Origin of the sequence: Mesorhizobium sp. 113-3-3 (assembly GCF_016756495.1) — a bacterium.
GTDB lineage: Bacteria > Pseudomonadota > Alphaproteobacteria > Rhizobiales > Rhizobiaceae > Mesorhizobium.
The window spans coordinates 4334510-4782530 of the sequence record NZ_AP023243.1; the positions used below are offsets into that span (position 1 = coordinate 4334510).

General features: G+C 63.2%; 455 protein-coding genes, 10 tRNA genes and 3 pseudogenes (1 of these 468 only partly in view). 217 read left to right on the plus strand and 251 right to left on the minus strand.

Annotation, left to right across the window (positions count from 1 at the left end; translation table 11 throughout):
- Positions 1 to 81: 81 nt before the first annotated feature.
- Positions 82 to 483: a chlorophyllide reductase gene (locus tag JG746_RS21155; protein ID WP_202354521.1), complete on the minus strand. Its 402-nt coding sequence runs from the start codon at positions 481 to 483 to the stop codon at positions 82 to 84.
- A 96-nt stretch (positions 484 to 579) separates the two neighbouring features.
- Here JG746_RS21155 and JG746_RS21160 point away from each other — a divergent pair, with 96 nt between their 5' ends.
- Positions 580 to 1158 carry a DUF2975 domain-containing protein gene (locus JG746_RS21160; protein ID WP_202354522.1) on the plus strand — a complete coding sequence of 193 codons (579 nt, stop codon included), beginning with the start codon at positions 580 to 582 and terminating at the stop codon, positions 1156 to 1158.
- Positions 1159 to 1171: 13 nt separating this feature from the next.
- Positions 1172 to 1384, plus strand: a complete 213-nt coding sequence (locus JG746_RS21165) for a helix-turn-helix domain-containing protein (RefSeq protein WP_202354523.1) — start codon at positions 1172 to 1174, stop codon at positions 1382 to 1384.
- Positions 1385 to 1504: 120 nt separating this feature from the next.
- Here the strand turns inward: JG746_RS21165 and rpoC are convergent, their stop codons facing one another.
- From rpoC to tuf, 14 genes are all read right to left on the minus strand, one after another.
- Entirely contained in the window at positions 1505 to 5701 is a 4197-nt protein-coding gene (rpoC, locus tag JG746_RS21170; RefSeq protein ID WP_202354524.1) for a DNA-directed RNA polymerase subunit beta', read from the minus strand.
- Between the two features lie 130 nt (positions 5702 to 5831).
- Positions 5832 to 9968 carry a DNA-directed RNA polymerase subunit beta gene (gene rpoB / locus JG746_RS21175; RefSeq protein WP_202354525.1) on the minus strand — a complete coding sequence of 1379 codons (4137 nt, stop codon included), beginning with the start codon at positions 9966 to 9968 and terminating at the stop codon, positions 5832 to 5834.
- A 251-nt stretch (positions 9969 to 10219) separates the two neighbouring features.
- Positions 10220 to 10597 carry a 50S ribosomal protein L7/L12 gene (rplL, locus tag JG746_RS21180; RefSeq protein ID WP_010909265.1) on the minus strand — a complete coding sequence of 126 codons (378 nt, stop codon included), beginning with the start codon at positions 10595 to 10597 and terminating at the stop codon, positions 10220 to 10222.
- Positions 10598 to 10651: 54 nt separating this feature from the next.
- Entirely contained in the window at positions 10652 to 11170 is a 519-nt protein-coding gene (gene rplJ / locus JG746_RS21185; RefSeq protein WP_019857958.1) for a 50S ribosomal protein L10, read from the minus strand.
- Positions 11171 to 11544: 374 nt separating this feature from the next.
- The gene (gene rplA, locus JG746_RS21190; protein WP_010909263.1) at positions 11545 to 12243 is read right to left on the minus strand and encodes a 50S ribosomal protein L1; all 699 of its coding nucleotides are present in this window, start codon (positions 12241 to 12243) and stop codon (positions 11545 to 11547) included.
- A 4-nt stretch (positions 12244 to 12247) separates the two neighbouring features.
- Complete coding sequence (rplK, locus tag JG746_RS21195; protein ID WP_010909262.1) at positions 12248 to 12676, minus strand: 50S ribosomal protein L11; 429 nt, start codon at positions 12674 to 12676, stop codon at positions 12248 to 12250.
- Positions 12677 to 12847: 171 nt separating this feature from the next.
- Positions 12848 to 13375, minus strand: a complete 528-nt coding sequence (gene nusG / locus JG746_RS21200) for a transcription termination/antitermination protein NusG (RefSeq protein WP_010909261.1) — start codon at positions 13373 to 13375, stop codon at positions 12848 to 12850.
- A 29-nt stretch (positions 13376 to 13404) separates the two neighbouring features.
- A complete protein-coding gene (secE, locus tag JG746_RS21205) occupies positions 13405 to 13608 on the minus strand; it encodes a preprotein translocase subunit SecE (RefSeq protein WP_010909260.1) in 204 nt (67 codons plus the stop codon).
- A gap of 361 nt (positions 13609 to 13969) precedes the next feature.
- Positions 13970 to 14045: transfer RNA gene (locus JG746_RS21210), tRNA-Trp, on the minus strand.
- Positions 14046 to 14127: 82 nt separating this feature from the next.
- Positions 14128 to 14679, minus strand: a complete 552-nt coding sequence (locus JG746_RS21215; protein ID WP_202354526.1) for a putative glycolipid-binding domain-containing protein — start codon at positions 14677 to 14679, stop codon at positions 14128 to 14130.
- Between the two features lie 28 nt (positions 14680 to 14707).
- Positions 14708 to 15190 (minus strand): group II truncated hemoglobin, encoded by a 483-nt coding sequence (locus JG746_RS21220; protein WP_202354527.1) that lies wholly within the window; start codon positions 15188 to 15190, stop codon positions 14708 to 14710.
- A gap of 99 nt (positions 15191 to 15289) precedes the next feature.
- Complete coding sequence (locus JG746_RS21225; RefSeq protein ID WP_202354528.1) at positions 15290 to 16942, minus strand: COG3904 family protein; 1653 nt, start codon at positions 16940 to 16942, stop codon at positions 15290 to 15292.
- A 108-nt stretch (positions 16943 to 17050) separates the two neighbouring features.
- On the minus strand, positions 17051 to 18796 hold the full coding sequence (locus JG746_RS21230; RefSeq protein ID WP_446721044.1) for a hypothetical protein: 1746 nt from the start codon (positions 18794 to 18796) through the stop codon (positions 17051 to 17053).
- Between the two features lie 238 nt (positions 18797 to 19034).
- Positions 19035 to 20210, minus strand: coding sequence for an elongation factor Tu (gene tuf / locus JG746_RS21235; protein WP_010909256.1), 1176 nt, complete (start codon positions 20208 to 20210; stop codon positions 19035 to 19037).
- Between the two features lie 294 nt (positions 20211 to 20504).
- On the opposite strand from tuf, the gene JG746_RS21240 reads away from it, so the two are divergent.
- Both JG746_RS21240 and JG746_RS21245 read left to right on the plus strand, forming a co-directional pair.
- The gene (locus JG746_RS21240) at positions 20505 to 21392 is read left to right on the plus strand and encodes a DMT family transporter (protein WP_202354529.1); all 888 of its coding nucleotides are present in this window, start codon (positions 20505 to 20507) and stop codon (positions 21390 to 21392) included.
- 112 nt (positions 21393 to 21504) lie between these two features.
- On the plus strand, positions 21505 to 21642 hold the full coding sequence (locus tag JG746_RS21245) for a hypothetical protein (RefSeq protein WP_202359563.1): 138 nt from the start codon (positions 21505 to 21507) through the stop codon (positions 21640 to 21642).
- Between the two features lie 62 nt (positions 21643 to 21704).
- Here JG746_RS21245 and JG746_RS21250 read toward each other — a convergent pair whose 3' ends face one another.
- On the minus strand, positions 21705 to 21962 hold the full coding sequence (locus JG746_RS21250; protein ID WP_202354530.1) for a GlsB/YeaQ/YmgE family stress response membrane protein: 258 nt from the start codon (positions 21960 to 21962) through the stop codon (positions 21705 to 21707).
- Between the two features lie 130 nt (positions 21963 to 22092).
- On the opposite strand from JG746_RS21250, the gene JG746_RS21255 reads away from it, so the two are divergent.
- Positions 22093 to 22542 carry a YidB family protein gene (locus JG746_RS21255; protein ID WP_202354531.1) on the plus strand — a complete coding sequence of 150 codons (450 nt, stop codon included), beginning with the start codon at positions 22093 to 22095 and terminating at the stop codon, positions 22540 to 22542.
- Between the two features lie 309 nt (positions 22543 to 22851).
- Here the strand turns inward: JG746_RS21255 and JG746_RS21260 are convergent, their stop codons facing one another.
- From JG746_RS21260 to JG746_RS21270, 3 genes are all read right to left on the minus strand, one after another.
- A complete protein-coding gene (locus JG746_RS21260) occupies positions 22852 to 24441 on the minus strand; it encodes a hypothetical protein (RefSeq protein WP_202354532.1) in 1590 nt (529 codons plus the stop codon).
- Positions 24442 to 24929: 488 nt separating this feature from the next.
- Positions 24930 to 25003: transfer RNA gene (locus tag JG746_RS21265), tRNA-Gly, on the minus strand.
- 89 nt (positions 25004 to 25092) lie between these two features.
- Positions 25093 to 25177, minus strand: a tRNA-Tyr gene (locus tag JG746_RS21270).
- Between the two features lie 202 nt (positions 25178 to 25379).
- Here JG746_RS21270 and JG746_RS21275 point away from each other — a divergent pair.
- On the plus strand, positions 25380 to 26228 hold the full coding sequence (locus tag JG746_RS21275) for a TrmH family RNA methyltransferase (protein ID WP_202354533.1): 849 nt from the start codon (positions 25380 to 25382) through the stop codon (positions 26226 to 26228).
- 108 nt (positions 26229 to 26336) lie between these two features.
- On the opposite strand, the gene JG746_RS21280 is transcribed toward JG746_RS21275, so the two are convergent.
- The 3 genes from JG746_RS21280 to gcl form a co-directional block, all read right to left on the minus strand.
- Positions 26337 to 27254: a 2-hydroxy-3-oxopropionate reductase gene (locus JG746_RS21280; RefSeq protein WP_202354534.1), complete on the minus strand. Its 918-nt coding sequence runs from the start codon at positions 27252 to 27254 to the stop codon at positions 26337 to 26339.
- Between the two features lie 103 nt (positions 27255 to 27357).
- Entirely contained in the window at positions 27358 to 28155 is a 798-nt protein-coding gene (gene otnI / locus JG746_RS21285; protein WP_202354535.1) for a 2-oxo-tetronate isomerase, read from the minus strand.
- 10 nt (positions 28156 to 28165) lie between these two features.
- Positions 28166 to 29947, minus strand: coding sequence for a glyoxylate carboligase (gene gcl / locus JG746_RS21290; protein WP_202354536.1), 1782 nt, complete (start codon positions 29945 to 29947; stop codon positions 28166 to 28168).
- 213 nt (positions 29948 to 30160) lie between these two features.
- On the opposite strand from gcl, the gene bhcR reads away from it, so the two are divergent.
- A complete protein-coding gene (gene bhcR / locus JG746_RS21295) occupies positions 30161 to 30982 on the plus strand; it encodes an HTH-type transcriptional regulator BhcR (protein WP_202354537.1) in 822 nt (273 codons plus the stop codon).
- Positions 30983 to 31106: 124 nt separating this feature from the next.
- Positions 31107 to 31520 (plus strand): hypothetical protein, encoded by a 414-nt coding sequence (locus JG746_RS21300; RefSeq protein ID WP_202354538.1) that lies wholly within the window; start codon positions 31107 to 31109, stop codon positions 31518 to 31520.
- Positions 31521 to 31606: 86 nt separating this feature from the next.
- Here JG746_RS21300 and JG746_RS21305 read toward each other — a convergent pair whose 3' ends face one another.
- The 3 genes from JG746_RS21305 to JG746_RS21315 form a co-directional block, all read right to left on the minus strand.
- Positions 31607 to 31912 carry a BA14K family protein gene (locus tag JG746_RS21305; protein ID WP_202354539.1) on the minus strand — a complete coding sequence of 102 codons (306 nt, stop codon included), beginning with the start codon at positions 31910 to 31912 and terminating at the stop codon, positions 31607 to 31609.
- Positions 31913 to 32099: 187 nt separating this feature from the next.
- Positions 32100 to 32300: a hypothetical protein gene (locus JG746_RS21310; protein WP_202354540.1), complete on the minus strand. Its 201-nt coding sequence runs from the start codon at positions 32298 to 32300 to the stop codon at positions 32100 to 32102.
- Between the two features lie 202 nt (positions 32301 to 32502).
- Complete coding sequence (locus tag JG746_RS21315; protein WP_202354541.1) at positions 32503 to 32670, minus strand: hypothetical protein; 168 nt, start codon at positions 32668 to 32670, stop codon at positions 32503 to 32505.
- 157 nt (positions 32671 to 32827) lie between these two features.
- On the opposite strand from JG746_RS21315, the gene JG746_RS21320 reads away from it, so the two are divergent.
- Positions 32828 to 32903 (plus strand) — tRNA-Thr (locus tag JG746_RS21320).
- Between the two features lie 75 nt (positions 32904 to 32978).
- Here the strand turns inward: JG746_RS21320 and JG746_RS21325 are convergent.
- The 3 genes from JG746_RS21325 to JG746_RS21335 form a co-directional block, all read right to left on the minus strand.
- Positions 32979 to 33947: a sugar ABC transporter substrate-binding protein gene (locus JG746_RS21325; protein ID WP_244730356.1), complete on the minus strand. Its 969-nt coding sequence runs from the start codon at positions 33945 to 33947 to the stop codon at positions 32979 to 32981.
- A gap of 288 nt (positions 33948 to 34235) precedes the next feature.
- Positions 34236 to 35591: a sensor histidine kinase gene (locus JG746_RS21330; RefSeq protein ID WP_202354542.1), complete on the minus strand. Its 1356-nt coding sequence runs from the start codon at positions 35589 to 35591 to the stop codon at positions 34236 to 34238.
- Positions 35592 to 36363: 772 nt separating this feature from the next.
- Positions 36364 to 36978, minus strand: a complete 615-nt coding sequence (locus tag JG746_RS21335; RefSeq protein ID WP_202354543.1) for a TetR/AcrR family transcriptional regulator — start codon at positions 36976 to 36978, stop codon at positions 36364 to 36366.
- Positions 36979 to 37069: 91 nt separating this feature from the next.
- On the opposite strand from JG746_RS21335, the gene JG746_RS21340 reads away from it, so the two are divergent.
- Genes JG746_RS21340 through JG746_RS21360 form a run of 5 tightly spaced genes read left to right on the plus strand, consistent with a single transcriptional unit; the run spans position 37070 to position 41664 of the window.
- Positions 37070 to 38161: a polyamine ABC transporter substrate-binding protein gene (locus tag JG746_RS21340; protein WP_202354544.1), complete on the plus strand. Its 1092-nt coding sequence runs from the start codon at positions 37070 to 37072 to the stop codon at positions 38159 to 38161.
- Positions 38162 to 38174: 13 nt separating this feature from the next.
- On the plus strand, positions 38175 to 39056 hold the full coding sequence (locus JG746_RS21345) for an ABC transporter permease (protein WP_244730358.1): 882 nt from the start codon (positions 38175 to 38177) through the stop codon (positions 39054 to 39056).
- Between the two features lies 1 nt (position 39057).
- Positions 39058 to 39840, plus strand: coding sequence for an ABC transporter permease (locus JG746_RS21350; protein ID WP_202354545.1), 783 nt, complete (start codon positions 39058 to 39060; stop codon positions 39838 to 39840).
- A complete protein-coding gene (locus tag JG746_RS21355; protein WP_202354546.1) occupies positions 39837 to 40901 on the plus strand; it encodes an ABC transporter ATP-binding protein in 1065 nt (354 codons plus the stop codon). Before JG746_RS21350 ends, JG746_RS21355 begins: the two co-directional genes overlap by 4 nt.
- Position 40902: 1 nt before the next feature.
- Positions 40903 to 41664, plus strand: coding sequence for an MBL fold metallo-hydrolase (locus JG746_RS21360; RefSeq protein WP_202354547.1), 762 nt, complete (start codon positions 40903 to 40905; stop codon positions 41662 to 41664).
- Positions 41665 to 41715: 51 nt separating this feature from the next.
- Here JG746_RS21360 and JG746_RS21365 read toward each other — a convergent pair whose 3' ends face one another.
- From JG746_RS21365 to JG746_RS21390, 6 genes are all read right to left on the minus strand, one after another.
- Positions 41716 to 42270, minus strand: a complete 555-nt coding sequence (locus tag JG746_RS21365; protein ID WP_202354548.1) for a DUF2569 family protein — start codon at positions 42268 to 42270, stop codon at positions 41716 to 41718.
- A 138-nt stretch (positions 42271 to 42408) separates the two neighbouring features.
- Positions 42409 to 43107 (minus strand): TetR/AcrR family transcriptional regulator, encoded by a 699-nt coding sequence (locus tag JG746_RS21370; RefSeq protein WP_202354549.1) that lies wholly within the window; start codon positions 43105 to 43107, stop codon positions 42409 to 42411.
- An 89-nt stretch (positions 43108 to 43196) separates the two neighbouring features.
- On the minus strand, positions 43197 to 44624 hold the full coding sequence (locus JG746_RS21375) for an amidase (RefSeq protein WP_202354550.1): 1428 nt from the start codon (positions 44622 to 44624) through the stop codon (positions 43197 to 43199).
- Between the two features lie 99 nt (positions 44625 to 44723).
- Positions 44724 to 45758, minus strand: a complete 1035-nt coding sequence (locus JG746_RS21380; protein ID WP_202354551.1) for an extracellular solute-binding protein — start codon at positions 45756 to 45758, stop codon at positions 44724 to 44726.
- A 325-nt stretch (positions 45759 to 46083) separates the two neighbouring features.
- The gene (locus JG746_RS21385; protein WP_202354552.1) at positions 46084 to 47055 is read right to left on the minus strand and encodes an NAD-dependent epimerase/dehydratase family protein; all 972 of its coding nucleotides are present in this window, start codon (positions 47053 to 47055) and stop codon (positions 46084 to 46086) included.
- A gap of 234 nt (positions 47056 to 47289) precedes the next feature.
- A complete protein-coding gene (locus tag JG746_RS21390) occupies positions 47290 to 47493 on the minus strand; it encodes a hypothetical protein (protein WP_202354553.1) in 204 nt (67 codons plus the stop codon).
- Between the two features lie 330 nt (positions 47494 to 47823).
- Here JG746_RS21390 and JG746_RS21395 point away from each other — a divergent pair, with 330 nt between their 5' ends.
- Together JG746_RS21395 and JG746_RS21400 are read left to right on the plus strand one after the other, a co-directional pair.
- Positions 47824 to 48597, plus strand: a complete 774-nt coding sequence (locus tag JG746_RS21395; RefSeq protein ID WP_202354554.1) for an NAD kinase — start codon at positions 47824 to 47826, stop codon at positions 48595 to 48597.
- 192 nt (positions 48598 to 48789) lie between these two features.
- The gene (locus JG746_RS21400) at positions 48790 to 50382 is read left to right on the plus strand and encodes a DEAD/DEAH box helicase (RefSeq protein ID WP_202354555.1); all 1593 of its coding nucleotides are present in this window, start codon (positions 48790 to 48792) and stop codon (positions 50380 to 50382) included.
- Between the two features lie 74 nt (positions 50383 to 50456).
- Here JG746_RS21400 and JG746_RS21405 read toward each other — a convergent pair whose 3' ends face one another.
- The 7 genes from JG746_RS21405 to JG746_RS21435 all read right to left on the minus strand — a co-directional run bounded on the left by JG746_RS21405 (position 50457) and on the right by JG746_RS21435 (position 58426).
- Complete coding sequence (locus tag JG746_RS21405; protein WP_202354556.1) at positions 50457 to 51065, minus strand: hypothetical protein; 609 nt, start codon at positions 51063 to 51065, stop codon at positions 50457 to 50459.
- A 231-nt stretch (positions 51066 to 51296) separates the two neighbouring features.
- Positions 51297 to 51947, minus strand: coding sequence for an OmpA family protein (locus JG746_RS21410; protein ID WP_172229213.1), 651 nt, complete (start codon positions 51945 to 51947; stop codon positions 51297 to 51299).
- 127 nt (positions 51948 to 52074) lie between these two features.
- Positions 52075 to 52443, minus strand: a complete 369-nt coding sequence (locus JG746_RS21415) for a GFA family protein (RefSeq protein ID WP_032933394.1) — start codon at positions 52441 to 52443, stop codon at positions 52075 to 52077.
- Between the two features lie 107 nt (positions 52444 to 52550).
- Positions 52551 to 52928 (minus strand): hypothetical protein, encoded by a 378-nt coding sequence (locus tag JG746_RS21420; protein WP_202354557.1) that lies wholly within the window; start codon positions 52926 to 52928, stop codon positions 52551 to 52553.
- Between the two features lie 305 nt (positions 52929 to 53233).
- Positions 53234 to 54365, minus strand: a protein-coding gene (prfB, locus tag JG746_RS21425; protein WP_202354558.1) for a peptide chain release factor 2 whose coding sequence is annotated in 2 segments (ribosomal slippage) — positions 53234 to 54298 and positions 54300 to 54365 — 1131 coding nt in all. Because the reading frame shifts where the segments join, the coding sequence is not laid out codon by codon here.
- A gap of 127 nt (positions 54366 to 54492) precedes the next feature.
- Positions 54493 to 56949 (minus strand): penicillin-binding protein 1A, encoded by a 2457-nt coding sequence (locus JG746_RS21430; RefSeq protein WP_202354559.1) that lies wholly within the window; start codon positions 56947 to 56949, stop codon positions 54493 to 54495.
- 214 nt (positions 56950 to 57163) lie between these two features.
- Positions 57164 to 58426 (minus strand): N-acetylmuramoyl-L-alanine amidase, encoded by a 1263-nt coding sequence (locus tag JG746_RS21435; RefSeq protein WP_202354560.1) that lies wholly within the window; start codon positions 58424 to 58426, stop codon positions 57164 to 57166.
- A 650-nt stretch (positions 58427 to 59076) separates the two neighbouring features.
- On the opposite strand from JG746_RS21435, the gene JG746_RS21440 reads away from it, so the two are divergent.
- Complete coding sequence (locus tag JG746_RS21440; RefSeq protein WP_202354561.1) at positions 59077 to 62031, plus strand: Rne/Rng family ribonuclease; 2955 nt, start codon at positions 59077 to 59079, stop codon at positions 62029 to 62031.
- A 92-nt stretch (positions 62032 to 62123) separates the two neighbouring features.
- Here JG746_RS21440 and JG746_RS21445 read toward each other — a convergent pair whose 3' ends face one another.
- Both JG746_RS21445 and JG746_RS21450 read right to left on the minus strand, forming a co-directional pair.
- Positions 62124 to 63107: a glutaminase gene (locus JG746_RS21445; protein ID WP_202354562.1), complete on the minus strand. Its 984-nt coding sequence runs from the start codon at positions 63105 to 63107 to the stop codon at positions 62124 to 62126.
- Between the two features lie 4 nt (positions 63108 to 63111).
- The gene (locus JG746_RS21450) at positions 63112 to 64260 is read right to left on the minus strand and encodes a pyridoxal phosphate-dependent aminotransferase (RefSeq protein ID WP_202354563.1); all 1149 of its coding nucleotides are present in this window, start codon (positions 64258 to 64260) and stop codon (positions 63112 to 63114) included.
- A gap of 147 nt (positions 64261 to 64407) precedes the next feature.
- On the opposite strand from JG746_RS21450, the gene JG746_RS21455 reads away from it, so the two are divergent.
- From JG746_RS21455 to aat, 6 genes are all read left to right on the plus strand, one after another.
- On the plus strand, positions 64408 to 65799 hold the full coding sequence (locus JG746_RS21455; protein ID WP_202354564.1) for a tetratricopeptide repeat protein: 1392 nt from the start codon (positions 64408 to 64410) through the stop codon (positions 65797 to 65799).
- Positions 65800 to 65862: 63 nt separating this feature from the next.
- Complete coding sequence (locus tag JG746_RS21460; RefSeq protein ID WP_202354565.1) at positions 65863 to 66663, plus strand: DsbA family protein; 801 nt, start codon at positions 65863 to 65865, stop codon at positions 66661 to 66663.
- Positions 66664 to 66808: 145 nt separating this feature from the next.
- The gene (aroQ, locus tag JG746_RS21465; protein ID WP_095770278.1) at positions 66809 to 67243 is read left to right on the plus strand and encodes a type II 3-dehydroquinate dehydratase; all 435 of its coding nucleotides are present in this window, start codon (positions 66809 to 66811) and stop codon (positions 67241 to 67243) included.
- 26 nt (positions 67244 to 67269) lie between these two features.
- A complete protein-coding gene (gene accB, locus JG746_RS21470) occupies positions 67270 to 67728 on the plus strand; it encodes an acetyl-CoA carboxylase biotin carboxyl carrier protein (RefSeq protein WP_199642604.1) in 459 nt (152 codons plus the stop codon).
- Between the two features lie 10 nt (positions 67729 to 67738).
- Positions 67739 to 69082, plus strand: coding sequence for an acetyl-CoA carboxylase biotin carboxylase subunit (gene accC, locus JG746_RS21475; protein WP_202354566.1), 1344 nt, complete (start codon positions 67739 to 67741; stop codon positions 69080 to 69082).
- Positions 69083 to 69094: 12 nt separating this feature from the next.
- Entirely contained in the window at positions 69095 to 69712 is a 618-nt protein-coding gene (aat, locus tag JG746_RS21480; protein ID WP_202354567.1) for a leucyl/phenylalanyl-tRNA--protein transferase, read from the plus strand.
- Between the two features lie 10 nt (positions 69713 to 69722).
- Here the strand turns inward: aat and JG746_RS21485 are convergent, their stop codons facing one another.
- The 3 genes from JG746_RS21485 to JG746_RS21495 all read right to left on the minus strand — a co-directional run bounded on the left by JG746_RS21485 (position 69723) and on the right by JG746_RS21495 (position 71335).
- Positions 69723 to 70109: a hypothetical protein gene (locus JG746_RS21485; RefSeq protein WP_202354568.1), complete on the minus strand. Its 387-nt coding sequence runs from the start codon at positions 70107 to 70109 to the stop codon at positions 69723 to 69725.
- 77 nt (positions 70110 to 70186) lie between these two features.
- On the minus strand, positions 70187 to 70777 hold the full coding sequence (locus JG746_RS21490; RefSeq protein ID WP_202354569.1) for a DUF2155 domain-containing protein: 591 nt from the start codon (positions 70775 to 70777) through the stop codon (positions 70187 to 70189).
- A 159-nt stretch (positions 70778 to 70936) separates the two neighbouring features.
- Positions 70937 to 71335 (minus strand): NADH:ubiquinone oxidoreductase subunit NDUFA12, encoded by a 399-nt coding sequence (locus JG746_RS21495; protein WP_202354570.1) that lies wholly within the window; start codon positions 71333 to 71335, stop codon positions 70937 to 70939.
- A 228-nt stretch (positions 71336 to 71563) separates the two neighbouring features.
- Here JG746_RS21495 and panB point away from each other — a divergent pair, with 228 nt between their 5' ends.
- Positions 71564 to 72424, plus strand: coding sequence for a 3-methyl-2-oxobutanoate hydroxymethyltransferase (gene panB / locus JG746_RS21500; protein ID WP_202354571.1), 861 nt, complete (start codon positions 71564 to 71566; stop codon positions 72422 to 72424).
- Positions 72421 to 73272 carry a pantoate--beta-alanine ligase gene (gene panC / locus JG746_RS21505; RefSeq protein WP_202354572.1) on the plus strand — a complete coding sequence of 284 codons (852 nt, stop codon included), beginning with the start codon at positions 72421 to 72423 and terminating at the stop codon, positions 73270 to 73272. The genes panB and panC overlap by 4 nt, the downstream gene beginning before the upstream one ends.
- Before the next feature lie 56 nt (positions 73273 to 73328).
- Here panC and JG746_RS21510 read toward each other — a convergent pair whose 3' ends face one another.
- From JG746_RS21510 to gatB, 3 genes are all read right to left on the minus strand, one after another.
- Entirely contained in the window at positions 73329 to 74027 is a 699-nt protein-coding gene (locus JG746_RS21510) for an AIM24 family protein (protein WP_019857892.1), read from the minus strand.
- A 132-nt stretch (positions 74028 to 74159) separates the two neighbouring features.
- Entirely contained in the window at positions 74160 to 74657 is a 498-nt protein-coding gene (locus JG746_RS21515) for a GNAT family N-acetyltransferase (protein ID WP_202354573.1), read from the minus strand.
- Positions 74658 to 74661: 4 nt separating this feature from the next.
- Positions 74662 to 76161: an Asp-tRNA(Asn)/Glu-tRNA(Gln) amidotransferase subunit GatB gene (gene gatB, locus JG746_RS21520; RefSeq protein WP_202354574.1), complete on the minus strand. Its 1500-nt coding sequence runs from the start codon at positions 76159 to 76161 to the stop codon at positions 74662 to 74664.
- Positions 76162 to 76442: 281 nt separating this feature from the next.
- Between gatB and JG746_RS21525 the strand changes: the two genes are divergently transcribed.
- The gene (locus tag JG746_RS21525; protein WP_013895772.1) at positions 76443 to 76700 is read left to right on the plus strand and encodes a YjhX family toxin; all 258 of its coding nucleotides are present in this window, start codon (positions 76443 to 76445) and stop codon (positions 76698 to 76700) included.
- Between the two features lie 48 nt (positions 76701 to 76748).
- On the opposite strand, the gene JG746_RS21530 is transcribed toward JG746_RS21525, so the two are convergent.
- Both JG746_RS21530 and JG746_RS21535 read right to left on the minus strand, forming a co-directional pair.
- Positions 76749 to 77180 carry a CBS domain-containing protein gene (locus tag JG746_RS21530; protein ID WP_202354575.1) on the minus strand — a complete coding sequence of 144 codons (432 nt, stop codon included), beginning with the start codon at positions 77178 to 77180 and terminating at the stop codon, positions 76749 to 76751.
- A gap of 88 nt (positions 77181 to 77268) precedes the next feature.
- Positions 77269 to 78021, minus strand: a complete 753-nt coding sequence (locus JG746_RS21535; RefSeq protein WP_202354576.1) for a rhomboid family intramembrane serine protease — start codon at positions 78019 to 78021, stop codon at positions 77269 to 77271.
- A gap of 421 nt (positions 78022 to 78442) precedes the next feature.
- Between JG746_RS21535 and JG746_RS21540 the strand changes: the two genes are divergently transcribed.
- The 4 genes from JG746_RS21540 (at position 78443) to JG746_RS21555 (ending at position 81588) form a co-directional block, all read left to right on the plus strand.
- On the plus strand, positions 78443 to 79075 hold the full coding sequence (locus JG746_RS21540) for a PAS domain-containing protein (protein ID WP_202354577.1): 633 nt from the start codon (positions 78443 to 78445) through the stop codon (positions 79073 to 79075).
- Positions 79076 to 79194: 119 nt separating this feature from the next.
- On the plus strand, positions 79195 to 79812 hold the full coding sequence (locus tag JG746_RS21545) for a PilZ domain-containing protein (RefSeq protein ID WP_202354578.1): 618 nt from the start codon (positions 79195 to 79197) through the stop codon (positions 79810 to 79812).
- Positions 79813 to 80110: 298 nt separating this feature from the next.
- On the plus strand, positions 80111 to 80719 hold the full coding sequence (locus JG746_RS21550; protein WP_202354579.1) for a transglutaminase-like cysteine peptidase: 609 nt from the start codon (positions 80111 to 80113) through the stop codon (positions 80717 to 80719).
- Between the two features lie 293 nt (positions 80720 to 81012).
- Positions 81013 to 81588 (plus strand): ankyrin repeat domain-containing protein, encoded by a 576-nt coding sequence (locus tag JG746_RS21555; protein WP_202354580.1) that lies wholly within the window; start codon positions 81013 to 81015, stop codon positions 81586 to 81588.
- A gap of 34 nt (positions 81589 to 81622) precedes the next feature.
- Here JG746_RS21555 and JG746_RS21560 read toward each other — a convergent pair whose 3' ends face one another.
- Both JG746_RS21560 and JG746_RS21565 read right to left on the minus strand, forming a co-directional pair.
- Positions 81623 to 82150 carry a gamma carbonic anhydrase family protein gene (locus tag JG746_RS21560; protein WP_202354581.1) on the minus strand — a complete coding sequence of 176 codons (528 nt, stop codon included), beginning with the start codon at positions 82148 to 82150 and terminating at the stop codon, positions 81623 to 81625.
- A gap of 19 nt (positions 82151 to 82169) precedes the next feature.
- Positions 82170 to 82505 (minus strand): DUF6949 family protein, encoded by a 336-nt coding sequence (locus JG746_RS21565; protein ID WP_202354582.1) that lies wholly within the window; start codon positions 82503 to 82505, stop codon positions 82170 to 82172.
- A 116-nt stretch (positions 82506 to 82621) separates the two neighbouring features.
- Here JG746_RS21565 and JG746_RS21570 point away from each other — a divergent pair, with 116 nt between their 5' ends.
- Entirely contained in the window at positions 82622 to 83353 is a 732-nt protein-coding gene (locus JG746_RS21570; protein ID WP_202354583.1) for a hypothetical protein, read from the plus strand.
- Positions 83354 to 83401: 48 nt separating this feature from the next.
- Here the strand turns inward: JG746_RS21570 and JG746_RS21575 are convergent, their stop codons facing one another.
- The 3 genes from JG746_RS21575 to JG746_RS21585 form a co-directional block, all read right to left on the minus strand.
- Positions 83402 to 83605: a DUF3126 family protein gene (locus JG746_RS21575; RefSeq protein WP_019857879.1), complete on the minus strand. Its 204-nt coding sequence runs from the start codon at positions 83603 to 83605 to the stop codon at positions 83402 to 83404.
- A gap of 151 nt (positions 83606 to 83756) precedes the next feature.
- The gene (gene cysE, locus JG746_RS21580) at positions 83757 to 84605 is read right to left on the minus strand and encodes a serine O-acetyltransferase (protein WP_202354584.1); all 849 of its coding nucleotides are present in this window, start codon (positions 84603 to 84605) and stop codon (positions 83757 to 83759) included.
- A 268-nt stretch (positions 84606 to 84873) separates the two neighbouring features.
- Entirely contained in the window at positions 84874 to 85518 is a 645-nt protein-coding gene (locus tag JG746_RS21585) for a VOC family protein (RefSeq protein ID WP_202354585.1), read from the minus strand.
- Between the two features lie 129 nt (positions 85519 to 85647).
- Between JG746_RS21585 and JG746_RS21590 the strand changes: the two genes are divergently transcribed.
- Positions 85648 to 86253 carry an HD domain-containing protein gene (locus tag JG746_RS21590; RefSeq protein ID WP_202354586.1) on the plus strand — a complete coding sequence of 202 codons (606 nt, stop codon included), beginning with the start codon at positions 85648 to 85650 and terminating at the stop codon, positions 86251 to 86253.
- Positions 86254 to 86278: 25 nt separating this feature from the next.
- Here the strand turns inward: JG746_RS21590 and JG746_RS21595 are convergent, their stop codons facing one another.
- Entirely contained in the window at positions 86279 to 87202 is a 924-nt protein-coding gene (locus JG746_RS21595) for a LysR family transcriptional regulator (RefSeq protein ID WP_202354587.1), read from the minus strand.
- A 110-nt stretch (positions 87203 to 87312) separates the two neighbouring features.
- Between JG746_RS21595 and JG746_RS21600 the strand changes: the two genes are divergently transcribed.
- The 7 genes from JG746_RS21600 to speB (JG746_RS21630) all read left to right on the plus strand — a co-directional run bounded on the left by JG746_RS21600 (position 87313) and on the right by speB (JG746_RS21630) (position 93161).
- Positions 87313 to 88305: an ABC transporter substrate-binding protein gene (locus JG746_RS21600; RefSeq protein WP_244730360.1), complete on the plus strand. Its 993-nt coding sequence runs from the start codon at positions 87313 to 87315 to the stop codon at positions 88303 to 88305.
- Positions 88306 to 88377: 72 nt separating this feature from the next.
- On the plus strand, positions 88378 to 89160 hold the full coding sequence (locus JG746_RS21605; RefSeq protein ID WP_244730362.1) for an ABC transporter permease: 783 nt from the start codon (positions 88378 to 88380) through the stop codon (positions 89158 to 89160).
- Positions 89161 to 89170: 10 nt separating this feature from the next.
- Positions 89171 to 89941: an ABC transporter ATP-binding protein gene (locus JG746_RS21610; protein WP_202354588.1), complete on the plus strand. Its 771-nt coding sequence runs from the start codon at positions 89171 to 89173 to the stop codon at positions 89939 to 89941.
- A complete protein-coding gene (locus JG746_RS21615) occupies positions 89938 to 90693 on the plus strand; it encodes an SDR family NAD(P)-dependent oxidoreductase (RefSeq protein WP_202354589.1) in 756 nt (251 codons plus the stop codon). The genes JG746_RS21610 and JG746_RS21615 overlap by 4 nt, the downstream gene beginning before the upstream one ends.
- Positions 90687 to 91394, plus strand: a complete 708-nt coding sequence (locus JG746_RS21620) for an SDR family NAD(P)-dependent oxidoreductase (RefSeq protein WP_202354590.1) — start codon at positions 90687 to 90689, stop codon at positions 91392 to 91394. The genes JG746_RS21615 and JG746_RS21620 overlap by 7 nt, the downstream gene beginning before the upstream one ends.
- 12 nt (positions 91395 to 91406) lie before the next feature.
- Positions 91407 to 92177 (plus strand): creatininase, encoded by a 771-nt coding sequence (locus tag JG746_RS21625; protein ID WP_202354591.1) that lies wholly within the window; start codon positions 91407 to 91409, stop codon positions 92175 to 92177.
- Positions 92178 to 92189: 12 nt separating this feature from the next.
- Entirely contained in the window at positions 92190 to 93161 is a 972-nt protein-coding gene (gene speB / locus JG746_RS21630; RefSeq protein ID WP_202354592.1) for an agmatinase, read from the plus strand.
- On the opposite strand, the gene JG746_RS21635 is transcribed toward speB (JG746_RS21630), so the two are convergent.
- The 4 genes from JG746_RS21635 to JG746_RS21650 form a co-directional block, all read right to left on the minus strand.
- The gene (locus JG746_RS21635) at positions 93154 to 93501 is read right to left on the minus strand and encodes a hypothetical protein (RefSeq protein WP_202354593.1); all 348 of its coding nucleotides are present in this window, start codon (positions 93499 to 93501) and stop codon (positions 93154 to 93156) included. The genes speB (JG746_RS21630) and JG746_RS21635 overlap by 8 nt on opposite strands.
- A gap of 147 nt (positions 93502 to 93648) precedes the next feature.
- Positions 93649 to 94416 (minus strand): alpha/beta fold hydrolase, encoded by a 768-nt coding sequence (locus tag JG746_RS21640; protein WP_202359427.1) that lies wholly within the window; start codon positions 94414 to 94416, stop codon positions 93649 to 93651.
- A gap of 19 nt (positions 94417 to 94435) precedes the next feature.
- Complete coding sequence (locus JG746_RS21645) at positions 94436 to 94996, minus strand: DUF192 domain-containing protein (protein WP_202354594.1); 561 nt, start codon at positions 94994 to 94996, stop codon at positions 94436 to 94438.
- 24 nt (positions 94997 to 95020) lie between these two features.
- Positions 95021 to 95617 carry a cold-shock protein gene (locus tag JG746_RS21650; protein WP_032920553.1) on the minus strand — a complete coding sequence of 199 codons (597 nt, stop codon included), beginning with the start codon at positions 95615 to 95617 and terminating at the stop codon, positions 95021 to 95023.
- Between the two features lie 217 nt (positions 95618 to 95834).
- Here JG746_RS21650 and gloA point away from each other — a divergent pair, with 217 nt between their 5' ends.
- Both gloA and JG746_RS21660 read left to right on the plus strand, forming a co-directional pair.
- Positions 95835 to 96275: a lactoylglutathione lyase gene (gene gloA, locus JG746_RS21655; RefSeq protein ID WP_010909179.1), complete on the plus strand. Its 441-nt coding sequence runs from the start codon at positions 95835 to 95837 to the stop codon at positions 96273 to 96275.
- A 144-nt stretch (positions 96276 to 96419) separates the two neighbouring features.
- On the plus strand, positions 96420 to 96716 hold the full coding sequence (locus JG746_RS21660) for a DUF2218 domain-containing protein (RefSeq protein ID WP_202354595.1): 297 nt from the start codon (positions 96420 to 96422) through the stop codon (positions 96714 to 96716).
- A gap of 6 nt (positions 96717 to 96722) precedes the next feature.
- On the opposite strand, the gene JG746_RS21665 is transcribed toward JG746_RS21660, so the two are convergent.
- Both JG746_RS21665 and ilvA read right to left on the minus strand, forming a co-directional pair.
- Positions 96723 to 97277 carry a DUF1697 domain-containing protein gene (locus tag JG746_RS21665; protein ID WP_202354596.1) on the minus strand — a complete coding sequence of 185 codons (555 nt, stop codon included), beginning with the start codon at positions 97275 to 97277 and terminating at the stop codon, positions 96723 to 96725.
- Complete coding sequence (ilvA, locus tag JG746_RS21670) at positions 97274 to 98530, minus strand: threonine ammonia-lyase IlvA (RefSeq protein WP_202354597.1); 1257 nt, start codon at positions 98528 to 98530, stop codon at positions 97274 to 97276. The genes JG746_RS21665 and ilvA overlap by 4 nt, the downstream gene beginning before the upstream one ends.
- Before the next feature lie 421 nt (positions 98531 to 98951).
- Between ilvA and JG746_RS21675 the strand changes: the two genes are divergently transcribed.
- On the plus strand, positions 98952 to 100058 hold the full coding sequence (locus JG746_RS21675; RefSeq protein WP_202354598.1) for an alpha/beta hydrolase: 1107 nt from the start codon (positions 98952 to 98954) through the stop codon (positions 100056 to 100058).
- Between the two features lie 142 nt (positions 100059 to 100200).
- The gene (locus JG746_RS21680; protein ID WP_202354599.1) at positions 100201 to 101364 is read left to right on the plus strand and encodes an alpha/beta hydrolase; all 1164 of its coding nucleotides are present in this window, start codon (positions 100201 to 100203) and stop codon (positions 101362 to 101364) included.
- A 255-nt stretch (positions 101365 to 101619) separates the two neighbouring features.
- Here the strand turns inward: JG746_RS21680 and ade are convergent, their stop codons facing one another.
- Together ade and JG746_RS21690 are read right to left on the minus strand one after the other, a co-directional pair.
- Positions 101620 to 103437, minus strand: coding sequence for an adenine deaminase (gene ade, locus JG746_RS21685; protein WP_202354600.1), 1818 nt, complete (start codon positions 103435 to 103437; stop codon positions 101620 to 101622).
- An 81-nt stretch (positions 103438 to 103518) separates the two neighbouring features.
- The gene (locus tag JG746_RS21690; protein ID WP_244730365.1) at positions 103519 to 103869 is read right to left on the minus strand and encodes a SecDF P1 head subdomain-containing protein; all 351 of its coding nucleotides are present in this window, start codon (positions 103867 to 103869) and stop codon (positions 103519 to 103521) included.
- A 224-nt stretch (positions 103870 to 104093) separates the two neighbouring features.
- Between JG746_RS21690 and JG746_RS21695 the strand changes: the two genes are divergently transcribed.
- The 5 genes from JG746_RS21695 (at position 104094) to JG746_RS21715 (ending at position 107351) form a co-directional block, all read left to right on the plus strand.
- Positions 104094 to 104759, plus strand: coding sequence for an outer membrane protein (locus JG746_RS21695; protein ID WP_202354602.1), 666 nt, complete (start codon positions 104094 to 104096; stop codon positions 104757 to 104759).
- A 277-nt stretch (positions 104760 to 105036) separates the two neighbouring features.
- A tRNA-Leu gene (locus JG746_RS21700) sits at positions 105037 to 105122 on the plus strand.
- Positions 105123 to 105318: 196 nt separating this feature from the next.
- Positions 105319 to 106821 carry an HAL/PAL/TAL family ammonia-lyase gene (locus JG746_RS21705; protein WP_202354603.1) on the plus strand — a complete coding sequence of 501 codons (1503 nt, stop codon included), beginning with the start codon at positions 105319 to 105321 and terminating at the stop codon, positions 106819 to 106821.
- A 30-nt stretch (positions 106822 to 106851) separates the two neighbouring features.
- Positions 106852 to 107028: a hypothetical protein gene (locus JG746_RS21710; protein ID WP_202354604.1), complete on the plus strand. Its 177-nt coding sequence runs from the start codon at positions 106852 to 106854 to the stop codon at positions 107026 to 107028.
- Entirely contained in the window at positions 107025 to 107351 is a 327-nt protein-coding gene (locus tag JG746_RS21715; RefSeq protein ID WP_244730366.1) for a hypothetical protein, read from the plus strand. The genes JG746_RS21710 and JG746_RS21715 overlap by 4 nt, the downstream gene beginning before the upstream one ends.
- A 758-nt stretch (positions 107352 to 108109) precedes the next feature.
- On the opposite strand, the gene JG746_RS21720 is transcribed toward JG746_RS21715, so the two are convergent.
- The gene (locus JG746_RS21720; RefSeq protein WP_202354605.1) at positions 108110 to 108331 is read right to left on the minus strand and encodes a hypothetical protein; all 222 of its coding nucleotides are present in this window, start codon (positions 108329 to 108331) and stop codon (positions 108110 to 108112) included.
- Positions 108332 to 108409: 78 nt separating this feature from the next.
- The gene (locus JG746_RS21725; RefSeq protein WP_202354606.1) at positions 108410 to 108988 is read right to left on the minus strand and encodes an NUDIX domain-containing protein; all 579 of its coding nucleotides are present in this window, start codon (positions 108986 to 108988) and stop codon (positions 108410 to 108412) included.
- A 155-nt stretch (positions 108989 to 109143) separates the two neighbouring features.
- Here JG746_RS21725 and JG746_RS21730 point away from each other — a divergent pair.
- From JG746_RS21730 to JG746_RS21745, 4 genes and pseudogenes are all read left to right on the plus strand, one after another.
- Positions 109144 to 110247, plus strand: a pseudogene (locus JG746_RS21730) (NADH:flavin oxidoreductase/NADH oxidase).
- Between the two features lie 132 nt (positions 110248 to 110379).
- A complete protein-coding gene (locus JG746_RS21735) occupies positions 110380 to 110697 on the plus strand; it encodes an SH3 domain-containing protein (protein WP_202354607.1) in 318 nt (105 codons plus the stop codon).
- A gap of 107 nt (positions 110698 to 110804) precedes the next feature.
- On the plus strand, positions 110805 to 111083 hold the full coding sequence (locus tag JG746_RS21740; protein WP_019857850.1) for a DUF982 domain-containing protein: 279 nt from the start codon (positions 110805 to 110807) through the stop codon (positions 111081 to 111083).
- 29 nt (positions 111084 to 111112) lie between these two features.
- Complete coding sequence (locus tag JG746_RS21745) at positions 111113 to 111352, plus strand: DUF2188 domain-containing protein (RefSeq protein WP_019857848.1); 240 nt, start codon at positions 111113 to 111115, stop codon at positions 111350 to 111352.
- 104 nt (positions 111353 to 111456) lie between these two features.
- Here the strand turns inward: JG746_RS21745 and JG746_RS21750 are convergent, their stop codons facing one another.
- A complete protein-coding gene (locus JG746_RS21750; RefSeq protein ID WP_202354608.1) occupies positions 111457 to 111741 on the minus strand; it encodes a hypothetical protein in 285 nt (94 codons plus the stop codon).
- A 54-nt stretch (positions 111742 to 111795) separates the two neighbouring features.
- Positions 111796 to 112800 (minus strand): alpha/beta fold hydrolase, encoded by a 1005-nt coding sequence (locus JG746_RS21755; protein ID WP_202354609.1) that lies wholly within the window; start codon positions 112798 to 112800, stop codon positions 111796 to 111798.
- Between the two features lie 164 nt (positions 112801 to 112964).
- On the opposite strand from JG746_RS21755, the gene JG746_RS21760 reads away from it, so the two are divergent.
- The 8 genes from JG746_RS21760 (at position 112965) to JG746_RS21795 (ending at position 121293) form a co-directional block, all read left to right on the plus strand.
- Entirely contained in the window at positions 112965 to 113708 is a 744-nt protein-coding gene (locus tag JG746_RS21760; protein WP_202354610.1) for a competence/damage-inducible protein A, read from the plus strand.
- 142 nt (positions 113709 to 113850) lie between these two features.
- Positions 113851 to 114684 (plus strand): universal stress protein, encoded by an 834-nt coding sequence (locus JG746_RS21765; RefSeq protein ID WP_202354611.1) that lies wholly within the window; start codon positions 113851 to 113853, stop codon positions 114682 to 114684.
- Between the two features lie 116 nt (positions 114685 to 114800).
- A complete protein-coding gene (gene gpt, locus JG746_RS21770; RefSeq protein ID WP_202354612.1) occupies positions 114801 to 115301 on the plus strand; it encodes a xanthine phosphoribosyltransferase in 501 nt (166 codons plus the stop codon).
- A 210-nt stretch (positions 115302 to 115511) separates the two neighbouring features.
- Positions 115512 to 116000: an NUDIX hydrolase gene (locus JG746_RS21775; RefSeq protein ID WP_202354613.1), complete on the plus strand. Its 489-nt coding sequence runs from the start codon at positions 115512 to 115514 to the stop codon at positions 115998 to 116000.
- Positions 116001 to 116107: 107 nt separating this feature from the next.
- The gene (locus tag JG746_RS21780) at positions 116108 to 116419 is read left to right on the plus strand and encodes a PilZ domain-containing protein (protein WP_202354614.1); all 312 of its coding nucleotides are present in this window, start codon (positions 116108 to 116110) and stop codon (positions 116417 to 116419) included.
- 672 nt (positions 116420 to 117091) lie between these two features.
- Positions 117092 to 120874 carry a vitamin B12-dependent ribonucleotide reductase gene (locus JG746_RS21785; protein ID WP_202354615.1) on the plus strand — a complete coding sequence of 1261 codons (3783 nt, stop codon included), beginning with the start codon at positions 117092 to 117094 and terminating at the stop codon, positions 120872 to 120874.
- A 7-nt stretch (positions 120875 to 120881) separates the two neighbouring features.
- Entirely contained in the window at positions 120882 to 121082 is a 201-nt protein-coding gene (locus tag JG746_RS21790) for a type II toxin-antitoxin system HicA family toxin (protein ID WP_202354616.1), read from the plus strand.
- A 4-nt stretch (positions 121083 to 121086) separates the two neighbouring features.
- Positions 121087 to 121293, plus strand: a complete 207-nt coding sequence (locus JG746_RS21795; RefSeq protein WP_202354617.1) for a type II toxin-antitoxin system HicB family antitoxin — start codon at positions 121087 to 121089, stop codon at positions 121291 to 121293.
- 29 nt (positions 121294 to 121322) lie between these two features.
- On the opposite strand, the gene JG746_RS21800 is transcribed toward JG746_RS21795, so the two are convergent.
- From JG746_RS21800 to JG746_RS21820, 5 genes are all read right to left on the minus strand, one after another.
- Positions 121323 to 121937, minus strand: a complete 615-nt coding sequence (locus JG746_RS21800) for a hypothetical protein (RefSeq protein WP_244730373.1) — start codon at positions 121935 to 121937, stop codon at positions 121323 to 121325.
- Between the two features lie 4 nt (positions 121938 to 121941).
- Entirely contained in the window at positions 121942 to 122463 is a 522-nt protein-coding gene (locus JG746_RS21805) for a hypothetical protein (protein ID WP_202354619.1), read from the minus strand.
- A gap of 43 nt (positions 122464 to 122506) precedes the next feature.
- The gene (locus tag JG746_RS21810; RefSeq protein ID WP_202354620.1) at positions 122507 to 123478 is read right to left on the minus strand and encodes a DUF3592 domain-containing protein; all 972 of its coding nucleotides are present in this window, start codon (positions 123476 to 123478) and stop codon (positions 122507 to 122509) included.
- Between the two features lie 143 nt (positions 123479 to 123621).
- Positions 123622 to 124230 carry a class I SAM-dependent DNA methyltransferase gene (locus JG746_RS21815; RefSeq protein ID WP_202354621.1) on the minus strand — a complete coding sequence of 203 codons (609 nt, stop codon included), beginning with the start codon at positions 124228 to 124230 and terminating at the stop codon, positions 123622 to 123624.
- Between the two features lie 39 nt (positions 124231 to 124269).
- Entirely contained in the window at positions 124270 to 124431 is a 162-nt protein-coding gene (locus JG746_RS21820) for a hypothetical protein (RefSeq protein WP_202354622.1), read from the minus strand.
- Positions 124432 to 124536: 105 nt separating this feature from the next.
- Here JG746_RS21820 and JG746_RS21825 point away from each other — a divergent pair, with 105 nt between their 5' ends.
- The 3 genes from JG746_RS21825 to JG746_RS21835 all read left to right on the plus strand — a co-directional run bounded on the left by JG746_RS21825 (position 124537) and on the right by JG746_RS21835 (position 126452).
- Positions 124537 to 125448, plus strand: a complete 912-nt coding sequence (locus JG746_RS21825; protein WP_202354623.1) for a LysR substrate-binding domain-containing protein — start codon at positions 124537 to 124539, stop codon at positions 125446 to 125448.
- 32 nt (positions 125449 to 125480) lie between these two features.
- Positions 125481 to 125864, plus strand: a complete 384-nt coding sequence (locus JG746_RS21830; RefSeq protein WP_202354624.1) for a VOC family protein — start codon at positions 125481 to 125483, stop codon at positions 125862 to 125864.
- Positions 125865 to 126263: 399 nt separating this feature from the next.
- Complete coding sequence (locus tag JG746_RS21835) at positions 126264 to 126452, plus strand: hypothetical protein (protein WP_202354625.1); 189 nt, start codon at positions 126264 to 126266, stop codon at positions 126450 to 126452.
- Between the two features lie 31 nt (positions 126453 to 126483).
- On the opposite strand, the gene JG746_RS21840 is transcribed toward JG746_RS21835, so the two are convergent.
- Entirely contained in the window at positions 126484 to 127554 is a 1071-nt protein-coding gene (locus JG746_RS21840) for a glycoside hydrolase family 25 protein (RefSeq protein ID WP_202354626.1), read from the minus strand.
- 234 nt (positions 127555 to 127788) lie between these two features.
- On the opposite strand from JG746_RS21840, the gene JG746_RS21845 reads away from it, so the two are divergent.
- Together JG746_RS21845 and JG746_RS21850 are read left to right on the plus strand one after the other, a co-directional pair.
- Entirely contained in the window at positions 127789 to 128772 is a 984-nt protein-coding gene (locus JG746_RS21845; RefSeq protein ID WP_244730375.1) for a DUF1402 family protein, read from the plus strand.
- A gap of 24 nt (positions 128773 to 128796) precedes the next feature.
- Complete coding sequence (locus JG746_RS21850; RefSeq protein ID WP_202354627.1) at positions 128797 to 129426, plus strand: DedA family protein; 630 nt, start codon at positions 128797 to 128799, stop codon at positions 129424 to 129426.
- On the opposite strand, the gene JG746_RS21855 is transcribed toward JG746_RS21850, so the two are convergent.
- The 3 genes from JG746_RS21855 to JG746_RS21865 form a co-directional block, all read right to left on the minus strand.
- Positions 129423 to 130214: a phosphodiester glycosidase family protein gene (locus JG746_RS21855; protein WP_202354628.1), complete on the minus strand. Its 792-nt coding sequence runs from the start codon at positions 130212 to 130214 to the stop codon at positions 129423 to 129425. The two genes, JG746_RS21850 and JG746_RS21855, sit on opposite strands and share 4 nt — an antisense overlap.
- Before the next feature lie 121 nt (positions 130215 to 130335).
- Complete coding sequence (locus JG746_RS21860) at positions 130336 to 130962, minus strand: transglutaminase-like cysteine peptidase (protein WP_202354629.1); 627 nt, start codon at positions 130960 to 130962, stop codon at positions 130336 to 130338.
- A 134-nt stretch (positions 130963 to 131096) separates the two neighbouring features.
- The gene (locus tag JG746_RS21865; protein ID WP_202354630.1) at positions 131097 to 131969 is read right to left on the minus strand and encodes an undecaprenyl-diphosphate phosphatase; all 873 of its coding nucleotides are present in this window, start codon (positions 131967 to 131969) and stop codon (positions 131097 to 131099) included.
- A gap of 166 nt (positions 131970 to 132135) precedes the next feature.
- Between JG746_RS21865 and JG746_RS21870 the strand changes: the two genes are divergently transcribed.
- On the plus strand, positions 132136 to 133041 hold the full coding sequence (locus tag JG746_RS21870) for a hypothetical protein (protein WP_202354631.1): 906 nt from the start codon (positions 132136 to 132138) through the stop codon (positions 133039 to 133041).
- Between the two features lie 6 nt (positions 133042 to 133047).
- On the opposite strand, the gene JG746_RS21875 is transcribed toward JG746_RS21870, so the two are convergent.
- Complete coding sequence (locus JG746_RS21875; RefSeq protein WP_202354632.1) at positions 133048 to 133260, minus strand: hypothetical protein; 213 nt, start codon at positions 133258 to 133260, stop codon at positions 133048 to 133050.
- 151 nt (positions 133261 to 133411) lie between these two features.
- On the minus strand, positions 133412 to 133810 hold the full coding sequence (locus JG746_RS21880) for a GFA family protein (RefSeq protein ID WP_202354633.1): 399 nt from the start codon (positions 133808 to 133810) through the stop codon (positions 133412 to 133414).
- A gap of 113 nt (positions 133811 to 133923) precedes the next feature.
- Between JG746_RS21880 and JG746_RS21885 the strand changes: the two genes are divergently transcribed.
- The gene (locus JG746_RS21885; protein ID WP_202354634.1) at positions 133924 to 134952 is read left to right on the plus strand and encodes an isopenicillin N synthase family dioxygenase; all 1029 of its coding nucleotides are present in this window, start codon (positions 133924 to 133926) and stop codon (positions 134950 to 134952) included.
- A 97-nt stretch (positions 134953 to 135049) separates the two neighbouring features.
- On the opposite strand, the gene JG746_RS21890 is transcribed toward JG746_RS21885, so the two are convergent.
- Complete coding sequence (locus JG746_RS21890) at positions 135050 to 135298, minus strand: ParB N-terminal domain-containing protein (RefSeq protein ID WP_023669061.1); 249 nt, start codon at positions 135296 to 135298, stop codon at positions 135050 to 135052.
- Positions 135299 to 135460: 162 nt separating this feature from the next.
- On the opposite strand from JG746_RS21890, the gene JG746_RS21895 reads away from it, so the two are divergent.
- Complete coding sequence (locus JG746_RS21895; RefSeq protein WP_202354635.1) at positions 135461 to 135877, plus strand: acyl-CoA thioesterase; 417 nt, start codon at positions 135461 to 135463, stop codon at positions 135875 to 135877.
- Between the two features lie 15 nt (positions 135878 to 135892).
- Here JG746_RS21895 and JG746_RS21900 read toward each other — a convergent pair whose 3' ends face one another.
- The gene (locus JG746_RS21900; RefSeq protein ID WP_202354636.1) at positions 135893 to 136852 is read right to left on the minus strand and encodes a LysR family transcriptional regulator; all 960 of its coding nucleotides are present in this window, start codon (positions 136850 to 136852) and stop codon (positions 135893 to 135895) included.
- A gap of 138 nt (positions 136853 to 136990) precedes the next feature.
- On the opposite strand from JG746_RS21900, the gene JG746_RS21905 reads away from it, so the two are divergent.
- The 10 genes from JG746_RS21905 to JG746_RS21950 all read left to right on the plus strand — a co-directional run bounded on the left by JG746_RS21905 (position 136991) and on the right by JG746_RS21950 (position 145964).
- Positions 136991 to 137773: an ABC transporter substrate-binding protein gene (locus JG746_RS21905; protein ID WP_202354637.1), complete on the plus strand. Its 783-nt coding sequence runs from the start codon at positions 136991 to 136993 to the stop codon at positions 137771 to 137773.
- A gap of 64 nt (positions 137774 to 137837) precedes the next feature.
- A complete protein-coding gene (locus JG746_RS21910; RefSeq protein ID WP_202354638.1) occupies positions 137838 to 138485 on the plus strand; it encodes an amino acid ABC transporter permease in 648 nt (215 codons plus the stop codon).
- A gap of 12 nt (positions 138486 to 138497) precedes the next feature.
- Positions 138498 to 139157 carry an amino acid ABC transporter permease gene (locus tag JG746_RS21915; protein WP_202354639.1) on the plus strand — a complete coding sequence of 220 codons (660 nt, stop codon included), beginning with the start codon at positions 138498 to 138500 and terminating at the stop codon, positions 139155 to 139157.
- Positions 139154 to 139918, plus strand: a complete 765-nt coding sequence (locus tag JG746_RS21920; RefSeq protein WP_274609308.1) for an amino acid ABC transporter ATP-binding protein — start codon at positions 139154 to 139156, stop codon at positions 139916 to 139918. Before JG746_RS21915 ends, JG746_RS21920 begins: the two co-directional genes overlap by 4 nt.
- 8 nt (positions 139919 to 139926) lie before the next feature.
- The gene (locus tag JG746_RS21925; RefSeq protein ID WP_202354640.1) at positions 139927 to 141570 is read left to right on the plus strand and encodes a N,N-dimethylformamidase beta subunit family domain-containing protein; all 1644 of its coding nucleotides are present in this window, start codon (positions 139927 to 139929) and stop codon (positions 141568 to 141570) included.
- A gap of 1 nt (position 141571) precedes the next feature.
- Entirely contained in the window at positions 141572 to 142957 is a 1386-nt protein-coding gene (locus JG746_RS21930; RefSeq protein ID WP_202354641.1) for an aminotransferase family protein, read from the plus strand.
- 4 nt (positions 142958 to 142961) lie between these two features.
- Complete coding sequence (locus JG746_RS21935) at positions 142962 to 143891, plus strand: 3-keto-5-aminohexanoate cleavage protein (protein ID WP_202354642.1); 930 nt, start codon at positions 142962 to 142964, stop codon at positions 143889 to 143891.
- Between the two features lie 19 nt (positions 143892 to 143910).
- A complete protein-coding gene (locus JG746_RS21940) occupies positions 143911 to 144414 on the plus strand; it encodes a DUF523 domain-containing protein (RefSeq protein ID WP_202354643.1) in 504 nt (167 codons plus the stop codon).
- Positions 144415 to 144417: 3 nt separating this feature from the next.
- The gene (locus tag JG746_RS21945) at positions 144418 to 144939 is read left to right on the plus strand and encodes a GNAT family N-acetyltransferase (protein ID WP_202354644.1); all 522 of its coding nucleotides are present in this window, start codon (positions 144418 to 144420) and stop codon (positions 144937 to 144939) included.
- Entirely contained in the window at positions 144936 to 145964 is a 1029-nt protein-coding gene (locus JG746_RS21950; RefSeq protein ID WP_202354645.1) for a histone deacetylase family protein, read from the plus strand. Before JG746_RS21945 ends, JG746_RS21950 begins: the two co-directional genes overlap by 4 nt.
- A 15-nt stretch (positions 145965 to 145979) precedes the next feature.
- Here JG746_RS21950 and JG746_RS21955 read toward each other — a convergent pair whose 3' ends face one another.
- From JG746_RS21955 to JG746_RS21965, 3 genes are all read right to left on the minus strand, one after another.
- Positions 145980 to 147248, minus strand: coding sequence for a cysteine desulfurase-like protein (locus JG746_RS21955; RefSeq protein WP_202354646.1), 1269 nt, complete (start codon positions 147246 to 147248; stop codon positions 145980 to 145982).
- A 45-nt stretch (positions 147249 to 147293) separates the two neighbouring features.
- Positions 147294 to 148361, minus strand: a complete 1068-nt coding sequence (locus JG746_RS21960) for an aldo/keto reductase (RefSeq protein ID WP_202354647.1) — start codon at positions 148359 to 148361, stop codon at positions 147294 to 147296.
- Between the two features lie 112 nt (positions 148362 to 148473).
- Positions 148474 to 148938, minus strand: coding sequence for a hypothetical protein (locus tag JG746_RS21965; protein WP_202359430.1), 465 nt, complete (start codon positions 148936 to 148938; stop codon positions 148474 to 148476).
- Positions 148939 to 149322: 384 nt separating this feature from the next.
- Here JG746_RS21965 and JG746_RS21970 point away from each other — a divergent pair, with 384 nt between their 5' ends.
- Positions 149323 to 149487 carry a hypothetical protein gene (locus tag JG746_RS21970; RefSeq protein ID WP_080511763.1) on the plus strand — a complete coding sequence of 55 codons (165 nt, stop codon included), beginning with the start codon at positions 149323 to 149325 and terminating at the stop codon, positions 149485 to 149487.
- Between the two features lie 55 nt (positions 149488 to 149542).
- Here JG746_RS21970 and JG746_RS21975 read toward each other — a convergent pair whose 3' ends face one another.
- Positions 149543 to 150049: a DUF1993 domain-containing protein gene (locus tag JG746_RS21975; protein ID WP_202354648.1), complete on the minus strand. Its 507-nt coding sequence runs from the start codon at positions 150047 to 150049 to the stop codon at positions 149543 to 149545.
- Positions 150050 to 150189: 140 nt separating this feature from the next.
- Here JG746_RS21975 and JG746_RS21980 point away from each other — a divergent pair, with 140 nt between their 5' ends.
- Positions 150190 to 151242: a DUF1176 domain-containing protein gene (locus JG746_RS21980; protein ID WP_202354649.1), complete on the plus strand. Its 1053-nt coding sequence runs from the start codon at positions 150190 to 150192 to the stop codon at positions 151240 to 151242.
- 22 nt (positions 151243 to 151264) lie between these two features.
- On the opposite strand, the gene JG746_RS21985 is transcribed toward JG746_RS21980, so the two are convergent.
- From JG746_RS21985 to JG746_RS22015, 7 genes are read right to left on the minus strand one after another with little or no spacing between them, the layout of a single operon-like run.
- Positions 151265 to 152164 (minus strand): alpha/beta hydrolase family protein, encoded by a 900-nt coding sequence (locus JG746_RS21985; protein ID WP_202354650.1) that lies wholly within the window; start codon positions 152162 to 152164, stop codon positions 151265 to 151267.
- A 32-nt stretch (positions 152165 to 152196) separates the two neighbouring features.
- Positions 152197 to 153807: an NTP transferase domain-containing protein gene (locus tag JG746_RS21990; RefSeq protein WP_202354651.1), complete on the minus strand. Its 1611-nt coding sequence runs from the start codon at positions 153805 to 153807 to the stop codon at positions 152197 to 152199.
- Positions 153804 to 154508 (minus strand): XdhC family protein, encoded by a 705-nt coding sequence (locus tag JG746_RS21995; protein ID WP_202354652.1) that lies wholly within the window; start codon positions 154506 to 154508, stop codon positions 153804 to 153806. The genes JG746_RS21990 and JG746_RS21995 overlap by 4 nt, the downstream gene beginning before the upstream one ends.
- A 6-nt stretch (positions 154509 to 154514) precedes the next feature.
- Positions 154515 to 154853: an XdhC family protein gene (locus JG746_RS22000; protein WP_202354653.1), complete on the minus strand. Its 339-nt coding sequence runs from the start codon at positions 154851 to 154853 to the stop codon at positions 154515 to 154517.
- A 45-nt stretch (positions 154854 to 154898) separates the two neighbouring features.
- Complete coding sequence (locus JG746_RS22005) at positions 154899 to 156149, minus strand: vWA domain-containing protein (protein WP_202354654.1); 1251 nt, start codon at positions 156147 to 156149, stop codon at positions 154899 to 154901.
- A gap of 5 nt (positions 156150 to 156154) precedes the next feature.
- On the minus strand, positions 156155 to 157084 hold the full coding sequence (locus JG746_RS22010) for an AAA family ATPase (protein ID WP_202354655.1): 930 nt from the start codon (positions 157082 to 157084) through the stop codon (positions 156155 to 156157).
- Positions 157081 to 157608, minus strand: coding sequence for a flavin reductase (locus JG746_RS22015; protein WP_202354656.1), 528 nt, complete (start codon positions 157606 to 157608; stop codon positions 157081 to 157083). Before JG746_RS22015 ends, JG746_RS22010 begins: the two co-directional genes overlap by 4 nt.
- A 181-nt stretch (positions 157609 to 157789) precedes the next feature.
- Between JG746_RS22015 and JG746_RS22020 the strand changes: the two genes are divergently transcribed.
- Both JG746_RS22020 and JG746_RS22025 read left to right on the plus strand, forming a co-directional pair.
- On the plus strand, positions 157790 to 158851 hold the full coding sequence (locus tag JG746_RS22020; RefSeq protein WP_202354657.1) for a branched-chain amino acid ABC transporter substrate-binding protein: 1062 nt from the start codon (positions 157790 to 157792) through the stop codon (positions 158849 to 158851).
- Positions 158851 to 159873 carry a P1 family peptidase gene (locus tag JG746_RS22025; RefSeq protein ID WP_202354658.1) on the plus strand — a complete coding sequence of 341 codons (1023 nt, stop codon included), beginning with the start codon at positions 158851 to 158853 and terminating at the stop codon, positions 159871 to 159873. Before JG746_RS22020 ends, JG746_RS22025 begins: the two co-directional genes overlap by 1 nt.
- Before the next feature lie 112 nt (positions 159874 to 159985).
- Here JG746_RS22025 and JG746_RS22030 read toward each other — a convergent pair whose 3' ends face one another.
- The gene (locus JG746_RS22030; RefSeq protein WP_096445325.1) at positions 159986 to 160240 is read right to left on the minus strand and encodes a DUF2171 domain-containing protein; all 255 of its coding nucleotides are present in this window, start codon (positions 160238 to 160240) and stop codon (positions 159986 to 159988) included.
- Between the two features lie 134 nt (positions 160241 to 160374).
- Between JG746_RS22030 and JG746_RS22035 the strand changes: the two genes are divergently transcribed.
- The 3 genes from JG746_RS22035 to purB all read left to right on the plus strand — a co-directional run bounded on the left by JG746_RS22035 (position 160375) and on the right by purB (position 162978).
- A complete protein-coding gene (locus JG746_RS22035) occupies positions 160375 to 161100 on the plus strand; it encodes a DUF2259 domain-containing protein (protein WP_202354659.1) in 726 nt (241 codons plus the stop codon).
- Positions 161101 to 161150: 50 nt separating this feature from the next.
- A complete protein-coding gene (locus tag JG746_RS22040) occupies positions 161151 to 161615 on the plus strand; it encodes a hypothetical protein (RefSeq protein WP_446721215.1) in 465 nt (154 codons plus the stop codon).
- Between the two features lie 61 nt (positions 161616 to 161676).
- On the plus strand, positions 161677 to 162978 hold the full coding sequence (purB, locus tag JG746_RS22045; protein WP_202354661.1) for an adenylosuccinate lyase: 1302 nt from the start codon (positions 161677 to 161679) through the stop codon (positions 162976 to 162978).
- 66 nt (positions 162979 to 163044) lie between these two features.
- Here the strand turns inward: purB and JG746_RS22050 are convergent, their stop codons facing one another.
- Complete coding sequence (locus JG746_RS22050; protein WP_202354662.1) at positions 163045 to 163857, minus strand: VOC family protein; 813 nt, start codon at positions 163855 to 163857, stop codon at positions 163045 to 163047.
- Between the two features lie 246 nt (positions 163858 to 164103).
- On the opposite strand from JG746_RS22050, the gene JG746_RS22055 reads away from it, so the two are divergent.
- Both JG746_RS22055 and JG746_RS22060 read left to right on the plus strand, forming a co-directional pair.
- Positions 164104 to 164652: an RBBP9/YdeN family alpha/beta hydrolase gene (locus JG746_RS22055; RefSeq protein WP_010909107.1), complete on the plus strand. Its 549-nt coding sequence runs from the start codon at positions 164104 to 164106 to the stop codon at positions 164650 to 164652.
- Positions 164653 to 164822: 170 nt separating this feature from the next.
- Positions 164823 to 166001, plus strand: a complete 1179-nt coding sequence (locus JG746_RS22060; protein ID WP_202354663.1) for an acyltransferase family protein — start codon at positions 164823 to 164825, stop codon at positions 165999 to 166001.
- 38 nt (positions 166002 to 166039) lie between these two features.
- Here the strand turns inward: JG746_RS22060 and JG746_RS22065 are convergent, their stop codons facing one another.
- Positions 166040 to 166813: an HpcH/HpaI aldolase family protein gene (locus JG746_RS22065; RefSeq protein ID WP_202354664.1), complete on the minus strand. Its 774-nt coding sequence runs from the start codon at positions 166811 to 166813 to the stop codon at positions 166040 to 166042.
- Positions 166814 to 166977: 164 nt separating this feature from the next.
- Complete coding sequence (locus tag JG746_RS22070) at positions 166978 to 167298, minus strand: DUF1476 domain-containing protein (RefSeq protein ID WP_091578294.1); 321 nt, start codon at positions 167296 to 167298, stop codon at positions 166978 to 166980.
- Positions 167299 to 167573: 275 nt separating this feature from the next.
- On the opposite strand from JG746_RS22070, the gene purC reads away from it, so the two are divergent.
- From purC to JG746_RS22105, 7 genes are all read left to right on the plus strand, one after another.
- The gene (gene purC, locus JG746_RS22075) at positions 167574 to 168368 is read left to right on the plus strand and encodes a phosphoribosylaminoimidazolesuccinocarboxamide synthase (protein WP_202354665.1); all 795 of its coding nucleotides are present in this window, start codon (positions 167574 to 167576) and stop codon (positions 168366 to 168368) included.
- 43 nt (positions 168369 to 168411) lie between these two features.
- Entirely contained in the window at positions 168412 to 168654 is a 243-nt protein-coding gene (gene purS, locus JG746_RS22080; protein WP_027028126.1) for a phosphoribosylformylglycinamidine synthase subunit PurS, read from the plus strand.
- A gap of 18 nt (positions 168655 to 168672) precedes the next feature.
- Complete coding sequence (locus JG746_RS22085) at positions 168673 to 168927, plus strand: hypothetical protein (RefSeq protein ID WP_202354666.1); 255 nt, start codon at positions 168673 to 168675, stop codon at positions 168925 to 168927.
- Positions 168924 to 169592 (plus strand): phosphoribosylformylglycinamidine synthase subunit PurQ, encoded by a 669-nt coding sequence (gene purQ, locus JG746_RS22090; protein WP_202354667.1) that lies wholly within the window; start codon positions 168924 to 168926, stop codon positions 169590 to 169592. The genes JG746_RS22085 and purQ overlap by 4 nt, the downstream gene beginning before the upstream one ends.
- A gap of 70 nt (positions 169593 to 169662) precedes the next feature.
- Complete coding sequence (locus tag JG746_RS22095; RefSeq protein ID WP_202354668.1) at positions 169663 to 170328, plus strand: glutathione S-transferase family protein; 666 nt, start codon at positions 169663 to 169665, stop codon at positions 170326 to 170328.
- Complete coding sequence (locus JG746_RS22100) at positions 170325 to 170732, plus strand: hypothetical protein (protein ID WP_202354669.1); 408 nt, start codon at positions 170325 to 170327, stop codon at positions 170730 to 170732. The genes JG746_RS22095 and JG746_RS22100 overlap by 4 nt, the downstream gene beginning before the upstream one ends.
- A gap of 2 nt (positions 170733 to 170734) precedes the next feature.
- The gene (locus tag JG746_RS22105; protein ID WP_202354670.1) at positions 170735 to 171376 is read left to right on the plus strand and encodes a Pr6Pr family membrane protein; all 642 of its coding nucleotides are present in this window, start codon (positions 170735 to 170737) and stop codon (positions 171374 to 171376) included.
- Between the two features lie 9 nt (positions 171377 to 171385).
- Here the strand turns inward: JG746_RS22105 and JG746_RS22110 are convergent, their stop codons facing one another.
- A complete protein-coding gene (locus tag JG746_RS22110) occupies positions 171386 to 171637 on the minus strand; it encodes a DUF1127 domain-containing protein (protein WP_202354671.1) in 252 nt (83 codons plus the stop codon).
- A gap of 93 nt (positions 171638 to 171730) precedes the next feature.
- Here JG746_RS22110 and JG746_RS22115 point away from each other — a divergent pair, with 93 nt between their 5' ends.
- Entirely contained in the window at positions 171731 to 173143 is a 1413-nt protein-coding gene (locus JG746_RS22115) for an aminotransferase-like domain-containing protein (RefSeq protein WP_202354672.1), read from the plus strand.
- Between the two features lie 16 nt (positions 173144 to 173159).
- Here JG746_RS22115 and JG746_RS22120 read toward each other — a convergent pair whose 3' ends face one another.
- Positions 173160 to 173324 (minus strand): hypothetical protein, encoded by a 165-nt coding sequence (locus JG746_RS22120; RefSeq protein WP_202354673.1) that lies wholly within the window; start codon positions 173322 to 173324, stop codon positions 173160 to 173162.
- Between the two features lie 255 nt (positions 173325 to 173579).
- Between JG746_RS22120 and purL the strand changes: the two genes are divergently transcribed.
- The 5 genes from purL to JG746_RS22145 all read left to right on the plus strand — a co-directional run bounded on the left by purL (position 173580) and on the right by JG746_RS22145 (position 178661).
- Complete coding sequence (purL, locus tag JG746_RS22125) at positions 173580 to 175811, plus strand: phosphoribosylformylglycinamidine synthase subunit PurL (protein ID WP_202354674.1); 2232 nt, start codon at positions 173580 to 173582, stop codon at positions 175809 to 175811.
- Positions 175812 to 175858: 47 nt separating this feature from the next.
- Complete coding sequence (locus tag JG746_RS22130; protein ID WP_202354675.1) at positions 175859 to 176392, plus strand: hypothetical protein; 534 nt, start codon at positions 175859 to 175861, stop codon at positions 176390 to 176392.
- A gap of 121 nt (positions 176393 to 176513) precedes the next feature.
- Complete coding sequence (locus JG746_RS22135; protein ID WP_202354676.1) at positions 176514 to 176747, plus strand: BolA/IbaG family iron-sulfur metabolism protein; 234 nt, start codon at positions 176514 to 176516, stop codon at positions 176745 to 176747.
- Between the two features lie 153 nt (positions 176748 to 176900).
- Positions 176901 to 177236, plus strand: a complete 336-nt coding sequence (gene grxD, locus JG746_RS22140; protein ID WP_010909091.1) for a Grx4 family monothiol glutaredoxin — start codon at positions 176901 to 176903, stop codon at positions 177234 to 177236.
- A 138-nt stretch (positions 177237 to 177374) separates the two neighbouring features.
- Positions 177375 to 178661 carry a multidrug effflux MFS transporter gene (locus tag JG746_RS22145; protein ID WP_446721049.1) on the plus strand — a complete coding sequence of 429 codons (1287 nt, stop codon included), beginning with the start codon at positions 177375 to 177377 and terminating at the stop codon, positions 178659 to 178661.
- Between the two features lie 10 nt (positions 178662 to 178671).
- On the opposite strand, the gene JG746_RS22150 is transcribed toward JG746_RS22145, so the two are convergent.
- The 4 genes from JG746_RS22150 to rpsD all read right to left on the minus strand — a co-directional run bounded on the left by JG746_RS22150 (position 178672) and on the right by rpsD (position 181611).
- Positions 178672 to 179079, minus strand: a complete 408-nt coding sequence (locus JG746_RS22150; RefSeq protein WP_202354677.1) for a hypothetical protein — start codon at positions 179077 to 179079, stop codon at positions 178672 to 178674.
- Positions 179080 to 179154: 75 nt separating this feature from the next.
- Entirely contained in the window at positions 179155 to 179982 is an 828-nt protein-coding gene (locus JG746_RS22155) for an inositol monophosphatase family protein (RefSeq protein WP_202354678.1), read from the minus strand.
- On the minus strand, positions 179972 to 180859 hold the full coding sequence (gene ttcA, locus JG746_RS22160; protein ID WP_202354679.1) for a tRNA 2-thiocytidine(32) synthetase TtcA: 888 nt from the start codon (positions 180857 to 180859) through the stop codon (positions 179972 to 179974). Before ttcA ends, JG746_RS22155 begins: the two co-directional genes overlap by 11 nt.
- A 134-nt stretch (positions 180860 to 180993) precedes the next feature.
- Positions 180994 to 181611 (minus strand): 30S ribosomal protein S4, encoded by a 618-nt coding sequence (gene rpsD / locus JG746_RS22165; RefSeq protein WP_013895883.1) that lies wholly within the window; start codon positions 181609 to 181611, stop codon positions 180994 to 180996.
- Positions 181612 to 181984: 373 nt separating this feature from the next.
- Here rpsD and JG746_RS22170 point away from each other — a divergent pair, with 373 nt between their 5' ends.
- Positions 181985 to 182182 (plus strand): hypothetical protein, encoded by a 198-nt coding sequence (locus tag JG746_RS22170; RefSeq protein WP_027028656.1) that lies wholly within the window; start codon positions 181985 to 181987, stop codon positions 182180 to 182182.
- A 92-nt stretch (positions 182183 to 182274) separates the two neighbouring features.
- On the opposite strand, the gene JG746_RS22175 is transcribed toward JG746_RS22170, so the two are convergent.
- Positions 182275 to 182463 carry a DUF3008 family protein gene (locus JG746_RS22175; RefSeq protein ID WP_010909084.1) on the minus strand — a complete coding sequence of 63 codons (189 nt, stop codon included), beginning with the start codon at positions 182461 to 182463 and terminating at the stop codon, positions 182275 to 182277.
- A 160-nt stretch (positions 182464 to 182623) separates the two neighbouring features.
- On the opposite strand from JG746_RS22175, the gene JG746_RS22180 reads away from it, so the two are divergent.
- Positions 182624 to 184006, plus strand: coding sequence for an RNB domain-containing ribonuclease (locus JG746_RS22180; protein ID WP_202354680.1), 1383 nt, complete (start codon positions 182624 to 182626; stop codon positions 184004 to 184006).
- Here the strand turns inward: JG746_RS22180 and murI are convergent.
- Entirely contained in the window at positions 184003 to 184803 is an 801-nt protein-coding gene (murI, locus tag JG746_RS22185; protein WP_202354681.1) for a glutamate racemase, read from the minus strand. The two genes, JG746_RS22180 and murI, sit on opposite strands and share 4 nt — an antisense overlap.
- Positions 184796 to 185713 (minus strand): RNA methyltransferase, encoded by a 918-nt coding sequence (locus tag JG746_RS22190; RefSeq protein WP_202354682.1) that lies wholly within the window; start codon positions 185711 to 185713, stop codon positions 184796 to 184798. Before JG746_RS22190 ends, murI begins: the two co-directional genes overlap by 8 nt.
- A 216-nt stretch (positions 185714 to 185929) precedes the next feature.
- Here JG746_RS22190 and JG746_RS22195 point away from each other — a divergent pair, with 216 nt between their 5' ends.
- The gene (locus JG746_RS22195; RefSeq protein WP_038646407.1) at positions 185930 to 187141 is read left to right on the plus strand and encodes an NADP-dependent isocitrate dehydrogenase; all 1212 of its coding nucleotides are present in this window, start codon (positions 185930 to 185932) and stop codon (positions 187139 to 187141) included.
- Between the two features lie 83 nt (positions 187142 to 187224).
- On the plus strand, positions 187225 to 187851 hold the full coding sequence (locus JG746_RS22200) for a glutathione S-transferase family protein (protein WP_202354683.1): 627 nt from the start codon (positions 187225 to 187227) through the stop codon (positions 187849 to 187851).
- 247 nt (positions 187852 to 188098) lie between these two features.
- Here the strand turns inward: JG746_RS22200 and alaS are convergent, their stop codons facing one another.
- Together alaS and recA are read right to left on the minus strand one after the other, a co-directional pair.
- Positions 188099 to 190765 (minus strand): alanine--tRNA ligase, encoded by a 2667-nt coding sequence (gene alaS, locus JG746_RS22205; RefSeq protein WP_202354684.1) that lies wholly within the window; start codon positions 190763 to 190765, stop codon positions 188099 to 188101.
- Positions 190766 to 191026: 261 nt separating this feature from the next.
- Positions 191027 to 192124, minus strand: a complete 1098-nt coding sequence (recA, locus tag JG746_RS22210) for a recombinase RecA (RefSeq protein ID WP_010909075.1) — start codon at positions 192122 to 192124, stop codon at positions 191027 to 191029.
- Between the two features lie 281 nt (positions 192125 to 192405).
- On the opposite strand from recA, the gene JG746_RS22215 reads away from it, so the two are divergent.
- A complete protein-coding gene (locus JG746_RS22215; protein WP_202354685.1) occupies positions 192406 to 193350 on the plus strand; it encodes a carbohydrate kinase family protein in 945 nt (314 codons plus the stop codon).
- 74 nt (positions 193351 to 193424) lie between these two features.
- Positions 193425 to 194342: a pseudouridine-5'-phosphate glycosidase gene (locus JG746_RS22220; RefSeq protein ID WP_202354686.1), complete on the plus strand. Its 918-nt coding sequence runs from the start codon at positions 193425 to 193427 to the stop codon at positions 194340 to 194342.
- 1 nt (position 194343) lies between these two features.
- Here JG746_RS22220 and JG746_RS22225 read toward each other — a convergent pair whose 3' ends face one another.
- On the minus strand, positions 194344 to 194667 hold the full coding sequence (locus tag JG746_RS22225; protein WP_202354687.1) for a TfoX/Sxy family protein: 324 nt from the start codon (positions 194665 to 194667) through the stop codon (positions 194344 to 194346).
- 90 nt (positions 194668 to 194757) lie between these two features.
- On the opposite strand from JG746_RS22225, the gene JG746_RS22230 reads away from it, so the two are divergent.
- Positions 194758 to 195255 (plus strand): GFA family protein, encoded by a 498-nt coding sequence (locus JG746_RS22230; protein WP_202354688.1) that lies wholly within the window; start codon positions 194758 to 194760, stop codon positions 195253 to 195255.
- 40 nt (positions 195256 to 195295) lie between these two features.
- On the opposite strand, the gene sufA is transcribed toward JG746_RS22230, so the two are convergent.
- The 9 genes from sufA to JG746_RS22275 all read right to left on the minus strand — a co-directional run bounded on the left by sufA (position 195296) and on the right by JG746_RS22275 (position 203171).
- Positions 195296 to 195676, minus strand: a complete 381-nt coding sequence (sufA, locus tag JG746_RS22235) for a Fe-S cluster assembly scaffold SufA (RefSeq protein ID WP_013532156.1) — start codon at positions 195674 to 195676, stop codon at positions 195296 to 195298.
- A gap of 93 nt (positions 195677 to 195769) precedes the next feature.
- The gene (locus JG746_RS22240) at positions 195770 to 196267 is read right to left on the minus strand and encodes a DMP19 family protein (protein ID WP_202354689.1); all 498 of its coding nucleotides are present in this window, start codon (positions 196265 to 196267) and stop codon (positions 195770 to 195772) included.
- Between the two features lie 3 nt (positions 196268 to 196270).
- Entirely contained in the window at positions 196271 to 196663 is a 393-nt protein-coding gene (locus tag JG746_RS22245) for an SUF system Fe-S cluster assembly protein (protein ID WP_202354690.1), read from the minus strand.
- A 5-nt stretch (positions 196664 to 196668) separates the two neighbouring features.
- Positions 196669 to 197910, minus strand: a complete 1242-nt coding sequence (locus JG746_RS22250) for a cysteine desulfurase (protein WP_202354691.1) — start codon at positions 197908 to 197910, stop codon at positions 196669 to 196671.
- Positions 197911 to 198025: 115 nt separating this feature from the next.
- Positions 198026 to 199294 carry a Fe-S cluster assembly protein SufD gene (sufD, locus tag JG746_RS22255; RefSeq protein WP_202354692.1) on the minus strand — a complete coding sequence of 423 codons (1269 nt, stop codon included), beginning with the start codon at positions 199292 to 199294 and terminating at the stop codon, positions 198026 to 198028.
- 25 nt (positions 199295 to 199319) lie between these two features.
- Positions 199320 to 200075 (minus strand): Fe-S cluster assembly ATPase SufC, encoded by a 756-nt coding sequence (sufC, locus tag JG746_RS22260; RefSeq protein ID WP_056562278.1) that lies wholly within the window; start codon positions 200073 to 200075, stop codon positions 199320 to 199322.
- A 33-nt stretch (positions 200076 to 200108) separates the two neighbouring features.
- A complete protein-coding gene (locus JG746_RS22265; protein ID WP_202354693.1) occupies positions 200109 to 200306 on the minus strand; it encodes a hypothetical protein in 198 nt (65 codons plus the stop codon).
- Positions 200303 to 201820, minus strand: a complete 1518-nt coding sequence (gene sufB / locus JG746_RS22270; protein WP_202354694.1) for a Fe-S cluster assembly protein SufB — start codon at positions 201818 to 201820, stop codon at positions 200303 to 200305. Before sufB ends, JG746_RS22265 begins: the two co-directional genes overlap by 4 nt.
- Before the next feature lie 187 nt (positions 201821 to 202007).
- Positions 202008 to 203171, minus strand: a complete 1164-nt coding sequence (locus tag JG746_RS22275; RefSeq protein ID WP_202359432.1) for a cysteine desulfurase family protein — start codon at positions 203169 to 203171, stop codon at positions 202008 to 202010.
- A 240-nt stretch (positions 203172 to 203411) separates the two neighbouring features.
- Here JG746_RS22275 and JG746_RS22280 point away from each other — a divergent pair, with 240 nt between their 5' ends.
- Both JG746_RS22280 and JG746_RS22285 read left to right on the plus strand, forming a co-directional pair.
- Complete coding sequence (locus JG746_RS22280) at positions 203412 to 204086, plus strand: alpha/beta hydrolase (RefSeq protein ID WP_027046762.1); 675 nt, start codon at positions 203412 to 203414, stop codon at positions 204084 to 204086.
- A gap of 21 nt (positions 204087 to 204107) precedes the next feature.
- Positions 204108 to 204758 carry an FMN-binding negative transcriptional regulator gene (locus JG746_RS22285; protein WP_202354695.1) on the plus strand — a complete coding sequence of 217 codons (651 nt, stop codon included), beginning with the start codon at positions 204108 to 204110 and terminating at the stop codon, positions 204756 to 204758.
- Between the two features lie 12 nt (positions 204759 to 204770).
- Here the strand turns inward: JG746_RS22285 and JG746_RS22290 are convergent, their stop codons facing one another.
- From JG746_RS22290 to JG746_RS22305, 4 genes are all read right to left on the minus strand, one after another.
- The gene (locus tag JG746_RS22290; RefSeq protein ID WP_244730377.1) at positions 204771 to 205496 is read right to left on the minus strand and encodes a phosphatase PAP2 family protein; all 726 of its coding nucleotides are present in this window, start codon (positions 205494 to 205496) and stop codon (positions 204771 to 204773) included.
- Positions 205497 to 205631: 135 nt separating this feature from the next.
- On the minus strand, positions 205632 to 207281 hold the full coding sequence (locus tag JG746_RS22295) for an ArnT family glycosyltransferase (protein WP_202354697.1): 1650 nt from the start codon (positions 207279 to 207281) through the stop codon (positions 205632 to 205634).
- A gap of 95 nt (positions 207282 to 207376) precedes the next feature.
- The gene (locus JG746_RS22300; protein ID WP_010909058.1) at positions 207377 to 207709 is read right to left on the minus strand and encodes a lipid-A-disaccharide synthase N-terminal domain-containing protein; all 333 of its coding nucleotides are present in this window, start codon (positions 207707 to 207709) and stop codon (positions 207377 to 207379) included.
- Positions 207702 to 208436, minus strand: coding sequence for a glycosyltransferase family 2 protein (locus tag JG746_RS22305; protein WP_202354698.1), 735 nt, complete (start codon positions 208434 to 208436; stop codon positions 207702 to 207704). The genes JG746_RS22300 and JG746_RS22305 overlap by 8 nt, the downstream gene beginning before the upstream one ends.
- A gap of 426 nt (positions 208437 to 208862) precedes the next feature.
- Between JG746_RS22305 and tyrS the strand changes: the two genes are divergently transcribed.
- Entirely contained in the window at positions 208863 to 210116 is a 1254-nt protein-coding gene (gene tyrS, locus JG746_RS22310; RefSeq protein WP_202354699.1) for a tyrosine--tRNA ligase, read from the plus strand.
- Between the two features lie 6 nt (positions 210117 to 210122).
- Here tyrS and JG746_RS22315 read toward each other — a convergent pair whose 3' ends face one another.
- Positions 210123 to 213503 carry a DUF3971 domain-containing protein gene (locus tag JG746_RS22315; protein ID WP_202354700.1) on the minus strand — a complete coding sequence of 1127 codons (3381 nt, stop codon included), beginning with the start codon at positions 213501 to 213503 and terminating at the stop codon, positions 210123 to 210125.
- A gap of 95 nt (positions 213504 to 213598) precedes the next feature.
- Between JG746_RS22315 and JG746_RS22320 the strand changes: the two genes are divergently transcribed.
- On the plus strand, positions 213599 to 214066 hold the full coding sequence (locus JG746_RS22320; protein WP_202354701.1) for a peroxiredoxin: 468 nt from the start codon (positions 213599 to 213601) through the stop codon (positions 214064 to 214066).
- 55 nt (positions 214067 to 214121) lie between these two features.
- On the opposite strand, the gene JG746_RS22325 is transcribed toward JG746_RS22320, so the two are convergent.
- Both JG746_RS22325 and JG746_RS22330 read right to left on the minus strand, forming a co-directional pair.
- Positions 214122 to 215264, minus strand: a complete 1143-nt coding sequence (locus tag JG746_RS22325; protein WP_202354702.1) for a GNAT family N-acetyltransferase — start codon at positions 215262 to 215264, stop codon at positions 214122 to 214124.
- Entirely contained in the window at positions 215261 to 216259 is a 999-nt protein-coding gene (locus tag JG746_RS22330; protein ID WP_202359433.1) for a sterol desaturase family protein, read from the minus strand. Before JG746_RS22330 ends, JG746_RS22325 begins: the two co-directional genes overlap by 4 nt.
- Before the next feature lie 506 nt (positions 216260 to 216765).
- Here JG746_RS22330 and JG746_RS22335 point away from each other — a divergent pair.
- Together JG746_RS22335 and JG746_RS22340 are read left to right on the plus strand one after the other, a co-directional pair.
- A complete protein-coding gene (locus tag JG746_RS22335) occupies positions 216766 to 217593 on the plus strand; it encodes an FkbM family methyltransferase (RefSeq protein WP_202354703.1) in 828 nt (275 codons plus the stop codon).
- Between the two features lie 160 nt (positions 217594 to 217753).
- Entirely contained in the window at positions 217754 to 219058 is a 1305-nt protein-coding gene (locus tag JG746_RS22340) for a M23 family metallopeptidase (protein WP_202354704.1), read from the plus strand.
- Positions 219059 to 219125: 67 nt separating this feature from the next.
- Here JG746_RS22340 and JG746_RS22345 read toward each other — a convergent pair whose 3' ends face one another.
- Complete coding sequence (locus JG746_RS22345) at positions 219126 to 219290, minus strand: hypothetical protein (protein WP_202354705.1); 165 nt, start codon at positions 219288 to 219290, stop codon at positions 219126 to 219128.
- 148 nt (positions 219291 to 219438) lie between these two features.
- Here JG746_RS22345 and JG746_RS22350 point away from each other — a divergent pair, with 148 nt between their 5' ends.
- The 6 genes from JG746_RS22350 (at position 219439) to JG746_RS22375 (ending at position 224792) form a co-directional block, all read left to right on the plus strand.
- A complete protein-coding gene (locus JG746_RS22350) occupies positions 219439 to 220878 on the plus strand; it encodes an FAD-binding oxidoreductase (protein ID WP_202354706.1) in 1440 nt (479 codons plus the stop codon).
- Positions 220875 to 221618: a FadR/GntR family transcriptional regulator gene (locus tag JG746_RS22355; RefSeq protein WP_183458557.1), complete on the plus strand. Its 744-nt coding sequence runs from the start codon at positions 220875 to 220877 to the stop codon at positions 221616 to 221618. Before JG746_RS22350 ends, JG746_RS22355 begins: the two co-directional genes overlap by 4 nt.
- Positions 221615 to 222058 carry a VOC family protein gene (locus tag JG746_RS22360; protein WP_202354707.1) on the plus strand — a complete coding sequence of 148 codons (444 nt, stop codon included), beginning with the start codon at positions 221615 to 221617 and terminating at the stop codon, positions 222056 to 222058. The genes JG746_RS22355 and JG746_RS22360 overlap by 4 nt, the downstream gene beginning before the upstream one ends.
- Before the next feature lie 84 nt (positions 222059 to 222142).
- On the plus strand, positions 222143 to 223171 hold the full coding sequence (locus JG746_RS22365) for an ABC transporter substrate-binding protein (protein ID WP_202359434.1): 1029 nt from the start codon (positions 222143 to 222145) through the stop codon (positions 223169 to 223171).
- Between the two features lie 68 nt (positions 223172 to 223239).
- Entirely contained in the window at positions 223240 to 224040 is an 801-nt protein-coding gene (locus JG746_RS22370; RefSeq protein WP_446721052.1) for an ABC transporter ATP-binding protein, read from the plus strand.
- On the plus strand, positions 224037 to 224792 hold the full coding sequence (locus JG746_RS22375) for an ABC transporter permease (RefSeq protein ID WP_202354708.1): 756 nt from the start codon (positions 224037 to 224039) through the stop codon (positions 224790 to 224792). Before JG746_RS22370 ends, JG746_RS22375 begins: the two co-directional genes overlap by 4 nt.
- 52 nt (positions 224793 to 224844) lie before the next feature.
- On the opposite strand, the gene JG746_RS22380 is transcribed toward JG746_RS22375, so the two are convergent.
- Both JG746_RS22380 and JG746_RS22385 read right to left on the minus strand, forming a co-directional pair.
- Positions 224845 to 226059 carry a M20 metallopeptidase family protein gene (locus JG746_RS22380; RefSeq protein ID WP_244730379.1) on the minus strand — a complete coding sequence of 405 codons (1215 nt, stop codon included), beginning with the start codon at positions 226057 to 226059 and terminating at the stop codon, positions 224845 to 224847.
- A gap of 10 nt (positions 226060 to 226069) precedes the next feature.
- Positions 226070 to 227248, minus strand: coding sequence for a M24 family metallopeptidase (locus JG746_RS22385; protein ID WP_202354710.1), 1179 nt, complete (start codon positions 227246 to 227248; stop codon positions 226070 to 226072).
- 216 nt (positions 227249 to 227464) lie between these two features.
- Here JG746_RS22385 and JG746_RS22390 point away from each other — a divergent pair, with 216 nt between their 5' ends.
- The 5 genes from JG746_RS22390 (at position 227465) to JG746_RS22410 (ending at position 232369) form a co-directional block, all read left to right on the plus strand.
- Positions 227465 to 228631 (plus strand): ROK family transcriptional regulator, encoded by a 1167-nt coding sequence (locus JG746_RS22390; protein WP_202354711.1) that lies wholly within the window; start codon positions 227465 to 227467, stop codon positions 228629 to 228631.
- A complete protein-coding gene (locus JG746_RS22395) occupies positions 228628 to 229392 on the plus strand; it encodes an ATP-binding cassette domain-containing protein (protein WP_202354712.1) in 765 nt (254 codons plus the stop codon). Before JG746_RS22390 ends, JG746_RS22395 begins: the two co-directional genes overlap by 4 nt.
- Before the next feature lie 38 nt (positions 229393 to 229430).
- Positions 229431 to 230471 carry a sugar ABC transporter substrate-binding protein gene (locus JG746_RS22400; RefSeq protein WP_202354713.1) on the plus strand — a complete coding sequence of 347 codons (1041 nt, stop codon included), beginning with the start codon at positions 229431 to 229433 and terminating at the stop codon, positions 230469 to 230471.
- Between the two features lie 118 nt (positions 230472 to 230589).
- On the plus strand, positions 230590 to 231585 hold the full coding sequence (locus JG746_RS22405) for an ABC transporter permease (RefSeq protein WP_202354714.1): 996 nt from the start codon (positions 230590 to 230592) through the stop codon (positions 231583 to 231585).
- Positions 231586 to 231598: 13 nt separating this feature from the next.
- On the plus strand, positions 231599 to 232369 hold the full coding sequence (locus tag JG746_RS22410; protein WP_202354715.1) for an SDR family NAD(P)-dependent oxidoreductase: 771 nt from the start codon (positions 231599 to 231601) through the stop codon (positions 232367 to 232369).
- A 334-nt stretch (positions 232370 to 232703) separates the two neighbouring features.
- Here the strand turns inward: JG746_RS22410 and JG746_RS22415 are convergent.
- A tRNA-Val gene (locus JG746_RS22415) sits at positions 232704 to 232779 on the minus strand.
- 218 nt (positions 232780 to 232997) lie between these two features.
- On the opposite strand from JG746_RS22415, the gene JG746_RS22420 reads away from it, so the two are divergent.
- Together JG746_RS22420 and JG746_RS22425 are read left to right on the plus strand one after the other, a co-directional pair.
- A tRNA-Asp gene (locus JG746_RS22420) sits at positions 232998 to 233074 on the plus strand.
- A gap of 357 nt (positions 233075 to 233431) precedes the next feature.
- Entirely contained in the window at positions 233432 to 233977 is a 546-nt protein-coding gene (locus JG746_RS22425; protein ID WP_244730382.1) for a hypothetical protein, read from the plus strand.
- A gap of 166 nt (positions 233978 to 234143) precedes the next feature.
- Here JG746_RS22425 and rbsK read toward each other — a convergent pair whose 3' ends face one another.
- Genes rbsK through JG746_RS22440 form a run of 3 tightly spaced genes read right to left on the minus strand, consistent with a single transcriptional unit; the run spans position 234144 to position 236628 of the window.
- The gene (rbsK, locus tag JG746_RS22430; protein ID WP_202354716.1) at positions 234144 to 235073 is read right to left on the minus strand and encodes a ribokinase; all 930 of its coding nucleotides are present in this window, start codon (positions 235071 to 235073) and stop codon (positions 234144 to 234146) included.
- A gap of 4 nt (positions 235074 to 235077) precedes the next feature.
- Complete coding sequence (locus JG746_RS22435) at positions 235078 to 235530, minus strand: RbsD/FucU family protein (protein WP_202354717.1); 453 nt, start codon at positions 235528 to 235530, stop codon at positions 235078 to 235080.
- A 42-nt stretch (positions 235531 to 235572) separates the two neighbouring features.
- Entirely contained in the window at positions 235573 to 236628 is a 1056-nt protein-coding gene (locus JG746_RS22440; RefSeq protein WP_202354718.1) for an ABC transporter ATP-binding protein, read from the minus strand.
- A gap of 287 nt (positions 236629 to 236915) precedes the next feature.
- On the opposite strand from JG746_RS22440, the gene JG746_RS22445 reads away from it, so the two are divergent.
- From JG746_RS22445 to JG746_RS22460, 4 genes are all read left to right on the plus strand, one after another.
- Positions 236916 to 238583 (plus strand): ABC transporter substrate-binding protein, encoded by a 1668-nt coding sequence (locus JG746_RS22445; RefSeq protein WP_202354719.1) that lies wholly within the window; start codon positions 236916 to 236918, stop codon positions 238581 to 238583.
- A gap of 98 nt (positions 238584 to 238681) precedes the next feature.
- Entirely contained in the window at positions 238682 to 239803 is a 1122-nt protein-coding gene (locus JG746_RS22450; RefSeq protein WP_202354720.1) for a carbohydrate ABC transporter permease, read from the plus strand.
- A gap of 11 nt (positions 239804 to 239814) precedes the next feature.
- Positions 239815 to 240732, plus strand: coding sequence for a carbohydrate ABC transporter permease (locus tag JG746_RS22455; RefSeq protein ID WP_202354721.1), 918 nt, complete (start codon positions 239815 to 239817; stop codon positions 240730 to 240732).
- Entirely contained in the window at positions 240729 to 241043 is a 315-nt protein-coding gene (locus tag JG746_RS22460; protein ID WP_202354722.1) for a hypothetical protein, read from the plus strand. The genes JG746_RS22455 and JG746_RS22460 overlap by 4 nt, the downstream gene beginning before the upstream one ends.
- Here the strand turns inward: JG746_RS22460 and JG746_RS22465 are convergent.
- Positions 241040 to 241783: a creatininase family protein gene (locus JG746_RS22465; protein ID WP_202354723.1), complete on the minus strand. Its 744-nt coding sequence runs from the start codon at positions 241781 to 241783 to the stop codon at positions 241040 to 241042. The two genes, JG746_RS22460 and JG746_RS22465, sit on opposite strands and share 4 nt — an antisense overlap.
- Before the next feature lie 3 nt (positions 241784 to 241786).
- Complete coding sequence (locus JG746_RS22470; RefSeq protein WP_202354724.1) at positions 241787 to 242353, minus strand: SIS domain-containing protein; 567 nt, start codon at positions 242351 to 242353, stop codon at positions 241787 to 241789.
- A gap of 174 nt (positions 242354 to 242527) precedes the next feature.
- Here JG746_RS22470 and JG746_RS22475 point away from each other — a divergent pair, with 174 nt between their 5' ends.
- Complete coding sequence (locus JG746_RS22475; protein ID WP_202354725.1) at positions 242528 to 243550, plus strand: aldo/keto reductase; 1023 nt, start codon at positions 242528 to 242530, stop codon at positions 243548 to 243550.
- A 136-nt stretch (positions 243551 to 243686) separates the two neighbouring features.
- On the opposite strand, the gene JG746_RS22480 is transcribed toward JG746_RS22475, so the two are convergent.
- The 4 genes from JG746_RS22480 to clpP form a co-directional block, all read right to left on the minus strand.
- Entirely contained in the window at positions 243687 to 243959 is a 273-nt protein-coding gene (locus tag JG746_RS22480; protein ID WP_006201846.1) for an HU family DNA-binding protein, read from the minus strand.
- A 197-nt stretch (positions 243960 to 244156) separates the two neighbouring features.
- Positions 244157 to 246568 (minus strand): endopeptidase La, encoded by a 2412-nt coding sequence (lon, locus tag JG746_RS22485; protein WP_202354726.1) that lies wholly within the window; start codon positions 246566 to 246568, stop codon positions 244157 to 244159.
- Positions 246569 to 246842: 274 nt separating this feature from the next.
- A complete protein-coding gene (clpX, locus tag JG746_RS22490) occupies positions 246843 to 248117 on the minus strand; it encodes an ATP-dependent Clp protease ATP-binding subunit ClpX (RefSeq protein WP_010915651.1) in 1275 nt (424 codons plus the stop codon).
- 295 nt (positions 248118 to 248412) lie between these two features.
- A complete protein-coding gene (gene clpP / locus JG746_RS22495; RefSeq protein WP_202354727.1) occupies positions 248413 to 249042 on the minus strand; it encodes an ATP-dependent Clp endopeptidase proteolytic subunit ClpP in 630 nt (209 codons plus the stop codon).
- A 338-nt stretch (positions 249043 to 249380) separates the two neighbouring features.
- Between clpP and JG746_RS22500 the strand changes: the two genes are divergently transcribed.
- Positions 249381 to 249971, plus strand: a complete 591-nt coding sequence (locus JG746_RS22500) for a hypothetical protein (RefSeq protein ID WP_202354728.1) — start codon at positions 249381 to 249383, stop codon at positions 249969 to 249971.
- On the opposite strand, the gene JG746_RS22505 is transcribed toward JG746_RS22500, so the two are convergent.
- Positions 249968 to 251071: an NAD(P)/FAD-dependent oxidoreductase gene (locus JG746_RS22505; protein ID WP_202354729.1), complete on the minus strand. Its 1104-nt coding sequence runs from the start codon at positions 251069 to 251071 to the stop codon at positions 249968 to 249970. The genes JG746_RS22500 and JG746_RS22505 overlap by 4 nt on opposite strands.
- Before the next feature lie 104 nt (positions 251072 to 251175).
- On the opposite strand from JG746_RS22505, the gene JG746_RS22510 reads away from it, so the two are divergent.
- A complete protein-coding gene (locus JG746_RS22510; protein ID WP_202354730.1) occupies positions 251176 to 252426 on the plus strand; it encodes a cytochrome P450 in 1251 nt (416 codons plus the stop codon).
- Between the two features lie 136 nt (positions 252427 to 252562).
- Positions 252563 to 253522: a hypothetical protein gene (locus tag JG746_RS22515; RefSeq protein WP_244730388.1), complete on the plus strand. Its 960-nt coding sequence runs from the start codon at positions 252563 to 252565 to the stop codon at positions 253520 to 253522.
- Here JG746_RS22515 and JG746_RS22520 read toward each other — a convergent pair whose 3' ends face one another.
- The 6 genes from JG746_RS22520 to JG746_RS22545 all read right to left on the minus strand — a co-directional run bounded on the left by JG746_RS22520 (position 253523) and on the right by JG746_RS22545 (position 257855).
- On the minus strand, positions 253523 to 253867 hold the full coding sequence (locus JG746_RS22520) for a cupin domain-containing protein (protein WP_202354732.1): 345 nt from the start codon (positions 253865 to 253867) through the stop codon (positions 253523 to 253525).
- Between the two features lie 6 nt (positions 253868 to 253873).
- Positions 253874 to 255154 (minus strand): O-acetylhomoserine aminocarboxypropyltransferase, encoded by a 1281-nt coding sequence (locus tag JG746_RS22525; protein ID WP_019857664.1) that lies wholly within the window; start codon positions 255152 to 255154, stop codon positions 253874 to 253876.
- Positions 255155 to 255314: 160 nt separating this feature from the next.
- On the minus strand, positions 255315 to 255836 hold the full coding sequence (locus JG746_RS22530) for a CoA-binding protein (RefSeq protein WP_202354733.1): 522 nt from the start codon (positions 255834 to 255836) through the stop codon (positions 255315 to 255317).
- Positions 255833 to 256609 carry an AAA family ATPase gene (locus tag JG746_RS22535; RefSeq protein ID WP_202354734.1) on the minus strand — a complete coding sequence of 259 codons (777 nt, stop codon included), beginning with the start codon at positions 256607 to 256609 and terminating at the stop codon, positions 255833 to 255835. The genes JG746_RS22530 and JG746_RS22535 overlap by 4 nt, the downstream gene beginning before the upstream one ends.
- The gene (locus JG746_RS22540; protein ID WP_202354735.1) at positions 256609 to 257031 is read right to left on the minus strand and encodes a VOC family protein; all 423 of its coding nucleotides are present in this window, start codon (positions 257029 to 257031) and stop codon (positions 256609 to 256611) included. Before JG746_RS22540 ends, JG746_RS22535 begins: the two co-directional genes overlap by 1 nt.
- Positions 257032 to 257033: 2 nt before the next feature.
- Positions 257034 to 257855 carry an enoyl-CoA hydratase gene (locus JG746_RS22545; RefSeq protein WP_202354736.1) on the minus strand — a complete coding sequence of 274 codons (822 nt, stop codon included), beginning with the start codon at positions 257853 to 257855 and terminating at the stop codon, positions 257034 to 257036.
- A gap of 154 nt (positions 257856 to 258009) precedes the next feature.
- On the opposite strand from JG746_RS22545, the gene JG746_RS22550 reads away from it, so the two are divergent.
- The 4 genes from JG746_RS22550 (at position 258010) to rpsI (ending at position 260102) form a co-directional block, all read left to right on the plus strand.
- Entirely contained in the window at positions 258010 to 258459 is a 450-nt protein-coding gene (locus JG746_RS22550; protein ID WP_202354737.1) for a PaaI family thioesterase, read from the plus strand.
- A gap of 38 nt (positions 258460 to 258497) precedes the next feature.
- Complete coding sequence (locus tag JG746_RS22555) at positions 258498 to 258896, plus strand: type II toxin-antitoxin system HicB family antitoxin (protein WP_202359437.1); 399 nt, start codon at positions 258498 to 258500, stop codon at positions 258894 to 258896.
- A 257-nt stretch (positions 258897 to 259153) separates the two neighbouring features.
- The gene (gene rplM / locus JG746_RS22560; protein WP_010915638.1) at positions 259154 to 259618 is read left to right on the plus strand and encodes a 50S ribosomal protein L13; all 465 of its coding nucleotides are present in this window, start codon (positions 259154 to 259156) and stop codon (positions 259616 to 259618) included.
- A gap of 1 nt (position 259619) precedes the next feature.
- Complete coding sequence (gene rpsI / locus JG746_RS22565; RefSeq protein WP_013895952.1) at positions 259620 to 260102, plus strand: 30S ribosomal protein S9; 483 nt, start codon at positions 259620 to 259622, stop codon at positions 260100 to 260102.
- 64 nt (positions 260103 to 260166) lie between these two features.
- Here rpsI and JG746_RS22570 read toward each other — a convergent pair whose 3' ends face one another.
- The 3 genes from JG746_RS22570 to JG746_RS22580 all read right to left on the minus strand — a co-directional run bounded on the left by JG746_RS22570 (position 260167) and on the right by JG746_RS22580 (position 264001).
- Entirely contained in the window at positions 260167 to 261573 is a 1407-nt protein-coding gene (locus JG746_RS22570) for an MFS transporter (protein WP_244730391.1), read from the minus strand.
- Between the two features lie 64 nt (positions 261574 to 261637).
- Complete coding sequence (locus tag JG746_RS22575; RefSeq protein ID WP_202354738.1) at positions 261638 to 262696, minus strand: glycerophosphodiester phosphodiesterase family protein; 1059 nt, start codon at positions 262694 to 262696, stop codon at positions 261638 to 261640.
- 96 nt (positions 262697 to 262792) lie between these two features.
- A complete protein-coding gene (locus tag JG746_RS22580) occupies positions 262793 to 264001 on the minus strand; it encodes an acyltransferase family protein (protein WP_202354739.1) in 1209 nt (402 codons plus the stop codon).
- 123 nt (positions 264002 to 264124) lie between these two features.
- Between JG746_RS22580 and speB (JG746_RS22585) the strand changes: the two genes are divergently transcribed.
- Genes speB (JG746_RS22585) through JG746_RS22595 form a run of 3 tightly spaced genes read left to right on the plus strand, consistent with a single transcriptional unit; the run spans position 264125 to position 266928 of the window.
- Complete coding sequence (gene speB / locus JG746_RS22585; protein WP_010915634.1) at positions 264125 to 265132, plus strand: agmatinase; 1008 nt, start codon at positions 264125 to 264127, stop codon at positions 265130 to 265132.
- Positions 265133 to 265162: 30 nt separating this feature from the next.
- A complete protein-coding gene (gene argC, locus JG746_RS22590; protein ID WP_202354740.1) occupies positions 265163 to 266089 on the plus strand; it encodes an N-acetyl-gamma-glutamyl-phosphate reductase in 927 nt (308 codons plus the stop codon).
- Positions 266089 to 266928: an aminoglycoside phosphotransferase family protein gene (locus JG746_RS22595; protein WP_446721055.1), complete on the plus strand. Its 840-nt coding sequence runs from the start codon at positions 266089 to 266091 to the stop codon at positions 266926 to 266928. The genes argC and JG746_RS22595 overlap by 1 nt, the downstream gene beginning before the upstream one ends.
- Positions 266929 to 266955: 27 nt before the next feature.
- On the opposite strand, the gene JG746_RS22600 is transcribed toward JG746_RS22595, so the two are convergent.
- Positions 266956 to 268047 carry a COX15/CtaA family protein gene (locus JG746_RS22600; protein ID WP_202354742.1) on the minus strand — a complete coding sequence of 364 codons (1092 nt, stop codon included), beginning with the start codon at positions 268045 to 268047 and terminating at the stop codon, positions 266956 to 266958.
- A 152-nt stretch (positions 268048 to 268199) separates the two neighbouring features.
- Here JG746_RS22600 and JG746_RS22605 point away from each other — a divergent pair, with 152 nt between their 5' ends.
- Positions 268200 to 268415: a DUF2842 domain-containing protein gene (locus tag JG746_RS22605; RefSeq protein WP_202354743.1), complete on the plus strand. Its 216-nt coding sequence runs from the start codon at positions 268200 to 268202 to the stop codon at positions 268413 to 268415.
- A gap of 33 nt (positions 268416 to 268448) precedes the next feature.
- Here JG746_RS22605 and JG746_RS22610 read toward each other — a convergent pair whose 3' ends face one another.
- Positions 268449 to 269507, minus strand: a complete 1059-nt coding sequence (locus tag JG746_RS22610; protein WP_202354744.1) for a polysaccharide deacetylase family protein — start codon at positions 269505 to 269507, stop codon at positions 268449 to 268451.
- Positions 269508 to 269597: 90 nt separating this feature from the next.
- On the opposite strand from JG746_RS22610, the gene JG746_RS22615 reads away from it, so the two are divergent.
- Complete coding sequence (locus JG746_RS22615; RefSeq protein ID WP_202354745.1) at positions 269598 to 270827, plus strand: GNAT family N-acetyltransferase; 1230 nt, start codon at positions 269598 to 269600, stop codon at positions 270825 to 270827.
- 3 nt (positions 270828 to 270830) lie between these two features.
- On the opposite strand, the gene JG746_RS22620 is transcribed toward JG746_RS22615, so the two are convergent.
- On the minus strand, positions 270831 to 271541 hold the full coding sequence (locus JG746_RS22620; RefSeq protein ID WP_202354746.1) for a GntR family transcriptional regulator: 711 nt from the start codon (positions 271539 to 271541) through the stop codon (positions 270831 to 270833).
- A 262-nt stretch (positions 271542 to 271803) separates the two neighbouring features.
- Between JG746_RS22620 and JG746_RS22625 the strand changes: the two genes are divergently transcribed.
- The 6 genes from JG746_RS22625 (at position 271804) to JG746_RS22650 (ending at position 277621) form a co-directional block, all read left to right on the plus strand.
- A complete protein-coding gene (locus tag JG746_RS22625; protein WP_202354747.1) occupies positions 271804 to 272892 on the plus strand; it encodes an ABC transporter ATP-binding protein in 1089 nt (362 codons plus the stop codon).
- 34 nt (positions 272893 to 272926) lie between these two features.
- Positions 272927 to 274213 (plus strand): ABC transporter substrate-binding protein, encoded by a 1287-nt coding sequence (locus JG746_RS22630; RefSeq protein ID WP_202354748.1) that lies wholly within the window; start codon positions 272927 to 272929, stop codon positions 274211 to 274213.
- Between the two features lie 85 nt (positions 274214 to 274298).
- Entirely contained in the window at positions 274299 to 275210 is a 912-nt protein-coding gene (locus tag JG746_RS22635; RefSeq protein ID WP_202354749.1) for an ABC transporter permease, read from the plus strand.
- 1 nt (position 275211) lies between these two features.
- A complete protein-coding gene (locus JG746_RS22640) occupies positions 275212 to 276030 on the plus strand; it encodes an ABC transporter permease (protein WP_202354750.1) in 819 nt (272 codons plus the stop codon).
- 2 nt (positions 276031 to 276032) lie between these two features.
- On the plus strand, positions 276033 to 276779 hold the full coding sequence (locus tag JG746_RS22645) for an aspartate/glutamate racemase family protein (protein WP_202359439.1): 747 nt from the start codon (positions 276033 to 276035) through the stop codon (positions 276777 to 276779).
- A 5-nt stretch (positions 276780 to 276784) separates the two neighbouring features.
- Complete coding sequence (locus tag JG746_RS22650) at positions 276785 to 277621, plus strand: GNAT family N-acetyltransferase (RefSeq protein WP_202354751.1); 837 nt, start codon at positions 276785 to 276787, stop codon at positions 277619 to 277621.
- A gap of 16 nt (positions 277622 to 277637) precedes the next feature.
- On the opposite strand, the gene JG746_RS22655 is transcribed toward JG746_RS22650, so the two are convergent.
- On the minus strand, positions 277638 to 279920 hold the full coding sequence (locus tag JG746_RS22655; protein ID WP_202354752.1) for a GumC family protein: 2283 nt from the start codon (positions 279918 to 279920) through the stop codon (positions 277638 to 277640).
- Positions 279921 to 280176: 256 nt separating this feature from the next.
- On the opposite strand from JG746_RS22655, the gene JG746_RS22660 reads away from it, so the two are divergent.
- The 5 genes from JG746_RS22660 (at position 280177) to JG746_RS22680 (ending at position 284893) form a co-directional block, all read left to right on the plus strand.
- Complete coding sequence (locus JG746_RS22660; protein WP_202354753.1) at positions 280177 to 280740, plus strand: polysaccharide biosynthesis/export family protein; 564 nt, start codon at positions 280177 to 280179, stop codon at positions 280738 to 280740.
- A gap of 10 nt (positions 280741 to 280750) precedes the next feature.
- Complete coding sequence (locus tag JG746_RS22665) at positions 280751 to 281881, plus strand: glycosyltransferase family 4 protein (protein ID WP_202354754.1); 1131 nt, start codon at positions 280751 to 280753, stop codon at positions 281879 to 281881.
- A gap of 89 nt (positions 281882 to 281970) precedes the next feature.
- Positions 281971 to 283506, plus strand: coding sequence for an undecaprenyl-phosphate glucose phosphotransferase (locus tag JG746_RS22670; RefSeq protein WP_202354755.1), 1536 nt, complete (start codon positions 281971 to 281973; stop codon positions 283504 to 283506).
- A complete protein-coding gene (locus JG746_RS22675; protein ID WP_202354756.1) occupies positions 283503 to 284762 on the plus strand; it encodes an O-antigen ligase family protein in 1260 nt (419 codons plus the stop codon). The genes JG746_RS22670 and JG746_RS22675 overlap by 4 nt, the downstream gene beginning before the upstream one ends.
- Positions 284763 to 284816: 54 nt before the next feature.
- Positions 284817 to 284893, plus strand: a tRNA-Pro gene (locus JG746_RS22680).
- Positions 284894 to 284992: 99 nt separating this feature from the next.
- Here JG746_RS22680 and JG746_RS22685 read toward each other — a convergent pair.
- Positions 284993 to 285454 carry a YbaK/EbsC family protein gene (locus JG746_RS22685; RefSeq protein WP_202354757.1) on the minus strand — a complete coding sequence of 154 codons (462 nt, stop codon included), beginning with the start codon at positions 285452 to 285454 and terminating at the stop codon, positions 284993 to 284995.
- 184 nt (positions 285455 to 285638) lie between these two features.
- The gene (locus JG746_RS22690) at positions 285639 to 285926 is read right to left on the minus strand and encodes a helix-turn-helix domain-containing protein (RefSeq protein WP_202359440.1); all 288 of its coding nucleotides are present in this window, start codon (positions 285924 to 285926) and stop codon (positions 285639 to 285641) included.
- Between the two features lie 275 nt (positions 285927 to 286201).
- Here JG746_RS22690 and JG746_RS22695 point away from each other — a divergent pair, with 275 nt between their 5' ends.
- Complete coding sequence (locus tag JG746_RS22695) at positions 286202 to 286816, plus strand: hypothetical protein (RefSeq protein WP_202354758.1); 615 nt, start codon at positions 286202 to 286204, stop codon at positions 286814 to 286816.
- A 161-nt stretch (positions 286817 to 286977) separates the two neighbouring features.
- Here JG746_RS22695 and JG746_RS22700 read toward each other — a convergent pair whose 3' ends face one another.
- Positions 286978 to 287430, minus strand: coding sequence for a hypothetical protein (locus JG746_RS22700; RefSeq protein ID WP_202354759.1), 453 nt, complete (start codon positions 287428 to 287430; stop codon positions 286978 to 286980).
- A gap of 310 nt (positions 287431 to 287740) precedes the next feature.
- On the opposite strand from JG746_RS22700, the gene JG746_RS22705 reads away from it, so the two are divergent.
- The gene (locus JG746_RS22705) at positions 287741 to 288019 is read left to right on the plus strand and encodes a hypothetical protein (protein WP_202354760.1); all 279 of its coding nucleotides are present in this window, start codon (positions 287741 to 287743) and stop codon (positions 288017 to 288019) included.
- A gap of 92 nt (positions 288020 to 288111) precedes the next feature.
- Here JG746_RS22705 and JG746_RS22710 read toward each other — a convergent pair whose 3' ends face one another.
- The 7 genes from JG746_RS22710 to JG746_RS22740 form a co-directional block, all read right to left on the minus strand.
- On the minus strand, positions 288112 to 288414 hold the full coding sequence (locus JG746_RS22710) for a hypothetical protein (protein WP_202354761.1): 303 nt from the start codon (positions 288412 to 288414) through the stop codon (positions 288112 to 288114).
- Between the two features lie 91 nt (positions 288415 to 288505).
- A complete protein-coding gene (locus JG746_RS22715) occupies positions 288506 to 289045 on the minus strand; it encodes a MerR family transcriptional regulator (RefSeq protein WP_027042329.1) in 540 nt (179 codons plus the stop codon).
- 210 nt (positions 289046 to 289255) lie between these two features.
- Positions 289256 to 289579: an integration host factor subunit alpha gene (locus JG746_RS22720; protein ID WP_010915609.1), complete on the minus strand. Its 324-nt coding sequence runs from the start codon at positions 289577 to 289579 to the stop codon at positions 289256 to 289258.
- Positions 289580 to 289681: 102 nt separating this feature from the next.
- Positions 289682 to 290653, minus strand: a complete 972-nt coding sequence (locus JG746_RS22725) for a beta-ketoacyl-ACP synthase III (protein WP_202354762.1) — start codon at positions 290651 to 290653, stop codon at positions 289682 to 289684.
- Between the two features lie 9 nt (positions 290654 to 290662).
- Positions 290663 to 291733: a phosphate acyltransferase PlsX gene (plsX, locus tag JG746_RS22730; RefSeq protein WP_202354763.1), complete on the minus strand. Its 1071-nt coding sequence runs from the start codon at positions 291731 to 291733 to the stop codon at positions 290663 to 290665.
- Between the two features lie 113 nt (positions 291734 to 291846).
- A complete protein-coding gene (locus tag JG746_RS22735; RefSeq protein ID WP_202354764.1) occupies positions 291847 to 292395 on the minus strand; it encodes a YceD family protein in 549 nt (182 codons plus the stop codon).
- On the minus strand, positions 292395 to 292940 hold the full coding sequence (locus tag JG746_RS22740) for a ubiquinol-cytochrome C chaperone family protein (RefSeq protein WP_202359441.1): 546 nt from the start codon (positions 292938 to 292940) through the stop codon (positions 292395 to 292397). Before JG746_RS22740 ends, JG746_RS22735 begins: the two co-directional genes overlap by 1 nt.
- 115 nt (positions 292941 to 293055) lie before the next feature.
- Here JG746_RS22740 and JG746_RS22745 point away from each other — a divergent pair, with 115 nt between their 5' ends.
- Positions 293056 to 293571, plus strand: a complete 516-nt coding sequence (locus tag JG746_RS22745; RefSeq protein WP_202354765.1) for an outer membrane protein assembly factor BamE — start codon at positions 293056 to 293058, stop codon at positions 293569 to 293571.
- Between the two features lie 189 nt (positions 293572 to 293760).
- Here the strand turns inward: JG746_RS22745 and JG746_RS22750 are convergent, their stop codons facing one another.
- The 15 genes from JG746_RS22750 to JG746_RS22820 all read right to left on the minus strand — a co-directional run bounded on the left by JG746_RS22750 (position 293761) and on the right by JG746_RS22820 (position 309189).
- On the minus strand, positions 293761 to 295902 hold the full coding sequence (locus JG746_RS22750; protein WP_202354766.1) for a sodium-translocating pyrophosphatase: 2142 nt from the start codon (positions 295900 to 295902) through the stop codon (positions 293761 to 293763).
- A 263-nt stretch (positions 295903 to 296165) separates the two neighbouring features.
- A complete protein-coding gene (locus tag JG746_RS22755) occupies positions 296166 to 296915 on the minus strand; it encodes an ABC transporter permease (RefSeq protein WP_202354767.1) in 750 nt (249 codons plus the stop codon).
- Positions 296912 to 297850: an ABC transporter ATP-binding protein gene (locus JG746_RS22760; protein ID WP_202354768.1), complete on the minus strand. Its 939-nt coding sequence runs from the start codon at positions 297848 to 297850 to the stop codon at positions 296912 to 296914. Before JG746_RS22760 ends, JG746_RS22755 begins: the two co-directional genes overlap by 4 nt.
- Positions 297847 to 299046 carry an ABC transporter permease gene (locus JG746_RS22765; RefSeq protein WP_202354769.1) on the minus strand — a complete coding sequence of 400 codons (1200 nt, stop codon included), beginning with the start codon at positions 299044 to 299046 and terminating at the stop codon, positions 297847 to 297849. Before JG746_RS22765 ends, JG746_RS22760 begins: the two co-directional genes overlap by 4 nt.
- A gap of 19 nt (positions 299047 to 299065) precedes the next feature.
- On the minus strand, positions 299066 to 299977 hold the full coding sequence (gene osmF / locus JG746_RS22770) for a glycine betaine ABC transporter substrate-binding protein OsmF (RefSeq protein ID WP_202354770.1): 912 nt from the start codon (positions 299975 to 299977) through the stop codon (positions 299066 to 299068).
- Between the two features lie 152 nt (positions 299978 to 300129).
- Entirely contained in the window at positions 300130 to 301374 is a 1245-nt protein-coding gene (locus JG746_RS22775) for an MFS transporter (protein ID WP_202354771.1), read from the minus strand.
- A complete protein-coding gene (gene nusB / locus JG746_RS22780) occupies positions 301371 to 301871 on the minus strand; it encodes a transcription antitermination factor NusB (protein WP_202354772.1) in 501 nt (166 codons plus the stop codon). The genes JG746_RS22775 and nusB overlap by 4 nt, the downstream gene beginning before the upstream one ends.
- Complete coding sequence (gene ribH, locus JG746_RS22785; RefSeq protein ID WP_202354773.1) at positions 301868 to 302362, minus strand: 6,7-dimethyl-8-ribityllumazine synthase; 495 nt, start codon at positions 302360 to 302362, stop codon at positions 301868 to 301870. Before ribH ends, nusB begins: the two co-directional genes overlap by 4 nt.
- A gap of 246 nt (positions 302363 to 302608) precedes the next feature.
- Positions 302609 to 303226 (minus strand): riboflavin synthase, encoded by a 618-nt coding sequence (locus JG746_RS22790; protein WP_202354774.1) that lies wholly within the window; start codon positions 303224 to 303226, stop codon positions 302609 to 302611.
- A 67-nt stretch (positions 303227 to 303293) separates the two neighbouring features.
- The gene (ribD, locus tag JG746_RS22795; RefSeq protein ID WP_202354775.1) at positions 303294 to 304424 is read right to left on the minus strand and encodes a bifunctional diaminohydroxyphosphoribosylaminopyrimidine deaminase/5-amino-6-(5-phosphoribosylamino)uracil reductase RibD; all 1131 of its coding nucleotides are present in this window, start codon (positions 304422 to 304424) and stop codon (positions 303294 to 303296) included.
- Positions 304425 to 304426: 2 nt separating this feature from the next.
- Positions 304427 to 304906, minus strand: a complete 480-nt coding sequence (gene nrdR / locus JG746_RS22800) for a transcriptional regulator NrdR (RefSeq protein WP_013895995.1) — start codon at positions 304904 to 304906, stop codon at positions 304427 to 304429.
- Positions 304907 to 305001: 95 nt separating this feature from the next.
- Positions 305002 to 305331: a GlpM family protein gene (locus tag JG746_RS22805; protein ID WP_019857610.1), complete on the minus strand. Its 330-nt coding sequence runs from the start codon at positions 305329 to 305331 to the stop codon at positions 305002 to 305004.
- A 27-nt stretch (positions 305332 to 305358) separates the two neighbouring features.
- Positions 305359 to 305937, minus strand: coding sequence for a hypothetical protein (locus JG746_RS22810; protein ID WP_202359442.1), 579 nt, complete (start codon positions 305935 to 305937; stop codon positions 305359 to 305361).
- 97 nt (positions 305938 to 306034) lie between these two features.
- Positions 306035 to 307348, minus strand: a complete 1314-nt coding sequence (glyA, locus tag JG746_RS22815; RefSeq protein WP_202354776.1) for a serine hydroxymethyltransferase — start codon at positions 307346 to 307348, stop codon at positions 306035 to 306037.
- Positions 307349 to 307542: 194 nt separating this feature from the next.
- A complete protein-coding gene (locus JG746_RS22820) occupies positions 307543 to 309189 on the minus strand; it encodes a Na+/H+ antiporter (RefSeq protein WP_202354777.1) in 1647 nt (548 codons plus the stop codon).
- Positions 309190 to 309592: 403 nt separating this feature from the next.
- Here JG746_RS22820 and JG746_RS37690 point away from each other — a divergent pair, with 403 nt between their 5' ends.
- Positions 309593 to 310318: a helix-turn-helix domain-containing protein gene (locus JG746_RS37690; protein ID WP_274609309.1), complete on the plus strand. Its 726-nt coding sequence runs from the start codon at positions 309593 to 309595 to the stop codon at positions 310316 to 310318.
- Positions 310319 to 310378: 60 nt separating this feature from the next.
- On the opposite strand, the gene JG746_RS22830 is transcribed toward JG746_RS37690, so the two are convergent.
- From JG746_RS22830 to JG746_RS22850, 5 genes are all read right to left on the minus strand, one after another.
- A complete protein-coding gene (locus tag JG746_RS22830; protein ID WP_202354778.1) occupies positions 310379 to 311632 on the minus strand; it encodes a L,D-transpeptidase family protein in 1254 nt (417 codons plus the stop codon).
- A 359-nt stretch (positions 311633 to 311991) separates the two neighbouring features.
- On the minus strand, positions 311992 to 312375 hold the full coding sequence (locus tag JG746_RS22835; protein WP_244730394.1) for a hypothetical protein: 384 nt from the start codon (positions 312373 to 312375) through the stop codon (positions 311992 to 311994).
- Between the two features lie 229 nt (positions 312376 to 312604).
- Positions 312605 to 313120 (minus strand): transcriptional regulator LdtR, encoded by a 516-nt coding sequence (ldtR, locus tag JG746_RS22840; RefSeq protein ID WP_013896002.1) that lies wholly within the window; start codon positions 313118 to 313120, stop codon positions 312605 to 312607.
- Between the two features lie 238 nt (positions 313121 to 313358).
- The gene (locus JG746_RS22845; RefSeq protein ID WP_115139495.1) at positions 313359 to 313781 is read right to left on the minus strand and encodes a DUF6163 family protein; all 423 of its coding nucleotides are present in this window, start codon (positions 313779 to 313781) and stop codon (positions 313359 to 313361) included.
- On the minus strand, positions 313778 to 314821 hold the full coding sequence (locus tag JG746_RS22850; RefSeq protein ID WP_202354780.1) for an enoyl-CoA hydratase/isomerase family protein: 1044 nt from the start codon (positions 314819 to 314821) through the stop codon (positions 313778 to 313780). Before JG746_RS22850 ends, JG746_RS22845 begins: the two co-directional genes overlap by 4 nt.
- A gap of 185 nt (positions 314822 to 315006) precedes the next feature.
- Here JG746_RS22850 and JG746_RS22855 point away from each other — a divergent pair, with 185 nt between their 5' ends.
- The 4 genes from JG746_RS22855 to JG746_RS22870 all read left to right on the plus strand — a co-directional run bounded on the left by JG746_RS22855 (position 315007) and on the right by JG746_RS22870 (position 318587).
- Entirely contained in the window at positions 315007 to 315828 is an 822-nt protein-coding gene (locus tag JG746_RS22855; RefSeq protein ID WP_202354781.1) for a DUF2066 domain-containing protein, read from the plus strand.
- Between the two features lie 109 nt (positions 315829 to 315937).
- Positions 315938 to 316969, plus strand: coding sequence for a porphobilinogen synthase (hemB, locus tag JG746_RS22860; protein WP_202354782.1), 1032 nt, complete (start codon positions 315938 to 315940; stop codon positions 316967 to 316969).
- Between the two features lie 259 nt (positions 316970 to 317228).
- Positions 317229 to 317771 (plus strand): glyoxalase superfamily protein, encoded by a 543-nt coding sequence (locus JG746_RS22865; RefSeq protein ID WP_202354783.1) that lies wholly within the window; start codon positions 317229 to 317231, stop codon positions 317769 to 317771.
- A gap of 168 nt (positions 317772 to 317939) precedes the next feature.
- A complete protein-coding gene (locus tag JG746_RS22870; RefSeq protein ID WP_202359444.1) occupies positions 317940 to 318587 on the plus strand; it encodes a dihydrofolate reductase family protein in 648 nt (215 codons plus the stop codon).
- Positions 318588 to 318791: 204 nt separating this feature from the next.
- Here JG746_RS22870 and ppk2 read toward each other — a convergent pair whose 3' ends face one another.
- The gene (gene ppk2, locus JG746_RS22875; RefSeq protein WP_202354784.1) at positions 318792 to 319712 is read right to left on the minus strand and encodes a polyphosphate kinase 2; all 921 of its coding nucleotides are present in this window, start codon (positions 319710 to 319712) and stop codon (positions 318792 to 318794) included.
- Positions 319713 to 319993: 281 nt separating this feature from the next.
- On the opposite strand from ppk2, the gene JG746_RS22880 reads away from it, so the two are divergent.
- Positions 319994 to 321037 carry an aldo/keto reductase gene (locus JG746_RS22880; protein WP_202354785.1) on the plus strand — a complete coding sequence of 348 codons (1044 nt, stop codon included), beginning with the start codon at positions 319994 to 319996 and terminating at the stop codon, positions 321035 to 321037.
- Positions 321038 to 321134: 97 nt separating this feature from the next.
- Here the strand turns inward: JG746_RS22880 and JG746_RS22885 are convergent, their stop codons facing one another.
- Entirely contained in the window at positions 321135 to 322106 is a 972-nt protein-coding gene (locus tag JG746_RS22885) for a glycosyl transferase family 90 (protein WP_202354786.1), read from the minus strand.
- 196 nt (positions 322107 to 322302) lie between these two features.
- On the opposite strand from JG746_RS22885, the gene JG746_RS22890 reads away from it, so the two are divergent.
- A complete protein-coding gene (locus JG746_RS22890; protein WP_202354787.1) occupies positions 322303 to 322449 on the plus strand; it encodes a hypothetical protein in 147 nt (48 codons plus the stop codon).
- Positions 322450 to 322503: 54 nt separating this feature from the next.
- Here JG746_RS22890 and JG746_RS22895 read toward each other — a convergent pair whose 3' ends face one another.
- Both JG746_RS22895 and JG746_RS22900 read right to left on the minus strand, forming a co-directional pair.
- Positions 322504 to 322737: a DUF982 domain-containing protein gene (locus JG746_RS22895; protein ID WP_244730396.1), complete on the minus strand. Its 234-nt coding sequence runs from the start codon at positions 322735 to 322737 to the stop codon at positions 322504 to 322506.
- 129 nt (positions 322738 to 322866) lie between these two features.
- Positions 322867 to 323532 carry a GntR family transcriptional regulator gene (locus JG746_RS22900; RefSeq protein WP_202354788.1) on the minus strand — a complete coding sequence of 222 codons (666 nt, stop codon included), beginning with the start codon at positions 323530 to 323532 and terminating at the stop codon, positions 322867 to 322869.
- 112 nt (positions 323533 to 323644) lie between these two features.
- Here JG746_RS22900 and JG746_RS22905 point away from each other — a divergent pair, with 112 nt between their 5' ends.
- Positions 323645 to 324898, plus strand: coding sequence for a multidrug efflux MFS transporter (locus tag JG746_RS22905; RefSeq protein WP_202354789.1), 1254 nt, complete (start codon positions 323645 to 323647; stop codon positions 324896 to 324898).
- Between the two features lie 35 nt (positions 324899 to 324933).
- The gene (locus JG746_RS22910) at positions 324934 to 325293 is read left to right on the plus strand and encodes a DUF423 domain-containing protein (RefSeq protein WP_202354790.1); all 360 of its coding nucleotides are present in this window, start codon (positions 324934 to 324936) and stop codon (positions 325291 to 325293) included.
- Between the two features lie 15 nt (positions 325294 to 325308).
- On the opposite strand, the gene JG746_RS22915 is transcribed toward JG746_RS22910, so the two are convergent.
- A complete protein-coding gene (locus JG746_RS22915; protein WP_202354791.1) occupies positions 325309 to 325458 on the minus strand; it encodes a hypothetical protein in 150 nt (49 codons plus the stop codon).
- A gap of 55 nt (positions 325459 to 325513) precedes the next feature.
- Entirely contained in the window at positions 325514 to 325657 is a 144-nt protein-coding gene (locus JG746_RS22920; RefSeq protein ID WP_202354792.1) for a hypothetical protein, read from the minus strand.
- A 163-nt stretch (positions 325658 to 325820) separates the two neighbouring features.
- Between JG746_RS22920 and JG746_RS22925 the strand changes: the two genes are divergently transcribed.
- Positions 325821 to 326897 (plus strand): LacI family DNA-binding transcriptional regulator, encoded by a 1077-nt coding sequence (locus JG746_RS22925; protein WP_202354793.1) that lies wholly within the window; start codon positions 325821 to 325823, stop codon positions 326895 to 326897.
- Between the two features lie 12 nt (positions 326898 to 326909).
- Here JG746_RS22925 and JG746_RS22930 read toward each other — a convergent pair whose 3' ends face one another.
- Entirely contained in the window at positions 326910 to 328130 is a 1221-nt protein-coding gene (locus tag JG746_RS22930; protein WP_202354794.1) for an OpgC family protein, read from the minus strand.
- Between the two features lie 201 nt (positions 328131 to 328331).
- Here JG746_RS22930 and JG746_RS22935 point away from each other — a divergent pair, with 201 nt between their 5' ends.
- Positions 328332 to 328991 carry an alpha/beta hydrolase gene (locus tag JG746_RS22935; RefSeq protein ID WP_202354795.1) on the plus strand — a complete coding sequence of 220 codons (660 nt, stop codon included), beginning with the start codon at positions 328332 to 328334 and terminating at the stop codon, positions 328989 to 328991.
- Between the two features lie 30 nt (positions 328992 to 329021).
- Here the strand turns inward: JG746_RS22935 and JG746_RS22940 are convergent, their stop codons facing one another.
- A complete protein-coding gene (locus tag JG746_RS22940; protein ID WP_202354796.1) occupies positions 329022 to 329642 on the minus strand; it encodes a TetR/AcrR family transcriptional regulator C-terminal domain-containing protein in 621 nt (206 codons plus the stop codon).
- Between the two features lie 78 nt (positions 329643 to 329720).
- Between JG746_RS22940 and tet the strand changes: the two genes are divergently transcribed.
- The 3 genes and pseudogenes from tet to JG746_RS37230 form a co-directional block, all read left to right on the plus strand.
- Positions 329721 to 330911: a Tet(A)/Tet(B)/Tet(C) family tetracycline efflux MFS transporter gene (gene tet / locus JG746_RS22945; protein ID WP_202354797.1), complete on the plus strand. Its 1191-nt coding sequence runs from the start codon at positions 329721 to 329723 to the stop codon at positions 330909 to 330911.
- 16 nt (positions 330912 to 330927) lie between these two features.
- A pseudogene (locus JG746_RS37225) lies at positions 330928 to 331513 on the plus strand (toxic anion resistance protein); the annotation flags it as partial.
- Positions 331506 to 331762 (plus strand): annotated as a pseudogene (locus JG746_RS37230) (hypothetical protein); the annotation flags it as partial. The pseudogenes JG746_RS37225 and JG746_RS37230, both read left to right, overlap by 8 nt.
- Before the next feature lie 3 nt (positions 331763 to 331765).
- Here the strand turns inward: JG746_RS37230 and sthA are convergent.
- A complete protein-coding gene (gene sthA / locus JG746_RS22955) occupies positions 331766 to 333154 on the minus strand; it encodes a Si-specific NAD(P)(+) transhydrogenase (protein ID WP_202354798.1) in 1389 nt (462 codons plus the stop codon).
- A gap of 210 nt (positions 333155 to 333364) precedes the next feature.
- Here sthA and JG746_RS22960 point away from each other — a divergent pair, with 210 nt between their 5' ends.
- The 3 genes from JG746_RS22960 (at position 333365) to JG746_RS22970 (ending at position 335765) form a co-directional block, all read left to right on the plus strand.
- Entirely contained in the window at positions 333365 to 333835 is a 471-nt protein-coding gene (locus JG746_RS22960; RefSeq protein ID WP_202354799.1) for an RDD family protein, read from the plus strand.
- A 140-nt stretch (positions 333836 to 333975) separates the two neighbouring features.
- Positions 333976 to 334740, plus strand: a complete 765-nt coding sequence (locus JG746_RS22965) for an arginyltransferase (protein WP_010915563.1) — start codon at positions 333976 to 333978, stop codon at positions 334738 to 334740.
- Positions 334741 to 334868: 128 nt separating this feature from the next.
- Positions 334869 to 335765: a DMT family transporter gene (locus JG746_RS22970; RefSeq protein WP_202354800.1), complete on the plus strand. Its 897-nt coding sequence runs from the start codon at positions 334869 to 334871 to the stop codon at positions 335763 to 335765.
- A gap of 12 nt (positions 335766 to 335777) precedes the next feature.
- Here the strand turns inward: JG746_RS22970 and JG746_RS22975 are convergent, their stop codons facing one another.
- Both JG746_RS22975 and parC read right to left on the minus strand, forming a co-directional pair.
- Positions 335778 to 336992 (minus strand): AI-2E family transporter, encoded by a 1215-nt coding sequence (locus JG746_RS22975; protein ID WP_202354801.1) that lies wholly within the window; start codon positions 336990 to 336992, stop codon positions 335778 to 335780.
- Between the two features lie 279 nt (positions 336993 to 337271).
- Positions 337272 to 339524 carry a DNA topoisomerase IV subunit A gene (gene parC, locus JG746_RS22980; RefSeq protein WP_202354802.1) on the minus strand — a complete coding sequence of 751 codons (2253 nt, stop codon included), beginning with the start codon at positions 339522 to 339524 and terminating at the stop codon, positions 337272 to 337274.
- Between the two features lie 338 nt (positions 339525 to 339862).
- On the opposite strand from parC, the gene JG746_RS22985 reads away from it, so the two are divergent.
- Entirely contained in the window at positions 339863 to 341053 is a 1191-nt protein-coding gene (locus JG746_RS22985; protein WP_202354803.1) for a hypothetical protein, read from the plus strand.
- Positions 341054 to 341170: 117 nt separating this feature from the next.
- Here the strand turns inward: JG746_RS22985 and aspS are convergent, their stop codons facing one another.
- Together aspS and JG746_RS22995 are read right to left on the minus strand one after the other, a co-directional pair.
- The gene (gene aspS, locus JG746_RS22990) at positions 341171 to 342961 is read right to left on the minus strand and encodes an aspartate--tRNA ligase (RefSeq protein WP_202359445.1); all 1791 of its coding nucleotides are present in this window, start codon (positions 342959 to 342961) and stop codon (positions 341171 to 341173) included.
- 139 nt (positions 342962 to 343100) lie between these two features.
- Entirely contained in the window at positions 343101 to 343859 is a 759-nt protein-coding gene (locus JG746_RS22995; protein ID WP_202354804.1) for a DeoR/GlpR family DNA-binding transcription regulator, read from the minus strand.
- A 112-nt stretch (positions 343860 to 343971) separates the two neighbouring features.
- On the opposite strand from JG746_RS22995, the gene JG746_RS23000 reads away from it, so the two are divergent.
- The 3 genes from JG746_RS23000 (at position 343972) to rnd (ending at position 347872) form a co-directional block, all read left to right on the plus strand.
- Positions 343972 to 345201, plus strand: coding sequence for an MFS transporter (locus JG746_RS23000; RefSeq protein ID WP_202354805.1), 1230 nt, complete (start codon positions 343972 to 343974; stop codon positions 345199 to 345201).
- A 199-nt stretch (positions 345202 to 345400) separates the two neighbouring features.
- Entirely contained in the window at positions 345401 to 346645 is a 1245-nt protein-coding gene (locus tag JG746_RS23005) for an MFS transporter (RefSeq protein WP_202354806.1), read from the plus strand.
- Positions 346646 to 346720: 75 nt separating this feature from the next.
- Entirely contained in the window at positions 346721 to 347872 is a 1152-nt protein-coding gene (gene rnd / locus JG746_RS23010; protein WP_202354807.1) for a ribonuclease D, read from the plus strand.
- Between the two features lie 48 nt (positions 347873 to 347920).
- On the opposite strand, the gene JG746_RS23015 is transcribed toward rnd, so the two are convergent.
- The 3 genes from JG746_RS23015 to guaB form a co-directional block, all read right to left on the minus strand.
- Positions 347921 to 348340, minus strand: coding sequence for an MAPEG family protein (locus tag JG746_RS23015; protein WP_202354808.1), 420 nt, complete (start codon positions 348338 to 348340; stop codon positions 347921 to 347923).
- Between the two features lie 133 nt (positions 348341 to 348473).
- Positions 348474 to 349010 (minus strand): hypothetical protein, encoded by a 537-nt coding sequence (locus tag JG746_RS23020; protein ID WP_202354809.1) that lies wholly within the window; start codon positions 349008 to 349010, stop codon positions 348474 to 348476.
- Between the two features lie 31 nt (positions 349011 to 349041).
- On the minus strand, positions 349042 to 350544 hold the full coding sequence (gene guaB, locus JG746_RS23025; protein WP_202354810.1) for an IMP dehydrogenase: 1503 nt from the start codon (positions 350542 to 350544) through the stop codon (positions 349042 to 349044).
- 39 nt (positions 350545 to 350583) lie between these two features.
- Between guaB and JG746_RS23030 the strand changes: the two genes are divergently transcribed.
- Both JG746_RS23030 and JG746_RS23035 read left to right on the plus strand, forming a co-directional pair.
- A complete protein-coding gene (locus JG746_RS23030) occupies positions 350584 to 350733 on the plus strand; it encodes a hypothetical protein (protein ID WP_202354811.1) in 150 nt (49 codons plus the stop codon).
- A 115-nt stretch (positions 350734 to 350848) separates the two neighbouring features.
- On the plus strand, positions 350849 to 352270 hold the full coding sequence (locus JG746_RS23035) for an MFS transporter (RefSeq protein ID WP_202354812.1): 1422 nt from the start codon (positions 350849 to 350851) through the stop codon (positions 352268 to 352270).
- A gap of 7 nt (positions 352271 to 352277) precedes the next feature.
- On the opposite strand, the gene JG746_RS23040 is transcribed toward JG746_RS23035, so the two are convergent.
- Positions 352278 to 353075 carry an RlmE family RNA methyltransferase gene (locus JG746_RS23040; protein WP_202354813.1) on the minus strand — a complete coding sequence of 266 codons (798 nt, stop codon included), beginning with the start codon at positions 353073 to 353075 and terminating at the stop codon, positions 352278 to 352280.
- Positions 353075 to 354421: a Ppx/GppA phosphatase family protein gene (locus JG746_RS23045; RefSeq protein WP_202359446.1), complete on the minus strand. Its 1347-nt coding sequence runs from the start codon at positions 354419 to 354421 to the stop codon at positions 353075 to 353077. The genes JG746_RS23040 and JG746_RS23045 overlap by 1 nt, the downstream gene beginning before the upstream one ends.
- Before the next feature lie 412 nt (positions 354422 to 354833).
- Between JG746_RS23045 and JG746_RS23050 the strand changes: the two genes are divergently transcribed.
- From JG746_RS23050 to JG746_RS23060, 3 genes are all read left to right on the plus strand, one after another.
- On the plus strand, positions 354834 to 355766 hold the full coding sequence (locus JG746_RS23050) for a lysylphosphatidylglycerol synthase domain-containing protein (protein WP_202354814.1): 933 nt from the start codon (positions 354834 to 354836) through the stop codon (positions 355764 to 355766).
- 176 nt (positions 355767 to 355942) lie between these two features.
- Positions 355943 to 356016 (plus strand) — tRNA-Gln (locus JG746_RS23055).
- 183 nt (positions 356017 to 356199) lie between these two features.
- Positions 356200 to 356580: a cupin domain-containing protein gene (locus JG746_RS23060; RefSeq protein WP_202354815.1), complete on the plus strand. Its 381-nt coding sequence runs from the start codon at positions 356200 to 356202 to the stop codon at positions 356578 to 356580.
- Positions 356581 to 356749: 169 nt separating this feature from the next.
- Here JG746_RS23060 and JG746_RS23065 read toward each other — a convergent pair whose 3' ends face one another.
- Positions 356750 to 357142 carry a hypothetical protein gene (locus JG746_RS23065; protein WP_202354816.1) on the minus strand — a complete coding sequence of 131 codons (393 nt, stop codon included), beginning with the start codon at positions 357140 to 357142 and terminating at the stop codon, positions 356750 to 356752.
- A 180-nt stretch (positions 357143 to 357322) separates the two neighbouring features.
- Between JG746_RS23065 and JG746_RS23070 the strand changes: the two genes are divergently transcribed.
- The 3 genes from JG746_RS23070 to JG746_RS23080 all read left to right on the plus strand — a co-directional run bounded on the left by JG746_RS23070 (position 357323) and on the right by JG746_RS23080 (position 359992).
- Complete coding sequence (locus JG746_RS23070; protein ID WP_202354817.1) at positions 357323 to 357955, plus strand: hypothetical protein; 633 nt, start codon at positions 357323 to 357325, stop codon at positions 357953 to 357955.
- Between the two features lie 104 nt (positions 357956 to 358059).
- Positions 358060 to 358133: transfer RNA gene (locus JG746_RS23075), tRNA-Cys, on the plus strand.
- A 179-nt stretch (positions 358134 to 358312) separates the two neighbouring features.
- Positions 358313 to 359992 carry a hypothetical protein gene (locus JG746_RS23080; protein ID WP_202354818.1) on the plus strand — a complete coding sequence of 560 codons (1680 nt, stop codon included), beginning with the start codon at positions 358313 to 358315 and terminating at the stop codon, positions 359990 to 359992.
- A gap of 600 nt (positions 359993 to 360592) precedes the next feature.
- On the opposite strand, the gene JG746_RS23085 is transcribed toward JG746_RS23080, so the two are convergent.
- Positions 360593 to 361375, minus strand: coding sequence for a hypothetical protein (locus tag JG746_RS23085; RefSeq protein WP_202354819.1), 783 nt, complete (start codon positions 361373 to 361375; stop codon positions 360593 to 360595).
- A gap of 91 nt (positions 361376 to 361466) precedes the next feature.
- Here JG746_RS23085 and JG746_RS23090 point away from each other — a divergent pair, with 91 nt between their 5' ends.
- The 6 genes from JG746_RS23090 to JG746_RS23115 are packed head-to-tail and all read left to right on the plus strand — an operon-like array spanning position 361467 to position 367471.
- Complete coding sequence (locus JG746_RS23090) at positions 361467 to 362150, plus strand: alkaline shock response membrane anchor protein AmaP (RefSeq protein ID WP_244730398.1); 684 nt, start codon at positions 361467 to 361469, stop codon at positions 362148 to 362150.
- Positions 362147 to 363361 (plus strand): DUF4350 domain-containing protein, encoded by a 1215-nt coding sequence (locus JG746_RS23095; RefSeq protein ID WP_202354820.1) that lies wholly within the window; start codon positions 362147 to 362149, stop codon positions 363359 to 363361. Before JG746_RS23090 ends, JG746_RS23095 begins: the two co-directional genes overlap by 4 nt.
- Complete coding sequence (locus tag JG746_RS23100; RefSeq protein WP_202354821.1) at positions 363348 to 364304, plus strand: AAA family ATPase; 957 nt, start codon at positions 363348 to 363350, stop codon at positions 364302 to 364304. The genes JG746_RS23095 and JG746_RS23100 overlap by 14 nt, the downstream gene beginning before the upstream one ends.
- Positions 364301 to 365605 carry a DUF58 domain-containing protein gene (locus tag JG746_RS23105; protein ID WP_202354822.1) on the plus strand — a complete coding sequence of 435 codons (1305 nt, stop codon included), beginning with the start codon at positions 364301 to 364303 and terminating at the stop codon, positions 365603 to 365605. Before JG746_RS23100 ends, JG746_RS23105 begins: the two co-directional genes overlap by 4 nt.
- Complete coding sequence (locus JG746_RS23110; protein ID WP_202354823.1) at positions 365602 to 366621, plus strand: stage II sporulation protein M; 1020 nt, start codon at positions 365602 to 365604, stop codon at positions 366619 to 366621. The genes JG746_RS23105 and JG746_RS23110 overlap by 4 nt, the downstream gene beginning before the upstream one ends.
- Entirely contained in the window at positions 366608 to 367471 is an 864-nt protein-coding gene (locus JG746_RS23115; protein ID WP_202354824.1) for an RDD family protein, read from the plus strand. The genes JG746_RS23110 and JG746_RS23115 overlap by 14 nt, the downstream gene beginning before the upstream one ends.
- A gap of 27 nt (positions 367472 to 367498) precedes the next feature.
- On the opposite strand, the gene JG746_RS23120 is transcribed toward JG746_RS23115, so the two are convergent.
- Positions 367499 to 368185, minus strand: coding sequence for a D-lyxose/D-mannose family sugar isomerase (locus JG746_RS23120; protein WP_202354825.1), 687 nt, complete (start codon positions 368183 to 368185; stop codon positions 367499 to 367501).
- Positions 368186 to 368370: 185 nt separating this feature from the next.
- Between JG746_RS23120 and JG746_RS23125 the strand changes: the two genes are divergently transcribed.
- A complete protein-coding gene (locus JG746_RS23125; RefSeq protein ID WP_202354826.1) occupies positions 368371 to 369429 on the plus strand; it encodes a D-TA family PLP-dependent enzyme in 1059 nt (352 codons plus the stop codon).
- On the opposite strand, the gene JG746_RS23130 is transcribed toward JG746_RS23125, so the two are convergent.
- The 8 genes from JG746_RS23130 to hutI form a co-directional block, all read right to left on the minus strand.
- Positions 369426 to 370190: a heme ABC transporter permease gene (locus tag JG746_RS23130; protein ID WP_202354827.1), complete on the minus strand. Its 765-nt coding sequence runs from the start codon at positions 370188 to 370190 to the stop codon at positions 369426 to 369428. The genes JG746_RS23125 and JG746_RS23130 overlap by 4 nt on opposite strands.
- Before the next feature lie 171 nt (positions 370191 to 370361).
- The gene (locus JG746_RS23135; RefSeq protein WP_202354828.1) at positions 370362 to 372134 is read right to left on the minus strand and encodes a glucan ABC transporter ATP-binding protein/ permease; all 1773 of its coding nucleotides are present in this window, start codon (positions 372132 to 372134) and stop codon (positions 370362 to 370364) included.
- A 371-nt stretch (positions 372135 to 372505) separates the two neighbouring features.
- Entirely contained in the window at positions 372506 to 381103 is an 8598-nt protein-coding gene (locus JG746_RS23140) for a GH36-type glycosyl hydrolase domain-containing protein (RefSeq protein ID WP_202354829.1), read from the minus strand.
- 287 nt (positions 381104 to 381390) lie between these two features.
- Positions 381391 to 381969, minus strand: coding sequence for a HutD/Ves family protein (locus JG746_RS23145; protein ID WP_202354830.1), 579 nt, complete (start codon positions 381967 to 381969; stop codon positions 381391 to 381393).
- Positions 381970 to 382055: 86 nt separating this feature from the next.
- Positions 382056 to 383729 (minus strand): urocanate hydratase, encoded by a 1674-nt coding sequence (hutU, locus tag JG746_RS23150; RefSeq protein ID WP_179298042.1) that lies wholly within the window; start codon positions 383727 to 383729, stop codon positions 382056 to 382058.
- A gap of 23 nt (positions 383730 to 383752) precedes the next feature.
- Complete coding sequence (hutG, locus tag JG746_RS23155) at positions 383753 to 384565, minus strand: N-formylglutamate deformylase (protein ID WP_202354831.1); 813 nt, start codon at positions 384563 to 384565, stop codon at positions 383753 to 383755.
- Between the two features lies 1 nt (position 384566).
- Positions 384567 to 386105, minus strand: coding sequence for a histidine ammonia-lyase (hutH, locus tag JG746_RS23160; RefSeq protein ID WP_202354832.1), 1539 nt, complete (start codon positions 386103 to 386105; stop codon positions 384567 to 384569).
- Positions 386102 to 387331, minus strand: a complete 1230-nt coding sequence (hutI, locus tag JG746_RS23165) for an imidazolonepropionase (RefSeq protein WP_202354833.1) — start codon at positions 387329 to 387331, stop codon at positions 386102 to 386104. The genes hutH and hutI overlap by 4 nt, the downstream gene beginning before the upstream one ends.
- A gap of 97 nt (positions 387332 to 387428) precedes the next feature.
- Between hutI and JG746_RS23170 the strand changes: the two genes are divergently transcribed.
- Together JG746_RS23170 and hutC are read left to right on the plus strand one after the other, a co-directional pair.
- Entirely contained in the window at positions 387429 to 388781 is a 1353-nt protein-coding gene (locus JG746_RS23170; RefSeq protein ID WP_202354834.1) for a formimidoylglutamate deiminase, read from the plus strand.
- Positions 388778 to 389518 carry a histidine utilization repressor gene (hutC, locus tag JG746_RS23175; protein WP_202354835.1) on the plus strand — a complete coding sequence of 247 codons (741 nt, stop codon included), beginning with the start codon at positions 388778 to 388780 and terminating at the stop codon, positions 389516 to 389518. Before JG746_RS23170 ends, hutC begins: the two co-directional genes overlap by 4 nt.
- Positions 389519 to 389656: 138 nt before the next feature.
- Here hutC and JG746_RS23180 read toward each other — a convergent pair whose 3' ends face one another.
- The gene (locus tag JG746_RS23180) at positions 389657 to 390001 is read right to left on the minus strand and encodes a RidA family protein (RefSeq protein WP_202354836.1); all 345 of its coding nucleotides are present in this window, start codon (positions 389999 to 390001) and stop codon (positions 389657 to 389659) included.
- Between the two features lie 220 nt (positions 390002 to 390221).
- Between JG746_RS23180 and aztA the strand changes: the two genes are divergently transcribed.
- From aztA to JG746_RS23200, 4 genes are all read left to right on the plus strand, one after another.
- A complete protein-coding gene (aztA, locus tag JG746_RS23185) occupies positions 390222 to 391034 on the plus strand; it encodes a zinc ABC transporter ATP-binding protein AztA (protein WP_202354837.1) in 813 nt (270 codons plus the stop codon).
- Complete coding sequence (gene aztB / locus JG746_RS23190) at positions 391034 to 391909, plus strand: zinc ABC transporter permease AztB (RefSeq protein ID WP_202354838.1); 876 nt, start codon at positions 391034 to 391036, stop codon at positions 391907 to 391909. Before aztA ends, aztB begins: the two co-directional genes overlap by 1 nt.
- A 29-nt stretch (positions 391910 to 391938) precedes the next feature.
- On the plus strand, positions 391939 to 392880 hold the full coding sequence (gene aztC / locus JG746_RS23195) for a zinc ABC transporter substrate-binding protein AztC (protein WP_202354839.1): 942 nt from the start codon (positions 391939 to 391941) through the stop codon (positions 392878 to 392880).
- 150 nt (positions 392881 to 393030) lie between these two features.
- Positions 393031 to 393369 (plus strand): TIGR01244 family sulfur transferase, encoded by a 339-nt coding sequence (locus JG746_RS23200; protein ID WP_202354840.1) that lies wholly within the window; start codon positions 393031 to 393033, stop codon positions 393367 to 393369.
- Here the strand turns inward: JG746_RS23200 and JG746_RS23205 are convergent.
- Positions 393366 to 393833, minus strand: a complete 468-nt coding sequence (locus JG746_RS23205; protein WP_032933331.1) for an Lrp/AsnC family transcriptional regulator — start codon at positions 393831 to 393833, stop codon at positions 393366 to 393368. The genes JG746_RS23200 and JG746_RS23205 overlap by 4 nt on opposite strands.
- Positions 393834 to 393970: 137 nt before the next feature.
- Here JG746_RS23205 and hppD point away from each other — a divergent pair, with 137 nt between their 5' ends.
- The 3 genes from hppD to JG746_RS23220 all read left to right on the plus strand — a co-directional run bounded on the left by hppD (position 393971) and on the right by JG746_RS23220 (position 395755).
- Positions 393971 to 395086, plus strand: a complete 1116-nt coding sequence (hppD, locus tag JG746_RS23210; protein WP_202354841.1) for a 4-hydroxyphenylpyruvate dioxygenase — start codon at positions 393971 to 393973, stop codon at positions 395084 to 395086.
- A gap of 70 nt (positions 395087 to 395156) precedes the next feature.
- Positions 395157 to 395381, plus strand: coding sequence for a type II toxin-antitoxin system Phd/YefM family antitoxin (locus JG746_RS23215; RefSeq protein ID WP_202354842.1), 225 nt, complete (start codon positions 395157 to 395159; stop codon positions 395379 to 395381).
- A complete protein-coding gene (locus JG746_RS23220) occupies positions 395378 to 395755 on the plus strand; it encodes a type II toxin-antitoxin system VapC family toxin (RefSeq protein WP_202354843.1) in 378 nt (125 codons plus the stop codon). The genes JG746_RS23215 and JG746_RS23220 overlap by 4 nt, the downstream gene beginning before the upstream one ends.
- A 17-nt stretch (positions 395756 to 395772) precedes the next feature.
- On the opposite strand, the gene JG746_RS23225 is transcribed toward JG746_RS23220, so the two are convergent.
- Genes JG746_RS23225 through hmgA form a run of 5 tightly spaced genes read right to left on the minus strand, consistent with a single transcriptional unit; the run spans position 395773 to position 399833 of the window.
- The gene (locus JG746_RS23225) at positions 395773 to 396309 is read right to left on the minus strand and encodes a DinB family protein (protein ID WP_202354844.1); all 537 of its coding nucleotides are present in this window, start codon (positions 396307 to 396309) and stop codon (positions 395773 to 395775) included.
- Entirely contained in the window at positions 396306 to 396602 is a 297-nt protein-coding gene (locus JG746_RS23230) for a hypothetical protein (RefSeq protein WP_202354845.1), read from the minus strand. The genes JG746_RS23225 and JG746_RS23230 overlap by 4 nt, the downstream gene beginning before the upstream one ends.
- Before the next feature lie 8 nt (positions 396603 to 396610).
- The gene (locus JG746_RS23235) at positions 396611 to 397624 is read right to left on the minus strand and encodes a fumarylacetoacetate hydrolase family protein (RefSeq protein ID WP_202354846.1); all 1014 of its coding nucleotides are present in this window, start codon (positions 397622 to 397624) and stop codon (positions 396611 to 396613) included.
- A complete protein-coding gene (locus tag JG746_RS23240) occupies positions 397621 to 398523 on the minus strand; it encodes an MBL fold metallo-hydrolase (protein ID WP_202354847.1) in 903 nt (300 codons plus the stop codon). The genes JG746_RS23235 and JG746_RS23240 overlap by 4 nt, the downstream gene beginning before the upstream one ends.
- Complete coding sequence (gene hmgA, locus JG746_RS23245; protein ID WP_202354848.1) at positions 398520 to 399833, minus strand: homogentisate 1,2-dioxygenase; 1314 nt, start codon at positions 399831 to 399833, stop codon at positions 398520 to 398522. Before hmgA ends, JG746_RS23240 begins: the two co-directional genes overlap by 4 nt.
- A gap of 113 nt (positions 399834 to 399946) precedes the next feature.
- Here hmgA and JG746_RS23250 point away from each other — a divergent pair, with 113 nt between their 5' ends.
- Entirely contained in the window at positions 399947 to 400390 is a 444-nt protein-coding gene (locus JG746_RS23250) for a MarR family winged helix-turn-helix transcriptional regulator (protein WP_202354849.1), read from the plus strand.
- Between the two features lie 42 nt (positions 400391 to 400432).
- Here the strand turns inward: JG746_RS23250 and tdh are convergent, their stop codons facing one another.
- The 3 genes from tdh to JG746_RS23265 all read right to left on the minus strand — a co-directional run bounded on the left by tdh (position 400433) and on the right by JG746_RS23265 (position 402979).
- On the minus strand, positions 400433 to 401467 hold the full coding sequence (gene tdh / locus JG746_RS23255) for an L-threonine 3-dehydrogenase (protein WP_202354850.1): 1035 nt from the start codon (positions 401465 to 401467) through the stop codon (positions 400433 to 400435).
- A 52-nt stretch (positions 401468 to 401519) separates the two neighbouring features.
- On the minus strand, positions 401520 to 402707 hold the full coding sequence (locus tag JG746_RS23260) for a glycine C-acetyltransferase (RefSeq protein WP_202354851.1): 1188 nt from the start codon (positions 402705 to 402707) through the stop codon (positions 401520 to 401522).
- A gap of 95 nt (positions 402708 to 402802) precedes the next feature.
- On the minus strand, positions 402803 to 402979 hold the full coding sequence (locus tag JG746_RS23265) for a hypothetical protein (RefSeq protein WP_202354852.1): 177 nt from the start codon (positions 402977 to 402979) through the stop codon (positions 402803 to 402805).
- Positions 402980 to 403014: 35 nt separating this feature from the next.
- Between JG746_RS23265 and JG746_RS23270 the strand changes: the two genes are divergently transcribed.
- Together JG746_RS23270 and JG746_RS23275 are read left to right on the plus strand one after the other, a co-directional pair.
- Positions 403015 to 405084, plus strand: a complete 2070-nt coding sequence (locus JG746_RS23270; protein WP_202354853.1) for a putative bifunctional diguanylate cyclase/phosphodiesterase — start codon at positions 403015 to 403017, stop codon at positions 405082 to 405084.
- Between the two features lie 67 nt (positions 405085 to 405151).
- A complete protein-coding gene (locus tag JG746_RS23275; protein ID WP_202354854.1) occupies positions 405152 to 405892 on the plus strand; it encodes a polysaccharide deacetylase family protein in 741 nt (246 codons plus the stop codon).
- 18 nt (positions 405893 to 405910) lie between these two features.
- Here the strand turns inward: JG746_RS23275 and JG746_RS23280 are convergent, their stop codons facing one another.
- Positions 405911 to 406339: a MarR family winged helix-turn-helix transcriptional regulator gene (locus JG746_RS23280; RefSeq protein ID WP_202354855.1), complete on the minus strand. Its 429-nt coding sequence runs from the start codon at positions 406337 to 406339 to the stop codon at positions 405911 to 405913.
- Between the two features lie 117 nt (positions 406340 to 406456).
- Here JG746_RS23280 and JG746_RS23285 point away from each other — a divergent pair, with 117 nt between their 5' ends.
- On the plus strand, positions 406457 to 406864 hold the full coding sequence (locus JG746_RS23285) for a hypothetical protein (RefSeq protein WP_202354856.1): 408 nt from the start codon (positions 406457 to 406459) through the stop codon (positions 406862 to 406864).
- A 159-nt stretch (positions 406865 to 407023) separates the two neighbouring features.
- Here the strand turns inward: JG746_RS23285 and JG746_RS23290 are convergent, their stop codons facing one another.
- Complete coding sequence (locus JG746_RS23290; protein WP_202354857.1) at positions 407024 to 409069, minus strand: oxidoreductase; 2046 nt, start codon at positions 409067 to 409069, stop codon at positions 407024 to 407026.
- A 137-nt stretch (positions 409070 to 409206) separates the two neighbouring features.
- Here JG746_RS23290 and queF point away from each other — a divergent pair, with 137 nt between their 5' ends.
- Entirely contained in the window at positions 409207 to 409668 is a 462-nt protein-coding gene (gene queF / locus JG746_RS23295) for a preQ(1) synthase (RefSeq protein ID WP_202354858.1), read from the plus strand.
- A gap of 8 nt (positions 409669 to 409676) precedes the next feature.
- On the opposite strand, the gene JG746_RS23300 is transcribed toward queF, so the two are convergent.
- From JG746_RS23300 to JG746_RS23320, 5 genes are all read right to left on the minus strand, one after another.
- Entirely contained in the window at positions 409677 to 410300 is a 624-nt protein-coding gene (locus JG746_RS23300; RefSeq protein WP_202354859.1) for a hypothetical protein, read from the minus strand.
- A gap of 184 nt (positions 410301 to 410484) precedes the next feature.
- On the minus strand, positions 410485 to 411450 hold the full coding sequence (locus tag JG746_RS23305) for a right-handed parallel beta-helix repeat-containing protein (RefSeq protein ID WP_244730403.1): 966 nt from the start codon (positions 411448 to 411450) through the stop codon (positions 410485 to 410487).
- Positions 411451 to 411747: 297 nt separating this feature from the next.
- Positions 411748 to 412227: a DUF3828 domain-containing protein gene (locus JG746_RS23310; protein WP_202354861.1), complete on the minus strand. Its 480-nt coding sequence runs from the start codon at positions 412225 to 412227 to the stop codon at positions 411748 to 411750.
- Between the two features lie 96 nt (positions 412228 to 412323).
- Positions 412324 to 413973 (minus strand): ABC transporter substrate-binding protein, encoded by a 1650-nt coding sequence (locus JG746_RS23315; protein ID WP_202354862.1) that lies wholly within the window; start codon positions 413971 to 413973, stop codon positions 412324 to 412326.
- Positions 413974 to 414017: 44 nt separating this feature from the next.
- Positions 414018 to 415568: a trimethylamine methyltransferase family protein gene (locus JG746_RS23320; protein WP_202354863.1), complete on the minus strand. Its 1551-nt coding sequence runs from the start codon at positions 415566 to 415568 to the stop codon at positions 414018 to 414020.
- An 89-nt stretch (positions 415569 to 415657) separates the two neighbouring features.
- On the opposite strand from JG746_RS23320, the gene JG746_RS23325 reads away from it, so the two are divergent.
- The 3 genes from JG746_RS23325 to JG746_RS23335 are packed head-to-tail and all read left to right on the plus strand — an operon-like array spanning position 415658 to position 418822.
- Positions 415658 to 416560 carry a LysR substrate-binding domain-containing protein gene (locus JG746_RS23325; protein WP_202354864.1) on the plus strand — a complete coding sequence of 301 codons (903 nt, stop codon included), beginning with the start codon at positions 415658 to 415660 and terminating at the stop codon, positions 416558 to 416560.
- Positions 416561 to 416619: 59 nt separating this feature from the next.
- Complete coding sequence (mutL, locus tag JG746_RS23330; protein ID WP_202359448.1) at positions 416620 to 418503, plus strand: DNA mismatch repair endonuclease MutL; 1884 nt, start codon at positions 416620 to 416622, stop codon at positions 418501 to 418503.
- A gap of 4 nt (positions 418504 to 418507) precedes the next feature.
- Positions 418508 to 418822, plus strand: a complete 315-nt coding sequence (locus tag JG746_RS23335; RefSeq protein WP_202354865.1) for a DUF1905 domain-containing protein — start codon at positions 418508 to 418510, stop codon at positions 418820 to 418822.
- 36 nt (positions 418823 to 418858) lie between these two features.
- Here JG746_RS23335 and JG746_RS23340 read toward each other — a convergent pair whose 3' ends face one another.
- Both JG746_RS23340 and JG746_RS23345 read right to left on the minus strand, forming a co-directional pair.
- Positions 418859 to 419614 (minus strand): hypothetical protein, encoded by a 756-nt coding sequence (locus tag JG746_RS23340; RefSeq protein WP_202354866.1) that lies wholly within the window; start codon positions 419612 to 419614, stop codon positions 418859 to 418861.
- A gap of 143 nt (positions 419615 to 419757) precedes the next feature.
- Entirely contained in the window at positions 419758 to 420651 is an 894-nt protein-coding gene (locus JG746_RS23345; RefSeq protein ID WP_202354867.1) for a DMT family transporter, read from the minus strand.
- 92 nt (positions 420652 to 420743) lie between these two features.
- Here JG746_RS23345 and JG746_RS23350 point away from each other — a divergent pair, with 92 nt between their 5' ends.
- Positions 420744 to 421670 carry a LysR family transcriptional regulator gene (locus JG746_RS23350; protein WP_202354868.1) on the plus strand — a complete coding sequence of 309 codons (927 nt, stop codon included), beginning with the start codon at positions 420744 to 420746 and terminating at the stop codon, positions 421668 to 421670.
- 22 nt (positions 421671 to 421692) lie between these two features.
- Here the strand turns inward: JG746_RS23350 and JG746_RS23355 are convergent, their stop codons facing one another.
- Entirely contained in the window at positions 421693 to 422283 is a 591-nt protein-coding gene (locus JG746_RS23355; RefSeq protein WP_202354869.1) for a hypothetical protein, read from the minus strand.
- A 125-nt stretch (positions 422284 to 422408) separates the two neighbouring features.
- On the opposite strand from JG746_RS23355, the gene JG746_RS23360 reads away from it, so the two are divergent.
- Positions 422409 to 422642, plus strand: a complete 234-nt coding sequence (locus tag JG746_RS23360; protein WP_095770527.1) for a DUF2093 domain-containing protein — start codon at positions 422409 to 422411, stop codon at positions 422640 to 422642.
- Here JG746_RS23360 and lpxK read toward each other — a convergent pair.
- From lpxK to JG746_RS23390, 6 genes are all read right to left on the minus strand, one after another.
- The gene (gene lpxK, locus JG746_RS23365; RefSeq protein ID WP_202354870.1) at positions 422639 to 423664 is read right to left on the minus strand and encodes a tetraacyldisaccharide 4'-kinase; all 1026 of its coding nucleotides are present in this window, start codon (positions 423662 to 423664) and stop codon (positions 422639 to 422641) included. The two genes, JG746_RS23360 and lpxK, sit on opposite strands and share 4 nt — an antisense overlap.
- A gap of 1 nt (position 423665) precedes the next feature.
- A complete protein-coding gene (waaA, locus tag JG746_RS23370) occupies positions 423666 to 424982 on the minus strand; it encodes a lipid IV(A) 3-deoxy-D-manno-octulosonic acid transferase (RefSeq protein ID WP_202354871.1) in 1317 nt (438 codons plus the stop codon).
- On the minus strand, positions 424979 to 425770 hold the full coding sequence (locus tag JG746_RS23375; RefSeq protein WP_202354872.1) for a lysophospholipid acyltransferase family protein: 792 nt from the start codon (positions 425768 to 425770) through the stop codon (positions 424979 to 424981). The genes waaA and JG746_RS23375 overlap by 4 nt, the downstream gene beginning before the upstream one ends.
- 5 nt (positions 425771 to 425775) lie before the next feature.
- On the minus strand, positions 425776 to 426021 hold the full coding sequence (locus JG746_RS23380) for a DUF4170 domain-containing protein (protein WP_032929795.1): 246 nt from the start codon (positions 426019 to 426021) through the stop codon (positions 425776 to 425778).
- A 76-nt stretch (positions 426022 to 426097) separates the two neighbouring features.
- Positions 426098 to 426907: a 3'(2'),5'-bisphosphate nucleotidase CysQ gene (locus tag JG746_RS23385; protein ID WP_202354873.1), complete on the minus strand. Its 810-nt coding sequence runs from the start codon at positions 426905 to 426907 to the stop codon at positions 426098 to 426100.
- Positions 426894 to 428237, minus strand: a complete 1344-nt coding sequence (locus tag JG746_RS23390; protein ID WP_202354874.1) for a TldD/PmbA family protein — start codon at positions 428235 to 428237, stop codon at positions 426894 to 426896. Before JG746_RS23390 ends, JG746_RS23385 begins: the two co-directional genes overlap by 14 nt.
- A 168-nt stretch (positions 428238 to 428405) precedes the next feature.
- Here JG746_RS23390 and JG746_RS23395 point away from each other — a divergent pair, with 168 nt between their 5' ends.
- Entirely contained in the window at positions 428406 to 428822 is a 417-nt protein-coding gene (locus JG746_RS23395; protein ID WP_027042200.1) for a VOC family protein, read from the plus strand.
- 7 nt (positions 428823 to 428829) lie between these two features.
- Here JG746_RS23395 and epmA read toward each other — a convergent pair whose 3' ends face one another.
- The gene (gene epmA, locus JG746_RS23400) at positions 428830 to 429876 is read right to left on the minus strand and encodes an EF-P lysine aminoacylase EpmA (RefSeq protein ID WP_202354875.1); all 1047 of its coding nucleotides are present in this window, start codon (positions 429874 to 429876) and stop codon (positions 428830 to 428832) included.
- Positions 429877 to 429990: 114 nt separating this feature from the next.
- On the opposite strand from epmA, the gene efp reads away from it, so the two are divergent.
- A complete protein-coding gene (gene efp / locus JG746_RS23405) occupies positions 429991 to 430560 on the plus strand; it encodes an elongation factor P (RefSeq protein ID WP_115145366.1) in 570 nt (189 codons plus the stop codon).
- A 22-nt stretch (positions 430561 to 430582) separates the two neighbouring features.
- Here efp and JG746_RS23410 read toward each other — a convergent pair whose 3' ends face one another.
- A complete protein-coding gene (locus JG746_RS23410; RefSeq protein ID WP_202354876.1) occupies positions 430583 to 431482 on the minus strand; it encodes an HNH endonuclease in 900 nt (299 codons plus the stop codon).
- Positions 431483 to 431592: 110 nt separating this feature from the next.
- On the opposite strand from JG746_RS23410, the gene JG746_RS23415 reads away from it, so the two are divergent.
- A complete protein-coding gene (locus JG746_RS23415) occupies positions 431593 to 432129 on the plus strand; it encodes a dihydrofolate reductase family protein (RefSeq protein ID WP_202354877.1) in 537 nt (178 codons plus the stop codon).
- Positions 432130 to 432144: 15 nt separating this feature from the next.
- Here the strand turns inward: JG746_RS23415 and JG746_RS23420 are convergent, their stop codons facing one another.
- The 5 genes from JG746_RS23420 to JG746_RS23440 form a co-directional block, all read right to left on the minus strand.
- Positions 432145 to 433014, minus strand: a complete 870-nt coding sequence (locus tag JG746_RS23420; RefSeq protein ID WP_202354878.1) for a patatin-like phospholipase family protein — start codon at positions 433012 to 433014, stop codon at positions 432145 to 432147.
- On the minus strand, positions 433011 to 434387 hold the full coding sequence (locus JG746_RS23425; RefSeq protein WP_202354879.1) for a M16 family metallopeptidase: 1377 nt from the start codon (positions 434385 to 434387) through the stop codon (positions 433011 to 433013). The genes JG746_RS23420 and JG746_RS23425 overlap by 4 nt, the downstream gene beginning before the upstream one ends.
- 2 nt (positions 434388 to 434389) lie before the next feature.
- Positions 434390 to 435778, minus strand: coding sequence for a M16 family metallopeptidase (locus JG746_RS23430; protein WP_202354880.1), 1389 nt, complete (start codon positions 435776 to 435778; stop codon positions 434390 to 434392).
- A 114-nt stretch (positions 435779 to 435892) separates the two neighbouring features.
- Positions 435893 to 436447: a 16S rRNA (guanine(966)-N(2))-methyltransferase RsmD gene (gene rsmD / locus JG746_RS23435; protein WP_202354881.1), complete on the minus strand. Its 555-nt coding sequence runs from the start codon at positions 436445 to 436447 to the stop codon at positions 435893 to 435895.
- The gene (locus JG746_RS23440; protein WP_202354882.1) at positions 436444 to 438546 is read right to left on the minus strand and encodes a pseudouridine synthase; all 2103 of its coding nucleotides are present in this window, start codon (positions 438544 to 438546) and stop codon (positions 436444 to 436446) included. The genes rsmD and JG746_RS23440 overlap by 4 nt, the downstream gene beginning before the upstream one ends.
- Positions 438547 to 438841: 295 nt before the next feature.
- Between JG746_RS23440 and JG746_RS23445 the strand changes: the two genes are divergently transcribed.
- The gene (locus tag JG746_RS23445; RefSeq protein WP_202354883.1) at positions 438842 to 439291 is read left to right on the plus strand and encodes a nucleoside deaminase; all 450 of its coding nucleotides are present in this window, start codon (positions 438842 to 438844) and stop codon (positions 439289 to 439291) included.
- A gap of 39 nt (positions 439292 to 439330) precedes the next feature.
- On the opposite strand, the gene JG746_RS23450 is transcribed toward JG746_RS23445, so the two are convergent.
- From JG746_RS23450 to JG746_RS23470, 5 genes are all read right to left on the minus strand, one after another.
- Entirely contained in the window at positions 439331 to 440008 is a 678-nt protein-coding gene (locus JG746_RS23450) for a hypothetical protein (protein ID WP_202354884.1), read from the minus strand.
- Between the two features lie 257 nt (positions 440009 to 440265).
- Positions 440266 to 443247, minus strand: a complete 2982-nt coding sequence (ileS, locus tag JG746_RS23455) for an isoleucine--tRNA ligase (RefSeq protein ID WP_202354885.1) — start codon at positions 443245 to 443247, stop codon at positions 440266 to 440268.
- A gap of 289 nt (positions 443248 to 443536) precedes the next feature.
- Complete coding sequence (locus JG746_RS23460; protein WP_202354886.1) at positions 443537 to 444340, minus strand: MipA/OmpV family protein; 804 nt, start codon at positions 444338 to 444340, stop codon at positions 443537 to 443539.
- Positions 444341 to 444470: 130 nt separating this feature from the next.
- Positions 444471 to 444683: a hypothetical protein gene (locus JG746_RS23465; RefSeq protein ID WP_202354887.1), complete on the minus strand. Its 213-nt coding sequence runs from the start codon at positions 444681 to 444683 to the stop codon at positions 444471 to 444473.
- Between the two features lie 23 nt (positions 444684 to 444706).
- Positions 444707 to 446257: an acid phosphatase gene (locus tag JG746_RS23470; RefSeq protein WP_446721063.1), complete on the minus strand. Its 1551-nt coding sequence runs from the start codon at positions 446255 to 446257 to the stop codon at positions 444707 to 444709.
- A gap of 143 nt (positions 446258 to 446400) precedes the next feature.
- Between JG746_RS23470 and JG746_RS23475 the strand changes: the two genes are divergently transcribed.
- Positions 446401 to 446955 (plus strand): HdeD family acid-resistance protein, encoded by a 555-nt coding sequence (locus JG746_RS23475; RefSeq protein ID WP_202354889.1) that lies wholly within the window; start codon positions 446401 to 446403, stop codon positions 446953 to 446955.
- A 1-nt stretch (position 446956) separates the two neighbouring features.
- On the opposite strand, the gene JG746_RS23480 is transcribed toward JG746_RS23475, so the two are convergent.
- Both JG746_RS23480 and JG746_RS23485 read right to left on the minus strand, forming a co-directional pair.
- Positions 446957 to 447937 carry a bifunctional riboflavin kinase/FAD synthetase gene (locus JG746_RS23480; protein ID WP_202354890.1) on the minus strand — a complete coding sequence of 327 codons (981 nt, stop codon included), beginning with the start codon at positions 447935 to 447937 and terminating at the stop codon, positions 446957 to 446959.
- Between the two features lie 6 nt (positions 447938 to 447943).
- Positions 447944 to 448021, minus strand: partial view of a TIGR01459 family HAD-type hydrolase gene (locus tag JG746_RS23485; RefSeq protein ID WP_202354891.1) — the 3' end only. The gene runs 783 nt beyond the window's last position; only the last 78 of its 861 coding nucleotides appear in the window; its start codon lies off the right edge, out of view; the stop codon is at positions 447944 to 447946.

The following is a 448021-nucleotide window of genomic DNA, read 5'->3' on the forward strand; positions in this document are numbered from 1 at the left end:
GAAAAAGGCCGCCGGCTTGCGCCGACGGCTTCGAACCCGGTCAATGAAGCGCTGTCGACCGCAGTCCCGGTCCGGCTTGGATCAATCCTTTGCCTTGCAGCCGGCGCGTTTGACCATGTCGGCAACGATCAGTGGGGTTGCCGGCGTTTGCGGCCAGCTGTCCTGACGGGGTGCACCGGCTTCGAGGGCCGCGCGCACCGAGCCGGTATCCAGGCTGAACGACTTCCGGCAGGACATGGTGCGCGAGCCGTTGCCGATCGTATCGACAATTGCGCCGGCGGCTTCACCAACCCCGGCGACATAGGCGACAAGCGTCTGCCTGGCGATCGGGCTGGTATCGGCCTTTTCGATCATCTCCATCACCTGCCCCACCGATATCCGGCCTGTTGCCGTCGACGGCAGAGCGTGAGCTGAAAAAGGCGCCACGAGCGCCGTCATGAACCCGATGGCGGCAAGGGTGTTCTGGCGTTTGAAGGAAGGCATTGGTAGCTCCTGTCATGTTGGACGTTGACAACGCTTACCATTATGCATAAAACTATTATTGTAAAACAATAATTTTTTTTGCGAACCGAGACGATCATGATTGAACCCGCCATCACGGCTCCAACCCCCGACCCGGTTCGCCAGACAAGGCTGAGGCGCATCCGCCTGTTCAGCCTGGTGCTGGCACGATGCTTTGTCGTCCTGGCGATCCTGCTGACGCTCTGTCTGCTGTTCTACTGGCTCACCACCTCCGCCGGCTCGATCGCGGCGGATGCCAATATCCCGCAGGCATGGCTCAGCGAATTCGGCCTCGGCCGCAGGCTGGCCGCGTTCGCGATCTCGTTCGTGCCGCTTGCCTGTCTCGTTTTCGCGCTGATGGCGGCCCGGGGCGCCTTCCAGGCCTTTGCGACCGGAGACTTCTTCGGAGAGAACGCAATCAGGAATTTGCGGTCCTTTGGCCTTGGCCTGCTGGCCTCCGCCTTGCTGAAACCGGTTTCGGGAGCGGCGCTGTCCGTTCTCCTGAGCCTGGATGCACCTGCCGGCCAACACCGCCTGACACTTGGTCTCGACAGCGACACGCTGCTGGCCTTGCTGACGGCGGCCATCGTCGCGGTGATCACCTGGGTAATATCGGAAGCATCCGCGCTCGCCGACGAAAATGCCCAGTTCGTGTGAGGAGGACCAGCTTATGCCCATAAGGGTCAGGCTCAACGTCGTCCTCGCCGAACGAAACGTGAAGTCGAAGGACCTCGCCGAATTTGTCGGCATCACCGAAGCCAACCTTTCCCTTCTCAAACAGGGAAAGGTCAAAGGTATCCGGTTCGACACGCTGGAACGCATCTGCGAATACCTCGACTGCGAGCCGGGCGACCTGCTTCGCTTCGAGAAACCATCTGAATAGAACAAACAAAAAGGCCGCCAGGTTTCCCCGACGGCCCAGTTGCCTGAGATTTTTACTTTTTCTCGCGCAATTCCGGACGGAAAACCGTTTACACTTTTCCTGGAATTGCTCCCGCCGCGCTTACTGCGCGGCGGTTGTCAGATCGGCCAGCATCGGCTCGGCGACTTCCACACCGGAGGCCTTGCGGCGCTCGTCGATGATCAGTTCGTCGCGCGAGGTGGCGATGCGCCGGATCTGGCTCATCGTGCCGCCCGTACCGGCCGGGATCAGCCGGCCGACGATGACGTTTTCCTTCAAGCCCTGCAGCATGTCGGTCTTGCCGGCAACCGCGGCTTCCGTCAGCACTCGGGTCGTCTCCTGGAAGGAGGCGGCCGAGATGAAGGACGGCGTCTGCAGCGAGGCCTTGGTGATGCCGAGCAGCACCGGCTGACCTTCGGCCGGCTTCTTGCCGTCCTCGATCAGGCGCTCATTGACCTCTTCCAGCTCGATCACGTCGACGTGGTCGCCTGGAATGTAGGTCGAGTCGCCCTGCGTGGTGATCTCGACCTTCTGCAGCATCTGGCGAACGATCACCTCGATGTGCTTGTCGTTGATCGACACGCCCTGCAGGCGGTAGACTTCCTGGATCTCGTTGACGAGGTAGGAAGCAAGTGCCTCCACGCCCTTGATCGCCAGGATGTCGTGCGGCGCCGGATTGCCGTCGAGGATGTAGTCGCCCTTCTCGATGACGTCGCCGTCCTGGAGATGGAACGGCTTGCCCTTCGGGATCAGGTATTCGACCGGCTCCAGCGTCGAGTCATGCGGCTCGATGATGATGCGGCGCTTGTTCTTGTAGTCGCGGCCGAAGCGGATCGTGCCATCGATCTCGGCGATGATGGCGTGATCCTTCGGACGACGTGCCTCGAACAGTTCGGCAACACGCGGCAGACCGCCGGTGATGTCCTTGGTCTTGGCGCTTTCCATCGGGATACGCGCCAGCACGTCGCCGGGACGAACCTGCGCACCCGGCTCGACCGAAAGAATGGCCTCGACCGAGAGCAGGAAGCGGGCATCGCCACCCTTCGACAGCTTGCCGACCTTGCCCTTGGCGTCCTGAACGACGATCGCCGGCTTCAGATCGTTGCCGCGCGGCGTCGAACGCCAGTCGATGACCTCACGCTTGGTGATGCCGGTCGACTCGTCGGCCGTTTCCTGAACGGAGATGCCGTCGACCAGATCCTCGAACGCCACCCTGCCCTCGATTTCGGTGAGGATCGGGCGGGTGTAGGGATCCCACTCGGCGATACGCTGGCCGCGCTTCACCTTGTCGCCATCGTCCACGAAGATACGCGAACCATAGGTGACACGGTGCGTGGCGCGCTCCTTGCCGGCTTCGTCGAGGATCAGCACCGCCATGTTGCGGCCCATGACCATCTGCTGGCCGTCGGAGTTGCGCACCACGTTGCGGTTGCGGATCTCGACCTTGCCCTCATAGGAGGCTTCAAGGAACGAGCTATCCACCACCTGCGCGGTACCACCCATGTGGAAGGTACGCATGGTGAGCTGGGTGCCCGGCTCGCCGATCGACTGCGCCGCGATGACGCCGACCGCTTCACCCTGGTTGACGGGGGTGCCGCGCGCCAGATCGCGTCCGTAGCAGACCGCGCACACGCCGACCCTGACCTCGCAGGTCAGTGCCGAGCGAATGCGGACCGACTGGACGCCGGCCTTTTCGATCTGCTCCACGTCACGCTCGTCCATCAGCGTTCCGGCCTTGACCAGCAGGTCGCCGGTCACCGGATGGTTGATGTCGTCGAGCGCGGTGCGGCCCAGAACGCGCTGGCCGACCGAAGCGACGACCTGACCGGCATCGACGATCGGCTGCATGGTGAGGCCCTTGTCGGTGCCGCAATCCACGGAGTTGACGATGCAGTCCTGCGCCACGTCGACCAGACGACGGGTGAGGTAACCCGAGTTCGCCGTCTTCAAGGCGGTGTCGGCCAGACCCTTGCGGGCGCCGTGGGTCGAGTTGAAGTACTCGAGCACGGTCAGGCCTTCCTTGAAGTTCGAGATGATCGGCGTCTCGATGATTTCACCCGAGGGCTTCGCCATCAGGCCGCGCATGCCGGCGAGCTGGCGCATCTGGGTGGGCGAGCCACGCGCACCGGAGTGCGACATCATGTAGATCGAGTTCATCGGCTTCTGACGGCCATTGTCCTCGAACTCGACCGCCTTGATGCGGGCCATCATTTCGTCGGCGACCTTTTCCGAGCACTTGGCCCAGGCGTCGACGACCTTGTTGTACTTCTCGCCCTGCGTGATCAGGCCGTCATTGTACTGCTGCTCGTATTCCTTGGCCAAAGCCTCGGTGTCGGAGACCAGCTTGATCTTGCTGTCCGGGATCAGCATGTCGTCCTTGCCGAACGAAATGCCGGCACGGCAGGCATGAGCGAAGCCGAGCGCCATGATGCGGTCGCAGAAAATGACCGTCTCCTTCTGACCGCAGTGGCGGTAGACGGTGTCGATCATCTTGGAGATGTTCTTCTTGGTCATCTCCTGGTTGGCGGTCTCGTAAGGCACGTTGACGTTCTTCGGCAGAAGCTCGCCGATGATCATGCGGCCAGGCGTGGTGTCGTGGATCTTCGACACGACCTTGCCTTCGGCGTCGACCGTGCGGAAGCGGCCCTTGATCTTGGCGTGCAGGGTCACCGCCTTGGTCTCGAGCGCGTGCTGGAGTTCGCCCATGTCGGCAAACACCATGCCCTCGCCCGGCTCGTTCTGGTTGACGATCGAGAGATAGTAGAGACCCAGAACCATGTCCTGCGACGGCACGATGATCGGCGCGCCGGAAGCCGGGTGCAGGATGTTGTTGGTCGACATCATCAGCACGCGGGCTTCAAGCTGCGCTTCCAGCGACAGCGGCACGTGGACCGCCATCTGGTCACCGTCGAAGTCGGCGTTGAAGGCCGTGCAGACCAGCGGATGCAGCTGGATCGCCTTGCCTTCGATCAGGATCGGCTCGAACGCCTGGATGCCGAGGCGGTGCAGCGTCGGCGCGCGGTTCAGCAGAACCGGGTGCTCGCGGATGACCTCGTCGAGAATATCCCAGACTTCCGGACGCTCCTTCTCGACCAGCTTCTTGGCCTGCTTGACGGTCGAGGAGTAACCCTTGGCGTCGAGACGGGCGTAGATGAAGGGCTTGAACAGCTCGAGCGCCATCTTCTTCGGCAGGCCACACTGGTGCAGCTTGAGCTCCGGACCGGTCACGATGACCGAACGGCCGGAATAGTCGACGCGCTTGCCGAGCAGGTTCTGGCGGAACCGGCCCTGCTTGCCCTTCAGCATGTCGGACAGCGACTTCAGCGGACGCTTGTTGGCGCCGGTGATAACGCGGCCGCGGCGGCCGTTGTCGAACAATGCGTCGACGGCTTCCTGCAGCATGCGCTTTTCATTGCGCACGATGATGCCGGGAGCGCGCAGTTCGATCAGCCGCTTCAGACGGTTGTTGCGGTTGATGACGCGGCGATAGAGATCGTTCAGGTCGGACGTCGCGAAACGTCCACCATCCAGGGGAACCAGCGGGCGCAGGTCCGGCGGAATGACCGGGACCACCTTCATGATCATCCATTCGGGACGGTTGCCGGATTCCATGAAGTTCTCGACGACCTTGAGCCGCTTCAGATACTTCTTCTGCTTCAGCTCGGACGTGGTCGAAGCCAGTTCCGAACGCAGGTCGCCGGCGATCTTCTCCAGGTCCATGCCGGCCAGAAGGTCATGAATGGCCTCGGCGCCGATCATGGCGGTGAAGGAATCCTCGCCATACTCGTCGACGGCGATCATGTACTCTTCCTCGCTGAGCAGCTGGTGCTCCTTCAGCGCGGTGAGGCCAGGCTCGGTGACGATGTAGTTCTCGAAGTAGAGGACGCGCTCGATGTCCTTCAGGGTCATGTCGAGCAGCGTGCCGATGCGCGAGGGCAGCGACTTCAGGAACCAGATGTGGGCGACGGGAGCGGCGAGCTCGATATGGCCCATGCGCTCGCGGCGGACGCGCGACAGCGTGACTTCGACGCCGCACTTCTCGCAGATGACGCCCTTGTACTTCATGCGCTTGTACTTGCCGCACAGGCACTCATAGTCCTTGATCGGGCCAAAAATGCGCGCGCAGAACAGACCGTCACGCTCCGGCTTGAAGGTGCGGTAGTTGATGGTCTCCGGCTTCTTGATCTCGCCGAACGACCAGGACAGAATCTTCTCAGGGCTGGCCAGTGAGATCCGGATGGAATCGAACACCTGCGCAGGCGCCTGCGGATTGAAGAGATTCATGACCTCTTGGTTCATGCCGTTCTCCTTTTCGGGGTCCTCGAAAACCCCTTGCATCTAACGCGGACCAAACGCCCGCCGTCTTTGTCGGCCATTGGCCGTCGAATTCGTCTGGCGCGCCGCAACGTCGTGCGGCGCGCCGTAACCTTTACTCGGCCGCGTCGGGCAGCCGGACAGGGTTGTCGTCGAGCTTGGTGTTCTCCAGCTCGACATTGAGGCCGAGAGACCGCATTTCCTTGACGAGCACGTTGAAGCTCTCCGGGATGCCGGCCTCGAACGTGTCGTCGCCACGCACGATCGCCTCGTAGACCTTGGTGCGGCCGGCGACGTCGTCCGACTTCACCGTCAGCATTTCCTGCAGCGTGTAGGCGGCGCCATAGGCTTCCAGAGCCCAGACCTCCATTTCGCCGAAGCGCTGGCCGCCGAACTGCGCCTTGCCGCCCAGCGGCTGCTGGGTGACGAGCGAGTACGGACCGATCGAACGCGCGTGGATCTTGTCGTCCACCAGGTGGTGAAGCTTGAGCATGTAGATATAGCCCATCGTCACCTTGCGATCGAACGGCTCGCCCGTGCGTCCGTCATACAGCTGCGACTGACCGCTGGTGTGCAGGCCCGCCTGCTCCAGCATGATGTTGATGTCAGCCTCGTGCGCACCGTCGAACACCGGGGTCGCGATCGAGACGCCGCGGCGCATCTGCTCGCTGAGGCGAACAATGCTCTCGTCGTCATACTCGCGGATCGGCTCGTTGCGGTCATTGGCCGGCATGAAGCTTTCCAGCGTCTTGCGCAGGGGCTTGATGTCACCGGCCGCCTTGTACGTGTCGATCAGCTCGCCGATCTTCTTGCCCATGCCCGCACATGCCCAGCCCAGATGCGTTTCCAGGATCTGGCCGACATTCATGCGGCTCGGCACACCCAGCGGGTTGAGCACGATATCGGCATGCGTGCCGTCCTCGAGGAAAGGCATGTCCTCGACCGGAACGATGCGCGACACGACACCCTTGTTGCCGTGACGGCCGGCCATCTTGTCGCCCGGCTGCATCTTGCGCTTCACCGCCACGAAGACCTTGACCATCTTCATGACGCCCGGAGGCATTTCGTCGCCGCGCTGCACCTTCTCGACCTTGTCCATGAAGCGCTGTTCGAGCGCCTTCTTGGAGTCGTCGTACTGGCCACGCAGGGCTTCCAGTTCGCTCTGGAGCTTTTCGTTCTCCACGGCGAACTGCCACCACTGCGAACGCGGATACTCGTCGAGCGTGTCCTTGGACAGCGTCGAGCCCTTCTTGAAGCCCTTCGGTCCAGCGATCGCTTCCTTGCCGACGAGCACGTCGGAAAGACGCGCGTAGACGTTGCGGTCCAGAATGGCCTGCTCGTCGTCGCGGTCCTTGGCGAGGCGTTCGATCTCCTCGCGCTCGATCGCCATGGCGCGCTCGTCCTTCTCCACACCGTGGCGATTGAACACGCGCACCTCGACGACGGTGCCGAAAGTGCCCGGAGGCATGCGCATCGAAGTGTCGCGCACGTCGGAAGCCTTTTCGCCGAAGATGGCGCGCAGAAGCTTCTCTTCCGGCGTCATCGGGCTTTCGCCCTTCGGCGTGATCTTGCCGACCAGGATGTCGCCCGGCTGCACTTCCGCACCGATATAGACGATGCCGGCTTCGTCGAGGTTCTTCAGCGCCTCTTCCGAAACGTTCGGAATGTCGCGCGTGATTTCCTCCGGACCGAGTTTGGTATCGCGCGCCATGACCTCGAACTCCTCGATGTGGATCGAGGTGAAGACGTCGTCGGCGACGATGCGCTCGGACAAGAGGATCGAGTCCTCGTAGTTGTAGCCGTTCCACGGCATGAACGCGACCAGCACGTTGCGGCCAAGCGCCAGATCACCGAGCTCGGTCGACGGACCGTCGGCGATGATGTCGCCCTTGTTGACCCGGTCACCCATGCGCACCAGCGGACGCTGGTTGATGCAGGTGTTCTGGTTCGAACGCTGGAACTTCATCAGCCGGTAGATGTCGACGCCGGACTTGCCCGGATCGAGATCTTCCGTCGCACGGATAACGATACGCGTCGCGTCCACCTGGTCGACAATGCCGCCGCGGCGGGCGCCGATGGCGGCGCCCGAGTCACGAGCGACGATCGGCTCCATGCCGGTGCCGACAAACGGCGCCTCGGCGCGCACCAGCGGCACGGCCTGACGCTGCATGTTCGAGCCCATCAGAGCGCGGTTGGCGTCGTCGTTTTCCAGGAACGGGATCAGGGCCGCGGCCACCGACACCATCTGCTTGGGCGACACGTCCATCAGGTCGACGTTTTCGCGCGGCGCCATCATCACTTCGCCGGCACTGCGGCAAATGACGAACTCGTCGACGAAGCCGCCATTCTTGTCGAGCTCGGCGTTGGCCTGCGCGACATGGTGCTTGGCTTCTTCCATCGCCGAGAGATAGACGACGTCATTGGTCAGCTTGCCGTCGACGATCTTGCGGTACGGGCTCTCGATGAAGCCGTACTTGTTGACGCGCGCGAAGGTGGCCAGCGAGTTGATCAGACCGATATTCGGGCCTTCCGGCGTCTCGATCGGGCAGATACGGCCGTAGTGCGTCGGGTGCACGTCGCGCACTTCGAAGCCGGCGCGCTCGCGGGTCAGACCGCCCGGTCCAAGCGCCGAAAGACGACGCTTGTGGGTGATCTCCGACAGCGGGTTGGTCTGGTCCATGAACTGCGACAGCTGCGAGGAACCGAAGAACTCGCGCACGGCGGCGGCCGCCGGCTTGGCGTTGATCAGGTCCTGCGGCATGACCGTGTCGATCTCGATCGAGGACATACGCTCCTTGATCGCGCGCTCCATGCGCAGCAGGCCGACGCGGTACTGGTTCTCCATCAGCTCGCCGACGGAGCGCACGCGGCGGTTGCCGAGATTGTCGATGTCGTCGATCTCGCCCTTGCCGTCGCGCAGTTCGACCAGCGTCTTGACCACGGCCAGGATGTCTTCCTTGCGCAGCACGCGCACGGTGTCCTCGGCCTTGAGCTCAAGGCGCATGTTCATCTTGACGCGGCCGACAGCCGACAGATCGTAGCGCTCGCTGTCGAAGAACAGCGAGTTGAACATGGCTTCGGCGGTCTCGAGCGTCGGCGGCTCGCCGGGGCGCATGACACGATAGATGTCGAACAGCGCGTCCTGGCGGCTCTCGTTCTTGTCGACGTTGAGCGTGTTGCGGATATAGGCGCCGACATTGACGTGGTCGATGTCGAGAACCTTGATCTCCTGCTCGCCGGTACCAAGCAGCACCTTGAGCGTCTTTTCATCGATCTCGTCGCCGGCTTCGAGGAAGATCTCGCCGGTGGCGTAGTTGACGATGTCCTCGGCCAGGTAGTTGCCGAGCAGATCCTCGTCGGTCGCCTTGATAGCCTTCAGGCCCTTTTCACCGAGCTGGCGCGCCTGGCGGGCAGTGATCTTCTTGCCGGCTTCGACAACGATCTCGCCCGTATCGGCGTCGACCAGGTCGCCGACGGCCTTGAGGCCGCGGAAACGCTCGACGTTGAACGGAATGCGCCAGTGGTCGCCGGCGCGGACATAGGTGATCTTGTTGTAGAAGGTCGACAGGATCTCCTCGCCATCCATGCCGAGCGCCATCAGCAGCGACGTCACCGGAATCTTGCGGCGGCGGTCGATGCGGGCGTGCACGACGTCCTTGGAATCGAACTCAATGTCGAGCCACGAGCCGCGATAGGGGATGACGCGCGCGGCAAACAGAAGCTTGCCCGACGAGTGCGACTTGCCCTTGTCGTGATCGAAGAAGACGCCCGGCGAACGGTGCATCTGCGAGACGATGACGCGCTCGGTGCCGTTGACGATGAAGGTGCCGTTCAAGGTCATGAGCGGCATGTCGCCCATGTAGACGTCCTGCTCCTTGATGTCCTTGATCGACTTGGCGCCGGTATCCTCGTCGATATCGAACACGATGAGGCGCAGCGTCACCTTCAGCGGCGCGGCATAAGTCAGGTCGCGCTGACGGCATTCGTCAACGTCGAATTTCGGTCCTTCGAACTCGTACTTCACGAACTCCAGCATCGAGGAGCCGGAAAAATCGGAGATCGGGAAGACCGACTTGAAAACAGCCTGCAGTCCCTCGTCCGGACGGCCGCCCTTGGGCTCGTCCACCATCAGGAACTGGTCATAGGATGCCTTCTGAACCTCGATCAGGTTCGGCATCTCCGCAACTTCCGGAATCTTTCCGAAGAACTTGCGTACGCGTCTGCGGCCATTGAAAGTCTGGGTCTGGGCCATCGTCGCTCCTTAGCTCTAAACTCGGGACGGACCTCGCCGCGGTCCGCCTTGCATACCGAGCCGCCTGGGCGGCGGCTCTCTGTCTGTTCTCCGTCCGCCTTTCGGCGGCCGGCTAAAACGGGAGAAAACCCGTTTCCTGAAGGCCGGTTGCGGCCCTCAGGAAAGAGGTTCTTGTACATCTCGCGCTACGCGTCCTCCCTTCGAGCCGAAGGGAGTGGCGGACGGCGCGAGGCCGCCCGCCGCTTTTACGCTTACTTCAGGTCGACCTTGGCGCCGGCTGCTTCCAGCTGGGCCTTGAACTTGTCGGCGTCGGCCTTGGAAACGCCTTCCTTGACCGGCTTCGGAGCCGCTTCGACCAGGTCCTTGGCTTCCTTGAGGCCAAGACCGGTGATGGCGCGGACTTCCTTGATGACGTTGATCTTCTGAGCGCCAGCGTCGGTGAGGACGACGTCGAATTCCGTCTTTTCCTCGGCCGGAGCAGCAGCAGCGGCAGCGCCGCCAGCAGCGGCAACCGCCACCGGAGCAGCAGCCGAAACGCCCCACTTTTCTTCCAGAAGCTTCGACAGCTCGGCCGCCTCGAGGACGGTCAGCTTCGAAAGGTCGTCTACGATCTTTGCGAGATCAGCCATTGTTGTATTCCTTCGTTAGGTTCGAACGTGTGTTTTTGATAGCGAGGAACGGCCTCATGCCGCCTCGTCCTTCCGGGCGTAAGCGCCGATGACGCGCGCGACCGAGGCCGCTGGCGCATTGACGATCTGGGCGATCCGGGTTGCCGGCGTGGCGATCATGCCAACCAGCCTGGCGCGCAGCTCATCGAGCGACGGAAGTGTGGCGAGTGCCTTCACACCGTCGGCATTGAGCGAGGTGGTGCCCATTGCGCCGCCGAGAATGACGAGCTTGTCATTCCCCTTGGCGAAATCGGACGCGACCTTCGGCGCCGCAATCGGATCCTCCGAATAAGCAATCAGCGTCTGTCCCTTGAACAGGTCGATGATCGATGCGGAGTCCGTGCCCTGAAGAGCGATTTTGGCGAGACGGTTCTTCGCGACTTTAACGGTGCCACCGGCGGCGCGCATTTTCGACCGAAGGTCGTTCATTTGCGCGACGGTGATTCCGGCATAGTGGGCCACGACCACTGAACCTGCGTTTCCGAACGCTTCGTTCAGGCCCGTGACGAGTTCGCGTTTTTCCGCTCTGTCCACTGCCTATCTCCAGTTGACCCCTGCCCCACTAGTAGGACAGGCGTCGGGTTGCCTTTTGCCGGCCGGGCCATCCAGTAACGGATCTCCCGAACGACGCTCGAGGATCCTGCCCCCTTTCGCCACACCGCCAGCAAGCCAACGATGCGCAGACAAAAGGCAAACACGGTTCGAACCTTTCATTGGAGCATTCGCTCCGTTGTCAGGTCTTCACCCGTCTCATGCAGGCCCACATGAATTAAGGCTTTGGGGCCGCCTGCAATCTCGGACAGGATGTCCGGAAGCCTTTCGACTTCCGGCACCGGGCCCAGGATAAATCCGAGGCCCGGAATTCAGTCACGGATCGGCCATTCAGCGGCCGACCCAAATGGTCTTAATCAGGACGCCGCGAGCGTCGAGACGTCGAGCTTGAGGCCCGGGCCCATCGTCGAGGTGACCGACACCTTCTTGACGTAGTTGCCCTTGGCGCCAGCCGGCTTTGCCTTGGTCACCGCATCGGCGAAGGCGCGGATGTTCTCTTCCAGCGCCTTGACGTCGAACGAAACCTTGCCGACGCCGGCGTGAACGATGCCGGCCTTCTCGACGCGGAACTCGACCGCGCCGCCCTTGGATGCCTTGACGGCGGCGGCAACGTCGGTGGTGACGGTGCCGACCTTCGGGTTCGGCATCATGCCGCGCGGGCCGAGCACCTTACCGAGACGGCCGACCAGCGGCATCATGTCCGGCGTGGCGATGCAGCGATCGAAATCGATCGTGCCCTTCTGGACGATGTCGACCAGGTCCTCAGCACCGACGATGTCGGCGCCGGCGGCCTTGGCTTCCTCGGCCTTGTCGCCACGGGCGAACACGGCGACGCGAACCGAGCGGCCGGTGCCGTTCGGCAGGTTGACCACGCCGCGGACCATCTGGTCGGCATGGCGCGGGTCGACGCCGAGGTTCATGGCGACTTCGACGGTCTCGTCGAACTTGACCGAGGAACGGTCCTTGAGCAGCTTCAGCGCTTCACCCAGGGCATAAGCCTTGTTGGGATCGATGCCTTCGCGGGTCTTCGATACACGCTTTGCAATCTTTGCCATGATCTCAGCCCACCACTTCCAGACCCATCGAGCGGGCGGAGCCCTCGACCATGCGCATGGCCGCCTCGACGTCGTTTGCGTTCAGATCCTTCATCTTGGCGGTCGCGATTTCGCGCACCTTGTCGCGCGAAACGGTGCCAGCCTTGACCTTGCCCGGCTCCTTCGAGCCCGACTTCAGGTTCGCGGCCTTCTTCAGGAAATAGCTCACCGGCGGCGTCTTCATGACGAAGGTGAACGACTTGTCCTGATAGTAGGTGATGACGACCGGAACCGGCGATCCCTTTTCCATTTCCTGGGTCTGCGCGTTGAACGCCTTGCAGAACTCCATGATGTTGATGCCACGCTGACCAAGCGCCGGGCCGATCGGGGGCGACGGCGTAGCCGAACCCGCGGAGACCTGAAGCTTGAGCTGGCCTGCAATTTTCTTAGCCATCTCTTTTCCTGCCTTTGTCTATGCCGGCCCCATCTTGGGAAACACCGGCGGTTGCAGTCTGGTGGTGCGGTTCGCGCGGCCGGCTAAAGCCACATTCGCCTCCCACCGCTCTCAGGCCATGCGTTTCCGCACCGCCTCCCCTGATCGCCAACCGGCATCAGGGATTTCGGATCAGCCTTTTTCGACCTGTCCGAATTCCAGATCGACAGGCACGGCGCGCCCGAAGATCGAAACTTCCACCTTGAGCCGCGCCCGCTCCTCGTCCACTTCCTGGACGAAACCGTTGAACGACGCGAAAGGACCATCCGAGACGCGGATCGCCTCGCCGATCTCGAAAGTGACCGAGGGCTTCGGGCGCTCGACGCCTTCCTGCACCTGATTCAGGATGCGCTGCGCTTCGGCCTCGGTGATCGGCACCGGCTTGGAGTCACCGAGAAAGCCGGTAACCTTCGGCGTGTTCTTCACCAGCGAGAACACGGCATCGGTCAAATTGGCCTTCAGGAGCACGTAGCCCGGGAAGAACTTGCGCTCGGCGTCGACCTTGCGGCCACGACGAACCTCGACGACCTTCTCGGTCGGCACCACGATCTGCTCGATATCGGCGGACAGGCCCTTCTGCTTGGCCTTGTTCTCGATGTCCTCGGCGACCTTCTTTTCAAAGTTCGAATAAGCGTGGACGATGTACCAGCGCGCAGCCATTTTTTTAGACTTCTCCGTAGTCGCCGGACTTAGCGTCCAATGCCCAGAATCTGTTCGATCGCGAGGCCCATCAACTGATCGGCGCTAAAGAAAAAGATCATCGCAATCACAGCGAAGGCCAGAACCATCACCGTCGAGATCATCGTTTCGCGCCGCGACGGCCAAGTCACCTTGGCGGTCTCCGAGCGAACCTGCTGGAGAAAGACGAAAGGATTTGTGGTTTTCGAAGCCATATGCCGCTCTGTCTTCAAGACCCGTTGGCCGGGCCCCCTGGATGATCCCGCTGGCCGGGACGTGCCGCCTGAGCCCAGTCTCGCGCCGAATCAGCGCAATCATTTCGCCCATGCAAATCAGACGCGTAAAGCCGGCTTCCCAGCTCCACGCGTCGCGTGTCTGTTCTGTCTACATAAAACCGATTCTTGATCCACGCAAGTGGCAAGTGTCCGCTTTATGACCAAACGCCGCCTCGGAACCATCCAGTCGTTCCGTCCCGGCTATGGCGCCCTTATGCCCCAATCGGCCTAATATGGCAAGCGTGTCGCCGATTTTCAAAGGCAGTCCACAAAATATCGTGACTGATGGCCATTTTGGAAATGGCACGGGCAGCAGGGCTCGAACCTACGACCTGCGGTTTTGGAGACCGCCGCTCTACCAACTGAGCTATGCCCGTATCGTGCGCGCCTCGGCGCAGCAGGGGCTTCCTAAAAGCTTCCGCGCCCGCTGTAAAGAGTGGTTTGCACGCAAACACGCCTTCATCCCCTTTGCCAGAAATCGGGATAGGTGACGACCAGCCCATCGCGGTCGATCTCGACTTCGCGCCTGAAGTCGCCGGCGCGCGATTCATAGAGATATCGCCTGCCCTCCACGAGGCATGTGTAGCGCTGCGGGTTGCTGACGACCGTCAGGGCCGGGAATTCGATGAAGGCGGTGGTGATCTCAGCACTCTGCCCGGCGGAAAGCCGCAAACGCCGGATCGGCAACGTGTTGGTGAACGGCGTGACGGTGAGGTCTGGATCGATCGCGCCCTCCAGTTCAGGCATCGGCACTCCGTCCCGGGTCCAGTTGCCATCGCCGTCGGCGGCAAGAATCAGCGTCCGGCCAGAGCCGATCATGTCGACCGTGACACGCCTGGCGCGCCAGTGCGCGTCGCATTCTATGCGGTAGCGGACGGCAAAAGGGCTTTGACCGGAGCAGACGACGACGGAGTCGGCCAGGATCTCGCCCGCGCGCTCGCGCAGTTCCAGATGCTCGATACCGGGGCCGTCCCACTCGCGCCAGCGCACGATCTTGAAATCTTCCGACATCCGTACTGCACTCCGAGGTAGCTGGAAGCTACTTTGTTTCCGGCGGCGTGTATGGCCCGCCGGGCACGCCCCAGCCCCAGGCCGGCATCGGCTCGGTATCGGGATCGCAGGTCTCGCCGAGGTTGGAGTTCATCTTGGCCAATCGCGATCCCCATTCGACATAGCCCATGAAAGCCGAACGGAATTCGGGATCGTCCGGCAAGCCGACCTCATCGGCCGCGTCGGCAAGCAGGTTGATCCAGCGGCGGCGCTGCTCTTCCGTCAAATGCTTGCCCAGATGATGCATGACCATCTCGCGGTGGCCGCCGAATTTCTCGCTGTAGGTCTTCGGTCCGCCAAAGACCTCGCCGATGAAGGCCGCGACATGGGCGGGATGATCCGGCGACATCGCCTTGAACACCGGCCCGACGACCGGATCCTTTGCCACCTTGTCGTAAAATGTCTGCGTCAGCCGGTTCAGGGCGTCGCTGCCGCCGGCCCATTCGTAGAGTGTCGGAACGTCCCGGCTCATTGTCGATCCTCCGCCAGCCCCTGTGCCACCGGCGCGACGATAGCGGAAAGATCGAAGGCAGCTCAACCTGCCTCGATGGCCAGCTTCCGAAGCCGCGCACTACAGCCTTGCCGGCGCGTCGGCCGCCGCATTGGCGGGCGGCAGGCCGCGGCAATTGTCGGGCCTGGGAACCGCCTTGCAAATGGTGGCGCCGGTCAGAGCGTCGACCGATTGCGGTCCCGTTGTCAGTCCCGCCTTCAGCATGATGTCCGGTTCGAGCTGGCGCTCGGCCGAGCGCCCCGCGATCGCCTCGAACAGAGCGGGACCGATCGCCATCTCCTCGATATACGCCTTGACCACCTGCTTCTGTCCCATCGGATACAGGCTGAGCCGCGCCTGCGGACCAACAAGCCTTCTTACGCCGCCGGCGAGCATCAGCGCGCAGGCCGAATCGCACTCCACGCCCGCATCGATGCTCAATCCGGCATAGGCGCCTTCCTTGGCCAGGCAATTCCAGGCTCCCGGATCGCAATCGACGAAATCGGTGCGGCCCACGGCGACGTCGAGCTTCCTTTCGCGGATGATCCGACCCGCCGCCAGGGCGCCGGACAGCTCCCCTCCCCGTGAGCTGATCACGACAGGCAGGCGCCGGTTGCCAAGGGTGGCGAGCAATTGGCGCAACTTCTGCGGCGTCTGGGTCGAAATCACGCCTTCTGCCGATATCCATTCCGGACAGTCGGGATTGCACAGCGGATTGCTGCCGCGCACGACGACAAAGCGCATCTCCGCACCGGCCTTGGCGGTTTCCGGTCCAACCGGTGCGACGTCCCTGGACTTGCCGGTCGCGGCGGCCGATGGCGTCGCATCGTTGGCAGGAATCTCCCGGCAATTCGCGGCCGGCTGTTGCGGTGCGCACAGGCTCACGGAGGTCAACAGATCGACCGCGTCGCGGCTGGTCACCAACTTCATCGTCAGCATATCGTCGAGCGCGATCTGGCGGATGTCGCTGGCCGGCGTGGCCTTCATCATGTCCAGCACGCCGTCGCCTATCCCCATTTCCCTGAGATAGGCCGATAGCGTCTTCTCGACCGCCTTGCTCATCTCGTAGGTCTTGTAGCTGCCCGCGTTCTTGCGGCTGACGACCTTGGTGCTGATGACCTTCTTCTTGCCCTTCACGATCCGATATGTGGTCCGGTAGAGCAGTTTCTCGCGCTTGTAGGTCGTGGTGATCTGGTGGACGCCGAGATAGGCGAAATCTCCGACCACGCGGCGGACACCGCCGGAGAACATCAGCGGACAGGCGGAATTGCACATGGCCCCGTCGTCAAAAGCCATGCCGAGATAGTCGGCACCCTTGCCCTTGTTGTCGCTGCAATTCTTCGCCTCCGGCTGGCAGCCGGAAAAAACCGTCACGCCGACGGCGATATCGAGCTTGTTCTTGCGGATCATCCTGCCAAGTGCGAGTGCGGCATCGACATTGCCGCCGGGCGAGTTGACGACGACGGGTAGTTGCCGTCTCCCGAGCGTCTTGAGCGTGCGCTTGAAAAGCAACGGCGTGCCTGCCGCGATCGTGCCTTCAGCCGATATCCATTCCGGACAATTGGGTTCGCATCCCGGTGCATTGCTGCGAACCACTACGAAGCGCATCGGCGGGATGTCCAGCGACTGCTCCTGCGCCCGCACCGCCGCGACAGGCAGGACCAAGGCGACCAACAGCGTGAGACGGGCCAGTGCCCGCAACCACCATGCCTCGAACCAGCGCCCTGGAACCACTCTTTCGCCAAGCTCCCTCAGTACAACCTATACTAGTTGGCACGATGGCCCTTGCAACAGCTTTGAGGAGGCGCAGATCCCGAGTCACGCAAGACCGGAAACGGTGCGCTAAAGTTTCGGCGGCGTCTTTGCCTCGGCATCCGCCGACGACAAAGCCCGGCAATTGTCCGGTTTTGGCGCCGATTTGCAAATGGTGGGGCCTGTCAGCACGTCTACTGACTGCGGACCAGAGGTCAATCCGACCCCCAGCATCAGTTCGGGTTCGAGCTGGCGCTCGACCGAGCGCTGTTCGAGCGCCGCGAACAGTGTGGGAGCGATCGCCATCTCCTCCAGGTAGGCTTTGACGATCCGCTTCTGTCCCATTGCGTAGATGCTGAGCCGCGCCTTGGGATCGACCAGCCGCGTGACGCCGCCGGCAAGCATGAGCGCGCAGGCTGAATCGCACTCCACGCCAACATCGCTGACCAGCCCGACATAGGTGCCGTTGTCGTCCGAGCAACCCGCGCCGGCCGGGCTGCAGCCTGTGATATTGGTACGGGCGACCACGACGTCGAGCTTCCGCTCATGGATAAGCCGCCCCGCCGCCAAGGCGCCAAACAGATCGCCGCCTCGTGAACTGATCACAATGGGAAGGCGCGGATTGCCAAGCGCGGCGAGCAAATGGCGAAGCCTGTCCGTGGTCCGAGGCGTGATCGCGCCTTCCGCCGAGATCCATTCCGGGCAGTCCGGATCGCAGAGCGGATCGCTGCCACGAACGACCACGAAGCGCATCTCCAGCGCTGCGTTTCCTGGCGCTGCCCAGAACGGCTTGGCGGGAGGAGCCTTGGCAGGCTGGGTTGATGCTGCGTTGGCAGGCTGAGTGGTTGCTGCCTTGACAGGCTGGGTTGGCGCCGCCTTGGCAGGCTGCGAGAGTGAGACTTGAGCCGGTTGTTTGGCCTCAATCGACGCCACGTTGGCCGGCTTGGCGTTCGCAGGGATTTCCCTGCAGTTCGCCGGCCCGGGATTTCGCCGGCATATGCCCGCCGATATAAGCAGGTCGACAGTGCCCTTGCCGGTGACCAACTTCATCGTCGTCATGTCGTCGAGGGCGATCTGGCGGATATCACCCGCGGCTGTGGCTTTCATGACCTCGAGAACACCTTGCCCCACTCCCATTTCCCTGAGATAGGCCGACAGCTTCCTCTCAACCGCCTTGCTCATCTCGTAGGTCTTGTAGGTGCCGGCGTTCGTACGGCTGACGATCTTGCTGCTGATGATCTTCTTCCTGCCGCGCACAATTCTGTACGTGGTGCGATAATAGACCTGCTGGCGTTGGAATGTCGTGGTGATCTGGTGGACGCCCAGATAGGCCCATCGCCCGACCAGGCGCTGGACGCCTCCGGCAAACATCAGCGGACAGGCGGAATTACAGATGGCGCCGCCGTCGGACGCGATGCCGACGTAGGTGGCGCCATTGCCATCGTTGGCCCGACAATCGCCCGTTCCCGGCTGACAGCCGGAGAATTTGGTGGCTCCGACGGCTACATCGAGTTTGTTCTTGCGGATTATGCGGCCGAGCTGGAGCGCGGCGTCGACATTGCCGCCGGGGGAGTTGACGATAATCGGCAGTTGGCGACCGCCTAGCGTCTTCAATATACGCTTGAGCTTGGCCGGCGTAGCGGCTTCGATGGCGCCTTCAGCCGAAATCCATTCCGGACAGTTGGGCTCACAGCCAGCGGCGTTGCTGCGGACGACGGCAAATTGCATCTCCGAAAGTCCGTCGGACAGAAGGTGCTGAAGGTACCAGGTATCGGGATTCCATGTTTTCGGGTCGGAGGTGTTATCGGCCTTCGCGGCGAAGGCAACCATCACCATCGCAAGCACCGGCACCAGGCGAACCAGCGCACGCCACCAACTTGCGATGTTGTTTGAACGACGCCCCAAAACCACTCTTGGCAAAAGCCCCCTCGACGCAACCTATAATAGTTGCGGCAACGGTGCTTGCAATAGCTTCGAAACAACCGCGCAAGACTTGTTCTGCACGGCAAGTAAACGAAAAAGGGCGGCCCGAAGACCGCCCTTTTCTTGTCGATCCGGCTGATGCCGGGGTCGATTATTCCTTGATGGTGACGACGATGCCGGCACCGACGGTGCGGCCGCCTTCACGGATGGCGAAGCGCAGCTTCTCTTCCATGGCGATCGGCACGATCAGCTCGACATCGACCGTGATGTTGTCGCCAGGCATCACCATCTCGGTGCCAGCCGGCAGCGACACGATGCCGGTCACGTCCGTCGTGCGGAAGTAGAACTGCGGGCGGTAGTTGGTGAAGAACGGCGTGTGACGGCCACCTTCGTCCTTGGTCAGGATGTAGGCTTCGGCCACGAACTTCTTGTGCGGCTTCACCGTGCCGGGCTTGGCCAGAACCTGGCCGCGCTCGACGCCTTCACGATCAACGCCACGCAGCAGCGCGCCGATGTTGTCGCCAGCCTGGCCCTGATCGAGCAGCTTGCGGAACATTTCAACGCCCGTGCAGGTCGTCTTGGTCGTCGGACGGATGCCGATGATTTCCAGCTCCTCGCCGACCTTGACCACGCCGCGCTCGACGCGGCCGGTCACGACCGTGCCGCGGCCCGAGATCGAGAACACGTCTTCGATCGGCATCAGGAACGGCTTGTCCAGCGGACGAACCGGCGTCGGGATGTAGGCATCGACCTGAGCCATCAGCTCGCGGATCGCGTCCTCGCCGATCGTCTTGTTCGAATCTTCAAGTGCAGCCAGAGCCGAACCCTTGACGATCGGAATGTCGTCGCCGGGGAACTCGTTCTTCGACAAAAGCTCGCGAACCTCGAGCTCGACCAGTTCGAGGAGTTCCGCGTCGTCGACCTGGTCGACCTTGTTGAGGAACACCACGATCGACGGCACGCCGACCTGACGGGCCAGCAGGATGTGCTCGCGGGTCTGCGGCATCGGGCCGTCAGCAGCCGAAACCACCAGGATCGCGCCGTCCATCTGCGCGGCGCCGGTGATCATGTTCTTCACATAGTCGGCGTGGCCGGGGCAGTCGACGTGGGCGTAGTGGCGGTTGGCCGTCTCATACTCGACGTGAGCCGTCGAGATGGTGATGCCGCGCGCCTTCTCTTCCGGCGCCGCATCGATCTGGTCGTAGCGCTTGTACTCGCCAAAATACTTCGTGATCGCCGCCGTCAGCGACGTCTTGCCATGGTCAACGTGACCAATCGTGCCGATGTTCACATGAGGCTTAGTGCGCTCGAATTTACCTTTTGCCATAGTCTCTTTCCTTGGACGGCCTTGACCTTCAGTTCAGTCGAATGCGGGGCGATTAGCGACAAAGGCCAAAAAACACAAGCGTCTTTTGGCCGGGTGCCGTCTCACTCAGTCCGAACCTGGGATCCGATTGCGGGGATATGGTGCTGATATAGGAAGGCGATGGGGGAAATGGAATGGGTGGCAGGCCGATCGATCGAGGCCTATGTCCCCTGCTCTTGCCGGCCAATTCCTGTCTCGATCACGGCCAGTTGATGGCCCATTGCGGCGGCCACCGAGGTCTGATCTCTTGCCCCGATGCATTTCATCCCTGCCCCGATCCGCGGCCCGCTGTTCATGATCGTTTCGACGGGATCGTATCTCGTCAACGACACGATGATGAAACTCGCGACGGCAGGCTTGCCGTCCTACGAGGTGCTGTTTCTGCGCGGTGTCGCGGCAGCGCTCTGGGGCTTCCCGCTGCTGTTCCTTTTGGGCTACGGCAAACAGATCCCGCTGATCTTCGACGGCCGGGTGCTGCGCAGGAACCTGCTCGAGCTGGCGGCGATCCTCTGCTATGTCGTGGCGCTCGCCAACATGCAGATCGCGGATTCCACGGCGCTGGGACAAATCACGCCGCTCCTGATGCTGGTCGGTTCCTCGATCCTGTTTGGGGAGCGCATCGGCGGCCAGCGCATGGCGCTGATCGGGCTCGGCTTCATCGGCGCGCTTATGGTGGCTCAGCCGACCATGCAAGGCATCTCCGTCTATGCCCTGCTGGCGCTTGGCAACGCCGCGCTGTCAGCCGCGCGCGACCTCGCAGGCAGGCGTGTCGCCGCTGAAGTGCCAGGGATGATCGTGGCGATTTCCGCCGTCGTGGTGGTGCTGATCGGCGCCGGTGCGGCGCATCTCGCGTCCGAGCGCTGGGTGATGCCAGAAGCACGCCATTTGCTGCTGCTTGCCGGCGCCGGTCTTTTCCTGATCTTCGGCCATTTCTTCATCTTCATGGCCTATCGCGTCGGGCCGACCAGCGCGGTGGCGCCGTTCTATTACTGCTTCACCGTCTGGGCCGTCATTTCAGGCCTGCTGGTGTTCGGCCAGTTCCCCAATACGCTGGCGGTCTGCGGCATCCTGCTGGTGGTGGCCAGCGGGCTGACCATCGTGTCGCTGGACCAGCGCAAGCGCCGGCTGACCGTCGTCGCCTAGCATCGGCAGCAGAGCGCCTGTTTCCAATGTTGCGGAGGCCGGATCGATCGTCTATTCGGCGATATGCCGTCTATCCGGCGAAGACATGATCAATCAGCCAAGGGAGGTTCCCATGACCGATTTTGACCAGAACAAGAATTCCGACGCCGAGCACAAGGCCGCCATTCGCAAGTCGCTGATCGGCTGGGCGGTGTTCATCGCCGGAACGCTGATCTTCTTCGCCGCGGCCGACGCAGTGCTGATGCCATAGGCAAGCCCGCAGCTGGTCGTGCCTCGGCAGAAACTCAAAACTTCAGACGATGCAGCCGGCGCTTAGAGCGTCCGCCTTCCACTGAACTGGTGGTAGGCCCACAGCACAATCACCGCGCCAACCACGGCGACGATCAGGCTGGAGATGTTAAGGCCGGAGACACCCACGCCGAAGAGTTGGCTGCAGATCACGCCGCCGACGATGGCGCCGACGATGCCGAGCACGATATCCATGATCAGGCCCTGGCCGGTCTTGTTGACGATCTTGCTGCCCAGGAAGCCGGCGATGGCGCCGAGAATGATCCAGCTGATGATACCCATTTTTTCCTCTCCATCCCCCGCCGACCCGACATTTTCATATGATTGTCAAAAGCTCAAGCCAGCTTGAAATTCCGCCCGGATGCGCCATTGTTGAAGGTGGGCTGGGCTTGGCTAGATGGAGGATCCACTTATGGGACTTTTTGACAACGCCGTTCCCGGCGGCAACATCACGAAACCGCTGATGATCGCGCTCGGCGCGTTGCTGGTCGGAAAAATGTTGAGCGGCAGAAGTGCCGAACAGCCGGATCAGCCTCAAACGCCCGTGCCGGCCGACCCCGCCGCCAGTGACGGCGGACTGCTCGGCGGACTGGGCGGCCTGCTCGGCAAGCTCAGGGATGCCGGCCACGGCAATGTCGCCGATTCCTGGGTCGGCACCGGGCAGAACCAGTCGATCAACGCCAATGATCTCGGCGCGGCACTCGGGCCACAGGTCATCCGCGAGATCGCGCAGCGGACCGGGCTGGACGAGCAGGAACTGCTCAAGCAGCTGTCCACCGCCTTGCCCGGCATCGTCGACAAACTGACGCCGAACGGCCAGGTGCCGCAGCAGCACCAGGTGGCGTCGGCGTTCAACAGCTGACGCGGCACGCCTTGATGTCCTGAAGCGCTGCGCGCGTTGTCGCGCAGTGTCTGGGTTTGCGATTGTGGGGAAAATCTGGAGCGGGTAGCGGGAAGGCCCTCAGGAACGCAGCGAAATCAATGCGCCGTGTCACTGACCCGTCGGCGCGTGTCACAGTTCAGACGTTTGCAGTGTCATCCACGGACACAAACGCGTCACCCGTGACAGTTCCCGTGGCATTGGACACGCACGGCACGAGCTTCCCGGATGCGCAGAAGCCCTCTTTCACAGGCTTCGTTGAGAACCAAGTCCAGCGATCCACCAGAGGCGTCAATCGTCGCCGATATAAGACTTGATCACACCATTCCCGTTGACAACGAATCTGATGCCTCGCTTACTCCAAGTCACCAACGCCTTGTTCGTTTGGTTCAATCGGATCGTGCTCAAATCGATATCCAACGTGTGATGTCCGGCCTCCTCATGCCAAACTTCCACCCGTGCACGGTTGTTAAAATCCTGCCAAACATTGATCTGTTGACGGCCATCTCGAGAGCAATATTGGACAATATGAACGCCCCCATGGTCTGACAACTCTGCTTCTGGCGCAAACTTTGTCAGCAGGCCCCCTTCCGCACCCATTTCGAATGTCTTTTCGACATCGTTCTCGTCGGTAATGGTCATATCAGGATGCGATCCCAACAACCGAAAATCCTTCGGGAGAACAAACTCAGCATTATAGTTTGGAATGACGGAATGAAAAGTGAGGATCGGATCGCCTCCTGCCCTCTTGTGCTTTTCTTTGTCTTGAAATCTACCTGTTATTACGATAGCGCAGACATGAGTCCGCTTAGAACTCTCGTTGTCGACTGCGCTTTTTACCTCATCCAGAACCGACTGAAAGTGGCGTGGATCTCGATAAGGAATCTGCAGGTGAATTATGCCCGGAACGTCGCGCGGGAGTTGCTTGCTGGCTTTCTTAATGAGGCCAACGATTCTCTCTGACTGTTTCGTATCCGGGAATGTAAATGTATCGATTTTCCAGAGCTTTCGGGCAAATGATTTCGTGACCCCTTCAATTTCGGTCTCGTAATACTCGCCGCCTCCTATCATCGAATCTGCGCCCTCAAGGGCTTGGAATTCAATCGGCAACTCCATGTGCTGGCCAACTTCCAAAATCTTGAAAACCCGTAGCGCGAAGTCATCTGTGTCTGCACGCGTCAGTCGCGGATAGTTTTCAATCAAGTCGGAGGCCGTGACTATAATGGCGTCGCTGTCGCCCGGTTTAAGCCTGCTATTAGCCCGGATGATAACTGAAAGACTCATAGTTGAACCTTTCAATTTCCTGGCTATGGCAGCCAGAATATCCAACAAAACTCGCTGCTCAACTCGAACATCGTCGAGCATGCTTTTACACTCAATATAAACGAGAGATCCGTCATTTGATTTGAACACGAGGTCAGGCCGCTTCTCTCCCTGGACAGTGCTCTCTGGAATGAAATTAACATCCCGATGCAATTCAAATGAATATGTCATATATATGAATAATTCAAATAACGTGGAAAAAAATTGCGATTTATCGATGAGCCTAGTTATTGTATCTGCGTAGCTGTGGCTAGACTTCAGAAAATCGAGAGCGAATTGCAATTCCAGCAAAAATGTCGCTTCCTCCGAGACTTGCATCGAGCCGGCTGCGAGCGACTTAGCTGCACTGTCCAATGTTTCATACCAGGCGGGTACGAACGGGTGCACCGAGTTAGTTGCCCAAAAGCGAGCTTCTAAATCGTCTGCTCTGGTATACTTTTCGTGACCGCGCATTAGTCTAGAGAAGATGGGCTCACCCAGTAATTCACGCAGAGAATTTGCTTTTTTTTCGATGTTTTTGAATGTGACCCTATTCGGAGGAATGTCGTCGTCATCCATTTAATCTAACCCGTTGAGGCGACCACACGATCGAAGTGTATAGCGCGCTTTGGTTCTGCAGCGAAGCGGACTATCAGGGATTGAAGATCAACGTCAGGTGCCCGGCTTGTCCAGATGGTGCTGAAGCGCATCAAGTTGCCGGAGATCGGCCCGTTGGTCGTCGAGGAAAACACCTGCCTGCCCTATCGGGAAAACTATTATGCCACCGACTGGCGCGAGATCGCCGCGGCGAAAGTTCCCGAAAGTATCTGGTCAATGGATGCCAGGGCCGGCGCCATCTCCAAGCCGAAGCCGCCACTGACCTGGAATCGGCGCGAAAAATGGCCGGCCCAACCACCGCCACGGCAACGCAAGGCTACGTCAGCAACCGTGGCATCAACAACAACCGCAAGGTCGCCGATGCACGGGCCAAGCTGCGGCAGTGACACGGGCGTGACACGGCGCATTTTCAAGGATGAGATTTTGTTAGCGATTTCAAATCGAAAGTCTGGAGCGGGTAGCGGGAATCGAACCCGCATATTCAGCTTGGAAGGCTGCTGCTCTACCACTGAGCTATACCCGCGCCTTGCACTGAAGTATCGGATTCACCCGAAAAGCGCCATGCACTTTTCGGCCCGATGCTTTTTCGTTTCAGGGCTTCCGGGCCGGCAGTGGTGGAGAGGGTTGGATTCGAACCAACGTAGGCTAAGCCAACGGATTTACAGTCCGTCCCCTTTAACCACTCGGGCACCTCTCCAGTCTGCCGCCGGAGCCATGCAACGAGGCATTCTTGCCGACCCCGGAGCCCGAGATAGAAGTCTTGTCCGAAATCAGCGAAGCGCCTTATGGCGGCAAGGCCAGTGGGTGTCAACCGCACTGGAAGGGTTTTTCGACGTTGTTCGCCGGCTGCGGCGACGGGCCATATCCTTGGCCGCGGCGGACCGCTATAGAAGCCGGCCATGAGCAACAAGACCAACACCCCCAAAGACACCCATTACGCCAAGCTGCGCCGCGCGCACCGCGAAGAGAAAAGCGGCGGCGCCCCGGCGTTCCGGCCGCGCCAGCCCGTGCCGCCCGGCGAGAACGCAGCCGACGGGCTGGTGCGACTTTATGGCCTGCACACGGTGCGCGCTGCACTCGACAATCCGCGCCGCAAGATTCGCAGAATGCTGGTGACGCGCAATGCGGCCGAGCGACTGGAGATCGCCGATCTCGCCGCCCTGCCCTTCAAGGCGGACCTAGTCGAACCCCGGGACATCGACAAGATCACCGGATCGGATGCCGTGCACCAGGGCGTGCTGATCGAAGCGGAGCCGCTAAAAGCGAAGCGCCTCGACGCGCTCGGCGACACAAGGCTGGTGCTGGTGCTCGACCAGGTCACCGATCCACACAATGTCGGCGCCATCCTGCGCTCGGCGGTCGCTTTCGGCGCCGGCGCGCTGATCACCACGGCGCGCCACAGCCCGCAGGAATCGGGCGTGCTGGCGAAATCCGCCTCCGGGGCGCTGGAGCATATCGACCAGATCGAGGTGAAGAACCTGGCCGACGCGCTCGGCCAACTCCATGAGGCGGGGTTCCAGACCATCGGGCTTGATTCGGACGGGCCGGCGGAACTCGAAACCAGCTTTACCGGCGACAGGATCGCGCTGGTGCTCGGCGCCGAAGGCAAGGGCCTGCGTCAGAAGACGCGCGAAACCGTGACCACTCTGGCGCGGCTCGACATGCCCGGCGCGATCCGCTCGCTCAACGTGTCGAACGCCGCAGCGATCAGCCTTTATGCGGCGCGGGCATTCTTGAAGCGCGGCTAAACCGCCTGCCCTCGCAACGAGAAACGGGCTCCGGCGACAAATGCCGGAACCCGTTCTCTGACAGGACAAGGATGGCGGCTTGGGAACGTTATGCCGCCCTCTCCCGACCTATGCCGCTTTGCCTTTGACCTCGGCCACTTCCCCACCAACCTCGAAGTTCGCCATCCGCTCCAGCGCCCTGACCAGTGCCGAGTGATCCTCCTTCGCACCGCCATTGGCGGCGCAGGAATTGAACAGCTGCTGCGTGGTCGAGGTATTGGGTAGCGACACGCCGAGCGCTTTTGCCCCTTCCAACGCCAGGTTGAGATCCTTCTGGTGCAGTTCGATGCGGAAGCCCGGCGCGAAGGTGCGCTTGACCATGCGTTCGCCATGCACTTCGAGGATGCGAGACGCCGCCAACCCGCCCATCAGCGCCTGCCTGACCTTAGCCGGGTCGGCGCCGGCTTTCGAAGCAAAAACAAGCGCTTCGGCGACGGCTTCAATGGTCAGCGCGACCACGATCTGGTTGGCGACCTTGGTGGTCTGGCCGACACCGTTCGGTCCGACCAGCGTGATGTTCTTGCCCATCTTCTCGAAGACGGGTTTTGCGCGCTCGAACGCCTTTTCCTCGCCGCCGACCATGATGGTGAGTGACGCCGCCTTGGCGCCGACCTCGCCGCCCGAGACCGGGGCGTCGAGATAGTCGCAGCTGAGATCGTTGATCTTTCCGGCGAAGACCTTGGTCTCGATCGGCGAGATCGAGCTCATGTCGATGACCAGCTTGCCTTTCGACAGGCCGGAGGCGACGCCATTGTCGCCGAACAGCACGTCGGCCACCTGAGGCGTGTCGGGCACCATGGTGATGACGATGTCGGCAGCCTTGGCGACGGCGGCGTGGCCGGTGACAGTCTTCAGGCCCTTGGCGACGAGGTCGGCGGAAGGCTTGCTGCGATGGTCGCTGGCGACGACCTTGTAGCCGGCGTCCAGAAGATGCCCCGCCATCGGCGCGCCCATGATGCCGAGGCCGATGAAGCCTATGGTTTCCATTGTTTTTCTCCGTCTTTGTTAGGCCGCGTTCCTTCGCGCCCCCCTCTGTCCTGCCGGACATCTCCCCCACGAGGGGGGAGATTGGCAGCGTGAGCGCCGGCTCCTAAGCCGCCGCGCTGCCCTGGCCAGACAGGTCCTTGAACCAGCCCAGCCCTGCCTCGGTGCCGGCCTTCGGCTTGTATTCCGCGCCGATCCAGCCGGAATAGCCGATGCGGTCGATGTGGTCGTAGAGGAAGGGATAGTTGATCTCGCCCGTTCCCGGCTCGTGACGGCCGGGATTGTCCGCAAGCTGGATATGCGCGATGCGGCCGAGGTTTGCCTCGATTTTACGGGCGAGATCCCCCTCCATGATCTGCATGTGATAGATGTCGTATTGCAGGAACAGGTTTTTCGAGCCGACGCGGTCGATCAGCGCCAACGCCTGGTCGGAGTGGTTGAGGAAGAAGCCTGGAATGTCGCGGGTGTTGATCGGCTCGATCAGCAGGCGAATGCCGGCCTGCTCCAGCTTCTCCGCCGCGAAGGCGAGGTTTTCGGCGAAAACTTCCTCGAGCACCTTGCGGTCGACGCCCGCCGGCGCGATGCCGGCCAGGCAGTTGACCTGCTGGCAGCCGAGCGCCTGCGCATAGGTGATCGCCTTGGCGATGCCCTGGCGGAATTCCGGCACGCGGTCCGGCAGCACGGCGATGCCGCGCTCGCCCTTGCCCCAGTCGCCTAGTGGCAGATTGAACAGCACTTGCGTCAGGCCGTTCTTCTTCAGCCTCGCGGCCACCACCTCCGGCGCATAATCGTAAGGACCGATATATTCGACGCCCTTGAAGCCGGCGCGGGCGGCGGCGTCAAAGCGATCGAGGAAATCATGCTCGCCAAAGAGCATCGACAGATTGGCTGAAAAACGCGGCATTCTTCTTCTCCTAATCCAGCATCACGATCGCGGTCGGCGCATCCTCATGGCTTTCGGCAAGGTCCTCGAATTCGGTGATCTTGTCGATCTCGGTGCCCATCGAGATGTTGGTGACGCGCTCCAGGATGAATTCGAGCACGACCGGAACCCGGTGCTCCTTCATCAGCCGCTGCGCCTGCTTGAAGGCGGCGGCGAATTCCTCCGGCTTGCGCACCCGGACCGCCTTGCAGCCCATGGCCTCGGCAACGGCGACGTGGTCGACGCCATAGCCGGCTTCGGGATCGCCCGATCGGTTGATGTTCTCGAAGGCAAGGCTCACCTCATAATCCATCGAGAAACCGCGTTGCGCCTGGCGGATCAGGCCGAGATAGGCGTTGTTCACGACGACATGGATGTAGGGCAGTCTGTGCTGCGCGCCGACCGCCAGTTCCTCGATCATGAACTGGAAATCATAGTCGCCCGACAGCGCCACGATTGCGCGGTCCGGATCGGCGGCGCGCACGCCAAGGGCTGCCGGCAGGGTCCAGCCGAGCGGGCCGGCCTGGCCGCAATTGATCCAGTTGCGCGGCTTGTAGACATGCAGGAACTGCGCGCCGGCGATCTGCGACAGGCCGATCGTGGTGACATAGGTGACGTCGCGGCCGAACGCCTTGTTCATCTCCTCATAAATACGCTGCGGCTTCAGCGGCACCTGGTCGAAATGCGTCTTGCGCTTCATCGTCTTCTTGCGGGCCTGGCATTCCTTGGCCCAGCCCGACCAGTCGCGCAGCTTTCCAGCCGTCTTCCACTCGGTGGCGACGTCGAGCAGCATCTTAAGTGCCGCACCCGCATCGGAGACGACGCCGAGATCCGGCGCGAAGACACGGCCGATCTGCGTCGGCTCGATGTCGACATGGATGAACTTCTTGCCCTTGGTGTAGACGTCGACCGAGCCGGTGTGGCGGTTGGCCCAGCGGTTGCCGATGCCGAAGACGAAGTCGGCTTCGAGCATCGTCGCATTGCCATAGCGGTGCGAGGTCTGCAGGCCGCACATGCCGGCCATCAGCCGGTGGTCGTCGGGGATCGCGCCCCAGCCCATCAGCGTCGGGATGACCGGAACGCCCGTTATTTCGGCGAATTCGATCAGCAGATCGGATGCATCGGCATTGATGATGCCGCCACCGGCGACGATCAGCGGCTTTTCCGCCGCGTTGAGCATCGCCAGCGCCTTTTCGGCCTGGGCGCGTGTCATGGCCGGCTTGAACGGCGTCAGCGGCTCATAGGCATCGATGTCGAATTCGATCTCGGCCAATTGGACGTCGACCGGCAGGTCGATCAGCACCGGACCGGGCCGCGACGAGCGCATGAGATGAAACGCCTTCTGCAGCGCCATCGGCACGAGATAGGGCTCCATGACGGTGACCGCCCATTTGGTCACGGGCGCGGCGATGGCGGCGATATCGACGGCCTGGAAGTCCTCCTTGTTCAGCCGTGCCCGCGGCGCCTGGCCGGTGATGCACAGGATCGGAATGGAATCGGCTGATGCCGAGTAGAGCCCGGTGATCATGTCGGTGCCGGCCGGCCCAGACGTGCCGATGCAGAGCCCGATATTGCCCGCTTTGGCCCTGGTATAGCCTTCGGCCATATGCGAGGCGCCCTCGACATGGCGGGCCAGCACATGGCGTATCGTGCCCCTCGCCTTCAGCGCCGAATAAAGCGGATTGATCGCCGCGCCGGGCACGCCGAAAGCGCAGGCAATGCCTTCCTTTTCGAGCACGAGAACCGCCGCATCGACAGCGCGCATCCTGGCCATTTTCCGGCCCTCCACTTGGGTTGTCATTGTTGGATGGCCTGTTATCTCAGCAAGCCGGCTATTTTTCAATTTTTTCAGAATATTTTTTCATTTCTAGAAAACGGCGACTATTTGCTGATTTTATTGGACTTTCGGTTTTCCAGGAATTTGCCGTGCCGCTCCAGTGAAAAACTTTTTCATTGCGCATTCGACGAAATCGGCGAAACTGGCGCGATGGAAACCACTGAGAAACGGCAGCGCGGCCGGCCGCGCGCTTTCAACGGGCCTGCCGAAGCCAGTTCGGTGCAGTCGCTGGACAGGGCGTTGCGCATACTGGCCATTGTCGCGGAGGGCAGCGGCCTGTCGTTGAGCGAGATTTCGGCGCAGAGTGGCCTAGCCGCCTCCACCGCCTACCGCATGCTGACGACGCTCGAAAATCACGGCATGGTCGAGTTCGACACATCGGACCAGTTGTGGTCGATCGGCGTCGAGACCTACCGCATGGGCGCGGCCTTCCTGCGCCGCCGCAAGCTGGTCGACCGCGCCCGCATCGTCATGCAGGAGCTAATGGAAAGAACCGGCGAGACCGCCAATCTCGGCGTCGCCGAGGATGATTGCGTGGTCTTCGTCAGCCAGGTCGAGACGCACCAGGCGATCCGCGCCTTCTTTCGCCCGGGCACGCGCAGCCCCTTCCACGCTTCCGGCATCGGCAAGGCGGTGCTGGCGCATCTCGAGCCGGAGCGCGTCGGCACCATTCTGCGCAAGGCCGGCCTGCAGCGCTTCACCGACAAGACGCTGTCCGAGATCCCTGCCCTTGCCCACGATCTGGCTGTCATCAAGCAGCGTGGCTGGTCGGTCGACGACGAGGAGCGGCACCCCGGCATGCGCTGCGTGGCGGCCGCCATCTTCAACGAATTCGGCGAGCCGATCGGCGGCGTCTCGGTGTCGGGGCCGACCGTGCGGGTGACGCCGGAGCGGCTGGCCGAGATCGGCCCGATGGTGCGCAGCGCCGCGGCCGAGGTGACCCGGATGATCGGCGGCCTGCAAGCCGGCTGATCAGCCTGCCCCGGACAGCGCGCTCCTGGTCGCAATATCGAACAAATCGAGCAGTATGCCGGCCCTGCAAGCGCCGGCGGGCTCCGTCTTGCCCTGGCGTTCGAAGGCATGCGAAAGGGCGTGGATGAGGAAAACGGTTCAGCTTCTGCTTGTCGCTTCGCTTTGCGGGTGCGTGGCGACGACACCTCGACCCGATGCCGGCTCCCAGCGCGTCGATCCCATTCCGTTCTCGCTCGCGCTCGAGGAGATCGTCATCACCGGCATCCGTCAGCGTTTGCCGGATCCTGCCTCGGCCAGGCTCGGAAGGACGCTTGCCGGCGAGCGGACGCTGAACGGCCGCAAGGAGATCGTGGTCTGCGGCTTCGTCAGCGGCAAGGCTCCGTCCGGCGGTTCCGGCGACCAAGCCTTCATTGCCAGGATCTACCCGGATACGGCCAGCAGCTTCGAGCTCGTCGCCATGGGCGGCGCTTTGGAAACCAGGCGTCTCGTCGACAGCACCTGCAGCGCAGCCGGATTACCGATCTCCGATCCGGTCTGAGAACCCAACTATAAGCATTTGTAACGCAAACGAAAAAGGGGCTCGTTCGAGCCCCTATTTCCATAACTGGAGCAATCCTCCTCCGCTCAGAGCCGGCAATAGTGGCTGTAGCCGTCGCGGCCGATGTAGGTGTCGGAGTCCGGATCGTAGCTCGCGTAGCGATCGAAGCAGCGGCGGACATGCCAGGAACCGCCATCTTCGTCGACATAGACTGTACGCGGCGACTGCTGGGCAAGCAGGCTGCCAAGGACGAACCCGCCGACGCCGGCGGCGATACCAATGCCGAGGTCGTGGTGATGCGAATGAGCCGCCGAAGGCTGAACGGTGCCGACCAGCGCGGTGGCAGCGACGGTGGTGGCGATGAGGCCGGAAACGAGTGTGCGCTTGAACATAATGATCTCCTTGCTTCGTTGACCGAGGCGATCCATCCGCCTCTTGATCATCTGTCGCTGCCGCGCGGAAAAAGGTTCGAGGCTTTTTTGATCTTTTTTCGAAGATGCCGTCGGTTCCCGCCTGCGGGGCCACGGAAAAATGCAAAGGGCGGCCGAAGCCGCCCTTCGAAAGCAACAGGCCTTGGCGTCAAAGGATGATAACCACCCGGCCATGGTGATGATGACGGTGATGGTGATGGTGGTACCACCAGTAGTCGCCATAGTCGTCTTCATAGTAATGATGGTGATGATGCATACCGTGAGCCGACGACGTCTGAACCGTGGCGGCCAGCGCGCCTGTGGCAACGAAAACGGCGACGAGAGCGGAAGTGAGCATGCGCTTGAACATGATGATCTCCTGGATCCTTGACCGAGGCGACCATTCGCCTCTGGAGATCAGTCGGCGCAGCCTGTCAAAAGGTTCGAAAGCCGGGGAGATTCTTTGGCGGGCGAGAGGAAGAGCGAGTAGCGAGTAGCGAGTAGCGAAGGGGCAGGATCACAGGGATTTCGGCCAAGCTACCAACTATTCGCTATTCCCTATTCGCCTTCTCTCATCCCATGCCCGTGACATGCCGAAGCCAGAAGGCGAGCGCGATGAAGCCGATGATTGCGGTCACGCCAGTCCAGTCGACATTGGCCTTCTTGACGTCGCTGATGAGCTTCACCAGCAGCATCCAGGCGATGACGACGAGAGGGAGAATGATGACAAGCCTGATCATGCGACACTCCAGTCCGAAGCGATTGCACCTCAGCGTTATGTAGGAAGCGCGCCGGCGGATTTCAGCATGGGCCGTCGGCGGCTTCATCCACCGTTGGGGTAACCGAAAACGGAGTTTTGTCTTTACTGGCGCACGAAATATGCTACCGGAGCGCCGTGCCCTTGTAGCTCAGCTGGTAGAGCAGCGGTTTTGTAAACCGAAGGTCGGCGGTTCGATCCCGTCCGGGGGCACCAGTTCACCCGAGACAGTTCTGCTTCTATTACTCACTCGCCTGCCGAGCAGCGAGGATAAGGCCCAGCACCTATCAGCTACTTCTGCTCCGACGACCAAGGGAAGTTCACGTAGCTGTCGCGGCTGTCGTAGCAGATGTTCCCGTACATCTTCAGATAGGCGTCCCGTCGCGCCGCATCCGCATAAACCGAGGACGGGTCCTTAAGGTCGGCCTCGTACTGCGCAAGATTGGCGCTCGTCAGCGCGATGGGAAGGATGTCCATCGCCTGGGGAATGCTTTTGCCTTCGAGCCAGTCGGCTGCAAACTCTCCCATGGCATATCCGAAAACGGGCGAGGACAACGAGATACTCGCCTTGTAAGGGCTGTTTCCTTTCCTGATTTCAGCGACGGCCTCCGGCTCGCCGTCAATTCCGCCGAGGAATTGGTCGGGCCGATCTTTCCCCGCCACGCGCAACGCTTCCAGCGCACCAAGCACGACCGCGTCGCCGCCGAGCACCACGTCGATGTTGGGATTGGCAAGAAGGACGGTTTGCATTGTGGCGAACCCGCCTTCCTTGCTAACCGGCTTCGGCGCGATATCTGCGACGATCGTCACGCCGGGCATCGCATTCAGGCCAGCCCGCATGGCCTCGAACCGAGGCGCCAGAAACTCCATTGTATCCTGGGTCAGCAGAACGACCTTGGCTTTCCCGCCGAGCTTGGTTTTGATGTGATCGATCGCTGCGTCGGTCAGAACCTTGCCCGTTCGATATTGCGGTGCATTGAGCAGCAATGTTGCCGGCGGAGGCACGATGGTGCCGACAAACGCACCCGACCAGATTGCCTGCTGAAGGGCGGGACTGAAAGCCGTCGGATCCGGAGAGGTGGCAACCATGGCGCCAACCTTTGCCGCCACCAAAGACTGGACCTGGGTTATCGCCTTTCCCACATCATTTTCCACCAGAACTCTTCGATATTCCAAGCTCCGATTCTTTGCGGCCATGGTCAGGCCGTGGTCGACCCCCTGCAGGAAGTCGCGGTCGTTCTCCTGCACATAGGCCAGCACCTTTGTGAGACCAGCTGGGGCGTTGCATGAGCGCACGTGTGGATCGAAGGCGGGGAATACTGTCCGCTGCGTAATGCCCGGGCCACCTTCCCCGGCACTCGCGAAACTACCTCCCATCGTGGCAACAAGAAGCAGAACTATCGCCGGCCCAGTTGGCCATCGGCAGACAATCTTCTTATGATCAAACACGTCTACCCCCGTCGCCGTCAATTGCTGGCGCCACGATTATCACATCACACGCGCGGTGCTGCCGCAGTCATTTTTTCCATCTCGCGACGGCGCGGTCTACTATGCAGCGGTAGAGCGCCGTGGTTTCGTCGAAAACACCAAATGAGCGGCGGTTCCCGGCTGAAGCGTTCGATACTCGATCTTGGCACCCAGGCTGATGCACATGGCATGGATGATCCTGCTGCCAACACCGGTCCCTTTGGCGGGCGTACCTTCAGCCTTTCCGACCCCATCGTCTTCAACCACCAGTTCCGCTTGCTCGCCTGGCAGCTTGCTGAGCCGGACGCGGACTTCTCCGACACCATCCGGATAAGCGTATTTGAAGGCATTGGTGACCAGTTCGGTGATCACCACGCCAAGGTTGATGCTGATGTCGGTTTCGAGCTTGATCGGGTCGATGCTGTAAGACAGGCCCACACCATGGACTTGGCTGCGCAGCGAGGTGCGCAGGTGATCGAGCAACCCAATGAGATATTCGTCCAAATCAACCGAGCGGACATCGGACGAGCCGTAGAGCCGCCTGTGAACGAGCGAAATCGCAAAGATGCGATCCTGGGTTTCAGCGAGCGCATCCTTCGAAGCACGGTCTCCGACAGCCTTCGATTGCAGGTTCACCAGCGACGAGACCAGAGCCAGGCTGTTGGCGACGCGGTGATTGACCTCCGACAAAAGCACTTCGGCCCGATCGCGCGCCTTGGCCAAGTCCTCGGTACGGGTGGCGACCCGTTGCTCCAGCTCGCTGTTGAGCGCATTGACCTCGTCGCGCGTGTCGCGAAGTTCCCTGGTGTAGCGAGCGGCACCATAGGCTGCTCCGCCAACCACGGCGACGATGACGAACCCGCCGATTGCCGAAACGAGCCGCAGCCATGCGCTGTTGGCGCGCTGTTCGGCGACCCCTGACGTCAGCCGGTCATCGGCTCGTCCAATGATTCCCGAAAAGAACACGTTGGCTTCGTCGGTCAGAGCCTTGCCTCTGTTGGTGCGGAATATCGCCAGTATCTCGGCGTCGCGCTGATCACGCTTGAGAGCTATCGTTTGGTCGAGCTCATCAAACTTGGTGGTTATGATCGCGGATAGCCGTTGCAGCGTGGATTGCGAGTTGGGGTAGGATGTCAGTAAGGTTTGCAAAGCCTGCAGATGACGCTGCGCTTGCGCCTTAGCGGTCTGGTAAGGCCCCAGATAGATCTCGTTCCCGGTGATGACGAAGCCGCGCTCACTCGCCTCCGCCGTCTGCATTGCATTTCTCAACTCAACGGCCGCGATACGCGTGTCACGCGCCTCAATCGCATTGTCGAAATAGGATTGAGCTCTCTGCCCCAGCCAGAAGTTGGTGGCAACGATGGCCATAAGCGCCGCAAACCCGATGAGCAGGGACGCGGATGTGAGTCGGACAATTTTGCGGCTGGAAACTGGCATTCGGGCATTCCTGCCCGATTTTGGGTGGCCGCGCCATCATGTAGTGAGAGCTAATAAGCCACACACGCAAAACTTGGCTGCTCGGAGTTGATTTGCGCCAACATCTTCCGGCCCTGCGAACTGGTGGTGAACGACACGGCAGCGCCGCCAACCGCCCCATGCTCTAGTTCAGGCATTTCTCAAAGAAAGCCGACCGCTGGATTTCCGGCAGGCCTTAGAGCTGAACCCGAACCACCTCGATCCTTGCTTCGACCTTCTGAAAGACAAGATGCATATTGTCGTAGTCGTGTCGGGATGCTGCTTTGCCGTCCGATCGGGTGACCGTTAGGGGGGTGGAGGCCTATCCCGATTCGTCGCTGGCAACGATTGCCGATTCAGTCACTTGATCGACAGTGGTCACCAACACGCCGCCGTGCTTGTCTAGGATGGTCTCCGTCGCTTGTCCGCCTGACGGTGCAGCAAACGTAACCCTACCCATCGTCGGCTGATAAATGTCCTTGCTGCAATCCGGCGACCACGCTCCCATGAGGCCGAATTGCTTCCATCGGCCCTTCAATGTCACCGGCAAAGGTTGGGGCGCAAACCACACCAGATACCAAGAGAACCCCGAAAAAGCTGCGCATTGCCCCTCCCGCACACTATCCCAAGCCGCACGCATAAGCTGGGCATTGAACTGGGGCGCCTCTATGACCCGGATCTCGAGAGGTTTCGCACAGGCTGCGCCAAAGACACTCGTCAACCGCTCAGTGGATCCGACCGAGCCGCAATCCCCTCACACCCCGATCGCCGCCACCAATATCCGGTTCTGCCTTCGTATCGCCGCGCGCAGTTCCGGGATCTTCGCCTCGTCGCGTTTCACGAATTCGATGAACATCATGTTCATGTTGTTGAAGATCAGTTCGCCGACCGCTGCCCCGTCTATGTCCTGGCGCACGAGGCCAAGCTCCTGCAGCCGAGCGATCAGCGCGCGGATCTGTTCGGTGAGTGAGCGGTCAAGTGAGGAGTAGGCCTGGCCGAAGGGGCTGTCGGGCAGTTGCGTCGAGATCGCCATGGCCTGGCGCCACATCTCCTTGCTGAGATAGTGCAGCGAGTGCTCGATATAGATGCCGATCAGCGTGTCCAGCGCGTCGCCGACATTGGCCGGCGGCCTGGCGACGACCCCGCGGCCGGCATTGAGCACCTCGTTGACCTCAAGCGAGACGATGGCGCCGAGGATGTCGCCCTTGTTTTCATAGTAATTGTAGATCGTGCCGATCGACACTTCCGCCTGCGCGGCGATGGCCTCGATCTTGGCGCCCTCATAGCCGGCCTCACGGAAAAGCGCCGCCGCCGCCTCGATGATGCGCCTGTGCCGGTCCGCCTTTTGCCTTGCCCGCAATCCGCTCATAGCAGCCTCTTGCCACAAAAACAGAATTGACTCAATTTTAGAATTGGTTCAACTTTTTGCAAGAAGCCACAAAGGCAAGGGAGAACACTCGATGTCCATCAAATCCGCATCCGGGAATCCGCTTTCCGTCCTTAAGCGCCATCTGCACGCCGCCTGCGCCGCCACGGCATTTCTGCTTGGCGCCGGCAGCCTCGCCGAGGCCGCCGATCTCAACGCGCTGATCTGGTGCGACCATTCCGATCCGGCGCTGCTGCAGCCCTTCGAGGAAGCCAACAACGTCAAGGTCAACGTCAAGGAGTTCGAAGGCACCGGTGCTGGGCTGGCCATCGTCGAGCAATCGCAGCCCGGCGACTGGGACGTGATGGTGATCGACAGTATCGATGTGCCGCGCGGCGTCGAAAAGGGCCTGTTCGAGCCGTTGCCGGAAGACAAACTGCCCTTCGCCGACCTCTTTCCGCAAGTGAAGATGGATGGCTCCACCGTCGTCGGCGGCAAGCGCTACGGCATCACCGAAAAGTTCGGCTACAACACGATCGGCTTCAACAAGACCAAGGTCGACCCGGCCGACATGCAGTCCCTGGCGTCGCTGACAGCAGACAAATACAAGGGCAAGGTCGCCATCTACGACTATTACCTGCCGGTCATCGGCATGGCCGCACTCGCCATCGGCAAGAAGACGGCGGACCTCACGGAAGCCGACCTGCCCGCGCTCAAGGAAGAGCTGCTCAAGATGAAGGCCAACGCCAAGCTGGTCGGCGAGGTCACCGCCAGCCAGACCGCGCTCGCCACCGGCGAGGTCGACATACTGGTCGGCGGCGGCGAGTGGGTGACGGCGGGGCTGGCCAAGGAAAACCCGGCGCTGGACTTCTCCATTCCCAAGGAAGGTGCGGTGCTGTGGTCGCAGTCGCTGGCCATGTTCAAGGATTCCAAGAACAAGGACATGGCGCTGAAGTTCATCCAGTACATACTGAGCCCGGAAGGCCAGGCGCGGCTTGCCACCTCGTCCTGCTACTGGGGCATGCCCGCCAACACCAAGGCGGCTTTGACCGACGACCAGAAGAAGGTCCTGCGCTTCGACGAGCAGCCCGGCTTCCTGGCTCGCGCGCAAGCCTATCCCGCGCCGAATGCCGATCTCGACAAGAAGATGCAGGACATGTGGACCGAAATGCTGCAGGCGAAATGAGCTGACACTGCTCATGAACCCAGCGGGAAACAACATTGTGCCCCCGGCGGGCCGTGCCCTGCCCCGGGCGAGCGATGCTCTGCCCTGGGCATTGGTCACGCCGGCGCTCGGCTGGACGTTGCTGTTCTTCGTCCTGCCGTTCATCGCCATGGGGTTTTCCAGCCTCACGGCGCATGAGGGCGGCGGCTTCACGCTTTCCAATTACAGCCAGTTCTTCACCAACCCCTCCTACTGGCAGGCGATGGTGAACTCGCTGGAGGTAACGGCGATCGTCACCGTGGTTTCGGTGCTGCTGGCCTATCCCTTCGCCTGGATCCTCGCCGAACAGGTGCCCGAACGCTGGCAGCGGCTGGCGCTGATGCTGGCCGTGCTGCCGTTCTGGACGTCCTACGTCGTGCGTTCCTATTCCTGGCTGCTGGTGCTGGCGCAGAACGGCGTCATCAACCGCGCGCTCACCGGCTCCGGCCTGGTCAGCGAGCCGCTGCAGCTTGCCAACACGCGTTTGGCCACCGTCACCGGCTTCGTGCATTTCTTCGTCATGCTGCTGACGCTGACCATCTTCGCCAACCTCAAGCAGCTCAGTCCGAGCTACCGCAAGGCGGCCGCCGATCTCGGCGCCGGACCGGTGCGCACCTTCCTGCATGTCATCCTGCCGCTGACCCTGCCCGGCATCATGGTCGGCGCCTTCCTCACCTTCGTGCTGTGCATCGGCGACTACATCACGCCGCAGATCCTGGGTGGCAACAACGAGCTCTTGATGCCGCAACTGGTGATGATGCAGATCGGCCGGCGCGGCGATTTTCCGCTGGCTTCCGCGCTGTCGATCATCCTGATGGCCGTCGTCACCGTTGCCTATCTCGCCTGCGCGCGCTGGCTGAAGATCGAGCGGGCCTGAGATGCGCCAGATCGTCCGTGCCGCTTCCTTGGTCTACGCGCTTGCCGTCTACGGCTTCATCTTCCTGCCGGTGGTGGTGCTGGTGCTGTTCTCGCTGCAGGCAACGTCGTTTCCGATCCCGCCTTTCACCGGACCGTCGCTGCGCTGGTATGAGGTGGTTCTCAGCGACACGCGGCTGACTTCGGCGCTGGTCAACTCGCTGCTGGTGGCGTCGATCTCCTCGGCCACCGCCGTCACGCTGGGCTTCCTCTCGGCATGGGGGTTTGCACGCTTCGTGCTGCCCGGCTCCAGCCTGCTGCGTGGCTTGATCACCCTACCTTTGACGGTCAGCTACCTCATCATTGGCATGGGGCTCTTGGTGCTGTTCAACTGGGCCGGCGTACCGAAATCGCTGCTTGCCGCGGGGATCGGCCATGTCGTGATCAACCTGCCGCTGTGCTTCGCCATCATCTACAGCCAGATGGGCGACCATCAGATCAACATCGAGCGCGCCGCGCGCGATCTCGGCGCGCCGGAATGGAAGGTGCTGCTCTTGATCACCGTACCGGTGATGGCGCCGGCGATCTTCGCCGGCTTCTTCCTGTCGATGACCTTCTCCTGGGACGAGTTCGTGATCTCCTTCCTGCTGACCCGCTTCGACACCACGCTGCCGGTGGAAATCTGGAACCTGCTGCGCTCCGGTCTCAATCCAAAAACCAATGCGGTCGGTTCGCTGGTCTTCGCCGTTTCCATCGTGCTGGTCGTGCTGTTCGAACTGACATTGCTGCGCCGGAGAAGAACATGACCGCGCCTTTGGTCGACATCCGCGCCGTCTCGCATCGTTTCGGACAGCTGGCCGTGCTGAAAGACGTTTCGCTCAAGATCGAACCCGGCAGCTACACCATCCTGCTCGGGCCGTCGGGCTCCGGCAAGACGACGCTGCTCTCCATCCTGGGCGGCTTCGTCACCCCCAGCGAAGGCAAGGTTTTCATCCGCGGCGAGGATTGCACCGCGGTGCCGCCGGCGAAACGCCCGACGACAACCGTGTTCCAGGACTACGCGCTGTTCCCGCATATGAGCGTCGGCGGCAATGTCGGCTTTGGGCTGCGCATGCAGGGCGTCGATGGCGCGACGCGGGCCGCAAAGGCACGTGAGGCATTGGCGCTGGTTGGCCTCGCCTCCGCCTTCGACAAGAAGCCGCACCAGCTATCCGGCGGCCAGCGGCAGCGCGTGGCGCTGGCACGTGCTCTGGTGATCGAGCCTGCTGTGCTTCTGCTCGACGAGCCGCTCGGCGCGCTCGACCTCAAATTGCGCCGACAGATGCAGGACGAGTTGAAGGCGATCCAGAAGCGCGTCGGCACCGCCTTCATCCATGTCACCCACGACCAGGAAGAGGCGATGGCGCTGGCCGACCATTGCGTGGTGATGAATGACGGCCGCATCGAGGACGAAGGGCCGCCCGAGCGCGTCTATGCCAGGCCGGCGACGCGTTTTTCCGCCACCTTCATGGGCGAAAGCACCATCCTGGCCGGCACGGTCTCGGAGGCCAAGGACAGGACCAGCACCGTGACGACGCCTGCCGGACCGGTTTTGGCGCGCAGCGCCTTGCCCGTGGGCTCGGCTGTCGCATTGGCTATACGGCCGGAGCATCTCATGCTCGGCGGAGCCGCCGGCAGTGCAAGTCTCGGCATGGCGAAAGTGACCGATGTCGTCTTCCAGGGCAGTTTCAAGCGCGTGCTTGCCGTCTCCGTCGAAGGCCCCTCGCTGCAGTTCATCGCCAAGTTGCCAGCGACCGCTACCCTCCAGCCCGGCGACACGGTTGCCGTTTCGTGCGATACGGACCAGATCATCGTTTTGGCGGACTGAAATGGGCAACCTTCCGGTCATCGACGCACCAGACTGGTACGAGACCATCCGCATGGCCGATGGCATCACGCTGATCCACGAGCCGTGGATCAAACCCTTCTTCCGCTGCAACATCTGGCATGTGCGCGGCCGCGACCGCGACCTTCTGTTCGACACCGGCCTTGGCCATTTCAGCCTGCGCAAACACGTGCCGCTGGTTGCGGAGCGCAAGCTGACCTGCGTCGCCAGCCACACGCATTTCGACCATATCGGCTGCCATCACGAATTTCCCGACCGTTGCGTGCACCTTGCCGAAGCAAAAATCCTCGCCGATCCGCGCAACGAATGGACGGTGGCCGACCGCTATGCGACCGACGAGATGTTCGATCGATTGCCGCACGGCTGGGAGTCGTCCCGCTACCGAATCCTGCCTGCGCCCGCCGACCGCCTGCTCGAACATGGCGACGTTGTCGATCTCGGCGACCGCGCCTTCGAGGTGATCCACACACCTGGTCACTCGCCAGGCGGCATCGCGCTCTACGAAAACGGGACGGGCATCCTGTTGTCCGGCGACATCATCTATGACGGCCCGCTAATCGACGACGCCTATCACTCGGATATTCCAGACTACATGGCGACGCTGCTGGCCATGCGCGATCTCGACGTCTCGGTCGTGCATGGCGGCCATTTCCCGAGCTTCGGCAAGGTGCGTTACCGCCAGCTGATCGACGAGTACCTGGCGCAAAAACGCCAGGCCGGCTGCCACCTGCGGCAGAGCCCGTAAAGGGACCGTGCGCTCGCGATTTGGCCGGCTGCGCCCGGCCCAGCGGACCTTCTAAGAAAACGTCGCAGCCTGAATGGCTGCCGTATCGCCACCGAATGTATTTCTCACCCTGACCGACCTGTAAACATAAGCGGCCCAAAGCCCCGTGGTGGCGACGGCTATCACGGCCGATATCAATGTATCCCCATCAAGGAGCTGGCTCATCGGGATACTAAGTGTTCTTGATATCCAAACGGTGTCCAGGATGAACAAGAGAGGGATCGCAAACCATTGGCATATAAACAGTTTCGGGAAGTGCTGGCTTCGCCTCAGCATCGAAATAAGTACCACGAGTTGAAGCACCAGAAAGGCCAGATTGAGGGCGGCTTCGCCATACACCGCCAAAGGCCCATTAGGCAGTGTGATGAGCCGCTGGTAGTCTTTGACCGATCTGGCCAACTCCAAAAGTGTGCGCAACGGTGACAATGACTGACCTATCGCCAGCAGCATCAGCCAGCCGCCAAATCCCTCGAGGTCTTTCGGAGGTCGTGGGCGTTTGCGTGCCGAGCGAGTAGCGAAGAAAACTGGCACGCCAATCAATAGCAGCAGTATTGCCCAATGCCACATTCGCCCGCCCCCCGTCACGCAACCTTGTATTGCGTATATGCACCCTAAGATTGTATCATGTTTCGTTTGCAACTCAAGAGGATCGAGCAGCTTCGGCTGAAAATTGCGCCGCCGGCCTTCGCCTAGCCAGCCCGCCCCTCACCCCAATTCAAAATGCCGGGGAAATGCCTGATGCAGCAGGAGCAGCATGGTCTTGCGCAGCACATTGGTGTCACGGCTCGAAGGGTTCAGATGGTCCCAGTACCACGCGCCGTGAACCAGATAATTCAGGCTCTCCGACAAGGTGTCGATGTCGACGCCGGCATAGCCGCCGCTGCGCGAGATCTCGATCAGCAATTCGCGCGCTTCGGCCGTATAGGCAAGATCGCTCGGCAGGCCGATTTCATTGTAGATCTGCATGCTCTTGCGGTCGCTGGAGAACACAACGAAGACCGATACCCATTTCGGATGCTGCCGGGCGAAACGCTGCGCACAGTTGACGGCACCCAGCAGCCTTTCGACCGGTGACAGGCCGGGCGCCCGCACCAGGCTGATCCACAGCGCATCATACTGATCGCTGAGATACTGCAGCACGGCCCGGAACAGGTTTTCCTTGCTGCGGAAGTGAAAGACCACCAGCGCGTTGGACGAACCGACATGTTCGGCGATGCGCTGCATGGTGAGGCTCGCCAGGCCCTCCTCCGCGATGAGCTCGATGGTGGCGTCGATGATGCGCTGAACGCTCGCTTCGCCGCGCTCGCGCCGGCGGTCCTTGGACGGCGCGGCGTCGTTTGCCGCGCCCTTCGTCGTCGCGAGCTTGCGTTTCTCCGGCTTTTCGGTTGCTTTGCGTTGCGCCATTTTCGTCAGGCCTTTCGGACGCGCGACGGGAAATACTCCGCCGCATAAGTTACTTCAGCATATGGCACGCCGTTCAACCCAGGGATCGCTCAGAGCGACGGACGTGTCCCGCTGTTCCCATACCATTCCCCCCGAGCCGTTTCATAGGCCAGCCCCGCCCGGAAGACATCGGCATCGCTATAGGTGCGGCCGACGATCTGGATGCCTGTCGGAACGCCGCTGGCGGCGTGGCCCGACGGTATGGACAGAACCGGGCAACGGCTCAGCATATTGAACGGCGTCGTCATCACCCAGCCCAGCGAAGGGTTCACGTCTTTGCCGTTGATCTGGACCTTGTCCGTGGTCTGGTCGAATTCCGCCGGCACCGCGGGCAGCGCGTTTGTCGGGCAGATCAGCACATCGTAGGTTTCCAGCAGCGGGCCGAGCGTCTGGTACATCCTGGCCGCCACGTCCAGCGTTGCGACGAAGTCGGTGGCCTTGGACTTCCGTCCGTCCTCGGCAAACCGCCTTGCATAGCTGGTCATGTCACCGGCGTGCTCGGCAAGCAGTTGCGACAGCGACGCGCCGAACAGGTGCTCGAGATAGGCCATGCCGGCCTTGAGCACCCCGTCATCCCAGCCGAGGTCGACCTCCTCGACCGTGGCGCCGAGCGAGCGGAACACGTCGCAGGCGGCGAGCGTGTTCTTGCGCACGTCGGGGTCGACTTCGAAGGAACCGAGATCCATCGAGAAAGCGATCTTCCAGCCTTTGATCGGCTTGTAGTCGAGCGGCAGGCGCAGCTTGGGACGCAGCGTGGCGATGTCGAGCGGGCTCGGTCCGGCCATGACATTCTGCAGCAGGATCGCATCCCTGACGTTTCGCGCCAGCGGCCCGGTGTGGCAGTAGAAATCGAGGTTGAAGGGCGGCTCGTCGGGATTGCGGCCGTAGGGAGGCTTGAAGCCGACGAGACCGCAGGCCGAGGCCGGAATGCGGATCGATCCGGCAATGTCGGAACCGGTGGCGATCGACGATGTGCCCGATGCCAGCGTTGCCGCAGCACCGCCCGACGAACCGCCCGGTGTGAAATCCCGATTCCACGGATTGCGGGTGACGCCCCACCGCTTCGACCAGGTGTAACCGGCGCAGCTGAATTCCGGCGTCGCCGTGCGGGCATGCACGATGCCGCCGGCCCTCATGATGCGCTCGTTCATCGTCGAAGTGTGGCCGCCCAAGGCGTCCCTGGACAGCAGCGATCCGTGCGAGGTCGGCTTGCCCTTGATGTAGCTCTCATCCTTGATGCCGACCGGCAGGCCTTCCAGGGCGCCGGTCCTGGCGCCGCTGGCGTATTTTGCCTCGGCCCTGGCGGCCAGCTTCATCGCCTCGTCGAAATGCGTGAAGGTGAAGCAGTTGATCGCCGATTTGGTGGCCTCGGCGCGGCGAATCGTGGCCTGCATCAATTCGACGGGCGAGAGTTTCCTGGCCTTGAACAGCCGCAGCGCCTCATGGGCCGGCATATAGCAAAGGTCGAGATCGGACATGGGAAGTCTCCTGCGATCGCGAGACCGCACTTGGCATGAGAGGATTGCCGGTCCGCGCGTCGCGGCCCGGTGGCTGTTGGTTGGGATCGTCCGGCGACGCTATTTCTGGAGGTCGGTCCAGATTTTCGTGTAGAGCGCCTGCACATCCGATGGACAGGCCGGCATGAACTGGCCCTTGGCGGCAAATTCAGCCGGAACGTCCACTTCCGGCGCCGTCTTCATGTCGTCCGGCATGAAGGCCTCGGAGCCCTTGATGCCGTTGGCGTAGCGGGCGAAAGCCGAGATCATCGCGGCGTTCTTCGGGTCCATGATGAAATTCTGGAACAGCTTGGCGTTCTCGACATTCTTGGCGTCCTTGAGGACGGCGACATTGTCCATCCAGATCGGAAAACCTTCCTTGGGATAGCCGTAGACGATCTTGTCGTTCTGCAGCCGCTCGCGCAGCGATATGCCGTTCCAGTTGACGCCGGCGGCGATGTCGCCCCTGCCCAGGCCGTCGACGGCCGCGTAGTCGAGCGAAAGCCATTTTGCCTTGGCCTCGACCAGCTTGTCGTGCACCTTCTTCAGCACCTGCATGTCGTTGGTGCAATATTTGCCGCCCTCATAAGCGATGGCGAGGAACATGATGTCCCCCATTTCGGGCACGACATTGATCTTGCCGACAAGCTCGGGCGGCGGGTCGAGGAAGATCGCCGAAGTGTTCGGATCGCCGGCATAGACCGACTTGTTCACCGAAATGCCTGTCGTACCCCACTGCCACGGAACGGTGTATTTGCGGCCCGGATCGAAGGGAACGTCGACCCAACGCGGATCGACATTCTTGAAATTCTCCATCTTGTTGGGGTCCGTCTCCAGGAGCAGACCTTCGCTGATCCAGACCGGCACGACGCTGGCCGACGGCACCACGATGTCATAGCCGGACGCGCCCTGGCGGACCTTGGCCAAAGCGGTGTCGTTGGAATCATAGTCCGTGACGGTGACCTTGACCTTGTAGGTCTCCTCGAACTTCTTGATCAGGTCCGGGCTGGTGTAGTTGCCCCAATTGTAGATGTTGAGTTCGCCATCGGCGCGGGCAGAGCCGGTTGCGGCGAGCAGCGACAGCCCGACGGCCGCCGCGGTCATTTTCCAGTTCATGCTAGTGCTCCCATTGTTGGGACCGGCTGCGTCGCCGCCTCGGTCCGTCTCCTGCAGATGAACAAGCCTGGCAGTGCCCTTCGGCCCAAGACGGACCGCCGGCTGGCTGTCAAAACCTTCCCCTTGTCGTGGCCATTCACCGGCGGATGCCAGCTGGCCAACTTGGTCGTCTGCGTCAGGATTAATTATAACTAACTATACAGTCAATATCTTTTCGCAGGCATTGCCGCGGCTCACCCTGTTGTCGTGGACAATGCTGCAAGCTGCGAACGGAATGGCTCTTTCGCTGTCGGTATGATGGCCCGCGCTGCAAAATTTCTGCTTGTCAGGCGCTTGCCGCCGACCTGTCGCCAGTCACGATCCGTTGCCGGTACCATTCGAAGGTGCGCCGGATCCCTTCCTGATAGCTGGTCGTCGCCTCCCATCCGGGAAGAACCTGCCGTGCCAGGGTCAAGTCCGGGCAGCGGTTTGTCGGATCCTGCGGAATTGGCGCATGGTGCTCGATGCGGCTGCCAGGAACCAGCGAGCAAACGAATTTCGCGGTCTCTAGAACCGAGACCTCGCGATTGTTGCCGATGTTCAGGGGGCCTCGGTGTGTGATGCTGTCGCGCCAGAAGAAACGTTCCAGGCCGTCGACGATATCATCCACATAACCCCAACTGCGCGATTGGGAGCCGTCGCCGTAGACGGTCAGGATTCCCGTGGTCAGCGCCTGGCAGACAAAATTCGAAACGGCACGGCCGTCATCGATGCGCGTTCGCGGCCCATAGGTGTTGAACAGCCTGACGACGCGCACATCGAGCCCGCTGACGCGTTGCTCTTCGAACAGCAGCGCCTCGGTGCAGCGCTTGCTCTCGTCGTAAGAAGCCCGTGGTCCGGTGCAGTCCACCGATCCCCGGTAGCTCTCCGGCTGCGGCGACATCAGCGGATCGCCATAGACCTCCGAGGTCGAGGCGAAGCAGAAGCGTCCGCCGGGCCTGAGCAATGACAGGAGATTGAGCGCGCCGCCTATGTTGGCCCTGATCGTGCGCGCCGGCTCGCGCATGTACCATACGGGCGAAGCCGGCGACGCCAGATGGATGATCTCGTCGAAATGCTGGCCGGTCGTGAAGCTTTCAGCATCGGCAATCCGCAGGCTGAACCGCGGGTCCGAGACATGGGCAATGTTGTCGCGCAATCCGGTCCATAGATTGTCGACGACGACCAGCGTTTCCAGATCGTCACGCCGCAGCAGACGATCGACAAGATGGGAGCCGAGAAAGCCGCAGCCACCAGAAACCAACACGCTGCGCGGCATGCGCACTCCCCTTCAGAAACACGGCCGGTCAAACGCGCCGCAACGCTTGTTCCCAGGATATGGGAACCGGGTCCTATCCGGATCCGACAGTCTTCTACCAGTGCTTTCGTCGACGCAGCAATTGCAACGACCAAACTTGCGCCGGGCCAATGCTTGGTCGCCCAAGCATGAACGGTCGCTCGGGGTGGAGCGAGCGTCGGCGGTACCTGCAGACGGGTGGCGTCTTCCGGCGACCTACAGCGCCCGTTGCGGGCAAGGCATTCCGGTGGCATCGCCGCAGCGCGACGCTGTGGGCAGCGGTCTCATGCTCATGTTTTCCGACTGGCGCACAAGCTCGGCGAAGACCAGCGCGAAGCTACCCAGCATGACAAAGACGATGATCAGGCGTGCTACCGGCAATATGTCGGCCTCGTCTGGTTGGTGCGTGACCCCGAACATCAAACTTCGTCCCGAAGATCATGCGCACAAATCAAAAGTGCCGTGGCGTCCCTTGGCATCCCGAAGGATACAGCGATGCTACGGGCGCCCCCACGCCATCCATGCCGGCTAACATGATCGATCTGCCTTTACGAGACTTTAAGCCTCGCCTTAACCATCACATTCGCTCGTGCCGTGTCATGAAGCGCGATCCGCGGGTTCGCACGATGCTGTCGCGGCCTGCTTTGCGCGCCGCCGCAACGGCTCTCTTTGCAGACCTGCCCACCCCGTGCTACCCCGGCGCGGGTGCGGCCAGACCTGCCGCCGCCAATCGGTCGCGATCGGGGAGCCATGAGCACAGCCGCCAACAGCATCGCCTTCGTCTCGTCCGACACTGCAGACGCCAAGGCGGCGCTGGAAAGTCTGTCGGCGCGCTACGGCCAGTGTTCGATCGCGGAGGCCACTGTCGTGGTGGCCCTGGGCGGCGACGGCTTCCTGTTGCAGACCTTGCGCGACACGATGGGGACGGGAAAGAAGGTCTACGGCATGAACCGTGGCACCATCGGGTTCCTGATGAACGAGTACCGTTCCGGAGGGCTCACCGAGCGGATAGCGGCGGCGGTCGCCGAAACCATCCGGCCGCTCGAAATGCTGGCCGTCACCTCGGAAGGCGAAACCGTCTCGGCGCTGGCGATCAACGAGGTGGCGCTGTGGCGCCAATCCTATCAGACGGCCAAGATCCGCATCAGCGTCGATGACCAGATAAGGCTCGAGGAACTCAGTTGCGATGGCGTCATGATCGCGACGCCGGCCGGATCCACCGCCTACAATCTTTCAGCGCATGGCCCGATCCTGCCGCTCGACGCGCCGCTCCTTGCACTGACGCCGGTCAGCCCGTTTCGCCCGCGCCGCTGGCGTGGCGCATTGCTCTCCAACAAAGCGACCGTGCGCTTTGACATTCTGGAGCCGGAAAAACGGCCGGTGAACGCCGCCGCCGACCATACGGAGGTCAAGGCGGTGACCTCGGTAACGGTGCGGGAATCGCCGGCAGCGACGGCAACCTTGCTCTTCGATCCCAATCATTCCTGGAACGAGCGCATCCTGGCTGAGCAGTTCCGTTATTGAGCCGACACACAGACAAGCGGCCGGATTAAGCATCGCGATTAAGGTTACAGCTTCACAATCGCGCCAATCCCGCCCGTTTCTGTTGACAAATCGCGGACTTGCGCCTAATCGCAATGCCAATCTTGCAAGCGCGTGGCGCTTGCCGCGACGAATAACGTTGCGCCTCCCCGAACCAGCCAAAGACAACAACACTTGTCCTCAGACACCACGATCGCTCAAGAAGCGTTGACCTTTTCAGACCTCGGCCTGTCGCCGAAGGTGCTTTCCGCAGTCACCGATGCCGGCTACACGCAGCCGACACCGATCCAGGCCGGCGCCATCCCGCACGCCTTGCTCGGCAAGGACGTGCTGGGCATAGCCCAGACCGGTACCGGCAAGACAGCCTCATTCGTGCTGCCGATGCTGACCCGGCTGGAAAAGGGCCGCGCCCGCGCCCGCATGCCGCGCACGCTGATTCTCGAACCGACGCGTGAGCTTGCCGCGCAGGTCGAAGAAAACTTCGTCAAATACGGCAAGAACCACAAGCTCAACATCGCGCTCCTGATCGGCGGCGTGTCGTTCGACGAACAGGACAAGAAGCTGGAGCGCGGCGCCGACGTGCTGATCGCGACGCCTGGCCGTCTGCTCGACCATCGCGAGCGCGGCAAGCTTTTGCTCAATGGCGTCGAGATTCTCGTCATCGACGAGGCCGACCGGATGCTCGACATGGGTTTCATTCCCGATATCGAACGCATCTGCGAGATGATCCCGTTCACCCGGCAGACGTTGTTCTTCTCGGCGACCATGCCCCCGGAAATCACCAAGCTGACGGAAAAGTTTTTGCACGCGCCGGTGCGTGTCGAGGTGTCGAAAGCCGCGTCGGCCGCCACCAACATCATCCAGCGGCTGGTCAAATCCGGCTCGAAGCCCTGGGACAAGCGCGAGACCTTGCGCAACCTCATCAAGGCCGAAGATGCCGAGTTGAAGAACGCCATCATCTTCTGCAACCGCAAGGTCGAAGTGTCGGAACTGTTCCGCTCGCTGCTGAAGTATGATTTCGATGCCGGCGCCCTGCATGGCGACATGGACCAGCGCGCCCGCATGCAGATGCTGGCCAATTTCCGCGACGGCAAGCTTCGCTACCTCGTGGCTTCGGACGTTGCCGCGCGCGGCCTCGACATCCCCGATGTCAGCCACGTGTTCAACTATGACGTGCCGATCCATGCCGAGGACTATGTCCACCGCATCGGCCGCACCGGCCGTGCCGGTCGCTCCGGCAAGTCATTCACCATCGCGACCAAGTCCGACACCAAATACATCGACGCCATCGAACGGCTGATAGGCACCAAGATCGAGTGGCATGATGGCGACCTGTCGACGGTCGTGGCCAGCGAAGGCGGTGAAGACGATGCGCCGCGCCGTGGCAAGGGCGCACCGCGCCGCGCCGGCCGCAAGGACGACGATCGCAAGGACAGGGGCGAGCGCAAGAAGGGCGGCGAACGCCGTGGCAGACACACCGAGGAAGACGCCTCGAGCGTGGTCGCGCAGCAAGAACAGCCCGATGTGGCGGAGACGGCCGTTGCCGATATCAGCGAGCGGCGCGCGCGCAAGGACGCTATCCGTTCGGAAAACACCGAACGCAAATCCTCCGATCGCAACGAGCAACGCGCACCGGAACGGGGTGACACCAGGCCGCAGCGCGACAACAGCCGCCCTGCCCGCCATCGCCACCAGGAAGACAACGACACCACCGTTGGCTTCGGCGACGATATGCCGGCCTTCATGCGCATCGTCGCCAAGGTCTGATCCCGGCCGCTTTCGAAGGCAAGCCGCCCGGCTTGCCTTCTTCTCTTGGAATCGCTCCTAGCCTGGCTCGCCCGTCACATGGGCCCAGGCATCATCTTGGTCGGTTTCTCCAGCATCGGGAAGTCGGCCTTGGTGCATTTCACGTTCGGGTTGGTCGGACTGAACATGCCGTTGGGATTGTCCCTGAACAGCCAGGCGTGAAGATCGTAGTGGACGAACTCCCTCGGGATGAGCGGATAGTGTCCCTCCATCGGGCCCATGAATTTCTGGCCAAACAAAGTGGGGACCTCCTTGACGTCCGGCGTCAGCGGCACCAGCCATTCCACGCCGACCAACTTCAGGCCTTTCTTGGTCGGCTCGTAGATCAGGACGTTAGGCTTCATCGGGTCGAGCTTCTGGCCGACGCTCGGGACATTGACGAAATGGACGCCCATGGCGCCTTTCGGGTAATCCATCGAGCCCGGTATCTTTTCTCCACTGTAGAAGACGCAGCCGACTGTCGACAGATACAGATCGCGGACCGCGGCCGTGTAGTCCTCATATTTGGCGAGCGACTTTTTCAAGGCCTCGATGTCGGCCTTGCTGGCGTCCTCGGCCCGAGCTGTGGCGAGCCCCAACCATACGCCTGCAATACTAGTCAAAGCGAGGACGCCATAGCGCCCAAGGCTGCCTGTTCTTGTCATGCATTCCTCCCAGACTTTCTGATCTGGCCGTGCAAGACCGAGGCGGAAAAAATGCTTGTTACGCGGCCAGTTGTACCGCCCCATCCCCTCTGGAACGCAACGATGCTAATCCTTTCGACGATCACGGGAAAGCAGTTATTTAGACCTAGCTAATTCTCTTTCGAAGCCGTCTCACGCCCAAACAAAAACGGCCCCTTGCGGGACCGTTTTCGCATGCGATTGCCGGACAGATCAGGTGAGCGGCGACAACTGGATCTCGACGCGGCGGTTCTGCTCGCGGCCGGCAGCCGTCGCATTGGAGGCGATTGGCCGCGTCTTGCCGAAGCCGGTGACAGCGAAGCGGCGCTGATCGACGCCCTGACCGGACAGATAGTTCGCAACCGCCAGCGCGCGGCGCTGCGACAAATCGAAATTGTGCTGTTCGCCGCCGGTCGAATCGGTATGACCGAACACGTCGACCGTGGTCTGCTTGAATTTCTTCAGCACCAGCGCTACCGAGTTCAGCACCGGATAGAAGCCGGGCTTCACCGCATCCTGATCGACATTGAAGGTGATGTCCGACGGCATGTTGAGGATGATCTGGTCGCCGCTGCGGGTGACGCTGACACCGGTGCCCTCCAGCTGCCGACGCAGCTCGGCTTCGTTCTGATCCATGGTGGCGCCGATGGCGCCGCCGGCCAGCGCGCCGATGCCGGCGCCGATCAAGGCGTTGCGGCGATCATTGCCACCGGCAAGCAGACCAAGGCTGGCGCCTGCCAGGGCACCGAGACCTGCGCCTGCGGCCGTGTTGGAAATCTTCTGGTCGCCCGTATACGGATCGGTGGTGGTGCAGGCGCTCACGAGCAAAGCCGTCGCCACGACGACGAGCACGGTCTTCTTCATAGATGGTCCCTCTCTAAGTCGCGCCTTTCTCGACGGCGCCAAATCAGCCCTTCCGGCGACTTGTACCATGAATTGCGGCGAAAAACGGAACGGGAAAAGCGCCTGCAGCGGCTTTTCCCGGGATCAGTTACCAGAGATTCTTGCCGTCAATGACCACCACTTCCACCTTGTCGAGATTGAAGTCGTCGAACAGCCGCGAGTTGACGCTGATCTTCGGATTGTCGAAATCCGGCTCGCCGGTCGACCAATCCGGCGTCTCGGTGAACGTGCCGCAGCCGCAATTGGCGCAGAAACCGTGCTTCACGGTTTTCGAGCCCCATTCATAGAAGGAGACGTTCTTCAGTGGCGTGATGAGCTTGAACTGCGACGGGGTATAATAGGCCCAGAGCGAGCCGCGTTTCGAGCAGAACGAACAGGTGCATTGCGTCACCGTTTCCGGCGCCTCCGAAACCTCGAATGTCGTCGCCTTGCAGTGGCAGCTTCCCTTGATGGTCATCAACATCACCTCTCCATTGTCCGCCGCCCACGCGGCAGGGCACCATAAAGAAGCGATCCTGACAACTGCCCGTCAGCAGGCTCTAACCTGAACAACAAGCAGCGAAATCAATAGGACGATGGCGGCACGAACAGGCAGATGGTCCTGCCGGCGTCGAGCCCGGCCACATGCGCGCACCAATGATATTCGCCGTCGGGCGAATCCTTGATGCGCCTGTCGCTGTAGGCCAGCACCTCTCCTGTGTCCTTGATGACATAGCCTTCCGGGCGCTCGCCGATCGAGGTCTGCGACACCTCGTGGCAGTCGTAATTCGCACAACAGGCGAACGGATAACTCCAGCCCTGCGGCTTGGCCGCGGTCGGCTTGGCGTCATGCGCCAAGGCCGGCATCGTCAGGACGGCGATCGCTGAGGCGGCGAACAGAGGAAGGAGAACCTGGCCAACCGATGGAACGGCGATGGCCGATCTGGAATTGGCGGCAAACATGACAACGCTCCTTTCAAACGAGGTTTCAAGCGTTTCGCTTGCCCGTTCCCGGAACGTGTCTTCCCAGCGGCCGATCGTCAGCAGATATGCCGCGACCGGCCATAAATGCTTTTGTCTCCTCCTGGCGCAAATGGTGAGCCGAAATGTGAGTCGGCGCAAGAAATTGCTGCTTGACCACCCGCACCTGTGGCGGGACCGGGCAAGACAGCAACAGGTGCCCCTCGACTAAGGCGGATCGTGATCAATGAGGCCCGCGTGGTCCCCACGAAGTGCGAGCGGGCGCAATCGTCTGGTGGTGGGCTGATCTAGTCCAGATCCGCCACGGCCTCACCCGCGCCGCCTTCGATGCGTTGCGACAGCGAGGCTTCCATGAAGTCGTCGAGGTCGCCATCGAGCACGCTCGACGGACTGGTGCTCTCGACACCGGTGCGCAGGTCTTTCACCAGCTGATAGGGCTGCAGTACGTAGGAACGAATCTGATGCCCCCAGCCGATGTCGCTCTTCGACGCCTCGGTGGCGTTGGCAACGGCCTCGCGCTTCTTCAACTCTTCCTCGTAGAGGCGCGAGCGCAGCATTTCCCAGGCCTTGGCCTTGTTCTTGTGCTGTGAACGCTCGGCCTGGCAAGCGACCGCGATGCCCGTGGCGATATGCGTGATGCGCACGGCCGAATCCGTCGTGTTGACGTGCTGGCCGCCGGAACCCGACGAGCGATAGGTGTCGATGCGCACATCCGATTCCGAAACATCGATCTCGATCCTGTCATCAACGACCGGATAGACCCAGATGCTGGAGAAGGACGTATGGCGACGCGCATTGCTGTCATAGGGCGAAATACGGACCAGACGGTGGACGCCCGATTCCGTCTTTAGCCAGCCATAGGCATTGTGGCCCTTGATCAAGAGCGTCGCGGATTTGATGCCGGCCTCTTCGCCGTCATGCACTTCCAGCACCTCGACCTTGAAGCGGCGGCGTTCGGCCCAGCGCGTGTACATGCGCAACAGCATCGAGGCCCAGTCCTGGCTTTCGGTGCCGCCCGCGCCGGCGTGGACTTCGAGATAGGTGTCGTTGGCGTCGGCTTCACCCGACAGCAGCGTTTCGACCTGGCGGGCCTTCGCCTCGCCCTGCATCGAGCGGATTGCCGCCTCGGCCTCGGCGATGACGCCCTCGTCGCCCTCTTCCTCGCCGAGTTCGATCAGGCCGATATTGTCTTCCAGCGCCTGGGTCAGGCCCTTGACCGCCGCGATGCCTTCCTCGAGGCTCTGGCGCTCGCGCATCAGCTTCTGGGCTTCCAGCGGTTCGTTCCAGAGGCTGGCGTCCTCGGCCCGCACATTCAGGTATTCAAGCCGCTTTATGGCCTGATCCCAGTCAAAGATGCCTCCTCAGCAGGGTTATCGCCTGCCTGATCTCGTCGACAATATTCTGCGTTTCCGCGCGCATGGCCTGGTATTTTGTCCTGTTGCTGAAGTGACACTTCGGTCGGCGCGATACATAGGGACGGCGCCGTCATGTGTAAAGCGAAATGGGCCGGCCTCCAGGCCAGCCCAGCGATCCGCATCCTGACCCGTCAGTAAAGCCCGCCGCCGCCGTCCTGGATGGCCTGGTTGGCCTGCGGCGACAGCGCGCCGCCCGAGGCGTTGGAGCCGTCGGCGCCCATGCCGATCACCCAATAGCTGTCGGCGGGACCGGTGCCCGGCTTGAAGGCCTCGATGATGGTGCCCGGATCCCCGGACGCGGCACGCATGCCGGTCTTGCGATTGATGGCGATCAGGTTCATGCCGTCGGGAACCTTGAAGTCGACATTGGGCGTGCCGTCCAGCGCCACGCGCATGAAATCCTTGAAGATCGGGGCGGCGAGACCGCCGCCGGTGGCGCCATGGCCGAGGCCGCGCGGCGTATCGTAGCCCATATAGAGGCCGACGACGAGGTTCGGCGTGTAACCGATGAACCAGGCGTCCTTCTCGTCGTTGGTGGTGCCGGTCTTGCCGGCGATGTGGCGGCCGAGCTCACCAATGGTGGCGCCGGTGCCGCGTTGCACCACGCCTTCCATCATCGAGGTGATCTGGTAGGCGGTCATCGGATCGAGCACCTGCTCGGAATTGTCGACCAGTTCCGGCTCCGGCTGGTTCTTCCACTCAGCCGCGTTGCAGCCTTCGCAGCCGCGCTCGTCCTGCTTGAACACGGTCTTGCCGTAGCGGTCCTGGATGCGGTCGATCAGCGACGGTTTGATCGACTTGCCGCCATTGGCCATGATCGAATAGGCCGAAACCATGCGCATCACAGTCGTCTCGCCGGAGCCCAGCGCCATCGGCAGATACGGCGCCAGATGGTCATAGACGCCGAAGCGCTCGGCATATTCGACGACCAGCTTCATGCCCATGTCATTGGCAAGCCGCACCGTCATCAAATTGCGCGACTTCTCGATGCCGGAACGCAGGGTTGCCGGCCCGGCGACGGTGCCGTCATAATTCTTCGGGGTCCAGGTCGTGTTGCCACTCTGGATGGTGATCGGTCCGTCCATGATCACCGAGGCCGGGGTGTAGCCATTGTCGAGCGCGGCCGAATAGACGATCGGCTTGAACGAGGAGCCCGGCTGGCGCATGGCCTGCGTGGCGCGGTTGAACTCCGACTGGGCGTAGGAGAAGCCGCCGACCATGGCCAGCACGCGGCCGGTGTGCGGATCCATGGCGATCAGGCCGCCTTCCACCTCGGGAACCTGGCGAAGGCTGTAGGTGTTGTCGGAGCCTTCGTTCTTCTGCACGAAGATGACGTCGCCGGGCTTCAGCACATCGGCCGGCGACTTGGCCTTGACCGTCTTGCCGTCGACCAGATGGCGCATGGCAAAGCCCATGTCGTCCTTGCTGACGGTGCCTTCGACGCGTTCCTTGACGATGTCGCCCGACGCCTGGCGTGCGGGCTGCAAGCCGATCGAAAGACCAGTGGCCGAGGCGTCGAGCACGACAGCCAGCGACCATTCGGGAACGTCTTCCAGTCCCTTGACGGCGCCCAGCGGTACGCCCCAGTCACCGGACACGTTGATTGACGTCACCGGCCCGCGATAACCACGCAGCGTATCATATTTCATCAAGCCGTTCTGCATCGCCTTGCGGGCGATGAGCTGGACCTTCGGATCAAGCGTGGTGCGGACGGACAGGCCGCCTTCGTAGAGCGCGTTCTCGCCATAGCGGGCGATGATCTGGCGGCGCACTTCCTCGGTGAAGTACTCGCCGGCGAACAGATAGGTGCCGGTGCGGCGCGGCGTCACGCCGAGCGGCTCGGCCTTGGCCTTGTTGCCTTCCTCACGCGTGACGTAGCCATTCTCGACCATCTGGTCGATGACCCAGTTGCGGCGCTCGATCGCGCGATCGGCATGCTTGAAAGGATGATAGTTGTTGGGACCCTTCGGCAGCGAAGCCAGATAGGCAGCCTCGGCCACGGTCAGCTCGTTCACCGACTTGTCGAAATAGGTGAGCGCCGCGCCGGCGACGCCATAGGCGCCGAAACCGAAGAAGATTTCATTGAGGTAAAGCTCGAGGATACGATCCTTGGGATAGGCCTGCTCGATGCGGAAGGCCAGGATCATCTCCTTGATCTTGCGCTCGTAGGTCTGGTCCGCGGTCAACAGGAAGTTTTTTGCCACCTGCTGGGTGATCGTCGAGGCACCGACCTGCCGCCTGCCCGAGCCGAAATTCTGCAGGTTGACGATGATGGCGCGGCCCAGGCCGGTCACGTCGATGCCGGGGTGGTTGTAGAAGTTCTTGTCTTCCGCCGACAGGAAGGCCGCCTTGACGCGATCCGGGATAGCCTGGATCGGCAGATACAGGCGCCGCTCGCGCGCATATTCGGCCATCAGCGAACCGTCCGAGGCGTGGATGCGGGTGGTCACCGGCGGCTCGTATTTGGCCAGCACCTCGTAGTCAGGCAGATCCTTCGACAGATGGCCGATGTAAATCGCAACGCCCGCCGCGACCAGAAGGGCCAGCGTCGTGCCGATGCCGAAAAAATAGCCAATGAGACGAATCATACCCGCTCCAGTCCTTGGTTCGGGAATTTCCTAAACGAAGCCGCCTTCCACGCAAGCTTTCGAGCCGGTCCCAATCCGTATTCGAAAACCCATGTCGCCACCATGTGGACAAAATACGGCAAGGCCTGATTTCGTGACCGCGTACCGGAAATAAAACGCACCGGGTGTTGTCATCCAGCAACGCCGCCTCTGGTTGCAGGCGCCGCAAGGCATGTCAACCTCCGGTGCCCGCCCCTGCCCGGGCGGAAGCAAACAGCGCGACGGCATTGGTGATGCTTTGCGCGGCCTTGCCGCGCCATTCAGCGTCGAGCAGTTGCGCCTCATCCTTGGCATTCGAGAGATAGCCGAGTTCGACCAGCACGGATGGCACGTCCGGTGCCTTAAGCACCTTGAAGCCCGCGGAACGCTGCGGATTGTTGATGAGGCCGACGCTGGTCGACAGCTGGCCGACCAATGTGTGGGCGAAACTCATCGAGAAGGTGTGTGTCTCACGGCGGATCAGGTCGATCAGGATATCGGTCACTTCCTTGTTGTCGTCCTTGATGACCATACCGGCGAACTGGTCGGAGAGATTTTCGCGGTCGGCGAGCGCCTGCGCCTGCGGATCCGACGCCTTGTCGGAGACGGTGTAGACGGTGGCGCCGCGGATGCCCTTGACGCTGATCGTATCGGCATGGATCGAAATCAGCAGATCGGCCTCATGCTGGCGGGCAATGCGCACGCGGTCATCCAGACGCAGATATTCGTCGGTGTCGCGCGTCATGAAGACATCGTATTTGCCGATGGCCGCGAGCTTGTCGCGCAGTTCCGTGGCGAAGGCCAGCGTGACGTTCTTCTCGATGGTGCCGTTCAGGCCCTCGGCGCCGCCGTCGACGCCGCCATGGCCGGGATCGATGACGACGGTGAAACGGTGGCCTGGATTGGAGACCGGCCCGGTGCCGACCCGCCCGCCCTTGTCGGTCGAAACCGTCGAGCCGGTGGTCAGCGCCTGGTTGGCAAGCGCGGCATCGAACTCCCGTTCGGAGGCCGCCGACATGTCGACGGCGATGCGGTAGCCGGTTCCGTCCTCATTTTTGAGCACATCCAGCTTGTCGACGGCGAACGGTCCCTTGCCGGTCAGGATTAGCCGCGAAACACCTTCGCCGAGCGCGCCCAGGCGCACGCCCTTGACCAGGCCGCGCGGCCTCAAATCCTTGGCGTCGATGGCCAGCCTGGTGTTCGCCAGGTCGATGACCAGACGATTGGGTCCGCGCAGCAAGAACCATTTGATTTCAGGCTCGCGATCGAAGTCCATGACGATGCGCATCTTGGTGGCGTCGCCCGCCATCTTGTAGCCTTTTGCCACCAGCGGCGCGTCGGCGGCATTGGCAACAGAGGAAACCGTCGTGGCAATCGCCACCAGCAGCAGGAAACACAAAGCGCCAAGAATCCGGCCGCCAACACGACATCCCTTGTCTGTGAAGTCCGCCAGTCCCATCTCTCTTCCAGTCGCTCCCGGTTTGGCGCCAGGCGCCCGCTCGTTTGGTCGAAGTGCCGGTTAGGCCGCGAACTCGATTAACGATTGGTATCCAGAGAAGGTTAACCAAGCCTTTTCATGCAAGGTTCGAACCTAGGCTTACGTTACGGAACTGCTTTTTGCCGGCATCGGAAATCGGGGTTGCCTTCCACCCCGCCAAATCATAAAAGCGATAGTGGATCACTGCAATCCTGGAACCGCCCTCCTCCGCAGCTTCCTGCTACAGGGTCAGATGAAAGGCGGCTCCTTTCGCTTCACGCGAAAAGGCTTCAGGTGATTGCGACGAATTTCGCAGGTGTGCTCCCGTGGCGGGGGAATCACCTGCGTGAGGAAAACGGCCGGGTTCGTTCCCGCGCCGGCTCTGTATGAGCAAACAAGCTGGTCCGGTTTCCGGGCTTTGGTTCAAAAGGTTCTGCTGGTGACGATGGCTTCAAGCGCAATCATGGAAAGGTCCGCATCAAACCGCGCCAGTATGGCAGCGGGCGGCACCGCCATGACACGCAGGCACCGTCCGGCGGACATTCAATTATCCGGCACCCACTCTCCAGACACACAGCAGCGGGCTTTGCCCCGCCAGCTGCGGCTGACGGCTGCCGGGGGGAAACGAAATAATGCCCAACAAGATGCTGATAGACGCCTCCCACCCGGAGGAAACACGAGTTGTCGTCGTACGCGGTAACCGTATCGAAGAATTCGACTTTGAATCCCAGGACAAGAAGCAGCTCAAAGGAAACATCTACCTCGCCCGCGTAACGCGCGTCGAACCTTCCCTTCAGGCAGCCTTTGTCGAATATGGCGGCAACCGTCACGGTTTTCTCGCCTTCAGTGAAATACACCCCGACTACTACCAGATCCCGGTCGCCGACCGTCAGGCACTGCTGCGCGCCGAAGCGCAGGAGGCCGAGGACGAAGAGGACGAGGATGGTGACGGCGATGACCGCCAGAGCCGCGATCGCGGACGGCGCGGACGCCGGCGCGGCGGCAAGAGCCGCGACCGCGGTGAGCACAAGCGCGACGCCGGCGAGGCAGGCGAAGGCTCCGGTGAGCCCAGCGAAGGCAGCGACAATGGCGACATCGTCGTCGAGGAGATTTCCCACACCTCGGGGATCATCGAACACGCGGCCGATACATCGGAACATTCAAATCCTTCGGGTCATGCCGAGACGTCAGGCCATGATGAGGGTTCCGCCGAGCAGGACGAAACCGAAACCCGTGAGGGTGGCCCGACATCGATCGCCGCCGCGGTGGAAGGCGATGTGATTTCCGAACCCGTCTCGCAGACGGAACAGGCCACCGAAGCCACCTCCAGCGACAATGATCGCGGCATGCTGGAGGAAGTCCAGTCTTCGCATCCCGATGATCACGAGGTCGAATCGGTCGGCGCCGAGGATGCGCTGGAAGAAGTGCGCAACCGCCGCAAGCCGGTGCGCCGCCAGTACAAGATCCAGGAAGTGATCAAGCGACGGCAGATCCTGCTGGTCCAGGTCGTCAAGGAAGAGCGCGGCAACAAGGGCGCCGCACTCACCACTTATCTGTCGCTCGCCGGCCGCTATTCGGTGCTGATGCCGAACACGGCGCGCGGCGGCGGCATTTCGCGCAAGATCACCAGCGCGGTCGACCGCAAGCGCCTGAAGGAGGTCGTTGCCGATCTCGAGGTGCCGCAAGGCATGGGCGTCATCCTGCGCACGGCCGGCGAAAGCCGCACCAAGGCCGAGATCAAGCGCGACTATGAATATCTGATGCGGCTGTGGGAGAACGTGCGCAATCTCACGCTCCAGTCCACCGCCCCTGCCCTCGTCTATGAGGAAGGCAGCCTGATCAAGCGCTCCGTGCGCGACCTCTACAACAAGGATATCGACGAGATCCTTGTCTCCGGCGAGGAAGGCTACCGCGAAGCCAAGGACTTCATGCGCATGCTGATGCCGAGCCACGCCAAGGTGGTTCAGCCGTTCCGCGACACGACGCCGATCTTCGTGCGCAACGGCATCGAGGCGCAGCTCGACCGCATGCTGCAGCCGCAGGTGACGCTGAAGAGCGGCGGCTACATCATCATCAACCAGACCGAGGCGCTGGTCGCCATCGACGTCAATTCGGGCCGCTCCACCAAGGAGCACTCGATCGAGGACACCGCGCTCCACACCAATCTGGAGGCGGCCGAAGAGGTTGCCCGTCAGCTCAGATTGCGCGATCTGGCCGGCCTGATCGTCATCGACTTCATCGACATGGAGGAGAACCGCAACAACCGCTCCGTCGAGAAGCGGCTGAAGGATCACCTCAAGAACGACCGTGCCCGCATCCAGGTCGGCCGCATCTCGCATTTCGGCCTGATGGAGATGTCACGCCAGCGCATCCGCGCCAGCGTGCTGGAATCGACCATGAAGCCCTGCCCGCATTGCGGCGGCACCGGCCATGTCAGGTCCGATTCGTCGGTGGCGCTGATGGTGGTGCGAGCGATCGAGGAATTCCTGCTCAAGGATTCGCGCAGCCACATCACCGTGCGCACGCCGGCGGCAACCGCGCTCTACGTGCTCAACCACAAGCGCGGCACGCTGGTGGAACTGGAAAGCCGCTTCGGCCTGACCATCACCATCGAGGCCGACGATACGGTTGGCGCGCAGCACTATGCGATCTTCCGCGGCGCCCTGGCTGAAAAGCCGGAAGGCTTCGTCGAAGCGCGCAGCCTGCCGGCCTATGTCGAGCCCGAGGAGCCCGAGGACGAGATTGCCGTCGTCGAGGAAGACGAGGAGGTCTCGGTCCAGGCCGAACAGCCCCGCCAGCAGCCGCAGCAAAACCAGCAGCCGCGGCCTGCCGGCGCCGAGGATGGCGAAGGCCGCGACCGCAAGCGCCGCAAGCGCCGCAGACGTCGCGGCGGCAGGGATCGCGACCGCGAGCATGGCGCCCCGACGGACGGCTCAGCCATCTCCGCTCCGGCAGGCGATTTCGCCGGCGCGGCGGATGCAGCTGGCGATGACGACAGCGAAACGGACGACGCCGCCCCGATCGCTGCCAGCGCCTCTGACGAGGCGGTGCAGGCCGCGGATGACAGCCAGGGCAAGAAGCGCCGGCGCGGCAAGCGTGGCGGCAAGCGCAACCGTCGCGAAGACGGCGAAGGCGAGACCGAGGCAAGCGCCGGCGAAGCGACGGAGGCTTCGGAAGCCGATGCTTCCGAAAGCGAGCCTGCGGCGATCGAGCCGGTGGCTGTTGCTGCTGAGGCGGAGGAGCCGGTGGCCGCGGTGAGCGAAGAGGTGCCGAGCACCGAGAAGCCCAAGAAGCCGCGTCGCGCAGCCAAGCCGAAGAAGGCAGCCGCCGAAGCCGTCGCCGAAACCGCTGTTGTCGAAGCGGCCGCGGAAACGCCGGTCGAAGCTCCGGTGGCGGCTGCTGAAGAGACCGTGGTTGCACCCGTTGCGGAAGAGCCTTCCAAGGCCCGGCCGTCACGACGCAAGCCGGCGGCCATCGACGCGCCTGTCGTGCCGGTGGTTTCCTCGACCGTCGCCAGTGAGCCGGAAGCCAAGGCCGAAGAAAAGCCGAAGCGCGCCGGCTGGTGGCAGCGGAAGGGCTTTTTCTAAGCTTTTCAGCTGGTTGAAGTGATTTTCTGACAAAATCCCGCGCCGATCGAAAGACGGCGCGGGATTTTTCACATCCGGCAGGCTGCGAAAGACTACGGCGCGAAGATTGACCAGTTCATCATCCTGGCCAGCTTTTCCAGCGCGATCGAGCCCAGCTTGGAATTGCCGTTGGCGTTGAGGCCGGGCGACCACACGGCAAGCGACGCCACACCGGGCACGATGCCCAATATGCCGCCACCAACACCGCTTTTTCCCGGAATGCCGACGCGGAAGGCGAAATCGCCGGAGCCGTCATAGTGGCCGCAGGTCAGCATCATGGCGCCGATGCGCCGCGCCCGCTCCGCCGACACCACCTGATATCCGGTCGCCGGATTCTTGCCGCCATTGGCGAGGAAGCGGCCGGCCATCGCCAGTTGCCGGCAGCTCATGGCGATGGCGCAATGGTGGAAATAGACGCCCAGCGCCAGTTCCGGCGCGTGATGAAGATTGCCGAAGGATTTCATGTAGTTGGCGAGCGCGAAGTTGCGGTAGCCAGTGGCGCGCTCGGAGGCCGCGACCTCGCGGTCGATGATGATGGTCTCGTCGTCGGCGAGGAACTGGATGAAGCGCAGGATCTCGCCGATCGCCTCGCGCGGCTGATGGCCGGCAAGCAGGATGTCGGAAATGACGATGGCGCCGGCATTGATGAACGGATTGCGCGGAATGCCGTTCTCGTGCTCGAGCTGGACGATCGAGTTGAACGGATTGCCCGAAGGCTCGCGCCCGACCCGCTTCCACAGCGCGTCGCCGACATTGCCGAGCGCGAGCGTCAAGGTGAACACCTTGGAGATGCTCTGGATCGAGAAGGCCTGATCGGCATCGCCGGCCGTCAGCACGCGGCCGTCATTGGTGACGGCGGCAATGCCGAACTTCCTTGGATCGACCTTACCCAGTTGAGGAATGTAGGTGGCGACATCGCCGCGATCGGTGCGCTCAGTCATTTCGGCGGCGACTTCGGCCAATGCCTGTTCAAGTTTGGGAGCCTGTTCAAGCTTGGGGGCTTGATCAAGTTTGGGGGTCTGTTCGAGTTCCGGCATGGCGCTACCTCAACCAGCGTTCTATGCGCGCTATCGCCTCGACCATGTCGTCATGGCTGCCGGCATAGGAAAACCGCATCGTGCGGTGTCCGGCCTGGGTGTCGAAGTCGCGGCCGGGCGTCGCCGCCACATGCGCCTCTGCCAGCATCTTGCGCGCGAAGGCCATGCTGTCATTGGTATGGCGCGTGACATCGCAAAACGCATAGAAGGCGCCGTCCATGGGTGCTGCCAGCGGGAAGCCGAGTTCCGGCAGGCGTTTCATCAGCAGTTCGCGGTTCCAGGCGTAGCGGCCCTTGACCGCTTCCAGCTCTTCGGTCGCGGCAAAGGCCTCGATCGCCGCGATCTGCGACAGCTCCGGCGGCGAGATGTAGAGGCTCTGCGCGATGCGCTCGACGGGCCTTACCAGCTGTTCCGGCAACACCATCCAGCCGATGCGCCAGCCGGTCATGCAGTAGTATTTCGAGAATGAATTGATCACCGTCACGCTGTTGCCGAAGGCAAGTGCGGTGGTGTCGGGCGCGCCGTAGGCCAACCGGTGGTAGATTTCGTCGGAAATCACGGCGATCCCGAGGGTCTCCGCTGTATCGATCAGCGCCGACAGTTCGTCGGCCGGTATGACGGCACCGGTCGGGTTCGCGGGGCTCGCGAAAAGCACACCCTTCAGCGGCTTCTCGCGATGCGCGGCCTCCAGATGACCGGCATGCAGGTAAGCCGCCTCGCCAAGCTCGATCTCGACCACATCGATGCCGAGCGCCGCCATGATGTTGCGATAGGCGGGGTAGCCGGGCGCCGCGATGGCGACGCGGTCGCCGGGATCGAACATCGCCAGGAAGGCGAGATTGAAGGCCGCCGACGATCCCGTGGTCACCGCGATCCGGGCGGGCTCGACTTCAATCCGATAGTGATCCGCGTAGTGCTCGGCGATCGCCTTGCGCAGGCCAGCCAGCCCCAGCGTGTCGGTGTAGCCGATCCGGCCATCCTGCAAGGCCTTGGCCGCGGCGGCGCGAACCCTTGCGGGCGCCGGATCGGACGGCTGGCCGACCGCCATGGAGATCACCGGCACGCCTTGCGCCTTCAGCCGGTTCGCTTCGGCCAGCACATCCATGGCGTGGATTGGCTCGACATTGCCACGACGTGAGAGCGAAACGACCATTTTATCCCTATCCCGACGGTTGGGCACTCCGAGCCCCGAATGCATGCGCCGCACAAATGCCCGATTGATGTGAGGATCACAAGTTGAGGAAGTTTTTCCGGTGCCGACTTTTCATCTTTCGCCCGCTCGTCTACCAGTGGACACGTCATGTTGAGCCGACCCAAATCGTCGATTGCCAGGATTGCGCGTGTTTTCACGACGCTTTCGCTTGGCGTCGCCGTCGCCGTGGCAAGTTCGGTCACCGCCTTCGCCCAGAGCGTTCCGGTGGTGCGCGATGCCGAGATCGAGGCTTTGGTGCGCGACTATGCGCGACCGATCTTCAAAGCGGCGGGGCTGGCGAATGACGGCATCGACATCGTGCTGGTCAATGATTCCAGCTTCAACGCTTTCGTCACCGGGCGACGCCTGTTCATCAACACCGGCGCGCTGATGACGGCCGAAACGCCGAACGAGATCATCGGCGTCATCGCGCACGAGGCCGGCCATATCGCCGGCGGCCACCAGCAGAAACTGCGTGACCAGCTCGAGCGCGCCAAAACGATGGCCATCATCGCCACCTTGCTCGGCGCGGGCGCGATCGTCGCTGGCGCGACCACCAACAGCCGCGGCCTTGCGGGCGCCGGCATGGGCGTGGCCGCCGGCGGCGGCGAAATGGCGCAACGCAGCATCCTTGCCTACCAGCGCACCGAGGAGATCACGGCCGACCGCTCCGCAATCACCTATCTCAACGCCACCGGTCAGTCCGGCATGGGCATGCTGAAGACATTCCGGCGCTTCCAGACCGCGCTGTCGCTGTCGGGCGCACAGGTCGACCCCTATCGGATCAGCCATCCGATGCCGCAGGAGCGCATCGCCAATCTCGAAGTGCTGGTGAAACAGAGTCCCAATGTCGACAAGCTCGATCCGCCGGCGCTGCAGCAGCGTCATGACATGATGCGGGTGAAGATCGCCGTCTACATGGAAGGCCAGGCCACCGCGGCGCGGCTGATGCAGAAGATGAGAGGCAGCCTCGCCGCGCAGTATGGCGACGCCCAATCGACCTATCTTTACGGCGACATCGCCGGCGCACTCGCCAAGACCAATGCCCTGATCAAGGCTCAGCCGAAGAATGCCTATTTCCAGGAGTTGCGCGGCGACATCCTAATGAAGGCGAACAAGCCCAAGGACGCGGCGGATGCCTACGCCAAGGCGGTCAGCCTCGATCCGGCGCGGTCGGGTCTGCTGCCTGTCTCGCTCGGCCAGGCGCTGATGGCGGTCGGCACGCCTGACACGCTGAAGAAGGCCGTCGTGCAGATCAACAATGGCCTGGGACGCGACAAGGAAAATTCCGCCGGCTATCGCTACCTGGCGCAGGCTTACGGCGAACTGGGTGACATACCAGGCGCCGAGCTTGCCACGGCGGAAGGTCATTTCTATTCCGGTAACTACAAGGATGCGAAGATCTTCGCCATGCGGGCGCAGCAGCAGATGAAGCGCGGCGAGCCGCGCTGGATACGCGCCCAGGATATCATAAACTACAAATCGTCTAACAAGATCTAGTGAACCTTCCGGTCACGCACTGCGACACAGCGAGACCAGGAAACAGGCAAAGGAACGAGAACGATGAAAAAGGCACTGCTGCTGGGCACCACGGGGGTCGCTGTAGTCCTTGCCATGCTGGCTTTCGGTTTCGTGGCCGGCAGCCCACAGATTGCCAAGGCCGGCACGACGCAGCCTGTCCAGACGGCGGCCGAAACCAAGATCGACCGCGCCGAGGTCGAAGGGATCATCCGCGACTATCTCCTGAAGAACCCGGAAGTGCTGCTCGAAGTGCAGGACGCGCTCGAGGCCAAGCAGAAGGAAGAGCAGCGCATCGCCGCGCTCGGCGTCATCAAGGACGCCAAGGACCAGATCTTCAACTCCGCCTTCGACGGCGTCGTCGGCAATCCGAACGGCAAGGTGACGATCGTCGAGTTCTACGACTACAATTGCGGCTTCTGCAAACGCGCCATCGAGGACATGCGGGCGCTGACCAAATCCGACCCGGAGCTGCGCTTCGTGCTCAAGGAATTCCCGATCCTCGGCCCGGATTCGCAGAAAGCCAGCGTCGTTTCGATGGCGTTCCACCTGATGATGCCTGAAAAGTATGGCGAGTTCCACAATGCGCTGCTCGGCGGCCAGGGACGCGCCACCGAGGCGGCCGCGATCAAGATCGCGCTTTCGCTCGGCGCCGACGAGGCGACGCTGCGCGAGAAGATGAAGGATGCTTCGATCCCCGAGGCCTTCTCCAAGACCTATGATCTTGCCAACAAGCTGGCGATCACCGGCACGCCGTCCTATGTCGTCGGCAACGAGGTCGTGTTCGGGGCTCTCGGGCAGGAGGTGTTGGCGGAAAAGATCAAGGCGGTGAAAGCCGCGCTTTGATCGGCCCGGGGTTTTCTTCACGGGCGCATTTCGGCCTGTTGTGGACAGTGAAAGAACGCACTTGCGCTCTTTTCGCGGACGACTATGCCCGGTATAGAGGCCCAGCGCGCCGGTTTGATACCGGCGCCGGAAAAGGTCGGGTTTTTTGAAAACGGTTTTCGTCCTGAACGGTCCCAATCTCAACGCGCTCGGCAAGCGCGAGCCGGGCATCTATGGCGGCAAGACGCTTGCCGCGATCGCCGACGACTGCAAGCAGTTGGGCACCGCGCTCGGGCTCGAGATCGATTTCCGCCAGTCGAACCATGAGGGTGACCTTGTCGACTGGATCCAGGAGGCCGGCGACAAGGCTGCCGGCATCGTCATCAATCCAGGCGCCTACAGCCACACCTCGATCGCCATTCACGACGCTATCCGTTCGGTCGCGCCGCTGCCGGTCGCCGAAGTTCACCTTTCCAACATCCATGCGCGGGAATCATTCCGCCACGTCTCCATGGTCGCGCCGGTCGCTGTCGGCATGATCTGTGGCTTTGGGCCGCTCGGCTACACGCTGGCGCTACAGGCGCTGGCCGCACGCCTATGACCGGCCAACAAACAGAAGGCTCGAAAATGTCGATAAAGAAGACCGGTGTTGACCAGCAACTGATCCGCGATCTGGCGGGTATACTGAACGACACCAACCTGACCGAGATCGAGGTTGAACTGGGCGACCTGAAGGTGCGCGTGTCGCGGCAGGCCCCTGCCGTCCACGCCATCGCGGCACCTCAGCCCAGCTATGCGCCGGCAGCAGCCCAGCCCGCGGTCGCGGCCGCCCCGGCTACGGTCGACGTGTCGAAGAACGCGGTGGCCTCGCCAATGGTCGGCACCGCCTATCTGGCGCCATCGCCCGACGCCAAGCCGTTCATCGAGATCGGCCAGAAGGTCAAGGAAGGCCAGACGCTGCTGATCATCGAGGCGATGAAGACGATGAACCAGATCCCCTCGCCCCGCGCCGGCACGGTCACGGCGATCCTGTTCGAGGATGCGACGCCGGTCGAATACGGCATGCCGCTCGTCGTGATCGAGTAGAGCGGGCCGGATGTTCCAGAAGATCCTCATCGCCAATCGCGGCGAAATCGCGCTTCGGGTGCTGCGCGCCTGCAAGGAACTCGGCATCCAGACGGTGGTGGTGCATTCGACCGCCGACGCCGACGCCATGCATGTGCGGCTTGCCGACGAGAGCGTCTGCATTGGGCCGCCGCCATCGCGCGACAGCTATCTCAACATCCATCAGATCGTCGCGGCCTGCGAGATCACCGGCGCCGACGCCGTGCATCCGGGCTATGGCTTCCTGTCGGAGAACGCCAAGTTCGCCGACATACTGGCCGCGCACAACATCACCTTCATCGGCCCGACCGGCGACCATATCCGCGTCATGGGCGACAAGATCGAGGCCAAGCGCACCGCAAAGCGCCTCGGCATTCCGGTGGTACCCGGTTCCGACGGCGCGGTGACCGACGAGAAGGAAGCCAAGCGCATTGCCGCCGAGATCGGCTATCCCGTGATCATCAAGGCCTCGGCCGGCGGCGGCGGGCGCGGCATGAAGGTTGCCCTTACCGAGGCGGACCTTGAGATCGCCTTGCAGACGGCGCGGTCGGAAGCAGGTGCTGCGTTCGGCGACGACGCCGTCTATATCGAAAAATACCTGCAGAAGCCGCGCCATATCGAGGTACAGGTGTTCGGTGACGGTTTCGGCCGCGGCGTGCATTTCGGTGAGCGCGACTGTTCGCTGCAACGGCGCCACCAGAAAGTCTGGGAAGAGGCCAATTCGCCGGCGCTCAATGCCGAGGAGCGGTCCCGCATCGGCGGCATCTGCGCCAAGGCCATCGCCGATCTCGGCTATTCCGGCGCCGGCACGATCGAGTTCCTCTACGAGAATGGCGAGTTCTATTTCATCGAAATGAACACGCGCCTGCAGGTCGAGCATCCGGTGACGGAAGCGATCACCGGCATAGATCTTGTCCACGAGCAGATCCGCGTCGCTTCCGGCGGCGGACTTTCGGTCAAGCAGGAAGACATCAAGTTCAATGGCCACGCCATCGAATGCCGCATCAACGCCGAGGATCCGCGCACCTTCACCCCCTCGCCCGGCACCATCACGCATTTCCACACGCCAGGCGGTCTCGGCATACGCGTCGATTCCGGCGTCTATTCCGGCTACAAGATCCCGCCCTACTACGACAGCCTGATCGGCAAGCTGATCGTGCATGGGCGCAACCGCGTCGAATGCATGATGCGGCTACGCCGGGCGCTGGATGAATTCGTCGTCGACGGCATCAAGACGACGTTGCCGCTGTTTCGCGATCTGGTCGGCAATGCCGACATCGCCAATGGCGACTATGACATCCACTGGCTGGAAAAATACCTGGCCAAGGAAGAATAGTCCGGGGACGCGATGACCCGTCCTTACGCGCCCGGCTATCGCATCCCCACCGACCTTCTGCTCAAGGCCTACGCTTCGGGCGTCTTCCCGATGGCCGAAAGCGCCAGCGACCCAGAGGTGTTCTGGGTGCGGCCGGAGACGCGCGGCATCATACCGCTCGACGGATTCCACACGCCCAAAAGCCTGAAGAAAGCGATCCGCAAAGGCCCGTTCGACATCCGCTTCGATTTCGATTTCGAGGCGACGATCGACGGTTGTGCGGAAAAGCGCGAGGAGCGGCGCTCGACCTGGATCAACGCGCCGATCCGCGAGGCTTATGTCCAGCTGCACCGCATGGGCCACTGCCATTCCGTCGAGGCATGGCGCGGGGACCAGTTGGTCGGCGGCCTTTATGGCGTGTCGCTCGGACGGGTGTTCTTCGGCGAGAGCATGTTTTCCAAGGAGACGGATGCGTCGAAGGTCTGCCTGGTGCATCTGGTCGAACGCTTGAAGGCGCGCGGCTTCGCCCTGCTTGATACGCAATTCACCACCGAGCACCTCAAGCGCTTCGGCGCGGTCGACGTCCCGCGCGGCAAGTATGAGAAAATGCTGGCCGAGGCGCTGAAGGGTGAAGCGATCTTTTTTCCGTAGGGATCGAGCCCTACTTCCCGGCCGCAGCCTCGATCGGCGTCTGCGAGTGGAACATCATCTTCCAGCCGTTGACGCGATGGACATAGCCGGTGCTGACCAGCGCCGCGTAAGGGTCGCCATTTTCCCGCGTCGCATGCGCCTCGTAGGTCAGCATGACGATGTCGCTGCCGGGTTCGATGATCCCTTTGAGTTCGATATTGAGATCGCGCCAGCGGTTGGGCTTGGTCGCGGTCTTGGCTAGGTCGGCATTGTCCATCGCCTTCGCCATTTGTGGAAAGGCCACCAGGCATTCCGTGTCGGCATTGGCCGCATAGTAGGCAGCATCGCCGGTCCAGAACCCTTTTTCGAGTTCCAGCAGTTCTTTCTTGCTGGCCGTGATTCGCTTGCTGTCCGACATCGAACTATCCTCCGGGGCGCATCGATGCGCATTCGTCCGTGGTCCAACGCATGGTGGCCACGACGGTTCCGAAGGGATCAGTTGGTAGTATCCGGTTCCGTGGGGTCGGACTGTTCCACATCCGGGGTAGCCGCAGGCTTGGCGGCGGCCGGTTTGGTCGCGGCCGGCTTCGAAGCGTCGGCCTTGGTCGCGTCAGCCTTGCTTGCATCGGGCGCCGGCACATCGGACTTCTGCTTGCATTCCTTCAGCCAGACGTCATAGACGGCATGCTCGACGGCGTTGAGACCCGGGCTTTCGGCGAACATCCAGCCGGTGAAGATGCGGCGGATCTTGCGGTCGAGCGTGATCTCGTCGACCTCGACGAAGGAATCGGTCTTCGGTTCCTCGTTCTGCGGCCGGGAATAACAGACGCGCGGCGTCACCTGCAAAGCGCCGAACTGCACCGTCTCGTCGATATAGACATCAAAGGTGATGATGCGGCCAGTGATCTTGTCGATGCCGGCGAACTCGGCAACCGGGTTGGCGATGCGATCAGATCCTGCGGACGCTGCCGGCGCCGGTGCGGCGGGGGCCGCCGGTGCGGGCGACGCCGCAAAGGCCGCGGTGCTGACGGCGAGGCCGGCGGCTAGCGTCAGACCGCCCGTCGATATCCGATTGAAAAAGTTCATATAGGGGTACCGGTGGTTCGCGCCCGGGTGATTCCGTCGATCGCCAAGGCTAGTCGCCGTTTTCTGATCAGCAAGCAGCTAAACACCAATTGTGGCGATAAAGGACCGGCCTGCGCTTCGTGCTGTGACAAGTCGCGGCGGCATTGCAAGCCGTGGCCGTTACGACCCGGGCGTCCAGGCGTCGTAGTCACCCGTGACCTGCGGGCGATGCTGGTTGGTCAGCACCGAGCCCTTCGGGCGGTAGGCCGCCGGCGTGCCGGTCAGATTGGGCTGATGCGGCTTCTGCCAGTCGCGCGGCTTGTAATCGTCACTGGGCGGCGCGAGATCGACGCGGTGATGGATCCAGCCGTGCCAGCCGGGCGGAATGGCCGACGCCTCCGAATAGTTGCGGTAGATGACCCAGCGGCGCGTGCGGCCTTCCGAATCGATACCGCCTTCGTAGTAGACATTGCCGACTTCGTCCTGGCCGACCCGCTTGCCGTACCGCCAGGTGTGCAGGCGTGTTCCCAGCGTCTGGCTGTTCCACCAGGTGAAAAACTGCGTCAGGAAAGTCTTCATCTCAGGACCCTTTGCGCTGGCAGCGCCTGTTTCCTGCTTATGGCGTCAGGCCTTCGGGAAGGCAAGGGTTTTGCCACAGGCAGCGCGCAAATGGCGCGCCTGGGCGCCGACACAAGCCTGTGATCCCCGGAGGCGGCAGGATGCGCGCTTGCCAAGCCTTTGCGCTCTTTCTAAAGCTCAGCGCGCCCATGCGGATCCAAACCGCCCGTGGGCCGAGGGAGGTGACGATTGGCCACGAAACTGCCGACCGCCGACATTCGCATCGGCGCGGAGTTGATTCGCCGCCGCAAGGGCGGCATCCCGTTGGTCTGCCTGACCGCCTACACCTATCCCGTCGCCCGCCTGCTCGACCCGCATGTAGACCTGCTTCTGGTCGGCGACAGCGTCGCCATGGTCCTGCATGGCCATGAGACGACGCTCGGCGCCTCGCTCGAGATGATGATCGCGCACGGGCAAGCCGTGATGCGGGGCTCGGCCAAGGCCTGTGTCGTCGTCGACATGCCAGCCGGCAGCTACGAGGATTCGGCGGAGCAGGCCGTGGCCTCGGCGCGGCGCATCGTCGACGAGACCGGCTGCCAGGCGGTGAAGCTTGAAGGCGGCGTCGAAATGGCCGCGCAGATCGCGGCAATCGTGGCCGCCGGCATTCCGGTCATGGGTCATATCGGCCTGCTGCCGCAATCGGTGGAAAAGGACGGCGGCTACAAGATCAAGGGCCGCACGGACGAGACTATCGCGGCGCTGACGGCCGACGCGCTCGCCGTCGAAGAGGCCGGCGCGTTTTCCGTGGTCATCGAAGGCACAATCGAGGCGGTCGCCGCCGACATCACCCGCCGTATTGCCATTCCAACCATCGGCATCGGCGCCAGCGGCGATTGCGATGGCCAGATCCTGGTGATAGACGACATGGTCGGGCTGACCGTCGACCGCGTGCCGAAATTCGTCAAGGAATACGCCGATCTGCGCGGGGTGATCGCGCACTCCGCCGAGCGCTACGCATCGGACGTGCGAGACCGCACTTTTCCTGGCCCCACCCATGTCTTTTCGAACTCAAAAGCCGCTTCAGGCACGAATGGCGGGGATGAAACATGAGCCGGCCTGACGTCGTCGATAGCGTCGCCGCACTTCGCGCGCGGGTTCGGGACTGGCGGCGCGACGGCCTGCGCGTCGCCATGGTGCCGACCATGGGCGCACTGCATGAGGGGCATCTCTCCCTGATCAGGATCGCCAGGGAAAAAGCCGAGCGCTGCGTGGTGTCGATCTTCGTCAACCCGACGCAGTTCGCTCCGAGCGAGGATCTCGACAAGTACCCGCGCCAGGTCGCCCGCGACCTGGACCTGCTGGCGACGGTCAAGGCCGATCTTGCCTTCACGCCGACGGTCGGCGCGATGTATCCCGCCGGCTTTGCCACCAGGATCTCGGTCGGCGGCCCGTCCGCCGGGCTCGAATCGGACTTCCGCCCCACTTTCTTCGAAGGCGTCGCCACCGTGGTGGCCAAGCTCTTTCTTCAGACAACGCCTGACTGTGCGGTCTTCGGCGAGAAGGATTACCAGCAGCTTTGTGTCGTCAGGCAGCTCTGCCGCGACCTCGACCTGCCCGTCGAAATCATCGGCGCCCCGACCATACGCGACGCGCATGGTCTGGCCATGTCATCCCGCAACGCCTATCTCGATGAGGCTGAACTCGCGGTCGCTCGCCAGTTCAACGTGGTCCTGCACAAGTCGGCGGCGGCACTGGCGTCCGGCACACGTCAAGGTGACGCAACCGGCGAAGCCAGCCGCGCGCTCATCGCCGCCGGCTTCCAGAAGGTCGACTATGTCGAGGCCCGCGAGAGCCTGACCCTGGCGCCCTGGCGCCGCGACCGCGCCGGCCGCATTCTCGCCGCGGCCTGGCTTGGCAAGACGCGGCTGATCGACAATGTTGACGTTCCCGTTGCCTGAGCGGATTGGGCTACACTGCGCTTTGTGCCCTGGCGGGTCGGAACCCATCCACGCGCCTACTCCTCCGTCGGCATATGGAGATACATCGACTGGATGCCGACCCGGCCCGGGCCGGTGAAGCGGTTGACGATGAAGTTCATGTTGGCGCCGAAGAAGCCGCTCGACAGGCGGTCGATCTTGGTTTCCATCCTGACCGAGGCATCCTTGAACAGCCAGCCGCCGGGCTCGATGTCGATGGTCTCGCCGGCGGCAAGCGTCTTTTCGAAGACATTGCCGTAGCCGTGCAGCCAGACGATGCCGTCGCCGCCATCGCCGCGAAAACGGTCGATGAAGAAGCCGCTCTGGCCGAACAGCATCGTCGCCAGGCCGCGTACACGCTCGAATGTGTAGTCGACATTGCCGGTGGCGGCGAGAAACTGGTGTTCGCGCACCTGGATTTCCTCGCCACGCCTGAGATGGATCGGCACGATGTGGCCGGGTCCATCACGGCTGAAGGCGATGATGCCCGCTCCCGACGCCTCGGTGACGAAGATCTGCATGCCGGCCATCATGCGCTTCAGCGCGCCTTTCAGCGATTTCAGGCCGATGGTGATGGTCGAGTTCTTCCACAACAGGATGTGGTGCTCGAAATAGACAGGCATTTGCGTCACATCGACCGAAAGCACGGGGACCAGTTCGCCCGCTATGTGATAGGTGACGCCGCCAAAGGTTTCGTCCGACACCTGTGTCGGCATCAGTTCCGGCAAGCTTGGCATGGTTCCCCCCAGCGCTGCGCAGCGTGCCGATCCATTCCGGCTTCCGCGCGGTCAGCACCGGCAGCTTTGGTGCGGGACCCTCAGGCCGTCAAACGAAAACGGGCGTATGGTGCGCCGCTCGCGCGAAGGTGATCAAGAGAGGTCGGCAAGAGGCCGGCGGTAGACCAATGTCGCCTCGCCAGAGGCAGCCGCGTGCTCGCCGGCATCGCCGGATCGCACGAAGCCGTTCGCCTCGTAGAAGGCGATGGCGCGGGTGTTTTGCGCCTCCACTTCCAGACGGATGGCGCGGGCTTCAGGAAAACTCTCGATGATCTCGTCGAGCAACATGCCGCCAATGCCCCGGCCCTGCAGGTCCGGAAGCACGTAGAGCTGCCTCAGGACAACCAGCTTGCCGCCATCGACGCTTTCGGCAAAGGCCACGCCGCCAATGCGCTTGCCGTCATCGGCAACGAGGAAGTCGCTGTTCGGCTTGATCAGCCGCGCCTTCAGCGAGGCGATCGAATGCCATTCATCGGTGATTTCGGTGACCTTGGCGGCACCGTATATGGCGTCATACGTCGCATGCCAGGTTTCGACCAGCACTGCTCGAATTGCATCAAGGTCACGTTCGCCGGCGGTGCGGACGAACATGGCCTTACTCGATACCGAGCTTGGCCTTGACGAGGTCGTTGACCGCTTGCGGATTGGCCTTGCCGCCGGTCGCCTTCATCACCTGGCCGACGAACCAGCCGGCCATGGTCGGCTTGGCGCGCGCCTGTTCGACCTTGTCCGGATTGGCCGCGATCACCTCGTCGACCGCCTTCTCGATGGCGCCGGTGTCGGTGACCTGCTTCATGCCACGGCTTTCGACCAGCGCACGCGGATCGCCGCCTTCGTTCCAGACGATCTCGAACAGGTCCTTGGCGATCTTGCCGGAGATGGTGCCGTCCTTGATCAGGTCGATGACCGCGCCGAGCTGATCGGGCGAAACCGGAGCATTTTCAATATCCTTGCCCACCTTGTTCAGCTGGCCGAGCAGATCGTTGATGACCCAGTTGGCGGCGAGCTTGCCGTCACGCCCGGCGGCCACCTTCTCGAAATAGTCGGCGATCGACTTTTCCGAGACCAGGATCGAAGCGTCGTAGGTCGACAGACCGAGCGAGGATATGAGCCGCGCCTTCTTGTCGTCGGGCAGTTCCGGCAGCCCTTTGGCCAAGGCATCGACATAGGCCTGATCGAATTCCAGCGGCAGCAGATCGGGATCGGGGAAATAGCGGTAGTCGTGCGCTTCTTCCTTCGAGCGCATCGAGCGCGTCTCGCCCTTGACGGCATCATACAGCCGCGTTTCCTGATCGATCTTGCCGCCGTCCTCCAGGATGGCGATCTGGCGGCGCGCCTCATAGTCGATGGCCTGGCCGATGAAGCGGATCGAGTTCATGTTCTTGATCTCGCAGCGTGTGCCGAACTCGCCACCGGGCCGGCGTACCGAAACGTTGACGTCGGCGCGCAGCGAGCCTTCATCCATGTTGCCGTCGCAGGTGCCGAGATAGCGCATGATGGTGCGCAGCTTGGTGACATAGGCCTTGGCCTCATCGCCGGAACGCAGGTCAGGCTTGGAGACGATCTCCATGAGCGCCACGCCAGAGCGGTTGAGGTCGACATAGGACATGGTCGGATGCTGGTCGTGCATCGACTTGCCGGCATCCTGCTCCAGATGCAGCCGCTCGATGCCGACCTCGATATCCTCGAACTCGCCCTGTCTGTCCGGTCCAACCGAAACGATCACCGTGCCCTCACCGACGATCGGCTGCTTGAACTGGGAGATCTGGTAGCCCTGCGGCAGATCGGGATAGAAATAATTCTTCCGGTCGAAGACGGATTTGTGGTTGATCTGCGCCTTCAGGCCGAGGCCGGTGCGGATCGCCTGCTTGACGCATTCCTCGTTGATGACAGGCAGCATGCCCGGCATTGCCGCATCGACCAGGCTGACATTGGCGTTGGGGGCCGCGCCGAAAGCGGTCGAGGCGCCGGAAAACAGTTTTGCTTCCGAGATGACCTGCGCGTGCACTTCGAGGCCGATGATGATTTCCCAGTCGCCGGTGGCGCCGGAGATCAGGCGTTTAGCGTCGGGCGTGCGGGTATCGATCAGGGACATGGGGGCCTACATATTGGAACTGCTGAATATGCGTGAACGCATATTTTGGTGTGCAACTTCGCTAGTGCAAACCGCCAAAAGAGACAAGCGCAAAGCCGCGGGCTGGCCTTTTAAGCCGCTTTCGCCTATAGGACGCCCATCCCAATGGAGAGTGGATGTCCACCTACGCTCAGTCCCGGTAAGGCCCTGACCTCGTAGCGAGGCAGGGCGACAAAACCTGAAACTCCGTGCCGCGAAGCTTCGCGGCGGCGGCATTTTTCGTTTTCCCGGAAACTCTCCAAATGGACATTTCGCGCACTGAACAGCGCATCCTGCACCTGCTTGCGCAGGGCGGACGCATTGAAATCGAAAAGAACCAGAAGAAACGGATCGCCTCCGTCAAATGCCTGACCCGCGACGGCTGGCATTATCCGGGCGTCGATCTCGACCTGTTTCGAAAGCTGAAACGCAAGAAGGCGGTTTCGTCGTCGGGCGGCGGTCCCTACCGCATCACCAGGCGCGGGCTCGAACTCGTCCGCTCCGAACTCGACAACCGGTAGACTACGGTTCCGCCGGTCGGGTTTCCGGCCGGCGGTTCCTTTCACCGCTCAGGCGGTGGCGATGTAGGCCCTGATCTCGTCGGCTTCGCGCTCGACATCCTCGATGCGGCGCTTGACCACGTCGCCGATAGACACGATGCCATCGAGCAGGCCGTCCTTTTCCACCGGCAGATGGCGGAAACGGCCCCTGGTCATAATCTCCATCACCTCGTTGACGGTGTGGTTCTCGTTGCAGATCTTTACCTTCGGCGTCATTGCCGAACGCACGGCGATATCGAGCGCGGCGGCACCTTCCTTGGCGACAACCCGCACGATGTCGCGTTCCGACAGTATGCCGACAATCTTGCGATCGCCATTGGTGATGACCAGCGCGCCGATCTTGTGTTCGGCCAGGATGCGGATGGCTTCGCTGAGCTTTTCGTTCGGCCCGAGCGTCAACACGTCGTGGCCTTTTCTTTCCAGAATTGCCTTAACCGTCATGGCGTCCTCCTCTGCTTCGCCTGCCGGTCCCCTGCCCAGACCGGCCTTCACGTATGAGTGAACATCGTGCGCCGTGATGGGTTGCATTTCAAGTGTGGTCGGCGGTCTCCCATTCGGCCGGCTGCCATCGCCGATCGAACCAGCGCAGGCCGAAGAAGCCGGCGACGAAGCCGCCAATATGGGCCTCCCAGGCGATCTGGCCGTCTACTCCAGGCGCAAAGCCGAGCAGGCCGGTGGCGAGGTTGATGATCATCCACACGGCAAGGAAGATCACGACGCCGCGCATGCGCAAGACAATCGCGATCGGCAGCACGGGGCCGGCGAAGGCCGCCTTGCCGGCTGAACGGTCGGTGCGGAAACCGAAGCGCGCCGCGGCACCCATCATGCCCGATATGGCGCCGGAGGCGCCGACCAGCGGCGCTTCACCATAGGGGTGCATGGCCCAGAAGAGCGCCACGGAAGCCAGTCCGGTGGCGGCGAAGAACAGAGCGAACCAGAGCCCGCCGAGACGATTGGCCAGCGGCGAACCAAAGGCGGCGAGCCACACCATGTTGATGGCGATATGGGCAAAGCCGCCGTGCATGAAGGCATAGGTGAAGGGCCGCGTGAACAGGAACCAGTCGAAGCCGTATTGCCCGGTATAGAGGACGGGAATGAAGGCCCCATCGTAGAGCAGCGTCATCTGCTGCGCATCATCAAGCACATACTGCTGCAGCAGGAAGACGGCCGCGCAAATGCCGATCACCGCCAGCACGATCGGCGGCAGGTTGAACACCGGTTCGCGCGGCGGCGGCGTGCTTTCGGCCGGTTCGGTCTCGGTTGGATGTTGCGGTTCGCTCATCTGCAATCGCACTCGGTGCTGGTTCGATCTGGGCTCGTTCGATCTGGCGAGCATCTAGATCACCGCCATTGGAACCGCAAAGGGCGAATCGCCCCAGTGCGAATCAAAAAAGACGCGAATCAAAAAAAAGCCGTCCAAGGTCTCCCTTGAACGGCCGGTCGAGCCCCCTTGCTCCCCTAAAACTCTTGACTGAAGTGCTGCCGATCGTCGCGAAACGACCGCTTCTGGAGTGGTTTTGGTGTGCCACAGGGCCTGGTCGAGCGCAACGTAAACCACTTGTTAACCTTAACGTCCCCGACCCGTGAACAAGTGTTAACGACGCTGGCACGCTTCCTGCTCCGCAACGCATGTAGGTCATCGGAGGGCGCCCTTCTGTTCACCGATGGGACATCAGACGACAGAATGCGCGGAGCAGCATACCATGAACCAAAACGGATCGATCACGCTGTTCCATTATTGGAACCGCCTGCGTGACGGACGCCCTGCTCCGAAGCGATCGGAAGTCGAGCCGGCCGATATCAAGTCGCTTTTGGCCGACACGTTCATCCTGGAACGGGACACACGCGGGCAACCCGTCTTCCGCCTGGCCGGCACCAGGCTCTGCGCCTGTTATGGCCGCGAACTCAAGGGGTTCTCCTTCCCGTCGCTGTGGCGTGAGAAGGATCAGCGTCTGGTCTCGAGGCTGATTCACGGGGTTTTCGACCAGAAATCGGTGGTGCTGATCAACTTCGAGGGTTTCAGCCGCAACGGCCGCTCCAACAAGTTCGAATTGCTTGCCTTGCCGCTCGACGGCGGCATCGAAAACCCGCGCTGCCTCGGTGTGATCAGCGCCGCCGAGAAGCCGTTCTGGCTGGGCGCAGACCCGATCACGGATGCAATGATCGATTCAATCCGTGTCATCGATCCGGAAAAAGAGCTGCTCAACAACCGTCCGGCGATCGACGTTCCCTCGCTTGTTCCAGCCGAACTCGAGGCGCCCGACACGATCTCGGCGCTTGGCCGGGCGCGCCGCATCCGCCATCTCGTCGTCTTCGACGGCGGGCGCGAGGAATAGTTGATGATCGCACGGTCTTGCAGGCCCGTTTTTCCCCTTTGTTAACCCGCTTTGTTGTACTTCTGGCATGAAGTCCCTCGCATTGACGCGCGGGAATGCCAAACGGGGTGTAGGCAGTCATGAGGTCAGCGGCGGTCGACTACGCGCCGTCCCAAGCTGAAAGGCGTAACTTTCAGCGCGTCCGGGTCAAGATATACGGACGATTCATGCTGGAAGACCGCACCGAACATCCCTGCCAGGTTCTCGACATGTCGCCCGGCAATGTCGCGTTCCGCACCGATCGCATCGGCATGCCCGGTGAAAAGGTGATCGCCTATATCGACCATATCGGCCGCATCGAAGGCGTCGTCACGCGCACGCTGCAGGACGGCTTCGCCATGACGGTGATTGCGTCCGACCGCAAGAAGGACAAGCTGGCGGCGCAGCTGACCTGGCTTGCCAACAAGCATGAGCTCGACCTGCCGGAAGACCGCCGCCACGAGCGCGTCGCGCCGCGCAACCCGACCAGCGTGCTGCAGCTCACCGACGGCCGCCAATACCAGTGCCGCATCATCGACCTGTCGCTGTCCGGCGCCGCGATCGAGATCGACGTCAAGCCGGCGATCGGCGTCCAGGTCATGCTCGGCACGATGCGCGGGCAGATCGTCCGCCATTTCGAGGATGGCGTCGCCATCGAATTCGCCGTCATCCAGCGCCCCGAAACGCTCGATTCCGAATTCAACACGCCACGCGCCTGACCGGATCCGACGGACACTGCAACCAAACCGGCCCTGCGTGGCCGGTTTTTTGTTTCCGGACGACGCTGCTCTCCGCAAGTGGCCGGTTCGCTTCCGACACGTCGAGGCCGCCCTTCGTGGCGATCGGCATAAGGGCTCGCGCCCCGGTGCCAGCCCTGCGCAATGCAAACAATTCAATACTCAAATGATTCAAATTTTATGTTTATTCTACTGGCGTTTTACTTAAAGTCTGCTTCGCGCTTTTGCGTCAAATAAATCCAGCCGTGGCAATGTCTCCTTCGAACGGGGAGACTAGAAAATGAAAAAAACGAGGGGCAGGCTGTTGCTGATGGCAATGGCGATGCAGCTTTCCGCTTGGGGATCAGCATATGCCGCGGGACCGGCCTATATGCACACTGGCGGCCGTACCACACAGCCTGTTGGCCATTATGAATTCTGCCAGCGCATCCCTGGCGAATGCAACGAGAAGACGCCCAAGGGCGCGCCGGTCGACCTCAGCCGCAAGCTCTGGGCGACGATCGTCAACATCAACAATTCGGTCAACACCCGCGTCAAGCCGCGCACCGACATGGAAAACTACGGTGTCGAGGAATACTGGGCCTATCCCGACAATGGCTACGGCGATTGCGAAGACTACGCGCTGGAGAAGCGCCGCGAACTGATGGACGCGGGCGTGCCGGCGGGTGATCTCCTGATGACGGTCGCGCGCCAGCCGAATGGCGACGGCCACGCCGTGCTGACCGTGCGCACCAGCCTGGGCGAGTTCATTCTCGACAATCTGGAGACCAAGGTGCTGTCCTGGACGGACACCGACTACACCTATCTCAAGCGCCAGTCGACGGAGAATTCCGGCGTTTGGGTGACGATCAACGACGGTCGTTCCGACGCGGTCGCCAGCGTCCGCTAGGACGCCAATGCATGTCGCCCACAGGGGCAGTGCGGCATGCATGGAACAGAGGTTAAGCGCGTTGCATCGACGCTGCGCGCTTGATGAGAAACCCGGTCGAGTCCCCACCCTCCCCGTCCCCAACGACCGGGTCTAAGGAGCCGGCCCTGTCCCCGGGCCGGCTCCGCCATTTCTGGCGGAAGCTTGAGATCCAATCAGGATTGGGTAGCCGCACGTGACTATCCAGCGCCTCCTTTCCATGGACACAGGATCGAGGCACTATCGGCCGTTGGTTCGTCCTCTGGATCACCGCGATGTTGGAAATCCCGGAAGATCGATGCGAGCGCCATCGTCTGTTCAAAGCGATCGACGATGCCTTCAAGGGTGGCGATTTTGAGGGCCTCGGCGTAGCTTTGGGCGGTTCGCCCGGCTGGTTCGACGACCGCATGCCGTTCGAACTCGGCCTCGGGCATCCACTGGAATATGCGATCTATTGGAGCCCCGTCCGCTTCATCTCGACTTTGCTGGATGCAGGCTCGGATCCGAATTACGGGGATCACGGTGGATTTCCGGCAATCATTGCGGCGCTGTCCACCGACCGGGCCGACAGGCTGGAAATCGTCCGAATATTGATCGACGGTGGCGCCGATCCCAATATGCGGGGCGTGAACGACTGGACGCCGCTTCACTATTCGGTGGTCATTCGTAGCGCCGAGGCGATCCGCCTGCTTTTGGCGGCGGGCGCCGATCCGACGCTCGCAACCCGCATCGATGACTATACGACAGCCCTAGAGGAAGCGGACATTGCCGGCTTTGAGGCCGGCGCTTCATTGCTGCGTGACGCAATGGCCACGCGCGGCTCCAATAGACGATGGCCCGGCTCGCTATGAGACCGCCGGCGACTGGGATCGGCCGAAACTGCCGTTAGACCTTCGCCAGGCCCGCCTTGAAGCGCTTGCCATTGGCGACGTAGTGCGCGGCCGAGCCGCGTAGCCGGGCGATGGCCGCGTCGTCCAGCACCCTGATCGCCTTGGCCGGCGTGCCGACGATCAGTGAATTGTCCGGAAATTCCTTGCCTTCGGTGACCAGCGCGCCGGCGCCGACCAGCGAATTCTTGCCGATCCTGGCGCCGTTCAGCACGATGGCGCCCATGCCGATCAGGCTGTTGTCGCCAATGGTGCAGCCATGCAGCATGGCCCGGTGACCGATCGTGCAGCCTTCGCCGATGGTCAGCGGAAAGCCAGGATCGGTGTGCATGACCGTGTGTTCCTGCACATTGGTGTCGGCGCCGACAATGATCGGCTCATTGTCTCCGCGAATGACGACGCCGAACCAGAAACCGGCATTGCGGCCGACCCTGATATCGCCGATCAGCGTCGCATCGGGCGCAATCCAGTTTGTGTCAGCATCCGCGAAGCTGGGCTGCGTTCCGTCGATCGCATAGAGCGGCATTGTCGGCCTCCGAATCGTCTCAGATGCCGGACCCTAGGAGACCGATCGCCCATGAGGCAATGGCAAGCACGACGATGCCCAGAGCCAGGGACCAGGCGATCGCCGTGCAGCCGCATGACAGGAGCGCGATCGTCGAAATGCGGTTCTCGCGGCGGGCATCGAGGGCATCGTTGACCAGCATGAACGGCCCTGCGCCAGCGGCGGCCGCCAGCGAGCGCAGCACATGCGCGGGCGACACATAGGGCTCGGCGAAGGCGACCTTGCGGCCCGACACAAGCTCCATTGTCGAACCCGTCAGCCCGCACACCGTCAGCCCGACGACAAAAGCAAACAGGAAGAGTTCCATCTGAGCCATCTTAACCTTGCATTTACCATGAAATCGCACAGTCGTTCCAGGAAGGCTGCAAGAGCCGTGCCGCGCGATGTGTGCCGCCGAGGGACACCGGAATGGCGGCTGGGATGAGGACCGAGATGAAGCAGGCAGCGATCGCCGACGGCCCTGAACTCACCGTGGTCGATTCTACGCTGATGAAGCGGGTGTTCTATGCCTTCGCCGCACTTGCCTTGCTGTCGGTCGCGATCAGCCTTGGCGGCAAATGGTTCGGCCATGCCATCGCCATGGCCGGGTATACCGACGACCCGACGGTGCGCCGGGTGGTGATCGGCAACAATGTGATTTCCGTGCCGGCCAATTTCATCCGTTTCGACCAGGCCCGGCGCGACGGCATCGCCTCACGTCTCGACCTCTATCTGCGCTATCCCCAGATGGACGGTTACAGCGAGGCGGCCCGCGACGATTTCAATCACTCGGAAGCCAACAAGAAAATCATCTTCCTGTCCTTCGAACAGCAGATGATGTCGCGCGATATGAGCGGCCGGTTCGCGCCGATCTACAGCGCGCTGATCGTCCAGCCCGGCATTCCGGGACCGAGCGGCACGATAATCTACGGCTTCAACGAGAAATCAGGCTATCTGAACGAGGTGCTGGTGGTCGGCAAGCGCCAGGGAACGGATCCCTTCGTCGCCCGCTGCCTGAGCGGGCCGAGTGCCGGTCAATCGCTGGCGCCCTGCGAACGGGACATCCATGTCGGCGACGATCTCAGCCTCACCTACCGTTTTCCCAAGGAATTCCTTGGCGACTGGCAGGCACTCGACGCGGCGATGACCGCAGAGGCCGGGCGAATGCTGAAGACCGGACATTGAGGGACAATGGCAGGCCGCGCCTGGCGCGGCCTGCCATTTGATGCAGGCTCAACCCAGATCGATGTCGAGGATCGCCATCGAGAAATTGTAGTCGCCGTCGTCCTCATCCTTGAAGACGATGCCGAGGAATTCGTCGCCGACATAGACTTCGGCGGAATCTTCCTTGCGCGGCCGTGCCTTGACCTCAAGCTTGGGATTCTGGAAGACGCGCTTGAAATAGGCGTCCAGCTTTCTGATTTCGTCCGGCTTCAACAGTCTTCTCCGATCATCGGGCTTGCTGGTTTGAAGGGCGCTTCTGGCACGTCGACAATGGCGATGTAAAGGCAAGCCGGCCGTATTGCACCGGAAGCGGCGGCGCCGCCGGGCAAAATCGCCATCGCGGGACGGCGCGCCGGCGCTGAAATCAGATGTCGAAACTGATCACATGGTCCATCTTCTGTGACGGCAGAAGCTGGTCCATCTGGCGCGAAGGCTGGTCGCAGCCGGTCTCGCCGACCACGCGGGCCGGCACACCGGCAACCGTCTTGTTGTGCGGCACGGGCGACAGCACCACCGATCCGGCAGCGACCTTGGAGCAATGGCCGATCTCGATGTTGCCGAGAATCTTGGCGCCGGCGCCAATCAGCACGCCACGGCGGATCTTGGGATGACGGTCGCCACCGGCCTTGCCGGTGCCGCCCAGCGTCACGCCGTGCAGGATCGACACATCGTCCTCGATGACCGCGGTCTCGCCGACGACGAGGCCCGTGGCATGATCGATGAAGATGCCCTTGCCGATGCGCGCGGCCGGGTTGATGTCGGTCTGGAAGACCGAGGACGAGCGGCTCTGCAGATAGAGCGCAAAATCCTTGCGGCCCTGGTTCCACAGCCAATGCGCCAGCCTATGGGTCTGGATGGCATGAAAGCCTTTGAAGTAGAGCACCGGCATGATGAAACGGTCGCAAGCGGGGTCGCGGTCGTAATAGGCCTGGATGTCGACACGCACGGTGGTCGGCCATTCCTTGTCGTCGGCCAGCATGGTCTTGAAGGTCTGGCGGATGAGATCGGAGCCGATATCCTGATGGGCAAGCCGCTCGGCGATCCGGTGGATGACCGCTTCTTCCAGGCTCTCCTGGTTGAGGATCGTCGAATAGAGGAAGGCGGCGAGCAGCGGATCGCGGTTGACCGCGTCCATCGCTTCGTCGCGGATCGAACGCCAGATCGGGTCGACCGGCTGCAACGCGGTGTGGCGGGAAATGCTGATGCTGTTCATCGACGTCTCGTCCTGCGTCCTGCTGGCTTGCCTGGTCCGGCGGCACATATAAGCCAGTTCATAGCACGATTGAACTCAATTTTCCTTAGTGCTGTGTCAAATGGATTTGGTTCGCAGGAATTCAAGCAGGCATGGAAAACGAACCCTTGATCGCCGGGCCGCCGGAAGCGGCCTTTCATTCCTGGCTGCCGGAAAGCTGCAGAACGATCTGATGGCGGGCTCAAAGGCAGCGCGGCGCCGATGACACCGCGCTGTGATGGACCTCATTTCAAGTCGGCAGCTGCGTGCCGGCCTGTTCGGCCACCATGTATTCGGCGTACCAATCCGGCCAGTTCACGTCATACTGTCCGCCGGTCCGTTTCTCGTGTTCGCCATGTGCCGCCGCCGCACGGCGCAGGGCCGCGGCAAGCTCGCCCGACGACGTGAATATCGTGTCGCTGGCATCCACGCGTCCCGGCAGTCGCTGGGTGATTTCCTGCAGTATGAAGCTGTTGCCGTCCGGATCGGCGAAGGTGACATAGGATGAATAGCTGCGCCCTTCCGGATGCCGGCCGCTGATCGCCGGCTGCCCGGGCCCCGCACGGTGGAACACCTCGCTCGCCTCGACGCCGCGCGCCACGAGTTCGGCATGCGCCGCCACGATATCGGACACCACGAGATAAAGTCCCTTCGCCGAGCCCGGCGCGGCTGATGTCAGGCCCTTGCCGAAATGGATCGAGCACGGCGAACCCGGAGGCGTGAACTGCACGACCCGAAATGCATCGCCGACGACGAAATCCGCGTCGAGCCGCCAACCGAGGCCACTGTAAAAACGCTTGGACCGGTCGGCATCCGCAACGGCGATGATGACGGCCTCCAGCTTCATGTCGATCGTTCCCGGTCTCGGAGCCTCGCTGCTGGGTGTATTGGTCATGTCAGCCTCCTGGCTTTGAAATGTCTGGGACCGGAAACATTCCTCAGAGCCCGGGGCCATGCAAGGTTCAAAGTGATTGGTTCTTTGACTCCAAGGGGCCGAGATCGGTTAACTGGACGGATGATGGAAATGAATGAGCAGCCCTTGATCGACGAATCGCTGAAGCAGGAACTCTCGGCACTCTATCGGGCCGAAGACCGCCACTATCACAACCTTGCCCATATCGAAGCGATGCTGGGGTTGGCCGGCGACTATCGAGCGCTGCTCGGCGACCCCGAAGCCGTCGAAGCGGCGATCTGGTTCCACGACGCCATCTACGACAGCAAGACCAAGGACAATGAGGCCAGAAGTGCCGCGCTTGCCGAGAAAAGGCTCGCGGGCCGCACCGATGCCGGGCGCCTGCGCCGCATCGGCGCGATGATCCTCGCCACCGCCACGCACCAGCTGCCGCGGTTCGACGACGACGCGACCACGCGCGACGCGAGCCTCTTCCTCGACATGGACCTGTCGATCCTGGGCGCCGAGCCGGATGCATTCGACGCCTATGAAAACGCGGTTCGCCGCGAATATGACTGGGTGGAGGAGCCGATGTGGCGTGCCGGGCGAGGTGCCGTGCTGAAGGACTTCCTTGCCCGCACCCGCATTTTCCACACCGAGGAATTCCGCCAGCGTTTCGAGCCGCAGGCCAGACTGAACATGGCGCGCTCGCTGGAGGCCCTGCAAAGACCCTCGTGAATTTCGCCGGGATTCTCCGGGCGCTCTAGATGTGGCCCTGTGTCGATCCACCGGCAGTCGTGGCATCGAACAGCGCTGCCAGAAACGCCTGGACGAGCGAGCGCTGGGCGTCGGTCTTGCGATAGGCGACGCGATGGATCGAACTGAATGCGTACGACCTTGGCCTGATTGCCCGCATGTCTCCAGCCGCGACCCAGGGATCGGCAAAGTGGCACGGCAAGAAGCCGATGAAATTGCCCGACAGGATCAGCATCAGCTGCGCCTCCATGTGAACGACCGACGCGCTCGCCCTGGGGTGGCCGACCAGATAGAGGTCGTCGAAATGTCGATAGCTGCGCACCGAAAACCGCGCGGCGTCGATGGCGCCCTGGTCGATCCTGGCATCGGGCACCGCGAAAAGCGGGTGCTTTCGCCCGCAATAGAGAAGATGCGGTTCGCCGCAATAGTCGCGATAGACGACGCCGGGCGCCTTCTGCGACAGCGGTCCGATGACGACATCGCGCCCGCCATCGGCGACCTGTTGCTCGAGCTCTGATGGCGTGCCCACCGAAAGATCGATGAAGACGTCCGAATCCGGTCCCATGAAACGGCTGAGTGCGTGCTGGATACCCAACTCGCTGCTAGTGAAGACCCCATCCGACGTACCGACCCGCAAGCGGCCCGACAGGCTGCCGCTCGCGGCATTGATGCGGTGTCCGAAATCGTCGAGGTCGCGAAACAGTTTTTGCGCCGCATCGTAGGTCGCCTGCCCGACCTCGGTCAGGCGGAATTGCTTGCGCCCGCGATGGCAGAGCTGGGCGCCGATGCGTTTCTCCAGCTCCGCCAGATGCGTGCTGAGTGTCGGCTGCGACAGGTTGAGCGTGATCTGCGCGGCGGCGAACCCGCCTGAATCGGCGAGCGCCACGAAAACACGCAGCAGGCGGATGTCGATATTGTCCAGCCGGCGCATGGCGCTCCCCTCACCTCACATCGATATTATTCGATGTATCGTTCTAAATAAACTCATTTACATCAATGTCCGAAATGGCGAGCCTGTGCGAAACAAATTGGGGAACAATCATGAAATCCTTGCTCGCCACCGCGCTGTCCGCGGCCCTGGTGCTCGCCAGTTCACAGCTGGCGCTGAGCGCCGACCAGATCCGCATTCTTGCGCCGACATGGCTGGGATTCGCACCCGTCCATATCGCCGGCGATCTCGGCTGCTTCACCGCCAAGGGCCTCGACGTCAGCATCAAGTTCGAGGACGACCTGACCAATGTCATGGCGGCGATGGCGCGCGGCGACATCGAGATGCAGATGCGCTCGGTCGGCGAATATCAGGGCCGGCCGCGCGATGCGTCGACCCCCGGCATCATCATCGGCACGATCGATGAATCCGTCGGCGGCGACGGCGTCATCACCGACGACGCCATCAAATCAGTCGCCGATCTCAAGGGCAAGGTGGTCGCTGCCGAGCCGAACATCCCCTCACGCCTGCTCTTGCAGATGGAACTCAAGCAGGCAGGCCTGTCGCTGAAGGATCTGCAGATCAAGGACATCGCCACGGCCGATACCGGCGCGGTTTTCGTCGATCCGTCGATTGCGGCGATCGCGACCTACGAACCGTTCATGTCGCAGGCGCTGAAGGCGTCGACCCGTCCGGGCGCCCGCATGCTGATCTCGTCCAAGGACCACCGCGGCATTATCATCGACGCGATCATCGCCCGTAATGACGACTTCAAGGCGAACCCCGACAAATACGCGAAATTCCTCGGCTGCATCTACGAAGCGGTCGATTTCATCAAGGCCGAGCCGCAAAAATTCGCCGACATGGCCTCCAAGCATTTCGGCCTGACACCAGCCGAAGTGAGCGACATCGTCAACTCCAGCCTGTCCTACACGACGCTTGCCGAATCGCAGGCCTACATGGGCAAGCCTGGCGAAAAGGGCACGCTGCACGGGATCTTCGATACGGTCATGGATCTCAACCTGGAGAACGGCGCCGCCGACAACAAATTGGTTGCGGCCGACCAGATCGACAATTCTGCGATCAAAAAGATCCCCGCGAAATAACGATCGCGCCAACCGGGTCCGGCAACCCGGCCATCGCGGCTCGCCGGCCGCTCTCTAGACGGGGATAGTGATTTGTTCAGCAGCCTGTTTGTCTTCCGCGGCCGCGCCTCGCCGATGGTGGAGTTCGCCGTTAGCGTCGCGGCGGCGGCGCTCGTCATTGCGCTGTGGGAGTTGGCGGCGCGGGCGGGCATCATCGCGCCGCAATTCCTGCCCTCGCCGAGCCGTGTCGTCGTCGCCCTTTGGACGATGCTGACCGAGCAGAACCTTGTCTGGCACGTCGCGGTTTCGACCGCTCGCGTCTGGATCGCCTTCCTGCTCGCCGCCATCATGGCAATCCCGATCGGCATCATGATGAGCAGCTACCGGATCGTCGGCGCGGCTCTTGAGCCGATGATCGATTTCATCCGCTATTTGCCGGTTCCGGCGCTGGTGCCGCTGTCCATCATCTGGTTCGGCGTCGGCGAGGAGACCAAGATCTTCCTGCTCTGGCTTGGCACGTTCTTCCAGCTCGTGCTGCTGGTGGCCGACGACATGCGGCGCGTGCCGCAGGAGTTCGTCGAGGTCGCCCGCACGGTCGGCGCCAATTCGAGGCAAGTGATGACCGATGTCGCACTGCGCTGGATGGGACCGACGCTGCTCGACAATCTCCGCATCACGCTCGGCTGGTGCTGGACCTATCTGATCATCGCCGAGATCGTCGCCGCCGATTCCGGCATCGGCTACGTCATCTGGACGGCGCGGCGCTTCGTCAAGACACCCGAGGTCATGGCCGGCGTCGTTGTCATCGGTCTGATCGGCCTTGTCACCGACCAGCTGCTTCGCCTGCTTCACCGCCGGCTGTTCCGGTATCTGTGAGGGCGTGGCAATGACCGGATATGTCCAATTCATTGACACGGCGAAGTCGTTCGGCCCCGTCAATGTGGTGCGCAAGACCAGCCTTGGCCTCGATCGCAATTCGCTGGTCGTCTTCCTCGGACCCTCGGGTTGCGGCAAGACCACGCTGATGCGCATGGTCGGCGGTCTTGACGAGCCGAGTTCGGGTTCGATCCTGCTTGGTGGCGAAAAGGTCGTCAGGCCGGACCGCCGGCGCGGCATGGTGTTCCAGTCCTATTCTTCCTTTCCCTGGCTGACGGTCGAGAAGAACATCGCCTTCGGCATGCGTTACAGGAAGGACCTCGACGCGACGCAGAAGGCCGAGCGCATCGGCCATTATCTCGACCTGTTCGGGCTCGCCGACTTCGCAAACTCCTATCCGAACCGGATCTCGGGCGGCATGCGCCAGCGCGTGGCCATTGCGCGCACGCTGGCGGCCGGTTCCGATGTGCTGTTGATGGACGAGCCTTTCGGCGCGCTCGACGCGCTGACGCGCGAACGCCTGCAGGTCGAACTGCGGCAGATCCAGATCCGCGAGGAAAAGACCGTCATCTTCGTCACCCATGACGTGGAAGAAGCGGTGTTCCTTGCCGACCGCATCATCCTGTTCTCACGCCGCCCGGCTTCCGTCGTCGCCGACATCGACGTGGCGGCCGAGCTCGGTGCGGACCGGCCGCTGGAAATCCGCGAAACCCAGAAGTTCTTCGAACTGCGCAACAAGGTCCTGCACCTCATCCGCAACGAAACCGGAGTGGTCGTATGAGCCTCTCCTTTTCCGGAAAGACGGTAGTGATCACCGGGGCCAGCCGCGGCATCGGGCTCGGCATAGCCAGGGGATTCGCGCAGGCCGGAGCCACGCTGCATCTCATCGCCAATGACGCGGCCGTGCACGAACGCGCACGGGAACTCGGCGCTACCAGCGCGCAGGCCGACATCGCCGATCGTACGGCCGCCGCGGCGGCGCTCGAACAAGTTGCCCGCATAGACGTGCTCATCAACAATGCCGGCCTTGAACTGATGACGCCGATCACCGACAGCGGCGACGAGACCGAAGCCGCTTTCCGGCGCATCATCGAGATCAACATCATCGGTACGGCGCTGGTCACCGCTCGCGCTCTGCCGCGTATGCAAGCGGCTGCGGCGATCATCAACACCGCCTCGATCTGGGGCCGCGTCGCCGAAGCGCGTTTCGGCGCCTACGTCGCCTCCAAGCACGCCATTATCGGCCTGACCAAGACCTGGGCCAGGGAGCTTGGGCCGAAAGGCATCCGCGTCAATGCGGTCTGCCCCGGATGGGTTCGCACCGAGGCGTCGATGCGCTCGCTTGGCCGCATGGCGGATGAAGGCGGCGTCGACGAAGCGGCGCTGCTAGAGGACATCGTCGGCGCGCAGGCCCTGCCCGGCCTGATGGAGCCGGCCGACATGGCCGGCACCTATCTGTTCCTGGCATCCAGCCTCGCGGCCAACATCACCGGGCAATCGCTCGGCGTCGACAGGGGAGAAGTGCCTTGGTAGTCCCGCTCCGCGGAAAACGCGCGCTGGTCACCGGCGCGGCGAGCGGCATCGGCCGCGCGACGGCGCTCGCCCTGCAGGAGGCCGGGGCGACCGTGCTCGGGCTCGATCTCAGGGCGTCCGAAGGCGATATCCCGATCCTTGCCTGCGATCTCGCCAGCGAGGCCGACATCGTTGCGGCGGTCGGCCAAGGCGCGGAGCGGATCGGCGGCTACGATATCCTCGTCAACAATGCCGGCATCCTGCAGGAAGCCTCGCTTGACGCGATCTCGCTCGACCATGTCGACCGCATGTTCGCCGTCAATGTGCGCGGCGCGATCCTCGTCGCACGCGAAGTCCTGCCGCATCTTCCCGACGGCGGACGCATCATCAACATCGCATCCGAACTCGCCTATCTCGGCCGGGCGGACGCCTCGGTCTATTGCGCGACCAAGGCGGCACTGCTCGGGCTGACCCGCTCCTGGGCACGCGAGCTTGCGCCCGGAATACTGGTCAACGCCGTGGCGCCAGGGCCCACCGACACACCGCTTCTCGGCTTCGAGGCCCTGAGCGAAAGCCAGCGCGCGCTGGAAACGACCCATCCGTTGGGGCGGATCGGCCGGCCGGATGAAATCGCCTCCGCGGTGGTTTTCCTGGCCGGCCCGGGCGCCACCTTCTTCACCGGACAATGCCTGGGCGCCAATGGCGGCGCGGCGATGCTTTGAGATGGGATGATGATGAAAGACAGGGTTTTCCTCGCCGAATTGACGTGGCCGGAGGCCGAGAAGCGGATCGCCGCGGGCGCTCCGGTCTTCCTGCCGCTCGGCTCGACCGAACAGCATGGCCACCACATGGCCATGAATGTCGATGTCGTCATCCCGACCGCCATCGCCGAGACGGTGGCCAGGCAGGTTGGCGGCCTCGTTGCGCCGACCATCGCCTATGGCAACCGCTCGCAACCAAGGACCGGCGGCGGTCCAGCCTTTCCCGGCACGATCAACATTACGGCGCACACGTTTTCGCTCATCGTCAAGGATGTGATCTGCGATCTCTATCGCCAGAAGGTCCGGCGCATCGTCGTCCTAAATGGCCATTACGAGAATATTGGCCCGTCGATCGAGGGCATTGAACTCGCGCTCGACGCCATCGGCCGCGAGCGTGCGACCGACCTGACGATCCTGCGCATCGACCATTGGGAAATGGTGCGCGCCGAGACGCTGACAAAAGTGTTCCCCGACGGCTACCCCGGCATCGAACTCGAGCATGCCAGCGTGATCGAGACCTCGATGATGCTGGCACTGCGCCCCGAACTCGTCGATCTCGACAAGGCGCTGCATGACGGCCCGGCGCAGTTCAAGCCCTACGACCGTTATCCCAGGCCGGCCGAGGAAGTACCGCCGTCTGGCGTGCTGTCGCTGACCGAGGGTTCGTCGGCGCAAAAGGGCCGATGGCTGCTCGACGACTGCGAGACGCGGATCGTTGAAATCGTCAAACGTGAATTCTTCTGAGGTGCCGACACTATGAACAGCAATTTCTTCCAGCCGGTCGACGCCTCGGCGGTTCCCCGTTTTGCCGGGCTCTCGACCTTCATGCGGCTGCCGGCGGTGGCGAGCGCCGAGGGGCTCGACATCGCGCTCGTCGGCATACCGTGGGACGGCGGCACGACCAACCGCGCGGGCGCACGGCACGGCCCGCGCGAGATCCGCAACCAGTCGAGCCTGATGCGGCGCGCCCACCATGTGTCGGGCATCGAGCCGTTCAGCATCGCCAACGTCGCCGACGTCGGCGACCTCTCGGTCAATCCGATCAACCTGATGGACGGGTTGAAGCGCATCGAGGACGGCATCGCCGCTATCGTGGCGGCAGGCGCCATTCCGCTGGCCGCCGGCGGCGATCATCTGACGACCTTGCCAGTGCTGCGCGCCGTGGCCAGGGATCGTCCGGTCGGCATGATCCATTTCGATGCGCATTCCGACACCAATGACCGTTATTTCGGCGACAATCCCTACACGCACGGCACGCCGTTCCGCCGCGCGATCGAAGAGGGACTGCTCGATCCCAAACGGGTCGTGCAGATCGGCATTCGCGGCTCGATCTACGAGCCCGGCGAACATGACTGGGCGATCGCCCAGGGCATTCGCATCATCTACATGGAGGAGTTCGTCCGGCGGGGTGCTGCCAGCGTCATGGAGGAGGCGCGCGCCATCGCCGGAGCCGGCCCGACCTATGTGACCTTCGACATCGACTGCATCGACCCGTCGATGGCGCCGGGAACAGGCACGCCCGAGCTCGGCGGCTTCACCACCCGCGAGGCGCAGGAAATGGTCCGCCTGCTCGACGGACTGAACATTGTCGGCGCCGATGTCGTGGAAGTGGCGCCGCCGTTCGATCTCGGCAGCATGACGGCGCTGGCGGGTGCGACGATGATGTTCGAACTGCTGTGCGTGCTGGCGAAGTCGGTCCACGAAGCGCGAGCGCGCAAGATCAGGTAAAGGCGCCTATGGTCGACGCCATTGCCACGAGGACGGCCAGCCCCGCCGCCACCGACAGCCCGTTGAGAACGATCCCCAGAAGGCCAAGGGCGCGACTGTCGTTCGAACGCGCCAGCGCCATCACGCCGAAAACCGCGCCGGTGATATGCGCCAGCGGAGCGGCCAGCAGAAACACCAGCATGAAGAAGGCGGTGGCGATGTTCTGGACGAGTTGCGAAGCGTCGCTCGGCATCGCCACCATTATGGCGATGGCAATCGCTCCCGCAGCGAAGGCCGCCAACGCCAGTATGACCGAACGTTTACCGAACCTGCTGCGAGCCACGGCGCCAGGCATGGCCACCGCGCTTCTTCCCCATTGTGCCACTGTTGCCCCCCGGTTAGAGCTGTTCACCGTTTCATGGAAACGGTGAACAGCTCCAACTGTTTGTCTTGACGCAATACCGGACGGAAAACCGCTACAGACTTTTCCTGTAATTGCTCTAACCGCTCAAAGCGGATATTCAGCATAAAACTCCAGCACGCGCTGCTTGAAGGTCTTGTCCCCGACCGCCAGCATATGGTCCCTGCCCTCGATGTGGAAGGCCCTGGCGTTCGGCATCAGGGCAGCGAGTTCGTCCGGCGAGCCGCCAATGTCGTCCGTGGTGCCGACCGCGACCAGCGTCGGCTGGGCGATGCGGGCAATATCATCCTCGCTGAGCAACTCCCGCGATGTGGCGATGCAGGCGGCAAGCGCCCGGCGATCGCTGCGGGTCTGGTCGGCGAAGGCGCGGAAAGAGCGGCCACGCGGATGAGTGGTGGCGGTCGGATCGTCAACAAGCAGGGCCGCGGCAATCGGATCCCAATCGCCGACGCCGTCGATCATGCCGATGCCGAGGCCGCCAAAGACCAGCGTCGCCACCTTGTCCGGATCGGACAGAGCCAGAAACGCCGCGATGCGCGCGCCCATCGAATAGCCCATGACATGAGCCCGTTCTATGCCGAGATGGTCGAGCAGCGCGGCGGCATCCGAGGCCATTTTCGCCGGCGTATAATCGGCCTCGTCGTAGCTTTTCGATGACGAGCCATGGCCGCGATTGTCGAAGGCGATGGCGCGATAGCCGGCATCGTTGAGCGTCTTGAACCAGCCGGGCGATACCCAGTTGACATAGTGGCTCGAAGCGAAGCCGTGGATCATGAGCACAGGGTCGCCCTGCCCCGACGCCGGTTGGCGGTCGAGGAAGGCAAGGTCGAACCCGTCATGAGTGAAGAACTGCATCGGCTGCTCCACCTCGCGTTCAGCCGCCGCCGTTGGGCGCATCGCCATTGTCCGGCGGCGGCACGCCGGGCCCGGATACAGTGCCGACCGCCGGATGGCGCAACAGGTCGCCATACCCGATGCCCAATTTGGCGGCGGTGCCGGCCTTGAGCTCGAGCACGAAGCGCACGGGCACGCCGGGGGAAATGATGGCCTGGGATTGCGGTTCGCCATGCTTGACGGCGCGGATCTTGCCATCCTGGCCGACAAAGACCAGGTCAAGCGGCATCGGCGTGTTCTGCATCCAGAAACTGACCTGCTGCTGTATCTCGAAGACGAACAGCATGCCGTGATCGTCAGCCATGTCCTGGCGGTACATCAAGCCGGCCTCGCGCTCCGCGTCGGTGTCGGCGATTTCGATCGAAAAAGAGCGGTTGCCATCTTTCGTCACCACGACCAGCGGCGTCGGATCGACCGGAAGGATCATCGCCCGGCTGTCGGCAGAGGTCGGCCGTTCTGAGTAGAAGAAAACACCGGCGGCCACGATCACCGCAGCAATGGCGCATAGCACGCCCGCCGTCAGCCAGTTCCTGTGAGCCATCAAAGATCCTCGGCCGAATTCGTCCTAATGCGAAACCGGCAAGGTGCCCATATCGGGGTGAATTTCGGCGGCCATAAGGCCTTTGTCACCGCGGCCGAAACGGACAAGCACGACCTGGCCCGGCCGAAGCTCGGTGATGCCGTAGCGGCGCAAGGTCTCCATGTGGACGAAAATATCCTCGGTGCCTTCGCCACGCGTCAGGAAGCCGAAGCCCTTGGTGCGGTTGAACCACTTGACCAAAGCGCGTTCGAGCCCGCTCTCCGGCGTCACCGCGACATGGGTGCGCTGTTCCTGCATTTCCGCCGGATGGACGGCGGTGGTGACATCCATGGAAAGCACGCGGAAAGCCTGCAGCCCGCGATCGCCCTGCTTGACAAGGCAGACCACGCGCGCGCCTTCCAGGGCTGTCTGGAAACCGTCGCGCCGAAGACATGTCACATGGAGGAGGATATCGCCCGAGACACCGTCATCGGGGAGGATGAACCCATAGCCCTTGGCCACATCGAACCACTTAATGGCGCCGGCAATTTCGGTCAGGTCGGCGGCATCGCCGCCTTCGTCGCGTTTCAAGGCGTCGCCAAGGGTTCCGGCCCGCCCCGTCAAAGAGGCCTTTTCCCCCATAAGAATGCCCCCTTTTTTGCAAGAACACCGCAACTGATTCTTGACACCAGATTAACACCGCGGCTTCCGGTGTGTGCAAGACCTTCCCTGCCTTTTTTCACGGTTCATTGCGGGAATACCGGATTTGTTCTTTGCCGGCATCGCCGGCCGCGGGAGATTGCCCTTTCGCCGGGTCGACCCTATGTTGCGCCGCACCCCAACAGATCGAGGAAAACTCATGCGCTATCTGCACACCATGGTCCGCGTCGCCGATGTCGATGCCTCGCTCGATTTCTACTGCAACAAGCTCGGGCTGAAGGAGGTCCGCCGCTACGAAAACGAGCAGGGCCGCTTCACGCTGATCTTCCTCGCCGCCTCCGAGGACGAGCAAAGCGGCATCAACGACAAGGCGCCGCTGATTGAACTCACCTACAATTGGGATCCGGAAGACTACAAGGGCGGGCGCAATTTCGGCCACCTCGCCTATGAGGTCGATGACATCTACGCCACCTGCCAGCATCTGATGGACAACGGCGTCACCATCAACCGGCCGCCACGCGACGGCAACATGGCCTTCATCCGGTCACCGGACGGGATTTCGATCGAGCTTCTGCAGAAAGGCCCGGCGAAAGCCAAGGCCGAGCCTTGGGCTTCGATGGCCAACACCGGAAGCTGGTAGGGATCGACCTGACACCGGGCGGAAGTTGCCCGGCGGTCTTTGGCGTTTTTCACGAACGCCCCTATCTACCCTGACATGACGCCAGCCTGGCAAGTCTGGCGCCATGTCAAGCAATGGGCGCCTGCCCTTCCGGAGAGTTCACTCATGCCGACCAGCCGTGCCGATGTCGCCACAGAACATGCCAGCCGCTATCTGCAGCAGTTGTGCAAGCACTGGGCGCACAAGTTTCCTGTCGAGTTCGATCCAACCCATGGCACCATCGAGCTGACATCGCTGGGACGCACCGTCATGGATGCGGACGCGACCACGTTGCACATTGTGGTATCAACGGAAGAAGCCGGGTCGATCGAGCGCCTGGAAAGTGTCGTCGCCGATCACATCAAGCGGTTTGCTTTCCGCGAAGAGCTGACCTTCGACTGGAAACCCGCTCCGGCGGCGTAGCCCGGCCTAGGTCTTACCGGCCTGATCGGCCATCTCCAGCAGCGCCAGCACCGAGCGCCAGTTGCGCGCGGTGCCCGGCACCTTCAGAACGCGCGGAATGAGGTTGGCAAAGACCGACTTGCCGAGTCCGTCCGGCGCGCTGAGGTAAAGCACGTCGCCCTTGATCTCGAAGCGCTCGGGACCGGTGCACTTTTCAGCCAGCCGCGCCACCTCTTCGGTGGTCGGCTCACGCTCCAGCGCATAGGCGTGGAGCTTGGTGTGGTCGGCGGCCGCTTCCGGATAGGGATTTTCGCGCACCAGGCGTTCGAACCACGAGAGATCGCGCACCATGATGCGCGAATGAAAACCCCATTTCTTCTCGAAGGCCGCTTCGATCTGTCTGGTCAGGGCAGCGGCGTCGCCCTTGCCGGCCCGGAACACGACATTGCCGCTCTGCACATAGGTGGCGACGCCGGAAAAGCCGAGATCCTCGAAGAACGCGCGCAACTCCGCCATCTTGACGATGCGGTTACCACCGACGTTGATGCCGGAAAACAGGGCGATGAAGACCTTTGCGCTCATATGATGAAGCCCGCCAATGTCTCGTTGTCGGTGATGTCCTGATACTGGACGCCCTCGGCCTCGAAATTCGCCTTCAGCAGATCGAAATTGCGGCGGTCCTTGGTTTCGATGCCGATCAGCACCGAGCCGAAATTGCGCGCCGACTTCTTCAGATATTCGAAGCGAGCGATGTCGTCGTCCGGCCCCAGCATTTCGAGGAAGTCGCGCAACGCGCCCGGCCGCTGCGGGAAGCGGATGATGAAGTATTTCTTCAGGCCTTCGAAGCGCAGCGCCCGTTCCTTGACATCGGGCAGCCGCTCGAAATCGAAATTGCCGCCTGAAACCACGGCGACGATGGTCTTGCCGCGGATATCCTTCCTGGAAAAATCCTTCAGCGCGTCGATCGCCAAAGCGCCGGCCGGCTCGAGCACGACGCCTTCGACGTTAAGCATCTCGATCATGGTCGCGCAGAGCCGGTTTTCCGGGATCAGCCGCACCGTGTCGGCGGCAAACTCCTTCAGATAGCGCAAGGGTTCGCGGCCGATCTCGGCCACCGCCGCGCCGTCGACGAAGTTGTCGACCTTGGCGAGCTTCAGCCGCTTTCCCGCCGCAAGGCTGTCATGCAGGCTCGGCGCGCCGGCCGGCTCGCAAAACACGAAACGCGCCTCCCGGCCCTGATCGGCGAAATAGTGGGTGACGCCGGCGGCGAGCCCGCCGCCGCCAACCGGTAGCATGACGATGTCGGGCATGCGCGCGCCCGGCATCTGGTCTGCGATTTCATATGCGACCGTCGCCTGCCCCTCGATGATATCCTTGTGGTCGAAGGGCGGCACCATGTGGGCGCCCGAGCTTTCGGTGAACTCGAAGGCGGCGCGATAGCAGTCGTCGAAAAAGTCGCCGACCAGCCTGATCTCGACGAAATCGCCGCCGAACAGCCTGGTCTTGTCAATCTTCTGCTGCGGCGTCGTCACCGGCATGAACACCACGCCCTTTTTGCCGAAATGGCGGCAGACGAAGGCAAAGCCCTGGGCATGATTGCCGGCCGAAGCACAGACGAACAGTTCTGCCTGGTTGCCGGCGGCAAGCGCCTTGCGGAAGAAATTGAAGGCGCCGCGGATCTTGTAGGAGCGTACCGGGCTCAAATCCTCGCGCTTCAGCAGCACCCGAGCCCCGGTCTTCTTCGACAGATAGTCGTTTTCCTGCAGCGGCGTTTCCGGAAAGATCTGGCGGATCGCCGCCGCAGCGGTGGCGACGCGGGAGGAAAAACTGTTCATCGGAAAGCCGCCTTGTGCCGCATGTCTGCGCAGACCCCTGTCATCAACCGGCCGCACAGCGTCCGTATATCGCACGCTGATCACTCACTGCCGATCCTGCCCTATTGCATATCCGGCCCCGCAGCGCCATTGTCCGACCGTTCGCAGCTCACTTCAACCGAATTCATATAGTATTTTCAATTGCCTGAACGAGTTCTCTCATATTGTTGCGTCGACGGGTCTGCAAATCGAGGCGAACCGAGCCTTCATGGCGGTGTGTTCGGCGTTAGCCTCGCGCTGGAGAGGCTGGCCTTCCCGACATTCCGCCATTTTGGCTTTCGCGCAACAGTATGATGGCCTTAACCGGGCGGCGACCACATTTCGGCTGGACGCGACTTAGTTCTGCCGCACTCTCCCTGTCCGGGAGGTGTCGCGGGGGTAGATGGGCCTTTTGGCCGGAGTGGAAATTTCAGACGTGCCTTTGAAGAAGATCGTTACCGTTTGTCTCGCCTTGCTCGTCGCCGGCTGCGCCGGCCCGCAAACGCAGGAATTGCTTGGCAGCGCCATCGTCGCCGCGCCGGTGACGGATATCGCCGGCAACCATTCGATCTTCATCGCCACGACGCGCAAGAAATCCGACGATCCCAACAAGGTTTTCGACGGCGAGCGTTCGGCGACGTTGAACTATGCCCGCGTCAACGTCACCGTTCCGGGGCTCCACCAGACCGGTCAGATCGAGCGTCGCTCGCGCGGCAAGTCGGATGATCCGGCCAAATATTTCATGGCTTCCGAAGTCGTTGGCTACGACACGCAACCGAAATTCTCCAGCGCGCTCAACGCCGACATCGCGGCGCGCGGCGGCCGCGTGATGGTCTTCGTCCATGGCTACAACACCGGTTTCGACGACGCGGTCTACCGCCTGACCCAGATCGTCCATGATTCCGGCTACCCCGGCACACCGATGTTGTTTTCCTGGGCATCGGGCGCCAAGACCACCGACTATGTCTATGACAAGGAAAGCGCCAGCGCCGCACGCGACCAGCTCGAAGTGACATTGCGGATGCTGCAGCAGTCCGGCGCGCGGCGCATCGACATTGTCGCGCATTCGATGGGAACGTGGGTGACCATGGAAACGCTGCGCCAGATGGCCATCAGCGGCGACCGCGACCTCGGCGGCAAGCTCGGCGATGTGGTGCTGGCCTCGCCCGACATCGACGTCGACGTGTTCAAGAGCCAGATGCGCCGCTACGGCAAGCCCGACAAGCCGTTCATCCTGCTGTTGTCCGACGACGACCGCGCGCTCAGGCTCTCCGGCCTGATCGCCGGCTCACGGCCACGCGTCGGCGACTACAAGGATGCCGCCGATCTTGCCTCCTATGGCGTGACGGTGGTCGATCTCTCAAAGGTCAAGGGCAGCGACAGCTTCAACCATACGAAATTCGCCGACAATCCGGCCTTGGTGAAGATGATCGGTCAGCGGCTGCGCGAGGATGACGGCTTTGCCAGCGACCGGGACGTGACCGACCGCATCAGCCTGCTCGGGCAGTAGATGCCGCCCTGCGGATTTCGCCGTCCCTGTTCACCATTCACGAGGTATCGGGTCACTTTGAACTGGACCGCGTCGGTCTCTGGCTCTATCGGAATAGCGGTGACGTCATGCTTTTGACGTTCCCCTTTACGGGAGCCGGCGCTTGAGCTCGCGCTTGAACAGTTTCGTCCTCGCGTTGGCGCTCGCCATTGCCGGCTGTGCCGGCCGGAACACGCATGATCTGCTCAACAAGACGACGGTCTCGGTGCCAGCCTCCGACATCGCGGCCACGCACGAAATCTTCGTCGCCACCACCCGCCAGCAGGCGACCAAGGATCCGCGACAGGTGTTCGACGGCGATCGCTCGTTGACCACCAGCTACGCCCGCGTCGACGTCACCGTGCCGAAGGTCCACCAGGTCGGCGCCATAGAGCGGGCCAAGGGCTCTGCCAGCTCGAACCCGGCCAAGCAATTCACCGCCACCAATGTCGTCCATTATGGCGATGCACCGCAATTCGCCAAGGCGGTCGGCGCCGACATCGCCATGCGCGGCGACCGTGCACTGGTCTTCGTGCACGGCTTCAACAACGGCTTCGACGACGGCATCTACCGGCTGACGCAGATCGCCCACGACACGAAATATCCCGGCACGCCGGTTCTGTTCTCTTGGGCGTCGAGCGCCAAGACAACCGGCTATATCTACGACAAGGACAGCGCCAACGCCGCCCGCGACGATCTCGAGGCGACGCTCAGAATGCTTGCCAAGACACGGGTCAAGAGCATCGACATTATCGCCCATTCAATGGGAACCTGGCTGACCATGGAGGCGCTGCGCCAGCTCGCCATCACCGGCGACCGCGATCTCGGTGGCAAGCTCGGTTATGTCGTCCTGGCTTCGCCCGACATCGATGTCGACGTGTTCAAGAAGCAGATGATGCGTTACGGCAAGCCGGACAAGCCGTTTGCCGTGCTGCTTTCAAGCGATGACCGAGCACTCAAATTGTCTTCACTCATCTCCGGCGACAAGCCGCGTGTCGGCGACTATGGCAATGCGGCCGATCTCGCCAGCTATGGCGTCTCCGTGGTCGACCTGTCCAAGATCAAGGGCGGCGACGGTGGCCTCAACCACGCAAAATTCGCCGACAATCCGATCCTGGTGCAGTTGCTCGGCGACCGGCTGCGCACCCCCGCCGGACTGGCTTCGGACGAACCCGATCCGGCGCAGCTCAACAATCTTGGCCAGGGGCTCGGCAAGGCCGTCGGTTCGGTCGCCGAGGTCGTCATCACCACGCCGTTCAAGGTGCTGACCATCGTCACCGGCGGGTGAGAGGTTCAGATTATGCCGTATTCAATGTGGGTATTTGGTGGAATCGGCGTTGCAATTTTGGTTTATTTCAATCTTCTGGATAAGAATACGCAGCGGAGGCGAAAAATAGAAAATAGAAGCGATCTGTACGCTTATATCGCCTTATTCGCATCTATTATCGTTGGAATTATAGCATCTTTCGTTGAAAATTACCTCTTCTGATTCCGCTTAAGAGAACCCGCACGTAGCTCCATCCGACTCGCGCTCAAAAAAGATTTATATGAACAGATCGACCTTCTGGAAGGTCGTCACGTCGATCAGGCCGACATCGGAAATTCTCAACTCCGGAATGACCACCAGCGCCAGCAGTGAGTGCTGCATGTAGGCGTTGTTCAGGGAACAGCCCATCTTGCGCATCGCCTCGGTCAGTTTCTCGGCCTTGGCGGCGACGATCTCGGCGCGCTCGTCCGACATCAGGCCGGCGATCGGCATCTCGACCAGCGCCAGTTCCTTGCCCTTGGAGAACAGCACGACGCCGCCGCCGACCTCGCCGAGCCGGTTGACCGCCAGCGCCATGTCCTGCTTGTTGGTGCCGACGCAGATGATGTGGTGGGCGTCATGCGCCACGCTGGAGGCCATGGCGCAATCACCCATGTAGCCGAAACCGGAAACGAAGGCGTTGGTGACGCCGCCGGTGCCCCGATGCCGCTCAATCAGCGCGATCTGGCAGACATCGTTACGGCGATCCATGGCGACCAGCCCGTCCTCGACCGGAAGGTCGGCCTCCAGCGCCCGTGTCGGCGCCTGGTTCTCGATGACCCCGATGACGCGCACCCGCACTTCGTTGGCGCCCTTGGGAGCCGTGATGTCGAAATCGCGAGGCTTCAGCTTCTTGCCGAGCTTGATGGTGTTCTTCGCCGTCTTCGGATAATCATAGGCCGGAATGTCGATATCGAGCTTGCCGCCCTTGGCCAGGCGGATGCCGCGCGCATAGACCTCGTCGATGGTCATCGCGGCGAGATCTGAGACAATCAGCAGGTCGCCCAACCGCCCCGGCGCGATCGAACCGATCTCGCGTTCCAGCCTGAAGTGCTGGGCGGTGTTGATCGTGGCCATCTGGATCGCCGTCACCGGCTTCAGCCCCTGTTGGATGGCGTGGCGCACCACCCGGTCCATGTGGCCTTCATGCACCAGCGTGCCGGAATGGCTGTCGTCGGTGCACAGGATGAAGTTGCGCGGATCGATGCCGCCTTCCGTCACCGCCTTGATCTGCGAGGCGACATCGTACCAGGCCGAGCCCAGCCGCAGCATCGCCTTCATGCCCTGGCGCACGCGGGCAATCGCATCCTCGGCGCGCGTGCCTTCATGGTCGTCCTCGGGTCCACCGGCGACATAGCCGTGAAACGGCAGGCCGAGATCGCGCGAGGCATAGTGGCCGCCAACCGTCTTGCCAGCCTTGACCGTCGCGGCGATCTCGCCCGACATGACAGGATCATTGGCGGCGACACCGGGAAAATTCATCACCTCGCCGAGCCCGATGATGTTTTCCCAGGTCATCGCTTCCGCGACATCGGCAACCGTCAGTTCGGCGCCGGCGTGTTCGAGCCCCGGCGCCGAAGGCACGCAGGACGGCATCTGCACATGCACGTTGATGGGCATCGCCACCGCCTCGTCATGCATCAGCCGCACGCCCGGCAGGCCCAGCACGTTGGCGATCTCGTGCGGATCGATGAACATCGAGGTGGTGCCGTGCGGGATGACGGCGCGGCAGAATTCGGTCACCGTCACCATGCCGCTTTCGACATGCATGTGCGCGTCGCAGAGACCGGGCACCAGATAGCGCCCGCCGGCATCGACGACCTTTGTGCCCTGGCCGATGGCGTGGCTGGCATTCGGCCCGCAATAGGCAAAGCGGCCGCCGGCAATGGCGATGTCGGTGCCGGCGATGATCTCGCCGGAGTGAACGTTCACCCAGCGGCCGTTGCGGATGACGAGATCGGCAGGCTTGCGGCCCATGGCGACGTCGACCAGATGCGTGGCCATCTCGGTCCAGGGTTTTGGTTTCGTCGCATGCGCCGCCGGCTTCTTTGCCATGAAGGGACTCCTGTTTGCGCGACTGTGCCAAGCCTGCCTGGTTTTGACCAGCGCCAAACAGCGGGCAGCCCTACCCAACCTTCACAAAGGCTGTTCAGCCTTGACCTCGACCGTGACTTTCGCACCGCCCGCCGAAATCCGTTCCGCCAGGCGCTGCAGTTCGCCGGCGGCGAAGGTGCCGTCGAGCATCACCTCACCGCCGAGGATGGGTTCGACCAGGCGCGGCGACGCGACCATGGCGCCGTCGACGCTGAGATCGACCACCTTCCCGACATTGACCCTGGTGAAGTCGGCGAACGCCTTCGCGCTCTCCGGTGTCATCTTGAGGTCGAGTGCCCTGCGTCCCGAGGCTTGATCGGATACGACCGCGGCCTTGACGATGGCGAGCGCCAACGGCTCGGCCGCAGCGAGGCCGCAGGCCAGCAGCAGCATGGCAGTTCCAGCGACGAGACGAACCAGCCTGTACATCGGGCTTTTCCCTGCAAGAAGGCCATCTTGCACGCTGACATTTTCCCGGCAATGTCGGCTGTCCTGCGCTAGCAGGCCGTGCTTCCGCGAGTGACACACGGCTGCGGCCAGAAACAGGATTCCGTTTTGTCGCAAATCGGTCTACCTTGGCGACAAGACTTTTCCGACTCTTCGTCCGGGGAGTTCGAATGTATCGCCTTGTCGTCGCAAGTGCCGGTCTTCTTGCCGTCCTGTCGATGCCGGCTTTCGCGGCCGACCCGACAGTCGACGTGCCGATGACCGCGCCCGGCTTCGACTGGACCGGATATTATGCCGGCCTGCAGGCGGGCTTTGGCTGGGGCCAATCCGACATCTCAGGAACGGAAGGCGAGCCGTTTTCCGTCTCGCCCGATATTGACGGCGGTTTCGTCGGCGGACATGTCGCGGGACTGTGGCAGTTCGACCAGGCGGTGATCGGCGCCGAGGCCGAGCTCAACTATTCCTCGGTCAGCGGCACCACCGAACAAGAGCCCGGAAACAATTTCGGCACCGACATCAAATGGTTCGGATCGGTCAACGCCAAGGCCGGATATGCGATGGATCGTGTGCTGGTTTACGGCATAGGCGGCGTTGCCTTCGCCGGTATCGAGACGTCGCAGTCAGCAGGCTCCGCCTTCTCCGAGACGCGCACGAATGTTGGCTGGACGGTGGGCGCCGGCGTCGACTACGCGCTGACCGACAGGTTCGTCGTCGGCGCGCAATATCGCTATTACGATTTCGGCTCCGAACATTATGACGGGTCCACCGATTTCGTCGCCCGCGACCAGGACACCAAGCTGAACACCGTCGGCATCAATCTCAGCTACAAATTCTGAGAGCGCCCAACAGCGCTCGGCGAGCGACTGACCTGATCAGCAATTTCAATGAGAGGGGCGGCCGGCGCCCCCAGTGGGCGGGGGAATGGGTTGGGCCTGGTAGACGCCGGCCTCGGCGGATCAGATCCGCCGTGCAAACACCCTACGCATTGCGCGCCGCGCGCTGAATTCCGCGATCACGCCAGTATCGCCAAGTGCCGTCCTCTGGGGTGGGCGTTCGGATGGCTCAAGAACACGACTTGACGGGCTGTGTCTGGCATCTGAAAAGGGCTGGCCTGCGGACGTGGCGGAATTGGTAGACGCAAGGGACTTAAAATCCCTCGATCTCTGATCGTACGGGTTCGATTCCCGTCGTCCGCACCACCCCTCGCTCTTCGAGCTTCGGGTGGCAGGCCATCTGGATCAGAATTTATGACCCGCGACGTCGCTCCAGTCGCATCACCCGGCAATTCCATAGCCAATATGCATCGCGGTTGTGCGGTACGAGCCGAAGCAGCGGTTCTCCCGCCGCCTATCGAGCGAGTGCCTGCGCATTCGCAAAGCAATTTCGGAACGGGCAATGACAATAACGATCGACAAAAACGCCAGCTGGCGCGATATCGCGCGGGTGAGTGAGGGCGAATCCCTGGCGCTCAGCCAGGCGGCGTGGGACAGGATCGCTTTTGCGCACCAGATCGTGGCGGCGATCGTCGAAAAAGGCATCCGCGCCTATGGCGTCAACACCGGGGTCGGCGCCTTGGCAAGCAAGGTCGTGGCGCCTGCCCTGCACAAGAAACTGTCGCGAAACATCATTCGCAGTCATGCCTGCGGCGTCGGTGACCTCGTGCCGCGACGCGGCGTGCGCGCCATCATTGCCGCTCAATTGGCGAATTTCGCGCATGGCCATTCGGGCGTGAGCCCTCAGATCGTGCGCAATCTGCTCACCTTCATCGAGCGTGACTGCGTTCCCGACGTGCCGTCCCGGGGATCGGCCGGCTATTTGACGCACAACGCGCATGTCGCGCTGGTCCTGATCGGCGAAGGCAATGCAACCCTGGCAGGCCGTTCCATGAGCGGGCTGGAAGCGCTTGCTGAAATGGGCCTGGAACCGCTGGAGCTTGGCGCCAAGGAGGGCTTGAGCCTGGTCAACGGCACCGCGTGCGCAACCGGCCTGACAAGCATCGCCGTGCAGCGCGCGGAGCGTTTGCTGGGATGGGCTGACGCGGCGGCGGCTTTGACGCTTGAAGCCGCGGGCGCGCAGATGCCGGCTTTTGGCGAACAAATCCTGGCTATGAGGCCCTCACCCGGCATTCAGGGCGTGGGCAGATCGCTGCGGGGCTGGCTTCATGGCAGCGAACTTATCGCGCTGGCTCACGGCAGCCGCACGCAGGACGCGCTCAGCCTTCGCGCCGTGCCGCATGTTCATGGCGCCGCCCGGGAGGTGCTGGACCGGTCCGCCGAGCTCGTCGACCGCGAACTGGCAGCCGTCACCGACAATCCCGCGGTATTCGGCACGTTGAACGATCCTCAGGTTGTTTCAGAGGCGCATGCGGTGGCGCCCGCACTCGGGCAGGCCGCCGACGGCCTGACCATCGCCCTGGCTCAGGTGGCCGGGATGAGCGAGCGTCGGATCGACCGTCTCGTCAATCCGCTTGTCAACAATCTGCCGGCCTTCCTTGCCGATGAGGACGGAGCCAATTCCGGCTTCATGATCGCCCAATACACGGCCACGTCGCTCAGCAACGTCAATCGGCGTCTGGCCGCCCCGGCGGCGACCGACGGCGGCGTCACATCCGGCCTGCAAGAGGATTTTCTTGCGCATCCGACCGTCGCCGCCAACAAGCTGCTGGCGGTCATCGACAACGCCGAATACATCCTGGCGATCGAGCTCATGGCAGCCGCGCAGGCCCATGATTTTCTGGCCGGGCGCGGGGCGCGCGCGCCTGGTACCGACACGATCTACCGAATGGTGCGGGAAAAAATCGCCCACTATTCCGACGATCGGCCCCTGTCCCGCGACATGGAGGCCTTGCGCAACTTCATCCGCGAAATGGACGTGCCAGCCTGTCCGCGGCACAGCTAGAGACCAGGCCCTAATCGGGTTCAGCTTCAGATGCTGGATCGGGATGATGCTCTTGGCATCGACGATGCGCCGTCGGCAATGCCGGCCAGCCCCGTCGCGCACCAGTATGTCGCCACCGCCGGGGATTCGGGCGCAAGGCGTATCGAGAATGGCAATTCCCATTCAATTTTTGGCAACAGTGAAACAAAGGATGCATTTCCACGTTGAGCCTCGTCAAAGCGTGGGAGTTTTTGAAAATGGATCCGGCGACTGCCGCAGTAATGGTTTTGCTCCAGTGCAGCCCGGGCGAAGGTTCCGTCTGCAAACCCGTCGATATGGGCCCGGCCATGTATGCGTCGCTCGATTTATGCATGGCTTCGCTGAAGGACAGGCTGGCAAGCGCTCCGAACGGCGAAACCGTTGGCCGGTGTCGTCTCGTTGACGCGACCGTCACAGAGGGCCTACCGGTCGGCTATACAAGGGTTCTTGTGACGCGCGGCCTCGGCGCCGATGCCAGCACCAGCAGCTACATCGTACAGCACCAGCCTTAGTCGCCTCGTACCCGCTCGCCAAAGATGGCGTTCTTCCCTGTTTGCTAGAGCGCGTCGTGCCCATCTCATGGCTGCCCGAATGCAGCACCGGCGGCCGTTGATCGGCGCTTGGCTCTGAGCCCACCTCAATGATCCCGACCAGCGCGCGAACAAACTCAACCATATCGTTCGCCGTGATGGCTGCCCTGTCGGGATCTTGCCCGATGTGCTCGGCAGCCGCGCAACATGACAGGCGGATTCGATCGTAGTGGGAATCCCTTTCATCCTCCGGCAGCATCGCCAATTTGATGGCTCGGCGATGAATCAGCCTGAGCAATTGTTCGAGAGCGGCTCCGACACTCATGCGTTTTGCTCCGCATTGGTCGAGCGTTCCGGCGCTTTAGGGCGCGTGTCAGAACGTCGATGGGAGGTATTTTCCGTCCCTGAGCCGAGGCTGCATTATAGCCATTAATATATTGTATATTGCTAATATATGATCCCATGGAGGCGTCTTTGGCCTCCATGGATCGAAATGCCTCAGTTCGGCGCCAACGCCTGAGGCGCAGCCTAGCCAGGACGGCGTGAACTGAGTGATCCTGCGCGAGCTGGTTCATCGAGAGCGTTTGCTTCGGCCAATTTGGTCAGCGCTCGCTCGACCTTCTCCGCGGCAGCATCCGTGTGCTCAATATGTCGGATAATCCGCTGCGTCAGAAGCGCGAGCCTGGCAGCGCGATAGACCGCACCGCCTCTCGCGGTTTCGTGGTGAAATGTCGCGATCATCACTGGGAACGACCCAAAACTGCTGACGGATCGATCTTTGTCAGGCGCTCCCTGGCCTCGATCACCTGCCGCTGCGCGGTCCTGATCCGGCTGCAAAGCGCAATATTGATTCCGACGCCGCAGTCCTCGTCCAACATTTCTTCCGCGCGTTCCAGAGCGAGTTCCGCTCGATTGACGCGCTGCCTGGCCTTGGCCAGTTCCATATTGAAAAGCTCAACCATCGTTCCGCTTCCGTTGCGGTCCCTTCGAGGGTTAACCGCCGCTGATCGCTTTGGTTCCCCTGGTCCGGGAAGGTCGCGTCAAACGGGCATCGGGTTCAGCTTCAGATGCTGGATCAGGATGATGGTCTTCGCATCGACAATCCGGCCGTCGGCGATGCCGGCCAGCGCTTCGTCGAGCGGCATTTCCAGGACCTCGATGTCCTCGCCCTCTTCCGGTGCGCCGCCGCCGGCCGAGATGCGGTCGGCGGGCGAATACCGGGCAATGAAGAACCACAGCCGTTCGGTGACGCTGCCCGGACTCATGTAAGGCGAAAACAGCCGCTCAATCTTGTTCAGCCGGTAGCCGAGTTCCTCCTCGGCTTCCTTGCGGATGGCGGTCTCCGGATCGTTTTCGTCGAGCAGCCCGGCACAGGCCTCGATCAGCGGCTCGCGGTGGCCGGTGACATAGGCAGGATAGCGGAACTGGCGCACCAGAAGCACCGTCGAACGCTGGGGGTCGTAGGGCAGGATCACCGCTCCGTCGCCGCGATCATAGGTCTGGCGGATCTGCGTCTCCCACTGGCCGTCGCGCCGGCGATAGTCGAGCACGGTCTTTTTCAGCACCGCCCAGTCGTCGGAAAGAACCTCTTCCGAACGGATACGAATACGATCTTCCATTGGACACCTCGATATTTGCCGCCGGGGCAGGCGTAGCCGCGAACCGGCGCTGGCGCAATTGGGGAAGCGATTGGTCCAGCGTTTCACTCTCTCGTGTGTGGTATGCAAGATATCCGTCGCCTAGATAACGCGTTCCCTCTCCCGGAGCCCTGTTCATGACTGCATCGCTTTTCCAGCCGATCACCCTCAACGGCCTCACCTTCCCCAACCGCATCGCCGTGGCGCCGATGTGCCAGTATTCCGCCGAGGACGGCTCGGCCAGCGACTGGCATCTTTACCACTGGATGAACCTTGCCATGTCCGGCGCCGGCATGGTCACGGTGGAGATGACCGATGTAGAGCGGCGCGGGCGCATCACCCATGGTTGCCTCGGGCTTTACTCCGACGACAACGAAGCCGCTGCGCGCCGCACACTGGATGCGGCACGGCGCGTCGCCGCGCCGGGCACGAAATTCGGCACGCAGCTGGCGCATGCCGGCCGCAAGGCCTCGAACCGCAAGCCCTGGGAGGGCGGCGGGCCGCTGCAGCCGAACGAAGACCCCTGGCAGACCGTCTCGGCCTCGGCCATCGCCTACGACACCGGCTGGAACGTGCCGCACGCGCTTGATGAGCAAGAGATCCTGCAGCTCATCGAGCGGTTCGTCGAAGCCGCCAGGCGGGCCGAACGCGCCGGCTTCGACTTCATCGAACTGCACGCGGCACATGGCTACCTGATCTTCCAGTTCCTGTCGCCGCTGTCCAACCAGCGCACGGACCGCTGGGGCGGCTCGCTGGAAAACCGGATGCGTCTTGTCGTCGAAGTCGCCAGGGCCGTGAAGAAGGCGGCGCCGAAGCTGATGCTCGGCACGCGACTGTCGGTGAAAGACTGGGTCGATGGCGGCTTCGACGTCGAGGACGCGATCGAGGTGGCGAAGGCCCTGAAGGCCGAGGGCGTCGCCTATCTCTGCTGCTCCAGCGGCGGCAATTCTCCGCTGCAGAAATTGCCCACCGGTCCCGGCTATCAGGTGCATCTGGCGGAAGCCGTGCGCAAGGGCGCCGACATCCCGACCCGCGCGGTCGGCCTGATCGACGATCCCCAGCAGGCCGAGGCTGTCATCGCCGAGGGCCGCGCCGACATGGTGGCGCTGGCCCGCGCCTTCCTCGCAGATCCGCGCTGGGGCTGGCGCGCGGCCGCCACATTCAAGGAATAGATCCATCCGGCGCCTCAGCTCGCCCGCTCGGTGACGACCATGGAGCACTGGATGAAGGCGGCGGGCTGAACCGGCCATTCTTTTGATATCGGGGCCTCCCGATGCAGCCTAGCCGATTTGCAGACGCCCGCTTCAATTCTGGCCGCAAACTGTTAGGCTGGGTAAGGCTGCGGCGGGCGCGGCCGGGCTTGGGAGGAGATCATGTCGTTCAGGGCATTCTTGCCGGCTGCAATGCTTGTGGCCGTCGCCGGCCTTTGGCTCGGCGCATCGACGCCGAGCGTCGCGCAATATTGCGAGGGGACGGTGCACGGCCTGTCCGGCCGCTACAATCTGGCGACCGGCAGCGGCTTTCTCGCCGTGCGGACACGGCCGAACTCGTCATCGCGGATGATCGGCCAGCTGTTCAATGGCGACCATGTCGAGATTTTCGACCGGCGCGGCAACTGGTATCAGGTCGAAATCGGCGGCACGACCGGCTGGGCGAACGCACGCTGGCTGCGCAACGACTGCGGCTACTGAGACGCAGATGCGTGTCGTCCAAAAGCACGTCGCAAAACGCGACGCGACTATTGGGCGCACGTTCCGGGCCACTTTTGCAACCAAATTGGCTGCTTTGCGTTGCGGCCATGATGGACAACAAACCTTTTGAAACGCCGGTGGTGGTCGAACTCGGTCATGTCGGCAAATATCGCCATATCCGCAGCACCCAGGAAGCGGCGGAGTGCCTCATGACGGTGTGGCCGCTCAATCGCGGCCCGCGTCATCGTGATGCCCTCGACACTTGCCTCAAAGTGCTGGAAGGTTATCGTTCGACAGCGGAAGCGCGACGGGCATTGATCGAGGCTGCCAGGGAATCGGAAGTTCTGGTGCCCGACGACAGGCTTTCCGACGACCGGCTGCATTGAGCAGGCGGACCTTTCAACCGGAGGTTTTGATGGCGAAGCTGACTTACAAGATCGTCGAGCATGACGGCGGCTGGGCCTATAAGGTCGGTTCGACCTTCTCGGAGACATTTCCCACCCATCAGGATGCGTTGCGTGCCGCCGAGATCGCCTCGGCCGAGCAGCAGGTGGCAGGCGCAACGGACGGCATCCAATATGAGGATGCAGACGGCAAATGGCACGAGGAACTGGCCGATGGCCGCGATCGGCCGCAGACCGAAGTTTCCGACTAGCCAGACTTTCCGCAGAGAAACTTGCAAGCAGGAAGAGGCACGGCGCCGACCGTGGACGTCAGGAGAGACGACGCCCCTATGGTCGGCGGCTGCCCGCGGCTGAACTATTTGCCGCAGTATTGGTCGTTCACGTTGCCCTGGGCATTCGCATCAGGACCGGCGGTGCTGTAGGCACACGGGCCGGACGCGCCTGAATTGCCAAGGCTGTCCAGCCCAGAGCGGTCGCCGTTGATGCTTCCGGTCGTGTTGTGGTCGACGCCCGAGGACTGTTCGTTGCCGAACGGCCACCAGTTGTTATGGTTGGAATATGCACCGTCGGACGATTGCGCCATCGCCGATGTGGCGAGGCCGATCGTCAGAACCGATGCTGCGAGAAATTTCCTGTACATTGCATTACTCCGTGTCTTGGTCGCCTTGGGTGCGACACGGGGTAAACCCGGCAGTCAGCCGGTTGGTTCATTGAAATTGTCGTGAGGCAGCGGTGATGGAAACGCGCGGGCAGCAATGCGCTCGATGAAGCCAACCACCCGCTTGGGCTCGACGAACTGCGGCATATGGCCGACGCCGTCGAAGGATTCGAAATCGAGCCCCGCGATCTTGCCTAGCATCGGCTCGCCATGGATGCGGATGTCGATGACGCGGTCGGCGGTGCCGAAAAGGATGCCGGCTGGAATGACAATCTCGTTGTAGCGCAGTTCGACGCGGCCGAGGTCCTGTTCGACGGCCACGACATCGGCGGATGTCGCCTGGAAATGCGCCGGCCGCAACCCCAGCCAGCCGCCGCCCCCGACCATATAGTCCGTCGGAAAAGCCTGCGGCGCGAAGATGAATTCCATTGTCGGCCGCGCATAGTGCAGGCTGAGCGGTATCGCCACCGTATAGGCCACGATCCAGCGCTTCAGGCGCGAGGGGATGTAGAGCAGGTCAAACCGCTGGCGCGCCCGGTTTTCCAGATGCGTCAGCGGCGCCAGCAAGGCGATGCCCGAAATCGCCTCGGGATGCTCCACGGCCAGGGTCAGCGTGATGGCGCCACCCAGCGAGTGGCCCACCACCAGCGGCCTTTCCAGCCCCAGCTTTTCGATGAAGCGGCGCACCAGGGCCGCCTGTTCAGGCAAGCGGCCGGTGGCCCCGTTGGCGCGCGTCGAATAGCCTGATCCCGGGCGATCGAGCGCTATCAGCCGATAGCCCTGGCCGAAATGTCCGAACAGCGTGTGCCGGAAGTGGTGGAGTTGCGCGCCAAGCCCGTGCAGGAACACGATCGGCCGCCCCTCGCCCACATCGACATAGTGGATGCGGTTGCCGTCGATCTCGACGAATTTTCCGACCGGCGGCACCAGTCTTTGCGCCTTCGCCGCGATCCACAGCGTCGCCAGCACCATGCAGGCGATCCCCAGGACCGCCAGCAGCAACAGCAGGGCCAGCAGCCATGACAGGATCGATATCAGCATTGTTCACTCGGATCAGAACCGGTTCGAGCTTACCCACATCCGGTTGCGCTGCAACCGCGCATCGAAACGGACGCGTCCAGGCATGGATTGTTCACCACCGAGGTGGCATTGCCGATAGCCACGCGCCGCGCTATTTCAGGCGACCCGTCCTGCCGGAGCCCTCCATGACTGAAATCGTTACCGCCGCCATGCTCGTCATCGGCGATGAGATTCTCTCCGGCCGCACCAAGGACAAGAACATCGGCCACCTCGCCGACATCATGACGGCCGTCGGCATCGACCTTAAGGAAGTGCGCATCGTTCCCGACGAGGAAGACGAGATCATAGCTGCGGTGAATGCCGTGCGTGTGCGCTACACCTATGTGTTCACCACCGGCGGCATCGGCCCGACCCATGACGACATAACAGCCGATTCGATTGCCAAGGCGTTCGGCGTGCCCTGCGAATACGACGCCAAGGCCTATGCGCTGCTAGAGGCAAGCTATGCGGCGCGCGGTATCGAATACACCGAGGCGCGCAAGCGCATGGCGCGGATGCCGCGCGGCGCCGACCATATCGACAACCCGGTGTCGGTCGCGCCCGGCTTTCGCATCGGCAACGTCCACGTCATGGCCGGCGTGCCTTCGATCTTCCAGGCCATGCTGGACAATGTCGTGCCGACGCTGAAGACGGGCACGAAGATGCTGTCGGCGACGGTGCACTGTCCATTTGGCGAAGGCCTTGTCGGCGGGCCGCTGGGCGAGATTCAGAAAGCGCATCCGGACACGATCATCGGCTCCTACCCAAAATATGGCGACGGCAAGTTCTGGACCGAACTGGTCGTTCGCGCCCGCAGCCAGGAGGCGCTGGACGCCGCGCGCGCCGATGTCGAGGCAATGGTGGCGGGTTTCGCCGCCAAGGCGAGCTGATCGGCTCCTAGAGCAGTTGACGCAATTCCGGACGGAAAACCGCTTCACACTTGTCCTGGAATTGCTCTACCCGGAACCAAGCCCGGCGCCGCGACGTTTTCTTGGACGCGAGACTGAAGGCTCGCCAGCTTGAGGGATCACCATGCGCTTCAAAACCATCGTTGCCATTCTGCAGAACGAGCAGGACGCCGAGCGCGTGCTCGACTGCGCCATCCCGCTCGCCAATCGCTTCCAGAGCCACCTGATCGGCATCCATGCCGAGGCGCTTCCGGTGCCCTACACGTCGGCGACCGGCTTTCCCGATACCGAGTTCCTGCAGGTCTCGGCCGACATGAGCCGGGAGCGGGCTGACAAGCTGCAGGCCGTGTTCCTGCGGCGCATCGAGGATTCCGGCCTCTCTTTCGAATGGCGCAGCCTGGAGAGCTTCTCCGGCGACAGCGCGCTGACCGGCATTTCAAGCGTGCGCGCCGCCGACCTGGTTATCGCCGCCCAGCGCGAAACCGGCGGCGACCCGAGCGCCGATGTCGACACGCTGGTCTATGACGCCGGCCGGCCGGTTCTGGTGGTGCCGAGCGCGGGGCCGCTGGTCACCACGTTCAAGCATGTGCTGCTTGCCTGGAACGGCAGCAAGGAGGCCGCGCGCGCAGCCTTCGACGCCCTGCCCTTCATCATCGAGGCCGAGAAGACCGACATATTGGTCATCGATCCGCCCGATACGTTCGACGAAAGCCCGGAGGCCGCCGGCGCCGAGATCGCGTCGGCACTGTCACGCCACGGCGCCAACGTCAGCGTCTCGGTGCAGAAATCGGGCGGCACCTCGGTCGACGACATGATCCAGAACCGGGTCGCCGAGACCGGCGCCGATCTCCTGGTGCTTGGCGCCTACAGCCACTCCTGGCTGCGCCAGCTGCTGTTCGGCGGCGTGACGCGCACGGTGCTGCGCACGGCACAGGTGGCGGCCTTCCTGTCGCGATAAGTCCACAGCCATCGCTGCCGGCCGCCCTTGCCAAGGCCAAGGTTTTCCAGTTAATTCCGCGCGCATTCCCCTGTTTTTGTGCACGCGGCATTCGCGTGCTGCGGAGTGCGCGAAAAATGTCCCTTCCCGAAAAAGCCTTCCCGGTCTCCTGGGACCAGTTCCATCGTGACGCCCGTGCGCTTTCCTGGCGGCTTTCCGGCGCCAACAAGGGACAATGGAAGGCGATCGTCTGCATCACCCGCGGCGGTCTGGTCCCGGCGGCGATCATCGCGCGCGAGCTCGGCATACGCATCATCGAGACGGTCTGCGTCGCCTCCTATCACGACTACACCAGCCAGGGTCAGTTGCAGGTGCTGAAGGAAGTCACGCCGGCGCTGCTTGCCGACGACGGTGTGGGCGTGCTGATCATCGACGACCTGACCGACACCGGCAAGACCGCCGGCATCGTGCGCGCAATGATGCCCAAGGCGCATTTCGCCACCGTCTACGCCAAGCCGAAGGGCCGGCCGCTGGTCGATACTTTCGTCACCGAGGTCAGCCAGGACACCTGGATCTATTTCCCCTGGGACATGGGCTTCACCTACCAGAAGCCGATCGCCGACGATCACGCCGGCTGATTCGCAACACGCCGCTTTTTCCAATCAAGCCGCCAGCGGCGGCAATATTTGCTTCCGTGGACGGGTCCCCGGGGCAGGATATCCTGTGAAATCGACCTCCATTGGCGGGAATCGGCCAGCCTGATCAAAGTTTTTACTTTTATTGGTCACAATTAGCCGTAAAATTCGTAAGGCGGCAAACGATTCTGGAGGCTGGGGCTAGCTTCTCCGATGTTGACAAGGCCAACGACGCACAACCATCTGGCCGAAAGGGTCCGGCGAGTCTTCGGCACCGCGCCGTGCCGCCTGCAGGTTGCCGCCCTGCCCTGGCGCGATACCGGGAATGGCGTCGAGATCATGCTGATCACCAGCCGCGACACGGGCCGCTGGGTGTTGCCGAAGGGCTGGCCGGAAGCCAAGGAGCCGCTCTGCGAGGCGGCGGCGCGCGAGGCCGGCGAGGAGGCCGGATTGCGCGGAACCATCTCGCATCTCGAAGCCGGCCGCTATTTCTATGCCAAGGTTCTGGCTTCCGGCGAAGAAGTGCCTTGCGAGGTGCTGGTGTTTCCGCTGCATGTCGACAAGATCGCCGACCGCTGGAAGGAAAAGCACTCCCGCACCCGCAAATGGGTCAATGCCAGCGAAGCGGTGCGCATGGTCAATGAAGCCGACCTTTGCCAGATCATCGCCTATTTCTGCGCCGACCCGCACAGGTTCTCCTGAGCGACCTCCACCTCCCCCGGGACATATTCACAACCCTGTGATGTGCCGAGCATGAATGGTTTGCTAATCCTTATTCGCTAAGAATCGGCCAATCTGGCTTTTGATCGATGGCGAATCCTGTAGACCCACTTCAGCAACAAACCGGCGAGCCGCAGCGCGAGCACCGTCCACGCGTGGTCAAGGGCGGAACCGTCATCACCGGGATTCAGAACTCGGAAATCGCCGTGACGCTGCGCAACCAGCATGCTGGCGGCGCCGAATTGAAAATACCGCTTGAGGCACGGGTGCCCGACCGGTTCCTGCTTTATGTGCCGCTCGACGGCGTCGCCTATCGCTGCGAGGTCCGCTGGCGCCGCAACGACCGGGTCGGCGTGCAGTTCACCGGCACCGAGCCGAAGCCGAAACTGCACTACGGCTGATATCCGGCAATCGGCCCGGCCGATTTTCGAGGCCGACCGGATTTGCTCCCGACGGACGCCTCCTGACGGTCCAGGACCGCAGATCCGCCGCTCGAAACGGCAATCGCAGCGGCGCATTTCTATCCCCGTTATCCACATGTGTGACACACAAGATGTTGGGGTCACAAAAGCTACGCAAACGAATCCTTGACGGCGCAAAACGAGTCGCCTTTTATAGGCCATGTGCTCCTGTTGAGAGCGCGACCGGAAAGTTCTGAGCCCGGTCTTTTTCCCGGATTATGTGCGTTTTTCCCCGCATTTCCGCCTGTTTACGAGGCCGGCGGAAGCGTTGGGATTGTGGGGTGGTGGGGCGACGAAAGGGAGAATTGTCGGACTGGAATAAATTGTCTGTTAATACTATATTTAGTGTTTGCAGGTAGGTTCGACGCTAGATAGTGTGAATTTCCCTCGAGTGAGGGAATCGAAAAAATCAGATTTGAGGGACCCGCGGGGTCTCCCCGGTGCGTTGTGACAGAGGCTTCACAGGAAGCCCAGGCAGCAAGTGCTGGCGGGGATCGCGGAATGGAGAGCCGGCCGTTTTCGAACGCCGGCAGACGGCGGACATGCGCGTTTCGCATCAGGGGGAGAAATCCCTGGGGAAAAGCGCTATATATAGACAAAAGGACCGGACCAATGCGCATCGAGCGTCGCTTCACCAAGCAAGGGCAATCGGCTTATGCGGAGATCGAATTCCGCAAGGCGCTTTCCGAGATCAAGAATCCGGATGGCTCGGTGGTCTTCCGTCTCGACAACATCGATGTGCCGGCGCAGTTCTCCCAGGTCGCCGCCGACATCCTGGCGCAGAAATATTTCCGCAAGGCCGGTGTGCCCGCGCGCCTGAAGAAGGTCGAGGAGAACGACGTTCCCTCCTTCCTGTGGCGCTCCGTCGCCGACGAAGCCGAACTGGCCAAGCTGCCGGAAGCCGAGCGCTACGGTTCCGAGATCGATGCCCGCCAGGTCTTCGACCGGCTGGCCGGCACCTGGACCTATTGGGGCTACAAGGGCGGCTACTTCAAGTCGGAAGAAGACGCGCGCACCTTCCGCGACGAGCTGGCCTATATGCTGGCCACCCAGCGCGTCGCGCCGAATTCGCCGCAATGGTTCAACACTGGGTTGCACTGGGCCTACGGCATTGATGGCCCTAGCCAGGGCCACTTCTATGTCGACCCCTTCACCGGCAAGCTGACCAAGTCGAAGTCCTCCTACGAGCATCCGCAGCCGCATGCCTGCTTCATCCAGGGCGTGCAGGACGACCTCGTCAACGAGGGCGGCATCATGGATCTGTGGGTGCGTGAGGCGCGCCTGTTCAAATATGGCTCGGGCACCGGCTCGAATTTCTCGCTGCTGCGCGGCGAAGGCGAAAAACTGTCCGGCGGCGGCCGTTCGTCCGGCCTGATGAGCTTCCTCAAGATCGGCGACCGCGCCGCGGGCGCAATCAAGTCGGGCGGCACGACGCGCCGCGCCGCCAAAATGGTCATCGTCGACGCCGATCACCCCGATATCGAGGAATTCATCGACTGGAAGGTCAATGAAGAGCAGAAGGTCGCCTCGCTGGTGACCGGCTCGAAGATCGTCAAGAAGCATCTCGAAGCCATCATGAAGGCCTGCGTCAATTGCGAAGGCAATGGCGAGGACTGCTTCGATCCGGCCATCAACACGGCGCTGAAGCGCGAGATCAAGGCGGCCAAGAAGTCGGCGGTGCCGGAGAACTACATCTACCGCGTCATCCAGTTCGCCAAGCAGGGCTACACCTCGATGTCGTTCAAGACCTACGACACCGACTGGGATTCGGACGCCTACCTGACCGTTTCGGGCCAGAACTCCAACAATTCGGTGTCGCTGAAGGACAATTTCCTGCGCGCCGTCGAGGACGATGCCGACTGGCACCTGACCGCCCGCAAGGACGGCAAGGTGCTGAAGACGCTGAAGGCCAGGGATCTCTGGGAAAAAATCGGCTACGCCGCCTGGGCGTCGGCGGATCCGGGCCTGCATTTCAACACGACGATGAACGACTGGCACACCTGCGCTTCGGCCGGTGCGATCCGGGCGTCCAACCCGTGCTCGGAATATATGTTCCTCGACGACACGGCCTGCAACCTCGCCTCTGTCAACCTACTGCCCTACCGCAACGCCGACGGCACGATCGACATCGCTGCCTACGAGCACACCGTGCGGCTGTGGACCATCGTTCTCGAAATCTCGGTCATGATGGCGCAGTTCCCGTCGAAGGAGATCGCCAAGCTCTCCTACGAATACCGCACGCTCGGTCTCGGCTACGCCAACATTGGCGGCCTGCTGATGACCTCTGGCATTCCCTATGATTCCGATGAGGGCCGCGCCATCTGCGCAGCACTCACCGCGATCATGACCGGCGTCGCCTATGCCACCTCGGCGGAAATGGCCTCCGAGCTCGGCGCGTTCCCGGACTATGACCGCAACGCCCAGAACATGCTGCGCGTCATGCGCAACCATCGCCGCGCCGCCTATGGCGACAAGGACGGCTATGAGAAGCTCGCCGTCAATCCGGTGCCGCTGGTCGCCTCCGACCTCAAGCAGCAGGCGCTTGCCGAGCATGCGAAGGCCGCCTGGGACCGCGCCATCGAGCTCGGCGAGGAGCATGGCTACCGCAATGCGCAGGCAACCGTGATCGCGCCGACCGGCACGATCGGCCTGGTCATGGATTGCGACACCACCGGCATCGAGCCCGATTTCGCGCTGGTGAAGTTCAAGAAGCTCGCCGGCGGCGGCTACTTCAAGATCATCAATCGCGCCGTGCCGGAGGCGCTGCGCACGCTCGGCTATTCCGAGAGCCAGATCGCCGAGATCGAGGCTTACGCCGTCGGCCACGGCAATCTCAACCAGGCGCCCGGCATCAATCCCGGCTCGCTCAAGGCCAAGGGGTTCAGCGACGACAAGATCGCCGCGCTCAATGCGGCGCTGAAGTCGGCCTTCGACATCAAGTTCGTCTTCAACCAGTGGACGCTCGGCGCCGACTGGGTGAAGGAAACCTTCGGCTTCACCGACGAGCAGCTCAACGACTTCTCGTTCGAGATGCTGCCGGCGATGGGCTTCTCCAGGAAGGACATCGAGTCCGCCAACATCCATGTCTGCGGCGCCATGACGCTGGAAGGCGCGCCCTTCCTCAAGGCCGAACACCTCGCCGTGTTCGACTGCGCCAGCCCCTGCGGCAAGATCGGCAAGCGTTCGCTTTCGATCAACAGCCACATCCAGATGATGGCGGCGGCGCAGCCCTTCATCTCGGGCGCCATCTCCAAGACCATCAACATGCCCAACGATGCGACGGTTGAAGACGCCAAGGGCGCCTACATGCTGTCGTGGAAGCTGGCGCTGAAGGCCAACGCGCTCTACCGCGACGGCTCGAAACTTTCGCAGCCGCTGAACGCCTCGCTGCTCGCCGATGGCGAGGAGGACGAGGACGAAGCCGTCGAGCAGTTGATCGCGGCCCCGGCCGCGGCGCGTGCGGCGCAGATCACCGAACGCATCGTCGAGCGCATCATCGAACGCGTCTCGCGCGAGCAGGAAAAGCTGCCCGGCCGCCGCAAGGGTTACACCCAGAAGGCCAAGATCGGTGGCAACACGATCTTCCTGCGCACCGGCGAATATGATGATGGCCGCCTCGGCGAGATCTTCATCGACATGAACAAGGAAGGCGCCACGCTGCGTGGCCTTCTCAACAACTTCGCCATCGCCATTTCGCTCGGCCTGCAGTACGGCGTGCCGCTCGACGAATATGTGCACGCCTTCACCTTCACCAAGTTCGAGCCGGCCGGCATGGTCATCGGCAACGATGCCATCAAGAGCGCGACGTCGATCCTCGACTACGTGTTCCGCGAACTCGCCATCTCCTATCTCGGCCGCAACGACCTCGCCCATGTCGACCAGTCGGACTTCTCCAACACCGCGCTCGGCCGCGGCATCAGCGAAGGCAAGACCGACGCCGTCTCCAAGGGCCTGACCCGTGGTTCGCCGGTGAAGCTGGTGTCGAGGGCAATCGGCAACGAGCCGAAGGGCTTTGCCGGCCCCGGCACCCCTGCCCGCTCGGCGCCCACCGCCTTCTCCGGCTCCAACGTTCTGGCGCTGAAGCCGGCCAGCGACGAGGCGGTCGCCTACAAGCGCGACTATGAGGAGCGGGCCAAGGAACTGGCCGAAGACATCGCCTTCGAGGAAGCGGCGGGCTCTGCTTCCGTAGCCTCGGACACCACGGCGGCGCTGTTCACCGACGCCGCAGCGAACGAAGCCGCCGAAGCGAAGAAACTCGCCGCCGACCGCCGCGCCAAGTCACTGCTGCAAGGCTACACCGGCAATTCCTGCTCCGAGTGCCAGAATTTCACCATGGTGCGGAACGGGACCTGTGAGAAGTGCGACACGTGCGGCGCTACGAGCGGGTGCAGCTGAGGAGTAGATGCCACCTCGGCTTACAGTTCGCGAGGTTATTCGCTTGCTGGAGACTGACGGCTGGTATCTGGTTGCAACCAAGGGCAGCCATCGCCAATATAAGCACAAAATCAAAGCCGGCCGCGTCACTGTGGCCGGCAAGCCGTCTGAAGAGGTTGCGCCAGGCACACTGAACAGCATCCTCAAACAGTCCGGTTTGAAGGAGTGACTGTATGCGCTACGCCGTAGTGATTGAAAAAGCAGGAGATAATTTCTCCGCTTATGTGCCGGACCTCCCGGGCTGCATCGCGACTGGTGCGACCGTGCCAGAAGTGGAAATCGAAATTCGCGACGCAATACGCTTCCACATTGAGGGCCTGCGTGCGGATGGCCTGGACGTGCCAAACGGTGTCAGTCTCGCGGAGTACGTAGAGGCATAGGGTAGCAACCGCGATCAGGAACTCGGCGCCTATCCCGCCGGCAACACCCGCAGCGTTTGCTCGTCAAACAACGGCTCGTCCTGCCCCACCCGCACGAACAGCACATTCCGCCCCTCACCCGCCGGCACCTCGAAATACTGGATGCCGTCAGGCATTTCGCCCCAGTCGCCACAGGGCGGCTCGGGAACCTCGTTGGGGTCGGCAATCGCGGCCAGTTCTTTCGCGTAGGCGGCGTCGGGGCTGAATGTGTAGCGTTTGACGCCGGCGGGTACGGTGCCTTCCGTGTAAGGCGCCAGCACGCAGCGGGCGCTGACGGCCTTGTCGGTCTTTTCCAGGAACAGGCGCTGCATGGCGGCTTCGGCGGTTTCGCCTGATTTTATGTTGAACACCTCGACCAGCGGCTCAGCCGCGCCACCATCGCTGTATTTGATGGCAAGCGCGTTTCCAGCGAATTCGAAATGGATCTGGCGGAAGCCGAAGTCGCAGCGCTGCGCCCAGGCGGCAAGGCCGATGGTCTTGTCGGCCATTTTTTCCCAGACGCATTTGTCGATCGGCGGACGTGACGGCGCCGGCTCGTCCGCGCGTGCCGCGACGGATATCGTCATGGAGGCAAACAGGATGCTGATCCAAACGATCGATCTCATGGCGCTAGTCATCGCTGCATCCTGTCAGAGTAAAGGCATCCCATGCCGAACCGTCCGGGTTGGCGTTGGCGAAATCGGCCCATTCGGTGAAAGCCACGCCGAAATCGGGCAACAGCAGCCCTTTCGGCGCCGGTGTCGCCTCGCGCGAGTTCAACTGCTCGGCGCCGCCACCGGTCAAGGCGTAGACCTGGCCATCCCATATCCTGCACAGTCCGCTGCCGTCCTGCAGGCCAGCTTCGCGGTCGTCGTCGGTGCAGGTGTGGCGGATGGTGCCGAGCGGAAAGGAATTCTTGCCGTTGGTCCAGGTGATGTCGGCCGGCAGGTTTTTAACGGTATTGGGCACGCGCAGCGAAAACACCTGCGCCGTCAGCGCTGCCGGCTCATTATCGAGCGGCCGGAATTGCAGAACGGCGCCCGAACGCGGCTCGCGGTAGGTGGCGTGGCTCAGCAGACATTCCCTCGCGCTCGCCCCCTGGATCGGCCCGAGCAAGCCCAGGAAAACGAAGGCCAGCTTGCGAAGGATCACTTGATGTCTCCGGGTGAGCGTTCTGGAAGCCAAAAACCTGTCCTCACACCAGCCCGACCAGAAAGGCAGCGCCGCCGAGAAATCCTGCCGAACAGAGCCACAGCAGCCAGAGGCCGCGCACCCGGCATTCGAGCACCGCCGAGCCAGGATTGGCGGGGTCATAGTGGACGTCGACGTTGCTGCCCTCGGCATAGCTTCGTGCCTGACCGCTGACGAGGCCGGGTAGCGAAGCGGTGACCGTGGCGCCGAAGGTGACGCGGTCGGAGGTGTAGCGCTGGCCGGCAACGCCATAGCTGTAGACGATGCGGGATTTGAAAACCGTGCGCCAGCGTCGATAGCTGCTGTAGTTTCGCAGCGCTTGCAGACCTGAGGACTCAATACGGCCGGCGGTGACCGGCCATTTGGCTGCCTGCTCGGCAAGCGATTTCTGGACGAAACCCATACGCAGGGCGAACAGGCCCATGAACAGCAGCAGTGCCGCGGCGCCGAGATTCTGCGGCTTGGGCAGATGCGGCCGGATCGCCTCGAGCACGCCGCCGATGGAGAACACCAGAACCGCCGTGCCGATCACCAACCCGGCCGAGAGCTGGAACATGAACTTGAAGGCGCCGTCCGGCATGGTGCGCTCGATCACCGCCTTGCTCGGATCGGCCGGATTGTAGAAGACGGTGACCTCCGCGCCGCGGGGAAACTGCGCAAGGGTTTCGGGGATTTCGAAATTCCCCAGATTCTCCTTCACGCTGTAGCGTGAGCTTTGAAATTTCTTGCCGCCGACCTTGTATTCGAAGGTGATGGCCGGAAAATTGCGCATTTCGGTGGTATCGCTGCTGTCCGAGCCAGCGCCCGAGTTTCTAACCTCACGCGCCTCGACGCGCGACGAGATGATCTTTCCCGGCGTCGGCAGCCAGCGGCTGAGCGCCCGAACCTCGCGCCATTTCAAGAAGGTGATGAGCGACAGCATGCCGGAGACCGCGCAGGCAAATCCGACAAGCAGAAATTTGAGTTCCAGCTCCACCCTGATCCCCCCGGAGTGCAGGAACCGGTACTAGACAGCACTGCGGCGGCAATGTCTCGCTTATTCGCAAGGTCGCGAGATAAGCGGCCGGACGTCACGCGCTCCCTCTCCTTCTCCGTTATAGGAGAAGAGAAAAGATCCCTTCATGCCGGCCTTACAGTCAGGAAGGTGTTCCATTCCTCGCTGTTGCGGCCAATGTTGAAATCGTCCCTGAGAAGCACCAGCCCGGCGGCTTCGAGACGGGCCGCGAAGTCGTCCCTGCGCCAGTAGACCGTGTGATACTCGCCTGATGCCTCGCCATCGCCATTGCGCATCGATACGAGGAAGGCGCCGCCGGGCCGCAGCGACCGGGCTATCTTGCCGAGCACCTGGTCGATCTGGTCGCGCGGCACATGGATCAGAACCGCGAGCGCCAGGACGGCGTCATAGGGGCCGCCGAGATCGTCGGTGAGGAGATCGAGAAGCTCACCGTGTTTGCCGCGCGCGGCCTGCAGTTCGAGAAACCGTTTTGTCGCGTCGGTACGGCGAACCTTGACGCCCAGGTCTTCCAGAAAGTCCGCATCGTATCCGGCTCCCGACCCGACTTCGAGAATCCGGCCTGACGTGCCGGCAATCGCCACAAACCGCTTCAGCGATGCCTGCTCTCTCTCGTTGGGAACATGCCGCACGATGGCATCGTAGCGATCGGCATAATCCTCATAGGCGCTGATCGTTTGGCGGCTCTTCTCCAGAGCTTGCGACAACTCATCCATCTTTCCCTCCCTTGCGTCCATGTGAGTCAAAAAACTTCTTCAGCGAATGGTGCCGGGAGGCACGTGTCCGTCGAGCACGCCGATATCGCGCAGGAAATGATCCGACAGCGAACGCTGGTCGAGCAGGCCGCGCCTGCGGGGTCTGAACGGCGCGGTAAAGAGGTCGAGCACCGGTCGGCGAAGCGTGTTGTAGAGGGTCATTGCCGTGGTCCTTTCGGGTTCGTGTTGATGACCAGAGCATGCCTGTTCGCGGCCTTGGATTCCAATCGAACGTCGCGTACCATGCATCAGGAGGATTGATGCGTCATGAGTTGGGAACTACCGCCCTTAGGGGCCATCCGGGTCTTTGAAGCCGCAGCCAGACTGGGCAGTTTCACCAAGGCGGCCGAAGAACTCGGCATGACCCAATCGGCGGCCAGCTATCAGATCAAGGTGCTGGAAGAACGTGCCGGAACGCCGCTTTTCATAAGAAAAACAAGGCAGATTGCCTTGACCGAGGCCGGCCAGCAGTTGGCGCCGCATGCTTCCGGCGCGTTCTCGGCGCTGGCGGATGCGTGGGTCGTCACCAAGGGCGGAGCGACCGGCGTGCTGTCGGTGACGACCATGGAAACCTTTGCGACGAACTGGCTGGCCGTGTGGCTCGGAACATTCCAGTTGATGCATCCCGATCTTGCGGTGAAGGTCAATACATCGCCCCGGCTGGTCGATTTCGCACGCGAGGACATGGACATCGGCATCCGGACCGGCACCGGAAATTGGCCCGGTCTGACTGCGCACTATCTGTTCAAGGCCGACTACACGCCCATGCTCAGCCCAAAACTGGCCGAAAGCGTGGGCGGCATCCGCCGCCCCGAGGATCTCTACAAGGTGCCGCTGTGCTGCGCCGACGATCCCTGGTGGAAAATCTGGTTCGAAGCCGCCGGTGTGCCTTTCGAACCCGATCGCGTCATTGCGGGCCCGATGCTGGGTTCGCAGGCCTATGATGCAATGGCGGCTTTGACCGATCGGGGCGCGGCCATCCTCACCCGCAATATCTACAGCGCCCTGCTGGCGAACGGTCAGTTGATACAGCCGTTCGACGTCCTTGGATCCGACGGCGACGGCTATTGGCTGGTGCATCTGGAAAGCCGCCGCAACACACCGAAGATCAAGGTGTTCCGGGATTGGGTGCTGGCCCAGACCGCGGAGATTCGGGTGCAGGAAGCGCGCCAGACATAGGCTTGCAAGGCTCACTCGCGACAGAGGACCGGATGATCGATCACATAACCATCGAAGTGGGCGACCTGGAGAAGAGCAGGCTCTTCTACGAACGCGCTTTCGCGCCCTTGGGATATCGCCTGTCCTTCGGCAAGGAAGGCGTGTTCTGGGCCTTCGACGTCGGCAATGGCTGCCTGTTCGAAATCCAGCGAACCGGCGAGGCGCCGCCGCTCACCCATCTGCATGTTGCCTTCCGCGTCGGCAGCAAGGCGGAGGTCGATGCGTTCCACCAGTCGGCGCTGGTAGCCGGCGCCAAAGACAATGGCGCACCCGGCCCGCGTCCCGACTATGCGGTGAACTACTACGCCTGCTTCGTGCTCGACCCCGACGGCTACAACATCGAGGCGATGGTCAACGAGCCCGCGGCTGCATCCTAGGGCGCCAATAAGAGCCGAGGATGAAGGGTGATATGAATCTCGCTTCTTTCTGCCCTCGGCCAGCCACCCCGCGTTGCGCGCGGCCCGGCATCGGCAGATCGGTTGATCCAGATCAACGCGAACGCATCGCCCGTGCTGTCTCCTTGGCTATCATCCCAAGGAGAACGAACGTGTCGACTTACGACCTCATGGTTATCACCGCTGTCCTGCTCAGCTTCGCGTCATTTTCGGCAGTCCTGGCTTTCGCCACCTTCGACGAATCGCGTCGCCGTCACTCAAGGTAAGACGATCGGACCGGTTGGATGGGCGGCCATCCACACGATGAAGTGATATAGGTGCAATTTGACGGCGGATCAGATGAAATGACAACGTCTGGAAGATAACAACCGGGAAGCGGCCATGGGCGACGAAACCGACGACGACACCGACATCGTCAACCAGCTCGCCTATGTCAGGGCCGATCCCACCCAGCACGATACGATTACGCTCCTCACCATGATCGATGCCGCGATCGCCGAGATCATGGCATTGAGGAGACAGCTGCGGCTGAGCGAGGACAGGAATGCCGGGGGCAACCAGCTCCAATAGACGGCGGGACTGAGCGAAGGGCGACGCGAACCTAGTCCGCGTCGGCCATCATCTGACGGCCGCCGCCGCCGGCCCAGGCGCGCCATTGCCGTTCATCACCATGGAAGACATTGAGGTCGATGCGTCCGGTCACGCCGTGCGACAGGCCTGAGCCGGAATACTGCCAGAACAGCCATTTGCGGCCGGGATAGACCTTTGACGGGTGCCGCGCCACCGCGCGCAGCCAGAACGGGTAGTCGAGGAAAGCGCCCTGGAGGTTGTCGCGATAGAAATCCGGCGCGGTGTAGATGATCGGACGCTGGCCGTAATGGCGTTCAAGCTTGTCCATGAACACCTGCATCTTCTCCAGCACCTTTTCGCGCGACGGGCGCCGCTTGCAGCTGGACTCGCCGTTCCACTCGACGTCGATCACCGGCGGCAACGCGCCATCGACCTTCGGCACATTGCGGATGAACCAGTCGGCCTGCTCGCCGGCGGTGCGGCACCAGTAGAAGAAATGATAGGCGCCGCGCTTCAGCCCGGCGGCATCGGCATTGCGCCAGTTCTTCATGAACATCGGATCGAGATGATCGCCGCCGTCGGTCGCCTTGATGTAGGCGAAGTTGGCGCCCTGGGCGCGCAGCTTTTCCCAGTTCACGTCGCCTTGCCAGCGCGATACGTCGACGCCATGCACGGCAAGATGACGGGGCGACGAGCGGCCGAAATTGATCGGCTTGGCATCGCGAAAGCCGTAGCGCATGATTGATCCAGCAAACATGGGCGGCCCGTTGCGGCTCAATAACTTCGATGGCGACACCAACGCAGCCGCTTCGACCGGCGGCTCGACGCTGTCGGGCAACTCTGGTGTCGTGAGCATCACCGTTTCTTCTTCCGCCAGGCCAAAAGGCCGAGCAGGTTCGTCCACGGGCGCTGCCTCGATTCGCTTATGTGCCTTGGCTTTGGCCACGGGGACAGACGCAATCGGCGCGCTTGGCCGCACCACCGAACTGGTGGTTTCATTCGACGGCTTCTGCATGTCGAGCGCGTCCATGCCCGACGTCGACGAGCAGCCGGCGAGGCATAGCGATGCGATCACGAAACTGATGGCGCCTGGTAACCGCATCTGGACCTGTACTCAGAACACAACAGACCGAAGGCAACGGCCGACGGACAACCGGGCCAGTTATGAACGAGAAATTACCAATAAAGTTTGAATCAATTTTTTACCATGACTGTGGCCCGTTTCAGACATCGCCATCGGCGGCGGCCCAGCCTTGACAGTGCCATGATGTGGCTGTTGAGACGGGAAGCGGCGATTGCCGCAGGCATTTCCCACGATTTCTAGAAAAGGCGCCCGATGATTGCGTTGCAGCGGCTTCTCCCGATCCTCCTGCTCGCGGCCCTGTCCTGCGGCGGCGCGCTGCTGGCCGAGGCCGCGCATGCCAGCGCGCTGATCGTCGTTCCCCCCGGCAATCGCTCCGAGACGCAACCGCAGATACCGGATGCATCGGCGACGCGAACCCGCGCCTTCAAGACCACCTATGCGGAAAAATACGAGAAGATCGTCGCGCTGCTGAAACGCGAGAAGAAGCTGGTGGCGCATATCAAGCAGGTCGCGGCGGCTTACGATATCGACCCTATCCATATCGTCGGCGCGCTGGTCGGCGAACACACCTACAATGTGACGGCCGTCGGCTCGGTCCAGACCTATTATGTGAAGGCGCTGTCCTATTCCGGCCTCGACTTTGCCTTCCGCTACAAGGGCGTGCCGGTGCAGACCTTCGTGCAGCGGCCGGAATTCGCCGCCTGTGCGCAGGCGAAAGACAGCGCCACTCTGTGGAGCTGCCGCGACAGGGTCTGGGTCGAACATTTCCGCGGCAAGACCGTCGACGGCGTCGCCTATGACGCCCAGACCTTCCAGCAAGCCTTCTTCCAGCCCTTCTTCGCCGGCCAGACATTCGGCCTCGGCCAGATCAGCCCGCTGACCGCGCTCGAGGTCACCGATCTGGTCAACAAGGTCAGCGGCTACGACAAGCTCACGCCCGATCATCCGCAGGCGATCTATCGCGATGTCATGGATCCCGACCGCAGCATCGTCTACATCGCCGCGATCGTGCGCGACGCCATCGACGCCTACAAGGAACAGGGCTTCGACATCTCCGGCAATCCAGGCATCACCGCGACGCTCTACAATGTCGGCCAGCCCCGGCAGCGGGCGGCGGACCTGCGCGCGGCGGTTGCCGGCGGCAAGGGCCGCAAGCTGCCGGTCGAGAATTATTACGGCTGGCTCGTCAACGACAAGCTCGACGAACTCAGGAGCCTGCTCGACAGCGGCAGCTGACAAACGCTTTTAACAGGAGCTTGCGTGCAGTCGTTCATCGACCAGAGCGTTTGTTTCATCGAGAACCACCAGGCGTGGGCCGGTCTCGTGGTCGGGCTGCTGGCCTTCGGCGAGTCACTCGTGCTTGTCGGCATCCTCTTGCCCGGCACCACGGTGCTCATCATCGTCGGCGGCCTGGTCGGGGCCGGCATCGTCCAGCCTTTGCCCGTTCTTCTGGCCGCGATGATCGGGGCGGCACTCGGCGATACCATCTCCTATTTCCTCGGCAGATGGCTGGGACGGGGCGTCGTCCACAAATGGCCGCTCAACCGCTACCGCCGCGAGGTCGCCAGGGCACGGCTGTTCTTCCACCGCTATGGTTTTGCCGCGGTTTTCGTCGGCCGTTTCTTCGGCCCGGTCCGCGCCACCGTGCCGCTGGTCGCGGGCATGATGGGCATGCACCGGCGCCGCTTCCAGATCGCCAACATCCTGTCGGCGATCATCTGGGCGCCGGTCGTGCTGTCGCCGGGATGGCTGGTGGCCAAGGGCGCCGGCAGCGTCCCCGAGCTCGATGTGACCAGCCTGTTCGGGCTGGCGGCGATCGCCGTAGTCGCCTTGATCGTCGTTGCGGTGATCATTTTCAAGTTTCGGGGCAAACGAACCGCCCGGGCCTAACCCCTCTTCCTGAACACCCCGATCATCGGCCCCAGATTCCAGTAATCGTCGTTGCGGCCGATCGCGGGCGCGAACAGGCTCGATATCGTGCCGTCGAGAAACAACGCATTGTCGCAGCCGAGCGCATCGCGGAACAGCCGGGCGAATGCATGGAAATTCACCGTGCCGTTCGAAATGGCAAAGACCGCGACACCGTCCTTGCGCACCCCGACGCCGTCGCGGGTCTTGCGCGAGGTGCCGTCGGACTGGAATTTCGGATGGAGCTGGCCGTCGATCACCAGCATCGGTCCCGATTGCGTGGCGTAGTCGGTGGACGGCCGCTTCCTGACGAAGTCGCTTGTTGCCCGGACGGAGGCCTTGCCGCCGCTGATGTAGAAGATGCCATTCGGCTGCAGCGAAAAATTGCCGCTCCCCGATCCCGTCTTAACACCGGCCATTTCCTGGCCACGCTCGACATAGAGGCCGACCGGCCTGAGGTCGGGATGGTACATGCCGGCATTGATGGCGAACAGCATGGTGCGGCCGGCCGCGCGCTGGGCAGCGTCGAGATTGTGCAGCGATTGGAAAGGCTTGCCGGCCGGATCCTTCCAGAACAGCTCGATCGAATACAGCTTCGGATCGACCTCGCAGACGAGATAGCTGGTCGCCTCGAAGGCGAAGTCGCGGCACGGCGGCAGCGACACGAACCATTGGCTGAACGCTATTGTACCGGCGACGGCCTGCGGCAGCGCGGCTTTGATCAGGCCGAGCAGCAGGGGCGCCGAGTCGAGAAGTGTCAGAAAGTCCATGCGCCTGCGAATGCCAGCTTCAATCAGCTGTCGTGGTTATCACCACTTGCTGGCGCCATGGAAGACCGGCACGAAAGGATCGGACGTGGTTCACCCCCCGGACGCGGCGGAGCCGATCAGACTATTTGACGGCGCTGACCAGCTGTTCGTCGCCACCCAGGATGGAGACCCAGTGTCCGGTGTCGTCGCTCGCCTGCCGTTTCAGGTAGCGATAGCTGGTCTGGTTCCAGAGGCGGACCTTGTCGGTCAGATTGTCGAGGATGAAGTCGCCCTTGTCGGTGCGCACCGTCAGCACGGCGTGACCCTCGCCATCAGGCTTGCGGACCACCGTCATCAAGAGATTGGCTATGGCAATGCCCAGGCTGTTGAGCTCACGCCGCTTTTCCAGCGCGTAATCCTCGCAATCGCCAAAGCCGTTGTCCGGATAGGCCCACCACTCGTCCTTGCCGTAATTGTCCATGTCGCTCATCGGCTTGACGCGCGTGTTGACCGAGAGATTCACGGCAGAGATATCGTGCAGCAGCTTGCTGTTCAGGTGTTCCGGGACACTGTTGGGCGAGCGGATCGAGCATTCGGCGACATGGATCTTGCAAAAATCATAGTGGCCGATCGGCTGGGAGGTCGAGCCGCCGACGATCATGGAAGCAGGCGCGGCATAGGCCGAACCCGCCACCGAACAGAAAGCGGTCACGACAACCGCCAGCCCCAGCCCCTTCGCCTTGCGGCGCCAACCCATCGAGGATGCCATCCGGCCCCACCCATCTGTTTTGTTAACAGAATGTTAAGGGCTGTTATATTCCGAAGTCAACCAACCCTGGCGATCACATCTCCGAGGGATCGACTCACGCGCTCAACTGGTGCCGTCACGCAACACTGGGCCGGCTAAGCCAGCCACCCCAACGCCAGGCCGAACAACAGGACGACGCCGAGCAGGCCGCGATAGATGACGAAAGGCCAGGCGGAGAAGCGTTCCAGCACCCGCATCAGCCCCCAGATGGCAAAGAAGGCGGAAATCGAGGCGACGACCAGCCCAGTGGCAAGAACCGACCAGCCATGGGCGTCGAGGTGAACCTTGTGCAGTTCCCACAGTTCCTTGAGACCGGCAAGCGCGATCGCCGGCAGCCCGAGCAGGAACGAGAAACGCGCCGCCTCGGCCCGCTTGAAGCCAAGCCCAAGCGCGGCCGTCAGGGTCGAGCCCGAGCGCGAGACGCCGGGGATCAGCGCGCCGATCTGCGCGACGCCGACAAGCAGCGCGTCGGCGAGCGAAGCTTCGCCGATCGTCCGCTTGTGGCGGGCGAAAATCTCGGCGAGCGCCAGCAGGATCGCCATGACGATACAGGACCAGCCGATCACGCTCAGGCTGCGCAGCGGCGAATTGCAGGCGTTGAGAACCCCCGATAACGCGACGCCGGCAATGACGATCGGGATCGTCGCCAGCACGATCCATGAAACCAGCTGGAAATGCCGGTCGGAAAAATCGCGGCGCACGAGAGCGTCGAGCGAGCCAAACAGGAGATCCCTGACATCACCCCAGAAATAGCTGATCACGGCGGCAAGGGCGGCAAGCTGCATGGCGGCGGAGAAGGCGGAGCCAGGGTCCTGCCAGCCGAGCACCGCCGGCACGATGCGCATATGGGCGGTCGAGGAAATCGGCAGCAATTCGGTGATGCCTTGCACAAGGCCGAGAAAAGCGACCTTGGCAAATCCCAGGCCGACAAAGCCGGTGTCTACGCCTTGAGTGCAGATGTCAGCCATGTCGAGCCTTTCTGTCGAATAGTCATGCGGGTCGATCCCCGCCGAGCAATAGTCTGGCGATCCCCGGAATCCTATTTACGGATTTGTAAGGCGCCGCTTGACAAGCCGCCCGTTCATATTATTCTCTGCTAATCTTACACTGTAAGTTAAATGACGGAGGAGAGCCGTGCCGACCGCCCTGTCAGAGTTACAGCCCCTGCCCGAACCGCACCCGCCTGGCATCGCGATCGAGGATGTCTCGCGCGACCTCAGCCGGATTATCGAGCGCGCGGAGGTGAACGCCTGGCTCGACCTCTATGCCGCCGCGCCGGCCGATTTCGCCGCAAGGCAAGGCCTTTCGATAGCGGGAGAAGGCGACCTCACCTGGACCACCTGCACGACGATCCCCTTCGTCCATTTCAACTGCGTGAAGAATTTCGGCGTCGACAGCCCGGCCTCGGAAAGCCGGCTCGACGCGCTACTGGCGCATTATCGCGCCGCCGGCATTTCGCGACCCTGGTTCTATGTCAATCCGCACACCGAACCATCACGCCTGCGATGCTGGCTCGAGGCGCGCGGCCTGCAGCGCCAGGGTGGATGGGAGCGAATTTACCGCGAGGCCGAACCGCTCCCGTCCGAGCCGCTCTTCACGGTTGACGGGGTTTCGGTCGAACGCGTGACGAAGGTGTCGGCAAGCGACTGGGCCGGCTTCATCGACAGAAGCTACCGGTTGCCCACCTCGCCCTGGCTGCTGGCGCTGGTCGGCCGACAGGGCTGGCATCACTACATGGCCAGGCGGAATGGCGCGGTGGCGGCGGTGCGCTCGCTGTTCATCGGCGCCGACGGTGCGGCCTGGAGCGGCATCGAAGCGCCGGTGCCGGGCATCATGGCGCCGAGCTTCGACCTCGACGCGGTGCTTGGAGAAGCGCTGGTGCGAGACGGGATTGCGGCCGGCGCGAAACTGTTCGTCGCAGACATCGAGGCGCCGCACGAGGAGCGCGACGGCCCGGCCTATCGCAACTACGCACGGCTGGGCTTCCGAATCGCCTATTTCCGCAGCCATTACAGCTATTTGGCGCCTAGCTCCAACTGACCGCGCCTAACTGCGCAGCCATTGCTGGAAACAACTTTTGGCCACGATATGGGCTGGCGGAACGACCGGCAGATCGGCGCGCGTGTCATCGGTTGCCTTGCTGCGGGCCCGTTCGAGCAGCATGCGCACCTGTTCCGGGCGCACTCGGTCGCGCTCCATGACAAGCAGGACCATCGGATCGCTCAAAAGCTCGTCCAGGGTGCTGATGCTGTCGTTCATCCGTCGTCTCCTCGAATGCCGGCCCGCGCAGCATAGATAGGAAGACAATGATGGCCCACCAATGACGTTTTGCCGGCTATGGCGTGGTGTTTTGGATTAATTTTTGGTCATGGTTTCACCTTTCCCTTCTCCTCTCGAGGAGAAGGGAAACTTAGCCCGGGGGCGGAGCACCTTCGTGTTGCGGCAGGCCGTCATCGAGCACCACCCAGGGCTGTTTCGAGGCGGTGAAAATATGCATCTGCGGCCTGAAGAAAGTGGGATCGTCGAGCGAGCCGGTGGTGATGCCGATGATGCCGGCGGAGTCGCGCCGCGAAAACATCGTCGTGCCACAGCTTGGGCAAAACCCGCGCTTGAGATCGGGCGAAGTGTTCACGGTCGCCAGGGACCCCTCGATCGTCACGTCATCGATGCGAAACAGCACGCGCGCGTTGAAAGCTGCGCCGATCGCCTTCTGGCAAAGCCGGCAATGGCAGACCCGTTCGTTGATGGGCGCCGCGTCGGCGCTGTAGCGCACCGCTCCGCACAGGCACCCGCCCTGATATTTAGCCATCACCGTTATCCATGACGAGAGTGTGCGGTCGAGGTAAATGGCGAGACCGATTGGGTCAATTGAAAAGCTTTGATACAACGCCATCGATTACCGTGATGGGCGGAATTTCAGCCATGACGCAAGACATCGAGACCATCGGCATTGCGGATCTGTTCGGGCCGCCCTCGCCCGGTCGCGACCGCGCCGACGCCAGCATCATGGCCGCCGCCTCGGGCATCGGCTTCATGGCGGTCCGGGACTTTCCCGGCGACGCCTGGCTGACGCCGGACAACAGAGCGCGATTGCTGCGCATCTTCGCCCTTCCGGATGCCGAGAAGCAGAAATTGCTGCGCTGGAATTTCGACCGCACCAGGAAGAACGTCTATCGTGGCTGGTTTCCGCTGCAGCCGACGGCCGTTTCCTACAAGGAAGGCATCGACATGGGCCCGGATATCGCCGCGGCGGCGCATGTTTCGCTATCCGACGATCCGTTGTGCGAGCCGACGCCCTTGCCGGCCGAGGACGCCTTGCCCGGCTGGCGTATGGCGGCAGCGGACTATTATCGAGCAATGGAGATGGTAGGCAACGCACTGATGCGGTCGATCGCGCGCGGGCTTGGCCTGCCGGAAACGATCTTCGACCCTTATTTCGAGCACGGCATTTCGACGCTGCGCCTGATCCGCTATCCCTTGCGTGACGCCAATGCCGGCATCGACATCTCCGGGCCTGACTTCTCAGTCGTCCACAAGGGCGAGACACGTACGATCATCGGCCGCGAGCATGCCGATTCCGGTTTCGTCACCTTGCTGGCGCAGGACGGCGTCGAAGGCCTGCAGGCCAAGAACCTCGCCGGCGAATGGATCGACGTGCCGCCCGCCAACGGCACGCTGGCGGTCAATTTCGGCCAGTTGCTGGAGCGCTGGTCCGGCGGGCGTGTGCGGGCGACGCGTCACCGGGTGATCGCACCGAAGACAGCACGGTTCTCGATCCCGTTTTTCTACGAACCGCTTGTCGATGCCGAGATCGCGCCCTTGCCACTGAGCGGCGCCGATCCCTTCGAGCCGTTTCTCTACGGCGACTATCTCTGGGAGTCCGCGACGAATTTCGTCGAGATGAGCGGCATCAAGCATTTGCGCCTGCCACGCCGCGCCAACGCTTCCTGAGCCCAGGCGCGATCGGACGAGCCGACGGAACACAACCCGACAAACCCGGCAACAAATTCTGGAGACCATTGCGATGAGAACCGCGAACCAACTCGCGTCAGTGACGCTTGGCTTGCACCAGATAGGCGTCGATCTCGGTCTCGCCGAGCCACTTGGCCGCCTCCAGTCGATGCAGGCCTTCGACCAGGATGTGGCGCTTGCCGTCGTGGCGGACCTGGATCGGCGTCTTCATGCCGTTCTCCAGAATATCCTCGGCCAGATGCCGGACGGTTTCGGGGTGCAATGTCTTCTTGCGCGCCGTCGGCACGTAGATCTCGTCGACCTTGACCTTCTGCACTCTGAGCATTCTGGTTCCCAAGGCGGAAAATACCGCCTCGCCTGAGATAGTCTCTTTGCCGAAGGCGGCCAAGGGCGCGGCTAACGAATACCAAGCCCGAACCGCCGGTTTGCCTGTCGTCGCGCATTTCGATATGGCGTCTCGCGATCTTCAACGAAGGCGCGGAACTCCATGAGCAAATCTCTCGTCACCTTTGTCGGTGTCGCGCATCCCTGGATGTGCGACGTGATGGGTCACATGAATGTGCGCCACTATGCGGCGATGTTCGACGATGCCAGTTTCCAGCTTCTTGGCCATATCGCCGGACAGGACGGCAGCCAGGCCTCGGCAACCGGATGGGCCGATGTGCGCACCGAAATCGACTATCGCCATGAAACGAGAGCCGGATCGCTGCTGACCATCCGCTCGCATGTGGTGAAGATCGGGCGAACATCCATCATCTTCGAACAGGTGATGTCGGGATCGCTCGACGGCATCGTCCATGCATCGAGCCGGACGACCAGCGTGCGCTTCGACCTTGCCGCGCGTGTCTCGGTGGCGCTGGATGAGCCGATGCGCGGCCGTGCTGCGGCCTATCTCGTCGAGTAGATCAGCCGCGGCTGGTCAACCATTGTAGATCCGCTCCTCGAACGGCGTCTCGTCGATCAGCGCCTGCAGCCCGGACAGCAGCGCCTTCTCGGCGCGGTTCATCGCCTTGTCGGGATTGGTGAGCAGGAAGATATCGATGGCCGGCGGCGCGTCGTAGGGCGGCAGCCGCCACAGCGTGCCATCGGCCACGTCGCGTTGCGCCACATGCAGGGGCAGCGGCCCGATGCCGAGCCCAGCGATGATCATGCGCCGCACCTCCTCCAGGCTGGAGGACACGCCCACGACATCGGCATTCAGCCGGGCTTCGCTGCGCAGCAGGGCAACCGGCCGCAACGCGTCCGAAATATGGTCGGTCTGGAAGGAGACCGAAGGCTCGCCCCGCAGATCGTCAAGCGTCAGTCCGGTTTTCCCGTAGAGCCTGTGCTGTGGGCCGCAGAAGAAGCCGAAGAATTCGCGGTAGACCATCGCATAGTCCAGCGCCGGGTCGCGCTGGCTGACGAGGCAGATGCCGAAGGAGGCACGGCGTTCCCGCACCTGCTTGGCGACTTCGGTGCTTGCCGAAACCGAAATGGTGATGCTGGCGCGCGGATAAATGCGATGAAACTCCGCCAGCGCCCGATCGAACAGTGGTGAGACGACGTGGCTCGCGGTGGCTATCATGACGTGGCCGGTAACGTCGTCGCTAATCCCCCGCATCAAGAGCGGCAGCTGCGATATCGAGCCGAAGACCTCGACGCTCTGCTCATAGATCAGCCGCCCGACCTCGGTGAGTTCGAAGCGTGTCGCGTCGCGCTCGACCAGCCGGCGGCCAACCCTGTCCTCCAGGCGCCGCAAGGCGTTGCTGACGCTCGGCTGCTTGAGGTTGAGGCGCTCGGCGGCACGGGTGATGCTCTTCACCTCCGCGATGACGACGAACGTCCGCAGAAGGTTCCAGTCGAGGTCCCAGACCAGACGTTCGGGGCGCGGCAAGGCCATTCCTGAAATCTATGCTCCTTATTTCCATTATCTATTTGCGCAATGCTTGAGCAAAGGCAATCCTCGGCCTCAGGAGAGCGCCCCCAACGCCTCCCAAGAACAAGCCTTCGCGCTCCATCCAGAGGACCAGAAATTCAGATGAACAAAGTATTTTCCGGCATTGCGGTCGCGGCGCTGCTGCTTGCCTCTGCCTTCCCCACCGTTTCGGCGAGGGCCGACGATCTTGAGAAGATCAAGGCGGCAGGCGAACTGAAGATTTCCATGAGCGGACAGTATCCGCCGTTCAACTTCGTCAACGACCAGAACGAGGTCGTCGGTTTCGACGCCGACATCGGCAAGGCCATCGCCGAACGCATCGGCGTCAAGGGCGCCATCATCACCACGGCCTGGGACGGCATCATCGCCGGGCTGCTGGCCAACAAATATGACACCGTGGTCGGCTCGATGACGATCACGCCAGAGCGTCAGAAAGTGGTCGATTTCGTCGGCCCCTACTACCATGCCGGCCGCGCGGTTTTCGTGAACCAGGATTCCAAGGTGCAGAACCTCGACGAGCTCAAGGGCAAGACGCTCGGCGTAACGCTCGGCGAGACGCACGAAAAGTGGGCGCGCGCACAAGGCGGCTGGGATGTCCGTACCTACAAGGGTCTCCCGGAACTGCTGCTGGAGCTGAAAGCCAGCCGTGTCGACGCGATTGTCGTCGACAACATTCCGGTCATGGTCGCTGTCAAGGAAACCGGCGAGAAGGTGCGCAAGCTCGACACACCCAACATCGAGGGCGGCAGCGTCGCTATCGGTATCGCCATCCGCAAGGACAATCCGGAGCTCAAGGCCGCCATGCAGAAGGCGCTGGACGGCATCATGGCGGACGGCACCTACGAAAAAATCTCCAAGCAATGGGTCGGCAGCGACATCCGCTAATTTCCTGAGGCCTCAGGCGACGCAATTCGCCTGAGGCCAAACGCCATTTTGCCGGGCTTTCCCCATGGATTTCTCCTTGATGAGCCGCGTCTTCCCCTTCTTCGTGGAAGCCGCGCTGGTGACGCTGGAACTGACAGTGCTGGCCCTGGTTCTCGGCCTGCTTGCGGCTGCCCTGGCCGCGGCCGCCAGGATGTCGAGGTCCGCGATCCTGCGTGCCGTTGGCACGGCCTATGTCAGCCTGTTTCGCGGCACGCCCTGCCTCATCCAGCTCTTCGTACTCTATTTCGGCGGTCCGCAGATCGGCATCAATCTGGATCCGTTCTCAGCGGGCGTGATCGGGCTTGGCCTCAACATCGGCGCCTATATGGCCGAATCGATCCGCGGCGCCGTGGTGGCGGTCGACCGGGGCCAGACCGAGGCTGCCCGTACGATCGGCTTCAGCCGTTTGCAGACCTTGCGCAAGGTCGTTCTGCCGCAGGCAGCACGCCTGATGATCCGGCCGCTTGGCGTCAATACGGTCGCGCTGCTGAAGGGCTCGGCATTGGTGTCCACCATCTCCGTTGTGGAGCTGACCTACACCGCCCAACGCTTCATCGGCTCGACTTACAAGCCGTTCGAGATCTTTGGCGTCGCGGCTCTGCTCTACATGGTCATGGTCTACGCCGTCGCCAGCATCGTCGATTTTCTCGACAAGCGCTTTGCAATCGTCTGATCGGAGAGCGCGATGCAAGGTCTCGATTTTACCGTCGTCGCGCCCTATTGGGACCTGCTGTTGACAGGTGCGTGGTGGACCGCCGTGCTGACCGTCTCAGCTGGAGGGTTGAGCTTCGTCTTCGGCATACTGTTTGCCGTCATCGTGCTCTATGCCCCGGCAATCCTCGCCTATCCCGTGCGCGCCTTCATGTGGCTGTTCATGGGCACGCCGCTCTTGCTGCAACTGTTCCTGATCTATTTCGGCCTGGTGCAGGTCGGCATAGACATCCCGGCGCTCGCCGCCGGCATCGTCGGGCTTGGCCTGCATTTCGCCGTCTACAATGCCGATGTCATCCGCGCCGGCATCGTGGCGGTCGATGTCGGCCAGACCGAGGGTGCGCGCAGCATCGGCTTCGGCAAGTGGCAGACGCTGCGCTACGTCGTGATACCGCAAGCCATCCGCAACACGGCTCCGCCGATCGGCGGCAACCTGATCGCGCTGTTGAAGGAATCCTCCATCGTCTCGGTCATCGGTATCGCTGAGTTGGTCCATTCGGCCCAGCTGGCGATCAGCGAAACCTTCCGCCCCTTTGAGTTCTACATCACGGCCGCCGCGCTCTACTACGTTCTCAATCTCGTGCTCGAAGCGGGCCTGCGTCGCTTCGAACGCAATGTGGAGGTTTCCCGATGAGCTTGCGGCAGCCGATGGTCGAGGTTCGTGGTGCACGCAAATCCTTTGGCGCCGTCGAGGTCCTGAAGGGCATAGATTTGTCGATCGAACGTGGGCAGATCGTGGCGATCATCGGGCCGAGCGGCTCCGGCAAGAGCACGCTGCTGCGCTCGATCAACCATCTTGAGACGTTGAACGGTGGCGAAGTCTGGCTGGATGGCATGCAGGTCAACCAGCCGCTTCGCGGCCAGGCTTTCGAACGGCACATCAACAGGGTGCGCCAGCAGATGGGCATGGTGTTCCAGCACTTCAATCTGTTCCCGCACCTGACCGTCATCGAGAACATCACCATGGGGCCGGTGATCCTGAAAGGCATGGCGAAAGGCGAGGCTCGGGCTTTGGCGCACGGGCTTTTGTCCAAGGTCGGACTCGCCGACAAGATCGACGCCTATCCCTCCAGGCTTTCGGGCGGCCAGAAGCAGCGCGTAGCGATTGCGCGTGCGCTGGCCATGCAGCCCAAGGTGATGCTGTTCGACGAGGCCACCTCGGCGCTCGACCCGGAACTGGTCGACGAAGTCAACGCGGTGATGAAACAGCTTGCCGCCGAACACATGACCATGCTCATCGTAACGCATGAAATGCGCTTTGCCGGTGAGGTGGCCGACAGGGTGCTGTTCATGGATGGCGGCGTGGTCGTCGAGGAAGGCCCGCCGGCCGACATTTTCCGCGCGCCACAGAAGGAACGCACCCGCGGCTTTCTCAAGAAATATCTTTCCGCCTGAGTACGATGATGACCAGATTGCCTACGGAATTCCCCGATTTCGGACTGACGGCCGAGCAGCGCCGCCACGCGGTGCGCGGCCACTATTACGAGTGGCCAGGCATGGACGGCGAGCGCGGCGAGATCTGGTGCTACAGCGACCGGTTTTCCTATCGCGCCGGCGAGACAGTGACACTGCATGTCAGTTCGACGGCTCCGTCCTTCGGCATGACGATTATCCGCGACGGAGACGCCGAGACCAAGGTGTTCGAGAAATCGGGCATTGCGTCGCGCTGGCAGGACAGTCCGGACCAGTGCTCGGCCGAGGGCTGCGGTTGGGAAGCGTCGTTCGAATTCCGTGTCGGCAGCGACTGGCCGTCCGGCGCCTACCGGGTGACGTTGACCGCAGACGGGCGCGACGGCAAGCCGATCCACAGCCACCACCTTTTCATCGTCTCTCCGCAGCCAGGCAGGAAGCCAGGCCGCGTGCTGCAGGTGGCGGCGACGGGCACCTGGCTTGCCTACAACACCTGGGGCGGCTCCAACCACTATCAGGGCATCACCGGTCCCGACCGCAATCAGTATTCGCCCATCGTGTCGACGCAACGCCCCTGGTGTCGTGGCTTCGTCGTGCTGCCCAAGAGTGCGCCGCGCGTGCCGCTGGAGGTCGCCGTGCCGCCAAAGACGGTGCCACGCTACCCCCACATGGAATGGGCGCTGGCCACCGGCCATTCGAAGAAATACGCCTCGTCCGGCTGGGCGAGCTATGACAGCCACTTCTTCCGGTTCGCCGAACGGGCCGGCTACGAAGTCGATCTGGCGAGCCAGCATGACCTGCATTTCTCGCCCGACATTCTCGACGGCTATGACTGCGCTGTCTTCGTCGGCCATGACGAATACTGGACCTGGGAAATGCGCGATGCGGTCGACAGATACGTCGAACGCGGCGGCCATGCGGCGCGCTTTGCCGGCAATTTCATGTGGCAGACCAGGCTCGAGGACGAGGGTCGTCGGCAGGTCTGCTACAAATACCGCGCGCGCAAGGAGGATCCCGCCTATCTCCAAGGCGGCGACGTCACCCGCGCCACCAATTCCTGGGAAGCGCCGGAAATCGGCCGGCCTGGCTCGTCGACCTTCGGCCTCAACGCCACGCGCGGCGTCTATGCCGGCTGGGGCGGCTGCGCGCCGCGCGGCGTGCGTGGCTTTCCGGTCTACCGGCCGGAACACTGGGCCTTTGCCGGCACCGGCATCTACTATGGCGACCTGCTCGGCGCCGCGAGCCATGTCTATGGCTACGAGGTCGACGGGCTCGACTTCGAAATCCGTGGCGGCCTGCCCTATCCCACCGCGACCAGCGGCGCGCCGGACGGCTTGCAGGTTCTGGCCGTCGGCATGGCGTCCCAGGTCGAGGAGAGCGCCGACATTCCGATCGAGGACCAGTTCCTGACCGATGAGGACGGTCGCTTCACCGCCGAGACGCTGTTTGGCGAGGCAAGCGATGCCAATCTTGAAAAAGTCAAACGCGGCAATGGCATGATCGTCAATTTCCCACGCGGCAAGGGCGAGGTGTTCCACGCCGGCAGCTGCGAATGGGTGGCCGGCCTGCTAAGACAAGACCCGATGGTCGAACGCGTCACGCAGAATGTTCTCGATCGCTACCTTGGAAAGTCCTGACATGTCGAAGATCCAGACCGCCGCTCAAGTCACCGAGGCGCGCCGAGAATCGCATCTGTTCTATTTGTCCAGCCTGCGCCGGCCGCTGATCGACCGCGCCGAGGGCATCTATATGTGGACGCAGGACGGCCGCCGCTTCATCGACGGCTCGAGCGGGCCGATGGTCGCCAATATCGGCCATTCCAACCGCAATGTTCTCGACGCCATGAAGCGCCAGATGGACCGTGCCACCTTCGCCTACCGGCTGCATTTCGAGAACGAGCCGGCGGAAGAACTCGCGCGGGAACTGGCCGGAAAGCTGCCGGAAGGCATCGACCGCATCTTCTTCGTCTCGGGCGGCTCGGAGGCGACGGAATCCTGCATCAAGCTGGCGCGACAATGGGCTGTCGCCACCGGTCAGGCCAGCCGCTGGAAAGTGATCACGCGGTTTCCCTCCTATCATGGCGGCACACTGGGTTCGCTGTCGATCACCGGCGACGACGCGCTGTCCGAGACTTTTGAGCCGATGATGCGGGTGATGCCAACCGTGCCGGCGCCGACCGCCTGGCGCGACCGCGACAATCTTTCGATGGAACAGCGCGGCGTCCGCTATGCCGACATGCTGGAAGAGAAGATTCTTGCCGAAGGGCCGGAAAGTGTCGTGGCCTTCATCATGGAACCGATTGGCGGTGCCGCGACCGCGGCCCTTGTCGCGCCGGACAGCTACTATGCGCGCATCCGCGAGATCTGCGACCGCTACGGTATCCTGCTTATCCACGATGAAGTCATGAGCGGCGCCGGCCGCACAGGCAAATTCCTCGGCGGCGACCACTGGAACTGCAAGCCGGACATCGTCGCGCTGTCGAAGGGGTTGGGCTCTGGCTATGCGCCGCTCGGCGCGCTGGCCGCGCCGATGCGGCTGGTGCAGCCGCTGCTCGCCTCCGGCGGCTTCCAGCATGGCCATACCTATGCCGGCAATCCGCTGGCCTGCGCCGCCGGCCTTGCCGTGCTTGGCGAAATGGACCGGCTCGACCTGATTACCAATGCGGCCGCCATGGGCGACGTGCTGATGGACGGGCTGAAGGGGCTGGCGAAGCGCTTTCCGTTCATCGCCGACGTGCGCGGCAAGGGCCTGCTGACCGGCGCCGAAATGGTCGCCGATCCTGAGACGCTGCGGCCGATCGACCAGGGCAAGAAAGCCACGCAGCGGCTGCTCGACCTTGCCTATGAGCGCGGGCTGATCATCTATGGCCGCAGGGTCAAGGGCGGCGTCGACGGCGACAATTTCATGGTCGCGCCACCGATGATCGTCACGGCTGAACAGATCGGTGAGATCATTTCCATCATCGGCGACTCGCTGGAGGCCCTGGCGTCAGAACTCGACCTGCCGGTCGAAGGCCGGGGGTAAAGGAATGGCGCCGCGAAAAGTCATCATCACCTGCGCCGTCACCGGCTCGGTGCACACGCCATCGATGTCGCCCTACCTGCCGGTGACGCCGGACCAGATCGCTTCGGATGCCATCGCCGCGGCCGAAGCCGGCGCCTCGATCCTGCATCTGCATGCACGGGACCCCAGGGATGGCCGGCCGACCGCCGATCCCGACGTCTTCATGCAGTTCCTGCCGCGTATCAAGCAAGCGAGCGATGCGGTGATCAACATCACCACCGGCGGCTCTTCCTTGATGACGCTGGACCAGCGATTGGCAGCCCCCTTGCGGGCGGAGCCAGAAATGTGCTCGCTCAACATGGGCTCGATGAATTTTGCGCTGTTTCCGATGCTCGACAAGCCACGCGAATGGCAGCACGAGTGGGAGCCGAAGCTGCTCGAAGCCACGCGCGACACCATCTTCAAGAACACTTTCGCCGATATGGAAGGCGTGCTTGAAAGGCTGGGCAAGGGGTGCGGCACGCGCTTCGAATTCGAATGCTACGATGTCGGCCACCTCTATTCACTGGCGCATTTCCGCGACCGCGGGCTGGTGTCGGGACCGCTGTTCATCCAGTTCGTGCTCGGCATTCTGGGCGGCATCGGCGCCGATCCGGACAATCTCATCCACATGAAGCGCATCGCCGACAAACTGTTCGGCGACAGCTACCAGTTCTCGGTGCTCGCTGCCGGCCGCCAGCAGATGCCGCTGATCTCGATCGCCGCGGCGATGGGCGGCAATGTCCGTGTCGGGCTGGAGGACAGCCTCTATGATGGCCGCCAGCTGGCGAAATCCAATGCCGACCAGGTGCGCCGTATCCGTGGCATTCTCGATGGCCTGTCACTGGAGGTTGCCACGCCGGCCGAGGCGCGTCAGATGCTGGCGCTGAAGGGTGGCGACAGGGTGGCTTTCTAGAAGCGAGGGAGGAGCTGATATGGAAAGGGTTCTCGTCTCCGCCTGCCTGCTCGGCAGCCATGTCCGCTATAACGGCTCCTATCGCCTGAACGGCCATCCGGTCCTGACACGTTGGCAGGCGGAAGGACGGGTCGTGCAAATCTGTCCGGAGGTTGCCGCAGGTTTCTCCACGCCGCGCCCTGCGGCTGAAATTCACGGCACGGCCGACGCTGTGCTCCAGGGCCAGGGTCGCGTGGTCGAGCAGACGGGAAGCGATGTGACCGCACTCTATCTCGAAGCCGGGCAGCTTGCGCTCGAACTGGCCCGAGAGACAGGATGCCGCTACGCGGTTCTGACCGACGGCAGCCCGTCCTGCGGCTCAAGCTTCGTCTATGACGGCAGTTTTTCAGGAAAACGGGTGGCGGGTCGTGGCACGACCACTGCTCTGCTGGAAGCCAATGGCATTCGCGTCTTTTCGGAAGACGATATCGGCGACCTTGACGATCTCCTGACCAAGCCCGGCTCAGCCGAAAACGCGGCCTGATCCATGGCAGACAAGAACCAGACCGCGACCAGCGATACAGTCATCCGTCCCGGCACCATCGAAGACGCCGATACCATCCACGCCGCGCTTCTCGAACTCGGCACCCATATCGGCGCGCATCAGGAGATCACGTCCACATCGGATGATATCCGCCGCTACGGCTTTGGCGAGAAGCCTGCCTTCTCGACCCTGATCGCCGAGGTGGACGGCGAATTCGCCGGTCTGTGCCTGCATTTCCCGATCTTTTCGACCTGGATGGGACGGCCCGGCGTCTATGTGCAGGACCTCTATGTCGAGAACCGGTTCCGTGGCCGTAAGATCGGCGAACGCTTGTTGCGGCGCGTCGCGGCAGAGTGCCGCAAGGACGGCGGCGTCTATCTCAGGCTGTCGGTCGACACCGACAATGAAGGCGCCAAGGCCTTCTACGAGAGACTGGGCATCGCCTGGTCGAGTTACGAACAGACGCAGAAGATCGTCGGCGACGCGTTTTTCGCCTTCGCCGACGCGCCGGAGGAGCCGGAATGAAAGCCTTTTACGCCGAGGAGCAGAAGCGCCACGACCCCAAGGCGTTTCTTTCCAGTGGGGCGGCGCAGCCGAACCCGGAAAAGCCCGAGCGCGTCGAGAGACTGTTAGCCGGCGCAAAATCTGCGGGCTGCACGATCGAGCGGCCACGCAATCATGGGCTCGGCCCGGTCTCGGGGGTGCATACGCCCGAATATCTCGATTTCCTCGAGCATATTTTCGAGCGCTGGCAGCGCATCGATGGCGCCTCGGCCGAAGTGATCCCCAACATCCACCCGATCGCGCGCAGCGGCTCTTATCCCGCATCCGCCGTCGGCCAGGCCGGCTATCACATGGCCGATACCGCTTGCCCGATCTCGGGCGAGACATGGCAAAGCGCGCTGTGGAGCGCCTGGAGCGCGGTCGAAGCCGCCGAAACGGTGATGGCGGGAGCATCGGCCGCCTATGCGCTGTGCCGCCCGCCTGGCCACCATGCCTTTGCCGATGTCGCTGGCGGCTTCTGCTTCATCAACAATTCGGCTGTTGCGGCGCAGGTGCTGCGCAAGCAGGTGGCGCGGGTGGCGATCCTCGATGTCGACCTGCACCACGGCAACGGCACACAAGGCATCTTCTACGCGCGGCCCGACGTACTCACCGTTTCGCTGCATGCCGATCCGGTGCGGTTCTATCCGTTCTTCTGGGGTCATGCCGACGAGCGTGGCGAAGGCCCGGGCCTTGGCTACAATTTCAACCTGCCGCTGCCGCGTAAATCCGCCGACGCGGCGTTTCTGGAAGCGCTTGAGGTGGCGTTCCAGCGGATCCGCGCCTTCTCGCCCGATGCGCTGGTGGTGGCGCTCGGTCTTGATGCGTTCGAAGGCGATCCGTTCGGAGGGCTTTCGGTGACGACGCCCGGCTTCTCGCGCATTGGCGAGGCGATTGGCAAACTCGGCCTGCCGACGGTCATCGTCCAGGAAGGCGGCTATCTCTGTGACGCACTCGGCGAGAACCTCACCGCTTTCCTCACCGGTTTCGGCGGCAAGGCGCGCTGAAGGTCAAAGCTATCGTCAGGAGCGCTGCTGCCTGAGCATGGCGATAACCCGGTGCACGCTCTCCAGCGTCTCGTCGATCTCGGCCGCCGTGTTGTAATGGGCAATGCCGATGCGCACGACGCCCTGCTCGGCCGGAATGCCGAGCTGGTGGACGATCTCCCAGGCGTAGTTGTGGCCGGACCACAGGAAGATGTTCTCGGCGTTCATCTGCCGCGCGATCGTCTCGGGAACGATGCCGTCGACGGTGAAGGAGACCGTCGGCACACGATCTGCGAGCCGTTTCGGATCAGTGATGCCGTGGATGGTCAGGCCCGGAATGTCGGACAGGCCATCGATCAGCCTTTGCGCCAGCGGGTTTTCATAGGCTATCGCGACTTCGAACGCCTTGGCGATGTTCAGCCTGCGCGAACCACCCTCGCCCGCCGCCGCACCCAGCTCGGCGAAGTAGTCGATCGCCGCCGTGAGGCCGGCCATCAGCTCGATCTGCGGCGTGCCAAGCTCGAAGCGCTCGGGCAGGCCATTCGAAGAGCAACGGCATTTGTAGGGCTTCAGGCCCTCGATGATATCCAGCCGCCCCCACAAGATGCCCATATGCGGGCCGAAGAATTTGTAGGCCGAGCAGATCAGGAAATCGCAGCCGAGCTCCTGCACGTCGATCAGGCCATGCGGGGCGAACTGCACGGCGTCGACATAGACCAGGGCGCCGGCCTGTTTTGCGATGGCGGTCAGGGGCCTGACCCGGTTGATCGAGCCGGTGAGGTTCGAGGCATAATTCAACGCGACCAGCCGTGTCTTGTCGGACAGCAAACCGATCAGCGTCGCCTCCTCAACCTGCCAGCTCTTTTCGTCGAACGACAGCCAGCGCACCACGAGGCCCAAATCCTCGGCCAGTTGCAGCCAGGGCGAGACATTGCCCTCATGGTCCATGCGGGTGAGGATGAGCTCGTCGCCCGGTTTCAGCGTGCGGCCAAGCGTGCGCGACATGTGATAGGTCAGCGTCGTCATGTTGGCGCCTATGATGATTTCCTGCGGGCTCGCCGCTCCAAGAAAATCGGCCATCGCCTGATGCGCCTCGTCGACGACAGCTTGAGCCGCGACCGTCGTTTCGAAATAGCCGCCGAGATTGGCATTGGTGGTGAGCAGGCAATGCGACACCGCATCGGCCACCGCCTGCGGCACCTGCGTGCCGGCAGGGTTGTCGAGATAGATGCGACGGCGGCCCTTGTCGGTCAGGGAAAGCGCTGGAAATTGTCCACGCACGACCTCGATCGGGAAATCCACCATTCTCTCCACCCCTCTGTTATTCCTTGGTAATTCTATCCCCGCGGATCAGGGACAGGGATTGCCGACCCGCTGGTGGATCGCATCCACCGCCTTCTGCATCTCCTCGGTCCAGACCACATCCACCGAAGATAAAGCCATTTCGAGCTGCGCAATGGTCGTCGCGCCTATGATGTTCGAGGTGACGAAGGGCCGGCTCGACACATAGGCGTTGGCAAACAGCGCCGGCTCCATGCCGAATGAGCGCGCCAGTTCATTGTATTCGAGCAGCACTTCGGCTGCATTCGGCGTCTCGTAGCGCTGGCCACGATTGAACAGCTGCGAGCGCGAGCCCTGCGGTCGGGCGCCATGGTCGTATTTGCCTGAGAGGTAACCCTGCGCCAGCGGCGAATAGGGAAGCAACGACACCTGTTCGCGCTCGCAGACCTCCGCAAGGTTCACCTCGAAGGTGCGATTGACGAGATTGTAGGCGTTCTGGATCGACGCAACGCGGGGGCCAATGCCTTTGTCGGCCTCGGCCAGGAACCGCATGAGGCCCCAGGAACTCTCGTTCGACAGGCCGAAATGACGGATCTTTCCTGCCTTCACCAGTTCGTCGAACACTGAAAGGGTCTCGGCGATCGGTGTTTCGTTGGCCGGCGCGCCGTCGGCATCGGGCCGGCGCGCCACGGCGCCGATGCGCGTCGGGTTGGCACCCCAGGGGATATCCCGTTCCGGCCAGTGGATCTGGTAGAGGTCGAGATAGTCCGTGCCGAGCTTGGCCAGCGATTTGTCGACGGCGTCAAAAATATCGGCGCGCACCAGTTGCGACGGCCTGTTGCCGCGAAACCAGGAGTTGGCGGTGCGGCCGACGACCTTGGAGGCAAGAATCACCTTGTCACGGTTGCCCTTTGCCTTCATCCAGCTGCCGATGATCTTTTCGGTCCGCCCCTGCGTCTCCGCCTTGGGCGGGATCGGGTAGAGTTCGGCGGTGTCGATGAAATTGACGCCGCGCGAAAAAGCCAGATCCATCTGTGCGTGACCTTCGGCCTCGGTGTTCTGCTGGCCCCAGGTCATCGAACCAAGGCAGATCTGGGTAACAAGAAGATCGGTCCGACCGAGACGGCGTTTGTGCATGGAATTCTGCTCCGGAGGGAAAGTCTGCGCGGGAAGGAGGCTGCATGTATAGGGAAAGCCACGACGCTCTCCAAGCCTCGCCAGGCCGACTTTTGCGTGAACCAGCTGTTGGCTAGCGGCGTGCGCCGGCCACGGCGCGGCGCTTGGCCTCGTCGATCAGCATGTTGGCCACCTGCATGCGGATCATGGCGCGCTGGCGCAGATGCGGCGCGACGCGATCGGGATGGTTGCTGAAAGCAAAGCTGCGGCGCATGCGGCCGAAATCGGTAGCGCTCTTGGGCTGGTTCAGTCCCAGTTCGGCCGCGATCGATTCCGGATCGATCGGCGGCAGTTTTTCCTCCGGCTTCGGGTCCTCGGCAGCCAGCGCCAGCTTGGCGTGTTCGAGCAGGGCAGCGAATTCGCTCGCCAGATCAGCACCGGTCTCGCGATATTCGGCGGCGGATACCTTGATGCGGCCGGAATGGAGTTCATCGGCGACCGAGAGATAGTCGAACGGAATGGACGGACGCGCGCCGGCCTCGTCGCCGCCCTCGATGCCGTCGCCCTTGTCGGAGGCGACGAAGAGGTCGTCGAGCAGCGAAGCGAAATCACGCTTGGCGCTGGTAGCGATGTCAGCCTCCCCCTTGCCTGACCGTCAGGTTTCCAGACCATAGAACCGGCTCGTTAAAAATACATACCACCGATCTTAATGAATTTAGCCATTCGAGATCGCGACCGATCCCTCAAAATAAAAAGCCGGACTGCATTTTCATGCAGCCCGGAAATTCGCCAGGAGTGGCGAGGAAAAACTGGCCATGAGCCAGCGTCGAAGCCTACGGTTCGTGCGGCGCGGAAGTTTCAGCGGGCGGCAAAAATTTTTTGAAAATTGTCCGGACATAGCAGGCATGCAAATGCTGCACTGCACAATCGTCACGATTCATCTATATTGATTGGTGTGGAGGACCAACCAGGAGCCTGAATCATGGGTTTCTTCACGGAAATGTTCGCCCGGCCGCGCCCGCAGGAACATCTGAGATACCGCGCGGCGCTCGCGCTGCTTCATTCGATGAGCAATGCCGACCGCGCCGATATCGGCATCAAGCCCGCCGATTTTCCGCGCGTCGCACGCGAAATGTCCATTCGCTAGATGCGCCTCGCGAGATGTCCCGGACCGATCCGGGACATCTCAAGGCATCGGCCGCTCAACGCGATCCCAGGAACGTCGCCTTGCCGAGCGGCACGCCATTGTGGCGAAGGATGTCGTAAGCGGTGGTGAGGTGGAAATAGAAATTGGGCATGGCCACATGCAGCAGATACTGCATGCCCGCCAATGTCGTCTCGCGTCCGCCGAGTTTCAGCTCGATCATCTTGTCGTCGGAACCGTCCATATCGGCGGCGGAAAACGTCTCCAGAAGCGCCAGCGTCTTGGCGATCCGCGCCTCTAGCTCGGCAAAGCTTGCCTCATTGTCCTCGTATTTCGGCACTTCTCGACCGGCCAGCCGCGACGGCGCGCCCTTGGCATGGTCGGTGGCGATCTGCACCTGCCGGGTCAAGGCGAACATGTCGGGCGCAAGCCGCGCCGTCAAAAACACCTGCGGGTCGATCTTGCGGTCAAGCGCATTCTGTTCGGCAGCCGCCAGCACATTGGAAAGTGCTTTCAGCCTTGCTGAAAACACCGGCACGGATGCCTCATACATCGATAGGGTCACGTCAAGTCTCCTGTCCGGCCTGAGCGCCGGCGCAGCGACGTAGCGCCTCCCCACACGATTCTTCAAGCGCCGTGGGCTCAGCGTCACCGCGCCGCCGCAATCGCCGTGGTAGAATCTCCGTTATCGAGCGGAGATTCCCGATGAGACGCGTCCTTCTCGCAGCGACTGCCCTTCTCTCCCTTGCCGTATCGGGCCAAGCGGCACTCGCCGCCGAAGATGCCCCCGAGGCGCCCTATGTCGACGACCGGTCGAGCGCCGAGGCGGTCATCCGCTCGCTCTACAGCGCCATCAACCGGCACGAATTCGCCCGCGCCTGGGGCTATTATGGCGATGCGAAGCCGGCTAAGGATTTCGACAGTTTCGTCAAAGGCTATGACGGTACCGACAAGGTGGACGTCGCGACGGGCGCAATTTCGGACGAAGGTGCCGCCGGCAGTATATTCTACAATGTCCCGGTCGCCATCCGCGCCACCGACAAGAGCGGCGGCGAAAAGGTTTTCGCCGGCTGCTACACCCTGCGCCAGGTGAATGCCCAGATCCAGGCCGCGCCGCCCTTCGATCCGATCCACATCGAAAAAGGCGCGCTCAAACCCTCAACCGCCGATTTCGAGCAGGCGCTGCCGCCGAGTTGCGGCGACGGTCCGCCGCCGCCGAAGAAGGATACGGCACTCGAGCAGGTCAAGAAGGCCTTCCTGGCAACTTATGGCGACCAGTGCGACAAACAGTTCCTGGGTGATGAACCGGAGATCTTCTCGATCAAGTACAAGGACAAGGATGCACAGCCCGGCGATCCCGACAAGGAAACGCGGCTATTCCATTTCTCCTGTTCGGCCGCGGCCTACAATGAAAGTTCGGTCTATTACATGACCGATGAATTGTCTGAAGTGCGGCAATTGCAGTTCGCCGAACCGAAGATGGACATCCGCTACGAAAACAATGACAGCGACGGCAAATTGCTGGGTATGAGCATCGTCGGCTTCGAGACGACCGGCTGGGCGGTCAATTCCGACTATGATGCGGACGCCCATACGATCACCACCTTCAACAAGTGGCGCGGTGTCGGCGATGCCTCCGATTCGGGAACCTATCTGTTCCGCAACGGCGATTTCTCGCTGGTCCAGTACGACGTCGATGCGTCCTATGACGGCGAGGAGAACCCGCAGACGGTCGTCGACTACAACACCGCGCCTTGAAGAACGTGGAGGCAGCGCCCGGTCAAGGCGCCTTCGACAGCATCCAGTTCAGCGTGCCGCGCCAGTCGACCATGCGGATCGGCGTGCCGTGCGTGCCGGTCTCGAAGCGCACGAAACGGGTCGGATAGGGATAGGCCTTCGACCTAGCGATGATGGAGCGGAAGAAGGCTTCCTGGTTACCTACGGGAAAGACCACGTCATGGCTGCCCTGGCCGAAGAACACCGGGACATGGCGCCTGAAGGCGGGACTGGCGAGAAAACTCTCGTCCCATAAGGATCCGAGCAGCAGCAGCCCGTCGATACGCCGGCCGGTATCGCTGCGCGCGGCAAGCTTCCAGCACAGGGCGCCGCCCATCGAGCCGCAGGCGACGAAGATTTTCGCGCCAGGCGACTGTTCGGCGTAGTGATCGATCAGCGCCGCGACCTGGGCGGCACCCTTGTCGCCGAAATCGGGGAAATCCGGCGAGAGATAAAGCCCGCCATTGGCGGCCATCAAATTCTTGAGCCGGTTGAAATTGCCGCCGAAGGTGAAGTCGTCGACGCCCTGCTTGCGGCTGCCGCCCTGCCCGTGCAGATAGAGCACGATGATGGCGGCACCTTGCGTCTTGCCGACGGCGATATGCCTGACATCGCCGGCATCGGTCTTCAGCATCAGATCCTGCTGCACCTTGCGCACGCCGGTGTCGGTGTATTGCGGGTGCACGCGCTTTTCCGGCACCTCATCGCGCTGATTGATGTCGCGCATCTCGCGATAGTCGATGACGGTGTAGGCGCCGCCGTCGCCGCTCGACAATGTCGCGGGATAAGCGAAGAGATCGTCCTTGAAGGGTTTTAGCTCCAGCGCATTGGCCTGGCCGGCAAGGCAAAGGACAAATACCGCGGCCAGAAAGCCGTGAAGTGAGGAAAGAAAACGAAAAGCCATATCGCAGGCTTGCGTAATTCGGCCGGGGTTTGTCAATCCTGCAGCACGCCGCCGGCGCCTTCGAGCGCCTCGCGGGTGTCGACATCGACAGAGGCGCCCTCGCCGGTCTCGACATCGATGACGTCGAGCCCTTCGGCCTCGACCAGATGGCGTGCGCCGGTATCGCCTTCGAGATGGGCGATGGCCGCGAACAGCGCGCGCGGCAGGAGGACCGGGTTGCCGCGTTTGCCCTGATGCGAGGCGCGGACCACGGAATTGCCTCCGGCCTTGCGGAAAGCATCGATCAGCCGGTCGAGATCGTCTGACGCGACTCCTGGCATATCTCCCAGAACGATCATCGCGCCGGCAATGTCTTCGGGCAGATAGGCAATACCGGCCTTCAGCGAGGTCGACAGGCCATCGGCAAAATCGGGATTGTCGGCGAAGGTCACATCCAGCCCCGCCATCGCCGCGCGCACCCGCTCGCGCTGATGGCCGATGACGACGATCGTACCTGACGCTTTCGAGGCGAGCGCGCGCTCGGCGGTGCGGCGCACCAGCGGCTTGCCGTCGAACAGCGCCATGAGCTTGTTGGGTCCGCCCATGCGGCTCGACCGGCCCGCAGCCAGAAGCACGATCTCCACCTTGAGCCGGCTTTTGGCCGGCAGCGGTTCGCGCGGCTGGGGCCGCGTCGGGATTTCCATCAACAGGCCGCCGACCCCCATGCCGGCGATATCCTTCGCGGTGACGTCGAGGCCGGCAACCAGACGGTCGAGCACCCAGTCAAAGCCGTTTTCCTTGGGACTGCGGGCGCAGCCGGGCGCACCGATGATGCGCTTGCCGTCGAGCGTGCCGAGCACCAGAAGATTGCCGGGATCGACCGGCATGCCAGCGCGGATGACGGTCCCGCCCGCCATCTCGATCGCCGCCGGAACGACATCGGCGAAATCGCTCATTGCGGAGGCGCCGAAGATCACCACCAGGTCATTGTCGCGCGCCAGCGAGGCGGCGGCCTGTGCCACAGGCGCGATCTCGTGCGGCGTGCGGCGTTCCGCCGTCAGACTGCCTCCGGAGCGCGCCAGCCGCGCTTCGGTGACGCGCAGCGTCTTGTCGAGCACGCTGGGCTTGATGCCCGGCAGGACCGTCTGGATGACACCCACACGCACCGGCTGATAGGCGTTGACGGCAAAGATCTCGCCGCCGGCGCAGATTTTCTTAACAGTGTCGACCAGGCTTGAGGCGACCGCGAAGGGAATGATCTTCACCGTCGCCACCATCTGACCCTTTTCGACCGGATTGTGCTGCGCCAACGTGGCAAGGGTGATGGCGGGATCGACGGCATTGATCGCGTCGATGACAGCCGCATCGACCGTGAAGATGCCCGATGCCTTGGCGTGGAGATTGACCCGGCCGGTGGCGGCGGGCCGCGCCTCGATGCCGCTGAAAATCATGCTCTCGGCGATTGTTTGCGCCGCGGCGTCCTCGCCCAGATCATCCGGGGACAGCACGGCCGCAACGACCTGCGCGATGCCTGCCAGCTTAAGAGTCTCGACGTCTTCCGCGCTCAGCCTGTGCGCCTTGCGAAAACGCTTTTCACCGGCGGTGGTGGCATGCGCCAGCACCGCGCCTTCGGCGGTTTCAATGGGGATGGGACCGAACTTCACGCCACTGCGCCCTTTTGATCAAGGCCGCGCGAGCGGAAGGCGTAGATGGTCTGCGCGAGAACGGCGACGGCGATCTCGGCCGGACTGGCGGCGCCGATATCGAGCCCGATCGGCGCATGGATGCGGGCGATCTGGTCGGCACTGGCGCCCAGCGCCAGCAGGCGCTCGACGCGCTTGGCGTGTGTCTTGCGGCTGCCGAGCGCCCCGACATAGAAGCAGTTGGCGTCGAGTGCGGCCTTCAGCGCGAAATCGTCGATCTTCGGGTCATGGGTAACGGCGGCAAGTGCGGTGTAGCTGTCGAGCGGCTGGCGCTTCAGCACATCTTCCGGCCACTCGGCATGCAGAGCGACATCGGGAAAACGGTCTGACGTGGCAAAAGCCGTGCGTGGATCGATGATCTCGACGGGATAGCCGGCGATTTTCGCCATCGGCGCCAGCGCCTGGCTGATATGGACCGCGCCGATCACCAACAATCGCGGTTGCGGCAGATGCGCGTTGAGAAAGAAGGTCCGCCCTTCCGCCTCGACGGAACCGGAATTGCCCGACCGAAACGCCCTGGCGATCGCGGCTCCAAGGTCGCCCGCAACCTGGTCGCCCTCGCGCACGACGCGGTCGCGGCCGTCACCGAGATCCGTGACCAGGATCGCCGCGCGGCGGGCGCGTCGCTCGGCATTCAAGGTTTTAAGGGCGTATGGGTCCATCTGCGATCAGCCCAACCGCTCGACATACACCTTGATGCGGCCGCCGCAGGACAGGCCGACCTGCCAGGCGGTTTCATCTGCGACACCGAATTCGAGCATTTTTGCTTTCCCTGAACCGATGACGTCGACCGCCTCGCTCACCACCGCACCTTCGACGCAGCCGCCCGAGACCGAGCCATGGAAATTGCCGTCGGCATCGATGACCAGATGGCTGCCGACCGGCCTCGGCGCCGAACCCCAGGTCTCGACCACGGTGGCAATGGCGACATCCTTGCCGTCCTTCATCCAGCCTTCCGCGATGATCAGCGGGTCGCGGGCCTCATCGAGATAGATGCTGTCGTCCATGATCGCTTCTCTCAGAGTCTGTTTTTGCGGTGGATAAACATATGGCTACGCAGCGTGCCTCGCGCCAGCTTCCAGCCATCGGCGCGGATCGACGGACTGTGCCGATTTCTTGTCCAGCGAGGCGCAAAGGTCGGCGAGCGCATCGAGATTGTGCACCGAGCGGAATTCGTCGACATGCGGCAGCATCGCCTTGACGCCGCGGGCGCGCGCCTGAAAACCGTCGAAGCGCAGCAACGGGTTCAACCAGATCAGCCGCCGGCAGGATTTGTGCAGCCGCTCCATCTCCTCGGAAAGGCCGGCGACATCGTCGCGCTCCAGCCCGTCGGTGATCAGAAGCACCACCGCGCCCTGCCCCAGCACGCGCCGCGACCATATCAGGTTGAACTCGGCCAGCGTGTCGCCGATGCGCGTGCCGCCGGACCAGTCCTTGACCGCCGCCGAGCAGTCGGCAAGGGCGGCATCGGGATCGCGGTGGCGCATCTGCCGGGTGAGATTGGTCAGCCGCGTGCCGAACACGAAGGTGTGTACGCGGCGGCGTTTTTCCGTCAGCGCATGCAGGAAATGCAGGAAGATGCGCGTGTACTGGCTCATCGAACCGGAAATGTCGGCCAGCACCACCAGCGGTGGGTGGACTTCGCGGGCCGAGCGGAATTTCGGCAAGATCAATTCGCCGCCGGTGCGCGCTGCAGAGCGCATCATGGCGCGCGGGTCGATGCGGCGGCCATGCGCGTCGGCCTTGAAACGCCTGGTCCGCACCATGTCGAAAGGCAGTCGCAGTTCGGCGATGGCTTTCTTGGCGTCGGCCATTTCGGCGGCGTTCATCTGGGCAAAGTCCTTGCCGCGCAGCACTTCGTTGCCGGAACAGGTGAAACGGGCATCGACCTCGATCTCAGGGACTTCCTGCGGTGGCTGGTTCTTCTGATGGCCTTCGAACATGGCCTGGCTGACGCGGTTCTCGGCCGCGCGAGGCTTCTGCTTCTCCTTGGAGTCGGGCGCCACCGGCGAAAACATCGCCAGCAGTTTCTCGATCAGTTCGCGGGATTTCCAGAACAGCCGGAAGGCCTCGTCGAAGACCGGGTGATCCTCATGCCTGGACACCAGCACCGCGTGCAGCGTCCAGTAGAAATCGTCACGCGAGCCGATGCCGGCGGCCAGCACCGCCTCGATGGCATCCTTGACCGAGGCCGGCCCGACCCGCATGCCTGCCTTGCGCAAGGTGCGGGCGAAATAGACGATGTTGTCGGCGATGCGTCCGTCCGCGGTCGCCTCTCTGGGGTCGGGACGCGGCGCGTTCATTGCCGCTACTCCGCCGCCGCGAGCTCGGCCTTGACCTCGTCGAGGATACGCCGGCCCTCGCCCGTGCCGATGCGGGCGATGTCGTCCTGGTATTTCAACAGCACGCCGATCGTGTCGGACACGGTCTCCGGATCGAGCGCCACCTTGTCGAGTTCGGTCAGCGCGCCGGCCCAGTCTATGGTTTCGGCGACGCCCGGCACCTTGAACAATTCGACCTGACGCAGCTTTTGTATGAAGGAGACCACCTCCGCTGAAAGCCGCTGGTTGGCATGCGGCACCTTGCGGCGCACGATCTCCAATTCGCGCTCGGCATTGGGATAATCCACCCAGTGATAGAGGCAGCGCCGCTTCAACGCGTCATGGATCTCGCGGGTGCGGTTTGTGGTGATGATGACGATCGGCGGCTCTTCCGCCTTGATGGTGCCGAGTTCGGGCACCGTCACCTGGAAGTCGGAGAGGATTTCGAGCAGGAAGGCTTCGAAGGCTTCGTCCGTGCGGTCGAGTTCGTCGATCAGAAAGACCGGGGCCGCTCCCGCCTTGCCGGTCAGCGCATCGAGCACCGGACGGCGGATCAGGTATTTTTCCGAGAAGACGTTGCGCTCCATGGCGGAGCGGTCGACCTTGCCGGCCGCCTCCTCCATGCGGATCTCGATCATCTGCGCGGCGTAGTTCCACTCATAGACGGCAGACGATACGTCGAGACCTTCATAGCACTGCAGGCGGATCAGCCGGCGGCCAAGCGCCTGCGCCAACACCTTGGCGATCTCGGTCTTGCCGACGCCGGCCTCGCCCTCGAGGAACAACGGCCGGTTCATGCGCAGCGACAGGAAAAGCACCGTCGCCAGCGATCGGTCCGCCACATAGTCCGCGCCGGTCAGGAGATCGAGCGTCTCGTCGATCGTCCGCGGTACGGGGCGCGGTTTCAGTTCGGTCATTCTTTCTCCGTGAACGCGGCCACTCCGCTGTCCAGGACGTGGTAGCCGCGGGCGTGATAGATCAGCGGCCGCAAATTATCGCCCATGCGAAGGCCTGTCACCTTGCCAAAAAGCACACGATGGGTGGCCAGGTCCTTGGTGTCGATCAGTTCGCAGTCGAACACCGCGAGCGCGCCCTTCAGCGTCGGCGCGCCGGTGGAAATCACATCCCATTCGCCGAGCGCGAAACGCTCCTCGACCGGCAGGCCGGTGATGCCGGAAAAGCCGACCGACAGCGGTTCTTGGTGCGAGGCCAGCGTATTCAGGGCAAACCGGCCGTTCTTCACGAACAGCTCGTTCTTGGCATTTTCGCGGTTGAGACAGACCAGAATGGTCGGCGGCGTGTCCGACACCGAGCAGGCGGCGATCACGGTTGTGCCACGCTTGCCGGCCGGTCCGTCGGTGGTGACCACATGGACGTGGCCAGCGAAATGGCTCATCGCGTCGCGATAGGCCTGCGGTCCAATGTCATTCTTCTTCAGCACCGGAAATTGTCCATAGCCAGAACACTACCGCTATATATGGCCAGACATGACAGGCCACAAGCGAAGTGCTTGGCCCATATCCCAAATTCGCGTGTTGCACCAAGGGCGGGCAGCCTTTAGGTCTTGGCGGGAATTGGTGCCTGCGCCGTTATCGCGGGCTTGGGAGGAACTGTTCGGCAGGATGCGAACCGGGGCAACGATATCGGCCGCGCTGGCCTGGCTGTTCCTGGCCGGCGCCGCCAGCGCCCAGACGCTGACGATCGGCGTTGCCGCGCCTCTGTCGGGACCGTCAGCCATCCTCGGCAAGCAGATCGAGGCCGGCGCGGAACTCGCGGCGCAGGCAAACGGCGTCGAACTCAAGACCGAGGATGATGCCTGCACCGCCGATGGCGGCGCTGCCGTGGCCAGGGTTTTTGCGGCGGCCAAGGTCAGTGTCGTGGTCGGCTTCCTCTGCACCGAAGCCATCGAGGCGGCGATGCCGATCCTCAAGGACGCCAATATCCCGGTCATCACCGTCGGCGTGCGCACCGAAAGCCTCACCGACCGTCGCGCCAAAACCGGCTGGCCGGTCTATCGCCTGGGGCCGCGCGGCGACGATGAGCGTAACGCCGTCGCCTCCACCCTTACCCGCCTGTGGCAGAAGGAGCTGTTCGCCATCATCGACGACGGCACCATCTACGGGCGCGAAATGGCCGAGACATTTCGCGCGGCCGCCGAGCAAGCGGCGCTGAAGCCGGTGTTCGTCGACACGTTCCGGCCCCAGCTCGACAACCAGATCGGCCTGGTCGGCCGGCTGAAGAAAGCCGGCGCCACACATGTCTTTGCCGGCGGCGACGGCGACGACATCGCTATTATGGGCCGCGACGCCGCGCAGCTTCAGGCCGGCATCGTCCTTGCCGGCGGCGAAAATCTGCGCACGCCGCCCGGCGACGTGCCCTATGCGACGGGCACGCTGATGATCGCGCCGCCGGAATGGGCCGATGTCGCCGACCCAAAGGTGCTGGAGAGCTTCTCCGCGCAGAAAATCGTACCGGACGGCTACACGCTGCCGGCCTATGCAGCGGTGGAGATCGCCAAGGCAGCCTTGTCCTCGGGCAAGCCGCTGACCGAGGCGCTGACCGGGCCTGATTTCACCACGGCAATCGGCCCGGTGCGCTTCGATGCCAAGGGCGACCTCAGCCAGAGCCCTTACCGCGTCTTCCGCTTCGACGGCACACGTTTCGTGCCTTTGGAAAGCAATTGATGTTCCGCACCGGTCCGCGCAACCTGATCACCGACGTTGCCGGCCTGCGTGTCGGCAACGCTGCCGACGCCAGGCTGAAGTCCGGTGTGACGGCAGTGCTGTGCGACGAACCCGCGGTGGCCGGTGTCCAGATCCTGGGAGGCGCGCCGGGCACGCGCGAGACGGACCTGCTGGAACCGCACAATTCGATCGAGTCGATCCATGCCGTGGTGCTGTCGGGCGGTTCGGCTTTCGGCCTCGACGCCGCGTCCGGCGTGCAGGCGGCGTTACGCGAGCGCGGCATCGGCTTCGAGGTGGGAGGCTTTCGCGTGCCGATCGTGCCGGCGGCGATCCTGTTCGACCTGCGCAATGGCGGCGACAAGGACTGGGGCCGTTATCCACCCTACCGAGATCTCGGCTATGAGGCAGCGCAATCCGCCGCTGTCGATTTCCAGTTCGGCACCGCCGGCGCTGGCGCCGGTGCGCTCACCGCGGGGCTGAAGGGCGGCCTGGGTTCGGCTTCGACGTTGCTGGATAGTGGCGTCACCATCGGCGCGCTGGCCGCTGTCAATCCGACCGGATCGGTGACCGTCAGCCGCAGCCGCCATTTCTGGGCGGCGCCCTTCGAAATCGGCGACGAATTCGGCGGACTGGGTTATCCCTCGCCCATGCCGGACGACGCCAAGCGCATCCTGCTGAAATACCGCGACCAGCATGCGGCCAAGCAAATGGAAACCGGCGGCAACACCACCATCGCCGTTATTGCCACGGATGCGGTTCTCACCAAGGCAGCGGCGAAGCGCCTGGCAATGTCGGCACATGACGGTTTCGTGCGCGCCATCTGGCCGACGCACACTCCGGCCGACGGCGACCTGGTGTTCGCCCTGGCGACGGGAACGAGTGGCATCCAGCTCGAAGCCGATGCCGCAATCGATCTCTATGCCGCGGCCGGTGCCACCATGGCGCGGGCCATCAGCCGCGGCGTGTTTGCCGCGACGCCAGCCGACAACGATCTGTTTCCCGTCTGGTCGTCGCGCCGCTAAAGCGGATCACCGTTTCACAGAAACGGCGAACCGCTCTAGCTCTTTGTTTTTGACGCAATTCCGGACGGAAAACCGCTTCACACTTTTCCTGGAATTGCTCCAGCTCGATCGATCAGACCGGATCGGATTTTTCTTCCTCGAACGTCACCGCGACATCGGAATTCGCCGACAGCCACACCTTCTTGCCATCGACTTCGGCAACCAGGGCCAGGGGAATGTAGTGGTGATGACCCTTGTGAGCGCCCTCGCCGCTGTCGGCCTTGGTAAGCTTGATGCGCTGCCCGTCGACCTTGTCGACAGTGCCGACATGCACGCCATCGGCGCCGACGACTTCCATGTGCTCACGAATTTTACTGGTGTCGGTCATGGTGGTTCTCCATTGGGACTGCCGACAATAACAAATGACGAGCCGATTGGATGCATCGGCTTGTCAGCCGCACGACGCTTTGATTCGGCCATGCTAGGGATGGCATTGATGGCCGCTGTTGAGGGGAACAACCGATGCGAATGCTTTTCCTGTTTGCCATTTCCCTGGCCGGACAGTTTGTGGCGTCGATCGCCGCCCAGGCCGGCGATGTCGCCGAGCTCGAAATCCTTGGCTTCACCAAGGACGGCGGGGTGTTCGCCTTCGAAGAGTATGGTGTCCAGGACGGATCGGGCTTTCCCTATGCCAACCGCTATTACATCGACACCAGCACCGACAGCTTTCTCAAGGGCACACCGATCCGGGTCCGGCTCGACGACGAGAACGCCAAACTGGACGCGGCGCGCCTTCAGGCCCGGCAAAAGGGCGAGGCCATCGTCAGCCAGGCCGAGCTGAGCGCCAATCGCGGCATCACCGCCGGTTTCAACCCGGTGACGGAGCTTTCGGCCGATCCGCACCGGATGGCGGTTAATCCGCGGCCGATCTTCTCTCCGGTCGACCAACCGCTCGAGTTCCGGCTTGACGAGATCGGCATGAACAACACCGAAGGCTGCGACAGCCAGGGCGAGATCAATGGTTTCCGGCTGCTGCGCGTCGAGGCGCAGGATGGCGGCACCACCAAATTGCTGCACGAGGACAAGTCCATCCCCAAAAGCCGAGGCTGCCCGAACGGCTACCGCATCGGCGCGGTCCAGACATTCTCCATGGACAGCCTCAGTGCCTATGCGGTGCTGATCGCGGTGCGCCAATATGGCTTCGAGGGGCCGGACTTCCGCTGGATCGCCGTGACCGGCCGCCTGTGAGCTCGCAGGCCGCCATACTCAGCCGCAACGTGAATCACGTCCGCGGCGCCTTGCCGGGATGGCGCGCGACGCTTTTCGGCTCGCTGGCATGGGCCGCAGCCATGGGCGCCAGCGCGCTTCTCAACCTGTTGCTGGACAATTGGGTGACGCCCGAGAAAATCCGCACGGTTTCGCTGCTGTTCGCGGGCGGCGGCGCCCTGGCCTTTCCGGTTGGCCTGTTCGCGGCGCGGCTGGTCTCTCTCGGAAGGGGCCGGGAGGTCGCCTTCGCGGCGGCAATGGTGTGCCTTGCCGCCGCGACGATCGGGCTGACCGCCGGGCTCTATGCCTTGCAATACCGGTCCTACTACGCCGAATGGCATGCACCCGTCTTCACCCTCACCTGGGGGTTTCAGCTCGCCTTCACGATGGCGGTGGCGTCCTACCAGTTCGTGGTGCTGGGCATCCGGCTCTATTTTCCGCTCGGTTTCGTCGTGTTGTTTGCCGCCAGCCTCTGGTTTGCACGGCAGCGGCGTTGAGCATTTTGTCCGCCTCTGTTAGGACGCGGCCAACGCAACGTGATGCTGGAAATCGATCCGTATGATCCCTCGCTATTCCCGGCCGGAAATGGTCGCCATCTGGTCGCCCGAAACCCGGTTTCGCATCTGGTTCGAAATCGAGGCCCATGCCTGCGACGCGCTGGCCGAGCTCGGCGTCATCCCGAAGGAAGCGGCCAAAACCATCTGGGAAAAGGGCGGTGCCGCGAAATTCGACGTCGAGAAGATCGACGAGATCGAGCGCGTCACCAAGCATGACGTCATCGCCTTCCTCACCCATCTTGCCGAATTCGTCGGGCCGGACGCGCGTTTCATCCACCAGGGCATGACGTCTTCGGATGTCCTGGACACCTGTTTTGCGGTGCAGCTTACCCGCGCCAGCGACATCCTGCTCGCCGACATTGACGGCCTGCTTGCCGCGCTCAAGCGCCGTGCCTTCGAGCACAAGGACACCGTCACCATCGGCCGCAGCCATGGCATCCACGCCGAGCCGACAACCTTCGGCATCAAGCTGGCGCAGGCCTATGCCGAGTTCTCGCGCTGCCGCGAGCGGCTGGTGCATGCGCGCGAGGATATCGCCACCTGCGCCATCTCCGGCGCGGTCGGCACCTTCGCCAACATCGAACCCTATGTCGAGGAGCATGTCGCGGCAAAGCTCGGGCTGAAGCCGGAACCGGTATCGACGCAGGTCATCCCGCGCGACCGCCACGCCATGTTCTTTGCCACGCTCGGTGTCATCGCCTCGTCGATGGAGCGGCTGGCGACCGAGATCCGGCACCTGCAGCGCACCGAAGTGCTGGAAGCGGAAGAGTATTTTTCGCCGGGCCAGAAAGGCTCGTCGGCGATGCCGCACAAGCGCAATCCGGTGCTGACGGAAAACCTCACCGGCCTTGCCCGCATGGTACGCTCCATGGCGCTGCCGGCGATGGAGGACGTGGCGCTCTGGCATGAGCGCGACATCTCGCACTCCTCGGTCGAGCGCATGATCGGCCCGGACGCCACGGTGACGCTCGATTTCGCGCTGTCACGGCTGACCGGCGTCATCGACAAGCTGGTCGTCTATCCCGAGAACATGCTGAAGAACATGAACAAGTTCCGCGGCCTGGTGCATTCGCAGCGCGTGATGCTGGCGCTGACGCAGGCCGGCCTGTCGCGAGAGGACTCCTACCGACTGGTGCAGCGCAACGCCATGAAGGTGTGGGAGCAAGGCGCTGATTTCCTTGAGGAACTTCTGGCCGACAAGGAAGTGACCGCCGCGCTCCCCGAGGCGGAAATCCGCGAGAAATTCGACCTCGGCTACCACACCAAGCATGTCGACACGATTTTCAAACGGGTGTTCGGCTAAGCCTGAGGCGAGCTTTCCTTCTCCCCGTCTCTATACGGGGAGAAAGACGCTCGCGTCAAAAGCCGCTCAAGCCTTTCCAGGAACAGTCCTGATCACCGTTCCCCAGGGATCCTCGCGGCTGCTCTCGCTGGTCACATTGTCCGAGCGCATCTCGACCCAGGCGAGACCCGAGCGGGCGGGGTCGCGGCGGCCGGCGCCGGCGCTCTGCCAGGCATTGGCGCCGATGTGGTGGTGGTAGTGGCCTGACGACAGGAATACCGCTTGGCCGCCATACTTGGCCACCGTATCGAAGCCGAATTCCTGATTCCACCAGGCTTCCGCCTCTTCCGGCCTGCCGACACGCAGATGGACATGGCCGACAATGCTGTTTTCCGGTGCGCCTTGCCAGCCGGCGTCGCCGGCCGGCACTTCGCCGACGACGGCAGGAATGTTCAGCCGCTCGGTCGCCATGGCGATCTTGTCGCCATTCCACTTCCAGTCCTGCGGCCGGCGGTCGGCATAGATCTCGATGCCGTTGCCTTCGGGGTCGGTCAGGTACAGCGCTTCGCTGACCAGATGGTCGGACGCGCCCTCGATGGCGATCTTGTCTGATATGGCGTGGTTGATCCAGCGGCCGAGGTCGGCGCGGCTGGGCAGCAGGAAAGCCGTGTGGAACAGGCCGGCGCTGCGCGGATCGTCCGGTTTGGCGGAAGCATCCGGCTCAAGCACCAGCAACGGACGGCTGCCGGCGCCGAGCGTGATGGCACCGTCGGTACGGCTCAACTCCTGCAGGCCGACAACCCTGCGGTAATAGGCAGCGAGGCTTTCGGCGTCGCGCGCCTTCAGCCCGACGCGGGCAACGCTCACCGGCGTGGTGGCGGCAAATGGCAATTCGCTCATCATAGTCTCCATTGCGGCAACGCTTGATGACGCTCCCAAAGCCAGGAGCCCGGCGCCGCCGATCATTGTACGTCGTGTCAGCGCCAAAATCCCGGTCCTTCACGGCTGTTTCTCTCCCCACGACAGATCGTCGATCGCGATCGTTCACACAAGATGGCGAAAAGCGAACATGGTGTTCACTATTACAGGCCGGGTGCATGCCCATCGACGGTTGCATGAGGCAATCGCGCTCGCTATCTCAGCGCCATGAAAGTCAAAGATGCAGATATCCTGATCGTCCCGGGTTACACCAATTCGGGGCCTGAACATTGGCAGACCCGCTGGCAGTCGAAACTGTCGACGGCGCGTCGTGTCGAGCAGGCCGAATGGTCGAAGCCGGTTCGCGAGGACTGGACGGCGAGCGTCGCCAAAGCGGTCAACGAGGCCGAGAGGCCGGTGGTCATCGTCGCGCATTCGCTGGGTGTGGCCGCGGCGGTGCAAGCCATTCCGCAGTTCGTCAAGCCGGTCGCCGGCGCCTTCTTCGTGGCGCCGCCCGACGTCGCCAACCCCGGGATCAAGCCGAAGCACCTGATGACCTTCGGCCCCTACCCGCGTGAGCCGCTGCCTTTTCCGTCGATCGTGATCGCCAGCCGCAACGACCCGTTCTGCGCCTTCGATGTCGCCGAGGACATTGCCGGCGCCTGGGGTTCGCTGTTCATCGATGCCGGCGAGACCGGCCATCTCAACCAGGATTCGGGCTTCGGCCCCTGGCCCGAAGGCTCCATGACCTTCGCCAAGTTCCTGACGGATCTGTAATACAGGCCCAAGTCGGCACAGAGTGCCCCGAAGAAACCGTCGGGCTCCCATAAACAATAATTTAATGTGGCTGGCGATAACTTCATTGTGCGCGGCGAATTCTGTTCGCCGCGCAATTATATGCGAGATTGCTAAATAACAATTCTTTACGCTCAAATGAAGGTAAGTGCTTGCGCAAGGACGCTTCGCTCGAATTCTTGAGGGGTGCCGCGGCGCTTGTCGTTCTGAATGGTCATATTTTGCGTGCTTTTGCGCCGTCGGCGGCGGGCGGCGACGCAGACAACGCCGCGCAATCGCTCAGGACAAGTCTGGCCTTCATTGCCTTCAATGGCGGCTCCGCCGTCTATGTGTTCTTTGTCCTCTCTTCCTATGTGCTCGTGAAGCGTTATTTCCAGTCCCGCGAGGCGCAAGATCTGCGGCTGGGTGCGATAAAGCGTTTGCCTCGTCTGGCCGGACCAGTGCTTGTCGCGGTTCTGTCCTCCTGCCTCATCTTCAAGCTCGATCTGTATTTCTTCCAGGATGCGGCCGATGTCACCCAATCCGAATGGCTGAGCAGATTCGGCAATGCTTCAAAGGTGCTGTCGCCTGAGACAGCGAGTTTTTCCGACGCGTTCCTGCAAGGAGCCTGGCGCACGTTCATCTACGGCGACAAATATTATGACAGCAGCCTGTGGACCATGACGGTCGAGTTCTGGGGGAGCATGCTGACCTTCGCCCTCGCCCCGATCGTCTTTTTCCTCCTGGACCGCTGGACGTTGCTCTTCTGGGTCTGCATAGCAGCAGCCGTGTTCCTGGCGCTGCAAGTCAGTTTCCTGCTTTGTGCCTTTCCGGCCAGCCTCCTGCTCTATCCGCTTCTCGCCATGGGTTTTCGCCCGAATCGGTGGGTGAGAGGCGCCATGGTGATGGTTTCCCTGGCGCTGCTGGGTTATGCGGGGGATGGTGTCGGCATATATTGGCCCTTTGCCGTGCTTGAGACCGCGGTCTCCGATGATGAAGGCCTGCGGCAAGCCTGCGTGGCCATCCCGGCAAGCATCATGTTGGTCTACGCGGTTCTGAGTATGGATGAGCCGCCATCATGGCTCTCGGGCAGGCCGGCACGTTTCCTGGGCGACCTGTCTTTCCCCCTCTACCTCGTGCACGTGCCCGTTATCTGCTCACTGGGATCATGGGCGCTGTTGGCCAGCGGCTCCACCGCACTCGGCGCCGCCGCCGCCATACTGGGTTCGATCCTCGTGGCGTTGCCGCTCATGGTCTTCAACAACTGGTGGGTCCAGGTGCTCGGCGCCCTGTTCAACAGGTTCAGGCGCGGCGGACCTATGGCCGCGACGCCTGCCGCAGCGAACGCCTAACCGCCCGACGCCGTGACGGCAGTTCTCCCGGCTCGGATTCAGGCTTCGATCGAGTCCCGTATGCCCTTGAGCAGGGTCTTTGCTCCCAACGAAATCAACGCATGCTCGGACCCGGTGGCAAGCAGGCGATAGCCCATCGAGACGACACGACCGGCAATCGCCGGCTCGACGACATAGATCGCGGCATGTTTTCCGGCCTTGCGCGTGCGCTCGGCCACCGATGCCACCGTCTCCATCATGCTCTCCAGCGTCGAACTGACCGTGGCGCCGTTGGTCCAGGCGATCGAGAAATCCGACGGCCCGAGGAAGATGCCGTCAATGCCCGGCGTGTCGAGAATGCCGTCGAGCGCGTCGAGCGCAGCGCGCGTCTCGACCATGGCAAAGGCCATGGTGCGCTGGTTGGTGTCGCGCAGCCATTCGGCATGGTCGCCCTTGCCGTGGCGCGGAAAGGCGTAGGTGGGCCCCCACGAGCGCTCGCCAAGCGGTGGATATTTCATCGCCGCGGCGAACAGCCTTGCATCGGCCACCGAATTCACCATCGGCGCGATCACCGCCTCGGCGCCGAAATCGAGCGCCCGGCTTGCCATGTCGAAACGGCCGACCGGGATGCGCACCAGCGCCGGCTTGTTGGCGGCAAGCACGGGCATGAGACCGCGCAGCACGCTGTCCTCGTGATGACCGCCATGCTGCATGTCGAGCGTGACGGCATCGAAGCCCTGTTTGGCGAGGATCTCGACGGTCAGGGCATCCGGCACTCCGGACCAGGCGGTGACCAGCGTTTCATCGGCGGCTAGGCGGGACTTCAGCGACATCTAATCTCTTCCTCGTTAATTTCGGCAGTTTCAGCCGGAAACCACGGCAAAGGCAAAGAAAAACCGCCCGGCTTGGCCGGGCGGTCGATTGGTCCAGTCATCCTTTTCGCCGCAGGTCCTGTCGCAAACGGTGGGGCACTTTGCGGAACCTGCGTCGGCTGGGATCAGGTGTTTTTGATCTGCTCGATCGCCTGCGCCATCAGTTCGTCCATGGTGCGGCGGATCTGATGGTCCGACTGCTCGACGCCGGCGGCATCGAAATCCTTGCGGATCTTGCGGAACACGTCGTGATCGCCGGCTTCCTCTATGTCGGAAACAACGACTTCCTTGGCATAGGCATCGGCGTCGGCGCCCGATTTTCCGAGCTTTTCGGCGGCCCACAGGCCGAGCGCCTTGTTGCGGCGCGCCGCCGCCTTGAACCGAAGCTCTTCGTCGAATGCAAATTTGCGCTCGAAGCCTTCTTCGCGATCTTTCATGCTGCTCATGGCGTCCCTCCGGGTCAAATCCGATTCGTTGGCAAGAGATATGTGTGTTGCCAAAGCACAAACCAAAAGGTCGCGAGCCGGTCAATACGCTTCGTCATATGCTGCGCTGCGGCATTTCAGTCCCGAAAGCGGTTGATTGGACGGATTTGCCGATTGAGCAAACGGTGTGATTGGGATAGACCCGGCATTGAACCCCGCCGTCGCCGCACTAATATAGGCGGACGGACAGGAACTGGTCGCTTGCCGCCTGCCCGCAAATCCAGAGAAAAAATCAGATGAAAAATCGCCGCCGCATTTATGAAGGCAAGGCCAAGATCCTCTATGAGGGACCCGAACCAGGTACGCTGATCCAGTTCTTCAAGGACGATGCAACCGCGTTCAACAAGAAGAAACACGAGGTCATCGACGGCAAGGGCGTGCTCAACAACCGCATTTCCGAGTACATCTTCAACCATTTGAACCGCATGGGCATTCCGACCCACTTCATCCGCCGGCTCAACATGCGCGAGCAGCTGATCAAGGAAGTCGAGATCATTCCGCTCGAAGTGGTGGTGCGCAATGTCGCCGCCGGGTCGCTGTCCAAGCGCCTCGGCATCGAGGAAGGCACCGTTCTGCCGCGCTCGATCATCGAATTCTATTACAAGGCCGATGCGCTCGACGACCCGATGGTCTCGGAAGAGCACATCACCGCCTTCGGCTGGGCTAGCCCGCAGGAGATCGACGACGTCATGGCGCTCGCCATCCGTGTCAACGATTTCCTCTCCGGCCTGTTCATGGGCGTCGGCATCCAGCTCGTCGACTTCAAGATCGAATGCGGCCGGCTGTTCGAGGGCGACATGATGCGCATAGTCGTCGCCGACGAGATTTCGCCGGACTCCTGCCGCCTGTGGGACGTGGCAACGCAGGACAAGCTCGACAAGGACCGTTTCCGCCGCGACATGGGCGGCCTCGTCGAAGCCTACCAGGAAGTCGCCCGCCGCCTCGGCATCATGAACGAGAACGAGCCGCCGCGCCCGACCGGTCCTGTGCTTGTCGCCTCGACCGATGTCGTCAAAGGCAAGCCGCACTGAGTGCGGCTTGCGATCCGATACCTAGAACAGGAGCATGTCCAGCGTGATCAAGGCCCGCATTACCGTCACCCTCAAGAACGGCGTCCTCGACCCGCAAGGCAAGGCGATCGAACACGCACTGTCCGGTCTGGGCTTCGGCGGCGTCGGCGCGGTGCGGCAGGGCAAGGTGTTTGACGTCGAACTGGCGGAAAGCGACAAGGCCAAGGCCGAGGCCGATCTCAAAGCCATGTGTGACAAGCTGCTGGCGAATACGGTGATTGAGAACTATAGTGTGACACTTACCTGAGGTTGTGTCGGAGGCACTATGTCGGAAGTCACGAATGAGCTGACGTTCGAGCTTCTGAAGCGCGTGCACCACGAAATCGGTGAGCTTCGTCAGGATGTCTCCGAAACGAAAAGGGAATTGAATGTGATGCGGGGTCACATGGTGGCCACGCAAAACGATATCCACAACGTTTATGGCATTCTCGCCAGACAAGACGAGCGTCTTGAGCGCATAGACAGACGTCTCGACCTGCGCGAGCTAGCCGAAGCCAAGGGACCTTACGAACCAAAATGAAATCAGCCGTCGTCCTCCTGCCTGGCCTCAACCGCGACCGCGACATGATCGCGGCGCTGACCAAGATTTCGGGAAAGCCGCCGGTCACCGTCTGGCAGACCGACACCGAAATCCCTGACGTCGACCTGATCGCCATCCCTGGCGGCTTCTCCTTCGGTGACTATCTGCGCTGCGGCGCGATCGCCGCGCGCATGCCGGTGATGCGGGCCGTCGCCGAAAAGGCCGCCAAGGGCGTGACCGTCATCGGCGTCTGCAATGGTTTTCAGATCCTGGTCGAGGCCGGCCTGCTGCCGGGGGCGCTGATGCGCAACACCTCGCTGAAATTCGTCTGCCGGCAGATCAAGCTTGAGGTCACCAACGCCAACACCATGTTCACCCGCCGCTATCAGCCGGGCCAGATCATCCGCTCGCCGGTGGCGCACCATGACGGCAATTACTTCGCCGACGCCGAAACCCTTGCCCGCCTCGAAGGCGAAGGCCAGGTGGTGTTCCGCTATGCCGAGGGCACCAACCCCAATGGCTCGATCAACGACATTGCCGGCATCATCAACGAACAAGGCAATGTGCTTGGCCTGATGCCGCATCCGGAAAACTTGATCGAAGCCGCCCATGGCGGTAGCGACGGCCGTGCCCTCTTCGAAGGCGCGCTCGGTATCGCCGCTTGACGATTTCAGCTGCGAATGCGGTCAATTTTATAGGGACATCAAGTCCATTGCCTTGGGGGGAGAGACGGTCATGAAACTCTATTCGCGGCCGTTGTCGCCCTATTCGTCGATCGTGCGGGCGCTGGCCTATATCAAGGACGTGCCGCTCAAGATCATCGCGCCGCCGCCGGGTTTTCCGATTCCCGAGGAATTTCGGGCCATTTCGCCGATGAACCGGATTCCGGTGCTGATCACCGGTTCGGGCGAAACGATCGTCGAATCGGTGGTCATCGCCGAATATCTCGAGGAGCGGTTCCCGGAGCCGGCCCTGCTGCCGCCAGATTCCAAGGACCGCGCGCTGGTGCGCATGTTCGCCCGCATCACCGATCTCGACGTGCTGACGCCGACAATGAAGCTTTTCGAGCTGCATTTCGTGCCGAAGCGCAACAATGCCGAGATCGACGCCCAATTCGACCGCCTGCATCATGGGCTGGCGGGGATCGAGGCCCGCATGGCGCAAGGCCCCTTTGCGCTGGGCAACAACATCAGCTTTGCCGATGCCTGGCTGACGCCGACCCGGTTCATCTTTAACAATTTCCGCGCCATGACGGGCCGCCACGACCTGCTCGACGCCTATCCCAAATTCGATGCCTATGAGCAGATCGCCTCGCAGCATCCGGCCTTGTCGCGCGTATGGGGCGAGATGACCGACGGCCTGAAGATCTTTCTGTCCGAACTCGAGATGGGTGCCGCTTGATCAAGAGCAAGACTATCGTTCTCGTCGCGGCCGCGGGCTTTGCCCTGGCGTCCTGCCAATCGACCCCGAAGAGCGCGCCCGTGCCGTCGGGCAAGAGTGCGGCACTGCTGGCCATGGAACAGGTGGCGATATCAGCCCACAAATGCTGGATCGCCAGCAAGGACCCGGCCTTCAAGCAATATCAGATGGCCAATGAGCTGAATTCGTTCAGCGGCACGCCGCGTTTCCTTCTGGTGCCGGCCAAGCATTATGGCGGCAAGCCATTGCTGGTCGTGCAGGCGCAAGGCAATTCGAGCCGCGTCGACGTGTTCGGACCGCTGATGAACGACCCGCTCGGCGCGCGCATCGGCTCGGACATTGCCCGCTGGCAGACGGGCAATCCGGCCTGCGCCGCGACCGCCTGACCATGGGCCGCTTCCTGCAGGTGGCGGGTCTGGCCATCGGTCTGGCCGGCCTCGTCCTGCAGTTCTGTATCACCGTTCCGGCGTCGATGGAAGCCGGCCGCAGCCTGCTCGGCTCGATCGTGTTCCTGTTGAGCTTCTTCACCATCCTGACCAACATAGGCGCCGTGCTGGTCTACACATCCCTGCTGTCATCCACCGGCTATGCATGGCTGCCGGCCTTCGCCGGGCCGCGGATGCGTGCGGGTGTTGCCGTTTCGATCACCCTCGTCTTCATCGTCTATGCCACGATTTTGGCACGTCTCTGGCAGCCGCAAGGCCTGTTCCTGCTCTGCGATGTGCTGCTGCACTATGTGACGCCGGTGCTGTTCGTGCTCTGGTGGCTGGCGGCAGGCGCCGACGGCAGAACAAGATGGAGCGATATTTCATGGTGGGTGCTCTATCCCATCGCCTATCTGGCCTATGTGCTGGTACGGGCGCCGATCGCGGGCGAGGTGCCCTACCCCTTCCTCGATGTCGCCAAGAACGGCGCCGCCAGTGTCGCCATTGCGGTATTGGCCATCACCGCGCTGTTCCTGGTGATCTCTATCGTCGCCGTTTTTATCGATCGCGGCGTCGGCCGGCGCGGGGCCAAACGGCTCAATTAAGATTGGCCTCTATTCCCAGAAACGCCTGATGCCCTCACTATGGGCATCACAGCGGGAGATGCCGATATCCTTGAGCTGATCGTCGGTCATCTCCAGCAATGCCAGCCGGCCGCGCCGGCGCTCCAGCAAATGGTCGATCCACCGTGCCAGCGACCTGACCAGGCGCACCAGACGACTGGCAAAGCCCCGCTGGCCGGACGGGCGCAGCGTCTCGCTTGGAAACGTAGCTCTGGAATGACGGATTGTCGCGATTGTATCCATTTTCTTTCTGCCAAAACTCTCAATTGCACCCTTTTTGGTGCGTGATTGATATGTATTGACTCACATTTCGGTGCAATATAGAAAATTGTCACCATGACAAATTGGCTTCCAGATCTGACCACCGGCACCGGGCCGCTCTATCAACGCCTTGCGGACTCGGTCGAGGCAGGCATTGACCAGGGCGTGATCGGCGCCGGGACAAAACTGCCGCCGCAGCGCGACCTCGCCTACGACATCGGCGCCACGGTCGGCACGGTCGGCCGCGCCTATCAGTTGCTGCGCGAGCGCGGACTGGTCAGCGGCGAAGTGGGACGTGGAACCTATGTGCTTGGCCGGCGCGCCGATGGCGTTAAACCGGACGCTCCAGACGTCGCAGTGGAAGGCACCCGCCCGGTCGATGCGCCGCAGGGCAAGCTGCGTTTCGACAGCACGGCGGCGCCCGATGTCGGCCAGGGCACTGACGTCGCCGATGTGCTGTCGCGCACGGCGCAGGATCATCCCCATGAAATCTCGAGCTATACGCGCGATTTTCCAGGCCGCTGGTACGAGTCCGGGGCCCGCTGGCTGTCGCGGAACTCGTTCCGCCCCGCCGCCGACAGCATCGTTCCGACGCTGGGCACCCATGCGGCGGTGATGGCGGCGATCGCCGCGCTCACCACTCCGGGCGACTATGTCGCCTTCGAACACCTCACCTATTCGCAGATCTCCCGCAGTGCCGGACTGATCGGCCGGCGCACCGCGCTGGTGGCGTCGGATGACCAAGGCCTCGACCCGGCCGATTTCGAGCGCGTCTGCGCGCAAAAGCATCCCAGGATGATCTTCCTGATGCCGACGGCGCAGAATCCGACCTTGACGACACTGTCCGCCGCGCGCCGCGAGGCGATCGCGCGTGTCGCGCGCGAATACAACGTTATCCTGATCGAGGATGATCTTTACGGCCACCTGACCGACGATCCGACACCGTTGCTTGCCGAATATGCCCCGGAGAGAACCATCGTTGCTGGCGGCTTGTCGAAATCGGTCGCGGCCGGAATCCGCGGCGGCTGGCTCTCCTGCCCTCCCGCCTATCGCCACCGGATCCGTGTCGCCCACAAGATGATGACCGGCGGCATGCCCTTCCTGCTGGCTGAGGTGAATACAAGGCTGGTGCTTTCCGGTCAGGCCAGCGATATCCGCAAGCGCTGCATCGCCGAAATCAGCGCCCGCATCGCGATCGTGCGCGAGACGCTGGCCGGCTTCGCGTTCAAGTCACACGACAAGGTGCCCTTCGTCTGGCTGACTTTGCCAGATCCCTGGCTTTCCGGCACCTTCAAGAATGCCTGCCTGGAACACGGCGTGCTGATCGACGACGAGGACGAGTTCAAGGCCGGCCGATCCGAACAGGTCTTTCACGGCGTCCGCTTCGGCACCTCGCAGCCGAGACAGCGCGGCGATGTCGCTAGCGGTGTTGCGGTCATCCGGCGCCTTCTCGACGAAGGCCGCGCCGGCTACGACAGCTTCTCCTGAGAGACTTGAACCTGGGTCAGCCCTCGGCCTTGAAGTTGGCGGCTTCCTTCTTGGCCTTGTCCTTGCCGTGCTTCTCGGCCAGTTCCTTGGCCTGCCCGGGCGAAACGTCGGTGGTTTCGGCGATTTGCATGGCCTCCTTGTCCGAGAGGCGATTGTCTTTCTTGCCTTGCTTGGTAGCCATGGTCCGGGTCTCCTGAGTGGTTGGAAACCCAACGGCCGGGATGCCATAGCGTTCCCCATTCAGTTCTGCATTCCTCACGGTGACCTGCTGATCCTCGCCGGGCCGACAGCGCCTGAAAGCTCCCGATGCGGGCCCACCCCAATCATCACCTTGTTGCTTTCTGTCTTTTTTCACCGATGGACGGGTGTATCGGCCGCAAAGCTTGCGATAAGAGGGGACTCAAAATCCCCGCTCCATGGACATAAATCGCCGCCCATGACCATTTCCAATTCCGTGCCGATCACCCCCGAGCTCATTGCCGCGCATGGGCTGAAGCCAGACGAGTATCAGCGTATCCTTGACCTCGTCGGACGCGAGCCGAGCTTTACCGAGCTCGGCATCTTCTCGGCGATGTGGAACGAGCACTGCTCCTATAAATCCTCCAAGAAATGGCTGCGCACGCTGCCCACCACCGGGCCGCAGGTCATCCAGGGACCGGGCGAGAATGCCGGCGTGGTCGACATTGGCGACGGCGACTGCGTCGTCTTCAAGATGGAAAGCCACAACCACCCCTCCTTCATCGAACCCTACCAGGGTGCGGCGACCGGCGTCGGCGGCATTTTGCGCGACGTCTTCACCATGGGCGCGCGGCCGATTGCGGCGATGAACGCGCTGCGCTTCGGCGCTCCCGACCACCCCAAGACCAGGCATCTCGTCGCCGGCGTGGTTTCAGGCGTCGGCGGCTACGGCAACTCCTTCGGCGTGCCGACGGTGGGCGGCGAGGTCAATTTCGACGCCCGCTACAACGGCAACATCCTGGTCAACGCCTTTGCCGCGGGCCTTGCCAAGACCAATGCCATCTTCCTGTCGGAAGCCAAGGGCGTCGGCCTGCCGGTCGTCTATCTCGGCGCCAAGACCGGCCGCGACGGCGTCGGCGGTGCCACCATGGCGTCGGCCGAGTTCGACGACAAGATCGACGAAAAACGCCCGACCGTGCAGGTCGGCGATCCCTTCACCGAAAAGTGCCTGCTAGAGGCCTGCCTCGAACTGATGGCCTCGGGCGCCGTCATCGCCATCCAGGACATGGGTGCGGCCGGTCTCACCTGTTCCGCGGTCGAAATGGGCGCCAAGGGCGACCTCGGCATCGAGCTCGATCTCGACAAGGTGCCGGTGCGCGAGGAGCGCATGAGCGCCTATGAGATGATGCTGTCGGAAAGCCAGGAGCGCATGCTGATGGTGCTGCGCCCCGAGAAGGAAAAGGAAGCCGAGGCGATCTTCCACAAATGGGGCCTCGACTTCGCCATTGTCGGCAAGACCACCGACGATCTGCGCTTCCGCGTGCTGCACCAGGGCGACCAGGTCGCCGATCTGCCGATCAAGGATCTCGGCGACAAGGCGCCGGAATATGACCGCCCCTGGGTCGAGCCGAAGAAACCGGCTCCGCTCGCCACCACTGACATCCCGCAGGCCGATGTCGCGGATGCACTGCTGAAACTGCTCGGCGGACCGGATCTGTCTTCGCGCCGCTGGGTGTGGGAGCAGTATGACACGCTGATCCAGGGCAATTCGCTGCAGCTGCCCGGCGGCGATGCCGGCGTGGTGCGGGTGGAAGGCCATGCGACCAAGGCTCTCGCCTTCTCTTCCGACGTGACGCCGCGCTATTGCGAGGCCGACCCCTATGAGGGCGGCAAGCAGGCGGTGGCCGAATGCTGGCGCAACCTGACCGCCACCGGCGCGCTGCCGCTGGCCGCCACCGACAACCTCAATTTCGGCAACCCGGAACGGCCCGAGATCATGGGCCAGCTGGTCGGCGCAGTGAAAGGCATCGGCGACGCCTGCCGCGCGCTCGGCTTCCCGATCGTGTCGGGCAATGTCTCGCTCTACAACGAGACCAACGGCCAGGGCATCCTGCCGACACCGACCATTGGCGGCGTCGGCCTGATATCGGACTGGTCGAAGATGGTGCGCACCGGCTTTGCGGCCGAGGGCCAGATGATCCTGCTGGTCGGCGCGCCCGCCTCCTGGGGCACGCATCTTGGCCAATCCGTCTATTTCAGGGACATCCATGGTCGCGTGGACGGCCCGCCGCCGCCGGTCGACCTCGCGCATGAGAAGCGCGTCGGCGACCATGTGCGCTCGCTGATCGCGTCGGGCATCGTTACCGCGGCGCATGACGTTTCCGACGGCGGCATCGCCGTGGCGCTCGCCGAAATGGCGATGGCGTCGGGCATCGGCGCGAGCGTTCCCGGGCTTGTCGGCACCGATCCGATCCCGGTCTGGTTCGGCGAGGATCAGGGCCGGTATCTGCTGACACTGTCGATCGACCCGCATGGCGAGGAATGGGACGCCATCCGCAAGCAGCAGGGCGAACTCGGCATCTTCGCGCCGTGGATCGGCTCGACCGGTGGAAGCGACCTGAAGCTCGGCGACGCAAGGGCAGTCCCGGTCAGCGACCTGAAGGCCGCCCATGAAGGCTGGTTCCCCCGCTTCATGGACCAGGCCAGTTGAGCAGAGCATGATCCCGAAAAGTGGAACCCGGTTTTCGGAAAAAGATCATGCTCAATCACAGGAGACTGGCTGCCCGGGCGCTGCTTGCAGTCGTCTTCTGGCCGTCGCTGTTCTTCTTCTGGTTCCTCGGGCCGTTCGTCTTCTTCCTGCTGTCGACGACCTCGAGTGAGGTTTGCCCGAGGCTGGAGACGCGCGCCGAATTCCTTGACGCGGCCAACGGCGCGCTGCCGATGCTGGCGCTGCAGAACCTCATCTACGCGGTTCCGATCGTCTGCCTGGTGCTCTGGAACCGGCTTCTGCCGGAGCCGGCGCGGGCAAGCCGGGTCCTCACCTGCATCAAGCTTTTCGCTGTCGCGGCCGTGCTGGGGGCCTTTTGGGAGTATGGCTCGTCGCTTGTCTGCGACGGCTACGGCCAACCACTCTTCTCGCCAGCCTGGCAGATGACCAGCTACCTGCCGATCGCCAATCTTGTGGTCAACATCCCCCTCTACGTGCTGGTCTTCAGCCTTGGCCGCACCTTCTCGACGCGCGAAGACGACCCCGCTTCCGAGACGGTCCATCCGGACCGGAACGCGTCCTAGGCGACAATCGCGCGGGCGAGGGATGGAACGGCTTCAATCGCGGCCGGAAAGGCTTTAGTTTACCCCGACTCTCATCGCACGGACGGCCACGCTGCCGCCCGCCCGAAACAGGAATTATGCAATGGCAATGGATGCCCACGACATCGAAAAACTGATCAAGGACGGCATTCCGGACGCCAAGGTGACGATCCGCGACCTCGCCGGCGACGGCGACCACTATGCGGCGGAAGTCGTCGCCGAGAGCTTTCGGGGAAAGAGCCGCATCCAGCAGCACCAGATGGTCTATGACGCGCTGAAGGGCAATATGGGCGGCGTGCTGCACGCCCTGGCGCTGCAGACCAGCGTTCCCGACTGAGGCCGTTCGGGCCAACTCCCGCTTGGCCCAAACCCGCCCATCCTTTGCGCCATTTCGGCCATGGCGCGGCTAATGTCTTGTTTCGGGCAACCTATGGGTTTATTTGAAAGACATGCTTCGAGCCTGACTCCCACGGGCGTGAAAGGATTTTCCATGAGCGGTATCAACGACTACATCGACAATGAAGTGAAGGGCAACGACGTCGTGCTTTTCATGAAGGGCACGCCCGGTTTTCCGCAGTGCGGTTTTTCCGGCCAGGTCGTCCAGATCCTCGACTATATCGGCGCCGACTACAAAGGCGTGAATGTCCTGGACTCGGCTGAACTGCGCCAGGGCATCAAGGATTATTCCAACTGGCCGACGATCCCGCAGCTCTACGTCAAGGGCGAATTCGTCGGCGGCTGCGATATTGTCCGCGAGATGTTCCAGGCCGGCGAGTTGCAGACCTTCCTGGTCGAAAAGGGTGTGAGCGTTAAAGGCGCCGCCTGATTTCGGTTTTTGGCATGTCGTAACGACTGCACACCGGGGCAGCCCACCTCGGCAATTTACATGTCCCGGTATCGGGACCCAAGACGAGCCAATGCGCCGGCCCGCCGGCGCATTTTCGTTTGAGAGATCGGACTTGCCGTGGACCAGCAATCGACAGCGCCGCAACGGGCAAGCACCTTGCCGCCGGCAAGCAAGCTGCCTATTCCGCGCTGGGAGTTCATTGCGCTGTGCGCGGCGCTGATGGCGCTGAATTCGCTGGCCATCGACATCATGCTGCCGGCGCTGCAGCAGATCGGCGCCTCGCTCGGCGTCGAGAATGAAAACCACCGGCAATATGTGATCACCGCCTACATTCTGGGTTTTGGCGGCGGCCAGCTGTTCTTCGGGCCGATCTCGGACCGGTTCGGCCGCCGCTCGCCGCTCGTCGCGGGTCTGATCATCTATGTGGCGGCGGCTGCAGCGGCAGCCATCGCGCCAAGCTTTGAAACGCTGCTGCTATGCCGCGCCGTCCAAGGCATCGGGGCCGCCGCCACCCGCGTCATCGCGGTATCGATCGTCCGTGATACGTTCGAAGGCCGGCGCATGGCGGAGGTGATGTCGTTGATCTTCATGGTGTTCATGGCGATACCGGTCATTGCGCCGGGCATTGGCCAGTTCATCATGCTGTTCGCGACCTGGCACTACATCTTCGTCACCATGGCCGTCGGCGCGCTGATCGTGTCAGCGTGGTCGCTGCTGCGCCTGCCTGAAACGCTGCGCCCCGAATATCGCCGGCAACTGACGGTCTCCTCCGTCCTCGGCGGATTCCGCATCGTGCTGACCAACCGCATCGCGCTCTGCTACGCCTTTGCCAGCACCTTCATCTTCGCCGCCATGTTCGGCTTTATCGCCTCGGCGCAGCAGATCTATGTCGACATCTTCAACGTCGGCGAGATGTTCCCGGTGATCTTCGCCGGGGTCGCCGGCGTGCTCGCCTTCTCCAATTTTCTGAATTCACGCCTTGTCGGCCGCATCGGCATGCGCCGGCTGTCGCAGAGCGCGCTGCTTTTGTTCCTGGTCATCAGCCTGGCATGGCTGGTGGTCTCGCTGGAAATCAAGATGCCGCTCTGGCTGTTCATCACCTTCTTCGCCTGCGCCATGCTCCCCTTCGGCGCGCTTGGCGCCAATTTCAACGCGCTGGCCATGGAACCGCTCGGCCAACTGGCCGGCACGGCGTCGTCCATACTGGGCTTCATGCAGACGTTTCTCGGCGGCATCCTCGGCACGCTGATCGGCCAGGCGTTCAACGGCACGGTGACGCCGCTTGCCGCCGGCTTCTGCAGCGTCTCGGTCGCGGCGTTGCTGATGATCCTGATCGCCGAACGCGGCAAGATGTTCCAGCCGCACAACCCACCCGTTTCAGGGCATATCACCGACCTGCATTAGACGAATTGCGTCAGGATGCACCTTCAATCGCCGCCGTGAAGCGAGGCGCAAGCATGCGCCCCGCGATTGCTCCGCCCATACTGTCCGAAAAGGGCAATGGCAGCGACTCGTCGAGTGCCTTGAGGATGGATGCCACGAAAGCCCGGCTGAGTTGCGGATCCGTCCCCAGATCGGAATAGGTGGCGCGAGGCTTGCCGATCAGCGTGCCGTTGCGGCGCAGTGAGAACTGCAGCGTCAGCGACATGCCCGCGGTTCCCGCTGGCGGCTTCCAACAGGCATAAATCGCCTCCGACATCTCCTTGAGCGTGTCGACGGGATCGGTACTGTGGCAGGGACGCTCTTGTGCGATTGCCGGCTTGGCATTGGTAAACACGATCGCGGCCAGAGCCGCCGCAAGAATTGCGAACCGAGATTTCATTCGAGGGCCCCGCGTGCGCACCAATTCTTCGGCCGCACAAAACCGGCAGTCAAGCGCCGGCCCTGGGAAATGATCCTACGCAGCCCACAGTTCGCGGCGCAACTCCTTCCAGCTTTCGCGATCGGGGGCGACCAGCAGGCCGCCGCCGACATGCGACGGCAGATAGGGCGTGCCGTCGAAACGCGCGGCATGGCCGCCGGCCTCGGCATGGATCAGCACACCGGCGAGATGATCCCACGGCATCAGCTTGTTGTAGACGACGAAATGGCCATGGCCGCTCGCCAGCAGGCGGTATTCGTGGGCGGCGCAGCGGTAGTTGAACTGCGACAGCGTCTTGGTCTGGTTGCAGGCCAGCCGCGTGCGGTCTGGCTCGGCCATGTACTGCCAGGAGACCGCCCCGGTCATCCCGGAGATCGGCGCGCTTGCGGCAACCCGCACCTTCTCCAGCGTACCATGCGCATGGCGGATATGGCTGCCGGCGCCCTTGGCGCCGATCAGCCAGTCCTTGCCGACCGGATCATGGATGATGCCGGCGACCGTCTCGCCCTTGACCACGACGCCGAGCATGACGCCGAACAGCGGCACACCGGAGGCGAAGTTGAAGGTGCCGTCGACCGGATCGATGACGAAGGCCAGATCGGCATCGCCCAGACCGTCGAGCAGCGCCGGGTCGTCGGAACAGGCTTCCTCCCCGACGACCATGGCGTCGGGATAACGCTGGCGCAGCCTGGCGGTGATCAGCCGCTCGGCGTTGACATCGGCTTCCGTCACCAGATCGGCGGCGGAGGTCTTCTGCCTGATGTCGCCGTCGCCCAGCCGGCGAAAGCGGGGCATGATTTCCGTGTCGGCTGCCTCGGCCAGCAGGCTGGCCAGCCAGTCGATCGCGTTGTCGTCAAATGTCATCGGATGCGTCTTGTCCTGTGATGAGGGTCTGGTTCAGGGCGGCGAAATCGAACAGTTTCCGGTCGAGCAGATGCGAGGGCCTGGTGTTGGACAGCGCGCGGATCATCGTGTCCTTGCGGCCGGGCATGCGCTTTTCGATGTCCTCCAGCATCGCCTTCATGGCGTTGCGCTGGAGGCCTTCCTGGCTCCCGCAGAGGTCGCAAGGAATGATCGGGAACCGCATCGCGGCGGCGAATTTCTCGAGGTCGATCTCGGCGCAATAGCTCAGCGGCCGCAGCACCATGACGTCGCCCTCGTCGTTGAGCAGCTTTGGCGGCATGGCGGCGAGACGGCCGCCATGGAACAGGTTCATGAAGAAAGTCTCGAGGATATCCTCGCGATGATGGCCGAGCACCAGCGCCGAGCACCCCTCCTCGCGCGCGATCCGGTAGAGATGGCCGCGCCTGAGCCGCGAGCAGAGCGAGCAATAGGTGCTGCCCTGCGGCAGCTTGTCGGTGACCACCGAATAGGTGTCCTGGTACTCGATGCGGTGGGCGATGCCGTTGGCGTTGAGGTAATTCGGCAGGATGTGCTTGGGGAAATTTGGCTGGCCCTGATCGAGATTGCAGGCCAGCAATTCGACCGGCAGCAGCCCGCGCCATTTGAGGTCGAGCAGCGTGGCAAGCAGGCCGTAGGAATCCTTGCCGCCCGACAGCGCGACCAGCCAGCGCTGGCCCGGCTCCACCATCGAGAAATCCTCGATCGCCTGGCGGGTCAGCCGCAGCAACCGCTTGCGCAGTTTGTTGAACTCGACGGACGACGGCACATCGGCGAACAGCGGATGGGAGCCGCCTTCGGCGGCCGGTTCAAGCGTCTCGATGTCTGGCTGCATGTTCATGGCGCGGCGGCCCCAGGATGTAACGTCCGCTCGCATTAGCGCATCGGCCGGAAAATCGAAACGGCAAAGCGGATGCGCCAAACAAAAAGGCCGCCTCGAGGGCGGCCTTTCCGGTATCGCAGAAAAGCGTTCGCTTAGCGCGAATAGAATTCGACGACCAGGTTCGGCTCCATCTGCACGGCGAACGGAACGTCCGCCAGGCCAGGGATGCGCGAGAAGGTCGCGACCATCTTGTTGTGATCGGCTTCTATGTAGTCCGGAACGTCGCGCTCGGCCAGGCCGACCGATTCCAGGACGATGACCAGCTGCTTCGACTTTTCGCGCACTTCGACGACGTCGCCCGGCTTGCAGCGGTACGAGCCGATGTTGACGCGCTTGCCGTTGACGTTGACGTGGCCGTGGTTGACGAACTGGCGGGCCGCGAAAATGGTTGGCACGAACTTGGCGCGGTAGACGACCGCGTCGAGACGCGATTCGAGCAGGCCGATCAGGTTCTCCGAGGTGTCGCCCTTGCGGCGGTCGGCCTCTTCATAGACCTTGCGGAACTGCTTTTCCGAAACGTCGCCATAGTGACCCTTCAGCTTCTGCTTGGCGCGCAGCTGCAGGCCGAAGTCGGAAAGCTTGCCCTTGCGGCGCTGGCCGTGCTGGCCGGGGCCGTATTCACGCTTGTTGACCGGGGACTTCGGGCGGCCCCAGATATTTTCGCCGAGACGGCGGTCGATCTTGTATTTCGCGGATTCGCGCTTGCTCATCGCATTCCCTTTTCAAAACAACACACCCGGCACCTCATGGTCCGGGTGAAGGAAACGCGCCCTCCTCTGGCCTCCGTTTTCGAGACCTGACAGGGTTTTCCCACGCAACGCGGCGGAAAACCCACGGGACACGTCAGTTCAAACAAAACCAGAAACCAAGGCAACCGGTCTTGCGCATACAAAACAAACACCGGACATCGCTGCCCGGCGTTGGCGGCTGGTTAAACCGAGATTTAACCGGTGTCAAGCTTGTGAGTGGCACGGCACGACGCAACCCTATAGCGTTCCGGACGTTGAGCGATGCCGGATGTGGCGGGAGGTTTTGCGCCAACGGCACCAGGAAGGGATCTGGAGCTAGAGGAGTCCAATCAGCATGAAGAAGTTCTTCCTTACCTTGGCAGGCGCCGCAGTGCTTGCAGGTTCGATGGCGGTGGCGCCCGAACCGGCCATGGCGCGCCATTGGCACGGCCACAAACAAGTGTGCCGCGTCATCGTCAAGAAAAGGGTGGTGTGGCGGCATGGCCACCGCAAGGTGATCGTGACAAAGGTAAGGCGCTGCCATCGCTGGTAAGGCAAACATTTGCCCGGAGATTGCTTAAGGCAAGGCCCGCAGTTTCGCGCGGGCCTTGGTCTGTTTGGGCCAGCGTGTCGTGAACGACGCGGTCAGTCTTTTGACTTCTTTTCCGGCAATCCCTTGCGCTTCGTCTCGGCGAATTCCTCGAGCTGCTTCTCGCTCATGGATTCGTACATTCCCTTGGAAGCGCCCTTGAGTTCGCTCTTTTTCGTCTCACCGCGCTTGGCGGAGAGTGCAGCGCCGGCGGCTTTTTGCTGGGCTTTCGAGGTGGCTGGCATGGCGGTTTCTCCTTTCTGTCAGGTGAAACGCCGCGCTTCGGTGGCGGTTCCAGCGCCGGCCGCCCGGTTCCTCGGCGGGCTGTGCCAGCTCGTCAGGCGGCCGGCTTGGCGATTCGCCGGCAGCCTTCCCGTATCCGGAACTCCGGTGTAGGACGGCTGAATGAAGTCTCTGACAGACCCCTCACAAGCGCTCTCCACCGGCCTGGCGAAGATCCGCACCGAATTCCACGTGGCGGACGGATTTCCTGCCGACGTCACGGCAGCAGCGGAGGCGGCGACCAGGCGTGTGCCGAACCAGCATGCCGATCGAACCGATATGCCCTTCGTCACGCTCGATCCCGCTACCTCCACCGATCTTGACCAGGCGTTCTCGATCGAAGCGAGCGGGGGCGATCTTCTCTTGCATTACGCCATTGCCGACGTGGCCTGGTTTGTCGAGGACGGCGACGCGCTGGATCTCGAAGCCTGGACGCGGGGCGAGACGCTTTATCTGCCGGACGGCAAGGCCGGGCTCTATCCGCCGGCAATTGCCGAGGCGGCGGCGAGCCTGCTGCCGGACAGACCGCGTCCATCTGTTATCTTCACGGTTCGGGTCGCTGAGGACGGTGCGGTAAAGTTGGATGGCGCGGAGCGGGCCATCATTCGAAGCCGCGCCAAGCTCGCTTATGACAGCGTGACGGCCTCCGACGTACCAGTCGGCTTCGGCGAACTGGCGCGGCGCATGGCGGCAAACGAAGAACGGCGCGGCGCTTCCCGCGTCGACCCGCCCGAGCAGGAGGTGGAAAGGCTTGCCGATGGCAGTTTCCGGCTCTCGTTCAGACCGATCCTGCAATCCGAGCAGGACAACGCCGCGCTTTCACTGGCTGCCAACATGGCGATTGCCGACGCTATGCTGGCGCACAAGACCGGGCTGTTTCGCGTGATGTCCGGGCCGGACGCGTCCAAGGTGCAAAGGCTGCGCAACGCGGCACAGGCGCTCGGCCTGTCCTGGCCCGCCTCAACCAACCTCCGCGATTATCAGCGCACGCTCGATCCGGCTGATCCTAAACAAGCGGCGTTGATGCTGGAAATCCGCCGCGCGGGCAATGGCGCGTCCTACCAGCCCTACCAGGAAGGCGTCGTCCCCTGGCACGAGGCGATGGCCGCGACCTATGCCCATGCCACCGCGCCACTCAGGCGGCTGGCCGATCGCTACGTCGTGCGCTGCGCGCTGGCGATCGCCAACGGCCAGTCGGTGCCGCAGGCCGTCAGCGATGCGTTCGCTGGACTGCCGAAGGTGATGGGACGCGCGGATGCCCGCGCTTCGCGGATCAACCATGCGGCCATCGACCTTGCAGAGGCGGTGATGCTCAGGGGACGCGAAGGGGAAACGTTCAAAGCCGTCGTCACCGACTTCGTCGACCATGGCGTGCGCGTCCAGCTTGCCGACATGCCTGTCGTTGCCACAGTGAAGGCCTCCGGACTCAGGCAGGGCGACGGTGTAACGCTAAAGCTGGCCTCGGCCGACCCGGATCAACGCAGCATCGTCTTCGAACCCGTTTAAGCGGCAGACGTTTCCGCCGCCAGTCCAAAGCCCTGCATCAGCCGGCTGACGGCGAAATCCGCCTTGCCGGACGTGAAGACGGCGATATCGGGCTCGCCTTGCGGCAGCGCGCCGTCGACGGGCGGCAGCAGCGAAAGGGCCCGCCGGGCGATCGCTTCGGCCGGATCGATCCAGTCGACCGGCCAGGGCGCGGTCTTGCGCATGCGGTTGACCAGGAACGGATAATGCGTGCAGGCGAGCACGACGATGTCTGTCCGGAGCCCCTCATGTTCCATGAAGCAGGGCGATATCTCGGCGCGCACGGCCTCCTCGTCGACAAAGCCCTCGCGCATATAGACTTCGGCCAACCCCGCCAGCCTGTCGCTGCCGACCAGGCGGACATGGCATTTCTGCGCCCATTTGCTGATCAGGTCGCGCGTGTATTGCCGCTTCACCGTGCCCGGCGTCGCCAGCACCGAGACCAGGCCCGAGCGGGTGCGCTCCGCCGCCGGCTTGACCGCCGGCACGGTGCCGACGAAGGGATGGCCGGGAAATCTGTCACGCAGCGCATCGATCACCAGTGTCGAGGCGGTATTGCAGGCAATGACGGAAATCGCCGGCGCAAACCTGTCGAGCAATTTGGCGAAGAGCTCGAGTATGTGGGTGCGCAGCGCCGGTTCTTCCCAGGCGCCAAACGGAAAGGCAGCATCGTCCGCGACATAGACGAAGCGACGGTCCGGCATCAGCACCCGCGCCTCTCGCAGCACGGTCAAGCCGCCGACGCCGGAATCGAACATCAGGATCGGCTGGTCAGTCATTGTCGGTTCCCTTGCCGCCAAGCGGCGGCGCGTCCTCATCGTCGCCGGCGGGTTTGTGCGCCTGGCGTTCAGCCTCTGCCTTGCCGGCGCGCGCGGCGGCCGGAAGCCGCCTTGGATCGTCGCCCGGCGAACCGTCGCCGCGCGGCATTGCCGGGGAGAACCTGTCCAGCGAGGAAATAATGCCGCGCAGCACCTTGAGCTCCGGCTCGGCAAAGCCGGCGCGCGTCAGCACGGCGCGCAGATTGTCGACCATCTTCGGCTTCTTCGGCGCCGGCCGGAAATAGCCGCGCGCTTCCAACGCGCCTTCGAGATAGGCAAACAGGCCGTGCAGTTCTTCCTTGCTGGCCGGTTTCATCTCCGGCCCGGTGAAATTGGTCTGGGTCTCGTCCTCCAGGCCGGACTTCATCCACTCATAGGACATCAGCAGTGCCGCCTGGGCGATGTTGAGCGAGGAGAAATCAGGGTCGACGGGAAAGGTGACGATCTCGTCGGCCAGCCCGACTTCGTCATTGTAGAGGCCGAAGCGCTCGCGGCCGAACAGGATGCCGGTGCGCTGCCCCATGCCATGACGGGCGCGCAGCACCCTGCCCGCCTCCACGGGCCCGCGCACGGCCTTGAAGCCGTCGCGCTGCCTGGCGGTGGTGGCGAAGACGAAGTTCAGATCGGCAAGTGCGGCGGCCAGATCGTCGAACACCTTCACGGCGTCGATGACATGGTCGGCGCGGCTTGCGGCGGCACGCGCCTTCTCGCTCGGCCAGCCGTCGCGCGGGTTCACCAGGCGCAGTTCGGCCAAGCCGAAATTGGCCATGGCGCGAGCGACCATGCCGATGTTCTCGCCAAGCTGCGGCTCGACGAGGATGATGGCCGGACCGGCGGCTGGAGCGTTATCGGGATCTTTGGTGACGGGCATGATTGTCAATGAACTGCTGTTTGCGGCATTTCAGCGTCCCCTGCCATATTCGGCCGCGAAAATGAAGCATTCGCAAATGATGGCGGCCATGGCCCCACATTCGTGACCGATCGCCGTTTGCGCGGCCAAAAACGCTTTGATATACGGGCGGCATCTCCCGGCCGAACGCCACGCGGGCAAGGCCGTCCCATATCCCAGCAACGAGGCATTCTTTCCATGGCGAAGATCAAGGTGGCGAACCCGGTCGTCGAACTCGACGGCGACGAGATGACCCGCATCATCTGGCAGTTCATCAAGGACAAGCTGATCCACCCTTATCTCGACCTGAAGCTCGAATATTACGACCTCGGCATCGAGCACCGTGACGCCACCAACGACCAGGTGACGATCGATTCGGCAAACGCCATCAAGAAATACGGCGTCGGCGTGAAATGCGCGACCATCACCCCCGACGAACAGCGCGTCGAGGAGTTCAAGCTGAAGAAGATGTGGAAGTCGCCGAACGGCACCATCCGCAACATCCTCGGCGGCACCATCTTCCGCGAGCCGATCATCATGAAGAACGTGCCGCGCCTGGTGCCCGGCTGGACCAAGCCGATCATCGTCGGCCGTCACGCCTTCGGCGACCAGTACCGCGCCACCGATTTCCGCTTCCCCGGCAAGGGCAAGCTGACGATCAAGTTCGTCGGCGAGGACGGCAAGGTCATCGAGCATGACGTGTTCGACGCGCCCGGCGCCGGTGTCGCCATGGCCATGTACAATCTCGACGAGTCGATCCGCGAATTCGCCCGCGCCTCGCTGAACTACGGCCTGCTGCGCAACTATCCGGTCTATCTGTCGACCAAGAACACCATCCTCAAGGCCTATGACGGCCGCTTCAAGGACATTTTCCAGGAAGTCTACGAGGCTGAATTCGAGGCCGAGTTCAAGGCAAAGAAGCTGTGGTACGAACACCGGCTGATCGACGACATGGTGGCCTCCAGCCTGAAATGGTCGGGCGGCTATGTCTGGGCCTGCAAGAACTATGACGGAGATGTGCAGTCCGACACGGTCGCACAAGGCTTCGGCTCGCTCGGTCTGATGACCTCGGTGCTGATGACGCCGGACGGCAAGACGGTGGAAGCGGAAGCCGCGCACGGCACCGTCACCCGCCACTACCGCCAGCACCAGAAGGGCGAGGAAACCTCGACCAATTCGATCGCCTCGATCTTCGCCTGGACGCGTGGCCTCGCCCACCGCGCCAAGCTCGACGACAATGCCGAACTGAAGCGCTTCGCCGAAACGCTGGAGAAGGTCTGCATCCAGACCGTCGAGAGCGGCTTCATGACCAAGGACCTGTCGCTGCTGATCGGTCCCGACCAGCCCTGGCTATCGACCACCGGCTTCCTCGACAAGATCGACGAGAATTTGCAGAAGGCGATGGCGTAACGCTCGCATTTCGACATGCAGAAGGCTCCGAAAGGAGCCTTCGCTTTTTAGGCCCCAACTGAGCGAGACCGAAGGTTACAGCGATGACCAGGCCAATCCTCTACGGCGCGGACTACAGCGTCTATGTGCGCATCGCGCGGATGGCGCTGGAGGAAAAGGGCATCGACTACGAGCTGGTGCCGCTCGACATCTTCGCCGCCGACAGCATCCCGGCCTGGTATCTGGAACATCACCCGTTCGGCCGCATCCCAGCCTTCGAGCATAACGGTTTCCGGCTGTTCGAAACCAATGCGATCGCGCGCTATATCGACGAGGCCTTCGACGGTCCGGCGCTGCAGCCCGCCGATGCGCGCGGCCGCGCCAGGATGGGCCAGATGACAGGCATGCTCGACGCCTATGGCTACCGTCCCATGGTTTGGGACGTTGCCGTCGAGCGGCTGGAAAAGGCGGAGCCAGACGAGGCTTTGATTGCCAACGGACTCCGCCAGGCGGAGACCGTGCTGAAAGTTCTGACTTCACTTAAGGCGGATGGACCCTGGCTGCTTGGTGATCGGCTGACGCTGGCCGACCTGCATGCCGCGCCGGTCATCGGCTATTTCGTCAAGGTCGCCGAGGGGCGAGATTTGTTGGCGCGGTTCGCGGATATTCAGGACTGGTACGGGCGGATTGCCGCACGGCACGGTTTTGTGAAGACTGAAAAGGCCGAATGAGCACGCTTCTCGTCATGGCTGTCGAGCGAGCTTTTTTTGATGTCAGCGCCGCCCCTCATTGCCCTGCCGGGCATTTCTCCCCGTAAACGGGGCGAAAGAGGCTGGCCCCGACGCCGGTACCTCTCCTGCAACGTTGGCGATTAGCGAAAGCCGCGATGACAGCATCTTCTCCCCGTTCAACGGGGAGTAGATGGCGGCAGCCAGATGAGGGGCAGCATTGCCCCGAAAGTGGGACGATTCCCGCAGCTTAAGCCGCTTCGAGCGCTGCCTTCACAGCCGCGATCGCATCATTTGCCTTCGAGGCATCCGGGCCACCGGCCTGAGCCATGTCGGGCCGACCGCCACCGCCCTGCCCGCCCAAGGCGGCGGAGGCGACGCGCACCAGGTCGACGGCGCTGAAGCGGCCGACGAGGTCGTCGGTGACTGCGACGACGACGCTGGCCTTGTTGTCCTCGCCAGTGCCGACGAAGACGACGACGCCGGAGCCGAGCGACGTCTTGCCGGCATCGGCCAGCGGCTTCAGATCCTTCGGCGAGACGCCGGAGACCGCCTTGCCGAGGAAGCCGACGCCCGCGACCGTCTCGTTCTCCGAGGGCGCACCCGCCGCGGCGCCGCCGCCGAGCGCCAGTTTCTTGCGCGCCTCGCTCAGTTCCTTCTCGATCTTCTTGCGCTCTTCGAGCAGCGTCTCGACACGCGCCGGCACATCGGCTGGCGAGATCTTCAGCACGGCTGCCGCCGCCTTCAGGCGCCTGTCCTGCTCGTCGAGGTGTCTGCGCGCTGCTTCGCCCGTCAGCGCCTCGATGCGGCGCACGCCGGCGGCGACCGCGCCGTCGGAGACGACGCGGATCAGGCCGATATCGCCGGTCGCCCTGACATGGGTGCCGCCGCAGAGTTCTACCGAATAAGGCCGGTTGGCCTTGGCGCCGTGCAGCCCCGTGCCCATCGACACGACGCGTACTTCATCGCCATACTTCTCGCCGAACAGCGCCATGGCGCCCTCGGAGATGGCGTCGTCGACCGACATCAGCCGCGTGGTCACCGGGCTGTTCTGCACGACGATTTCGTTGGCCATGCGCTCGACCTCTTCAAGCTCCTCGGCCGAGATCGGCTTGTTGTGCGAGATGTCGAAACGCAGCCGCTCCGGCGCGACCAGCGAGCCCTTCTGCGCGACATGGGTGCCCAGCACCTCGCGCAGCGCCTCATGGATCAGGTGCGTGGCGGAATGGTTGGCCCGCAGCCTGGTGCGGCGCGCGTGGTCGACCTTCAATTCGACGGGAGCGCCGGTCTTGACCGTGCCGCTCGCCACCTTGCCCAGATGCACGAACAGCCCATCGGCCTTCTTCTGCGTGTCCGAGATCTCGATTGAGAATCCTTCGCCTGAGATGATGCCGGTGTCGCCCATCTGGCCGCCGGACTCGCCATAGAACGGCGTCTGGTTGACGACCACCGCAACGGCGTCGCCCTTGCCGGCGCTGTCGACGGTCTTGCCATCCTTGACCAGCGCCTGGATCAGGCCTTCCGCCTGTTCGGTCTCGTAGCCGAGGAACTCGGTGGCGCCGGTCTGTTCGCGCACGGAGAACCACACAGTCTCGGTCGCGGCCTCGCCGGACCCGGTCCAGTGCTTGCGCGCCTCGGCCTTCTGCTGCTCCATCGCATTGGTGAAGCCGGCAAGATCGACCGAGATGCTGCGCTGGCGCAGGGCGTCCTGCGTCAAGTCGAGCGGGAAGCCGTAGGTGTCGTAGAGCTTGAACGCAGTTTCGCCATCCAGCATGTCGCCGGCGTGCAGCGTTTCCGTCGCCTCGGAGAGCAGGCCGAGGCCGCGCACCAGCGTCTTGCGGAAGCGCGTTTCCTCGAGCTTCAGCGTCTCCGTGATCAGCTGCTCGCCGCGCGGCAGTTCGGGATAGGCCTGGCCCATCTCGCGCACCAGCGCCGGCACCAGCTTCCACATCAGCGGTTCGTTCGCGCCGAGCAGCTGCGCGTGGCGCATGGCGCGGCGCATGATGCGGCGCAGCACGTAGCCGCGGCCTTCGTTCGACGGCAGCACGCCGTCCGCGACCAGGAAGGAGGACGAGCGCAAATGATCGGCGATGACGCGGTAGGACGCCACCGTTTCCGCATCCGGAGCGCGGCCGAGCGCGGAGGACGCCGCATCGATCAAATGACGGAAAAGGTCGGTCTCGAAGACGCTCTCCACGCCCTGCAGGATCGAGGCCATGCGCTCCAGACCCATGCCGGTGTCGATGGACGGACGCGGCAGGTCGATGCGCTCCTCCTTCGTCACCTGTTCATACTGCATGAACACCAGGTTCCAGAATTCGAGGAAGCGGTCGCCATCCTCTTCCGGGCTGCCGGGAGGTCCGCCCCAGATGTGCTCGCCGCGATCGATGAAGATTTCCGAGCACGGCCCGCAAGGGCCGGTATCGCCCATCGCCCAGAAATTGTCCGAGGTCGCGATGCGGATGATGCGATCGTCCGAGAAACCCGCGATCTTCTTCCAGAAGCCGGCCGCCTCATCGTCGGTGTGGTAGACGGTGACCAGCAGCTTGTCCTTCTTCAGCCCGAACTCCTTGGTGATCAGGTTCCAGGCAAGCTCGATGGCGCGCTCCTTGAAATAGTCGCCGAAGGAGAAATTGCCGAGCATCTCGAAGAAGGTCAGGTGGCGCGCGGTGTAGCCGACATTGTCGAGGTCGTTGTGCTTGCCACCGGCGCGAACGCTCTTCTGGGCGGTGGTGGCGCGCGAATAGGACCGCTTCTCCAGGCCGGTGAAGACGTTCTTGAACTGCACCATGCCGGCATTGGTGAACATCAATGTCGGATCGTTGCGCGGCACGAGCGGGCTCGAGGCCACGACCTCGTGGCCCTCCTTGCGGAAATAGTCGAGAAAGGTCGACCGGATCTCGTTCACGCCACTCATGACTGCTGCCTTTTCGCGAAAACCGCCGGCGCGGCCGGCGGAAACTGGTCTCTGCTTTGCAGAAATAGATTTGGCCTTTTAGCGGGCACGCCCGAGCCTGTCCAGAAACACGGAACTGGGCCAATCCAGGGAGTCCATTGGTCCGCCAAAACGAAAACCGCCGGCGCGAAGGCCGGCGGTTTTGAACGCGGTACTAAAGAACTCGATTACTTAAGCATCAGATCATAGGCCGGCTTTATGGCCGAACTCTGTCCGGTTGCCCTACATCGCGCCGGCTTCGTCCTCAAAACCGTCGTCGCCGCCTTCAGAGCCGCCATTCTCGAGGAACTTTTCGGCGATCAGCCCGGCATTCTGCCTGAGCGCCAATTCGATCTCGCGTGCGGTATCGGGATTGTCGCGCAGGAAAAGTTTTGCATTTTCGCGGCCCTGGCCGAGGCGCTGCGAATTGTAGGAGAACCAGGCGCCCGACTTCTCGACCACGCCAGCCTTGACGCCGAGATCGACCAGTTCGCCGGTCTTGGACACGCCCTCGCCATACATGATGTCGAACTCGACCACCTTGAAGGGCGGCGCCAGCTTGTTCTTGACCACCTTGACACGGGTCTGGTTGCCGACGACCTCGTCGCGATCCTTGACCGAGCCGATGCGGCGGATGTCGAGGCGCACCGATGCGTAGAATTTCAGCGCGTTGCCGCCGGTCGTGGTCTCGGGCGACCCGAACATGACGCCGATCTTCATGCGGATTTGGTTGATGAAGATGACCATGGTGTTGGAGCGCGAGATCGAGGCGGTCAGCTTGCGCAGCGCCTGGCTCATCAGGCGGGCCTGCAGGCCGGGCAGCGAATCGCCCATCTCGCCTTCGATTTCAGCGCGCGGCGTCAGTGCCGCGACCGAATCGACCACCAGCACGTCGATGGCGCCGGAGCGCACCAGCGTGTCGCAGATTTCCAGCGCCTGTTCGCCGGTGTCGGGCTGCGAGATCAGCAGGTTCTCGAGATCGACGCCAAGCTTGCGGGCATAGACCGGATCGAGCGCATGCTCGGCGTCGACGAAGGCACAGATGCCGCCCTTCTTCTGGGCTTCGGCCACCGTGTGCAGCGCCAGCGTCGTCTTGCCCGAGCTTTCCGGCCCGTAGATTTCGATGATGCGGCCGCGTGGCAGGCCACCGACGCCGAGCGCGATGTCGAGGCCGAGCGAGCCGGTCGGCACCGTTTCGATCTCGACGACCTGCTCGTTCGCGCCGAGCCGCATGATCGAGCCCTTGCCGAAAGCCCGCTCGATTTGCGACAGCGCCGCATCCAGAGCCTTTGATTTGTCCACTGCCTTATCCTCTACAAGCCGCAAAGAATTCTGAGCCATGATACATCACCCCTTGGTCGTCAATGAAGGCCGGACAATCCGTAATCCCTGCCATTTTGTACCTTTTTTGTTCTCGTTTGGCAAGAGGGATCAAATATTTGAAAAACAAATGATATCCGGATTTGTTCTTTTTTCGTACCAAGAGACCTAACAGGACCGCACCCCGCATTGGGCCAGACTGTTCGATTGTATAGACCCGCCGAATCGCCATCTTGCTGGCGAAGGTCCACAACGCAGTCTAGCGCTTGTGCAGTTGCAATAACAAAGGGCATATCGCCGGCATGGTGAAATCCGTAGAGATACTGGCCGTAGGCGGCGCCCACATCGACCGACGTGGCCAGGTGTCCGGCGCCTACGTGCCGGCCGCGTCCAATCCCGGCACGATGCGCGAGGATGTCGGCGGCGGCGTGTTCAACGCGCTGCGCAGCACGGTGCGGCGCGGCGTCTCCGCTTCGCTGCTTTCGATGCGGGGCGGGGATGCGGCGGGCGATACCGTTTCCCGCGCTATCGCCGAGGCTGGCATCGCCGACCTGTCGGCGGTCTTCCTAGACCGCACGACGCCGAGCTATACGGCGCTGATCGACAGCGAGGGTGAGTTGATCGTCGGGTTCGCCGACATGGCGCTCTATGATCTGGCGTTCCCCAAGCAGATGAGGCGCTCCAAGGTCCGCGAGGCGGTCGCTGCCGCCGACGCCATCCTGTGCGACGCAAATCTGCCGTCGGCGGCACTGGAGCGGCTGGTTTCGCTTGCCGCCGGCAAGCCGGTCTATGCCATCGCTACTTCGCCGGCCAAGGTGGTGCGGCTGATACCGGTGCTCGGCGCGCTGGCGCTGGTCTTCATGAACCGGCGCGAGGCCGTCGTGCTGGCCGGCGTCAACGCCAATGCCGGCGAACGCGATGTCGTCGACGGCCTGCGATGCAGCGGCCTTGCCAACGGCGTGGTCACGGCAGGCGGCGCGCCGGTGCTGGGTTTCGATGAAACGGGCGCGTTTTCGATCCTGCCCCCTGCTCCGAGAAAAATCGCCGACGTCACCGGCGCCGGCGATGCGCTGGCGGGCGCGACGATCGCGGCCTTGCTGCGCGGCCTGCCGCTACGCCAGGCCCTGCGCGAAGGTGTTGCGGCGGCGACGCTGGCCATCGAAAGCGCCAACGCCATTCCCGATTTCACCGCGGCGAGCTTCGCGGAAGCACTGGCTCTTGTGCCCGATGCCAGGGAAGTGGCATGAGACCGGCAAATTCATAAGTCCGGAGTGCAGCCAAGCGTCGACATGGACGTGGGCGCTCCAGGTTGGAGATCCAGATGACCCCAGATACAGCCCGCCCGTTCATCGATATCCACGCGCCGGTGGCGCAAGCCCTGGCCGCCGGGCGTCCTGTCGTGGCGCTGGAAAGCACCATCATCACCCATGGCATGCCCTACCCCGACAATGGCGCCATGGCAGCCAATGTCGAGAAGATCATCAGCGACGGCGGCGCGGTGCCGGCGACGATCGCCGTGGTCGGCGGTCGCATCAAGATCGGCCTGTCCGACGGCGAGCGCGAATCGCTGGCCATGACGGGTGACGCCATGAAGCTGTCGCGCGCCGATCTCGGCTTCGCCGTCGCGCAAGGACGCACCGGCGGCACGACCGTCGCCGCCACGATGATCGCGGCCCATATGGTCGGCATAAAGGTGTTCGCGACCGGCGGCATCGGCGGCGTGCACAAGGGGGCCGAGAAGAGCTTTGACATCTCCGCCGACCTCGATGAACTGGCGCGCACGCCGGTTATCGTCGTCTCGGCCGGCGCCAAGGCGATCCTCGACATCGAAAAGACGCTTGAAGTGCTGGAGACGCGCGGCGTGCCTGTGGTTGGCCATGGCTGCGAGACCATGCCCGCCTTCTGGTCGCGGCAGTCGCCATTCCGCGCGCCGCTGACCCTCTATAAGCCTGAAGAGATCGCGCATTTCTTCCGGACGCGGCAGGCACTGGGCTTGGGTGGCGGCATGTTGATCGCCAACCCGGTGCCGGAAGACCACGAAATCCCGGCCGAGGAGATGGCGGGCTATATCGAAGCGGCGCAAAAGGCCGCCGAGGCGCTCAACGTGACCGGCAAGGCGGTGACGCCGTTCCTGTTGGGAAAAATCCTGGAACTGACCGGCGGCCGCAGCCTGAAGACCAACATCGCGCTGGTCGAAAACAATGCGCGGCTGGCGGCCGAGATCGCCAAGGCCCTGTAGTTCACTTCCCTGCGCGCCGGCCCGCCTCATAGGCGCGGCGTGCCCACACCGTCATCTCGTCGGGATCGTCAAAGGCGCTGTCGGGAATACTCCAGTAGGGCATGGCGACCAGCTTGCCGTGGCGCTTGCCGGTATAGGTCCATTGCTGGCAGCCCGCGGCTTCGAAATCCGGCGCGCTTTGCTCGTCGGCCTTCAGCAGCAACTCGCCGCGCAGCACGATGGCGACGATGACGCCGTCGAAATAGATTCCCTTGCCGCCGAACAGCCTGCGGATGCTGACCGGGCCGAGGCCGGCGAAGAGTTCGGCGATGCGTTCATTGTCCATGCCGCGATCATGTCACCGGCATTTGACATTGTCATCGCGCAACCAAAACCATGCTGACAGGTTGAGGCCATTCCACCGGAGTTTTTTGCAATGCCGCTTCTACTCAAGGGGTCCTGTCGCTGCAACGCCGTCCGTTTCGAGGTGGAAAGCCACACACCCGTGCCGTTCATGCTGTGCTACTGCTCGATCTGCCGCAAGCAGCAGGGTGGCGGTGGTTTCGCCATCAATCTCGGCGCCGACTACGAGACGCTGAACATCAGGGGCAAAAGGAGCCTTGGCGTCTATCGGGCCGAGATCGAGGACGACGAGCATCCCCATTGCGAGGTCTCGACCGGCGAGCGCAATTTCTGCAAGAAATGCGGGTCGGCGCTCTGGCTCTACGACCCGACATGGCCGGAGCTCGTGCACCCCTTCGCCTCGGCGATCGACAGCGACCTGCCGAAGGCTCCTGAAAAGGTGCATCTGATGCTCAAATACAAGGCGAACTGGGTCGAGCCTGAGATCGGCAATGGCGACAAGACGTTCGACGTCTACCCCGAAGAATCGATCGCGGACTGGCACAAGCGGACTGGGATGTGGGTGGACTGAGATTTTCTTCTCCCCGTTCTACGGGGAGAGGGACGAGGTATCAGGCCGAGGCGCGTGCTTCAGCCAGCGCCTTGAGGTCGGCCGGCTTCAGTTCGACCGATTCGCCGCAGCCGCAGGCCGAGCTCTGGTTCGGGTTGTGGAAGGTGAAGCCGGTGCGCAGCGTGGTCTGCTCGAAATCCATCTCGGTGCCGAACAGGAACAGCGCGGCTTCCGGCGCGACATAAACGTGGGCGCCGTCGCGCTCGATGTGGTCGTCCTTGGTATTGGGCTCGGTCACCAGGTCGACCGTGTATTCCATGCCGGCGCAGCCGCCTTTCTTGATGCCGAGGCGGATGCCATGCGCATTGTCGCGGGTAGCCACGATCTCGCGCACCCGGTCGGCGGCCTTTTCGGTCATCGTGATGACGGCAAAGCGTCCCATTCTTGTTCTCCGCGTTCACACAGGTTCAAGGCCTGTGGAATGAGTCTTCACCTAAAATGGTGAAGAATGTTGGCCGGCGCAACCCCGGTCCGTTCAGTGTGCCTTCAACAGCAATTGGCTGGCTTGCCGTTGCAGTACCTCGTGCATTCCTATCGGATGGCTGTCTTCAGCTGCATAAAATCGATCAGTCGCCTCGTCGAATGCCGTCTCCGGCAATTCATCCATCTTGTCCATTCTGGCAAGGCGATCTTGAGGAAAGTCTGCGCCAAAAACCATCAATGCACGTCTAGCAGCCTCGGCATGATCTGGCAGGCCAAGTGCCTGCATCGCGGATATGGCCCGATCCACCGTAATTCCAAAGGAGTTGTGGAAATATTGGTGGAAGCTTCCATTTAGGACATCGCCGAGTAGCAGGTCCGCACAAAGGACATCGACGACATCGGCTGGCAACTCTTGCAGGATCGAATGAAACTCGTTTGGCGCGCTGCAGGCATCCAGAAACCGAACACCACCCCAGCGCTGCATAAGTTTCATAGTTGCGGGCGGCAAGAACTCGGGAACGTCTATTTCCCACTCCTCCACCAGCAGCACCCCTCAATACCAGCCAACCGCCACCTGCGCCTCTTCCGACATGCGGTCGGGCGACCAGGGCGGATCGAAGGTCATGTTGACCTCGACGCCGGACACGCCTTCGACGGCGCCGACGGCGTTTTCGACCCAGCCGGGCATTTCGCCGGCCACCGGGCAGCCCGGCGCGGTCAGCGTCATGTCGATCTTGACCGAACGGTCGTCCTCGATGTCGATCTTGTAGACGAGGCCGAGCTCGTAGATGTCGGCCGGGATTTCCGGGTCGTAGACCGTCTTCAGCGCCGAAACGATGTCGTCGGTCAGCCGCGCCAGTTCGTCGGCGGGAATGGCTGAGGCGGAAACGACGGCGTTCGTGCCGGTTTCCGGAGTGGTCTCGGCAGCGATGCTCGCATCATCCATGGTCGTCACCCAAAAAACTTGCGCGCTTTTTCAAGCGCCTCGGCCAAAGCGTCGACTTCGGCCCTGGTATTATACATGCCGAACGATGCCCTGCATGTGGAGGTTACGCCAAAGCGTTTCAACAGCGGCTGGGCACAATGGGTGCCGGCCCGTACGGCCACGCCCTGCCTGTCTATCACCATCGACACGTCATGGGCATGAATGCCTTGCAGTTCGAAGGAGATGATCGCGCCCTTGCCAGGCGCATCGCCGAAGATGCGCAGCGAGTTGATGGCGCGCAGCCGCTCATGCGCGTAGGTCTTGAGGTCTTCCTCATGCGCCGCGATGCGCTCGCGGCCGATCTTTTCCATGTATTCCAGCGCCGCACCCAGCCCGATCGCCTGGACGATCGGCGGCGTGCCGGCCTCGAAGCGGTGCGGCGGCTCATTGTAGGTGACGATGTCCTCCGTCACCTCCTCGATCATCTCGCCACCGCCCATGAAGGGGCGCATGCCCGCAAGAATGTCCTTCTTGCCGTAGAGCACTCCGATGCCTGAAGGCCCGTAGACCTTGTGGCCGGTGAAGACGAAGAAATCGCAGTCGAGATCCTGGACGTCGATCGGCATATGCACGGCGCTCTGGCTGCCGTCGACCAGCACCGGAATTCCACGCGCATGCGCGATGCGCACGATTTCCTTGATCGGCGTCACCGTGCCCAACGCGTTCGACATCTGCGTGATGGCGACAAGCTTGGTGCGGTCGGTCAGCCGCTTCTCGAATTCCTCGATGTGGAAGGCGCCGAGATCGTCGACCGGCACCCAGACCAGCTTGGCGCCCTGCCGCTCGCGGATGAAGTGCCAGGGCACGATGTTGGAGTGATGCTCCATGATCGACAGCACGATCTCATCGCCCTCGCCGATGTTTGGCATGCCGTAGCCATAGGCGACCGTGTTGATCGCCGAGGTGGTGTTCGAGGTGAAGACGATGGTGTCGGTGCTCGGCGCATTGAGGAAACGGCGCACCGTCTCGCGCGCCTTTTCATAGGCGTCGGTCGCGGCGTTGGACAGGAAATGCAGGCCGCGATGGACGTTGGCGTATTCCTGGGAATAGGCATGCTGGATCGTATCCAGCACCACCTGCGGCTTCTGCGCCGAGGCGCCATTGTCGAGATAGACCAACGGCTTGCCATAGACTTCGCGCGACAGGATCGGGAAGTCGCGGCGGATCGCCTCGACGTCGTAGGGGGTGGCTTCGACTTTCTGGTCCATCGTCTGTCTTTCGATACCCGGGCTCCAGCGTCAGCCGGCCCTTCGCTATGGCTCCGGGCGTTCGTCGCTCAAAAAGCCAAATCGTTGGCTTTTTGTCGACTACGCCGACCGCTCCTCACCCATGCGTCACAAACCAGTCGTCGAGTCTCGCTTCCAGCGCCTCGACGATCGTCTCGTCGTCCAGTTCCTCGATCACCTCGGCGACGAAGGCCTTGACCAGCAGGCCGCGGGCCGACTTCTCGTCGACACCGCGCGCCATCAGGTAGAACAGGTGGTCGTGGTCGATCTCGGTCACCGTCGCGCCATGGCCGCAGACGACGTCGTCGGCGAAGATTTCGAGCTCCGGCTTGGTCGAGAACTCGCCATCGTCCGACAACAGCAGCGTGTTGCAGGCCATCTTGGCGTTGGTCTTCTGCGCATATTGGTGGACGTTGATGCGGCCCTGGAAAACGCCGCGCGCCTTGCCCGTCACCACGTTGCGGATGATCTCGGTCGAGGTCGTGTGCGGCACGGCGTGGTCGAGCACCATCGTCACGTCGCTATGTGTATCGCCGGCCAGAAGGTTGATGCCGCGCAGCTTGAAATCGGCGCCTTCACCCGTCGTCTTGACCATGACCTCCTGGCGCACGAGCTTGCCGCCGGCGTTCATGACGAACAGCGTCAGTTTCGCGTTCTTGCCGATATGGGCCTTGAACTGCGCCAGATGCGTCGCCGTCTCCGGCTGCTCCTGGACGATCAGCCACGTCACCTCGGCGCCCTCGCCGAGCACCAGCTGGCTGACGGAACTGACCAGCGCGGCGCCATCACCCGCCTGACGCTCGACGATAACCGCCTTGGCGGCGGCGCCGACGCGAACGGCCAGGCGCACATGGGTCTGGCCGCCGGCCTGCAAATTCTGCAGCTCGACCGGCTTTTCCAATTCCGTGCCGTCGGCGATGTCGACAAAATAGCCGTCGGCGACGAAGGCTGTGTTCAGCGCGCCGATCGCATCGTCGCTGCCATAGGGATCGAGCCCCGGCGCGATGCTGCCATCAATCAGTTTTTCCGACATGCGCTGGACGGTAACGCCTTCAAGCACCGGCGTCCTGGCGTCGGACTTGCCGTTCAGGACCGGCAGAACGGCGGAGCCTTCGACGATCGGCGCGACGGCCTTGGCCATGGCGGCCGGGTCAAAATCCGGCACCGCGTTCAACAGCCGGCGCAGATCCGTGTAGTGCCAGGATTCGACGCGGCGCGTCGGCAGGCCGTGCTTGATCGCCTCGATCGCGTCGTCGCGCTTCAGCATCACCGCGCCGTCGCCCGGCAGCAGCGACAGCCGATCGCCAAACGCGTCGATCAACGCCGTTTCGGCCGGTGTCCGCTGCGGTTGTGTGTGCATATTCATCAGTTTGACCTTGCCTTCTGGCATCTCACGCGGCTTCGCCGATCACGCCGGCATAGCCATTGGCTTCGAGGTCGAGCGCCAGCGACTTGTCCCCTGATTTGATGACCTGGCCCTTGTAGAGCACGTGCACGCTGTCGGGCACGATGTGTTCGAGCAGACGCTGGTAGTGGGTGATGACCAGGAAGGCCCGGTCCGGCGCGCGCAGCGCGTTGACGCCGTCGGAGACGATCTTCAGCGCATCGATGTCGAGGCCGGAATCGGTCTCGTCGAGCACGCAGAGCTTCGGCTCCAGGAGCTTCATCTGCAAGATCTCGGCCCGTTTCTTCTCGCCGCCGGAGAAGCCGACATTGAGCGGCCGCTTCAGCATCGCCATGTCCATGCTGAGCGAGGCGGCGGCTTCCTTCACCCGCTTCAGGAATTCCGGGATCTTCAGCGGCTCCTCGCCACGCGCCTTGCGCTGTTCGTTCATCGCCACTTTCAGGAATTCCATGGTCGCCACGCCCGGTATCTCCATCGGATACTGGAAGGCGAGGAAAATGCCCGACGTGGCGCGCTCGGCCGGATCCATTTCGAGGATCGACTGTCCGTTGTAGAGGATGTCGCCTTCGGTGACCTCATAGTCCTCGCGGCCGGCGAGGATATAGGACAGCGTCGACTTGCCCGAGCCGTTCGGGCCCATGATCGCGGCGACCTCGCCGGCTTTCACCGTCAGGTTCAGGCCGCGGATGATTTCGGTGCCGTCATCGACGATGCGGGCATGGAGGTTTCTAATTTCAAGCATTTCCATTCGTCCTGTCAGTAGCCGTCTGCCTGGCTAAACTCGATTCAACAACTGCTTCAAGGCTTCCAAAAGCCCCTGCCAAAAGCCAGCCGGCGAGTAGGCCGCGGCCAGCAGCGCTATTCCTATCGCGCACAGCCAGAAAGCTAGGCCCAGGCCCGCTTCCCAGTTATCCACTCGATCCCGCAGGTAGACATGTTTTTCTGCGGGTTCGTGTTTGCGCGCCTTTGTCACCCCACGCTTCCCTCGAGGCTGATACCGATCAGCTTCTGCGCCTCGACGGCAAACTCCATCGGCAGTTGCTGGATGACGTCCTTGACGAAGCCGTTGACGATCAACGCGATGGCTTCCTCTTCAGGAATGCCGCGCTGCATGACGTAGAACTTCTGGTCCTCGGAAATCTTCGACGTCGTCGCTTCGTGCTCGAACTGCGCGGTCGAGTTCTTGGCTTCCATGTAAGGCACGGTGTGCGCGCCGCACTGGTCGCCGATCAGCAGACTGTCGCAGTTGGTGAAGTTGCGGGCGTTGGTCGCCTTGCGGTGCGCCGAGACCTGGCCGCGATAGGTGTTCTGCGAGAAGCCCGCGGCGATGCCCTTGGAGATGATGCGGCTCGACGTGTTCTTGCCGAGATGGATCATCTTCGTGCCGCTATCGACCTGCTGATAGCCGTTCGACACGGCGATCGAATAGAACTCGCCCTGGGAATCGTCGCCGCGCAGGATGCAGCTCGGATACTTCCAGGTGATCGCCGAACCGGTCTCGACCTGCGTCCACGAGATCTTCGAACGGTCGCCACGGCAGTCGCCGCGCTTGGTGACGAAATTGTAGATCCCGCCCTTGCCCTCGGCGTCGCCGGGATACCAGTTCTGCACCGTCGAATATTTGATCTCGGCATCGTCGAGCGCCACCAGTTCGACGACCGCGGCATGCAGCTGGTTTTCGTCGCGCTGCGGCGCCGTGCAGCCCTCGAGATAAGAGACGTAAGCCCCCTCCTCGGCGATGATCAGCGTGCGCTCGAACTGGCCGGTGTTCTTCTCGTTCATGCGGAAATAGGTCGACAGCTCCATCGGGCAGCGCACGCCCTTGGGCACGAAGACGAAGGAACCGTCGGTGAACACAGCCGAATTCAGCGTGGCGTAGAAATTGTCTGACGTCGGAACGACCGAGCCGAGATATTTCTGCACCAGCTCCGGATGCTCGCGGATGGCCTCCGAGATCGAGCAGAAGATGACGCCGGCCTGCGCCAGTTCCTTCTTGAAGGTAGTGACGACGGAGACGGAATCGAACACCGCGTCGACGGCGACACGGCCCGATTTGTAGACGTTGTCGCTGGGCTCCTCGAGATCGGACGCATCCGTCTTCTGCACGCCGGCGAGGATCTCCTGCTCGCGCAGCGGAATGCCGAGCTTCTCGTAGACCTTCAGCAGCTCAGGATCGACATCGCTGAGCGAGGACGGCCCGGGCGTGCTCTTGGGCGCCGCGTAGTAGTAGATGTCCTGGAAATCGATCTTCGGATAATGGACGCGCGCCCAGGTCGGCTCTTCCAGAGTCAGCCAGCGCCGATAGGCCTCCAGGCGCCATTCCAGCATCCAGGACGGCTCGTCCTTCTTGGCCGAAATGAACCGGATGATGTCTTCGCTCAGGCCCTTGGGGGCCTTGTCGACAGCGATCTCGGTCTGGAATCCATATTTGTATTGGTCGACGTCGATCTTTCGGACCCGATCGATCGTGTCCTGCACAGCAGGCATATGCGTTCTCCATCCACGCCGGGGTCAAGGCCCGACAGTTTTCAAACTATGGCACCGCGAATGGCTGCCCCTGGAGGCGCCGGAAGCGGCGTAAGTTCCATATAGTGCGTCTCGACCGGAAATTCACCCGGCCACTTGCAAACGCACGGCTCTACCAGGCTGCGAAGCCTGAATTCCTTTGACCGCGTCAGGCGGCCTGTTCCCTGCCCGCCCGACGCTGGGCAATTCCCGCCAGCGCCGTGCGGAACAATTCAATGTCCTCGGCGCCCGTCGCCGGGCCGATCGACACGCGCAAGGCGCCAAGACTGTCGCCATAGCCCATGGCTTTCAGCACGTGGCTCGGTCCGACCTTGCCCGACGAACAGGCAGAGCCGGCCGACAGCGCCACACCGGCAAGATCGAAGGCGATCTGCGCGGTTTCGGCCTTGACGCCCGCAATAGCGAAGAATGTCGTGTTGGCAAGCCTTGGCGCGCCGGTTCCAAAGATTTCCGCGTCCGGGACCAGCATTTTCACGATCGCTTCGATCTCGTCGCGGCGCTTGCGCACCGCATCGATCGCCGGCAGTCCGGCCAGCGCTTCGCGGGCGGCAGCGCCAAAACCCGCGATAGCCGCGAGGTTTTCCGTGCCGCCGCGATGGCCCTTCTCCTGGCCGCCGCCATTGATCAGGGGCTTCGGCATCATCAGATCGGCTGCGGCGACGATGGCGCCGACGCCCTTGGGACCGCCGAGCTTGTGCGAAGACAGAATCAAGTAATCGGCGTAACCCGCTGACATGTCGATGGAAACGCGCCCGGCGGCCTGAACCGCGTCGACGACAAGAATGCCGCCAGCTGCCTTGACGATTTCGGCGATGCGATCGATCGGCTGGATGACACCGGTCTCGTTGTTGGCGGCATGGATGGCGACCAGCGCCAGGCCATCGGCCTTGTCGTGACCGGCAAGCGCCGCGGACAAAGCGTCAAGGTCGGCAATGCCGTCGGCATCGACGCCGATGCGCGTCACCTGCGCCGCCGGGAAGCGCCCGCCATTCAACAGGCAGGGATGATCGGCCTCGGAAACGTAGAGCCGGCTCATGCGCACGCTGCCGCGTCCCATCTGCCAATCCGGAGAAAGAAGCGTCGAGGCAGCTTCGGTCGCGCCGGAGGTGAAAACGACATGTTCGGGCCTGGCGTTGACCAGAGCCGCGACCTCGCGCCTTGCCGTCTCGATCAGGCGCCGCGCGGCGCGCCCCTCGGCATGGACCGATGACGGGTTGGCGCTCACGTCGAGCGTCGCGACCATGGCCTCGCGGGCCGCTGGGAGCAGCGGCGCACTGGCATTATAGTCGATATAGGCGCGTTTTGCGGCCATTTTCGTCCAGTTGATCCCGTCAGAAGCCATTCGGTCGTCGTATGGCGTTATTTCCTTGAAATTCCAAGGCGAGCCGTCCTATTTACGCGGCTTGCGGCGCGGGTGGCCGGGCTCGACGTCAGGCCACTCAGTTTTGAATAGTTCTAAACTAGCTTCTAAGAAGACGCTCGCCCTGCGTCAAGGCCAGAGGAAGACTCGTTCCGGGCGCCGCGCATTCGTATTACCCAAGTGGAGTATTTCATGCCTGAGGTCATTTTCACCGGTCCGGCCGGCCGCCTGGAGGGACGCTACCAGCCCTCCAAGGAAAAGAGCGCGCCGATCGCCATCGTCTTGCATCCGCATCCGCAGTTCGGCGGCACGATGAACAACAAGATCGTCTACGACCTCTTCTATATGTTCCAGAAGCGCGATTTCACCACGCTGCGCTTCAATTTCCGAGGCATCGGCCGCAGCCAGGGCGAATTCGACCACGGTACCGGCGAATTGTCGGATGCCGCCGCCGCACTCGACTGGGTCCAGTCGCTGCACCCGGATTCCAAGAGCTGCTGGGTCGCCGGCTATTCCTTCGGCTCTTGGATCGGCATGCAGCTCTTGATGCGCCGGCCGGAGATCGAGGGCTTCATCTCGATCGCGCCGCAGCCCAACACCTATGACTTCTCGTTCCTGGCGCCCTGCCCCTCATCTGGCCTGATCATCCATGGCGACGCCGACAAGGTGGCGCCGCCGAAGGATGTGCAGGGCCTGGTCGACAAGCTGCACACGCAGAAGGGCATCACCATCACGCAGAAGACCTTGCCCGGCGCCAACCACTTTTTCGCCAACCACGCCGATCTTTTGATCGAGGAATGCGCCGACTATCTCGATCGCCGGCTGGCGGGCGAGTTGTCCGATCCAAGGCCGAAGCGGCTGAGATAGACAGGGAAGGCGCCAGCGCCGATGTACGAGCCTCCCCATTTCCAGGAAACGCGGCCCGACGTGCTGCATGGCCTGATCAGGGCGCATCCGCTCGGCATGCTGATTTCGAACGGGCCTGACGGCCCGGTCGCCAACGCCATTCCCTTCCTGATCGACGCCGAAGCGTCGCCAAATGGCAGACTGCGGGCTCACCTGGCCAAGGCCAATCCGCACTGGCGCCTCATCGCCGACAATCCGGCATTGCCCGTGCTGATCGTCTTCCAGGGCGCCGATGCCTATGTGACGCCGTCCTGGTACGAGACCAAGCGCGAGACCGGCAAGGTGGTGCCGACCTGGAACTACGCCATCGTGCAGGTGCGCGGCACGGCCAAAGTCATCGACGACCAGGACTGGCTGGCACAGCAGATCGCCGATCTGACCACCTCCCAGGAAGGTGCGCGTGAGGCGCCCTGGGCGGTGACCGATGCGCCGCCACCCTTCATCCAGTCGCAGATCAAGGGCATCATCGGGCTGGAGATCGAGATCAGCGAGATCCACGGCAAGTGGAAGGTCAGCCAGAACCGACCGGTCGCCGATCGCGCCGGCGTGGCGCAGGGGCTGGAAAGCGAAGTCGCCAACGCATCCGACATGGCGCGCCTGGTAAGATCCTACGGCGGCCTGGACAGCAATTAATCTGGCAACGACCTATCTTTCCGGAGCAATCAGCCGGAAGGACGCCTTGCGGACCGGCAATCCTGACGGCGTCGGACGGAAGATGAAGCCGAGCCGGGCGAACACCAGCCCACAGGCCAGCGCGAAGGCGCAGCCAAGGCCGAAGCCGGCCACCGTATCGCTCGGATAGTGCGCGCCGACGAAAACCCTGGTCGAGGCGAGACAGGCGGTGATCACCAGGGCGATATACCAGCGCCGCGGAAACAAGAGCAGGAGAACGCCGAACACCGCCCCCATCGTCGTGGCATGGCCGGATGGAAAACCGGCGAAGCGCGCGTCAAAGGCGAAGGGATGCAGGGCGAGCACGCCAAAATCCTGGAAGTAGAGCGGGCGCGCCCGGCCGATCGCATATTTCAGGATATTGACCAGCAGGCCGGACAGGCCGACAGCGCTCAGCACCAGAAACGCCAGGCAAGTCCAGTTGTAGACAAGCATCAGCGATCGCCGCGAAAGGCTTCGCCAATCGGTCAGATTGGCCGCGACGAGCAAGAGCGCCGCCGGGATCAGGTACCAGCCGCCGAGTGCGAACTGGGTCAGGAATTCGGCCACCCTGGCTCCCGACCATTGGCCATGGACCATCCCTGCCGGCGTATCGAGGCGAACAAATGCCGCCGCCGTCAGCAACAGCCAGACCAGGCTCCAGAGCGGCCATGCGATATTGGGGTAACGCACGGGACGGGTGGCAAAGCGCCCTCTCACGATCCGCGTGGTGTCGCCAAAATTGCTCAGGGATCGGCGCCCTACCCCAAGGAGCCGACCGGAAACTGAAGGGCGCGATTTTACGAGCATTGGGAATTCGACCCCATTGTTGCCGTCATGGGCATCGACGAGCCGTCATGGGGCCACACGATAGAGGCCAAGCGACAATTTGTCTCCCGACGAATAGTTGAGGCCGTCGATCTCGGCGACGCGGTTCGCCGATTTGCCCTGCACCGACAGCATGCCGTTCAGTTTCTGCTCGTCCTCGATCGGCGCCAGCCCTAAGGCGCAGGCAGGATCGGCAAGCAGATGCTGCGCCACGCCGTCGACATTGGTCAGCACCGTCTTGGTGCCGACCAGGAACACCAGGCTCGGCTCCTGATACCGCGCCGAGGCCAGCACCGTGGTGTCGCAAGGCTTGTTGGCAAGCACCGCCTGCTTGATCGCCGGGCTCAGCCAGATCGGCTTCAACGATGGGGCGATGACGCCGAACAGCAAGGCATAGGTGATGCCGGCGCAGGCGGCGGTGGCGCCGATACGGGGCAACGGTACCTGCAACTGGCGCGAAAAAGCGAAATAGCCCGTGCCCAATGCGGCGGCGGCGGCCGGAATGCTCCACCAGGAGAAAGTGTGGGTGAGATAGATCGGCGCGCCGATGCAGATCGCCGCCAGGCCGAGGCTGACCACGACGAGACCAAATGCGGTCGACCACCACAGCCATTGCTGCCAGCGTTTGAGCGGCGCATTGGCATCCTCCGGCTGCAATGTCAGCAGCCAGCCGATCAGCAGCGCCATGCCGGGATAGGCCGGCAGAACATAGTGCGGCAGCTTGGTCGGGATCAGCTCGAACACCAGCCAGAACGGGATGTACCAGGCGAGGCAGAAGCGCAGCCTGACATCGTCGCGCAGACGGTTGAGGGCCTGGAGACCGGCGCCGACCGCGATCAGCCCGAACGGCCACATGAACAGCGAATAGGTCAGCATGTAGAAGCCGGGCGGCAGGCCATGCGATTCCTCGCCAGACGCGACCTTGCCGAGCATGTCCTTGCCGACCGCCTGCTGCAGGAAAGCGCCGTGGCTTTTCCAGGTGATCGCGGCGAGCCAGGGCAGCGCGATGACCAAAACAAGCAACAGGCCGCGCCCAACCCGGAGCTTCGACAGCCAGCGCCCGTCGCGTTCGAAGGCGAACAGCACCGCGACGGTCAGCGCCGATAAAAGCGGTGCAATCGGCCCCTTGATCAGGATCGCCGCGCCTTGCGCGATCCAGAAAATCCACCAGAGATTGCCGGCGATCGGTTCGTTGCGGCGCGATGCCAGATAGATCTGCGCCAGTGCGCCTTGCGCCGCCACGCAGCAGGCCAGCAGCATCGCATCGGTCTTGGCGTCGCGGCCCTCGAAGGCCGTGGCGAAGATCGCGGCCATCACAAGGCCGGCGGCGATGCCGGCATTGGCGCCGAAAAGATTGGTCCCCGTCCAGGTGATCGCCAGCACCGCAATGGCAATGCCGAGCGCCGAGATCGTGCGATAGACCCAGATCGGCGCTTCGGCGCCCTTGCCGCTTAGCGTCACGGCCGCCGATTGCAGCCAGTAGATGCCGACTGGCTTCTGGTAGCGCGAGGCCTCCTGGAAGCGGATGTCGACATAGTCGCCGCTCTCGGCCATCTGCTTGGTCGCCTGGACAAAGCGTGACTCGTCGCGGTCGATCGGCGGCAGCGACGCCAGCCCCGAAAGCGTCATCACCAGGCTGAACAGGAAGAGAAGAATGTAGTTCCTGTTCAACGCCATGCTTTAGCCTCTGTGACCATTTTCACCAGCATGTCGCCCAAAAGTGTGCCGCGGTTTTGGGAAGACGACATGCAAAAGATTATACGACGGGCCGCTCAATCGACCTTGGTCATCGCCGCCTTGCGCTCATTGGCGATCAGCCAGAGATTTCTGATGTAGATGAACATACCCATGGCCTGGCCGGCGATGAACACCGGATCCTGGCGCTGGATGGCGTAGATCAAAAGCAGGCCGCCGCCAAACAGCGAGAAGAACCAGAAGGCCACCGGCACGACGCTGCGCTTGGCCTTTTCCGAGGCGAGCCACTGCACGACGAAGCGCATGGTGAAGAAGAACTGCGCAACGAAGCCGAGCAGGATCCACGCATCGAATTGCTTGATGAAGACCTGGTGAAGCCAGGTCCCCAGTTCCTGAAGCACGTTAAACACGCTTGATTTCCTCTACTTTTGGCATTCTGCGGCGCCGGCGGCGCAGCCACCAGACACCGCCGAGATCGAGCGCGCCCTGCAGGCCGCGATCGAAAATGCCATAATTCGACTTGCCGTGACGGCGCGAGCGGTCGACGACATCGCAATGCACGACCCGGTAGCCTTCCTGGATGACCAAAGCCGGAACGAAGCGGTGGGTGCCGTCGAAGAACGGCAGTTTGCGCAGGATATCGGTGTGCACAGCCTTCAGGCCGCAGCCGGTATCGCGCGTCTCGTCATGCAGGATGGCGTTTCTCAGCCAGTTGGCGAAGCGCGACGCCAGCTGCTTGACCTTGCTGTCGCGGCGCTTGAGGCGCTGCCCCTGGGCGGCGCCGAAATCGGGACCGGCCTGCCGCAAGGCGTCGACCAGCACGGGAATATATTGCGGATCGTTCTGGCCGTCGCCGTCGATCGTGGCGACGATGCCGCCGCGCGCCGCCCAGGCGCCCGAGCGCACCGAAAGGCTCTGGCCTGCCGATTTCTGGTGCCGCAACTCCCGCACCGGGAACGGGCGAAGTGCCGTCTGCTCGGCAAGCACGGCAGCGGTATCGTCGGTCGAGCCATCATTGACGATGATCAGTTCGAAGTCGCGCCCGGCCATCGCCGCCTCGATCTCGTCGATCAGGAGCGGCAGGTTTGCCGCCTCGTTCCTGCAAGGAATGACGATGGATATCAATGCGTCCGGCATGTCGCGTCGGGGCTCTGTCGTCGGATATGGCATTGGTGGATGCCGTGCGGTGCCGCTCGAGGTCGTGGGCTGCAAGAACCTTTGGCGCGGCGCCTCATTACGCCAGCCGAAACGATGAAGCAAGCATTCGTGCCGGACGGCGCAGCGCGGCGTTTCAAGATCGGGTGATCATCTCGGACATCTTGGGATCCTTTGCGCATAGCCAATCCGACGCAAAACCCGATTCCACTTTTGCTGATCGCGGGTCCCTGATTGAAGCGCGATCTGCCGCAAAACCGGATTCCACTTTTGCTGATCGCGAGTCCCTGATTGAAGCGCGATCTGCCGCAAAACCGGATTCCACTTTTGCTGATCGCGCTTGGATGCTAAACGCGCGCCTTCATGTGGGCCGCATCAGACCGGCTGGACGCTTTCGGGAAACAAAACATGCCTGCCTTCAAATCCGATTTCCTGCGCACGATGAGCGAGCGCGGCTTCATCCACCAGATTTCGGATGAGACCGGCCTCGACGAGCTTTTCGCCAAGGAAACGGTCACCGCCTATGTCGGCTACGACGCCACCGCCACCAGCCTGCATATCGGCAATCTGATCTCGGCGACCATGCTGTACTGGCTGCAGGAAACCGGACACCGGCCGATCGCGCTGATGGGCGGCGGAACGTCGATGATCGGCGACCCATCCTTCCGCGACGACCAGCGCAGCCTTTTGACGCCCGAGGCGATCGCCACCAACATCGAAGGCATAAAGCGCATCTTCGGCCGGATCCTGCGGTTCGGCAACGGTCCGAACGACGCCATCATGGTCAACAATGCCGACTGGCTGATGAAGCTCAACTATGTCGAGTTCCTGCGCGACGTCGGCCGGCATTTCTCCGTCAACCGCATGCTGACCTTCGACAGCGTCAAGCTCAGGCTCGACCGCGAGCAGTCGCTGTCGTTCCTCGAATTCAACTACATGATCCTGCAGGGCTATGATTTCGTCGAACTCGCCCGGCGCCAGAACTGCCGCCTGCAGATGGGCGGCTCGGACCAGTGGGGCAACATCATCAACGGCGTCGATCTCGGCCACCGCATGGGCACGCCGCAGCTTTACGCGCTGACCACGCCGCTGCTCACGACATCGTCGGGCGCCAAGATGGGCAAGTCGGCGAAGGGTGCGGTCTGGCTCAACGGCGACCTCTTCTCGCCCTATGATTTCTGGCAGTACTGGCGCAACACCGAGGACGCCGATGTCGAGCGCTTCCTGAAGATATTCACGCGCCTGCCTCTCGACGAGATCGCACGCCTGGCCGCGCTCGGCGGTTCCGAGATCAACGAGGCCAAGAAGATCCTGGCGACGGAGACGACGGCGATCGTCCATGGCCGCGAAGCGGCGAACCAGGCAGAGGAAACGGCGCGAAAAACCTTCGAGGAAGGCGCGCTCGCCGAAACCTTGCCGACCGTCGGGGCCGACAAGGCAGCGCTCGAAGCCGGCGTCGGCATCCTGTCGCTGCTGGTCACGGCCGGACTTGCGTCGTCCAATGGCGAGGCACGGCGGCACATACAGGGCGGCGCGGTTCGCATCAACGACCAGTCGGTCAGTGACGACCGCCGCATGGTCACGCTTCAGGATCTGAGTCCGGAAAACGTCGTAAAGCTTTCACTGGGCAAGAAAAAACACGTCCTGGTGCGGCCGGCCTGAGGCCGTTTACCGATATTCGAAGATCGACCTGAAGATGCCCGGGGCGATCACCGAGAGCGGGTTGACGTCGAGCACCGGCTTGTTGGCATTGCCCCTCAGCCGGTAGGTGACGCCGATCAGGCCACGGTCGCGGCCGTTGCCAAGCAGCGCGCCGACAATGGGCAGTTCGCCGAAGATGCGGTTGAGGCCATAGACCGGCATGAAGGTGCCGGTCATGTCCATATTGTTGTTCTGGTCATAGAGGATGCCCTGGAACGTCGTGCCGATGCGCGGGCCGCGCAGCACGCCATTGGCCAGCTTCAGATAGCCGCCGCCTTTCTCGATCTCGGCGTAGCCGCGCTCGAACTTGACCCGCGACGTATCGAGATTGCCCTTGACCGCCTGGTTGAGGCTGCGGTTGTCGCCGGCCGGCGTGGTCGAGACAATGGAGGCGAGCTTTGGTTCGTTGACGATGAAGAAATTGCTGGTGTCGACCTTGCCCTTCATCGGCCCGTCGCCGGCTCCGGTCAGCGCCAGCATGATCGAGCCGCCTTCCATATGCTCGTAGACGTTCAGGAACCTCAATATCGCGCCGGCGTCCGCTGACTTCACGTTCAGCGAGCGCCGGCCATCGCCGGTTGTGTTGCTGATGGTGATGGCCGCGCCCGAACTTGCCGTGGCGCTGACCTTCAGGCCGTTCACCCTCGAGCCCGCCGCGCTGTAATCGAGCTTCAAATTGGACAGTTGCTCGTCATGGAAGCCGGTGAGCTGCTCGACATCTGCGCTGACGGAAATGTTGTCTGTTCCGGTCGTCTTGGTCGCGGTATCCACATCGGACGTGAACTGCTTGATGAGCGAACGGGCGTCGAGCGCGTTGCCATTGATGTCGACGGCATAGCCCTTGCCCGATCGTTTCACCGCAATCGCGACATTGTCACCCCGGTTCAAGGTGACCTTGCTGAATTTCGCCGACGACAGGGCGCCGTTGACCAGCACGATGCTGCCGTCGATGGAGAATGTTTTGCCGTCGAGGTTGAAATCGGACAGTGTCGTGGTCTCGCCGGCCTTGGTCATGACGAAGGTGACGCTGGCGGGAACCCCCGCCCCCTTGCTCCAGCCGGCCCAGGGAATGTCCAGCCTGGCATTGGTCAGGTCGGCCGAGACGTTCTGGTTGCCGGTGCCGCTCTTGTCGATCGCGACCTTCACCGTTCCGCCAAGCAGCGGCGTCAGGCCGGGCATGGCCGCGGCACGGACCTTGTCGTCGAGCACCAGGGCCACCTTGCGGCTGCGCGACGGCCCATCGTCGGCCAACGGCTCGATAAGGTCGAGTTCGGCAGGAATGCCGTTGAGCGATGCCTTGGCGGAGATCACCGCCTTTTCGGGGTCGACGGTGATCGAGCCGTCGGCATCCGTCAAGGTCTGTCCCTCGAGCGGCTTGGCCAGCGACAGGCCGGTGTAGTCGAGCGATACCAGCCAGTCGAGCTTCGAGGTATCGACGCCTGACTGCAGCGGAATGTCGGCCCGGACATGGCCGGTGACGCTGCCGGACAGGTCCTCCGGCAGGAAGCCGACATGGCGCATGGCGTTGATCGGCTCGTAGGAGGCAAGTTCGGCGACAGCCGGCGCCTCGCCCTCCACATCGATGTCGAGGGCGCCGATGACCGGCGGGCGGTTCGCCGCCTTGACCGCCAGGGTGCCGTTGCTGGCCGCCACGGTGCGGCCGCTGGGCATGAAGACGGTGCCCGAGGCGAGCGAGATGTCGACGTCATTGCCGTGGAAGGAAACGAAGCCGACCGCGTCGCGTATCGGCGGAATGCGGCCGGCCGTGTCAAAACGCGAGCCTTCGATCTGGAAGCGGCCGAACACCTCGTCGGCCGAAAGCGGCACGCCATTGCCGAGGCGATCCGGCACGACATGGAACTGGAGGTTGGCATCGACGACGCGACCGCCGAACAGATTGTCGAGCACCCAGAGCCGCGCATTGCGCGCCGAAAACCACGGCCATAGCTGCTTGACGTGCGAGACCGGCATGTCATGGACGTTGAGCGCCAGATTGATCCCGGGGGCCTTGCCGTCAACGAAAGCCACGGCCGCGGTGCCGAGCACCTCGCCGGCGGCGGCGGACCGAACCGCGATCTGCTCAGCCACCAATTTATGGCTCTTGGTCTGATAGACGCCGGCGATGCGAGCGAGGAAGGCGAGAGCGGGCTCGGGCGATTCCGACGGCGCCAGGGTCGAACCGTCGCTGGTCAGGTCGTAGCGGTAGGAGGGCTCCTCGCCCGCCGCCCCTGTCGCCGGCTTTGGCCCGATCGAGCCGCCGAAATTGAAGGAGGACCGGCCGGTCTTCAGCAGCAGCCTGTCGACCTGGATCTTGTTGCTGCCATGGACAAGCGTCGCATCGACATCGACATCGGCGGGCAGCAAGCCGCGCGTGCCAAGATCGAGCACCGACCCGGCGGACGACAGGGAGGCCGTCAGCCGCGATTCATTGGTGCCGGATCCTTCCACTCCTGTCAGCTTCAACGCGATCGCGCCGAGCTTCCCGGCGCCGGCGGCAGTGTCGTCGGCAGCCGCCAGATCGACATTCGCATTCAGCGCGGTCACGCGATGCGCGGCGACATCGCGGGTGGCGGCGGCGGCAACCTTTACCGTCCTGCCGTCAACATCGGCCTCCGAGGAAAACTCCATGGCGCCCGGCCCCGACTGAACGACAGTGGCGTCGGCGATCTTGACCAGCTTGATCGCCCCCGCGTCGGGCAGCACGAATTCGACATTGCTGAGATCGATCCGGCGCATGGAATCTTCCCGCACGGCGTCGAGCGCGCGATGGATGTTGCCGAACACCGCCTCGGACAGTTTCTCCGGATCGACGAGGCCGTCCTCATTGCGCAATTGCGCTGTCCAGTCGCCTCCGGACGGCATCGCCGCCACCATGATGCGGGCATCCGAGATCCTGGCGCTGGTCAGCCGCACCTCTCCCCAAAGAAGCGGGATAAGGCGCATGCCGAAGCGGACGCGGCCGGCGTCCGCCATCGGTTTGCCGTCCGATGTCTTCAGGCTGACGTCGCTGACTTGAAGCGCGACGAAGCTCGAACTGTCGAGCGTGATGCGCGCCGGCCCGACCGCCACATCAACATCGACACCAGCGAGCTTCTCGATGGCGGTCTCCGCCTCGGCCCGAAGCCGCTCCGAGCCGACCCCGGATGCCCCGATCAGATAGACAACGACGGCGGCCAAAAGCATGAACGCGACGATGCCGGCGAACACGCGCGACAGGATGCGGAATCCGCGGCCAATCGACGCCTGACCGAGCGGCGGAACGCGGCACGCGGACGGCAGGGCTCCCAGGTCGGTGATCTCGTCACGCCTGAACCTGATCTTCTCGTGCTGCGGTTGCTCCTGATCCACGCAATCTTCCGTTGTACAAATTCGCTCGTGGACGAATCCCCGGTCGACACTATATCGGTGTGGCTTCGCGCGTAACCTCAAACAAGGGCATCGATATGGCTGACCTCGACGTGGGCGATCTTGCGCCGCAATTCGACCTGCCCCGCGATGGTGGCGGCTCTCTAAGCCTTTCGTCCTCGTCCGGCAAACCCGTCGTCCTCTATTTCTATCCGCAGGACGACACGACGAGTTGTACGCAAGAGGCAATCAGCTTTTCGCGGCTGAAACCCGAGTTCGAGAAGGCCGGCGCCGTCGTGATCGGCCTGTCACCCGACAACGTCAAGAAGCACGACAAGTTCAAATCTAAGTACAATCTCACCGTCGACCTTGCCGCCGACGAGGAGCGCAAGGTGATCGAGGCCTACCATCTGTGGGTCGAGAAATCGATGTATGGCCGCAAATATATGGGCGTTGAACGGGCGACGTTCCTGATCGGTCGTGACGGGCGGATCGCAAGGATCTGGCGCAAGGTCCGGGTCAAAGGCCATGCCGAGGAAGTGCTGGAAGCCGTTCGCGCGCTCTAAGCGTCAAAGCCCAGGAACGTAATCGGCAATTCCGCTCGCACCGAACGAGGCGTCCTCACTCGTCTGACGTTTCAGCCTTCGGCTGCCGCCGTGTCCGCCAGGATTTCGAAACATGGTTCACATGATCGGCCAGCGCGGCGAGATGGCCGCGCAGGCCGCGCGCGCCGATCATCGACGACAGCGTGACCGATTGCGTGGCGAAGCGCCGCTTGAAATCCTCGCCGCCGCAGAGAAAATCGACTTTGGCAAGGCTGCGGTCGAGCGACCACTGGATATAGTCCATCATCAGCACCATACCCGGCGAGGCGCGCTCATATTCAGGATCATAGGTGGTGACGAAAGCCATCATCGTGCCGTGCTGTTCGAAATTGATCGAGACGGCCACGATCGTGTCGTCAAGTTCCAGCACGAAGATGCGCAACAGCCCAAGTTCGGCCAGCACCGAGATAAGCGCGGCGAGAACCGGCGAGCCCTTGTCGAACAGGTCCGAAACACGGCCATGCCGGGCGAGCCAAAGGCGCTTCAGCACCGCGACCCGCGCGAGCACCGGCTCGCGTGGTTCGTCCGCATCCAGCAGGCGGAAACGCAATGCACCGCCTTCCTCCATGAACTTGCGGCCACGACGGTAGTTCTGCCGGGCCTTCTTGGACAGCGTCTCGAACCATTCCGCCCCACTCTGCCAGGGGCCCGCGACACGGTAGCTGATTTCAGTGCGGTGGTTGGGCCGAAGCGCCGTGCCATGGTGCGAGGCCGGGTCGAGCAGGGCGTGAACACCGGCATCCGGCAGCAGACGGTTGAGATAGATGAGGTCGAAGCCGCCCTGATCAAAAACGTGCTGCCAGAGGCGGGCGATCACCTGCGGATCGCTGTCGGGCGCAACCAGCGCGTCGCCATAGTCACTGTGATCCTTCGCCGCCCATTCGAGTATGCGGATGCCGGAGCGCTTGAAAGTCGCAAGCGCGATGACGCCGTCGAGCCGGTCGCCGTTCCAGGCAAGCCCGATCCTGAGCGTGCGCCGCTCCTGATGCGGGGTGGTGCGCCACCAGGCCCCGATCCAGTCCGGGTGCTGGAAGACAAGTCCGCCGGCTCGCTGCCAGAGCGCGGCCCAGGCCGGTGCGATCTCGGCCAGGCGCGCCGCCGATGTCACGACTTCGAAGGTGCGTGTCCGCGGGATGGCGAGCACGAAGGGAGCGTTCATGGCCGTGTCCCTTCTTCCGATGATCGCGTGGTCCTTGGCTTTGCACGCCGGATGCGCCTGGCAATGTGTCCCCACATCCGCCTCAGCGGCATGACGTAGAGGCCGGCGAGCGACTGGTAGTCACGCACGTCGCGGTCGACCAGTCCGAACTTGAAGTCCTCGTCGGGCCTCGGCACGCACAATGTTCCGAAGAGCCGGTCCCAGAACGAGAAGAGCAGCCCGAAATTCTTGTCATAGTGGCGCGGATCGGTGCTGTGATGCAGCTGGTGCCAGTGAGGACACAGGATCACATTGTTGAGCGGGCCGAACGAGATCTTGAAATGCGTGTGCCTGACGAAATCCATCATCAGGATGTTGCGCATGACATAGACGTTGACGCCAAAGACGGTCAGTTCGACAAGGTTCAGCGAAATCAGCGACCAGATGCCGAAGCAGACACCGACGACGACGCCATCCCAGGCGCGATTCATCAGTTCGTCGAGCGGGTGAACCCGGTCCTTGGTGATCCCCACCATCACCTCGGCCGAGTGATGCACCTTGTGCAATTCCCAAAGCAGCGGATAGCGATGCTGGGCGACGTGATAGAGATAGTAGGAAATATCGTAGGCGAGCAGCATGGTGAGGGTGAAGATCAGCACCGTCACCGGACCCGCCGGCCCTTCGACCAGAGGCGGCTGGAACTGGAACAGCGTCGAAAACAGCCAGTTGGTCGCGTAGCCCACCGCCGAGACGAAGACTATGCCGGCGGGCAGCATCAGGAAGGGCATCAGGGCCTTCTTCGTGACCCAGAACAGCAGGTCGGCCCTCGCCGAGGGATGGGTGATGACCTCATGCGGGACGACGAACTCGAAGAACTCCTTCCAGCTCTTCTCCTCGGCGGTGCGCCAATAGGCAACGAGCGCGCTGACAAAAGCAGTCAACAGCAAAAGCCCGGTCGCCAGCAAACTGGTGCTCGAGATCTTGTCGAGGACCTTGCCAACCAGATCGCCCAGCATTCCTGCCGCCATAGTACCTCCCAAACCCCGGTACTGCTTTTAATCGAAAACCGTCAATTAAAAGCAATCGAAGACAGTTAAGGAATCCTAGACTTTGATCCGCGATCAACGGGCGTTCTACTGGCAGCCGACTGGTGCTCATCGCCATGATTTCACGGCATTGTGGCCGCGCCCTTAGCCGTTTCATGCAACCTTTGCCCGCGCAACGTGCATTCGTCGCCGCAATGGATGCCCCTTGGCTATTTCGCCGCCCTGCCGGGGTCCACTATACACTGCAAAGTCGAACACGGCCTAGCCGAAGCTGCTGGAACCGGCCGGATCATCAGGCCGGCCGTCTTCCGATTTCACCACCCGGTCAGAGCCCGTGCGAAGTTCCGGTCCAATGGTACTTGCCTCCTGCGGTCTGGAGCCAGGCTGGTGTCCGGTGGAACATGTTGCGTTTGAGGTGGCCTTGCCAGAAAGGTGCGAGTATAGGTTGCCCACTACCAGATCGTTGGAGGCCACCCTTGTTTAAATCGCTTGCCAGGAAACTGTTTCCGTCTGTTGAAGCGGCGCCCAAATTAGAAGGAACGATCGAACAAACCGCGCCAACGGACGTTCCGTTCAAGCCCTATATTGCCCGCGATAGAGTGTTCGAAGACCTGGTGTTCGACTTTCACATCGCCAATGAGGTCGGCCATCACTGGTACGCGGCGTCACCGCAGCAGTTCATGCCGGAGCGCAAGTGGTGCTATGATCGGATCAAGCCGGGGATGACGGTCGTGGATTGCGGCGCCCACCACGGCATGATGACCGTGATTTTTGCCAAGCGAGTCGGCCCCACGGGCCGGGTGATCGCCTATGAAGCATTGCCAGAGAATGCCGACGTGATCCGGGCCAACGCGGTCTTGAACGGGTTGCATAATGTGACGGTTCGATCCGTTGGCGTTGGCGCCGCTCCCGCTCAATTTGGTTACGATCGCAACCAGAGCAACATCATGGTGCAGGCCGGCTCGGATAGTGGAGACACCATCTCCATCGTTGACCTGGATAGCGATCTGCCGGGCGATGTTCGTGTCGATTTCCTGAAAGTCGATGTCGAAGGATTTGAGGTTGAGGCGTTGAGCGGTATGAGCCGCGTCCTGGCCATGCGTCCGATAATTGATCTGGAAATCCACAATTTCCTCTCGCCAAATCGAATGGCTTCCCTATCCGCGCTGGCCGCATTCTTTGGTGGCTATCGTTTCACTGCCCTTGGCGACGTCTTCGGCGAAGAGGCGGATATGGGTACAACGTTTAACGTCGACTATCTCTCGCAGTTCGAGAATCCTCACGTCTTCTGCGAGCCGCTTTAGCGGGACGCCTCCCACATCACGGACCGCGAGACGCTGGCTTCCGCGGCGCCAGCGCTCTCGCCCCCCTTGAGTTGCAACGGGTTGCACCAAGTCAACGGACGGTTAACCTTAATGATGTGTAATCAGGCAGTCGTGATGTCGTAAACGAAAGCTTGGTCCCGTGAACGCAACCGGTCAGTCCGCAGTCTTCGGCAGGCGCAAGGAACCCCATACGGTCATCATCGCCCGCGGCAATGAGATCAGGCATTTCACGATCCGGCCCTGGCTCGCGGCATTCATCGGCTCGGCACTGGCCGCCATTGCCATCGGCTACCTCCTGGCGACCTCCTATCTCGTGCTGCGCGACGATCTGATCGGCGCCACCACCGCGCGCCAGGCGCGCATGCAGCAGGCCTACGAAGACCGCATCTCGGCGCTTCGCGCCCAGGTCGACCGCATCACCAGCCGTCAGCTGCTCGACCAGCAATTGATGGAAAACAAGGTCAGCGAACTGATTGAACGCCAGACGCAGCTCAGCCAGCGCCACGGCCGTCTCGGCCCGCTGCTCGAGCGCGCGGAGAATGAGGTCGGCGCCGCGCCCGCCGAGGATTCGGCCGCAACCGCCAAGCCGGACAAGCACGCCGAAGTGACCGGCAGCATTAGCCAGCCCGCGCAGAACTATGCGGTCGCCAGCCTGGGCGCGGATCTGGGTGCCGCCGACACAAGGCCGTTCTCCTTGTGGTCGACCCGTACGGATCCGCTGCCCAGCGATACGGCCGCCGATCGCGCCGACAAGCTGTTCGTTTCGATCAACCAGTCGCTGAAATCCATCGAGAACGAGCAACTCACCCGCATCAGCACGCTTGCGGACAATGCCTATAAGAGCGCCGATGCCATCCAGCAGGCGCTGCAGGCGGCCGGACTGCCGGTCGACAGCGATTTCGGCAAGAACGAAAGCGATGTCGGCGGCCCTCTGATCCCGCTCGACAGTTCGATGATGTTCGACAGCAAAGTCAAGGAACTGGACGAAGCCCTCGACACGCTCGACCAGCTGAAGAAGGAAGCGCGCCAGCTGCCGCTTGCCAACCCCGCCCCCGGCCACTCCGTCACCAGCCCGTTCGGCGTGCGCACCGATCCCATCCTCGGCACCGCGGCGCTCCATTCGGGCATGGATTTCAGGGCGCCCATCGGCATGGCGGCCAAGGTCACGGCGCCCGGCATCGTCACCAAGGCCGGCTGGAACGGCGGCTATGGCCGCATGGTCGAGGTTGACCACGGCAATGGCTTTGCGACCCGCTACGGACATTTGAGCGAAATCGACGTGAGCGTGGGCGAGAAACTGGACGCCGGCGCCATCGTCGGCAAGACCGGCAGCAGCGGCCGCTCGACCGGCCCGCATTTGCACTATGAAGTGCGCCACAATGGCGAAGCGATCGATCCCTTGCGCTTCCTCACCGTCGGCAAGAAGGTCGCCCAGTATCTCTGAGGCGCCGGGCGCCTATCGGCGGACCGATACGCCAAGGCCGGTCAGGTAACCGCCGCCCCGCGGCTTATCATTCCTTCTTCGGATCCTTGTCGCCTTTGCGGGCTTTCCTGCGGGGCGAACGCAGATTTTCGAAGCCCATATAGTGGTCGGTATCCGACGTATTCCACCGGCCGCCCAGATAGATGATTGCAATGGCCGCCGCGAAGACCAGCAAGGCATAGATCGTATCCATACCTCCTATTTAGGGCACAGGGATCGGCCGGACAGCTGTCGGCTTTTCTGTGCAGGAGCCCTCTGTGAGGCTGCCTACCCGTTGACAGCTTTTCAGTTGTAGGATGATATGTATAACCATACGCACCCCAACCAAAGCCGGCCAGACAATGACCATCCACGGCATCTCGCCTGACCTTCTCGCTGCCCTGGAGCATGTGCTGGGGCAAAGCGGCGTGGCCGCCGATACGGCCGACATGGCGAAATACCTCGTGGACTGGTCCGGCGATCATCATGGTGGCGCGCTTGCCGTGCTGAAACCGGCATCGGCCGCCGAGGTGCAGGCCGCGGTTCGGCTGTGCGGTAAGCTTGGGCTGGCGGTGATCCCGCAAGGCGGCAACACCGGGCTTGTCGCCGGCGCGATCGACATCGGCACGGCACCTGGCGCGGTGGTGATCAGCCTGGAGCGGCTGAACAGGATCCGCCTCGTCGACGCCGACAATTTCATCCTGCAGGCCGATGCCGGCTGCATCCTGCAGCACATCAAGGACGCAGCCGACGAGCAGGACTGCCTGTTTCCGCTGGCGCTCGGCGCGCAAGGCAGCTGCCAGATCGGCGGCAACGCCGCCAGCAATGCCGGCGGCGTCAACGTGCTGCGCTACGGCATGGCCCGCGACCTCATTGTCGGCCTGGAAGTTGTGCTGCCCGACGGTGAATTGTGGACCGGCTTTTCCGGCCTGCGCAAGGACAACCGCGGCTATGATCTGAAGCAGCTTTTCATCGGCGCCGAGGGCACGCTGGGCATCATCACCGGCGTCGAGGTCAAGCTGTTTCCGAAACCCGGCAGGGTCGAGACGGCCTATCTGGGGCTCCCCTCATTCGAAGCGGCGGTATCGCTGTTCAGGCGCGCCCGACGCCAGTGCTGCGACCTCATATCCGCCTTCGAGATCATCGGTGCGGAATGCGTGGAGCTGGCGCGCCTCACCGACCCGGACATCGTCGCGCCGGTCGCCGCGCCTGTCCATGTGCTGATCGAATTGTCGTCGAGCGCCGCGATCGATTTGCGCGCCCTGCTGGTGGATTTCCTTGCCGGCCCGATGGAAGAACAACTCGTCACCGATGCCGTTCTGGCCGAGAGCGGCGCGCAGACCAGGGCGTTCTGGGCCATCCGCGAGGGACTGGTCGAGGGTCAGGCCAAGCGCGGCTACCATGTGCGCACCGACCTTTCGGTGCGCATCTCCGACATCCCCACGCTCATCGCCCAGGCCCGCCAGTTTATCGAATTGCGGCATCCGGGCTGGATTTCCCAGGCCTATGGGCACGCTGGCGACGGCAACATCCATTTCAACGTTCTGCCGCCGCTCGACCTTGCCGAGCCCGTTGCCCGCGCCAGGGGTACCGCCATCACCGCCGGCCTCTACGACATCGTCAACGCCCTCAGCGGCTCGATCAGTGCCGAGCACGGCATCGGACGCACCCGCCAAAGCGTCTATTGGACCGGAATGTCCGCAGTCCAGCGCCGGCTCGTCAGCACGCTGAAAGATGCGCTCGATCCGGACGGGCTGATGAACCCCGGCTGCCTCTTTCCCGCGACGGAGACTTCTTCATGAAACAGAGACTGGCCGCCATCGGCACTGTCGAGGCGCTGCCGCACCGGGTCGCGGCCTTCCTCAGCCGCGAGATCGAGTCCGGCGACCTCAATCCGGGCAGCCTTTTGCCGACGGAGCAGCAGCTTTCGGAAAAATTCGGCGTCAGCCGCAACGTCGTGCGCGAGGCGATCGCGCAGTTGCGCGCCGACGGCATGGTCGAGGCGCGGCAAGGCATCGGCTCCTTCGTGCTGGCGCCGGAACAGCGCGCGGCGATCCGCATCGACCGCGAGACGCTGAAAGAGGGGCAGAACATGGAGCGGCTCTTCGAGCTGCGCTGCATCCTCGAGGCGGAATCCGCCGCCCTTGCCGCCGAACGGCGCGAGCAGGAACATCTCGACGCGATTAAGGCGGCACTCGACCGGATGAGCGGCGAAGAGCGCTGGGAAGACGGCAGTATCGATGCCGACCTTTTGTTCCACCGCGAAATCGCCCGCGCGACCGGCAACAGCTACATCCACACCTTCATCTCCTTCGTCTGCGAACAGATCCGCCGCTCGATCTATTACGCGCGGCAGACCAATCCCTTGCACGATCTGGTGGAGGTCAATGTCGGCGAGCATGTGCGCATCTACGAGGCGCTGGTCGCCGGCGACCCGGCAAAGGCGGAAGCCGCGATGCGCGCGCACATCATCGGCGCGGCCAACCGTGTCGGCGTCAAGCTGCCTTCTGCGCGCGGCGAACGCACGGGCGGAGGGAAATGAGCTTGGCCGCCGCAAGCATCACCCGCATTTCCGACGTCTGTCTTCTGGTCGAGGATATCGAGCGGACCGTTGCATTCTATGTCGACAAGCTCGGTTTCCGCCTGCGCCGCCGCGCCGAGGGTTTCGCCGACTTCCACGGCGAAGGCGTGACGCTGGCCGCCTGGGAGATCGACCATATCGGCCAGCATGCCGGCGTCTCGAAACTGCGCTCGCCGCGCCATGCGCACAAGGTCTGCGTCGCCGTCCAGCTCGATGCACCCGGTGACATCGACCGGCTGCATGCCGAACTGACGGCCAAGGGTGTGCCGTTCTATGGCCCGCCCGAAAACTATGTCTGGAATGCACGCTGCGCCTATTTCACCGACCCGGACGACACGCTTTGGGAACTCTACGCCTGGCTCGACGGCGGCCCCGGCGACTATCACGACGAACAGCCGTAGACGACACCGCGCCAAGGGAACGGCGCGCAATGAAGAGACGAAACAGTCTTGCAACAGGAGCGAAAAATGAATGGGAATTACGACATGAACCGCCGCGGCTTCATGAAATCCGGCCTGACGGCCGTTGCCTTGGCATCGGGCGGCATGCAGCTGGTGCTGACCCCAGGCGCGAAGGCCGCCGGCAAGGTCGTCATCCAGTATGACTGGCTGATGTCCAACGGCCAGATCGGCGACATCGCCGCCGTCGCCAACGGCTATTTCAAGGATGCCGGGCTCGACGTGGAATTCAGCCCGGGCGGACCGAACGCCTCGACCGTGCCGCCGGTGATCTCGGGCGCGGCACAACTTGGCCAATTCTCCGAAACGCCTCAGCTGTTTTCGGCGCGCGCCAGCGGCGTACCGGTGAAGATCATCGCCTGCGGCTTCCGCACCGGCCCCTATGCGCTCACTTCGAAGGCCTCTAACCCGATCAAGGGCGTCGCCGACCTCAAGGGCAAGAAGATCGGCATCCAGCCGACGGCACGGTTCGTCATGGACGAGATCCTGGCCAAGAACGGCATGAGCGCATCCGACCTCACCGTCATCAATGTCGGCTTCGACAAGGGGCCGCTGGTGCGCGGCGATGTCGACGCCATTGGCGGCTGGATCACCAACACGCAGGCGCTGAGCGTCGTCGGCGACGACCGTATCGACCTTCTGGTGCGCGATCTCGGCCTGAATTCCTATGCAGATGTCTATTTCGCCACCGACACGGCGATCGAAAAGGACCCGGACACGCTGGCCAAATTCATCGGCGCGGTCGCCAAGGGCTGGGGCTGGGTGCACGCCAACCCGCAGGAGGCGGTGAAGAAGATGGTGGCCGCCTATCCCGAAATGGACCTCGGCTGGGAAGAGAAGACCGTCAACCTGGTGCTCAAACTGTCCTTCGACGGCGCGACGGCCAAGGACGGCTGGGGCACGTTCGACCCCGCCTCGATCGAAGAGCAACTCGCGCTGCTCGACAAGGTTGGCCAGTACCCGAACGGACGCCCGAAGGCGGCCGACGTCTACACCACCAAGATCCTCGAACTTTCGGCCGCCGATCGGCCAAAGCTCGACGCGCCGGCCGCCTAGAGCATGATCCCAAAAAGTGGGAACCTGTTTTTGGAAAAGATCATGCTCCAGCAAAGAACTAGATTGGCATGACGAATAAACGTGATGCCGATCTAATACCGAACGCAATCGAAGCCAGCCGGCTGGACGTCGGCTATGGCGGACGCCAGACGGCCGTCAAGGTGCTTTCCGGCCTCGACCTTGCCGTCGAGGCCGGCTCCTTCCTGTCGATTCTTGGGCCGTCCGGCTGCGGAAAGTCGACCTTGCTCAGGGTGGTGGCCGACTTGCTTGACCCGCTCGGCGGCACCATCAGCGTGCTTGGCGACACGCCGCACGCGGTGCGCTCGCGCAGGGATGTCGGCTTCGTCTTCCAGGACTCGACGCTGCTGCCCTGGCGCACGGTGCGCGACAATGTGCGGCTGCCGCTTGGCGTCGGGCAAGGCAGCCTGACGCGCAAGATCGAGGACCGCAGCGAAGAATTGCTGGAGCTGATGGGGCTTGCCGGCTTTGGCGAACGCCTGCCGCACCAGCTGTCCGGCGGCCAGCGCCAGCGTGTGGCGATTGCCCGCGCCTTGCTTGGCCAGCCAAAGCTGCTTTTGATGGACGAGCCGTTCGGAGCGCTGGACGAAATCACCCGCGACCGCCTCAACGACGAGCTTCTCAATCTGTGGCGGCGCACGGGCACGACGATCCTGTTCGTCACCCATTCGATCGCTGAAGCCGCCTATCTCGGCGAGCGCGTCATCGTCCTTGCCGCCAATCCGGGGCGGCTGGTCAAGGATCTGGACATGCGGCCGCTCAAACAGGACGGCAATCGCTGCACGCGCGAAGACCCGGCCATCGTCGCCGCCATGGCGCAATTGCGCACCGCGCTGGAGCAGGCATCATGAGGCCGGCGCCGCTCTCGCCGCAATTATCCATCGCCCTGCCCGTTCTCGGCGCGGCGTCGCTGCTGCTCGCCTGGCAATATCTGCTGCCGCTTCTCGGCGTGCCGGCCTATATCGTGCCGACCCCGACCGCCATATCAGGCGTCTTCCAGAAGAATTTCGCTCTGCTCATGGACAATCTGAGGCCAACGCTGATTGAGGCGCTGGCCGGTTTCGTCATCGGCAATCTGGCCGCCGTTCTGCTGGCCATCCTGTTCGTGCACAACCGCATTCTGCAGGCGACCTATTTTCCGATCGTGCTGTTCTTCAACACCATTCCGGTCCTGGCGCTGTCGCCGATCATCATCCTGATCTTCGGGCTCGGCATGACGCCGAAGATCGTCATCGCGGCGGTGATCTGCTTCTTCCCGACGCTGGTGAACATGATCCGCGGCCTGGACTCGGCCAGCGACAACGAGCACGAACTGTTCCGCGTGCTCTCGGCGACGCGTTCGGAGATTTTTTGGAGCCTGCGCCTGCCCCGCGCGTTGCCGATGCTGTTCTCCTCGCTCAGGATTGCCTCGGCGACGGCCGTCATCGGTGCCATCGTCGGCGAATGGATCGGATCGGACAAGGGCCTCGGTGCGCTGATCATCCAGGCGAGCTTCAACTACCAGTCGGACCGGCTCTACGCGGCGATCGTGCTGTCGTCCTGCCTGTCGATCGTTCTGTTCTGTGCCGTGGTGCTGGTCGAGCGCCGGGTCATCAAATATTGAGCAGGCATCCAACCGGCTCGTGCAGGTTTGCAAGAGACGGCTTTTGGAGCGCTCAGTCTGTATTTTCCGGCTGCGTTGACAGAAATCCGGTCGCCGCCGCAACCAGCGTGGCTGCGCCAATCTTCATGGCGGCCTCGTCGACGCGAAATTTGGGATGATGAAGCGGATAGACCGATCCGACCGCCTCATTGCGGATGCCGAGCCGGAAATAGACCGAAGGACGCTTCTCGCTGTAGTAGCCAAAATCGTCGGCAATGGTCCAGCCTGATGTGTCGAGAACATTGTCGACGCCGATGCAGGCCTTGCCGCTGACGGCAATCAGTTCGGCCAACTCGCCATCATTGACGACCCCCGGCTCACCCTTGTGGATGGTGAGTTCCACATTGGCTCCGTGGCTCGCCGCCATGCCCTCCAGGATTTCACGAACGCGCCGCCAGGCGCGCTCGCGGGTTACGTCGCTGCCGCTGCGAATGGTGCCCTTCAAGGCGACCTTGCCGGCGATGACATTGTAGGCGCTGCCGCCATTGATGCCGGTGACTGATATGACCAGCGGATCGTAAGGGTCGATCTCGCGAGACACGATCTTCTGCAATTCTCCGACCATGGAGCAGGCCACGGCAATCGCATCAATGCCCTCATAGGGCTTTGCCGCATGGGCCGCCTCGCCGATGACGACGGCGTCGAACGTATCGCACGCCAGCGTGTAGGGACCCGAACGGACCGCGATCTTGCCGGATGGCGTATACGGATCGACGTGAAGGCAGATCGCGGCGTCGATATCGTCGAGCAGCCCCTCTTCCACCACGCGCTTGCCGCCCGAGGGCGAGTCTTCCTCGGCGGGCTGGAAGATCAGGCGCACGGTGCCGCCAAAATCGGCTCTTGATCGATGCAGATGCGCGGCAACCGCGAAGCCCATCGAGGCGTGGGCGTCGTGACCGCAGGCATGCATCACGCCGGGATTCGTCGATGAATAGTCGACACCGGATTCTTCTTCGATCGGCAAGGCATCGATGTCGGCGCGTATTGCTACCTTGCGGTTCGACGGCTTGCCAGTGCCGACTATGTCTACCGACAGGCCAAAGCCCGCGACGTCGCGAATGTCTGATATTCCCTCGCCCGCCAGCATCTGCCTGAGATAGCGCTGCGTCTCCACCTCGCGGTTCGACAGTTCGGGGTTGCGGTGCAGATGGCGGCGGATCTCGATCATCTTGTCGAGGATGCCGGCGTCGATATCGACCGCACCGGGACCGGCAACATCGTCTGCCATGGCCGCCCCCTCAGGATTTGACATGGATCTCTCGCGGGAACTTCGTCAACGTCTCGTTGCCGGCTTCAGTGACCAGAATGGTCTCGCTGACCTCAATGCCCCAGCCATCCATCCACATGCCAAGGATGGAATGGACGACATTGCCGGGTTCAAGCACCGTCTTGTCGCCGGGCCGCAGGCTGATCGTGTGTTCGCCCCAATCCGGCGGATAGGCGACGCCGATGGAATAGCCGATGCGCGACTCCTTCTTCAGTCCGTAGCGCTGGATGACCTTGCGCCATGCGCCCTCGACCGCTTCGGCCGTCGTTCCTGGTCTGACCGCATCGAGCACCGCGTCCATGCCCTCGATCACCGCCTTCGCCGTATCGGCGACGCGCGTCGGCGTCTTGCCGAGCTGCATCGTCCTCGCCAGCCCGGCGGCATAGCGGCGGCAGACACCGGCGAGTTCCAGCGCAATCGTCTCGTTGTCTCCAAATCGCCTGTCGCTCCACATGATGTGCGGGGCCGAGGCGTTCTCGCCGCCGAGGATGGTCGGCGGAAGCGCGGTGATATCGCCGGCAAAGTCAGGGCTGCCGGCGATCTGCGCCGCCTGGATGGCCGCAATCGCATCGCATTCGCGCACGCCGGGCGCGATCACCTCGAAGGCCCGCGCGACAGCCGCTTCGGCGAGCGTCGAGGCCTTGCGCAGATAGGCGATTTCAGGCGCCGATTTGACCGCGCGGATCCAGTTCACCAAGAGATCGGCGTCGTGCCATTTTGCGTTGGGAAGGCCGGCGACGAGGCGTGCGTGCCCCTTCGGCGAGAAGTAGTAGGCCTCGAGCTCCATGGCGATATGCCTGTTTCCCCAGCCCTTGGCGACGATCCAGCTCGCGATCCAGTCCATGGGGTGGCGGTCGGCGCGCTGAACGTGATCCTCCGGGAAGCCAACAACATTCTCGGGTTTCATCCAGGCCGTCAGCAGACCACCGGCCGCGTCCATGGCGCGCCCGATCCAGACCGGCTCAACCTCCTCCAAGGGGACCAGCACCACCTGTGGCGTGTAGAATGACCAGCCATCATAGCCAGTGATGTAGTGCTGGTTGGCAACGTCGTTGACGACAAGGAGCTCGAGACCGCGCTTGGCCATCTCAGCGCGGATTTTGCGAAGCCGCTGCTGGTATTCGTCGCGGGCAAACGGCAGTTCGATCATCTTTGCTCCATGCTGTGTTCAACGGTTGCGAGCTTCGCCCACCATTGAAGCGGTTTCGCCATGGCGGCAATCGGCCAAGGGCGTCACGTGCACAGGTCCTAAGCCCGGTGCGGCTTGCGGCATTCTTCGGTAGATGTTGCTCGCGAATTATTTTTGAATTCCATTTGACTGAATAAATCTTTGATGCGAACCTTGCGTCAACCAGGGGCGCAAGGCATGGCATTGCGGGGGACCAATCAGGAGTTCGGGCGGCCGTACAACCGACGCATCGTGCTTGAATCCATCCGCCTGCATGGACCGATCGCCCGCGGCGAGATCGCCAGCCGCGTCGGGCTTACCGTCCAGACCGTATCGACCATCGTTCGCGAACTGGAAGAACAGGGATACATCCTCTCCCTGCGTGAGGAGCCCAAGGGGCGCGGCCTGCCGCCGGCGACGCTGCGCATCAATCCCGATGGCGGCTATGCCGTCGGCATCCACATCACCCCACTCGGCATCGATGCCGCCTTGATCAATCTGAGCGGCGACGTGATCGAGGGTATTTACCGGGAAGCGCCGAACGCAACGCCGGACCATGCCTTCGAGCTGATCGGCGCGATGGTGGTTGAATTGACCGGATTGCGCGCCGGCGGACGGGTGCTTGGGGTTGGTCTCGCCCTGCCCGGACCGTTCGGTGTCGAATCCATGAGTTTTGTCGGTCCGACCACGATGACCGGTTGGAAGGACGTGGCGCTGCGCGAGCGGCTGGCGGCCTCGACCGGACTGCCGGCCTTCTTCGAAACCGATATGGTTGCGGCGGCCATGGGCGAGCGGCTCTACGGCCTCGGCGCTCAATTCTCCGACTATTACTACCTCTATTTCGGCGTCGGCCTTGGCGGCGTCATGGTCCATGACGGCAGCGTGCAGCGCGGCGCCTGGGGCAATGCAGGCGAGGTCGGCCACATCCCTGTCGTTCCCGGCGGCGAGGCCTGTCCCTGCGGCAACCGGGGTTGCCTCGAAAGATACCTCTCGCTCGAGGCGCTTGGGCGCTGGAACGGCACGGAGGCCGACTGGGTCATGGAAGTCGCGCCGATCTTTCACAATGCGATCGCCGTCATCGAAAACCTGTTCGACCCTGAAACGGTAATCCTCGGCGGGCTGGCGTCCACGGACCTGCTCGAACGGCTGGCTGGTTCGACCGACGGCCTGCACAACTCCGTCTCGGCGCGCAAGGACCGCATCGCGCCCCGGCTGATGGTCGCGCGCGGCGGGCAACATTCGGTGTTGCGCGGCGCCGCCGCCCTTGCGGTTTCAGGTGTGCTGTCGCCGCGCTTCGGCCAGATGTTCGCCGCCGAGCGCGAACGCGGCCGCGATCTTCTGGCGGCCAAGGAGATCGCGGCATGAGCGAACCGCTGCTGGTGCTCGACAACGTCACCAAGAACTACGGCGCGATCGAAGCCCTGAAGGGGATCAGCTTCTCCATCGGCAAGGGCGAGGTCGTGGCGTTGCTGGGCGACAACGGCGCCGGCAAATCGACGCTGGTCAAGATCATCGCCGGCGGGCTGGAACCGACCTCGGGCCGCATGCTGTTCGAGGGCAAGGAGTTCCTGGCGAGGTCGCCGGCCGAGGCGAAGGCGGCGGGCATCGAAACCGTCTACCAGGACCTTTCGCTCTGCACCAATGTCGACGTGGTGGCGAATTTCTTCATGGGCCGCGAGATCACCAGGAAGGTGCTCGGCATTCCCGTGCTCGACGAGCGCGCCATGGAAGCCGTCGTCGGCAAGGCGCTGGCCAGCGCCGGCACCCGCATCCCCTCGCTGCGCACCAATGTCGAGCATCTCTCGGGCGGCCAGAGGCAGGCCATCGAGCTCAACCGCTTCGTCCATTGGGGCGGCAAGCTGGTGCTGCTCGACGAACCGTTCGCCGCGCTGGGCGTCGAGCAGACGCGGCGCGGTCTCGACATGATCCGCCAGGTGGCGAGCCAGGGCATCGGCGTCGTCATCATCACCCATATCATGCAGCAGGCCTTTCAGGTCGCCGACCGGATCGTTGTGATCCGGCAAGGCATCGTGGCCGGCGATGTCGCACGCAACAAAACAAGTCCCGATGCGGTGATCAACATGATCACCGGGGAGACGCTTGCCGGTGCCGGACCGGCGGGCTGAGGGGCAAAGAGGGGTCCGGCGCTAGAGGAGCGAACGACATGAAGCGAATACTTCTTGCTGTCTTCGGTATCCTGGCACTGGCCTTTGCCACGCTCACGCCGGCAATCGCCCAGTCGAAGGGAACCGTCTACTATCTGGTACCGACATTGCTCGATGAGTTTCAGACCGGCTCGGTGAGCGCTCTGGAGCTGTTCCTGAAGCAGGTCGGCTACGACTTCAAATCGCTGAACGCCGACAACAAGACCGACGCCCAGCAATCGCAGATGAACGACGTCATTGCGCTCAAGCCAGCGGCAATCGTGCTGGCCGCCGTCGACTTCAATGCGCTGAAGCCGTCCATCGAAGCGGCGCGCGCCGCAGGCATCCCGGTGGTCGAATTCGACCGCCAGATCACGTCGACGCCTTCCGACTTCACCTCGGTGGCAGGTACGGTCGAGATCGGTTATGTGGCCGCGGACCAGGCCGAGAAGCTGCTGAAGGCGAAGAACGGATCGGTAAAGGGCAAGGTCCTGCAGGTGCTGGGTGACCCTGGCGATCCCTACACGCTCGACATCCAGAAGGGTTTCGAGGAGAAGATGAAGGCGTTCCCGGACGTCAAGATCATCTCGCTTCCGGCCATGCAGTGGGAAGCCAGCAACGCCGGTACCATCGTTGCCGACCAGATGCTGGCCAACCCCGACATCGACCTGATCTTCAGCCATGCCGCGCATCTCTCGGTCGCTGCCGTCGCCTCGCTCGAGGCCGCCGGCAAGAAGCCGGGCGACGTCATGCTGATGAGCTCGAACGGCGCGCCGGTCGGCCTCGACCTGATACGCAAGGGCTGGCTCAACGTCGAAGTCGAGCAGCCGCTCTACGCGCAGGCCGCGGCCGTCGCCATGTTCATGGACAAGGTGGTCAAGAAGGAAGAAATCAAGCCCGGCGAATACGATGTGCTTGGCCTTAAGTCGACCGTGACCAAGGAGGCATGGGGCCCGAACATCAAGATCCCGGGTGCGGCCATCACCAAGGAAAACGTCGACAATCCCGCTTTCTGGGGCAACCAGAAGCCGCCGACCGATACAGTCAAGCCAGTCGAATAGGCACGTCGCCCGATACGCTCCGGGCCCTCTCGGCCCGGAGCCAGTTTCCCCGCAATTCCAATACGCGCGCGATCCCTTCGAGCACCATCTCCGGGTCATGCGCCAGCCGGATCAGCCCATGAACCCTCGCACCCGCCATGCCCTGGAGCTCGTCCTCGACAACCTCGTCTGGTTCATGCTGGTCTTCGTGCTGGTGGTGTTTTCCATCTTCATCCCGAACTATTTCCAGCTCGGCATCTTCGCCAACATCATCGAGGCCTCCAGCGTGCTCGGCGTCATGTCGATCGGCCTGGCGCTGGTCATCATCGCCGGCCATATGGATCTGTCGGTCGAATCGGTCGCCGCGCTCAGCGCGATGGCGGTGGGCATCCTGTTTTGCTCGTCCGGGATCGGCCTTGGCGTTCAAGTGCATCCGGAATGGCTGATGGTTCCGGTGTCGCTGCTGCTGGCGCTGGCCGTGGGCGGCCTGATCGGCGCCTTCAACGGGTTTCTGGTGGTCAAGGTCAAGATGAGCGCCTTCATCATCACGCTGGCGTCCTACATCTGGGTGCGCGGCCTGGTGCTGGTGATTTCAGGCGGCCGCTCGGCGCAGGATCTGGCGCCGGCGATCCGCTGGTTCGGCATCCAGCGGCTGATCGGCCTGCCGCTCACCGCCTGGATCGCCATCGCCTGTTTCGTCGTCTTTTCGCTTATCCTGGCCAAGACGCCGTTTGGCCGGCACCTGGTGATGATCGGCGGCAACGAAACGGCGACCTTCCGCGCCGGCATCAGGGTCAACCGCAACCTCATCATCGCCTTCGTGCTGGCCGGCGCCATTGCCGGCCTTGCCGGCTGGCTGCTGGCGATCCGCACCTCGGGCGCCACCGCCAATCTCGGTGTCGGCCTGCTGTTCAACGCCTTTGCCGCGGTCGTCATCGGCGGCGTCAGCCTGAAGGGCGGTGTCGGCACCCTGCCCGGCGTCTATGCCGGGGTGCTTCTGCTCTCGGCCATCAACACGGCGATCAATCTGATGGGGCTGCCGGCCAATTTCACCCAGGTCATTCACGGCCTGCTGGTGCTTGCGGCCGTGCTGCTCGACGCATTCAAGCAAACCATTCGCCAAAGACTGGCATGACAGGACGGCTCGCATGACCGCACGACTGAAAGACAAGGTGGCGCTGATCATCGGCAGCGCGCGCGGCATCGGCAAGGGCATTGCCCTTCGCTTCGCCGAAGAAGGCGCAAAGCTGGTGCTGGCCGACAGCGAGGCCGAGGCCGGGCAAGCGAGCGCGGACGAGCTCGGTATCCCCTTCATCGGCACCGACATCTCGCAAATGCGCGACGCCGAGGCCGCGGTGGCACTGGCGCTGAAGCATCACGGCAGGCTCGACATCATCGTGCAGAATGCCGGCATCTATCCCTGGCAATTGATCGAGAACACCAGCACCGACGACTGGGACCGCGTCATGGCCGTCAATCTGCGCGGTACCTTCAACGCCACCCGCGCCGCGCTGGTGCCGATGAAGGCGCAGCGCTCCGGACGCATGCTCTACACCTCCTCCATCACCGGGCCGCATGTCACAAGCCCCGGCCACGGCCATTATTCGGCGACCAAAGCAGGTATCAACGGCTTCATCCGGGCAGCTGCGCTGGAATTCTCCGGCTACGGCATCACCGTCAACGGCGTCGAGCCCGGCAACATCCTCACAGAGGCCATCCAGCAGCATCGCGGCGCCGCCTATATCAAGAACATGGAAGATTCCATCCCGCTCGGCCGGCTCGGCAGCCCGCGCGACGTCGCCAATGCCTTCCTGTTCCTTGCCTCGGACGACGCCAGCTACATCACCGGCACAACCATTGTCGTCGATGGCGGGCAATTGCTGCCCGAGGGCAAGGATTTCCGGATGGTGCCGCCTTGAGAACGCAGCTCCTTCGCACGACACAGAGCGAGCCGCCCAGAAGTGGCGCCAGGAGCCCGCCCCGGTGGCCTGCAACCCCTGATCAACAAAAAACCCGCCACGGGAGCGACCCGCGGCGGGCTTTTGGAGTGGCTACATCCCGGAGGAATCGACCGCTGCTGGTTGTATAGTGAACCGCGTGACCGCATTAGCCTATGGTGTGATCGCGGAAGACAAGGGCCTCTCGGCCGCGCCCCAGCTATTCGATCGTCAAGTCGAGTCTGGTCGATCTTCTCGAGCGACTTCTGTTCCGATCATTCCTGTGCGAGAGCGCCTGGGCTAGCCAACGCTGGAATGGTGGGCGATGACGGGCTCGAACCGCCGACATCTTCGGTGTAAACGAAGCGCTCTACCAACTGAGCTAATCGCCCGCTCCGGCGCGGACCTTTAAGCGGTCGGGGCCGGCTTCGCAAGACCAAATGAACAGGTGACGTCCCTCTCCGTGGGCCTGATTTGCGAACAAAACGCCGGCTGTCAAAAAACCTTCTCCAGTTTGTTGTTATGATGGTTTGGTGCGCTTGACACCCGGTGGCGAACCCCTTATCCAGCGCCCCAACGACGAACACGGCTGACACGTGCTCGTCAATGCGCGGGTGTAGCTCAGTTGGTTAGAGTGCCGGCCTGTCACGCCGGAGGTCGCGGGTTCGAGCCCCGTCACTCGCGCCATTTCCCTCAAGGATAGCAATCCTTGGTACAGGGAAATGCCGACATGGATTGTCAGAATCCACTTTCAGACATGAAGTGCCAAGGCGCGGTCTTTTGCGCCTGTCGCCGGCTCTATGACCTGGTGGTCGGTGGTCGTTCGCCGCCGCGCGGATCGCGCGACCGACTGTTTTCGCAGCCGGTGTCAAAAATGCAGCTATGCCTGCGCGGCAATCTGGCAAACACGACGCCACTCCAATAGGCTGGAAATGAGCTCCTGGAACGACTCGGGCTTGAGCCGCGTTTGACCTTGCGAATCCCACTTGCGGATTCGCCCACAAAGCGCTGGATTCATTTTGCAGGTAGCGGAGCTGCACTAATATGCTGCCTGAACGGCTTGGAGGACTTATCGTGTCAATCGCACCAAACATTCCTATGCGCACATTATTCACGCTCATGTACCTGGGCGGCGCGACGACTGTCGCTACCGCCCTCTTCCCCGCGACCGCGTCGGCCGACCGGTTGCAGCCATGCGCGCGCGAGGGCGGAATCTGCCGTCTGCCGTATCCCGCCGAAGTGGTCTATGGCGCCCGGGGCCGCACAACCTCGCGCTATTTCGACCGAGACGCGGTGCCCTGTTCAAATCGCGTTTTTGGTGACCCGGCGCCGGGCAGGCCAAAGTCGTGTTTCATCGTGATGCGCGGCCGGGACCAGTCGGATGACAATTACGACGAACCGCGCCGCGAGAGATGGCAGCCCTGTGCCGATGAAGGCGACTTCTGCGATTTCTATGGCCGCAAGGTGGTCAGGTACGGAGCACGCGGCCGATTCACGCAGGACGTGTTCCGCAACGGCGTCCAATGCGACAATGATACGTTCGGCGATCCCGCTCCCGGCGACGAAAAGCGCTGCTATGTCAGGCAATAGCTGATCGGGCTATCGCCGCTTGCCATCCAGGGCAGTTTGCCGTTCTACGGAAACGGCAAACTGCCCTAACTCTTTGTTTTGGCGCAATTCCAAAGGGAAGGCGCCGCGCATTTTCCCAGAATTGCGCTGAGACTGGAACAGCCTGATGGCCGGTGTCCCGCGTGCCTCAACCCTTCGCCAGCAGTGCCTCGACTTCTTGCAGCGTCGGCATCGACGGCGCGGTGCCGGGCCGCGTCACCGAAATGCCGGCGACGGCGCAGGCAAAGCGCACCGCTTGCAGCGGTTCCACGCCTCGCGACAGCGCCGCGGCGAAGCCGCCGTTGAAGGCGTCCCCCGCGCCGGTGGTTTCGACCACCGGCCCGGCGCTGATGGCGGGGACATGCTCGGAGCGTCCCTTCGAGTGCAGCAGCGCGCCCTTGTCACCGAGCGTGACGATGACCGTGCCAACGCCCTTTTCGAGCAACTTGCCAGCGGCGGCCCGCGCCTCATCGACCGAAGAGACCTTCATGCCGGTCAATTCCTCCGTCTCGGTCTCGTTCGGCGTGAGATAGTCGCAGAGCGTGTAGATGCGGTCGGGAAGCTTTGCCGCGGGAGCAGGGTTGAGGATGGTCGTCACCCCTGCCCCGCGCGCGATCTCCAGCGCCCTGAGCGCCGCGTCGATCGGCTGTTCGAGCTGGGTGACGAAGACGCCGGCAGTACGAATCAGGGCGGCATTGGCCTCGATGTCTGCTGGCGAGATCAGCATGGCCGCACCCGGGCTGACGATGATGGCGTTGTTGCCGCTTCCCTCCTCGACGAAGATATAGGCGGCGCCCGTATAGCTGTCCGGCGTGTCGATGACGGCGCTTTTCACGCCGGCATCCTGCCAGGTCCGCTTGGCCATGTCGGCGAAGGCATCGACGCCAAGGCGGGTCAGGAAGGTGGTGTCGGCGCCGAGCTTGCCGGCGGCCACCGCCTGGTTCGACCCCTTGCCGCCCGGGCCCAGCTTGAACGAATTGCCCAGAATCGTCTCGCCCATGCGCGGCTGGCGATCGGCACGATAGGCGGTATCGGCGACGAAGACGCCCAAAATGACAACAGGCTTTCCGGCGGCCATATCCCTACTCCGCATCCGGCGGGATGACGCCTTTGCGGAAGGCAAAGCAGCCGTAAAAACGGCGCTCACCGGTCTGGATGACGCAATAGGCCTGCTTGGCGCGCTCGTAGAAGGCGTAGCGCTCGACCGGCAGCATCGGCCAGGACTTGCCTTCGGCGGCGTCGATTTCTCTTTGCACTTCCTTCTGCACGGACGGTATCTCGTCCGGCTTGCCGACGATTTCCATGCGCGCGGCCGCGTCGTCGACGAACGTATCCAGCGGATAGAGCGACAGCACGGCCTTCACCACTTCCGCAGCTGGCGCATCGATGCGCAGCAGCCGGCCGAGCACCGTCTGGCGCGCCACCGAATCGGAGGGGAAATTGGTGTCGGCGATGATCAGGTCGTCGCCATGGCCCATCGCCCGCAATGCCTGCAGCACGTCGGCATTGAGCAGCGGATTGATGCCTTTGAGCATGATAGTCCTCGTGAAGTCCGTTTGAGATCAGAGACGTTGAGATCAGAGACGCTGGCCGGTCTCGGCGTCGAAAAGATGAATCTGGTCGAGCCTGGGCTTCAGGGTCAGCGTATCGCCGGGCTTGAAGTCGTGGCGCTCGCGAAACAGCGCCACCATCTCGCCGTCGCCGAAGCGCAGGAACACCAGCGTTTCCGAGCCGGTCGGCTCGACCACCGAAATTTTCGCCGGCACGCCATCGGGATGGATTTCCAGATGCTCGGGACGCACGCCGTAGACGACGGCCTGCCCGTCCTGCGCGGCATTGTCGGCAATCGGAAACACCGTGCCCGATATGTCGACGCCGGGCTTGTCGCCTTTGCGCACAACTCCCTTGAGCAGGTTCATCGACGGCGAGCCGATGAAGCCGGCGACGAACAGATTGGCGGGCCGGTCGAACAGTTCCAGCGGCGCGCCGACCTGCTCGATGCGGCCGTCGCGCATGACGACGATCTTGTCGGCCATGGTCATGGCCTCGATCTGGTCGTGGGTGACGTAGATCGTTGTGGTTTTCAGCCGCTGGTGCAGTTCCTTGATCTCGGTGCGCATCTGCACGCGCAGCTTGGCGTCGAGGTTGGAGAGCGGCTCGTCGAACAGGAACACTTGCGGATTGCGCACGATGGCGCGGCCCATGGCGACGCGCTGGCGCTGGCCGCCGGAAAGCTGCCTGGGATAACGCTTCAGATAGGGGTTGAGGTCGAGAATGTCAGCGGCGCGCTTGACCCGCTCGGCAACCACGGCCGGGTCGGTTTTGCGCAATTTGAGGGCAAAGGCCATGTTCTGCTCGACCGTCTTGTGCGGATACAGCGCGTAGTTCTGGAACACCATGGCGATGTCGCGTTTTGCCGGCGGCAAATGGTTGACGACGCGGTCGCCGATGGCGATCGTGCCGCCGGAAACGGTCTCCAGCCCGGCCACCATCCTGAGCAGCGTGGACTTGCCGCAACCCGAGGGGCCAACCAGCACCACGAACTGCCCGTCAGCGATGTCGACGCTGACTTCGTGCAGAACCTTGACGGTTCCAAACGCCTTGGCCACCTTGCTGATTGCGACTTGAGCCATCTCTCCCCCACCGGCTCCAACTGGCCGTAGGCGCAGAAGCTAACCAACGCGACCTGTCAGGGCAAGTCGGTCTCTTATAGATAAAAACCCGGCCTCGTTGACACGGCGTTTGGTTGTGAGAATAGTGGTGGGCGCTGGTCCAAATGTCGGCACCGATGCGCAGGGAATTCAAAATCGACGCAGGGTGGGGTCCTGCCTAATTCATATCCGAGCCGGTAGCACAAATGTGCTTCAGCGTCCGACAGGTGGCCACATCGATTCACACTGATTCTGGGAGGAATAGTTCAATGAGAACAGGTCTTTACGATAGGCTGGTGCGTGCCGGCGCCACGCGGCGCGACATCTTGAAGGGTGCGGCCAGCATGGCCGCGATCGCGGCGGCATCCGGCGCCGGGCTCGGCGCCTTGACGCGTCCTGCTTCCGCCGCAAGCGAACTGCGCTCGAAGATCCTGCAAATTCCCGGCGTTGGCAAAGGTCAGCCGACCGATGCCGATTTCCAGAAGGTCGGCGAACTCTGCCTCGAGGCGACCAAGGCCAATGTCAAGGAAGGCGAATTCGCCGGGGTCGAGTTGACCTTCATGGGCCTCAACAACCAGAACCTGCACAATGTGCTGTTCCGCGGCTTCCTGAAGCCGTGGGAGGCCTATACCGGCGCCAAGATCAGCTGGATCGACCTGGCGCAGGCCGACTACAACGCCCGCCTGCAGCAGTCGATCGCCACCGGCACCGTCGACTTCGACATCATCGAGATGGGCGCGCCCTTCGAAGGCGATGTCTGCGGCAAGGGCCTCACCTCCGAAATGCCCGACTGGGTCAAGAAGCAGATCGATTTCGACGATCTGGTCAACTATCTGAAGCCGCCGGTCGGCACCTGGGACGGCAAGCAGTATCGCGTCACCATCGACGGCGACACGCACAATTTCAACTACCGCACCGACGTGTTCGCCGATGCCGACCTCGCCAAGCAGTGGAAGGACGGCGGCGGTGAAGGCGAATGGGGCGTGCCGAAGACCTGGCAACAGGTGCAGGCCGTCACCAAGTTCCTCAAGGGCAAGAAATTCAAGGGCCAGGACGTTTACGGCTACCTCGACGCGCCCAAGCCGTGGGGCGGTTTCGGCTTCTACTTCCTCGGCAGCCGCGCCACCGCCTACGCCAAGCATCCCGACGACAAGGCCTGGCTGTTCGACGCCGACACGATGAAGCCGCGCATCAACAATCCGGCCTGGGTGCGCGCCATCCAGGACGTGATCGACGCGCTGCCTTCCGAACCGGCGGACCAGATCAACGCCGACCCGAACACCACCGGCTTCCAGCAGTTCCTGGCCGGCACGGGTTCGATGATCCCCTGGTGGGGCGACATCGGCTCCAACGTCAAGACCAACGATTCCTCGGTCATCGGCGACGTCACCGGCTTCTCGATCCTGCCGGGTTCGGACGACGTCTACAATTCCAAGACCGGCAAATGGGAGAAGCTGGCAAGCGGGCCGAACTATTCGCCGAACTGCGCCTATCTCGGCTGGGGCGTCTACGTCATGGCCCGCGTCGACAAGGATGAGAAGAAGAAGAAGGCGGCCTGGTCCGCCGCCGCCCATCTCGGCGGCAAGGACCTGTCGATCTGGACCGCGATGTATCCGTCCGGCTTCCAGCCCTACCGCAATTCCCACTTCGACATTCCGGAATGGGTGGCGGCCGGCTACGACGAGGCCTTCATCACCTCGTATCTGAAGTCGGAAGGCGACAGCTACAACCATCCGAACGCGGCGATCGAGCCACGCATCCCCGGCATCTTCCAGTACTATTCCGCCGCCGAGGACATTCTGGCCAACACCTTCGCCGGCAAGATGAAGGCGCAGGAAGGCGCCGATGCCATCGCCGCCGCCTGGGAAAAGCTCACCGACCAGATCGGCCGCGAAAAGCAGATCAAGCTCTACAAGGCCTCGCTCGGCCTGGCCTGATGGTGGCGTGAACCTGGGGTCCGGCGACGAAAGCCGTCGGACCCTGTCTTGACCGGCATCGCCGGTCGCGAAGTGCCTTCTGCAACCGGATGAGACGCGTGGCTGACCAGATTTTGCCCACCAATGATTGGCCGGCAAACGCCGTCCCTTCCGACCTGATACCGCCAGGCCGCAAACGCCTGGGCTGGGCGGTGATGGCAGCCGCGACGCTTGGCCTGCTGGCAACGATCCTGGTCCAGATCCTCTACAAGAGCGAGGTCGATACGATCGGCTTCGAGACATGGCGGCCGGTGGTCTACGCCTATGTACTGTGGGGCGTGGCACTCGGCGTCGGCCAGGTGCTGACACGCGGCGAGGACGGCCAGCGCGCGCTGTTCCTGCTGCCGGCGCTGCTGTTCACCATCGCCATGGTGATCTTCCCGACGCTGTTCGGCTTCTACATCGCGCTCACCGACTGGAACCTCTCCTCCTTCAGCGGCCGCAGGTTCAACGGGCTCGACAATTTCTGGCAGATGCTGGCCGATCCCTACTATCGCAATGCCCTGTTCAACATGGTGCTCTACGTGCTCGCCGTGCTGGTCGAATATGTCATAGCCTTCGGACTGGCGCTGCTGCTCAACGCGCAGATCCGGGCTCGCAAATTCTTCCGCGTCGTCTTCCTGATGCCGCTGATGCTGTCGCCGGTCGCGGTGTCGTGGATGGTCGGCAAGTCGCTGATGGAATATCGCTTCGGGCCGGCGGCGACACTGGCGCGCCATCTCGGCTGGGAAAACCCGGCCTTCTTCTCGGATCCGATCATCGCCCGCATCTCGATCATGGTGCTGGATGCCTGGACCTTCATCCCGTTCATGATGATCATGCTGCTCGCCGGCCTGCAGGCGATGTCGCGTGAGATCCTCGAAGCCGCTCGGGTCGATGGCGCCAATGCGTGGCAGACCTTCTGGCAGGTCACCTTTCCGCTGATGCTGCCGGTGTCGGTGACGGCGGTGATCCTGCGCATCATCTTCAAGCTGAAGCTGGCCGACATCATCATCACGGTGACCTCGGGCGGGCCTGGTGGCGCCACCGATTCCGTCTCCAGCTTCATCTACCGCGAATACCGCGACCGCTCGAATGTCGGCTACGGCACCATGCTGGCGATGGCCTATCTGGTCATCATCGTCGTGTTCGTCACCTGGCTGCTGAAATTCGCCAACCGCTTCGTGCGCAACGTCAACTGAGCGGTGGGATCATGAGCGTTCAAACCACCGAATACACCGTATCCGAAATCCGCTCTCCGGCGAGCTTCGTCACCAGCCGCGTCTTCATCTATGGCGCGCTTGTGTTCTGGGCTTTCATCTGCCTGTTCCCGATCTACTGGACGCTAACGACCTCGTTCAAATCGGCGGTCGATGTCACCCAGGGCCATCTGATCCCCTTCGTCGACTTCCAGCCGGACTGGAAGGGCTGGCGATCGCTCGGCCTGTCGCCCGATTCGATCTTCGAGACCTCGACGGTGCGTGATGAGTTCTTCAAGCGCTTCATGAACTCGGTCATCACCTCTGTCGGCGCATCGAGCCTCGCCATCGTCATCGGCAGCCTCGCCGCCTACGGCCTGACGCGCTACCGCTACAAGTTCGCCTGGTTCAAGAACGAGGACATCTCCTTCTTCTTCCTGTCGCAGCTGATCCTGCCGCCTGTCGTGCTCGCGCTGCCGTTCCTGGTGCTCTACCGCGAAGTCGGCCTGCTCGACACGCGCATCGGGCTGATCCTGCTCTATACGCTGATGGTGCTGCCGATCGTCATCTGGATCATGCGCGACCAGTTCAACTCGATCCCAGTCGAGCTGGAAGAAGCCGCGCTCGTCGACGGCCTGTCGATCTGGGGGGCGTTCTTCCGCATCGTCATGCCGATCGCACTGCCGGGCATGGTCGCCGCCTTCATCCTGGCGATGGTGCTGTGCTGGAACGAATATTTCTTCGCCGCCCTTCTGACCTCGACCGATGCCAAGACCATTCCCGTCATGGTGGCGAGCCAGACCGGCTCGCAAGGCATCAACTGGTGGTCAATGGCAGCCCTTGCCACCGCCGCGATCGCGCCGCTGGCGGTCATCGGCATCGCGCTGGAACGCTATCTCATCATGGGCATGACCGCGGGAGCCGTGAAGTGACGAGCCGATACTGGTTCGCACGCAACATCCGTGTCGGCTACAAGGGCTATGACCGCTACGGCAAGGGCGTCATGCCGATCGCCTGGCAAGGTCGAGCCGTCATCGCCGGCTTCGTGCTGGCCATGCTGTGCGGCGGCCTGCTCATGGCCCTGGTGGGCTTCTACGCCAATCACCTGGCGCTTGGCATAGCCTTCTATGTCATCCTGGCGATAGCCGGCGCCGCCACTTTCATCTGGGCCGTTGCCACCAAGAGCGACCCGGACAAGTCGATCGCCGACTACCGGGCGGAGCGGCTGAAAAACAACCTTTAGGCCCTCAGTATAGCGCGCAGGTGGTCCATGATCATGGCGACGCCCTCGTTGCCAAGCTCCGCCGATGCGTCCTTGGCATCAGCCGTGTACCAGCCGGTATTGTCGGCGAAGCGGGCGGCGTCGACAGCTTCCGGGCATAGCGCCAGCATCAGCGACGTCTCGCCGATCCCGGCATGGTCGAACGGGTACTTGCCGTTCATGACCGCCGGCATCAGCGGATGGACCTGCACCCAGTTGAAGAAATTTTCCCCGGCGGCGTGTCCGGCATAATAGTCGGACATGTCCTTCGAGCCCCACCACCCCTCGCCGCGCTGCTTTTCGAGGAAGCGGAAGATCGCCTGGCGGCCGGCGGTCTTGAAGGCGAGATCGGTCGGCATGCCGGCGGCGAAATTCTCGGTCTGGTGGTGGATGATGGCGTGGATGTTGCGAAAACCGATGCGCAGCAGGCTGTAGAACAGTTCCTCGCCGAACGGCGCCAGCTGATTGCCGCCGACCTGCACCGAGCCCGAGCCTTCCGGCGGCGCCACTGCGTAGCTCGCGGCCCCGTAATAGAAGGGCGGCAGGATGATGACTTCCCTCTCCTTCTCGAACAGCTCCAGCGTCTTGATGACGGCCAGCGTGTCCATGCCGACGGCCATGTGCTCGCCATGGTATTCGAGCACGCCGAGCGGCAGGACGACCGGCCAATTCTGCGCAATCGCCTTGCGGATCTGGTGCGGCAGCATCAGTTCATAGCGCATGATCTATTCCATGTTGGTGTGGCGCGCGCGCATGGCTTCAGGCGACGCGCCGGTCAAGGATTTGAGTTTCAGCACCATCACCTCGAACAGCAGGAACAGCGCACCTTCGAACACCGAGCCCATCGGCAGAACCGAAGTCCTTTGCGCCCCCTGGTCATTGGCCATTGTCTGGGCGGGGATGAGCAGCGTGGCGTCGGCCAGTTTTGCCGCGCTGCCGCCGGCCTGGGCGGTCAGCAGCAGATTGGTCGCGCCCGCATCGCGCGCGACGCGCATCAAGGTCAGCACCGTTGAGGTTTCTCCCGGTCCGGAACTGGCCAGGAAGACGTCACCAGGCCCCAAGGGCGGCGTGGTCATGTCGCCGACCACCGCGACCGGCAGGCCGAGATGATAGAGCCGCATGGCGAAACCCTTGACCTGCAAGGCCTCGCGGCCGCAGCCATAGACGACGATCTGCCTGGCTTCGGCCAGCATCCTGTATGCGGCGTTGATCTGGCTGCCGTCCACGCGCGCCAGTACGCCGCCGAGTTCGTCGAGCGCGGTCTCGAACAGATTTTCGTTCCGGTCGCTCACAGCACCCTCGAAATCGTTCTGGAATTTTTCATGAACAGCTTGATTTCATTCATGCTAGCAACCGCGAAAATGCGTGTCCAACGCCGCGCGGCGCTTTTGCCCGATCTCAGGCGTGATAATGTCATGTCAGACAAAATCAGCTCAGACTATCAACCCCCGGGAAAACTGCAGGACATGAAAACACGGCATTTCGACCGCATCGGCAATGGCGGCCTCACCTTTACGGAGCTCGGCTTCGGCACGGCGCCGCTCGGCAATCTCTACCGCGCTGTTTCGGACGAGGACGCCAATGCCACGCTCGACGCCGCCTGGGCGACCGGCTGCCGCTATTACGACACCGCGCCGCTCTACGGGCTCGGCCTGTCGGAAACACGCCTCAATCCCTTCCTGCGCGGCAAGAAGCCCGACGACTATGTGCTGTCGAGCAAGGTCGGCCGCCTCATGCGCGCCTGCCCGCCGGAGCAGCGCACGGGCATCGGCAAGTTCTTCGACACACCGTCGCGCCAGGAGGTGTTCGATTACAGCTATGACGGCGTGATGCGCTCGTTCGAGGCCTCGCTCGAGCGGCTGGGCGTCGACCGGATTGACATCCTGTTCGTGCACGATGTCGACATCTTCACCCATGGCAGCAAGGAGGCGTCCGACCGGCGCATCGAGGAATTCATGCGCTCCGGTTACTACGGACTTCTGTCGCTGCGCGACCAGGGTGCGATCAAGGCGTTCGGCGGCGGCATAAACGAATGGCAGGTTGCCCAGACCCTGGCCGAGCGCGGCGATTTCGACCTGTTCCTGCTTGCCGGGCGCTACACGCTGCTGGAACAGGAGGCGCTGACATCCTTCCTGCCGCTCTGCCAGAAGCGCGGCATCGGTATCGTCCTTGGCGGCCCCTACAATTCCGGCATCCTGGCGACAGGACCGAAACCCGGCGCCTACTACAACTATTCCGAGGCGCCCAAAGACATTCTCGAGCGGGTCGCCGGCATCGAGGCTGTCTGCAAACGCCATGGCGTCAGGTTGATCGAGGCGGCGCTGCAGTTTCCGCTGCTGCATCCCTCGGTCGTCTCGGTGATCCCCGGCGGCCAGCGGCCGAGCGAAGTCGAAAGCAACCGGGCGCTGCTTGACGCGAAACCGCCGGCGGCGTTGTGGGCCGACCTCAAGAAGGAAGGCTTGATGCGCGACGACGCGCCGACCGCATAACCCCTCGCGTCGGGGTCAGCCACTAAAATGAAAAGCCGGGCAAGCCCGGCTTTTCTGGTCGCGTGTACCGGCGTCGGGCACAAAAATGAAAAGCCGGGCAAGCCCGGCTTTTCTGTCTCTGAAAAAGAAAAAACGCTTAGTTGACGGCGTCCTTCAGGCCTTTGCCGGCCGAGAACTTCGGCACAGTGCGTGCCGGGATCTTAACTTCGGCGCCGGTCTGCGGGTTGCGGCCGGTCGAGGCCGCACGCTTTGACACGGTGAAATTGCCAAAGCCGACAAGCCGGACATCGCCGCCCTTCTTCAGTTCGCCGGTGATGACGGAAAATACCGCATCGACCGCCGACTGCGCGTCACCCTTCGAAATGCTCGCGGCGTCGGCGACAGCGGACACCAGTTCGTTCTTGTTCATAAAAATTCCCTTCCATGAGAACACCGGAACTAACGACTCATCCGGCAGGAAACGGACTTTAGAAAGAAGCGTTCCCGCAACCAAGTCGAAAAGCCTGGAAAAAGTGGAAAAAAGCCCGGAAATCCGGGGTTTTTCACATGAAAAAGCCGGGCGCGAGGCCCGGCTTTCCGTTTGTGCACTGCAACCTTAGAAAAAATCTAATGTGCGAGCGATTTTCCGGTGTCGTCGACACTGTCGGTCGTGGCCGGTGGATTGACCGGTTCGACCCATTCGATCGGCTCCGGCATACGCACCAGCGCATGGCGCAACACCTCACCGACGCGCGAGACCGGAATGATCTCCATGCCGTTCTTCACATTGTCCGGAATCTCCGCCAGATCCTTGGCGTTGTCTTCCGGGATCAGCACCTTCTTGATGCCGCCGCGCAGTGCGGCGAGCAGCTTTTCCTTGAGGCCGCCGATCGGCAAGATGCGGCCGCGAAGCGTTATCTCGCCAGTCATCGCCACATCGGCCCGGACCGGAATGCCCGTCAGCACCGACACGATGGCTGTCGCCATGGCCGCACCTGCGGACGGGCCGTCCTTCGGCGTGGCGCCTTCCGGCAAGTGCACGTGGATGTCGCGCTTGTCGAAGAGCGGCGGCTCGATACCGAAATCGAGGGCTCTCGAGCGGACATAGGAGGCCGCCGCCGAGATCGATTCCTTCATCACGTCGCGCAGATTGCCGGTCACCGTCATGCGGCCCTTGCCGGGCATCATGACGCCTTCGACCGTCAGCAGCTCGCCGCCGACTTCCGTCCAGGCAAGACCGGTGACGACACCGACCTGATCGTCGGCCTCGACCTGACCGAAGCGATAGCGCTGGACACCAAGGTAGTCGGCGAGGTTCGCCGCCGTGATGCTCACCGTCTTCTTCTTCGTCTTCAGGATCTCGGTCACGGCCTTGCGGCCGAGCTTCATCAGCTCGCGCTCCAGGCTCCGGACGCCCGCTTCACGGGTGTAGGTCTGGATGATGGCGCGGATCGCATCCTCGCCGACGGAGAACTCCTTCGGCTGCAGCGCGTGATCGCGGATCACCTTCGGCATCAGGTGCCGCTTGGCGATTTCGATCTTCTCGTCCTCGGTGTAGCCGGCGATACGGATGATCTCCATGCGGTCCATCAAGGGCGCAGGGATGTTCAGCGTATTGGCCGTCGTCACGAACATCACGCTCGACAGGTCGTATTCGACCTCGAGGTAATGGTCCATGAACGTCGAGTTCTGCTCGGGATCGAGCACCTCGAGCAGCGCCGACGACGGATCGCCACGGAAGTCCTGGCCCATCTTGTCGATCTCGTCGAGCAGGAAGAGCGGGTTGGACTTCTTCGCCTTCTTCATCGACTGGATGACCTTGCCGGGCATCGAGCCGATATAGGTGCGCCGATGGCCACGGATCTCGGCTTCGTCACGCACGCCGCCCAGCGCCATGCGGATGAATTCGCGACCGGTCGCCTTGGCGATCGACTTGCCGAGCGAGGTCTTGCCGACGCCGGGAGGGCCGACGAGGCACAGGATCGGCCCCTTCAGCTTCTTCTGACGGCTCTGCACGGCCAGATACTCGACGATGCGGTCCTTGACCTTGTCGAGGCCGAAATGGTCGGTGTCGAGCACGTTCTGGGCGTAAGCCAGGTCCTGCTTGACCTTGGAGTTCTTGCCCCACGGGATCGACAGCAGCCAATCGAGATAATTGCGCACGACGGTCGATTCAGCCGACATCGGCGACATCGTCCTGAGCTTCTTCAACTCGGCTTCCGCCTTTTCGCGGGCCTCCTTGGAGAGCTTGGTCTTCTTGATGCGCGCCTCGATCTCGGCGGCCTCGTCGCGGCCGTCCTCGCCTTCGCCGAGCTCCTTCTGGATCGCCTTCATCTGCTCGTTGAGGTAGTATTCGCGCTGCGTCTTCTCCATCTGGCGCTTGACGCGCGAGCGGATGCGCTTCTCAACCTGCAGGACGGAGATTTCGGCTTCCATGAAGCCCATCGCCTTTTCCAGCCGCTCCTTGACCGAGAGCGTGGCCAGCATCTCCTGCTTTTCAGGGATCTTGATGGCGAGATGCGAGGCAACCGTGTCGGCGAGCTTGGAATAGTCGTCGATCTGGCTGGCGGCACCCACCACTTCAGGCGAGATCTTCTTGTTCAGCTTGACGTAGTTCTCGAAGTCGGTGACGACCGAGCGGGCCAGCGCCTCGACCTCGACCTCTTCCTCTTCCGGCTCGACCAGCGCGGTGGCGCGGGCTTCGTGGAAGTCGGGACGGTCGGTGAACGAAACGATCTTGGCACGCGAAGCGCCCTCGACCAGAACCTTGACGGTGCCGTCGGGCAGCTTCAGCAATTGCAGCACATTGGCGAGCGTGCCGATGTCGAAGATGGCATCGGGCTCGGGATCGTCATCGGCGGCATTCATCTGGGTGGCAAGCAGGATCTGCTTCTCCTGACCCATCACCTCTTCCAGCGCCTTGATCGACTTTTCGCGCCCGACAAAGAGCGGAACGATCATGTGCGGGAACACCACGATGTCGCGCAGTGGGAGGACTGCGAAGACGCCGTCGCTGGGAGCCTTGGATATTTTGGCCATTGTCCAACCTTTCATGTCGCGGTCGCCATCAGGCCAACCGCGAATCTTATATTAACGACCGGGGATCGTTCCGCCTACCACCGTTTGTGACGGGAGTTTTACAGCACAGAAATCGGGCACCTCGGCCTTCTCGTGTTAGGTGGATGCAAGCGGGGCAAAGATCAAGAGTTAACATCGCCGGCAAATCCACTCCATCGCGAAGGCCGCATGCCCCACACAGCAAAACGGCGCCGCAACGGCGCCGTTCCACAAAAAAATGAGGTCAGGTGCCATGTCAGGCGCTGACATTGCCCTTCTTTTCCTTCTGCTCGGAATAGATGTAGAGCGGCCGGGCGCTGCCGGTCACCACTTCTTCCGAAATCACCACCTCGCGCACGCCTTCGAGCGCGGGCAGTTCGAACATGGTGTCGAGCAGGATCGCTTCCATGATCGAACGCAGGCCGCGGGCGCCGGTCTTGCGCTCGATGGCGCGCTTGGCGATCGCCGACAGGGCGTTTTCGTGGAAGGTCAGGTCGACATTTTCCATCTCGAACAGCCGCTGGTACTGCTTGACCAGAGCGTTCTTCGGCTCGGTCAGGATCTGGATCAGCGCCGGCTCGTCGAGGTCCTCCAGCGTCGCCAGGACGGGCAGACGGCCGACGAACTCCGGAATGAGGCCGAACTTCAGGAGATCCTCGGGCTCGACCTGGCGGAAGATGTCGCCGGTGCGACGATCCTCGGGCGAGGCGACCGTGGCGCCGAAGCCGATCGAGGTCTTTCTGCCGCGATCCGAGATGATCTTGTCCAGGCCGGCAAAGGCGCCGCCGCAGATGAACAGGATGTTGGCGGTGTCGACCTGCAGGAATTCCTGCTGCGGATGCTTCCTGCCGCCCTGGGGCGGCACGGAGGCGACCGTGCCTTCCATGATCTTCAGCAGCGCCTGCTGCACGCCCTCGCCCGACACGTCGCGGGTGATCGAGGGATTGTCGGACTTGCGCGAAATCTTGTCGATCTCGTCGATGTAGACGATGCCGCGCTGGGCCCGCTCGACATTGTAGTCGGCCGACTGCAGGAGCTTCAGGATGATGTTCTCGACGTCCTCGCCGACATAACCGGCTTCGGTCAGCGTCGTCGCGTCAGCCATGGTGAACGGCACGTCGATGATGCGGGCCAGCGTCTGCGCGAGCAGCGTCTTGCCGCAACCGGTCGGGCCGATCAAAAGGATGTTGGACTTGGCCAGTTCGACATCGTTGTTCTTGCCGGCATGCGCGAGGCGCTTGTAGTGGTTGTGGACCGCCACCGACAGCACGCGCTTGGCGTAGGGCTGACCGATGACATAGTCGTCGAGAACCTTGAGGATCTCCTGCGGTGTCGGCACGCCCTCGCGCGACTTCACCATCGAGGTTTTGTTCTCCTCGCGGATGATATCCATGCAGAGCTCGACGCATTCGTCGCAGATGAAGACCGTCGGACCGGCGATCAGCTTGCGCACCTCATGCTGGCTTTTGCCGCAAAACGAGCAATAAAGCGTGTTCTTCGAGTCACCGCTGTTGTTGCCGACCTTGCTCATTTTCCTGTCCTTTCATCGCCGCCCGCCGATGGTCTGGCTGAAAGGGCGCATACTCTATTTATCGCGGGAATCCGCCGCCGCCAGTGTCCCGGCTCCCGCAACGTATTCCGTACGAAACACAAATCAGAAAACGTGGCAATGATTCGCAGCAACCCCACACAAAGCTAAGCCGTCGAAAATCAACATAGCCTTAACGTAGGCAATCCCGACCGTCGAGGGAACAGCCAATTGTGGCCGAAATGCCGCAAGACGCGCCAAAAGCGCGTGATGGTGTCATCCAACTGCCACCAAGCCCTTATGCCACGGCGCCTTCCACCGGCTCGCGCGACGAAATGACCTTGTCGATGAGGCCGAAATCCTTGGCTTCGTCGGCCGTCATGAAATGGTCGCGATCGAGCGTACGTTCGATCTCCTCGTAGCTCTTGCCGGTGTGCTTGACATAGACCTCGTTGAGGCGGCGCTTCAGCTTGACGATGTCCATGGCGTGGCGCTCAATGTCGGAGGCCTGGCCCTGGAAGCCGCCGGACGGCTGGTGAACCATGATGCGGGCGTTCGGCGTGGCGAAACGCATGTCCTTGTGGCCGGCGGTCAGAAGCAGCGAGCCCATCGAGGCCGCCTGGCCGATGCAGAGCGTCGACACGGCCGGCTTGATGAACTGCATGGTATCGTAGATCGCCATGCCCGAGGTGACCACGCCGCCCGGCGAATTGATGTAGAGATTGATTTCCTTCTTCGGGTTCTCGGCTTCGAGGAACAGGAGCTGCGCGCAGACCAGCGTCGCCATGCCGTCCTCGACCGGACCGGTGATGAAAATGATGCGCTCCTTGAGGAGGCGCGAGAAGATGTCGTAGGCCCGCTCGCCGCGATTGGTCTGTTCGACCACCATCGGAACGAGGTTCATGTAGGTTTCGACGGGGTTCTTCATCAGTTATCTCTTATCTCGCGGTGGGATTCCGGCGCCGGGAATGCTGGCAGATCGGGCAGAATCGGTTCTGGATCGTTGTTCCGTAGATAGGATGCCGGCTCATCCTTGTGCAAGGCCGACCCGTCCTAGCCATCTGGGTAAGTCGAATCAAGCTTTACGGCAAGGAATCGCACCGCCGGAGGCCCACGCCGCTCCGGAGCGGACGGTACCGGTCCGCAACGTAGCAGTTTCTTAACCGCGTCACTTAACGAAATGCGGCAAAATCGCTTTTCTCCGGGACCGCTTCCCCTACAATTCAGCGTTGAACTTGCGCCTAAAGTTCAAACAGGGGGAGTGTCATGTTCAGGAGAAGCGCATCCTTCGCCATTGCCGGGCTGGCCATGCTCGGCACGGCTTCGCAGACGGCGGCCGGCGGCCGTGCGGTGGAATGCTACGAACCGGTCCGCACGCCTGATGTCTACGACACCGTCTATGAAGACGTGATGGTCAGCCCGCCCGGCCAGCAGGTCGATTACACCCCGCCCATCTACGGCACACGCGAACGCGTGGTGATGACCGTTCCAGCGCAGGTGACGTACGAGGTCGTGCCCGCCGTCACCCGCACCGTCTACCGCACGGTGAGGGTCGATGGCGGCGGCTATTCCTGGGAATGGCGCGTCATCCATGGCCGCAAGGTGCTGTGCAAGGTCTGGCACAAGGCACGTTATGAACGCGTCGCCGAGACGGTGGTGATCCAGCCGGAGCGCACGCGTCGCGTCGTCATCCCGGCGCAATACGACCGGATCGCCGAGGAGGTGCTGGTGCGGCCGGAGCAAAGACGCATCATCGATGTCCCCGCCTCCTACCAGACCGTCACGCGGCGCGTTCTGGTCAGGGAAGGGTCGTCAGGCTGGCGGCGCGTGCATATTCCCAGGCACTGCCAGGATTAGGCAACCTCCGCCCGCAGCCAACGCTTCAGGCCGGCGACATCGCCGTTGCCGACGGTCGCCGCAACACGCCTGCCGACGGCCGCGCCGAACTTGTAGCCGTGGCCTGAGCAGGCCGAGACAACAAGGCACTTGCCCTTCGCATGCGCCATGAACTTTTCGTCTGCGGTGAAGGTGTAGGCGCAGGTGACGACCTCGGTCACCTCATACTCCGCGATACGGGCGATCGGCGGCGAAAACAGGTTGCGGATCGCCTCGCCCTCGCCCGGCACCGGCTGACGGTTCCAGTCGGCGTCGCTGGTCGGCACCCTGTGCAGGCCAGAGCCGAATTTCATGCCGGCGCCGCCGGAGGGCGGGATCACGTAGCCATCGACAGCGCCGCCGACGTCGAGGACGACCGGTGCCGCCGCCCAGGCCGCCTTCAGGTCAGCCGGCGGTTCGACATAGGCAAGGGCCGTCCGATAGGTCTTCAGTTCGCCGTCCAGTTCCGGAAACAGCTTCAGCACCCAGGCGCCGGCGGCGACGACGATGCCGTCGGCATGCATGGTTTCGCCGCTTTCGAGCACGATGTGGCCCGTTTCGGAGTCGATCGCGGTGACCTTGCTGTTTTCGTAGACATTGGCGCCGTTGGCGCGCAGCCAGGAGGCAAGGCCGGAAGCGATCTTGCGGCAATGCAGCGCGCCGCCTTCAGGCGAATGATAGGCATAACGGAACGTGCCCGGCTCAAGGAAAGGCCAGCGCTTGACCGCGGCGTCGGGCTCGAACAGTTCGAAGGGGAAATTCCCCTCTTCCAGGCCCTCACGGTATTCCTCGGCCTCGTCGCCCGGTTCGCGCGAAATGCAGACGAAACCGCGTGCATCGAGATGGCTTTCGCCGAGATCGGTCCACATCTCGTCCCAGGCCTCATAGGCTTCGGTGATCAGCCTGCCGTAGCCGGTTCCGGTCCGATAGGCGCGGCGGATGATGCGGTGATGGTCGCCTGACGCGGCCAGCGGGTTGGGGATCGGTCCCTGCTCGACGATCGAGACGCTGTGGCCGGCCTTGACCAGCGACCACGCCGTGGAGAGACCGGCAATACCCGCGCCGACAACGATCACATTCATGCGTTCAGACTTTCCGCGGCCGCGCCGGCTGGCTCAATTCATTGGACGGCGGGCGCCAACATACGGTCTGGAATGAGGCTGGCAAGCCGCGCTATGGGTCTGGCATGACCAATTCGACGCTGCCCTACCTGGCCTTTGATCCAGCCACTCGCCACCTGCGGCTCGACCCGCACGAGCCGGCTTTCTTCCTGAACCCGTACGAGGCCTATGCCTCCCTGCACGGCGTCTCGAATGCCTTCTTCTGGGAGGAATTCGGCTTCTGGTGCTTTGGCGGCTTCGACGACGTCAACCGGCTGCTGCGCGACCGCCGCTTCGGTCGCCAGAACCCCGCCGGCATTCCCGACAGCCGTGGCGTCGGCCAGGACCGAGGCCATCTCAGGGCATTCGACGGCATCGAGGCAAACTCCATGCTGGAACTGGAACCGCCGGTGCACACGCGGCTGAGAACACTGGTCAATCGCGCCTTCGTCTCGCGCCAGGTCGAGCGGCTGCGGCCGCGGGTCGAGGCGCTCGCCAACGAACTGATCGACCGCTTCGATCCGGCCGGACCGGTCGACCTTTTGCCCGCCTTCGCTTCTCCCCTGCCGATCACCATCATCGCCGAAATGCTCGGCGTGCCGGTCGAGATGGGGCCGCAACTGCTCGACTGGTCGCATCAAATGGTCGCCATGTACATCCATGGCCGTAGCCGCGAGACCGAGGAGACGGCCAATCGCGCCGCGGGCGAATTTGCCGATTTCCTGCGCGGCTACGTCACCGAGCGGCGCAGGAATCCCGGCGACGACCTCTTGTCGCTGCTGATCTCGGCGCAAGAGGACGGTCAGAAACTCACCGAGGATGAAATGGTGTCCTCCGCCATCCTGCTGCTCAATGCCGGCCATGAGGCCACCGTGCACCAGACCGGCAACGCCGTGCGCTCGATCCTGGCGCAAGGCGGCGATCCCAGCCGTTTCTTCAAATCGGCGGAAGCGGCAGCTGCAACCGTCGAAGAATGCCTGCGCTTCGACGCGCCGCTGCATATGTTCATGCGCTACGCCTATCAGGAGATCGAGATTGCACCCGGCATCGTCGTGCACCCGGGGCAGACCATCGGGCTCTTGCTCGGCATGGCCAACCATGACCCGCGCGCCTTTGCCGAACCGCAGGCCTTCCGGCCGGATCGCACCGACCAGAAGAACGTGTCCTTCGGCGCCGGCATCCATTTCTGCATCGGCGCGCCGCTGGCGCGGCTCGAACTGCAGGTGTCGCTGAAGACCTTGTTCGAACGGCATCCGCAACTGCATCTTGCCGAACAGCCCCGCTTCCGCGACACTTACCACTTCCATGGGCTGGAAACGCTCGCCGTCGGTTTCTGAACGATCGCGAGCCTGGGGCTGCGCGATGAGACTGTTCTGGAGACCGGCGACGGCGTTCGCATTGGCGTTGCTATGCGCCTGCCTGGGCATGGCGCGCGCCCAGCAACAGCCGGAAAATATCCCGTGGGAGAACAGCATGGCCATCGCCCAGAAGATGGCAATGGTGCTCCTGGAACGGCAGACCGGATCGAAGGGCCTGCCGCTGGCGTCCTTCGCCATCGAGGTCGATCTCAATCTGGACGGCTTGCCTGAAATCTTCGCCTACCGCTATGCGCCGGGCTGCGACGGGGTCAAATGCGGCAACTTCCTGTTCGTCCTGGAAGACGACAGCTATCATGAGGTTCTGGGCGACATTCCCGGCGTGCGACTGGTGCCGCAGGACAAGATCGCACTCAGCCCCTTCAAACGTAACGATTTTTTCGACATCCAATCCGACACGCTGACGATCGGTTGGGACGGAAAGCGCTATCTCGACGCTTCCACCTTCCCGGCTTCGACGCTCGATGGCGCAGCCTTCGTGGCCGCCTGTCAGAAAAACAAGTTGGGCGAGCAGCCGGCCGAGGGGGAAGCGGAACAGGCGGCCACGGCATGCCAATGCCAGGTCAACCGATTTCAGGTCGTCGGCTTCAAACAGGCCGACCTTGATGCCTACACGGCTTCGATTGCCGGGCAGGAAATCGAGTATCCAATAGGCGACAAGGAAGATGCCTGGCTCGCTTTGTCGAAAAGTGCCCAGGACGTCGCCACCGGCTGTGACGTGGCGAGCGGCAAAAGCCAATGGCCGCCGGCCTATTTCGATCATGGGGACCAGCCGCAGCAGAAGCTGAACTTCAATGGCTTCCTCGACGCCTGCCCGGTGCAGGATTTCATCCTGACCAACCACAAGACTGGTTCGCCGGACCGCGCGCTCGCGCTTTGCGGATGCGTCGCGCGCGAAATCCCGACCTATGGCGTCAGCCAGCAGGGGCTCGACCTCCTGGCGCAATATTATCGCGACGAGATATCTGACGCCGATATCGAGGCCCAGGACGCCGATCTGCTGACGGCGCACGACAAGGCGTCGGAAGCCTGCCTCAGCCAGTTTCCGGTGAAATGATCACAGCTTGATCACATACTCCTTGCGGGTCGTTTCAAGCACTTCCCAGCTGCCCCTGAAGCCCGGCCTCAGAACGAAACTGTCGCCGGTCTTGACGGTGTGAGCTTGCCCCCCATCTTCCGCGATCACCGAAACGCCGGACAGGATGTGGCAGAACTCCCATTCGTCATAGACGATGCGCCATTTGCCGGGAGTCGATTCCCAGATGCCGGCATAGAGGCCGCCGTCCCGCTCCTCGACATTCCAGGTACGGAATTTCGGATCGCCCGAGATCAGCCGGTCCGGCGCGGGCGCGCCGGATTCGGGTTCGACGCTCTTGGTGTCGACTGAAAGAAAAGCAGCCATCAGCAATCAAACCTTGGCGAGTGCCTGTTCGAGGTCGGCGACGATATCGGTAACGTCCTCGATGCCGATCGAAAGCCGCACGGTGTCCGGGCCGGCGCCGGCCTTGACCTTCTGCTCGTCGGAAAGCTGGCGGTGCGTGGTCGAGGCCGGGTGGATGACCAGCGATTTGGTGTCGCCGACATTGGCCAGGTGCGAGAACAGTTCCAGCGCCTCGACGAATTTGACGCCGGCCTCGTAGCCGCCCTTGAGGCCGAAGGTGAACACGGCGCCTGCGCCCAGCGGCGAGTATTTCTTCTGCAGCGCATTGTTCTTGTCGCTGGGAAGGCCGGGATAATTCACCCAGGCAACCTTGGGGTGATTGGACAGCCAGCCGGCGACGGTGACGGCGTTGTCGCAATGGCGCTGCATGCGCAGCGGTAGGGTTTCCAGGCCGGTCAGGATGAGGAAGGCGTTGAACGGCGAGATCGCCGGGCCGAGATCGCGCAGGCCGAGCACGCGCGCGGCGATGGCGAAAGCGAAATTGCCGAAGGTTTCGTGCAGGACGAGGCCGCCATATTCGGGGCGCGGCTCGGACAGCATCGGGTATTTGCCCGACTTCGACCAGTCGAAGGTGCCGCCATCGACTATGACGCCGCCGATCGAATTGCCGTGGCCGCCGATGAACTTGGTCAGCGAATGGACGACGATGTCGGCGCCATGCTCGATCGGCCGGATCAGATAGGGCGAGGCCAGCGTGTTGTCGACGATCAGCGGCAGGCCATGCTTGCGGGCGATGTCGCCGATCTTCTCGATGTCGACGAAAGTGCCGCCAGGATTGGCCAGGCTCTCGATGAAGATCGCTTTGGTCCTGTCGTCGATCTGGCTCTCGAAGGTCGAGATGTCGTTGGTATCGGCCCAACGCACCTCCCAGCCATAATTCTTGAAGGCATGGCCGAACTGGTTGATCGAGCCGCCATAAAGCCTGGTCGCGGCGACGAAATTGTCGCCCGGCTGCATCAGATTGTGGAACACGATGACCTGCGCGGCGTGGCCGGACGCGACCGCAAGGGCGGCCGTTCCGCCCTCAAGTGCGGCGACGCGCTCTTCAAGCACGGCCTGCGTCGGGTTCATGATGCGGGTGTAGATGTTGCCGAAGGCCTTCAGGCCGAACAGCGACGCGGCGTGGTCGGCATCGTCGAAGACGAAGGAGGTCGTCTGGTAGATCGGCGTGGCGCGCGCGCCGGTGGCCGGATCGGGCTTGGCGCCGGCATGGACGGCGAGCGTGTTGAAACCGGGCGTACGGGTCACTTAAAACCTCCCTCGAGAAATTTCTGAAAATCGCCGGGCATTCTTGGCGAAGCCCGGCTCGGAATGCAAAGAAGAAAATACCCTTCGGCGTGAGACCTTCGACGAAGCTGCAGGAAAATACGGCGTTAGCCGGAATATTTTTGCGCTTCTCGCTGGCGGCCTATTTCTGACGCACGCCGAAACTCTGGAAACCCTGCCGCATCAGCGGTTTCTTCGACGACAGGACGCCTGAATTGACGCCGGTCCAGCCGATCTCACCGGAGAGCTTGCCGTACTCGATCTTGGGGCAGCGGTTCATCACCACCTTGATGCCGGCGGCTTCGGCGCGCGCGGCGGCCTCGTCATGACGCACGCCAAGCTGCATCCAGATGACTTTCGGCAAGGGGTCGAGCCGCAGCACCTCGTCGACGATGCCAGGCACCGCCGATGCGGCGCGAAAAATGTCGACCATGTCGATCGGCCCCGGAATATCGGCCAGCCTGGCATAGGTCATCCGGCCGAGGATCTCCTTGCCGGCCTGACCGGGATTGATCGGGATCACCGAAAACCCCTTGGCCAGCAGGTATTTCAGCACGAAATAGCTCGGCCGCACGTCGTTGGCCGACGCGCCGACCATGGCGATGGTCTTCACCGAATTGAGGATGTCGCCGATGTAGGCATTGTCGTAGCTATCGTGATTCATGCCTCGTCCTCATACAACGCCTCAGTGAGAAAACCATCCGGGTCATTGCTGAAATCGCGCAACATGCGGAAATGGTCCGTATCACGAAAGTCGGCAGGCTCGAGCCCGAAGCGGCTGATGCGGAACAGCTGCGCTCCGGGACAAGCCATCAGCAGCGGTGAGTGCGTGGCCATGATCACCTGCGCGGTGCCCGACTGGTCCATGCGCCGCAGCATCTTCAGCAATTCGATCTGGCGCGACGGCGACAGTGCGCTTTCCGGCTCGTCGAGGATGTAGATGCCTTGCCTGCGGCAGCGCTCCTCGAAGAAGCGGATAAAGCCTTCGCCATGCGACCAGGACAGGAAATCCGGCGGAGCCCCACCAGACGTCAGCGCCGCCTGATCGAGGTAACGAGCGACCGAGTAGAAGGATTCGGCGCGAAAGAACCAGCCGGCAGTGACTTTTGGCAGCCAGTGACCCCGGAATGTGTCTGCCAGCGCAGCGCCACTCTTGTCGATGGCGCCGGAGTGGTCGACTGGGCGATAGCCTTTGCCGCCACCGGCCTCGTCGTAGCCGGCCAGCGCGCCGATCGCCTCAAGAAGCGTGGATTTGCCGGTGCCGTTCTCGCCAACGATAATGGTGATCGGCGTGGTGAATTCGAGTTCGAATTCGTGGCCGCGAAACAGTGGCAGGTTCCAGGGGTACTTTTCCCAGTCCTCGACTCGCGTCGGTTCAAGCAGGATGCGCTTGAGATAGGGGGCCTTGAGCCGCGTCAGTTGCTTGCGGTAGGCCATCAATCAGGCAGCGAAATCGTGCCGTCTTCCGCGATCGGAAAGGCCGGATTGTGCGCCACTTCCCAGATATGGCCGTCGGCATCGGCGAAATAGCCGTACCAGCCGCCCCAGAAGGCGCGGCCGGCCGGCTTGACGATGCGGCCGCCTGCCTTTTCCGCCATGGCGAGCACCTCGTCGACTTCTGCGTCGGAGCGGGTGTTGTAGGCGAGATAGACGGCGGAAGGTGCCTTGGTGAAGGCAAGCCCCGCATCCGCCTCGGCGCTGACGCGCGGAAACAGGCCGAGAATGGCCCCGCCCATCTGGAAGAAGGCGACGCCGTCGGTGATGCCGGTATGCCGTTTCAGGCCCATTGCCTCGTAGAAACGCACCGCGCGATCGAGATCGTCCGTCGCGATCGTGATGATGGAGATGCGCGGTTCCAAGGTTACTCGTCCGTCCATTCCGGCTTGCGCTTGCCGATAAAGGCCCCGATGCCTTCTTCCGCGTCGCGCGCCAGCATGTTCTCGACCATGACGCGGCCGGTATAGGCATAGGCGTCCGCCAGTCCCATTTCGGCCTGCGCGTAGAAGGCTTCCTTGCCGGTCTTGACCACCAAAGATGATTTGGAAGCAATGGTTTGCGCGTATTTGGTGACGATCTGATTCAGGTATTCGCGCGGCACGACGCGGTTGACCAGGCCGAATTCCTTGGCGGTTGCCGCGTCGATCGTCTCGCCCGTCAACAGCATCTCCATCGCCTGCTTGCGTGAGACATTGCGCGACAGCGCCACCATCGGTGTCGAGCAGAACAGGCCGATGTTGACGCCCGGCGTGCAGAACGTCGCCTCATGCGAGGCGATTGCAAGGTCGCAACTGGCGACCAGTTGCAAGCCGGCGGCTGTCGCCAGGCCGTCGACTTCGGCGATGACCGGCAAGGGATGGCGCACGATCGCCTGCATCAGCTGGGCACAAGCGGCAAAGGTCTCTTCAAAGAAGCCCTTGCCGCGGTCGGTATCGGCGCGGCGCGCCGTCATTTCCTTGAGATCATGGCCGGCACAGAACACTTTTCCCGCAGCCGACAGCACGATGACGCGAACGGCTTTGTCGGCCTTGGCGCGGTCGAGTTCCGCCGTCAGCGCCGCCATCACCGCCAGCGACAGGGCGTTGGCGGGCGGATTGGCGAGGGTGAGGCGCAGCACGCCCTTGTCCAGCCTGCTCGTAACCGGCCCCTCGACAGCGGTAGGCTTGATGGCAAGGATTTCGGCCATGGAAGGTCTCCGCGATTCCGGTCGGCGTTGGCAGACTATCTAATATCGGATCGGGCTTCGTCCAACACCCATCGCTTGCGCCAGATGGCTGAAGGTGTTGCCAGAGGCGCCCTGCCGCGCTCATAGAGGTTTGGCCTAAAAGCGAGAGAACGAGATGCCCGCCCAGACCAACCTCAAGCCGGTGCTGACCGCAGCGCAAGTCAACACGCTGATGGAAACCGTCTATCCGCAACTCAACGACCAGTTCAGATATTACGAGGCCATCGACGTGTTTCCGGGCGGCTGCACCGTGCGGCTCAATGCCGGCGAGCGGCATTTGCGCCCGGGCGGCACCGTATCCGGTCCCTCGCTGTTCACGCTGGCCGACATTGGCGGCTATGTCTGTGTGCTCTCCCATGCCGGGCCGGATGCGCTTTCCGTGACGGTCAATCTCGACATCAACTTCGTGCGCAAAGCCGAGGCCGGGCCGATCGACGGCCATTGCCGCATCCTGAAGCTCGGAAAGAGCCTGATGGTGTTCGATATCGACATCGTTGCCGGGCCGGAAGGACACACGATCGCGCACGCGACTGGCACCTATTCGATCCCGCCGAAGCGGGTGTGATATTGACGCTGGCAACCAGAAGCGCCCCGGAACACGCAATGAAGAATTATTTCGCCTTGGTCGAGAAAGACCCCGACAGCGCGTTCGGTATTCGCTTTCCCGACATTCCCGGATGTTTTTCGGCCGCGGATACGGCCGAGGACCTCGTACCCAATGCGGTTGAAGCCTTGCAATTGTGGGCGGAGGATATGCCGGCTCCAGAGCCGTCCAGCCACGAAGCGATTTTTGCTCTTCCCGATATACGCAACGCGCTTGCCGAAGGCGGCTATCTGGTCTCGGTGCCGCTCATCGACAATGACAGCGCTGTCGTGAGGGCGAATGTGACTTTCGAGCGCGGTGTCTTGCGGGCGATTGACGCCGCGGCACGGGAACGTGGCATAACGCGATCAGCATTCCTTTCCAGCGCGGCTCGCAAGGAAATCGAGGCAAAGCACTGAGATCACCCCAAACAAGCAGTCGTTGATCGATGTGGTAAAATAATACCTTTTATTCAACCTATTGTTTTTGCTTAGTTTTTGTAGACATCTGCTTTTTCCCGCACCTTGACGCAACAACCACCCTCGCCTATAAGCCCTCACGAAGCAGCGGCCCGCAAAGGCCGCCGTTTTGTTATTGGCGGCGGGCAAGCGCTCATCGCCAATCCAAGCAACAAGAAACGCCTTCGCTTTGAAGGTCAAAACCGAGAGCAGAAAACATGACAACCTTTTCGCAGAAGCCTGCGGATGTGGTGAAGAAGTGGATCCTGATCGACGCCGAAGGTCTCGTCGTTGGTCGTCTGGCCACTGTCATCGCCAATCATCTTCGCGGCAAGCACAAGCCGACCTTCACCCCGCATGTCGACGACGGCGACAATGTCATCGTCATCAATGCCGACAAGGTGGTGTTCACCGGCAAGAAATTCACCGACAAGGTCTATTACTGGCACACCGGCCACCCCGGCGGCATCAAGGAGCGCACCGCGCGCCAGCTGCTCGAGGGTCGTTTCCCCGAGCGTGTCGTCGAGAAGGCCGTTGAGCGCATGGTCCCGCGTGGCCCGCTCGGCCGTCGCCAGATGAAGAACCTGCGCGTCTATGCAGGCGCAGAGCATCCGCATGTCGCCCAGCAGCCAGAAGTCCTCGACGTGGCCAAGCTGAATTCCAAGAACAAGAAGGTCGCATAAGATGGCTGAGCTTTCCTCGCTCGCAGAACTGGGCGCCGCCACCGGCAACACCAATACGCAGGCCGCGGCACCCGTCCACGTCCAGAAGCTCGACAAGTCGGGCCGCGCCTATGCCACCGGCAAGCGCAAGAACGCCATTGCGCGTGTCTGGGTGAAGCCGGGTTCCGGCAAGATCGTCGTCAACGACAAGGAATTCGCGACCTATTTCGCGCGTCCGGTCCTGCAGATGATCCTCAACCAGCCGATCATCGCTTCCAACCGCGCAGGCCAGTACGACATCGTCGCCACCGTTGTCGGCGGCGGCCTCTCCGGCCAGGCCGGTGCGGTTCGTCACGGCATCTCCAAGGCGCTGACCTACTACGAGCCGGCGCTGCGCGCCGTGCTCAAGAAGGGCGGCTTCCTGACCCGCGACAGCCGCGTCGTCGAGCGCAAGAAGTACGGCAAGGCGAAGGCCCGCCGCAGCTTCCAGTTCTCGAAGCGCTAAGCGCTACGAAACTTCAGACAATCGAAAAGGCCGCCTCCGGGCGGCCTTTTTGCATTACGCATCCCTATGCGGCGGAATGGTCGGCGTCTCGGATGAACAGGAATGCGCAAAGTGCGGAAACGGCCACGGCAAGCGCTGAGGCCAGGAATGCCAGTTGCATGCCCTGGATCGTGCCCAGCGCCAGAGCGGAGCCAAACAGCGCCACGCCGATCGCCCCGCCCGACTGGCGCACTGTGTTGAGTACGCCCGAGGCTGTTCCCGACATCGCCGTCGGCACGGACGACAGCAGCGCTGTGGTCATGGCGGGTACCGCGAGACCGATGCCGACCGGCAGGAACAGCAGCCGCCACAGCAGTGACAGATAGGACGTGTCGGGCTGGATCAGGGCCATCAGGCCGAAACCGGCCGCGCCGACAAGCAGGCCGATCGCCATCGGCAATCTTGGGCCATAGGTGGCGGCGATGCGCCCGGCGGCAATGTTCGACACGGTGACCGCCGCCATGAATGGCAGGAAGGCAAGCCCGGTCATCTCGGGCGAAAAATGCCTTTCCTGCTGGAAATAGAGGCTGAGCATGAAGATGGTGCCGTAAAGCGTCAGGTTGACCGCCAGTCCGACGAGGCTGGTCGCCGCCGGTACACGACTGGCAAACAGCTTCAGCGGAAACATCGGTGCCTTGGTCCGGCTCTCGACCAGCAGGAACAGGCTTCCGGCCACCGCCGCCACGACCAACCCGCCGATGACAAGCATCGAAGTCCAGCCGGACGAGCCAGTCTCGATGAAGGCGCCCGTCAGCGAAAACAGCGTCAGCACGACAAGCCCCTGCCCGGCCCAGTCGATCGGTGGCCGCTCGGCCTTGAGCGGCGTTTCCTCAAGAAACCGGTAGGCCATCCAGATGGCGAGAGCGCCGATGGGCAGGTTGACCAGAAAAATGCTGGCCCAGCCCAGCGACGCGACCATGAAGCCGCCGAGCACCGGGCCGGCCGACAGCGCTATACCGCCGGCCGCCGTCCACAGGCCGACGGCACGCGCCCGGCGTGGCTTGTCTGAGGCATAGGCACGGTTGAGCAGCGCTAGCGAACACGGCATCAGCAAGGCGGCGCCCGCGCCCTGCACGGCACGCGCCGCGATCAGCACCCAGGGGCTCTGCGCCAGGCCACAGACCAGCGAGGCGATGCTGAACAGCGCCATGCCGCCGACGAACACGCGGCGGGCGCCGATCCTGTCGCCGAGCGCGCCGCCGGCGAGCAGCAGCGAGGCGAAGGCAAGCGTGTAGGCGTCGACCACCCATTGCAGGCCGCCTATGCCCATCGAGAGCGCGGCGCCGATTCTGTTCAGCGCGACATTGACGATGGAGACATCGAGCTGCACCACCACGAAACCGAGACTGGTGGCGGCGACGGTGGCGGCATAGGCCGCGCGGGGTTTGAAAACGATGGTGTCGGGCATGCCCACGGGGTAACGGGTCGTCACTGACACCGTTCCGTCAGGAGAGGCCAGCCTGCGACAATCAGGCCGGGATGCCGATCACGGCATATCAATTGATGCTGGCGGTCGCGGCGGGCTCGATGCGTTCGCCTGTCCCGGCATAGGGCACGCGAAAACCGTTCGCTGAGAGCCAGTCGATGGCTGCCTTTGGCTCGTCGGTCTGGATGATGGTGGCGCCGCGGTCAGCCCAGAAACCCCAGGCTTCGCGCGGCAGACTGGCCTGGACCGCCAGTTCGTCGCCACGGCCGCCGGCGAGGAAGCCGCCCGGCTTGTTGACGATGGCGTAGGTGTCGGCCCAGATGTGCCAGTTACCCCGAACCGCGGCGGCACGCATGCGTGTGCTGAACAGCGGTCCACCGGTTTCGGTCAGGGTTTCGGCGCCTGCCCGCCAGTTGATCAGTTCGATCGCGCGTGGCGAGAAGGCGTGGTCGACCGTTTCGGCGAAACCTGCATCATGCACCGCGTCATCGGCGATGATCGGCATGAACTGGACGCCGCCGCCGATCGCGGCCATGGCCGCCTTCACCGTCGCAATCCTGGTCTGGTTCCAGAGGTTTTCCTTGACGATGACCTGGTCGGCCATGCCGAGATCGCGCGCCACCGCGATCATGCCCGGGAGGTCGCCGACGTCGAGCTTGTTGTCGAGATTGATGAGGATCCTGTCCCTGGTCGCCAGCAGCATTTCGCGCAACGTCGAAACCCTCTCGTCGGTGACGGCGCGGGTGCCCTCGATCACCAGCCGGCAAGCCTTCAGTTCCGCCAACGTGTATTTCACCACCTCGCCCTTGCAGGTCGTGGTGCGGTCGAGCCAGCTGTCATGCATGACGACGAAAGCGCCGTCCTTCGAGCGCCTGATGTCGACCTCGACAATCTCGGCGCCCATCGCGATCGATCCTTCGACAGCGGCGCGCGAATTTTCCGCATAGAGCGTCTTGCCGGCCTGCATGCTGCCGGCCCGATGCGCGGCCACCATGACATGGTCGCGCCACTGGTTGGCATGCTCGAAGCGGTCGAGGATCTGCCTGGCGCGGCTTTCGCCCGCAAAGGCCTGACCGGAGACGGCCGCAAGGGCGGTGCAAAGCAGAAGGCTCAGCCAGATTGTCCGCATCGAGAATCGCTCCTTGCCGGATCGAAGCCGGAATAGGCGATGCCCGTGACACCTGGGTGAACGAAGCCGGCTAGCGGCTTTCGCAAAATGTCCGCGTCAGATGCGCTTCGACAGCCGGCGGAACCAGGCCATGGCCGGCATCTCCACCAGCCGCCAGGTGATCCATGAGGCTGCGATGGTGGCGACGAGCATGACGACGATTGCCACGGTTCCGGTCCAGCCAGTGCCGAAGCCGGTCGCCGGCTCGCCGCGCAGCACGATGTCGCCGACCAGGCCCAGGCCGAGCTTGCGCTCGACGAGCCCGGCAACGTTGATCAGGCGTGCCTGGACGAAGATGTGGACCATGTAGATCGAATAGGACAGCGCGCCGAGCGTCAGCATGAAAGGCGCCCGCAGCAAAGCGGAAATCCAGCCGCCTTCATGGGCAAAGAGAAACAGCGCCAGCGCGAACACCAGGGGCGCGGCGATGCCGAAATCATTGCTGCCCGCCAGTGAGACGAAGAGGACGATGACCGCCACCATGATGGTTTCGGCAAGGGTCCAGCTCAGCCGCGGGCCGCTCCTGGCGAGGAGCTGTCGCGCCTCTGCAATGGAATCATGCTGAAACCAGGCCAGCAGGGCGCCGAGCGCGAAGCCGTAGAGGCAGCGGATGAAGCCGAAATCGTAGGATACGTCCATATGATGCGTGGAGAAGCCGAGCAGGAACAGCGGCGCGGTGACGGCGGCGGCGACAAGCCATATCCAGGCACGCGCGCCGGCGACGAAGACCACGGCCGCGAACAGGAGATAGGCGAAGAACTCCGCCGAAATGCTCCAGCTCGGCGCATTCCAGGTCAGCCGGTCCTCGAAGCCCATCCCTTGCAGCAGGAGCAGATTGGCAAGCAAGCTCTTCAAATCGAAACCGCCGGTGAAGGGCGCAGCGCCGGCGCCATGCAGCTGCGGCAGCATCAGCCGCAGCAGTTCGAAGCCCGCAAAGGCCGCGAGCATGACGAGATGCAGCGGGTAGATGCGGCCGAAGCGCACCAATGCGAAGCGGGCGACCTGTGCCGGCTGGTTCAACCGATCGGCATAGCTGCTGGCGATGACGAAGCCGGAAAGCACGAAGAAGAAATCGACGAAAAGATAGGACGAACCGATGAAGCTGCTCTGCGAGATCGCGGAAGCGGTCGGGAAATGAAACAGCGCCACGAGAAGCGCGCAGATGCCGCGCCACGAATCGAGGACCTGGAAGCGCTCGCCCGCTATCGTGCCGGCATGGGTCGACACCACGGCATCGGACGGATTAAGAAACGCGGCCTGCGTCATGATGGTACAGATCCTGTCTTGCCGTGGCACCCGGGCGGGGCCATTTCGTCTCCCCAAGCTGTGACTGGCATCTTCCATGCCGGTTCTGTAGTTGTTGCACCCCGATGAAAACGAGGACCAGTAATGGCGACCAAGAACATCGACCACGCCTTCACCGCCCGCTCCAAAACGGGCGGCGCCCTTGAGCCGACCTATTCCGGCGCGCTGTCGTTCATGCGGCGCAAATACACCAAGGACGTGAAGGGCGCGGATGCTGTGGTGTGGGGCATCCCCTTCGACGCCGCCGTCACCAACCGGCCCGGCGCCCGATTCGGGCCGCAGGCTATACGCCGCGCCTCGGCGATCCTCGACAATGACCCGCAATACCCGTTCTCGCGCGATCTGTTCGAGCACCTCGCGGTGGTCGATTACGGCGACTGCCTGCTCGATTCGGGCAACCATCAGAAGACGCCCGGCACGATCGAGCGCGAGGCGGCCAAGATCCTGAAATCAGGCGCCTTCCTTTTGACGCTCGGCGGCGACCATTTCGTCACCTGGCCGCTGCTCAAGGCGCATGCCGCCATCCACGGACCACTTGCCCTGGTGCAGTTCGACGCGCATCAGGACACATGGGAGGATGACGGCAAGCGCATCGACCACGGATCCTTCGTCGGCCGCGCGGTCAAGGAAGGCATCATCGATCCCGACCGGTCGATCCAGATCGGCATCCGGACGCACGCGCCCGACACGTTCGGCATCAAGATCCTCTATGGCCACGAGATCGAGGAGATGCGCGCCTCCGACATCGCCTACGCCATCGTCGACCGCACCGGCGGCAAGAAGACGTACCTGACCTTCGACATCGACTGCCTCGATCCGGCCTATGCGCCCGGAACCGGCACGCCGGTGGCCGGCGGGCCGTCCTCGGCGAAGATCCTGTCGACGCTGCGCCAGCTCAACCAGGTCGATATTGTCGGCGCCGACGTCGTGGAGGTTGCGCCGGCCTACGATCACGCCGATATAACGGCGATCGCCGGCTCGATGGTGGCCATGCAGTATCTCGGCCTGCTGGCTGAACGAAAGGCACGGCAGGAAGAGATGAACAACGGCAATCACAACGGTGCCGCCGTGAATCACGGCAACGGCATATAGTCTCGGAATATCAGGGAATTTGATCAGGTCATGAAACCGAAAATCTTCATCGACGGCGAGCACGGCACCACCGGCCTGCAAATCCGGGCGCTGCTTGCCGAGCGTGGCGACCTGGAGATCATTTCCATTCCCACCGAGCGCCGCAAGGAAACGGCGGCGCGCGCCGAATTCCTCAATGCCGCCAATATCGCGATCCTGTGTCTGCCGGACGATGCGGCGAAGGAGAGCGTCTCGCTGATCGCCAACGACACCACCAAGGTCATCGATGCCTCGACCGCGCATCGCGTGGCCGAAGGCTGGGCCTATGGCTTCGCCGAGATGGACAAGGAGCAGGCGAAGACGATCGCCACGGCCAAGCGCGTCGCCAATCCCGGTTGCTGGCCGCAGGGACCGATCGCGACGCTGCGGCCACTGGTTGCCGCCGGCCTGCTGCCGGCGGACTTCCCGATCACCGTCAACGGCATTTCGGGCTATTCGGGTGGCGGTCGGCCGATGATCGAAGATTATGTCGCCAAGGGCGAGGACGCTTCGGAGTTCCTGCCCTATGGCCTGACCCTGCAGCACAAGCATGTGCCGGAACTGCGGGCCTATGCGAAGCTGTCACATGATCCGATCATGCAGCCGGCGGTCGGCAATTTCGCCCAGGGCATGATCACGGTGGTGCCGCTGCAGCTCGGCAGCCTCGACCATGTGCCGACCGGCGCCGAACTTCATGCGGCGATTGCCGACCATTTCGCCGCCATCAAGGGCGGCGTGGTAGAGGTGGCGCCCTATGCGCAACTGGAGCGCATGCCGGAGATCGATCCCGAAATCTACAACGGCACCAACCGCATGAAGGTCTATGTCTTTGCCAACGACAAGAGCGCGCAGGCGCTGCTGCTGGCGGTCTACGACAATCTCGGCAAGGGTGCTTCGGGCGCAGCCGTCCAGAACATGGACCTGATGCTCGGGCTTTGATGAACGCACCAGCCTTCCCGGCGCGCTGGAAAGTCAGCGCGCCCGAACTCATTGCCGAAACCTTTTCGAGCCGCATCTGGAAGGTTGTTCGCGAGGACGGCTCGCCGGCTGTCGTCAAGGCGCTCAAGCCTTTCGACGATGTCGCCGACGAACTGCGTGGCGAACATTTTCTCGCCTGGCGGCGCGGCGAAGGCGCGGTGCGCCTGCTTGGGCGCGACGGCCACAGCATGCTGCTCGAATATGCAGGCGACATGTTGCTTGCGCGGGTTCTCGATGAACAGGGCGATAACGCCGCGACCGCGATCGCGGCGGAGGTGATGGCGAAGCTGTTTTCGCCATCCAAACACCCCTACCCGCCCGAGCTTCAGCCACTCAGGGAGCGGTACGTCAGCCTGTTCAAGAAAGCCGCGACAGATCGCGCTGCCGGTGATGACAGCCTCTATGTCGAGGCCGCAGCCATCGCCGAGCGGCTGCTGTCCAATCCGCACGACATCAGGCCGCTGCATGGCGACCTGCACCACGACAACATCCTGCACGGCCGGCGCGGCTGGCTGGTGATCGACCCGAAGGGCGTGCTCGGCGACCCGGGCTTCGACGCCGCCAACATGTTCTACAACCCGCTCGACCGCGACGCGCTCTGCCTCGATCCCCAGCGGATCGCGCATATGGCCGAAGTCTTTGCCAGGACGCTGGGGCAGTCGCCGGCGGCGATACTGGACCATGCCATCGCCTATGGCTGCCTGTCCGCGGCCTGGCACCACGAGGACGAGAACGCGGTCGATGAGAACCGTGAACTGTCGATCGCCAAGGCGATCCGGGCGGTACGGGCGAATTTCTGACTCAGGGACGGGGCGACAGGCTCCCCGTCAATTCCTGAGCGCGATCTCTTGCGGCAAGGGGTACGCGCCCTTCGTCCCGCGCCAGTGCGCGGCGGCAAAACCCAGCACGATCAGCGCAAAACCCTGATGGGTGAGCGCCATATGCAGCGGTACCTGCATCAGCAGCGTGCCGATGCCGATCGAGGCCTGCACCAGCACCAGCAGAAACAACAGCGTCGCGCGGCGGGCATGGGTCGAGCCGGGCAGCCGACGACGCGTGGCGATCATGTGCCATAGCGCGACGGCGAAAACCGTATAGGCACCGAGCCGATGGATGAACTGCACCGTCTTCGGGTTCTCGAAGAAGTTGCGCCATGCCGGCTCGAGGATCAGCAGGTCGCCGGGGATGATCCTGCCGTCCATCAGTGGCCAGGTGTTGTAGCTCAGGCCGGCATCGAGCCCGGCGACCAGGCCGCCGAGATAGATCTGGATCAGCGCCAGAAGCACGATGAAGCCGGCCAGGCGCTGCGTCGAGCGATCGGCGGCGGGCTCCGAATGTGGGGCCAGCCCGCGCGCGACGACCATGGTGGCGGTGAAGATCAGCGCCGCCAGCGTCAGATGCGTCGCCAGCCTGTACTGGCTCACCGACACGCGGTCGACCAGGCCGGAGGCCACCATCCACCAGCCGATGGCGCCCTGCAGGCCGCCAAGAAGCAGAATGCCGACCAGCTTCGGCCCCAGGCCGCGCTCGATGCGGCGGCTCGCCCAGAAGACCAGCAGGGGCAAGGCAAAGACCAGGCCGACGCTGCGCGCCAGCAGCCGGTGCGCCCATTCCCACCAGAAGATCGATTTGAACGCCTCGATGCTCATGCCCTTGTTGAGCTCGGTGTATTGCGGAATCTGCTGGTAGCGCTGGAATTCCTCCTGCCACTCGGCGTCGTTGAGCGGCGGGATGACGCCATGGATCGGCTGCCATTCCGTGATGGAAAGACCGGACTCGGTCAACCGCGTGGCGCCGCCGACCAGCACCAGCGCAAACAGCACCAGAAGCACGACATAAAGCCAGCCGCGCACAAGCGAGCGGTTGTACAGGTCGCGGTCGCGGGCGACGTATGGGTGGGCGGCTGATATGGCAGCCATGATCTGTCCAGTCCGGTTGAGTGTCGCGGATTGGTGGACCATCGCATCCGTGCTGGCAAGACCATGCAGCGCGGCACGCCGTCGCGCCCGATGTCGCGGGTTGCGCCTGTCTTGCGTTCGGCCTAAGCGATAGCCATCAACGAGGCCGAGCCATGCCCATTCGCCTGAAAAAGCTGATCGGAGTGTTCCTGCTGGTGGCGCTGGTTATCATCTATGCGCTGGTCGCTTCGATCTTCGCGGTCGCGCGGCTGTCGGAGTCCGGCGCGTTGGTGCAATTCCTGTTCTTCCTGCTCAGCGGCCTGCTGTGGGTGCTGCCGGCGATGGGCATCATCAAGTGGCTGATGCTGGAGCCGCGGGCGAAGCGCTGAAACGAACTGTCTCGGTTCGAAGGGGCACCCCCGTCAGATGGTCACCACCATCCTGCCGGCATTGGCGAGCGGCGTGGTCACGCCCGACAGCATGGTGCGGATGTGGGCGAGGTTCTGGTAGCGGCCATTGATCGAAATGCGCGGCAAGGCATGCAGGAAGCCGGCATGTTCGGCGCGCAGCACGCCGTGGCGGGTCGTCACGGCGGAGGCATAGCCCGCGTCACGGACAAAGCCGACTTCGCGGCAGCCGACGGCGCTGGCATAGCCGTAGGGATAGGCGAAATGGTGTGGTTCCCTGCCAAGCTCCGCTCGCAGCATGTCCTTCACGGCGCCGATCTCGCGCCGCGCATCGGTTTCGGCAAGCCGCTTCAGATTGGTGTGGTTGATCGTATGGGCGCCGATCGTCACCAGCGGATGCGCGGCGACGGTGCGGATCTCATCCCAGTTCATCAGCGTCCGCAGTCGCGAGGCATCCGCGTCGACGCCATTTGAACTGGCGAGATCGCGCAGCACGGCGCGCAGATCCTCCTCGCGCACCTCGGTGGCGAGGTAGGCGTGCAACCGGGTTATGGCCTGGCTTTTCCTGGCGGGGGTCGCGCAATCGATCAACGTCGGACCGTTCGAGGTCGACAGAGTCAAGCGGTCGCACGCGTTGACGATATCCTCGGCCACATCCCACCACAGATCGGCGGTGCCATCGATCAGCCCCGGCGCGACATAGATGGTGATCGGCGCGCCGTGTTTTTCCAGCACCGGCAGGGCCTCGGTCATGTTGTCGCGATAGGCGTCATCGGCGGTGATGGTGGCGAACCGGCCGCCCTTGCCGCCTGCCTTGATGCGCTCCACGGCTTCGTCCATCGAGACGAAGACATAGCCGTCCGCCTTCATGTCGGCGATCACCGCGTCGAGGAAGCTCGGCGCGATGTTGAGGTGCCGGTTGACGCTGTCGGGCTTCTCGGGAGTCGCCGTCACGCGGTGCAGCATCAGGATGGCGCCGATGCCGCCGACAAACGGCCTGGCCAGCGGTGCGAGGCCGGTATAGCGGGCGACGTTGAGCGCCAGTTTCCGGATTGCCTCCCCACCGTCGATCATTCATTCACCTTTTGCGCCTAGGCTGATCCAAGCACGGAATACGCCTGAGCGCCCCCCAAATCGGGATCAATACGCCTTAAGGATTGAGGTATGGTTGACGCAATGGCGTCATTTGACGGCAATCGGCTTGCGGCGACCGAGGCGTCGCCACGCGCCCTGCCGAAGGATGCCGCCGGGCCATGGGTTTCCGTCGTCGGTGCGGACGGGCTGGCGGCCTATGCGGGGTTCTGCCGGTCGGCGCTTAGTGCGCCGGCACAGGGCGCGACATGGGTCCTGAACTGGGCCGCACAGCTCAAGCCTGATTTCCTCGTGGCGACGCTCACCCTCGAAGGCAAACCAGTCTTCGCTCTGGCGCTGGAAATCGTCAGCCAGGGGCCGTTCCGGGTCGCCCGTTTCATGGGCGGCCGCCACGCCAATGGCAATTTTTCCGCCGCCGACCCGCAATGGCTGGCCGGGGCCGATGGCGCGGCCGTCCGCTCGGTTTTTGCGGCCATTGCCAAGGCTCGCCCCGACATCGATCTCATCGCGCTGGAAAGACTCCTGCCCGACCTCGATGGCATCGCCAATCCGCTCGCATCGCTCGATCATTTCGCCAGCCCCAATCTTTCGCTGGCTGTCGATCTCACCGGTGGCTTCGATGCGCTGCTGCTGCGCGCCAGCGGCAAGCGCAAACGCAAAAAACATCGGTCGCAGACGCGCAAATTCGAGGCCGTCGGCAGCCACCGGCGCATCGAGGCGCGCAGCGCGGACGAGGTGGAGAGATTGCTCGACGCCTTCTTCGAGATGAAGGAACTCCGCTTTCGCAAGATGGGCATCGCCAATGTCTTCGGCAGCGACCAGACACGCGCCTTCTTCCGGGCACTGTTCACGCAGGCCTTGGCCGAGAACGCACCCTCTTTCGTGCTGCATGGCTTGGAAGTCGCCGGCAAGCTACGCGCCGTCACCGGGTCGAGCCGCTCCGGGAAACGCCTGATCTGCGAGTTCGGCGCGATCGCAGAGGACGATCTCGCCTACAGCAGTCCCGGCGATTTCCTGTTCTTCGACAATATCCAGGAGGCCTGCGAGACGGGTTTCGCCGTCTACGATTTCTCCGTCGGCGACGAGCCCTACAAGCGGCAGTGGTGCGATGTCGAAACCCGGCATTTCGAGGTGCTGGTTCCGCTGACGCTGAAGGGTCGCGCGCTGGCGCAGACGCTTCGCCAGGGCGCGCGGCTGAAGGCCTTCGTCAAGAACAGTCCGACGATCTGGAAGTTGACCAAGATGCTGCGCCGCAAGGCGGCCGGACAGGCAGCGCCCGCGGCTGGCGAAGACGAGAGCTAATTCTCAGAAATTGAGGGCTTCCTTGAGCGCCGGTCCCGCCCTGACGCGCAGATCGAGATCGGCCTCGATATGGTCGATGTGGTGCAGCATCAGCCGGCTTGCCCGTTCGCAATCGCTGCTCTCCAGCGCACCGACGATTTCCGTGTGCTCGCTGTGCCCGCAGGCCGACACGCCAGAACGCCCGTAAAGCGCGATGACAAGCGAGGAGCGCGCCACCAGTTCCTCCATGAAGCGCTGCAGGATGGCATTGCCAGCGACCGAAGCAAGCAGCAGATGGAAATCGCCTGATGCCTTGATCTCGGAGCGCCGCGCGGTGGGACCACGCTCGGCGATGAAGCGGCCCTCCTCGTCGAGTTGCGCCCTGAAGGCAGCGATGTCGGCTGATGTGACGCGCCCGCAGGCGGCAATGGCAATGCCGGGCTCGATCAGCCGGCGCGAGGCGAACACCTGGCGCGCCTCCTCGGGCGAGGGGTTGGCGACGAACGCGCCGCGGTTGCGCTCGGTGCGCACCAGGCCTTCGAAGGACAACATCTGCAGGGCCGCGCGGGCCACAGTGCGCGACACATCGAACAACGTGCCGACCTCGCCCTCCGACAGCTTGGTGCCCGGCGCCAGCCGGCGGTCGACGATGGCGTCGCGCAGATTGTCGCGGATCGCCTGAGCGCGATCCTGATTGGCGCTGTCGGCGGAATAGATTTGGTCGGCAATATTCATGGCGATGATGTTCCCGCACCCTTCTAGCGCGACTCGCCTTCCGCGCACGAGAGGCAAAGTGAACACAAAGCCAAAAAAGATTGCATACGATTTTTGCGCAGATCGCGCACAATCGCCCATAATTTGTGCAATGCACAAGAACGCCTACCCGGCAGGCAGCAGCCATGAGTCCTGATTTTTCAGACAATTCAAGTGCTTGGCCGGTCACCCCGATATTGGCACGCATGATGCATTGGTTAATGCGACCAAAGGGGAAGCCTGAATGTCCAAAGCCGCCGAGATCGACATAGTGTCCGTTTCGAAAGTCTATGGAACAACGACCGCCGTCGAGGACGTCAGCCTGAAGATACCGGCGGGCACCTATTGCTGCCTGCTCGGTCCCTCCGGCTGCGGCAAGACCTCGACGTTGCGCATGATCGCCGGCCACGAAAGCATCTCATCCGGTGACATCAGGCTCGGCAACACAGTCGTCACCGACCTGCCGCCGGCCAAGCGCGGCACCGCAATGATGTTCCAGTCCTATGCGCTGTTCCCGCATCTCGACCTCATCGACAACGTCGCCTTCAGCCTGAAGATGAAGGGCGTCGACAAGGAAAAGCGCCGCGCCAAGGCGCTCGACATGCTGAAGCTGATGCAGATGGAGGCCTATGCGACGCGCCGGCCGGCGCAGCTTTCCGGCGGCCAGCAGCAGCGCGTCGCGCTCGCCCGGGCCTTGATCACCGATCCCGAGGCGCTGCTGCTCGACGAGCCGCTTTCGGCGCTCGATCCGTTCCTGAAGATCCGCATGCGCGCCGAGTTGAAGAAATTGCAGACGTCGCTCGGCATCACTTTCGTCCACGTCACCCACAGCCAGGAGGAGGCGATGGCGCTTGCCGACCTGATCGTGGTGATGAATGACGGGCGCATCGAACAGGCAGCACCGCCGCGCGACGTGTTCGAGCGGCCGGCCACGGCCTTCGTCGCGCGCTTCATGGGCGACCACAATGTCATCTCCGGCCGGGTCACCGGCAGCCGAGACGGCATGGTCGTCTTCGACGTCAATGGCGGCGGTTCGCTCGCCGCCAGCGGCAAGCCGCAGCAGGCGGGCGCGCCGATCGACATCGCCATCCGTACCGACCATGTGCGCATCGGCGAGGCACCCTCACCCGGGCTCGGCTTCACCGGCATCGTCGCCAACATCGAATATCGCGGCGCGACGGTGAAGCTCTCCGTCACCGGTGCCGGCATCGACGATTTCACCGTCATCGTCGACGATTCCGACTTCTTCGCCAGACCCGTCGCCATTGGCGACGCCGTACTGCTCGCCTGGGATGCCGGGGATTCGATCGTCCTCGGCCGCCTTCATTCATGAAATCAACCAAGCAAAACAAGACAGGGGAATAGACATGACAGATACGCAAACCAAGACTGGCATTTCGCGCCGCTCGCTGCTCAAGACAGGTGCGGCCGCCGTTGGCCTCGCCGCCGGCTCGGGCGTCATCACAGGCTTCCCGACCATCTGGGCACAGTCCAACATCACGCTGCGCCAGTTCGGCACCGGCGTGTCGAACCTCAACGCCATCGCCGACAAGTGCAAGGCCGACCTCGGCATCACGCTGGAGATGACGGCGACGGATTCCGACGCCGCTGCCCAGCGCGCCGTGACCCAGCCGGACAGCTACGACATCGCCGACATCGAATACTGGATCTGCAAGAAGGTGTTCCCCACCGGCGTGCTGCAGCCGATGGATGTCAGCAAGCTGAAATATTACGACGAATTGGTGCCGCTGTTCAAAACCGGCAAGCTTACCCCCGACAGCGTGATCGCCCAGGGCACGGCGCCGCACACGGTCGGCTATGTCGAGGCGCAGGACTCCAAGACCTTCGCCAAGGCGCCGACCAACTGGTTCACCATGGTGCCGACCATCTACAACGCCGACACACTCGGCATCCGCCCCGACCTCGTCGGCCGCGACATCACCAGCTGGGCCGACATCATGGACCCGGCCTTCAAGGGCAAGACCGCCATCCTCAACATCCCGTCCATCGGCATCATGGATGCCGCCATGATCATGGAAGCCTCCGGCAACATCAAATATGCCGACAAGGGCAACATGACCAAGGACGAGATCGACAAGACGATCGACTTCCTGATCAAGGCCAAGCAGGGCGGCCAGTTCCGCGCCTTCTGGAAATCCTTCGACGAGAGCGTCAATCTGATGGCGTCGGGCGAAGTGGTCATCCAGTCCATGTGGTCGCCGGCGGTGGCCGCCGTGCGCTCCAAGGGCATTGCCTGCCGCTTCCAGCCGCTCAAGGAAGGCTACCGCTCCTGGGGCGGCGGCCTCGGCCTTGCCGCCCACCTCAAGGGCGCCGAACTCGACGCTGCCTATGAATACATCAACTGGTACACGTCGGGCTGGGTCGGCGGCTACCTCAACCGCCAGGGCTACTACTCAGCCAACATGGTCTCGGCCAAGAAGTTCATGACCGAGGACGAGTGGGGCTACTGGATCGAAGGCAAGCCGGCCAAGGGCGAGATCAAGGCGCCGGACGGCACGGTCATGGAAAAAGCCGGCGCCGTGCGCGATGGCGGCTCCTTCGAGGAGCGCATGGGCAAGGTCGCCTGCTGGAACTCGGTGATGGACGAGGACCGCTACATGGTGAAGCGCTGGAACGAATTCATCGCGGCGTAAGGAACAAGCGCCCTCCTCTTCCCTTCTCCCCTTAGCGGGAGAAGGGCACGCGGTTCAGGCCGCATAGCCAAACCCGAGAGCCTTGATGACAGTTGCGCTCGAACGTCCTGCAATCGCTGCCGCCAGGCCAGTGAGACGCCGCCGCTTATCGCTCGGCGCCGTCACGCCCTATCTGCAGTCGGCTCCGCTGGCGCTGATCCTCGGCGCGTTCCTGCTTTTGCCGATCATCATGATCGTCGTCGTGTCCTTCTGGGATTACGACTTCGCCGCCATGTATCCGGATTTCCTGACAACCAACTATTCCGACGTGCTCGGCTCCTGGGTCACCTGGAAGACCTATCTCAACACCATCAAATTCGCGGCCATCGTCTGGGCGCTGACCTTGTTCATCGGCTTCTGGGTCGCCTATTTCCTCGCCTTCCACATCCGCACCACGGCCATGCAGATGGTGCTGTTCCTGGTCTGCACCGTGCCGTTCCTGACCTCCAACATCATCCGCATGATCTCGTGGATCCCGGTGCTCGGCCGCAACGGGCTGATCAACTCGACGCTGGTGCATATGGGCCTGGTGCCAAAACCCATCGAATGGCTGCTCTATTCCGAATTCGCGGTCGTGCTGGCCATGGTGCATCTCTACACGCTGTTCATGGTGACGCCGATCTTCAACACGCTGATGCGCATCGACCGCTCGCTGGTCGAGGCCGCGCGCGACGCCGGCGCCTCCGGCCGGCAGGTGCTGTGGAACGTCATCCTTCCGCTGGCCAAGCCAGGCATGGCGATCGGCACCATCTTCGTGGTCACGCTGGTGATGGCCGATTTCTCCACCGTGCAGGTGATGTCGGGTGGCCAGAGCGCATCCGTTGCGCTGATGATGAAGAACCAGATGTCGCTGCTGCAGTACCCGGCCGCCGCCGCCAACGCCGTGGTGCTTTTGGTGCTCGTGCTGTTGATGGTCGCCGGCATCCTGCGCATCGTCGATATCCGCCGGGAGCTTTGATGTGAGCCACGAGAAACGCACTCTCGAATTCTATGTACTGGCGGCCTTCTTCGCGCTGTTCGTGCTGTTCCTCTACGGCCCGCTGTCGGCGATCCTGATCCTGTCCTTCCAGGGCGAGACCGGCGGCCTCACCTTCCCGCTCAACGGCGTTTCGCTGCACTGGTTCGCCAATCTGTTCGAGCGGCAGGCGGTCGGCGATTTCGGCGGCAGCTTCAAGCGCTCGCTGGTGCTCGGCCTGATGGTGATGGTCGTCACCGTCGTGGTGTCGCTGCTGGCAGGCCTTGCGTTCCGGCAGAAATTTCGCGGCGCCACCGCCCTGTTCTATCTGGCGGTCGCCAGTCTCGTCGTGCCTTCCATCATCATTTCGCTCGGCATCGGCGTGGTCTTCCAGCAGGTGGGCTTGCGCCCGGCCTGGTATACGTCGGCCTTCGGCGCGCATCTGACCTGGACCTTGCCGTTCGGCGTGCTCATCATGTTCGCCGTCTTCAACCGCTTCTCACCGGCCTACGAAGAGGCCGCGCGCGATCTCGGCGCCACCTCCTGGCAAACCTTCATTCATGTCGTGCTGCCGATGATCGCGCCGAGCCTGATTGGGGTCGGCCTGTTCGGCTTCACGCTCTCCTATGACGAGTTCGCCCGCACGCTGATGACTTCGGGAACCTTCAACACGCTGCCGCTCGAGATATATGGCATGACCACCAACGTCACGACGCCGGTGCTCTACGCGCTGGGCACGGTGACAACCGTGTTTTCCTTCCTGGTGATCCTGGCGACGCTGGGCGCCATCCTCTACGTCGGCCGCCGCCGGGCGAGAGCGTGACTGTGAAGATCCTGGTGGTGAATCCCAACACGACGGCGAGCATGACCGAGACGATCGCCGCGGCCGCGCGCGGCGTTGCCGGCGTCTCGACCGAAATCGTCGCCGTCACCTCGTCAACGGGACCGGCCTCGATCGAAGGCTATTATGACGAGGCTCTGGCCGTGCCGGGCCTTCTGATGGAGATCGCCGCCGGCGAGCGCCGCGGCGTGCGGGCTGCGATCATCGCCTGTTTCGACGACACCGGCCTCGACGCCGCGCGGGCCATGGCCGCCATTCCCGTCATCGGCATCTGCGAGGCGGCACTCAGCATGGCCTCCTTCATCGCTCAGCGCTTCACTGTCGTAACCACCACCGAACGCTCGCGCGTGCCGGTGGAGGGACTGGTGCAACGCTACGGCATGGCGGGACGGGCGCGTGTGCGGGCCGCCGACATTCCGGTGCTGGCGCTCGAGGATCCGGCATCGGGAGCGATTGGCAAACTGCGCGACGAGATCGCCCGTGCCGTTGAGGAGGATCGTGCGGAGGCCATCGTGCTTGGCTGCGCCGGCATGGCGGACCTTGCGCACCAGTTGCAGGCGGATTTCGGACTGCCTGTCATCGACGGCGTCGGCGCCGCGATCAAGCAGGCCGAAGCGCTGATTGCGCTCGGTCTCTCGACATCGAAACGCGGCGCCTATGCCAGCCCGCTGGCCAAGCCCTATCGTGGTATGCTGAAATCGTTCTCGCCCGGAGCTGTCGCGGCGGAGTAAGCACCATGAAACCGATCATCCGCGCGCTGTCGCTTGGGGAATTGACTGATCTCATCGACTGGGCGGCTGACGAGGGCTGGAACCCCGGCCTTGAGGATGCGGCAATGTTCCAGGCAGCGGACCCGGAGGGGTTCATCGGTGCCTTTGTCGGGGACGAAATGGTCGCCGCGATCTCGGCGGTAGCCTATGGGCAGGATTTCGGTTTCATTGGTCTCTACATCTGCCGCTCGGACATGCGCGGCAAGGGCTATGGCAAGGCGGTGTGGACCGCGGGCATGGACCGGCTGGCCGGGCGCACCATCGGCCTCGATGGCGTCGAGGAGCAGCAGGCCAACTACCGGAGCAAGGGGTTCAAACCGGTCTACGAGACCATCCGCTACAGCGGGCGCCCCGCGGCCCTGCCCGTCCGCGCCGAGCGGCCACGCATGGCGACCGCGCAGCCGACGCCCGACATCGTCGGATATGATGCGCTTTGCTTTCCGGCTCCCCGGCGCTCTTTCCTGCAGCGATGGCTGCAGCCGCCACACCATGCCGTTGCAGCGGTCACGTCCGAGGGCACGACCGGCTACGCGGTGGCGCGAGCCTGCCGCAGCGGCTTCAAGATCGGCCCGCTCTTCGCAGACGACTCGGAGACCGCATTGGAATTGCTCGAGGCGTTGGCGGGCGCGTGCGATGGTGGCGAATTGAACATCGATGTCCCGGCCACCCAGGTGGATTTCATTGCGGCGCTCGGGGCGGCCGGTTTCTCACCGACCTTCAGCACCACCCGCATGTACAAAGGGCCGCCACCGAAGCTCGATGCGGCCAATGTATTCGGCGTGACGACGCTGGAGCTGGGATAGGCCGGGCGCGCCGCCTTCAGGCCGCGGAGCGCCGTCCCGGTGTGCCCGGCGGCTCATGGCCAAGCGGTGTCACCAGCGTCAGGTCGGGATAGCCGCTCTCGATCAGCTTGACCGCGGCCTTCGTCACCTCGTCGTCCGGCTCCAGCATGGACAGGAAGACTTCGGTGGCCTCGCCGCCGAGACGGCTGATGCCTTGCGCATCGGCCGGCCCGCATTCGACCACCACCAGATCATAGGCGGTGGTCAGCGACTGCATGATGATCGGCAGCCGGTCGGCGGCGCGCATGGCGCGAACCGGATCGGCGGTGCCGACAGGAATGACATGGCAGTCGGAATAGAGATCGGCATGGATGACGTCGCTGAACTGCGCCTGCGAGGCGAGCAGATCGGTGATCCCCGGGAAAAGCCCGCTGTCGAGCATCGGCCGCGAGGCAGCACCCGAGGCGGTGAGATCGAGCAGCAGGACGCGCAGGCCGGCGTCGGACACTTCGCGCGCCACTAGGATCGCCGACGCGGCTGCCTCGTCGCCTTCGGGCGAAACAAATATGGCGCGGGCAGCCCCGCTGGCGATCAGCTTTTCCGCGGCCTTTTCGATGTCGATCTCGCCGAGCACCGAGCGCGGCCGCTGTGCCTCCGCGACGGGCTCCGGCTCGGCGACCGATTGGGCCTCGGCGGCAGGTTCAACCTTGGCGGCAGGCTCGGGCTCGGCGACGGGCCGCGGCTGCGCCTCCATCTGCGGTTCCTCGACAGCTTCGGGCCATTGCGTTTCGACGCCACGATCGGCGGACGCGCTGGCGACAGCCGGCTCCAGGCGGACAGACGGCTCAGAGGCGTCCGGCTCCTGGCGGGCAGTTGCCGGCATGGCCACTTCATCGATCGGCGCAAAACGGGCGCCTGGGGCCGGGCGCATCGCGCGGCCCGAGAAGAGCTCCCGCAATAATGTGAATATGGCCGCCAGCAGAAGCGACGCCGCAGCAGCCGCGCCAACGATCGGCCCGACCTTGGGGAAGTATGGCTCGGAAGGCACCGAAGCCGGCGAGGAGACTCGGGCGTCGACCGGCACATAGTTGCGGTCTTGGCGTGAAGCCGCCTCGCGGTAATTGGTCAGATAGAGCTCGAGCTGCTGGCGCTTGGCGGCGGCGTCGCGCTGCAGCGCGTCGAGATCGACCTGCTGTTCGCCGGCCTGCGCCGAAGCCGCCTTCAGTTGGTTGACGTCGGAGACGAGCTGGCTTTCGCGCGCCTTGGCGGCATCGGCCTGCATCACAAGGCCCTTCATGATCTTCTGGGCTTCGCTGCGGATCTGCGCGTCGAGATCGGCGAGCTGTGACTTCGCGGCGCGAACGCGCGGGTGGTTGTCGAGCATCGTCGTCGACAGATCGGCGATGGTGGCGCGCAACTCGGCCTGCCGCTCCCGCAAACGCTGGATCAGGTCGGACGACAGCACTTCCGGCAGCGAATCCAGCGAGCCGCCATTCTGCAGCGCCTTGCGCACGTTGTCGGCGGTGCCTTCGGCCGCGGCGCGATTGGCCCGCACCCGCGACAATTCGGTCGACAGTTCGGCCAGCTGCTGGGTGGCCAGGGTGGCATTGTTGCCGCCCATCAGCAGGTCGGACTGGGCGCGGTAGGCCGCGACCTTGGCCTCGGCATCCCTGACCTGCTTCGAAAGATCGGCGATCTCGGGCGCCAGAAAGTCCGCGGCGGCGGTGTTCGATTCGCTCTTGGCCGCGCCCTGCCCCGCAATATAGGCAGCGGCAATGGCATCGGGGATGGCGGCGGCGAGCTTCGGATCCTCGGAGGAGAACTCGATGGCAACGATGCGGGTCTTTTCAACGCCGAAGACGTTGAGCTTCTCGCGCATCTTCTTCAACACGCGTTCGTCGGCCGGAACATCCATCGGATCGTTCTTCAGCCCGAGCAGGATCAACACGCGGCTGAGCGACGACATGTTGATCGTCTCGTCGAACTCACGCAGCCGCGCCAGGCCGAGTTTCTGCGCCACCTGCTTGAGGATTTCGTTGGATGAAATAATCTGAACCTGGGTGGCGACGCCTTGCTCATCGAGGATCGGCTTGTCGCCGTCATTGTTGGAGCCGGCCGGACGGGTATAAACGGATTCGCGCGGGGCGATTTCCACCTGCGTCTCGGCCTTGTAATGCTTGGTCGCCAATGAAGCGAACGCAAACGCCAGACCTGTCACAACCAGAACGAAGAGCAATATGCGCAGCCAGTTCCTCGCCAGGCTGGCGAAGAGCTGCCTGAGGTCAACGTCGACATCTGCGGCCGCGGACTGAACGGACATGCATCCCTACTCCGAAACTGGGTCAGGATGCACCGTAAACAACTATGGTAACTCAGCCGTTAAGATCGCGGCAATCCTCCATTAGGGATTACTGCCGGCGTCCAAGAAAAACGATAAAAATGGCAAAACCCCTGCTTCGCGCAGCGCTATCGACAGGCTCCTTTACCGGCCATTAACCCTAACAGGATGATAACGAACCCGATCCCTGATGTTTGCTGCGACGCTGCAGCGGCCAGACGAAGGTACGTATCCGGTCATGAAAAGCACTGCTTCCCTCTTTCACGCTCTGCTTGCCGTATCGATGCTCGCCGGCTGCTCCAGCTACCGCCCGACGCCGGCTGCCTTCCACGAGGTCCTCGACCAGCCTTACCGTCTTGGCGCCGGCGACCGCATCCGCGTCACCGTGTTCGAGCAGGAAGGCCTGACCAACACCTACAGCGTCGACCAGTCCGGCTACCTCTCCTTCCCGCTCGTCGGCGCCATTCCAGCGCGTGGCCACACCGCGCAGCAGATGGAAAAGGAGATCGCCGACAAATTGCGGCAAGGCTATCTGCGCGACCCCGACGTCTCGGTCGAGATCGATCGCTACCGGCCGATCTTCGTCATGGGCGAAGTGGGGGCTGCCGGCCAGTATTCCTACGTGCCCGGCCTGACCGTGCAGAAGGCCATCGCCATTGCCGGCGGCTTCTCGCCACGCGCCAACCAGGAAAGCGTCGACATCACCCGCGACATCAACGGCAAGGTGATGACCGGCCGCGTGGTGACATCCGATCCGCTGCTGCCCGGAGATACCGTCTACGTCCGCGAACGCCTGTTCTGACAGACACCACGTGGCGGACAAGCTCAGGATCGTCCACTGCTTTCGTTCACCGGTCGGAGGAATTTTCCGGCATGTGCGCGACCTGACCGAGGCGCAGGTCGCCGCCGGTCATGTGGTTGGCATCGTCTGCGATTCGACCACCGGCGGCGAATTCGAGGAGCGCTTGTTCGAGCAGATGAAGGACATGCTGGCGCTCGGCATCCATCGCACGCCGATGCAGCGCCATGTCGGCCCGGGCGATCTCGCCTCGGCCCGGCGCACCTACAGGATCATCAAGGAATTGCGGCCGGACGTGTTGCACGGGCACGGCGCCAAGGGTGGCGCCTATGCCCGTCTGTTCGGCTCATTGTTGCGGGTATCAAGGTCTCGCGTAGCCCGCCTTTATTCGCCGCATGGCGGCTCCCTCCACTATGACGAAACGACAGCCACGGGGAAGCTGTTCTTCGCACTGGAACGCTCCATGGCGCATTTCACCGATTGCCTGCTGTTCGTCTCGGACTACGAGCGGCGAACCTATCGCAGGAAGGTGGGCGAGCCGCCGATCCCGAACATGCTGGTCTACAACGGATTGCGCGCCGCCGAATTCGAGCCGGTGCTCATCGAACCCGACGCAGCGGATCTGCTCTATATCGGCATGATGCGGGATCTGAAGGGACCCGACATCTTCATCGACGCCCTGGCCGCCGCCGGCCCGCGGCTTGGCCGCCCGCTGAGCGCGGTGATGGTCGGCGACGGCGACGACCTGCCGCGCTACCACGCGCAGGTAAAGCGGCTGGGACTGCAAAGCCATGTCCGCTTCCTGTCGCCAATGCCGGCCAGGGAGGCCTTCGCGCTTGCCGAGCTGGTGGTCGTTCCATCCCGCGCCGAAGCCATGCCCTATATCGTGCTGGAGACCCTTGCAGCGGCAAGACCGATGATCGCCACCGCCGTCGGCGGCATACCGGAGATCTTCGGTTCCGGCTCCCCTGCCCTGATCCGTCCCGATGCGGCCGAACTCGCCGACAAGATGGGCGAGGCACTGGCCGACCTTGCCGCCTACGGCAGGCTGATGCCCTATGGCCCCGGCCTCAGGGCGCGCTTCGGCGCCGACGTCATGGCCGCCGAAATCGAGAAGGCCTATTTCGCCGCGCTCGGCAGGTAACGCCGGAGCCTTTCCAAAGCCACGCGTTGTTTCAAGGGTTTCTTAGCTCTCTTTTGCTAATCACCCTGGGGAAGCATGCGGACTGTTCCATGAATGAGATCGACCCCGCGCACCGCTTTTCACCCGAAGCGGTGCGTAAATTCGACGGCCCGACCGATGGCGATGTGCCCGGCGGCATGAACGACGTCGCCCGGCAGGTCGCGTCGCAGTACCGGCGCGATACGATGTCGCCGATCATGGTCAGCGGCGTTCTGCGCATGGTCGAATTCGGGGTGCTGTTCCTTTCGGGGCTCTGCGTCTATTTCTACTTTGTCGGTTTCTTCAACTATCTCGCCTGGCAATATCCGTTGACGATGGCCACCGCTTCGTTCCTCGCCGTGGTGCTGCTCGATGTCACCGACTGCTACCAGGTCGTCTCCCTGATGCGGCCGATCGCCAATTTCGGTCGCATCCTGCTGGCCTGGGCGGGCGCCTTCGCGCTGATGGCGTTGACGGCCTTCGCCACGAAGATGTCGGAAGATTATTCCAGGCTTCTGTTCGGCACCTGGTTCGTCATCGGCTTCGTCCTCCTCTTCAGCCTCAGGCTGGTGATGTCGAGGCTGATCCGGCGCTGGGCGCGCGATGGCCGCATGGAGCGGCGTGCCGTCATCGTCGGCGGCGGCAAGGCGGCGGAAATCCTGATCCGCTCTGTCGAAAAGCAGCCCTACAACGACATCCGCATCTGCGGCATCTTCGATGACCGCTCCGACAAGCGCTCGCCGCCGATCGTTGCCGGCTATCCCAAGCTAGGCACCATTTCAGAGCTGATCGAGTTCGCCCGCATCGCCCGCATCGACATGCTGATCGTGTCGCTGCCGCTGACAGCCGAAACGCGCGTGCTGCAATTGTTGAAGAAGCTGTGGGTGCTGCCGGTCGACATCCGGCTTTCGGCGCATTCCAACGCGCTGCAGTTCCGGCCGCGCGCCTATTCCTTCATCGGCTCGGTGCCGATGCTCGACATTTTCGACAAGCCGATCAACGACTGGGATTCGGTCGCCAAGCGCGCCTTCGACATCGTTTTCTCGCTGATCGGCATCATCGTCTTCTCGCCGGTGATGCTGGCGACCGCCATCGCCATAAAACTCGACAGCAAGGGACCGGTGCTGTTCAAGCAGAAGCGGCACGGCTTCAACAACGAGATCATCGAGGTCTACAAGTTCCGCTCGATGTACACCGACCGGTCGGATCCGACGGCCAAGCAGACGGTGACCAAGAACGATCCGCGCGTCACCCGCGTCGGCCGCTTCATCCGCAAGACCTCGATCGACGAACTGCCGCAATTCGTCAATTCGCTGCTGGGCTCGCTGTCGCTGATCGGCCCGCGTCCGCATGCCATCGCCGCGCAGTCGCACAACCTGCTCTACAACGAGGTGGTCGACGGCTATTTCGCCCGCCACAAGGTCAAGCCCGGCGTCACCGGCTGGGCGCAGATCAACGGCTGGCGCGGCGAGATGGACACCAACGAGAAGATCCGCATGCGGACGGAGTACGACCTCTACTACATCGAGAACTGGTCGCTGCTGTTCGATCTCAGGATCCTGTTCCTGACGCCGATCCGGTTGCTCAACACGGAAAACGCCTATTGAGCGCGATTTCCCATGAGCTACCGCGGGCCGCGGTCAACGCCAAGCTGATAGCCCTGATTTCCTCCAGTGCGGTGGTGGTCGGCATCCTTCTGTCCGGCTTCGTCATCAGCGAGCCGGCGCCTTATGAAATCTACATGGCCGGGCTGATCGCCATCTGGGCGCTCTTCGGCCCGCGGATTTCGCGCGCGGCCATGCCGCTGCTGGTGCTGCTGGTGACGATGAACATCGGCGGCATGATCTCCATGACGCAGATGGCGGACCTCGCCTTCACGCCGCTTTATCTCAGCGTGTCGCTGTTTCTGGCCTTCAGCGCGGTGTTCTTCGCCTCAGTGACAGCCACGCAGCCGGGCCTCTACCGGCTGATCTTCAATGCCTATGTCGTTTCGGCGGTGGCGACCTCGCTGCTTGGCATAGCAGGCTATTTCCATGCCTTCCCCGGCGCCGAAATGTTCACCAAATACGACCGGGCCGCCGGCGCCTTCCAGGACCCGAACGTTTTCGGGCCGTTCCTGGTGCTGCCCGGCATCTACCTGCTCTACCTGATCCTGACAGGTTCGATCGCGCGCATGCCACTGCTGGCGGTGCCTTTGCTGATCATCACATTGGGCATTTTCTTCTCTTTCTCGCGCGGCGCCTGGGGCATGTTCGCCGTCTCGACCGTGCTGCTCACCGGCTGCCTGTTCCTGCAGAGCGCCAGCGGCAAGTTCCGGCTGCGCGTGGTGGTCATGACCATTGCCGCGCTGTCATTGCTGACGATCGCCATCATCGTCATCCTGCAGTTGCCCGGCGTGTCGGAGATGTTCTCCAGCCGCGCGCATCTCGAACAGAGCTATGACACCGCCCGCCTCGGCCGCTTCGCCCGCTATGCAATCGGCTTCCAGATGGCGATGGAGCGTCCATTCGGTATAGGTCCGCTGGTCTTCGGCAAGATGTTCGGCGAGGACACGCACGACATCTGGCTGAAAATGCTGATGGACTATGGCTGGCTCGGCTTCGTGTCGTTCCTGACGCTCGTTGTCTGGACCATTGTGGCCGGGTTCCGCATCCTGCTGCGCGACCGGCCGTGGCAGCCTTATCTGTTGTGCGCCTATGTCGCCTTCATCGGCAATATCGGCCTCGGCACCTTCATCGACATCGACCACTGGCGCCACATGTATCTGCTGCTCGGCCTAGTCTGGGGCGCGATTGCGCTGGAATACCGTCATCAGCGGCAGTTGCGGCCGGCATTTCCAGGCGTGTCGGCGATCGCGCGATAAACACCGAATTTCGGTTGACCCGGGCGGGGTTATCACGATACATCGCGACCGGTCCGGAGTGTAGCGCAGCCCGGTAGCGCACTTGACTGGGGGTCAAGGGGTCGTCGGTTCGAATCCGGCCACTCCGACCATTTTAAGCAAGGACTTGCCCCCGAAGTCCGCCTTAGCCAAATCAGACAATCCGCGAATCGCGCCCGGCATTGCTGGTCTCAGTGCCGGGATTCCGGCCTCTAACCTTGGCACACATCCACCCACTCAGCGCCGACAAGCTCAGCCATCCGCTGCGGCGCGATCCGCACCGCCGCGTTGGTGGCGCCTGCCGCGGGCACGACCTCGTCGAACTCGCGCAGCGTCACGTCGCAGTAGACCGGCAGCGGTGACGGCAAGCCAAACGGGCAGACGCCGCCGACCGGATGGCTGGTGGCGGCGACCACTTCCTCCGCATCCAGCATACGCGGCTTGCCGCCGAACTGGTCCTTGAACTTGCGGTTGTCCAGTCTTGCGATGCCGCTGGTGACGACCAGCATGGTGCGTTCGCCGACGCGCAGGCAGATGGTCTTGGCGATCTGCGCCGGAAGCACGCCATGCGCCTCCGCCGCCAGCGTCACCGTCGCCGAACTCGCTTGCGTGACGATGACCTCGATATCGGGCGCATGGGCGGCGAAGAAGGCGCGGACGGTTTCCAGGCTCATATCGAAAAAACCATGGTTCAACCTCGAGACACGGCAGGCGTGATTGGCGCGGATTTGGATGCCGCAGCTATAAACACGCGCGATTTGTAAATCGGCAAGCCCGGCTTGCCGGAGAACGCCATCGCATCAACAAGAAACCCGCCAGGCAGGCCTTGGCGGGTTCACTTGCATGCCTGATTCTGGCCTATGCCAGGGGTCGGCCTTGCGCGGCCGGTTTCGGCGCGGCGGAGGAAGCGATGAGAGCGTCCTGGGGCAGGCGAAGCGCGGACGCAATACGACGCAGCTTCGACGGATCGGCCGCCCGGCCGTTTTCGATGTCCTCGATCTCGCCGACCGAGAGGCCGCAAGTCAGCGAAAGCTCTTCCACGCTGTATCCGCGGGTTTCCCGCATGGCTCTGAGGGTGGTGTAATCCGGCCCGATCTCACTGGCTAACGGTTCGGAGAGGGCATGGCTTTTTGCATTGTTGGGCATTGGCAACTCCGCTGGCTGAAAGAGTTTGATCAAAAATGGAGTGTTGCCTGAGACGAGCAGGAACATGCCCGCTCGCCGGCGATTTGCCAAGAGCCAAAGGCCGTCACGCTATCGTGAACCGAGTGCCCGCGAGGCGGTCTCACGCATGCCATCAAGTTCTTTTGAACACCCGGCACCTTTTTGCCCGAAGGTTCAGGCCCACCTGTTCGTTGTTCTGATGCGCCGGCGTGAAAACCATCCGGTCCCAGCCGGCCCGTTCCCAGAAGGATCCTGCAATGAACTTCAAGACACTCATGGTCGTGCTTGGCGCGATCTCCAGCCTTTCCATTGCCGCCGTGGGCGGTGCCCAGGCGGCGGACGCGCTTCGCGTGCGCGGCACGGTGGTCAGTTTCGAGCCATCGCAGCTCACCGTCAAAACCCGCCAGGGCGATACGTCAGCGATCAAGCTCAACACCGGCTGGAAGATATCGGGCGTCGCCAGCGCCTCGCAAAAGGACATCAAGCAGGGCGACTTCCTCGGCATCGCTTCCGTCTCGAAGGCGGATGGCGGCAGCGGCGCGCTGGAAGTGGTGATCTTCCCCGCCGCCCTGAAAGGCACCGGCGAGGGCGACCGCCCCTGGGACCTGCAGCCGAACAGCCGCATGACCAACGGCACCGTGGCCGACGTCACCGACATAAGCGGGCGCGCCGTGACGCTGACCTACGACAACGGGCAGACCAAGAAGATTTCGATCCCCGACAGCACGCCCGTCGTGACCTTCGCCCCGGCCACGCCGGCCGATCTCAAGCCGGGTGCAACTGTCTTCGTCAACGCCCAGCGCGAGGCTGACGGGACACTGAGTTCCAGCCGCGTCGTGGTGGGAAACAATGGCGTGATCCCGCCGATGTAGCCAAACTAGCGGCAACAGCCGGCTTTTCGGCCTTCACAATGAAGTGTTGGGAAGCCGGCTCTCCGGAAACACCCCGGAAACAAAATTCTACAATCGGGAAATACTGACGAAAAAAATCAGGAGCGTAATTCCATTCGCGGCGATCGGGCCATGACCCGATTTTAAGATCCGCCGGCGAAAGAAGGAAACGATCCATGAAGAAGTCCCTCCTCTCGGCCCTCGGGCTTGCAGTTGCACTCGCTTTCACGGCGCCGGTCATCGGCGCGACGAGCGCCGATGCGGCCCCGATGGCAAAGCATCATCGTCATCACCGCGTCCATCATCATCATGTTCGTCATCACCGCGTTCACCACCACGTTCATCACCGCCACCACGTGAAGAAGGCCTACTAAGTACGAACTTCCAAGGAGAAGACCCGCCTTGGCTCCTTGTTCAAGGCAGGTCTTCTCCTGGTGTGGAGCGCCAAGCCGGGCGCGAGGCGTTCGCGAACAGGGCCAGCTATTCCGATGACGGCCAAGCCCGATATCGCCTGAACAGACCGCATTGTCCTGTCGGTCGCGCGATTGCAGCCCACGCCGCCCCTTGTCGCGCGATTTTTCCTGAAGCTGGGCCATCTTCCCAATCCCGCCGCGCCCGTGCGCTCACCATGAGCCGCGCCACCTGCCCCGAGATCGCCATGCCGGAACGCCCTGGTGCGGCCGCGGCGCTGCCGACACCCCCTGCGGGGTTGCTGACCGGTCGCGGTAAGGCCAAACCATGGCTGCGCGGGATGACAGGGCATGGCTGATATCGCCGGCTCGCAATGCCCCGGCCCGAGGGCGCGCATTTTTTTCGCGCCCGCATGAACCTTTCCTTCTCGGACCTCACTAAGCCTGCATGGACGCCAGCAAGGCGATCCCCAATCCAACGGAAGGACATGCAGAAATGACCAACATCTCGAACTTCAAGCGCCTCTCGCTCGCCGCCGCCGTCGCCATTTCGGCGATCGGCTCGATGTCGATGACGAATTCGGCTTTCGCCAACGGCACGCACCCCACCGGTGACGGCGGCGCGGTCTGCAAGGGCGCAGGCCACTGTCTGGTCCTCTCGATCGAGTGCAAGGGCACCTATACGGACGCCACCGACAAGAATGGCACGGTCTATGGCAAATGCAGCCAGACCGCGCAGGTTTCGCCGCAGGGCAAGATCAAGCTCGCGAAATAACCACCGGACAGCAACGGAAATGGCGGCTCGCCCTTCGGGGTCGCCGCCATTTTTCTTGATTGAGTTCCTCGTCTTATGATCGAGAGGGCTTCTCAGCGCCTGCTGAACAGCAGGCTGGCGACAAGGCCGAGCACCACAAGGCCTACTGCTGCGGCCGCCGCCGGATGGTCGCGCGCCGATTTCTCGATCACCCTGCCTTGTCTACGGATTGCCGGCATCGCATCGCGAAGACGACCCGCAAGATCGGAATATGTGTCGAGCGCGGCATCGCGGCCGTCTTCGTAGTAAGCGCCACCCCGCCTCGACACCGCTCTGCGCAACGCCGCGAGTTCCGTCGAGAGGGCCGCGACCTGCTTTTCGAGGTCGATGTCCGAAAGGGTCGAAAATGATGCCATCATGCGTTTCCTTAGTCTTGCAGAAGGAAACGTAACGCCTCACCCCATGGCGGGTTCCGGTCTCGAGGCTTCAAAGTGCGTCTTGCCGCGCTCAGCGCACCTGGTCAAGCAGGCGCTTGCATTCCAGGAGGTCGAACAGCGCCTCCTGCAGCAGAGCGCGATTGTCGCGCGAGAGTTTCGACGCGTCCGGCTGAACCGGACCTTCCTCGTCGCTCTTGCCCAGGCCAAAAAAGCGGCGGCTGGGCTTGACCCTTGGCTGGCCAACCAGCTCATCATCACCGCCGCGCGGCTGCGCCGCCGGCGTCAGCGGCACTTGGTCGGCCTGCTTTCGTTGCGAGATCGCCTCTACGGCGGCCATGTCGCCATTGCCGATGGCAACCAGGAAATGATTGCCGTTCTCGCGCAGCAGCTTCTGCACGCCCTTGATCGTGTAGCCCTGGTCGTAGAGCATGTGGCGGATGCCCTTGATCAGTTCGACATCCTGCGGCCGGTAATAGCGGCGGCCGCCGCCGCGCTTCATCGGCTTGATCTGGTTGAAGCGTGTCTCCCAGAAGCGCAGCACATGCTGTGGCAGGTCGAGGTCTTCGGCGACCTCGCTGATGGTGCGGAAGGCGTCAGGGCTCTTGTCCATGGGCGAAATCCTCACGCTGGAGCGTGATCCGGAACGGTCTTCAGCGAGATCATGCTCACAAAGAGAAGCTCATTCCATTTGCGCGGAATGGATCATACGCGGAACACCAATCCGGCCATGCTGCCGAATCGGGCCTTATTTCAGCGGTTTGTGAAGCAATATTCAAGCCCGGCGTGATGGCGGGGCCGGTTTTCAACCGTACAATGAAGGCTATTTGCCACCCTTGGCCTTGCTGTTCTGGTGCGAGCGCAAAATGCGGTTCTTCAGCACGTTGGACGATTTGAACGTCATCACCCGGCGCGGCAGGATCGGCACCTCTTCGCCGGTCTTGGGATTGCGCCCGATGCGCTCGTTCTTGGAGCGGACATGGAACGTCGCGAAAGACGACAGCTTTACCGTCTCGCCACGCACGATGGCTTCGCAGATTTCGTCCAGCACGGCTTCGACCAGTTCGGCGGATTCAGTGCGCGACAGGCCGACCTTTCGGTAGACAGCCTCCGCCAGGTCGGCACGCGTAAGTGTCTTTCCCCCCATGCGACCGTCCCATCAGTTCAAAACGTAAAATCGGCACAACAACGGCAGAGCCTAAGTAATTGATCCGGCAAGGTCAAGGACCGAAACCGAGCCGTTTGGCACTTACCAGCGAACCAGAACGGCGCCCCAGGTGAAGCCGCCGCCCATCGCTTCCAGGAGGACGAGGTCGCCCTTCTTGATGCGGCCATCGGCAACGGCCACCGACAGTGCCAGCGGCACGGAAGCAGCCGAGGTGTTACCGTGCAAATCGACCGTAACCACCACCTTTTGCTCTGCTATCCCGAGCTTCTTGGCGGATGCGTCAATAATTCGTTTATTGGCCTGGTGCGGCACGAACCAGTCGAGGTCATCGGCCGTTATGCCGGCGGCCGAGAAGGTCGCCTCGATGACGTCGGTGATCATGCCGACCGCATGCTTGAAGACTTCGCGGCCTTCCATCCTGAGATGACCGACCGTTCCCGTGGTCGACGGCCCGCCGTCGACGAAAAGCTTGTCCTTGTGCACGCCGTCGGAGCGCAAGCTGGCGGCCAGGACACCGTGGTCGGCAATCGTGCCGGCCCCCTCGCCCGCCTCCAGGACAAGTGCGCCGGCGCCATCGCCGAACAGCACACAGGTCGAGCGGTCGCTCCAGTCGAGAATGCGCGAGAATGTTTCCGAACCGATCACCAGCACACGTTTGGCCAGGCCGCCGCGAATGTAGAGGTCGGCTGTCGTCACCGCATAGACAAAGCCCGAGCACACAGCCTGCATGTCGAAGGCAAAGCCGTGATGCATGCCGAGCCGGTTCTGGATCTCGACCGCAGTGGCCGGAAATGTGTTGTTGGGCGTCGACGTCGCCAGCACGATCAGGTCGATGTCGTCCGGCGTCAGCCCGGCATTGGCAAGCGCGGCGCGGGCCGCGGCCTCTCCGAGCGAAGCCGTCGTCTCGTCGTCGGCCGCGATATGGCGCTGGCGGATGCCGGTACGCTGGGCGATCCACTCATCCGATGTCTCAACCATGCCCTCGAAATCGGCATTCTTCATGATGCGGCGGGGCAGCGCGGCGCCCGTGCCGCGCACGACTGATCTGATCAAAGTTCTTTCCTATTCCTTCGCGTCGGTAACGACGTCGGATTTCCGGGATGACAGGGCATGCGGGTTGCGCGCATGAAACAGGTCCAGGTCGGCTTCGATGCGGTCGAGCAGATTGTTGCGCACCATGTCGTAGCCGAGCTCGATCGCCGCGGCAAAACCATCGGAATCGGCACCACCATGGCTTTTGACCACAATGCCGTTCAGCCCCAGGAAGACGCCGCCATTGGAGCGGCCGACATCCATCTTTTCGCGCAGGCGATCAAACGCGCCCTTGGCGAAGACATAGCCGATCTTGGCCATCAGCGTGCGGCTCATCGCGGCGCGCAGATAACCTGCGATCTGGCGCGCGGTGCCTTCCGCGGTCTTCAACGCGATGTTGCCGGCGAAGCCTTCCGTCACCACCACGTCGACCGTGCCCTTGCCGATATCGTCGCCTTCGACGAAGCCATGATAGTTCATCGAGGCCATGTTGGCCTCGCGCAGCATGCGCCCTGCCTCCTTGACCTCTTCCTGGCCCTTGATCTCTTCGACGCCGACATTGAGCAGGCCGACGGTGGGCCGGGCGACACCGAATACGGAGCGCGCCATGCCGGTGCCCAGAATGGCAAAATCAATGAGCTGGTGCGCATCGGCGCCAATGGTGGCGCCGACGTCCAGAACCACGCTTTCGCCGCGCAATGTCGGCCACAATGCCGCGATCGCCGGGCGATCGATGGTGGCCATGGTGCGCAGGCAGAATTTCGACATCGCCATCAGGGCGCCGGTGTTGCCGGCAGAGATGCAGGCATCCGCGGCGCCCGACTTGACCGCTTCGACCGCCTTCCACATCGACGACTTCCACCGGCCGTGGCGCAAGGCCTGGCTGGGTTTGTCGTCCATCCTGACCGCGACCTCGCAATGGAAGAATTCGCTCACCTCGGCCAATTTGGGGAACTTGGCCAGTTCGGGGCGCACAAGCTCCTCACGCCCGTAGATGACGAAGCGGATGTCGGGACGGCGAGTCGCGACCGTCATGAGCGCCGGAATGACCACGGCTGGTCCGTGATCGCCGCCCATGGCATCGATGGAAATCCTGATCACGCGGTATTCATCTCACGGTTATGCGGCAGGTCGCTTTAGTGATCGCGAAGGTTCGGCGAAAATAGCGGTTTTGGGTTTTCACACAACCGACTTTTCCGTCGCGGGCGAGGTTTTCAGGATTTTCCCAGCAGGGATCGCAGTTTTTGCTGAAATTCATTCTCCACCGCATTGGTCTCACCGCCTGTGTCCAGCGACGCGCCCGGCTTGCGCGGATAGGGGTCGATCGCCAATGCGAAGAACTGTTCGGCAAGGGCCCCGACATCGATGGTGTCGCCGGAGAAGGTTTCGGGACTGTCGGGGCCGTCCGCATCGAGCAGGATCTCGCCGCCGCCTTCAAACCCCTGCCGTCCAAGCTTGGAATCCTCCGGCAGCAGCAGCGCCTCGACCGGCTCGTCGATATGCGCCGCGACAGGATCGAGCGTGACGATGCAGGCCTGCGTAATATCGGCCTCGACACGGCCGCTGACCTTGACGCCATTGCGCTTCCAGGAGGCCACGAGAAGTTCGGCGCGATAGGCTTCGACCGACAGCAGCCCGTGTTCCTCGGCGAGCGCCGCACGCTGGGCGGCGTCGGCCTCGATCACCACCGGCAGGCCCTTTTGCGGCAGACGGGCGACGTTCGCGAAAAAGGAAACCGGGCTTCGCGGATCAGCATGTTTCATCAAGCACCTCCCTTGGCGAGCGGAAACACCGCCGTGCCGGAAACGATCGATTCGGACGGCTGCGCGGCCAGCTGCCGGCAGGCGTCGGCGACATAATCGGCCAATTGCGACGCCTCCGACCATGTGCCGGCATCGGGCCGGACATTGCGGGCAAGTGCCGCGGTCAGCCCGTCGCGATCGTTTCTTTCCAGCGCATCATCATAGGCGGCGGTGCGACCATAGAACATCTTCGCCAGTTTTTTCATGCGCTTGGGCACGCCGACATCGCCAATGCCCAGCTCCCGCAGCGAATGATCGACGTCGAGAAAGAACTCGTCGATCAGCACCTGAGCGATCTCCTGCGCCACGCCGCCCTCGCCACGCAAGCGGTGCTGGAACAGGAACATATGCAGCGAAAGCATCTCGAAACGGCCGAGCGGCGTGTCCGGCACATTCCAGTGGGAATAAAATACAGTCTGCCGCGCCGCCGCCACGATTTGTGCGTAAAGCGCGTCCGTGATGGCGCGGTTGGCGTGGCGTTCGCGACCAAAAAGGCGCTGGAACATGGGGATGGTCTCCCGGGGACCGTTTGTTGAATTGGCCTTGTTGCATCGGCAGGCAAGCTGGTTTACCGGTTTTGCGGCCCAGCGCAAGTTGCGGCGATATAATGGAGAATTGTTGTTGCGCGCGCTGAATTTCAAGTCGACCTTCTCGTCCAGGCCTGCCGGCGCGATCTCGCTGCTGCTCGTCGTTTCGGCGCTTTCGGCCTGTCACACCAACAAGATGATCGGCGACCTCAATCCGAGCGAGACGTTCACGCAAGGTTATGTCTACGACCAGCAGGCCGTCGATTCGGTGCCGGTCGGTTCCAGCCGCGAGCAGGTGCTTCTGGCGCTTGGCACGCCGTCGACCACGGCGACCTTCGACAACGAGGCGTTTTACTACATTACGCAAACGCGCAAGCGCTATGTCGCCTTCGACAAGCCCAGGCTCGTCGACCAGAAGGTTCTCGCGGTCTATTTCGGCGCTGATGGCCGCGTCACCCAGATCGCCAATTACGGCATGAAGGACGGCAAGATCTTCGACTTCATCTCGCGCACCACGCCGACTGGCGGCAAGGACCAGAACTTCCTCAGCCAGATCATCAACGGCGCCAGCAAGCTGGCGCCCGGCATCCCCGGCGGCGGCACTCCCTGATCATCAGATCCTGCTTCCCCCTGGGAAGCTGCACCATCTCAGGCGACCAAAAGCCCGTGGGAGCGATCTCACGGGTTTTTGTTTGGCCAAGGCGAGCGCGGCTTGCCAGCAATGGAGCGAGCCCCGGAGCCAAACAAAAAACCCGCGGGGATTGCTCCCCGCAGGCTTTGTCTAACGGCCAGGCTGCGTTCAGCCGTGCGCGAGCACGGCCAGCAGCAGGAGCGCGACGATGTTGGTGATCTTGATCGCCGGATTGACGGCCGGGCCGGCGGTGTCCTTGTAGGGATCGCCGACCGTGTCGCCCGTCACCGAGGCCTTGTGCGCCTCGGAGCCCTTCAGGTGCTTGACGCCGTCCTTGTCGACGAAACCGTCCTCGAACGATTTCTTGGCGTTGTCCCATGCGCCGCCGCCCGAGGTCATCGAGATGGCGACGAACAGGCCGTTGACAATGACGCCGAGCAGCGAGGCGCCGAGGGCCGCGAAGGCCGAAGCCTTCGAACCCGAGATCAGCAGCACGCCGAAATAGACGACGAGCGGCGCCAGCACCGGCAGCAGCGACGGGATGATCATTTCCCGGATCGCCGCCTTGGTCAGGAGATCGACCGCGCGTGCATAGTTCGGCTTGGAGGTGCCCGCCATGATGCCCGGATCTTCGCGGAACTGTTTGCGCACCTCCTCGACGATGGCGCCCGCCGCACGGCCGACGGCCGTCATGGCGATGCCGCCGAACAGATAGGGGATCAGGCCGCCGAAGATCAGGCCGGCGACGACGTAAGGGTTGGAGAGATCGAAGGAGATCTCGCCCATGCCCTGGAAGTAGGGGTATTTGTCGCCATTGGCGGCAAAGAACTTCAAGTCGTTCGAATAGGCGGCGAACAGCACCAGCGCGCCGAGGCCGGCCGAACCGATGGCATAGCCCTTGGTCACGGCTTTCGTGGTGTTGCCGACAGCGTCGAGCGCGTCGGTGGAGTGGCGCACTTCCTTGGGCAGGCCGGCCATTTCGGCAATGCCGCCGGCATTGTCGGTGACAGGGCCGAAGGCGTCGAGCGCGACGATCATGCCGGCAAGGCCAAGCATCGTCGTCACCGCGATCGCCGTGCCGTAAAGGCCGGCGAGCTGGTAGGTCGAGATGATGCCGCCGACGATGACGATGGCCGGCAACGCCGTCGATTCCAGCGAGACCGCGAGGCCCTGGATGACGTTGGTGCCATGGCCGGTCACCGATGCCTGGGCGATCGAGTTGACCGGGCGCTTGTTGGTGCCGGTGTAGTACTCGGTGATCACCACGATCAAACCCGTCACCACCAGGCCGATCAGGCCGCAGATGAAGAGGTTCTTGCCGGTGATGATCATGCCGGCGACGGTGCCGACCTCGCCCCAGCCGAGCGTTGCCGAGGTGGCGACGGCAAGGCCGACGATCGACAGCAGCCCGGTCACGATCAGGCCCTTGTAGAGCGCGCCCATGATCGAGCCGTTGGAGCCGAGCTTGACGAAGAAGGTGCCGACGATCGAGGTCAGGATGCAGGCGCCGCAGATGGCCAGCGGATAGAGCATCGCGGTCTGTAGAACGGCGGTGCCGCCGAAGAAGATGGCACCGAGAACCATGGTGGCGACAACCGTCACCGCATAGGTCTCGAACAGATCGGCGGCCATGCCGGCGCAGTCACCGACATTGTCGCCGACATTGTCGGCGATGGTGGCCGGGTTGCGCGGATCGTCCTCGGGAATGCCGGCTTCGACCTTGCCGACCAGATCGCCGCCGACATCGGCGCCCTTGGTGAAGATGCCGCCGCCGAGACGGGCGAAGATGGAGATCAGCGAGGCGCCGAAGCCGAGCGAGACCAGCGAGTCGATGACGATGCGGTCATTGGGCTGCAGGCCCATGGGCCCGGTCAGGATAAGGTAGTAGATCGAGACGCCGAGCAGCGCCAGGCCGGCCACCAGCATGCCGGTGATGGCGCCCGACTTGAAGGCGATGTCGAGACCGGCGGCGAGGCTGTTGGAGGCTGCCTGTGCCGTGCGCACGTTGGCACGCACCGAAACATGCATGCCGATGAAGCCGGCAGCGCCCGACAGGACGGCACCGATCAGGAAGCCGATCGCGGCGGTGATCGACAGCAGCCACCAGGCGAGCAAAAGCACGACCACGCCGACGATGGCGATGGTGGTGTACTGGCGCGCCAGGTAGGCTTGCGCGCCTTCGCGGATGGCGGCGGAGATTTCCTGCATGCGTGCATTGCCCTGATCGGACGCAAGGACCGATCGTGTCGCCCAGATGGCGTAAAGGACAGAAAGCAGGCCGCAGGCGATGACGGCGTAAAGTATGGTCATTGCCAAATTTTCCTCGATTGTTGGCCCAAATGAACCCCTCCCTGGGCCGTTGAGACAAAGACCGGAATCCGCGCACGGAATCCACCTCTTCGCATCGGTGTATGCGAAACAGGGCTCGGAACGTCAAGATATTGTTCAGTTTTTGCCCGGCTTTCGCCCAAAAGACAAAAGCCGAGACGACCCTGCCGGCACGGCCCTTCATTTAGATCGATTGAAATGACGCAAGGGGATCATGCCGACACGACCATCAGCGTCGTAAAAGACTACTCCGCCTCACGTCCCATCCGCCTCGCCGCATAGCGCTCGACCGCCGACAATCCGTCATAGATCAGCACGGCAAGGGCCGCCACGATAAGGCCGCCCTGCAGGATGAAAGCCAGATTGTTGGACAAGAGACCGGCGATGATCACCTCGCCCAGCGTCTTGGCGGCGACCGTCGAGCCGATGGTGGCGGTGGCCAGGCTGATCACCACCGAGAGCCTGATGCCGCCAAGGATGATCGGCGCGCTGAGCGGCAGTTCGACCTTGGTGAGCCTTTGCCAGCCAGTCATGCCGGCGCCGCGCGCCGCCTCGACGACATTGGCCGGCAGCGTCGTCAGCCCGGTCAGCGCATTCTCGAAGATCGGCAACAGGCCATAGAGAAACAGCGCGATCAGCGTCGGCTTCTCACCGAAACCGACGGCCGGAACCGCGAGCGCCAGCACCGCCACCGGCGGGAAAGTCTGGCCGATATTGACCAGGCTGCGCGACAGCGGCAGGAATTCGGCGCCAGCCGGCCTGGTGACAAGGATGGCCAGGGCCACCGCAACGATGGTGGCGGCGACGGTAGCGACCAGCACGGTGCGCAGATGCAGCAGCGTCAGCGTCAGCAGGCTGCCCTGATTGTAGATCACCGGCGCGTTGTTTTCGGTCAGCGGCTTGAGCAGCGGCTCGAACCAGCCGGGATTGGTGAGGAAGGCCACGAGCAACATCACCAGCGCAAGCCTGAGCAGCAAGGGCAGCCAGGCTTTCATGCCGGCCTCGCTGCCCGCTTGACCAGCCCGTCCACCGTGACGCGGCCGAGCGGCTTGCCGTCGGCACCTTGGACCGGCAGCGCCGGCCGGCCCGACCACAGGAGCTCGGCCAGCGCATCGCGCTGGCTGGCATCGCCGGGAATGGCTTCGCCCTCGGCGGTGCCGTTCTCCACCGCGTCGCGCACCCGCCCGAGCGACAATAGCCTGAATGGCCTTTCACTGGCGCCGACCAGGGTCTCGACGAAGCTGCTCGCCGGATTTGCCAGGATCTCGGCAGGCTTGGCGTATTGCACGAGCTTGCCTGCATCCATGACGGCGATCTTGTCGCCCATGTGCACGGCCTCTTCCATGTCGTGGGTGACGAGGATGATGGTGGTGCCGAAACGCTTCTGGATCGCCAGCAGATCCTCCTGCGCCTTGGTGCGGATGATCGGATCGAGCGCGCCGAACGGTTCATCCATCAGCAGCACATTCGGTTCGGCGGCGAGCGCGCGGGCCACGCCGACGCGCTGCTGCTGGCCACCGGACAGTTCGTGCGGATAGCGCGGTCCGAATTCCCGGGGATCGAGCTGGTAGAGCGTCATCAGTTCATCGACGCGGGCCTTGATGCGATCCTTGTCCCAGCCAAGCAGCACCGGCACGGTGGCGATGTTCTGCGCCACGGTGCGGTGCGGGAACAGGCCGTGGCCCTGGATGGCGTAGCCGATGCTGCGGCGCAGTTCGTAGCCGGGCACAGAACGATTGTCGGCGCCATCGAGCTTGATGATGCCTGATGTCGGCTCGACCAGCCGGTTGATCATGCGCAGCAGCGTCGTCTTACCGGACCCCGAGGTGCCGACGATGACGGCGATCGTACGCGGCTCGATGACCATCGAGACGTCATCGACAACCGTTGTCGCGTCATAGCGCTTGGTAATGCCTTCGATCTCGATCATGCCGTTTCAACCCTGCGCCTGGTGGCGGTCATTTCGATCACTGCGTCGAGGATGATAGCGGCGGCGAAGGCCAGCGCCACGGTCGGCACGGCGCCGAGCAGCACCAGGTCCATCGCCGTCTGGCCAACGCCCTGGAAGACGAACACGCCGAAGCCGCCGCCGCCGATGAGCGCGGCGATGGTGGCAAGGCCGATGTTCTGCACCAGCACGATGCGGATGCCGGTCAGGATCACCGGAAAGGCCAGCGGGAACTCGACGCCGAACAGGCGCTGGCGGTCGGTCATGCCCATGCCGCGCGCTGCGTCGTTGGCCGCACGCGGCACACCGGCGAGCCCAACGACGGTGTTGGCCACCACCGGCAGCAGCGAATAGAGGAACAGCGCGACGAAGGCGGGTGCCGTGCCGATGCCGCGAATGCCGAGCGCGGCCGCCCCCGGCACATGCGCGGCGACCCAGCCGAGCGGCGCGATCAGCAGACCGAACAGCGCGATCGAAGGAATGGTCTGGATGATGTTGAGCACATTGAGCACGCCGGCGCGCAGCCTTTCGACACGATGGCACAGTATGCCGAGCGGCAGGCCGACGATGACCGCCGCAAATAGCGAGCCGAGCGCCAGCGTCACGTGCTTGGAGCCCTCGGCCCAGAAACTGTCGGCGCGGTTGGCGTATTCCTTCAGGATGGAAAGGTCGTTCCAGGCTCCCGACACCAAGAGCAGGCCGATGGCCACGGCGGCAACTACCAGCACGCCGACACGGGCCAATGGCGACAAATTCAGGCGCGTCAGCACGTCCGCCAGCAAAAGCGTGAAGGCGAAGATGAGTATCCAGAAACCGGAGGCCGGCGATACTCTGGCAAAGGTGTTGCCGGCCGGTGTGAGGAATGTGCCGGCGACGCCGACGAGGAGCACGAGCGCGGCAAGCGCGACCAGACCGGCGGCGAGGCGCAGCACGAGCGGTGTCCTGAACAGCGCTATGAGCGCGGCCACGACCACGATTGCCAGAAGCAACGGCCCGGCGGTTGCCGGAAGCGCCTCGAGAATCGAGCGCGCCTGGCCCGGAACGATGCGGTTGGCGCGGAACGTGGCGAAGGGAGCGAGGAACGCCGCATAGGCCGCGATCGCGGCGATGACCACGCCGAGCTTGTCGAAACGGATATTCACGCCCTCCCCCGTTGGTCGTTCCGGCGCGCCACGCATGCGGCGCGCCGGAAGCTTCCTATTTCAGGAAGCCGTTCTTCTTCAGGAAGTCCTCGGCGACGCCCTTGACCGGCTCGCCCCCGACCTGCACGCGGCCGTTCAGCTCCTGCAGCGTGACGAGATCGAGCTTGGCGAAGACCGGCTTCAGCAGCGTCTCGATCTCCGGGTGCTGCTTGAGCACGGATTCGCGGATGATCGGCGCCGGCTGGTAGACCGGCTGCACGCCCTTGTCGTCCTCGAGCACGACCAGGCCGGACGGCGCGATGCCGCCATCGGTGCCGTAGACCATGGCGGCATTGGCGCCGCTGGTCTGGTTGGCGGCCGCGGCGATGGTCGCCGCCGTGTCGCCGCCCGAGAGCGTGATCAGCTGATCCGGCTTCAGTGTGAAGCCGTAGGTGGTCTGGAAGGCCGGAAGGGCGGCCGCCGAATTGACGAACTCGGCGGAAGCGGCGAGCACCACCTTGCCGCCGCCGGCGACGTATTTGCCGAAGTCCGACAGCGTGACGAGCTTGTTCGCGTCCGTCACTTCCTTGCGCAGGGCGATCGCCCAGGTGTTGTTGGCCGGCGCCGGCGACAGCCAGACGATCTTGTTGGCATCATAGTCGAGCTTCTTGGCCGTCTCATAGGCCTTGGCGGCGTCCTTCCAGACCGGGTCATCGGCCTTCTCGAAGAAGAAGGCGGCGTTGCCGGTGTATTCGGGATAGATGTCGATCTCGCCGGCGGTGATCGCCTTGCGCACCACCGGCGTGCCGCCGAGCTGGATGCGATCCGATGTCTTGATGTTGTTGGCGTTGAGAACGAGCTGGATGATGTTGCCGAGCACGCCACCCTCGGTATCGATCTTCGAGGAGACGACCACCTGAGCACTGGCGGAAGCTGCCGTGACGGCCAGCGCCAATGCCGCGCCGGCGAAAACCTTGACTGAAAACATCGTGAAAATCCCTTGCTGTGAACCGGAATGCGGCGGCCGCATATGAGCATGGCTTCAACGGCCAGTCGGGGCACACGGTTTCATAACAATAGGTGCAGACGCAATAATTTTGTTTCAGATCGGCAAATTCAACCGAAGCAATCCTGACAGCATCATGTCAGGTCGGCATCGACCAGGGGATCAGGTACTGATTTACGCGAAGCGGTCAACTTGAGCGCGCCAAGTGCCACGAAGCACAGGACGGTGACCGGGAAGACCATCCAGTTCAGCATCTCCCAGCCCCAGGCGTTGTAGACCATGCCCGACAGCAGCGACGCGCAAGCGACGGAGCCGAACAGGACGAAGTCGTGGAAACCTTGCACCTTGCCCTTTTCCGACGGCCGGTAGCTGGCCGCCACCATGGCGGTGGCGCCGATGAAGCCGAAATTCCAGCCGAGGCCGAGCAGGATCAGGGACGTCCAGAATTGCCACAGCGCAAGGCCCGACAAGGCGACAATGGCGCAGCCGATGAGCAGGACCAGGCCGATGGCGACGATGCGCTCGGCGCCGAAGCGATGGATCAGCGAGCCGGTGAAGAAGCTCGGCGCGAACATCGCCATGACGTGCCAGGAAATGCCCAGCGTCGCGTCGTCCTCCGACAGGCCGCAGCCGACCATGGCCAGCGGCGCGCCGGTCATGACGAAGCTCATCAGCGCATAGCTGCCGACAGCGCAAAACAGCGCGGCGACGAAGCGCGGCTTGGTGACGATTTCGGCCAGGGGCCTGGCATCGCCGTCGGAAACGTCAACCTTGCTCGGCGTCTTCGCCGGCAGGCGCAGAAACGACAGGATGACAGCGCCCACCGCCGCCAGCGGCAGGATGGAGGCGAACGAGCCGGCAAACATCACCGGTGCGAACAGTTCCCGGGTGAAGATGACGATCTGCGGCCCGAGGATGGCGGTGATGATGCCGCCGGCCAGCACGAAGGAAATGGCGCGCGCCTTGAACTCCGGCGGCGCGTTGTCGGCGGCGGCGAAGCGGAACTGCTGGACGAAGGCGCCACCGATGCCGATCACCAGCAGCGCGAACGCGAACAGCCAGAAACTGCCGTGGAAGAGCGCCAGTGTGGCAAGCAGGCCGCCAAGCGCGGTGACGACGGTTCCGGTCATGAAGCCGCCGCGCTGGCCCAGCCGGCGAATGATGGCCGCGGCAGGCAAGGCTCCGAGCGCGACACCGATGTTGAAGCCGGTGATCGGCGCCGTCGCCAGCGATTTGTCGGCGCCTAGCAGATATTGTCCCGCCAGCGCGCCCATGGAAATGGCGATGGGCGCCGCGGAGCCGATGATCGCCTGCGAGACGGCGAGGATCAGCGCGGTGCGCCGCGCCTCCCTGCTCGTCTCGATGGCGATTGATGTCACGATGCGTCCTTGCCGCGCCCCTCGCCACGCACCCGGCGTGACACGCGGTCGAGCACGGCATTGACCAGCTTCGGCTCGTCTTCCTCGTAGAAGGCCTTGGCGATGTCGACATATTCCGAAACGATGACCGCCACCGGAACGTCGTCGCGCTTCATCAATTCATAGACGCCGGCGCGCAGGATGGCGCGCAGCGTCGAATCGAGCCGCGACAGCGGCCAGTCATCGGTCAGCGCCTGGCGGATGACCGGATCGATGGTCTTCTGGTCCTCGACGACGCCGGTCAGGATGGCGCGGAACCATTGGGCATCCGCCTCGCGATAGAGCGCGCCGTCGACTTCCTTGCCAAGCCGGAACGCCTCATATTCGGCGGTGATTTCGAAGACGCCACTACCGGCGACATCCATCTGATAGAGCGCCTGCACGGCGGCCAGACGCGCCGCGCCGCGCTTGTTGGCATGGCGCACGGCGGGCTGTCCGGGCGAAGCGGGTTCGCTCACGAGCGCGCCCCCAATTGTTCCTTGAGCGCAATCATGGTCAGCGCCGCGCGCGCGGCAAATCCGCCCTTGTCGCCTTCCGAGCGCTTGGCCCGCGTCCAGGCCTGGGCATCGTTTTCGGTGGTGAGGATGCCGTTGCCGATACAGACCGAGTCCTGCACGGACAGGTCCATCAGCGCGCGGCTGGATTCATTGGCGACGATGTCGAAGTGATAGGTGTCGCCGCGGATGATGGTGCCGAGCGCAACGAAGCCATCATAACTCGTGCCGCCTTCCGCCGCGCCGTCCAGCGCGAATGTGATCACTGCGGGAATTTCGAGCGAACCTGGAACGGTGACGACGTCGTAGGTCGCGCCCGCTTCCTCGAGCGCGCTCGTCGCGCCGTCGAGCAGCGCGTCGGCAAGGTCGTCGTGAAAGCGCGCTTCGACAATCAGCAGATGCGCCTTCGCCTTCGGACGAATGAAGGCTTTGCCGTGTTGGGATGTGCCTGCCATAAAAATCTCCGGGGGGTTGCCGGTGACTTAGGCCGAAGCCGGATTGATCGCAAGCGGAAGATTGAGGGAGGTGCGTTAGGCCTATCGTCTCTTTGGGGACGGCGCCAAGACCGGGCAGTTCGTACCAACGCTTTCAGCCCAGGCAACAACGGCTTCGTGATCCACCACACGGCCGGCATCTACATCCGCCAAAGCTTCCCGAGTGAGCCGCTCTTGCTCTTTGGAATTCCCGCTTTCCGTCACAGGCTATAGCCCCTCTTTCGCCGCTTCCGCCAGCCGCGCGGCGTAGCGGGCCATGGTGTCGATCTCGAGATTGACGCGATCGCCGGCCTTGCGTTCGCCCCAGGTGGTGACGGTCAGCGAGTGGTGGATCAACAGCACGTCGAAGCGGACGCCCTCAACCTTGTTGACGGTGAGCGACGTGCCGTCGAGCGCGACGGAGCCCTTTGGTGCGATGAATTTCGCCAGATGGCGCGGCGCCTCCAGCGTGAAGCGCACCGCGTCGCCCTCGTCCTTGCGTTCGACGATCTCGGCCATCCCGTCGACATGGCCAGACACGATGTGGCCGCCGAGTTCGTCACCGATCTTCAGCGCCCGCTCAAGATTGACCTTGCTGCCGGATTTCCAGCCCGAAGCCGTGGTCAGCCGCAAGGCCTCTTCCCATGCCTCGACCTCGAACCAGCGCGCGTTCGAGCCATGTTCGGGCAAAGCCGTGACCGTCAGGCAGACGCCGCCGCAGGAGATCGAGGCGCCGATGGCGATGGTTTCGGGGTCATAGGCGGTGTCGATGCGCAGACCGACGCCTTCGCTGAGCGGCTTGACGGCGGCGACGGTGCCGATATCGGTGACAATTCCGGTGAACATGACGCTATCTTCCCGTTTTGACCATGACCTTGTCCGAAAACCGGGTCCCACTTTTCGGGATCATGGTCTAGAGGTCTCTTACCCATTCGGCGTAGCTGTCCTCGCCGAAGCGCATTTCGCGCAGTTTGCGGAAGCCTGCCGGGATATGGTCGGCATCGACCGGCGATGCAATGCCATCCTCGCCAATCGCCTCCGGCCCCTGGAACAAGACGATGCGGTCGACCAGCTCTTCGTCCAGGAATGCCCTGGCGACCTGGGCGCCGCCCTCGACCAGCACGCTTGCCATGCCTAGCGCCGCCAGGTCTTCCAGCAGTTCCGGCAAGGCGACGACGCCGTCATGCGTTTCGGTGCCGATGAAGCGCACGCCGGCGCGTTCGAGTGCGGCGCGACGGTGCGGATCGGCTTCAAGACAGGAAGCGACATAAAGCGGAACGCGGTCGACACCGGAAACAAGCTTCGAGGCTTCCGGGAGCCGTATCTGGCGATCGAGGATGATGCGCGCCGGCGAACGGTTTTCCAGCCCCGGCAACCGCACGGTCAGCGCCGGATCATCCTCCAGCGCCGTGCCGATGCCGATCAGGATGGCATCCGACTCCGCGCGCATCAGATAGACGTCACGGCGCGCGATCTCACCGGTGATCGCAACCTGGCCGGCGCCTTTCCTGCCGATCTTGCCGTCGCTCGAAAGTGCAAGCTTCAGCGTCACTTCCGGGCGTTTTCGCAGGGATCGAATCAAATAGCCCGCCATCTGCTCGGCGGCTTCCGTGGCCAGCACCTTCTCGACCACCTCGATGCCGGCGGCGCGCAGGATGGCGTAGCCCTTGCCTGAAACGCGCGGATCCGGATCGCTGGCAGCCCCCACGACGCGCGCAATACCGGCGTTGACCAGCGCGTTGGCGCAAGGCGGGGTGCGGCCGTGATGGGCGCAAGGTTCAAGCGTGACATAGGCGGTGGCACCACGCGCCAGTTCGCCGGCCTCGGCCAGCGCCTCTGTCTCGGCATGCGGCCGGCCGCCGACGGCGGTGACACCGGTGCCGACGATCATCGGCCCGGCGCCGTCATCGCGCACGATCAGCGTGCCCACGGAAGGATTGGTGGAGGTGCGGCCGGCATTCCTGCGCGAAAGCCGCAGGGCGGCGGCCATGAAACGACGATCAAGGGCCGCTTGTTCGGCCTCGCTCCGTTGCGATGCTGCCATGCTCAGCCGGCTTCCTCTTCACTCTTGTCTTCGTCGCCCTTCAACTCGCCCAGCAATTCGTGGAAATCCTTGGCCTCGCGGAAATTGCGGTAGACCGAAGCAAAGCGGACATAGGCGACGTCATCGAGCGATTTCAGCGCCTCCATGACCAGCCGGCCGACTTCGCCGGAGGCCACTTCCGTCTCGCCGGAGCTTTCGAGCTGACGCACGATGCCGGTCACCGCGCGGTCGATGCGTTCGGGGTCGACATTGCGCTTGCGCACAGCGATCTCGACCGAGCGCAGCAGCTTGTCTCGGTCGAACGGCACTTTGCGGCCCGACTTCTTGACCACGACCAGATCGCGCAATTGCACGCGCTCGAACGTGGTGAAGCGGCCGCCGCAATCGGGGCAGACACGGCGCCTGCGGATCGCCGCGCCATCCTCGGCGGGGCGCGAATCCTTCACCTGCGTATCTTCGGACTGGCAATAGGGACAGCGCATGGAGAGCCTTGGGTTCGCGAATCTGGTGAGGCGGAAGGCTTAGAGCCTTTCCGGCCGGGATTGAAGCCGTTCCGTCTCGTCAACGGACTGCAGCATCAGAGATAGCGAGGCGCGAGGAAGATTGCCAGCGCGGCAACCAGCCAGACAGCGATGCCGCCGGCAACGGCCAGCCGATAGTCGACCTTGTCGATGAACAGCCAGCAGGCGCCGAGGAAGGCGAGATAGGCGGGAATTGTCTTCATTCCGGCAAGGCAGGCATCGCGGAAACCGCCCGGATCGCCCTTGGCGCCGACGGCGAGCAAGGCAATGACGGCAAAGGTGGGCGCCAGCGGCAGGATACCTGGCAGGACATTGCCGCGCTTGGACGCCCAGACGATCAGCGCAGTCACCAGCCCGCCGACCACACCCTTCCAGACAATATCCATCCGCGGGCTCCTACTGCGACCCGACCGTCACGGCGCGACGTCCTTGGTCGGGAAGCCGCAAGACGTTCCGAGATTGCGATAGGCCTTGGTGAAGCCGTCCATCGGGATGCTGGCGAAGGCCTGCTTGCCGAAAGTAACGTCGAGCGAGACGACCTGGCGCATGGCTCGCAGCAGCGCGAGACTGGTCTTGGCCTGGTTGTCGACCGTCCAGCTTGGACGGCCAATGAGGGCATCGTTGGAATAGACCGTTGCGGAAACCTTGACGCCTGGATCGCCGAACGTCGCCGCGATCTTCTTGCCGGTCGGCAACTGCTTGTTGTCAACGGTGAGCATGATGGCCGGGTAGGCATCAGGGGGCAGCGTGTCGCCGGTCGAGATCGACAAGGTCAGCGTGCCCGAATTGCCGCTCGCATCGAAGAACGCCGTCGAGGCCGCGCAGGTCTTGTGCGCATCCTGGCCGGTGTCAAGCGTATCGACCATGGTTGTCCATCGGCCGAAGGTGCTCGTGGCAGGCAGGTCCGGAGCGGGCTGTGTTTGCGCCGAAACAGGACCGCAAATGGCCAGCCAGCCGACAGCGCCGAGCAAGGCGATACGAAAATTGCGCATCATCAAATCTCCAGTTCCATGCGCCACCCGATCAGGGGTGGCGCACCGCCGGCGGATAAAAGATGACGCTTCGCGCCTGGTCAATCGATAAGGATGGTCAACCGAGATAAGGATAGAGCGGGAAACGATCGGTCAGCGCCACAACCTTGGCCTTGACCGCCGCCTCGACCGCGGCATTGCCCTCGTCCGAATTAGCGACCTTGAGACCATCCAGCACCTCGGCGATCAGCTTGCCGATCTCGCGGAATTCGGCCTGGCCGAAGCCACGCGTGGTGCCGGCCGGCGTGCCGAGACGCACACCCGAGGTAACGAAGGGCTTTTCCGGGTCGAAGGGAATGCCGTTCTTGTTGCAAGTGATGTTGGCGCGGCCAAGAGCGGCCTCGGCGCGCTTGCCGGTGGCGTTCTTGGGGCGCAGATCGACCAGCATCAGATGGTTGTCGGTACCGCCGGAGACGATGTCGAGGCCGGTCTCCTTGAGGCTCGAAGCCAGCGCCTTGGCGTTGGCGGCGACACTCTCGGCATAGATCTTGAAGCTCGGCTTCAGCGCCTCGCCGAAGGCCACCGCCTTGGCGGCGATGACATGCATCAGCGGGCCGCCCTGCAGGCCGGGGAACACGGCCGAGTTCATCTTCTTGGCAATCTCTTCGTCGTTGCACAGGATCATGCCGCCGCGCGGGCCGCGCAGCGACTTGTGCGTGGTGGTGGTCACCACATGGGCGTGCGGCAGTGGCGAGGGATGCACGCCGCCGGCGACGAGGCCCGCAATATGCGCCATGTCGACCATCAGATAGGCGCCGACCGCATCGGCGATCTCGCGAAAGCGCTTCCAGTCCCAGATGCGCGAATAGGCGGTGCCGCCGGCCAGGATCAGCTTCGGCCTGGTCTCATGCGCGGTCTTTTCGATCGCGTCCATGTCGAGCAGATGGTCTTCCTTGCGCACGCCATAGGAGACGACCTTGAACCACTTGCCGCTCATGTTGACCGGCGAGCCGTGGGTGAGATGGCCGCCGGAATTGAGGTCGAGGCCCATGAAGGTGTCGCCGGGCTGCAGCAGCGCCAGGAACACCGCCTGGTTCATCTGGCTGCCTGAGTTTGGCTGGACGTTGGCGAAATTGCAGCCGAACAGCTTCTTCGCCCGCTCGATGGCCAGTTCCTCGGCCACGTCGACGAACTGGCAGCCGCCATAGTAGCGCTTGCCCGGATAGCCCTCGGCGTATTTGTTGGTCATGATCGACCCCTGCGCCTCTAGCACGGCGCGGGAAACGATGTTTTCCGAGGCGATCAGCTCGATCTCATGGCGCTGGCGGCCAAGCTCGTTGCGGATGGCGCCGAAAATCTCCGGATCGGCGTCTTCCAGCGTGGTTTCGAAGAAGGATTCGAATTTGTTCGACGCTGCCGCTGCTGTTGCCATGGCCTGAAATCCTCCGGTTCGGGGCAATTTACCTATGCTTATCGTTGCCCCAAAACCGCTGCACACTTTTGGGCGACATGCATTGCCGCGCCATTAACACAGTTGTTTTCGACCCGCCACGTTTGCGGCGCGAAATTTGCTGGCCGGTTTGCGGCAGAGACTGCAAATCCACCGCCTCTGGGGCATCGCCGGCGCTATTTCCGCGTCTGCCTGCCGTTCAAAAGGGCTTCGGTGAGCGTGATCTCGGTGAACAGCGCCCGCGCCGTGTGGTCGTTGATATCGCCGCGGCGAAGCATGGCGCGCACGGCGTCACGCTCGGCGGCGATGCCGGCCAGCCTCAGATCGATCTCCAGCCTTCCCGCCTCGCGCATCTCGGCGCGTGCCTCGTCGGCCTCGTCGGACGCCGCGATGCGTCGCCGATAGGCAGCAACGATGCCGTTGGCGGCGGCCAGCTTGAGGCCGGGCACATCGCCCTCCCCTTCGTCATCGGTCTGCGCGATGCTTTCGAGGTGGGCGATCGCCGCCTTTGCCGCGCCGACGCGCGCCATGCGTTCCTCGGCAGCACCAGCGTCCTCGCCGGGCTCTACCAGTCCGCGCGCGATCACCGGCAAGGCCAGGCTGGCGATGACGAGCGAGCAGATGATGACGCCGGCGGCGAGGAAGATGACCAGGTCGCGCGCGGGGAATGGCGAACCATCCTGCAAGGCCAGCGGCAGCGACAATATGCCGGCCAGCGTGATGGCGCCGCGCACGCCCGCCACCGAACCGGCGAGCCGCACGCGCATGCCGAACGGTTCGGCCTGCCGCTTGCCGAGCCGCGCCGCAAAACCGGCCGTGATGTCGCCAATCCAGATCCAGACGAAGCGTAGCGCGATCAGGCAAAGGGTCAGCAGCAGGACCGTCAGCACCGGTTCCAAAAACCAATGGCGGCTGGACAGTTCGGGCGGAACCTTGCGGATGATCTCGGGAAGCTGCAGGCCAAGCACGATGAACAGCGCGCCGTTGAAGACGAAGGAAAACGTCGTCCACAGCGAGATCGTCTGCATGCGCGCCGAGACGCCGAGGAAGCGGAATATGCCGGTGCTCCCGGTCAAGAGGCCGGCGGTCACTGCCGCCAGGATGCCCGAAGCGCCGAAATGCTCGGCGCCAAGATAGGCGACGAAGGGAAGCAGGATGGTGATCAGCACCTGCGCCTCGGCCGGCACGCCGCCGATGCGGTTCAAGAGTTGCAGCGCCTTGGCGGCGACGAACAAGGCCGCCACGCCGGCCAGGATGCCGACCGCCACGGCGTAGAGGAAACTCAGCGAGGCGGCGGCAAAGGAAAAACTGCCGGTCAGTGCCGCCGCGACGGCAAAGCGGAACATCACCAGGCCCGACGCATCGTTGAGCAGCGACTCGCCTTCCAGAATGTGCATCAGCCGCGCCGGGACGACGTTCCTGTCCACAATCGAGGAGACGGCCACCGCATCGGTCGGCGACAGCACCGCCGCGAGCGCGAAGGCAACGACCAGCGGAATGCTCGGCACCAGCCAGTGCAAGGCATAGCCGAAGCCGACAATGGTGAAGAAGACGAGGCCGATGGCGAGGTCGAGGATCGGCCCGCGCAGCGCCATCAGTTCTCGCTTGGGCGCGCCGAAAGCGTCGCTGAACAGCAGCGGCGGAATGAACACCAGCAGGAACAGTTCCGGATCGATCTCGACATGGATGCCGCGCACCGGCCAGGCAAGGGCAGCACCTATGGCGATCTGCAGCACCGGCAGCGGCACCCGCACCAGCCGCACCAGCGCGCCGGAAACGGCGACGAAGACGAGCACGACGAGGACGAAGATGGCGGCTTGCATGGCGCGATTCCGGCTGTTTGGGGAACCATGCGCAATCGTCGCCGTCGCGTCCAGACAGCGCCGGCTCGGCGATTGCCGGAGCACGGCAGACCGTGCGGCCGGCATCAGGCCGACGCCAAAAAAAGGCCGGCACCTGGCGTCAGCGCAAGGCTGCCTAGGGGCACCAGGTGGCCGGCCGCACGCCAGCCCCCCGTTGACGTGCGTATGCAGGGGCGCCGGTGTCCAGGCATTCGGACTTGAATGCCGGATGCCGGCGCTGCTCCTTTCTGGATAATCGAGCATCGTCCGGCATCAACCTCCCGATAGCGCGGGGTTGACAGAGGGGTTTCGCCGGGCGGCTGCCTTGCAGCCGACATACCGCTGTGCCACGCTGCATCACGGCTGGCGAGCGGGGGTTCGATCGATGCTGTCACGGATCATGGCACTTGCCGAACCGGCCCTGGCCTCGGAAACGGCCGAGGGCGCAAGCACCGCTTATTTCGCGGCGATGGAAAGCTTCGGCGCTTCGTATCTGCAGACCCGCCTCTACCGAAGGCCGACAGTGACGCTGACCTCGGCCAGCCATTGGGCGGCTGGAGGCTTCATCACGCGGCTGGCGCCGGCGGACTGGCCGGGCAGCCCGGCATTCGACTATGTCTGCTTCGAATGCAATCCGTTGCTGGGCGCGATCCGCGAAAACCGCACGCGCTACCGCTTCTCCGATTTTGCCCCGCGCGGCAGCGCGCAATTCGGTACCTACTGGGACGCGCTCGGCGAGGCGGCGATCAACGACGCGCTTTGTTCCACCTCCTATGGGGCGGATGGCGCCATAGCCTCGCTGCATCTCGGCTTCCACCGGCGCGACTTCACGGATGAAGAGAGTTTTGCCATCCAGATGGCCGGCCTCGTGCTGACCGAACGGCTGATGGATCTGACGACGCCCCCGCCCACCGCCACCGTCCGGCTGACGGTGCGCGAGCGCGACAGCCTGGCGCTTGTCGCCGAAGGCAAGACGGATTGGGAAATCTCGGTCATTCTCGGCATTGCCGAAGCGACGGTGCGCTTCCATGTCGACAATGCCAGGCGCAAGCTCGGCGCCGTCAACCGCGCGCAAGCGGTGGCGCGGCTGGTGAACCAGCGGCTGATCTAACAATCCCGCAAACAAAAAGGCCGCCCCTTCGAGCGGCCTTTCGTCAAGACTATCAGCTGCTTACAGCGAAGATGTGATCTGCAGTTCGCTGGCGCCGTCCAACGCGTAGACGTCGTCGCGGAACTGGACGACCCCTGGTCCGGTCGACCAGGCGGAGAGATAGAGGAAGTGCACCGGCACCGGGTTGGTGACCTGGATCGGCGTGTTCTGGCCAGTCTTGATCGCCGCCTCGAAATGCTGGCGGTCCCAACCGGGCGTGTCGCGCAGGATCCAGGTGACGAGATCGCGCACGTTCTGGACGCGCACGCAGCCCGAGGAATCGAAGCGCATCATCTTGCCGAACAGGCTCTGCTGCGGGGTGTCGTGCATGTAGACGCCGTCCGGGCTCGGGAAGTTGATCTTGACCGACGCCATGGCGTTTTCCGAACCGGGATCCTGGCGGAACCGGTACTTGGCCGCATCATCCGTCGACCAGTCGACATTCATCGGATCGACTTCGCTGCCATCCGGCGCGAACAGGCGGATATGGCTGTTCTTCAAATAGTTGGGGTCCTTCCGCATCAGTGGAATGATGTCCTTGCGCACGATCGAAACCGGCGCGTTCCAGTACGGGTTGACGATGATCTCGTTGATCTTGGAATTGACGATCGGCGTCTGGCGATCGATCTTGCCGACGATAGCGGTGTGGCGGAGCACGACGCGGTCATTCTCGACCGCTTCGATCTGAGCGGCCGGAATGTCGACCAGCACGTAGCGGTTGCCGAGCGTGCCGGCCTTCTCCTTCAGCCGCTGCAGATTGGTCTGCAACTGGCCGAGCCGGACCTGCGCCGAAACATTCATCGCCGCATAGGTGTATTTGCCCATGGAGCCGTCAGCCGGCAGGCCATGGCGCAACTGGAACCGCTTGACGGCCGAGTCGACATAGGAATCGAAGGCCGTCGAAATGCCGGCGCTCTGCGACAGATCGCCCGCAACCATCAGGCGCTTGCGCAGCGGCACCACGTCCGGATCATCGACGCCGAGTTCCAGTTTCTTCGTCGCGGGAACCTGTACCCAGCCGCCCTGCCCGACAATGTTCTGATACTGCGCGACCGCCTGCTCGGTGAACGCAACGGTCTGCGGGCTGAAGATCGGCAGCGTCGATGCCACCTTGCCGCCTTCGCTGGCGCGGGCGTCGAACTGATCGTCCCAATTGCCGCGGGCCGAGGATTTCAGGATATCCCCGATCACATCCTGTGCGCTCGCACGGCCGGCCACCATGGCGGCGGCGAGCAACGAGGCTCCGGAAAGGAAAAAGCGGCGGCTGGTTCTCATGGACGTTCCAGACATAGGTAGCGGTTCGATCATTTGCTGTGTCGATCATCGGGCGATCTCGCCCGCACTCTAAAATTGGCAATCTTAACAATTAGCCAACCATGGCCCGTATCACATTGCCAAGAAACGCACGAGGCGCGATACGGTTGCGGGTGGACGCATGATCTTCACGACAGCATCACTGCCACCCTCGGTTCCATTGGAATATGGCGGCAACGTGGCCTTGCGCCCAATTTGAGCCGACCGGCGTGGCGAAATGAAAGGGGCGTGGTTTTTCGGTATCGAACCCACCTTGCCCTCGCATTGTCAGGGCCATGACGTGGCGCGCGGGAACCGCGGCGTTCTATCGGCGCGGACAGCTAAGGCTTCGGGCTGGTCTTGGCCTCCAGCTCCGAACACCGTTGCAGCACCTGGTACTCGGGATACCGCAATATCTTGTTGTCATCGAGTTTGAGCAACAGCGCGCGTCTCTTCTCGACACTCTGCTCGTCATCCGAGCAGGTCATGTCCATGATGACTGCCTCCAGGCCCCTGAGTTTCTGGACCCTGTCGAGTGTGCAGCCGACTTCCCACATGTCCACGGACTTGTCGGTGAAGGTCACCCTGGAATCATTGTTGTCGCAGGGGCTGCTGCCTTCGATGGCGAAGGAGTCTTTCCACCAGTCCTCCGCGAAAGCCATTTCCGGTGCCAGCAGGAGCACCGCGGCGACCGAACAGATTTTGAAGCAGTTCCTCGGGCCCATCATGTCCCCCTTGGGCGGCGACATTAGCATTGTCGAGGCGAAAGCAAAGCGGGCGGCGGAAGCCGCCGGTGACCGGCTTCCGGTGCTGCATCGGTCAAGAGACGACCACCGAACTGCCGGCTGGCTGTCCTTGACGAGAAAAAGGGCCGGTGCTTTTCGGCACCGGCCCCTGACTGGAGGTCGCTGTTCGGGCCACGCTTCTGCGGCGCGGCTGCCGTTCGTGGATTGCTTACATCCGGTAGGCGATGGTGTCGTTCCAGAAGCGGTCGAGGCGCTGCAGGGCGCGGTTCATCTGCTTGAACTCGTCGGTGTTGATGCCGCCGACCTGTTCGATCGAGCCGACATGGCGCTCATAGAGACCGGCGACCACGTCCGCCACCTCATTGCCCTTCGGGGTCAGCGAGACGCGGACCGAACGGCGGTCGATGCGCGAACGCTGGTGGTTGATGAAGCCGAGATCGACCAGCTTCTTCAGATTGTAGGAGACGTTCGAGCCGAGATAGTAGCCACGCGAGCGCAGCTCGCCGGCGGTCAGCTCGGAATTGCCGATGTTGAAGAGCAGCAGCGCCTGGATGGCATTGATGTCGGAACGGCCGTTGCGGTCGAATTCGTCCTTGATGACATCAAGCAGACGGCGGTGCAGCCGCTCGACCAGCTGCAGCGATTCCATGTACAGGGAACGGATAGCCTCGCGGCGATCGTCGGAAACGTTGGCGGTCTTCGCCGCCGGACGCGAATTGATCATTGTCTTTGCCTCTCGTTTGTCGCCCTGGTGATTTTTTGTTTTTCACCTTGATCGCGACACTATCGAATACTCATAAAATTCGACTTAAACGCTAGGGCTAACAAGAGCTTACCGGTAAGAGGTTTCGGAAGAGGCTTAACGAACGGTCACCCGAGTAAGGATAATTAACCTAAAGGCTTAGGCAGTCATCGCAGGGTTCAATCCGGGCGTTTGCCAAGACGCCAACGGGCTCAACGGTTTAGTGCCGGACGGGGCGTTTTTGCAGCCATATGACGACGCGAAAGACGATGTAGAGCAGCGCCACCGCCGCATGCGAGACGACGATCAGCAGGCGATGACCGAAAAGCTCGGGAAAACCGGCATACATGACGGTCTCGGTGACCGCGCAGATGAACCAGATCACCGGCCCCCACGAGGCCAGCATCCAGAGCCCCGCCGCGGCAAAGGGGAAAAACACGGCGAGCATCACCGCCGCCACCTGCCAATGCACCGGCATCAGGTCGAAGCGCCACAGCGAGCCCGGATAGAAGCCGATCAGCTTGATCCAGTACAGGATGCCGAACAAAAGGCAGTAGCCGGCGATGACGCGCTGGAACCAGGCGAAGATCACCTCGACCGTCGAGGGCTGCAGCACGACGCGTCTCGACGTCACCTCGCTCATAGCTGGAGTTCCCGTTCGCCGAGCGGGGCGAAATAGGCATCGATATCGGCCGCGCTCACCGCATCCAGTTTCGCCGGCCGCCATTGCGGGGTCGAGCCTTTGTCGATGATGGCGGCGCGGATGCCCTCGTAGAAATCATGGCCGGCGAGCATGCGGTTGAGAATGCGGAACTCCATCTTCATGCATTCATCCATCGACAGCGTCTGGCCGGCACCGATCTCGCGCCAGGCAATGTGAAGGCTGGTCGGCGAGCGGCTTCTGATCATCGCCAGTGTCTTCTCGGCAAAGGCATCACCGCCGGCTGCGTCCTCAAGACTGGCGATGATGCCGGCGAGCGTGCCTTGCGAAAAATGGCGGGCGATCGAATCAAGGTCCTGCCGTTCCGTCTCGCGTTTGGCCGGGACGAAGAAATCCCGCAACTCGGCGTTCGGGTCATTGCTGGTCGCCAGCTCGTCAAGCAGCCCTGCCTGATCGTCGGCCTTGATCGTGTGCGTGGCAAGGCCGGACCACAGCGCATCGCCATAACGGATACGCGCTCCCGTCAAGCCGAGATACATGCCAAAGCTGCCGCCAAGATCCGGAAGCAGATGGCTGGCACCGACATCGGGGAAGAAGCCGATGCCGACCTCGGGCATGGCGAACTGCGCATTCTCGGTCATTATGCGGTGTGAGCCATGGAAGGAGATACCGACGCCGCCGCCCATGACGATGCCGTCGATCAGCGCGACATAGGGTTTCTTGAAGCGCGCGATGCGGGCGTTGAGCCTGTATTCATCAGCAAAGAAATCGACTGGCGGCTTGCCGGCGCGGCCGCCCTCGTAGACCTGCAGGATATCGCCGCCGGCGGAAAACGCCCTGCCCTCCGCCTTGACGACGACGACGTTGACGCTCGCATCCTGCTCCCAGGCATCGAGCGCCTTGCCGAGCGCCTTGACCATGTTGTGCGTGATGGCATTGAGCGCCTTCGGCCGCGTCAGCGTGACGACACCGGCTCTGCCCAGCCGCTCGAAGCGGATCTCGTCGCCGCCACCAAAATCCATCGCCAGAGAATCCCTCCCCCGCGCCTGCGGGACTGAAGTGCTAAAGGCGGCGCATGGGTGCGTCAATGGCAGCAGCCTCCGCGCCGTGGTCTTGGCGACCTGCGGCGGCCGATGCTACGAAGATCGCCGCCGTCGCAAGCGATGCGCCGCTATCGCGCGCCGACGGCGTCGGGGAACAGTTGGCCATGCCAGGATTTCTTCGTGCCTTGCTCTTGACGATCGGGGTGACAATCGCCTGCATGGCGCCTCGTGATGCGTTCGCCGTCACGACCGACGAGCTCTACCAATCACAGACCATCGTCACCGGCCAGGGCGAGGTGAACCGCCAGATAGGCTTCAGGGATTGCCTGGACCGGGTCCTGGTCAGGGTCTCAGGCGATCGGCGTCTTCCTGAGAAACCCGAAATGGCGGCCCTTCGCGACAAGGCCGGCGATTTCGTCGACACCTTCCGCTACCACGACCGGCTGGAGGGCATTCCGATCCATGACGAGCAAGGCACGCATGACCGGCCGCACGATCTGACCTGCCTCTACAAGCCCGCCACGGTCGACAAGCTGCTCGCGCAACTCGGCAGCAAGCCCTGGCCTGGCGAGCGACCGACGCTTGCCGTCTTTTTCACCGCCGAACAGGGTGCCCGGCATTTCGTGCTCAGCGCCGAAGAGAAGCGTGGTGAGACGATGCGCGAATCCTTCGCCAATGCCACCGGTCCGCTGTTGATGCATGTGGTGTTTCCGAAGGCAGCGCTGCTGGCCGAATTCGGCGAAAAAGGGCTGCGCACCGACGACATGGCAAGGCTGGATCGCCTGGCCAAACAGACCGGTGGCACACAAGCGCTCGCCGGCAGCATCGTATGGAGCGACAAGGAGCTCGGCTGGATCGCCGACTGGCGGCTGGCCGATCAGGGCAAGACCTATCGCTGGCAGGTCCGCGGCGTCAGCTTCGACGAGGCGTTCCGTGTGGCCATCGGAGGCGCAGCGCAGATTCTTTCGGGCAATGGGCAACCCTGACCGGATAGACATGGCAGGACGTACGCCCCACCGCCGGCTTGGCACAAACGTGTCGCATTGGTCTGCGCCAAGGGCTCGTGGTAAAAGCCGCTGAAAGAGAGTTTTGGCGATGAACAAATTCACCCCGACAAAGCCAGCCGGCGCGCGCAGCGTCGACGAAATCACCGGCAGCCGCCGCCTGCGTCGCATGCGCAAGGCCGATTGGTCGCGCCGCCTGGTGCAGGAGAACCGGGTCACCGTCGACGACCTGATCTGGCCGATCTTCGTCGTCGAGGGCAGGAACGTACGCGAGCCGATCGCCGCCATGCCCGGCGTCTTCCGCCTGTCGGTCGATCTCGCTGTCAAGGAGGCCGAACGCGCGGCCAAGCTCGGCATTCCGGCGCTCGCCACCTTCCCCAATGTCGAACTCGGCCTGCGCGACCAGACCGGTTCGCACATTCTCGACCCGGAAAACATCATCAACCGCGCCACCCGCGCCATCAAGGACGCGGTGCCCGGGATCGGCATCATCACCGACGCGGCGCTCGACCCGTTCACCAGCCACGGCCATGACGGCATCCTGCGCGACGGCATCATCGTCAACGACGAAACGGTCGAACAGGTCGCGGCGGCGGCCGTCATCCAGGCAGCGGCCGGCGCCGACATCATCGCGCCGTCCGACATGATGGACGGCCGCATCGGCGCCATCCGCGACGCGCTCGACGCAAACGGCTTTCAGGACGTGGCGATCATGTCCTATGCGACGAAATTCGCCTCGGCCTTCTACGGCCCCTACCGCGAGGCGGTGGGCACCGCCGGCCTGCTCAAGGGCGACAAGAAGACCTATTACATCGACCACGCCAATTCGGACGAGGCGGTGCGCGAGGCCGAGCAGGACATCGCCGAGGGCGCCGACATGCTGATGGTCAAGCCCGGCCTGCCCTATCTCGACATCATCCGCCGGCTGAAGGACGAATTCCAGATGCCGACCTTCGCCTACCAGGTGTCGGGCGAGTATTCGATGATCAAGGCGGCGGGCGCCAATGGCTGGATCGACGGCGAGAAAGCGATGCTGGAATCGCTGCTCGCCTTCAAGCGCGCCGGCTGCGACGGCATCCTGACCTATTTCGCGCCAGAAGTGGCACAGATGCTTAAGGGCTAGTCCCGGCCTCCCCGCAAAGCCTTTCAGCAGATGTCACCATTCTTTCGCCCCGCCGGCGGTTCTTTCGAATTCCCGCAGACAAAAACCGGCGGCTGCGGCTATGATGCCGGCACGGCCGGAGGCGGCCGGCAGCCCGCACCTCGCCGAGAGGTATGGCGAACGCCTCCAGAGGATGCTTCCTGACCGTTTCACCGTCGGGCGAAGGCGTCGGCAATGCGGGCACTGACGAAGGCTTCGCCGTGACCCCGAGGAAACGGACATGCTTGCCTATCGTGATGCCAAGACCATGGCGAAAGCCATGCGGGAGGCGCTTGCCGACCGCGACCTGACGATCAGCCACAGCGAAGCGCTAGAGATCGTCGCGCGCCAGTTCGGACTGGCGACCTGGAATATCCTTTCGGCGAAGATCGAAGCGCCGCCTGCCAGGCAGGAGACAATCATCTTCGAACGGATAGCACCGATCGTGCGCATCTTCGACATAGCCAAAGCGCACGAATTCTACCTCGGCTATCTCGGCTTCAGCGTGGACTGGGAGCACCGATACGGCGACAACTTCCCGCTTTATACGCAGGTTTCGCGCGGCAACCTTGTCCTGCATTTGTCCGAACATGCCGGCGACGCGACCCCGGGCGGCAACATGGTCGTCTATATGAGAGGCATTCGCGACTTCCACAGGGAACTTGCGGGCAAGGGTTACCGCTACATGAACCCCGGCCTGGAACATGAGGACGGGCGGCTGACGGTCGAGGTCATCGACCCGTTCAGCAACCATATCCGCTTCATGGAACTCACCGACGAATGAGCCGACAGGGCAGCCGTCGCCGGCGGCTGCCCGTCGCCATCCGAACAATGCGGACATCGATTGGCAGCGATGTCCGGCTTTCGTTTTGCAAATAGCGCTTGCAATTCGCAATCGGTTTGCTACAAAACAACTGCTTGCGAAACACAACCGGTTACCAAGGAGGCTTTCATGTCCATGCTGCGTGTCAACGCATTCACCCTGTCGCTCGACGGCTACGGCGCCGGTCCCGATCAGGATCTGCAAAACCCGCTCGGCATCGGCGGGGAATCCTTGCACAAGTGGTTTGTCGACACCCCAACCTTCCGCAATATGGTGCTCGGAAAAGATGGCGGCACCAACGATCTCAACGAGACGTTCGCGGCGCGCAGTTTCGAAAATCTCGGCGCATGGATCCTCGGCCGCAACATGTTCGGGCCGATCCGCGGCGAGTGGCCCGACGACAGTTGGAAAGGTTGGTGGGGCGTCAACCCTCCCTACCATGTGCCGGTTTTCGTACTGACGCACCACGAGCGGGCGCCCATCACGATGGAAGGCGGCACGACCTTCTATTTTGTGACCGACGGCATCCATTCGGCGCTCGAACAGGCCAAGGCGGCGGCCGGCGGCAAGGATGTGCGGATCGGCGGCGGGGTGTCCACCATCCGGCAATATCTGCAGGAGAGGTTGATCGACGAGATGCATCTTGCAATCTCGCCGGTGTTGCTTGGCAAGGGCGAGCACCTCTTCGCCGGCCTGGATATGCTGAAGCTTGGCTATCAATGCACCGAGCAGGTGGCGACGGCGCTTGCCACGCACGTGGTGATCAAGCGGGGTTAGCGGCTTTCTCCCCGTTCTACGGGGAGAAATGCCCGGCAGGGCAATGAGGGGCGGCGCTGACGTTTCGAAGATTTGCGCTGCCGGCGACGCAAGCGATTGCATACGGTTGAAGGATGACTAGGCCCAACTTTCGACGCGGCGCCGCCCCTCATCCGCCTGCCGGCACCTTCGCCCCGTATAGTGACGGGGAGAAGGGAGCTAATCTCAATACTTCTCCGGCACGTAAAGTTCGCGCGGCAGCGTCTGGCGCTCGTATTCGGGATTGAATACGCGTTCCGGCAGCGTGATTTCCTCGTGCGGCACCTCTTCATACGGCATCTGCTTGAGCAGATGATCGATGCAGTTCAGACGCGCGCGCTTTTTGTCGTTGCCCTCGACGATGAACCAGGGCGCCTCGGGAATGTTGGTGCGGGCGAAGGTTTCTTCCTTGGCCTTGGTGTACTGCTCCCAGCGCACGCGCGATTGCAAGTCCATCGGCGACAGCTTCCACTGCTTCATCGGGTCATGGATGCGCATCAGGAAGCGCATCTGCTGCTCCTCGTCGGTGATCGAGAACCAGTATTTCACGACAGTGATGCCCGAGCGCACCAGCATGCGCTCGAACTCCGGCACGTCGCGGAAGAATTCCTCGACCTGCCCTCCATCGGCAAAGCCCATCACCCGCTCGACACCGGAGCGGTTGTACCAGGAGCGGTCGAACAGCACGATCTCGCCGCCTGCCGGCAGATGCGGGACATAACGCTGGAAGTACCATTGCGACTTCTCGCGCTCGGTCGGCGCGGGCAGCGCCACGACACGGCAGATGCGCGGGTTGAGCCGCTGGGTGATGCGCTTGATGACGCCGCCCTTGCCGGCGGAATCGCGCCCCTCGAAAATCACCACCAGCTTCTTCTTGTGGTAGGCGACCCAGGACTGCAGCTTGATCAGTTCGGACTGCAGGGTGATCAAGTCGCGAAAATATTGCATGCGGTCGATCGAAGGCGGATGCGCGTTCTTGTAGATCTTGGCGATCTCCATCGACAGCGCCGGCTCCGACATTTCGAGCTCATAATCTTCGTCGAGCGTGTCGGCGAGCTCGGCTTCGAGCCAGTCCTTGGCGGGAGAATTCTGTCTTAGCTCGGTCATTTGCACTGCTCCGCTTGCAAGCCCTGTCGGTTTCCGTACGGCGCCCCAAAGTGCTGGCCAGCAGCCTGGAAGGGAAACACCTGAGCCGACTTCAATATAGACCGGCAGTGACGGTTTTATTGCAGCCCAAGCGCGATAGCGGCCGCCGCGGCGTCCCCCATGTCCAATTGATCCATCGCCATGGCATGGCGACAAGCCGGCCGAATTGTCCTACAAATGGCCGTCACATTCCGGGCAGCCCTTTGGCCCCGCCCCCATTCAACACGATCGCGAGGACTGACATGGAATACCGCACCCTTGGCCGTTCCGGCCTGAAGGTTTCGACACTGACTTTGGGCACGATGACCTTCGGCGGCACCGGGCCCTTCGCCGCGGTCGGCAACAGCGATCTTACCGAAGCCAAACGCATGATCGACATGTGCATCGACGCCGGCATCAACCTCATCGACACCGCCAATGTCTATTCCAACGGCCTGTCGGAGGAGATCATCGGCGAGGCGCTCGGCGGCAAGCGCAGGAACGACGTGCTGGTGGCCTCCAAGGCGCGCATGCGGATCGGCGGCGGGCCGAACGACGAAGGCCTGTCGCGCCACCACCTGATCCGCGAATGCGAGAAGAGCCTGAAGCGGCTGAAGACCGACGTCATCGATATCTATTTCGTTCACCAGTGGGACGGGCTTACCCCGGTCGAGGAAACGGTCGCGGCGCTCGACACTTTGGTCAACCAGGGCAAGGTGCGCTATATCGGCTGCTCCAACTGGTCCGGCTGGCAGGTGATGAAGGCGCTCGGGATCAGCGACAGCCGTCACCAGCAGCGCTTCGTTACCCAGCAGATCCATTACACGCTGGAGGCACGCGAGGCGGAATATGAACTTCTGCCGATCTCGGTCGACCAGGGCCTTGGCGTGCTGGTCTGGAGCCCGCTCGCCGGCGGCCTGCTGTCCGGCAAATACCATCGCGACAGCCCGACCGCACGGCAACTCGCCGGCTGGTCCGAACCGCCGATCCGCGACGAGGACCGGCTCTGGCGGATCGTCGACGTGCTGGTCGAGATCGGCAGGGATCGCGGCGTGTCGGCCGCACAGGTGGCACTCGCCTGGCTGCTTGGACGCCCCGCCGTCTCCTCGCTGGTGATCGGCGCCCGCAACGATGCCCAGCTCAAGGACAATCTCGCAGCCGCAAGCCTGGCGCTCAGCCATGAGGAACGCCAGCGCCTCGACGCGGTCAGCCGGCCACCCTTGCTCTACCCCTATTGGCACCAGCAATTGACGGCAAAGGATCGTTTTGGCGCCGCCGATCTGGTGATCGACCGCAGCGTCATCTGACAGCAGAGGAGCAACGCCCAAAGCACGTCACGTCGAAGCGGATTGAGGTGACGCGCTTCATGCCTGTTTTGCATGTCGTTCGTTTGAGCGACATGCTTCAGCCCTCGATGAAACGCCAGACTTGGGCATCCGGCTTGAGCTGGCCGCTCAGCACGAAATATTTGTAGAGTACCAACAAGGAGATCGCCTGTTCGGTCCGTTCGTTAGCGAAGGTCCGGCAATAGGCATTCGCAGCCGCGACGATGCGCTCTGCCTTCTCCGGGTGCCGTTCGAAATAGGCCACATGATCGGCAACGTCGGAGAAATCCGCCGCAAGCGGCACATAATGGACATTGGCCTCGAGATGCCGCTCCGCGAACCATGTTTCGTATGTCGGCGGCGGCATCAGGCAGAGCGACTTCGAGCTCAGTATCCATTTGAGATTGGTCGCCACGTCATTGCCTTCGAGCGAGACGATGTAGCGGTAGCGCTGGTGCTGGCTGATGCTGAGAAAGGGCTTGGCATATTCGGCCGGCGCGTTCGGCTTGTGCGAGCCGACGTCGCAGAACGGCAGGTCGCGCACCGCTTGCAGAAACCGTGTCCTGATCGGATTGTTGAGATCGCCGCGCCACACCACCATAGGCAACTTGTCGGCGAACGAAATGGGATCAGCCGGCATCTGGAAGTGACGGAATTTGTCGAGCTTCATGATGACCGCGTTCCGGTCGTCATCACGGATGGGCCGATCCTTCACGATCGCCGGCACTTTCGGCACATCCCTGACGTCGCCAAATTCGATGTCGATGAGCAATGCGGGATCGAAATAGCGGGCGAATTCCTTCAGGTCGTAATAGTACATGGTCGGCGTGAAGGGCAGCTTGCTGACCCGCACGGCATTGGCGCTTGGCGCGAACCCATCCTGCAGCTTGTTGTAGTAATTCAACCGACGGCGCGCCGCCTCGTCGGAGAGCATGGCCTGTTCGAGCCGAACAGCCAGCCTGCGACGGAACAGGGCTTGGGGAATGACATCGCGCACGACGTTTCGCGCATAGTAGAAAACCCTTGCCGACGTCCGCGCAATTGTGGCCATGATTCACTTGATCAAAACAAACAGGCAGCTCTCAGATACGCTGGCGCCCTGCGTTTCCTACATCATTATGGCGCCGATCTGGCAAGTCCCCGGATCTCTTGGGTCGCGCCCGCGCACTGTCGTTTCAGCTGTTGTGTTTGACGGCTAATGCTCCTAGGCAGGGTCAGAGCCGCAAGGCAGGTCAAAAGGAGCCGATATGGCGCGAGCACCAAACTACGATCAGGAACGCAAGGAACGCGACCGGCAGAAGGCGGCGAAGAAGGCCGAAAAGCTGGCGGCCAAGGTTGCCGCGCGCGAACGTTCCAAGCCCGAGACAGAGATCGAAAGCGAAACGGCGGAATGACGGCAAAAGGCCCGCATATGCGGGCCTTGCCTCAATCCAGGGTGTGGCTCAACGTCAGGCAGGAGCCTTGTCGCTGACAAAGACGTCCACTTCGCGCGCCGCGGCGATAAAGGCGCGCCGCGCGTTCATGGCCGGCTTGTCGCCGGCCAACGCATCGTGGCAGGCCTGCAGCGCCGCGCGGTGCTTAGGGCTGCGCTTGCCGGGCCAGCTGTTGAGCAGGTAGTCGGAAGCCTCGCGGGCCGTGCGCAAGAGTTGAGTGCTTCCCGCCGTGACGGACTTGACGGTCACGGGAGTATCAAATCGGTTGTTTTCCATCGCCGCTCTTACGCCATCGGCGTCCGTGAAGCGAGGCCGAAAGTGCGCTTGGCGTCAGGCGCCGCCCGTTTTTGCCGGCGAGCGCCCCGCCCTGTAGCGGTGCTAAGCAGCCACGACGGCAAATCCCCTGGCGCGAAGACCGCGCCGGTCGTTGGCGAGCGACGTCACCAGCCGGTCGCGGCTGCCGACGATGTGAGCGGCAAGCAGGCGGGCCGCTTCATCGGCCTCGCCAAGGCGCGCGGCGGCCAGTATGGCGCGGTGTTCAGCCCAGGCACGACCAAGGGCCGCTTCGTCACGCATTTCCAGCCAGCGGGCGCGCGACAGGCGCGTCATGGCATCGCGCACCGCCCGGAACAGGAATTCGTTGCCCGACAGGCGCGCCAGCTCGATGTGAAAATCCATGCCGACACGATGCCACTCCTCGCGCGGCGTATTCTCGTCGCAGGAATCGAGCATCGCTTCGATGACGTCGATGGCGCCCGGTTCAGCATTCATGCATGTCAGCCGCACGGCCGCGACCTCGACCGCTTCGCGATAGACCGCGATCTGCTCGAGCTCGGCAAGGTTGATGGGCGATACCGTCCAGCCGCGGCCATCCCTGCCCACCAGCCCCTCGGTCTCCAGCCGCAGAAGTGCGGCCCTGACCGGCGTGCGCGAGGCGCCGAAGCGGCCTTCGATCCAACGCTCTGTCAGTTTCTCGCCTGGACCGATCTCGAGCCCCAGGATCATCTCGCGCAACTGCCGTTCGACATTCTGCATTTGCGACATCGGGCTTCCTTGTTGCCGCATTGACAGCAGCCGGGCTGGGGTTCATGACGGATACCATCTTGGTATCCCAAAACGGGATCCGTAACAAGCGCGGATGTCGAGCAGGCAGGACATGACACAGGAAGACACGCAACAGAGCGGTTACAACATCCATTGGCGGCGCAATCTCGCCGTCTGTTTCGCGGGCTCGTTCAGCACGCTGATCGCCATGACCCTGCTGCTGCCTTTCCTGCCGCTCTATGTCGAACAGCTCGGCGCGCAGGGCCATGCGGCCATCGTGCAGTGGTCCGGCGTCGCCTATGGCGCCACCTTCTTCGCGGCAGCCTTGGTCGCGCCACTGTGGGGACGGCTGGGCGACCGCTTCGGCCGCAAGGTGATGCTGGTGCGCGCCAGCTTCGGCATGGCGATCTGCATGTCGCTGACGGGCATGGTCGAAACGGTCTGGCAACTGGTGCTGCTGCGCCTGCTGATCGGCTTTGCCGGCGGCTATTCGTCGGGGTCGACCATATTGGTGGCCATGCAGACGCCCAAGGACCGTTCCGGCTGGGCGCTGGGCGTCCTGTCGGCGGGGATAACGGCGGGCTCGCTGGTCGGCCCGCTGCTCGGCGGTGCGCTGCCGCCGGTGATCGGCATTCGCGCCACCTTCCTCTTGTCCGGCGGCGTCATCTTCCTGGCCTTCCTGGCAACGACCTTCCTGATCAAGGAGACCCCGCGCCCGAAGCCGGTAAAGGCGGAATCGGGCGCCAGGCCGAAAAGCGGCTGGTCCCGGATCCCCGACAAGCGCCCGGTCGTGGCCATGCTGGTGACCGGCATGCTGCTGGCCTTCGCCACCATGTCAATCGAGCCGATCATCACCGTCTATGTGCAGCAGCTCGTCGAGGACCAGGGCCGGGTGACCATGGTCGCCGGCGTGGTGATGTCGGCGGCGGCGCTGGGCACCATCCTGTCGGCGTCCTGGCTCGGCAAGCTCGCTGACCGCGTCGGCCACTGGAACGTCGTCGTCGGGGCATTGGCCGTCTCTGCCCTGCTGCTCATTCCGCAAGCCTTCGTCACCAATGGCTGGCAACTGATCGGCCTGCGCTTCCTGATGGGTCTGGCGCTCGGCGGCTTGCTGCCTTGCATCACCAGCGTCATCCGTCACAACATCCCCGACGGCATCGGCGGCAATGTGCTTGGCCTGGCGATCTCGGCGCAATATGTCGGGCAGGTTGCGGGTCCATTGTCCGGCGGCTTCGTCGGCGGTCACTTCGGCATGCGTTCGGTGTTTCTCGCCACATCGGTGCTTATGGCCGGCGGAGCGATCTACAACTGGATTGTCCAGTCGCGACGCACACGACATATGGCGTTGGAAGCAAGCGAGTCCTGAGAGGCTCCGGATCGTTGCGAAGAGGGACAGCCGACATGAATTCCACCGAACCCAGCCGCGCCCTCGTGCTTGCCGGCGGTCTCGTCGGCGCGGCGGGCGTGGCGCTGTCGGCAGCGGCCGCGCATCGCGGCGGCGCCTTCACCGGCACGGCCGCGTCGTTCCTCCTGATGCACGCGCCGGTCTTCCTCGCCGTCGGCCTCATCGGCGCGAATCGCTGCCTGCGGATCGCCAGCCTCGTCCTGCTTGCCGGGCTCGTGCTTTTCGCGGGCGATCTCCTCGCCCGCGACTTCCTCGGATCGAGACTGTTTCCGATGTCGGCGCCGATCGGTGGCACCCTGCTCATCGCCGGCTGGCTGGGAGTAGCGATTTCCGCCTTGGTGCGTCCGCGTTCCTGAGGCCTACAGCCAGGATCAATCCCTGAGGCGTTCGGTGCGGATCCAGAGATCGCGATTGCGTGCGGCCGGCTTCGTCAGGCGCCGCACCTCCGGCCGCTCGGCGGCCGGAGCGATGCCCCAGTAGTTGCGATAGATGTCCTCGAACAGATGCTTGATGGGATGCATGGGCTTTCTCCCTTCGGATTGAATCGATCCAATGACTGAGCAAAAAACACCTCGCTCAACTGCGGTTGCGCTCCACAAGGAAGCGAAAGTCGCGAATCCATGGGCCGGTCCTGTCACGGCGCCTGGAACTGTTGGCGCCCGACCTGATGCTCCAGTCGTTGCGATAGATGTCTTCGAACAGATAATTGACGGGATGCATGGCGCACCTCCCCTAGACTATTGCGGGAGAACAAATCCCCCTCTTGGATCGATTCAAACATAGGCCTGCGGGCACCTCCAGTCAAGCAAAATTTGAATCGATCCAACAAAAGTGCTAGATGCAAATCCGGAACGTGCTAAATGCATGTCAGGAGGCACGCACAATGGCGTCACTCACCGCAGGCAATCCAAGGCCCGTCCGGCTGGCCGACATCGCCAAGGCAGCCGGCGTTTCGCACGGCACCGCGTCCAACGTCTTCAGCCGCCCCGAGATCGTGCGCGAGGAAGTCCGCGAACGGGTCAAGGCAGCAGCCGAAGCGATGGGCTATGGCGGGCCGGATCCCAAAGGGCGATTGCTGCGGGCCGGCAAGGTCAACGCCATTGGCGTCGCCACGGCCGAGCCCCTCTCCTACTTCTTCGACGATCCGTTCGCGCGGGTCATGATGGCGGGCATCTCGCAGGCCTGCGACGCAACAGGAGCCGGCATCTCGCTGGTCTCGGCCGCCAATAACGAGCAGCTTGCCTGGAACATCCAGAGCGCCCTCGTCGACGGTTTCATCGTCTTCTGTATCGAAGGCGGTTCGCGCCTGGTGCAATTGGCACGCGAGCGCAAACTGCCTTTCGTGGCGCTCGACCTCGCTTCCGAAGATGGGTCGGTCGCGACAATCGGCATCGACAATGTCGCTGGTGCCGCCATGGCGGCGCGCCATCTCACCGACCTTGGGCACCGTCGCTTTGCCGTGCTGGCGCTGCAGTTTGCCGACGGCAGGACAGGCCCCGTTTCCCCAGAGCAGGTGCAGACCGCGGTTTATGCAGGAACGCGAGACCGTCTCACCGGCTATTTCCAGGAGCTTTCGCGGGTCGGCGTCGACACATCCAAAGTCCCGGTCTACGAAACCGCCAACGATGCGGCCAGTACGATCGCAGGGCTGGAGACCATCTTCGGCGCCGCCGAACCGCCTACGGCGATCCTGGCGATGTCGGACAGGATGGCTCTGGTGGCGCTCGAATGGCTGAGCGCGCGCAAGCTGAACGTCCCCGGTGACGTTTCGATCGTCGGGTTCGATGGCGTTCCGGAGGCTGCGGTGTCCGAGCCGCCATTGACCACCGTCGCCCAACCGATTGCCGAGATCGGCCGTCTCGCCGTCAAGGCGATCCTGGAAAACGACGGCACGGCAAATCGCCGGCAACTGCCTGTCGAACTGATCGTGCGGGCCTCATCGGCTCCGCCGCGCGGCTGAACCGCCCGCCGGTTAGCGATTGGCCCTTGCTACCGCCGAGATGCCGAAAGACGTACGGACCGGCATGACGTCCTTTTGCGCCGCGCGAACCTTGCCAGAGCCGCCGATGGTCGACAGCCATTCGAGATAGAAGGCGAGCGCGAACTGCATGGCTATGCCGGCCGACAGCAGCAGGCTGTCATAGGCAAGCCCGCCCGGATTGATCAGTTTCATCACCTGCGCGACCATGGCGATCACCGTGCCGGCGATGAAGACCGGCAGCGAGCGCTTGCCCAGAATCGCCAGCGGATGGTCCGGGCTGGTGCGGAACAGGTTCGACAGCGCCGGCAAGGCGACGATCAGGTAGCTGACCGCCAGTATATGCAACAGACGCGGCAGCGACAGGAAGGTCTTGTCGAAGCCGCCGATCACCACGGGCAGCTTGAACCAGGTTATCTGCCCCCAGAGCGGACTGTGTACCCAGATCAGCGCCGCTGCCACATAGGCCGCGGCCGCGCCGACCAGCCAGCGGTTGACCGGAATGACGCCGCCGCGCCGGACATGCAGCATGGCCGCCACGCCGATGTTGAACAGGAACTGCCAAGACAGTGGGTTCAGAAACCAGAAGCCGGGCTCGGGATAGTTGGGCGGGGCGATCTGCCAGATGCCGGCGAAGAACCACAGCGCACCGGAGGCGACAAGTGCGGCGACCGGCCGGGAGCTGATGAACAGGACGAAGGCCGGAGCCATCAGGAGCAACACAGCATAGACCGGCAGGATGTTGTTGTAGCCAAGCTGATGGCCGAGCGTGACGATGCCAACCAGCCCTTCCGGCGTGTTCTTCATCAATGGCTCGATGTTGATCAGTTTCAGCAGTTCCGGCCGCCTGGTGAACACTGCCACGGTGCAGAACAATGCGATCACCACCATGGTCGTGACAAGATGGGCGACGTAGAGCACGCCTGCCCGCCGCCACATCTTCAGCGTGGCCAGAAGCCGGCCACCCGGCCGGAACTTGGTGCCGTAGGCGAGCGCGACGGAGATGCCGGAAATCAGCACGAACGCCTCGGCCGCGTCCGAGAACCCGAAATTCTTGTATGTCAGCGTCTCGAACGCCGTGCCGGGCACATGGTCGATGAAAATGACAATCAGCGCCAAAGCGCGCAGCACATCGATACGCGTATCGCGTTCGGGGATACGCGGGTCGCGATCCGGGATACGCAAATCGCGATCCGACAAAACAGGGGTAGTCATCGACAAAAGGCCTCAAAGCTGGTTGTTCATGTCCAGCAATGCGACCCCCGACGCACCGCTTCGATTCCTCCCACGCGGAGTATATCGGCGCATAAACGGGCCGGAATGCGCCTGGTTCAATCAACTTTCGCGGAGCGTGAAAATATTGCGTTTTGAAGCCGGCAAATTGAGCGGAACCTCATATAATCAAGAGGATGCGGGATGATCGGCGACAGCATCGAAAACGGCCCCCTGCTCACGGATCTGGCCTTTGCCTATCGCCTGCTGGGTGCCGACAAGGGCGGCCGCGAATGCCTGTTCCTGTTGCATGGATCGGGTGTGGACGAGACCACTTTGGTGCCGCTGGCAAGACGGATCGCACCCGGCGTCACGCTGGTGGCGGTGCGCGGCCGCATCCCGCAGGAAGACGGTTTTCGCTGGTTCGAGCGGATAGACCCGACGCGCTTCGAACAGAAGAGCATCCTCGCCGAAACCGCTGCCTTCGCGGCATTCGCGCGCGAGGCCGCCAGCCGCCATGGGCTCGATCTCGCCAGCACAACATTTCTTGGCTATTCGAACGGCGCCAATCTGGTTTCCAGCCTGATGCTGCTTCATCCAGGCATCGTTCGCAGGGCAGCCCTGCTGAGGCCGATGCCGGTGCTCGACCATGTGCCGGCGACGGATCTTGCGGGAACAAGGACGCTGATCATCGCAGGCGCCTCAGACGAGACTTACGGGCCCTTCGCCCCGGCGCTCGTGACGCTGCTCAGCCGGCACCAGTCCGAGGTCGACGCCCGGATCCTTCCGTCGGGCCATGAAATCGGCGATCCGGACGCCGCGATCGTCAGGCACTGGCTGGCGGGATCGGCGGCGAGCCCATGAGCTGACAGGTCCCGAGCGGGACCGTCCCGGTCAGCGCGCTGACGCCAGACGCGCCTCCGTTCCGGCAATCAGCAGGGCAAGCCCACTTTCGAACAGCGCTTCATGGCCGCCGGCACGATAGTGAGCCAAGGCTTGCCGCAACAGCGGATAATCCTGTGCTGCGGCGTCCAGCGCCTCGCCCCGCCCCGGGCCGGTCGGATATTCGGCCTGCTCCTCCATCACGCAGCCGACCGTGTAGCGGCCGATCGTCATCAAGAGTTCCATCGCCGGGACGGGGGACATGCCCTCGCCTGCGAAAAATTCCAGCAACCCCTCGAAATGCGCGAGTTCCGTCGGGTCGGCTTCCGTGCCGGCATGCACGCGCGCGCCATCGCGATAGGCGATCAGCGCGCCGCGAAAACTGCGGGCGTTGCTGCGAACGAAGTCCTGCCAGGCCTCGCCTGGCCGCGGCGTCCGATGCTCATGGCCGCGCCGCAGGATTTCCTCGTTCATCGCGTCAAGCAAAGCCCGCTTGTTCCTGAAATGCCAGTAAAGTGCCGGCTGCTGGACCTTGAGGCGCTGCGCCAGCAGGCGTGTCGAAAGGGCATCGATGCCGACTTCGTTGAGCAGCTTCAACGCTTCGTCGACGATCAGAGTCTTGTCCAGTTTCATGCGAATCCCTCCGGCTTGCGCGGTCAATTTATCAGTGATAAATGCCCCTTATCAACGATAAATTTTGAGAGTACAGCTATGAGAAAAGCCTATCTGGTGGTGCTGATGGCGATGGCACTCGATGCCGTGGGCATCGGGCTGATCATGCCGGTGTTGCCCGGCCTGTTGCGCGAAGTCGGTCATGTCGAAGACATAGGCTGGATCTTCGGCGCTTTCCTGTCCGCCTATGCCGCCATGCAGGTGCTTTTCTCGCCGCTGCTCGGCGCCCTGTCGGATCGTTATGGCCGCCGGCCGGTGCTACTCGTCTCGCTGGCGGGGTCGATGGCGGACTATCTGTTCATGGCCTTCGCGCCATCGCTGCCGCTGCTCTTCGTCGGCCGGCTGATCGCTGGTATCACCGGTGCCAGCATGGCTGTGGCATCAGCCTATATGGCCGACATCAGCAGCGAAGACCGCCGCGCCCGCGGCTTCGGCCATCTCAGCGCCGCCTTCGGCGTCGGCTTCATTGCCGGTCCGGCACTCGGCGGCGTGCTTGGCGATGCCTGGCTGCGCGCACCGTTTCTGGCTGCCGCGGTGCTCAATGGCATCAACCTGGTGCTGGCGTTCTTCCTGTTGCCGGAACCGGAGCGCACGCGCGGCACCGGCGAAATGACGTCCTTCAACCCGCTGGCGTCGCTGCGTTGGGCGCTGAGCTTCCCGGCCCTCTTGCCGCTGCTCGGCGCCTTTGCCGTCCTGGCCCTGGTCGGCGAGGTCGGCGGCACCACCTGGGTGCTCTACGTGCAGGACAAATTCGCTTGGGATCTTTTCACCGTCGGCATTTCGCTGGCGCTGTTCGGCCTCTTCCATGCCGGCGCCCAGGGCTTCGTTGCCGGGCCGATCGCCGAACGTTGGGGCGAAAAGGCAGCTCTGATCGTCGCCGTCCTCGCCGACTGCGCGGCCTATCTATCGATCGCAATGGCATGGCAGGGCTGGATGGTCTTCGCCCTGCTGCCGCTGTTCTGCCTCGGCGGCATCGGGGCACCGGCATTACAGTCCCTGTTGACATCACGCGTCGGCGCCGATCACCAGGGGCGGCTGCAGGGCGTGCTCACCAGCATGACCAGCCTAGTTTCGGTGTTCGGGCCGTTCGTGATCGCCACACTCTATTTCCGCACGCGGACCGTTTTTCCAGGGACGGTGTGGATCGCGGGCGCGGCGCTTTATGTTCTGTGCCTGCCGCTGCTCTTCGGTGTCCGGCGAGCCGCGCCGCAGCGGGAGGCAGCGGAATAAGTGCGACAAGAACAGCATCACGTTGCTCGACGATACTTCGCAATTGCCTGTCATCGCGGCCAATCCGGCCGAGCTCGCCAGGATTGAAACCAGCATCGACGTGCGCGACCGCGCTGCAATTTCAGTGTTCGGCGAAGGTGCCCAGCAGGCCGTCAGCGACTATGCTGACAAGATCCTGTCGCAGTTGTGCAACCGTGACCTCGGCGACGAAGGCCAAGAACCTCGATCCAACTTCGCTGAAGGATCAGGGGTTTTTGAGCAATCTGTTTTCCTCGTTCAAGGCGCGGCTGGAGCGCTTCAAGGAAAAATACGAGGACGTGGCGGGCCAGATCGACCGTATCGGCCTGGAGCTCGACCGCCATAAAGACACGCTGCGGCGCGATATCGCCGTGCTCGACGACCTCCACGAGCAGACCAAGGACTCCATCGTCAAGCTTGATGCCTATGTGCAGGCGGGTAAGAAATTCGTCGAGGACTATCGCACCAACGAATTGCCCAAGCCGAAAGCCGTGGCGGATTCGACCGGCGGCGATGTCGGCGGCACGCTGGAGGCGCAAACCTATCAGGACGCGGTGCAGGCTCTGGATCGCCTGGAAAGGCGAAATCCTCTACCCCCGGCCGACCGTCTATTCCGCGCATCCGACCCGGCGGTCGCCAGGCTACCGGAGGCGCTGACCAGCCCGAAGCTGCAGCATCTCGCCTGGTCCAAGCACGGGTTCCGCGGGCCGCTTGGCACCGGGGCGGGTGATGCCGACGCCATCGCCGGCGTTCGACCGGCGGAAATCGAAGCGGTGCTGCCGATGCCATCAGCCGACGTCCTGCTGGCACTGCTCGACCAGACGGACGGCTGAGGCTTACCCTCGCCCCATCCTGTTCCAGGCATCGAGCCCGGCGATCTTGTAAGCTTCCGCCAGTGTCGGATAGTTGAAGGTGTTGTTGACGAAGAAGTCGACCGTGCCGCCGAGATTGATGACAGCCTGGCCGATATGGATGAGTTCGGTGGCGCCCTCGCCGACGATGTGCGCGCCGAGCAGGCGGCGCGTTTCGATCGAGAACAACAGTTTCAGGAAGCCGGTGTTGACGCCCATGATGTGTCCACGCGAAGTCTCGCGAAAGCGCGCCACGCCAACCTCATAGGCGGCTCCACTCTCGCGCACCTGTTCCTCGGACTGGCCGACAGTGGAGATCTCCGGCACGGCGTAAATGCCATAGGGGAATGTTTCCGGCGGCGGAGGGAGCGGCACGCCGAAGGCGTGGCAGGCGGCCACCCTGCCCTGCTCCATCGAGGTCGAGGCAAGGCTCGGAAAGCCGATGACATCGCCGGCGGCGTAGATGTTGGGAACGTTGGTCTGAAACGTCTGCGGATCGACCTTGATGCGGCCGCGGGAGTCGGCCTCGATGCCGACCACGTCCAGCCCCAGGCTGCCGACATTGCCGGTGCGGCCGGCGGCGTAGAGCACGACCTCCGAGCGGATGGTGCGGCCATCGGCCAGTTCCACTTCGGCGGCTTCAGGCTTGGAGCGGATTTCCTTCACCGCGCTGCCCAGCCTGATCGTCATGCCGCGATCGCGCATCTGGTGGATGAAATCGTCGACGATCTCGCGGTCGACGAAATCGAGGATTGTGTTGCGCGGCTCGACCAGTGTCACCGGCACGTCGAGCGCCGAAAAGATCGTGGCGTATTCGACGCCGATGACGCCGCCGCCGATGACCGTCAGCGTGCGCGGCAGGCGGTCGAGTTCCAGCATCTCGTCGCTGTCGAAGACGCGGGTCTTGTCGAAAGGCACGTCGCGTGGCCGGTGCGGCCTGGTGCCGACCGCGATCAGCGCGTTGGCGAAGCCGACTTCGCTGTAGTCGCCATTGTCCGATGTCAGGCTGACCTTGTTGGGGCCGAGAAATTTCACCGCCGCCCGCGCGCTCTTGACCGTGTTGCGCATGAACTGGTGCTGCAGCACCTCGACCTCGTGATCGAGCGTCTTGTGCAGCCGCTCGATCAGGTCGCCGACGGAAATATCCTGCTTGACCCGATAGCCGCGTCCATAAAAACCGCGCTCGCGCCAGCCCGAGAGATTGAGCACGGTTTCGCGCAGCGTTTTGGAGGGAATGGTGCCGGTGTGCACGGAGACGCCGCCGAGACGCCGGCCGCGGTCGACGACCAGCACCGATTTGCCGAGCTTGGCCGACTGCACCGCTGCACGGCGGCCGGAGGGGCCGCTGCCGATGACCAGCATGTCATAGTCCATAGTGCCCCGTCCCTCTGCCCCTCAGCGCTTTGTTGCGCCGCAGCAAGCTAATGCCATCCACACGGCAAATTCAACCGATTCGGATTGTGTCTCGCCTCGCTCGATCCTTGTGCCCCGGGAAAACCCCGACCTTGATTCCGACACGGGCCTTCACCATTTCATTGGCGAGCGGCCCGCACCCTATGCCGGGCCCTGTTACGAGGAAATGACATGAACGCGCGCGTTCTCGACGGCGAAATCATCAACACAAGGCTTGACGATGTCAGGGCCTATGAAGGCGTGCGCACGCGGCGCATCCTGGCCTTCGTGCTCGACTACATCATCGTCGCGCTGCTCACCATTCCCTTCGCCATACTGGTGTTCTTCCTCGGGCTTTTGACCCTCGGTCTCGGCTGGATGCTGTTCGGCATCCTGGTGCCGGCCGTCGCCATCCTCTACATCTGGAACACGCTGGGCAGCGCCGACCAGGCGACCACCGGCATGAAGATGATGGGCATCCGCCTCGATCGTCTCGACGGGCGGCCGATCGACGGCCTGACCGCGGTGGTCCATTCCGTGCTGTTCTGGGCGGGCAACGTCATCCTGTCGCCGCTGGTTCTGCTGGTGACCTTGTTTTCCGATCGCAAGCGCACGCTGCACGACCTTCTGCTCGGCACGGTGGTCAGCCGCACTGGCCGTTAAAAGGCGTTTTCCAGGGGCGCTTCCGCCTCTTCGGCGCAAATGTGAAGGCATCCGCGTGCCCACACCTTCACAATCCTGTTGAATTTTTCGCTTTCCGCGCCAAAGGTAGAGCGACTCGAAGGAGTGTTTCCAAGACTTAGATGACGCAGCATCCGACCCAGTCGCCGCAGTTCTTCCTGACCGCGCCGTCGCCGTGCCCCTATCTCGACGGCCAGTTCGAGCGCAAGGTGTTCACGCATCTGGTCGGCGACAAGGCGTCGGAGATGAACGACCTCTTGACGCAAGGCGGCTTCCGGCGCTCGCAGAACATCGCCTACCGGCCGGCCTGCGAGACCTGCCGCGCCTGTGTTTCCGTGCGCATCCTCGCCCAGGAATTCACCGCCAGCCGCAACATGAAGCGCGTGTTGCAGCACAATTCCGACCTCGTCGGCGCCATGCACAATGCCGAGCCCTCGACCGAGCAGTATTCGCTGTTCCGCAGCTATCTCGATGCCCGGCACCGCCGCGGCGGCATGTCCGACATGACGGTGCTCGACTATGCCATGATGGTCGAGGACACCCATGTCGACACCAAGGTGATCGAATACCGGCGGCGCGGGCCCGACACCTTCATCACCGGCAAGGGTCAGGGTGAACTCATTGCCGTGGCGCTCACCGACAAGATGGCCGACGGCCTGTCGATGGTCTATTCCTACTTCAATCCCGAATTCGAGGAGCGTTCGCTCGGCACGTTCATGATCCTCGATCACATCGCCCGCGCCAGGGCGATGGGGCTGCCCCATGTCTACCTCGGCTACTGGGTCAACGGCTCGCGCAAGATGAATTATAAGATGCGCTTCATGCCGCAGGAGCATCTCGGCCCCAAGGGCTGGGAGCGCTACACCAACGAAGCGGTTTCACGCTGAGTTTTTCCACGATCCGCGCTTAAACAGTTTCAAGGCAGGGGATGCTGGTCTTTCAGCCGGTCGGCTGGAGAGAGTGCGCCATTGCACCGGTCAGCCGTCGGCCTGCATTTCATTGCGAAAGTTCCTGCATGTCCTCTCACCATGACCACCAGAAGGGCCTTTTGATAACCGCCATCGGCGGGCTGACGCTAACTGTCGACATACCGTTGATCCGCCTCGCCGACGGCGGCGCATGGACCATCATGCTGCTGCGCACCGGCACCACATTCGTCGCCGCCATGGTCATCTGGTCGCTCTGGCGGGCGTTGAGCCGGAACGCCCCGCCGCTTATCCCCGGCTGGTCCGGCCTGATCGTGGCGATATGCTATGGAATGACAGGGATCACCTTCGTCACCGCCGTCTATCACACCTCGACCGCCGATCTGGTGTTCATCCTTGCCTTCAACACCGTGTTCGCGGGGCTATTGTCCTGGATATTCCTGCGGGAAAGACCTCGGCTGGCGACCATCGCGGCGATGGCGATCATGATCCTCGGCGTGCTGGTCATCGTCGGCGGATCGGTCGGCACCGGCAAGCTCTTCGGCGATTTCATGGCGCTGTGCTCGGCCTTCTTCATCGCCGTCGCCATCACCATCTCGCGCGCCAGCGGCAAGGACATGGGCTTCACCTCACTCGTCGGCGTGCTCCTGCCGATGGCGCTCGCCGCCTTCATGGTGTCGGGCGAAGGCTTTCACGTGAACGCGCCCTGGTGGATCATCTTCAACGGCGCCGTCATCATGCCGATCTCGTTCTTCTGTCTTGCCGCCGGGCCGAAATACATTTCGGGGCCGGAAGTGGCGATGTTCTATCTGCTCGAAACCGTGCTGGCGCCGGTCTGGGTGTGGATGATCTTTGCCGAGACACCGACCCGCAACAGCCTGATCGGTGGCGCGATCCTGATCGTCACGCTGGTCGCCCATTCGCTCTGGCAGCTGCATGATGGCCGTAAGCGCCAGGGTGACTTCGCGGTGCACCACCCGGTTTAAGGCACGTTGGGCTTAGCTGGCCTTCTTCGCCACGCCAGGTTCCGGCACGATCTCGATCTGCGGCGGCCCGCCTTCGATTTCGGCCGCCGAGCCGGCGGCCAACTCGTCGACCAGTTCCACCTCGCGCAGCCACTCGCGCCAGATGGCGACCAGCAGCGCCATCAGCACCGGGCCGATGAACAGGCCGAGAAAACCCATCGTCTTGACGCCGCCGATCAGCCCGAAAAAGGTCGGCAGGAAGGGCAGCTTTATCGGGCCGCCGACGAGCTTCGGGCGCAGCGTCTTGTCGACGATGAACAGCTCGACCGCGCCCCACAGGAACAGCGCCAGACCGGCCATGGGCGAGCCGCTGGCGGCGAGATAAATCGAGACAAGGGTGAAGGACAATGGCGCCCCGCCGGGAATGAGCGCCATGACGCCGGTCAGCGCACCGAGCGTCACCGGCGACGGCACGCCGGCCAGCCAGTAGGCGATGCCGAGCACCAGCCCCTCGCCGATGGCGATGACGGTCATGCCGGTCACTGTCGAGGAAATGGTCGCCGGAACGACGCGCGAAATCCGCTCCCACCGCGTCGGCAGGATGCGCTCGCCGAGGCGGTCGACCTGGCCGGCAAAATGCTCGCCGTCACGATAGGCGAAGAACAGGGCGATCATCATGAACAGCAGCGTCAACAGCAGCCCAAAGGCGCTGCCGCCGGCGGCGAGCGCGCCACGATAGATGCTGCCGATATTGGCGCCGCTGATCAGCTGGATCAGTTCACCAATGCCGCCGGGATGGCCAAAATTGGTCGTCCACTGCTCGTTCAGCCAGTCGCCTATGACAGGCATGGTCGCGATCCAGTGCGGCGTCACAGCCCCGTGCCGGTTGGTCTCGATCGCCCACCCGACCCACTCGCGCACCTCGTTGATGGCGTAGGTGCCGGCAAGGGCGATCGGTATCACCAGGAAGGCGAGGATGAACAGGATGGCCAGAGTGGCGGCGATGGTGCGGTTGCCGCCGACGCCCGCCAGCAGCCGCAGGTAAAGCGGCCAGCTGGCGAAAGCGATGACAAGTGCCGCCAGCACAGGAAACAGAAAACCATGGAAGAAATAGACACCGGCGGCGACGATCAGCACCAGCAGCCAGCGCGCCGCCGACAGCGGCGGAATGACAGCCGACCGCAGCGGCGTCGACAGGCCGAACAGGCGCTGCTGCCGTTCCGGTTTCTGGTCTCTGGATTCCTTCAAACGCTCGTCTCTCTCAAGCACCCTGCCCCGTTATGCACTGATATAGTGCAGCAATCGTGACGATACTCCAAATGAGTTGGGTAATGCCGCCAATCTCCCCCATCGTGAGGGAGATGTCCGGCAGGACAGAGTGTGGCGCCGTAGAGCGCCAATGTTGATATTCTGAGATCAAGAACCGAGACAGGTGTTGGAGGCCGTCACTATTCGATACGCCCGCGGGACAGCGCCCCCCCCTCTGGCCTGCCGGACATCTCCCCCACGAGGGGGGAGATCGCAGCTTCAACCAAACTTTCCAGTCCTCGGGAATCCCTTAGGCACCATGCGACCGGCCGACGCCCGGGCGCCGATCCATTCGGCCAGTTCCTCGCGCGACCTCGTGAAGGTGCGGTCGGCTGAATCCTGCCAGGACAGACCCGTTTCCAAAGTGAACGGCTTGAGATCGAGCAGGCCGCCATCCTTGTATTTCTGCAGCCGCACGCCCTTGCCGCGGCCCATTTCGGGGATTTCGGAAAGCGCGAACACCAGCATTTTGCGGTTCTCGCCGACGATGGCCAGATGATCGCCGGTGACCGGCACGCAGCGCTTGGCCTCGTCCGGCGCCTTGACGTTCATCACCTGCTTGCCCTTGCGGGTGTTGGCGACGACTTCCTCCTCCGGCACGATGAAGCCATTGGCGTCATAGGAGGCCAGCAGCAGCTTGCGCTTGGGATCGTGGACGAAGGCGGTGACGATGTCCTGGTCATTGTCCATGTCGACGATGATGCGGATCGGCTCGCCATGGCCGCGCCCACCCGGCAGCCTGTCGGCGCCGATTGTGTAGAACTTGCCGCCGGTGGTGAAGACCAGCACCTTGTCGGTGGTCTGCGCATGGAAGGCGAGCTTGAGGCTGTCGCCTTCCTTGAAGGTCAGCGTCGAAAGGTCGGCCAGATGCCCCTTCATCGCCCGCAGCCAGCCTTTTTCCGAAACCACCACGGTGACCGGCTCGCGCTCGATCATGGCGTGGGCGATGTCGGTCAAATCGTGTTCGGGTGCATCGGCGAACTGGGTGCGGCGCTTGCCGAGTTCGGTCTCCGGCCCGAACTTGTCCCGGATGTTGGTGACTTCCCACTTGATCGTCGACCATTGCTTGGCATCCGACGCCAGCAGCGCCTCGATCTGCTTCTTCTCCGCGCTCAGGCCGTCGAATTCCTTGCGGATCTCGAACTCTTCCAGCTTGCGCAAGGCGCGCAGGCGCATGTTGAGGATGGCCTCGGCCTGGTTGTCGGTGAGCGACCAGCGGGCCATCATCACCTGCTTGGGCTCATCCTCCTCGCGGATGATCTTGATCACCTCGTCGATGTTCAGATAGGCGATCAGGTAGCCGGCAAGGATCTCCAGCCGTCTTTCGATTTCGCCCAGCCGATGTTTCGAGCGGCGGATGAGCACGTCACGGCGGTGGTCGAGCCATTCCTGCAGCACGCCCTTCAACGACAGGACGTTAGGCACCTTGCCGCGCGACAGCACATTCATGTTGAGCGGAAAGCGGCTTTCAAGCTCGGTGAGTTTGAACAGCGATTCCATCAGAATGCCCGGGTCGACGGAACGGCTTTTCGGCACCAGCACGACGCGGATGTCCTCGGCGCTTTCGTCCCTGATGTCCTCGAGCAGCGGCAATTTGCGGGCCATCAACAGCTCGGCGATCTTCTCGATCAGCCGCGCCTTCTGCACGCCATAGGGGATTTCGGTGACGACGATGCTCCAGGTGCCCCTGCCCTGGTCCTCCTGGCTCCACTTCGACCGCACGCGAAAACCGCCGCGCCCGGTCTCGTAGGCTTCGAGGATGGAGGCGCGGCTGTCGACGATGATGCCGCCGGTCGGGAAATCCGGGCCCTGGACGAAATCCATCAGCTTGGCCACCGGCGCATCCCGGTGCTCGATCAGGTGCAATGCCGCGTCGCAGAGCTCGGCCGCGTTGTGCGGCGGGATCGATGTCGCCATGCCGACGGCGATGCCGGACGAGCCGTTGGCCAGGAGGTTCGGGAAGGCGCCGGGGAGCACCACCGGCTCCTCGTCCTCCTCATTGTAGGTCGGCCGATAATCGACGGCGTCCTCGGTGATGCCGGAAAGCAGTTCGGTCGCCACGTCGGTCATGCGCGCTTCGGTGTAGCGCATGGCGGCGGCGTTATCGCCGTCGATGTTGCCGAAATTGCCCTGTCCGTCGACCAGGGGATAGCGCATCGAGAAATCCTGCGCCAACCGCACCAGCGCATCGTAGATCGACTGGTCGCCATGCGGATGGAACTTGCCCATGACCTCGCCGACGATGCGGGCGCATTTGGCAAAACCCTGGTCGGGGTTGAGCCTGAGCAGCCGCATGGCGTGCATGATGCGGCGATGGACCGGTTTCAGCCCGTCGCGAACATCGGGCAGCGCCCGGTGCATGATGGTCGACAGCGCATAGGCGAGATAGCGCTCTTCCAGCGCCTTCTTCAGATCGACCGGTTCAATGTGATCGCCACCGCCATCTTGAGGCGGCAAAAGCCTTTTTCCCATGGGCTGGGACTAGCCGAGCGGGTGATTCGCGGCAAGAGGCGCGCACCGGACCGGTCGACTTGTGCGCTTTTCTGCAACAGGAAACTGCAGGGCCGCGCTTGCGGGCCAACATCAATCTGTTACATGCCACATCTATTGCGAAGCACTATAATGCTCGACGGCCCGACCTTCATGCCAAATTCACCGCATTCTGCAATAGCGTTCGGGTCGGGTTTGCCTTTCGCCGCGATTTTCGACCATTGTGCCGGGACACGCCTTTTTCCCGTCCAGTTCGTCACGGAATGGTGATGGCGCCAAGAATTGAAAAACAATTTCAGGACACTCTCAGGGACCTTGCGATGACAATCAAACGCTCAACTCTCCGGAAATTCGCTCTTTCGACCTTCTTGTTCACACTGCCGCTGAATGCGGCCCTTGCCCAGGACGCCGCGGTTGCCGACCGGCTGAAGGCGGCGCTGGCGGCCCAGGGTGTCGACATCTCCTGGACCGGCGTGACCGGCGACAACACCAGCATGGTGCTGCAGGGCGTTGCCATCAAGCCGGCGGCGGAAAAGGAAGCCCTCCCCATTGGCGACGTGAAGCTCGAGAACGTGACCGCGGCCAATGGCGGCTTCGACATCGGCACCGTCTCGACCTCGGCCTTCGAACACGCCAAGGACGGCGTCACGCTCAGTCTCAGCCCCTTCGTCATCCATGACATGACAGTTCCGGCCGATGGCGCCACCGGCCCGCTGGGCTCGCTGATGATGTATAAGTCGGCCGAACTCTCGAACATGACGGTCAAGGTCGCCGACAAGACCGCCTTCTCGATGGACGGGCTTGCCGTCGAGATCACGCCGCCGGCGGACGGCAAGGCGATGGAATTCACCGCCAACACGGAAAAGTTCAACGCCGACCTGACACTGGTCGACGATCCCAAGTCCAAGGAAGTCATCAACGCCCTCGGCTACCAGAACATCTCCGGCAATCTCGAGATGGCCGGCACCTGGCAGCCCTCGGACGGCAAGATGGAACTGTCGAAATACGACATCTCCGTCGAGAATGCCGGCACGCTTGGCATGACCTTCGACCTCGGCGGCTACACGGTCGACTTCATCAAGTCGCTGCAGGAAATGCAGAAGAAGATGGCCGCACAGCCGGAAGGCGCCGACAATTCGGCGCAAGGCATGGCCATGCTCGGCCTGTTGCAGCAGCTTTCCTTCAACAGCGCCTCGATCCGCTTCGACGACGATTCGCTGACCGGCAAGGTGCTGGAATATGTCGGCAAGCAGCAGGGCATGTCGGCCAAGGACATCGCCAACCAGGCCAAGGCGATCGTGCCGTTCGGCATGGCGCAGCTCAACAATCCGGAGTTGACGGCGCAAGTGACGGCGGCGGTCAGCAAATATCTCGACGATCCGAAGAGCCTCGAAATCTCGGCCGAGCCGCCGGCATCGGTGCCGTTCGCGCTGATCATGGCCGGCGCCATGTCCAATCCGCTCGACCTGCCGAAGACGCTCGGCGTCAGCGTCAAGGCGAACGAAGACTGATCGAACGGCCTCAAGGCCAACAAAAAGCCCGGCAGCGATGCCGGGCTTTTTTGCTGGATTATCGAATCGAAAGAATCGGTTCCGGCGGGTTTTTAAAGTACCGCCCGAAGTTCGCGATCAAGCGTCCTTCTTGGTCGGCGCGACACGCAGCGCCAACTCGCGAAGCTGCTGCGGCGAGGCTTCCGACGGCGCGTTCATCAACAGGTCATAGGCCTGCTGGTTCATCGGGAACATGGTGATCTCGCGCAGGTTCTTGGCGCCGACCAGCAGCATGACGACACGGTCAATGCCGAACGCCGCGCCGCCATGCGGCGGCGCGCCGTATTGGAAGGCGCGGTAGAGGCCACCGAAGCGCTCCTCGACCGTCTGACGGTCCAGGCCGACCATCTCGAAGGCCTTGACCATGGTTTCCGGCAGGTGGTTGCGGATGCCGCCCGATGCAATCTCGAAGCCGTTGCACACGGCGTCGTACTGGAACGCCTTGATGCCGAGCGGCTCCTGGTTGTTGAGCGCATCGATGCCGCCCTGCGGCATGGAGAACGGGTTGTGGGCGAAGTCGATCTTCTTCTCCTCCTCGTTCCATTCGAAGAACGGGAAGTCGACAATCCAGCACAATTCGAAGCGTTCGCGGTCGACGAGGTTCAGTTCCTCGCCGGCACGCGTGCGCGCCGCGCCCGCGAAGGTGACGAATTTCTTCGGATCGCCGGCAACGAAGAAGGCGGCGTCGCCATCGGCAAGGCCAAGCTGCTGGCGGATCGCCTCGGTGCGTTCCTCGCCGATGTTCTTGGCGAGCGGTCCGGCGCCTTCAAGCTTGTCACCTTCCTTGCGCCAGAAGATATAGCCCAACCCCGGCTGGCCCTCGCCCTGGGCCCAGGAATTCATACGGTCGCAGAAGGCGCGGCTGCCGCCGGTCTTGGCCGGAATGCCCCACACCTCGGCCTTCGCATCGTTGGCCAGGATGTTGGCGAACACCTTGAAGCCGGAATCGCGGAAATGATCGGAGACGGCCTGCATGACGATCGGGTTGCGCAGGTCCGGCTTGTCGGAGCCGTATTTGCGCATCGCGACGTCATAAGGGATGCGCGGCCAGTCCTTGGTCACCGGCTTGCCGTTGGCGAAGGCCTCGAAGACGGAGGTCATTACCGGCCCCATGGTGGACAACACTTCGTCCTGCTCGACGAAGCTCATTTCGAGGTCGAGCTGGTAGAATTCGCCGGGCAGGCGGTCAGCGCGCGGATCCTCGTCGCGGAAGCAGGGCGCGATCTGGAAATAGCGGTCGAAGCCCGACACCATGATCAGCTGCTTGTACTGCTGCGGCGCCTGCGGCAGCGCGTAGAACGTGCCGGGATGGATACGCGACGGCACCAGGAAGTCGCGCGCACCTTCCGGCGACGACGCGGTCAGGATCGGCGTCGAGAATTCAGTGAAGCCGACCTCGCCCATGCGCTTGCGCATCTCGGCGATAATCTTGGTGCGCGCCACGATGTTTTTGTGCAGCGTGTCGCGGCGCAAATCGAGGAAGCGGTATTTCAGCCTGATGTCCTCGGGATAGTCCGGCTCGCCGAACACCGGCAGCGGCAATTCCTTGGCCGCCGACAGCACCTCGATCTCGCGGGCGAAAATCTCGATCTCACCAGTCGGCAGGTTGGCGTTGACCGTCTCCGGCAGGCGCGCCTTGACCTCACCATCGACGCGAATGACCCATTCGCCGCGAACGGTCTCGGCGACCTTGAAGGCAGGCGAATCGGGATCGGCGACGATCTGGGTCAGCCCGTAATGGTCGCGCAGGTCGATGAAGAGCAGGCCGCCATGGTCGCGCACGCGATGCACCCAGCCCGACAGGCGAACGGAATTGCCCACGTCGCTCTTTCTCAACTGGGCACAGGTGTGGCTGCGGTAACGGTGCATGGTCATTGCTGAAGTCCGGGGTGCTGGGTGGCAGGCCAAAGCATCAAAGCCCGGCCCAAAATTTGCGCGAAAAGCGCATGGGAGGCCGGATTTGTCAAGGCAAGCGGGCAATCCCCATGCCCGGCATGCCGCGGAGCCTTCAGGCGAAGTGGATTTCGGCGCCCTGGCGTTCGAAATCGGCGAGGATGGCGGACGGCGCGGTCTTCTCGACGACCAGGTGGCGGATCGCCTCCGCACCGGCGACGCGATAAGGCGCCGCGGTGGCCAGCTTGTCGTTGGTGACGGCGATGACGATGCCAGCGCTATTCCTGGCCATGGCCCGTTTCACCTCCGCCTCCGCCGAATCGAACGCCGTCACGCCTCGCGAGGCATCGAGACCGCAGGAGCCCAAGATAAACAGGTCCGCGCCAAGCTGCGAGACGGCGGCAAGGGTGTCGGCGCCGACACAAGCGCCGAGGTGGCGGTCGAACCTGCCGCCAAGTACAATCAGCTCGATCAGGGCGTGGTCTGACAAGGCCGAGGCAACTTCGAGCGAATTGGTGGCGACGGTCAGATCGAGGTCGCGCGGGATGGCCCTGGCAATCGCGGCATTGGTCGTGCCGCTGTCGATGAACAAAGTCTGTCCGCGCGCGAGCAATGCCACAGTCACGCGGGCCAGCCGCGTCTTCTCTTCGACCGCATGGCTGGCGCGCAGGCCGACCGGCGTTGTCGCGAAAGGCGCCGGCGCCACCGCGCCGCCATAGACCCGGCGACAATGCCCGGCTTTCGCCAGTTCCCTGAGGTCGCGGCGCACCGTGTCTTCCGAAACGCTGAAGCGGCTCGCCAGTTCGCCGGCCAGCACCCTTCCCTCGGCCGCAAGGCGATCGCGGATGATTTGATGCCGCTCATCGGTAAGCATTGCATGATCCTGTTTTCTTCATGCACGTTCTTGCATGATTTGCACGATTATGCAAGAAGCGGACATTCCAGGCGGCGATCACCGCCAGATCTCTCGCCCTGAAAGCATCGCCATGACCTTTGGCCTCAACCTTGCCCCGCAACACCGCGTCTATGCGGGGTTTGCGATCTATTCCTTCGCCATGGGCAACATTTTTCCACGGCTGCCCGATATCAAGCACGCCATGGGCATCGGTGACGGCACGCTCGGCCTCGCCCTGATCGGAACACCGATCGGCACCTTGACGGCGCTGACGCTGGCGACGCCGCTGCTCGAGCGAGTCGGCTTCCGCCGCGCGCTGCTTGCCCTGGTTCCGCTGCTGGCGCTTGCCTATGCCGTCGCGGTGCACGCGCCGGGTCCGCTGGCGCTGTTCCTGATGCTGTTGCCGGTCGGACTGATGATCGGCAGCATCGAGATCATGCTCAATGTCGAGGCCGACCGGACCGAATTCCTGGTCAAGCGCCGTATCATGAACCGCGCGCATTCGTTCTGGAGCATTGGCTTTTTCGGCGCCGGCCTGTTCGGCGGAGCACTTGCGCATCTCGGCATATCGCCGCAACTGCATCTGGCGCTGATCGTGCCGATCGTCGCGATCTCGATGGCACTGTTCCTCGGCGGTTACCAGCCGGCGCCAAGCCGTTTCGCCGGCACCGGCGAGAAAGTACCCGTGCTGGCGCGGCCGACGCTGCCGATCCTCGTCCTCGTTGCGGTGACGCTCTCGGCGATGCTGATGGAAGGCGCCAGCATCGACTGGTCGGCGATCTACATGCGCACCGTGTTCGAATCCGGCCCTTTCGTCGCCGGCTTCACCGTGGCGCTGTTCGCCTTTTCCCAGGCAACCACGCGCTTCTTCGCCGACAGTTTCGTCGACCGCCATTCGCCGAGCGCCGTGGCGCGGGTGCTGCTGGCGATGATGGCGGCCGGCGTGGCGATTGTTTTTTTCTCGCCCGCGCCGTTCGTCTCCATGCTGGGCTTTGCTCTTCTGGGGATCGGCACCAGCGCCCTCTTCCCCCTGGCGATCTCGGCCGCTGCCCAGCGGACGGACCGGCCGGCGGCGATCAATGTCGCGGCGCTGTCGCAGATCTCCTTCGTCGCCTTCCTGCTCGGCCCGCCGCTGCTCGGCTTCGTCTCCGACCATTGGGGCATCCGTTCGGCCTTCGGCATCGGCATCCCGTTCATCATCCTCAGCCTGCTGACCGCAGGATCGCTCGGCCGGCGGCCGGCCACCGGAAAATCCGCGCCAGCGGACGAAGCGATCGAACCGGCGCGGGACAAGGTACTTGCACGGACAACTGAGGGGTGAAGGGCGTCTCCGCCGTCACGGACAGGACTGACGGCCGGTTGAGATCGCGTCGCCAAACTGACGTTGGCAGCGGGCCATACGGACCAACGTGCACGTCAAACCAGGCAATGCAGCGGAGGCGCTGCAGAACGGCAATTGCCGCTGGCATTGACGAGGGCAATGGTTCAAGAAGGGGTCACCGATACGTGATCGCCTTTTCATGTCCTCCATCCGCCCGCTGATCCCGCTTCTTCTCGCCGCAGGCATCCTGCTCGGCGGCAATGGGCTGCAGAGCACGCTGATCGCACTGCGCGGCGCGCAGGAGGGGTTTTCCGCTTCCGATATCGGCCTGATGGGCACCTTCTATTTCGCCGGCTTCCTGCTCGGTTGCCTGGCCATCACCCGCATCATGAAGGCGGTCGGCCATATCAGGGCGTTTTCGGCACTGGCCGCCATCGCCTCGGTCGGCACTCTGCTTTTGGTGCTGGTCCTCGATCCGGTGATGTGGTGCGCGGTGCGCTTTGCCGGCGGCTTCTGTTTCGCCGGACTGTTCACCATCGTCGAGAGCTGGCTGAATTCCGGCGTCACCAACAAGGACCGCGCCCGCGTGCTGGCGATCTACCGAATGGTCGATACCGGCTCGGTGACATCGGCCCAGTTCCTGATCCCGGTCTTCGGCGCCGGCGGCTTCACCATCTTCGCCATCATGTCGATCATGATCACGCTGTCGCTGGTGCCGGTCTCGCTCGGCGACCGTTCCAACCCGACGCCGCCCGAGGAGGTCAAGCTCGACCTGGCGCGCGTCTGGCGCATTTCGCCGCTTGGTTGCTTCGGTTGCATTGCCGTCGGCGTCACCAACAGCGCGTTTCGCACGCTGTCGCCGGTTTATGCCGAGCAGATCGGCATGTCGGTCGCCGATGTCGTGACCTTCGTCAGCGTCGGCATCTTTGGCGGCGCCATCATCCAATATCCGCTCGGCTATCTCTCCGACCGTTGGGACCGGCGCCGGGTGCTGTTGCTGACGACCTGCTGCGCGATGCTTTCAGCCCTGGCGCTGGTGTTCATCGCCGGCAGCAATCCGCTGCTAAACTTCATCATCATCTTCATCTTCGGCTGTTTCGCCATGCCGCTCTATTCGTTGTCGGCGGCGCACTCCAACGACCGCGCCGGCACGGGCGAGTTCGTGCTGATCAACGCGGCGCTGATGTTGTTCTACTCCTTCGGCGCCATTGGCGGCCCTTTCGCCGCCTCGACAGTGATGCAGCATTTCGGGCCGAGCGCGCTCTTCGTCTTTAGCGCCGTCGTCTATGCGATCTTCATCGCCGTCATCCTCTACCGCATGCAGGCACGCTCCGGCGTGCCCGCGGGCAAGCGCAGCCGCTTCACCGCGCTGTTGCGCACGTCGACCGTTTTCGCGCGGCTGGCCAGGCGCAATGGCGATTCCGATGACCCGGGAAGCGCATGACGGAGGCGCCAAAGCTTGACGAAAGCCTTCCCGGCTGAAATCTAGGAAGACCTTACTCCTGCCAAAAGCGATTTGATGCACGTCATCACCACCCAGAAAGAACTCGAGACCGTTCTCGCCGCTTTCGAAAAGTCGGATTTCGTCACCGTCGACACCGAATTCATTCGCGAAACGACCTTCTGGCCAATCCTGTGCCTTATCCAGATGGCGGCGCCTGGCGTCACCGCGCTGATCGATCCGCTGTCATCAGACATCAATCTCGCGCCGTTCTTCCGGCTGATGGCCAACGAGGCGGTGGTCAAGGTCTTCCACGCAGCGCGCCAGGACATCGAAATCATCGTCCATCTCGGCGATCTCGTGCCGCATCCGGTGTTCGACACACAGGTCGCGGCGATGGTCTGCGGCTTCGGCGACAGCGTTTCCTATGACCAGCTCGTGCAGCGCATTACCGGCGCGCGGCTCGACAAGTCGTCGCGCTTCACCGACTGGCGCCACCGGCCGCTGTCCGACAAGCAGCTCGACTATGCCCTGGCCGACGTCACCCATCTGATCGACGTCTATCAGCACCTCAGCGCCGAGCTGGAGCGGGAAAACCGCGCCCACTGGCTGAACGAAGAAATGGACGTGCTGACCTCGCGCGAGACCTACGATCCGCATCCCGAAGACGCCTGGAAGCGGCTGAAGATGCGGCTGCGCAAGCCGCAGGAACTGGCGATCGTGCAGGCCGTGGCGGCATGGCGCGAGCGCGAGGCGCGCGAACGCGACGTGCCGCGCGGCCGCGTGCTCAAGGACGACGCGATCTACGAGGTGGCGCAGCAGGCGCCGCGTGACGCGGCGGCCCTTGCCAAGCTGCGCACCACGCCAAAAGGCTGGGAGCGCTCCTCGACGGCAACGGCCCTGCTCGGAGCGGTCAATGCCGCGCTGGCCCTGCCCAAGGAGCAGATGCCGAAACTGCCGAAGAATTTCCAGCCGCCGGAAGGCTCGAGTGCCGCTGCGGAACTGTTGAAGGTGCTGCTCAGGATCGTCGCCGAAAAGCAGGGGGTGGCGTCGAAGGTGCTGGCCTCCAGCGACGACATCGACCGCATCGCGGCCGAGGGCGAGGAAGCCGATGTGCCGGCGCTGCAAGGCTGGCGGCGGGCCGTGTTCGGCGAAGCGGCGCTAAAACTGGTGCGTGGCGAGATCGGGATCAAGTTCGACAAGCGCAAGATCGCGGTGTTCGATCTGTAGACGAGCTTTTTCCTTCTCCCCTTGTGGGAGAAGGAAGAGTTGCCGTGTTCAAACCGCTCCCAACAGGTGCAGCGCGAACCAGATCCAGGCCAGCGCCAACACCACCGCGCCTGCGAAGAACGAGCGGCTGCGCAGCCGCAGATTGTTGCTGGTCAGGTGTACCCAGGCGTGGAAATAGCGCGTCAGGACAAAAATCCACATCAGCGCCAGGGTCAGATAATTGACGCCGTTGGTGACGTGGAGCGTCAGGCACAGCACGTAGAAAAGCACCGGCAATTCGAACTGGTTGCAGAGATTGGCCGCAACGGTGACGCTGGATGCGGGCTCGGTCGAACGCGTCTTGAACTGGCCGACCTTGGCCTCGCCGGACTTCACCGCGACGAACCGGCGCCGGCCCATCACCACGTAAACGATATAGACCAGCAGAACTTGCGCCAGGAGAGGCCAGAAAACCGCGGTCTGGTTCATGATATTTCCCCTGCCCTGTCCAGAATCAGGCTTAGAGCGTTTCACCGTTTCACGGAAACGGCTAACCGCTCTAACTCCTTGTTTTGACGCAATTCCGAACGGAAAACCGCTTCACACTTTTCCTGGAATTGCTCTAGCGTCTCTGGCCCACCAGCCAGAAAGCGGCGATGACGACCGCCGGGATGGCGAGAAGCGCGAATTTGGTGACGATCAGAGCCGAAGCGAAAGACAGCGAATCCGGATTGGCCGACAGGAAATCGGACAGAAGCCGGGACACGGCGATGTTCTGGGCATAGTCGGCAAGCGTGTAGGGCAGCACCAGCACCAGCGCGAAGATCGACTGCGCCTGCCCGGGAAGCACGCGGAAGGTCTCCAGGCGCCGGCCGGTAGCCAGAATCAGGCTCACCAAAGTCAGCGACAGCAGCGCCGGGAACAACAGGTCGAAGGTCAGATAGTGCCAGACCAGAATGATCTCGCCGCCGCGCCGGCCGAGCGCCGTCAGCCAGGCCATGCCTTCGTCGGGCGTGAAACCTAAATAGCGCATGTCGAGCGACGGCAGGCCGCCGCTCAACTGGCGGAAATAGAAGAATTCCATCATCGTCATGGCGACGAAGACCGCCGCCGACAGGAAACACAGTGCGGCCACGTGACGTGGCAGCCGCATGATCATCGCGGTCAGGCTCCGCCCGAGCCCGTATTGTTCAGGCTCCGCCGGGATAGTTCGGGCTTTCGCGGGTAATCGTGACGTCATGGGCGTGGCTTTCACGAAGTCCGGCGTTGGATATGCGCACAAAAGTGGCGCGCTCGCGGAAATCGGCAAGATCGCGGCCGCCGACATAACCCATAGCGGCTTTTAGCCCGCCCGCAAGCTGGTGCAGCACGCCAGACACAGGTCCTTTGTATGGAACCTGGCCTTCTATGCCTTCCGGCACCAGTTTCAGGGTATCGCGCACCTCGGCCTGGAAGTAGCGATCGGCCGAGCCGCGCGCCATGGCGCCGACCGAACCCATGCCGCGATAGGCCTTGAAGGAGCGGCCCTGATGCAGATAGACCTCGCCCGGGCTCTCGTCGGTGCCGGCCAGCAGCGAACCGATCATGGCGGCGCTGGCGCCGGCGGCGAGCGCCTTGGCGAGATCGCCGGAATATTTGATGCCGCCATCGGCAATCACCGACACACCCGATTTGTGCGCCGTCTCGACGGCCGACATGATGGCCGAGAGCTGCGGCACGCCAACGCCGGCAACGATGCGGGTGGTGCAGATGGAGCCTGGGCCGATGCCGACCTTGACGGCGTCGGCGCCGGCATCGATCAGCGCCTGCGTGCCTTCGGCGGTGGCGACATTGCCGGCCAGGATGCGAACCGAGTTGGAGAGTTTTTTCGCCCGCGTGACCGCGTCGAGCACGCGCTGCGAGTGGCCGTGCGCGGTGTCGATGACGAGGAGGTCGACGCCGGCGTCGATCAGACGCTCGGCGCGCTCGAAGCCGTCGTCGCCGACGCTGGTGGCCGCCGCGGCGCGCAGGCGTCCCTGCGCGTCCTTGGTGGCGTGCGGGTTGAGCTGCGACTTCTCGATGTCCTTGACGGTGATCAGCCCGACGCAATTGCCTGACTTATCAACAACAACGAGCTTTTCGATGCGATGCTGGTGCAGAAGTCGCTTGGCCTCGTCCTGGTCGACATTCTCCTTGACCGTGATCAGGTTCTCACGGGTCATCAACTCGTAGACCTTCTGAGCCGGGTCGGAGGCAAAGCGCACGTCGCGGTTGGTCAGGATGCCGACCAGCCGGCCTATTCTGTGGCCGCCGGTGCCGCCATTCTCGACCACCGGGATGCCCGAGATCGAATAGGTGCGCATCAAGGACAGCGCGTCGGCGAGCGTAGCGTCCGGACCGATGGTGACCGGATTGACCACCATGCCGGATTCGAATTTCTTCACCTGCCGCACCTGCTCGGCCTGTTCGGCCGGCGAGAAATTGCGGTGGATGACGCCGATGCCGCCGGCCTGGGCCATGGCGATGGCGAGACGCGCCTCGGTGACGGTGTCCATCGCGGCGGAGAGGATCGGCACGTTGAGATCGATGTCGCCGGCAATGCGGGTGCGGACATCGGTTTCGCCGGGCATGACCTCGGAATGCCCCGGCTGCAAAAGCACGTCGTCAAAGGTCAGCGCCAGTGCGCCGGTGGACGTTTCGATGATTTTTGCCATGGCCAGCCCTTTAGAATGCGGAAAAAGCGCTGGACCAGGATGGACAGCGCCGACTCTCATCTTCCCTTTCAGGATTGGCGCTGGCTGGTAACACGTCGCGACGCGGATGAAAAGCCGATCGTTGCATTGAACAACAGCGTCTTCGACCATTTGATTGTGCCACCCGTGGTTGCGGTCGCGCAAAAGTGACAGCAAATTAACACGACATCGATGGCCAGCCATGATAACCGCCCCCTGTACCGGCTCGCTCCCTTTTTTCTGAACAAGAATTGGGCCGGAAAGAAAATTTGAAACGGCCACGCTCGTGAACCGCACCATTCCGCTGATCCTGGCGGTCGCTCTTTTCATGGAAAACATGGATTCGACCGTCATCGCAACATCGCTGCCGGCGATCGCCATCGACATCCACACCAGCCCGATCGCGCTCAAGTTGGCGCTGACGGCCTATCTCGTGTCGCTGGCGATCTTCATTCCAATCAGCGGCTGGATGGCCGATCGCTTCGGCGCCAAGACCGTTTTTCGCGCGGCGATCGCGGTGTTCATCGTAGGCTCGGTCGCCTGCGCCTTCTCCGGTTCGCTGCCGGCCTTCGTGGTGTCGCGCTTCCTGCAAGGCATTGGCGGGGCCATGATGACGCCGGTCGGGCGCCTGGTTCTGGTGCGCGCCACGCCCAAGAGCGACCTGGTCGCCGCCATGTCGTGGCTGACCGTTCCCGCACTGGTCGGACCGCTGGTCGGCCCGCCAATCGGCGGCTTCATCACCACCTACTTCACCTGGCACTGGATTTTCCTGATCAATGTGCCGATCGGCCTGGTCGGCATCTGGCTCGCCACACGCTTCCTGCCGGAAACCGAATCGATGGAGACGCCACCGCTCGATTTCATCGGCTTCGTGCTGAGCGGCGTCGCGGCATCCGGCGTGGTGTTCGGCCTGTCGGTGGTCAGCCTGCCCTATCTGCCGCCGGCCACCGGCTTCATCACCGTTGGGGTGGGACTGCTGTCGGGCGCGCTCTACCTGATGCATGCGCGGCGCGCGAAAAACCCGCTGCTGGCGCTCGAACTGTTCCGCAACCAGGTGTTCCGCTCGTCGGTGCTTGGCGGCTCGCTTTTTCGCATCGGCATCGGGGCGGTGCCGTTCCTTTTGCCGCTGATGTTCCAGATCGGTTTCGGGCTGACGCCGTTCCAGTCCGGCATGATCACCTTCGTCTCGGCGATCGGCGCCATCGGCATGAAGTTCGTCACCGCGCTGATTTTTCGCGTTGCCGGCTTCCGTCGCGTGCTGATCTGGGGCTCGCTGATCGCGGCCGCATCGATCGCCATATACGGCCTGTTCACGCCAGAGACGCCTTATGCGCTGATGCTGGCCATATTGCTGGTTGGCGGCTTCATCCGCTCGATGTTCTTCACCGGCGTCAACGCGCTCTCCTATGCCGAGGTGTCGGCCGAAGACACCAGCAAGGCAACGCCGATCACGGCGGTGTTCCAGCAATTGTCCATCGCGCTCGGCGTGGCGCTGGCCGGCGGCATTCTGGAAGTCTCGACATCGATCCATGGGGGACCGCTGACGCTGGGCGACTTCCACATCGCCTTCTTCATCGTGGCCGCGGTGTCGGCGGCTGCATCGCTGTCGTTCATGCGGCTGGCGCCAGATGCCGGCAATGCCGTCTCCGGCCATGGCCGGTTGACCACGCCAAAGACGCTGGAACCGGCGAGATCGCCGGGAGAGTGAAGGCCGATTAGCCTTCCGAGTCGCCCGGCCCTTCGCTATGGCCCCGGGCGCTCGAGCCCTTCGGAACGTCCACTGGACGTTCCGATCCGCCTGACGGCAGACCGGACTCTCGCCCCTTGAAGTCCTTCGCCAGCAAATACAGCTCGACCGATTCGTCGCGCGAGGCCGGTGGCTTGACGTGGTGGACGGAGCGGAAATTCTTCTTCAGCATGGAGAGCAGCTCGTTTTCGGCGCCGCCCTGAAAAGTCTTGGCGAGGAAATGGCCGCCCGGCTTCAGGACGGACAGGGCGAAATCGGCCGCCACCTCGCACAGATGCATGGTGCGGATGTGGTCGGTCCGCTTGTGGCCGGTGGTCGGTGCGGCCATGTCGGACAACACGACATCCGGGTCCCCACCCAGCGCTTCGGCGAGCTTGCGCGGCGCATCCGGATCGAGGAAATCCATCAACAGCACAGGCGCGCCGGGCACGGCATCCATTTCCAGATAGTCGATGCCGACGACATGTGGATTTTCCGCTGTCGATTTCGTGCGCGCGGCCGCGACCTGGCACCAGCCGCCGGGGGCGGCACCGAGATCGATCACCTTCATGCCGGGTCTCAGCAGATGGTGCTTGTCGTCGATCTCGATCAGCTTGTAGGCCGCGCGCGAACGATAGCCGTCTGCCTTCGACCGCTGGACATAGGGATCGTTGATGTGGCGCTGCAGCCAGCGGCGCGACGATTCCTTCAGGCCGCTCTTCTTCTTGATCCGCGTCTTCAGCACGCGAATGCCTGCGGATCCTGGGTTTTCCGGTTTCTTGGTCATTAACGGCCACGCCCATCGTTGCGCCAGACGCCGTCATCGGCCATCAGCTCGCTCAATATGCCTTCGCGCAGGCCCCGGTCGGCGACGCGCAGCCGCTCGGAGGGCCAGACCGCGCGGATCGCTTCGAGGATCGCACAGCCGGCCAGCACCAGATCGGCGCGGTCCGCACCAATACAAGGGTTGGCGCAGCGCTGCTGGAAATCCCAGCCGACCAGTCGCTCCACCATGCGGTCGACGCTGTCGCGGTTCATCCACAGCCCGTCGACCCGACGTCGGTCGTAACGCTCCAGGTCGAGGTGGACGCCGGCCAGTGTCGTCACCGTGCCGGACGTGCCCAGCAGATGGAAATTCGGGCTGGCCTTGAGGTGACTCAACCGGTCGCGGCCGTCAAAACTCGCCAAACGGCCGGCGACGTCGTCGACCATGGCGTTGAAGATGTCGCGCGTCACGGTGCGGCCGCCAAAGCGCTCGGCCAGGGAGACGACGCCGACCGGCAGCGACGTCCACGAGACGATATGGTTGGCGAGCCGCGGCGAACGGCGGCCGGTGAGATCGATCAGCGCGATCTCGGAAGAGCCGCCGCCGATGTCGAACAGCACGACACCTTGCGTGTCACGTTCGACCAGCGAGCCGCAGCCGGAGACCGCCAGCCGCGCTTCGGTCTGGCGGTCGATGATCTCGAGCTTCAGCCCGGCCTCGCGCTCGACGCGCTCCAGGAATTCGACGCCGTTCTCGGCCGAGCGGCAGGCTTCGGTGGCGATCAGCCTGGCCTTCCTGATCTTGCGGCTGCGCAATTTGTCGCCGCAGATCTTCAGGGCCTCGACGGCGCGGTCCATCGCCGGCTGGCCGAGCCGGCCATTGGCGGTGAGCCCCTCGCCCAGCCTGACGATGCGCGAGAAGGCATCGATGACGCGGAATTGGCCATGCCGCGTCGGAACGGCGACCAGCAGCCGGCAATTGTTGGTGCCGAGGTCGAGGGCCGCGAAGACCGGGAGCTCGTGCGCCGGCGGCCGGCGGGTGCCTTGCTCCGGGCGTGGCGACGGTGCGACGGGGGAGATCGCCGGCGCCACCGGCTGCTTCGGCTCCAAAGCCGGAGCAATCGCCGGCGATCGATTGTCCTTGGGGGCCTCGTCGCGCGCAAAAACCTTGCGCCCGCGCCTTCGCTTGCGCCGTTTCTTGGGCTTGCCCTTCTGGTGATGGGTCGCGTCGCCCGCCTGCCCATCGGCGGAGCGCGGCTCCGTCGGGCGGCGTTGCTGCCAACCGGCTGTCCCCGAGCCCGGTGGCCCTGGGGAAGCGCTGGACGCGCCCACCTCCGACGCGCCTGCGCCGGTGTCGCGGTCTTCCACTGTCGTTCCTTCCGGCGCCGCGCGAACCGGTGAAGGACGCAGCAGGCGCTTTGGCATGTTTCAAGTTGCCGCCAGACTAACAGTGCCGTGGCCGATCACCAAGAGCCGCATGCCGAATTTTGCCGTCTGAGCGCTAACCGCCTTTTCACTCCGCCACGTAATGTACCCGTAAGGCTGGATTGGTAGCGCCGACGCCAGCGAGGACAACGATGGCCGACGCCAATGCCTCATCCCTGCAGTTTGCGTCACTTTCGCCGCCGGCGGATCTTGCCGGCGGCCGGCGCGACAAGTGTTCGCGGTTGAATAGCCGGCTTCAATGAGGCATTTCTGAATTGAATGGAAGTCACCGGGCAGCCGGCCTCCCACCATCAAGCGAAAAGGAAGCGGACACGCAGCGCATGGCAGTCAGGCAATGAACTGGAGACGCTATTTCTGGCCTGTGGTCGGCATCGCCGCGGTGATCTTCTCGCTGCTGCTGCTTTGGCACGAACTGCGCGGCATTTCGCTCGACGACGTCTGGGACGGGCTCGCCGCCATTCCGCCGCGCGGCTGGGTGCTGGCGGCGCTGAGTTCCGTCATCGCCTATGCCGCGCTCGCCGGCTACGACCACATCGCGCTGCTGCATATCGGCAAGCGCGTGTCGTGGCTGTTCGTGACGCTGTGTTCCTTCACCACCTACGCGCTGTCGCACAATATCGGCGGCTCGGTGTTTTCCGGCGCCGTCATCCGCTACCGCGCCTATGGCACCAGGGGGCTGACCGGCCAGGATGTCGGCGTGCTGGTGGCGATCTGCTGGATCACCTTCGTGCTGTCGACGATTCTCGCCTCGGGCCTAGTGCTGGTGTTCGAGCCTCAGATCATCGACCGCTTTTCAGGCATCGCCCATCACGGCCTGTCGGAAGCGGCGGGCATTGCGATGCTGTTGCTGGTCGCCGCCTACATCTTCGGCAGTGCGCTGCATCTGCGCCCGCTGAAGATCGCCAGCTTCCAGCTGCATTATCCGGCGCTCCCGATTGTCGTCAGGCAATTGCTGATCGGCCCGATCGAACTGCTGGCCGCAGCGGCGATCATCTTCTTTGCCCTGCCCGAGGTGCACAATCCCGGTTATTTCGTCGTGCTCGGCGTCTTCCTCGTCTCCTTCTCGGTCGCCCAGATCTCGCACGCGCCCGGCGGCCTCGGTGTGTTCGAGGTGGTGTTCCTGGCCGGCCTTTCCGACATGGAGCCGGTCGGCGTGCTGGCGGCGCTACTGGTGTTCCGGCTGTGTTACCTGATCATCCCGCTGATTCTGGGACTGGGCGTGGTGGTGTTCTTCGAGCGCTCGCAGTTCAGCCGGACTGAGAGCTGACGCACGGATTGGATTTTGTGCCAGCACTCGGGCACCTGAACCCCTGCGTATGAAACCAGCTGTCAAAACGTGTCGATTGAACCGCACAGCAGGCTTGACTATTTTCCGCCGGCGGCTACAAGGCAGCGCTCAAGCGGCTCAGCCGTTCGGCCCGCGCGGTTCATGACCGCGCCTGCTGGGGAATAGGTTAACGGTAGACCCACGGACTCTGACTCCGTTAGTCCTGGTTCGAATCCAGGTTCCCCAGCCACTTTCCATTCATCATTTGAATCAGCCGCTTACACAGAACTTTGTGTCCTGATGCAGGCCATTCCACGTCACCCGTTCAGATGGTTAGCCCGGCTGTAGCCGACCTTCGCAAGATATAAAAGCGATTGCTAATATAACGGAAAAGTGACAGCATCGGGCTCCGCGTCGCGTATGGGAGGATGCCATGGCCGATGGTGGAATGAATGTCACCAAACTTGAATCCAAATCTCACGACAACCCGGATGAGGTTCGCTCGCCCGCCAAGACACGCGTCGAGGTGGTGCGGCTTCCAGGCTACACGCTCGGGCGGCTCAACATGGAGCCGGGCTGGAAATGGTCCGAATGCGTGAAGCCGGTCGTCAAGACGGATAGCTGTCAGGTATCGCATGTCGGCTACGTCGTTTCCGGAACCATCACCATCAAGATGAATGACGGAACCCAGAAGACCTTCACGAAGGGTACGTCCTATACGATCCCGCCCGGCCACGACGCCTGGGTGGAAGGCAACGACCGTTTTGTCTGCATCGAGGTCATGAGCGCCGAGCAATACGCCAAACCGGCGTAGTGCAGCCTGCAAACTGCTGGCTGAAAGGTTCGCGTCGGGCGGCGAAACTCCGACGAGACATGAATCTGGCTGTAGCGTCGCCCGCCGGCGGCAAGCGGAAGAGAAATCCTTTCGACGGAAGGATTTAGCGAACCTCACTTGCCGGACACCGTGGTGGTTGCCGGTCGCCTCATCCCGTCCACATCGTCGATCGCAGAACAGCCTGCATATGCTCCGGGAGGTCGAGTTCGCCGCGCGCTTCTATCTCCAGGAGATATCGGGCCTTGGCCAGGCGATCGCCTTCCTCGACCGCGGCATAGCCGCAGATTGCGAGCAGCGCCCTCTCCTCCTCCCGGCTGGCTCCGCCGGAGTCGCTGCCTATATCGTGCAGCGCCTTGCTGAACGCCGCATATGCATTCCTATGCGCCTCAATCAGCTCTCGCAGTCTACCGGACGGTTCCTGGTCTCGGCCCGGCGGCTCCGTGCCGAGTGCGGTTGCCGCAGCCGTCGAAGCGACGACAGCGCTGCCGGAGTGGAAAAGCAAGGCGCGGCGATTGATCCTGGACGTGGCGAACTCTCCCATTGCTTCGATGGCTATCGGATCGATGACATGACACCATCAGACCGTAACACGACGGTTTGCACATTCATGTCAGGATGGAATGGCGGCCGAAGCAGGTGAGATTTGCAGGGCAAAAAAGATTGATGGCTGGCGCGTTCCAATGGCTAAGTTCCGTAGAAGTTTACTCCACAAGGCTGCGTAATGGTCACTGACTCCGAATTCATTCTCGAAAGCATCAGCGAAGGCTGCGTGGCGCTTGCCGATGGCGAATTCGTCGTCGACAGGCTGGTGAAATATGTCGGCAACGGACGGATCCGCTGGCATGTCGAGTTTCGTGGGCATCGCATCGAGTTCACAACCGGCCAGCTCAAGAAGCAGCCTACCTTCCGAAGGAAGATGCTCGAACAGGCCGGTGTGCTGCCGCCCCAGCGTGCTGGGCCCCACTACAGGCGATGGGCCATCGATCTGAGGAAGAACGCCATCGAGCTTCCCTGGCGCGATAGGCCAGTCGATGCCGATTTCGCCATCGACGGCCTTGTCAGTCTTGGGGGCGACCGCTGGACGGTTGACTACCAAGGCAAGGTCATCAAGTTCACGACCACCAAACTGCGCCGGCAAACCAGTTTCCGCAAACGCATGCTGGCCAAGGCCAAGGTGTTGCCGCCCCAGCTGGATCCGGCTGCCTATCGGAAATGGGTGGACTGGCTCATTCACAACGCCACGAATGCGGCACCGCAGGCCGGCGATACTTTGATGAGCGAGAAAAGTTGGCTTGACGACCTGCCGGAACTGGCCGGCTGGCAAGACGAAGCGCGGCACGAAGAGACCGATTAACGGCGGCGCGCCACCGACAGTCCCCGTTGTCGTCAACCGAACCGCGCCGAGCCCGCTTACAGCAAGGTTGACGCCAGTTGATGGGCTGGCCATAAGACCAGCATGGTCTGAGGGCGGGACGGTGACGCATCGGTCTGCAAAACCGACGTAATGGGTTCAATTCCCATTCAGACCTCCATTTTCAAAAGCCGCCCGCGCTGACATAGGCCGGGCGGCTTTCTTCTCAGGGACGCCAGCTCTCAAACAGCAACGGTACGTATGGCATTTGCCATGCCTGGAGATTTCGGCACACATTGAGGGTGAAGGAACTCTGGCCCGAGCTTGGCTCGCGGCCGCCCAGACGTTGAATGAGAACATATGGACCGCTTCAACCTCGGCACCTATCGCCGCCCGATCTCCACCGGCTCCACCGAGACCCAACGCTGGTTCGATATCGGGCTCAACTGGTGCTACGGCTTCAACCACGAAGAAGGCATCAAGTGTTTCGAGAGGGCGCTGGAGACGGATCCCGGCTGCGCTTTCGTGCATTGGGGCATCGCCTATGCCGCGGGGCCTTTCTACAACCTGACCTGGAAAGAGCATGGCGAGGCCGAAGCCGACAGCGCGACGAAGCTCTGCTACGAGCATGTCCAGCTGGCTCGCGCCAACGCGGCCGGCGCCAGCGAGGTCGAACGGCGGTTGATCGAGGCGTTGGCCTCTCGCTTTCAGAAGCCGCACAGAGTGAGCCCACAGGAATTCGAGCGGTGGGACGATGCCTATGCCGCCGCGATGCGGCGGGTGTACCAGGATTTTCCCGACGACCATGATGTGATGGCGCTGCTGGTCGAGGCGCTGATGATGCGCACGGTGCGGCGGCTGTGGAACCTCAAGACCGGTGAACCGGCGCCGAATTCGGACGTGCTTGAAGCCCTGGATGTCTGCGAGCGGTCGATCCGGCTCGCCGACGAGGCCGGTGCCGCGCAGCACCCGGCAATCCTGCACCTGCACATCCACCTCCTGGAAATGTCCACCATACCGGAACGCGGCATGCGCTCAGCCGATCTGCTTGGCGAAACGTGCCCAGATGCCGGGCATATGAACCATATGCCCGGGCACATCCATGTGCTGTGCGGCGAGTATGAGAAGGCGAAGATCGCCAGCGAAAAGGCGGTCCGCGCCAACGACCTCTATCTCGCCTATGCCGACGAGCCGACCTATTATTTGCTCGGCTGCTGCCACGATCTGCATCTGATGATGTTCACCTGCATGTTCCTTGGCCAGTACCGGCCGGCGCTGTGGGCCGCCGACAAGGTGCGCAGCCTTGTGACGCGTGAAGTTGTCGCCATCCAGGACCGGCCCAAGCTGACGCAAACCGTCGAAGGCTATCATGCGATGAAATCGCATGTGCTGGTGCGCTTCGGCCGCTGGCGGGAGATCATCGACGAGCCAGCGGTGGAAGAACCCGGCCTCTATGTGCTGACGGCGGCCATGCAGCACTACGCCAAGGGCGTCGCGCATGCGACGCTCAGGCAATTCGCCGAGGCCGAGCGCGAGCGTGACCGGTTCCACCGGCATGTGGAGACCATTCCAGCCGAGCGGCGTTTTCTCAGCAACCCGACCCGGGCATCGCTCGCTGTCGGTGCCGCTTTGCTCGACGGCGAGCTTGCCTACCACCAGGGCCGACACGACGAGGCCTACGGCCATTTACGGCAAGCGGTCGAACTTGACGACAACCTCTCCTACACCGAGCCATGGGCGTGGATGCACCCGCCGCGCCACGCGTTGGCTGCGCTGCTTCTCGACCAGGGCCACGCGCAGGAGGCCGAGCAGGTCTATCGCGACGATCTGGGTCTCAGCGGCAAGGTGCAGCGTTGCGCCCAGCACCCGGACAATGTCTGGGCGCTGCACGGGCTGGTGGAATGCTTGTGGCGGCGCGGCGAGCGCGAAGAGCTGCCGGGGCTGCAGGCCAAGCTCGCTGTGGCGGTGGCCAAAACGGATGTGGCGATCAGCTCGTCATGCCTGTGCCGGACGAGCGTGCAGCACGGCTGCTGTCATTGAGATTCCGATCTGAGGATGTTTCTCTGTCCGAACCCGACCTTCAGGAGATGGAAGCCCGAGCGGCATCAGCCGATCAGACCAGGCTCAACGAGCGGCTTTCCTCAATGAGCGCGGAGCAGTCGATCTCATCATGAAATTGGGCGCATGCGTCAGGCGCAAGCCAGGATGCGTAAGACCGAAGCCGCTTGAGCCTGGCTGTTTTCTCGAGCCGCGCCAGGCGCTCATCCTCGGCTGGTTGAGCACGAGGCGGTCTTTTGTTCCGCTCGGCGGGGTCTTGCATATCGACTCTCCTCGGTCGGAGCCAATAAAGAGGACCGCTCAATGGGAGTAGGCCCACTCACCGGAAGGATGGAACCACCTGTTGCTCCGGGTCCCGCTCTCCACCTGGGCTGGATGCCACCACGGGCGCGGGCGAAAGTCGCCATCCATTTTGATGAAGCTGCCGCGAATTGGCGTCGGACTGGGAAGACTTACCCTCAAACCCTCAAGCCTCGTCGCCGCTGATCCGGTTCATCATGCTGTGCCCGACGACTGTGCAATCAGATCCTTGCTGCTGTCATTGAATACGGGCTGCCGCCCTCATGCGAATTGTGCCGTCCGCTATGAGAATATCTGCGCCAGTTCGTCGATGCTTGCGCCTTCCTTGACCTGGCGCAGCTCGACATAGCTGACCGCGGCGGCGATCGACAGCACCATGGAAACCACGGTCTGCACCAGTGCGGCGCCAAGCTGCGCCAGAACCCCGCCAAACAGGAAGAAAATCAGCAATATTCCCCACTGGATGACCATTGCGATGATCATCAGAATGAGAAACAGGCCAAACAGCGACCAGCGGTTGCCCTTGGTCAGGGCACGGCTGCGCGACATCGAGCCGATCACGCCCCGCCGCTCCTGGATCAGGACCGGCACCGACATCGACCATCCGAGCCACAGGATGATGCCGGGCACGATCAGTGCCAGCATGGCAAGGCCGGCGCCAAGGACGACGAGCAAGCCAATCGCCAGCGTCGGCAGCAGGAAGCGGATCGCAATCTGGATGCAGTCGGCGAAGGACGGCCGCCTGCCGTTCAGGTCCTCGATGGTCGCCCTCACCAGTGACGACTGAAGCAGCATTGTGAAAACGAAGGAAACCAGCCCGGCGACAAGGCTGAGGTAGGAATTGCGAAACATCGCATGAGGATCCGCCATCGCGGCCGGATCGCCATGCAGCATCGCATCGACCTGCGGCTGGGTCCACAACCGGACAAGCAGCGTCGGCACGCCGGCGAACAGCGCGGCAAGGCCAAGGCAAAGCCCGATGTTGCGGGCGATGACGGCAAAGGTGTTGTTGAACACCCTGCCGATCTCGAACCGGCCGGGTTGTCCCAGTGTCGCAGTGGTCATGGTGCTTCCCCCGCGCCGCCGCCACACCCAAACGGCCGGCCTCGAAAGTAAATCTGCCAAGATTAAAAGGCTTCGTCCAGTGGACTTGCAATTGTCCAGGCGTGTTGCCAGTGTCGGCGCCGAACCGCACAGGCAGAGGGGCGAGCGGGTGACAGTCGGACAGCCGCAAGACGCCGAATGGTTGGCAAAGATACACAAGCAGTTGCGTGCGGACGATTCCATCCAGTTTGACCTGCCGGCGCTGGTGCAGCCCGAGCCGCCGGAATGGCTGCGGCCTTTTCTGGACGTATTGGCGAAGATCGGCCCCTACATGATCTACCTGTTCTGGGGCGCTGTGATCATCGGCGTCGCGGTCATCGCGGTTCTCGTTGCCCTCGAAGCCAAGGGCGTCGCCTGGCGCCTGCCGTGGCGGCGCGCCCGCAAGCAGGCAGAGGCGGAAGAGGCATGGCGCCCGGATGCCGGCGCCGCGCAGATCCTGCTGTCCGAAGCCGACGCGCTCGCCGCGCGCGGCGACTATGACGAGGCGGTGCATCTTCTGCTTCGCCGCAGCGTCGCCGACATTGCCGGTCGGCTGCCCGACTTCCTGCGCCCGTCGCTCACCTCGCGCGACATCGCCAGCGCCACATCGCTGCCGGCGCGGGCACGCAGCGCCTTCAGCGAGATCGCGCGCATTGTCGAGGCGGCGCTGTTTGCCCGCCGGCCGGTCGGCCCCGAGGGCTGGCAGCAGGCGCGCGGCGCCTATGAGCGCTTCGCCTTCAGGGATGCCTGGTCATGAGCGCGCCGATGGTCGAAGCCGCGCAGGAGCCGTTCAGCCGAAAAACCCTGTTCTGGGGCATTTTTGCCAGCCTGCTGGCGGCGGCGGGATTTTTCCTGCTGTCGACCTACGCGCCGGATTTTCGTCAACCCGAAGGCGGCGGCACGCCGCTCTCCAGGGGCGGCTCCGGCTATGCCGGGCTCGTCGAATGGCTGAAACTCGCCAATGGCCAGTCGCCACCCATGGCCCGCAGCGAGGAGGCTCTCAGCTCAGGCCTGGCGTCCGAATTCCTGCTGATCGTCACCATCGCGCCAAACAGCGATCCGGCCGCACTGGCAAGACTCATCGAGCTTCGCTCGGGCAAGCCCACGCTGTTCGTGTTGCCCAAATGGTTCACCTTTCCCATGCAGGACCATGAAGGCTGGGAGACGAAGATCGAACGGCTGCCCGACACGGTCGTCAACGACTGGCTCGGCCGCATCGCCAAGGCCAAGCTTGGCGAAGGCAAGAGCTCGGTCGGGCAGATCGGCGTCGCAGGCCGCATGGTCGCCACGCCAGAAGACCTGCAATGGGTGGCGGATGACCACCCCCTGATCGCGGCGGGCAACGGCAAGGCCGTTCTCACCGAGCTCGACGACGAGCCGTTCTACATCCTGACCGACCCCGATCTCATCAACAACGCAGCGCTGAAGGATCCGCAAAAGGCGGCGGCGGCACTCGACCTCATCGCCATGCTGGAGCCCGGCAAGGGCGCGGTGATGTTCGACCTGACGCTGCATGGCGTCGGGCAGAAATACGACCTTGCCAAGCTTTTGGTCGAGCCGCCCTTCCTGGCGCTGACGCTGTCGGTGCTGGCGGCGGCGGCGCTTGCCTTCCTGCATGGGCTCGGCCGGTTCGGACCGCCGTGCACCGAGGCCCGGGCGATTGCCTTCGGCAAACGGGCGCTGGTCGATACCACGGCGATGCTCTTGAAGCGCGCCGGGCGGATCGGGGAGCTCGGCGACCGTTATGCGACCCTGGTGCGTGCGCGTGCCGGCGCACTGCTAGGCGCGCCGCAAGGTTTGGCGGGCGACGCACTCGACCGCTGGCTCGATTCCCGCGACCGCGGCGAACCGCAGGGCTTCAGCCGTCGATTCAAGGCCGTGAGTGAAGCCAGGACCCCAGCGCAAATGCATGAAGCAGCGCAGGAGCTGCATGACTGGACGACAAGGAGGCTCGGTGAACGTCGATGATGTGAAGGCCCTGGCGACCGCGATCAGGGAAGAAGTGGGCAAAGCGATCACCGGGCAGCGCGACACGGTCGATCTGATGCTGACGGCATTGTTCGCCGGCGGCCACATATTGCTCGAAGGCCCGCCAGGAACCGCCAAGACCATGACCGCGCGATGCTTCGCGCAAGCGCTTGGTGTCGCCTATGGCCGTATCCAGTTCACGCCCGACCTGATGCCTGGCGATATCGTCGGCTCCAACATCTACAATTTCCAGAGCGGGCAGTTCACGCTGACGCGCGGGCCGATCTTCTGCGACCTCTTGCTTGCGGACGAGATCAACCGAACGCCGCCGAAGACGCAGGCCGCCCTGCTGGAAGCCATGCAGGAACACGCCGTCACTTTCGACGGCACCACGCACGCACTCAGCCCGAACTTCATGGTGGTGGCGACGCAGAACCCGATCGAGCACCAGGGTGTCTACCCCCTGCCCGAGGCGCAACTCGACCGCTTCCTGTTCAAGCACCGGGTGAGCTATCCCGATCTCAAGGAGGAACAGGCCATCATCGTCCATCATGGCGGCGGCACCGCCTCGCACGATATCGCGCAATACGGCATCAAGGCGCAGACGGACCGCAAGACGCTGGAAGCAGCACTTGCCTCGGTTGGTGAGGTGACGCTGGTCGACGATGTCGTCGGCTATATCGCGGCCCTGGTGCGCCGCACGCGCCAAAGCCCGGACCTCGAGGTCGGCGCCAGCCCGCGGGCGGGCGCCATGCTGGCGCGGGCGGCACGCGCCAGGGCGGCGCTCGACGGCCGCGCCTATGTCATTCCCGACGACGTCAAGGCGCTTGCCATACCGGCGCTGCGCCACCGCGTCATCCTGTCGCCGGCGGCGCAGATCGACGGGCGGCTGGTCGAGCAGATCGTTTCCGATCTCGTCGACCAGACGGAGGCGCCGCGTTGATCTACCCGACCGGCAGAGCGGTGTGGGCAGCAGCGGCCGGGGCGATCCCCGCCTTCCTGATCGCGCTTGCGCTGCCGCATGTCTGGTATCTGGGCCTGCTGTGGATCTGCGCGCTGCTGGCATTTCTCGCGGTCGACGCGGCGGCCGGGCGTGGGCGCGCCTCGCTCAGCGCCAGTCTGTCGGCGCCGCCGCAGGTCGGCGTCGGCGGGCGCTTTACCGTGCATGTCGCCGCCAGCCTCGGCCATCGGGCGCGCAAGCTGCAAGCGCGTGTCGGCCACGATCAGCGCGTGGAGCCGGTCGGCCGCACAGGCGGCGCGTTGCCGGCCAACGGCGGCACGCTCGACCTCGAATTCACGGCGCGCAGGCGCGGCATTGCCAGTTTCGACCGGGTCTGGCTGCGCTGGAACGGCCCGTTCGGGCTGACCTGGAACCAGGTCGTCCTGCCGATGGACCGCAAGGTGGCGGTGCTGCCCGACGTCAGCAGCGCACGCGACGAGGCCATCACCTTGCTGCAGCGCTCCGCGCTCGCCGACGGCCACGCGCAGAGGCGGGCCGGCCAGGGCCGCGAGTTCGAGGCCCTGAAGGACTATCAGCCAGGCATGGGCCGGCGGATGATCGACTGGAAGCGCAGCGCCCGCCACGGCAAGCTTCTGGCGCGCGAGTTCAGGGTCGAGGAGAACAACAACATCGTGCTGGCGATCGACAGCGGCCGGCTGATGTGCGAGCCGGTCGACGGCGTGCCGAAGGTCGACCGCGCGGTGACGGCCGCACTTCTGTCGGCCTTCATCGCGCTCAAGGGCGGCGACCTCGTCAGACTGTTCTCCTTCGATGCCACGCCTCGCGTCTCGAGCGGCGCGGTGCGCGGCTCGCCGAGTTTCACGATGATCCAGAAGCGCGCGGCCGAGATCGACTATTCCAGCGCGGAGACCAATTTCACCCTGGCGCTGACGACATTGGCGGCCAAGCTCGACAGGCGCTCGCTGGTCATCGTCTTCACCGATTTCGTCGACTCGATCAGCGCCGAGCTGATGCTGCGCACCGTCGGCCGGCTGACCGAGCGGCATCTGGTGCTGTTCATGCTGATGAAGGATGTCGAACTGGAGACGCTGGCCGACATGCAGCCGACGAAACCCGAGGATGTCGCCCGCGCGGTCACCGCGGGCGGCCTGCTCCGGGAGCGGCAAGTGGTGATCGGGCGGCTGCGGCTGCTTGGCGCGCATGTGATCGAGGCCGACCATCAGCGGCTCGGTCCCGCGCTGGTCGAGCGTTATATCCAGCTCAAGGAAGAGAATCTCCTATGACGCTGCCCGCCGGCACCGATGCCGTACGCCAGTCGCTGGCAAGCTTCCGCCAGGAGCGCGAGGCCGACTGGAAGGCGTTCGAGGCGCTGCTTTCGCGCGTCGAAAAACGCGCGCCGCGCACGCTTTCGGAAGACGAGTTGCTGTCGCTGCCATTGCTCTACCGCTCGGCGTTGTCCTCGCTCTCGGTGGCCCGCGCGACGTCGCTCGACAGCGCGCTGATCGCCTATCTGGAAGCGCTCAGCCTGCGCGGCTACTTCTACCTCTATGGCGCGCGTCGAGGCTTAGGGCAGCGCGTCGGCGATTTCTTCCTGCGTGATTGGCCAGCGGCGATCCGCGATCTCTGGCGCGAGACCTCTGTGTCGGTCGTGCTGACTGTCGTCGGCGCCATCGCCGGCTACTGGCTGGTGGCGTCCGACAAGCGCTGGTACGACGCCATCATCGCCCCCAGCCTTGCTGGCGGGCGCAATCCGGATTCGTCGGCCGAAGTGCTGCGCAGCGTGCTCTACGATGGCGGCAGCAGCCATTTCCTGTCCGGCTTCGCCGCCTATCTCTTTACCCACAACACACAGGTGGCGATCCTGGCCTTTGCTCTGGGCTTCGCCTTCGCGGTGCCGAGTGTGCTGATCATCCTGATGAACGGATGCATGCTGGGCGCGCTGTTCCAGGTCTATGCGGCCAAGGGGCTGGGCTTCGAACTAGGCGGCTGGCTGTCGATCCACGGCACGACGGAACTGTTCGCCATTGCGCTGGCGGGCGCGGCCGGCATGCGCATCGGCACGCGCATCGCCTTCCCCGGCGAACTGACCCGAATGGCGGCCGCGGCCCAGGCCGGGCGGGTGGCGGCGACCGCCATGGTCGGCGTGATGGTTATGCTTCTGTTTGCCGGCCTGCTCGAAGGCATCGGCCGGCAGACGATCACCAGCGATGCGACGCGCTACGCCATTGGCGGAGGCATGCTGGCGTTGTGGATCGCCTATTTCTACCTGTTGCGGATGGTGCGGCATGGCGACGGCTAGGAACCCTGCCGAGCTGATAAGGCCGCTGATCACGCCGGAAGGTGTCGACCTCAGGGTCAAGCTGGCGGATGCCGGGACGCGGGCTTCGGCCTTCCTGCTCGATGTGGTGATCATCGTCGCTGCCGCTATTGCTGTCACCCTCGTCGTCATCTTCGGCTTCGGCGGCCTTGGCGTGAGGGAGGCGGAGCCGCTCTTCATCGTCTGGATCATCTTCATCTTCCTACTGCGCAATGTCTATTTCATCGCCTTCGAGGCGGGGCGGCGGGCCGCGACGCCCGGCAAGCGGATCGTGGGCGTGCGGGTCGCGTCACGCAGCGGCGCGGGTCTCACCCTCGACCAGGTCATCGCGCGCAACCTGATGCGCGAGATCGAGGTGTTTTTGCCGCTGTCGATCGTCGCCGCGCGTGGCGGCGCCGGCGTCGCCGACACGCTGTCGACAGTTTTCGGCCTTGTGTGGGCGCTGCTGTTTTCGCTGTTTCTGCTGTTCAACCGCGACAGGCTGCGCATTGGCGACCTGCTTGCCGGAACCTGGGTGGTGGAGACGCCGAAATTCAAGTTGGTCGAGGATCTTTCGCAGCGAAAGGACCCGGTCGCCAAGCACTTCCATTTCAGCCCTGCGCAACTCGATGCCTATGGCATCGCCGAATTGCACAAGCTGGAAGAAGTGCTGCGCCGCGACGACTATTCCGCGATGAAGGCCGTGGCGGAAACGATCGGCCGCAAGATCGGCGCGGTGGTCGAACCGATCGATTCGAAGGCCTTCTTGACCGCCTACTACGGTGATCTAAGGGCACATCTCGAGCGCAAGCTGCTGCTCGGCAACCGCAAGGCGGACAAACACGCGCGGTAGTGTGGGGCCAAGCCGAGTTTGGCCTGCCTACCCCAGCCACTTCTCATAGTCGGCCACCAGCAGGTGCACGGGGGCGACATCTTCGTCGATGTTGGAGAAGCGGCCGATCGGCTCGCGGAAGACATTGTCGGTGAGGTCGTCGTTGACGGTCGACACTTCGCCGATCAGCACATCCTTGCCCTCGGCCCAGAAGGCATGCCAGACGCCAGGCAGCAGCGTGACGCTCTGGCCGGGGTCGAGCTTCAGCAGGCCGCCCGCCGGCAGCCTGTGGATGGTCCCGTCGACCGGCACCGACACCTCGGCCTTCGGATCGATGCCGCCATCGCGGTCGTGCATGAACAGTTCCAGCACCAGCTTGCCGCCGCCACGGTTGATGATGTCCTCGGCCTTGATGTTGTGACGGTGCATCGGCGACAGCTGGTCCTTGCGCGAGATCATGATCTTCTCGGCATAGAGCATGCCCATGCCCTTCTTCATGTCCTCGTAGCGGCCGTTACGCACGGTGAAGAGGAAGAGGCCGAGCTCGTTGAATTTTTCCTGGCCGTAATCGGTGATGTCCCAGCCGAGCCGCGAGGTGAAGACGGCCGACGAATCGACCTGGCGCGCTTTCATCTCCTCAGGCGACCAATAGGCGAAGGGCGGCATGATGTAGCCGAACGAGCGGATGAAAGCGTCGGCTTCGCGGATGATGTCGTTGATGGCGGAGCGTTTCATGATCGTGACCCTTCGTGTGGATTTTTCGACAAATCGCATAGCCGAACACCGCCACGGTGTCGATCCATCTCGCCATTCCCATGCCTTGCGCAACACGCGGATGGCCCAGCGGTCTGGGACGCTGGCTGCGTGACATCCAGCACGTTCAGGCTCATAAACCCTGCGAATTCTCACAGGATTAGAAGATGCCGACCGTCCACGACCTCGATACGCCGTCGATCCTGATCGACGCCGCGCGCGCCGAAGCCAACATTGCCCGTGCACAGACGCATGCCGACAGGCACGGGCTGAAACTCAGGCCGCACATCAAGACGCACAAATTGCCCTATTGGGCGAAGAAGCAGGTGGCGGCCGGCGCCGTCGGCATCACCTGCCAGAAGATCGGCGAGGCCGAGGTGATGGCCGACGCCGGCCTGTCCGACATTTTTCTGCCCTACAACATTCTCGGCCGCGCCAAGCTGGAACGGCTGAAGGCGCTGCACAGCCGCGTGACCCTGTCGGTGACGGCGGACAGCACGGAGACGCTGGAAGGACTGGCCGCCACTTTCGCTGATGCTGGCCATCCCCTGTCGGTGCTGGTCGAATGCGATACCGGCATGGGCCGCTGCGGTGTGCAGACGGCCGGTGAGGCGCTTGCGCTGGCAAGGCTGATCGACAAGGCCGGTGGCCTCGCCTTCGGCGGACTGATGACCTATCCGGCGGCCGGCCGCGCGGCCGAAGCCGAAGCCTGGCTTGCGGATGCCAAGCAGGCGCTGGCGGCATCGGGTCTCGCTTGTGATCGCATCTCCAGCGGCGGCACGCCTGACATGTGGCGCTCCGGCGAGGATAGCGTCGTCACCGAATATCGCCCAGGCACCTACATCTACCTCGACCGCTATCAGGTCGCCAAAGGCGTCGGCACCCTCGACGATTGCGCGCTGACGGTGCTCGCCACCGTCGTCAGCCATCCAACGGCAACGCGCGCCATTCTCGACAGTGGCAGCAAGGCGCTGTCGAGCGACACGCTCGGGCTCAAAGATTTTGGCGAGTTGCTCGGCGCCCCCGACGCAAGGGTCACCGGGCTCAGCGAAGAACATGGCACTGTCACGCTTTCCGGCGACGCGAAGTTGCGCATCGGCGAACGCGTGCGCGTGGTGCCCGATCATTGCTGCGTCGTCACCAATCTGTTCAACGAGGTCAATCTGATCGACGGTGACAAGGTGCTGGAGACCCTGCCGGTGGCAGCGCGGGGGCTGATGGCCTAAGCGGGCTGCCGCTCCGCCTGCCGGGCGGCCACCCGCCGCATGGCAATCACCCGGCGGCGGCGGATTTCGGTGCGCATCGCCATCAGGTGCAGGGCGAAGAACAGCACGGTGAAGCCGACAGCCATGACCAGCAGCGGCCAAAGCAGGCTTGGGTCGATGGTCGGGCCGCCGAGGCGGAACACCGAGGCCGGCTGGTGCAGCGTGTTCCACCAGTCGACCGAGAATTTGATGATCGGGATGTTGATGAAGCCGACCAGCGTGATGATGGCGGCGGCCCAGGCGGCGCGGCTGGCGTCGTCGAGCGCACGCGTCAACGCGATGATGCCGAGATACATCAGGAACAGCACGAAGACCGAGGTCAGGCGCGCGTCCCACACCCACCAGGTGCCCCACATCGGCTTGCCCCAGATCGAACCGGTGATCAGCGCAAGTGCCGTGAAGACAGCGCCGATGGGAGCCGCCGATTTCAGCGCGACATCGGCCAGAGGGTGCCGCCAGACCAATGTGCCAAGGGCTGAGATCGCCATCAGCGAGTAACACATCATGGCAAGCCAGGCGAAGGGCACATGGATGTACATGATGCGCACGGTGATGCCTTGCTGGAAGTCCTCAGGCGCGGCGAAGCTCATATAGAGGCCGACGGCAAGGACGAGCGCGGCGATCGTCGCCAGCCATGGCACGACCTTGTCGGCCAGCCCAACGAAGCGCGTCGGGTTGGCAAGGTCCATCCAGCCAGTCAGGCGTGAAGTCGTATCGCTCATGCCCCGTTACATAGACCGCCGGCGCGATCGGGGCAATCGAGCGGTGGTGTCGCAGGGGTAGGAAGCGCCTTTCCTTCTCCCCTTGTGAGGCGTTGGTGTTCCCTGGAACACCCCTCATCCGACCTCGCTTCGCGAGGCCACCTTCTCCCACAAGGGGAGAAGGGAAAAAAGTTACGCGGCCTCGCCCTGCACGGAGCGGCTGAGGCGGCGGACTTCCTCGTCGTTGAGCAGGCCGCCGGCGCGCAGCAGGCTGGCAAAGCGGCCGTTGCGCAGCGACAGTTCGGCGAAGCCACCCATTTCGACCACCCTGCCCTTGTCCATGAACACGACCAGATCGGCATCGCGAACGGTGGTCAGGCGGTGGGCGATGATGAAGGTGGTGCGGTCGCGCCGCAGCTCGTCGATCGCTTCCTTGACGCGGTCCTCGGTCTCGACGTCGAGCGCGCTGGTAGCCTCGTCGAGCACCAGGATCGGCGCATCTTTCAGCACGGCGCGCGCAATCGCGATACGCTGGCGCTCACCGCCAGAGAGCTGGCCGCCACGTTCGCCGACCACGGTGTCGTAGCCGCTGCTCTTGGCCAGGATGAAGTCCTGCGCGGCCGCCGCGCTGGCCGCGGCGTGGATCTCGTCATTGCTCGCATCGGCACGGCCGACGCGGATGTTGTCCTCAATCGAGCGGTTGAGCAGTCCGGCATCCTGGAACACGGTGGCGATCGAATGGCGCAGCGACTTGCGGGTCACGGTGCGGGTATCGATGCCGTCGATCAGGATACGGCCGCTGGACGGCGAAAAAACGCGCTGCAGCAAATTGATGAGCGTGGTCTTGCCGGCGCCCGTCGGCCCGACAATAGCGACGGTCTGGCCGGCTTGGACCTCGAAGGACACGTCGCTGACGCCCTGCCCCGAATTGGCGAATTCGAAGCCGACATCCTCGAAGCGGACATGGCCGGTGACATTGGTGAGCTCGCGCAGGCCATCCGGCTCGGCGGTATCGGCGGCCGAGTCCTCGAGCTTGTAGAACTCCTCGAGCTTGGCGCGAGCCTCCGAAATCTGGTTGGCGAAAGCCGACATCTGGTCGAGCCGCGAGATCAGCAGCGCGGCGAAACCGGTGAAGGCAATGACATCACCGACGCGCAGCTGGCCATGGGTCACCAGATAGGCGCCGATCAGAAGCACCACCATCATCGAGATGGTCGACGACAGGCGATTGAGCGCATTGGCGATGGCCCACCAGTCGAGCACCGGGTTCTGCGCGTCGAGCAGGTTCTTGACGTAGCGGCGCAAGGTCTCGGCCTCATGGCCAAGGCGGTTGTAGCTCTGGAGAACGGCGACGTTGCTGACGGAGTCCGTCACATGGGCGAACACCTTGTGGTAGTGGCGCTCGACGGCTGCCTGACCCGCCTTGGTGCGCTTCATCACCAGGCGGCCGATGCCGACATAGAGCACGCCAAGCGCGAGCAGCACCATCGACATGCGCACATCCATGCTGAGCGCCGTTGGCACGAGCAGGACGAGCGCGACAGCCGTGGACAGATGCTGGCGCATGAATTCGAGCCAGAGGCTGAACAGCGTCTCAACGGCGCGCAGCAGCGTGTGCAGGGCGTTGGACGTGCCGCGCTGGTGATGCCAGGCGAGCGGCATGGTGATCACGCGCTCGAAGGACTGGCACAGCACTTCGCTGCGCCGGGCGTGAGCAAAGCGGTCGGCGCCGCGCGCCACCAGGACGAAAGCGATGACGTTGAAGGCGCCCAAACCGGCCCACACGGCAAGCGTGGAAAATACCGAGCCATGCTCGGAGATGGCATCGATCACCCGGCCGAACAAGATCGGCTCCAGGATGGCGACGGCGGCGAGCGCGACATTGGCGCCGCAAATCAGCGCGACGCGCTTCTTGTCGGCGGCCAGATAGCCCAGCGCTCTCCAATAGATCTGCAGAAGTGACACTTCAGCTACTCCGCCAATTCTCTACTGTGCTCGATGCCGTATTGTGCACTGCACCATTGCTTGACACGTAACGGTTGACGCGTCGCAAAACAATGCCCGTCTATCGCTTCCGTTCCCATTTAGCGAACAAAACATGACGACGATGCGAAATCTGACGTGATCACCTAACGGTTTGAGATAAAAGGTGAAATGCCAGCCTTGCGGCAAAATCATGGCAGTAGCAGAGCACTGCCACATTTTTAATCACGACCGTATTGCAAGGCTTAATCGGGAGGCATCTTGCCGGCGCAGCCGCGGATCGCGCGTAAGTAACAAGACGCGGCGTCGCGCGTCCCGAAGGACGCGCGAGCAACCAACCCAAGCTGTTGATTTTACGCCGGTATCTTGACCACGATCTCGGCCTGAGTGCCGGCTTTGGGTTCGAATGAAGCGGACTTTGTTTTCGAACCATCGACTTCTAGCGAGATCGTCTTGGTCTTTTTGTCGCGAATGACATGAACCTTGATCTCGGCGCCCAGCATCTTGAGCGTGGCGTGGTAGCCATCCCAGTGGCTGGGCAGTTTCGGCCGGAACGTGATCTGCTTGCCGCGCCGTTCGATGCCGAGGATGCCTTCGACCGCCGCACGGTAGAGCCAGCCCGCCGAGCCGGTGTACCAGGTCCAGCCGCCGCGCCCGCCCTTGTCGTCTCCGGCATAGATATCGGCGGCCACCACATAAGGTTCGACGCGGTATTGTTCGGCCGAGGCCTCGTCGGATGCGTGGTTGACCGGGTTCAGCATCGAGAAGCATCGATAGGCTTCGTCGGTCAGCCCCATCTCGGCCAGCGCGATGACGAACCACGTCGCAGCATGCGTGTACTGGCCGCCATTCTCGCGTACGCCGGGCGGATAGCTCTTGATGTAGCCGGGGTCCTTCTTCGTTTTCGAGAAGGGTGGCGTGAACAGCTTGACGATCTTGAGCTTGTCGTCGACGAGCAGGCTGGTCGCCTGCTGCATCGCCGTCGTCGACCGCGCCGGGTCGCCCTCGCCGGAAAGCACGCTCCAGGACTGGGCGATGGAGTCGATGCGGCACTCTTCAGAGGTGCGCGACCCTAAAGGTGTGCCGTCGTCGAAACTGCCGCGCCGGTACCACTCGCCGTCCCATGCCGTGCTCTCAAGCGCCCGCTTCAGCCCCTCGGCATGCTTTGCCCAGGCCTGCGCGCGCTTGCTGTCGCCTTCGCCCTTGGCGACGGCGGCGAAGTCGCCCAGCGTCTTCAGCAGGAACCAGCCCAGCCACACGCTCTCACCCTTGCCGTGCTCGCCGACGCGGTTCATGCCGTCGTTCCAGTCGCCGCCCAGGATCAACGGAAGGCCGGCAGGACTGCTGCGCTTGATGGCCAGGTCGAGCGCACGCGCGCAATGGTCGTAGAGCGACACGGTCTTCTTCGAGATTTCGGGAGTGAAGAAGGCGTCGTGCTCTCCCTCGCCCAGCGCCTGCCCGTCGATGAAGGGCAACTGCTCCTTGAGGATAGCGGCGTCGCCGGTGACGGTCAGATAGCGCGCCGTGGCGTGGGCCAGCCAGACCACGTCGTCGGAGATCATGGTGCGCACACCGGCTCCGGTGCGCGGCAGCCACCAATGCTGCACGTCGCCTTCCGGGAACTGCCGCCGCGCGGCATTGAGGATCTGGTCGCGCGCCAGCGTCGGATCATGCGCCAGCAGCGCCAGCGTGTCCTGCAGCTGGTCGCGGAAGCCGAAGGCGCCGCTTGCCTGATAGAAGGCCGAGCGGGCGCGGATGCGGCAGGCAAGGCTCTGATAGGGCAGCCAGTGATTGACCATGGCATCGAGCGCCTTGTCCGGCGTCTCGACCTGGATGGTGTCGAGGAAGCCGCGCCACTCGCGCTCATTGTCGGCCAGGCGCAGGTCGAAATCCTTGCCCCGATGCGTCTGCACCAGCGCGCTCGCCTGGGCGGGGGTATCGGCATCGCCAAGCAGCCAGAGCAGCGTGACGTCGCCGCCGGCCGGGATCTCGACATCGCGGGCGATCGCCGCGCAAGGATCGTCTCCAGCCTCGACACGACCCGACAGCGCCGCACCGCTCAGCACCGCCTGCGGCAGTTCGCTGGACCCGTGCCGACCAAGGAATTCGGAGCGATCCGTCGTCACCGAATGAACAGCGGCATCGGCAGCGAGGAAAGCCACCCGCTCGCTGAAATCGAGCCCGTAGGGGTTTTGCGCCAGCAACGCGCCTGTCGCCGCGTCGCGCGACGGCACAATGGTAGCGGCCGTGCGCGACCGGTGTCCGCCAAGCACCCATTCGGCATAGGCGTAGACACGCAGCCGCGCCGGCACCGAGCCGGAATTCTGGATGCGCAGCCGCGTGATCTTCACCGGATCGACGGGGTCGACCACATGGGTCAGGTCCATCGATAAGGGTCCACGCTTAGAGCGGAAGGTGGAGAAGCCCTGGCCGTGCCAGGCCTCGTAGGTCATCGAGGGATCACGCACCACCGCGGCGATCGGCGAGAACGCCCTGCCGCTGGCCTGATCGTAGATGTAGACGCCCTCGCCCGGCCGGTTCGAGACCGGATCGTTCGACCACGGCGTCAACTGGTAGTCGCGGCTGTTGCGGCTCCAGGTGAAGGCTGCTCCCTCGGCGGAGGTGTGGAAGCCGAACGAGGGGTTCGAGACGACGTTGATCCAGGGCTGCGGCGTGGTGCGCCGGCCGGCCAAGCGCACCACATAATGCCGTCCGTCGCCGTCGAAACCGCCAAAGCCGTTCCATTGACTGAGACCCGTGCCATCGGCGCGGACATCCGCCACGGGCTGCGAGGCGAAGGCATGCGCCGTCGGCGCCGGGATTTCGCGCGGAGCCGGCAATCCAGACGGCACAAGCGTGTCGCGCGCCTGCAGGGCAGCCGCCTCGGCCCGCTCGATCTGATCGAAGATGGTACCGTTGCGGGTGTGCAGAACCACCCGGGCGACCGCGAGCAGCGTCTTGTAGGTGGTCTCTTCCATCAGGTCGCGGCGCACCGCGAAAATGTGCTGCCGAGGCCCGAGCTCCTTGCCGCGCAGGCGGCTGTTTTCGCACAGCGTCTCGACCGCGCGCTGCAGGTCCTGGACGTAGGACGAGGCCTGCTCGTTGACGACGACGAAGTCGATCATCATGCCGCGGGTGCGCATGTATTCCTGGAAGCGCAGCGCCTGGGCGACGATCTCCAGATCGGCGACGTCGCCGATCCTGACCAGGAAGATCGGGAAATCGCCCGAAATGCTGGTCGGCCACAGGCTCGACTGCTTGCCAAGGCCGGATGCAATGGACTCAGCCGGCAGGCGCAGGAACGCGTCGGGGTAGATCAGATAGCGCGCCAGCTTCTGCACATTGGCGGCATCGGTCAGGCTGAGGCCCATGTGGCGGGTCTGCACCTGGCTGCGCGTCCAGGCGAGCATGGCCTGGCGGGCAAAGCTCTCCTGATGGTCGAGGCGGTTTATCGCTTCGTCCAATTCGGTGCGGTTGGCTCCGACCACGGTCCAGAAGGTCAGCGATATCTTCTTGTTGGCCGGCACGCGCACCTGGCGGCGCAGCGAGGCAATGGGATCGAGCGTGAAGCCGGAATGGCCGCCAAGCCTGGCGCCCGGATCGAAGGCGGCAGCATCGACGATGGAGCGGCCACGGCCGATAAAGGCGCGCCTGTCCGTCTCGGCCTCTGCATCGCGCGCCGGTCCGGACGGATCGGTGACGAAATGCGCCAGCGTGATATCGGGCTCGCTGGTTTCGCGCTTGCGGCGCGTGGCGAAGATCGCGCCGTTGTTGGCGGCGATCTCGGTCTCCACGAACATCTTCGAGAAGGCCGGATGCGCGTTGTCGGAAGCCTCCGAACCCAGCACCAGTTCGGCAAAGGACGTCACCTCGATGAAACGATCGGACGTGCTTTCATTGTAGAGCGTGATGCGGCGGCCTTCGCCATTGCCTTCTGAAATGACGATGCATTCGACCTCGGAGCGCAACGTGCCGACCAATTTGACGAAGCTCGCCTTGTCGTCGGAGAACAGGGTCTGCACCTTCTCCTCGGCCGCGCGCTTCGGCTCCGCCGTGGCCGACCACCAGTCGCCCGTGCTGACGTCACGCAGGAAGATGTAGGAGCCCAGACGGTCCTCGACCGGGTCCGGCTGCCAGCGGGTAATGGAAAGATCGCCCCAGCGGCTGTAGCCGGAACCGGTTGCCGTCACCATCACCGAATAACGGCCGTTCGACATCACGTTGGTCGAACGCAGCGCCCGCAGTGGATCGAGCACGATGCGGGTGTCGGGGCTCTCGGTTTCGGTCTCGTCCTTGGCACGCTCGTCGGCTTCGGTCCTGACGGTCGCTGTCGGGATGTCGCGTGGCGCCCTTTCCTGCAGCAGGAGTTCGGCTGATTCAATGACGGGATCGCTGTGGAAACGGTCGCGCAGGCGACCCTCGAAGATCGCGTCGGCGACCGCCGCGATCGACATGCCCGAATGGTGCGCATAGTAATTCAGCACGACCGCATGGTTGGTGCCTTCAGGCACACGCTGCGGCGTGAAATCGACCGCATCGTAAAAGCCGTGCGGGCCAAGCGCACCGATGTCGCGCAGACGCGCCAGATTTTGCACGGCTTCGCGCGGGTTGAACTGCGCCGCCAGGATGGTGGCGTAGGGCGCAATCACCGTGTTCTGGCCCAGGCCACGCTTCAGCCCAAGCCCGGGCACGCCGAAGTTGGTGTACTGGTAGGTCAGTTCACGGTCGCGGGCGTTGTAGGCCGCTTCCGAGATGCCCCATGGCACGTTCTTCTGGCGGCCGTACTGGATCTGGCGCTTGATGATCAGCTTGCTGGTCTGGTTGAGGATCGAGCCCTGTGCCTCCTTCATCACCAGCGGCGGCATCAGATACTCGAACATCGAGCCCGACCAGGACATCAGCGCGCCCTGGAAGCCGATCTCGACGATCGGGCGGCCGAGCCGGAACCAATGCTCGGTCGGCAGGTCGCCCTTGGCGATGGCGAACAGGCTGGTCAGCCGCGCCTCTGAGGCGAGAAGGTCGTAGCAGCTTTCGTCGAGCTGGTGCTCCTCGACGCGGTAGCCGATCGACAACAGCTTGCGTTCCGGCCGCAGCAGGAAGGCGAATTCCATCTCGAAGGCGAAACGGCGCGTGCGCTCGCGCAAGGTCAGCAGCTTGGCGCGCAGCGCTTCGACGGCGTTGTCGTCGCTGTGGGCATCGTGGACGTGCGCCTCGCAAGTGGCTTCCAGCCGCGCCGCCCAGTCGACGATGACGTCGCTCTGGGCCGAGGCCGCCTCGGTGTGGATGGCGGTGGCCAGCTTACGGATCTCGCCCGCCAGCACGGCGAGGTTGATGGTGCGGATCGAGGCCATTTCCGGCTGCGCCTTGATCGTCTCGACGGCACGCCGCATACCGTCCAGGCGATCGACAAGACGCTGGCGCAGAGGCCTGAGCTGACGACGGTCGTCGGGCAACTCATCGAGGCTTTCGCTCAGGATCGTAACCGTGTCGAGAATGCCTTCGAAGTCGCCCTGGAGGTGAACGGAAGGCGCCTCCGCCCATTCGGCGCAGGCCGCCGCCACCGCCACCAGGTGGCCGGCGAGATTGCCGCTGTCGACAGCCGAAATGTAGAGCGGGTAGAGCGGCTTCAGCGTCGTGGTATCGTACCAGTTGAAGAGATGGCCGCGGTGGCGCGGCATGCTCTCAATGGTCGTCATGGTAGCGTCGATGCGGGTGATGGCATCCGACAGGCTGATCCAGCCGAAATCGCGCGCCGAGACCACCGACAGGAGATACACGCCGACATTGGTCGGCGACGTGCGCGGCGCCACGACCGGTGCCGGGCTTTCCTGGAAATTGTCCGGTGGCAGATTGTGATGCTCCGCCGTGACGAAGCTTTCGAAATAATGCCAGGTGCGCCGCGCCACGGTGCGCAGCGTGTGGATATCGGCCTGTGATATGCGCAGCCGGTCCTCGGTTTCCGCCGAGCGGCTGATCCAGCTGGCGATCGCCGGCGAGCCGATCCAGAACAGGGCGAAGAAGAAGGCGACGAAGGCGCCGGTGGAATCGGCCAGCACCGGAATGGCCAGGCCGACAAAACCGATGATCACGGCGCCGTACATCATGCCGTAGTAGGAGCCGACATCGTTGTCGCCGGCCTTGTGCGCCTGGGAGGCGGTGCGCCATTCCAGGAGATTCTGGCGGCTGACGAACAACCGGTAGAGCGTGCGCACAATGGCGTCGCCCATCATCCAGGCGTTGTGCGCCATCAGCACGATCTTCAGCGCCACCATGGCGGTGCCGAAGGCGACGTCGCGCGCCAGCGCGGAGAAATGGCCGCGCGGCGTCTGGTCGCCGCTCTTGGGCAGGATGGCGTTGACGACGTCGAAGGTCGGCGCCATGAACAGGCTAAGGATCAGCAAGGCCTGCCATTGCGCGGCCTGCGTGAAGGGCAGCAAGGTCCAGCCGGCGATCGCCGCCATCACCCAGAAGATCGGCGTCAGCGAGCGGCGCAAATTGTCCACCATCTTCCAGCGCGACAGGGCCGGAACGCCGGAGCGCGGATCGAGGATAAAGCCCAGAAGCTGCCAGTCGCCACGTGCCCAGCGGTGGTGGCGCGAGGCGTCGACCGAGTAGCGGGTCGGATAGTCCTCGACCAGTTCGACGTCGGTCACAAGTGCTGCGCGCGCCAGCGCGCCTTCGAGCAGATCGTGGCTGAGGACGGTGTTTTCCTCGATGCGACCCTGCAGGGCGGCTTCGAAAGCATCGACGTGATAGAGGCCCTTGCCGGTGAAGGACCCGTCGCTGAAGACGTCCTGATAGAGGTCCGAGACGGCAAAGACGTAGGGGTCGAGGCCGCGGTTGGCAGAGAACACACGCTGGAAGAACGAGGCCTCGTCGCCAGATGTCAGCGAAGCGGTGATGCGGGGCTGCAGGATCGTGTAGCCGGCGGTGACGACGCGTTTGGCGGCGTCGAAATGCGGGCGGTTGAGCGGATGGCAGAGCTTGCCTACCAGGCTCGCCACCGCATCGCGGGTGGTGCGCGTGTCGGCGTCGAGCGTCATCACGTGGACGACTTTTTCCGGAAGCGGCACGTCGAGCGGCAGGAAAGTGGTGTCGCTGTCGCCGCGCAGCAAAAGGTCTAGCTCATGCAGCTTGCCGCGTTTGCGCTCCCAGCCCATCCAGGCCCCTTGAGCCGCGTTGAAGAGGCGGCGGCGGTGCAGGATGTAGAAGCGCGGCGCGCCTTCGGAGGGATAACGGGCGTTGAGGCGCGCAATCTCGGCACGGGCATATTCGAGGATCTCGGTGTCGGCAGCGTCGATCTCGATCTTGCTGTCGGGCCAGTCCGACAGCAGCGCGAAATGGATCTCGTCCACCAGATTGGCGAGGTAATGGACTTCGAGGTTGCGGATGTTTTCCTCGACATCGTCGCGCGAGCCGATCAGCGAAGGCACAACCACCAGCGTGCGCGCCTCGGGCGGCACGCCGTGCCTGTAATCGTAACCGATCAGGCGCGTCGGCTTGAGGAACAGCGACACAACGGTGTTGAAGAAGGCCAGCGCGCCTTCGCTCGCCGGCACGGCAAACAGCGCCAGCATCAGCACGATCGAGGTCACCGACAGGCCGAGATTGGCCAACGCATTGCCGGTGAGGACAAGAAGCAGCGCCGTCAGCGCGAAGACCGGCAGGACGATGCCAAGCCATCCGGTCTTGGTGAAAGCCCGCTTGACCGTCTGGCTGATGGTGGGTCGATAGTCGATCGCTCTTTCCAGCTCGAGACGGCGCGGGCCGACGAGGAAGAAGCCGACATCGGTATGCACGGACGGCGCTGGAGCGGAACCGTCGCCACCGCCGGCCGATGCTTGTTCGTCGGCAGCCTGTTCACCAACCGCTTGGTCAGCCAGTTCGATCGCCTTTTCGGCGACACGGTATTCCGACAGGTTCGAGCGGCGCGCCAGTTCCTCGATCGCGGTGCGGTATTGATCGCGCGAGAAGAAGTCGAGCGCGGCGAAATCGGTGCGCTCGCGCAGCACCGTGTCGATGCGGCTGACACCCTCGAACCACACTGTCCAGTCGACGTCGTTGATGAGGCGCAGGCCGCGGATGATGTTGCCGGTCGTCACATTGCCGCTGGACAGCGTGTGATGCTCGGAGATGATGATCTCCTCGGCATCGGAGCCGGTCTTTTCGAGTTCGCCTTCCAGCCATTCCAGGGCCTTGCCGGCATTCTGCGATCCATCGCGCAAGCGGTAGAGAAGCTGCGTGGCAAAGGTGGTGTCCTGCGCATGGGCGCTGAAATTGGCCAGGATTGCCTGGCGGTCGGCGCTATCGTCGGTCGCCAGAACCTTGTCAGCCACATCGTTTGAGATCTGGCGCATCTGGCGGGTGCGATTGACCCTGACGGCCAACCGGCGAAGATTTTCGATCAGCACGAAGCGCAGAAGCGATGGCAGCGCCCAGAGTTCACCGATCTTAAGCGGCTCTACCGACTGAAAACCCTGGACGATGGACTTGAACATGGTCGCCGAGACGGAACTGTCCGAATGCGCGACATAGGTCCAGGCCAGCGCCAGCGCACGCGGCACGGTGCCGCCATCGGGCAGTTTCAACGTCGGCAGCTGGCGATAGAAGCGTCGCGGCAGGTCGCGCTTCACCTGGAAAATGGTCTCCTCGACCAGATAGTTGTTGTCGAGCAGCCATTGCGCGGCCGGGGTGATGGTTTCACCCTTGGCCTGCGCCGCATTGGTCGAACGGTAGACTTCGAGGATCTTCTTGGCGCTGTCGCGGATGCGGGCCTGGAAGTCGAACGGGATCAGGCCGAACAGGTCGGCGAGATCGCCCTTGGCCAGGCTTTCGCCGAGCAGCTTCAGGCGCTCCTCGGGCAGGAATGTCGACCTTATCGGCTCTTCCGTGATGGCCGGGAAGCTCGCGCTTGTCTTCTCGATCTGGGCAGGATTCGTCTGAATATTCATTGAAAATTCCGTAAGCGGGCACTCAGCGGCGTCACCGCCACGGCAATGGCCCTAAAACCGGTTCAAATGCAATTGGTTGCATCAACCCCTATGCCGAAAGTTTGTTTCCGCACCACGACAGGGCGTCATCTTTCGACCAAACTCAAAGACGAGCGCCCCTCGCTCCCGTCGGTTCGATCGACGGAGAGGATTCGGGCTTTTTCGTGATGCCGGCAGGAGCTTACGCTATATTTCGCCGGCGTTGCGATCATGTTTGGAAACAGGCGGTAACCGTTGACGCGAAAGCGTCAGGCAGCGGTGGTTATCCGGATGATGAACAGGGTTGTATCCCGAGCCGGCTCAACCTTCAGGACAGGAGCCTCCGGCCCGATCAGCATCGTGTCAAGCGGTCCGAGGCGAATTGACCCAGCCTCGCGGAAAATAGCCTCGCCCATGCGACAAAGGATCAGGGTCGGGCCGATCCCTGTCGCAACGTCCACAGGCTGTGAAATCGCCACGCGCTCGACCGAGTGCAGCGTGCGGCCGCGGCGCGTCATGACGTTGAGGTCAGTGATCGGACCGCCGATCAGGGCCGCACTGGTCGGCAGGTCGGCAGGAAAAGCAAAAGGCGCGGAGACCGGTGTCAGTCTCGCCGCCGGACGGCCGGCGACATCGAGCACGATCCCCTCGCCTTCCAGCACCGACAGCGTGCGGTCGATGCCGGCAAAGCTGGAAAACGGCCCGCTGCCCTCGACGCGCGCCATCGAGACGCGCCAGTCGAAACCGTCGAGGCTGGCGCCTTCAGGCGAGACGGCGATCTCGGTGGTCGTGCCGCCGCCGTTCTTCCACGGCATGACGCGGTAGTCGGCGGCACGAAGAATGCGCATGGCCTAGCCCTCCGCTATGGCTACGGGCGTTCGAAACTCGAAAAGCCGATTCTGCGGCTTTTCGCCTGCCTGCGGCCGGACGCTTCTCACCCCAAAATGCCGGGCAGGTTGAGCTGGTGCTCCTTGGCGCACTCGATGGCGATGTCGTAGCCGGCATCGGCATGGCGCATGACGCCGGTCGCCGGATCGTTCCACAACACGCGCTCCAGGCGCCTGGCGGCGTCGGGCGTACCGTCGGCGACGATGACCATGCCGGCATGCTGGGAAAAGCCCATGCCGACGCCGCCGCCATGGTGCAGCGACACCCAGGTGGCGCCCGACGCCGTGTTGAGCAGCGCATTGAGCAACGGCCAGTCGGACACGGCGTCCGAGCCATCCTTCATCGCTTCCGTCTCGCGATTCGGCGAGGCGACCGAGCCGGAATCGAGGTGATCGCGGCCGATGACGACCGGCGCCTTGAGTTCGCCCTTGGCCACCATCTCGTTGAAGGCAAGACCGAGCCTGTGGCGGTCGCCAAGGCCGACCCAGCAGATGCGCGCCGGCAGACCCTGGAAAGCAATGCGCTCGCGCGCCATGTCCAGCCAATTGTGCAGATGGGTGTTGCCAGGCGTCAGTTCGCGCACCTTGGCGTCGGTCTTGTAGATATCCTCGGGATCGCCCGAGAGCGCGGCCCAACGGAACGGGCCAATGCCTCGGCAGAACAGCGGACGGATATAGGCCGGCACGAAACCGGGGAAGGCAAAGGCGTTCTCGAACCCTTCGTCCTTGGCGACCTGGCGGATGTTGTTGCCATAGTCGAGCGTCGGCACACCGGCGTTCCAGAACGCCACCATCGCCTCAACATGTTCGCGCATCGAAGCCCGCGCCGCCTTCTCGACCGCCTTCGGATCGCTGACGCGCTTCTCGCGCCACTCGGCCATGGTCCAGCCCTTCGGCAGATAGCCGTTGATCGGGTCGTGGGCCGAAGTCTGGTCGGTGACCATGTCGGGGCGAATGCCGCGCCTGAACATTTCCGGCACGATCTCGGCGGCGTTGCCGAGCAGGCCGACGGACTTCGCCTCGCCCGCCTTGGTCCAGCGCTCGATCATCTCCATCGCCTCGTCGAGCGTCTCGGCCTTCTCGTCGACATAGCGGGTGCGCAGACGGAAATCGATGGAGTCCGGATTGCATTCGATGGCCAGGCAGCAGGCGCCGGCCATGACGGCGGCCAGTGGTTGCGCGCCGCCCATGCCGCCGAGGCCGCCGGTCAGGATCCACTTGCCCTTGAGGTTGCCGCCATAGTGCTGGCGGCCGGCCTCGACGAAGGTCTCGTAGGTGCCCTGCACGATGCCTTGCGTGCCGATATAGATCCACGAGCCGGCCGTCATCTGGCCGTACATCATCAGGCCCTTTTTATCGAGCTCGTTGAATTTGTCCCAGGTCGCCCAATGCGGCACGAGATTGGAGTTGGCGATCAGCACGCGCGGCGCATCGGCGTGGGTGCGGAACACGCCGACCGGCTTGCCCGACTGCACCAGCAGCGTCTCGTCCTCGCCAAGCGTCTTCAGCGAGGCGACGATGCTGTCGAAATCGTTCCAGGTGCGCGCCGCCCGGCCGATGCCGCCATAGACGACCAGTTCGTTGGGGTTCTCGGCGACTTCGGGATCGAGATTGTTCATCAGCATGCGCAGCGGCGCTTCGGTCGTCCAATAGCGGGCGTTGAGCTTGTCGCCGCGGGGTGCGCGGACTTCGCGGATGTTGTGGCGAGGATTGTTCATCATTGTCCCTTTCGGATGGCGGCGGGTCAGCGCCCGGCCCAGTCAATGGCGGTTTGAAGGATTTTGGTCAGTGTGGCGCGCATCGGCGCGGCAAACTCGGCGTCATAAGGCACCGGCCAATTGTCCGGCTCGCCCTTCCCCTCGGGCTCGCGCAGATAGCCGCGATCGGCAAGCTCCATCTGCAACGCATGGTAGCCGCCTTGCGGATTGCCGAAGTAACGCGTGATCCAGCCGCCCTTGAAACGGCCGTTGATGACATAGCTTTCACCGCTTTCGGCCATGATCTGGCCGACCAGGTTCTGCAGCGTCGGGTCGGCGGTCTGGCCGTCATTGGTGCCGAGGTTGAAGACCGGCAGCGTACCGTCGAAGAGACGCGGCAGCACCGAACGGATCGAGTGGCAATCGTAGATGACGATTTTTTCGTGCAGGCCTCGCAGCCTGATGGCCTGGGCAGCCAGCATTTGATGGTAGGGCACGAAATAGTCTATGCGGCGGTGGTCGATCTCCGACGGCATCGGCTCTTCACCCGGGTTATAGAGCGGATCGCCGTCGAATGTCTCCGTCGGGCAAAGGGTCGTCGTCGTCTGCCCCGGATAGAGCGAGGCGCCGGAGGGATCGCGGTTGACGTCGATGACGGTGCGCGAGATCGACGTATGCACAACCGTCGCGCCAAGACCGGCGGCAAAATCGTAAAGATTGTCGATCCACCAGTCGCAATCGCGGCGGCCGAGCCACGGCGAGACCAGCCGGTTGTCGATTCCGGCGAGATCGGTGCCGGTATGCGGGATCGACACCAAAAGGGGTGCCGTGCCTTCCGTTACTGTCAGCCAGTCGGTCATGTCAGGCTCCCGAGATCGAAGGCAGCATCACCGCGCCGGCAGCCTTGACCGTAGCACCGCTGCGGACCATGGCGATGGCCTTTTCCATGTCGGGGTGGAAATGCCGGTCATTGTCGAGATGCGGCACTTCGGCCCGGACCAGTTTGCGTACCGCTTCCAGCGCATTGCTCGACGCCAGCGGCTGGTGGAAATCGCAGCCCTGTGCGGCGGCCAGCAATTCGATGCCGATCACTGCGGTCGCGTTCTCGACCATGCCGATCAGCCGGCGCGCGCCGTGCGCGGCCATCGAGACGTGGTCTTCCTGGTTGGCCGAGGTAGGGATGGAATCGACGCTGGCCGGATAGGCCTTCTGCTTGTTTTCCGAAACGAGTGCCGCCGCCGTCACCTGAGGGATCATGAAGCCGGAGTTGAGGCCGGGCTTGGGCGTCAGGAAGGCCGGCATGCCGGAGAGCGCCGGATCGACCAGCATGGCGATGCGGCGTTCCGACAGCGAGCCGATCTCGCAGACGGCCAGCGCGATCATGTCGGCGGCGAAGGCCACCGGCTCGGCGTGGAAATTGCCGCCGGAGAGCGCGGTATCATCCTCGGCGAAGATCAGCGGATTGTCTGTGACGCCATTGGCCTCGGTGCCTAGCGTGTCGGCCGCTTGGCGCAGCACGGTGAGTGCCGCACCCATGACCTGTGGCTGGCAACGCAGGCAATAGGGATCCTGTACGCGCTCGTCGCCGACACGGTGCGATTCCCTGATGGCGCTGCCGGCCATCAGATTGCGCAGCGCCTCCGCCGTCTCGATCTGGCCACGGTGCTTTCTCAGGAGATGAATGCGCGGATCGAAAGGCGCGTCGGACCCCTTGGCGGCATCGGTCGACAGTGCGCCGGCGACCAGCGCCGACTGGTAGAGCACTTCGGCCTCGAACAGGGCGGCGAGCGCATAGGCGGTGGAAAACTGCGTGCCGTTGAGCAGCGCCAGACCTTCCTTGGCGCCCAGCGTCACAGGTTCCAGACCGTGCGAGACGAAGGCGACCTTGGCCGGGAAGCGGCCATGCGGGGTAAAGCATTCGCCGACGCCGATCATCACCGCCGTCATATGCGAGAGCGGCGCAAGATCGCCGGACGCGCCGACTGAGCCTTGCGCCGGCACCACCGGGATGACGTCATTGGCAAGCATCGCTTCCAGCAACTCAATGGTTTCGGAGCGCACACCAGAGGCGCCCTGCGCCAGGCTGGCAAGTTTCAGCGCCATCATCAGGCGGGCAATTGCGACCGGCATCGGCTCGCCGACGCCGGCGGCGTGCGACAGCACGATGTTGCGCTGCAAGGTCTCGAGATCGCTCGCCGGGATGCGCACGCTGGCCAGTTTGCCGAAGCCGGTGTTGATGCCGTAGACCGGCTCGCCCTTGGCGACGATCCTGGCGACGGCCTCGGCGCTCGCCTTGATTTTTGGACGGCAGGCGTCATCCAGCTTCGGCACGGCGCCACGGTAGATGGCGCGCCAGTCGGCCAGCGTCGCATTGCCGGGCTTCAGGGTCAGTTCGGTCATTGTCCTCTCCAGATGCGGGCATGGAGCGGGTTGAAGCCCATGCGGTAAACGAGTTCGGCGGGGCGCTCGATGTCCCAGATCGCCAGGTCGGCGGATTTGCCGGCTTCCAGCGTGCCGGCCTTGCCGAAAAGGCCAAGCGCACGCGCGGCCTCGCGGGTGACGCCGGCAAGGCATTCATCGACGGTCAAGCCAAAGAGCGTCGCGGCCATATTCATGGTGAGCAACAGCGAGGTGAGCGGCGAGGTACCGGGATTGCTGTCCGTCGCCACCGCCATTTTCACGCCATGGCGGCGGAACAGGTCGACAGGCGGCTTTTTTGTTTCGCGGATGAAGTAGTAGGCGCCGGGCAGGATGGTCGCCACAGTGCCGGCCTTCGCCATCGCGGCGGCGCCCGCGTCATCGGTATATTCGAGATGGTCGGCGGACAACGCACCATAGCTGGCGGCAAGCGCGGCGCCATGCAGGTTCGACAGTTGGTCGGCGTGAAGCTTGACCGGCAAACCCAAGGCCCTGGCGACATCGAAAACGCGTACCATCTGCTCCGGTGAGAACGCTATGCCTTCGCAAAAACCGTCGACCGCATCGGCCAGTCCCTCGGCGGCAACCGCTGGTACAATCTGCTTGGCAACCATATCGATAAAAGCGTCCCTGTCGCCCTTGGCTTCGGGCGGCAGTGCGTGGGCGGCGAGGCACGTCGTGCGGACGGTGACGGGGCGTTCATTGGCCAGCCGCCGGGCGGCACGCAGCGACTTCTTCTCATTGTCGAGATCGAGGCCATAGCCCGATTTGACCTCTACGGTCGTGACACCCTCGGCCATCAGCGCATCGAGGCGCGGCAGCGTCTGGGCAACGAGTTCGTCCTCGCTTGCCGCGCGCAGCGATTTGACCGAGGACACGATGCCGCCGCCTGCCCTGGCGACTTCTTCATAGGTGGCGCCTGCCAGCCGCATCTCGAATTCGTTGGCGCGGTTGCCGGCATAGACAAGATGCGTGTGGCAGTCGATCAGGCCCGGCGTGATCCAGCGACCCTCGCAATCTACGGTCTCGGCGCCCTGCCCGAGGGCCGCCGGCATGTCCGCTTCGGCGCCGGCATAGGCAATAAGCCCATCGCGCGCGGCGATCGCGCCTTTCTCGACAATGCCGAGGCCAGCCGTGCCGTCGGCCATGGTTGCCAGGCGCGCATTGCGCCAGACACGAAGGCCGCTCTTCCCGTTTGCTCCACCCATCATCTTTTCCATTTGAAAGGATGGCGATTATGTATATACATATTGAAACGCGACGCAAGTGGTCTCGTCGCCCAGGCATGCAGATTTGGAGATGGACGTGACGGCGATCTTTGCGGAACAGGCGCTGCTGCCCGAGGGCTGGCAAGGCAATGTCAGGATCGCGCTCGATGGCGGCCGCATCGCCTCTGTCGAATCCGGCGCCACGCCGCAGGTCGGCGACGAGCGCCACGCCATTCTCCTGCCCGGCATGCCCAATCTGCACAGCCACGCGTTCCAGCGCGGCATGGCGGGGCTTGCCGAACTTCGCGGCCCGTCAGCCGATAGTTTCTGGAGCTGGCGCGAGGTGATGTACCGCTTCGCGCTATCGATGACGCCCGACCAGGTCGAAGCGGTTGCCGCACAGCTCTATGTCGAGATGCTGGAGGCTGGTTTTACCCGCGTCGGCGAATTCCACTATCTGCACCACGACCGCGATGGAAAACCTTACGCCAACCTTGCCGAGATGGCCGAGCGCATCGCGGCGGCCACCGGCGAAACCGGCATCGGCCTGACGCTGCTGCCGGTGTTTTACGCACACTCTTCCTTCGGTGGGGCGGCTCCAAACGAAGGCCAAAGGCGATTCATCAACGATGTGAATCGGTTCTCCCGGCTTGTTGAGAAGTCTAGAGAATCGGTTCGCGCGTTGAATCAAGCTGTCGTCGGTGTCGCGCCGCACAGCCTGCGCGCCGCTACGCCGGAGGAATTGACCCAGGTTGCCGCTTTGGCGCCGAATGGGCCGATCCACATCCACGTCGCCGAACAGGTTAAGGAGGTCGAGGACTGTCTCGCCTGGTCCGGCGCGCGTCCCGTCGAATTTCTGCTGGCCAACGCCGAGGTCGACCAGCGCTGGTGCCTGATCCACGCCACGCACATGACCGATGCCGAAACCATCGGCATGGCCAGGAGCGGCGCCATCGCCGGCCTTTGCCCGATCACCGAGGCCAATCTCGGCGACGGGACGTTTGCCGCGCCGCTATTCACCGAGCATGGCGGCCGCTTTGGTATCGGCTCCGATTCCAACGTGCTGATCGGCCTGCCCGACGAATTGCGCCAGCTCGAATATTCGCAACGCCTGGCGCATCGCGCCCGCAATGTGCTGGCGGTGGCCGGCGGCTCGACGGGACGTGCGCTGTTTGATGCGGCGCTTGACGGCGGCAGCGTGGCGCTTGGCGCCGGCGCTTCGCAGATCGCCGCCGGTGCTGCCGCTGATCTTGTCTCGCTCGACGCCCAAAACCCGTCGCTGACCGGCAAGACCGGCGACGCGATCCTCGACGCCTGGATCTTCGCCAATGGCAGCAAGGTCGACTGCGTCTGGGTGTATGGGCAGAAGCAAGTCAGCAGCGGCCGGCACGCCAGGCGCGAAGCCATCGCCGAGCGCTTCCGCGCCGTGATGACGGCGCTTTCCGCATGAGCACGGTCGAGACGGCGGATGCGGACAATGGCGGCTCGCTGCACCAGCGCATCCTGTCCGACATCAGCGAAAAAATCATGTCCGGCGCCTGGGCACCTGGACATCGCATTCCGTTCGAGCACGAACTGACGACCGAGTATAATTGCTCGCGCATGACGGTGAACAAGGCGCTGTCGCAACTGGCGAAGGCCGGGCTGATCGAACGCCGCCGCCGCTCAGGCAGCTTTGTCCGCCGGCCGCAGTCGCAGGCAGCGGTGCTGGAACTTCATGACATCCGGATCGAGGTCGAAGCGCTTGGCCTGCCCTATCGCTACGAGCGGCTGGAGCGCCTCAAGCGGCGCAGCAATGCAGAGGATAGAGCGCTGCTCGGGCTGTCCGCCGCCGGATTGGTGCTATGGATCGAAGGCCTGCATTTTGCCGGCGAACGGCCCTTCGCACTCGAGCAGCGCCTTATCAATCTTTCCGCGGTTCCGGAAGCCGGGGACGAAGAGTTCAGGGAGATCGCCGCAGGCCCCTGGTTGATCGGCCGCGTACCCTGGAGCGAAGCCGAACATCGCATCCGTGCCATGGCCGCCGATGCGGCTATCGCCGACGCGCTCGACATCGATCCCGGCGCGCCGTGCCTGGTGGTCGAGCGCCGGACCTGGAGCGCGGAACACCCGGTGACGCATGTGCGGTTTATCTATCCCGCGGAAAGCCACACGCTGGTGGCGAGGTTCACGCCGTCGCAGGGGTGAATCCCCCTCACCCAGCCTCCGCTTCGCTCGGCTGACCTCTCCCCGAGGGGGGAGGAGTCCGTCAGCGCCGGCGCAAATCTCTTCTCCCCACCGGGGAGAAGGTGGCCGCGAAGCGGCCGGATGAGGGGGAGTGACGGCTCAGATCGCCGCCGTGACGATAATCTCCACCAAATATTCCGGACCAGCCAACTTGGCTTCGCCGGTGGCGCGGGCGGGGGTGTGGCCCTGCGGTACCCACTTGTCCCATTCCGAATTCATCTCGGCGAAGGTGCCCATGTCGGCCAGCCAGATAATCGCCTGAACGATCTTGGTCTTGTCGGTTCCGGCCTTGGCCAGCAATTCGTCGATGGTCGACAGGATGTCGCGGGTCTGCGAGGCGACGTTGCCGCCGGGCTCGCCGACCTGGCCGGCCAGATAGACAGTGTTGCCGTGGATGACGATCTGGCTCATGCGCGGGCCAACATCGATGCGACGAATGCTCATGGGAGGTTCCTTCCTGTTATGGGTGGCGACTGTTTAGAGTTGCGGTTCGCATCGGGCAAGGCCGCCGAGGCCAAATCCCCTTGGACCAGTGCGTGGAGATTCACGGCAAGTTGAGCCGCCGGTCGCAATTCCGCCCGATTGCCTTGTTGACTAATGTAATAACATCACATATCCAATCGACCCCTGCCCGCGGCCGGATTTCGCTGCTCCACGGAACGACATGACCCAGACCTGCCTGACATTCCGTGACCTGACGCTGGGCTACAACAGCCACCCGGCGATCCACCATCTCGACGGCACGATCCGCAAGGGCTCGCTGACCGCCGTTGTCGGCGCCAACGGCTCCGGCAAGTCGACGCTGATGAAGGGCATTGTCGGGGTGCTGAAGCCGATGGCCGGCGAGGTTGTCCGTGCACCAGGCGTGCGCGCCGCCTACCTGCCGCAGCAATCGGAGCTCGATCGCTCCTTTCCCGCCCGCGTCGTCGACCTGGTCTCGCTCGGTCTTTGGCCGAAGCGCGGCATGCTCGGCCGCTACACATCGGAAGATCGCGCGGCGGTCAGCCAGGCGCTGATGGCGGTCGGCCTCGGCGGCTTCGAGAAGCGGCCGATCGATACGCTGTCGGGCGGCCAGTTGCAGCGCACGCTGTTTGCCCGCGTGCTCTTGCAGGACGCCGACCTGATCCTGCTCGACGAACCGTTCAATGCCGTCGACGCCAAGACGGTCGGCGACCTGATCGCCTTGATCAAACGCTGGCATGGCGAGGAACGCACCATCATGGTCGTCGTCCATGATCTCGATCTGGTGCGGCAGAATTTCCCCGAAACCCTGCTGCTTGCCCGCCAGCCCATCGCCTGGGGCGAAACGCGCGAGACGCTGAAGCCGGAAAACCTGTTACGTGCCCGCCGCTTCCACGAAGCCTGGGAAGAAAACGCGCCGTGGTGCGAACCGGACGGGCACGCCCGTGACCATGGTCACGATCATCATGGCCACGATCACGACCATCACCACGGCGCCGGACCGAGGGCTGCCTGATGGACGCGCTCTACGGTCTGTTCATCGCGCCCTTCGCCGATTTCGGCTTCATGCAGCGGGCACTGTTCGGCTCGCTGATGCTGTCGCTCGGCGCCTGCCCGATCGGCGTCTTCCTGATGTTGCGGCGCATGAGCCTGTCGGGCGACGCCATGGCCCATGCCATCCTGCCGGGTGCGGCCGCCGGCTTCCTGTTCTATGGGCTGGAAATCCTGCCGATGACCATTGGCGGGCTGATCGCCGGCGTCATCGTCGCGCTCGGTGCCGGCGCCGTCTCGCGCTTCACCATCCAGCGCGAGGACGCCTCGATGGCGGCCTTTTATCTCATTTCGCTGGCCATCGGCGTGCTGATGGTGTCGATCCGCGGCTCCAGCGTCGATCTCATGCATGTGCTGTTCGGCACGGTGCTGGCGCTCAACAACGAGGCGCTGACGCTGATCGGCGGCATCGTCGCGGTGACGCTGGTCAGCCTTGCAATCTTCTGGCGGGCGCTGGTCGCCGAATGCCTCGATCCGCTGTTCCTGCGCTCGGTCAGCCGGATGGGCAGCCCGGTGCATTTCATCTTCCTTGGCCTGGTCGTGCTCAACCTCGTCGGCGGTTTCCAGGCGCTCGGCACACTTCTATCCGTCGGACTGATGATGCTGCCGGCGGCCGCTGCCCGCTTCTGGACGGCGCGCGTCGAGCCGATGTGCGTGCTGGCCGTGCTGATCGGCTTTGCCTCCTGCATCGCCGGGCTGCTTCTGTCCTATCATGCCTCGCTGCCGTCCGGCCCGGCCATCATCCTGTCGGCCGGCGTCGTGTATTTCGCCTCGATCCTGTTCGGCACGCGCGGCATTCTGCGCGCCCGCATCATCCATCACCGTCACAGAACGGCCTGATCCCCCGCCCCTCGAAAGGAGACCCGCCTATGCTGAGTTCCATCCGTGCCGCCCTGGCGATGAGCGTTATAACATTAACTTCCTTTGGCGCATCCTCGGCATTCGCGGCGCCGCTGAAAGTCGTCGCCAGCTTCACGGTCATTGCCGACTTCGCCAGAAATGTCGGCGGCGATCGTGTCGACATCACCACCATCGTCGGCCCGGATGGCGACGCACATGTCTATGAGCCGAGCCCGGCCGACGCGGTGGCCATGGCCAAGGCCGATATCGTGCTGGTCAACGGGCTGCACTTCGAAGGCTTTTTGCAGCGGCTGGTCGACGCCAGCGCTACCAAGGCCTCGGTCGTCACCTTGACCAAGGGCGTGACGCCGATCGACTTCAAGCCTGAATTCGCCGACGCCGACGCGGCCGAAGGCGCCGGCACCGGCGGCGGCAAGACGGTCACCGATCCGCATGCCTTCCAGTCGATCGCCAACGCCAAGATCTATGTGAAGAACATCGCCGAGGCTTTCTGCGCGGCCGACGGCGATGGCTGCGTCAGCTATCAGACCAATGCCGCCGCCTACACCAAGAAGCTCGATGCGCTGGAAGGCGAAGTGAAGGCGGCGATCCAGTCGATCCCCGAGGCCAAGCGCGTCGTCATCACCTCGCATGACGCCTTCGGCTATTTCGAACACGAATACGGCCTGACCTTCCTTGCCCCGCAAGGCATCTCGACCGATTCCGAACCGTCGGCCGCCGATGTCGCCAAGCTGGTCGAGCAGGTCAAGCAGGACAAGGCGGCGGCGATCTTCGTCGAAAACATCACCAACCCGCGCCTGATCGAGCAGATCGCCAGCGAAACCGGCATCAAGGTGGGCGGCACGCTCTACTCGGATGCGCTGTCGCAGCCCGATGGCCCGGGATCTACCTATATCGACATGATGCACAACAACATCCGCCAGATCAAAGGCGCGATCCTCGGTAGCTGAATTCAACCAGCCATCCGGCCGGGCCATATCGGCCCGGTTGGAATTTCCGGCGCGCAATGCCTATTTGGCAGAGAATTCCCTGGAGGCGGATTGCCGGCCGGGTCGGGGAGTGGCAAGACTCCCCGCAAATCAGATTGCGAGGATGCTGCGATGGAATACCGCGAAATCAGTGACGACTATTCGGTCTCTGGCCAGATCCAGCCCGAAGACGTCGCCGCCATCAAGGAAGCCGGTTTCAAGAGCGTCATCTGCAACCGGCCTGACGATGAACAGCCCGGCCAGCCTTCAGCCGAAAGCATCGGATCGGCGGTCGAGGCCGCCGGCCTCGCCTTCCGCTACATCCCCGTCATCAGCGGACAGATCACCGCCGAGAATGTCGAGGACCAGGCCGAGGCGCTGGATGAATTGGAAGGCCCGGTCTTCGCCTATTGCCGGTCTGGGGCGCGGTGCACCAATCTGTATGGGCTGATCCAGCAGTCGAAGGGTTAGATCGGCAGCGCACCGGTCTCCTTCAGAGTCTCCAGCACAATCGCCGTCTTCACATGCTGCACCGACTCGTGCGGCAAGAGCACACCATTGACGAATTCCGACAGCGACTTCAGGTCGGGCGTCACCACCTTCAATATGTAATCCATCTCGCCGGTCAGCGCGTGCGCCTCCTGCACCTCGGGCAGCCGCGCCACCAGTTCGCCGAAGCGCCTGGCGTTGTCGCGGTTGTGGGTGGCCAAGGTCACCGAGATGACGTTGACCAGCGAGAAGCCGAGCTTGTCGCGGTCGAGCACCGCCCGGTAGCCCTTGATATAGCCGTCCTCCTCGAGCCGCTGGCGGCGGCGCGAGCATTGCGATGCCGACAGGTTCACCCGCTCCGAAAGATCGTTGTTGGTCAACCGCGCATCACCCTGCAGGAGCGCCATTATCTTGCGGTCAAACTGATCAATGCGCGTCTCATCCATGGCTTTGTCTCTCATCATGCACGTTTCACGCATGACATCATCATTTCAAGCGTTTGAATGCAAGCACCATGCGTCGGCTCCGCGCTATGATGGCGTCAGATGGCCTTTTCGGGCCAAGACAGCTTTGGAGGAATGCCATGGGTCCCTTCCCGCACGACGCCCCGCCCGCCAGGATCAGCAAGGACAATCCGGCCGGCACCGATGGTTTCGAGTTCGTCGAATTCGCGCATCCGGAGCCGCAGAAGCTCGCCGAACTGTTCACCCGCATGGGCTATGTGGCGGTGGCCAAGCATCGCACGAAAGACATCACCGTCTGGCGCCAGGGCGACATCAACTATGTCGTCAATGCCGAGCCTGGCTCGCATGCGATGAAGTTCGCCGACAAGCATGGCCCGTGCGCCGCCTCGATGGCCTGGCGCGTGGTCGATGCCAAGCACGCGTTCGACCATGCCGTGTCGAAGGGCGCCACGCCCTACGAAGGCGACGACAAGGCGCTCGACGTGCCGGCCATTGTCGGCATTGGCGGCTCGCTGCTTTATTTCATCGACGCTTATGGCAAGAAGGGCTCGGCCTATGATGCCGAGTTCGAATGGCTCGGCGCGCGCGACCCGCGGCCGCAAGGCGTCGGCTTCTATTTCCTCGACCACCTCACCCACAATGTCTATCGCGGCCAGATGGACAAATGGTGGGATTTCTACCGCAATCTGTTCGGCTTCAAGCAGATCCATTTCTTCGACATTGACGGCAAGATCACCGGCCTGGTCAGCCGTGCCATCACCTCGCCCTGCGGCAAGATCCGCATTCCGCTCAACGAATCCAAGGACGAGACCAGCCAGATCGCCGAATATCTGAAGAAGTACAATGGCGAGGGCATTCAGCACATCGCTGTCGGCACCGACGAGATCTACGCCGCCACCGACAAGCTCGCCGCCAACGGGCTGAAATTCATGCCCGGCCCGCCGGAGACCTATTACGACATGTCGTATGACCGCGTGAACGGCCATGACGAGCCTATCGACCGGATGAAGAAACACGGCATCCTGATCGACGGCGAAGGCGTGGTCGATGGCGGCATGACCAAGATCCTGCTTCAGATCTTTTCCAAAACCGTGATCGGCCCGATCTTCTTCGAGTTCATCCAGCGCAAGGGCGACGAAGGCTTTGGCGAAGGCAATTTCCGCGCGCTGTTTGAATCGATCGAGCAGGACCAGATCAAGCGCGGCGTGATCAAGGTGGACGGCAAGGCAGCGTAGGCTGCTCCGAACCGAACTTCTTGCGGCGCGATCAATTATGACCTAAATTATGGTCATAAAGGATCGCGCTATGAATGTTTCCATCGCCGAGGCCAAGGCTAAATTGTCTGAACTCGTCAGCCGCGCTGAAGCCGGCGAGGAGATCATACTTACACGCCACGGCAAAGTGGCCGCGCGCATTGTACCGCCGGCGGCCGCCGAACCGCTGCCGCGTATCGGCGCCTTGAAGGGCAAGATCTGGATTGCGGACGATTTTGATGAACTCGGTCCTGAGTGGGACGAGTACGTGAAATGACGGTCGGCGCGTTTCTCGCCGACACCCATATCATCCTCTGGTCGATTTCGGACGACCGACGTCTCAGCGAGCAACACCGCGCTATCCTGGCTTCTGACGCGGTGGTGTTCGCGAGCGCGGCAAGTGTTTGGGAAATTGCCATCAAACGTTCGATCGGGAAACTCAACGCGCCGGACGATCTGCCAACGCTGCTTCCAAGGATGCAATTTCAGCCGCTCGCCGTAACGCTCCAGCATGCGAACGCCGTCGGCGGCCTACCCCACCACCATGGTGATCCGTTCGACAGACTGCTGATTGCGCAGGCGCAGGTGGAGAACCTGACCATCCTGACATCCGACCCGCATTTCGTCCGCTACAATGTCGCTCTGGCCTGATACACGAAAAATCCGGATCACAACCCCAGCCGCTCGACCTCCGCCTTCCTCAGCTTGATGTCATAGTCGAGCAAAAACTCATCCAGCTGCGGCGGCGCCACCAAGGTGCCGGACAGCATGGCGTGCACCTGGCCGCGATGGTGAATGTCGTGTAGGAAGACGTGGGCGAGAATGTCGCCGATCTTTTCGGGGATCATGCCGTCCTCGCGCCGGTCGGTGATGACACGGCGATCGAGATCGGCCTCAGACAGGCCATTGCAGAAGGCGATGAGCCGCCGGTCGGCCGCGACCTGGGCGGCAAACAGCGCCCGGGGTTCGTCGAAGGGCACGAACTCATCATGGGCCGCGGCACCGACGCCGCCCTCTTCGAGAAAATCGAGATAGAGGTGATCGACCGCAAGGATGTGGTTGAGCGTTGCCTTGATCGACGGGAAGAAGCTGGTGCGTTCGGCTTCGAATTCGCCAAGCTTCAGCTGCAGCACGGCACGATAGAGCCGGTCGTTCGACCACAGATTGTTGCCGCCCATGCGGCGCAGATGGTCAAGCAAGGTCATGAGATCACTGACCGCACCAGATGCAAGCCTGCCGCCATGACAGCGAATCCGGCCAGAACGATCAGCAACAACCCATTCATGCGGCGACGCATGGCTTGCGTTTCTTCGTCCCGTGCGACTTTCATGTTGGTGATGGTGTGAAACATCATCGCCTTGCGCGGGAAGCCGCTGCGGTTGGTCAGGTCCGGCGAGCGCGCCTCGATGCGATAGCTCAGCCGGATCGCCAGGATGAAGACGACCAGAATCCCAAGCGCCCAAACGCCGGCCAGCAGATAGAAAGCCTCCCCCGTCATCCCGCCCCCTATCCCGCGTATTTCTCGACCTTCTGCTCGATGGCGCCGAAGATCGAATGGCCTGTCTTGTCCTTCATCTCGATGCGCACCGTGTCGCCGAAGCGCAGGAACGGCGTCTTAGGCTCGCCGGCCTCGATGGTCTCGATCATGCGCAGTTCGGCGATGCAGGAATAGCCGGCGCCGCCAGCCGAAACCGGCTTGCCCGGCCCGCCATCGAGCTTGTTGGAGACCGTGCCCGAGCCGATGATGGTGCCTGCCATCAGCGGTCTTGTCCGGGCGGCATGCGCGATCAGCGCCGGAAAATCGAAGGTCATGTCGACGCCGGCATTGGCGCGGCCGAAGGGCTTGCCGTTGAGATCGGCAAGCAGCGGCAGGCTGACCTTGCCGCCGTCCCAGGCGTCGCCCAGTTCGTCCGGCGTGACCGCGACGGGTGAAAAGGCCGAGGACGGTTTCGATTGGAAGAAGCCGAAACCCTTGGCCAGTTCCGGCCCGGTGAGCGCGCGCAGCGTCACGTCGTTGACCAGCATTACCAGCCGGATCGCGGCGCGCGCCTCATCGAGGCTGGCGACCATCGGCACGTCGTCGACGATGACGGCGACTTCCGCTTCCATGTCGATGCCGAAGGCTTCATCGGCCATGCGGATCGGATCGCGCGGCGCAATGAAGGAATCCGAGCCACCCTGGTAGATCAGCGGATCGGTCCAGAAGCTCGCCGGCATCTCGACGCCGCGTGCCTTCCGCACCAGTTCGACGTGGTTCACATAGGCCGACCCGTCAGCCCATTGATAGGCGCGCGGCAGCGGCGAATGCGCGTCGTGCTCGTGAAAGCGCGCGGACGGCACGGCATTGTTTTCCAGCGATTCCGCGATCGTGCCGAGATGCGGCGAGACCCTGCGCCAGTCGTCGAGTGCCGCCTGCAGCGTGCGCGCCAGGAACGAGGCATCGGTGTACTGCGTCAGGTCGCGCGAGACGACGACGAGTTTCCCGTCGCGCGTCCCGTCCTTCAATGTGGCAAGCTTCATGCGGTTTCCTCTCCTTGTGCGGCCTTGGCGCCGCTTAGCTCCACAACAAGGCCGTCGCGGGCGATCGTCAAGTCGCCGGCCCATGTTTTCCTGACGGCAGCGCTCCAGTCGGCCTCGCCGATCTCGGGATCGTCGGCGGGAATGAGGTGGTTGAGCACCAGCCGCTTCACGCCGGCATCGCTGGCGATCCGGCCGGCTTCTTCGGCAAAGCTGTGGCTGGCGAGCAGATGCTCCTTGAGCCGAGCGCCATTGCCGGTTCTGGCAACCAGCCGTTCGATGCCATCCTCCAGCATGGCTTCGTGGACGAGAATGTCGGCACCCTTGGCGAAATCGGCGAGCAGCGGAAAGAAAGCCGTGTCGGCTGAAAAGACCACGCTTCTGCCGCCATGGTCGAAGCGCAGGGCAAAGCAGTCGGTCACCGGCGGATGATCGACGCGCAATGCTGTCCCCTTCAGGCCACCTTGCTCGAGCACCTGGCCCTCACCGAATTCACTGACCGAAACCAATTCGCGAATGTCAGGCCGGCCCTCGTCGACAATGCGGATTTCGATGTCGAACTCCATCGCCTGGCAGAAGCGCCTCCAGTAGTGGCCGGTGCCGGACGGGCCGAACACGGTGACTGGTGTCGCCAGCCCCGCCGTCCAGGCGGTGTGGAGCAGCGGCCCGAGTTCCAGCACATGGTCCGAATGCAGATGCGTGATGAAGATCACGTCGAGCGCCTTCAGGCTGATGCCGGCGTCGACCAGGCCGCGCGTCACGCCAAGCCCGCAATCGACGACGATGGTTCGCCCACCGATCTCGAGCAGCGAGGAACTTGGCCACGGTCCGCCCGGCCGCAGCGCAGGACCACCCTTGGAGCCCAACAGCACCAGCCGATCCGGCGTAGGCCCGCCGCTCAAGACCAGTCGCCCTCGGGCGTGCCATTAAAGCGCTTCTTCAGGTCGGCCCAGCAGTCGATGTAATTGTCCTGCCTTGTTTCCAGTTCGGCGCCGTAGCGGGTCAGCATCTGCGGAAAGCGGGTCTCGAACATGAAGGCCATGGTGTTGTCGAGCTTGACCGGTTTCAGCTCCGCGCGCGAGGCCTTTTCGAAGCCATGGGCGTCCGGGCCATGGGCCAGCATCAGATTGTGCAGGCTGATGCCGCCGGGCACGAACCCTTCTTCCTTGGCATCGTACTGGCCATGGATCAGCCCCATGAACTCGCTCATGATGTTGCGGTGGTACCAGGGCGGCCGGAACGTATCTTGCGCCACCAGCCAGCGCGGCGGGAAGATGACGAAATCGATATTGGCGGTGCCTTCCTCGCCGCTCGGGGCCGTCAGCACGGTGAAGATCGACGGATCGGGGTGATCGAACAGGATGGCGCCGACAGGCGAAAAGGTCGCCAGATCATATTTGTAGGGCGCGTAATTGCCGTGCCAGGCGACAACGTCGAGCGGCGAATGGCCGATCTCGGTGATGTGGAAATTGCCGCACCATTTCACGATCAGCCGGCACGGCGTCTCCTTCTCCTCGAACCAGGCGCAAGGCGTCTTGAAGTCGCGCGGATTGGCCAGGCAATTGGCGCCGATGGGACCCCGGTCGGGCAAGGTCAGCTTGGCGCCGTAGTTCTCGCAGACATAGCCGCGCACTTCGGCATCGACGAGTTCGACCTTGAAGACGAGGCCGCGCGGCAACACGGCGATCTCGCCAGGCCGAAGCTCGATGACGCCCATTTCGGTGACCAAGCGCAAGGCACCGACCTGCGGGACAACCAGCAACTCGCCATCGGCGTCGAAGAAATGATCGTCGATCATCGACGTGTTGGCGACATAGACATGGGCTGCCATGCCGCTTTGCCCTAGCACGTCGCCGGCCGTGGTGATGGTGCGCATGCCCTGAACAAAGTCGGTCGGCTCTTTCGGCATCGGCACTGGGTTCCAGCGATACTGGCCCAGCGCCAGTTCATGGTCGCCAACATTGGGTGCGGTCTTCCACAGCGGATAGCTCGCCGCTTTGAAGCGGCCGGTGTGCTTGACGCTCGGCCGGATGCGATAGAGCCAGGAGCGCTCATTGGTGCCGCGCGGCGCGGTGAAGGGCGACCCCGAAAGCTGCTCGGCATAGAGGCCATAGGCCGGCCGCTGCGGCGAATTCCGCCCCTGCGGCAGCGAGCCGAGCAAGGTTTCGGTTTCGAAATCGTTGCCGAAGCCCGGCATGTAGGAAAAGGCCATCCGATCCTCCCTGATCCCCGACCCGCGAAGCGCGGTTTGCCGGCGATGTTGACCAAACTGGTTTCATTTGTAACCATTGAAAATGTAACTATCAACGGTCATGGCGCGCCATCATGGACCCCGACATTCTGGAACTGGAAAGCTTCCTGCCCTACCGGCTCTACCGGCTTGCCGATGCCGTCAGCCGCGAGTTCTCGAAGATTTACCGCGACCGCCACGGCTTGACCCGCCCGGAATGGCGCACGCTTTCAGGCCTCGGTCAGCGCGGCACAATGACAGCGACCGAGCTCGGAGAGCAGTCGGCCATGCACAAGACCAAAGTGTCGCGCGCTGTGGCCGAGCTGGAGCGGCGGCGCTTGCTGACGCGCACGCCTGACGAGAACGATCGCCGTGTGGAGCACCTTGTGCTGACCAAAGCGGGGTTTGCCGCGTATCGTGAGATGGTGCCGCTGGCGAAGGCGTTCGAAAGGGAGTTGCTGGGGAGGCTGAGCCACCAGGAGCGGGCTGCGATTGTCAGCGGAGTAGCCGCGCTGGAGGGGGCCTTGGACGGAAAGTAGAGCTGAGGCTGGCGCGAGGCGGCAGCCTCTCCTATCGGCAAACTACCAATCCATCACCACCTTGCCCGAACTGCCGCTCCGCATCGCATCAAACCCCGTCTGGAAATCATCAATACCGATGCGATGGGTGATCAACCCACTCACATCCAGCGGGCCCTGCACCAGCGCGATCATCTTGTACCAGGTCTCGAACATTTCGCGGCCGTAGATGCCCTTGAGATGCAGCATCTTGAAGATGACCTTGTTCCAGTCGATCTCGAATCCGGTCGGGGCGATACCCAGAATGGCGATCTTGCCACCATTGTTCATGGTGTCGATCATGTCGCGGAAGGCGGGGGCGGCGCCTGACATTTCCAGGCCGACGTCAAAACCCTCGGTCATGCCGAGCGCCGGCATGACGTCGCGCAGCTTTTCCTTGGAGGCATCGACGACATGCTGGACACCGAGTTTCCTCGCCAGCGCCAGCCGCACCGGGTTGATGTCGGTGATGACCACTTTTCGCGCGCCCACGCACTGGGCAACGAGCGCGCCCATGATGCCGATCGGCCCGGCGCCGGTGACCAGCACGTCCTCACCGACCAGGTCGAAGGACAATGCGGTATGCACCGCGTTGCCCAGGGGATCGAAGATCGCGGCGATCTCGTCCGGCACGTCGTCGGGGATCGGCACGACATTGTGCTGCGGGATCGCCAGATACTCGCCGAAGGCGCCCGGCCGGTTGACGCCTACACCGAGCGTGTTGCGGCAAAGATGCCCCCTGCCGGCGCGACAATTGCGGCAGTGGCCGCAGACGATGTGGCCCTCGCCCGAGACGCGCTGGCCGACCTTGTATTCGGTGACCGCGGCGCCGAAATCGGCGACGGTGCCGACAAATTCATGGCCGGTGACCATCGGCACCGGCACGGTCTTCTGCGCCCACTGGTCCCAATTGTAGATGTGCACGTCGGTGCCGCAGATCGCTGTCTTCTTCACTTTGATCAGCACGTCGTTTGGGCCGATCTCCGGCACCGGCACCTCCTCCATCCAGATGCCCGGTTCGGCCTTGGCCTTCACCAGCGCCTTCATCATGTTCGACATTCTTTTGTCCCTTGAATCTCTTGATCCGGAATCGCTTTTCGGTGCCAGCTTCTCAGGAAATGACACCCAGCTCCCTGCCGACCGCAGCGAAAGCCTCGACCGCCCTGTCAATATCGGCGCTGGAATGCGCCGCCGACATCTGCGTGCGGATGCGCGCCTGACCCTTCGGCACCACCGGGAAGGAAAAGCCGATGACATAGATGCCGCGCTTCAGCATGCGCGCCGCCATCTCCTGCGCCAGCGTCGCGTCGCCCAGCATCACCGGAATGATCGGATGGTCGGCGCCGGCCAGCGTGAAGCCGAGCTTACCCATCTGCGACCTGAACCGCGCCGCATTGGCATAGAGACGCTCGCGCAGGGCGTCGCCATTGCGGATCAGTTCGAACACCTTGATCGAGGCGCCGGCGATCGCCGGCATCAGCGTGTTGGAGAAGAGATAGGGCCGCGAGCGCTGGCGCAGCCAGTCGACCACCTGGCTCTTGCCTGAGGTGTAGCCGCCGGAGGCGCCACCGAGTGCCTTGCCCAGCGTGCCGGTGATGATGTCGACCCTGCCCTCGACGCCGCAATGCTCGGCCGAGCCGCGGCCTTGTCTGCCGACGAAGCCGACCGCATGGCTGTCGTCGACCATGACCATGGCATCGTATTTGTCGGCAAGATCGCAGACGCCCTTCAGATTGGCGATGATGCCGTCCATCGAAAACACGCCGTCGGTGGCGATCAGCCGGAAGCGGCAATCCCTTGCCTCCTTGAGCCGCGCCTCGAGATCTGCCATGTCGTTGTTGGCGTAGCGGAAGCGCTTGGCCTTCGACAGCCTGACACCATCGATGATCGAGGCGTGGTTCAGCGCATCCGAGATGATCGCGTCTTCCTCGCCAAGCAGCGTCTCGAACAGGCCACCATTGGCGTCGAAGCAGGAGCCATAGAGGATGGTGTCTTCCAGGCCAAGGAAGGACGATATCGTCGCTTCGAGCTGTTTGTGTTCTTCCTGCGTGCCGCAGATGAAGCGCACCGACGCCATGCCGTAGCCGTAGCGATCCAGAGCCTCGGTGGCCGCCTTTCGCAGGTCGGCGCTGTCGGCGAGGCCGAGATAATTGTTGGCGCAGAAGTTCAGCACCTTCTCGCCGCCGACCACGATCTCAGCCGACTGCATCGAGGAGATCACCCGCTCGGATTTGTACAGGCCGGCCGCTTTGAGCCCGGCAAGCTCGCTGTCGATATGGGAGAGAAATGCTGCGGTCATGATCAGGCCTCGTTTGACGTGGGCAGACTGTCGTCCCGCCCGCGCAAAAAATCCATCGCAAAAGCGACCGGATGGGGTGGCCTGGCAGCATCAGATTAGACGCACGGCGTCGCCCAATCGACCATTCGAGAACGCTCGGGAGAACGAATAGTCAAATGCAGGGCGGCGGCGAAAGGAGCCGATAACCATTTCGTGATCTTTCCGCGCCCGCCCCTTGCCGGCCGGCTGTCGATTTCCAGTCCTGTTAACGTTTGCGGGTCAATGATGCTCATACAGGAATCCGTTGGCGAGAGGGCCGCCCCCGAACATGTCGCAGCAGCCGGTGCAAACCGTTTCAGGCAAGCTCATATTGCTGATCAAGGCCGGCTACTGGCTGGCGCTGCTGATCATTGCAACCATGGTGGCGGCGTCCTTCGTCCTGCTGCAGCAGACGATGGCCACGCAGCAGCACAACAACACCTTGCTCGACATTGTCGGCACGCAGAAGACCTTGTCGCAGCGCATCGTCTTCCTGGCCAGTGCAACGGGAGCGGCCTCGCGTGACAAGCAACCAGCGCTGGTCAGCGCGCTGAAGCAGGCCACAGCTGAGTTCGAGACCAACTACGATCTGCTGCTCAAGCAGACCGGCGCGGATCCGCAATCTCCGGCCAAGCTCGATCCGAAGTCGATCGAGAGCGTGCTTTTCGCCAAACCCTTCCATCTCGACTACTTCTCGGTCGGGCTGATCGCCAATGGCGACCGTCTGATCTCGGCCCTTGAATCGCAACTCAATCTCGGCAATGACGGCTACAAGGGCGGCGCCGAACGCGTCAATCTAGATGCCTCGGTCGCCAACGCCACCTTGTCGGGCTATGCCGCGCTCGGACAGCGCATCAGTGCCGATGCCGACGAGCGCTCCGAAAAGCTGCTCACACTCCACCGCACGCTGTTCTACGCCACCCTCGGCGTCATCCTGCTGGTGGCGCTGTTCATCTTCAGGCCGATGTCCAACGCGATCCTGCGCAAGACGCGTGAACTGGTCGATGCGCGCAATTCGATGGCCTTCATCGCGGTTCATGACGGCCTGACCGGGCTGCACAACCGCACCTTCCTGACCGATCATTTCGACACGCTGATCAAGGGCGCGCATCGCCGGCGCGAACGGCTGGCTGTCGTCCAGCTCGACCTCGACCGCTTCAAGCAGATCAACGACACACTCGGCCACGCCGCCGGCGACTACGTCCTGGTCGTCACCGCCCAGCGCATGCGCGACTCCTGCCGGGCGTCGGATCTGTGCGCGCGGCTCGGCGGCGACGAGTTCGTGATGATCCTCAACGGAGCGGGCAGCACCGAAGACATCAACATGCTTGCGCGACGTATTTTGGCGCACATCAACGAGCCGATCGTCTTCCAGGGCACCACCATTCTTCCGGGCGCCAGCGGCGGCATAGCCGTCTATCCGATCGACGCCGACAATGCGCAGGACCTGCTCGTCCATGCTGATCTGGCGCTCTATTCCGCCAAGAAAATGGGCGGCGGCAACTTCTCGTTCTTCTCGGAGGAATTGCGCCGCGAGCTCGACTACCGCAAGCAGCTCGAACACGACATCAAGGTCGCCATCTCCGAGCGGGCATTCCAGGTTTATTTCCAGCCGCAGGTCTCCTTGACCGACGGCACGATCAGCGGCATCGAAGCCCTGGTGCGATGGAACCATCACGAGCGCGGCATGATCTCGCCGGGCGAATTCATTCCGGTCGCCGAGAAATGCGGATTCATGCCGGAGATCGGCCGTATCGTGATCAGCAAGGCGATCAACGAAGCCGCCGAATGGAACCGCGCCGGGATTGCCTTCGGGCGGCTTGCAGTCAATGTCTCGGGCACCGAATTGCGCGAGCATGATTTCGATGCGTTCCTGTTCGAGACGCTGGAAAAGGCCGGGCTGCCGCCGCAGAAACTGTCGCTGGAAATCGTCGAATCCGTCATTCTCGACGATGAGAAGACCGGCATCGCCGCGAAGCTGCGCCACATCCGGGCCGCCGGCGTGCATCTGGAACTCGATGATTTCGGCACCGGCTATGCATCGCTCAGCCACGTCAATCCCAATGAGATCGACCGGCTCAAGATCGACCGCCGCTTCGTCCAAAACATCCATGAGAATGGCGACAACTCGAAGATCGTACGCGCCATCACCGAGCTGGCCCGCGGCCTCGGCATCTCCATCGTCGCCGAGGGTGCTGAAACCGAGGCCGAACTCGACTCGCTGATGGCGATCGGCTGCGACCAGGTGCAGGGCTATTCCATCGCCTTCCCGATGCCGCAGGACAAGGCGCTGGAATGGCTGACCGCCCGCATGCCGAAGAAGGCCAAACTGCGGGTCCTGCAGGGCAGCCTGGCGTAGCGGACCGGCTTGACAACCAGCCGCCGAAATGGCGGCCTGTCGCGACAACAACCGGATCGTTCAGCTGATGACATTCTTTCGGTTTGTCCTGGCGGCCATGCTGATGTCCGCGTGGCCGGCCCACGCGGCGGATCGCACCATCTATCTCACCTTCGACGATGGCCCGCTGAACGGCACCAGCAACATCCTCGACGTGCTGGAGGCGGAGCAGGTTCCGGCGACGCTGTTCATGGTCGGCATGCATGCCGAGGCCAGTGCGTCCAACAAGGCGCTGGTGCGGCGCGCCAAGGCCATGCCGCTGGTGACGATCGGCAACCACAGCTTCAGCCACGCCTATAATCACTACCGGCACTTTTACGGTGACACGGAAGGTGTGGTTGCCGACATGCTCAAGGCGAATGCCGTGCTGGGCCTGAAGCCCGCGGTGCATGCGCGGCTGCCGGGGCGCGATGTGTTCCGGCTGCCTTCAATGTCGAAGGACGACAATTCGCTCGGACCCGCGCAAGCCGGACGCGAGGACCCCGATTACGAATTCGTCGCCGCTTCCGGCTTCTATCTCTATGGCTGGGATCACGAATGGGTGCACAAGGACAACGGCGAGCCGGTACAAAGCGTCGATCATCTGGTCAGCGAGATCGATCATTTGTTCGGCTATGGCCACTTCGCCAAACCGGGCAGGCTGATCCTCCTGATGCATGACGAGATGTTTCAGGACGGGTTCGACGGCAAGACGAGACTCACCGACCTGATCGCGGCCCTGAAGCTGCGCCATTACGCCTTTGGAACGATCCCGAACTACGATAACTGAGCCAAAAGTCCCGTCTTCCTAGCTTTCGACATTGTCCCGCAACGCCGCCAGCACCTGCGCAAACTCCGCCAGGCGCTCGTCGGGCAGCCCCGTGCGAAGCCGCTTGTCGAAGGCAAGCGCGGCTTGCCGTAATTTTTCGAACAGCGCTTCTCCCGCTTCCGTCAATTCGACCAGATGAACCCTTCGGTTGACGGGATCGCGGCGGCGCGTCAGCAGGCCCTGCGCTTCCATCGCATTGAGGTGATGGGTCAGCGTCGCGCCCTGGATACCGATCATGCCGGCGAGTTCGCGCTGATTGGCGAGTTCGCTCGACTTGACCGACAGCAGCGTGAGCCAGACCGGCAAGGTCCCGCCCGCTTCGACCAAAGCAGCGTCGAAGGCCTGCGCAACGAGCTTGGCGGTGCGGCCGAGATTCATGCCGACCGGCGGGCGTTCAAAAGGCGTCATTGCTGGACACTAGACGGTGTTCTTCCCAGATGGAACTGGCTCTCGCTTTATACATTGACATCTAACAGTTAGATATCTAACTATTGGCACACCAGCAGGCGAGAGAGGAGAGCCGTGATGCAATACGTCTACATCGTCGTTATCGGGCTTCACGTCATGGCAGGCGTGTTCTGGGCCGGCACCACCGTCACGCTTGCCCGCGATCCCGAGATCAAGGCGGAACGCTTCATCCAGCCGCAGATGGGCGCGGCCGGCATGGTTTTCCTGACCGGCGCGCTGCTGTGGTATTTCTTCCATGGCGCCTATTTCGGCTCGATGGAAATGGTGCTTGCACTCGGCATATTGGCGGCTTTCGCTGCCGCCGGCGTGCTCGGCGCCATGGTCAGGGCGCCGAGCCGGCGGCTCGCCGGCGCCAATGCGGAAATCGAAACGCAACTGCGCGCCAGAATGGCCATGGGCGAACGCATCGCCGCGCGGCTGCTGGCGCTCACGGTGCTGTGCATGGCGATCGCCAGGATGGTCTGAGCACCGTCCGCACCGCAAAGCCCAGAGATCGCATGTTGCCCGGCGACGAGCCAGTGACGTGCGGGCGCGCGGCCAGGCCGGCATGCATGGGCTCTCGTATGCAGGTCCGACCGCGCGCCACCAACGCCGACAATTGCGCCGGCCTGAGCGGGCCGTGCATCAGATCCGCAAGCCGAACCTGATCCCGTCATAGATGGCGGCGTGAATGTTGCGCGAGGCGACCGCATCGCCGATACGCAACAGCACGAAGCCCGCTGCGGGGTTGCGTGCCGGGAAAATGTCGCCACCGCCGACCAGGCGTTCGTAGTCGATCGCGCCGTGGTTCTTCGAAAGCGGCTTCAGGCTGAGATAGAGATCATCGAGCGGCGCCGTGCCATGCTCGACCACCACCTGGTCGACCCGGCGTTCCCCACGCCAGCCGTCGGCAAAGTCCGAGGCGAGTTCGGCGACCAGTTGATTGCCTTCGCGCCGCACCGAGCGCAGGCGCGTGTTGATGGTGATGGTGACGCCCTTTTCCTGGAAGGCGCGCATATAGGGCACGTGGTTCATGCCGCCCATTTCGGGTGCGAAGAACCGTTCCGGCGAAACCAGTTCCAGCCTCGCACCGCTGTTGGCGATCAGTTCGGCCGCCCCCATGCCTTGATGGCCGCCATTGTCGTCAAAGAGCAGCACGTTCTCGGCAGGCTTGACGCTGCCGGCCATGATGTCCCAGCTCGACGTGACGAGATTGTCGCCGGCCGTCAGCGGCGGATTCTGCGGCAGGCCACCGGTGGCGATGACCACCACATCGGGCGCCAGCGCCAGAACATCGTCCTTTTCCGCCCAGGTGTCGTAGCGGATCTCGACGCCGAGCCGGTCGAGTTCGGCCAGCCGCCAGTCGATGATGCCGATCAGCTCCTTGCGGCGCGGATTCTGCGTTGCCAGACGCACCTGGCCACCCGCTTGCGAGGATGCCTCCAGGACGGTCACCTGATGGCCGCGCTCGGCCGCGACGCGCGCCGCCTCCAGTCCGCCGGCGCCGGCGCCGACGACAACGACCTTCCGCTTCGGCCCTTCGGTCTTGACGATGATGTGCGGAATCTCGGCCTCACGGCCGGTCGCCGCATTGTGGACGCAGAGCGCCTCACCACCTTCATAGATGCGGTCGAGACAATAGGTGGCGCCGACACAGGGACGGATCTCGTGTTCGCGGCCTTCCATCACCTTCCTGATGATGTGCGGATCGGCGATATGCGCGCGCGTCATGCCGACCATGTCGAGCTTGCCGGTGGCGATCGCATGGCGCGCGGTGGCGACATCGGAGATGCGCGCCGCATGAAAGGTCGGGAACTTCGTCGCCGCCCTCACCTCGCCGGCGAAATCGAGATGCGGCGAAGACCGCATGCCGGTCACCGGAATGACCTTGGTCAATGCCGCGTCGCTCTCGATCGAACCGCGGATGATGTTGAGGAAGTCAACCTTGCCGGAGCCAGCCAGCCGCCTGGCGATCTCGACGCCCTCCTCCTTCGACAGGCCTTTCTCGAAGTCCTCGTCGGCGACCATGCGGATGCCGACGACGAACTTTTCGCCGACCGCCGCGCGCACGGCATCGAGCACCATGTTGGTGAAGCGCAGGCGATTGTCGAGCGAGCCGCCATACTCGTCGTCGCGATGATTGGTGGCCGGCGACCAGAAACCATCCATCAAATGGCCGTAAGCCTCGAACTCGATGCCGTCGAGGCCGGCGGCCTGACAGCGCTGGGCCGCCGACGCATAGTCGGCGACGATGCGTTCGATGTCCCAGTCCTCGATGATCTTCGGGAACGCGCGGTGCGCCGGCTCGCGCACCGGCGAGGCCGACAGCACCGGCAGCCAGTCGGCCTTGTTCCAGCCGGTTCGGCGGCCAAGATGGGTGATCTGGATCATCACCTTGCAATCGTGCTCGTGGCAGGCCTCAGCGAGTTCAGCCAGCCACGGCACGATGCGGTCGTCATAGACATGCAGATTGCCGAAGGCCGCGGGACTGTCGCGCGAAACGATGGCTGAGCCGGCGGTCATGGTCAGCGCCATGCCACCCCTGGCCTTCTCGGCATGGTAGAGCCGGTAGCGCTGCTTCGGCATGCCGTCCTCCGAGTAGGCCGGCTCGTGGCTGGTCGACATCACCCGGTTCTTCAGCGTCAGATGTTTGAGCTGGTAGGGCTGGAGAAGCGGGTCGTTGCTGGTCATCGTCTTCCTGCGGTTTCAAATTGCGCTGAGCAGCAGGTGCTGCCCCAGTTCTTATTCAGGCATCGGATTCGGCCGAAAACCGCTGCACACTTGTCGATCCGATGCTAATGAGCGGCAAATTCGAAGGAACCCCGCCCATGATCGACACCAAAACCCTTACCCAGCTCGGCGCGCACGTCGAGACGCCACAGAGCCCCGAAGCAGCGGTCCTGGAAACCGTGCCTTTTGCGCGCGGCGACGGCCCGCCGGCGATCGTTCGCTTCACCTGCCCGGAATTCACCTCGCTGTGCCCAGTGACCGGCCAGCCGGATTTCGCCCATATCGTCATCGACTACGCACCCGATGCGGCTTTGGTGGAATCAAAGTCGCTGAAGCTGTTCATGACCTCGTTTCGCAACCACGGCGCCTTCCATGAGGATTGTACCGTCATGATCGGCCGCCGCATCGTGGCAGCAACCAAGCCGCTGTGGTTGCGCATAGGCGGCTATTGGTATCCGCGCGGCGGCATTCCGATCGACGTGTTCTGGCAGACCGGCGCACCACCTGAAGGCGCCTGGTTGCCCGACACCGGTGTCGCGCCCTATCGCGGGCGCGGCTGAGCCGCCCCTCATTCGCACTGATATTGGCTGAGCGCCCACTCGCCGGTCACCGACAGCAGGTCGGATATCTTCCAGTCGCCGTCGACCTTCTTGAGCTTCCATTCAAGACGGTGCGGGTTCCCGGCGACGACGAAGGCGACGATGACCTTGGCCTGGTCGCCATTGATCGCTTCGAGCGTTTTCAGGCTCTTGCCGATCTCGTCCTTGTCATAGTCGGCATTGTCCAGCGCCATGTTGGGGTCGAGGCACTCGCCCTGTCCGGATTTGCGCAAGGCGTCGCTCTTGTCGAGCACGGTTTTCGCCGGATCGATAAAATGGCTCCGCTGCGCTGGATCGATCTCCAGGCCAAGCTGATCGTAGAACGGCCGCACCACCGCCGTTGGTGATCCTGGCTGGATGGGTGCGGCAGGTTCGCTGGGCGGCCATGCAACCGGCGGCGTTGCCGGCTCCCCCGCACCGCCCGGCGTATTGGCGGGCGGCGCCCCGCTGTCTGCAGGAGCGCTGGCCGAGGGCGCGCCTTCGGCCGGAGCGTTCGCCGGCGGGGCGCCAAACAACCCCTGCGCCGCCGCGCCGCTCATACCCCACGCCAGTATGAAAGAAACCGACAATGCCAGAACACAGGAACGGGCCATAACGTCACCAAGGCTTTGGCCAGTCATGCTTTCGATTGGCATGCATTCGATTGGCCGGACATCCAGCCACGCAACCTTCGGGCCTGGTCCAGAACCATGCAGAGTTTGTTGGCGTAGACAAGGCCACGCCATTCAAATTGCTTGCCTGGCGCGATCGATATCGCGCCAGGCAAGCCACGTCAGGTTATTTCAGTGCAATGACAGGCGGATTTGGCCCATCACTGGCGTTGCCGTTGATCTCGTTGTTGCCGTAAGACTGGATCAGGCCACCATTGTTGATCGCCGTGCCAGTGGTATTGCCGCTGACCGTAGAGTTGCCAACCCGTATCAGGGTGCCCGGTCCATCGGCCCGAAGGCCCCCATTCGCCCCGTTGTTGGCCGCGACGACACGATCAACCATGATGTTGATGGCTGCACCCCCGGCCGTATTGAACAAGCTGACGCCAGAGTTGGTGTTGCCGGACACATTGCTGTTCGAGACGGTTATGTTGATCCCGCCGCTGCTGCCGGTGCCGTCGGCCTTCACCCCAGCAAGATTGTTGTTCTCGACCGAAGAGTTTTCGATAACGACCTTCGCCGATCCGGTGCCGGTCGGCTGGACATGGATGCCGTCATTGTTGCCGGTGATCTGGGAGTTGCTGACATAGAGTTCAGCTGCCACGGACGGCGCGAAGTTGATACCCATGCCATTTGGCGCGGCGCCCGTATTATCGCGAATGACGCAGTCCTCGATAAGCAATGCGGCCCCGACAAGGAACCGAACCCCGTTGAGACCGGGCGTAGCCGGCGTGCTGTCGATGTCGAGACCACGAAGAACGACAACGTCAGTGGCCAACGCATTGACGATGATGCCATTCGTCCCTGCGTTCAACACACCTGCCTCGACATCCTCGCAAGCGATGGTGATCGATTTGGTGATTGTCACCGCACCGAAGCCACCTGGATCGATGCAGTTGATTTCGCCGCCGGCCGCGGTCTTCGAGATTGCGCCGGCAAAAGTCTTGCAAGGCGCTGTGCGGCTGCAGGGATTGGCATCGTCACCAACGCCGGAAACCCATGTTCGGGTTGCCTGCGCGGAAGCCGGCGTGGCGATCACCGCCATCGCCAAGGCGAGAAACAGCGAAGATAATAGGTAGCCTAGAACTTTCATGATCATTCCCCCTAAATGGAACAAGATATTTGTTCACAACCAAGCGGGAGAAGTTTAGCGTTTTGCCTTGTCAAAAGCAACGTGATGGCAAAACCAGATCGCTGGTTTGAATTTCTCGCGCGCCCGGCGATCCGCCAAGCTACGCAGCCGCTGCCGCGCCTTTGTTACATTGCCTTCACACTACATTCGAAGTGCTTGACGTTCCACGAAATTTGGAAAGCGTGCCTCGGGAATGGCGAGCGGCGACCTGAATCCGCCGGATCGACGCCCGCGGCCGGGCCGGCCAAGGCCGTGGCATCATTCCGGATCCTGGCCAGCCATGCATTCGAGCTGACTCAGCGTCCAGTCGCTGGTCTTCGAAGCAATGTCCGATACCTTCCACTTGCCATCGTCCTGCTTCAGCGACCAGTGCATTTCGCGTTGCGAATCGTCGCCGTCCGCAAACAGCTTGAAGCTCGCCACCACCTGCGCCGTGTCGCCGTCCACCGTCTCGGACAGTTTCAGTGTATTGGAGACAGTCTTCTGGTCGAAATCCTGCGCATCGAGACCAGGATCGAAGTCGATACAGGCGACCTGATCGGGATTCTTCTTGGTCGCCTGGTCGTTGAGATCGAACAGTTTCGTCACCGGCACGGTGAAGCGATCCCGGTATTGTGCGTCAGCCTCGAATTTGACCGCCGGAACATAGAAGAACTTCACGGCGTCTGATGCCGGGCCGGCGAAGGCGACTGCGGGCAAGGCTGTCGATAGGGCGGCAAGGAGCACTGACCGTCGCATGCAGAATCTCCGGCGTTTGGTGGCTTGAATCAATCAACACCACGGATCCTGCATACCGGCTTTTTTGCGGCTCATGAAGCCCTGCCCGGTCTCCTTTCAGCCGTCGAGCCAGACGTTCTGGAGATCCATCTCGAAGGTCTGGTGGACGCCGTAGTTCTTCACCTTCTTGTTGGTGTGGCTGTAGAGCTTCTGCCAGAACGGCTGGATGATGACGCCGGAATCCTGCAAGATCTGCTCGACGTCCTTCATCACCTCCTTGCGCTTGGCGACATCGATCAGCGAGAGCGCCTGTTTGAGCTTGGCGTCGAAATCGGGATTGGAGTAGGCCGATTCGTTCCAGGCCTCGCCGGTGCGATAGCCCAGCGCCAGCACCTGGACGCCAAGCGGGCGCATGTACCAGATGGTCATCGAATAGGGATATTTCGTCCAGTCGTTCCAGAAGGTCGAGCCGGGCAGCACGGTCCGCTTCACCTTGATGCCGGCATCGCGCAGCTGGCCGGCGATCGCGTCGCCGGTGTTCTTCTGCCAATCGTCCTCGATGGTGATCAGCTCGTGCTCGAAGTCGGCCTGCCCGGCCTCCGCCATCAGTTTCTTGGCGCCGGCGGCGTCCCGCTCCTTCTTCGGCAAGGGATAATATTCCGGATGGATCGGGCTGACATGGTGGTTCTCACCAGGCGTGCCGCGCCCGGCATAGCCGAGCTGCAAGACGGCATTGTTGTCGACGGCCATCTGCAACGCGTTGCGCACCCGCTTGTCGTCATAGGGCTTGTGCGTGATGTTGGTGCGGGCAACGAGCGTCGTTGCCGTCGCGACCTCGGTTTTTTCGAGGCCCATCTTGTCGAGGATGTCGATGAAGTCGGCGGGCGACTCGAAATTGAGGTCGATCTCGCCGGAATCGAAGGCGTTCACCGTGGCGTTGAAGTCGGTGCCGTAGTCGACGAATTCGACGCCATCGAGCGGCGCCTCGCCGCCCCACCATTTGCCGTTCTCTCGGCGCTTCACCACCGCCTTCTGGCCGACATCGTAAGAGACCAGTTCGAACGGTCCCGTGCCGATCGGCTTCTTGACCGGATCGGCGCCGTCGGCATCGAAATTGCGGTGCACGAGGAGCGCGGGATAGTCGGTGAAGTTCGGGATCAGCGAGATGTCGGGCTCGCTGAGCTTCAGCTTGACCGTGTGATCGTCGACCTTGGTGATCGCGCCGTCCCTCGCCTTGCCGGTTTTTGCGTCGATCAGCGCGCCGACGCGCGCGGCCATCGAATTGCCGGCGACACCTTTCTCGCACCAGCGCGCCACATTGTAGGCGACATCATCGGCATTGAAGGCATCGCCATTGTTCCAGGTGATGCCCTTGCGCACATGCAGGACATATTCGGTGGCGTCGTCGTTGATATCCCAGCTTTCCAGCAGCACCGGCTCAAAGGTGAATTGCCTGGTGTAGCGCACCAGCGGTTCCAGCCAGCTGCGCGAAATGTTGGCCAGTTCCACCCAGTCATAGGTGCGCGGGTCCTTCTGCGCCTTGACCGACATCGAGACGCGCAGCGTGCCGCCCTTCTTCGGCTCCTCGGCCAAGGCTTGTCGCGGCGCGGCAAGACCGATCATGCCGTAGGCCAAAGCCGTCGATGCGCCGAAGGCGCTGGCCAGCGCCAGGAACTCGCGCCGGTCCATGCGGCCGGCTCGCGCCTCTTGCGCCATGGCCTCGATAGCGCTCGGGACGCGATCGCCGTTGCTTCTGAAAAGTGTCATTTTCTTCCTCCCTTATGGTTCCCGTCGGGTCTTCGCCCTTTTCGTCAACTCACTGTGTCGGGCAGCTTCTCCTCGCGCCGCGCGATCAGATCCCTGAGACCCTCGGCAATACCCTCATCAAGCTTCGGCTCCTCGTAATCGGCAAGCATGTTGCGGGCCTTCTCGCGGCCGCGCGTGTCGTGGTCCTTCGCCCCTTCGGCATTCCACTGTTCGTAGGAATTGAAGTCCATGATCGAGGGCATGAAGAAGGCGGACTCGAAATGTTCCAGCGTGTGCTGCGTGCCGAGGAAATGACCCTGCGGTCCGACCTCGCGGATCGCCGCCATGGCTTCCTTGAAATCATCGAAGGACAGCCCGCCGGCATATTTGTACCAGCCGACAAGCTGCTCGCAGTCTGTCGCGAATTTCGAATAGCCGCAGGTCAGGCCGGCCTCCAGCCAGCCGGCGGAATGCCAGATGTAATTGGCGCCGGACAGGATGGCGGCATGCATGAGCATGTTCGCCTCGTAGCCCGCCTGGGCATCGTTCAGCTTGGAGCCGACATGGAAGCCCGAGGTGCGCCACGGCAGCCGGTATTTCCGCGCCAGTGCGCCCATCAGATACATCATCTGGGCGGCCTCCGGCGTGCCGCCCATTGGCGCGCCGGTCTTCATGTCGACGGTGACCATGAACTGGCCGTAGACCTGCGGCGAACCTGGGCGGATAAGCTGGGTCAGCGCCACGCCGGCAAGCGCCTCGGCGTTGACCTGCGCCACAGCGCCGACGGCGGAAGCCGACGTCGAAGCGCCGCACAGCGCGAAAGGCGCCAGGATCAGCGGCTGATTGTGGCTCGCATAGACCCGCATGGCGTCGATCATGGTGGCGTCCCATACCAGCGGCGAATTGCAGTTGGTGATCGCCACCAGCACCGGGTTGTCGCGGACGAACTCTTCGCCGAAGACGATGCCAGCCATCGCCATCGTATCCTCGGCGCGCTCCTTCGACGTCACTATGCCCATGAATGGCTTGTCGGAATGTTTCAGCGCCGAGTGGATGATGTGCAGATGCCGCTTCGGCACGGCGATTTCCATGGGCTCGCAGATGACCGAGCTCGAGGAATGCAGCGCGGGCGCCATGTAGGCCATTTTGTGGAAATTGTTGAGATCGGCGAGCGTGCCGTAGCGCCTGTTGTTGTCGAGGTCGCGGACGTAGGGCGCGCCATACATCGGCACGAAGATCGTGTTGTTGCCGCCGACGCGCACCGTGCGCTCGGGGTTGCGCGCATGGAGCGTGAACTCGGACGGCACCTTCGAGACGAGCTCCATCAGCAGCGCGCGATCGATGCGGACACGCGTCTCCCTGACATCGGCGCCGGCCGCCTTCCAGAGCTCGATCGCGCCGTCGTCGCGGAATTCGCAGCCCACCTCCTCGAGGATCTTGAGCGATTCCTCGTGGATCAGTTCCACCGCCTCGTCAGGGACGATCTCATAGACGGGGATCTTTCGCACCAAGGTCGGAAAGGAAGCGATCGGCGCGCTTCTAAGCGCCTTGCGGCCAAGACGGCCACCGCCGCGGCGGTGGGTTTGTTCGGTCAATTCAACGGCCGGTGCGTTCATGGAGCCTCCTTCTTCCCGCCACTCACGTTAGCGACCCGAAATATGACTGTGACGCTGGAAAATCCTGATCTTCTGTATAAGCTCACCTTATGCGAAGCCTGCGCCACCTCCTGCCCTCCGCCGGCAGCCTGATCGTCTTCGAGGCGGCCGGCCGGCTGTCGAGCTTCACCGCCGCCGGGCGCGAGCTCGGCATGACGCAGGCCGCTGTCTCCTACGCGGTGCGCGGGCTGGAGGAACAGCTCGGAGCCAAGCTGTTCCAGCGCCGCCACCGGCAGGTCAGCCTGACCGAAGCCGGCGAACGCTTCCACGCCGATGTCTCGCTGGGGCTGTCGCATATCCGCAAGTCGGCCGAGGATCTGCGCCTGCAAGCGACCGGCGGCCATGTGACGCTTGCCGCATCGACTGCCTTCGGCTCGTTCTGGATGATGCCGCGCCTGCAGCAGTTCCGTGACGAATTGCCGGGCATCGATCTGCGTATCCAGACCGCCGACCGCGACCTCGACATCATCGCCGAAGGTATTCCGCTGGCCGTGCGCGGCGGCGAGCCCCGGGACTGGCCGGATTATCATTCGCTGCCGCTTGCCGACGAGGAGATCTTCCCCGTCGCAGGCACCAGTTACCTGGCGAAATTCGGCATGCCGAAGACTGTTGGGGATCTGGCCGCGCACCGTCTCATCCATCTCGAAGAGCCATATCGCGAGGCGGCCAGTTGGGACGAATGGTTCCAGTCGGCCGGCGGCAACCTCGGCGACACCGCGCGCGGCCTGCGCATCAACGACTATGGCCTGGTGATCCAGGGCGTGATGGAGGGGCAAGGCATCGCGCTCGGCTGGCGCCACCTCGCCGAGCGGCTGCTGGCGACCGGACTGCTGGTGCAGGTGACGGATCATGTGCTCAAGACCGGCAAGGCCTTCTATATCGTCTGGCCGAAGAACCGGGAGCTGAGCGAGAATGCACGCAAGGTAAGGGATTGGCTGGCGGCGCAGGCATAAAGCCGTTCGGCGGCAGTTCGCCCTCGCCCGCACGACACGAATCCGCCTATACTGCCGTCATGCCCATTCGCCAGCTTTCCGAAACGATGATCAACCAGATCGCCGCCGGCGAAGTCATCGAGCGTCCGGCGAGCGTGGTGAAGGAACTGGTCGAGAATGCGCTGGATGCCGGCGCATCACGCGTCGAAATCGTCACCGCTGGCGGCGGGCTGAACCTGATCCGCGTCACCGATGACGGTTCCGGCATCCCCGAACCGGAGCTTTCGCTGGCGATCGCGCGCCACTGCACCTCCAAGCTCGTCGAGGATATCAACGACATCCGCTCGCTAGGCTTTCGCGGCGAGGCGCTGCCGTCGATCGGCTCGGTGTCGCGGCTGTCGATCCGGTCGCGCACGGCTTCGGGCGACAGCGCCGCCGAGATCGGCATCGAGGGCGGCCGCGTGCTCCCCGTCAGACCGGCCGCAGCCAACCGCGGCACCACGGTCGAGGTGCGCGACCTGTTCTTTGCCACGCCGGCGCGGCTCAAATTCATGAAAGGCGAGCGTGCCGAGAGCTCGGCCACCAGCGATGTGGTCAAGCGCATCGCCATCGCCTTTCCGGCCGTGCGGTTCACGCTGGCCGGTTCCGACCGCTCGACGCTGGAATTGCCGGCGACAGACGACACTGCGGAAGGCAGCCTGCGCCGAGTCGCCCAGGTGATGGGGGCCGAGTTTCCCGACAATTCCATTGCCATCGACGCGATGCGCGAAGGCGTACATTTGACCGGCCATGTGTCGATCCCGTCGTTCACCCGCGCCAATGCGCTGCAGCAATATGCCTATGTCAATGGCCGGCCTGTACGCGACAAGCTGATCGCCGGCGCCATTCGCGGCGCGTTCGCCGATGTCCTGCCGCGCGACCGCCACGCGGTGACGGTGCTGTTTCTTTCGCTCGATCCGGCGATCGTCGACGTCAACGTCCACCCGGCCAAGGCCGATGTGCGGTTCCGCGATCCCGGCCTGGTGCGCGGCCTGATCGTCGGAGCCATCCGCCAGGCACTGGCCGACGCCGGCATCCGCTCGGCCACGACCGGAGCCGCCGGCATGATGGCGGCGTTCCGGCCGGGCGCGGCCTCCTATGATCATGGCGGCCCGGCCAACGGCCATCGTAGCTACGACGCAGCCTACCGCGCGTCCGGCTCCGCCGGTTTCGACCCCGTGCGCTCGCCGCAGCGTCCGCTCGACATGCAATTCGGAGCCTTCGAGCGCGCCGGCGCAAGGCATGGCGGGTTTGGCGAGCCCGGCCAGGCGGCGTTCGATACCGGCCCGCTTGCCAGCGCCGATGCGCGCGCCGGACAGAGCGAAGCGGCCGAGACGCTGCTTGGCACGGTGCTCGGTGCGGCTCGCGCCCAGGTGCATGAGAACTATATCGTTGCCCAGACCAGGGATTCACTCGTCATCGTCGATCAGCACGCGGCGCATGAGCGGCTGGTTTACGAAGCGCTGAAGAACGCCCTGCACTCACGGCCGGTGCCGTCGCAGATGCTGCTTCTGCCTGAGATTATCGATCTGCCGGAAGAGGACGCCGAGCGGCTCGCCATGCATTCCGAAACGCTCGCCCGGTTCGGCCTCGGCATCGAACGTTTCGGCCCGGGCGCCGTCGCGGTGCGCGAGACGCCGTCAATGCTTGGCGAGACCAATGTCCAGCAATTGGTGCTCGACCTCGCCGACGAGATCGCCGACAACGACACGGTCGAGACGCTCAAGGAAAGGCTGGACAAGATCGCCGCGACCATGGCCTGCCACGGCTCGGTGCGTTCCGGCCGGCTGCTCAAGGCCGAGGAGATGAACGCGCTGCTGCGCCAGATGGAGGCGACGCCCGGTTCCGGCACCTGCAACCATGGCCGCCCGACCTATATCGAGCTCAAGCTCGCCGATATCGAGCGGCTGTTCGGGCGACGGTAAGCATGTGAGCGGCGGGTCGACGGTCCGGTTCCAGTTCGAAGCCGAGGTGATCCACTGGAGGGGTCCTTCGCCGTACTTCTTCGTGCCAATCCCCCAGCAGCATAGCGAAGAGATCAAGAAAGTCGCGAAGTTCGCGACCTATGGCTGGGGAGTGATACCTGTCGAAGCGACCATTGACGGCTTCATGTTCGGCACATCCCTGTTCCCCAAGGACGGAAGCTATCTTTTGCCCCTGAAGGACGATGTCAGGCGCAAGTGCAATCTGACGGCAGGCGATTCGATTTCTGCTTCCATCGCGATACACCTTCGCGGACGATAACGCGGCCCATGGACGATCCTGTCGATGGGAGCCGTCTCATTTCCTCAGGCGGTACTTCCTGGTCTTGCGGTCAAAGACATAGACCTCCTCATAGCCCGCACGGCCGTCTCGGAAATTCACTGAGATGATGTCCTTGCCTCGCTCGGTCTGCTTCTGCACATTCCAGTAGATCGGCGTCATCAGCATGCCTGCATTGCAGTCTTCGTCGTCGAAATCGATGGTCTGCACGACCTTCTTCCGCTTCTTGTTGATGACCAGCATCTTCTCCATGCAGATATAGTCGTCTGTCTTCGTGTAGATTCCAGCGAACCTATCCGTTGCAGTTTGCGCCCAGAACGGAATTTCGACGTTGCCGTCGATCTTGCCCTCGTGCGTATCGTCGAAGCCAGCGACCCTCTTGAGATTGACCGGAAATTTGTCCGCGCCCTTGCTCCAGTTGCCCGTCAGGACACCGTCGCCGAGTTCCAGAGAAAACGGGCATCCGGTAACGTCGAAGGGCGTTTTGGAGCCGATGACGATGACGCGCTGAAACTCCTTGTCATCGGCAATCTCGCAAAGCACGATGCTGGCGCCATTGGCTTTGCCGTAGAGCGTGATCGGGCTTTGCTTCCCGTCGTAGACGAGGCTGCCCTGGACTGTAAGGCCGCTGCCGAACGCATAGGTCTGCAGGGATAAATGGACGGGGTTGGGCCCAATGGAGCCTTCGTAGTTCTCCACGTGATACCAACCCGCCGTGGCCTTGCCGCTGAGCAGCAACAAGCAGAAAAAGGCTGATACGAACTGCCTGACCATCCCGCCCCCCCGGTGAATTCAACTCACCATAGCCAGCCGGTGGGGTCCTGTCTGCATCGCAGCGCCGTTCGCCTATCTTGTGGGGTCAAACAATTCCGGAGCGGCTCTCGTCTTGATTCGGGAAAGGCAGACAACCCTTTGATCTAACGCTTCAAATTGACCACGATGACACCGCCGAGCGCCAGCGCGCCGCCGAGGATGCCGAGCAGGGTCGGCACTTCACCCAGCCAGAAGAAGCCGATCAAGGCGGACATCGGCGAGACCAGATAGAGGAAGTTCGAGGCACGGGCGGCCGGGAGACGCGACAGCGCGGTTGCCCAGGCGGCATAGGCGATCAGGCTGGGCACGATGCCGAGAAAGATCACGGCGCCGAGGCCGGCTGTGTTGGCGACTGCAGCCTGTGCAAAGCCGCTCGGCAGAAACGGTGACAGGCAAAGTGCGCCAAGGATCATATTCGAGGCCGAGATGGTCAGCGGGTGATGGCGGGCAAACAGCGGCTTTTGGACGATCGTGTTGACGGCCGAGCACAGCGCCGAGCCAAGAACCAACAGCGCACCGGCATTGAAGTGCAGGCCATTCCCGTCGGCCACGGCGATGATGCCGATGCCACCAAAGGAAATGGCTGTGCCAAGCCAGGCCCACCCCGAAAAACGCTCGCCAAGCAATGCCATCGCCATAATGGCGGTGAAGATCGGGCTGACATTGATGATGAAGCCGGCAGCACCAGCCGAGACAGTCAATTCGCCGAAGTTGAGCATGACGGTGTAGAGCGCGACAAAAATCGCCCCGCCAAAGACGAGGCGCCACACCTCGTCGAGCCTGGGCAGCGCCGGACGCTTGACAGCAAGGAAGATCGCTGCCGGCACAGCGGCGATGGCAAAGCGCAGGGCGCCGAGTTCCAGCGGCCCGAAGGCGCCAAGGCCGGCGCGGATGGCCGGAAAGGCCGAGGCCCAGCCGACCACCGTCAGCGCCACGGCGATGGCGGCGGTGGTATCCATCCGCTGTGTCTGATTCAACGTGCCCGTCATCGCGCTCATCTCACTGTCCTCATGCTGTTCCCGTCCTGGAAGCCACAAAACGCCTTTTCCCGCTTGTTGACAAACGACCAAATCGAGGATCAGCTGTGACTATGGATCACAGCTCAGACACAATGGTGCCGCTCGAAACCCTGCGAGCCTTCGATGCGGCGGCGCGCACCGGCAGTTTTTCGGCGGCCGCCGAGAAGCTCAACCTCACCCATGGCGCCGTCAGCCGGCAGATCGCCAAGCTCGAGGACTGGCTGGGGTTGAAAGTGTTCGATCGCGGCGCGCGCGGCGTGACGCTGACGATCGAAGGCAACCGGCTGCATCTGCGCACGTCGGAGGCTTTCGCACTGATTTCGAGCCATTCCGACCGCTGGGTCGAGCCGCGCGGCACGGCGGTGGTGCGGCTGACCTCGATCCCCTCGGTGAGCGGGCTGTGGCTGATGCCGCGCATGGCGGCGCTGGAGAGCAATCCGACCAAGCTGCGCATCGTGCTCGATGTCGATATCCGCCAGGCCGACCTTGCCGATGAAGGCATCGATTTGTCGATCCGCTGCGGCCGGGGCGGCATTCCGGGCCGCATTTCAGTGCAGTTGTTCGAGGAGCACGTCTTCCCGGTCGCCTCGCCGGAACTGGCGCGCGAGATCGGGCGCGGCGACCCGGCCCGGCTGCTCAAGTTTCCGCTGATCAACGATTCCGACGCCTCCGCCTGGCGTGCCTGGTTCGCCGCGCAAGGCATGGATTATCGCCCGCGCCCGCAGGACCGGCGCTTCGAGGATTACAATCTGGTGCTGGATGCCGCGGCCTATGGGCTCGGCATCGCGCTGGCGCGTCCGCCGTTGACCGGGCATCAGCTGCAGGCGGGCCGAATCACGGCGGTCGACGAGCGCACCGCGCTCAGTCCGGTGTCCTATTGGCTCGACCGGCCGCTGGGGCGGCCACGCACCGCAGCGTCGGACCTTGCCCGCCGTATCGCGCAGCAAGCCGGATTGGCGCCGGACAAGATCGAGGCGTTCATCGAAGCCGAGCGGTAGGTCTACTGACCCGATTCGTCGTTCAGCGGAGCAGCAGCAGAACGAAGCCGAAGAGCACGGTTGCCAGCAAACCGGTCATGATCGAAACAAAGCCGATTCTCACCAGCAGGCCCTCGGGGTTGGGTGCCGCGGCGGCGCCGGATTGATTGGCCGGCCTTCGCCGCCCCGACTGCATCCCAAGGGCGGCGGCGTTCTGCGCCACCGGAACCTGCGGCGGGATAAACGACAGCAAGGACACCCCGACAGCCCTGGCGGGTGCGTTGTCGTTAGCCGTTGCCGAAGGCGGTACGGCACCCCGCTGCGTTTCGGCTTCGGGCGCTGTTCTCCTTGCCGCGATCGTTGCCAACACCGCCTCGTCGCGCGTGTCGAGCTGCGCCTGATAGGCCTCGACGATGCCGGAAGAAGCAATCTGCTGCGATTTGACGGCCATCGGCGCCGCGGGCATCGCCAGCAAAGCGGGCGCCGTGCGTTGGGCGAACAGGGAGGGGGCGGCGGGCTGGACCAGTTCCCTGACCAGCGCCGTCCTGACCGGATCGGCTTTAGCCACCGGCACGGCTTGCGGTGTCATCGCCTCCTTGAGTAGTGAAGCCAGGCGGGCGGAAGAAATATCCATCGTGCCCCCGATAAAAGCGCTTTTCAGTGTGTCCTAGCGCCTCAGCATTGTCCGAGGCTTGTCGCAAGCTTGACCTGGCGGGCGATTTGTGGCGATGAAATCCGTATGAACCTCGGCACCACCGCATGATGAACCGTTTCGAAGGCCCGGGCGGCAAGGAAGCCCGTATCCGCTATCTCGATGGCGATTTCCAGGTCACCAGCCCCGGCTCGTTCGTGCGCTGCGCGGTGACCGGTGAAAACATCCCGCTGGACGAGCTGAAATACTGGAGCGTCGCCAGGCAGGAGCCTTACGTGAACGCCACCGCTTCACTGCGACGCGAGATCGAGATGCATCCGGAGCTGCGCAAGCGGAGCTAGCTCTTGAGCTTGCGCTGACGCCAGGCATCCAACGTCTCGTGGATGATGCGTTCCGGCACATTGTCGAGTTCGAAAACCGTATCGATTTCCAGCACCTTGAGCTTGTCGAGAAAGTCCTGCGAGGCGCCGTGGCGCAACCGGGCGGCGTCCTTGGCCGTGGTGATGAGGCCGAGGCCTTCGGCGCGCGCCGTCGCCGCCAGTTCGGCGAGTTCGTCCTCGGCATAGAAATGATGGTCCGGAAAGGGCTTTGAGAGAACCACCTCGCCGCCGGCCTCGCGCACCGTGTCGAAGAATTTGTCGGGATGGCCGATGCCGGCGAAGGCGAGGAACCGCTTGCCGGCAAGCCCCGCCTTGCTGCTTGGCTCCGTATGCGCCTCGAAGATCGGCCGGCCGGCGCGCGCCGCCTGGCGCACCACGGCGTCGGCTGCGGTGCCCTCGCCCATCTTCAACAGCCCGCTGGTGAAGACCAGCTGGTCGACGATCCTGGCCCTGAGCGGGCCGCCCGGAATGACGCGGCCATTGCCGATGCCGTAGCGGGCATCGACGACGACCAGCGCGTAGTCGATATGGATGCGCGCGCTCTGAAAGCCGTCATCCATGATCAGGAAATCGCAGCCATGCTTTGCCATGAGCAGCCGGGCGCCGGCGGCGCGGTTCGGCGTCACCGCGACCGGGGCATGTTCGGCCAGAAGCAGCGGCTCGTCGCCGACATGTTTGGCGGCATCGTGATGAGGATCGACGACATGCGGCTCGGCGAAGGAGCCGCCATGCCCGCGCGACAGGAAACCGGGCTTCAGCCGCATGCGCTTGGCCTGCTCGGCGAGCGCGATGGCGACCGGCGTCTTGCCCGTGCCGCCGACGGTAAAATTGCCGACGCACAGGACCGGCGCCTCGATCTTCTCGCGCCTCGCCCGCCGCATGCCGCGCCCGGCAACCATCGCATAGATGGCCGACAGCGGCGACAGTGCCAGGACCTTCCAGTCCGGCTCTTCCCACCAGAATGGTGGTGCTTCGGAGGCCACGCTAGCGCCCGTTGGCGCCCTTCAGGCGCGACTTGACGACCAGCGGCTGGATATAGGGTTCGAGCGATTTCAGCGTGCGCGCCAGCGCGCCGCGCATCTCGTCGACGGTCGCCACCCCCGCCGCCATCATCTCGTGGCGCGCCACTTCGTTGGTCAAAAGGAAATTGACCGCTCCGGCCAGCATGTCGCGATCGCGCACCAGCTTGGCGCCGCCGCTGTCGATCAGGCGCTGATAGGCCTCGCGGAAATTCTGGACATTGCGGCCGGCCAGAACCGCTGTGTCGAGCATGGCCGGCTCGAGCGGATTCTGCCCGCCCTCTGACGTCAGCGAACGGCCGACAAAGGCGATTTCGGTCAGCCGGAGATAGAGGCCCATCTCGCCGATCGTGTCGCCGAGCAGGATATCGGTGTCGGGCCCGATACGGTCGCCCTTGCTGCGGCGCGCGACCTTCAGCCCCATGCCGGAAATCTGCGCGGCAAGCGCCTCGGCACGATCGGGATGGCGCGGGACGACGATGGTCAGGAGCCCATGGTGACGCTTGTGCAGCGTCGCATGGACTTCCGCAGCGACCACTTCCTCGCCGTCATGGGTCGAGATCGCCGCCCAGGTCGGGCGGCCGCCGATCTGCCGCTGCAAGGAGGCTAGTACCCGTTCGTCGACCGGCGGCGGGTTGGTGTCGACCTTGAGGTTGCCCGACACCGTGACCGGCCGGGCGCCCAGCGCGCGAAACCGCTCGCCGTCGACATCGGATTGGGCAACGACATGGGCAAGGTTCTCGAACAATGCCTCGGCGATATTGGCCCGCTTCTTCCATGAAGTGAACGAGCGGTCGGACAACCTGCCATTGACCAGCACCTGCGGCACATGGCGCGCGCCAAGCTCGAGGATGGTCATCGGCCAGATCTCGGATTCGGCGATGATCGCCAGGTCCGGCCGCCAGTGATCGAGGAACCGGCTGACCGCCGGTTTCAGGTCGAGCGGTACGTATTGGTGGATGATGCGGTCGCCGAGCCGCTCGTCGGCGACCTGCGCCGATGTCACCGTCCCTGTCGTCAGCACGATGTTGACGCCATAGTCGAGAATGCTCTCGACCAGCGGCACCACGGCTATGGTCTCGCCGACGCTCGCGGCGTGGATCCAGATCACCGGCCCTTCGGGGCGTGGGCGGCCGGCGACGCCGTAGCGTTCGCGGCGGCGGTGACGGTCTTCCTTGCCGCGCGAGGTGCGCCAGGCGACGTAGGGCCCGACCAGCGGATAGGCCGCGGCACCGGCGAAGCGGTATGCCGTCAGCATGGCGCGCGCCCAGCGGCCGCTCATCGCCGGCGATCCACGAGACGGTAGGCCTCGGCCGTCGCGGCATTGAGGGCGGTGGTGATTTCCTGGCGCTTTCGCTCCATTTCGGCGTCATCGGCGTCGGCCGCGACAAAGATCGGCTCGCCGATGGTCACCGCGGAACGGCCGAAAGGCAGGTTGATAGTGGTCTTGTCCCAGCTCTTTTCCAGCACCTTGCGGCGGCTGGTGGCGATGGCGACAGGCAGTAGCGGCCGCCCAGAGAGCCGCGCCAGGAGAACGATACCGAGCCCTGCGTCGCGCGGGGTGCCATGCGGAATGTCTGCGATCATGGCGACGTTCTTGCCTGACGTGAGCGACTTTTTGAGGGCGATCAAGGCCTTGGCCCCACCCTTGTCGAGATGCCGGGCATTGTCGCGCCCGCCCGAACCGCGCACCGCCTCGATGCCGAATTTCTCCAGCATCAGCGCATTGAGCTCGGCATCGGCGCTGCGTGACACCATGGCGACCAGCGGCTTGCGCTTGGGGTAGTAGGCCGGCGTCAAAAGATGCTGGCCGTGCCACAAAGCGATGATGCCGGGCTCGAATTCGGAATAGGCGCCGCCCGAAAAGCGCGCCGAGCCGGCAACCAGGGGGCTGGTCAGGCGAACCAGGCGCACGAACTGCGCAAGCAGGCTGGCAATGGCGTTCTTGACGAATCGCGATTGCGCGAGCGGCTCGCGCACCTTGCGCCAGAACGCCTTGGTCGCGCGGCTGCCGCCCCTGCCAGAAGGCGCGGCATCGCTGGCTGGCCCTTTCGCCAGGTCATGCTCCATCGAAGTCAACCGGCGGCCTTGTTGTCGGGATCCAGCAGACGGTGCAGATGAACGACGAAATAACGCATATGGGCATTGTCCACGCTGGCTTGCGCCTTGGCCTTCCACGCCGTGTGCGCGGATTGATAATCCGGGTAGATGCCGACAATGTCGAGCCCGTCGAGATCGCGGAACTCTGTGCCCCCAAGCTTCTTCAGTTCGCCGCCGAACACCAGATGCAAAAGCTGTTTCTTCCCGTCTTCCGCGGTCATGTCGGTCCTTCACATATTGTGAGTTTGTGACAGGTCTAGACCAAAGCCGCCGACTTTGGAACCTGCGAATGTGCTTTCACGCGTCCAGCCCGGCAATGACGTCGACGAGCACCGCCAGCAATTCACCGCTGCCGGCGGCGAGCGCGCCGTGGCGGATCACCTCGCCGGCATAGAGCGGCGCGCGGCCATGCGGGTCGAGCAACTGGCCGCCGGCCTCGCGCAGGATAAGATCGGCGGCGGCGATGTCCCAGTCATGCGCATTCGGCTTGACGAAAGTGGCATCCAGCGTGCCGTTGGCGATCATCGCCAGGCGATAGGCCAGCGAGGGGCTGTAGGGCGCCCGTACCAGCCGCTTCTGCCAATCGGACGGCAGCAGGTCGATCAGCTGCTTCAACCCGGAAATCTCGGCCTTGTCGCCAAGCGTGCGCACGCCAATGCGCTTGCCGTTGCGGAACGCGCCCTGGCCGGGCAGCGCCCAGTAGGTCTCGTCCATGGCCGGGCATTCGAGCACGCCGGCGAGCGTGCGGCCTTCTTCGACGACGGCGACGCTGACGCACCAGGTGCGCTGCCCCTCGAGGAAGCCGCGCGTACCATCGATCGGATCGACAACGAAGGTGCGGCGCGCCGAAAGCCGCACTGGGTCGTCGACCGTCTCTTCCGACAGCCAGCCATAGTCCGGCCGCGCCGCCAGCAGCGTAGCGCGCAGATAGGCGTCGGCGGCGTGGTCTGCTTCGCTGACCGGCGAGGTGCCGCCCTTCATCCAGACCTGTGGGCTGTTGCCGAAGTAGCGCATGGCGATGACACCCGCCTCGCGGGCGGCATCGCGCAGCAGCGGCAGATCGCCAATGGTATCGGAAGGGGCAGCGGTCAGCTCAGGCTCCGGCAAGGGTCATGCCTTCGATCAGGAGCGTCGGCGCGGCGGTGCCGAAATTGCGGTCGAGGTCATCGGCCGGCACCATGTTGAGGAACATCGTCTTCAGGTTCGAGGCGATGGTGACTTCGGCGACCGGATAGGCCAGTTCGCCATTCTCGATCCAGAAGCCGGAGGCGCCACGGCTGTATTCGCCGGTCACCATGTCGACGCCCTGGCCGAACACTTCGGTGACGAAGAAGCCGCGCTTGAGCGACTTGATCAAATCCTCCGGCGAGCGTTCGCCCGGCTCGATGGCGAGATTGGTGGAGGATGGCGAGACGGAAGAGCCGCTGCGCGAGCCGCGCCCGTTGGTGACCAGCCCCAGTTCCCGCGCCGCCGAGGTCGACAGGAACCAGTGGTTGAGCACGCCCTTTTCGACCATGAGAAGCTTTTCGCCCTCGACGCCCTCACCATCGAACGGGCGCGAGGCCTGGCCGCGCGGCCTGAGCGGCTCGTCGGTGACGGTGATGGCGGACGCGGCCACCTGCTTGCCCATCATGTCGCGCAGGAACGAGGTCTTGCGCGCGACGGACGCGCCGTTGATGGCGCCGGCAAGATGGCCGGCGATGCCGCGCGCCACGCGCGGATCGAACACCACGTCGACCGGCCCGGTCGCCGCCTTGCGCGCGCCGATGCGGCGCACGGCGCGTTCGCCGGCCTTGCGGCCGATATCCTCCGGCGCATCGAGATCGGCAAAGTGCTGGCGCGAGGAGAATTCATAATCGCGCTCCATGCCGGTGCCCTCGCCGGCGATGACGCTGGCGGACCGCGAGAAGCGCGAGCCGACATAGTGGCCGATGAAACCGTGCGAGGTGGCCAGCACTATCCCGCCCAGCCCGGCACTGGCGCCGCTGCCGGCCGAATTGGTCACGCCCTTGACGGCAAGTGCCGCCGCTTCGGCCGCAAGGGCTGCTTCCTTCAACTGGTCGGCCGACACTTCCGTCGCATCGAACAGGTCGAGATCGCGCATTTGCCTTGCCAGCAGCGCCGGATCGGCCAGACCCTGATAGGGATCCTCGGGCGAGACTTTCGCCATGGCAACGGCGCGTTCGGCGAGCATTCCCGGGTCGGACGCGGCGGTGGCCGAGACGCTCGCCACTTTCTGCCCAACGAAGACGCGCAGCGACACGTCCTCGGCCTCCGACGATTCGGTGGCCTCGACCTTGCCGAGTCTAACCGATACGCCGGTGGAGCGGCCGCGCACGGCAACCGCGTCGGCGGCATCGGCGCCGGCCTTCTTGGCGGCCTCGACGAGTGCTGCGACGCGGTCGGTCAGTTTTTTAGCGTCTGATGTGTCGGCCATGCCTGTGATCCTGCTTATCGCGGCCGGCTTGCGGCCGCGCCCACCCATCTATTGTTCCGGTCCGGCTTGTGCAATGGCACAGGCTTCAATCAAAATGCATCGTTACATGGTTCCCATCGCGAACCCTGTGACGGAAAATCGGCCCGCAGCCTGCACGGAGCATCCTTCATGACACCTTTCCATCTCGCCTTCCCGGTCCGTGATCTCGATGAAACCCGCACTTTCTATGGCGAGGTGCTGGGTTGCGCGATCGGCCGCTCCTCGGCGACCTGGGTGGACTTCGATCTTTACGGCCACCAGATGTCGGCGCATTTGCGGCCGCAGGCCGCGCAAGCCGCCAGCGATGGCAAGGTCGACGGCATTCTGGTGCCAATCCCGCATTTCGGCGCCGTGCTCTTGATGGATGACTGGCAGCGTCTGGCGACCCGGCTGGAGGCGCGCGACGACATAGACTGGCTGGAACGGCCGATGGTCCGCTTCAAGGGCGAGCCCGGCGAACAGGCGACGCTGTTCATCCGCGACCCCTCCGGCAACGCCCTGGAATTCAAGGGTTTCCGCTCGCTGGAGCAGGTTTTCGCGCACTGAGGCCGGCTCAAGAGCCGGCGACCGGCGTCCAGATCACGTCCTCTATTTTCTGTGCGCCGGTGGCCAGCATGACAAGCCGGTCGAAGCCGAGCGCGATGCCGCTGGCCTGCGGCATGATGGCAAGGGCGGCGAGAAAATCCTCGTCCAGCGGGTAGCGCTCGCCGTAGATGCGCTCCTTCTCGTCCATTTCGAGGATGAAGCGCCGGCGCTGCTCCACGGCATCGGTCAGTTCGCCAAAGCCGTTGGCGAGTTCGACACCGCAGCAATAGAGCTCGAAGCGCTCGGCGACGCGCGCATCACGCGGGCTCGGCCGGGCGAGTGCCGCCTCGGCGACCGGATATTCGCACAGGATGGTGGCGCGGCCGAGGCCGAGACTGGGCTCGATCTTTTCCACCATCACGCGGCTGAACAGGTCGGCCCAGCTGTCGTCGGGCGCCGTGCGCAGGCCGGCTTGAACGAGCGCAGCGTAAAGTGCGTCCCGGTCGGTGCCGCCATCGGCGGCGACCGTGGCCAGGAGATCGATGCCGGCATGGCGGGTGAAGGCGTCCGCCACCGTCAGCCGTTCCGGCGCGGCGAACGGATCGCAGTCGCGGCTCCGGAAAGAGAAGCGCGTCGCCCCTGCCCTCGTTGCGGCCAGGGCCAGCAGGTCGGCGCAATCGCGCATCAGGCTCTCATAGGTCTCGCCCACCCGGTACCATTCGAGCATGGTGAATTCGGGATGGTGCAGGGGGCCGCGCTCGCGGTTACGCCAGACGGCGCCCAGGCTGAAAATCCTGGTTTCGCCGGCGGCGAGCAGCTTCTTGCAGGCGAATTCCGGCGAGGTGTGGAGATAAAGCGGCGCGCGCGCGCCATCCGGCCCGACCGCTTCTGTGGCGAAAGCCGCCAGATGCGCCTCATTGCCGGGCGAGACCTGCAGGGCCGCCGTCTCCACCTCGATGAAGTCGTGGGCCGCGAACCACTCCCGCAGCGCGGCCGTCAGGGCGTTGCGCAGCAGCAGGCGCGGGCGGCGATCGGCGTGAACGTCAGGCGTCCACCAGGGCGAAGCGGCGGTCATGAGCGATTTGAAGGCGTGCCGGCGCGCCTTGGGGGCTGGCGGTTCGCGCCAAGATGCGCTACCAGCGCCGCACAAGCCGGCAAACGCCCACTAACTCTCGCAGGATTTAAAACCGTGGTGAAAGTCATCGCCAGTTCGCTCCGCAAAGGCAATGTCGTCGACAAGGACGGCAAGCTTTATGTGATCCTCTTTGCCGAAAACATCCACCCAGGCAAGGGCACGCCCGTGACGCAGCTCGACATGCGCCGCATCGGCGACGGGGTGAAGGTGTCGGAGCGCTACCGCACCACCGAGCAGGTGGAGCGCGCCTATGTCGAGGAGCGCGAGCACACCTTCCTCTACGCCGATGGCGAAGGTTTTCACTTCATGAACCCGGAAACCTACGACCAGGTGGCGGTGAGCGAAGCCGTGGTCGGCGACGCGGCTCCCTATCTGCAGGAAGGCATGCCGGTGCAGGTCTCGCAGTTCAACGGCATCGCGATCGCGCTCGTCCTGCCACAGCGCGCCACCTTCGAAGTCGTCGAAACCGAGCCGACGACCAAGGGCCAGACGGCCTCGTCGTCCTACAAGCCCGCCGTGCTTTCGAACGGCGTGCGCACGGCAGTGCCCCCACACATCGCGCCCGGCACCCGCGTGGTGGTGATGACGGCCGATGGGTCTTATGTGGAGCGGGCTAAGGACTGAGGGCCGGAGCGTCAGCGAAGCACTATTGCTTGAAGCAGTGTTCGCGGTGCCATTGCAAGAAATGAGGATGCGGGCGCTCGACTTGCCGGCGAGGCGGAAGCGCGTGGCGGGTCTTGTTTACGAACCCTTGCACGCATTCCAGGTCATTGACCTGCCGTGAGATCAGGATTTCCAGGTCGTCGGAGAGGCTGATCAGTCCGCGATCGAACATCCAATGCGCGGTACCTGATAGAGCGAGCCCATTGTTGACGACATCGGGCCCGTTCGCTTCGACGGGTCGAATATGTGCCGCGGCGACTTCTGCCCGACCACCGCCATTTATCAACTTCAGTCCCGTGATCGCGCAGCGCTCATCATAGGCGCGCAAGACGATACGGCGGAAAATGCGGTCCCGTACGATTCGCGATCCGATGTAACTTATGCGGTCACGGCCGTGCTCGAACTGGAATGGCGCCTCTTCATCCTGAAAGCCGGATGAAATGCCGATTTCATCGACGCGTGGCAGCAGCGGCTCGCGGGCATCAAGGCCCAGATCGAGGATGCGGTTGAAGTCGCTCGGGCTGATCGGTCGTACGGCCGATTGAGCGCGACCGGAAATCCGTCCCTGGTCGTTAAGCAGCCCTCGCTCAACAAGCCCGTCCATCCCATTGAATGGAACGGGATTGGCGAAATCGAGGTATGATCCCGGCTCAATCAACGCGAGATACATGCCCGGCGCCACCGGATCAGGGATAACCTGCTGGACTTTGGCTAGGGCGAAATAGCCACGGGTCTCGTCTACTTTGCTAGGTTCGTAGTAGATGATCCAATCGCCAACGCATGCCTCCACACGGCGCAGATACTGGCCGGGGAACTGATATCGCTCAGCGGGGCTGTCATCGTAGATCGAATCTGAGCGATGGATGAAGACCCCGAATCCCATGATCTGCCTGTAGCTTTGGGGATACCTCGGCAAGATGTAGCATCAAAACTCTTAGGAGCCTGTAGCAAAGGGCTCATCCAGTTCGTCCTTTGAGCGAAGAGGAGAACGCCATGAGAAAACTCATCGTCACCGAATTCATCAGCGTCGACGGCATTGCCGAGGTCGAGAGATTGCCGGGCGTGACCTGGAACGACGAGATGAACAGGTTCAAGGAAGATGAACTTGCCGATAGCGGCGCCATGCTTCTGGGACGCACGACCTATGATATTTTTGCCGGCTCATGGCCTGGGGAGACCGGAGATTTTGCCGACCGGTTCAACGCGCTGCCGAAATACGTCGCCTCGACGAGTTTAAAGGCGCTCGACTGGAAACCGGCTGAATTGCTCACAGGCTCTCTGCCGGATGCGGTGAGGACGCTGAAGCAAGGCAGCGGCGGCAATATCTATGTGCATGGCAGCCTCAGCGTCGCGCAGGAATTGCTTCGCCACGGGCTGGTCGACCGCGTCAGGCTGCTCTGCTATCCCGGCGCCGTCGGCCAGGGCAAGCCGCTGTTTGCGCCGGGCGAACAAGTGCCGCTCGAGCTGATTTCGGCCACGCCGTTCAGCAACGGCGTTGTTGCGCTGGAGTATGCGCCGGCGAAGTCGTAGTCGGCCTGCCGCCGCTCACCCGGTCTTCTTCCCTCGCCTCCCCTTGATGGTGGCGCCGTTGCGCGCCTCCACCACCCGCTCCACCTCGCGCTTCAGCTGGTCCTTGATATCAGCCGTCTCGCTCATCAGCGCGTCGATCTTCAGGAAATCGAGCACGCGGTATTTTGATACGGCCGGGCGGACCAGTATGTCGGGGCGGCATTGTTTCAGCTTGTTGGCGATGATCGACTGCATCATCAGTTGCGTGGCGCCGAACATCAGGTCGACGGAGGTGGGGTGCTTGCGATCGGCCTCTTCCGGCGCGCCGACGACGTCGACGCCGATGATGATGTCGGCGTCGTTCTCGATGAGATCGAAGGGCACGGGGTTGTAGATGCCGCCGTCGATCAGCAGCCTGCCGTCGCGCGTCACCGGGCGAAACACGGCGGGGATGGCGGCCGAAGCGGCAAGCGCTGAGTGCAGGTCGCCTTCGTCGAAGACAGCGAGCTTGTGGCCGAAATAGTCGGTCGCGGTCACCTTCAGCGGGATTTTCAGTTCGGCGAAGGTTTCGGGAATGGCCTCGGGCAGGAACGCCTTCAGGATGCGCTCGACATTGAACTGGCTGACCCGGATGCCGTTCTGCATGGCCTCCGCGATCGTGCCCGGCCGCGCGCGCCACATGCGGCTCGCCACTTCGGCGCGGCGGCCGAGGATCGAGCGGGCATAGTCGTGGATGTCCCTGCCGGTCATGCCCGCGGCCATACCGGCGCCCATGATGGCGCCGATCGACGAGCCGGCGATCGACACCGGCCTGATGCCGAGCTCGTCCAGCGCCTCGATGACATGGATGTGCGCCAGACCGCGCGCACCGCCGCCGCCGAAGGCTATGCCGAAGGTCGGGCTCATCCTTTGCCGGCTCCGGCCAGCGGCGGCCCGACCACCATGATGGTCGGCTCGGCCGTCAGCAGCTTCCTGGCCGCCGCCTTGACCTGATCGAGCGTCACCGCGTTGATGTAGCCGGCACGGCGCTGCATGTAGTCGATGCCGAGATCGTCGAGCTGCAATTCGACCAGCGTCGCGGCGATCGAACTCGAAGAGTCCAGATTGGTGATGGCATAGGCGCCGATCAGGTACTTCTTGGTCGCCGCGAGTTCAGCCTCGGTCGGGCCATCCTCCGCCAACTGCCTGGCGACATCGCGCACGATGCCGAGCGTCTCGGCCGCGCGGTCCGAGCGCGTGCCGGTGGTGACGATCAGCGCATTGGCATGGTCCTGGTTGACCAGCGAGGAATTGACGCTGTAGGCCAGTCCGCGCTTTTCGCGGACCTCGGCGAACAGGCGCGAGGTGAAGGTGCCGCCGCCCAGGATCTCGTTCATCAGCACGGCGGGGAAGAAATCAGCCGATTTGCGCTTCACGCCCGGCCAGGCGAGCTGCAGCGAGGTCTGCGGCAGGTCGTAATTGACCTCGAGGCGCTGCGCCAGCTTCGGCTCGACGTCGGCGACGGGAGCGAGCGCCTGGCTTTGCGGCAGGTCGCCGAACACCATGTCCAGCTTCTTCTTCAGCGTCTCGGGATCGATGGCGCCGACCACGGCGACATGCAGGCCGCCGCGCGCGAACACCGCCTTATGCAAGGCCTTCAGGTCGTCCTGCGTGATGGCGGCGATGCTCTGCCTGGTGCCCTGGTCGGAGCGCGAATAGGGATGGTCGCCATAGATGGCGCGCGCCCATTTGTGCTGCGCCACCGTGTCGGGATCGTTCTCGCTGGCGATGATGCCGGACAGGATCTGGGCGCGGATGCGGTCGATTGGCGCCTGGTCGAAGCGCGGCTCGTTGACCGCCAGACGCAACAGGTCGAAGGCCTCGTCGCGCTGCTCGGCCAGCATGCGCATGGAGCCATAGACGCCGTCGCGGCTCTCCTCGAAGCTCATCTCGGCGCCGGCGTCGTCGAGCCTGATCTGGAAGGCTTCCGAATCGAGAGGGCCGGCGCCCTCGTCGAACAGGCCGGTCATCAGATTGGCCAGGCCCTCCTTGCCCACCGGATCCTGCGTCGAGCCGCCGCCGAAGACGAAGCGGACGGCGACGATCGGCACGGAATAGTCCTCGACCAGCCAGGCGGTGATGCCTTTTGAGGAGGTGACCTGCTGGATGTCCATGGCGCGGGCGGCCAGCGCGGGCAGGACCAGGAAGAGGATGGAGAGGATGAGGGTTGCGAGGGCGGTGCGCGTTCTTCCTTGTCCCGTTGTGGGAGAACGGAAAGAGCCAGGGTGCTGGTTCGTCATCATCAATTCCCCGCCTGTTGCTGCGGCAAGAGATAGCCAGTCGTCGAGCGGGCCGGCACTAGGTAGCGCGCGGCGGCGGCCTTGACCTCGTCGGCCGTGACCTTGCGGATGCGGTCCGGCCATTGCTGGACATCCTGCACATTGCCGCCGGTGGCCAGCGTCGAGCCATAGATCTCGGCCATGGAATCCTGCTTGTCGCGGGCAAAGACCATCGACCTGATGTAGCGGTACTTGGCCTTTTCCAGCTCATCCGGCGTGACGCCGCCGCTGGCGATGCGCGCCACCTCCGCATCCACCGCGGCTTCGACGTCGGCCAGCTTGGCGTCGCCGCGCGGCGCGCCATAGACGGTGAAATTGGTGTCGTCGAGCATGGTGCCCTGGAAATACGCGCCTGCGTTGGAGGCGATGCCTTGCTTGACCACCAGCGCCTGGTAGAGCCGGCTGCGGTTACCGCCGCCGAGGATTTCGGCGAGCAGGTCGAGCGCCTCGGCCTCGCCCGGCTTGGCGGTGTGATAGGACGGCACCACCCATTGCGTGGAGAAGCTCGGCACGCTGACGCGGGCGTCGGTGAGCGTGACCGTGCGCTTGGTGTTCTGCTCCGGCTCGACCGGGCGGATGCGCGGCGGCAGGTCCGGCCCGCGCGCCACCTTGCCATAGGTCCTTTCGGCCAGCGCCTTGACCGTCTCCGGCTCGACATCGCCGGCCACGATCAGCACGGCGTTGTTGGGCCGGTAGTATTTGTCATAGAAGGCGGTGGCGTCGGTGCGGTTGAGTTGCTCCATCTCCTGCATCCAGCCGATGACCGGAATGCGGTAGGGCTGGTTCTGCCACAGCGTGGCATCGACTTCCTCGTCGAGCACCGCCTGCGGATTGTTGTCGATGCGCGAGCGGCGCTCTTCGAGGATGACATCACGCTCGGTCTTGATGACGTCGTCGGTGAGGATGAGGTTGCGCATGCGGTCGGCTTCGAAACCCATCATCTGCTCGAGCGCCGAGGGCGCAACCGTCTCGTGGAAAGCGGTGTAGTCGTAGGAGGTAAAGGCGTTGTTGGAGCCGCCAATGTCGGAGACGGCGCGGTCGAACTCGCCGGCGGCGTGATTTGTCGTCGCCTTGAACATCAGATGTTCGAAGAAATGGGCGATGCCGGATTTGCCGGGCGGCTCGTCGGCGCTGCCGATCTTGTACCACACCATATGGGTGACGATCGGCGCGCGATGGTCGGGAATGACGACCACCTCCATGCCGTTGTCGAGGAGGAAATCCGTCACCTTGAACTCGGCCGGCTTCGTGTCGGGCGACACGGAGCCGTCGGCCAGCACGGGACTGGTCAGCGTGAAGGCCAGCGATGTTGCCAGCAGGGTCGTCCGCAGCCATTCAGCCCTGGATGTCATCAATGGCTCCGGTTTTCTTTTCGAGACGATAGGCAAGGTGCCGGCGACAAGCAAAGTGAATTGTTGTTGCCGGCAAAAGGCGGCGGCAAAGAGGCCACCGCTCAACGAAGGCGATCAGGCGGCCTCGATGAAGCGGATGATGGTTTCGCCGTAGTTGCGTTCGTCCAGCACCGAAAAGCCGGGGCCTGGTTCGAAGGGAACCGCCGCCGTCTCCTCGACCACGCAGAGCGCGCCGGGGCGCAGCCAGCCGCCGGCCTTCGCCGATTGCAGGGCGCGCTCGCCCAGGCCCTTGCCATAGGGCGGGTCGGCGAAGACCAGGCCGAACGGCGCCAGCGTGCCCGCCTCGCCAAGACCGGTGGCGTCACGGCGAAAGATCTTGGTGCGGCCGGTCAGGCCGAAAGCCTCGACATTGTCGCGGATCAGACCACGGCCTTCGGCCGATTCCTCGATGAAGACGCCATAGGAGGCGCCGCGCGACAGCGCTTCCAGACCAAGCGCCCCGGTGCCGGCGAACAGGTCGAGCACGCGCGCACCGTCCAGATGTTCGGCAAAGCGGTGCGCCAGCACATTGAAGACGGCCTCGCGGGTGCGGTCGGTCGTCGGACGGATGGCGCTGCTGCGGGGCGTCGCCAGCGGACGCCCACGAAACTCACCGCCGACGATTCTCATCTTGTACGGGGACCCTTGGGGCCGCCGCGCGGCCGTTCACCGCCGCCACCGGCCGGACGCTCGCCACGCGAATTGCCGAACGGCTTTGCGCCGCCCGGTTTGCCAGCGGGCTTGCCATAGGCCGGCTTGAACGAGGCCTTGCGCGCCTTGGCCTCCGCCGCCTTGGCGGCGTCGGCTTCCGCCCTGCCCTTGCCGATCGGCCGCGCCCCTGGCGCCATCCAGACATTGGCCTTGCGCTGGCCGGGCGGCTCGATCGGCCGCTGCTCGCGCTCGGGTTTCTTGCCGCCAAAACCGCCGCGCGGCTTGTCGCCGAAGCCACCGCGTTCGGGCCGGGGCCCGCGTTCGCCAAAGTTCTTTTCCGGCCGCTCGCCCCTGTCGGGACTGGTCGACAGCTTGCCGAGCGCTTCGTCGCGGCTGCCTTCACGGCGCTTGCGGTTCTTGATCAACCCGCCCTCGCCGATCGGCCGGCGTTCGCCGTCGCGGACGAATTTCGGCCGCTCGGCCTCCGGCTCGCGAACCTCGGTGCGCCGCACTGGCTTGTTGGAAAAGGGCTTGGTTATCTCGGCGTCGAAATTGGCGCCGGATTCCTCCACCAGGCGCTCGCCAAGCTGGTCGCGCAGCACGCGGCCCTTGATCTCCAGCACGTGGCCCTCGGGAAGGTCCTCGAGCTGGAACGGGCCATAGGAGATGCGGATCAGCCGCGTGACGTCGAGGCCGAGCGCGCCGAGGATGTTCTTCACTTCGCGGTTCTTGCCTTCGCGCAGGCCGATCGTCAGCCAGGCATTGGAGCCCTGCTCGCGGTCGAGGCTCGCTTCGATGGCGCCGTAGAAGACCCCGTCAACGGCAATGCCTTCGCGCAGGCCGGCAAGCGCGCTTTCCTCGACCTTGCCGTGGACGCGCACGCGGTAGCGGCGCAGCCAGCCGGTGGCCGGCAGTTCGAGCACGCGCGACAGGCCGCCATCATTGGTGAGCAGCAGCAGGCCCTCGGTGTTGATGTCGAGCCGGCCAATGGTCATCAGGCGCGGCAATTCGGCAGGCAGCACGTCGAAGACTGTCTTGCGGCCTTCGGGATCGCGGTTGGTGGTAACGACGCCTGCCGGCTTGTGGAACAGGAACAGGCGCGTGCGTTCGATCGGCGGGATCTCCATGCCGTCGAGATGGATGATATCGCCAGGCATGACGTTGAAGGCCGGCGACGTCAGAGCGCGGCCGTTGACCTTGACGCGGCCGGCGGCGATCAGTTCCTCGGCGTCGCGGCGCGAGGCAAGCCCGGCGCGCGCCAACCGCTTGGCAATGCGCTCGCCGGCCTCTTCGGTGGCCTCCGGGGCGCGCGGGCGAGGCTTGAAGCCCGCCGATGCCCCTTGCGGCCGGTCACTGAAATCGCGCTTGGGGCGATCACCGCCAAAGTCGCGCTTGGGACGGTCGGCAAAATCACGCTTCGGGCGATCGCCGAAATCACGCTTGGGACGGTCGAAGCGCTTTTCACCGCCCTCCACCGATGCGGCAACCGGACGGTCGCCACGCGGCGCATAGGGCTTTCGCGGTCCCTCGCGCTTTTCGTACGGCTTGCGCTCGCCCTCAGTCGCCGTCGGACGGTCGCCGCGCGGTGCATAGGGCTTACGCGGTCCTTCGCGCTTCTCGTAGGGCTTGCGCTCGCCTTCGGCCGCCATCGGACGATCGCCACGCGGCGCGTAGGGTTTGCGCGGCCCTTCGCGCTTTTCGTACGGCTTGCGCTCGCCCTCAGTCGCCGTCGGACGGTCGCCGCGCGGTGCATAGGGCTTACGCGGTCCTTCGCGCTTCTCGTAGGGCTTGCGCTCGCCTTCGGCCGCCATCGGACGATCGCCACGCGGCGCGTAGGGTTTGCGCGGTCCCTCGCGCTTCTCGTAGGGCTTGCCTGCCGGGCGTGGGCCCTTGCTGAATGGCTTGTCGCCGCCCTTGAAGTCGCGCTTCGGGCGTTCGCCTTCGGCGGCCATCGGCCGATCACCGCGCGGCGCATAGGGTTTCTTGGCGCCGAAGGATGGCTTGCCACCGGCTCGCGGAGCCGCAGGTTTCTTGCCCGGGCCTTTTTGGCGCGGAGATTTCTTGTCGTTGTCGTCCATGTGGCCTTTGTCCGTTTGCGCTGCTACAGCGTGGCGCATCCTTTCGGGCGCGCAACGAACGCTGTAGCACTTTGATTTGGCGCATGATCTTTTCCGAAAATCGAGTCCGATTTTCGGGTTGATGCGCTCCATAACAGGATCGCCGGAGTTTGTCAGGGAAAAGTGGAACCCGGTTTTCCCGGGAAAACAGGATCACCGGAGTTTGTCAGCGAAAAGTGGAGACTGGTTTTCCCGAGAAGACAAACGAAAACCAAAAAGCCAGGAGTGGCGAGGAGATAATCGGAATGGAAACCGCGTGAAGCGGCCGGATTTCATGGCGCTGGCGCTTAAGGAGGCCGAAGCGGCAGCCTTGCGCGGCGAAGTGCCGGTCGGCGCCGTCATCGCCAACGGCAGCACGGTCGTTGCAAAAGCCGGCAACCGCACACGCGAGCTTGCCGACCCGACGGCGCATGCCGAGATGCTGGTCATCCGTGAAGCCTGCGGCAAACTCTCAAGCGAGCGGCTCACCGGCCACGATCTCTATGTGACGCTGGAACCTTGCGCCATGTGCGCCGGCGCCATCTCCTTCGCCAGGCTGCGGCGTCTCTATTTCGGCGCCGCCGACGAAAAGGGCGGTGCGGTGGTCAATGGCGTGCGCTTCTTCGCCTCGCCGACCTGCCACCACACGCCCGACATCTATCCGGGCCTGGGCGAGACCGAAGCTGCCCTGCTTTTGAAGGACTTTTTCAGGGAACGTCGCGACTGAACCGCGCCGAGCCGCCCGAAAAGGGCAGCGCGGCGGTTCTTACAGAGACGGCAACCAGTCGAACCAGCCGGACTTCTTGCCTTCCGCCTCTTTCTTCAGACGGCGTTCCTTCTTGTATTCGTCCTCGCCGAGTTCGTTCTGCGGCGCCGTGTCGGCCGCGACACGATAGGCCAATGGCGGCTCACTCAGATATCTGCGGGTGTTGGGGTCGCCCTGCTTGCTGACGGCAAGACGACGCTGGATCTCCGCGGCGCGGCCCTTGTCGGAATCAGCGGGTGTCCATGCCGGTGGGTGGCTGGAGCCTGAATCCGCCATCGCCTTCTTGACCGAGGCCGGATCGGTCTGCACATCGTCGACGATCTCAGCTTGGTAGCTCGGATCGTTCTGGTGGGCGGTGGCGTCGGCGCGCAGCCGCGCACGGCGCTGCTCGGGCGATTCGGGCCACTCAGCGCTTGCCGATTGGATGCTGTCCTGCGGTGCAGGCAGTGCTTCCTTCTGTCCGGGTGCGGGCTTCACCAAGGTGGGGCGCGGCTTGTAGTCGATCGGATCCTTGCGCTTCGGCGCGAAGGAAACGGCGCCGGTGAGATCGCCCGCAAGCTGTTCGGCAGCGGTCTTGTCGGTGCCGTAGGTTGGAGAGCCCATGCAGCCGGATAGAGCGAGCCCCGATGCGACAATCGGCGCCAGCAGCGCAAGGCGCGCCTTATATCTCTCGGTCATGCCAAAAAGTCCCACTCTAGACAGCCTCTCGATCGCCACCGGTCTTGTGACCGGTCCCCATCGTCCAAGCACTTGCGACGGAAATCCGGCGACAATTTGTCTTCCGGAGTTTCGCGTGTTTACCTCAACCGCTCGTTAAGGGCAACGCACGGGCGGATTTGCACCGCCCGACGTGGCATTTGTGCACCGATATGCCGCGCATTCCGGCTAGGCATGCCGCGATCCCAAAACCGCGATGCGCTTTTGGACGACATGCGTCAAAGGCGGCCGAGCGCCTTCAACTCATGCAGAACGGCGGCATCGCGAGCGGAGACATCGGGAAATGCCGGATCCTGCCCGACATCGGCCGTGTAACGCCAGGAACGCGCGCATTTGACGAGGCCGCGATCCTCGGCCTTCTCGACCACCACGGCAACACCCTTGACGTCGTCGAGAGTGAAGGCGCCTTCCGGCGCCTGGCCATGGCTAATGACGAGATCGCTGGTGATCGCCATCTCGGCCATGTCGACGTCCGATATCGCCGCCTCGAGCGTTGCGTCGTTGATGGTGACGACCGGCACCGCCTCCAGCGAGGAGCCGATGACCTTCTGGGCACGCGCGATCTCGAGCGCGCCGGTGACGACGCGGCGCACCTGCCGCACCTTGCGCCATTTTTCCGCCAGCGCCTCGTTCTTCCAATCCGCCGGGATGTCCGGGAACTGGTCGAGATGCACCGATACGGCATCGGGATGCCGGTCGAGCCAGGCCTCTTCCATGGTGAAGGGCAGCATCGGCGCCAGCCATTTCACCAGGCAGTCGAAGAGATGGCGCACCACCTGCACCGAGGCCTTGCGCTTAACGCTCGACGGCGCGTCGCAGTAGAGCGCGTCCTTGCGGATGTCGAAATAGAAGGCCGACAGCTCGACCACCATGAAATCGACGAGCGCGCGGGTGATGCGCTTGAACTCGAAGGCGTCGTAGCCCTGGCGCACCACCTCGTCGAGCTCGGCCAGCCGATGCAGCATCAGCCGCTCCAGCTCCGGCATCGCTTGCAGCGGCACGGTCTCGCCATCGTCATGGGCAAGCGTGCCCAGCATCCAGCGGATGGTGTTTCTGAGCTTGCGGTAGGCATCGATATTGGTCTGCAGCACGTTCTTGCCGAGCCGCTGGTCTTCCCAATAGTCCGTCGTCACCACCCACAGGCGCAATATGTCGGCGCCCGACTGCTTGATGACGTCCTGCGGCACCACGGTATTGCCGAGCGACTTCGACATCTTGCGTCCGTCCTCGTCCATGGTGAAGCCATGGGTGACGACGGTGTCGTAAGGCGCCCTGCCCCTTGTGCCGCAGCTTTCGAGCAGCGAGGAGTGGAACCAGCCGCGATGCTGGTCGGACCCTTCGAGATAGACGTCGGCCGGCCATTTCAGGTCGGGACGGTCCTCCAGCGTGAAGACATGCGTCGAGCCCGAATCGAACCAGACGTCGAGGATGTCCATCACCTGCTTCCATTTGGAAGCATCATGGTTGCCGAGGAAGCGTTCCTTGGCGTTCGCCGCGAACCAGGCATCGGCGCCCTCTTCCTCGAAGGCGTCAATGATGCGCTGGTTGACCGCCTCGTCCTTCAGAACGTTGCCGTCCTCGTCGGCGAAGACGGCGATCGGCACGCCCCAGGCGCGCTGGCGCGACAGCACCCAGTCGGGGCGCTCCTCGATCATGGCGCGGATGCGGTTCTGGCCGGCGGCCGGCACGAAGCGGGTATCATCGATGGCCTTCAAGGCGCGACTGCGCAGCGTCGTGCCGTCGCCGAGGTCCTTGTCCATGTAGACGAACCATTGCGGCGTGTTGCGGAAGATCACCGGCTTCTTCGACCGCCAGGAATGCGGGTAGCTGTGTTTCAGGCGGCCGCGCGCGAAGAGCGCGTTACGCTTGATCAGCTCGTCGATGACCGCCTGGTTGGCGTTTCCCTTCTTGCCATTGTCGTCGATGACACGCGCGGCCCCGCCCTCGCGATCCGGGCCGAAGCCAGGCGCGTCCCTGGTGAAGAAGCCGGCATCGTCGACGGTGAAGGGGATGACGGTGTCGATGCCGCGTGCGCGCAGCTGGGGCGCGGCGTCCATCCAGGCGTCAAAATCCTCGCGGCCGTGGCCGGGCGCGGTGTGGACGAAGCCGGTGCCGGCATCGTCGGTCACATGCTCGCCCGCGACCATCGGCACCGGGAACTCGTAACCGCCGCCGAGACCCTTGAAGGGGTGCGAAAGCACAAGATTTCCGAGCTGTTCGGCGCTGACGTCGTGAAGACGCTTCAAGGTGACCTTGGCCTTGGCCTGGCTGTCCTCGGCCAGGGCGTCGGCGAAGATCAGCTTCTCACCCGGCTGCGGGCCAAACGCGTTCTCGGCCGCCGTCACCTCGTAGAGGCCATAGGCAACGCGCGGCGAATAGCTGACGGCGCGGTTGCCCGGGATGGTCCAGGGCGTGGTCGTCCAGATGACGACATGGGCGTCCAGCAGATCCAGCGACCGCCCGCTGAGGTCCGGATTGAGTTCCGCCGGCTGCCCGTCCACGACATTGGCGACGACGAGGTTGGCCACCGGAAACTTTGCCCAGATCGTGTCTGACTCATAGTCCTGGTACTCGATCTCGGCCTCGGCCAACGCGGTGCGCTCGACGACGCTCCACATCACCGGCTTCGAGCCGCGATAGAGCTGGCCCGACATGGCGAATTTCAACAGCTCGCCGGCGATGCGCGACTCGGCGTGGAAAGCCATCGTCGTATAGGGATTCTTGAAGTCGCCGATGACGCCAAGCCGCTGGAACTCACCGCCCTGCACGGAGATCCAGTGCGCGGCGAATTCACGGCATTCCTTGCGGAATTCGTTGACCGGCACCTCGTCCTTGTTCTTGCCCTTGGCGCGGTACTGCTCCTCGATCTTCCATTCGATCGGCAGGCCGTGGCAGTCCCAGCCGGGCACGTAGTTGGAGTCGTAGCCGCGCATCTGGAACGAGCGGGTGATGACGTCCTTGAGGATCTTGTTCAGCGCATGGCCGATATGGATGTTGCCGTTGGCGTAGGGCGGGCCGTCATGCAGCACGTATTTCGTGCGGCCGGCGGCACTCTCACGCAGCTTGGCGTAGAGGTCCATGTCCTGCCAGCGCTTGACCAGCACCGGCTCCTTCTCGGGCAGGCCGGCGCGCATCGGGAAATCCGTCTGCGGCAAATAAAGCGTCTTGGAATAGTCGATCGTTTCAACAGTGTCGGTCATTGATCTGCCATCTGCGTAGCCCCGTCGGCACAAAGCCCGGGCGTTGAGGTCTTTGATTGACGCCTATCGTTTTCCCAAAACCGGACCCACTTTTGGGCGATATGCGTCGATGTTCTGAAAAAAGCGCGAGGGGCGCGCGCGAAACTCCCGGCGGTTCCGGCGGCGCTCAGGCCACCCGGAACACCGGGCCAGTAATTCGTATCGCGATCGCGAAAAGGCGCGAAAAGCTCATCATGGCGTGGCTTTTAGCGGAGATGGACGCAGGAATAAAGCGTCTCGTTCGATTCGCCTACATCTTGAAGTCGAAGCGATAGGTGGTCGACACACCGACCATGAACTGGTTGCGGTCGCCGCGCTCCCTGACCAGGCTGGAATCGGCCGCCGGCCCCTCCAGGCGCGAATATTCGCCGAACAGGCTGGCGGTCATCGGATCGGTCACCTTCCAGGTCACCGCGCCGCCGAAGCCGACGGATTTCAGGCCGCCGCCAGGATTGTACTGGCTCAGGCCCGAGGCCACGGCTTCCTGCGCATTGACGCCATAATAGGCGTCGAAATAGTTGGCCGAAGCGAAGGACACGCGCGGGCCGCCCGAAATCCTGACGGTTGGGGTCACATCGTAGAAGGCGTCGGCGGCGATATCGGCGACAAAGCCGTTGTGAGCACGGATGCCATGCCGCAATTCGGCACGCGCGCGCATCCAGTCCGTCGGATAGAATTCGAAGAAGCCTCCGACTTCGCCGCCCCAGCGGACAGGATCGAGCCCCTTGAGCTCATCGTCACTGCTGCGCGAAAACAGGAACTTGCCGGTCAGGCCGGCGCGAACGCCGCCATCATCGACCAACGCCAGCGAAATGTTGTCGTTGCGCGAAGTGAAGCGTGCCTGGGGGCCGGCCTTGCCCAGGGATATGATGGGCTGGGCGCTGAGCATGTATTTCTTGCCGCCCTCGAAATTCGGCGCGACAAGGCCAGTGGCGCCAACCGTCAGATACCAGTCGCCGGACAGCCAGCCCAAGGGACCGTCACCGGCCTCGGCCGCGGAGGCGCCCAGCAAGGCGGCGGTCAGAAGCAGCGGAATCGCCCGGACAATACGCATCGATACCCCTTACGCGAAACACGCCGGAACAAACACCCGGCATCGCTCAAGCCATGGCGCCAGTTCGGTAAAATTTGACTTAACATCCGTAACAGTTGCGTCGGCCAACCTTGTGTCCGGCCACGCCGGATCAGGCGCGGCGCGGCGCGGTCGGCAGGTCCAGCAGCCCTCTCACGGTCTTGCTGCCCTTGCCCGCAATGCGCACCGATCCGTCGTCGCCCACCTCCACCGTCGCACCGTTGGCAAAGCTTAGCGACCAGCCGTCGCCCCTGGCGTTGCGGCGGCGGTCGGTAAGCTCGATACCGGCAGCGGTGACAAGGGCGACGATCCCGTCAGCGTTCATCGCTTTCCTTCCGACACGGGCCTTCAATTGAGGTCGAGCCCGGTGGTAAGATCGCCGAGCGGCGGTTCACCATGCACCGCAACGGCCCTGTCGCGAACCACGATGCCGTGCAGCACCGGCAGTTCGAAGCGCTCCGTGATGAAGCGCAGGATCGAAGTCGTGTCGTAGGGCGTCTGATCGACATAGCCGTGCTTGGCGAAGGGCGAAACGATGATGGCGGGGACGCGTGAGCCAGGCCCCCAGCGGTCGCCCTTGGGCGGAGCTACGTGATCCCAGATGCCGCCATTCTCGTCATAGGTGACGACCACCAGCATATGCGGCCATTGCGGGCTTTTCTCCAGATGGGCGACGACGTCGGCGATATGGCGATCTCCGGCTTGGATGTCGGCATAGCCGGAATGCTCGTTGAGATTGCCCTGCGGCTTGTAGAAGGAAACCTGTGGCAGGGCGCCGTCGTCGATCGCCTGGATGAAGCTAACGCCGCCCAGCCCACCGTCACGCAGATGTTCGCGCCTGGCTTCGGTGCCGGGCGCGTAATTGGCATAATAGTTGAACGGTTGGTGGTGGTACTGGAAATTCGGAACCGGCGCGTTGTTGCCATGGTCGAGCGTGTACTGCCAGGCGCCCGAATACCATGCCCAGGTGACGTGCTTGAGGCTAAGCATGTCGCCGATGGTCGGCTCCGTCTGGGGCGGCAGCGTGGTGGGCTTGGACGGATCCGCAAGGAGCCTATCGCCGCCAGGCGCCGGATCGTTGCCGCTCGGTTGGTAAGGCGGCTGCATCGTGTTCACCGCGTGGAAGTCCGGCGTCAGATTGCCATCGGAGACAAATTTCGGAATGCCGTCGCGCGCCGATTTCGGCGAATTGTCGGCGATCTTCAGCGCTGTGCCGCTATCATCCGTCACCGAAATCGATGGTTTGGCCGGGCTCTTGTCGGCATCGGCGTAGTAAGGCGCGCAAGCGCAGATCAGCCATTGGTGGTTGAAAAACGAGCCGCCGAACCCACCCATGAAGAAATGATCGGCCAGCACGTATTTCTGCGCGACCGCCCACATGTCGGTCTTGGAAGCGTCCCAGTTGCTCATCGGCATGGCGCCTGAATCGGCCCAGGCAACGAACATGTCGTTCTTGCCGCCGTTGATCTGCATCTGGTTCTGGTAATAGCGATGCCAGAGATCGTGCGTCGTGACGCTGAGCGGCACGTTGAAACCCTTCGGGTCGTTCACGGTGAACGGCGCGTTTGGAAGGTGCTCGGTCATCGCCTGCGTCACCGGCGGCGTGACGCCCTTGGCGGTCAGCCCGTCCCACACCGGCGGCAGTTCGGACAGCACCGAGCCGTCACGGTCGCGCTGCTGCAGGCTTTCCTGGCTGGCTTTGTCGATGCCTTCGGCACCGGGAAAATGGCCATAGAGATTGTCGAAGGCGCGGTTCTCGGCGAAGATGACGACCACCGTTTCTATCTTGGCGATGCCATCCGGCGGATCGCCGGGCTGTGCTGCGAGTGCGCAAGCCGCAGTGGCAGCGAACAGGGCGAGAGTTGAGGAAAACAGGGCGAGTCCGTGGGATCGCTTCATTGTCATACCTCCCTGATGCAAAGCCGGATGACACCAGCTTCGCGGCGCCTTTGCAATAGCCACCGCGCTGGACGGGTAGTGCCATTGGGATTACCTTCCTTTCAACCGCAGGATGCGCGGCCAGATGTGAAGGGAGACGGATCATGACCTTGCAAGGCGATGCCCTGAAAGACGCGATCGGCCGGACGCGGGACAAATGGGGATGGTTTGTGGGGCTCGGCGTGCTTTTGCTGATCTTCGGCGGCATTGCCTTTGGCAATCTGTTCATCGCCACGGTCGCCTCGGTCTATGTCGTCGGCTGGCTGATGCTGATGGCCGGCATCATCGAGATCCTCCATGCTTTCGGGGTAAAGACCTGGAGCCGCTTCTTCTACTGGCTGCTCAGCGGGCTGCTTTACGCCATCGCTGGCTTCTTCGCCTTCGACAATCCGCTGCTGGCCTCGGCGGTGCTGACCTTCCTGCTGGCCGTTGCGCTCGTCGCCTCCGGCGCGCTGCGGGCCTGGGTCGGCTACAGCCACCGTCCGGAACAGGGCTGGGGCTGGATCGTCGCGGCAGGCCTCATCAGCGTGCTTGCCGGCCTGATCATCGCCATGGGTTGGCCGGTCAACAGCCTGTGGGTGCTCGGACTGTTCCTGGCGATCGACCTGATCTTCCAGGGCTGGAGCTTCATCGCGATCGGACTGGCGCTGAAAAAGTAAGTCAGAAAGCAATGGCCGCGTCGAGCTGCGAAAGCGGCTTGACGCCGGCGAGCAGCGCACTCGCCTCGGCTTCATCGCGCTTCATCTGCACCACCAATGCATCGAGGCCGTCGAATTTGATCTCGCTGCGCAGGAAGCCGAAGAACGAGACCTCGCAGGTCTCGCCGTAGAGATCGCCGGAAAAATCGAAGACGAAGGTTTCCAGAAGCGGCGCGCCATTGTCGTCGACGGTCGGGCGCCGGCCGAAGCTGGCTACACCATCATGCAACGTGCCGTCGGCGCGGCGGAAGCGGACGGCATAAATCCCTTCCTTCAGAGTCGCTTCCGGTGAAAGCCTCATGTTGGCAGTAGGAAAGCCCAGCGTGCGGCCGAGCTGCTGGCCGCCGATCACTTCAGCCTCGACCGTGAAGCGATAGCCGAACAGGCCGGCAGCCTCGGCCACCTCGCCATCGCAGAGCAAAGCCCGGATCCGGCTTGACGAAACCACCTCCGCGCCCTCGTCGCGAAAAGCGTCGACGAGCGTGACGCCAAAGCCATGGCGTTCGCCGGCCGCCATCAGATAGGCCGGTCCGCCCTGGCGGTCCTTGCCGAAATGGAAATCGAACCCGGTCACGGCGTGGGTGATGCCGAGCGTCCTCTCCAGCACGCCGGTGACGAAGGCTTCCGCCGACAGCGCGGCAAAGTCGCGCGTGAACGGTTGCTCGACGAGCGCGGCAAAGCCCAGCAAGGACAAGAGCCGCGCCTTCATCGGCGGCGGCGTCAGCACGAACAACGGCATGTCGGGCCTGAAGACCTTCCGCGGGTGCGGTTCGAAGCTCAGCACCAGGGCCGGCACGTCACGCCGCACAGCCTCGGCCAGCGCCCGTTCAAGCACCGCCTGATGGCCACGGTGGACGCCGTCGAAATTGCCGATCGCGACAACGCCGCCACGCAAGTCGGCGGGCAGTGGCGCCGTCGCGGTGAGATGCTGGAAGCCTACCATCACCACCTACTGCAGTCTGACCATGACGGCCACGGGACGATAGCCGTGCCGCTCCAGGAAGAGCCCGAGCTTGGCCGGATCCGG

Coding starts and splice junctions, on each gene's coding strand:
- panC (WP_202354572.1), top strand. CDS start 72,421: ATGAGCCGGCCTGACGTCGTCGATAGCGTCGCCGCACTTCGCGCGCGG.
- JG746_RS23450 (WP_202354884.1), bottom strand. CDS start 440,008: ATGACCGAGAGATATAAGGCGCGCCTTGCGCTGCTGGCGCCGATTGTC.
- JG746_RS23200 (WP_202354840.1), top strand. CDS start 393,031: ATGGAATACCGCGAAATCAGTGACGACTATTCGGTCTCTGGCCAGATC.
- JG746_RS21410 (WP_172229213.1), bottom strand. CDS start 51,947: ATGAAGAAGACCGTGCTCGTCGTCGTGGCGACGGCTTTGCTCGTGAGC.
- JG746_RS23065 (WP_202354816.1), bottom strand. CDS start 357,142: ATGGGAGAGTTCGCCACGTCCAGGATCAATCGCCGCGCCTTGCTTTTC.
- JG746_RS21595 (WP_202354587.1), bottom strand. CDS start 87,202: ATGCGCCGGCTGGACAATATCGACATCCGCCTGCTGCGTGTTTTCGTG.
- aztA (WP_202354837.1), top strand. CDS start 390,222: ATGACCCAGACCTGCCTGACATTCCGTGACCTGACGCTGGGCTACAAC.
- JG746_RS21925 (WP_202354640.1), top strand. CDS start 139,927: ATGACCAGATTGCCTACGGAATTCCCCGATTTCGGACTGACGGCCGAG.
- JG746_RS21665 (WP_202354596.1), bottom strand. CDS start 97,277: ATGAGCGCAAAGGTCTTCATCGCCCTGTTTTCCGGCATCAACGTCGGT.
- sufD (WP_202354692.1), bottom strand. CDS start 199,294: ATGAATATGCACACACAACCGCAGCGGACACCGGCCGAAACGGCGTTG.
- JG746_RS22105 (WP_202354670.1), top strand. CDS start 170,735: ATGGGCCGCTTCCTGCAGGTGGCGGGTCTGGCCATCGGTCTGGCCGGC.
- nrdR (WP_013895995.1), bottom strand. CDS start 304,906: ATGCGCTGTCCCTATTGCCAGTCCGAAGATACGCAGGTGAAGGATTCG.
- JG746_RS21550 (WP_202354579.1), top strand. CDS start 80,111: ATGAAAAAAACGAGGGGCAGGCTGTTGCTGATGGCAATGGCGATGCAG.
- JG746_RS22330 (WP_202359433.1), bottom strand. CDS start 216,259: ATGCTGGGCGATCTGGTTGGCAAGGTCCTCGACAAGATCTCGAGCACC.
- JG746_RS22880 (WP_202354785.1), top strand. CDS start 319,994: ATGGAATACCGCACCCTTGGCCGTTCCGGCCTGAAGGTTTCGACACTG.
- JG746_RS22215 (WP_202354685.1), top strand. CDS start 192,406: ATGGTGAAATCCGTAGAGATACTGGCCGTAGGCGGCGCCCACATCGAC.
- JG746_RS22715 (WP_027042329.1), bottom strand. CDS start 289,045: ATGGACAAGAGCCCTGACGCCTTCCGCACCATCAGCGAGGTCGCCGAA.
- accB (WP_199642604.1), top strand. CDS start 67,270: ATGTCGATAAAGAAGACCGGTGTTGACCAGCAACTGATCCGCGATCTG.
- JG746_RS21590 (WP_202354586.1), top strand. CDS start 85,648: ATGAATGAGCAGCCCTTGATCGACGAATCGCTGAAGCAGGAACTCTCG.
- JG746_RS23215 (WP_202354842.1), top strand. CDS start 395,157: ATGAATGTTTCCATCGCCGAGGCCAAGGCTAAATTGTCTGAACTCGTC.
- ileS (WP_202354885.1), bottom strand. CDS start 443,247: ATGACCGACACTGTTGAAACGATCGACTATTCCAAGACGCTTTATTTG.
- ribH (WP_202354773.1), bottom strand. CDS start 302,362: ATGGCAGGCACATCCCAACACGGCAAAGCCTTCATTCGTCCGAAGGCG.
- JG746_RS21910 (WP_202354638.1), top strand. CDS start 137,838: ATGGATTTCTCCTTGATGAGCCGCGTCTTCCCCTTCTTCGTGGAAGCC.
- JG746_RS22155 (WP_202354678.1), bottom strand. CDS start 179,982: ATGACATTTGACGACAACGCGATCGACTGGCTGGCCAGCCTGCTGGCC.
- JG746_RS21960 (WP_202354647.1), bottom strand. CDS start 148,361: ATGCACAAACGCCGTCTCGGTCGGACCGATCTTCTTGTTACCCAGATC.
- JG746_RS23430 (WP_202354880.1), bottom strand. CDS start 435,778: ATGACATCCAGGGCTGAATGGCTGCGGACGACCCTGCTGGCAACATCG.
- JG746_RS22805 (WP_019857610.1), bottom strand. CDS start 305,331: ATGGATATTGTCTGGAAGGGTGTGGTCGGCGGGCTGGTGACTGCGCTG.
- JG746_RS21950 (WP_202354645.1), top strand. CDS start 144,936: ATGAAAGCCTTTTACGCCGAGGAGCAGAAGCGCCACGACCCCAAGGCG.
- JG746_RS22170 (WP_027028656.1), top strand. CDS start 181,985: ATGAAGAAGTTCTTCCTTACCTTGGCAGGCGCCGCAGTGCTTGCAGGT.
- JG746_RS21895 (WP_202354635.1), top strand. CDS start 135,461: ATGAGCAAATCTCTCGTCACCTTTGTCGGTGTCGCGCATCCCTGGATG.
- JG746_RS22055 (WP_010909107.1), top strand. CDS start 164,104: ATGAAAGTCAAAGATGCAGATATCCTGATCGTCCCGGGTTACACCAAT.
- JG746_RS22065 (WP_202354664.1), bottom strand. CDS start 166,813: ATGTCGCTGAAGTCCCGCCTAGCCGCCGATGAAACGCTGGTCACCGCC.
- JG746_RS21765 (WP_202354611.1), top strand. CDS start 113,851: ATGCGCTTCAAAACCATCGTTGCCATTCTGCAGAACGAGCAGGACGCC.
- JG746_RS21530 (WP_202354575.1), bottom strand. CDS start 77,180: ATGACGGTTAAGGCAATTCTGGAAAGAAAAGGCCACGACGTGTTGACG.
- JG746_RS22280 (WP_027046762.1), top strand. CDS start 203,412: ATGCCTGAGGTCATTTTCACCGGTCCGGCCGGCCGCCTGGAGGGACGC.
- JG746_RS22385 (WP_202354710.1), bottom strand. CDS start 227,248: ATGATCGAACTGCCGTTTGCCCGCGACGAATACCAGCAGCGGCTTCGC.
- JG746_RS23315 (WP_202354862.1), bottom strand. CDS start 413,973: ATGACACTTTTCAGAAGCAACGGCGATCGCGTCCCGAGCGCTATCGAG.
- JG746_RS22505 (WP_202354729.1), bottom strand. CDS start 251,071: ATGAATGTGATCGTTGTCGGCGCGGGTATTGCCGGTCTCTCCACGGCG.
- lon (WP_202354726.1), bottom strand. CDS start 246,568: ATGGCCAAAATATCCAAGGCTCCCAGCGACGGCGTCTTCGCAGTCCTC.
- osmF (WP_202354770.1), bottom strand. CDS start 299,977: ATGTTTTCAGTCAAGGTTTTCGCCGGCGCGGCATTGGCGCTGGCCGTC.
- JG746_RS21215 (WP_202354526.1), bottom strand. CDS start 14,679: ATGTCGGAAGATTTCAAGATCGTGCGCTGGCGCGAGTGGGACGGCCCC.
- JG746_RS23280 (WP_202354855.1), bottom strand. CDS start 406,339: ATGACGCCTTTTGAACGCCCGCCGGTCGGCATGAATCTCGGCCGCACC.
- JG746_RS22275 (WP_202359432.1), bottom strand. CDS start 203,171: ATGGCCGCAAAACGCGCCTATATCGACTATAATGCCAGTGCGCCGCTG.
- JG746_RS21985 (WP_202354650.1), bottom strand. CDS start 152,164: ATGGCTTTTCGTTTTCTTTCCTCACTTCACGGCTTTCTGGCCGCGGTA.
- JG746_RS22660 (WP_202354753.1), top strand. CDS start 280,177: ATGAAAAGCACTGCTTCCCTCTTTCACGCTCTGCTTGCCGTATCGATG.
- JG746_RS22810 (WP_202359442.1), bottom strand. CDS start 305,937: ATGCGCAATTTTCGTATCGCCTTGCTCGGCGCTGTCGGCTGGCTGGCC.
- JG746_RS21565 (WP_202354582.1), bottom strand. CDS start 82,505: ATGGCTCAGATGGAACTCTTCCTGTTTGCTTTTGTCGTCGGGCTGACG.
- JG746_RS22120 (WP_202354673.1), bottom strand. CDS start 173,324: ATGGCTACCAAGCAAGGCAAGAAAGACAATCGCCTCTCGGACAAGGAG.
- JG746_RS22625 (WP_202354747.1), top strand. CDS start 271,804: ATGTCCAAAGCCGCCGAGATCGACATAGTGTCCGTTTCGAAAGTCTAT.
- JG746_RS22445 (WP_202354719.1), top strand. CDS start 236,916: ATGAGAACAGGTCTTTACGATAGGCTGGTGCGTGCCGGCGCCACGCGG.
- JG746_RS23225 (WP_202354844.1), bottom strand. CDS start 396,309: ATGACCTTGCTTGACCATCTGCGCCGCATGGGCGGCAACAATCTGTGG.
- JG746_RS21915 (WP_202354639.1), top strand. CDS start 138,498: ATGCAAGGTCTCGATTTTACCGTCGTCGCGCCCTATTGGGACCTGCTG.
- JG746_RS22025 (WP_202354658.1), top strand. CDS start 158,851: ATGTTCCGCACCGGTCCGCGCAACCTGATCACCGACGTTGCCGGCCTG.
- JG746_RS21300 (WP_202354538.1), top strand. CDS start 31,107: ATGAGGAAAACGGTTCAGCTTCTGCTTGTCGCTTCGCTTTGCGGGTGC.
- JG746_RS21510 (WP_019857892.1), bottom strand. CDS start 74,027: ATGCCAAGCTTGCCGGAACTGATGCCGACACAGGTGTCGGACGAAACC.
- JG746_RS22960 (WP_202354799.1), top strand. CDS start 333,365: ATGAACGCGCGCGTTCTCGACGGCGAAATCATCAACACAAGGCTTGAC.
- JG746_RS22320 (WP_202354701.1), top strand. CDS start 213,599: ATGGCTGACCTCGACGTGGGCGATCTTGCGCCGCAATTCGACCTGCCC.
- JG746_RS21855 (WP_202354628.1), bottom strand. CDS start 130,214: ATGGACTTTCTGACACTTCTCGACTCGGCGCCCCTGCTGCTCGGCCTG.
- JG746_RS22410 (WP_202354715.1), top strand. CDS start 231,599: ATGACCGCACGACTGAAAGACAAGGTGGCGCTGATCATCGGCAGCGCG.
- JG746_RS22870 (WP_202359444.1), top strand. CDS start 317,940: ATGTCCATGCTGCGTGTCAACGCATTCACCCTGTCGCTCGACGGCTAC.
- JG746_RS23000 (WP_202354805.1), top strand. CDS start 343,972: ATGACCTTTGGCCTCAACCTTGCCCCGCAACACCGCGTCTATGCGGGG.
- JG746_RS22350 (WP_202354706.1), top strand. CDS start 219,439: ATGACCATCCACGGCATCTCGCCTGACCTTCTCGCTGCCCTGGAGCAT.
- JG746_RS21350 (WP_202354545.1), top strand. CDS start 39,058: ATGCGCCAGATCGTCCGTGCCGCTTCCTTGGTCTACGCGCTTGCCGTC.
- JG746_RS22720 (WP_010915609.1), bottom strand. CDS start 289,579: ATGGGGGGAAAGACACTTACGCGTGCCGACCTGGCGGAGGCTGTCTAC.
- JG746_RS22225 (WP_202354687.1), bottom strand. CDS start 194,667: ATGGACAATGAACGCATCGCCGAACTCTTCGCCGGCCTCGGCCCGGTC.
- JG746_RS23340 (WP_202354866.1), bottom strand. CDS start 419,614: ATGGTCAGGCAGTTCGTATCAGCCTTTTTCTGCTTGTTGCTGCTCAGC.
- JG746_RS21880 (WP_202354633.1), bottom strand. CDS start 133,810: ATGGCTAAATATCAGGGCGGGTGCCTGTGCGGAGCGGTGCGCTACAGC.
- JG746_RS22150 (WP_202354677.1), bottom strand. CDS start 179,079: ATGAAATCTCGGTTCGCAATTCTTGCGGCGGCTCTGGCCGCGATCGTG.
- JG746_RS21775 (WP_202354613.1), top strand. CDS start 115,512: ATGTTGACAAGGCCAACGACGCACAACCATCTGGCCGAAAGGGTCCGG.
- JG746_RS22050 (WP_202354662.1), bottom strand. CDS start 163,857: ATGAGCGAATTGCCATTTGCCGCCACCACGCCGGTGAGCGTTGCCCGC.
- JG746_RS21835 (WP_202354625.1), top strand. CDS start 126,264: ATGGGCGACGAAACCGACGACGACACCGACATCGTCAACCAGCTCGCC.
- accC (WP_202354566.1), top strand. CDS start 67,739: ATGTTCCAGAAGATCCTCATCGCCAATCGCGGCGAAATCGCGCTTCGG.
- JG746_RS21335 (WP_202354543.1), bottom strand. CDS start 36,978: ATGAGCGGATTGCGGGCAAGGCAAAAGGCGGACCGGCACAGGCGCATC.
- JG746_RS22200 (WP_202354683.1), top strand. CDS start 187,225: ATGACCAGGCCAATCCTCTACGGCGCGGACTACAGCGTCTATGTGCGC.
- JG746_RS23465 (WP_202354887.1), bottom strand. CDS start 444,683: ATGAACGCTGACGGGATCGTCGCCCTTGTCACCGCTGCCGGTATCGAG.
- JG746_RS21385 (WP_202354552.1), bottom strand. CDS start 47,055: ATGCCGCGCAGCGTGTTGGTTTCTGGTGGCTGCGGCTTTCTCGGCTCC.
- JG746_RS22305 (WP_202354698.1), bottom strand. CDS start 208,436: ATGCCGGACGCATTGATATCCATCGTCATTCCTTGCAGGAACGAGGCG.
- recA (WP_010909075.1), bottom strand. CDS start 192,124: ATGGCTCAGAATTCTTTGCGGCTTGTAGAGGATAAGGCAGTGGACAAA.
- JG746_RS22580 (WP_202354739.1), bottom strand. CDS start 264,001: ATGACGCAGGCCGCGTTTCTTAATCCGTCCGATGCCGTGGTGTCGACC.
- JG746_RS23230 (WP_202354845.1), bottom strand. CDS start 396,602: ATGACGGGGGAGGCTTTCTATCTGCTGGCCGGCGTTTGGGCGCTTGGG.
- JG746_RS21495 (WP_202354570.1), bottom strand. CDS start 71,335: ATGAAGACTTTCCTGACGCAGTTTTTCACCTGGTGGAACAGCCAGACG.
- alaS (WP_202354684.1), bottom strand. CDS start 190,765: ATGAGTGGCGTGAACGAGATCCGGTCGACCTTTCTCGACTATTTCCGC.
- hutC (WP_202354835.1), top strand. CDS start 388,778: ATGAGCACGGTCGAGACGGCGGATGCGGACAATGGCGGCTCGCTGCAC.
- JG746_RS21615 (WP_202354589.1), top strand. CDS start 89,938: ATGAGCCTCTCCTTTTCCGGAAAGACGGTAGTGATCACCGGGGCCAGC.
- mutL (WP_202359448.1), top strand. CDS start 416,620: ATGCCCATTCGCCAGCTTTCCGAAACGATGATCAACCAGATCGCCGCC.
- JG746_RS23310 (WP_202354861.1), bottom strand. CDS start 412,227: ATGCGACGGTCAGTGCTCCTTGCCGCCCTATCGACAGCCTTGCCCGCA.
- JG746_RS23395 (WP_027042200.1), top strand. CDS start 428,406: ATGACACCTTTCCATCTCGCCTTCCCGGTCCGTGATCTCGATGAAACC.
- gcl (WP_202354536.1), bottom strand. CDS start 29,947: ATGGCCAGGATGCGCGCTGTCGATGCGGCGGTTCTCGTGCTCGAAAAG.
- sufA (WP_013532156.1), bottom strand. CDS start 195,676: ATGGGACGCTTTGCCGTCATCACGATGACCGAAAAGGCCGCCGACCGG.
- JG746_RS22965 (WP_010915563.1), top strand. CDS start 333,976: ATGACGCAGCATCCGACCCAGTCGCCGCAGTTCTTCCTGACCGCGCCG.
- JG746_RS21725 (WP_202354606.1), bottom strand. CDS start 108,988: ATGGAAGATCGTATTCGTATCCGTTCGGAAGAGGTTCTTTCCGACGAC.
- JG746_RS22030 (WP_096445325.1), bottom strand. CDS start 160,240: ATGACCGACACCAGTAAAATTCGTGAGCACATGGAAGTCGTCGGCGCC.
- JG746_RS22620 (WP_202354746.1), bottom strand. CDS start 271,541: ATGAATATTGCCGACCAAATCTATTCCGCCGACAGCGCCAATCAGGAT.
- JG746_RS21570 (WP_202354583.1), top strand. CDS start 82,622: ATGAAGCAGGCAGCGATCGCCGACGGCCCTGAACTCACCGTGGTCGAT.
- JG746_RS21560 (WP_202354581.1), bottom strand. CDS start 82,150: ATGCCGCTCTATGCGATCGACGGAACGCAGCCCAGCTTCGCGGATGCT.
- gpt (WP_202354612.1), top strand. CDS start 114,801: ATGTCCCTTCCCGAAAAAGCCTTCCCGGTCTCCTGGGACCAGTTCCAT.
- JG746_RS22000 (WP_202354653.1), bottom strand. CDS start 154,853: ATGGACGACAGCATCTATCTCGATGAGGCCCGCGACCCGCTGATCATC.
- JG746_RS22820 (WP_202354777.1), bottom strand. CDS start 309,189: ATGCAAGCCGCCATCTTCGTCCTCGTCGTGCTCGTCTTCGTCGCCGTT.
- JG746_RS21940 (WP_202354643.1), top strand. CDS start 143,911: ATGGAAAGGGTTCTCGTCTCCGCCTGCCTGCTCGGCAGCCATGTCCGC.
- JG746_RS21860 (WP_202354629.1), bottom strand. CDS start 130,962: ATGGCATCCTCGATGGGTTGGCGCCGCAAGGCGAAGGGGCTGGGGCTG.
- JG746_RS21230 (WP_446721044.1), bottom strand. CDS start 18,796: ATGGTGATGGTTGCCTTCGCCGCGAAGGCCGATAACACCTCCGACCCG.
- ldtR (WP_013896002.1), bottom strand. CDS start 313,120: ATGATCAATTCGCGTCCGGCGGCGAAGACCGCCAACGTTTCCGACGAT.
- JG746_RS23140 (WP_202354829.1), bottom strand. CDS start 381,103: ATGAATATTCAGACGAATCCTGCCCAGATCGAGAAGACAAGCGCGAGC.
- JG746_RS23085 (WP_202354819.1), bottom strand. CDS start 361,375: ATGACCACTGCGACACTGGGACAACCCGGCCGGTTCGAGATCGGCAGG.
- JG746_RS22735 (WP_202354764.1), bottom strand. CDS start 292,395: ATGAAACATGCTGATCCGCGAAGCCCGGTTTCCTTTTTCGCGAACGTC.
- JG746_RS22890 (WP_202354787.1), top strand. CDS start 322,303: ATGGCGCGAGCACCAAACTACGATCAGGAACGCAAGGAACGCGACCGG.
- rpoB (WP_202354525.1), bottom strand. CDS start 9,968: ATGGCCCAGACCCAGACTTTCAATGGCCGCAGACGCGTACGCAAGTTC.
- JG746_RS22995 (WP_202354804.1), bottom strand. CDS start 343,859: ATGCTTACCGATGAGCGGCATCAAATCATCCGCGATCGCCTTGCGGCC.
- JG746_RS22085 (WP_202354666.1), top strand. CDS start 168,673: ATGTCGGAAGTCACGAATGAGCTGACGTTCGAGCTTCTGAAGCGCGTG.
- JG746_RS22685 (WP_202354757.1), bottom strand. CDS start 285,454: ATGAGCCTGGAAACCGTCCGCGCCTTCTTCGCCGCCCATGCGCCCGAT.
- JG746_RS22010 (WP_202354655.1), bottom strand. CDS start 157,084: ATGACCGAACTGAAACCGCGCCCCGTACCGCGGACGATCGACGAGACG.
- hemB (WP_202354782.1), top strand. CDS start 315,938: ATGAACAAATTCACCCCGACAAAGCCAGCCGGCGCGCGCAGCGTCGAC.
- epmA (WP_202354875.1), bottom strand. CDS start 429,876: ATGACCGCCGCTTCGCCCTGGTGGACGCCTGACGTTCACGCCGATCGC.
- JG746_RS22575 (WP_202354738.1), bottom strand. CDS start 262,696: ATGCGGACAATCTGGCTGAGCCTTCTGCTTTGCACCGCCCTTGCGGCC.
- JG746_RS22850 (WP_202354780.1), bottom strand. CDS start 314,821: ATGGATTTTGGTGGCGGCGACGAGATCCGCTTCGAGCGGCTGGGCAGA.
- JG746_RS21525 (WP_013895772.1), top strand. CDS start 76,443: ATGGACATTTCGCGCACTGAACAGCGCATCCTGCACCTGCTTGCGCAG.
- rbsK (WP_202354716.1), bottom strand. CDS start 235,073: ATGGCCGCCGGAAAGCCTGTTGTCATTTTGGGCGTCTTCGTCGCCGAT.
- JG746_RS21690 (WP_244730365.1), bottom strand. CDS start 103,869: ATGCTGCTGCTGGCCTGCGGCCTCGCTGCGGCCGAGCCGTTGGCGCTC.
- JG746_RS22395 (WP_202354712.1), top strand. CDS start 228,628: ATGAGCGAACCGCTGCTGGTGCTCGACAACGTCACCAAGAACTACGGC.
- JG746_RS21650 (WP_032920553.1), bottom strand. CDS start 95,617: ATGGGGGAAAAGGCCTCTTTGACGGGGCGGGCCGGAACCCTTGGCGAC.
- JG746_RS21585 (WP_202354585.1), bottom strand. CDS start 85,518: ATGACCAATACACCCAGCAGCGAGGCTCCGAGACCGGGAACGATCGAC.
- JG746_RS22465 (WP_202354723.1), bottom strand. CDS start 241,783: ATGCGCTATGAACTGATGCTGCCGCACCAGATCCGCAAGGCGATTGCG.
- JG746_RS23080 (WP_202354818.1), top strand. CDS start 358,313: ATGGACCGCTTCAACCTCGGCACCTATCGCCGCCCGATCTCCACCGGC.
- JG746_RS22175 (WP_010909084.1), bottom strand. CDS start 182,463: ATGCCAGCCACCTCGAAAGCCCAGCAAAAAGCCGCCGGCGCTGCACTC.
- JG746_RS21355 (WP_202354546.1), top strand. CDS start 39,837: ATGACCGCGCCTTTGGTCGACATCCGCGCCGTCTCGCATCGTTTCGGA.
- JG746_RS23235 (WP_202354846.1), bottom strand. CDS start 397,624: ATGAAGCTTGCCACATTGAAGGACGGGACGCGCGACGGGAAACTCGTC.
- JG746_RS23480 (WP_202354890.1), bottom strand. CDS start 447,937: ATGGTAGGCTTCCAGCATCTCACCGCGACGGCGCCACTGCCCGCCGAC.
- ppk2 (WP_202354784.1), bottom strand. CDS start 319,712: ATGACCGAGCTAAGACAGAATTCTCCCGCCAAGGACTGGCTCGAAGCC.
- JG746_RS22845 (WP_115139495.1), bottom strand. CDS start 313,781: ATGAGCGAGGTGACGTCGAGACGCGTCGTGCTGCAGCCCTCGACGGTC.
- JG746_RS21255 (WP_202354531.1), top strand. CDS start 22,093: ATGGGACTTTTTGACAACGCCGTTCCCGGCGGCAACATCACGAAACCG.
- hutU (WP_179298042.1), bottom strand. CDS start 383,729: ATGATGAACAATCCTCGCCACAACATCCGCGAAGTCCGCGCACCCCGC.
- JG746_RS22935 (WP_202354795.1), top strand. CDS start 328,332: ATGATCGGCGACAGCATCGAAAACGGCCCCCTGCTCACGGATCTGGCC.
- JG746_RS21340 (WP_202354544.1), top strand. CDS start 37,070: ATGTCCATCAAATCCGCATCCGGGAATCCGCTTTCCGTCCTTAAGCGC.
- nusG (WP_010909261.1), bottom strand. CDS start 13,375: ATGGCTGCGCGCTGGTACATCGTCCACGCTTATTCGAACTTTGAAAAG.
- grxD (WP_010909091.1), top strand. CDS start 176,901: ATGAGCGGTATCAACGACTACATCGACAATGAAGTGAAGGGCAACGAC.
- JG746_RS23145 (WP_202354830.1), bottom strand. CDS start 381,969: ATGCGCATTCTTCGTGCCGCCGACTACCGCGTCATGCCGTGGAAGAAC.
- JG746_RS22190 (WP_202354682.1), bottom strand. CDS start 185,713: ATGCCCGTCACCAAAGATCCCGATAACGCTCCAGCCGCCGGTCCGGCC.
- JG746_RS23320 (WP_202354863.1), bottom strand. CDS start 415,568: ATGAACGCACCGGCCGTTGAATTGACCGAACAAACCCACCGCCGCGGC.
- JG746_RS22710 (WP_202354761.1), bottom strand. CDS start 288,414: ATGGCATCATTTTCGACCCTTTCGGACATCGACCTCGAAAAGCAGGTC.
- ade (WP_202354600.1), bottom strand. CDS start 103,437: ATGGCAAAGAAGCCGGCGGCGCATGCGACGAAACCAAAACCCTGGACC.
- JG746_RS23260 (WP_202354851.1), bottom strand. CDS start 402,707: ATGACCGCAGCATTTCTCTCCCATATCGACAGCGAGCTTGCCGGGCTC.
- JG746_RS22615 (WP_202354745.1), top strand. CDS start 269,598: ATGGTTGACGCAATGGCGTCATTTGACGGCAATCGGCTTGCGGCGACC.
- JG746_RS21165 (WP_202354523.1), top strand. CDS start 1,172: ATGCCCATAAGGGTCAGGCTCAACGTCGTCCTCGCCGAACGAAACGTG.
- purC (WP_202354665.1), top strand. CDS start 167,574: ATGAAAAATCGCCGCCGCATTTATGAAGGCAAGGCCAAGATCCTCTAT.
- JG746_RS21970 (WP_080511763.1), top strand. CDS start 149,323: ATGGGTTTCTTCACGGAAATGTTCGCCCGGCCGCGCCCGCAGGAACAT.
- rnd (WP_202354807.1), top strand. CDS start 346,721: ATGCACGTCATCACCACCCAGAAAGAACTCGAGACCGTTCTCGCCGCT.
- JG746_RS23345 (WP_202354867.1), bottom strand. CDS start 420,651: ATGAGCGCGATGACGGGCACGTTGAATCAGACACAGCGGATGGATACC.
- JG746_RS23360 (WP_095770527.1), top strand. CDS start 422,409: ATGATGAACCGTTTCGAAGGCCCGGGCGGCAAGGAAGCCCGTATCCGC.
- JG746_RS22195 (WP_038646407.1), top strand. CDS start 185,930: ATGGCGAAGATCAAGGTGGCGAACCCGGTCGTCGAACTCGACGGCGAC.
- murI (WP_202354681.1), bottom strand. CDS start 184,803: ATGACTGACCAGCCGATCCTGATGTTCGATTCCGGCGTCGGCGGCTTG.
- JG746_RS22940 (WP_202354796.1), bottom strand. CDS start 329,642: ATGAAACTGGACAAGACTCTGATCGTCGACGAAGCGTTGAAGCTGCTC.
- JG746_RS23380 (WP_032929795.1), bottom strand. CDS start 426,021: ATGACCGCGGAAGACGGGAAGAAACAGCTTTTGCATCTGGTGTTCGGC.
- ttcA (WP_202354679.1), bottom strand. CDS start 180,859: ATGAACATGCAGCCAGACATCGAGACGCTTGAACCGGCCGCCGAAGGC.
- JG746_RS21275 (WP_202354533.1), top strand. CDS start 25,380: ATGAGCAACAAGACCAACACCCCCAAAGACACCCATTACGCCAAGCTG.
- JG746_RS22035 (WP_202354659.1), top strand. CDS start 160,375: ATGCGAATGCTTTTCCTGTTTGCCATTTCCCTGGCCGGACAGTTTGTG.
- JG746_RS21375 (WP_202354550.1), bottom strand. CDS start 44,624: ATGTCCGATCTCGACCTTTGCTATATGCCGGCCCATGAGGCGCTGCGG.
- JG746_RS22180 (WP_202354680.1), top strand. CDS start 182,624: ATGAAGTCTCTGACAGACCCCTCACAAGCGCTCTCCACCGGCCTGGCG.
- JG746_RS22920 (WP_202354792.1), bottom strand. CDS start 325,657: ATGCATCCCGTCAATTATCTGTTCGAAGACATCTATCGCAACGACTGG.
- JG746_RS22480 (WP_006201846.1), bottom strand. CDS start 243,959: ATGAACAAGAACGAACTGGTGTCCGCTGTCGCCGACGCCGCGAGCATT.
- JG746_RS21280 (WP_202354534.1), bottom strand. CDS start 27,254: ATGGAAACCATAGGCTTCATCGGCCTCGGCATCATGGGCGCGCCGATG.
- JG746_RS21220 (WP_202354527.1), bottom strand. CDS start 15,190: ATGAGCCGGGACGTTCCGACACTCTACGAATGGGCCGGCGGCAGCGAC.
- JG746_RS22250 (WP_202354691.1), bottom strand. CDS start 197,910: ATGGACCAGAAAGTCGAAGCCACCCCCTACGACGTCGAGGCGATCCGC.
- JG746_RS22915 (WP_202354791.1), bottom strand. CDS start 325,458: ATGCATCCCATCAAGCATCTGTTCGAGGACATCTATCGCAACTACTGG.
- JG746_RS22070 (WP_091578294.1), bottom strand. CDS start 167,298: ATGAGCAGCATGAAAGATCGCGAAGAAGGCTTCGAGCGCAAATTTGCA.
- JG746_RS22095 (WP_202354668.1), top strand. CDS start 169,663: ATGAAACTCTATTCGCGGCCGTTGTCGCCCTATTCGTCGATCGTGCGG.
- JG746_RS22295 (WP_202354697.1), bottom strand. CDS start 207,281: ATGGCGTTGAACAGGAACTACATTCTTCTCTTCCTGTTCAGCCTGGTG.
- JG746_RS23095 (WP_202354820.1), top strand. CDS start 362,147: ATGAGCGCGCCGATGGTCGAAGCCGCGCAGGAGCCGTTCAGCCGAAAA.
- JG746_RS21920 (WP_274609308.1), top strand. CDS start 139,154: ATGAGCTTGCGGCAGCCGATGGTCGAGGTTCGTGGTGCACGCAAATCC.
- hppD (WP_202354841.1), top strand. CDS start 393,971: ATGGGTCCCTTCCCGCACGACGCCCCGCCCGCCAGGATCAGCAAGGAC.
- JG746_RS22705 (WP_202354760.1), top strand. CDS start 287,741: ATGACCAACATCTCGAACTTCAAGCGCCTCTCGCTCGCCGCCGCCGTC.
- JG746_RS21450 (WP_202354563.1), bottom strand. CDS start 64,260: ATGGTCGTTTCGCTCTCACGTCGTGGCAATGTCGAGCCAATCCACGCC.
- JG746_RS23415 (WP_202354877.1), top strand. CDS start 431,593: ATGAGAAAACTCATCGTCACCGAATTCATCAGCGTCGACGGCATTGCC.
- JG746_RS21840 (WP_202354626.1), bottom strand. CDS start 127,554: ATGCGGTTACCAGGCGCCATCAGTTTCGTGATCGCATCGCTATGCCTC.
- JG746_RS23115 (WP_202354824.1), top strand. CDS start 366,608: ATGGCGACGGCTAGGAACCCTGCCGAGCTGATAAGGCCGCTGATCACG.
- JG746_RS23050 (WP_202354814.1), top strand. CDS start 354,834: ATGAACTGGAGACGCTATTTCTGGCCTGTGGTCGGCATCGCCGCGGTG.
- JG746_RS22700 (WP_202354759.1), bottom strand. CDS start 287,430: ATGGCCCAGCTTCAGGAAAAATCGCGCGACAAGGGGCGGCGTGGGCTG.
- JG746_RS22435 (WP_202354717.1), bottom strand. CDS start 235,530: ATGCTCAAAGGCATCAATCCGCTGCTCAATGCCGACGTGCTGCAGGCA.
- JG746_RS21460 (WP_202354565.1), top strand. CDS start 65,863: ATGAAAAAGGCACTGCTGCTGGGCACCACGGGGGTCGCTGTAGTCCTT.
- JG746_RS22790 (WP_202354774.1), bottom strand. CDS start 303,226: ATGTTCACCGGAATTGTCACCGATATCGGCACCGTCGCCGCCGTCAAG.
- JG746_RS21370 (WP_202354549.1), bottom strand. CDS start 43,107: ATGGCGCAACGCAAAGCAACCGAAAAGCCGGAGAAACGCAAGCTCGCG.
- JG746_RS22885 (WP_202354786.1), bottom strand. CDS start 322,106: ATGGCCACAATTGCGCGGACGTCGGCAAGGGTTTTCTACTATGCGCGA.
- JG746_RS21980 (WP_202354649.1), top strand. CDS start 150,190: ATGAGACGCGTCCTTCTCGCAGCGACTGCCCTTCTCTCCCTTGCCGTA.
- JG746_RS22750 (WP_202354766.1), bottom strand. CDS start 295,902: ATGACCATACTTTACGCCGTCATCGCCTGCGGCCTGCTTTCTGTCCTT.
- JG746_RS23110 (WP_202354823.1), top strand. CDS start 365,602: ATGACGCTGCCCGCCGGCACCGATGCCGTACGCCAGTCGCTGGCAAGC.
- JG746_RS21795 (WP_202354617.1), top strand. CDS start 121,087: ATGCGCTACGCCGTAGTGATTGAAAAAGCAGGAGATAATTTCTCCGCT.
- JG746_RS22900 (WP_202354788.1), bottom strand. CDS start 323,532: ATGTCGCAAATGCAGAATGTCGAACGGCAGTTGCGCGAGATGATCCTG.
- JG746_RS22610 (WP_202354744.1), bottom strand. CDS start 269,507: ATGATCGACGGTGGGGAGGCAATCCGGAAACTGGCGCTCAACGTCGCC.
- JG746_RS21720 (WP_202354605.1), bottom strand. CDS start 108,331: ATGGTTGAGCTTTTCAATATGGAACTGGCCAAGGCCAGGCAGCGCGTC.
- JG746_RS22535 (WP_202354734.1), bottom strand. CDS start 256,609: ATGGCCTACCGCAAGCAACTGACGCGGCTCAAGGCCCCCTATCTCAAG.
- JG746_RS21695 (WP_202354602.1), top strand. CDS start 104,094: ATGTATCGCCTTGTCGTCGCAAGTGCCGGTCTTCTTGCCGTCCTGTCG.
- JG746_RS22595 (WP_446721055.1), top strand. CDS start 266,089: ATGAACGCACCAGCCTTCCCGGCGCGCTGGAAAGTCAGCGCGCCCGAA.
- JG746_RS22865 (WP_202354783.1), top strand. CDS start 317,229: ATGCTTGCCTATCGTGATGCCAAGACCATGGCGAAAGCCATGCGGGAG.
- JG746_RS23060 (WP_202354815.1), top strand. CDS start 356,200: ATGGCCGATGGTGGAATGAATGTCACCAAACTTGAATCCAAATCTCAC.
- JG746_RS23460 (WP_202354886.1), bottom strand. CDS start 444,340: ATGCGTATTGTCCGGGCGATTCCGCTGCTTCTGACCGCCGCCTTGCTG.
- JG746_RS22545 (WP_202354736.1), bottom strand. CDS start 257,855: ATGGCCGAAATCCTTGCCATCAAGCCTACCGCTGTCGAGGGGCCGGTT.
- bhcR (WP_202354537.1), top strand. CDS start 30,161: ATGGAAACCACTGAGAAACGGCAGCGCGGCCGGCCGCGCGCTTTCAAC.
- JG746_RS21645 (WP_202354594.1), bottom strand. CDS start 94,996: ATGGCTCACAGGAACTGGCTGACGGCGGGCGTGCTATGCGCCATTGCT.
- JG746_RS23015 (WP_202354808.1), bottom strand. CDS start 348,340: ATGAACCAGACCGCGGTTTTCTGGCCTCTCCTGGCGCAAGTTCTGCTG.
- JG746_RS21945 (WP_202354644.1), top strand. CDS start 144,418: ATGGCAGACAAGAACCAGACCGCGACCAGCGATACAGTCATCCGTCCC.
- JG746_RS21600 (WP_244730360.1), top strand. CDS start 87,313: ATGAAATCCTTGCTCGCCACCGCGCTGTCCGCGGCCCTGGTGCTCGCC.
- JG746_RS21310 (WP_202354540.1), bottom strand. CDS start 32,300: ATGTTCAAGCGCATGCTCACTTCCGCTCTCGTCGCCGTTTTCGTTGCC.
- JG746_RS21395 (WP_202354554.1), top strand. CDS start 47,824: ATGAGCACAGCCGCCAACAGCATCGCCTTCGTCTCGTCCGACACTGCA.
- JG746_RS22325 (WP_202354702.1), bottom strand. CDS start 215,264: ATGAACGCTCCCTTCGTGCTCGCCATCCCGCGGACACGCACCTTCGAA.
- JG746_RS22110 (WP_202354671.1), bottom strand. CDS start 171,637: ATGGATACAATCGCGACAATCCGTCATTCCAGAGCTACGTTTCCAAGC.
- clpX (WP_010915651.1), bottom strand. CDS start 248,117: ATGAGCAAGGTCGGCAACAACAGCGGTGACTCGAAGAACACGCTTTAT.
- JG746_RS23470 (WP_446721063.1), bottom strand. CDS start 446,257: ATGAAGCGATCCCACGGACTCGCCCTGTTTTCCTCAACTCTCGCCCTG.
- JG746_RS21905 (WP_202354637.1), top strand. CDS start 136,991: ATGAACAAAGTATTTTCCGGCATTGCGGTCGCGGCGCTGCTGCTTGCC.
- JG746_RS21485 (WP_202354568.1), bottom strand. CDS start 70,109: ATGTCGGACAGCAAGCGAATCACGGCCAGCAAGAAAGAACTGCTGGAA.
- JG746_RS21755 (WP_202354609.1), bottom strand. CDS start 112,800: ATGCTGATATCGATCCTGTCATGGCTGCTGGCCCTGCTGTTGCTGCTG.
- JG746_RS23020 (WP_202354809.1), bottom strand. CDS start 349,010: ATGATCATGCGGCTGCCACGTCACGTGGCCGCACTGTGTTTCCTGTCG.
- JG746_RS22530 (WP_202354733.1), bottom strand. CDS start 255,836: ATGAATCACGATAGCTACGACAATGCCTACATCGGCGACATCCTCAAT.
- JG746_RS21160 (WP_202354522.1), top strand. CDS start 580: ATGATTGAACCCGCCATCACGGCTCCAACCCCCGACCCGGTTCGCCAG.
- JG746_RS21955 (WP_202354646.1), bottom strand. CDS start 147,248: ATGGTGGATTTCCCGATCGAGGTCGTGCGTGGACAATTTCCAGCGCTT.
- aat (WP_202354567.1), top strand. CDS start 69,095: ATGACCCGTCCTTACGCGCCCGGCTATCGCATCCCCACCGACCTTCTG.
- JG746_RS23125 (WP_202354826.1), top strand. CDS start 368,371: ATGCCGACCGTCCACGACCTCGATACGCCGTCGATCCTGATCGACGCC.
- JG746_RS22910 (WP_202354790.1), top strand. CDS start 324,934: ATGAATTCCACCGAACCCAGCCGCGCCCTCGTGCTTGCCGGCGGTCTC.
- JG746_RS21705 (WP_202354603.1), top strand. CDS start 105,319: ATGACAATAACGATCGACAAAAACGCCAGCTGGCGCGATATCGCGCGG.
- rpsI (WP_013895952.1), top strand. CDS start 259,620: ATGGCTGAGCTTTCCTCGCTCGCAGAACTGGGCGCCGCCACCGGCAAC.
- JG746_RS23030 (WP_202354811.1), top strand. CDS start 350,584: ATGGACAGCGCCGACTCTCATCTTCCCTTTCAGGATTGGCGCTGGCTG.
- JG746_RS22115 (WP_202354672.1), top strand. CDS start 171,731: ATGACAAATTGGCTTCCAGATCTGACCACCGGCACCGGGCCGCTCTAT.
- sufC (WP_056562278.1), bottom strand. CDS start 200,075: ATGCTTGAAATTAGAAACCTCCATGCCCGCATCGTCGATGACGGCACC.
- JG746_RS21735 (WP_202354607.1), top strand. CDS start 110,380: ATGTCGTTCAGGGCATTCTTGCCGGCTGCAATGCTTGTGGCCGTCGCC.
- JG746_RS23440 (WP_202354882.1), bottom strand. CDS start 438,546: ATGGACGACAACGACAAGAAATCTCCGCGCCAAAAAGGCCCGGGCAAG.
- JG746_RS21640 (WP_202359427.1), bottom strand. CDS start 94,416: ATGCAGTTCTTCACTCATGACGGGTTCGACCTTGCCTTCCTCGACCGC.
- speB (WP_202354592.1), top strand. CDS start 92,190: ATGAACAGCAATTTCTTCCAGCCGGTCGACGCCTCGGCGGTTCCCCGT.
- JG746_RS21675 (WP_202354598.1), top strand. CDS start 98,952: ATGGGCCTTTTGGCCGGAGTGGAAATTTCAGACGTGCCTTTGAAGAAG.
- JG746_RS22695 (WP_202354758.1), top strand. CDS start 286,202: ATGAACTTCAAGACACTCATGGTCGTGCTTGGCGCGATCTCCAGCCTT.
- JG746_RS21440 (WP_202354561.1), top strand. CDS start 59,077: ATGCCCAACAAGATGCTGATAGACGCCTCCCACCCGGAGGAAACACGA.
- JG746_RS23420 (WP_202354878.1), bottom strand. CDS start 433,014: ATGAGCCCGACCTTCGGCATAGCCTTCGGCGGCGGCGGTGCGCGCGGT.
- JG746_RS22475 (WP_202354725.1), top strand. CDS start 242,528: ATGAAAACACGGCATTTCGACCGCATCGGCAATGGCGGCCTCACCTTT.
- JG746_RS22455 (WP_202354721.1), top strand. CDS start 239,815: ATGAGCGTTCAAACCACCGAATACACCGTATCCGAAATCCGCTCTCCG.
- JG746_RS21365 (WP_202354548.1), bottom strand. CDS start 42,270: ATGTGGCATTGGGCAATACTGCTGCTATTGATTGGCGTGCCAGTTTTC.
- JG746_RS22345 (WP_202354705.1), bottom strand. CDS start 219,290: ATGGATACGATCTATGCCTTGCTGGTCTTCGCGGCGGCCATTGCAATC.
- JG746_RS22230 (WP_202354688.1), top strand. CDS start 194,758: ATGCCGCTTCTACTCAAGGGGTCCTGTCGCTGCAACGCCGTCCGTTTC.
- JG746_RS21360 (WP_202354547.1), top strand. CDS start 40,903: ATGGGCAACCTTCCGGTCATCGACGCACCAGACTGGTACGAGACCATC.
- JG746_RS21740 (WP_019857850.1), top strand. CDS start 110,805: ATGATGGACAACAAACCTTTTGAAACGCCGGTGGTGGTCGAACTCGGT.
- JG746_RS22285 (WP_202354695.1), top strand. CDS start 204,108: ATGTACGAGCCTCCCCATTTCCAGGAAACGCGGCCCGACGTGCTGCAT.
- hutI (WP_202354833.1), bottom strand. CDS start 387,331: ATGGGTGGAGCAAACGGGAAGAGCGGCCTTCGTGTCTGGCGCAATGCG.
- JG746_RS21825 (WP_202354623.1), top strand. CDS start 124,537: ATGAGTTGGGAACTACCGCCCTTAGGGGCCATCCGGGTCTTTGAAGCC.
- JG746_RS22365 (WP_202359434.1), top strand. CDS start 222,143: ATGAACCGCCGCGGCTTCATGAAATCCGGCCTGACGGCCGTTGCCTTG.
- tdh (WP_202354850.1), bottom strand. CDS start 401,467: ATGTCGAACATGATGAAGGCGCTGGTGAAGGCCAAGGCCGAACCGGGC.
- hmgA (WP_202354848.1), bottom strand. CDS start 399,833: ATGGCCTTTTCCTACATGCCGGGCTTCGGCAACGATTTCGAAACCGAA.
- JG746_RS21790 (WP_202354616.1), top strand. CDS start 120,882: ATGCCACCTCGGCTTACAGTTCGCGAGGTTATTCGCTTGCTGGAGACT.
- JG746_RS21390 (WP_202354553.1), bottom strand. CDS start 47,493: ATGTTCGGGGTCACGCACCAACCAGACGAGGCCGACATATTGCCGGTA.
- JG746_RS22510 (WP_202354730.1), top strand. CDS start 251,176: ATGACCAATTCGACGCTGCCCTACCTGGCCTTTGATCCAGCCACTCGC.
- JG746_RS21815 (WP_202354621.1), bottom strand. CDS start 124,230: ATGGATGAGTTGTCGCAAGCTCTGGAGAAGAGCCGCCAAACGATCAGC.
- JG746_RS21865 (WP_202354630.1), bottom strand. CDS start 131,969: ATGGCTGACATCTGCACTCAAGGCGTAGACACCGGCTTTGTCGGCCTG.
- JG746_RS21610 (WP_202354588.1), top strand. CDS start 89,171: ATGACCGGATATGTCCAATTCATTGACACGGCGAAGTCGTTCGGCCCC.
- JG746_RS21405 (WP_202354556.1), bottom strand. CDS start 51,065: ATGACAAGAACAGGCAGCCTTGGGCGCTATGGCGTCCTCGCTTTGACT.
- JG746_RS21555 (WP_202354580.1), top strand. CDS start 81,013: ATGTTGGAAATCCCGGAAGATCGATGCGAGCGCCATCGTCTGTTCAAA.
- JG746_RS23070 (WP_202354817.1), top strand. CDS start 357,323: ATGGTCACTGACTCCGAATTCATTCTCGAAAGCATCAGCGAAGGCTGC.
- JG746_RS22380 (WP_244730379.1), bottom strand. CDS start 226,059: ATGGCAGACGATGTTGCCGGTCCCGGTGCGGTCGATATCGACGCCGGC.
- JG746_RS22830 (WP_202354778.1), bottom strand. CDS start 311,632: ATGAGAACCAGCCGCCGCTTTTTCCTTTCCGGAGCCTCGTTGCTCGCC.
- gatB (WP_202354574.1), bottom strand. CDS start 76,161: ATGTCCCTGATCGATACCCGCACGCCCGACGCTAAACGCCTGATCTCC.
- JG746_RS23355 (WP_202354869.1), bottom strand. CDS start 422,283: ATGGATATTTCTTCCGCCCGCCTGGCTTCACTACTCAAGGAGGCGATG.
- JG746_RS22690 (WP_202359440.1), bottom strand. CDS start 285,926: ATGCCCAACAATGCAAAAAGCCATGCCCTCTCCGAACCGTTAGCCAGT.
- JG746_RS21345 (WP_244730358.1), top strand. CDS start 38,175: ATGAACCCAGCGGGAAACAACATTGTGCCCCCGGCGGGCCGTGCCCTG.
- JG746_RS21935 (WP_202354642.1), top strand. CDS start 142,962: ATGGCGCCGCGAAAAGTCATCATCACCTGCGCCGTCACCGGCTCGGTG.
- guaB (WP_202354810.1), bottom strand. CDS start 350,544: ATGGCAAAAATCATCGAAACGTCCACCGGCGCACTGGCGCTGACCTTT.
- JG746_RS21245 (WP_202359563.1), top strand. CDS start 21,505: ATGACCGATTTTGACCAGAACAAGAATTCCGACGCCGAGCACAAGGCC.
- JG746_RS23040 (WP_202354813.1), bottom strand. CDS start 353,075: ATGACCAAGAAACCGGAAAACCCAGGATCCGCAGGCATTCGCGTGCTG.
- JG746_RS22755 (WP_202354767.1), bottom strand. CDS start 296,915: ATGAAAGCCTGGCTGCCCTTGCTGCTCAGGCTTGCGCTGGTGATGTTG.
- JG746_RS22390 (WP_202354711.1), top strand. CDS start 227,465: ATGGCATTGCGGGGGACCAATCAGGAGTTCGGGCGGCCGTACAACCGA.
- JG746_RS21830 (WP_202354624.1), top strand. CDS start 125,481: ATGATCGATCACATAACCATCGAAGTGGGCGACCTGGAGAAGAGCAGG.
- JG746_RS22520 (WP_202354732.1), bottom strand. CDS start 253,867: ATGGCTGCTTTTCTTTCAGTCGACACCAAGAGCGTCGAACCCGAATCC.
- JG746_RS22635 (WP_202354749.1), top strand. CDS start 274,299: ATGACAGTTGCGCTCGAACGTCCTGCAATCGCTGCCGCCAGGCCAGTG.
- JG746_RS23410 (WP_202354876.1), bottom strand. CDS start 431,482: ATGGGATTCGGGGTCTTCATCCATCGCTCAGATTCGATCTACGATGAC.
- JG746_RS22220 (WP_202354686.1), top strand. CDS start 193,425: ATGACCCCAGATACAGCCCGCCCGTTCATCGATATCCACGCGCCGGTG.
- JG746_RS22405 (WP_202354714.1), top strand. CDS start 230,590: ATGAACCCTCGCACCCGCCATGCCCTGGAGCTCGTCCTCGACAACCTC.
- JG746_RS22550 (WP_202354737.1), top strand. CDS start 258,010: ATGCCCGCCCAGACCAACCTCAAGCCGGTGCTGACCGCAGCGCAAGTC.
- JG746_RS23375 (WP_202354872.1), bottom strand. CDS start 425,770: ATGGAGCATGACCTGGCGAAAGGGCCAGCCAGCGATGCCGCGCCTTCT.
- JG746_RS21490 (WP_202354569.1), bottom strand. CDS start 70,777: ATGAACTTTTTCAATCGGATATCGACGGGCGGTCTGACGCTAGCCGCC.
- JG746_RS21780 (WP_202354614.1), top strand. CDS start 116,108: ATGGCGAATCCTGTAGACCCACTTCAGCAACAAACCGGCGAGCCGCAG.
- JG746_RS21900 (WP_202354636.1), bottom strand. CDS start 136,852: ATGGCCTTGCCGCGCCCCGAACGTCTGGTCTGGGACCTCGACTGGAAC.
- hutG (WP_202354831.1), bottom strand. CDS start 384,565: ATGACCGACTGGCTGACAGTAACGGAAGGCACGGCACCCCTTTTGGTG.
- JG746_RS21260 (WP_202354532.1), bottom strand. CDS start 24,441: ATGGATGACGACGACATTCCTCCGAATAGGGTCACATTCAAAAACATC.
- JG746_RS21785 (WP_202354615.1), top strand. CDS start 117,092: ATGCGCATCGAGCGTCGCTTCACCAAGCAAGGGCAATCGGCTTATGCG.
- JG746_RS22765 (WP_202354769.1), bottom strand. CDS start 299,046: ATGCGTGGCGCGCCGGAACGACCAACGGGGGAGGGCGTGAATATCCGT.
- JG746_RS21305 (WP_202354539.1), bottom strand. CDS start 31,912: ATGTTCAAGCGCACACTCGTTTCCGGCCTCATCGCCACCACCGTCGCT.
- tet (WP_202354797.1), top strand. CDS start 329,721: ATGAGAAAAGCCTATCTGGTGGTGCTGATGGCGATGGCACTCGATGCC.
- JG746_RS21330 (WP_202354542.1), bottom strand. CDS start 35,591: ATGCCAGTTTCCAGCCGCAAAATTGTCCGACTCACATCCGCGTCCCTG.
- JG746_RS23290 (WP_202354857.1), bottom strand. CDS start 409,069: ATGACCAGCAACGACCCGCTTCTCCAGCCCTACCAGCTCAAACATCTG.
- JG746_RS22440 (WP_202354718.1), bottom strand. CDS start 236,628: ATGGCTCAAGTCGCAATCAGCAAGGTGGCCAAGGCGTTTGGAACCGTC.
- secE (WP_010909260.1), bottom strand. CDS start 13,608: ATGGCTTCGAAAACCACAAATCCTTTCGTCTTTCTCCAGCAGGTTCGC.
- JG746_RS21445 (WP_202354562.1), bottom strand. CDS start 63,107: ATGCCGGAACTCGAACAGACCCCCAAACTTGATCAAGCCCCCAAGCTT.
- purQ (WP_202354667.1), top strand. CDS start 168,924: ATGAAATCAGCCGTCGTCCTCCTGCCTGGCCTCAACCGCGACCGCGAC.
- JG746_RS23005 (WP_202354806.1), top strand. CDS start 345,401: ATGTCCTCCATCCGCCCGCTGATCCCGCTTCTTCTCGCCGCAGGCATC.
- JG746_RS22760 (WP_202354768.1), bottom strand. CDS start 297,850: ATGATCGAGATCGAAGGCATTACCAAGCGCTATGACGCGACAACGGTT.
- purB (WP_202354661.1), top strand. CDS start 161,677: ATGATCCCTCGCTATTCCCGGCCGGAAATGGTCGCCATCTGGTCGCCC.
- cysE (WP_202354584.1), bottom strand. CDS start 84,605: ATGAACAGCATCAGCATTTCCCGCCACACCGCGTTGCAGCCGGTCGAC.
- JG746_RS22985 (WP_202354803.1), top strand. CDS start 339,863: ATGACAATCAAACGCTCAACTCTCCGGAAATTCGCTCTTTCGACCTTC.
- JG746_RS21240 (WP_202354529.1), top strand. CDS start 20,505: ATGCATTTCATCCCTGCCCCGATCCGCGGCCCGCTGTTCATGATCGTT.
- JG746_RS23325 (WP_202354864.1), top strand. CDS start 415,658: ATGCGAAGCCTGCGCCACCTCCTGCCCTCCGCCGGCAGCCTGATCGTC.
- JG746_RS22370 (WP_446721052.1), top strand. CDS start 223,240: ATGACGAATAAACGTGATGCCGATCTAATACCGAACGCAATCGAAGCC.
- aztB (WP_202354838.1), top strand. CDS start 391,034: ATGGACGCGCTCTACGGTCTGTTCATCGCGCCCTTCGCCGATTTCGGC.
- JG746_RS21250 (WP_202354530.1), bottom strand. CDS start 21,962: ATGGGTATCATCAGCTGGATCATTCTCGGCGCCATCGCCGGCTTCCTG.
- JG746_RS23270 (WP_202354853.1), top strand. CDS start 403,015: ATGTCGCAGCAGCCGGTGCAAACCGTTTCAGGCAAGCTCATATTGCTG.
- JG746_RS21535 (WP_202354576.1), bottom strand. CDS start 78,021: ATGAGCGAACCGCAACATCCAACCGAGACCGAACCGGCCGAAAGCACG.
- JG746_RS21885 (WP_202354634.1), top strand. CDS start 133,924: ATGACGCAAGACATCGAGACCATCGGCATTGCGGATCTGTTCGGGCCG.
- JG746_RS23390 (WP_202354874.1), bottom strand. CDS start 428,237: ATGGCCGACACATCAGACGCTAAAAAACTGACCGACCGCGTCGCAGCA.
- JG746_RS22360 (WP_202354707.1), top strand. CDS start 221,615: ATGAGCTTGGCCGCCGCAAGCATCACCCGCATTTCCGACGTCTGTCTT.
- JG746_RS23265 (WP_202354852.1), bottom strand. CDS start 402,979: ATGAGCATCATTGACCCGCAAACGTTAACAGGACTGGAAATCGACAGC.
- JG746_RS23205 (WP_032933331.1), bottom strand. CDS start 393,833: ATGGATGAGACGCGCATTGATCAGTTTGACCGCAAGATAATGGCGCTC.
- JG746_RS37690 (WP_274609309.1), top strand. CDS start 309,593: ATGCTGTCACGGATCATGGCACTTGCCGAACCGGCCCTGGCCTCGGAA.
- JG746_RS21430 (WP_202354559.1), bottom strand. CDS start 56,949: ATGATTCGTCTCATTGGCTATTTTTTCGGCATCGGCACGACGCTGGCC.
- glyA (WP_202354776.1), bottom strand. CDS start 307,348: ATGGCAACAGCAGCGGCAGCGTCGAACAAATTCGAATCCTTCTTCGAA.
- JG746_RS22670 (WP_202354755.1), top strand. CDS start 281,971: ATGAATGAGATCGACCCCGCGCACCGCTTTTCACCCGAAGCGGTGCGT.
- tuf (WP_010909256.1), bottom strand. CDS start 20,210: ATGGCAAAAGGTAAATTCGAGCGCACTAAGCCTCATGTGAACATCGGC.
- JG746_RS22135 (WP_202354676.1), top strand. CDS start 176,514: ATGGCAATGGATGCCCACGACATCGAAAAACTGATCAAGGACGGCATT.
- aspS (WP_202359445.1), bottom strand. CDS start 342,961: ATGCACCGTTACCGCAGCCACACCTGTGCCCAGTTGAGAAAGAGCGAC.
- parC (WP_202354802.1), bottom strand. CDS start 339,524: ATGGGAAAAAGGCTTTTGCCGCCTCAAGATGGCGGTGGCGATCACATT.
- JG746_RS21995 (WP_202354652.1), bottom strand. CDS start 154,508: ATGGACCCATACGCCCTTAAAACCTTGAATGCCGAGCGACGCGCCCGC.
- JG746_RS21745 (WP_019857848.1), top strand. CDS start 111,113: ATGGCGAAGCTGACTTACAAGATCGTCGAGCATGACGGCGGCTGGGCC.
- JG746_RS22005 (WP_202354654.1), bottom strand. CDS start 156,149: ATGAACGCGCCGCGTCCCGACCCCAGAGAGGCGACCGCGGACGGACGC.
- JG746_RS21315 (WP_202354541.1), bottom strand. CDS start 32,670: ATGATCAGGCTTGTCATCATTCTCCCTCTCGTCGTCATCGCCTGGATG.
- JG746_RS23275 (WP_202354854.1), top strand. CDS start 405,152: ATGACATTCTTTCGGTTTGTCCTGGCGGCCATGCTGATGTCCGCGTGG.
- JG746_RS21515 (WP_202354573.1), bottom strand. CDS start 74,657: ATGTTCGTCCGCACCGCCGGCGAACGTGACCTTGATGCAATTCGAGCA.
- JG746_RS22970 (WP_202354800.1), top strand. CDS start 334,869: ATGTCCTCTCACCATGACCACCAGAAGGGCCTTTTGATAACCGCCATC.
- JG746_RS21545 (WP_202354578.1), top strand. CDS start 79,195: ATGAGGTCAGCGGCGGTCGACTACGCGCCGTCCCAAGCTGAAAGGCGT.
- speB (WP_010915634.1), top strand. CDS start 264,125: ATGGCGACCAAGAACATCGACCACGCCTTCACCGCCCGCTCCAAAACG.
- ilvA (WP_202354597.1), bottom strand. CDS start 98,530: ATGAACAGTTTTTCCTCCCGCGTCGCCACCGCTGCGGCGGCGATCCGC.
- JG746_RS22020 (WP_202354657.1), top strand. CDS start 157,790: ATGCGAACCGGGGCAACGATATCGGCCGCGCTGGCCTGGCTGTTCCTG.
- JG746_RS22500 (WP_202354728.1), top strand. CDS start 249,381: ATGTTCAGGAGAAGCGCATCCTTCGCCATTGCCGGGCTGGCCATGCTC.
- JG746_RS23180 (WP_202354836.1), bottom strand. CDS start 390,001: ATGAGCATTCGTCGCATCGATGTTGGCCCGCGCATGAGCCAGATCGTC.
- JG746_RS22930 (WP_202354794.1), bottom strand. CDS start 328,130: ATGACTACCCCTGTTTTGTCGGATCGCGATTTGCGTATCCCGGATCGC.
- JG746_RS21930 (WP_202354641.1), top strand. CDS start 141,572: ATGTCGAAGATCCAGACCGCCGCTCAAGTCACCGAGGCGCGCCGAGAA.
- JG746_RS21760 (WP_202354610.1), top strand. CDS start 112,965: ATGACTGAAATCGTTACCGCCGCCATGCTCGTCATCGGCGATGAGATT.
- JG746_RS21540 (WP_202354577.1), top strand. CDS start 78,443: ATGAACCAAAACGGATCGATCACGCTGTTCCATTATTGGAACCGCCTG.
- JG746_RS21415 (WP_032933394.1), bottom strand. CDS start 52,443: ATGACCATCAAGGGAAGCTGCCACTGCAAGGCGACGACATTCGAGGTT.
- rplM (WP_010915638.1), top strand. CDS start 259,154: ATGACAACCTTTTCGCAGAAGCCTGCGGATGTGGTGAAGAAGTGGATC.
- JG746_RS21845 (WP_244730375.1), top strand. CDS start 127,789: ATGATTGCGTTGCAGCGGCTTCTCCCGATCCTCCTGCTCGCGGCCCTG.
- JG746_RS22600 (WP_202354742.1), bottom strand. CDS start 268,047: ATGGCTGCCATATCAGCCGCCCACCCATACGTCGCCCGCGACCGCGAC.
- JG746_RS22855 (WP_202354781.1), top strand. CDS start 315,007: ATGCCAGGATTTCTTCGTGCCTTGCTCTTGACGATCGGGGTGACAATC.
- JG746_RS22400 (WP_202354713.1), top strand. CDS start 229,431: ATGAAGCGAATACTTCTTGCTGTCTTCGGTATCCTGGCACTGGCCTTT.
- clpP (WP_202354727.1), bottom strand. CDS start 249,042: ATGAAGAACCCCGTCGAAACCTACATGAACCTCGTTCCGATGGTGGTC.
- JG746_RS22905 (WP_202354789.1), top strand. CDS start 323,645: ATGACACAGGAAGACACGCAACAGAGCGGTTACAACATCCATTGGCGG.
- rpoC (WP_202354524.1), bottom strand. CDS start 5,701: ATGAACCAAGAGGTCATGAATCTCTTCAATCCGCAGGCGCCTGCGCAG.
- JG746_RS22630 (WP_202354748.1), top strand. CDS start 272,927: ATGACAGATACGCAAACCAAGACTGGCATTTCGCGCCGCTCGCTGCTC.
- argC (WP_202354740.1), top strand. CDS start 265,163: ATGAAACCGAAAATCTTCATCGACGGCGAGCACGGCACCACCGGCCTG.
- purL (WP_202354674.1), top strand. CDS start 173,580: ATGACCATTTCCAATTCCGTGCCGATCACCCCCGAGCTCATTGCCGCG.
- JG746_RS22835 (WP_244730394.1), bottom strand. CDS start 312,375: ATGGGCCCGAGGAACTGCTTCAAAATCTGTTCGGTCGCCGCGGTGCTC.
- rplL (WP_010909265.1), bottom strand. CDS start 10,597: ATGGCTGATCTCGCAAAGATCGTAGACGACCTTTCGAAGCTGACCGTC.
- JG746_RS22515 (WP_244730388.1), top strand. CDS start 252,563: ATGGCCATCGCCCAGAAGATGGCAATGGTGCTCCTGGAACGGCAGACC.
- JG746_RS23120 (WP_202354825.1), bottom strand. CDS start 368,185: ATGAAACGCTCCGCCATCAACGACATCATCCGCGAAGCCGACGCTTTC.
- JG746_RS23285 (WP_202354856.1), top strand. CDS start 406,457: ATGCAATACGTCTACATCGTCGTTATCGGGCTTCACGTCATGGCAGGC.
- JG746_RS22925 (WP_202354793.1), top strand. CDS start 325,821: ATGGCGTCACTCACCGCAGGCAATCCAAGGCCCGTCCGGCTGGCCGAC.
- JG746_RS23130 (WP_202354827.1), bottom strand. CDS start 370,190: ATGAGCGATACGACTTCACGCCTGACTGGCTGGATGGACCTTGCCAAC.
- JG746_RS23475 (WP_202354889.1), top strand. CDS start 446,401: ATGACCTTGCAAGGCGATGCCCTGAAAGACGCGATCGGCCGGACGCGG.
- JG746_RS21380 (WP_202354551.1), bottom strand. CDS start 45,758: ATGAACTGGAAAATGACCGCGGCGGCCGTCGGGCTGTCGCTGCTCGCC.
- JG746_RS21710 (WP_202354604.1), top strand. CDS start 106,852: ATGCTGGATCGGGATGATGCTCTTGGCATCGACGATGCGCCGTCGGCA.
- JG746_RS23425 (WP_202354879.1), bottom strand. CDS start 434,387: ATGACGAACCAGCACCCTGGCTCTTTCCGTTCTCCCACAACGGGACAA.
- sthA (WP_202354798.1), bottom strand. CDS start 333,154: ATGGACTATGACATGCTGGTCATCGGCAGCGGCCCCTCCGGCCGCCGT.
- otnI (WP_202354535.1), bottom strand. CDS start 28,155: ATGCCGCGTTTTTCAGCCAATCTGTCGATGCTCTTTGGCGAGCATGAT.
- waaA (WP_202354871.1), bottom strand. CDS start 424,982: ATGAGCGGCCGCTGGGCGCGCGCCATGCTGACGGCATACCGCTTCGCC.
- JG746_RS21750 (WP_202354608.1), bottom strand. CDS start 111,741: ATGTACAGGAAATTTCTCGCAGCATCGGTTCTGACGATCGGCCTCGCC.
- JG746_RS23250 (WP_202354849.1), top strand. CDS start 399,947: ATGGACCCCGACATTCTGGAACTGGAAAGCTTCCTGCCCTACCGGCTC.
- JG746_RS22425 (WP_244730382.1), top strand. CDS start 233,432: ATGCTGCCTGAACGGCTTGGAGGACTTATCGTGTCAATCGCACCAAAC.
- JG746_RS23220 (WP_202354843.1), top strand. CDS start 395,378: ATGACGGTCGGCGCGTTTCTCGCCGACACCCATATCATCCTCTGGTCG.
- rpsD (WP_013895883.1), bottom strand. CDS start 181,611: ATGAGCAAGCGCGAATCCGCGAAATACAAGATCGACCGCCGTCTCGGC.
- JG746_RS21800 (WP_244730373.1), bottom strand. CDS start 121,937: ATGAGATCGATCGTTTGGATCAGCATCCTGTTTGCCTCCATGACGATA.
- JG746_RS21455 (WP_202354564.1), top strand. CDS start 64,408: ATGTTGAGCCGACCCAAATCGTCGATTGCCAGGATTGCGCGTGTTTTC.
- rsmD (WP_202354881.1), bottom strand. CDS start 436,447: ATGAGAATCGTCGGCGGTGAGTTTCGTGGGCGTCCGCTGGCGACGCCC.
- JG746_RS22375 (WP_202354708.1), top strand. CDS start 224,037: ATGAGGCCGGCGCCGCTCTCGCCGCAATTATCCATCGCCCTGCCCGTT.
- JG746_RS23300 (WP_202354859.1), bottom strand. CDS start 410,300: ATGGCCCGTTCCTGTGTTCTGGCATTGTCGGTTTCTTTCATACTGGCG.
- JG746_RS22655 (WP_202354752.1), bottom strand. CDS start 279,920: ATGTCCGTTCAGTCCGCGGCCGCAGATGTCGACGTTGACCTCAGGCAG.
- rplA (WP_010909263.1), bottom strand. CDS start 12,243: ATGGCAAAGATTGCAAAGCGTGTATCGAAGACCCGCGAAGGCATCGAT.
- JG746_RS21875 (WP_202354632.1), bottom strand. CDS start 133,260: ATGAACGACAGCATCAGCACCCTGGACGAGCTTTTGAGCGATCCGATG.
- JG746_RS21890 (WP_023669061.1), bottom strand. CDS start 135,298: ATGCTCAGAGTGCAGAAGGTCAAGGTCGACGAGATCTACGTGCCGACG.
- gloA (WP_010909179.1), top strand. CDS start 95,835: ATGCGCTATCTGCACACCATGGTCCGCGTCGCCGATGTCGATGCCTCG.
- queF (WP_202354858.1), top strand. CDS start 409,207: ATGATCGACACCAAAACCCTTACCCAGCTCGGCGCGCACGTCGAGACG.
- JG746_RS22245 (WP_202354690.1), bottom strand. CDS start 196,663: ATGGATGATGCGAGCATCGCTGCCGAGACCACTCCGGAAACCGGCACG.
- aztC (WP_202354839.1), top strand. CDS start 391,939: ATGCTGAGTTCCATCCGTGCCGCCCTGGCGATGAGCGTTATAACATTA.
- JG746_RS21660 (WP_202354595.1), top strand. CDS start 96,420: ATGCCGACCAGCCGTGCCGATGTCGCCACAGAACATGCCAGCCGCTAT.
- JG746_RS21420 (WP_202354557.1), bottom strand. CDS start 52,928: ATGTTTGCCGCCAATTCCAGATCGGCCATCGCCGTTCCATCGGTTGGC.
- JG746_RS22740 (WP_202359441.1), bottom strand. CDS start 292,940: ATGTTCCAGCGCCTTTTTGGTCGCGAACGCCACGCCAACCGCGCCATC.
- JG746_RS21435 (WP_202354560.1), bottom strand. CDS start 58,426: ATGGGACTGGCGGACTTCACAGACAAGGGATGTCGTGTTGGCGGCCGG.
- JG746_RS22650 (WP_202354751.1), top strand. CDS start 276,785: ATGAAACCGATCATCCGCGCGCTGTCGCTTGGGGAATTGACTGATCTC.
- JG746_RS22130 (WP_202354675.1), top strand. CDS start 175,859: ATGCTCAATCACAGGAGACTGGCTGCCCGGGCGCTGCTTGCAGTCGTC.
- ribD (WP_202354775.1), bottom strand. CDS start 304,424: ATGGCAGCATCGCAACGGAGCGAGGCCGAACAAGCGGCCCTTGATCGT.
- JG746_RS23350 (WP_202354868.1), top strand. CDS start 420,744: ATGGATCACAGCTCAGACACAATGGTGCCGCTCGAAACCCTGCGAGCC.
- JG746_RS21155 (WP_202354521.1), bottom strand. CDS start 483: ATGCCTTCCTTCAAACGCCAGAACACCCTTGCCGCCATCGGGTTCATG.
- rplK (WP_010909262.1), bottom strand. CDS start 12,676: ATGGCTAAGAAAATTGCAGGCCAGCTCAAGCTTCAGGTCTCCGCGGGT.
- JG746_RS23305 (WP_244730403.1), bottom strand. CDS start 411,450: ATGAAAGTTCTAGGCTACCTATTATCTTCGCTGTTTCTCGCCTTGGCG.
- tyrS (WP_202354699.1), top strand. CDS start 208,863: ATGCCTGCCTTCAAATCCGATTTCCTGCGCACGATGAGCGAGCGCGGC.
- JG746_RS22605 (WP_202354743.1), top strand. CDS start 268,200: ATGCCCATTCGCCTGAAAAAGCTGATCGGAGTGTTCCTGCTGGTGGCG.
- sufB (WP_202354694.1), bottom strand. CDS start 201,820: ATGCCTGCTGTGCAGGACACGATCGATCGGGTCCGAAAGATCGACGTC.
- JG746_RS22555 (WP_202359437.1), top strand. CDS start 258,498: ATGAAGAATTATTTCGCCTTGGTCGAGAAAGACCCCGACAGCGCGTTC.
- JG746_RS21820 (WP_202354622.1), bottom strand. CDS start 124,431: ATGACCCTCTACAACACGCTTCGCCGACCGGTGCTCGACCTCTTTACC.
- hutH (WP_202354832.1), bottom strand. CDS start 386,105: ATGACCGAACTGACCCTGAAGCCCGGCAATGCGACGCTGGCCGACTGG.
- JG746_RS22355 (WP_183458557.1), top strand. CDS start 220,875: ATGAAACAGAGACTGGCCGCCATCGGCACTGTCGAGGCGCTGCCGCAC.
- JG746_RS21625 (WP_202354591.1), top strand. CDS start 91,407: ATGAAAGACAGGGTTTTCCTCGCCGAATTGACGTGGCCGGAGGCCGAG.